The sequence below is a fragment of the Knoellia tibetensis genome (genome assembly GCF_048606415.1).
GTDB classification, from domain to species: Bacteria; Actinomycetota; Actinomycetes; order Actinomycetales; family Dermatophilaceae; genus Knoellia; species Knoellia tibetensis.
Map to the genome: position 1 here is coordinate 2,152,859 of NZ_JBMBWF010000001.1, position 379,282 is coordinate 2,532,140.

The window sequence follows — 379,282 nt, forward strand, 5'->3', positions numbered from 1 at the left end:
CGGCGAGCCGGGCGACGATCGCGTCGGGGTCGCCGTCGGCGTCGGGGGAGTAGACCGCGTCGATCTGCATCGAGGCGGCGATGCCGACGATCGAGGCGAGCCCGGCGGCGACGCCGGTGAAGGCCCAGCCGCGGCCGGTCGAGGTGGTGGGTGCGGGCTCGTCGAGGTCGAGCCGGGACGTGTGGTCGGGGGTGATGGTGGCGCTCACGGCGTCTCCTGGAGGTTGTCGGAAGATCTGGACGACCCCACCGTGGGCCGCCCCGCGTCCTTGCCGACAGGGGCCGGTGTCCCGTCCGTCCGGGCAGTTGCCCGCGGGACGGAACCCGATCTGCACACAACCTTCACAGGTCGCACCCCCGCTGCTGCCGCCGGCGGCCCTAGCGTCCGACGCAGCGGTCGGACGAGCAGAGGGAGCGGGTCATGATCACGGTCGAGGGACTGACGAAGGTGTATGCCGGGGTGCGCGCGGTGGACGACCTCACCTGTGCGGTGGAGTCGGGGAAGGTCACGGGGCTCCTCGGACCGAACGGCGCGGGCAAGTCGACGACGATGCGGATGGTGCTCGGCCTCGACCGGCCGACCGCGGGCAGCGCACGGGTGAACGGCAAGCGCTACGCCGACGCCGCCGCACCCCTGCGCGAGGTGGGTGCGCTGCTCGACGCGGGCGCGATGCACCCCGGTCGCACGGGACGTGCGCACCTGCGGATCGGCGCCCACAGCAACGGGATCGCCCGCTCGCGAGTCGATGACGTCATCGAGCAGGTCGGACTCGAGGCGGCGGCGGGCCGGCGGGTCAAGGGCTACTCGCTCGGCATGCGCCAGCGCCTAGGCATCGCCGCGGCCCTGCTCGGCGACCCTCCGGTGCTGCTCTTCGACGAGCCGGTCAACGGGCTCGACCTCGACGGGGTGCGGTGGATCCGGGCGCTGCTGCGCGGGTTCGCCGACGAGGGGCGCACGTCCTCGTGTCGAGCCACCTCATGAGTGAGATGCAGCTCGTCGCCGACCGGGTCGTCGTCATCGGGCGAGGCCGGCTCATCGCCGACACCGAGATGGACGGGCTGCTCGCCGGGCTCGACGGCCAGCGGGTACGGGTCCGCTCACCGCGGGCCGGCGACCTGCGTGGGGTTCTCGGACCCGACGCGACCGTCACACAACACGGACCCGACGAGCTCGAGGTCCGCGGGCTCGCGGCGAGCGCTGTTGGCGAGCTCGCTCACGCACACGGCATACCGCTCCACCTCCTCGCCGAGGTGGAGCAGTCCCTCGAGGACGCCTACCTCGCCCTCACCGAGGGCAGCGTCGAGCACCACGGCCACGTCCCGGCGGCCCTGGCGGAAGGAGCGGTCCGATGAGCACCACGACGGTCCTCGCGCGTGCGGGGCGGGCGGAATGGGCCCGGATCTGGAGCGTGCGGTCGAGCTGGGTCCTCGTCGCCTGCCTCGGCCTCTTCATGGTCGGCGTCGCCGTCCTCGCGGGCATCGACGCCGCGGGCAACCCGGAGTCGATCCCGGACGACGCGACCGGGTGGGACGGCGCGCGGTTCACCGCGATGTTCGCGCTCTTCGGGATGGTCGCGCTCGCGGTCATGACGAGCACCGCCGACCACGCCACCGGTGCCATCGTCCCGACGCTGCAGTGGACGCCTCGTCGCGGCCTCCTCTTCGTCGCCCGCAGCCTCGTCATCGCGGTCACGGTCACGCTCCTCGGGGTCGTCCTCGTCAGCCTGGCGAGCGTCGCCATGGGTCTGCTCGCCGGTGTCGGCCTTCCGCTCGACGACGGGCTGCGCTCGGCGGGTGAGCTCGTCGTCGTCCTCGGCTGCGGCGCCCTGCTCGGCATCGGCCTGGGGCTCGCGACACGGAGCACCGCCGCCTCACTCGTCCTCGCCATCGCCCTGCTGCTCGTCCTGCCGCTGCTCGTCGCCAACCTGCCCTTCGAGTGGGCGACGACGGTCTCGTCGTGGCTGCCTGGCTCCGGGGCGCTCTTCCTCATCTTCGGTGAGGGGCCGCGCGACGACATGACGGTGTCGGCGGCGCGGCTGACGATGCTGGCGTGGGCTGTGGGAGCGTCCGCGCTCGGCGCCCTGCGACTGGTCCGGAGCGACGCCGGGCACTGAGGGTTGCACCGGCGTGCCTCGATCTCCCGCGGAGCGGCCCGGCGCCCGGACATACTGCGGTTCATGCCCCGCGACCGCCTCACCCGCGCCCAGACCGCGGGCTACGCAGCAGGCAGCGTGGGCACCGGTGGCTTCGGCACGCTCCCGGGGCTCGTCCTCGCCTACTACCTCACCGACACCCTCGGCGTCGCAGCGGCGTTTGCGGCCGTCGTCGTCCTGGTGCCGAAGGTCTGGGACGTCGTCATCGACCCGGCGATCGGGGCGCGCAGCGACCACGAGGTGGCGACCCGCGGTTCCCGCCACCGGCTCATGCTCTTCGGGGCCGTGACCCTTCCCGTCGGGTTCGTCGCGATGTTCGCCGTGCCCGAGGGCGTCGGCACAGCGATCGCCGCACTGTGGGTCGTCGTCGCCTTCGTCCTCGCGACGACGTCGTTCAGCCTCTTCCAGGTGCCCTACATCGCGGCGCCCGCCGACCTCACGAGCAGCTACGCCGAGCGCACCCGGATGATGACGTGGCGCGTCGGTGTCCTCGCCCTCGCCATCCTCGCCTTCGGTGCCGGTGCCCCCGCCGTCCGCGACGCCCTCGGCGGTGGGCGAACCGGCTACCTCGTCATGGCGATCGTGTCCGCAACCGCCCTCACCGCAGGCATGCTCGCGACCGTGGCGAGCCTGCGCGGCCACGAGAGCGTCGCGCGGACCGCCGGCGACGCCGCCACGCTGCGCGCCGGGATCGACGCCGTGCGAGACCTGCCTCGCTTCCGCTCGCTGCTCGTCGTCTTCGTCCTCCAGGCCCTCGCGACCGGCATCGTCCTCGCCGCCGCGCAGTACGTCGCGACCTACCTCCTCGGCTCCCAGTCGTGGGTGAGCGTCCTCTTCGCCGCCGTCGTCGCCCCGGCGCTCTTCGTCATGCCGCTGTGGAAGCGGCACGCGGCCGCGCGGGGCAAGCGGACGGCATACCTCTCGGCCTCCTGGCTCTTCGTCGCCGCCTGTGTCGTGCAGGTGCCCGCGCTCGTGGCCGGCTGGGTCTGGCTCTCGGTGCTCGCCCTCGCGGTCGGCGGTGTCGCGTATGCCGGGATGCAGCTCTTCCCGTTGGCGATGCTCCCGGACGTCATCGAGGAGGCGGGGCGTGCCCGAGGTGGTGCCATGAGCGGGGTGTGGACCGCGCTGGAGACGGCCGGGCTCGCGCTCGGGCCGGCGGTCGTGCTCGCCATGCTCGCCGTCGGCGGGTTCGTCTCGAGCACGAGCGACCCGGCGGCGCAGCCACGCAGCGCGGACATCGCCATCGGGCTCGCGTTCACGCTCGTGCCGGCGGCCCTCGCACTCGTCTCCATCTCGGCGCTCCGGCGCCACGAGGAACCGGAGGTGGCGCTCGATGGGCGCTGACGAACGCACGGCCGACGACGTGCTCGCGCAGCTGCGCGCCTACCGCGAGCACGACGCCCCGACGCACGGTGGCCGGGTCCTCTCCTACGTCTACGACTCCGGCCGCGCCGACCTCGACGAGGTTGCGGCACAGGCGATGCGGCTCCTCCAACCCGTCAACGGACTCGACCCGACGACCTTCCCGTCGGTGGCGCTCATGGAGTCCGACCTCGTCGCGTTCGGACGCGACATGCTGCACGGCCCGACCGCCACCGGCTCGGTGACCTCCGGTGGGACCGAGAGCTGCCTGCTCGCCGTCAAGGCCGCGCGCGACCGCTGGGTCTCCCGGGGCGGTGCCGGGCGCCCGCGGCTCGTCCTGTCGTCGTCGACCCACGCGGCGTTCCACAAGGCGGCGCACTACTTCGGACTCGACGTCGAGGTCGTGCCCGTCGACGTCGTCACGGGGCGGGCGGCGCCGGGCGAGCTCGAGGCCGCCCTCGGTCCCGAGGTGGCGCTCGTCGTCGTGTCGGCGCCGTCCTATCCCCACGGCGTCGTCGACGCCGTGGCCGACGTCGCCAGGGCGGCCGCGGACCTCGGCATCCCCTGCCACGTCGACGCGTGCGTCGGAGGCTGGGTGCTGCCCTGGTGGGAGGAGGCAGGTGGAGAACCGTTGCCGCAGTGGGACTTCCGCGTCTATGGCGTGACGAGCATCAGTGCCGACATCCACAAGTACGGCTACGTCCCCAAGGGTGCCTCGCTGCTCCTGTTCGCCGACGGCGAGCTCGACCTCGCGCGCTACTTCGCCACCACCGGCTGGCTCGGCTACCCCGTCGTCAACCCGACGATGCTCGGCACCCGATCGGCGACGTCGCTCGCCGCCGCCTGGGCGGTCGTCCAGACCCTGGGACCGGACGGGTATGCCGGCCTCACCCGTCGCGTCGTGGACGCCACCCGCGCCGTGGTCGCCACGGTCGACGGGGTCGAGGGGCTGCGGGTGCTCGGCGACCGGCAGGGCCCGCTCGTCGCCGTCGCGACGGATGAGGACGTCGCGCCGGAGCGGCGGGTCGACCCGCTGCTCTGGGTGACGGCCGTGGCGGAGCGCGGGTTCGTCCTCCAGGGCCAGCCGTCGCTCGAGCAGCCGGACGGCACCGTCGTCCCGCACACCGCGCACCTCACGATCACGCCCGTCACCGAGGGGCTGCTCGACGAGCTCAGCGCCGCCCTCGTCGGGGGTGCCGAGGCCGTGCGCGGCCACGCGGTGCCGAGCCCGGAAGCACTGTCCGCGGACGGCATACCGGATCCGGCGGCGCTCGCGGACGCGGCGCGGGACGGGGCAGACCTCGACCTCACCGGCGTCCTCACACTCATCGAGGCGCTCCCGCGCGACGCGTCGGCGCAGCTCCTCTCGGCCTTCCTGCAGAGGTTCACCGCGCCCCGGAGCTGAGCCGTGGTCGTAGTACCCATGGACAGTTGTCGGCTGAACCGGCGGCGCCGTTGAGTGGGCCCTGCACACGACCGAGCGAGCACAGGAGATCGTCATGGCAGGCAGAGCACGCATCATCGGGGTGGCCCTGGCCATCGCCGCGCTGGGGGCATCGGCGTTCGGTGCCACCGCACCCGCACAGGCCGCGTCGTCGAAGGGGTGTGTCGGCGGGGGCTACCGGCTCGTCAACCTCTCCACCGGCGCGACCGTCGCCGCGTCGGGCGAGGACCGGATCCGCACGACCATCGCCGCGAGCCGGCTGGGGAGCACCTTCGCGGTGCGCGGGCGCTACACGCAGTTCGAGGTGCGGAGCTCGGACTTCGCGGTCCTCAACCAGGCCTTCACGGGCGCGGCCAACGAGCTCGACATCACCGGAGGCCGCTTCACCCCCGTCTATGCGAGCAAGGTGCCGAACCACCGCGGGCTCGTCCTCGGCAGCGGCATCGCCGTCGAGCTCGACGACGAGGAGCTCAGCCTGCAGCGCACCGGCACCGGGCTCTCGATGAAGATCCAGGCCAAGGACTGCGCGCAGGGCGGGATCTTCCAGATGGAGCCGCAGCGCTCCGACGGCACGACGACCCGGGTGACCCACAGGCTGGCTCAGTCGGTCACGCCCGGGCTCACTCCCTTCTACTTCGACAACCCGAACTTCCGCTCGCGCATCGGGCAGTTCCTCGGGTCGGGGTGCACGAGCGTGACGACCGGCCCGCCCGGGCAGTTCTGCGTTCAGGTCGCCGCGCGCGTCAACATCGCCAACGGGCTGTCGCCGAGGTTCGTCGCCCGGGACAGCGCGCAGGTCGCAACCCGTGTGTCCCAGCCGGCGTGCAACACGGCGACACCCCTGACTCCGAGCGTGCGGCACTGCGGCGGCGTGTCCGTGTGGGACGTCGCGAGCGGCGGCCGGATGGGGTTCGTCACGGGCGAGGACGCCACCGAGGTCGCCAACCCCCCGACGACGTGCACGACGGACTGCCAGGCACAGAACCAGGTGCAGGGGCGGCTCGCCGACCTCGGGGCACCGTTCCCGGTCCCGGCCGGGAGCAGGCTCACGCCGCGCACCTCGACCCTCCTCGGGTAGCCGACCGGGTGACGAGACCGCAGGTCATGCCCTGACCTGCGGTTTCGCCGCTCCTCGGGTCGCTCAGTGACCCGCGTCACACTCGGACGAGGCGCATGGACGGGGCCCTGGCGGGTATGGACCCCCCAAGGGTGGGCGCCGCGGTGCGCAGACCCGTCCGAGCGACCCGAGGAGCACCATGAGCCGTTCGCAGCAGCCGGAGTCCGGTGTCGGACCATCCCGTCCCGTCCTGCTCCGGCTCCCCGGGTGCTACCCCGTCCAGGCCGACACGTGGCTGCTCGCCGACACGATGGCCGAGCTGGGCCTCGCCCGGGGCGCACGCGTGCTCGACCTGTGCACCGGCACCGGCTCGCTGGCGGTCGCCGCGGCACTCGCAGGGGCAGCGGAGGTGACGGCGATCGACCTGTCCTACCGCTCGTCCGCCAATGCCTGGGTCAACGCCCGGCGCCACGGCGTGCGGGCCCGGGTCCTGCGAGGCGACCTCTTCGGGGCGTTGGCAGGCAGCGAGCGGTTCGACCTCATCCTCTGCAACCCTCCGTATGTTCCGTCGTTCACCCGGCGGTCGTCTCGCCACCGGATCGACAGGTGCTGGGACGCCGGTTCGGACGGGCGTCTGCTCCTCGACCGGATCTGCGCGGAGGCGTTCGACTGGGTGGCGCCGGGAGGCAGCCTCCTGCTCGTCCAGTCCGACGTCGCGGACGGGACGAGAACCGTGGAAAGCCTGCAGGACAATGGCTTCGAGGCGGAGGTGGTGCGTCGTGAGGTCGAGGAGCTCGGTCCGGTGATGCGGTCGAGGGCCCGTATGCTGCGGGCGCACGGCTTCATCGCCGAAGGGCAGCCTGCCGAGGAGCTCGTCGTCGTCCGGGCGACGAGGGCCACCTCGGACATCACCCTGCTGGAGGCCACCGCATGACGACGACCACCGACGACCAGCGGCGCGAGCTCCCGCCGAACCGCGTGGGCCGCGTCGTCGTGACCGGCGAGGGGCCGATCCTCGTGGAGGGCCCCGTCGACGTCGTCACCGCCGACGGCACGACCGTGCGCTCGGAGCGTGGCCTCGTCGCCCTCTGCACCTGTCGCCGCAGCCGGATCTCGCCCTTCTGCGACACGAGCCACCGCGACAAGGTGCGCGCCGAACGCCAGGCGCCCGCCGAAGGAGGGACGTCGTCGTGACCGCCACCGTGACGCCGCCCCCGCGGACGGGGTCCGCCGGTGCGACAAGCCCGTCCCTCGCCCCTGCCCCTGCACGGCCGGGTCAGTCGCCCGCCGCACCGTGCGGGTTGCCAGAGTCGGCCCACGCGCCGTCCGCGCGCCCGCCGCTGCCAGCGGCGCGAGGTCCCCTCTCCGCCGCGGTCCTCGACTTCTGTGCCGGCCGGCTCGGCGCACCCTTCCCCACGTCGAGCGTGGTCGACCCCTACGGCGACGACCTCCACCTCGCCCTCCACGTCTGCTACGAGCTGCACTACCGCGGCTTCGTCGGCGTCCCCGAGGCCATGGAGTGGCACCACGAGCTGCTCGGCGTCCGTCTCGAGCTCGAGTCCACCTTCCTGGCCGCCCTGCGCCGTGACGTGCCCGGCGGTGACGACCTCGAGGCCGAGATCGACGCCCTGCTCACCGAGCGCGTCGGCGAGCGGGGCATCTCGCACCACCTCGCCGAGCGGGGGACGCTCGACCAGATGCGTGAGTACGTCACGCACCGCTCGGCCTACCACCTCAAGGAGGCCGACCCGCAGCTCCTCGTCATCTCCCGGCTCGACGGTCCGGCCAAGGCCGGGCTCATGACGGTGCAGCACGACGAGTACGGCGCGGGTCGCGCGGACCAGATGCACTCCGGGCTCTTCGCGGCGATGATGCGCGAGCTCGGACTGTGCGACCACTACGGCCACCACGTCGACGCGGTGAGCGCCGCCGCCCTGGCGGAGGTCAACCTCATGACCCTCTGCGGCCTGCGGCGCGAGCTGCGGGGCGCGGCGGTCGGGCAGTTCGCGGTCATCGAGCTGACGTCCTCGCCCGGCTCCGCCCGCCTCGTGCGCGCCGCCCGGCGGCTCGGCTGCGGTCCTGCCACGGAGCACTACTACGCCGAGCACGTCGAGGCCGACGCCGTGCACGAGCAGGTCCTGCGGCGGGAGGTCATCGCGCCGCTCGTGCGCGCCGAGCCCGAGCTGGCGGCCGACCTCGTCTTCGGGATCCAGGCGAGCGCACTCCTCGGTGGACGCTTCTCGGATGAGATCCTCGGGGCGTGGTCAGCCGGTCGGTCGAGCCTTCGGTGACGTCCCGCACCGTCGGGGTCGAGGAGGAGTTCCTGCTCGTGGGCGCCGACACCGATGGGCCGGTGGCGGTCGGTCCGGAGGTCGCCGAGGCCGCCGCCGACGCGTGGGTCAAGGGGGAGTTCAAGCAGGAGCAGGTCGAGATCTGCTCCCGGCCGACGGCCTCGCTCGACGCCCTCGCCTCCGACCTGACCGACCTGCGCCGCCGGGTCTCCGGGCTGGCGGCCACGCACGAGGCGGTCGTCGTCGCGTCGGGAACCTGGCCGGGGGAGCACCTCCCGACGCCCGTGGTGTCCGACCGGTTCGCCCGGATCGGTGAGGAGTTCGGCGAGCTCGCCGCTCAGCAGCTCACCTGCGGCACCCACGTCCACGTCTCGGTCCAGTCGCCCGACGAGGGGATCACCGTCCTCGACGGCCTGCGCCCGTGGCTCGCGGTGCTCACGGCGCTCGCGGCCAACTCCCCCTTCTGGCACGGCCGCGACACCGGGCACGCGAGCTGGCGCTCCGTCGTGCTGTCCCAGCTCCCGACCGCCGGCCCGGCGCCGCTGTGGCGCGATGTCGACACCTACCGCCGGACGACGGACGTCATCGTGGCGGGCGGTGGGGCGTTCGACGAAGGGATGCTCTACTACGACGCGCGGCTCTCGGCGAGGTACCCGACCGTCGAGGTGCGGGTCACCGACGTCGTTCCCGACCCCGACGTCGCCGTCGCGGTCGCCGGGATCTGCAGAGCCTTGGTCGACACCGTCGTCGCGGACGGGGCGACGGCGCACCGACTCAGTGAGGCCCTCCCGACTCTCGCCCTGCGCACTGCGGCCTGGCGGGCCGCGCGTCACGGCGTCGGGGACCGGCTGCTCGACCCCGCGACCGGTCACCTCGTCCCCGCGAAGGACGCGGTCGGGTCGCTGCTGGCCTTCACAGGGGACGCGCTCGTGGCCGACGGCGACTCGGCCATCGTGCAGGACGTCGTCGGACGGATCCTCGCCGGCGGCACCGCGGCCGACCGGCAGCGCACCCTCGTCGACCCGCAGCACCCGGCCACCGGCCTTCGAGCCTTCCGGGTCGGCTGAGGGCAGGGCCCGAGCGCAAGCGCGCTCCGGGCACTTCCGCGGGCGGACGGCATACGCAAGACTGCGAGGTCGAGGGAAGGAGACGACCGTGCCGAGTCTCATGATCGACCTCATCATCAGCCTCGACGGCTACGCCGCGGCGGAGGGCTGGCCCGGTCTGTGGGGCGTCGAGTCGCCGGAGTACCTGGCGTGGCTCGACGAGCAGCAGGAGGAGCACACGGTCCTCATGGGCGCGACGACCTACCGGCTCATGTCCGGGTTCGCCGAGCAGGTGGGTGACGACCCCGGCTTCGCGCAGCTGGCGGCGATGCCGAAGGTGGTCTTCTCGTCGACGCTCGACGATCCACCGGGATGGGCGAACACCGTTGTGGTCAGGGACGATCCGGTCGACTGGGTGCGCTCGCAGAAGGAGTCGGTCGAGCGTCCGATGCGCACCCTCGGCAGCCTTTCCGTCGGCCGTGCGCTCCTCGTCGCCGGGCTCGTCGACCGTTACCGGCTCGTCGTCTTCCCGTTCATCACGGGGGCGACGGGGCAGGAGCGGGTCTTCGATGGACTCCCGGACGTGGCGCTCGAGCTCGTCGAGAGCAGGACGTTCGACAAGGGCATGCAGCTGCTCGACTACCGCCCGACGCTGCTCGACGGCCCGCCTGCGGGCGGGATCGTCACGAGGCCGGACCCGCAGCCCGGGAGCTGAGTCCCGGGCTGCGCCGGCTCGTCAGACGTGGGCAAGCGCGCGGCCCTAGCCGCGCGAGTCACGCGACCGCGTCGGTTCGCGCCGTGGCCGAGGACGGCTCCGATGTCGGACGGGGGCGTCCGGCCGGCTTCAAGGGCAAAGGCCCCGGCCGGTCTCAGCTCGAGCGCAGCACCTCGGAGGGCGCCCGGCCGTACTCGTCGCGGAACAGCTTGGCGAACCGGCCCGGGTTGCCGAAGCCCCACCGGGCGGCCGCCGACATCACGGTGAGCTCGTCCCCGCAGGCTGCCTCGAGCTCGCTGTGGGCGTGGGCCAGCCGCACCCGACGCAGGTAGGCCATCGGGGTCGTGTCGAGATGGCGGCGGAAGGCCAGTTGGAGGGCGCGGACGCTCACCGATGCGGCCGCGGCGATGTCCGACGCGGCGATGTCGCGGTCCGCGTTGTCCTCGATGAAGCTCACGGCCCGGCGCAGCGTGAGGGGATGCGCGTCGTGCCCGTCCTGTGCCGTCGGCTCGCTCGAGGCGGTGTTGGCAAAGCAGTCGAGTGCGACGGAGGCGAGGAGTGACGCGGCGTTGGACCGGAAGAGGTTGTGCTCCGAGCCGGGCAGGGTGACGACCGAGGAGCGGACATAGGCGCAGGCGCCTCGCCACCTGAGGGCGGCCTGCGGAGACGTCGGCTCGTGTCCGAGGAACCGGATCGGCACGCCGGCGGGGCCGGCGGTCGCCGCGACCTTGTCGAGGAGGCTCGGTCGCATGATGACCATCGACATCGTCACATCCTCGACCGTGCCGATGTAGGCCTGGTCCGGTTGGGCGACGAGGTAGGACTCCCCGGCCTGGTACGTACGGCTTTGGCCCTGCGAGTCGAACCGCGTGCGGCCGGTGTTGAGCTCGGTGAAGACGAGCGTCTCCAGCGGGTCCACCGCGGCGCTGAACCCCAGGCCGAACTCGAGGGCGTCGAGACGCACGTCGGGCGTGAGGGTTCGCTGGTGGATGCGCATGACCGTCCCGCAGGGCTGCCGGCGGTCCGAGATGCGGGTGCGTGCATAGGTCTCGCCGAGCACGGTGGCGGCCTCGTCGAGGCTCTTCGACTCGAAGCGGAGCTCGTCGTGCGTGGCGGTGGCGCTCATGCCCGACCACCACCCGAGTGGTTGCTGCCGTCCACGGGCGACATGAACCGGGTGCTCAGCTCGGGAAACTGACTGCCGAGGTGTTGCATCAACTGGTCGATCTGCATCGCGGGTACCACTCACCTGGAGAGAAGCGCGGGCTCGCGGCGTGTTTGGACGACCCGCTTCCTCTGGCCCCACCGTAGGCCAGAAGCACGGGTTCACCGACCTAACGCATGGGCCACTTCTCCAACCCCGACCAGGCAGCAGAACGCCGGGCCACCCTGTGAGGATGACCCGGCGGTCCGCCGTGGCGCCGCGTGGCGGCGCTGCTGTCGGGTCAGGCGCCGCTGTCCTGCGCGGAGGCCTTGACGTCCTGAGCGCGGGTCTGACCCTGGTCCTTGACCTCCTGTGCGCCCGACTGGGCCGTGTCCTTGACCGCACGCGCGGCCTCGGACGCGGGCTCCTTGAGGTCTTGGGCGACGTCCTGCGCCACGGACTTGACCTCGTCGACGAGGGGCTGTGCCTGTTCCTTGGCCGTGGAGACGAGCTCGCGCTCCTTCTCGCTGGCCGGCATGAGCGAGCCGACGAGCCAGCCGAGGCCCATCGCCACGGCGCCGGCGGCGAACGGGTTGCCGCGCGCCTTGCTGCGCGCCTGCTTCGGCAGGTCGCTCGCCGTGTCGGTGACGGAGGAGACGGCGTTGCCTCCCGTGGACTGGACGTCGTGGGCGGAGCCCATGACGGAGTCCTTCACCGAGGACAGCTTGCCCTTGGCGGTCTCGGCCGTCCGGTGGGCGACGTTCCCGGGGCGGACCGTCTCACCGAGCGTGTCGACGTCCTGCGAGAGGCGTCCGCGTGTCCGCTCGATCTCCCGGCGGATGGCCTCGGGGTCGTCGGACGACACGGGCGTGGTGGTGTGCGGGTCAGTGGGGTAGGTCATGGTGTCTGCTGTCCTTTCAGCGCTTCGGGGATGTCCTTGACGGTCTCTGTCGTGCGGGGCAGGCCCATCGGTGACTTCTTGAGCTGCTTCCGGCCGGCCGAGGCCAGGATCGCGGCGATGATCGCCCAGACGACGGCGACGACGACCCCGGACCAGCCGCGGCCGATGACCTCACCGAGGGCCCACCAGGCGGCGACCGACAGGAAGACGAGGGCGAGCTGCCCGGCGACCGCGGCCGCTCCGAGCATGCCGGCACCCTTGCCGGCCTGGGTCGCGCTCTGCTTGGCCTCGGCCTTGGCGAGCTCGACCTCCTGGCGGACGAGGGTCGACAGGTCGGTGCTGATGTCGGAGACGAGCGCCCCGATCGACCGCAGCGGCAGCTCCTCGTCGGACGAGGGGCGGTTGGCGGCGTGGCTCACGAGTGTGTCCCTCCTTCCGTCATGCGCGGACGGAGGCCCTCGGCAGGACGGCCCTGCGTCGGATCCGTCGTGGCGACGTCACCCGGGGTCACCTCACCGGTCCATGCCGTCCCGTCGCCGGTCTCTCCCGTGGCGTAGGCCGCGTCGTCACCCGTGTAGGGGGCGTCCTCAGCGCTGTATGCCGTGTCACCACCGGCGTATGCCGTCGTGCCGCCCGCGTAGGGCGTGGTCGCGTCCGCGTATGCCGACGTCCCCGTGCCCGCGGAGCCGAAGGCAGCGGCCGTGCCACCGGGCGCGCCCATGCCGGACGTGCCGGTCTGGCCTGCGTAGCCCGGGGAGGTCGTCGCACCGGACGTGTCCGAGGAGTCGCGGGCCTCGTCCACGGCGCCACGCGTCAGGCGGCCGCCGAGCACGCCGAGGCCGGCGGCGAGGAGGAGGAACGTGCCCGGCTTGCGCCGGGCGAAGTCGCGCACCTCCTGGAGAACGTCGCCGGGCTCCTTGTTCTCGAGCCAGGTGGCGGCCGACGACACCTGGTCGCCGACGTCGCGCACGAGGCCGGTCGCGGATCCACCCTCGTCGGGTCCGTTCGCCATCGCGGACAGCTCGGAGCCGAGGTCACGCAGGGTGGAGGCGAGTCGGTTCTGCTGCTGCCCGCTCTGCTGCACCAGCTCGTCGCGGGACTGTTCCCACAGCTGGCGTGCCTGCCGGCGGGTCTCGCCCGCCACCTGGCCTGCCTGCTCCTTGGCGGTGCCCGCCACGTCCTGGGCAGCGGCCTTCGCCTCGTCCGTCGTCCCGCCACTCGCGGCGGTCGAGTTCGTGCTCGTGGTGTCGCTCGTCATGCGTTCCACGTCCTCTCTGCTCGGGTCCGCGGTCGATCCGCGGGGACTGTTGGCCTACCCGGCAGGGGACTGCCCAAACACTGTGGTGGTCCGCATTGTCGGACTCGGTTGGGTCGGTGGGAGGCGGGTAACAGGTGGCATGGCCAACGACGACAACGCCCAGAAGCCCCCTGTCCCGGTCCGCGTCCCGGACCGCCCGGTGCCCACCGCACCGGGTGCCCCGGGCCCCCAGCCGCCGCAGCTCGAGGAGCCGGTGGAGCCGCGTGGGCCGCTGCCCCCGAAGCCGGACCAGGGCTCGCCGGAGCCCGTCTCACCGACGGGCGCTCCGCTCGACGTGCCACCCACGGCGATGAGCCAGCAGGACGGCTACCTCACGACCTCGCAGGGACTGAGGGTTCCCGACACGGACCACTCCCTCAAGGCGGGGGCGCGCGGGCCGACGCTTCTCCAGGACCACCACCTCCGGGAGAAGATCACCCACTTCGACCACGAGCGCATCCCCGAGCGCGTCGTCCACGCGCGCGGAGCCGGCGCTCATGGGACGTTCACGGCATACGGGTCCGCCAGTGGTCTGACGAAGGCGGGCTTCCTCGAGAAGGGCGTCGAGACACCGGTGTTCGTCCGCTTCTCGACCGTGCTGGGCTCGAGGGGGTCAGCCGACACCGTGCGGGACACCCGCGGCTTCGCGACGAAGTTCTACACGACCGAGGGGACCTTCGACCTCGTCGGCAACAACATCCCCGTCTTCTTCATCCAGGACGGGATCAAGTTCCCCGACATCGTCCACGCCGCCAAGCCGCACCCGGACCGCGAGATCCCGCAGGCCCAGAGCGCGCACGACACCTTCTGGGACTTCGTCTCGCTGCACACCGAGGCGCAGCACCACACGATGTGGAACATGTCGGACCGCGGCATCCCGCGGTCCTACCGCACCATGGAGGGCTTCGGGGTCCACACCTTCCGGCTCGTCAACGAGGCCGGTGAGACGAGCCTCGTGAAGTTCCACTGGAAGCCGCGGCTCGGCGTGCACTCGCTCACGTGGGAGGAGGCGCAGGAGCTCGCCGGGAAGGACCCGGACTATCACCGGCGAGACCTCTACGACGCCATCGAGGCCGGCGCCTACCCCCAGTGGGAGCTGGGGGTGCAGGTCATGCCCGACGACGAGGACCAGATGTTCGAGGGCATCGACCTGCTCGACGCCACGAAGCTGGTTCCCGAGGAGCTGGCGCCCGTCCAGCCCGTCGGGATGCTCACGCTCACCGCCAACCCGACGAACTTCTTCGCCGAGGTCGAGCAGGTCGCCTTCCACGTCGGGCACCTCGTGCCGGGCATCGACGTCACCGACGACCCGCTGCTCCAGACCCGGCTCTTCTCCTACGTCGACACCCAGCTGACCCGTCTGGGCGGCCCGAACTTCTCTCAGATCCCGGTCAACCGACCCCATGCACCGGTCAACGACATGCTGCGCGACGGCTTCCATCAGCACGCCGTCCACGGCGGGGTCGCGCCCTACCGGCCGAACTCCCTCGACGGTGGGTGTCCCTTCATCGCCGGGGAGGCGACCTTCATCGAGGTGCCGGCTCAGGTACCTGAGTCCCGCAAGGTGCGTGAGTCGCCGGCATCGTTCGACGACCACTACAGCCAGGTGCGGCAGTTCTGGCAGAGCATGTCGCCGGTCGAGCGGGACCACATCACCTCGGCCTACACGTTCGAGCTCGGCAGGTGCTTCGAGGAGACGGTGCGCACCCGTCAGCTGCAGTGCCTCGCCGAGATCGACGACGTGCTGGTGGCCACCGTCGCCGAAGGTCTCGGCCTGCCTGCGCCCACCGGCGCCGGCGGAGGCGGGGACGCGCAGCCGAGTGCGGCACTGTCACAGGTCGGCTCGTCCTGGCCGGTCGAGGGGCGGCTCGTCGGCGTCGTCGCCGATGCCACGAGCGATGCGGGCGCCATCGCCCGGCTCCTCCAGGCACTCACCGAGCAGGGGGCGCGCGGTCTCGTCATCGCTCCGACCGGTGGCACCCTGAGGACCGCCGACGGGGAGCTGACGGTGCAACGGACGCTGCTCACGGCGACCGCGGCCGAGCTCGACGCGCTCGTGCTCGCCGCCGTGCCCGAGCCCGGAGCCGACGCGCGTCCGTCCACGGATTCCAAGGCGGACCCGGACGCGACCGCCCTCGACCCACGTGTCCGCACCATGGTGCTCCAGGCCTACCGCCACGCCAAGCCGATCGGCGTCCTCGGCGTCGAGGAGCACGCCCAGGCCGTCGCCGAGGCGCTCGGCCTTATGGCCCATCCCGCCGGGGTCGCCCTCGGTGACGACTCGTCCGTCGCCGAGGCGGTCCTCGAAGCGCTGGCCCAGCACCGCGTCTGGGACCGGTTCCCGCCCAGCCCGGCGTCGGTGACCGGGTGAGCCCGCGCACGAATGGCTCGTTCCCGAACCGGGTAGCTGTTGGGCATCAACTCCACGAGGAAGTGAGAACGTCATGAGCATCAACCCAGAACGCCACAACACCACCCGAGGCGACGACATGACGGCCCTGCAGAAGGCCGCCCGCGTCGTCGGCGCCGTCTTCCTGCTCGTGGGGGTGCTCGGCTTCGTCCCGGGCATCACCTCGAACTACGGCGACATGACGTTCGCGAGTCATGACTCGGACGCCATGCTGCTCGGGATCTTCCAGGTGTCGATCCTGCACAACATCGTCCACCTGCTGTTCGGCGTGGCCGGACTGGCCATGTCCCGGACGTGGTCGGGTGCGCGGAACTACCTCATCGGCGGCGGGGTGATCTACCTGCTGCTCTGGATCTACGGCCTGCTCATCGACAAGGACTCGTCGGCCAACTTCGTCCCGGTCAACTCGGCGGACGACTGGCTGCACTTCCTGCTCGGTGCGGGCATGGTGGCGCTGGGTCTCGCCCTCAGCCGTCGTCGCGACACGACGACCGGTGGCCACCTGGGCAACGACTCGACGGGTCGCACGTCGCGCGCTCGCGACGTGCGCTGACCGCTCCTGCGCCGAGGGGTCAGTCGCCGCCGCGCCCGAGGGGCGCGGCGGCTCCCTCGGCGAGGTAGGCCAGACGCTTCAGGCCCTCGTGGTTGCGGGGGAGGATCATGGCCTGACGCACCACCCGCGGGGGCAGGGTCCCGGGTCCGGAGACCGCATCCTCGGTGATGGTCACCGTGCAGCTCTCGGGCCCGTCGGGCTCGATGACGATCTCCACGCGTGCCTCGCCGAGCGGCCAGCCGCGGGCGGTGAGCAGCAGGCGGCGGCCCGTGTCGCACTCCTCGACCTTGGTGGTGTCCGACAGGAGCGCCGGCCAGAGCCCCACCGAGTGGTGGATGCGTGACCCGGGCGCGGGCCAGGTCTCGTCGACGGCGCGGATCCTCGCGGTCCCGACGACCCAGATCGCGTAGGTCCAGCCGTCGGCGAGGACGTCCCAGACGCGTTCGGCGGGGGCCGCCACAGTCCGCCGCTGCGGCTGGCCGTGCGGGGACGAGGGTTGGTCGGTCTCGTGCACCATGGTCTCCTCCATCTCGTGGGTGCCTCGTGCACCTGTTCTTCGGGACGTCCAGCCGCCGTCGACGGCCTCGCCCTCCGGTCGTGGTTCGAGCACGTTGCCCGGGGTGTCGGGCACGCCCTCGCCGGGCTGCAGTGCGATGCGCGCCATGAGCGGGCCCACCAGCCGGTCGTAGACCGCAGGCAGGGCGCGGAAGCCGAACACCGTGAGCGCGTTGGCCGCGCCGACGTTGACCTCGCGTCGCGGCCGGTCGAGGCAGTCGAGCACGGTCTCGGCGACGTCGGCCGCAGACGCCCGCGGCGGTGGCGGCTGTCCGTGCCGGCCGAGGAAGGTCCCCGCCTGTTGGTAGACGGGCGTGTCGACCCCACCTGGTGAGACCAGCGAGATCTGTATGCCGTCGACGTCACGGTTCTCGAGCTGGAGCGTGCGCACCAAGCCGTGCAGGCCCCACTTCGAGGTCGTGTAGCTCGACATCCCCGGGACCGCCGTCTTGCCGAGCAGCGACCCGATGACGACGAGCCGGCCGCGGCCGGCGGGACGGAAGCGGAGCAGGGCCTCACGGCATACGCGCGTCGTGCCGAGGAGGGTCGTGTCGAGAGCCGCCTCGAAGACCTCACCGGGCACGTCCTCGAACCGGCCATAGGCGAGGGTCGCCGCCGAGTGCACGACGGTGTCGAGACCGCCCGGCTGTGCGTCGGCGACCTCGAAGGCCTGCCGGACGGCGTCGGCATCGCGGACGTCGGCGACCGCGACGACGGCCGTGCCACCTGCACGCTCACAGGCCCGCTCGGCGCGCTCGAGGGTGCCCCGGTCGCGGCCGACGAGGACGACGGTCCAGCCGCGCCGGGCGAGGGCCACCGCGGTCGCGAGGCCGATGCCGCTCGAGGCTCCGGTGACGAGGGCGGCTCCGCCTGGGGCAGGCGCGGTCGGCGTCATCGTGATCTCCTCGGGTCCCGCAGCACGCGCTCCCACGCCGTGCCGACGAGCGCGCGCCGCAGACCGCGACCGGGTCGTTGGGTGGCGAGGGCGGCGCGGGCGGCGTTCCAGCCGCAGGCGCCGTGGACGCCGCCGCCGGGGTGGGCGGACGCGCTCGCGAGGAAGAGCCCCTCGACGGGCGTCTCGGGGCGGCCGAGCCCGGGTGTCGGGCGGAGGACGAGCTGCTGGTGCAGGCCGGACGTGCCACCGTTGATGGCGCCCCCGACGAGGTTCGCGTCCCACTCCTCGAGGAGGGCCGGCGACTGCACGTGCTCGCCCACGAGGTGGTCCCCGAAGCCGGGAGCGACCTCCTCGACGCTCGCTCTCATCCGGTCAACATGGCGGGCGAGGGCGTCGGGCTGCCAGTCCAGTCCACTGGGGACGTGGGTGTAGGCCCAGGCCGACTCGGTGCCCACGGGGGAGCGGCTCGGGTCCGCCGTCGTCATCTGCCCGAAGAGAAGGAAGGGATGCTCCGGGACGCGCCCGAGTGCGATGTCCTTGGCTGCCTCGAGCAGGCCGTCGTTGTCGACGCCGAGGTGCACCGTGCCGGCGCCTGAGAGGCCCGCCGCCTTCCACGGGACGGGTGTGTCCAGGGCCCAGTTGACCTTGATCGTGCCGCCGTCCCACTCGAAGCGATCGAGATCCCGCTGCAGACCGGCGGGCACGCTGTCGCGCGGCAGGAGGTCGCGGTAGAGCGCCGGGGCGACGACGTCGGCGACGACGGCACGGCGGGCCCGGACCGAGCCGCCGCCGGCGATCTCGACGCCGACGGCGCGCCCGCCGCGCACAGTCACCGCCGTCACCGGGCTCGAGGTGAGGAACTGGGCGCCGCGCGACTCGGCCCGGCGGCGCAGCGAGTCGGCGAGGACCCCGGCGCCGCCCTCGGGGACGGGGAAGCCGACGTCCTGGCCCAGCATGCACAACAGCCACCCGAAGAAGCCGCTCCCGGCACCGTCGGGCGGCAGGTCGCTGTGCATCGCGTTGCCGGCGAGCAGCGCCGGGCCGCCGTCGCCGCCGAAGTTCTCGGTTCCCAAGCGCCGCACGGGGGTGAGGCCGAGACGGGTGAGGTCGAGCAGCCCTGCCGCGCGCTGGGTGCGCAGGACCGAGAGCATGGCGCGCACGGGTGGGAAGGGAGTGAAGAGGGCGTCGAGGAGCGGACCTCTCACGGCCGTCCACTGCCGGTGCAGCTCGACCCAGGCCTCGCCGTCGCCCGGGTGCTCCTGCTCGAGCCCGGCGGCGGTCTCCTCCACCGCGCGGTGGAGGATGGCGGCCCGCCCGTCGGGGAAGGCGTGGCCGACGACCGACGGCGCGTGCCGCCAGACGAGCCCGTGCTCCTCGAGGTGGAGGTCGCGAATGACGGGACTCGCCTTGGCGAGCGGGTAGAACGCGCTGAAGAGGTCGGTGACGTAGCCCGGCTCGACGATCTCGGCGCTGCGCACCGCCCCACCGATGGTGTCCTGGGCCTCAAGCACGAGGACGTCCCACCCTGCGTCGGCGAGGGCGTTGGCGCCCACGAGCCCGTTGGGTCCGGCACCGATGACCACGGCGTCCACGATGCCCGGAAGTCCGCCGGATCCCACAGTCGCCGCCTCCTTCGTCGTCGAGTTGTTGCCGTCGCCCCCGTCGGCCGTGAGTCGTGGCACGGCCACGTCCCGGTCTGCGAAGCGCACCTTCCCGTAGTCCAGCACATGGCCGCACCGTCTGCATGCCCCGCGCTCGACCTCTTCAAACACGCGGGGGTTTGCGTGCGACGGGCGCCGGGTATGTCGATCGCGACCCGAAAGGTGCTGACCGTGACGACCGACCCACTTCTGCCTGCGACCCCGGACTCGCCCGTCGCCGTCTCGACGATGCACCGCCTCGAGTCGGCCGCATCGCTCGACGGCCTCGTGGCGGCGGTCGGTCGGCTGGCCCGGTTCATGCCCGACGGCGCGGTGGACACCTGGCTGCGCGGGCTGCCGGTCGGGCACGCCCTGCACCCCTTCCTCACCGACCTGCCGATCGGGTTCTGGGCGTCGAGCGTCGCCATCGACCTGCGCGGCCGTGCCTCCGAGGAAACTGCGGCCGACGCGCTCGTCGTGCTGGGTCTCGCCAGCACCGTGCCGGCGGTGGTCACCGGGCTGGCCGAGTGGCGCAGGCTGCCCCGGCCGGACTCTCGGACCGGGGCGCTCCACGCCGCGCTCAACGGCGTTGCGGTCGGACTCTTCGGCGCGTCGCTGGCCGCGCGCCGTGCCGGTGCCCGTTCCACAGGTCGGGGACTCTCCCTGGCCGCCACGGCCGTCACGGCGGCGTCGGGCTTCCTCGGCGGACACCTCGCCATCGCGCGCAGGGTGGGGTCGCGACATCCGGACGCCGCGGGGCCCGGTGCGGCAGAAGGCCTTCCTCTGCCCGACTGAGCGAGCACACCGACCGGTGGCGTGCCGGGTGTACGGCAGATCGTTCGTCTTTCGGCCCGAACCCTTCGCTTTCGGAGTGTCCGGCGTCGGGCGCACGTGGTCCGATGGAGGAGAAGCTTCACCTCCATGGTCCAACACAGGCGCCATCTCTTCGAACGAAGGACGCCGCCATGACTGTGACGACCCTCCACCCGCTGCCGAGCTCCGCCCACCCCCTGGCCAGCACCGCGCCCGAGTCGCGCGACGAGCGGTGCGCACGTGCCGAACGCCTCCTCGAAGGCCTCGAGGGCTGTTCCGCCAACGAGCGTGAGCGCCGCCGCCAAGAGGCCGTGCTGCTCAGCCTGGAGCTCGCCGACATGGTGGCTCGTCGCTACCGCGGGCGTGGCATCGAGGACGACGATCTCGTCCAGGTCGCCCGCATGGCCTTGGTCAAGGCTGTGCGGGGCTACCGGCCCGGGCGGGGCCACAGCTTCGCCGCGTATGCCGTCCCCACCGTCTCAGGGGAGGTCAAGCGCTACTTCCGGGACAAGGGCTGGGCGGTTCGTCCGCCCCGGCGGCTGCAGGAGCGCCGGGTCCAGCTGCTGTCGGCGGAGGAGACGCTCCGTCACGAGCTGGCGCGCGAGCCCAACCGTGCCGAGCTCGCCGAGCGGTTGGGTCTCGACCTGGCCGAGCTCGACGAGACGGCGGCGTGCTTCACGGCATACCACGCTCATTCGCTCGACATGCCCGCCCGCGACGGGGGTGCCCTCGATGTGGGTGTCGACGGGGAGGACGAGACCGACCGGCTCGTGCTGCGCGACGCTCTCGGCCACGCCCTCGCCCAGCTCACGGATCGTGAGCAGGCCATCGTGCGCCTCCGGTTCGTCGAGGAGTGCACGCAGTCCGAGATCGGCGCGCAGCTCGGGGTCAGCCAGATGCAGGTCTCGCGGCTGCTGTCCGGGATCCTGCGCCGGCTGCGGTGCTCCATCGAGCCGGCAGCCTGATTCCGCGGCTGGGGTTACCAAGGCTCGAGCGGGGTCTTCACCCTGCGCGACTGACCCAGTGCCTCGTCGACGTCCTGCGCGCGGTGGAACGTCCGTCCCTCGGGGAGCCGGGACAGCTCCCAGAGCAGTGAGCTCTTGGCGTGGTGACGCACGAGGGCGACGAGCAGCTGGTCACGGGTGCTGGGGAACGCGCCGGCCGGAATGCAGCCCTCGACAGTGCAGGTGTCGGTGTGGTCTGCGTGACGTCCGAGGCCGTTGGTGTCCATGACCCTGACCTACCCGGCGTTGCCGAGGAGAAACCGGGCCGGACACAGCGACGAATGGGCGCGTCGCCGGGGGGTAGGTGACGGGTGGGTCATCGGGGACACGGGTGGCCCGGAGGGCCGGGGTGGTTCAACTCAGAGCCGCCCCGGTCCGCCTCCGGCGCCGTGTCCGCCGCCTCAGAGCACCCCGGTGCGCACGACGTCGTCGGCGATCGCCGACAGCTTGCGGTTCGTGTCCTGACTCCGCCGGCGGAGCAGGTCGAACGCCTTCGCCTCGTCGATCCGCCGCGCGTGCATGAGGATCCCGATGGCCGTCCCGATGCGCCGACTGTTGTGCAGCGCGATCTCGAGGTTGTCGGCTCGCTCCTGCTCCTCGGCGGCCTGGAGGGCGACAGCCGCATGAGCCGCGAAGACACCGAAGATGGCCACGGCGGAGTCGCTGAAGGCCTCTGCGCGGTGGGCGAACGCGTTGAGGAAGCCCACGTCGCTGTCCCTGACGTAGAGGCGGTTCGACAGCATGCTCTGCACGCGGGCGTGCTGCGCCGCCTTGGCGGCGAACTCGGGCCAGCAGGTCTCGGCCGCAAGGTTGCCGGTCGCCCACGTCGAGTACGCGTCGGCCGCGTCGACGCAGGGTCCTTGGCCGGTGTCGCACTGGATCTGGTGGATGACCTCCGGGAGGTCGCTCGTGGTCGCGACCGTGCGGAAGCCCCCTTGGGACCGCACCGTGATCGAGGCATGATCGGCGTCGATGACCTTGGCGGTCAGCTCGCACACGGTCTGGAGGGTGCCCTGTCGGCCACTTTCGGCTTGGAGGGCCTGGGCCAGCTCTGCCAGCTCACGAGCCACGCCGGGGTCGAAATCGCCCGAGGGCGCCGGGACAGAGGATGTCATCTGTGACTGCTCCGGATGAGGACGACGGCTCGTCCGACCGGCTCGTGGTTTGGCCGCTGACGCTCCCGCGAGCAGGACTCTATACAAGGCGAGCGGCAGTTCGGGACTCGATCTCTCGTGTCTCCCGCCAAGCGGGTACATGACACCTGATCAGGGCGTTTGTCGCGGGCTTCCGCGGGGCAAGGACGGGTCAGGCATCGCCCTGACGACGACCGGAGGGACCCACCATGAGACGTGACAGGGACGCGGACCGACTGCCCAAGCCGCTCATCGAGGAGTACGAGTGGCAGGACCAAGGGCGCTGCCGAACGCTGTCCGTCGCGGCGTTCTTCGACTTCGAGGAGTTTCGCGGTCGCGAGCGGACGGCGCGGTCAGAGACGGCGAAGGCGATCTGCCGAGGATGCCCGGTGCGGGTGCCCTGCCTGCACCATGCGCTCGCCGCAGAGGACTTCGGGGTGTGGGGAGGCACCACCGCCTCCGAGCGTGAGGTCCTGCGCAGCGGCGGGCCGGTGGCCGACGCATCCTGACATCGGTCTCCTGGGGGCACGTGTGCGGCGGCTCGGCGCCGGGTAGGCACACGACCGACGACAGGAACCTCGACGAGATACCCGAGAAGACGGTCTCGACGAGGGCGACGCTCGCGGTCGACGCCGCCCACCTGGCGCGGCTGCTGCGCGACCACGCCTACCCGCCGGCCTGAGGCCGAGGACAACAGGAGGAGCAGAGATGGCACAGCTCGACCTCGACCCGCGACGCACCCCGGACGACTCGAGGGACACAGTCCATCGCGACGGGTCCGAACCCGGCGCGCTCACGTTCATCGGCAACGCGACGGTCCTGCTGCGCTACGGCGGCTTCACCATCCTCACCGACCCGACCTTCGTGCACCGCCACGAGAAGGTCGACCTCGGTCACGGGCTCAGCAGCACCCGGCTGCTCGACCCGGCGATGGAGGTGGACGACCTGCCACCGCTCGACCTGGTCCTGTTGTCCCACTTCCACGGCGACCACTTCGACCAGGTCGCCCAGGCCCGGCTCGACCGCTCGCTCCCGGTCGTGACGACCCCGCAGGCTCGCGACGAGCTGCACTCGCTCGGGTTCACGGAGGCGGTGGGCCTCGAGACGTGGGAGACGCTCACGGTCACCAAGGGGGAGCGCCGCCTGGGGATCACCGCGTGTCCGGCACGTCACGGTCCGGGCGTCACCGACCTCGTCCTGCCCGACGTCATGGGCAGCATCCTTCAGGCGGACGACGGCGACCTCGGCACGATCTACATCAGCGGCGACACCCTCGTCCACGACGCCCTCGCCGAGATCCCGCAGCGCCACCCGGACATCGACCTCGGGCTGCTCCACCTGGGCGGCACCAAGGTCCTCGGCATCCTCGTGACGATGGACGCCGAAGCCGGCGTGAAAGCCGTCGACATCATCCGGCCCCGGACCACCGTGCCGATCCACACCGACGACTACGACGTCTTCACCTCGGGACTCCAGGACTTCCTCGACGCGGCCGCCAGCGCCGGCATCGCCGACCGGGTACGCGTCGTCGGGCGGGGCGAGACCGTGCCACTCGCCGAGCTGGCCTGAGCCGACCCGAGCTGGCCTGAGCCGGCCTGAGCCGGCTCGGTCGCTGGGCCCACCACGAACGGAACGACGAAACCGCAGGTGCCGGAACGGCATACCTGCGGTTTCGTGGTGGTGGCCAGGGACGGGGTCGAACCGTCGACCTTCCGATTTTCAGTCGGACGCTCGTACCAACTGAGCTACCTGGCCATGATGGTGCTTCACATACGTCCGCGACGGGTCCGACCTGCGGATCTCTCCGTGGTGGGCCTGTCGCGGCGCGACCATCATAACGCATGGCCGCAGGGCTCGTTGACGCCAGTTCTCGTCGCTGGTGGTCGGGCCACCGCGCACACAAAGCAGCGGCATGCGGTCGAAGTGCCCGAAGATGGGTAGGGATGTCGTGGGTCCGATGGCGGTCATCGGCCGGAAGGAGATCGACGGTGGAACAACGCATTCTCGGGCGTACCGGCAGGCACGTCTCCGTGGTGGGCCTCGGGACGTGGCAGCTCGGCGGCGACTGGGGTCACGTGGACGACGCCATGGCCGACGAGATCCTGCATGCGGCCGTCGCCGAGGGCATCACCTTCTTCGACACCGCGGACGTCTACGGAGACGGGCGCAGTGAGCAGCTGATCGGCGACTTCCTGCGCCGGACCGACGGCACGGACTCGATCACGGTGGCGACGAAGTTCGGGCGCCGGGCGGACCAGGTGCCGGAGAGCTTCACGCGCAAGAACCTGCGTGCGTGGGCGGACCGGTCCCGACGCAACCTCGGTGTGGACCAGCTGCAGCTGGTTCAGCTCCACTGCCCTCCCAGCGCCGTCCTCTCGACGGATGCGGTGTTCGACGACCTCGACGTCCTCGTCGACGAGGGGGTCGTGGCGCACTACGGGGTCAGTGTCGAAACGGTCGACGAGGCCCTGACGGCCATCACCCGACCGCACGTGGCGACGGTCCAGATCATCGCGAACGCCTTCCGGCTCAAGCCGTTGGAGCAGGTCTTCCCGGCTGCCGCCGACGCGGGTGTCGGGATCATCGTGCGGGTGCCGCTGGCCTCCGGCCTGCTGTCGGGAAAGTACGACGAGAACACCACCTTCGCGTCCGACGACCACCGCAGCTACAACCGCGACGGGTCCGCCTTCGACGTGGGCGAGACCTTCTCCGGCGTGGACTTCGAGGTCGGCATCACCGCCGCCCGCCAGTTCTCCGAGCTGGTTCGGCGTGCAGCGCCGGAGGGGGCGACAAGCGCTCAGGCCGCCATAGCCTGGCTGTGCCAGAACCCTGCCGTCTCCACGGTGATCCCGGGCGCCAGGAGCGTGGGGCAGGTCCGCGACAACGCGGCGGCCGGGCGCCTGCCGCATCTGGGTCCGGACTTCACCCGAGGGGTCGTCGAGCTCTACGACGAGCGCCTGCGGCACGCCGTCCACTCCCGTTGGTGAGGGAGGAGACGAGTGAAGCTCACGGTCGTCGGCGGCGGGTCGACGTACACGCCGGAGCTGGTCGACGGCCTCGCCCGCCTGCGAGCCGCAGTGGACGTCGACGAGCTGGTGCTCGTCGACCCGGCCACGGACCGGCTGGAGCTCGTCGCGGGGGTGACCCGCAGAATCCTCGCGAAGCAGGGCCATCGAGCGCAGGTCACCGCCACGGCTGACCTCGACGAGGCGGTCTCGGACGCCTCGGTCGTGCTGCTCCAGCTCCGGGTCGGTGGCCAGGAGGCCCGTATCGGCGACGAGACCTGGCCGTTGGAGTGCGGATGCGTCGGACAGGAGACCACCGGTGCCGGCGGCTTGGCCAAGGCCCTGCGGACCGTACCTGTCGTCCTCGAGATCGCCGAGCGGGTGAGGGAGCTGGCTGCGCCCGACGTCTGGATCGTCGACTTCACCAACCCCGTCGGCATCGTCACCCGGGCGCTTCTCGACGAAGGCCACCGGGCGGTGGGTCTGTGCAACGTCGCCATCGGCTTCCAGCGGATGTTCGCGGGGCTCTTCGGGGTGCCCCCCGACAGGGTCTCCCTCGGGCACGTGGGACTCAACCACCTGACGTGGGAGCGAGCCGTCCGGGTCGATGGCCGGGACCGGCTCCCGGAGCTTCTCCGGGACCACGGCGCCCTCCTGGCCGAACGGCTCGGCCTCCCCGAACCCGTCCTCCACCGCCTGGGGATGGTCCCCTCCTACTACCTGCGCTACTTCTACGCACACGACACCGTCGTGGCCGAGGAGCGGGCAGGGCCCAGCCGCGGCCAGCAGGTCGCGGAGATGGAACGCATCCTCCTGGAGATGTACGCCGACCCCGGCCTGGACGAGAAGCCGGAGCTGCTGGCCCAGCGCGGCGGCGCCTACTACTCCGAAGCAGCCATCGACCTCGTCGCCTCCCTGGCCGCGGACCGAGGCGACGTCCAGGTGGTCAACGTCCGCAACGCAGGGGTGCTGCCGTTCCTGCCGGCCGAGGCCGTCATCGAGGTGCCCTCGCGCATCACCGCCGCGGGTGCGGACGCGTTGCCGGTGGAGCCCCTCGACCCCCTGCTGGCAGGGCTGGTCGCGCACGTCTCGGCCTACGAGGAGCTCGCCCTGGACGCTGCCCTTCGTGGCGGTCGGGACCGCGTCTTCCGGGCGCTGCTCAGCCACCCGCTCGTCGGCCAGGTCGATCTGGCCGAGGGCCTGACCGACCGGCTGCTCCACGCCAACCGTGACCACCTGCGGTGGGTCCGGTGAGGCCGGCGGTCGTCGCGGTCGACGGTGGCAACAGCAAGACGGACGTCGCGCTGGTCGACGCTGACGGACGGGCCCTCTCCCGCGTTCGCGGACCGGGCTCCTCACCGCACACTCTAGGAGTCGAACGGGCCGCCGCACTGCTCGACGGGCTCGTCGCCAAGGCCGCGGCCCAGGCCGGACTCCCGAGCGCGCGCGCCATCGCGGCCGTCGCCAGCGTGTACCTGGCCGGTGCCGACCTCCCGTCCGAGATTCGGATGCTGCACGAGGCCATCGGTGCCCACGGGTGGGCGCAGGAGCTGGTGGTCGACAACGACACCCTGGCACTCCTGCGGGCCGGCACCGACGAGCCCAACGCCGTGGCCGTCGTCTGCGGGGCCGGTATCAACTGCCTCGGGGTTCGCGCGGACGGGCGCCAGACCCGGTTTCCATCGCTGGGCCACATCTCCGGCGACTGGGGCGGAGGTCTCCAGCTCGGTGACGAGGCCCTGTTCGCAGCCGCCCGAGCCGCCGACGGCCGAGGTGCCCCCACCGTGCTGCAGCGCCGGATCGTCGAGTACTTCGGCGCCGGCTCCCTGGACGAGGTCATCCAGGACGTCCACTTCGGTCGGCTGCCTCGTTCCCGGCTGCTGGAGCTGGCTCCGCTGGTCCTGCGAGCGGCCTCCGAGGAGAGGGACGCGCCAGCCACGGCCATCGTGATGCGCCAGGCCGAGGAGGTCGTCCTCTTCGCCGTCACCGCCCTGGGCCGCCTGCAGCTGCTCGAGGAGCCTGCCGTGGTCGTCCTCGGTGGGGGAGTGCTGACCAGTCGAGACCCGCTGCTCCACGAGCAGATCCGCACCGGCCTGGCCCAGCGTGCCCCCCTCGCCACCGTGACCGTCACCGAGTCGGCGCCCGTCCTCGGTGCAGCCCTGCTGGGCCTCGACCGGCTCGGCACGACGCACGAGGTCGAGCAGGTCCTGCGCCGGTCGCTTCGGGAGTGACCGGGGGGCCGACCCGCCCGGGTGTGGTCGGACTCGTCGCTCAGCCGCGCAGCACTTTGTCCATCGGGCGGCCCTTGGCGAGCTCGTCGACGAGCTTGTCGAGGTAGCGGATCCGGCGCATGAGCGGGTCCTCGACCTCCTGCACCTTGACCCCGCACACCGACCCGGTGATGAGCGAGACGTTCGGGTTGAGGTCGGCCTGCGCGAAGAAGTCCTCGAACGTCGTCTCCTCGTCCAGGTGTCGCTTGAGCTCGGCGTCGTCGAAGCCGGTGAGCCACCGGATGACCTCGTCGACCTCGTCCTTGCTGCGCCCCTTGCGCTCGGCCTTGGTCACGTAGTGCGGGTAGACCGAGGCCACGCTCGTCCCGAAGATCCTGTGACTCATGAACCGAGCGTATGCCGTCCACCCGGAATGGAGATCCCTCACCGGGGCGTTGGCCCGACCATGCGAGCCATCACCTATCGCCAGTACGGCACCCCCGACACCCTCGAGCTCACCGACGTCCCCGACCCCAGGGTCGGCCCGGGAGAGGTGCTCATCCGCGTGCGCAGCGCCTCGGTCAACCCCGTCGACTGGAAGGTCATGGCCGGCTACCTCGACGGGCTCATGCAGGTCGACTTCCCGGCCATCCCCGGGTGGGACGTGGCGGGCGTGGTCGAGCAGGTCGGCCTCGACACCCCGGAGTACGAGGTCGGCGACGAGGTCATCGCCTACGCGCGCAAGGACTGGGTGCAGCACGGCACGTTCGCCGAGCTCGTCGCCGCTCCTGTACGCACCGTCGCCCGCAAGCCGAAGAGCCTCGACTGGCACCAGGCCGCAGGTCTCCCGCTCACCGGGCTCACGGCATACCAGCTGCTCCACCGACTGGGCACGAAGGCGGGCGACACCGTCCTCGTCCACGCGGCCGCCGGCGGCGTCGGCATCCTCGCCGTCCAGATCGCCCGCGACCTCGGTGCCCGCGTCATCGGCACCGCGTCGGAGGGCAACCACGACTTCCTGCGCGAGATGGGCGCCGAGCCGGTGACCTACGGCGACGGGCTCGCCGAGCGAGTCCGTGAGCTCGCGCCCGACGGCGTCGACGTCGTCGCGGACTTCGTCGGCGGCATGCTCGAGACGACCAAGGCCGTTCTGGCAGAGGGCGGTCGGCACGGGTCGATCGCCGACGGCAGCGTCGAGGAGGCCGGTGGCATCTCCGCGTGGGTGCGCCCCGACTCCGCCGACCTGCAGGCGCTCGCGGACCTCGCGGACGCCGGGAAGCTCACCGTGCCGGTGGCCGAGGTCTTCGCGCTGGAGGACGCCGCCAAGGCCTACGCGCTGAGCCAGACCGGTCACGTGCGCGGCAAGATCGCCATCGAGGTGAGCCGGTGAGGCGCTGAGCGCGGTCCCGCCGGGCATGCGAAGAGCCCCACACCATCTGGTGTGGGGCTCTTCGCTGCGCTTCGCAATCTCTGCGACCCCGACGGGACTCGAACCCGCGACCTCCGCCGTGACAGGGCGGCGCGCTAACCAACTGCGCTACGGGGCCTTGCTGGTGCAAGACCGGTACTGCGTATCCCCAACGGGATTCGAACCCGTGCTACCGCCGTGAAAGGGCGGGGTCCTGGGCCGCTAGACGATGGGGACCCTATCTTTCGATCGAATCTCCACAGTCGCGCAGCGCGCGGGCGCTCGGATCCGTCGTGGACTCGGAAAGCATAAGGGACTTGTGCGCAGGTTCCAAAACGAGCCCGATCCGTGCCCAGGAGGACCCCGTCGTATGCCGTCCGCTCGCCTCCCGGACGCGGCTCGCGGAGGTCAGGCGCGCGCCTCGCGCAGGGCCGCGCGGACGAGGTCGATGGCCGCCGAGTCGCTCAGACCGGCCTTGGCCACGGACGCGGCGTAGGCCGCCGCATGGCGGTGGAGGGCGACGTCGGTCGCGTGGCCCCCGCCGGCGACGACGGTCCCGGCGCGGCGGCGTGTGGTGACGAGGCCCTCGGCCTCGAGCTCCTTGTAGGCCCGGGCGACGGTGTTGACCGCGAGCCCGAGGTCGCCGGCGAGGGCACGGACGGTGGGCAGCCGGTCGCCCTCGGCGAGGCTGCCCCGCGCGATGAGGCCGGCGAGCTGGGCGCGGACCTGCTCGTAGGGCGGCTCCGCGGCGGAGACGTCGACGGTGAGATGCAGAGCGGTCATGGCGTCATTGTTCCCGTGCCGGGGTCCTCGCAAGGGCGTGACCGGTGACGCCTTCGCAAGGACCGTGGCGGTGCCGGGGGTGACCGCGGGTCAGGACTCGGGGTTGGCCCAGGCGTGGAGGCGGTCGGCGTCCCAGGTCGTGATGATGCGGTCCTCCGGCACCCCGAGCCGCTCGGCGCGCTCGCACCCGTAGGCCTTCATGTCGAGCTGTCCTGGCGCATGTGCGTCGGAGTCGACGGCGAAGAGGCAGCCCATCTCCAGTGCGAGCTCGATGAGGTCGTCCGGCGGGTCCTGCCGCTCGGGGCGGCTGTTGATCTCGACCGCGGTGTTGCCCTCGACGCACGCCTCGAAGACCGCGCGGGCGTCGAAGTCGGACTGCGGGCGGGTGCCGCGCGAGCCGGTGACGAGGCGCCCGGTGCAGTGGCCGAGGACGTTGACGCGCGGGTTGAGGACGGCCGCGACCATGCGCTTGGTCATAGGCGCCGAGTTCATCCGGAGCTTGCTGTGCACCGACGCCGTGACGAGGTCGAGCCGTCCGAGCATCTCGTCGGTCTGGTCGAGCGCACCGTCGTCGAGGATGTCGACCTCGATGCCCTTGAAGAGCCGGAACGACTCTCCCACACCGCGGTTGATCGCATCGACGATGGCGATCTGCTTCGTGAGCCGCTCGGCCGTGAGACCGTTGGCGACGCGCAGCTGGGGCGAGTGGTCGGTGAGCACCATCCACTCGTGGCCGAGCTCGATGCCGGTGAGCGCCATCTCGTCGATGGGCGACCCGCCGTCGGACCAGTCCGAGTGAAGGTGGCAGTCGCCGCGCAGCGCCGCATAGAGGCCCTCACCGCCCGTCGCGAGCGGACCACCGCTCTTGTCCTGCAACGACTCCAGGTATGCCGGCAGCTCACCTCGCGCGGCCTCCTCGATGACCGAGGACGTGGACTTCCCGATACCCGGGATCTGCTGGAGGGTCCCGGCGGCGACGCGCGCATCCACCTCACCGTCGTCGAGCTGCTTGAGCGCCTTGACCGCGTTGCGGAAGGCCTCGACCCGGTAGGTGCCGGAGCGGGTCCGCTCGAGGAGGAAGGCGATCCGTCGCAGGGCGTCGGTGGGCTCGACGGGTGCCTCGAGCGGGGCGAGCAGCGCGACCATGCCCCCATCCTCACGTGACTCCTTGCCCGGGGACCACCGGGGAGGGCGCGTTTCGCGGGCTTCCCGGTGGTTGTGGGGCAAGAAGTGCAGGTGGGGTCGCTAGCGTGGCGCGGGTGAGCGAGCAGCGACCTCCCGTGCCACCCGTCGGACCCGGCCGTGCCCGGCAGGGCGCCATCTACCGCCGCGGCACCCTGGGTCAGTCGCCGCGCGTACCCACCCACCCCGACCAGCTGGAGTCCAGTGCCCGCGCGGCCATGAGCGACCGCGCCTGGGCCTACGTCGCCGGGGGTGCGGGCGCGGGCGCGACCGTGGACGCGAACCGCGCCGCGTTCGACCGGTGGCAGGTCGTGCCGCGGATGCTGCACGGCACCACGACTCGCGATCTGCGCACCGAGGTCCTCGGGACCCCGCTCGACGCACCCGTCATGCTCGCCCCTGTCGGAGCCGCCGACCTCGTCGGACCCCGGTCCGACGAGTCGATCGCGCGGGGAGCGGCGGCCGCGGGGACGGCATACGTCTTCTCGACGCAGGGATGTGTGCCCATGGAGGAGACGGCGCGCGCGATGGGGGGCGTGCCGTGGTGGTACCAGCTCTACTGGTCGGTCGACGAGGCGCTCGTCGACTCGCTCATCGGACGGGCCGAGGCGGCCGGCGCCCGGGCGCTCGTCGTCACGCTCGACACGACGATGCTCGGCTGGCGCACCCGCGACCTCGACCTCGGCTCGCTCCCGTTCACGCAGGGCATCGGGATCGCGCAGTACACCTCGGACCCGCGGTTCATGGAGATCGTGCGCGATCGGGTGGCCGCGGCCGGCGACGAGCCCTCGCCGCTGGCCGGCACCAAGGGAGCCGCGAAGGCCGTCGCCGTCGCGAGCGGCGCGCGGACCCTCGTGAACCAGGCGCGGCGGCACCCGGGCGGGGTGCGTGACAACCTGCGCTCGCCCGAGCCGCGGGCAGCGGTCGAGACCTTCCTCGACATCTACTCGAACCCCGGCCTGTCATGGCAGCACATCGAGACGCTGCGGGAGCGGACGTCACTTCCGGTGCTGCTCAAGGGAGTCCTGCACCCCGACGACGCGCAGCGAGCCGTCGACTCGGGCATCGACGGGATCATCGTGTCGAACCACGGTGGTCGCCAGGTCGACCGGTCGGTCGCCTCGCTCGACGCCCTCGTCGCGATCCGCGACCGCATCGGGGCAGACCCCGTCGTCCTGCTCGACAGCGGGGTGCGCTCGGGTGCCGACGTCTTCGTCGCGCTCGCGCTCGGCGCCGACGCGACCCTGCTCGGGCGGCCGCACATCTACGGTCTCGCCCTCGACGGCGCCGACGGGGTGCAGGCCGTCATCGAGGACGTCGTCGCCGAGCTCGACCTCACGATGGGTCTCGTCGGGGCGGCGAGCATCGCCGACGTCCGGTCCGGCGGCTTCGTCGAGCGCCGCCCGACCTGAGCCGTGCCCAACTCGCCAATTCCTCCCGTTCGGTACAGGGGCGGGCGTACCGAACGGGAGGAATTGGTGAGTTAGGAACGGGTGGTGGTGACCTCGGACAGGGCCGACAGGAGGCGGTCGATGTCGTCGTCGTTCGTGTAGGGAGCGAGCCCGACGCGCACCCCGCCCTCCTCACCGAGGCCAAGGTGCCGTGAGGCCTCGATCGCGTAGAAGTGCGAGGCCGGCGCGTTGACGCCGTGCTCGGCCAGGCCGCGCCGCACCTCCTGCGGGGTCAGCCCTTCGACGGTGAAGAGCAGGGTGGGCGTGCGCTTGCGCGCATTCGAGAGGAGGCGGACACCCGGCATACCCCGCAGTCCCGCCTCGAGTCGCGACAGGAGGCGGTGCTCGTGCTCCTCCAGCGCCACGAACCCGGCGAGGATGCGTTCGCGGCGGGACCCGGTGGCCGACGGGTCGAGGCCGGCGAGGACGTCGACCGCGGCGGTCGTGCCGGCGAGCAGCTCGTAGGGCAGCGTCCCGAGCTCGAACCGTTCGGGGACAGCGTCGCTCGACGGCAGCAGCTTGTCCATCGTCAGGGTCTCGAGCAGCTCCGGTGACGCCGCGAGGACGCCGAGGTGCGGGCCGAGGAACTTGTAGGGCGAGCAGGTCCAGAAGTCGACGCCGAGCGAGGGCAGGTCGACCGAGGCGTGCGCCGTCGCGTGCACCCCGTCGACCCAGTGCAGGGCGCCGACCTCGTGGACGGCGCGGGCGATCTTGCAGACCGGGGGCTTCGTGCCGATGAGGTTGGACGCGGCCGTCGTCGCGACGAGCCGCGTGCGGTCGCTCAGCAGCGAGGTGACCGCGGCCGAGTGCATCTCGCCGGTGTCCGGCTCGAAGTCCGCCCACTTCACGACCGCGCCCACGGACTCGGCCGCCTGCACCCACGGCCGGATGTTGGAGTCGTGGTCGAGGCGGGTCACGACGATCTCGTCGCCGGGCGCCCACGTCCGCGCCAGCGCTCGCGACAGGTCGTAGGTCAGGGCGGTCGCGCTGCGCCCGAAGACGATGCCGCGCGGGTCGGCGCCGAGGAGGTCGGCCATCGCGGCACGCGCCTCGGTGACCACCGCGTCGGCCCGGCGCTCGCTCGGCGTGACGTCACCGCGGTTCGAGATCGCGGAGACCAAGGTGTCCCGCACCGCCTCCGCGACCGGGGTCGGGGTCTGCGAGCCACCGGGCCCGTCGAAGTGTGCCGCTCCCTCGAGCAGCGCCGGGAAGAGGCTGCGCACCGCGCCGACGTCATAAGTCATGGCTCAACGTTGCCATGCGTAGCGCCGGACGACCTCACCCTCCCGCACCGTGATCCCGTCGTCGTCGACGCGCAGCGCCCGCAGCGGGTCCTCGCCGACCACCCGACCCGTATGCCGGCCGCCCACCTCGAGCGTCGCCCGCCCGTCTCCGAAGGGCCACCACCAGGCATGGCTGCGTGCCGCTGTGCGTGCCGTCGTGTCGGTCGTGGACGCCGGAGGCTCGGCGTCGCACGAGCCCGGCGAGGTCGTCGTCGAGGAACGGTCGAGGGTGGTGAATGTGGTGCGGTGGCAGCCCCCGTCGGCCGCGGCGCTCAGCGTGAGGGTGCCGTCGCGGCCGACGGATGCCTCGGCCGGTGGCCGCAGGGTGATCCGGCTGCTCGTCGGGTCGACGAGCACGACCGTCCCGTCCTTCGTGGGCAGCGCGCCGACCGTCGGGAGGTTGCCGTCGGCGCCGATGACGGGCGCCTCGGTGCCGGACGCCGTCGGCTGCTGGACCTGCCACGACTCCCTGCCGTTGGTGCCGACGCCGATGAGGCGGCAGGCGACCGAGGTTCCGCCGCACGCCTGCACGACGGTCGTCGCCGAGGCGGCCGCGACGAAGGTGAGTCGGTGCGCCGGCGGTCCCTGCCAGGTCCAGCGGGACCCGCCGTCGAGCCCGGCTCCGTCGAGGGTGGGCCGCGGACCGCCGTCGCGCAGCACGAGGAGCCGGCCGGCGCCGATGGCACGCGTGCCGCCGCTCACCGACCCGAGGGTGATGCGGGTGCCCGAGACGAGGTCGATCGCCACGTTGTCGTCGGCCGCGACGAGGGCCCGGCCACCGAGCACCTCGCCGTCGACGGCCTTCGCCTCCCAAACGCCGTCGAGGCCCTCCGTCGCCGGGCGCGTGAGCCAGCCGACGCCCAGGGTGAGGGTGAGGACGACGGCCGCGAGGACGGCATACGTCCAGGGTGGACGGGGCCTCACGGGCAACCTGCGCCGGTCACCAGGACTGGTGCAGCGGTCGTCCCTCGGCGAAGCCAGCGGTGCTCTGGATGCCGACGGTGGCCCGCTCGTGGAACTCGGCGAGGGTGCGGGCGCCGGCATAGGTGCACGAGCTCCGCAGCCCGGAGATGATCTCGTCGATGACGTCCTCGACGGACGGCCGGGCGGGCTCGACGAACATGCGGGCCGAGCTGATGCCCTCCTCGAACATCGCCTTGCGGGCGCGCTCGTAGGCGGAGTCCGTCGCCGTGCGGTTGCGGACGGCACGCGAGGACGCCATACCGAACGACTCCTTGAACTGGCGGCCCTTCTCGTCGGTGAAGAGGTCGCCGGGCGACTCGAGGGTGCCGGCGAACCAGGAGCCGATCATGACGTTCGAGGCTCCGGCCGCGAGGGCGAGCGCGACGTCACGAGGGTGGCGGACGCCACCGTCGGCCCAGACGTGCTTGCCGAGCTCCCTTGCGGCAGTTGCGCATTCGAGCACGGCCGAGAACTGCGGCCGGCCGACGGCGGTCATCATGCGCGTCGTGCACATCGCACCGGGGCCGACGCCGACCTTGACGATGTCGGCACCGGCCTCGATGAGGTCCCGGGTGCCGGTGGCGCTCACGACGTTGCCGGCGACGACGGGAACCTGTGGGTCGAGGTCGCGCACGGCCTTGAGGGCCTCGAGCATCTTGCGCTGGTGGCCGTGGGCGGTGTCGATGACGAGGACGTCGGCGCCGGCATCGAGGAGCTGCGACGCCTTGGCGGCGACGTCGCCGTTGATGCCGACGGCGGCGCCGATGCGCAGCGAGCCGTTCGCGTCGACGGCAGGCGAGTAGAGGTTCGCGCGCAGCGCACCTTGGCGGGTGAGGACACCGACGAGCGTGCCGTCCGCCGCGACCACCGGCGCGAGCCTGCGGCGGCTCTCGTTGAGGGTGTCGTACGCCCCCACGACGTCGACGTCGTCGGTCACGGTCACGAGGTCGCGCGACATGACGTCGTGGACCTGGACGAAGCGGTCGACGCCGGTGAGGTCCTTCTCGGTGACGAGGCCGACGGGACGGTCGCCCTCGGTGACGACCGCGGCGCCGTGGGCCCGCTTGCCGAGGAGGACCTGCGCCTCGCCGACGGTGGTGTGCGGGTCGAGCGTGATCGCCGTGTCGAAGACGAGGTGACGGCGCTTGGTCCAGCCGATGACCTCGCTGACGACCTCGACCGGGATGTCCTGCGGGATGATCGTCAGCGCGCCACGGCGGGCGGTCGTCTCGGCCATCCGTCGACCCGCGATCGCGGTCATGTTGGCGACGACGAGCGGGATCGTCGTGCCGGTGCCGTCGTCGGTGCTCAGGTCGACGTCGAGGCGGCTCGTGACGTCGGACTGGTTCGGGACCATGAAGACGTCGTCGTACGTGAGGTCGAACTGGGGCTGGAGGCCGTTGAGGAAGTGCACGGACCCAGTTTAGGAGGGCCTGTGTAGCAGGATCGTGGCCGTGAGCCTCCTCGCCCCGTCGCCCGCCGACGCCCAGCGCCGCGTGGGACTGCGCCGCATGCGGGCGCTCGCCCTCTCGCTCCTCGTCCTCGCGGCGATCGTGTATGCCGTGACGCTCGGCTCCGACTCGGGCTGGCTCGGCTACGTCAATGCCGGCGCGGAGGCGGCGATGGTCGGTGCTCTCGCGGACTGGTTCGCAGTGACGGCGCTCTTCCGCCACCCCCTCGGGCTGCCGGTGCCGCACACGGCGATCATCCCCAAGCGCAAGAACGAGATCGGGCGCAACCTCCAGGACTTCGTCACCGAGAACTTCCTCACCGAGGAGATCGCCCGCGATCGGCTGGCGGCGGCCCGGGTGGGGGAGCGGCTCGGAATCTGGCTCTCGGTCCCCGCCCACCGGCGGCGCGTCATGACCGAGGTCGTACGGGTCTCGCACGCCGGGCTCGGCCGGCTCTCCGACGACGACGTGCGCGAGGTCATGGTGGACTTCCTCCTGCCACGCCTGGCCAAGGAGCCGATCAGTCCGATCGCCGGGTCGCTGCTCGAGGGGGTCGTCGACGAGCGGACCCACCACGGCCTCGTGGACCTCGGGCTCGAGCAGCTGCACGACTGGCTCAGCGACAACCCGGGGACCTTCGCGTCGGTCATCGGCGAGCGCGCGCCCTGGTGGTCGCCGCCGTGGGTGGACGACAAGGTCATCACGTGGAGCTACCAGCAGGTCCTCACGTGGCTGCGCGACATCCTGGTCACGCCGGGCCACCCGGCGCGGGTCGCGCTCGACGAGCTGCTCACCCGCCTGGCCCGTGATCTCCAGTCCGACCCCGAGGTCATGGCGCAGGCCGAGTCGCTCAAGGAGCGTCTCCTCTCGCACCCGCAGGTGCCGGAGACGGCCGTCGGGCTGTGGCGGTCGTTCGCGACAGCGCTCGAGACGGCGATGGACGACCCCACCTCCTACTTCCACACCCGTGGCGACGAGCTCCTCGAGCACCTCGGACGGCACCTCGTGGAGGACGACGCCTGGCGCACTCGGCTCGAGGGGCACCTCGGGGAGGCCGTCTCGTTCTTCGTCAACACCTACGGCTCGGAGCTCGCCGAGGTCATCTCGGTCACCGTCGAGCAGTGGGACGGGCGCGAGGCCGCCGAGCGCATCGAGCTCCACGTCGGGCGCGACCTCCAGTTCATCCGCATCAACGGCACGATCGTCGGCGCACTCGCGGGCCTCACGATCCACGCGCTCAGCTCGGCCCTGCACTGACCGAGCACAACTCGCCAATTCCTCCCGTTCGGCACACGGGTCGATGTACTGAACGGGAGGAATTGGCGAGTTGTGAACGGGGGTGGCTGAGGCCGGTCGCGCGCGTCGTGTGGTCGTGAGGGGTGTCGCGCTCCACGGATCGTTGGTAGAAAGGCTTTCCGTTTACATCGATGTAGGGGGTTCGGCGATGGGGTCCACGCGGGTGACACGACGGGCGCTGCTCAGCGCGGCCGGGATGGCGGGAGCAGCCGGTGCGGCGGGAGCGCTCGCGGGCGAGCTCCCCGCCGCGCACGCCTCGCCGACGCTCGGGGCCGACCCCTTCCGGGTCGGTGTGGCCTCGGGTGACGTGACGTCGGAGGCCGTCGTGCTGTGGACGCGGCTCACGACCGCGCCGACCGAACCCGGGCTCGGGATGGACGGCCAGGGTGTGGTGCCGGTCCAGTGGCGGCTGGCCGAGTCGCCCGAAGGGCTGGCCAGCCCCGCGACGTCGTTGCGGGTGGGGGTCGCCGCTGCGCGACCGGAGCACTGCTGGTCGGTCCACGTCGACGTCCGCGGGCTGCGCCCGGGGCGGACCTACTGGTACGAGTTCCGGCTCCCCGGCTGGTCGAGCGGCCCCGCCCGGACACGGACCGCGCCCGCCGACAGCGCGGCCTCGACCGCGGACTTCGCCGTCGTCAGCTGCCAGAACCTCGCCAAGCCCGGGTCGGGGAGGTTCCACCTCAACGGCGTGCGCGACATCGCGGCCCGCGACGACCTCGACTTCGTCCTCCACCTCGGCGACTACATCTACGACTTCGGCCGCGCCGGCCACATCCCGGCCCGGCAGATCAGCTCGCTCGAGGACTACCGCCGCCGCTACGGGCAGTACAAGAGCGACCCGAACCTGCGGGCGATGCATGCCGCCCACCCGGTCTTCGCCGTGCCCGACGACCACGAGTTCTTCGACAACGTCTTCGGCGGCGACCCGGACATGGAGCCCGAGAAGCGGACGCAGTTCGCCATCGCCCTCCAGGCCTACTGGGAGAACATGCCCCTGCGCGGTGGCCCGCCCCGCACCGACCCGGGGACATCCATCGCCCACCTGCGCCTCCACCGGCAGATCCGATGGGGTTCGTCGCTCGAGCTCTTCCTCGTCGACGACCGGCAGTACCGCGTCCCCGCCACGACGATCCTCGGCGAGGAGCAGATGCACTGGCTCCTCGACGGGCTCGCCTCGTCAGGCACGACCTGGACCGCCGTCGGCAGCGGTGTCCCGCTCGCGTGGTTCCCGAGCTTCGCAGGGGCCGGCGACAAGTGGACCGGCTACGACACCGACCGGTCGGCGGTGACCGACGTGCTCGCCGGCCGACTCGCCCGTCGGGGAGAGCAGGCGTTCAACCCGGTCGTCGTCAGCGGCGACGTCCACCGTGGCATGGTCACGCATGTCCGTCAGCGGCAGGACACGGCGTCGGCGCTCGTCGCCACCGAGTTCGTCGGCCCCCCGATGACGAGCAACAGCGGCAACCGGTTCAGCGGGACCGCGGACACCGGCGCCTTCAGGGCCGAGTACTCCTACGGCACCGCACCGGTGAACTCCTACCGCGGCTACCTCGCCTGCTCGGTGACCCCGGAGTCGTGGACGAGCACCTTCGTCGTCGGCGACGACGTCGACACCCCCGAAGGAGTGGTGGCCCCCATCGACACCTGGATGCTCGCCGCCGGGGCAGAGCCGGGGACGGTCTCCCGGGCCTGACCCCGTCCGGACATCGCCCGCACCCAGTCGTGGGCCGCCCCGGCGACCGGGACGACCCACGACTTCTCACCACCGTGCTCAGGTGTTGTGCTGCACGTCCCCACGGTCGCGACCCGGGAGGTCGTCGCGGTCGAGGCGACCATCACCGTCACCGAAGCCTCCGCGGTCCCGGTCGGCCAGGCCGTCACCATCGCGGTCGCGGCCGGGCAGGTCGTCGCGGTCGCGCCGGCCGTCGCCGTCGCCCAACCCGTCGCGGTCGCGCCGGCCGTCGCCGTCGGTGTCGACGTCAGGGTCCAGCTCGTCGGCTCGCTGCAGCTTCTCGTCGTACTCCTCGCGCGCCTCCGCCGCCGTGCGCCCGCGCCGGTGCCCTTCGGTCTCGAGCTTCTCCGCCTCGGCGAGCTTCTGCTCGGCCTCGGCTCGGGCCTGACGCGCCTCGGCCTCGGCCTGCGCCGCGTGGGCCTCGCGCTCCCGCACGACCTGCGAGTGGTCCTGGGCCTCCTCGCGCACCTCGGCAGCCTTCTGCCTGCGCGACTCCTCCTGACGCCGCCGCATCTGCGGGACGAGAAGCAGCACGACGGCGACGAGCACGACCGCTGCGATGACCCACCACCAGATGGGGTCCATAGGGATCACTCTCCTTCGATGACGTGAGGGTTGTCCTCGTCATCGACGGTAGTGACATGGGGAGCAGATCGGGGTCGGGCCGCCGACCCAAAAACGGGCCGTGATCAGCACCGACGTCGTCAGCCCGCGGGACTCCGGCTGGGCGGGAGGGGGAAGAACATCGACGTGCGCTCCATGTACTCGGGATACCCAGGACGCTTCGCCATCTCGGACTCGAGCAGCCGCGCACCCGTGGCGAACGCGAGGAAGTAGGTCATGACGATCGGCGAGAGGACGGTGAGGACACCGGGCCACACCTCGGCTGCGACGACCCACAGGCCCCACCACACCGCCGAGTCGCCGAAGTAGTTCGGGTGGCGCGTCCACGCCCACAGCCCGCGGTCCATGATCCTGCCCTTGTTGGCGGGGTCGGCCTTGAAGCGCGCGAGCTGCAGGTCGCCGATCGCCTCGAACCCGACGCCGACGACGAAGACGACGACACCGAGTGCCGCCACCCAGCCCAGCGGCTTCGCCTCCGCGGCCGCGGCCACCTGCAGCGGCATGGAGACGACGTATGCCGCGAGGCCCTGGACGAGGAAGACGCGCCGGACGGCATACGCGAACCGCTTCTCGGGAGGGGCGGCCGAGAGGAGCTTCTCGTAGCGCGGGTCCTCACCGGCGCCGAGGGCGCGGCGACGGATGTGCCACGCGAGGCGCACGCCCCAGAGCGTGACGAGGACGGCGAGCAGCAGCGACCGTGTGCCGGAGCCGACGAGCGCGCAGACCCAGGCGATCGCGACGAAGACGAGTCCCCACGCGATGTCGACGACGCTCACCCTGCCGAGGCGACGGGCGATGAGTGCCGTGACCGCCATGACGGCTGCTGCCGTCGCGAGCGAGAGGAGGGTGACGACGAGCAAGCGGCCCATCAGCGCACCGTCTCATGGGCGAGCGCCGGACCGCCGGGTCGGCGAGCAAGGATCTGGTCGACCCCCATCCGCCCGTCACGGAAGGCCTGCCCGCCACCGACGAGGTAGAGGCGCCAGACACGGGCAACCTCCTCGCCGACGAGGTCGACGACGGCCGTCCAGTTCTTCTCGAACGTGTCGAGCCAGGCGTCGACGGTCCACACGTAGTGCTCGCGCATCGCGTGGACGTCGCGGACCTCCAGCCCGCCGGCCTCGAGAAGCTCCACGGTCTCGCCGACGGGGCGCATGTGCATGTCAGGAGCGATGAACGACTCGATGAACGGGCCCCCGCCCGGGTGGCGGCCACGCCGGGACATCTGCTGGACGAGGACGTGTCCACCGGGCTTGACGGCCTCGCGCAGCACCGAGACGTAGGTCGGGTAGGTGCCCTGCCCGACGTGCTCGCCCATCTCGATCGAGGCGACGGCGTCGTAGGGCCCGTCGGCGACGTCGCGGTAGTCCTGGAGCCGGATCGTCACGAGGTCCTCGAGCCCGCGTTCGCGGACCCGGGCGTCGATGAACCGCTTCTGCTCCGCGGCGATGGTCACACCGGTGACCCGCGCGCCGAAGTGCTCCGCGGCATACAGGGAGAGCGAGCCCCAGCCACAGCCCACGTCGAGGAAGCGCGACCCCTCGGTGAGCCCGATCTTGCGGCAGACGAGGCCGAGCTTGGCGGCCTGCGCCGACTCGAGCGACTGGCCGGTGGCCGACGGGTGGTCGCTGAACCATGCCGAGGAGTAGGCCATGTGCGGGTCGAGGAGTAGCTCGTAGAAGGCGTTGGAGAGGTCGTAGTGGTGGCTGATCGCCGACCGGTCTCGGCCCAGCGAGTGCAGCCGGCCGCGCAGCCGCGCCTGGCTGGCCGGTGGCGGCAGCGGCTTGCCGAACGCTCCGAGCTCGCGCGCCAGCGCGACGAGCCGCGGCGCCGAGCGGACGAGCACCGCGACACCCGCCCCGGTGACGCCGCGGGCCGTGAGGGCCTCGCGCGCGAGGTCGAGCGCCTCGCCGACGTCTCCCTCGATGTCGAGCTCGCCGGTGACGTAGGCCTGCGAGGCCCCGAGCTCGCCCGGCGACCACAGGAGTCGCTGGAGCGCCCGGGGTGAGCGAAGGACGACGACCGGCCCCTCCACCGGCCCCGCCCGTGAGCCGTCCCAGACCCTCAGCCCCATCGGCAACGGCCCACGCAGGACGGGGACCAGAGCGTCGGCGATGCGCAGGGCAAGATCGGGTGACGAAGTGCTCACGGTCGGCGTTCGGAGCCGCCTCCCGCGGAGATTGGTGCAGGCTGCGCTCAGGATGGACCCATCCGGTCCCACCGGCGCCACGAATGGACGGCATGACCTCGACTGACGCTGCCCCCCGCACCGCCGTCGTCGGCTCCGGAGTCTCGGGCCTCACCGCTGCGCACGTGCTCTCCCGGCAGCACGGCGTGACCCTCTTGGAGTCCGAGCAGCGGCTCGGCGGCCACGCCCACACCCACACGATCGCCTCCGGCGACGGTGAGGTCCGGGTCGACTCGGGGTTCATCGTGCACAACGACCGGACCTACCCCCACCTGCAGCGGCTCTTCGCCGAGCTCGACATCGAGGTCCGCGACACCGAGATGTCGATGTCGATCCTCGACCCCTCGACCGGCCTGCAGTACGCCGGCGGCCGCGGCATTACCGGCTTCCTTGCCCGTCCGCGCCAGCTGCTCGACCGCGACTTCGTCACGATGCTCCGCTCGGTGCGGCGCTTCCACGCCGAGGCGTCGGCGTTCCTCGCAGGCACGACCGACGAGGACCAGACGACCTACGGCGAGTTCGTCGCCGCGCGCGACTTCCCCGAGAGCTTCGTCGAGCTGTATGCCGTCCCGCTCGTCTCGTGCGTGTGGTCGAGCGGACGCGGGGACGCCATGGACTACCCGGCCCGCTACCTCTTCCAGTTCCTCGACCACCACGGCATGCTCAGCGTCACCGGCTCGCCCCAGTGGCGGACCGTCGTCGGTGGCTCGGCAACCTATGTCGAGGCGCTCGCGTCCCGCCTGCCCGACGTCCGCCGTGGCTCCGGCGTGCTCGCGGTCGAGCGCGACGACGACGGCGTCACCGTGACGACCCGCGACGGGGGCGCCGAGCGGTTCGACCACGTCGTCCTCGCGACGCACGCCGACGATGCCCTCGACCTGCTCGTCGACGCGACCCCGGCCGAGAAGGAGGTCCTCGGCGCGTTCCGCTACTCCCGCAACGAGACCGTGCTCCACCGCGACGACTCGCTGCTGCCGTCGGCGCGCTGGGCCCGCGCGTCCTGGAACTACCGCGTCGCCCGGCCCGGTCACGACACCGGCGCGACGGGTCCGGTCGTCACCTATGACATGGCTCGCCTCATGGGCCTGCCCTCCTCGGACCCGCTCTACGTCACCCTCAACGCGACCTCGCTCATCGACCCCGACACGGTCGTCGCCGTCATGGACTACAGGCACCCGATCCACGACCTCGCGGCGGTCCGCGCCCAGCGCCGCCGCGACGAGATCACCACGGAGCGGACGGCCTTCGCCGGGGCGCACTGGGGCTGGGGCTTCCACGAGGACGGCTGCCGCTCGGGCGTCGAGGCGGCGCGGGCGCTCGGGGTCGCCTGGACATGACCGAGGTCCGGCCCTCCGTCACGGACCAGGTCGTGACGCTCCCCTCCCTCCCGGCCCTCGTCGTCGGGCAGGTCCACCACACGCGGCACACGCCGATGCGCCACACGTTCACGCACCGGCACTACCAGTGGCTCGTCGACCTCGACGACCCGCCGACCCTGCCTGCCTGGCTGCGCCCGGTCGCGAGCCTGCACGCGGAGGACCACCTCGCCGGCGCGGGGTCGATGCCCGAGCTCAAGGCCAACGTCCTGCGCTGCCTCGAGCGGTCCGGCATCCCCGCCGACGGCGTGACCCGGGTCGTCGCCCTCACCCACGCCCGGGTCCTCGGCCATGTCTTCGACCCGATGACCGCCTACTGGTGCCTCGCCGACGGCGCCCTGCGCGGTGTCGTCGTCGAGGTGCACAACACCTACGGCGGACGACACGCGTATGCCGTCCGCCCCGGTCCCGGCGGCGCGGCCTCCGTGGACAAGGACTTCTACGTCTCCCCGTTCAACGACACCTCGGGCGAGTACGCGATCCGCTTCCACCTCGACGCCGACCGGGTGTCCGTCGGCATCCGGCTCCACCGCGCGGGCGAGCTCGTCCTCACGGCCGTCGTCGAGGGTGCCACCGTCCCGGCGACGCCGTCGTCGGTGCTGCGCACCGTCGCCCGCCACCCCCTCATGCCCCACCGGGTGACGGCTCTCATCCGGATGCACGGCATCCGCCTGTGGGCCCGCCGTCTGCCCGTCCAGCCCCGCCCCGCCCACGACGAGGAGAGTGTCCGATGACCTCCGAAGCCCTGCCACCGCTCGAGCTCCCCACCGCGCGAACCCTCTTCACCCGCGGCGCCGTCGCCCGCGCCCTCGTGCACCGCATCGTCGCGGGCCTGCCCGTGCACGTGCGCTACCCGGACGGATCGCACGTCGGCGGGGGAGCCCCGGACGGTCCGACCCTCGAGGTCGTGCGGCCCGACGCCTTCTACCGCCGGCTCGAGCAGCACCCCAAGATCGGGCTGGGCGAGGCCTACATGGCCGGTGACTGGCGGGCGGCCCGGGGCACCGACCTCGCGCAGGCCCTGCTGCCCTTCGCCGCCCGCATGGGTCGGCTCCTGCCCAAGCCGGTGCTGTCGATGCGCCGCATCGTCGACCGTGCCCTGCCGACCGGCACCCGCAACACCCTCCTCGGCAGCCGGGCCAACATCGAGGCCCACTACGACCTGTCGAACGACCTCTTCGCCGCGTTCCTCGACCCGACGATGTCCTACTCGTCGGCGCTCTTCGACCACAGTCGACCGCTCGCCGAGCAGGACCTCGTCGAGGCCCAGCACCGCAAGATCGACGCCATCCTCGACTCCGCCGGCGTCACGGCGGGGTCGCGCGTCCTCGAGATCGGCACCGGCTGGGGCGAGCTCAGCCTGCGCGCCGCGGCCCGCGGCGCCGACGTCCTCTCGATCACGCTGTCGCGCGAGCAGCAGGCCCTCGCCCGCGAGCGGATCGCCGCGGCCGGGCTCTCGGAGCGCGTCGAGGTGCGACTCCAGGACTACCGCGAGGTCTCCGGCGAGTTCGACGCCGTCGTGTCGGTCGAGATGATCGAGGCCGTGGGCGAGGAGTACTGGCCGACCTACTTCTCCGCCATCGACGCGCTGCTCGCCCCGCGCGGGACGGCCGTCGTCCAGGCGATCCTCATGGGCCACGACCGCTACCTCGCCACCCGCGACTCCTACGGCTGGATCCAGAAGTACATCTTCCCCGGGGGCCTCATCCCGTCCCTCGACGCGATCTCGGAGGTGACCCGACGGCATACCGGGCTTCGGGTGCGCGGGGTCCGGGCGTTCGGCGGCGACTACGCCGAGACGCTGCGTCGCTGGCGGGTGCAGTTCCTCGCGGCGTGGCCGACGATCGAGGGGGGCACCTTCGACGAGACGTTCAAGCGGATGTGGGAGTTCTACCTCGCCTACTGCGAGGCGGGCTTCGCCTCGGGCTACCTCGATGTCGCACAGGTGACGATGCGCCGCGACTGACGCGTCGAGTCCCGGCGCAATCGGCTGAGGCTGACGGTCAGCCGGCCCAGTCGGGGTCGGCGGCCGTGAGCCGGGCCGGGTCGACGGTGCCCGGCTCGGGGCGGTCCTTCGCGCCGTCGAGCGCGGCCCGGACGGCGTCGTCGAAGCCGGTCTTGCCATCCTGCGGGGGCCCGACCAGGTCGTCGATGTCGTCCTCCTGGCAGACGACCTCGTGGATGAGGCTGCCGACGAGCGGCTTGGCGATGCCCGAGGGCACCGGCGTGACGAGCCCGACCCAGTGGCTGGCGAGTCCCGGCGTGAGGACGGGGACGGTGCGGATCGCGCGCTCGCGCAGGCCGGCGACGCTGGCGAAGCGCTGGATCATCTCGCGGTAGGTGAGGACTTCGGGACCGCCCACGTCGAAGGTGCGGTTGGCGTCGCCCTCGACGGTTGCCGCGCCGACGAGGTAGTGGAGGATGTCGGCGATCGCGATCGGCTGGATCCGGTTGTTGACCCACTTGGGCGTCACCATGACCGGCAGCTTGCGGGTGAGGTGGCGCAGCATCTCGAACGACGCCGACCCCGAGCCGATGATGATCGCGGCCTGGAGGACGACCGTCGGCACGCCGGAGGCCATGAGGAGGTCACCGACCTCGACCCGCGAGGCGAGGTGGGGTGAGAGGTGCCCGCCGTCGGGGTGCAGCCCGGAGAGGTAGACGATGCGGCCGACGTCGGCGCCCTGCGCGGCGAGGCCGAAGGTGCGGGCGAGGTCGCGGTCGCGCTGCTCGAAGTCGTCCTTGCCGTCCATCGAGTGCAGCAGGTAGTAGGCGACGTCGATGCCCGCCAGCGCGCGGTCGAGGTCCTGTCGCGAGGTCGCGTCGCCCTCGACGACCTCGACGTCGTCGGCCCAGCGACGGGCGCGCAGCCGGTCGGCCGACCGGGTGAGGACCCGGACGCGCAGCCCGGCGTCGAGGAGGACGGGCACGAGACGTGACCCGATGTAGCCGGTCGCGCCCGTCACGAGGACTGAAGGCTGCTGGGAGGAAGTCATCTGTGGCATCGTCTCACTCGTCATGGCGAATCCGGTCGACGAACTGCGCAGATTCCTCACCGCTGCCCTCGTGACGCCGGTCCCGCGCGACCACACCGAGAGCGACTGGGCGTTCAAGCGGCGTCGGATCGTGGCGCTCGGCACCCTCGTCGTGGGGCTCGGCGTCAACGCGTGGGCGCTGCGGATCGAGCCGGGGAACGACCTCTTCTACCCGGCCACCCTCGCCCTCGCGGGTGTCTGGGCGCTGGGCGCACTGCTGTCGGGGCCACTGCACCTCGGCTTCGCGCACACGCGCGCGGGTGACCGGCCGAGCCGGTCGGTGGTGCAGTCGCTCGTCCTCGGCGCGATGCTGCTCGGGCTCTTCCTCCTCGGAGCCATGGCCGTCGCGCGACTGCCGGTGCTGCGCGAGCCGGTCGACCGGCTCCTCGACCACGCCCGCTTCGGGTCGCTCGCCGTCGTCGCCGTCATCACTGCCGTCAACGGCGTCGCCGAGGAGCTCTTCTTCCGAGGCTCGCTCTTCGCTGCCGTCGGCCGTCGTCATGCGGTTCTGGTGACGACCGTGGTCTATGCGCTCGTCGTCGCGGGCTCGGGCATCCCGCTCCTCGTCCTCGCCGCGGCCCTCGTCGGCGCCGTCGTGGGGCTGCAGCGACGGGTCACCGGCGGCATCCTCGGCCCGATCGTCACCCACCTCACGTGGTCGATGGGCATGCTCTTCCTCCTTCCCGTGGTCCTCGACGCGGCAGCCTGACCCTGACGGTCGGCGACACGGTCGGAGCTCCTCCTCCTGGCCGGGCACTCGCGACGGACGTCGGTCGTTGAGCGGGCATGAGCACCCTCACGTGTCCCAAGTGCGGCTCCGAGATGCGCAGCTACGAGCGCAACCAGGTCCACGTCGACCAGTGCACCGGCTGTGGCGGTCTCTTCCTCGACCGCGGTGAGCTCGAGGCGCTGGTCAACGCCGAGGCGGCCTACTATGCCGGGCCCGGCCAGCAGGGGCAGCAGACCCAGCAGGCGCCACCGCCGCCGGCAGCGGCGCCGCAGCAGCCGGCATACGGGCAGGGTCCCTACGGCCAGCCGGCCGCACAGACCTACGGCCACGCGCCGCGCTACTCGTCGTCGGGCAAGGGCTACTACGGCCAGCCCGGCCACCGCCGCAAGAAGTCCTTCCTCGACGGGCTCTTCGACTGACTGCGAGGCGCATCGCGCCACCGACTCGCAGGCCCTCGTTGACATCTGGTCAGCGGGGGTTTGTCGTGCCACCCTTCATCCATGGCAACGGGGGTGGGGGAGGCCGCGGCGGGGGCCGTGAGCGAGCGGAGGCGCCCGTGGGCGGGTTGGGGCGAGCGGCTCGTCGTGGCGCTCGGTGGGGCCGTCGTCGCGGTCGTCGCCGTCCTCCTCGTGTCGTCGTGGCAGACGGGCCTACGTGCCTCGAGCTTCGAGCAGCTGCAGGCGGACCTCGCCGACGGAACGGTCCAGCAGTGGTACGCCGCCGAGCAGCTCGAGTCCGGGCCGCTCGACCTCACCCGGGCGCCGGCGTCGGGCGTGCGTGGCGACCTCGAGGAGGGGGCTGAGGGTGCCTACCTGCCGCCGAAGGGGGAGCCACTGGGCGGCATCCTCGTGTGGCGCACCTGGGGTGGCACCGGCTGGCTGGTCGCCTCGCCGGCCGGGACCGCAGCCCTGGCCGACGACCTCCGGATGGCCGCCACCGAGGAGTCGACGGCTCTCGTCGGCCAGCTTCGCGAGGCACAGGTGCCGATGAAGCCCTTCGAGTTCTCGGACGGGTCGTGGGTCGCCGTCGTCGTGACGTTCGGCGGGCTGGGCCTCTTCGCGTTCCTCGTCATGGGGCCGTCGCCCCGGGTGGGGACGCGCTGGTTCTGGTTGTGGGTGATGCTCACCCTCCCGGCCGCCTCCGGCGTCCTCGCGTATGCCGTCCTCGAGCTCGTCGGAATCCGTCGCCGACCGGACCGGCCGCTCGACCGGCGGATCAGCGGGCTGCGCGGCTTCCTGGGCTCGATCCTCGTCTCGATGGTGCTGCTCGCCGTGGCCCACACGTTGCGGGACAACGGCGTTCCGCTGCCGCTCTGAGGGTCGGGCTCACACGTCCTCGGGGGTGGCCTCGTGGCCGGGGCGGTCGTGGGTGCGGCGTTCCTGCTTCATCTCGGCCTCGTAGACGTGGCGCCGGCCGCCCATGAGCTCGTCTCGCACCCGCCGGTCGTGCTCGCGGAACGTCGCGTAGTAGCCGTCGTCGAACTCCTCGATGACCTGGAAGGTCCACCGCCCGGCGAGGACGTTGCGACCGAGAAGGTCGGTCTCCACCTCGTCCGCGATCGCGTCGTGGCCGGCCTCACGCAGCTGCTCGACGGCCTCGCCGAGGGTGAGGTCGGCGCGGCCGAGGTTGCGGTGGAAGGCATACAGCGAGCCGCGTGCCTCCTCGATGACTTCGAACGCCTCGGACAGCTTGCCGACGGCCTCGACCGTCGCGTCGCTGGTGCCCTCCGGGCGGGAGTGAGTCTCGTCGACGGATCGCATGGGCCGATGCTAGGGGCCACCCGGGTCATCGCGGCACGCCCCGAGGGGTGGAAAAGGTGTCGCCGTCGTCACCGTTTGTGTGCGCTCGGGGTCGGGTCGGTCACCGGCTGAGCGATTCGCGTCCGGTATTGGGGTCGCGCACCGGGAGCCGGCAGTCCAGAGCCGGGAACCGAGAGCCGGGGGTCGCCAGTGAGGATAAGTGGGCCCCGTGGGACTCGAACCCACAACCTACGGATTATGGGTTTCGGCTGGCCACAGCTGCCGCTCGAGTTCTGAGGGCGGCGGCGTGAGGCTCCTCGACGCCCTGGCACTGGCCCCGTGGATGCGCTCGGGGCCGGCGGCGAGCGCGGGCGTGTGGGCGTGCCTCGTGGCCCTGCTCGGGCAGGGGCCGGCGGTGGCGACGTGCACCGGGTGCGACTGGCTCCTCGAGGGCCCGGAGGCCGGCGCGACGGCGGCGGCCGACATGCACGCGCTCGAGTGCCACGGGGCGACGTGGGTGGTTCGTAACGAACCGGCGAGTAGGTTGCAGGGTCAACTACGCCCATGTTGAGACTAGTCACCATGGGCGAGGACGACGGTGAGGAAAAGTCACAGGTCAGGGCGTGGGTGGCGTGGCTGCGGGCCGGGGGAACGCCTGAGACGACGATCGCGCTGAGGCGGTACTACGTGCGGCGGCTCGAGCGGGACCACCGGGACGTGCTGGCCCTCGACGCGGACACCTTGGCGGCGTGGCTGGGCGCGAACGGGTGGGCACCCAACACGCTCAAGTCGGCGCGGGCGGCGCTGCGGAGCTTCTACGGGTGGGCGCGGCACATGGGCTTGCGGGAGGACTCACCGGCCCACCTTCTGCCGACGGTGCGGGTACCCCGAGCGCGGCCCCGGCCGACCCCGGAGGCGGCATACCGGGCGGCACAGATGCAAGCGGGGGCACGGGAGCGTCTCGCGATCGACCTGGCGGGGCGGTGCGGGATGCGGCGGGGGGAGATAGCGCGAGTGCGGGTGGAGGACGTCGAGGGGGACCTGGCGGGGCGGTCGCTGCGGGTGACGGGCAAGGGTGGGCACGTGCGCCTCGTGCCGCTCCCCCACGATCTGGCGGAGACCATCCTCGAGCACGGCACGGGGTGGGTGTTCCCCTCTCCTCGAGGGGGACACCTCACCCCGCACCATCTGAGCAAGGCAGTGAGCCGGCTCCTGCCTGACGGGGTGACGATGCACTCACTGAGGCACCGGTGCGCGACGAGGGCCTACGCGGCCACCCGTGACCTGCGGGCGGTACAGGAGCTCCTCGGGCACTCGAGGCCCGAGACGACGGCCACCTACGTCCTGGCACCCGACGACGCGGTGCGAGCGGCGATGAGCGCGGCCGCGGCCTAGACGGCCGGCTGCTCGTCCTCGTCGAACTCGTCGGGGTCTTGGTCTAGCTGCCACATGGGGTCTCCCGTGGTGGGAGCCTCGGGGTCGGCCAGTGCGGGGTCGGGCTCGGTGTCGCTCACGGGTGGAGCCTACTGCGGCGCCGGTGCCGTGCGCTCGAGCGGGAGGTCGGCCATGGAGCCCGGGGACGGGGGCGTCACGGGCTCGACGGGCGTGGTGGAGCCGGGGGGCACGGAGACGACACCGACGGTGGCGAGGGCCCTGAGCGTGCCGTCCTCGATCCTCTTGTCGAGGACACCGTTGGTCTGGCGCTCGATCTTGTCGAGGGTGCGGTTCTGGCCGAAGAGCTGCCCGCTGACGATGAGTGCACCGAGCGAGGGGCCGGCGAGCATGGTGAGCCCGTCGGTGGGCTTGTCGGCGAGGGTGAGGGCGACGTATGCCGCGATGACGGAGACGAACACGACACCGGCGAGGAGGACGACGGCGTTGCTCGCGGCGGCGGTGGTGCTGCTGCGGGTGTCGGACATGACGGAACCTTTCAGATAGCGGCGAGCACGGGCGGCCCGACGACGGTGAGGGACTGACCGGTGATCTTGACGGTCACCTGGGTGATGGACGGGTCACGCGGGAGCGTGATGTTGAGGCGGTAGTCCCGCTCGACGTTGTCGCCGGGGACGTTGTGGACCCTCTCGGCGAGCCACGAGGCCGGGTCTCCGCTGCGCTCGACGCGGAGGGTGAGCGTCGTCGCGGCGCTGGCCTTGGCGCGCACGACGAGCTCGTGCGCGGCTCCCATGGCCCACCCGAACCGGGAGTGCAGGAGGAGGGTGTGGGTGCCGGTGCCGGTCGTGGCCAACCCCGACCCGGCGAGGAGGTTCTCCCGGCGGTCGTGGGAGCGGTCGGCGAACGCGCCACCGGCGGCCGTCATCACCATGATCCGGCCGGCGGCTCGCTCGGCGGCGAGGTAGGCGCACACCTCGGTGAACGCGGCGGTCGTCATGTAGGGGTAACCCTCGGCGGTGTTCGTGGTGTCGAGGAGGTCGGGGTGGAGGTAGATGGTGACGCCTCGGCCCAACGCCTTGGCGGTCTCGACCTGGGCGATCGTGTCGGCGGCGGCGTCCCGGTCGATCGACATGTGCGACTGCCCGACCACGGGGTGCCCGGAGAGGGGCACGAAGAACCCGCCACACTTGCCGTCGGACACGGCGTGCTCGGCCATGACGAGCTTGCCGGCGTAGGACTCGGTGAAGCTCGACGGGGTGCGGCCGATGTTGAGGCCGGTGTCGCCGGGGAGGTCGGTGGCGATGAGGTTGCCTGAGCCGTGGATGTGGAAGGTCTCGACGGCCACCCGGGGCATGGCGGCCTCGAGGAGCCGGCGGCCCTCGACGACCTCGTGGTAGATGCTGGCGCGGGTGTTGGCGTCGGTGTGGGTGGCCCCGTGGTTGGCGATCTCGATGCCGTCGTACTGGTTCCAGTCCTGCACCTGGGCCCACGTGATCGACCCGGCCCCGTTGGGGGCGAGCCCCATGTTGTCGACGTTGACGTTGAGGGTGGCGGGCAGGCTATAGGTCCGGAGGATGGGCAGGACGATCGACGAGAACTTGGACAGTCCGTGGTCAAACCGGACCATGACGACGGGCTTGCCGCCGGTGCCGATGCCGCCACCCCGGCGGGCGCGGGCCACCTCGACGCGGGCGGCGTGGTCGGACACCTGCACGTCACTCGTCGCGGTCGAGGGGTTGGACGGCGGGGCCCCGAGCTGGGACCACGCGATGCCGGCCCACCCGCTCGTCGACGTCCCGAACCGGACCCACACGCGCACCTCCCCGGCGGAGACGCGCTCGGTGAACCGCTGCGGAGCCCACCCGGTGGCGGGCGTCACGAGGTTCTCGAGGAGGCCGGGGCCGGTGCCGGGGAGCCCGTCGACGTAGGTACGCGAGGTGATGGTCCATGCGCCGACGGCGCGGTGGGTGTCGACGTTGACCCGGGCCGTGCTCGAGCCGTTGAGGAGGCCCTTGAGCCACTCGCTCGAGGACCACGGGCCCCACGCGGTGTTCGTCGTCGAGGCGGTGGCGCGGGAGTACCGCTCGGTCGGGGTGCCCGTCGATGTGTAGGCGATGACGTCGTGGGTGGTGAGGGACGCGGCGGCGTCCTTGCCGACGATGAGGGCCCCGGCGCGAGCCGGCGACGAGGCGGGCCAGTTGAGCATGGTGCCGGCGGCGGCCGTCGTGGGCACGATGTAGACACCGGGGGTGCGGATCGTGTTGATGTCGGTGCCGTTGGCGAGGACACCCTTGGCGAACCCACCCTTGGCCTCGAGGCCGGCGAGGGCCTCCTCGATGTCGGCGGCGAGGACGGCGAGCCAGTAGGGCATGTCCGGGCTGTTTGCGAGCGTCGGGGTCTCGAGTTGGTACACGGCGGTCTTAGGCACGGGGGCTCACTCTCCAATCACGGTGAGGGTGTCGGGCAGGCGGGTGGCGAGCGTCATGGCCCCGCCGGTGCGGAACGTGACGGTGGAGACGAGGTGAAGCACACGGCCACCGGTGGGGAGGGTGAGCCCGACGGTGTCGCCCGGACGGAGCCACCACGCGGCCACGGCCTCGAGGTTGTGGCCCCGGGACCGGGACAGTAGGCGGCGGAGGAGGAACCGGGCGGCGGCGTTGGCCTTGGCCTGCGTGGGGTGCCCGTCGCGCTCGACGAGCATCTGCTTCCAGTGCGACTTGGCGGGGGTGTAGGGCCCGCCGGTGACGGTGGCGGTGCCGGTGATGACGAGCTCCCCGGACTGGCCTGCCGGGGCCGGCGCGGTGTAGCGGACGAGGACGTGGTTGGCCCACAGCTCGCGGTCCATGGTGGCGTCGGAGTCGGTGAGCGTGCCCACGTCGGGGTCGACGTCGAGCTCGTGCACGGGCGGGGTGAACACGGCGTCGGAGGTGACCACCATGTGGCGGAGCCCGTCGTCGTAGGCGTCGAGGTTCTCCCGCTCGGCGAGGTTGAGGAGCTCCTCCCACTGGTTGGACGGGGCTGCCTGGACATACTCCCCGGTGAGGCCACCGGGCTCGACGGTCCACGGCACCCCGGCCGACGGGGTGCCCTCGAGGATCGCGGCCCCCATCCACGCGATGTAGGCGGCGGCGGTGCGGGTGCCGGTGTCGGAGTCGGAGGCCCCCTCGGCATACCCGCCGTTGTCGAGGAGGAGGGCCTCGAGGCCGGCGACCTTGAGGGTGACGGTGTTGGCGGGGCGGCGCACCGAGCGGTGGCGGAGGTGGAGGTCGGCGACGAGCTGCTCGTCCCACGCGGCGGCGGCGGGGAGCCAGTAGGCGGCCCACACCTTGATCCGGACGTGGGTGCGCGGGTCGAGCTTCTCGAGGGTGGCGGCGTCGGGCAGGGCGCACGAGAGGGTGCCCTCGACCCGGGGGGAGCGGCGCTCGGTCCACTCGAGCATGTAGTCCTCGACCTCGAGGGCGTAGGTGGTGCCGTCGGGGAAGAGGGCCTCGGCGCGGACGCGCTGCCGGTGGGACGTGGTGACGAGCGCGGCCACGGCCGGTGAGAACGGGGCGGGGAGGATGCTCACTGGAACCCACCGGAGAGGGTCTCGGCCATGGTGCGGTCCTCGGCGCGGAGCGCGGAGAACGAGGAGGACTCGTCGAGGATCGTCTGGAACGTGCGGGCGGGCCGGAGGGTGGCGGCCGGGTCGTCGAGCTCGACGAAGTCGACCCGGACGAGCCAACGCCACCCGTCGCGCACCTGGGCGGCGGGCTCGACGGAGGAGCGGAGCGCGACGAAGAACATGTCGAGGCCCGGGTGGACCCCGGCCTCGCGGAGCATGATGAGCCCGTCCCCGCCGTGGAGGACGGCCTGAGCGACCTGGGCCTCCTCGTGGGAGGCACACCACACCTCGAACGTGCCCTCGCGGGTGCGGGCGGGCCCCGAGACGATGATGGGCGATCGCCGCTGAAGCGGGCGGTGCACGGTGGCCCCGGTCTCGACAGACGCGGTGTAGCGGGTCGTGAGGTGGCGCGGCTTGAACGAGAGCTCGGGCGTGGCCACGGCGTGGAACCACGGGCCGGGGGCGTCGAGGGCGGTGGTCGAGTAGATGTTCGCTGTCGTGCCGTCGCTGAGCTGCACGTTGGAGGCGTCGTAGATGACGGCGCCGGTGAGCGCGGCCTCGTAGTCGTAGATGGGGGCGCGGGTGAGGTCGGCCCGCACTCGGTGGGTGCCGTTGAGGTCGGAGCGGTAGAGGGTGGGCGCCGTCGACCACCCGCCCACGACGAGGCGGATACGGCCGGCGGCGGGCTCGGGCTGCGGGGTGAACGTGAGGGGCACGGGTTACCACCTGTACTTGGCGTTGTCGGCGGTGTTGGCGTAGGGCGACTGGCCGGCGCGGACGGGCACGACGATCGTGCCGATCTGGTTGGCGATGTCGTAGCGGAGCCGTTCGGCGTCACTCATGGCATAGCGGCCGTCGAGGCTCACGGGGATCGTCGCGCCGGCCCCGAGCTCGTTGGCGACGGCGGCCCGCATGGCGGCGGCCTCGCGGGTGGCGGCGGGGGTCTGCGTGGCGAACGCGGACGCGGGTGCCTGGGCGGCGAGGGTGGCTTGGCGTTGCGTGAGCGCGACGAACTTGACGAGCTCGTCGTCGGTGGCCTTGGTGAGCTTGGCGATGAGGGGGGCGGCCTCGGGGCCCATGCGCTCGAGGTTGGCGAGGACACCGGCGTCGACTCCCCGCTCGGCGAGGGTGGCGAGGTTGGAGGACCACGAGGCGAGGTCGGCCACCTGCTGCTCGAGGGCGGCGGTGACCTCGGCAATGGAGACGTCGACGTCCTTGGCGTAGTCCTCCCACGAGTCCTTCTGGCTCTTGGTGGCGGCGGCGGTCTTCTCGGCGGTCTCCCGCTCCTTGGTGGCCTTGTCGTCGAGGAGCTGCTGGTACGTCCCGAGCGGGTCGACGGCGTCGGAGACGGAGGAGGACCACGCCTCCTGGGCCTCGGTGTTGGCCTCGATCGCCTCGGCCGATCCGCCGGCGGCGACGGCGAGGGCGTCGTATGCCTCGCGGGCGGCGGCGGTCTGCTCGGCGGTGTCCCCGAGCGCGTTGGCCCCGTCGTCGAGGGCCTTGGCCATGTTGAGGGTGTCGGTGGTGAAGTCGCTGGTGCCCTCGAGGCTGGCGGAGAGCTCCTCCTTGCGGCGGCGGATCGCCTCGGTCGAGCGGGCCAAGGCGTCGGCGTCCCCGGCGAGAGCACTGATGAAGTCGCCCACCGGGATACGGGCGGTGTCGGCCTGCTTCTTGAGGTCGAGAATGGACCCGTCGGCGGCGAACTCCTCGATCTTGGACAGGACGGACTCCCGGGAGAGCCGGCCCCCGTCGGCGATGAGCTTGTCCGTGAACGCGGAGATAGCCTCCTTGGCCTTCTCGGACTGAGCACGCCAGATGCCGAACCCGACGGAGGCGGCGACACCGATGCCGGCCCCGAGCGGCCCGAACGCGGCGAGGGCGTTGGCGGCCATGGACTGAGCGGAGTCCTTCATCGACTCCATGGACCCGTCGAACGAGGCTGCCCCCTCGAGGGCCTCCTGACGAATCTCGCCCGACATGTCCTTGACGGAGTCGCCGGCGGTGTCGGCGGCGGTGTCGACCTTCTTGAGGTTGGCCCGGGACGAGGCGGCGATCCGCTCGAACGCGCTGTCGACGTCACCGGCGGCGGCCTTGGCCTCGGTCGCGAGCCGGTCGAGGTCGACCCCCTTGGCGTCGGACTCGAGCCGGTCGAGGGCCTTACCCGCGGCCTTGGTGTCGTCGGCGAGGTCGTCGAGGCCCCGGCCCGCCTTGGCGGTGTCGTCGTCGAGACGGTCGAGGTTGCGGCCGGCGTCGAGGGCGGCGTCCCCGAGCTGCTCGAGGTCGCGGGCGGGCTTGTCGGTGTCGAACCGGGAGACGTCGGACAGGAGCGCGAAACTGAGGTCACGGCCACGGTCAGCCACGGTCGAGGCTCCTTTCGATGATGCGGTTCACGACGTCGGCCCACCGGTCGAACGTGCGGTCGAGGGTGGCGTGGATGGTGCCGTAGACGGTGTGCTGCCCGGTGGTGGGGAACTGGCGGGTGGTGTGGCGGCGGTGACCTCGGCGGGCGGGGCGGGCGGGGATCGCCTTGACCCGCTTGCCTCCTCCCCACTCGTTGCCGAACACGAGCTGGCGGGCGGAGGCCCCGCCACTCACGACGCGGCGGGCACCCCCGACCACGATCTTCGGGTCACCGGAGACGCGGGCCTTGGTCGAGGCGGACAGGGCCCGGGCGTGCGGGCCGGTCCACGCGGCCCGGATGTCGGCGGCGAGCGGCTCGACCACCTCGTCCCGGACCTCGTTGGCCAGGGTGCGGCGGAGCTCGGCGGGCAGACGCCTCAACTGGCGTGAGGCGTCCTTGCACGCTCGAGCGAACTCCGCACCCGTGGCCACGAGGTCAGGGGGCGACGACGACGGGCGACGGGACGGGCGTGCCGTCGACGGGCATGGTGACCGGGGAGACGGCCACGGTGTTGACGTCGCCACCGATCTCGGACGGGACGATCGTGGCGCGGAACGCGAACGAGGTTCCCTTGCCACGCTGCGGGGTGAGGACGATGTCCTTGACCTGCCCGGCGTTGTCGAAGAGGTAGCGGGTGAGGGAGTCGGCGGTCTCCCAGTCCTGGGCGGCGTTGATCGCGAACGCCCAATCGGTGGTGACGGACCCGGCCTCGACGTGGAGCGCGGAGGGCGTCATGCCCTGCCACTTGAGAACGGGGGTCTCGGTCGACGGGGTGAGACGAGCGGACGAGACGTGCGCCTCGTACTCGTCATCCTCGATCTTGAGCACGATGTCCTTGAGGACGTGGGGCTTGACGGCGATCTGCATTGGCTACTTCTCCTTGGTGAGGGCCACCTGGACGGTGACGTCATACGCGGGGTGGGTGCTGTCCTCGTAGGTGCCACGCTCGGCCCGGGTCCACACGATGTCGTCGGCCTCGTCGATCGCGTGGAGCACGTCCTCGAGGGCGTTGTCGAGCTCGTCGTCCCCGGAGCCGGTGGCCCGCTTGCGGGGGATGAGGACGAGCCCGAACGAGTAGAGGCGCTGCCCGGGGATGCCGGACGGGTGCGGGGCGACGTCGTCGATCCGCACGAGGAGGAGCGAGTGCCGGGTGGGGGAGTCGACCTCCCGGGCGTACTTCTCGACCTTGACGGTCGAGGGCATGACGGGCTCGAGCTGCGAGACGAGAAACTCGCGGGCGTTCACGTCGGGGCCCCGAACCGGGGGACGGCGTGGCGGGGGCGGAGGAGCTGGCGCACGGCGTCGGCCAGGGGGCGGGCCCGGATCGCGTAGTCGGCGACACCGACGAGGTCGGAGTCGCCCTTGCGCTCGGCGGCGGTGTGGAGGTCACGGGCGTGGAAGATGACGGCGAGCTCGTGCCGGCGAGGGCGGGGTGTGCCGTCGGGCAGGGACGGCGCGTAGGCGGCGCACGCCTCGGTCGCGGTCTCGAGGAGCTCGTCGAGGTGCTCGGGGTCGAGGTTCTCGGCGTCGGGCCAGAACCTCTTGGCCTTCTCGGGGGTGGCCCACGAGTCCACGGTGGCTCCTCTTGGTTGATGGTGGGAACGGGTGGGCACCCGGACGGCGACGGATCACGGGTGCCCACCCGCGTGGGACGGTCAGGCGTCGGCCGTGAGGTCGACCCTGACGAGGCCACGGGCGTCGTTGATGTCGACGTGGCTGTAGCCGAAGCACGCCTCGTCGACTCCGCCGTTGGCGATGTCGACGGCGTCGACACGGATGGGCGTGCCACCACCGAGCTCGCGGTGGGTGACCGCGGCCTTGGTGCCGACGATGACCTCTCCGAGGTCGAGGCCCACGGGGCTCGACGCGGTGCCGACACCGGACGAACCCACCGGGATGAGCTTGAAGTTGGACGAGTTGAGCGTGCCCTCCTCGAAGCCGATGGAGGCGTTGAGGAACTCGAGGAACTTGTCCGTGCCGGTGAGGATCATGTCCCGCCACAGGGTCTTCTCGACGAGCGCGAACGTGGGGGTGCCCACGTCGATGACGGCCAGGGCACCGTCGACCACGGCGGCCCACCCTGCGGGGACACCGTCCGGGGTGGGGCCGGCGGCGATGAGCTGCGAACCCTCCTTGAGGCGGCGGAGGGCGTACCCGTCGGTGAGCTTGGCGTAGCTCTCGCTCATGGCGCGGAAGTAGGCGGCGAAGAACTCCGTGTCGTTGAAGTCCTTGTACTTGCGATCGATGTCGTGACCGCCGGCCCAACGCTGGGCCTCCTCCTCGTAGGGCTCGGTGTCGACGGCGTTGGAGTGGATCGCCGCCTTGTTGCCCGCGTAGGCGGCCATCTCGGGCTTGGTGACCCACCTCCAACCCTTGACCTTGAGGCCGGTCAGGTCGGCCGACGAGAGGAGCGGGACGATCCGGCGCTGGTAGGCGTTGCCACTCCAGAGCTCACCGATCCACGCGGGCTGCTCGCGGTCGGTGATGTTGTCCGGGATGATGTCCGAGAGGGCTGCGAGGAGCCGGTCCCGAGTCGAGGCGTTGCGGCTCGAGAACGCCTGGGCGAGGAGCCGGTAGACGTCCTGCGGGGAGGAGTCGGAGGCGAGGAGCCGGTCCCCGGAGGAGCGGCGGCGGGTGCCCGTGCCGCCGCCCGCGTGGGACGCGAGGAGGTCGGCGGGGGCCGTGGCGGAACGGGTCACGGTGGTACCTCTTTCTGTGTCGGCGTCGGGCTGGTCCTCGGCCGGGGGGTCGGTGTCGTCGGCCTCGTCGTCGAGGTCGTCGGTGTCGTCGGTGTCGTCCTCGTCCTCGTCCTCGTCCTCGGGGGACTCGTCGGGGGCGAGCTCGGCGACGAGGCGTGCGTCGGCGAAAGCCGGCTTTTCGGGGAACGCGCACCCGACGAGGGTTCCGGTGGCGATGCCGTCGGCGACGGTGACAGGCTCGAGCTCGACACTGATGCCGGTGCGCTTGCCCGAGCGGAACTCGGAGAGGAGGCGGTCCCCGCCGTGGGTGGGCAGGGCCTCCCACTCACCCTCGAGGCCGGCGGGGGTCTCGGTGACCTTGACGAACCGGGCGACGTTGTCGCGCTCGTCGAGGTGGTCGAGGGTGGCGTGGAGGGCGGCCAGGAGCGTGCCGTCGGCGGGGTAGGTGATGCCTCCCGGCTGCACGACGACGCGGCCCTTGTTGGTGTAGCCGGGACGCCCGAACGGGACGAGGAGGCCCTTGAGGGTGCGGTCCTCGGCGGCGGTGAGGCGGCCGGCGATGGTCAGACGGGTCATGTGTCAGTCCTCGGTGTTGGGGCCGGTGGGTGAGGGGAGGTCGGTGAGCTGCGAGGTGTCGAACCCGACCCGCTCACCGGGTGCGCTCACGTCGTCGAGGGACAGGCGTGACCGGATGGGTGCCATGTAGAGGGAGAGAGAGAACTCACGGAACTCGAGGTTCCGGCCGGCGGTCGTCTCGTAGGTGAGGGTGCTGTTGACGTTGGAGGCGTCGACCATGACGGCGGGGACACCGACGGCGCGGGCGGCGTCGATCGCGGCGGCGTTGCGGCCTTGGATGAGGAGGTCGGCCGACGCGGTGCCGTGCGGCTTGACCTCGATGTTGTGGGGCGTGTAGGCGACGGCCCCGCCGGTCTCGTTGAGGGCGGCGGTCCAACTGTCGACGAGCTCGCGGATTTCGTGGTTCTCGAGCTTGTCGGTGTCGGTGTGGTGGAGCTCGGTGGCGGGGATGGGGTTGGAGGCTCGGGCGGCCCACTGGCTCTCGAGCTCACGCGCACCCCGGACGGTGCGGGGCGCGAAGTTGAGGATGCCCTCGTGGTAGCCGGGGATGAGGACGACGGAGTCGGCCGGCACCTCCTCGTCGTTGACGAGGATGACGCCACCCTCGCCGAACTTCCACCACTCGAACGGGCACCGGGCGGCGTCGATGATCTTGTTGTCGTCGTCACGGCCGACGACCCACAGGGACCACCCGTAGAAGATGAGGTCGTCGACGGTCCATGCCATGCGGTGCTGGGGGCTCGTCGTCGTCGAGGTGTGCTGAAGCCACGGCGTGGGGGAGCCCGGGGCCTCGTTGTCGAGGGTGACGAGGGGGCACTCACTGATCGTCGACACGAGGATGTGGCGTGCCCTGGCGATCGCGGGGACGCCCATGGCCTCGGCGCGGGTGACGGGCAGGGCCTCGGTTCCGAGAATGTCGGCCCACACGATCCGCTCGAGGTGGCCGGTCGACCATGGGCTCTTGACCCGGGAGGTCGACGGGGTCAGCGCGGTCGAGGGCGCGGCCGTTGACGACGTGCCTGAGAGCCACGAGTCGAGGCGGTCGAGGAATCCCACGGGGCAAACCCTAAACCTCTACTTGAGGGTTTGGCTAGCGCGACGCGCTCGTGACGATGACGGGCTTGACGCTGGGGGCCGGGAGGTTGTCGAACGCCCGGAGCGCGAGGGTGGCGGCCACCCATTCGGCGATGGACCCGGCGGAGCCCTTGCGGCCCCACCCGATCGCGTCGTCACCGATGGGACGCTCGGCCACGACGCCCATGGCGGCGACGAGGTCGGCGTCGCCGAAGTGGTGGACGGTGCCGGCGAACGTCTGTCGCTTGATGACGGTGCACGCGCTCGAGTATTCGGGGGTCGAGGTGTATTCGAACTTGACCTTGGGGCCCCTGAGGTTGCCGATCGCGTCGACGAGCTCGACGGCACCGATCGCGGCGCGGTCGACGATGACGGGCACGCGGCGGGCGCGGGCGACGGCGGCGATGAGGGCGGGGGTCTCGCGGGTGGCCGGCCCGTTGGCGATGACCTCGAGGTAGGCGTGGGCCTCCTCGTCGCGCCACGCGGCGGCCAGGGCGAACCGGTCACCGGACGGGGTGGCGTCGAGCCCGAGCCCGACGCGGGAGGGCACCTCGAGGCGGGGGGCCTGCATACGGGTGATGACGGCCTCGGGGAACACCGACACCCTCGAGCGGGTGGCGCGGTTGCCGTAGGCCCGGGCGAACCCGGCCTCGTCGAAGAGCTTGGTGTGCGGGTCGATGAACGCCTCGACGGCGGCCTCGAGGGCGTCGTCGGTGAAGGTGTGCCCGTAGGCGGGGTGCCACTCACGGATGACGTCGAGGTCGGTGGCGTCGGCGTCGTCGGGGATGCCGTAGTCGATGATGCACACCCCGCCGTCGGGCTTGTCGAGCGCGGCGATCCCGGCCTCGACGTAGGAGTCGAGGAACACCGACGAGTCATCCCCGAGCGTCGAGTCGATGAGGAGCTGGGCCCCGTGCATCCCGAGCTCGTGCTGGTAGCGCGAGCCCATGGTGGGCTGGGCGGCCTGCACGATGTCGGTGCCCTGCTCGACGGAGTAGGCCCACGCCTCGGAGAGCACGACGAGGTCGGACTGTTTGGAGTGGAGTCCGTCCCGGGTGGGTGGGAACGTGAGGAACGTCGACCCGAGCGTTGCCCACTTGGGCCCGATTTCGCCGGCGCGGAGGGACGCGGTGTAGCGGCTCCCGCGCTTCTTGGGGTCACCGAACGGGCGGAGGCTGGGGAGGTGCTCCTCACGCATCCACGAGTCGGCCTTCTTGCCGGTGTCCATGGTGAACCACACGCGGCCACCGGGCTGGGTGAGGCACCGGTGGTCACCGAGCACGCCCACGAGCGTCGTCTTGCCGGCCTGACGCTGGACGGTGAGGACGATCACCCTGTAGCGGTAGAGGCCCGTGTCGGGGTTGAACTCGAGCGCGACGTCGGCGGCTCGACGCTGCCACGGCAGGAACGGCCGGCCCTTGGCGGAGGCGAGCACGGCGGCCTGACCGCCACGGGTCGGCCAGTCAGACCTCGGGGTGTGGTGCCGTGGCTCGACCACGCTGTGCCTCCTCGTTGCGGCGGAACTCCTCGAGCGCGAGCGTGAGCGGGTCGGCCTCCTCGGTGCTGGCCTCGGGGTTGAGCTCGGCGAGGAGGGCGGCGAGCTGCATGTGCATCTGGGCGAGCGGGACACCGTTGGCCTGCGGTCGGCCGCCATGCCCGGAGGCGCGGTCGATCGACGCGGCGAGCGAGCGTGCCTGGGCGATGGTGCCGGCCCACATGTCCGGGTCGATGATCTGGGTCTCACCCTTGAACGAGCCCGACGCGGTGAGCCGACGAATCTGGCGGGCGGTGCCTTGGTAGACGGGCCCGTAGCTCGAGCCCTTCTCCTCCTCGTCCTCGAGGCCCGGGAGCTTGGTCATGGCGGCGTTCTCCTAGTCAGTTGGTGATATGCGATTTCGGCGTCCCGCCCGAAATCCATGGGGTCGAGCGGGAGAGAAATGACGGCTGCACGGGGTTGCGGGAGTCGTCGATCCTCAAAAACACGGGGCTCGCGACGGCCCGCGATATGCCGGTCATGGCTTGAGCCACGCGGCGAGGCGACGGCGGCCACGCGGACGGAGCTGGGCACCGAGACGGGCACCGGCTGAGCGGTTGCACGATGAGTGCTCGGCGGTGACTCGACCTCGAGGGTGACCACCGAGAGCGAGGTCGTCGAGGTGGCCGGCATCCCATGAGTCGGTGGGCAGGACGGGCTCCCCGCACTTCGGGCACACCATGACACCGGCGGCCACGGCCGGGGCGAGTATGCGTCGGGCGGCGGCCTGGGCTCGGGCGTCGTGGTGGCGGCTCATGGTCGGTGGTGCTCCTGTCGGGTGGGCGGGTGCCGGTCTACGGCGCGGAGCCCTAGCGGGCATGGTTCTCTCGGCTTTGGCTCCCCCTCCCGTTCCGGGATCCCCGGACCCAAGCGCCATGCCTCCCGTTTGCTCTGGACGGGCCAACACTCATGGCCCACCCTCGATTTGAGGGCGGGCTGTGCTGGACCCGTGGCACACGCTGCCGGCGTGGTGAGCGACGGGCACGACGTCCCCCGCAACGTCGTAGGACTCTGACGGGGGCGGTTGCTGGTTAGTGGCTAGAACCGTGAGGGAAGACGCCTAGAGGGTCTGTGTGGCGGCTGGTGGGCCTCCTGTGGTCGTGGGACGGACTGTGTGCCCTCCCGGGACTCGAACCCGGGTGTATGCCGTTAGGGCGGGTGGCGCGGGCTCCTACGAGACGGGGAGGAGCCACAGGGCGGAGTGCGTGGCGCGGCCGACGATGCCGTCGACCCGGAGGCCCTTGTTGGCCTGGAACTGGCGCACCACCTTCTCGGTGGCGGGCCCGAACGAGCCGTCGACCTTGATCGACCACCCCCGGGCCTTGAGGCGTGCCTGGAGCTGCTTGACGGCGGCACCCTTGGCACCACGGCGGAGCTGCTTGCCGGGGTACGGGGGCACGGCGGGCCGTGGGGCCGTCGTGGGCCTCGTGGGGGCCTGATAGGTGCCGTCGAAGAACCACACGTGCACGTGGTCCTCGTGGTTCTTGGTGACGTCGCCACGGTCGGCCATGAGGCGCACGACACCGGGGCTCTTGACGGTCGACGTGATCCGCTGGTGCCAGATGACGTGACGGAGGCGGAGGCGGCCACGGTGCTGCCACAGGTAGTTGCGGACGAAGTCACCGGTGTCCTTGTCGCGCACCATGAAGTCGAGGGCGAGCCCCGACCCGTGCTCGTCGCCGGGGCCGTCACCCCACAGGAACCACACGTCGTGGCCGGCGCCGGTGGCGGCGTCGAACACCTCACGGGCGATGCTCTTGGTCACCCCCTTGACGTCCCCGAGCTTGCTCGACACCTGGGCATAGGTGGTCGTCGTCATTCCGTGGCCTCCTCGACCTCGTCGGGCATGACGACGGTTTCCTCGGCGGTGTAGTCGGGCTGGGCGTCGACGTCGTCGTCGAGGGCGAAGTCGTGCTCGCTGACCTCGAACGGGATGGGCCCCTCGGGCCACACGTCGTCGTCGGTGGTCGTGCTCTTGTTGCGGGTCATGCGGTGCCTCCTTGGTGGTGGTGAATCACAGGGCGAGGGTGACCTCGTCGTGCGCCTCGACGACGAGGAGGCGGCACTTGCGGGCCTCCTCGGCCTCGGCGTGCCGGCCCTCGTCCTCGAGGCGGCCGATACGGGCCTCGAGGCGGGCACGGAGGCGCTCGAGGGCGCGTGTCGACGTCATGCCGACACCTGAGCGCGGACGCGAGCGCGAGAGTCTGCTCGACGGGCCGTGTGGTAGAGGGTCGAGGCCCGGAGGCAGTCGAAGCACGGCTCCTCACCCCGGCGCTTGTGGGCGGTGACACCACCCGGGCGGGCGCAACTCGGGTACTGGCGCTCCTCCACCGGCTTGGCAGACAGGGTGTAGGGCTTGAGCTCGTCGTCGGTGGGCTCGGAGAACGTGCCCTCGTGGACGAGGATGCCGTGGCGCTTGATCCAACCCACTAGAACAACTCCCCTTGCTCGACGGTGTGCTCGGTGGCGGTGCGCATGGCTGCTCTGCACGCCTCGACGTTGGCCCGGAGCTGCTCGGGCGTGAGGGGCGCGGGAGGGCGGCCCTGGCACTGGTGGTTGCGGTAGATGACGTGCCCGCACACGGGACAGTGGGTGTCGCGCATGGCGGCGTGGAGTCGCTCGGTGCGGCGGCGGCGCTTCACGAGGCCAACCTCCGCACGGGGGCAGTGCCGGACATGGGCCACCCGGTGCCGGTCATGGCCACGAGAAAGGCACCAAACGTGGGTGCGGGGCGGGTGGCGCGGAACTCGGCCGCTTCGGTTGCGTAGCCCATGGCCTCGTGCTCGAGGGCGGATTCCCACGAGGCACGCCACCCATGGAACTGCTGCCCGAGGAGGCGCACGCGGGGGCAGTGGCGGCACGAGGGGCGGTGCGGAGAGCGGCGGCGTCTCATGCTCGGAGGCCCGGGCGGCGGTCGACGATGTCGTCGAGGCTGGAGTAGCGGCGCTGGCGGAGCTCGAGGTTGAGGGCCCGACGGCGGCGGTCGGTGGCGCGGACGACGAGGACGGCCCACACGCACCACAGGGCGACGAGGAGGCCCGCGCCGATGAGCGCGAGCGCGGCCGGGACGTCGAGGGGGCTCACGCGCCGGCCTCCTGCTCGGGGTCGGGCCCGAGGAGGTCGTCGATGGAGTCGGGGTCGATCGCCCACCCGGCGGTGTTCTCCCCGAGCTTGACGGCCTCGAGGCGTCCCGCGTTGATCATCCGGAGGACGGTGCGACGGTGCACGCACAGCAACTCGGCGGCCTGCGAGACGCTGACGGGGGGCCGGGTAAGGGTGGTCACGAGGACCAAAGTAGGTGATGACCTAATAGGGCGCAAACATCTAGGTCGGAATACCCATTGCTGGGCGTGTCGTATGTCCTAATCTGGACGCATGAGCACAACCACGGTTTGGACGGTCCCGGAGTGGACCCAAGGCGACAGGCTCCGCAAGGCGCGGGCCAAGACCGGGCTCTCGACGAAGCAGTTCGCGGAGCTCCTCGGCGTGTCCCACGGCACGGTCAACAACGCTGAGTGCGACCGCAAGCGGCCCCGCCCGGTCATGCTCAAGGCGTGGGCCATGGCGACGGGTGTGCCCGTCGAGTGGCTCGAGAACGGCACGACGCCACAGGGTGACCCGGACGGTGGGGGGTGGGCCCCGTGGGGCTCGAACCCACAACCTACGGATTAAAAGTCCGCAGCTCTGCCAATTGAGCTAGAGGCCCGCGCGGGCCGGGCCCGCACGTGCGCCGACGATACCCGGCCCCTGCACGCCGCCCTCGGAGCCGGTCGGAGGTGAACGGAGTGCTGGTCACAGCAGCGCGAGGGTCGCAGGGTCGGGCTTGCCGTCGAACCACTTCTCCAGCACGTCGTCGAACAGCGCCCGGTCGAGCTCGACCTCCGCAGCCCGTGAGAAGAGCGTCAGGCACGACCGCAGCTTGACCGCGTCGATGCTTCCAAAAACCGCCACCGGGTCCGGTTCGTCGAGCGAGAGCAGCACCTCGCAGCACTCTCGCAACCGCTGTCCGAGAACGGGATCCGCGAGATAGGCGCGCGCCTCGGCAAGTCCTGACACGGCATACCTCTGTGCCATCTCGCTGCGCCCGAGGCCGGCGACCTGGGGGAGGACGAACCACATCCAATGGCTCGTCTTGCGCCCGCGGCGCAGCTCGGCGAGCGCGGTGGCGTAGGCGCCGCCGGCGTCCTGGGCCTCGACGAACCGGTTCAGTCCCATGGCAGCCACTCCGGCAGGTCGCGCGAGGCCGCCGACGTGAACTCCGGGGCACGTTTCCCCCTGAACGCGGCCACGCCCTCGCGCCCGTCGTGCACGCTCGTCCACCACATCGCGAGCGAGTCGACCCGGTGCGCCTCGAGCGGGTGCGGCTGTGCTGAGTTGCGCCACATCATCTGTCGGGTGAGTGCCGTCGCGACGCGTGAGCGTCCCTCGACGAAGCGACGCGCGAGCCCGTATGCCGTGTCCAGCAACGCTTCTGGCTCCACCACCGAGCGCAGCAGGCCGCCGTCGAGCGCCTCCTCGGGAGTGAGGACGTCGGCGGAGTAGGTCCACTCCAGCGCCCGCGAGATGCCGACGAGCCGCGGCAGGAACCAGGACGAGCACGCCTCCGGCACGATCCCGAGCCGCCCGAAGACGAACCCGATCCGCGCCGAGGTCGACGCCAGCCGCACGTCCATGGGCAGGGTCATCGTCGCGCCGATGCCGACCGCGGGACCGTTGATCGCGGCGATCACCGGCTTCGTGCAGTCATAGATCGCGAGCACGACGCGACCACCGGTGTCCCGCACGCCGTCGGCGACCTCGGGGGCGTCGAGCCGCTCGCGCATGTCGTCGAGCGTCGGCGCCAGCGACTCGTCGAGCCCGAAGACGTTGCCCTCGCGCGAGAGGTCCATCCCGGCGCAGAAGGCCCGGCCCGAGCCGGTGACGACGACCGCCGCCACGGAGTCGTCGTCGTTGACCCTCCGGAACGCGTCCTCGAGCTCGCGCGCCATCGTCACCGTGAAGGCGTTGAGCGCCTCGGGACGGTCGAGGGTGAGCGTGAGGACCCCGTCGTCGGAGACCTCCCACAGCAGGGTCTCGTAGACAGGTGGCTCGGCGGTGGACGTCATCTCCCCAACGTACGGGGCAGGATGGGAGCGTGACAGACAGCGGCCGCAACCTTCCTCGCCGTCCCGTGCACTTCGGTCCCGACGCGCTCGAGGCGCACGGCGGCACCCTCCCGGGCCCTGCCGAGACGACCGAGATCGCCCACCAGACCGCCGCAGTCCTCGTCGGGACCGGCCGCGCCGCCCACGACCCAGAGGTCACGGCGCGCCTCGTCGCCCTCGTCGACGAGCTCGGCCTCTCGACCGTCGCCGACCTGTGGGCCGGCCGACCCGCCCGCAGCCTGCCCGGTGCCCTCTGGCGCCTGTATGCCGTCCGCGAGTGGGTGCGTCGCCAGCCCGTCGAGGCGAGCCGGCAGTACGCCGCGGGCGTGCGGTTCACGGACGTGGCGCACGCGGTGGCCGGGGTCGCCGAGCCGCCAGGCCCTGAGGAGGTGAAGTCGCTCGCCGACGAGATCCTCACGGGTGTCTTCGATGGCGACCTCGGGGTCGCGCTGGAGCGTGCGGCGGCCTTCGCATCGGTCATCGCCGCAGGCCGGGCCGACCTCGCCCACGACCGCGACGACACCGATCCCGCCTGGGCCGGCGCCCTGACGACGAGTGCCGCGGCCATGCAGCGGACGGGTGAGGACCTCGTCGCGTGCGCGCGACTGTGGCGCGCCGACGAGCTGGACTGAGCAAGCCGGCATACGGAGGGTTCGGCGAGCCGGCCTACGCCGGCTGGGCGGGACGGCACACGCCGGCTGGGCGGGACGGCATACGGAATTGCCGTTCGGGAATGGACACGAGGCCGGCGCGCGTTAGGCTCTCTTGGGTGGTGCCGGACCGCGGCAGCCCCGGGTCCCAAATTCAGCCGCTACGAGCGGCCACGCGCCGTGAGGCGCTCCCGGTCCGGCACCGCTTCTCGTCCCGAGGGTCTCCCGCGTCACAGCAGTCGCACGGGTTGCGAGGAGGCGAACCGGGCGGTAACGGCCGATGACGTGGTTCTGGCTGGGAGGCCGTAGCCTTGTCGGCGACCGTTGACCTCGAGCCTTTTCGGAGCACTCACGTGGGCTTCCGCCTGACCCCCCAGGACACCGGGTTCTACGACCTGTTCTCCCAGTCCGCCTCGCACCTCGTCAAGGGTGCTGCCGAGCTCACCGCCATCCTCGGCGCGCAGAGCCAGGAGGAGCGTGAGGCGATCGCCAAGCGCATGGACGAGGTCGAGACCTCCGCCGACGAGTCCACGCACGAGCTCATCCGCAAGGTGAACAGCTCGTTCATCACGCCGTTCGACCGTGAGGACATCCACGGGCTGGCCAGTGCGCTCGACGACTGCGTCGACCACATGGACGCCGCCGCCGACCTCGTCGCGCTCTATCGCATCGACAAGTTCCCCAAGGGCGTCATCAAGCAGGTCGAGATCCTCTCGCGGATGGCCGAGGTCACCGTCGAGGCGATGCCGCGGCTGCGGTCGATGAAGGACCTCAGCTCCTTCTGGATCGAGATCAACCGTCTTGAGAACTCCGCCGACAAGGCCTACCGCCGCATGCTCGCCGAGCTCTTCAACGCCGACGGCGCCGACGCCATCACGGTGATGAAGCACAAGGAGCTCATCGACGAGCTCGAGGCCGCGGCGGACGCCTTCGAGACCGTGGCCCACAAGGTCGAGAGCATCGCCGTCAAGGAGTCCTGACCACCGTGGAGAGCTGGATCCCGGTGGCCCTCGTCGTCGCGCTCGCGATGGGCTTCAACTACACCAACGGCTTCCACGACGCCGCGAACGCGATCGCGACGTCGGTGTCGACCCGTGCCCTCACCCCGCGCATCGCGCTCGGCATGGCGGCGATCGCCAACCTCGCCGGCGCGTTCCTCGGCACCAAGGTCGCCAAGACCGTCGGCAGCGGCATCATCGACGCACCCGCCGGCAGGGTCGGGCTCACGATCTGCGCCGCCGGCCTCGTCGGCGCCATCGCGTGGAACATGCTCACGTGGTGGTACGGCCTGCCGTCGTCCTCCTCGCACGCCCTCATCGGCGGTCTCGGTGGCGCGGCGATCGCCGCGTCGACGACCGTGCACTGGGCCGCCGTTCTCGAGAAGGTCATCCTCCCGATGATCGCCTCCCCGATCGTCGGGCTCATCGTGGGCTTCCTCGTCATGACGGCGATCCTGTGGCTCTTCCGCCGTGGGCACCCGGGCCGTGTCAACCGCGGCTTCCGCTACGCCCAGACCGTCTCGGCCGCCGCCATGGCGTTCGGGCACGGCATGCAGGACGCGGCGAAGACCGCCGGTGTCGTCGTACTCGCCCTCACCGTCGGCGGCTTCCACACCGAGGGCAACCAGGGCATCCCGCTCTGGGTCCTCGTCATGAGCGCCGTGGTCATCTCCGCGGGGACGTATGCCGGTGGGTGGCGGATCATGCGCACCCTCGGCCGCCGCATCATCCACCTCGACCCGCCGCAGGGCTTCGCCGCAGAGACGACGGCTGCGGCCGTGCTCTACGTCGCGACGGCCACGGGTGCGCCGATCTCGACGACCCACGCCATCACCTCGGCGATCATGGGCGTCGGCTCGACGAAGTCGGTCAAGGCGGTGCGTTGGGGTGTGGCCAAGAACATCGTCGGCGCGTGGATCTTCACCTTCCCGGGCGCCGGCATCGTCGCCGCCCTCACCTATTTCGTCCTCAAGCTCATCCTCGGCCTCTGACCCCCACCCCCCCACCCCAGACCCCCACTTATTGCGCAGGAGCGCCAGTTTCAGGCCCCAATCAGGGGGACCTGTGTCGCCCCTGCGCAATCAGTCAGGTCGCGGCGGCAGCATGAGCACTTGTAGCGCGCGGAGACACGCGCAGGGTCGGCGCGTTGGAAGGCGCTCTGCAGCCGGTCCGCCAGTGGGCTGATCGCCATCGCCTCGCTCTGACCCCACCGGCAGACGACAAGACCGAGGTCACGCAGTCGGTCCTCTCGCTCGCGCTGTTCGTGGACCGCTTTCCGCATGATCGAGATGACGTCGGCGTCCTCAGCAGATCCCGCCCCGATCTCGTACTTCCCACGACCGTCGGCCTCACCGACGACACCCAGCTCCGGCCAGAGTGCGTCGACCCGTGCGACGAACCTCCCCATCGAGTCCAAGACGGTCACCTGAGGCACGCCGGCAGGCAGACCGGACGCATGAACTGCCCATGCCGAGGCTGACTCGAGCCAGTTCTCCCGCAGGGGGTCGGCGATTCGAAGGAGGGTGTCGACCGCCGCGATCCCCGGCCAGCGACGTTGGTGACGACGCATCTCTCGCAGCCGAGAGCGGGTGGTCAGCCCCGCGCGTAGCGCAGCGTCCATGATGGCGAGTGCATCGCGGGGGTGGAGGTCACGGGCGCAGTCGACGACCGTACGGGTCGGTGTGAGGTGGGCGCGTCGTCCTCGGACGATCACCTGACCCGGTGGCGTCCGCCCGGGGTGGAACTGCCGCCACTCGTCGGCTCGGCTGGTGCGACCATCGTCGAGCAGTGTCATCGAGACCTTCGAGACTGGGTATGCCGGATGCGGCAGCCCCATGAGGACCGGGAGGCTGAGATGGCTCACCATGGCGTCGGGAGTGAGCCGCACGGCGGCGCGCGCCAGGTGTGCATGGCGCACCCACGGCGGGAGCGGCTCCCACGCGGCACGGACGGCATACAGGCTTGGTGCGAGGCGGGTCAGGGGTCCGGAAGCAGCGGCTCTCTCCACATTGCGGAGGGTGAAGCCGGCTGTCATGGCCTCGGCCCGCCCGAAGGGCTGCGGAAGGCCGCTGAAGTCGCGCATGGCTGCAAGGCTCGACCGCGGGTCTCACCGTGCGCCTCCCCACGATGGCGCCCTTTGGACGAGGGGTCAGATGCAAGCGCGCTGTGGACAAGTCCCGCACTCCCCACTGGCACTGACTTATTGCGCAGGACCGACAGGAACATGGCCCAAAGAGGCCCTCCGGTGTCGCTCCTGCGCAATAAGTGCCGGGGAGGGGGTGGGGAGAGAGGGAGGCGGCGGGGGTCAGCCGAAGCGGCCGGAGATGTAGTCCTCGGTGGCCTTCTCGGACGGGTTGCTGAAGATGCGCGGCGTGTCGTCGACCTCGACAAGCCGGCCGGGCTGCCCCGTCGCCTTGAGGTTGAAGAACGCCGTCTGGTCCGAGACCCGCGCCGCCTGCTGCATGTTGTGGGTGACGATGACGATCGTGTACTGGCTCTTGAGGTCGTTGATGAGGTCCTCGATGGCGAGCGTCGAGATCGGGTCGAGCGCCGAGCACGGCTCGTCCATGAGGAGCACCTGCGGCTCGACGGCGATGGCCCGCGCGATGCAGAGCCGCTGCTGCTGGCCGCCCGACAACCCCGCACCGGGCTTGTCGAGGCGGTCCTTGACCTCGTTCCAGAGGTTGGCGCCCTTGAGTGACTTCTCGACGACCTCGTCGAGCTGCTTCTTGTTCTTGACGCCGTTGAGCTTGAGGCCGGCGGCGACGTTGTCGCGGATCGACATCGTCGGGAACGGGTTCGGCCGCTGGAAGACCATGCCGACCGTGCGCCGGACCGCCACCGGGTCCATCGAGGAGGCGTAGAGGTCCTGGTCGTCGAGCGCGACCTTGCCCTCGACGCGGCCGCCGGGGATGACCTCGTGCATGCGGTTGAGCGTGCGGAGGACGGTCGACTTGCCGCAGCCGGACGGGCCGATGAAGGCCGTCACCGAGCGCGGCTCGACGGTGAGGGACACGCCCTCGACGGCCTTGAAGTCGCCGTAGTAGATGTCGAGGTCCTTGACGTCGATGCGCTTTGCCATGGGTGCTGTCGTTTCTCTCTGGGTTGCGAAGTGCAGGGGGTATGCCGTGTGCGCGGCCGGGCGTCAGCTCTTCACCTTGCTGAACCGGCCGACGAAACGGCCCGCGATGTTGAGCAGGAAGATGATGAGGATGAGGGTGAGGGCGGCACCCCAGGTGCGGTCGATCGCCGGCTGGAGGTTCTCGCTGTAGTTCTGGTAGATCATTGTCGGCAGGGTGGGCATGAGGCCGTCGAAGAGGTTCGTCGCGATGACCGCGGTGTAGGGGCCGAGGATGATGAGCGGGGCCGTCTCACCCATGACGCGGGCGAGGCCGAGCAGGACGCCGGTGACGATGCCCGAGAACGACGTCGGGATGACGATCTTCATGATCGTCTTCCACTTGGGCACGCCGAGGGCGTAGGACGCCTCGCGCAGCTCGTTGGGCACGAGCTTGAGCATCTCCTCGGTCGAGCGGACGACCGTGGGGATCATGAGCATCGTCAGGGCGAGGCAGACGGCGAAGCCGATGCGCTGGAGGCCCAGCGTCGTCACCCACAGGGCGTAGATGAAGAGCCCGGCGACGATCGACGGGATGCCGGTGAGGATGTCGACCATGAACGACACGACCTTGGCGAGCCGGCCGCGGCCGTACTCGACGAGGTAGACCGCGGTGAGGACGCCGATCGGCACCGAGATGAGCGCGGTGACGGCAGCCTGGATGAGCGTTCCCTGGATCGCGTGGACGGCGCCGCCGCCCTCGCGCCGGGCCGTGATGCCCGACTGCGACAGGGACCACCAGTCGACGCTGGCAATGATCTGGCCGCCCTTGACGATGGTGGCGCCGAGGATCCAGACGAGGGGGAGGAGGGCGACGACGAAGGCGGACCACATGACGACGCGGGCCAGCTGGTCGCGAAACGCACGCCCACCGGACCGGCCACCGAAGTCCTCGCCACGCGGGGCGGCGGGGGTCGTGGGCGGTGCGGACTCGTCGACCGTGCTCAGCGTGCTCATTCGGTGAAGGCCTTCCGGCGCTCGATGACGACCCGGGCCGCCGCGTTGACGATGAAGGTGAGGAGGAAGAGGACGAGGCCCGCCGCGATGTAGGCACCCGTCTTCTGCGCGGAGTCGAACTCGCCGGCGTCGTTGGCGATGCGCGACGCGAACGTCTCGCCGCCACCGAAGATCGAGAACGAGAAGGCGCTCGAGGTGTTGAGCGCCGAGAGCAGCAGCGTCACGGCGAGGGTCTCACCGAGCGCGCGACCGAGGCCGAGCATGGCGGCCGAGATGATGCCCGGCTTGCCGAAGGGGATGACGGCGGTGCGGATCATCTCCCACTTCGTCGCGCCGAGGGCGAGTGCGCCCTCCTTGTGGGGGGTCGGCACCTGGCTGAAGACCTCGCGCGAGATCGCGGTGACGATCGGCAGGATCATGATCGCGAGGATGACGCCGGCGAACGCCAGCGTGCTCTTGGCGCTCGGGGTCCCGGTGTACTCGAAGAGGGGCAGCCAGCCGAGCACCCGGTCGATGACCGTCGCGACCGGCTCGAAGTACTGTCCGGCGACCTGCAGGCCCCAGAACCCGTAGACGATCGAGGGCACGGCGGCGAGCAGGTCGACGAGGGTGGCCGCCGGCTTGTTGAGCCAGCCCGGCGCGTACTGGGTGATGAAGAGCGCCACCGCCACGCCGAGGGGGACGGCGATGAGCATCGCGATGATCGAGGTGACGACCGTCGCCCAGAGCAGGTCGACGATGCCGAACCGAGGCGCGGTGCCGCTGGGGACCCACTCGCGCGAGGTGAGGAAGTTCGCCTCGTTGTTGAGCAGCGAGGGGACGGCCTGGATGACGAGGAAGAGACCGACGAGGGTCACGAGGGCGATGACGAGGATGCCCGAGCCGGTGGCGAGGCCGCCGAAGATCCGGTCGCCGAGGCGTCCGGTCCCGGCCTTGTCGGCCTCGAGGGGCGGGCGGCCGTCGCCGCTGGGCAGCTCGTCGATCGCGCTGTGCCCGGTGATCGATGACACGGGGTCGGTTCCTTCCAGGGGCTGTGCTGCGTTGTGTGGAGCGAGGGTGTGGAACGAGGGTGTTGAGCAGGGCGGGTGGAACGGGGGTGAGGGGGCGGGGCCGGAGCGGCCCCACCCCCTCAGCCGACCGGAAGGCCGGCGCGTCCGGACGACGCGCTCAGCTGATCGCCTCGATGGCGGCCTCGACCTTGGTCTGGACCTCGGCCGGAAGCGGCGCGTAGCCGATCTCCTCGATGGTCTTCTGCGCCTCCTCGGAGGCGAAGTACTTCAGGAACGCCTTGATGTTCTTCTGCTTCTCGGCGTCCTTGCCCTTCGAGCAGACGATCTCGTAGGTCACGAGGTTGATCGGGTAGGCACCCGCCTCCTTCGTGGCGTAGTCGAGCTTGAGCGCAAGGTCGTTGCCCGTGCCGGTCTGCTCGGCGGTGGCGATGGCCTTGCCGACCGACTCGCTGGTGAGCTCGACGGGGCCGGAGCCGTTGTCGATCGCGGCGACGCCGAGGTCGTTGTCCTTGGCGTAGCTCCACTCGACGTAGGTGATGCCACCGTCGGTGGACTTCACGCCTTCCGCGACACCGGCCGACTTGGCCTTGCCCTCACCCTTGCCGTCCCACGTCTTCGCGGGCTCGCCCGGCCAGTTCTCGGGGGCCGCGGCCTTGAGGTACTTGGTGAAGTTCTCGGTCGTGCCCGACTCGTCGGAGCGGAAGAAGACCTTGATGGCGGTCGCGGGCAGCTGGACACCGGAGTTGGCGGCGGCGATCTTCGGGTCGTTCCAGGTCGTGATCTTGCCCATGAAGATGTCACCGGCGAGGGCCGGGGTCAGGTTGAGCTTGTCGACGCCCTTGACGTTGTAGGCGACGGCGATCGGGCCGGTGACCATCGGGATGTTCCAGGCGGGGGAACCGCAGGCGGCCTCGGCCTCCTTCGCCTCGATCTTGCCGTCCTTCTCCACGGTCTTGAGGGCGGAGTCCGAGCCGGCGAAGTCGACCTGGCCGGCGATGAACTGCTTGATGCCCGCGCCGGAGCCCGAGGGGTTGTAGTTCACGGTGGCGCCGGAGCACTGCGACTGGAAGCCGCTGGCGACCTCCTCGAAGGCGTTCTTCTGGGCCGAGGAACCCTCCGCGCTGAGCGTGCCGTCGAAGCAGTCGGACGAGGTGGAGGAGCTGGCGGTGCCTTCGGCGCCACTGGCGCTGTCAGTGCCGCCCGTGTTGTCCGAACCGCAGGCGGTCAGGGCGATGGAGCCGACGAGGGCCAGGGAGGCCATCGCACCGAGACGCGAAATCTTCACTGTCATACCTCTCACGTGGAGCAGGGAGTCTGGGTCGGACGTGGTGTACCGACAGTGCGAAGGTAGGCAGGGCTGGTGTCCGGTTCGCCCGTGCAGGGTGAACGAGGCGTGAACGGTGCTCGGCCATTGGCTGTCGCGTTGTTCAAGCGAGACGACACCGAGCCCCGCGCCGCCCGGACGGACACCCGCCGCCCGCCTTGACCCACTCAGGGCAGGTGACGCTCCACGGCGACGATCCGCGCACCGGCGCCCACGCCCGCGACGTGGCAGACGAGGGCCTCCCCCTTGGCCAGGTCGTCGTCGCGTGCCTCGACGAACCTCTCGAGCATCCCCACCGCGTCCCCGCCCTCGAGGTGGAGCCGATCCGTGAGGACGCCGAGAACGGCCTCCATGACCGGCCCGTGGGTGCACAGCGCCGCCGGCTCGCCGCGCTCGAGCAGCCGCTCCACGTGCTCGACGGCCCGTCCCGGCTCGGCCTCGTGCCCCTCTTCCGACAGCCCACGACGGGTGCGCGGCTCGATCCCGGACGACACGGCATACGGGGCGATCGTGTCGAGACACCGCAGCGAAGGTGACGTGAGCACGCGGGTGATCCCGTATGCCGTGAGCACGGGAACGAGGTCTCGCGCGCGCTGGGTGCCCCGCGCGTCGAGGGGCCGCTCGCGGTCGTCGCCCTCCCAGTGCGACCGGGAGACGGACTTGGCGTGCCGGACGACGACGAGGGGCCACGTGTCGAGGGCGCCGTCGCCGTGCGCCCGGACAAGCGCCCGCAGCTGCTCGCGGTCATGGGCGTAGTCGAGGCGGATGTGGGCCTCGGCGACGTCGAGCCAGTCGACGGCGTCGATCTCGTTCTCGAGGCGGCCGTTGCCGCCGGTGACGATGGCCGACCAGTAGTGGACGACCTTCTCGCCGCGGGTGCCGGCCTTGGTGAGGACGAGGTAGCGGGCCTGCGGCAGGGGCGGCCCGAGACGCACCTCGAGACCGGTCTCCTCGAGCGTCTCGCGGACGGCGGCGGCGGCCCAGTCCTCGCCGGGGTCGAGCTTGCCCTTGGGCCACGACCAGTCGTCGTAGCGGGGCCGGTGGACGAGGGCGACCTGGAGCACGTCATTGCGCACCCGCCACGGCAGCGTGCCCGCCGCGGGGATGACCTCGGGCCGCTCGGGCCGCTCCGGGGGGCTCAGCGGCGCCGGGCCTTGCGTCGGCGCTTGGCGTGCATCTCGATGAGGGCCGCCTGGATGTCGGGCAGCGGCTCGCCGTCGGCGTCGAGGTGGCGTCGGCTCCAGCGGCCGTCGGCCCCGAGCGACCAGTGCGAGAACTTGCCGCTCATGCCCTGGGCGATGAGCGATCGCAGGTCGTCGAGGTGACGGCGGTCGGCGAGGCGGACGAGGCACTCGACGCGACGGTCGAGGTTGCGATGCATCATGTCGGCGCTGCCGATCCACGCCTCGAGGTCTTCGCCGGTGCCGAAGAGGAAGACCCGCGAGTGCTCGAGGAAGCGGCCGAGCACCGAGTGCACGGTGACGTTCTCCGACAGGCCCTCGACACCGGGGCGCAGGGCGCAGATGCCGCGCACCCAGACGTCGACCTTCACCCCGGCCATCGAGGCGCGGTAGAGGGCGTCGATGACCTGCTCATCGACGATCGAGTTGACCTTGATGCCGATGTAGCCGCTCCCAGGCTTCTCGCGCTCGGCCGCCACCTGGCCCTCGATCCTCTCGACGAGACCGCTTCGGACCGAGCGGGGGGCGACGAGGAGCCGCTTGAACTTGCTCCGCGGGGCGACGCCGGAGAGCTGGTTGAAGAGCCGGGTGAGGTCGTCGCCGACCTGCGGGTCGACGGTGAGGAGGCCGAAGTCCTCGTAGATGCGCGCCGTCTTGGGGTTGTAGTTGCCGGTGCCGATGTGGCAGTAGCGGCGGAGCCCGTCCTCCTCCTGGCGCACGACGAGGCTGAGCTTGGAGTGCGTCTTGAGGCCGACGATGCCGTAGACGACGTGGACGCCCGCGCGCTCCAGCTTGCGAGCCCACGAGATGTTGTTCTGCTCGTCGAAGCGGGCCTTGATCTCGACGACGGCGAGGACCTGCTTGCCGCTGTCGGCCGCGTCGATGAGGGCGTCGATGATGGGGGAGTCGCCGCTCGTGCGGTAGAGGGTCTGCTTGATGGCGAGGACGTTGGGGTCGGCCGCCGCCTGCTCGATGAAGGCCTGCACCGACGTCGAGAACGAGTCGTAGGGGTGCTGGAGCAGGACGTCCTGCTTGCGGATGCTCGCGAAGAGGTCACGCGCCTTGGCGCTCTCGGTCGGGGCGAGGTCGCTGTTGGTGCGGGCCACGAACGCCGGGTAGTGCAGCTCGGAGCGCTCGAGGTCGGCGATGATGTTGAGCCCGCGCAGGTCGAGCGGCGCCGGCAGCCGGTAGACCTCCTGGCTCGTCACGCCGAGCTCGCGCACGAGCAGGTCCATGACGTGGTCGTCCATGTCCTGGTCGACCTCGAGCCGCACCGGGGGGCCGAAGCGGCGCCGGGTCAGCTCCTTCTCGAGCGCGGTGAGGAGGTTCTCGGCGTCGTCCTCCTCGACCTCGAGGTCCTCGTTGCGGGTGACGCGGAAGGTGTAGTGCTCGTGCACCTCCATCCCCGGGAAGAGCTGGTCGAGGTGGGCGGCCATGACGTCCTCGAGCGGGACGAACCGCACGTCGTAGACGTCGGTCGAGGCGTCGCCCTCACCCACGCGCAGCAGGCGCGGCAGCAGCGGCGGCACCTTGACCCGCGCGAAGTGCTCCTTGCCCGTCTTGGGGTTGATGAGGAGCACGGCGAGGTTGAGCGACAGGCCGGAGATGTAGGGGAAGGGGTGGGCCGGGTCGACGGCCAGCGGGGTGAGCACCGGGAAGACGCGCTCGGTGAAGAGATCGCCGAGGCGGGCCTGCTCGTCCTCCGACAGCTCGTCCCACCGCACCACCTCGATGCCTTCCGCCTCGAGGGCGGGCTGGACGAGGTCGTCGTAGACCCGCGCCTGCATGGCGAGCAGCTCGTGGCTCACGACGGAGATCTGCTCGAGCACCTCGCGCGGCTCGAGCCCGGAGGCCGAGCGGACCGCGAGCCCGGTGGCGATGCGGCGCTTGAGCCCGGCCACCCGGACCATGAAGAACTCGTCGAGGTTCGAGGTGAAGATCGCGAGGAAGCGGGCCCGCTCGAGGAGGGGGACGTCCTCGTCGGCGGCCAGCTGGAGCACCCGCTCGTTGAACTGCAGCCACGAGATCTCGCGGTCGAGGAAGCGATCGGCAGGCAGGCCCTGGGACTGGTCGGCCTGCGCCGATGCCGACGGGCGCACGAACCGCCCGTTGGACGCGCGGGGCTGCGCGGCCCGGGCCTCGGCCGCCGAGGCGCTCGCGATCGAGACCTCGGTGACGAAGCTGCTGTCGGTCGTGCTGTCCGCGGTGGCCGGCCGGTCCGCAGCGTCCGCAGCCTCCGCAGCTCCCGCGCCGTCGACGTCGCGGGTCCCGGGCGTGGTCGACGTCGTCATGGGTTCATGGTGTCAGCATCGGGTGAACAACGGGAGACGTGCGCCACCCGGCGGACCGATCAGCGCAGTCGTCCGCCGGCCATTGTCACCGTGCGGGCAGCGAGGGCGTCGAGCGAGTCGACGACGTCGAGGTCGTCCACGCCGAGGTCGGTGCGCAGGATCGAGAGCTCGGTGCAGGCCAGCAGGACCGCGCCTGCGCCCTTCTCGCGAAGGTGCGCGACCGCCGCGTCGAAGCGGTCGCGCTCGACCGGCATACCGGCCTTGACCCCGTCGTAGATCATCGACATGACGTCCTTCTGCACGACGTCGTCGGGAGCGACGGGCGTGAGCCCGGCGGCCTGTGCTGCGCGGTGGTAGGTCTGGGCGCGCAACGTCCCGTCTGTCGCGAGGATGCCGACGTGCGTCAGGCTCGGAACGGCGGCCCGGGCGGCGGCGATCGTCTCCTGGACGATGTCGATGACGGGGATGTCGACGGCGGCCGCGACCTCGTCCTGGAAGGCCTGGGCCGTGTTGCACGGCACCGCGATGAACTTCGCGCCCGCGCGCTCGAGCTGGCGCGCGTCGTCGGCCATCACCGGTCCCGGACTCTCGGGGGAGTCGCCCACGAGGTATGCCGTCCGGTCCGGGATGCTCGCGTGGTTCCACACGAGCATGTCGACGTGGTCCTGGTCGCGGGAGGCGTCGGTGAGGTCGAGGACGCGCCGCATGAAGTAGACGGTGGCCATCGGCCCGATCCCGCCGAGGATGCCGACTGGTTCGTTGCGCACCCGACGAGCCTAACCCCGGCGGATAGACTCCGGGGCGACCTCTGACCCGCCCTACCTAGGAGCTCCGTGGCACTGGCCGCCCTCGACCTCACCGACCGCGAGCACGACGACTTTGTCCGCGACCACCCCCACGGGCACCTCATGCAGACGACTCCGTGGGGGCGGGAGAAGGAGCACACCGGCTGGACCTGGCGCACCGTCGCCGTCGGCCGCAAGGGGGCCGGCCCCGACGGCGCCGACGAGGTCACCGGCGCCGCGCTCATCCTCTTCCGCCGCACCCCGGTGCTGCCGCTGGCGCTTGCCTACTGCCCGCGCGGGTTCGTCGTCGACTGGGCCGACGGCGAGTCGGTCGACGCCCTCCTCGCCGAGGTCTCGCGCGTCGCCAGGGCGAACCGCGGCGTCCTGCTCCGCGTCGACCCGGCCGTCCGCATCGACGACCCGGACGTGCGCCCGGTACTCGAGTCCCGCGGCTTCACGCGCACCGAGCCGGGCGAGGACGCCGCCAAGACCCTCGCCCAGCCGGCGCTGCGCATGGTCACCGACATCAGCGACCTCGACCGCCTCGAGAAGGAGCTGTCGCAGGGAACCCGTCAGTCGATCCGCAAGGGCGAGAAGTCGGGCCTCGTCTACGAGTCGGCCGGACGAGAGGGCATCGACGCGTTCTACGAGCTCATGAAGGTCACCGGGGCGCGGGACGGCTTCGGCATCCGGAGCAAGGACTACTTCACGACCCTCGTCGACGTCCTCTCGCCGACCGACGACATCGTCGTCTCCCTCGTCAAGCTCGACCACGGCGCCGCGGCCGACAAGGCCCGCAAGGCCGTCGAGGACACCCGCGCGCAGCTCGAGAATGCGCGAGCCAAGCGCGAGAAGTACCCCTCCGAGAAGGCCGACCGCCAGGTGGCCCAGCTCGAGGAGACGATCGCCAAGAAGGAGGAGTCGATCCCCGGCTTCGAGGCGGCGCACGCTCAGTACCCCGACGGCCAGTACCTCGCCGGGTCGATCTTCGCGACCTGCGGCACCCGCGGCTCCTACCTCTATGCCGCGTCGTCGGACGAGCACCGCAACCTGCGCCCCAACTACCTCATGGTCTGGCGGATCATGCAGGACGCGGCAGCCAAGGGCGTGACGACCTTCGACTTCGGCGGCATCGACGCGTCCGAGGGCCTCGAGGAGTTCAAGCGCCAGTGGAACCCCGAACGACGCGAGTACGCCGGTGAGTTCACGAAGAGCCTTCGCCCCCTCGCGGGGCGGATCGTCGACCTCGTCGTCCGAGTCTACAAGCGACGCTGAGAGGCGACGAGCATTGTCCGACAACCGTTTTGACTCCATCGCCGACCAGCCCTTCGTGCCGGTCGTCGTCGGTGCACACGTGGGCGGCTACTCGCTCGTGCGCGCCTTCCACGAGGCGTATGCCGTCCGCTCCCTCGTCGTCACCGGTGCCACCTCGTGGGTCGTCGAGAACTCGGCGATCCTCGAGGTCGTCAGCTGCCCCGACGCACACGACCCCGACGTCCTGGCCGAGACCCTGCTGGGCTCACCGTTCGCCGAGCTCGACCAGCCGAAGATCCTCCTCGCCACGTCCGACTCGCTCGTCGACGTCATCGCCCTCATGCGCGACCGGCTCGACGACTCGTGGAAGGTGCCCTATGTCGGCGCCGAGCCGCTGGCCCGCGCGACCCGCAAGCACACCTTCGAGGAGGCGGCGCAGGCGGCCGGCGTGACGACTCCGGCGACGACGTTTCTCGATCTGGGTGACACGGCATACGACGTCTCGGCAGCGGAGCTGCCCACCGAGGGCTACCCGCTCATCGTCAAGCCGACCGCACCGGCGGCCTGGAACCGGGTGAGCTTCGAGGGGCAGGCCAAGGTGCACACGGTCGCGACGGAAGACGAGCTGCGCGACCTCGTGCGGCGGGTCCAGGCTTCGGGCTACCGGGAGACGCTCATCGTCCAGGACCGCATCCCCGGCGACGACACGGGCATGCGGATCCTCACCTGCTACTGCGACCGGGACTCGCGGGTGCGGTTCGCGTCCTACGGGCGCACCCTCATCGAGGAGCACTCGCCGGGGCTGCTCGGCGTGCCGGCCGCCATCCTCACCGGGCAGAACCGCGAGATCGTGGACGAGGCGGTGCGGCTGCTCGCCGAGCTCAAGTGGGTCGGCTACGCGAACTTCGACCTCAAGTACGACCCGCGCGACGGGAGGACGAAGTTCTTCGAGCTCAACCCGCGGCTGGGGCGGTCGAACTACTACGTCACCGGGACCGGCTTCAACCCGGTGCGGTGGTACGTCGACGAGTACGTCCACGACAGCCTGCCCGAGGAGTTCGAGCTCGTCGAGTCCGACACCGAGTCGGTGTACTCGGTCGTGCCGGTGCGGACGATCAAGTGGGCGCTGGCCCGACACCCCGACCTGTGGGCCCGCACGAAGCGGGTCATCAAGGCGGGCGGACTGCGCAACCCGCTGCACTACCGCGCCGAGCGGCACCCGCTGCGGTGGGCCAAGATCCTCGCGGCGGGCGTGAGCTACGACCGCAAGCTCCACCAGTACTACGACCCCGAGGCGGTCTACCACCCCGGCGGCGAGCCCGCCGACAGCGACCTCCCCCGTCACTAACTCACCAATTCCTCCCGTTCGGTACACCCTCCGTGTGCGGAACGGGAGGAATTGGTGAGTTGTGCACGCGACTCAGCGGGGGAGGGGGAGGCGGCGCAGGACCGGCGCGAGCATGTCGTCGACCTCCCGGATCCGCAGGGCCTTCGCCAGCGCGAGGAAGACGACGCCGAGCACGGCCCCGCCGACCGCAAGGCCCAGCACGTGGGCGAGCAGCGGGCTCGCCGGGTCGAAGACGAGCGTCGACGCGCCCCAGCCGGCCACGCCGGCCACCGCAGACGCGAGGGCCAGCCGGGCCCACAGACGCACGACCCGCCCCATCCCCAGCCCGTCGAGCTGGCCCCGGGCGACGACGAGGAACGCCGCGGCCGAGACGATGTTGGCGATGGAGGCACCGGCGGCCACCGTCGCGACGACGTACTGCGGCGGTGAGACCCAGTAGGCCACGGCCGCGCCGGCGAGGTTGACCGCGGTCATGAGGGCGACGAGCCAGAAGTTCATCCAGCCGTCGCCGCGGGCGAAGCAGTAGCGCTGCTTGAGCGCGGTGATCCCGAAGGGCATGAGTCCGACGGCCATGATCGCGAGGACGAGGGCGATGCTGCCCGGCTCGTCGATGCCCCGGCTCGGGTCGTAGCGCGTGCCCCAGAAGAGCGTCTTGGCCATCGGCCGCCCGAGCGCGATGAACGCCGCGACGGCCGGCAGGAGCAGCACCGCCGGGCTCGTGAGACCGCTGACGACGCGGCGGCGCAGCTCGGCGAGGTCACCGGTCTCGTGCGCCCGCGACATCGCCGGGAAGAGTGCCGTGACGATCGAGGTGGTGATGATCGAGTGCGGGAGGATGTAGAGGCTGTAGGCGTAGCCCTGCACGGCGTTGCCCGCGACCGAGGGGCCGCCGACGTTCTCGGGCGACATGACCTTCGTGCTCACGAACCCGTAGAACTGCGAGATGACGAGCGCGGCCACGGTCCAGCCCGTCATCCGCGACATGTCGCCGAAGCCGTAGCCGCGCCACCCGAACCGCGGGCGGTAGCGGAAGCCCGACCGCCACAGCGGCCACGCCAGGCTGAGGCCCTGGATGACGATGCCGAGGGTCGTGCTCAGGCCGAGCACCAGGATCATCTCCGTGGTCCACGGGTCGACGTCGGGCTGCCGGCCCCACTGCCGGATGAACCAGGCGAGCCCCGCGATCTGGATGACGTTGGCCCACGCCGGCGCCCACGCGAAGGCGAGGAAGCTGCCGCGCGCCTGCAGGACTTGGCCGAGGACGGCATACAGGCCGTAGAAGAAGAGCTGCGGCATGCAGATGTAGGCCATGAACGTCGTGAGGTCCACGAACGCCTCGCCCGCGTTGTCCTTGGTGAGCCAGTCGACGATCCACGGGGTCATCGCCACCGAGAGCAGCGTCGCACCGCCGAGGACGAGCAGGCACAGGGTGATGAGCCGGTCGCTGAAGTCCTGCCCGCCGTCCTTGCGCAGCATCGCCTTGGTGAGCTGCGGGATGAGCAGGGCCGAGATGAGGCCGCCGTTGATGAGGACGAAGAGCTGCGTCGGCAGCGTGTTGGAGATCGTGAACGAGTCGGCCGCGACCCCGGCGCCGATCGCCACCGTGAGCAGCGCCCCGCGGATGAAGCCGAGGATGCGCGACCCGAACGTGCCGATCGCCATGACCGCGCTGTTGCGCGCGACGCTGTCGACCTTGGCGGCCACCTGGGGCGGCGGTCCGGCGCCCTCGGGGTCGGCCTCGGCGCCCTCGGGACGGGTGTCGGTCACGTGCTCTTCCCTCGCGGTCAGCCTCGGATGGACCGGCCCACTCTACGGCGCGGCGGGCCGCCCGTAGACCACGTGCACGGCCGCGTCCTCGAACCCCGCACGGCGGTAGGTCGCGAGCGCGCGCGTGTTGTCACCGTCGACATAGAGCTCGATCGTCGTCACGCCCTGACGGGCGAGGTATGCCGTCCCGAGCCCCGTGAGCGGCCCCGCCAGCCCACGACCTTGGTATGCCGGGTGCACCCCCACGACGTAGACCTCGCCGACCTGAGCGCCCACCTCGCGCTTCGTCCAGTGGAAGGCCGCGAGCGGGTGCGCGCCGCCGTCGGACGTGGCCGTCGTGTCCTCGACGAGGAGGAAGCCGGCCGCGTCGAACCAGTCCTGGCCCATCCGCTCGGTGAGGTCCTCGAGCGTGATCGAGCCCTGCTCCGGGTGTGAGGCGAAGGCGAGCCGGTTGACCTCGAGCCACGCCTGCTCGTCGCGACCGGGCTCGAAGGGCCGGACCGAGAAGCCCTCGGGGAGCTCGGGGTCGACGTCGTCGCCCTCACCCACGGGGCGTTCCATGACGTGGAGCTCGCGGGTCGGGACGAGGCCCTCGGACGTCGCGAGGGCCCTCGCTGCGGGCAGGTCCCCGTGCGCCCACACCCCGGTGGCGCCGGCGTCGAGCAGCACACGCAGAAGCGCCCGGCCGACCCCGCGCCGACGGGTCGGAGGGTCGACGACGAGCTCGGCGGACCCGGACGGGTCGAGCGCGGCGTAGCCGAGGAGGTCCGCGGAAGGCGACGGGCCGGCATGCGCGAGGGTGTGCGAGACGCCACCACGTCCGGAGGCGAGCGCGAGTCGGAAGGCCTCCGAGACGGCCTCCACGCCGTCCGGCTCGGTGGCCCGGTGCACGAGCGCGAGGACGTCGTCGACGACCTCCTGCTCGAGGTGTGTCGAGGTCTCGGTGCGCACGTCGCTCACGACCCCACCCCGGCGGCCTCGGGGTCCTCGGCCTCTTCGGGGACGAAGCGGTAGCCGACGTTGCGGACCGTCCCGATGAGGGCCTCGTGGTCGGAACCGAGCTTGGCGCGCAGGCGGCGGACGTGGACGTCGACCGTGCGGGTGCCGCCGAAGTAGTCGTAGCCCCAGACCTCCTGGAGCAGCTGGGCCCGGGTGAAGACCCGGCCCGGGTGCTGCGCGAGGTACTTGAGGAGCTCGAACTCCTTGTAGGTGAGGTCGAGGACGGCGCCGCGCAGCCGCACGGAGTAGGTCGCCTCGTCGATGACCAGGACGCCTGCCGTGATGCGCACGTCGTCGTCGGGCGAGCCGTCGCCCTCGAGCGCCCGGGCGATCGCGAGCCGCAGGCGTGCCTCGACCTCGGCCGGCCCGGCGGTGTCGAGCAGCACGTCGTCGATGCCCCACTCGGGGGTGAGGCCGGCGAGGCCGCCCTCGGTGAGGACCGCGAAGAGCGGTGCCGACAGCCCAGTCGTGCGGATGACGCGGCACAGGGAGCGGGCCATGGCGAGCTCGCGGCGCGCGTCGACGAGCACCGCGTCCGCGGCCGGTGCGTCGATGAGGGCCGTCGCCTCCGCCGGGAGGATGCGAACATGGTGGCTGAGCAGGCCCAGAGCCGGCAGCACCTCGGCGCTCGGCGCCAAGGCGTTGGTCAGCAGCAGGAGGTGGGCCATCCCGCACAGAATAGGTGGACATGACCACGATCGACGGCGCTCGCCGGGCTCTGAGACCGGTGACCCTGCGCTACTGGGCCGGCGCCCGCGCTGCCGCCGGGCTGGCCGAGGAGACCCTCGAGACCGGGCCGACCGTGGGTGACGTGCTCGACGACGCCGTGGCGGCGCACCCCGGCCTGCGCGACGTCGTCGCCGTCTGCTCGGTCCTCCTCGAGGGTCGCGCGGTCGGGCGCGAGGCCGTCGTCGGCGACGGGCAGGTCCTCGAAGTGCTCCCTCCGTTCGCCGGGGGGTGATGGCAGGATGCCGACCGTGGAAGCGTCCGAGCCGGTGAGCGAGTCCCGCGCCGCCCGCCGGGCTGCCCGCGAGGAGCGCCTCCGCAACCCCCTCCTCCCGCCGATGGCGACCGAGCGGCGCATCCCGGTCGTCGTCGCGACTGCCGTCCTCGCCGCACTCCTCGCCGTCGCCACGACCGCCGACCACGCGCTCGGTGCTGCCGCGGTCGCGTGGCTGGGGCTGGCGCTCGCGTGGGGCTGGCCCGAGCTCCTCGGCTCGTCGAGCCGCTTCGGGTCCTCCTTCGCCGTCGGAGTCGCGGGGGTGCTCGCCCCCGTGACCGTGGCGGTGACACCCGACGACCCCTTCCTGCGGCACGTCCCGGTCGTCGTCGCCGCGGCCGTCCTCACGATGTTCCTCCACCAGGTCGTGCGCAAGGACGGGCGTCCGCGTCTCACCCAGTCGGTCGCCGTCAGCGCCGCCGGCATCGCCATCGCCACGATCGGCGCCGCGTGGGTGCCGCTCGGCCGCACGTCCGGTGGGCCCGAGGTGGTCATCGTCGTCGCCATCGCGCTCGCGGTCTCGGCGCTCACGGACCTCGGCGCGAGCATCGACCGCGTGCGGCCGTGGATGGTCGCCATCGCGGCCCTGCTCGGGTTCCTGGCGGGTGGGGTCAGCGGACTGCTCGTCGACGAGGTCGGCGTCGTCGCCGGTGTCGTCCTCGGTGCGATCTCCGCGACCCTCGCCCACGTCATGCGCCGGGTGCTCTGCGTGCTGCCGCCGATCCGAGGGCTGCGCGGCCAGCTCACCGCCGCCGCCGCCTCGGTGCTCGTCGCCGGCGTGCCGGTCTACGTGCTCGCGATGATCCTCGTCGGCTGAGCACCGCCTCATTCATCTGGTTGCCCCACCGCGAGGCCTCGTGGTGGGGCAGTCCAATGAGGGTGGGCGGACGGCATACGCCGTCGTGCCGATCGGTCGATGCGCCGGTCAGTAGACGATCGCCTGCGCGTCCGGGCGCAGGATCTCCTCGACGTAGGCCGCGGCGCCGCGGACCGTCGCACCGTCGAGGAGGTCGTCCGGGCCGAGGTCGCGTCGCGCCGCGCACTGCCCGCAGACGGTGACGGTCGCGCCCTCGAGGAGTGCGTCGCGCAGCTCGTGCAGGGGCGCGCCGTGGGGGAGGGTGAGCTGCTCGGCCCGACCCGGCACTGCCATCCACGTCGCGTCGCCCGTGAGCCAGACGCTCACCTCGGCACCGGCGGCGAGCGCGGTGGAGGCGACGGTGAGCCCTTGGTTGAGCCGCTCGAGCGCCTCCTCGCCGCACGTGATCTTGACGACGAGCGGCCGGGTGCCGGTCCGGGTGGCAGGCGGGGTGGCGGGCGGGGTCAGCGACATGGGGCCTCCTGTGGTGTGCGGCTACGATCCCACTCGTGGCATTCCACCTCGACACCAACCTCCCCTCCGAGCTCGCTCCTCTGGCCTGGCTCGTCGGCAAGTGGGCCGGCGCCGGCGTCGTCGGCTACCCGACGATCGAGTCGAGGAACTTCGGCCAGGAGGTGCACTGCTGGCACGACGGCCGTCCCTTCCTCGAGTGGCGCAGCCAGACCTGGCTCCTCGACGAGGCCGGCGAGAAGGTCCGCCCGCTTGCGACCGAGGTCGGCTTCTGGCGTCCCGTGCCGGAGACGCCGGACGGCACCAACGTCGAGCTGCTCCTCACCCACCCGACCGGCATCGTCGAGATGTATGCCGGTCACGCCCAGCCGGCGAAGGTCGAGCTCCGCACCGACGGGGTCATGCGCAGCCCGCACGCCAAGGAGTACACCGCGGGCCACCGCATGTACGGCTACGTCCAGTCCAACCTGCTCTGGGTCATGGACATGGCGGCCGTCGGCCAACCGCTCACCTCGCACCTCTCGGCGGAGCTCAAGCGGGTCGAGTAGCCCCGGCGGCTGCCCACGCCGTCACGGCGTCCCGGCTGTCCCAGCGTCACGGCGTGACGGTGACGTCGCCGTAGTCCTCCATCGTGTCGTTGCGCAGCGCGTCGCCCAGGGCCTTCATGCTCGCCTCGTCGACGATCTCGATCGAGCCGCCGTCGGGCGCGGTGCCGAATCCGGTGAACGGCGCGGTGATGAAGACGATGTCGCTGCTGCGGATGTTGCGCAGGCTGATCGCCTCGTTCCTCATCTGGCCGACGTCGAGCCCCTGGTCGACGACGAGGTTGCTCGTCGCGGCGTCGACGAAGCGGGTCAGCGTCACCGGGTTGGCGATGACCGAGGGGGTGAGCGTCTTGATCATGAGGGCCTTGATGAAGGCCTGCTGGCGGCGGCCACGCGAGATGTCGCCCTCCGACAGGGTCTTGCGCTCACGGACGAAGGCCAAGGCCTGCGTGCCGTTGAGGTCGTTCCAGCCCTCGCGGACCTGGAAGAACCCCTCGTCGCTGGCCTCCTCGGCATAGACCCGAACGCCGCCCACCGCGTCGGTCATCCGCTTGAAGCCCTCGAAGTCGGTCTTGGCGACGTGGTCGATCTTCACCCCGAGGAGATTCTGGAGGGTGCTCACGAGCAGCGGTGCACCACCGAAGGCGTAGGCCGCGTTGATCTTGTTCTTGCCCCGGCCCGGGATCGCGACATAGAGGTCACGCGGGAAGTGGATCAGCTGGACGGCCTTCTTGTCCTCGGGGACGTGCACGAGCACGATGACGTCCGACCGGCTCGCCGTCTCACCGGGGCGGGCGTCGGAGCCGATGATGAGGTAGTTCTCGCCGGCGTCCTGGGGCAGCTCGACGACCGAGCCGTCGGGGAGCGTCGCCGACGGGGCGGCCGAGGGGAGCAGGTCGTCCTGGGTGATGTTGTTGGCCGCCTTCTGGTTGAGGAAGACGACGAAGCCGCCGGCCGCGACGAGGCAGAGCGCCAGCAGCGATGCGATGAAGATGAGCAGACGGCGTCCCCACCGGGGCCTCTTGCGGGGGCGCTGCTCGGTGGGGCGGTTGTCGTCCTCGAACTCATCCAGCACGCGGCAAGTGTAGGTGGGCCGCTCGGCGACGGCTGGAGGGCGGCATACATTGGTGTGGTGAGCGATCTGGGCACGCGACTGCGGGCCGCCGGACGGCGGCTCACCCCGCAGCGCCAGCAGGTGCTCGACGCCGTCGGGTCCCTCGGCCACGCCACGCCCGAGCAGGTCGTCGAGGCCGTTGCCGCGCAGGGCGGGTCGCCGATGGCGCTCTCGACCGTCTACCGCTCGCTCGAAGCGCTCTCCGACCTCGGCCTCGTGAGCCACACCCATGTCGACCACCGGGTCCCCAGCTACCACCTCACCTCGCACGCCACGCACATCCACGTCGTGTGCCGCGGGTGCGGGTCGGTCGGCGAGGCCCCGCTGGACGTGGCCGAGGAATTCGTCGAGCGGCTCGACCGTTCTCTGGGGTTCGAGGCCGACGTCACGCACGCGGCGATCCACGGACTCTGCCGCGACTGCAGGAAGCAGACATGACCGACACCACCACGGCTCCCGCCACCGCACCAGCCTCCCCACTGCTCACCCGCCCCGGCGCGGTCGCGGGGGAGGGCCTCGACGCCGGCGTGGCCGCGCACTACGGCGACCCCGGCCGCGAGCAGCGCCTCCTCGAGGAGGGCCTTGCCGTCGTCGACCTCTCGCACCGCGGCGTCGTCACGGTCACCGGGCCGGACCGCCTCTCCTGGCTGCACTCGATCACCTCGCAGCACCTCACCGGCCTCGCGCCGCGCGTGGGCGCCGAGTCGCTCGTCCTCTCGCCCAAGGGGCACGTCGAGCACGCCCTCCACGTCGTCGACGACGGCGAGACGACGTGGCTCACCGTCGAGCCCGGCACCGCGCCCGCGCTCGCCGCCTGGCTCGACTCGATGCGCTTCATGCTCCGCGTCGAGGTCGCGGACGTCACCGCCGCGTATGCCGTCCTCGGCGAGCCGCTCTCGGCCGCCAGTGTCGAGGGTGAGCCGCTCGCGTGGGTCGACCCGTGGCCGGCCCTTGTCGGCGACACCGCGGCATACGGGCCCGAGACGGGGCACCCGGGTGAGGCGCGGCGCTGGCGCGAGCTCATCGTCGCGCGCGGGGACCTCGAGTCGGCCGTCGGCGACCGGCCGCTCGCCGGCACGTGGGCCGCGGAGGCGCTGCGGGTGGCCGCCTGGCGCCCGCGCCTCGGGTTCGAGACCGACCACCGCACGATCGCGCACGAGCTCGACTGGCTGCGCACGGCGGTGCACCTGCACAAGGGCTGCTACCGCGGGCAGGAGACGATCGCCCGGGTCCACAACCTCGGCCGGCCGCCGCGCCGCATCGTCTTCCTTCACCTCGACGGCTCGGGACACGTCCTGCCCGAGGCCGGTGCCGAGCTCTCGCTCGACGGCCGCGTCGTCGGACGGCTGACGACCGTGGCACGCCACCACGAGGAGGGTCCGATCGCCCTCGCCGTCGTCAAGCGCAACACCCCCGTCGACGCTGATCTTGTCGCAGGGACCGTCGCCGGCGCGCAAACCGTCATCGTCACCCCCTGACCCGCCGCAGGATCTTTCGGTCCCGTGGCGGTGGCGCAGGACTCGCCTGACACACTGGCGCGCATGGCCACCGCATCGTCCGCGACCCTCATCACCGTCGCGCCCACCGGCGCCGAGCACGCGAAGGCCGATCTGCCGCAGCTCCCGACGACCCTCGACGAGCTCGTCGAGACGGCGCGGACGTGCGAGGCCGCAGGCGCCGCCCTCATCCACCTGCACATCCGCGACGGCGAGCACCGTCCCACCCTCGACGGCGGACGGCTCAAGGACGCGGTCGACGCGGTCCGCTCCGAGACCGACCTCGTCGTCCAGCTCTCGACCGGCGGCTCTGTGCACGACCCTCTCGAGCAGCGGCTCACCGTGCTCGAGGCCGAGCCGGACTCGTGCAGCCTCACGTGCGGCACGACGAACTTCGGCGACGACGTCTTCCTGAACCCGTGGGGCTTCATGTCCGACCTCTACGTCCAGGCGCAGGAGCGCGAGGTCGTCCCCGAGTTCGAGCTCTTCGAGCTGGGCCACGTCCACGCGCTGCGGCGGCTCCTCGACACCCACGGGCTCCCCTTCGGCGGCAAGGTGCACGTCGACTTCGTCCTCGGCGTGCCCGGAGCGATGCCGGGCACGGCGGCTGCGCTGCTCGCCGGCGTCGCGATGCTGCCCGAGGAGGTGACGTCGTGGTCGGCGACGGGGATCGGGCGGACCCACCTGCCGGTGCTCGCGGCGGCGCTGTCGGCCGGCGGCCACCTGCGGGTCGGCATGGAGGACAACGTCTTCTTCGCGCGTGGCCAGCAGGTGCAGCACAACTCCGAGCTCGTCGCCCGGGCCGCCGAGCTCGCGACGACGATGCAACGCCCACCGATGACGACGACGCAGGCCCGCGAGCTCCTCGGCATCAAGCGTCGCTGACCCCCGCTCCCTCGCCCCAACTTTTGCTCCTGGGGAGCGAACGTCGAGGGTCCGGAGGGAGATGTTCCCTCCGGACCCTCAACGTTCCCGCATGGGGAGCAAAAGCTGAGGAGGCGCCACGAGTCAGGCGGGCTGGGTGGCGCCTTCGCGCTCGGGGTCGCCGCGTCGCAGGCTGAGGTCGTTGCACGCGGCGCACGTCTCCTCGGGGATGACGCCGAGCCGCATGAGCTGCCCGAACGCCCAGCACCCGGCACAGAACCCGACCGCGGCCTCGAGCGTCGCGAAGACGACGAGCACACCGAGCAGCACCGACGCCGCCGTCGTCGCCCCGAAGGCGAGGGCGCTCAGGGCGGCCGCGGTGCTCGTCACGAGGCCCACCGTCTGGGCGAAGCGCTTCGGCGGCCCGGGCACCCACCGGGGGCGACCGAACCACGGCGCGACGACGTGCACGGCGAGCCGCCCCAGCGGGCTGAACCGCGGCCCACCGGCGACGCGCGTCGCGAACCCGGCGGCGAGCACGACCGACAGCCACCACCACTGGGTGACGAGCGTGAGCCCGGCGAGCACGACGACGCCGGCCGCGACGACCCGGGCCGCCTTCTCGTTCACCGGGTTGGGGAAGACGAGGAGCTGGCTCACGGACATAACGGGAGATTATGCCGGAGCGAAGCGAACGGCATACGAGAGTCCGTATGCCGGATGCGCGCCGAGCGTGCGTGGCGAGCGTCACGCTAGCCATGGTTTGCATTTTGCTAACTGGAGCAAGCACAATGGATGCATGAGCCGGAACCCGCTGAACGACCTCGCCGGACTGGGCGACTACCTGCGTGAGCAGCGTCTGTCGCACCGTCTGTCGCTGCGTCAGCTCTCCGAGCTCGCGGGCATCTCCAACCCCTACCTGAGCCAGATCGAGCGGGGACTCAAGCGCCCGAGCGCCGAGATCCTCCAGCAGCTCGCCAAGGGTCTGGAGGTGTCGGCCGAGACGCTCTACGTCAAGGCCGGGATCCTCGACGAGCACCACGACGCCGAGGCCACCACCCCCACCGTGCGGGACGCCATCGCCGCCGACCCCGTCCTCACCGCCCGTCAGAAGGCGACCCTGCTCGACGTCTACGAGTCCTTCGTCGGCACCGACACCGCGCCCTGACGCCCCCGACCATCCGTTGCAGCACCCGTCCCTTCCAGGAGGAACACATGGCCACCAAGACCACCACCAAGCCCGCCACCCCGCTCTTCGCCGTCGTCGGCGTCACGGACCTCGCCGTCGAGCGCGCCCGTGAGGCCCGCGTCAACGCCGACAAGGCCGTCGCCGACGCCCGCGTCCGCGCCGACAAGGTCCGCGCCGAGCTCGCCCCCGCCGCCTTCACCAAGCGCGCCGACGAGGTCCAGAAGCGCGCCGGCGTCGTCATCGAGGACGTCAAGGCCCTCCCGGCCAAGGCCCTCGACTCGGGTGTCGCCACCCTCGACCAGGTCAGCAAGGGCTACGAGGGCCTCGCCGTCCGCGGCGAGAAGCTCGTCACCCGCATCAAGAACCAGAAGGCCACCAAGGACCTCGTCGAGCAGGCCGAGGTCACCCTCTCGCTCGGCAAGGGCGCCGTCACCACCGCCCGCAAGGCCGTCCTCGACGTCCGCTCCTCGGCCCTGGCCACCTTCACCACCGGCCGCCAGGAGGCCGCGCACGTGGCCGAGATCGTCGTCGGGACCGTCCGTGAGGACGCCGAGGTCGCCGCCACCGACATCGCGGCGTCGGCCAAGCGCACCCGCACCGCCGCCAAGCGCACGAGCACCACGGCGACCAAGGCCGCCAAGAGGACGACGACCCGCGCCAAGGCGACGACGACCGCCGCCAGGAAGACCGCCGCCACCTCGACCAAGGCTGCCGAGAAGGCCGCCGAGAAGGTCGGCGACTGACCCCTTCGGGAGCGGACCTAGTCTGGGTGGTGTGAGCGCCCTGAACCTCGAGTCCACCCCTGCCGCCCTCGACGCCGCCCCGGTCCTCGCGCACGCGATCCGGGGCGGCTTCGTCGAGTCCGCCCACCGCGCGAGCGTCGCCGTGACCGCCCCCGACGGGTCGGTCGAGCTCGAGCTCGGGAGCGCGACCGACCCGGTCTTCCCACGTTCGTCCAACAAGCCGGTCCAGGCGCTGGCCATGGTCCGCCACGGGCTCGACCTCGCCCCGCACCACCTCGCCCTCGTCTGCGCGAGCCACTCGGGCGAGTCGTTCCACCTCGATGCCGTGCGCGAGATCCTCGACGGTGCCGGGCTCACCGTGCGCGACCTGCAGAACACGCCCGACTACCCCATCGACGACGAGGCCCGGCTCGAGTGGATCCGCGCCGGCCACGGCAAGGAGTCGCTCGCCCAGAACTGCTCGGGCAAGCACTCCGGCATGCTCGCGACCTGCGTCGCCAACGGCTGGGACCACACGGCATACCTCGACCGCGACCACCCGCTCCAGCGCGCGTGCGACGACACCCTCGCCGAGCTCACGGGGGAGAGGGTCGCGGCGACCGCCGTCGACGGGTGCGGCGCCCCCGTCATGGCCGTCTCGCTGGCGGGTCTGGCGCGCGCCTTCGGCCGCATCGCAAGTGCCGCCCCCGGCACCGACGAGGCCCGCGTCGCCGACGCCATCCGTAGCCACCCCGAGTACCTCGGCGGCAGCCGGCGCGACGTCACCACCCTCATCCAGCGCACCCCCGGTGCGATCGCGAAGGACGGCGCCGAGGCGGTGTATGCCGTCGGGCTGGCCGACGGTCGCGGCATCGCCCTCAAGGTCGCCGACGGTGGGCAGCGCGCCCGCACGGTCATCCTCGCCGCCGTGATGCGTCGTCTCGGCATCGAGTCCGGCGCCATCGAGGCGCTCGAGGACGCGCCGATCCTCGGCCACGGCGAGCCCGTGGGCTCCGTCGTCGCCGTGGGCATCTGAGCAGGGCCGACTGAGCGTGGGTGCCTGAGTGCGCGCCGTCATCCAGCGGGTCCGGCGGGCAGCCGTCGTCGTCGAGGGCGAGACCGTCGGCGAGATCAGCGAGCCCGGGCTCTTCGTGCTCGTCGGCGTCGGGCACGACGACGGGCCCGCCGAGGTCGAGCTCATCTCACGCAAGGTCGCCGACCTGCGCCTGCTCGAGGGGGAGCGGTCGGTGACCGACGCCGGGGCGCCCGTGCTCGTCGTCAGCCAGTTCACCCTGCTCGCCGACACGCGCAAGGGCCGTCGCCCGTCGTGGAACGCCGCCGCACCCGGCGACGTCGCAGAACCCGTTGTCGCACAGGTGGTCTCGGCGCTGCGCGACCGCGGACTCACCGTCGCGACCGGGCGGTTCGGTGCGCACATGGACATCGAGATCGTCGCCGATGGGCCGGTGACCATCGTGGTCGACAGCTCTTCGCCGTAGGCTGCAGGCATGTTCGGACTCGGTGCGGCGCAGGGCTACGTCATTCTCGTGCTCACCATTGCGGCCCTGGCGATCGAGGTGTTCGCCTTCATCCACGCGCTGCGGACCCGCCCCGACGCCTTCGTCGCGGCCGGCAAGCGCACGAAGAACTTCTGGCTCGCGGTCACGGGTGTCGCCGCCCTCCTGGGGTTCGTCTCGCTGGGCAACCTCGGGATCTTCACCATCCTGGGCGTCGTCGCCGCGGGGGTCTACCTCGCCGACGTCCGCCCCGCGGTCGAGACCGTGCAGGGTCGCGGCACCGGCTCGCACCAGGGTCCCTACGGCCCCTGGTGACCCACACCGCCTGATCCCGGTGCGACGGCGTCCCACGCCACGGTGAGCTCCCCGAGCCGCCATCGCGACGGGCCGTCGAGGAGGGGCCAGCCCGCCTCCCGCAGTGCCTGTGCCGTCGCGAGGAACCGCTGACGGACCCCGTATGCCGCGTGGCTCGCGCTGCGTGCCCAGTGCCGGTCGACGTCGGCGAGCCACGCGTGGACCCCCTCGCCGGGGACGTTGCGGTGGATGAGCGCCTTGGGCAGCCGCTCGGCGATGACCGAGGGCGTGTCGAGACCGCGGAGGTGCCACGAGAGAGTGAGGCTCACCGGACCACTCGGCTCGACGGCCACCCACGTCGAGAGCCGGCCGAGCTCGTCGCAGGTGCCGTCGACGAGCAGGCCGTCGGGCGTGAGGCGGTGGCACACGGTCGCCCACGCGTCGGCAACCTCGGCCTCGTCGTACTGGCGCAGCACGTTGAAGGCGCGGACGACCGTCGCCGACCGGCCGTCGAGGGGCACCTCGAACCCGCCGAGCCGGAAGGAGAGCCCGGCTCGCTCCAGCGCGCGACCCGCGGCCACCCGGTCGGGCTCGATCTCGATGCCGACGACCTCGATGTCAGGACGGACCCGGCGCAGCCGGTCGTGGAGCTCGACGGCGGTGACGGGGGAGGCGCCGTAGCCGAGGTCGACGACGACCGGCGGGTCGACCGAGCGGCGCAGCCGCCAGGACGCGGGCCCGGCGAGCCAGCGGTCGCAGCGCCGGAGCCGGTTGGGGTTGGTCGTGCCGCGGGTGACCACCCCGACAGGTCTCGTCCTCGCCACGGAGCCAGCGTACGAGCAGCGGTCACGACCCACAGGCCGCGCCCCTAGGCTGCTGACGTGGGCAGATGGGGTGCAGGCGGCCAAGGTGGCCGCGACGTGAGCCGGAGCATGGTGGCGCTCGTCGTCTCCGTCGCCGCGGCCGCGGCACTCGGGCTGTGGGGGTGGCTGCCCGTCCTGCTGCGCACCGACATCGGTCTCGTGCCCGTCGCCCCCGGACTCCTCACCGTCGACGAGTCCGCGCGCGGCGTCGCGACGCTCGGCCGCGGCTACACGGTGGCGGCCTACCAGTCCGGCTTCCGGGTGTCCGCCGCGAGCGGGACGCTCGCCGACACCATCACGCGCGGATCACCCGTGAGCGCCGTCCTCGGTGAGCTGGGCGAGCACGACGGCCACCCGGTCGAGCACGTCGAGGCGAGCCTGGACCACGTCCGTATCGACGAGGTCCGCATCGAGCCGGGGCGTGCGGCCTACTTCGGTGAGGTCTACGGCGAGGTCGAGGGCGAGCCGAGGGCCATGCCGCTGCGGCTCGTGTTCCTCCTCACCACGGCCGGGGTGCACGTGACCGCGCACGCCCAGGGTGCCGACGCCGTCGTCGTCCACCTCGACGCCCTCCCCGCGACGACGGGCATGCCGCCCGCGCTGCCCGACCGCACGCTTCGCAAGAAGGGCTGGTGGCTCGTCCCACAGGCGGGGGAGCAGCGTGCCTTCACCTCCGCCCGCCGCGCGGTCGTCGGCATCGGACCGGCGGCGAGGGCGCGTGGCGTCGACCTCCGGCCGGACGGCCGCCTCGACGTCCATGCCTGGTCGAACCGGGCCACCCTCACCCTGAGCGGCGTGCCGCGCCGGGGGTGAACCCTGCGTGCCAGACTGACGAGATGACGAGCGAGCAGGCCCGGCCCCGCTTCCGGGTCGCGATGGTGTCGGTGCACACCTCGCCGCTGGCGCAGCCGGGCACGGGGGACGCCGGCGGCATGAACGTCTACGTCCTCGAGGCCGCGAAGCGGCTGGCGCGACGAGGCGTGGCCGTCGACATCTTCACCCGTCGCACGACGGCCGCCGCCGCCCCGATCGTCGAGGTCGAGCCCGGCGTCATCGTCCGGCACATCTCGGCGGGACCCTACGAGGGCCTCGACAAGGAGGACCTGCCCGGTCAGCTGTGCGCCTTCGCGGCGGGCATGATGCGCGTCGCCGCGCACGCCCCCGAGGGGCACTACGACCTCGTCCACTCGCACTACTGGCTGTCGGGACAGGTGGGGTGGCTGGCCGCTGACCGCTGGAACGTCCCGCTCGTCCACACGATGCACACGATGGCCCGCGTCAAGAACCTCCACCGCGCCGAGGGCGACCCCGAGGAGCCCAAGGGCCGGGAGATCGGCGAGGCCCAGGTCGTCGAGGCGGCCGACCGTCTCGTCGCCAACACGACCGACGAGGCCCGCGAGCTGCTCGACCTCTATGCCGCCGACCCCGGGCGCGTCGACGTCGTCTCGCCCGGTGTCGACCTCGACGTCTTCCGTCCGGGCGACCGCAGCGAGGCGAGGCGCGATGTCGGCCTCGCGGACGACACCGTCCTGCTGCTCTTCGTCGGCCGGATCCAGCCGCTCAAGGCTCCCGACGTGCTCATCCGGGCGGCCGGCAACCTCGTCCGCCGGAACCCGTCGCTGCGTGGACGCCTCGTCGTCGGGGTGCTCGGTGGCGCGAGCGGCTCGGGCGTGCGCTCGCCGATGGGGCTCCAGCGGCTGGCCGACGACGAGGGCATCGGCGACCTCGTCCGGTTCGTCCCGCCGACCGACCGCGCCACGCTGGCCTCGTGGATGCGTGCCGCGGACGTCGTCGCCGTGCCGTCGCACAACGAGTCGTTCGGGCTCGTCGCCGTCGAGGCGCAGGCCTGCGGCGCCGTCGTCGTGGCGACCAACGTGGGCGGCCTGCCCACCGCCGTCGGCGATGCCGGGGTCCTCGTCGACGGGCACGACCCGCACGAGTGGGCCAACGCCATCGAGGGGGTCCTCGACGACCCGGCACGCGCGGCCGAGCTGTCGGTCCGCGCGGTCGAGCACGCATCCGGCTTCTCGTGGGAGGTGACGGCCGAGCGGCTCGTCGCCGTCTACGAAGCAGCCCTCGCCGCCCCGCTGCGCGCCTCGATCAACGACTCGGACTCGCTGGCCGGCATACCCACCGCGGTGATCCCGTGACGGGTCCCGCCGCCGTCATCGAGGCCTTCCTCGACGACGCCGGCATCGAGTGGGAGGCGGGCGCGCGCGACGGCGAGTTCGTCGTGACCCTGCCCGGCGAGAAGAAGCTCAAGACGGTCGTCTCGCTCGTCGTCGGCGACTCCGACCTGTCGGTGTCGGCCTTCGTCATCCGCAACCCCGACGAGAACCACGAGGAGTTCTACCGCAGCCTCCTGCGGCGCAACCTCCGGCTGCCGGGTCTCGCCTACGCCATCGACGGCAGCGGCGACGTCTACGTCACCGGCCGCATCCCCCTGGCAGGTGTCGACGCCGACCGGCTCGACCAGGTCCTCGGGGTCGTCCTCGAGGCCGCCGACTCGCCCTTCAACGACCTGCTCGTCATCGGCTTCCTCACCTCGATGCAGAAGGAGTGGGACTGGCGGGTCTCGCGCGGCGAGTCGCTGCGCAACCTCGAGGCGTTCCGGTACCTCCTCGACAAGGGCTGACCCACCCGACCCGTATGCCGGCGCCCCCCGACCCCTTGCGTCCGCAACTCTGGTGGTCAGGGCGTCATCCTGCCGGACGCAACGGTGCGTCCGTGAGGCCTGCGCACACGGCTACGGGTCCAGACCCTCGAAGACGTCGGTGAGCACCGCCGCGCCCGGCTCGCGCGGTGGCCACGCGACGACCCACGTCTCGAGCGAGATCACCTTCATCCAGCGCTCGTCCGAGGCCGCCGGGTCGAACATGACGTGCCGCTGGCTCGCGTGCTCCTTGTGCGCGGCGAGCATCCGCTCGAGGCCCTCCCTGTGGCGGACGACGACGCCGACGTCCTCGTCGGGCACCCCGCGCAGGTGGTAGACCTCCGACGGGTCCCAGGCCCCCAGCCCGGCCGCCACGCGGTAGCGCTGGGCGATGTGCCAGGCACGACGCGGGATGCACCCGAAGAGCAGCCGCTGCAGCCCGTCCCCGCCGGCCTCACCTCGCACTCGGTGGAACGCGTTCTCGGTCGCGGCGCCGATGGCGATGTGGTCCGGATGCCCCGTGACTCCGTCGGGCCCGAACGTGAGGACGACGTCCGGGCGCTCCGCCCGCAGGAACGCCGCGACCTCGTCGACGAGCCCGTCCCCGACCTCGTCGAGCCGGCCGTCGCCGTGACCGAGCCACACGTGCCGCGCGGGCTCGGTGCCGAGCGCCCGCCACGCGGCGACGTCCTCGGCCCGCCGCCACGCCCCGAGACCCTCTCGGGTGGCCGGCACGCCGGGGGCGATCTCACCAGCATCACCGTCGGTCGCGTGCAGCACGACGAGGCGGAAGCCCGGGTCGGTGCTGTGCCTCACCACCGACCCGAACATGGCGTAGCACTCGTCGTCCGGGTGCGCCCACACCCCGGCGAGGGTTCTGCCCATGCCCGATCGTCTCAGAGCGGCAGGCCCGGCCCACCCGTTTTCGGCGAAGCCCGCCCACCGCTGGACGGACAGACGGTCCGCCGCCCGGCGCGGCGTCGATAGGCTGCCGCACATGGCTCACACCCTCATCCTGCTGCGTCACGGCCACTCCGAGTGGAACGCCAAGAACCTCTTCACCGGCTGGGTCGACGTCGACCTCAACGACCAGGGTCGCGAGGAGGCCGTCCACGGCGGCGAGCTCCTCAAGGAGCGCGGTGTCCTGCCGACCGTCGTCCACACGTCCGTGCTCCGACGCGCCATCACGACGGCGAACCTCGCCCTGGACGCGGCCGACCGCCACTGGATCCCGGTGCGCCGGGACTGGCGCCTCAACGAGCGCCACTACGGCGCGCTGCAGGGCCTCGACAAGGCGGCGACGCGCGAGAAGTACGGCGACGAGCAGTTCATGCTGTGGCGTCGCTCGTTCGACACCCCGCCGCCGGCGATCGAGGTCGGATCCGAGTTCGACCAGACCGACGACCCGCGCTACGCCGGCCTCGAGGTGCCCCGCACCGAGTGCCTCAAGGACGTCATCGAGCGCTTCATGCCCTACTGGAAGGGTCCGCTGCGCGACGACCTCGTGGCCGGTGAGACCGTCCTCGTCGTCGCCCACGGCAACAGCCTGCGCGGCCTCGTCAAGCACCTCGACGGGATCAGCGACGAGGACATCGCGGCCCTCAACATCCCCACCGGCCAGCCGCTCGTCTACGAGCTCGGCGACGACTTCATGCCGACGAAGCCGGGCGAGTACCTCGACCCCGAGGCAGCCGCGGCGGCCGCCGCGGCGGTCGCCAACCAGGGCCGCTGACGCGAGCGCGGGTCCCACGTTCTGCGTGGGCCGGCATACGGGTGAGGAAGCCCGTATGCCGTCCGGCCCCCCGGTCGGCCCCGGTGCGGCTCAGGCGGTGGGCTCCACCTTGGTCTCGGGGAACGCCTCGTCGTCCTCCTCGTCCTCGTGGCTGACCTCGCTCTCGGCGTTGTGCTCGCCGGTGACGAGGAAGACGACGCGACGGGCGACGGAGACGGCGTGGTCGCCGAACCGCTCGTAGTAGCGGCCGACGAGGGTGATGTCGACGGTCGTCTCGGCCGGGTGGGTCCACGAGTCCGAGGCGAGGCGCTCGAAGAGCTGCCGGTGCAGGTCGTCCATCGCGTCGTCGTCGCGCTCGATCTGGCGGGCGGCCTCGACGTCGCGCGCGGCGATGACCGAGCCGGCCTTGGTGACGATGCGCTCGGCGACCTGGCCCATCTCGAGGATGATCGAGCGCAGCTCCGGCGGCACCGCCGAGGCGGGGTAGCGCAGCCGGGCGACCTTGGCGACGTGGCGCGCGAGGTCGCCCATCCGCTCGATGTCCGAGCTCATCCGCATCGACGTGACGACCATGCGCAGGTCCGTGGCGACCGGCTGCTGGAGCGCGAGCAGGTCGAACGACAGCAGGTCGAGCTCCTCGCGCAGCGCGTCGATCTCGACGTCGGCGCCGATGACCGACTCGGCCAGCTGGACGTCGGCGTCGAGGAGCGCCGTCGTCGCTCGCGACATCGCGGAGCTCGCGAGCCGCGTCATCTCGACCAGTGCCTCGGTGACCCGGTCGAGCTCCTCGTGGAATGCCTTGCGCATCTGCTCCCTCTCAGTGGTGGGCGCCGGGGCGCCCGCGTTCCGCCGGTTCGCGCAGCCCGCGCGGTGACCGACGTCCGCAGCGTGGCACGAGGTGGTGAACACCGGCCACCCCGAAGGTGAACATTGAGGTGGCCCCATGCTGGGGCGCCCGTCGGTGTCGCGGAGCGTCCTCGACCTCGGATTACGCTGGTGACGTGGATGCGACGCTCGCCGGGATCGTCGGTGGCGGGCTGGGGCTCGTCATCGGGGCCGTCGCCGTCGCCGCGAGCCGGTTCAGCGAGCGCACGTTCACCGAGATCCCGCCGACGCCACCGCCGAGCCTGCCGACCGGCGTCACCGACGTGCTCGCCGTCCTGCGCTCGATCGCCATCGTCCTCGACGCCTCCGACGCCGTCGTCAACAGCTCGGCCTCGGCCGTGAGCTACGGCCTCGTCCGCCACGGCGAGCTCGTCCACGCCGAGCTCCGTCAGCTCGCGCGCCAGGTGCGCCGCGATGGCGAGATCCGCGAGGTCGACCTCGAGCTCTCGCGCGGGTTCGGCACGACGACCAACGCGCTCATGAAGGCCCGTGTCGCACCGCTCGGCGCGAGCCACGTCCTCATCCTCGCCGAGGACCACACCCACGCCCGTCGCGTCGAGGAGGTGCGCCGCGACTTCGTCGCCAACGTCTCCCACGAGCTCAAGACGCCGGTCGGCGGCATCGCCCTGCTCGCCGAGGCCGTCCTCGACGCCCGCGACGACCCGGAGGCGGTGTCGCGCTTCGCCGCTCGCATCCAGGTCGAGTCGACCCGGCTCACCCGGCTCGTCAAGGAGATCGTCGACCTCTCGCGCCTCCAGGTGGCCGACACCCTGCACGAGCCCGAGCTGGTCTCGATCCCCGCCGTCGTCGCCGAGGCCGTCGACCGCGTGCGCGTCGCTGCGGAGTCGCGCCAGATCAGCCTCGAGACCGTGGCCGACGAGCGGGCGAGCGTCTTCGGCGACTCCGAGCTCCTCGCCACCGCCATCGCCAACCTCGTATCGAACGCCGTGAACTACTCCGAGCCGGGCACCCGCGTCGCGGTCGCCGCCCGCCGCGTCGGCGACACGGTCGAGATCACCGTGTCCGACCAGGGGCAGGGCATCCCGGCCTCCGAGCAGGGCCGCATCTTCGAGCGCTTCTACCGCGTCGACGCCGCGCGGTCGCGCGCGACCGGCGGCACCGGGCTCGGCCTCGCCATCGTCAAGCACGTCTGCGCCACCCACGGCGGCGACGTCTCGGTGTGGAGCGAGGAGGGTCGCGGATCGACCTTCACGATGAGACTGCCCGCAGCGGCAGTCCGCACAACGGCAGACTCGGACCGGCCGGCCGTCGGCACGGCGCCGGGCGCGACACTCGGCACGGCACCAGGCACGGCACCAGGCACGGCCGCCCGCACGGCACAAGGAGAACAGCAGCGATGACCCGCATCCTCGTCGTCGAGGACGAAGTGTCCTTCTCGGACCCCCTGTCCTACCTCCTGCGCAAGGAGGGCTACGAGGTGAGCGTCGCCGAGAACGGCAACGACGCCCTCGTCGAGTTCGACAGCGCGGGCGCGGACCTCGTCCTGCTCGACCTCATGCTGCCCGGACTCTCGGGGGTCGACGTGTGCCGGTCGCTGCGCCAGAAGTCGGCGGTGCCGATCATCATGCTCACCGCCAAGGACAGCGAGATCGACAAGGTCGTCGGGCTCGAGCTCGGTGCCGACGACTACGTCACCAAGCCCTACTCCTCCCGCGAGCTGCTCGCCCGCATCAAGGCCGTCCTGCGCCGGCTCAGCGAGCCCGAGGAGCTGCTGCCGACGACGCTCGAGGCCGGCCCTGTCCGCATGGACGTCGAGCGCCACGTCGTCACCGTCGGCGGCTCGACGACCCAGCTGCCGCTCAAGGAGTTCGAGCTCCTCGAGATGCTGTTGCGCAACGCCGGCCGCGTCCTCACCCGCATGCAGCTCATCGACCGCGTCTGGGGCAGCGACTACGTCGGCGACACCAAGACCCTCGACGTCCACGTCAAGCGGCTGCGCGCCAAGGTCGAGCCCGACCCGGCCCAGCCGCAGCACATCGTCACCGTGCGCGGGCTCGGCTACAAGTTCGAGGCCTGAGCCGGACCGTCGTCAGGAACGACAGGAGCCCACCGGCGCGCGATCGCGCTCGGTGGGCTCCCGGCATACGGGAAGGGGCGGCGTCAGCCGCTCGTCGACGCGCTCCCCGAGGGGCTGGCGGACGAGCTGGGCGCGGGCGCCGGAGTGATGTCCTCGTAGTAGCCGACCGGCGGCAGGACGGGCGTCGTGAGGACGTTCTGCCCCGTGCCGGAGGTCGCGACGGAGAGGGTGATCACCTCACCGGGCGCGGCCGGAACCGTCGAGAGCGTGGCGGACTCGCCGTCCTCGCCGAGTGACACCGTGCCCTGGCGCGGCACCTTCACCTCGACGGGCTCGCTGCCCTCGCTCGAGAGGGAGACCTCGATGTCCTCGGTGCTCGTGTTGACGAGCTGACCGATGAGCGCGCCGGGCGCGTCCTTGGCGTCGGCGATGACCGCGAGGTTGCGCACGTCGAGGTCCCCGAAGGTCGCGTTGACGCCGTCGGCGGCCTGGTAGGCGTAGTCGGTCTGAACCGGCGAGAACACGGCGCACCCGCCGAGGAGCGTCGTGCCGAGCACGGCGGCACCGAGGACGGCACGGAGGCGGTGGCGGGGAGTCGTCTGGGCAGCGGTCGTCACGGGACACAGCGTAGCGAGCGCGCGCCGCGACGGCGTGCACGGTCGCGCAGGTCGGCCCCTGATGGCTGCCCGAGGGGATCCCGCGCGCGCTCGCGAAGGCACGCCGATGGCGTTGTGTCAAGACCCAAATTGGCTGCCTCCGAACGCATTTCAGGCCTCTGACCTGCACGTATGCCGACCGCTTCGATTCCGTGTGTCGGTCCGGGCGTGTTAAACTAGGGGTCGCGAAAGGGGCAAACAGCATATGGTTTTCAAGGTCGGCGAGACGGTCGTGTACCCCCACCACGGGGCTGCGCGCATCGAAGAGATCAAGAAGCGCACCATCAAGGGCGAGGAGAAGCTCTACCTCAAGCTCAAGGTCGCCCAGGGTGACCTCGTCATCGAGGTTCCCGCCGAGAACTGCGACCTCGTGGGTGTCCGCGACGTCGTCGACAAGGAGGGCCTCGAGAAGGTGTTCGAGGTGCTCCGCGCCCCGTTCGCCGAGGAGCCGACCAACTGGTCGCGCCGCTTCAAGGCCAACCTCGAGAAGCTCGCCTCCGGCGACGTCATCAAGGTCGCCGAGGTCGTCCGCGACCTCTGGCGTCGTGACAAGGACCGTGGCCTGTCCGCCGGCGAGAAGCGCATGCTCTCCAAGGCCCGCCAGATCCTCGTCTCCGAGCTCGCGCTCGCCGAGAAGACCGACGAGGACAAGGCCGAGTCCATCCTCGACGAGGTCCTCGCGTCCTGAGCCGGTCGACCGGCTCCGTCGGCGTCGTCATCGTCGCCGCCGGTCAGGGCACGAGGCTGGGTGCCGCCCAGCCCAAGGCGTTCGTCCGGCTCGCCGGCACCACGCTGCTCGAGCACGCCGTCACCCGGGCCTTCGAGGCCACTGACACCGGACAGGTCGTCGTCGTCGCGCCCGCCTCCCACCTCGTGGAGGCGGGCGCGCTCGTGTCCGCAGACCCGCGCTCGGGGGACGTCACCGTCGTCGCGGGCGGGGCCGAGCGCACGGCCTCGGTGGCGGCGGGCCTCGCCGCCCTGCGCGACGACCTCGACGTCGTGCTCGTGCACGACGCGGCCCGCTGCCTCGCGCCCGCCGCCCTCTTCGACCGTCTCGTCGAGGCCGTGCGCGCCGGCGCCGACGCCGTCGTCCCGGGGCTCCCCGTGACCGACACGATCAAGGCCGTGGATGCGGCCGGCGTCGTCGTCGGGACGCCGGACCGGTCGACGCTGCGCGCGGTCCAGACCCCGCAGGCCTTCCGTCGCTCGGTCCTCGCGGCGGCCCACGCCTCGGGTACGGAGGCCACGGACGATGCCGCCCTCGTCGAGCGCGTCGGTGGTCGTGTCCTCGTCGTCGACGGCGACGACCTCGCCTTCAAGGTCACCACCGCGGCCGACCTCGAGCGGGCCGAACGTATCCTCGGCCCGTGAGCCAGAGACCTGTCGCCCTCGTCACCGGAGGTGGCACCGGCATCGGTGCCGCCGTCACCCGCCGTCTCGTCGAGGACGGGTATGCCGTGGTCGTCGCCGGCCGTCGCCGCGACCGGCTCGACGCCGTCGTCGACGAGCTCGGCGACGCGGTCACCGCCCTCACGCTCGACGTCACCGACGCCGACGCGGTCACGAGTGCCGTCGGCTCGCTCGACCGGCTCGACGTCCTCGTCAACAACGCGGGCGGGGCCATCGGGCTCAGCCCGGTCGAGAGCGGTGACCTCGCGGAGTGGGAGGCGATGTATGCCACCAACGTCCTCGGCACCGTGCGCGTCACCCAGGCCGCGCTCCCGCTGTTGAGGCGTTCACCACGCGCGACGATCGTCAACATCAGCTCGATCGCGGGGGAGCGCGTCTACGCCGGCGGTGGTGGCTACGTCGCCGCGAAGCACGGCGAGTCCGTCGTCTCCGAGACGCTGCGCCTCGAGCTCAACGGCGAGCATGTGCGGGTCATCGACATCCGCCCGGGCATGGTCCACACCGAGGAGTTCTCGCTCACCCGGCTCCATGGTGACCGGGCCGCGGCCGACAAGGTCTACGACGGCGTCGACCGCCCGCTCGTCGCCGCCGACGTCGCGGCCTGCGTGGCCTTCGCCGTCGGCCTGCCCCAGCACGTCAACATCGACACCCTCGTCGTCAAGCCCGTCGCCCAGGCAGCGCCGCACCAGCTCCACCGCGGTCCGATCGACTGGAAGGACGGGTCGTGACGACGCCCGCGTCGCCCGCCTCGGGCGCTGACGCCTCCGCCTGGGCACCCCTGCCGCGCACCGGAATCGGTGTCGACGTCCACGCGCTCGCCCCCGAGGGGTCCGACCGCGAGCTCTGGGTCGCCGGGCTGCATTGGCCCGGTGAGCGCGGGCTCGATGGTCACTCCGACGCCGATGTCGCCGCCCACGCCGCGTGCGACGCGCTCTTCTCCGCCGCAGGCATCGGCGACCTCGGCGAGCACTTCGGCACGTCTCGCCCCGAGCTGGCCGGAGCGTCGGGCGTGACCCTGCTCGCCGAGGCGGCCCGGCTCGTGCGCGAGGCCGGGTTCGAGATCGGCAACGTCGCGGTCCAGGTCATCGGCAACCGGCCCAAGGTCGGCGCCCGCCGGGCCGAGGCACAGGAGGCGCTCTCGAAGGCCTGTGGAGCCCCGGTCTCGGTGAGCGGCACGACGACCGACGGGCTCGGCCTCACGGGTCGGGGCGAGGGCGTCGCCGCGGTGGCATCCGCGCTGGTCACACCCATTTCTGCAGGCTGATCATTCTCGCGGTAGCGTCGGAGCAGGGCGCCCCGAGGTGGGCGGCCGGCATACACCGCAAGAACGACGCGACGGAGGGCCAAGTGCCGCAGACGGTGAGGGGAGTCGTCGCCCTGTCCAGGGGTGCGGGGGTCGAGGTCGTCGACGTCGTCGTGCCCGACCCGGGGCCCGGTGAGGCGGTGGTCGCCGTCCAGTCCTGCGGGGTGTGCCACACCGACCTGCACTACCGCGAGGGCGGCATCAACGACGAGTTCCCCTTCCTCCTCGGCCACGAGGCCGCGGGCGTCGTCGAGGCTGTCGGCGAGGGTGTCACCGAGGTCGTCCCGGGCGACTTCGTCATCCTCAACTGGCGCGCCGTGTGCGGCCAGTGCCGCGCCTGCCTCAAGGGCAAGCCTTGGTACTGCTTCAACACCCACAACGCGACCCAGCGCATGACGCTCACCGACGGCACCGAGCTGAGTCCGGCGCTCGGCATCGGCGCCTTCTGCGAGAAGACGCTCGTCGCCGCCGGCCAGTGCACCAAGGTCGACGCCGAGGCCGATGCGGCCGCGGTCGGCCTGCTCGGTTGTGGTGTCATGGCCGGCTTCGGCGCTGCCGTCAACACCGGCGGCGTCCAGCGCGGCGACTCGGTCGCCGTCATCGGGTGCGGCGGGGTCGGCAACGCGGCCATCGCCGGCGCCCACACCGTCGGCGCGACGACGATCATCGCGGTCGACGTCGACGACTCCAAGCTCGACACCGCGCGCAGCTTCGGGGCCACGCACACCGTCAACGGCAGGTCCGAGGACGTCGTCGAGCGGATCCGCGAGCTCACGGGGGGCTTCGGTGCGGACGTCGTCGTCGAGGCGGTGGGCCGCCCCGAGACCTACGAGCAGGCGTTCTTCGCCCGCGACCTCGCGGGGACGGTCGTCCTCGTCGGCGTGCCGACGCCCGACCAGCAGGTCACTCTGCCGATGATCGAGATCTTCGGTCGCGGGGGAGCCCTCAAGTCGAGCTGGTACGGCGACTGCCTGCCGAGCCGCGACTTCCCGATGCTCGTCGACCTCTATCGTCAGGGCCGGTTCGACCTCGACGGCTTCGTCTCCGAGCGGATCGCGCTCGACGAGGTCGAGTCGGCGTTCGAGAAGATGGAGCGCGGAGAGGTGCTCCGATCGGTGGTGGTGCTCTGATGTCCAGTCCTGAGTCGGTCGGCGTCGAGGTCGACATCGCGCCCTCGCACGGCGGGGTCCGTGTCGACCGGGTCGTCACCTCCGGTCTCTTCGAGCTCGACGGTGGTTCGTGGGAGGTCGACAACAACGTCTGGGTCGTCGGCGACGAGCGCGAGTGCCTCATCATCGACGCCGCCCATGACGCCGATGCGATCCTCGAGGCGGTCGCGGGCCGCAAGGTGCGCGCCATCCTCCTCACCCACGGCCACAGTGACCACGTCAACGTCGCGGACGAGCTCAAGGAGCGCACCGGCGCACCCGTCCACCTCCACCCGCTCGGCCGCGTGGTCTGGGCGCTCACTCAGGACGGCGCTCCGGACTCCACCCTCAGCGACGGGCAGGAATTCCACGTCGGCGACGTCACCCTGCGGGTCCTGCACACGCCGGGCCACTCGCCGGGGGGCTGCTCCTTCCACGTGCCGGCCCTGCACGCGGTCTTCACCGGGGACACCCTCTTCAACGGGGGGCCGGGCGCGACGGGCCGCTCCTTCAGCAGCTTCGAGCAGATCATCGAGTCGATCCGCACCCGGCTGCTGACCCTTCCCGCCGGAACGGTCGTCCTCACCGGTCACGGTGACCACACGACCATCGGTGACGAGGCCCCGCACCTCGACGAGTGGGTCGCCCGCGGTCACTGACCCCCGCGGGTCTCGCTCGTCCGCCCTCCTTGCGTCTGCGGATGTGGTTGCCAGAACCACCGAATCCGCAGACGTTGCCAGCCGAGAGGCCGTATGCCGTGTGGTCGGGACGGCGGCCGCCCGCCGGTACCCTTGTGCGGGTGACTCTCAGACTGTTCGACACCCGGTCGCGCGCCCTGCGCGACTTCACCCCGCTGCAGCCCGGCCGGGTCGGGATCTACATCTGTGGGCTCACCACCCAGGCGCCTCCGCACATCGGTCACGTGCGGTTCGCCGTCGCCTTCGACGTGCTGCGCCGGTGGCTCGTGCGCGGCCACGGCTACGACGTCACGCTCGTCCGCAACGTCACCGACCTCGACGACAAGATCCTGCGCAAGTCGGCGGAGTCCGGCGAGGACTGGTTCGCGCTCTCCTACCGCAACGAGCTCGCGACGTCCGAGGCGCTGCGCCTCCTCGGCGTGCTACCCCCGACCTACGAGCCCCGCGCCATGGGTCACATCACCGAGATGGTCGAGCTCATGAAGACGCTCGTCGAGCGCGGCCACGCCTACCCGGCCGAGGACGGTTCGGGTGACGTCTACTTCGACGTGAGGTCGTGGCCGGCATACGGGGAAGTGACGAACCAGAAGATCGACGACATGGCCGCGGCCGAGGACGCCGACCCGCGCGGCAAGCGCGACCCGCGCGACTTCGCCCTGTGGAAGGGGACCAAGGCCGACGAGCCCGCGTCCGCCAGCTGGCCCACCCCGTGGGGGCGCGGCCGCCCCGGCTGGCACCTCGAGTGCTCGGCGATGGCGCGCAAGTACCTCGGCGACGCCTTCGACATCCACGGCGGGGGCGTCGACCTGCGCTTCCCGCACCACGAGAACGAGCAGGCGCAGTCGCGCGCGGCCGGCCTGCCCTTCACGTCGCTGTGGATGCACAACGCCTGGGTGACGATCAGCGGCGAGAAGATGAGCAAGTCGCTCGGCAACAGCCTGCTCATCCACGAGGTCACTAAGAAGGCGCGCCCGCTCGCGGTCCGCTACTACCTCACGGCCGCGCACTACCGGTCGACGATCGAGTTCCATGAGGGCTCGCTCGCCGAGGCCGAGGCCGCGGTCGACCGCATCGAGGGCTTCCTGCGCCGCGCGCTGGGCTCCGGCTCGGCGATGCCGACCGGCGACGAGAAGCTGCCCGACGACTTCGTCGAGGCGATGGACGACGACCTCGGCGTCTCCGGGGCGCTGGCCGCAGTGCACGAGGCCGTGACCCGCGGCAACACCGCCCTCGACGAAGGTGAGAACGACGAGGCGCGCGAGGTCGCCGCCCTCGTCGTCGCGATGACCGACATCCTCGGGGTCAACCCGCTCGACCCGTCGTGGTCCGGCGACGACAGCTCGTCGACCGACGCGCTCGCCGCCCTCGACGTGCTCGTGCGCGAGCGGCTCGCCGCCCGGACCGCGGCCCGCTCGGCCCGCGACTGGGCGACGTCCGACGCGATCCGTGACGAGCTCACCGAAGCCGGCATCACCATCGAGGACACCCCGGCCGGCGCCCGCTGGTCGTTGACCCGAGGACGAGGGGAGTAGCCGTGGCCGGCAACAGCCAGCGACGAGGAGCGGTCCGCAAGGGCGGCAAGAAGGCACCCACCGTCGGCTCAGGCGGTCAGCGCCGCCGCGGTCTCGAGGGCAAGGGCCCGACCCCGCGCGCGGAGGAGAGGCCCTACCACAAGGCCCACAAGACGGCGAAGGCCTCGGAGCGCCGCTCCGGCGGCGGCCGTCCCACCGGCGGCCGCAAGGCGAAGGCCTCCAGCGAGGTCGTCGCTGGCCGCAACTCGGTCCTCGAGGCCCTGCGCACCGACGTGCCGGTGACGACGATGTACGTCGCCGGCCGCATCGACAGCGACGACCGGGTGCGGGAGGCGCTCAAGATCGCGACCGAGCGCAGCATCCCCATCCTCGAGACGCCGCGCGGCGAGCTCGACCGGCTCACCGACGGCGCCGTCCACCAGGGCCTCGCCCTCCAGGTGCCGCCCTACGAGTACGCCCACCCGAGCGACCTCGTCGACCCCGAGACGCCCGGCATCCCGCTGCTCGTCGCGCTCGACGGCATCACCGACCCGCGCAACCTCGGCGCCATCGTCCGCTCGGTCGCGGCCTTCGGCGGCCACGGCGTCATCGTCCCGTCGCGCCGCTCGGTGGGCATGACCGCGTCGGCGTGGAAGACCTCCGCCGGCGCCGCCGCCCGGATCCCCGTGGCGCAGGCGACCAACCTCACCCGCGCGCTCGAGGACTACCGCAAGGCCGGGTTCTTCGTCGTCGGCCTCGACATGGACGGTGACGTCGAGCTGCCCGACCTCGAGCTCGCCGACGAGCCGCTCGTCGTCGTCGTCGGTTCCGAGGGCAAGGGTCTCTCGCGGCTCGTGCGCGAGACCTGCGACCAGATCGTCTCGGTGCCGATGTCGTCGGCGGTCGAGTCGCTGAACGCCGGCATCGCCACGGGCGTCACCCTCTACGAGGTCGCCCGCCGCCGTCGCCGCTGACCAGCGGATTTCGTATGCCGTCACGATGCGAGCTCGGCCCGTGCGTCTCCCTCCGCCCGCCCGTGACCTGTGCCACGATGTGCGGCAGTCGGGTTTCCGACAGGGGGAACCTCCCCACACGTCATGAGTCGAGAGGGACCAAGAATGTCTGACTACGGAAGCACCCCGCCGCCCCCGCCGCCCGGTGGTGGCAGCGGCAGCTCGACCCCGCCCAGCGGTGGCGGCTACGACGGCGGCTCCTACGGTGCTCCGCCGCCGCCCTCCGGTGGCTACGGTGGCGCCCCCGCGGGCCCGCCGCCGAGCAACAACCTCGTCATGGCGATCCTCGGTCTGCTCTGCTGCTGGCCGCTCGGCATCCCGGCCGTCGTCTTCGCTGCCCAGGTCAACGGCAAGTGGAACGCGGGCGACCAGGCCGGCGCCATCGAGGCCGCGGCCAAGGCGAAGAAGTTCGCGACGATCGCCCTCGTGCTCGGCATCATCGCCACGCTCATCTACATCGTCCTCATCTTCGCGGGCGTCCTGAGCTCGGACACCTCGACGACGGGTATGTGATCCCGACGTCCCTGGCGCAGTCCCCGACGCCCCCGCTCACCGACCCGTCGGTCGGGCGGGGGCGTCGGCTGCTGTGGCCGGCGGTCTCGGCCGCCGGTGCGACGGGGTTCGTCCTCGTCGCGCACCTGCTCGACCCCAACCAGCCCGGGAACTACCCGACGTGCCCGTGGCTGCTCCTCACCGGCACCTTCTGCCCCGGCTGCGGCACCCTGCGGGCCACCCATGCGCTGAGCAACGGCGACGTGCTCGAGGCGCTGCACCGCAACCCGCTCGCCGTGGCGACGTTCGTCGTCATGGTCCTCGGGTTCGCCAGGTGGACCCGGCGGCAGTGGCGAGGGGAGCGTCGGATGACCGCCGCGCCGGCGTGGCTCCTCTACGGCCTCTTCTGGGTCATCATGGCGTTCTGGGTCCTGCGCAACGTCCCCGGATGGACCTGGCTCTCCCCGAACTGACCCGCGCCCTCCAGCACCCCCGCAGACGCCGGGGGTCAGCGCTTGGGGACCTCGATGACGGTCGAGTGGACGATCTTGTCGGCGAGCGTCTGCTTGTTGTCGTCCCACAGCATCCAGAGGTAGCTGAGGTAGACGATCTGGTTGATGAGGCCGCCGAGAAGCTCTCGCAGGAACGACTGCATGGCCCCGATCGGCTGCCCGTTCTGGTCGCTCACGAGCTTGAGGCCGAGCATCTTCTTGCCGACGCTCTGGCCGGTGCGGCCCATCTTGAAGATCCGGTTCCAGATCTGGATCCCGATCATGAGCAGGACGCCGAGGAACATGAGGATGCCGCCGGTCGCGGCGAGCGCGCCGTCACCGGTGCCCTCGACGGAGTATCCGTAGGGGTCGGTGTCGGGGGCGGCGACGGCGAGCAGGACGGCGCCGATGATGATCGGGATGACGCCGATGAGGGTGAGCAGGGAGTCGATGATGAGCGCTCCGGCGCGGCTGCCGAAGCCGGCGACGGGGCCGAAGTGCTGCTCCACGTAGGCCTTCGATCCCGGCCACGCCTGCGCGACACCGCCGTAGGGGTTCATACCGGGAGCAGCCTGGTAGCCCGGTGCCGCCTGGTAGCCCGGCGCGGACTGGTGGCCGGGCCGCGCGGGTGCGCCGCCGGCATACGGCTGCTGCGGTTGCTCCCCCGACGACCCGGGCTCGCGGTACCACGACGGCGGCTCGGGTGTGTAGCCCCCGCTCGAGGACGACGCGGCGGGCGGTTCCGTCGGCTTCTGCGGTCGGTTCGGGTCGTGCGGCTCGGACATGCGGGTGGTTCCCCCCTGTGGGCGTTGCGTCGGACGCCCCGATCCTAGTGACCGTCGGCCCGGGGCGGACTCAGTCCATGGCGATGACGGGCATCTCGACCGTGTCGACGCCGACGACCGAGACCTCGTCGGGCTTGGTCGGGAGGATCGACTGCACGTAGTCCTCGATGGCACGCTCGATGGGGACGTCCTGCTGCTCCCGCTCGGACATGTACCACCGGTGCTCGAGCACCTCGTGGAAGAGCTCGGCCGGCTCGAGCTTGCCCGACAGCTCGCGCGGGACGCGACGGGTGATCGGCTCGTAGATCCGGGTGAGCCACTCGTGCGCGACGAGCTCCTCGTCGTCGTTCTGCCGGTCGGTGGCCGCGCGGTAGCTGTCGAGGTCGTTGAGCAGGCGGCGTGCCTGGCCCTCGCCGACGTCGAGGCCGGTGAGCCGGATGAGCCGGCGCGAGTGGTGCCCGGCGTCGACGACCTTGGGCTGGATGCTGATGCGGGTGCCGTCGACGTCCGTCGAGATCGCAAGCTCGTCGACGTCGAAGCCGACCGCGTTGAGCCGGCGGATCCGCTCCTCGACGCGCCACCGCTCGCCGGTGTCGAACTCCTCCATCGCGGTGAGCTCGCGCCACAGCTCCTCGTAGCGGGTGACGATGCGGTTGGAGATCTCGACCGGGTCGATGGTCGGGTCGAGCAGCTCTCCGGCCTGGAGGTCCATGAGCTCGCCGGCGATGTTGACCCGGGCGATCTCGAGGTCGTGGGCGCGCTGGCCCTTGGTGAGGCTGGGAAACAGCTCGCCGGTCTCGGCGTCGACGAGCCACGCGGCGAAGCTGCCGGCGTCGCGGCGGAAGAGCGTGTTGGACAGCGACACGTCGCCCCACCAGAAGCCGGTGAGGTGGAGCCGGACGAGCAGCACAGCGAGCGCGTCGATGAGGCGGGTCTCGGTGCCGGGGCGCAGGCCCTGCGAGAAGAGTGCGCGGTAGGGGAGGGAGAACTTGAGGTGTCGGGTGAGCAGGCAGGCGTCGAGGGGCGTGCCGTCGGCGGCGATTCGCCCGCTGACGATGCCGAAGGGCTCGACCGACGGCTGGTCGAGGCGGCGCAGGTTGCGCAGCATGGCGTACTCGCGCCGGGCGATGTCCTCCTTGATCTCCTTGACGGCGAGGACGCGGCCGGACAGCTTAACAAACCGCACGACGTGGCGCGAGATGCCGCGGGGGAGGGCGGCGAGGTGGTCCTCGGGCCACTCCTCGAGCGGCAGCGACCACGGCAGGTCGAGCAGGGCCGGGTCCGGTCGTGCGGTCGTGATCTCGAGGGCCATCGGCCACCTCCGGAGGGAACGCGGGAACGACGGGGACGGAACGCGGGCGGAACGCGTCAGGGGTGCCGGGAGCACGGCATGCCGGCTCCTGGCACCCCTGACGGCGGGTGGGCTACCTCAGTGGCTCAGGCGCGCGCCGGACTCCGCGTTGAAGACGTGCATGTGGCTCGCGTTGGGCTGGACCCAGATCTTCTCGCCCTTCATCGGGACCCGACGACCGTCGACGCGGGCGATGAACGGCTTGACGAGCGAGTCGTCGCCGCCCTCGAGCTTGATCGCGTCGTCGGTCGGGGTGCCGTAGACGTAGGCGTCGGCGCCGAGCTCCTCGACGACGTCGACCGTGAGCTCGAGACCGTTGCCCTCGCTGCCGACCTCGACGTCCTCGGGGCGGACACCGACGATGAGGTTGGTGCCGCCATCGGCGAGCGCGTCACGGGCGACGGGCAGGGTGTGCGACCCGAACTTCACGCCACCGTCGGTGACGGGAACCGAGACGAGGTTCATCGCGGGCGAGCCGATGAAGCCGGCGACGAAGACGTTGGCCGGGGAGTCGTACATCTCGCGCGGTGTCGCGCACTGCTGGAGGATGCCGTCCTTGAGGACCGCGATGCGGTCACCCATCGTCATGGCCTCGGTCTGGTCGTGCGTGACGTAGACCGTGGTGACGCCGAGACGACGCTGCAGCGAGGCGATCTGGGTGCGCGTCTGGACGCGGAGCTTGGCGTCGAGGTTCGACAGCGGCTCGTCCATGAGGAAGACCTGGGGCGAGCGGACGATCGCGCGGCCCATGGCGACGCGCTGGCGCTGGCCACCGGAGAGGGCCTTCGGCTTGCGGTCGAGGTACTGGGTGAGGTCGAGGATCTTGGCGGCCTCCTCGACGCGCTTGCGGATCTCGCCCTTGTCGACACCGGCGATCTTGAGCGCGAAGCCCATGTTGTCGGCGACGCTCATGTGCGGGTAGAGCGCGTAGTTCTGGAAGACCATGGCCACGTCGCGGTCCTTGGGGGACAGGTTCGTGACGTCGCGGTCGCCGATCCAGATCTTGCCGCCGTTGACCTCCTCGAGGCCGGCGAGCATGCGCAGGGACGTGGACTTGCCACATCCGGACGGGCCGACGAGGACGAGGAACTCGCCGTCCTGGATGTCGATGTTGAGCCGGTCGACCGAGGGCTTGTCGTTGCCGGGGTAGATCCGGCTCGCTTCGTCGAACTTCACAGTTGCCATGGCGTCATTGCCTTCCTTCACCGGCAGGAACGTGCCGGACGATCCGTTGTAAAGGGAAAACCCGCCGACGTCGGTGTCGGCGGTGCGTTCAGCATGCCGTATGCCGTCCGCCCTGTCACGCGGGAGCCGCGGCCAAGATGTGTCGGCCGGGTGCGTCCGTGAACATCTGGCGCCTTCCCGCCGGGAGCACTACCGTCGGCACATGAGGATCTCCGACGTCGTGAAGCGCAAGGGAGGCACCGTCGTCACGGTGCGCTCCGACGCCAGTGTCACCGACCTCCTCGACCTGCTCGCCGAGCACCGCATCGGCGCCGTCGTGGTCAGTGACGACGGACAGACGATCTCGGGGATCGTCAGCGAGCGGGACGTCGTGCGCCACCTGCAGAAGGACGGCGCCGGCATCCTCGAGGGCCCGGTGAGCTCGATCATGACCGCCGAGGTGCAGACCTGCTCGCCCGAGGACGAGCTCGTCGCCCTCGAGCACACGATGACCGAGAACCGCTTCCGCCACGTGCCCGTCGTCGTCGACGGCCGGCTCATGGGGATCGTGAGCATCGGCGACGTCGTCAAGCACCGCATCACCGACCTCCAGGCCGAGCGCGACCAGCTGAGCGCCTACATCCAGCAGTAGCCCTTCCCGTCCCACGCGTGCCGCGTCGCAACCGCGTCGACCCCTGGGGCGACCTCGTCGCCGACCCCGGCCGCGGGTTGTTCACCGGCAACCGAGGGTGCCTCGTCGACGCCGATGGGCGCGTCGTCCGCCACCACGCCGGGCGGGCGTGGATCACGTGCCGGTTGCGGTTCAAGGACTGGCGGGTCGGCCTCGCCCGGCCGGGGCGGTGGACGCCGCTCTTCTTCCTCGACGACGCCGTCGCGCTCGCGGCGGGTCACCGGCCGTGCAGCACGTGCCGGCGCGAGGACCATGTCGCCTACCGCGAGGCGGTCGCCGCCGGCGACGTCGAGGACGGCGTCGAGGACAGCGTCGAGGACGGCGCCGACACCGGCATGCGGTTGCGCGCCACCGAGATCGACCGGCGGCTCGCCGACGAACGACTGCGCCCGGGTCGTGGGCTCGACCGGGCCACGGATCGCCGTCTCCGGCCCGGCCGCCTCGACGAGCTGCCCGCAGGCACCGTGGTCCTCGGCGAGGGGCGGCGACCGTCGCTGTGGACGGGAAGTGCGCTGCAGCCCTTCGACTTCTCCGGCTGGGGCTCGCCGCGGCCGCCGGCGCACCCACGGGTCGAGGTGCTGACCCCGCCAACCTCGGTCTCCGCGCTCGCCCACGGGTTCGTCCCGCACCTCCACGCCACCGCGGACACGTAGTCCCAGCAGCCACAACCGTCACACGCCGTTCGGCGGTTCGGACAGGTTCCGCTCAGGCAGACGGCATACCGTGTCTGTCATGACCGCCGAGATCCTCGACGAGCCGGAGGGGAGGGACGCCCTGCCCGAGCACTTCCTGCTGGGTTCCTACCGTCTCGTCCAGCGACTCGGCGAAGGCGGTATGGGCGTGGTCCACCTCGCCCTCGACCGCCAGGGCAAGGCCGTCGCCATCAAGGTGCTGCGTCCGCACGTCGCGCACGACCCCGCCGCGCGCGCCCGGCTCTCGCGCGAGGTCGACACCCTGAGCCGCATCCGCAGCCCCCGCGTGGCCCCGGTCATCGACGCCGACATCGACGGCGACCGCCCTTTCATCGTCACCCGCTACGTCCCCGGCCCGCCGCTCGACGAGGTCGTCGGGTCGAGCGGCCCGATGGGCGCCGACGACCTCCACCGCCTCGGCCGCGGTCTCGCCGAGGCGCTCGACGTCATCCACGACTGCGACGTCGTCCACCGCGACCTCAAGCCGGGCAACGTCCTCATGGTCGACGGCGACCCGGTGGTCATCGACTTCGGCATCGCCCATGTCACCGACGACATCCGCCTGACGATGACCGGTCTCGTCATGGGAACGCCCGGCTACCTCTCGCCCGAGGTCGTCGAGGGTCAGCCGGTCTCGCCCGCCACCGACTGGTGGGGGTGGGCCGCCACGCTCGCGTATGCCGCGTCGGGCCACCCGCCCTTCGGTCGCGGTCCGATGGACGTCGTCCTCAACCGCGTGACGGCGGGCGACCCCGACCTGCGCGGCGTCGACGAGCGCATCGCGCCACTCCTGTATGCCGCGCTCGCGCCGGACCCGCAGGACCGGCCGCACCAACGTGACGTCGTCGCCGCGCTCGAGCGCTATGCCCACGGCGGCCTGGTCACCGACGTCATCCAGGTGAGCCCGCCGGTGCCGCCGCCCGCCGCGACCCAGTCCTTCTCGGTGCCGCGCACCGCAGTGATGCCGCAGTCCCGCGACCAGGTGGCCGCACCGATCGCGGGTCTCGCACCCGTGACGCCGATCCGCCCCGCGCCGGCGCAGCTCGCCCCGCTCCCGCGCCAGGACGCCGGCGACCTCGTCTTCGGCCCGCGCCACGACCAGCCCGGACCCGGGCAGGGTGGTGACGGGACGGCATACGGGCAGGACGGCACGCCGTGGGCGGGCGAGCAGCGGCTCGACCCGCGCATCGGGCGTCCGAGCCGCAGCGGCACAGTCGGCGCGCTGCTCGCCGTGCTCGTCGCTGCCACGGCGACCGCGCCGGTCGTCGCCGCTGTCGGGCTGCTGCTCTGGTTGGTCCTCGCGCGCACGACCGACCGTTCGGTCACCTCGCTCATCATGCGGCGGCACGACCGCGGCGTCCGGCGCAGCGACGTGCCTGTCACCGTCCTCGTCGGCCCGTGGCACCTCCTCGTCGGTCTGGTGGCCTCGCTCTTCGGTGCGGTCATGCCCGCCCTCATCGGGGTCTCGGGCGTCTTCTGCGCTGCCCTCGCGGTCGTTGCCGTCCAGGGCTCGGGCTCGCCCGAGCCCAACGCACTCGTCCCGCTCGCCGTCGGTGGCCTCCTCGCCGGCCTCATGGCGTGGTGGGGTCCCGGCGGCGCGAGCGTGCGTCGCGGGACGCGCAGCATCGTCCGCGGGCTCACGCCCGGCCCGAGCGCGAGCCGGGTCGTCGTGCTCCTCCTGCTCGTCACCGCGGCCGCCGTGGCCGCGGCCGGTGTCGTCACCGGCGAACCGTCCTGGTGGCCCACGGGCACGGCGTGGGCCGACCGGCTTACGCTGCCGTGAGCGAGGAGGTCCGTCGGCGTCGGCAGTGGCGACTGCAGGGTGGCCCGCCGACCGAGCCGATGCCGCTCGTCGACCTGCTGCGGCGCACGCCCTACCGCAATGCCCGTGTCGCGAACGAGGGCGCCGAGGAGGCCCGGGTCCGCGAGGCGCTCGAGCTCGCGGTCCGTCTGGGCGAGCTCATGCTCCGAAGCGGTGCCGGTGCCCCCCAGGTCGAGGGCTCGGTGGCCGCCGTGTGCGCCGCCGCGGGGCTCAACGACGTCGAGATCGACATCACCCTCCAGTCACTGCTCGTGCACGCGCGGATCGACGCCGTCCACTCGGTGACGGCCCTGCGGGTCGTCCGATCCACCCGGCACGACTACGCGCGGCTCGTCGCGGTCCACGAGCTCATCGACGCCTTCGTCAACGGCCACATCGAGATGCACGAGGCGGCCGAGCAGCTGCGCGACCTCAAGCGCACCCCGCGGATCTGGCCGGACTGGGCGGTGACCGTCGCCACCGCGATGCTCGCCGCCGCCGTCGCCGTGATGATCGGTGCCTCGCTCTTCACCGGCCTGCTCACCGTGCTTGTCGTCCTCGGCGTCTCGGCGGTCGAGCGGGCGATCGGCCCCATGCGGCTGCCGGACTTCTACTCCAACGCCGTCTCGGCCTTCGTCGCCACCCTGCTCGCGTGGGTCGCCTACGCCGCGGGCGCGATGGGCTGGGTTCCGCTGGGGGGCAAGGACTTCGCGTTCATCGTGGCCGGGGGGATCGTCGCGCTCCTTCCCGGCCGGACCATGGCGTCCGCGGTCGAGGACGTCATCTCCGGGTATGCCGTGACGGGGGCCGGGCGCCTCCTCGCCGTCATCGTCTCGCTCACCGGCCTCATCATCGGCATCGCCGTCGCGCTGGGTCTGACGATCCGCTTCACCGACGCGCTCGACCTCTCGTTCGTCTCGCCGTCGGTCCTCGACCTGCGGACCTCGCAGTCGGAGTGGTGGGCCGCTGTCATCGGCTCGCTCATCGTCGGCTCGTGCGGTGCGGTCACGATGCAGAGCCGGCGGGGCCTTCTGCTGCCGACGGCGCTGCTCTCGCTCGCCGGCACCGGCGTCTTCGCCGCACTGACCCGGACGGCCGAGGTCGGCTCGGTGACGGCCACGGGCATCGCCGCTGTGTCGCTGGGTCTCGTCGGGCGGCTCGTGGCCCTGCGGCTGGGTGCCCCGGCGATGGTCGTCGTCGTGCCGGCGACGTTCGGGCTGCTGCCGGGTCTGACGATCTTCCGCGGTCTCTACGAGCTTGTGGGCGAGAGCGCGTCGTCCATCGGCTCGCTGTCGTTCCAGGCAGGTGTCGCCACCCTGCTCGGCGCGGCCGGCGTCCTCCTCGCCATCGCGACGGGGACGACCCTCGGCGAGATCATCGCCTCGCACTGGGACAGCCGGGTCGGGCGCGCCCGTCGCCGCGTCCGTGTCTGAGCGAACCTTCACAACTATGTGAACTCTCGTGATCTTCTTGTGACCTGACCGATGCGTCGGTACGGTCATGGCTTGCCCGAAACCCCTGTCGGGCTCCTCACCTCATTCCAAGGACCCCTGCCGATGCCCTACAGCCCGAAGCACGCTGCCCTAAAGCCCGCTCCCGTCCGGCGTCGTCTCGCCGGCGTGGCCGTCACCTCGTTCGCCGCCATCGGTGGAAGTGCGGCGGTGGCGGACAACGCCAGCGCCGCCACCGTGTGGGACCGCGTCGCCGCCTGCGAGAGCGGAGGCAACTGGTCGATCAACACGGGCAACGGCTACTACGGCGGTCTCCAGTTCTCGTACTCGACGTGGAAGGGCTTCGGTGGCCAGCGCTACGCCACGACGGCCAACCGCGCGACCAAGGCGCAGCAGATCTCGATCGCCCAGAAGGTCCTCAAGGTCCAGGGTCCGGGCGCCTGGCCGGTGTGCGGCAAGAGGGCAGGTCTCACCCGGGCCAACGGTGCCGCCGAGTCCGACGGGTCGACGACCGAGACCGTCTCGCGGGACCAGACCCGCCCCGGCAAGCTGGCCGTTGACGGCCGCAAGGGCCCGGCCACGCGTCGTGCCATCGAGCGTTGGGTCGGCGGTTCGGTCAACGGTTCACTGAGCGGCGCGGACACGCGCCTGCTGGAGAGGAAGGTCGGCGGCTCGGTCAACGGCTCGTTCAGTCGGGACGACATCCGCAGGCTCCAGCGCCTCGTCGGTGCCCGGGCCGACGGTTCCTGGGGACCGCTGACGACCAAGGCGCTGCAGCGCTACCTCAACGCGCGCTGAGTCGCGCAGGCTGCTCGGCTCTGGACGGTCGTTGACGAGTCGACAGGCTCGGGTGCTGGGTCCGCCGGTCGTGGGGTCCGACACGCCAGCGGGGCCACTCTGGGCCTGGTACTTGCGCGAAGGGCGGCACTGAAGTTACATTTGTGTAGTTCTGTGACTCGATTGAATTGTGTGACAGATGTGACGTAGCGTCCTTTGTCGTCCCCTGACGCAAAGGACCACCCGCATGCTCTTCGCACCGGAGTTCCCCACGACGCCGACCCGGCGCCGACCCGTGCGCCGTGCCGTCGTCGGCACCACGCTCCTCGCCGTCACCGCCTCCGCGGCCGTCGTCGGTCTGGCGACCGGAGCCGGTGCGACGCCGACGGTCTGGGACCGCGTCGCCGCGTGCGAGAGCGGCGGCAACTGGTCGATCAACACCGGCAACGGCTACTACGGCGGGCTCCAGTTCTCGGCCTCGACGTGGAAGGCCTTCGGCGGCCAGCGCTACGCGCCCACGGCCAACCTCGCGACGAAGTCCCAGCAGATCCTCATCGCGCAGGCGGTCCTCAAGGTCCAGGGTCCGGGTGCCTGGCCGACGTGTGGCAGGAAGGCCGGGCTCACGATCGCCAACGGTCTGGCCACCACGGTCTCCCGCGACGCCACGCGCACGATCTTCCCGCTCACCGTCGACGGCCAGAAGGGCCCGAAGACACGGATGGGTCTCGAGAAGTGGGTCGGCGGCACGATGGACGCCTCGTGGTCGCGCTCCGACGTCAAGAAGCTGCAGACCAAGGTGGGGTCCTACCCCGACGGCAACATCGGCCCGAAGACGACGAAGGCGCTGCAGGCCAAGGTCGGCGCCACCCAGGACGGGTCCTGGGGTCCGAAGACGACCGCCGCCCTCCAGCGCTACCTCAATCGTCTCTTCGGCTGAGCCGGACCGGCGCCGTCCCGCCCCGGACCCATGACCGGTCAGGGCGAGGTCAGCCGCCGGTGAGGCGGGCGACCTCGGCGACGTAGTCGGCCTCGGCCTGGGCGCTCGACGTGCCGGCCAGGCCGGCCCACGCGTCGTACTTCGCCCGGCCCACCGGGTTGGTGAACCCCGGACGCTTGCCGTCGACGTCGCCGACGGTGGCCTGCTTGTAGAGCGCGTAGAGGCGCAGCTTGGTGTCGTTGCCGGGGTCCTCGTCGAGGGCGCTCACGGCCTCGACGGCCTTGTCGAACTCGGTGCCAGCCATGGGCTGAAGGTTACTGCCCGGGGGTCGACGAGCAGAGCTCCACACCTTCTGGAAAACTGTACCGGAACCGGAGGGGGGTGGGGCGTGCAGAGGGCGAGCCTGACGTCGGCGAGCGACGCCGAGATCGAACGCTACGGCGTACTCCGGGAACCAGCCGGTCGTGACCTGCAGGCCCTCGTCGACCTCGCCGCGGACTTCTTCGATGTCAAGACCGCTGCCATCAACCTCATCACGAGCGACGAGCAGCACCAGGTCGCGACGGCCGGCTTCGAGGCGTCGATCTGCTCCCGTGAGGACTCGATGTGCGCCGCCGTCGTCGACGAGACCGGCCCCGTAGTGGTTGCGGACGCGAGCCGCGACGAGCGCTTCGCGACGAACCCCTTCGTCACCGGCGACATCGGGTCGGTCCGCTTCTATGCGTCCGCGCCGCTGATCACCCCCGGCGGGATCCCGCTCGGGCGGCTCTGCGTCTTCGACGAGCAACCGCGCGAGTCCACCCCCGAGCAGCAGCGTGCCCTCGTCGTCCTCGCCGAGCGGGTCATGGACGTCATCGAGCTGCGCCTGCGCAACCGCGAGGTCGCGCACTCCGTCAATGAGCTCACCCGCACCCGCGACGAGCTGCGCCGGTCCAACGAGGCCCTCGTGCACTTCGCCGGTCAGGTGAGCCACGACCTGCGCAACCCGCTCATGGTCATCAGCGCCAACGCCGAGATGCTCTCGATGGAGCCGGCGGTCGCCGACAACCCCGAGCTCGCGGAGATGGTCGGCGAGATCAGCGACGCCGGCACCCGCATGAGCCGGCTCATCCGCAGCGTCCTCAGCCACGCACGCGGCGACGGCGCCGCGGCCTTCGACCCCGTGCCGCTCGGCCGGGTCTTCGGACAGGCCGTCGCGGACCTCCGGCCGGTCGTCGGCAGCTCCGGCGCCAACGTGACGGTCGGCGACCTCCCCTCGGTCTCGGGGGACCCGGACCTCCTGTATGCCGTCGCGCTCAACCTCGTGGGCAACGCGCTGAAGTTCGCCCGGCCCGGCACCATCCCCACCGTCGAGGTGAGCTCGATCCGGCACGACGGCTGGTGGCGGGTGCTCGTGCGCGACGAGGGGATCGGCATCCCGGACGAGCACGCCGAGGCCGTCTTCCGCCCCTACGTCCGCCTCACCGACACCGACACCGACACCGACTCCGGCTCGGACTCCGACGACGAGGTCGACGGGCACGGGGTGGGTCTCGCCACCGTGACCCGCATCATCGAGTCCCACGGTGGGCGCGTCGGGGTCGACACCTCGCAGTCCGTGGGCACCACCGTGTGGTTCGAGCTGCCCGCGCGCCTCGACGAGCTCACGCACGTGGAGTCGCACGCAGGCTGAGCGGTGTCGGTTGTTCCGCATCAGGGCGGAACTGGGGAACTCACGGGTAACTCGTGTGGAGAAGCCGTGGAACGGCGCTCCCTAACGTTCTTGGTATCCCCTCCGGTCAGCCGGAACACCACAAGCCAGGAGCAGAACCGCCATGAGCATCGTCGCCAAGAAGGTCCTCGTCCCCCTCACCGTCCTCCTCGCCGCCGGCGCTCTCGCGGTCGGCTCCGGAGCGACCTTCAGCTCCGAGACGAGCAACACGATCAGCACGGTCACCTCGGGCACGCTGCTCCACACGAACTCCAAGAACGGCGCCGAGATCTTCGGCCTCACCAACTTCAAGCCCGGTGACACCCTCAACGGCTCGGTCACCATCACCAACACGGGCTCGCTGCCGGCGACGTTCTCGCTCACCGAGACCTCCTCGGCCAACGCGTTCACCGGTGAGTACCTCAAGCTCGCGATCAAGAACACGACCTCCGGCGTCACGGTCTACGACGGCACCTTCGGTGGCCTCGTCGACGGCACGAAGAACGACCTCGGCGTCGTCGCGCCCGGTGCCGCGAACGTCTACACCTTCACCGTCACCCTCGCCCAGGACGCCCCGAACTCCGAGCAGGGCAAGACGGCCACCGCTGCCTACCAGTGGAGCTCGGTCCAGACCGCCGGGTCCGTCACCAACCAGTGACCCGTCGACGGGGGCGCCGCGACCGCCGCCCCCGTCACCGTCGTTCCACCCAGGCACCACCCCCAGCCCCACCCCAGCCCCCACGGCCCCCCGGCCCCCGGCGTCCGGCACTCCGTGAGCCGGCGCCGGACCCCCCGCCCGCACCGCACCGAGCAGGAGCCCCACATGAAGCGTCTCGCCTCCTCGCTGTCGCGCCTCGCGCGCACCCTGACGAACGTGGCCCTCGTGGCACTCACGCTCGCGTGCACGGCATACCTGCTTCCGTCGTTCCTCGGCTACGAGCGCTACGTCATCACCGGCGGCTCGATGACCGGCTCCATCTCCAAGGGCTCGGTCGCCTTCGAGAAGCCGGTCCCGGTCGAGGACCTCGCGGTCGGTGACGTCATCACCTACCTGCCGCCGCCGGACAGCGGGGTCGCCAACCTCGTCACCCACCGCATCGTCGAGATGGGCACCGACGCCAAGGGCGCGACCCGCCTGCGCACCCAGGGTGACGCCAACGACAACGTCGACCCGTGGACCTTCTCGCTCGTCGCGGACCAGCAGCCGGTCGTGAAGTTCTCGGTGCCGCGCGTCGGCTACGTCTTCATCGCCCTCGCCGACCGCGAGACCCGCATCCTCGTCATCGGGGTACCGGCCGGCATCATCGCGCTGCTCGCGCTCGTCGAGCTCGTGCGCAACGTCGGGTCGTCTGTGACCGCGCGGCGGAGGGGTCACGCGGTCGCGACGACCTGACCCGGGTCGCCCTCCGGGTCCGCGGCGGTCACGCAAGAGCCCGTATGCCGTCCGCGAACCGGTGCGTGTGCCGGCCGCGCGGCTTCCGCGGCAACCACGGCGAAACCCGCCGTGTAGCAAACCGGGGAATCCCCGGGGACGTCCTGTGGAGTCCCCGTCGAGCGCCTCTCCGTAGCGTCGTTCCCAGCACGCAGCACGCGTGCACCCCGCCCGTCCCGAGCCGTCCGAGTAGCCCCAACTCACCCAGAGTCAGCCGGAGCCACCCAGAGTCACCCAGAGTCACCCAGAAGGAGGAGCCGTGTTCGACCGCCGAGCAGCAGCCCTCCTCGTGCTGGCGCTCGCGGCCGTGCTCGGACTCGCCGCCCCCGGCTTCTCCACGGCGGCGTTCACGTCGGCGAGCTCGAGCCGCGTGACCATCAAGGCGGCGTCCGACTGGACGCCGCCGTCCGTGTCGATGGCGAGCATCCCCACCCCTGCCAAGGACACCGTGACCCTCACGGCCAACGCCACCGACGGCGAGAGCGGCGTGCAGAGCGTCGTCATCGAGGTCCAGCCCGCCGCCGGTGGCTCGTGGGTCACGGTCTGCACCGCGACGGCCGCCCCCTGGTCGTGCTCGTGGAACACCAAGCTCGTCTCCGACGGCGGCTACGACGTCCGCGCCCGCGCCACCGACCGCGCCGGCTACTCGGCGACGTCGGAGTCGGTCCGTGCCACGGTCGCCAACACGACGATGGTCGTCCTGGCCGACCCGGGCGACCTCGTCCGCGGCACCGTGCCGCTGTCGGCGACGGTCTACAACCCCGGTGCGCTCACCTGGAGCGTGCGCATCGAGTACGCCGCGGCCGGCACCACCCAGTGGAAGACCATCTGCTCGGGCCTCTCGTCGCCCTACGCCTGCTCGTGGAGCACGACGACCTACACCAACTCCGACTACGACCTCCGCGCCGTGGCGACCTCGGGTGGCTCGACGCTCATCTCCGCCGTCCTGCCCGACGTCTCCGTCGACAACCTCGCCCCAGTCGTCACCATGACCGACCCCGGCACCCCGGTGCGGGGCGTCCGCACCTTCGCCGCGACGGCGACGGACGCGAACTCCGGTGTCGCGCAGGTCGTCATCCAGTACGCCGTCACGGGCACCTCGACGTGGAAAGTCCTCTGCACGACGACCATCGACCCCTGGTCCTGCCGCTTCGACACGACGACGATCGCCGACGGCAGCTACGGCTTCCGGGCGGTCGCGACCGACAACGCCGGCAACACGACGACGTCCGCCGTCGTCACCAGCCGCCAGGTCGACAACACCGTCTCGTCGGTCTCGATGGAGGACCCGGGCGCGTTCCTCAGCGGCACCGTCAGCCTCACGGCGAGCGCCACCTCGACCTCGGGCGTCGCCTCGGTCCGCATCCAGTACGCCCCGACCGGCTCCTCGACCTGGACCGACGTCTGCACCGACACGAGCTCGCCGTTCACCTGCACCTGGGACACGACGAAGGTCGCCGACGGCGCCTACTCCTTCCGCGCGATCCTCGTCGACGGCGCGGGCGGCACGACGACCTCCGCCACGGTCACCGGGTCGAAGGTCGACAACACCCCGCTGCGTGGTCTCGACGTCCAGTCGACCAACGGCGGTGCGTATGCCGGCAGGCTCGAGAACGGTGACTCGCTCACCTTCACGTGGACCGACCAGATCAACCTCGCGACAGTGACGAGCGGCTGGACCGGTGCCTCGCAGGCGGTCACCGTTCGGGTGCGCGACGGCAACCTCCTCGGCACGGGCAACCGGGGCGACACCCTCGACGTCCAGCGTGGCGGCTCCGCCGTCAACCTCGGATCGGTCAACCTCAAGGAGGAGTTCGTCAAGGCGAACAAGACCGTGACCTTCAACGCGACGATGACAGCGGGCACGGTGACCGTCAACGGCCTCCTGCGCACCACGGTCACCCTGCGACTGGGGACCCTCGCCTCGGGCCAGGTCGCCAGCCTGCGCACGACCACGGTCGCGGCCCCCATGGTCTGGTCGCCCTCGGCGAGCGTCACCGACCTCACGGGCCAGGCCTGCTCGGCGGCACCGGTCACCGAGACCAGCACGCTCGACCGGGACTTCTGATGGGCACTCGAGCGGCCGCGGCCCTGCTTCAGGTCGCGGCCGCCGTCGGCCTCCTCGGGGTCGTCCTCCTCGAGGTCGCACGCACGGCGCCTCGGGCGGTCGCCGTCACCGCGGTGCTCGGCTGCCTCACTGCCGTCGTCGCGGTGGTGGGACTGCTCCGGGGCGGCGGTTTCGAGGCCCGCCTGCTCACGGCCGTCGTCGCCGCGGTGAGCCTCCTCCTCGCCGGCGTCGGGATGGCTCTCGGCGCGCCCGGGTCCGGCGGGGGAGGCGTGACACCGAGAGGGGTCCTCGTCGTCGCCACGAGTCTCGCCACCCTCGGCCTGCTGTGGCTGGCCACGCCCACGAGGTCCGTGCGGGACGCCATGTCCGGCACCTATGCTCGGTGACCATGCCCCACGTGCTGGTCGTCGAGGACGACGACAAGATCGCAGCCCCGCTCGTGCGCACGCTGGAGCGTGAGGGCTACTCCGTCGAGCGGGTCGCCGAGGGCCTCCCTGCCATCGCCCGGGTGCGCGAGCCGGGCGTGCAGCTCATGCTCCTCGACCTGGGCCTGCCCGACATCGACGGCCTCGACGTGTGCCGCCAGGTGCGAGACAACGGCTACCGCGGCGGCATCATCATCCTCACCGCCCGTGACGGCGAGCTCGACCTCGTCGTCGGTCTCGACGTCGGGGCCGACGACTACCTCGCCAAGCCGTTCGGGCTCTCGGTCCTGCTGGCTCGGGTGCGCGCCCTCTTCCGCCGCCACGGCATCGACACCGGGCCGGCCGCTGCGCCTGCCGCCGCTCCCGCTCCGGCCCCGACGTCGGGTGTCCGGGTCGACGTCGACGCCCGCCGGGTCTGGGTCGCCGACACCGAGCTCTTGGTGACGTCCAAGGAGTTCGACGTCATGGCCCTGCTCGACTCCAAGCGCGGCGCCGTCATCAGCCGCGAGCAGCTCATCAACGACGTCTGGGACGAGAACTGGTTCGGGTCGACCAAAACCCTCGACGCAACGATCGGACGCCTGCGCCAGAAGCTCGAGGAGGTCGATGCCCCGGCGCGCATCACCACGGTCCGCGGTGTGGGCTTCCGCCTCGAGGACGTCCCGGATGCGTGACCGGCTCGTCGCCATCCTCGTCGGACTCACGGTCGCCGTCGTCGCGCTCTACGGCATCCCGCGCGCCTACTTCGTGGCCGACCTCGTCCACGACAGCGAGTCCCGCAGCGTCGAGCGCTCCGCCGACCTCATCTCGCGGCTGCTCGCCGAGCGGCAGAACTCGACCGTCCCCGGCGCCGTGACCGAGAGCGCGCTCGAGCCGCTGCTCGACCCGGACGAGGCGATCGAGTACGTCTCGCCGAGCGGCGAGACGACGGTGGCCGGAGACATCGAGCGCACCGGTGCCGACGACATCTCGGCCACCCGCTCGATCGCGGGTGGCGGACGCCTGACGGTGTGGCGGTCCGGGGCCGTGGTGGCAGATCGGGTGTCGGACGCGCTCCTCCCGCTCGTCATCCTCGGGGCCGGCCTGCTCCTCGCGGCGGCAGTCGTCGGTGCCTGGCTGGCGAGGCGACTGTCGCGCCCGTTCGCCGAGCTCGCGGCGGTCGCGGAGGACATCGGCCAGGGCCGGTTCGACGTCGAGGTGCCGCACTACTCCGTCCCGGAGGCTGAGGCGATCGGAGATGCGCTGCGCCGCGGTGCGGCACAGCTCGACGCGCTCCTGCAGCGCGAGCGCGACCTCGCCGTCAACGCCTCACACGAGCTGCGCACGCCCATTGCGGCGCTGCGGCTCGAGCTCGAGGACCTCTCGATGTGGCCGCAGACCCCGCCTGAGGTCGCCGAGGAGCTCCGCCGCTACATTCCCGAGCTCAAGCGGCTCAGCGCCGCGGTGACGCAGTACCTCGACACGGCACGCGAGCAGCGCCAGGCCGACACGGGCCTCGACGGCTGATCCGCTCGTCCGATCGTGGTCGCGGCGCTGATGGGTCGGCGTCGACGGTCCTGCAGCCGGGTGCCGGTGGGTACGGTCGGGTCATGGGACGTGACACCGAGGACGACGACAACGTGGGCAGCCGCGCCGAGCTCCTCCCGGAGGAGCAGGTGGTCGGCAGCGACGACCCCGAAGCGCAGGCCAGGGCGATCCTCGCGGAGTCTGAGGAGCGCACCGAGCACCCCGAGGAGACGCGGCTCGAGTCCGTGCAGACCCCTGACCCCGGCACGGGGTGACAGGCGCGCCGGCGACCCAAACCTCTGGCCTAGTAGGAGATGGACCCGTGGTACGACAGGGATGCCATCCCGGTGACGGCGTTCCCTGTCCCGTGGAGGGTCCCGCCGCCGGTGGCGTCCGCGAACCTGCCCGTGCCGCCCGTGATCACGAAGGTGCCGGCCAGCGCGGACTCGCCGCTCTCGTCGGGCGGCGAACCGGTCCCCTCGTAGCTCCAGTACAGCTGGTCACCGTTGGCGGCGGTCATGACCAGCAGACCGTCATGCAGCACGACGCTGCCGGGGGACGTGACGAAGTCCAGGGTCTCGGTAGAGGAGACCGTCACCTTCCCCAGGTGGGACGCGTGCCCCGAACCGGAGGTCGTCACGGCGAACACGCCGGGGACAGGCGTGGGAGCGAACGTGGCCTGGACGGTGAAGTCCGACGTGAAGGGTCGAGATTCGGCCGCCGCAGCTTGGGGCGCGGTGAACAGGACCGCCGCGAGTGCGGCGAGGAGCAATCGGATGACGCGCATGGTGGCACCGTCCCAACGTGAGAGGGTCGGCCGGCCTGCTGCGCAAGGTCACCTGCCGGGCGGCCTGCGCTCGAGCAGCGCAGCCAGCGACACGGTTGGATGATGCAAAAGAGCGTGCACCCGATCCAAGGACATGTCCAGCCCGTGGGTGCGTCCCGGCCTGGCCCTGACGTCGTCGACCGAGCTGAGAGCTGGCGAGGGGACTTGAACCCCTAACCACCTGTTTACAAGACAGGTGCGCTACCGATTGCGCCACGCCAGCGCACGTCGGCGAGCAGTGCCCCCGACGGCGTCCCGCACTCTACCCGCCGTACCTCACCGGACCCGCGTCGTCGGGCGAGAGGGACGCAGCGCACGCCGAGCCGAGACGTGGACGACGCGGACGGCATACGGGGGGCGTTCATAGAATCGAACGGTGACGCGACCCCTGCGACGGCAGATCCACGACATCGGTCGTCGCCGGGCCTGGGTCATCTGGGTCGTCGCCCTGTCGGTCTACACCGTCGCCGTCTTCCACCGCACCTCGCTCGGCGTCGCCGGTCTCGTTGCAGCACAGCGGTTCGACATCACCGCGTCGCAGCTCGCGACCTTCACGGTCGTCCAGCTCGTCGTGTATGCCGGCATGCAGATCCCCGTGGGTGTCCTCCTGGACCGCTTCGGTTCGCGCCGCCTCCTCCTCGTCGGGCTCGCGCTCATCTCGATCGGGCAGCTGTGGTTCGCGTTCGCGGGCAGCTTCGGGGTCGGGCTCGCCGCGCGCGTGCTGCTCGGGATGGGCGACGCGATGATCTTCACGAGCATGCTCCGGCTCGTCGCACTGTGGTTCCGGGTCAAACAGGCGCCGGTCATCACGCAGCTGAGCGGCATGGTGGGCCAGCTCGGCGCGGTCGCCGCCGCCACCCCGCTGGCCGCCGCCCTCGACCGCTACGGCTGGGAGCGGTCGTTCGGCATCGCCGCCGGCGCGGGGGCCCTGCTGTCGGTGGCGCTCTTCCTCCTCGTCAAGGACTCGCCCTACACCGGCGTCGCCGTCGAGAAGATCAAGGTGCGGGCGCTGGCCCGCACGCTTGGCGAGGTGTGGGGCAACCCCGGCACCCGGCTCGGGATGTGGATCCACTTCACCGGCCAGTTCGGCGCGACCGTCTTCACGATGCTCTGGGGCTACCCGTTCCTCGTCGAGGGCCAGGGACTCAGCCCCACGGCCGCCGGCAGCCTGCTCATCACGCTCACGCTCGCGTCGATGGTCGCCGGGCCGGTCGTGGGCCACCTCACCGGGCGGCTGCCCTACCGCCGGTCACAGATCGTCCTCACCATCGTCACGGCCATCGCGAGCACATGGGCGCTCGTACTGCTGTGGCCGGGGCGGGCACCGCTGCCGCTCCTCGTCCTGCTCGTCTGCGTCACCGGGTGCGGGGGCCCCGGCTCGATGGTCGGCTTCGACCTCGCCCGCAGCTTCCACCCGTCGGACCGGCTCGGGCGTGCTTCCGGCGTCATCAACATCGGCGGGTTCTTCGCCTCGCTCGTGACGATGGCGCTCGTCGGCTTCATCCTCGACCACCGCGTGCCGGAGGGGCCCGGCTCCTACGAGCTCGACGACTTCAAGGTCGCGATGTCGGTGCAGTTCCTGCTGTGGTCGCTCGGGGCGTTCCAGATCTGGCGCTACCGCCACAAGGGCCTCGAGTTCATCGGCGACCACCCCGGCGCGATGGACGCGCTGCGCGCCGGGGACACCCTTCTGCCCGGGATCTCGCGCGACCCGGACTGAGGGCGGGTCAGCCTGCCTTCGGTCGCTGCACCTCGAACCGGCCTGCCGGCCCGGCGTGCCCGGCCACACCGCTCGAACCCGATCGGGAGGGCGACAGCGGCGACCCTGAGCCGGGTGGGGGCGCCATGGCGGGATAGGCCTCGAAACTGCCCGCGACGTCGACGAGGACATGCGTCGTGCCGGCCGCGTTGTTGACGAGGAACGTGTTGCCCCAGTTGAGCGGGATCATCGCTGCGTTGGCCATGCTCACGGTGCCGACCGTGTTGAGGTTGCTCACCCCGGGGCGTGCGTCGGCGTCCCATGCGGTCAGCCACGTCGTCGCGGTCGGTTTGACGGCGGTGAGGTTCGCGACGAGGCCGTAGGTCTGGTAGCCCGCGACCGACGCGGGAGCCGCGACCTTCCGGGTCTGACCGGCGGACAGGGAGGCCATCCCGAGTGAGCTCCGCGTGTCGACGACGCGCACCGGCGCGGCCAGGGGGCGGAAGCGCTGCGCGGTCCAGTCCTCGAGCACCGTGTTGTCGTCGTAGAGCCCGACGATGTCGACGATGACGTTGGTCGCCGCGCCCGAGGGGTTGTCGATGCGGAACGTCGGGTAGCTGAGGCCCGTCTCGGTGTCGTACTCCTGGCGGAGTGGGACGACGGCCATGTTGGCCTGGCTGCGACCCTTGACGAAGTTGACCGACGAGGTCGCCGGCATGTCCCCGATTCCCGACCACGCCGTGAGGTAGCCCGAGCCGGACTGCGTCGTCGTCGTGATGTTGACGAGGGCTGCGGTGAGGTGCGAGTTCGCCTCCCGCGCGCCGTCGCCGTTGTAGTCGAGGTCGATGTCGAAGTAGTAGCCACTGGGCAACGGTCCGAACCTGGAGCGCGTGTCGACGATCCGCTGGAGCTGGGTCTGGCGGAACGAGCCGTAGGGGACGGCCGTCTGTGCCGCGGTGCGGTAGTAGCCGATGACGTCGGCCAGCACGTGCACGGTGCCGCTGTTGCCGTTGGCGAAGCGAACCTTGCCGTCCGGTCCGACCGGCACGGTCACGAGGTTGGCGAGGTTGACGCCCTTGGTGAAGTTGATGCTCGACGTGCTCGGCTTCGCCGGGCCAGGGAAGACGCTGAGGAAGCCGGCGCCGGTGGGGCTGACCGCGGTGACGTTCATGACGACCGACGTGACGGCGGCAGTCGTGGGTACGCCTCCTCGGCCCGTCACCTGGACGGCGATGGTCTGGGCAGGGCGCAGCGAGGTCCGGGTCGTCACGCCGTTCGCTGCTCGGGTGTCGAGGATCCGCTTCGGCCCGTTCGCCACGGTCGCGAAGGCGCCGAGCGGGGTGTCGCGGGAGATGACGTCGACCGGGATCCGACGACTGTCGTCGCCGGCGACGTCGGGCAGGAGCACTGTGGACTGCCGTCCGCTGCCGAGCGCACCGGGCCATCCCGTGACCGTGAGCGTGCACGAGCCGCCGGCCGGCACGGTCGTGTTGCTGCACCCGTCCTTGCTGATCGCAAAGCCGAATGGCGGGGGCGGATCCGACTCGAAGACGGCCTTCCCGAACGTCGCCCCCTTCGCGGATCGGACGGTGACGACGTGCGAGGCCGGGCCGGTGGGCGGAGCGAGCAGGCGGACCATGTCGACGGTCGAGTGCGACCGTACCTCGCCCGTGACGGCGGGGCCGCCGCCGCACGACTGACGGTAGCTCGCGGCGAACCGCTCGAGGTGCTTGTCGGCGTCGTACACGGCCTCGTGCACCGTCACCGAGCCGGTGGTGGTGGACGTGCAGTAGACGGGGTAGTTGATGTGGACACGCGCATGGGTGGCGCTGACGTCGTCCGCCGTGGGATAGGTCGTCCCCGCCGTGAACGTCGTGCCCACCGGTGGCAGGACGAAGACCCGTCCGGAGTAGCCGCCCGTGCCGTCGCCGTCGACGGCGATTCCCTGATCGACCGGATAGGAGTAGGGCGACGTCGTCACCCAGATCCGGCCGGTCGCGAAGGAGCCGGCCGGGCCCTCGATCGACCACGACGTCACGTCGGCGGCGGGCGAGACCGCGGCGGTGGCCGCGCTGCTCAGGCCTGCGGCGGTGACGACGGTGGCGAGCAACGTGGCGAGCCCCCGCGTGAGGCGCACTGACATGGGTGTTTCCCCCCTGCGATGTGGCCCGCTCGTCGAGCCGTCCGGAGCCTATGGCAGGGCGTGGCCCACGGGAAGGAGAAACGTGGTTTTGCCGTCATCGCCCGGACGCGTGTCGGTCACCGGCCGGACCCGGTCGCCCACCTATAAAGAGGTGACCGGGCCGTGTATGAGACGGCCCGGTCTGACGTTGTCGGGGGTCAGCGCAGCACGTGGCGGCTGATGACGAGCCGCTGGATCTGGTTGGTCCCCTCGAAGATCTGGGTCACCTTGGCCTCGCGGAACATCCGCTCGACGGGGAAGTCCGCGGTGTAGCCCGCGCCACCGAGGACCTGGATCGCGTCGGTCGTCACCTTCATCGCGGCGTCGGTGGCGAGGAGCTTGGCCACCGCGGCCTCCTTCGAGAAGGGCCGGCCAGCGTCCTTGAGCCGCGCGGCATACAGGTAGGCGGAGCGCGCCCCCGAGACCGCGGCCTCCATGTCGGCGATGAGGAACGCGAGGCCCTGGTTCGACGCGATCGGGCGGCCGAACTGCTCACGCTCCTTGGCGTAGGCCGCGGCCACGTCGAGCGCCGACTGCGCCAGCCCGGTTGCGGCAGAGGCGATCCCGAGCCGGCCGGCGTCGAGTGCCGACAGCGCGATGGCCATGCCCTGACCCTCGTCACCGATGCGGTTGGCCTCCTCGACGGGAACGCCGTCGAAGATCACCTCGCGCACGGTGTCGCAGTGCAGGCCCATCTTCTTCTCGGGGGCGCCGAACGTCATGGCGTCGGACCCGGCGGGGACGATGAAGCACGAGATGCCGCGCCCGCCGTCGTCGGAGGTGCGCGCGAACGTCGTGTAGTAGTCGGCGTGGCCGGCGTGGCTGATCCACGCCTTGCGCCCCTTGATCGCGTATGCCGTCCCGTCACCGCCGTCGGACCGCGTCGCCTTCGTCGTCATCGACCCCACGTCCGAGCCGGCGAGCGGCTCGGAGAGGCAGTAGGCGCCGAGCTGCTCGCCGGAGAGCATGCCCGGCAGCAGGGCAGCCTGCTGCTCGGCCGTCCCGAACGTCGTCACCGGGTAGGCCGTGAGCGAGTGCACCGAGACGCCGACGGCGACGCTCATCCACGCGGACGCGATCTCCTCGACGACCTGGAGGTAGACCTCGTAGGGCTGTCCGGCGCCGCCGTGCTCCTCCGGGTGCGGCAGCGACAGCAGCCCGGCCCGGCCCAGCGTCCGGAAGACCTCGGTCGGGAAGGACTCGCCCTCGGCTGCGGCGCGCTCGGCGTCGTCGACGCGCGGGCGCAGCTCCTTGTCGCAGATCTCGCGGGTGAGGGCGATGAGGTCGTCACCGTCGGAGGTGGGCATGAGGCGGGTCACCGGCATACCCGCGACTGTAACGCCAGCCCGAGCGGGACCGGACCGGCCTCAGGGACCGTCGACGAAGGGACGCATCGGCGACAGCTCGGGGCGCTTGGGGTCGAGGTGGTCCCCGCTCGACTGGCCCTTCATGCGGCGCTGCACCCATGGCGCGAGGTGCTCGCGGGCCCAGGCGGCGTGGGCGCGCAGCTCCTGGCGCCGCGTCGTCGCGTCGCCCGCGGGCAGCGGTGTGCGCCAGTCCTCCTCGTCGGTGGCGTGACCGAGGGCGGCAAGGGCGGCGAGGGCGACCCGGCGGTGCCCCTCGGTCGTGAGGTGGATGCGGTCGCCGGCCCACAGGCGCCAGTCGCGCAGCGCCGGCATGCCCCAGAGGTTGAGGACGTAGCAGCCGTGGCGCTGGGCGATCGTGAAGATGTTGGCCGCGTGGACCGCGTGGCGACCGCGGAGCGGCTTGAGCAGCCCGGCCTCCTGGGGGTCGACGGGAGTGGCGAGGAGGACGTCGGAACCGTTCTGCCGCAGGCGGACCACGGCGGACTCGAGGCGCTCCATGAGGTCGTTGGTGTCGACCCCGGGTCGCAGGAGGTCGTTGCCGCCGCCGACCATCGAGACGAGATCGGGAGCCATCTGGAGCGCGCTGTCGAGCTGACCGCCGACGACGTCGTCGAGCAGCCGGCCGCGGACGGCGAGGTTGGCGTAGCGGAAGGGCAGGTGCTCGAGCTCGGCGAGGTCGTGCAGCGACTCCGCGAGGCGGTCGGCCCAGCCGATCCAGGAGTCGTCCTTCTCGGGGTCGGGGTCCGACATCCCCTCGGTGAACGAGTCGCCGATGGCGACGTAGGTGCTCCAGACGCGGGTGGGGGTGGACGGGGCGGGGATCACGGCAGTCTCCAGTCGAGCGGTGTGGCTCCCTGCTGCTCAAGGAGGTGGTTGACCCTGCTGAACGGGCGCGACCCGAAGAAGCCGCTGTGCGCCGACAGGGGAGAGGGATGTGGGCTCTCCACACACGGTATGCCGTCCAGCCGGCTCCGCAGCGAGCGCGCGTCCCTGCCCCAGAGGATCGCGACGAGCGGCCCGCCGCGGGCGACGAGGGCGTCGATGGCGCAGTCGGTGACCTGCTCCCAGCCCTTGCCGCGGTGGCTCGCGGGGGTGCCCGGCCGGACGGTGAGGACCCGGTTGAGCAGGAGCACCCCGCGCTCGGCCCACGGTGTGAGGTCGCCGCTCGTCGGTGCCGGGACGCCGAGGTCGCTCTGGAGCTCGGTGTAGATGTTGACGAGGCTGCGCGGGATGGGCCGGACGTCGGGAGCGACCGCGAAGCTGAGCCCGATCGGGTGGCCCGGCGTGGGGTAGGGGTCCTGTCCGACGACGAGCACACGCACCTCGTCGAGCGGCTGCTCGAACGCGCGCAGGACGTGCGCCCCGCCGGGGAGGTAGCCGCGACCGGCCGCGACCTCCGCGCGGAGGAACTCCCCGAGATCGGTGAGCGTCCCCTCCACCGGGGCCAGGGCATGCGCCCACGAGGGGTGGACGATCTCGGCGAGGGGGCGGCTGGTCACGTTCCCCACCGTATCCACGCCCCCACCTCCTTGCGTCTGCGCATCCGGTCGTTCCAGCAACCCCATCCGCGGACGCGGGAGGCTCGTGGGGAAGGGGGGGTTGACAATCTACAACCAATTGGTTGTAGATTGTCCGTATGGCCGAGAACGAGGAGCACGAAGACCGGGCGGACGCCCTCTTCCACGCGCTCGCCGACCGGACCCGGCGCGACATCCTCCGTCGCGTCCTGGCCGGAGAGCACTCGGTGTCGGCACTGGCCCGTGACTACGACATGAGCTTCGCGGCGGTGCAGAAGCACGTCGCCGTGCTCGAGCGGGCCGGACTCGTCAGCAAGCGCCGCAGCGGCCGCGAGGCGCTCGCCAGCGGAGAGGTCGCGGCGTTGCGATCGGTCGCCTCGATGCTGACCGATCTCGAGGCCGTGTGGCGCGGCCGCATCGGGCGGATCGACGACCTCCTCGCCGGTCTCAACGACGCCACGACCGACCCGCAGGACCGTCAGCACGCCCACCACGAGAAGGAGTAGGACCCATGCCCGTCACCGACATCACGACCAACAGCGACGAGCGCTCGATCGCCGTCACGTGCGACTTCGCCGCCCCCGTCGACCGCATCTGGGACTTCTGGACCGACCCCCGTCAGCTCGAGCGCTGGTTCGGCCCGCCCGGATACCCCCTCACCGTCACCTCGCACGACCTGCGCGACGGCGGTCGGGTGACCTACTACATGACGTCGCCCGAGGGTGAGAAGTTCGGCGGCTACTGGGATGTGACGTCCGTCGAGCCCACGAGTCGGCTCGCCTACGTCGACGGCTTCGCCGACGCCGAGGGCAACCCCGCCGAGGGAATGCCGGCCGGCGACACCGTCGTGGAGTTCACCGAGCACGACGGCGGGACGCGGGTCTCGTCGACGACGGTCTACGGGTCGGCCGACGACCTCCAGAAGGTGCTCGACATGGGCATGGAGGAGGGCCTGACCCAGGCCGTCGGCCAGCTCGACGAGGCCCTGCGCGCGGACGCGGCCTGACCTGCCCCCGGGCGACCGCCCGGAACCTGGTGTCGGGGATCCGGGCCCGTCCGAGCATGGACGGCCCCGGATCCCCGACACTCGATCGGGCGTCAGGCGAAGATCGAGCGCACGTCCTCGAGCCGGCTCGGCACGACCCGGAACCACGCCCAGGTGCCGCGCTTCTCGCGCTCGATGAGGCCGGCCTCGGTGAGGACCTTGAGGTGGTGGCTCACCGTCGGCTGGGCGAGTCCGACCGCGGGGGTGAGGTCGCAGACGCAGGCCTCGCCACCGTCGCTGTCGCGGATCATGCTGAGTAGCCGTAGACGCACCGGGTCGGCGACGGCCTTGAGGAGGGCGGCGTTGGCCTCCGCCTGCTCTCGCGACAGCCCGCCGGGCGTCGTGATGCCGCAGCACGCGGCCGCCGCGCTCGTGGTCGCCGCACTCGCGGGCGTCGTGGTGGTCATGCCGGCCCCTCCTCTCGGCTGGGACACAGTGTGCCATCCAAGATATTGACGAACATCAATATATACGGTTTGCTACTCATATCGACGTTCATCAATCTATCTGAAGGGGCCCGCCGATGACCACCACGCCCAGCTCCCGCGTCCAGCTCGCCCTCAACGTCACCGACCTCGAGGCCTCGATCGCGTTCTACTCGGCGATGTTCGGCGTCGAGCCGGCCAAGCGCCGCCCGGGCTACGCCAACTTCGCCGTCACCGAGCCGCCGCTCAAGCTCGTCCTCATCGAGACGAGCGACGACGTCCGGGGGAGCGGCACCGCCGGTGCGCTCAACCACCTCGGCGTCGAGGTCCCGTCAGTCGAAGGGGTGGCCGCCGCGCGCGAGCGCTTCGCGGAGGCCGGGCTCGCGGCCTTCGACGAGAACGACACGACCTGCTGCTACGCCCTTCAGGACAAGGTCTGGGTCCACGACCCGGCCGGGGCGCCGTGGGAGGTCTACACGGTCAAGGACGAGAACCCCACCGGCGCGCGCCCCGCCACCGCGAGCCTCGAGGTCCTCGACGTCTCCGGTCGCCAGCCCTCCGGCGCCGCGTGCTGCACGTGACGGCACTCCCTCGGGCGCTCGCCGCCGAGGTCGTCGGCACCGCAGGTCTCCTCGCCGCCGTCGTCGGCTCCGGCATCATGGCGCAGCGCCTCACCGACGACGTCGGCGTCCAGCTCCTCGCCAACGCCCTCGCCTCGGTGGCGGCGCTCGCGGTCCTCATTGCCCTCGTCGCGCCGGTGAGTGGCGCCCATCTCAACCCCGCCGTCTCGCTCGCCCAAGCCGTTCGCCGCGACCTCCCGTGGCCCCACCTCCCCGGGTATGCCGTGGCACAGGTCGCAGGGGGAGTCCTCGGTGTCGTGCTCGCGAACCTCATGTTCGACCTCGCGCCGCTGGACCTGTCGACGACCGCCCGTCCGGGAGGGGGCCGGTGGCTCGGTGAGGTCGTCGCCACGGCCGGCCTCGTGCTCGTCGTCGGGCACGTGAGTCGCGGCGGTCGGGGCGACCGGGCGCCGTGGCTCGTCGCCGCCTGGATCCTGTCGGCCTACTGGTTCACGTCCTCGACGTCCTTCGCCAACCCCGCCGTGACCATCGCGAGGATGTTCAGCGACACCTTCACGGGAATCGCGCCAGGTTCCGTGCTGCCCTTCATCCTCGCCCAGGTGGCGGGCGCCGCGGTGGGCCTGGCCGGCATACGACTGCTCGTCCCCGACACCCTGGAGAACCCGTGAACGACCGCCCCTCCGTGCTCTTCGTCTGCGTGCACAACGCCGGGCGCTCGCAGATGGCCGCCGGCTGGCTCGAGGCTCTCGGCGGCGGGCAGGTCGAGGTCCGCTCGGCCGGCAGCGCGCCGGCCGACACCGTCAACCCCGCCGCCGTCGAGGCGATGGCCGAAGTGGGCATCGACCTCACCGCCGCTTCGCCCAAGGTCCTCACCGCTGAGGCGGTGCAGGCCTCCGACGTCGTCATCACGATGGGGTGCGGCGACGCCTGCCCGATCTTCCCCGGCAAGCGCTACGAGGACTGGGTCCTCGAGGACCCCGCCGGCAAGGGCGTCGAGTCCGTCCGGCCGATCCGCGACGAGATCCGCGGCCGGGTGGTCGAGCTGCTCGGCACCCTCGGCGTCGTGCCGGTCTCCGGCCGGTGACCGGACGCCCCTGACGGGCCGGTGAGTGGGCGGGGAAGGATGGCCCGGTGACCGCACCCCGCTGGCAGACCATCTTCTTCGACCTCGACGGCACCCTCGCCAACACGATCCCGCTCATCGTTGCGTCATACCAGCACGCCTTCCGCGAGGTGAGGGGCGAGGAGATCGACGAGGTCCGCGCCCGCGCCTGGATCGGCCGTCCGCTCCTCGCCGCCCTGCTCGAGGAGGACCCCGAGCGCGGTCACGACCTCGACCGGACCTACCGCGAGTGGAACATCGCCAACACCGCGCGCCTCATCGAGAGGTATGCCGGCGTGCCGGAGATGCTCGAGTCCCTCACCTCCGCGGGCGCCTCCCTCCACGTCGTGACGAGCAAGCGGCGCGACACCGCACGCCTCGCGCTCGCCGGTGTCGGCATCGACCACCTCATCGACGTCGCCGGCGCCCTCGAGGACACGACCCGTCACAAGCCGGACCCCGAGCCGCTGCTCGAGGCCTCACGCCGGCTCGGGATCGACCCCTCCACGGCGGTCTACGTCGGTGACGCCACCGTCGACATCCTCGCCGCCCGGGCCGCGGGGATGCCGGGCCTCGCCGTGACCTGGGGTGCGGGGGAGCGGGCGGCGCTGGAGGCGACCCTCCCGGAGGCGGTCTTCGACACGGTCGACGAGCTCACGGCATACCTGCTCGACGGGACGGATGTGACTGCTGGGGCACCTGAGTAGGCGGGCGTCACGCCTGTCCAGCGGACACGCCGACCCTAATGACAGCCGTGTCATTCGACCGTTAGGGTGGGTGTCGCAGCCGCCGCTCCATGAAGGGTCGAACCGTGAACGCCGTGCACGAAGAGCAGTCCCCCACGCCCGATGCCTCGGGCCTGAGCGAGCGCGACCGCCGGATCATCGACTTCGAGCGCCAGTGGTGGAAGTACGCCGGGTCCAAGGAGTCGGCGATCAAGGAGCTCTTCGACATGAGCCCGACCCGCTACTACCAGGTGCTCAACGCGCTCATCGACAGCCCGGTCGCACTCGAGCACGACCCGATGCTCGTCAAGCGCCTGCGCCGCCAGCGCGCCACCCGCCAGCGCGCCCGCTCGGCCCGTCGCCTCGGGCTGCAGCCGCAGGGCTGAGCCGTGGCCGAGCTCGACTGGAGCACGCCCGAGGGCCTCGCGGCGATCCGTGACCACCTCGCCTCCCGCATCGAGGGCTGGCGCCCTCCCGTCGCGTATGCCGTCGGGCTGAGTTCCGCGTCGAGCTCGGTCGAGTGGGAGTTCGCCCACGTCAACGTCCCCGGCGGTCGTCACGGGCTGCCTGCGGTCGTCCTCGCCACCGTGCTCGGCCACGACGGGTCCACCGCGACGATCGACCTCACGACCGCCCAGCTCGGCGCGGCCGTCGAGTCGCTCGAGCCGGCGGAGGCGTGCGCGTCGCTCGACCACCCCAACCTCGCCGCGTGGCGGCAGGCGCTGGCCGAGGCCGCGTCGAACCCGGCGCGCTCGCTCGTCGCCGTCTTCGTCGCCGACCTCGACGACCCGGTGTCGTCGGAGGCCGACGGGGCGATGCGCGCGACCTTCGAGGGCCACGCTCCCGCCCTCTGACGCAGTCCCCTGGCCGCGAACGAGCCACAGCTTGGCGAGCGCGTTGCCTGTGCGTGGCTCGCTCGCGCACCTGTGCCTCGCTCGGCCCGTCGTCGAGCGGCGCAGAGCGTGGCGACCGGCGCTGCCAGGGATGCGCCGGTGGTCAGGCTGTGCGCCGGTGACGGCCCGGGCAGGGCGGCCGACCCGCGCGAGGCGGGCGGACGGCATACCCGGATCGTTTGCACTCTCCACCCGAGAGTGCCAATAATGGCGTTAGCACTCTCACCATGAGAGTGACAAAGTTGTATCCCAAGGCCAGACCGGTGAGGGTCGGCACGCGCGCATGACATGAGGCACGCGGGTTCGGCTCGTCCGTCGCGGGCACCACCTGGCCGACACCTTCGATTCGCGTGGGAGGAACCACCCGAATGGCCAAGATCATCGCTTTCGATGAAGAGGCTCGCCGCGGTCTCGAGCGAGGCATGAACACCCTCGCCGACGCCGTCAAGGTCACCCTGGGGCCCAAGGGCCGCAACGTCGTGCTGGAGAAGAAGTGGGGAGCCCCCACGATCACCAACGACGGTGTGTCCATCGCCAAGGAGATCGAGCTCGACGACCCCTACGAGAAGATCGGCGCCGAGCTGGTCAAGGAGGTCGCCAAGAAGACCGACGACGTCGCCGGTGACGGCACGACGACGGCGACCGTCCTCGCCCAGGCGCTCGTCAAGGAGGGCCTGCGCAACGTTGCCGCCGGTGCCAACCCGATGGCGCTCAAGCGCGGCATCGAGAAGGCCGTCGCGGCCGTCTCCGACGAGCTGCTCGCCAACGCCAAGGACGTCGAGACCAAGGAGCAGATCGCTGCCACGGCCTCGATCTCCGCTGCTGACCCCCAGATCGGCGAGATGATCGCCGAGGCCATGGACAAGGTCGGCAAGGAGGGCGTCATTACCGTCGAGGAGAGCAACACCTTCGGCCTCGAGCTCGAGCTCACCGAGGGCATGCGCTTCGACAAGGGCTACATCAGCCACTACTTCGTCACCGACGCCGAGCGCATGGAGACCGTCCTCGACGATCCCTACGTGCTCGTCGTCAACTCCAAGATCGGCTCGATCAAGGACCTGCTGCCCCTCCTCGAGAAGGTCATGCAGTCCGGCAAGCCGCTCCTCATCATCGCCGAGGACGTCGAGGGCGAGGCCCTGTCCACGCTCGTCGTCAACAAGATCCGCGGCACCTTCAAGTCCGTCGCCGTCAAGGCCCCGGGCTTCGGTGACCGTCGCAAGGCCATGCTCGCCGACATCGCCATCCTCACCGGTGGCCAGGTCATCTCCGAGGAGGTCGGCCTCAAGCTCGACACCGCGGAGCTCGACCTGCTCGGCAAGGCCCGCAAGGTCGTCGTCACCAAGGACGAGACGACCATCGTCGAGGGCTCGGGCGACGCCGACCAGATCCAGGGTCGCGTCAACCAGATCCGCGCCGAGATCGAGAAGTCGGACTCCGACTACGACCGCGAGAAGCTCCAGGAGCGCCTCGCCAAGCTCGCCGGCGGCGTCGCCGTCATCAAGGCGGGCGCGGCCACCGAGGTCGAGCTCAAGGAGCGCAAGCACCGCATCGAGGACGCCGTGCGCAACGCCAAGGCCGCCGTCGAGGAGGGCATCGTCGCCGGTGGTGGCGTCGCCCTGCTCCAGGCGGGCAAGGCCGCGTTCGACAAGCTCCAGCTCGAGGGTGACGAGGCCACGGGCGCCAACATCGTGCGCGTCGCGATCGAGGCCCCGCTCAAGCAGATCGCCATCAACGGTGGTCTCGAGGGCGGCGTCGTCGCGGAGAAGGTCGCCAACCTCGACTCGGGTCACGGCCTCAACGCCGCGACCGGTGAGTACGTCGACCTCATCAAGGCCGGCATCATCGACCCGGCCAAGGTGACGCGCTCGGCGCTCCAGAACGCCGCGTCGATCGCCGCGCTCTTCCTCACCACCGAGGCCGTCATCGCCGACAAGCCCGAGAAGGCCGCTCCGGCCATGCCGGGTGGCGGCGACGACATGGGCGGCATGGGCTTCTGATCCCATCCCGCTGAACGGCCTCGGTCGTTCACCCCACTGGAGGGCGGTCTCCCCACGGGGAGACCGCCCTTCGGCGTGGGCGGGGGCGTTCAGGGTCTCCTCAGGGTTCCCTCGGGGAGGAACCCCCTGCCCGTATGCGGTCCGCCCTCCTACCGTTGACGGCATGACCACTGACCTCGCCCCCGACCGCCGTGACACCACGGCGCCCCCGAAGGTGGCCGCCCGTGTCACCGACCTCGTCAAGACCTACGGCTCCGGCGACACCGCCGTCACTGCGCTCAAGGGCGTCAGCCTCGACATCGCCGCCGGGGAGTTCACCGCGATCATGGGCCCGTCCGGCTCGGGCAAGTCCACCCTCATGCACTGCGCGGCCGGGCTCGACTCGGTGACCCGCGGCTCGGTGCGCCTCGGCGACATCGAGCTCACCTCGCTCAAGGAGAAGGACCTCACCCGCGTCCGCCGGGACCACATCGGGTTCGTCTTCCAGTCCTTCAACCTCATCCCGACGCTCAACGCCGAGGAGAACATCCTCCTGCCGCTCTCGATCGCCGGGCGCAAGCCGGACCGCGAGTGGTACGACCTCGTCATCTCGACCGTCGGCCTCGCCGACCGCCTGGGCCACCGCCCCGGCGAGCTCTCCGGCGGCCAGCAACAGCGCGTCGCCTGCGCTCGCGCCCTCGTGAGCCGGCCCGAGATCATCTTCGCCGACGAGCCGACGGGCAACCTCGACTCGACCTCGGGCGCCGAGGTGCTCGGCTTCCTGCGTCGCTCGGTGGACGACTTCGGCCAGACGATCGTCATGGTGACGCACGACCCGGGTGCCGCGAGCTGGACCGACCGCGTCGTCTTCCTCGCCGACGGACGCATCGTCACCGAGCTGCGCGAGCCCACCCCCGAGCGGATTCTCGAGACGATGAAGAGCCTCGACGCGAAGGTGCAGGGCTGACCGATGCTCCGCGCCAGCTGGAAGAGCCTCATGGCCCGCAAGCTGCGGCTGTTCATGAGCGCCTTCGCCATCATCCTGGGCGTCGCGTTCGTCGCCGGCTCCTTCGTCTTCACCGACACCCTCGGTCGCAGCTTCGACTCGATCATGAACAGCACGGTCGGCGACGTCGTCGTCCGACCGGTCTCGGGCGAGGTCGACCTCGAGCAGCAGCCCTCCTCGCAGACGCTGCCGGGCTCGCTCGTCAAGGAGCTCGCCTCCACGCCCGGTGCTGCCCGCGCCGACGGCAACATCACGAACTTCGGCACGTTCGTCGTGGGCAAGAACGGCAAGCTCATCGGCGGCTTCGGTCCCCCCGGTATCGGCGCCAACTACACCGACGGACCCGCGGCCAAGGGGCTGCAGCCGCTCTCGCTCGCCTCGGGCCGGTGGCCCAAGGCCGCTGGCGAGGTGGTCCTCGACGAGAAGACCGCTGACAAGGCGGGCTACCTCGTCGGCGAAGAGGTCAACATCGTCAGCTCGGGCAGCCAGCCGCGCATCGCGGCCCGGCTCGTCGGCATCGCGACGATGGAGGGTGGGACCGCCGGCGCGAGCCTGTCGATCTTCGACACCGCCCAGGCACGCGACCTCTTCATGGAGGGCAAGGACACCTACAACGACATCTGGGTGACCGCCGCGGAGGGCACGACCCAGCAGGAGCTCCGCGACGCGGTCGCGAAGAAGCTGCCCGCAGGCGTCGAGGCGGTCACCGGCAACTCGGCCGCGAAGGCCGCAGCCTCGGACATCCAAGAGGCGCTCGGCTTCATCACGACCTTCCTGCTCATCTTCGCCGGCGTCGCGCTCGTCGTCGGGTCGTTCCTCATCATCAACACCTTCAGCATCCTCGTCGCGCAGCGTTCGCGTGAGCTCGCGCTCTTCCGCGCCCTCGGGTCAACCCGGCGCCAGGTGGCGCGGTCGGTGCTCTTCGAGGCGACCGTCATCGGGCTCGTCGGGTCGGTCATCGGCCTCGGGCTGGGCGTCGTCATCGCCATCGGCATCCGGACGCTCTTCGGCCAGTTCGGTCTCGACCTCAGCGGCCAGTCGCTCATCATCTCGCCGCGCACGGTCATCGTCTCGCTCGTCGTCGGCCTCGTCGTGACCCTCGTCGCCGCCTACCTCCCGGCCCGCAAGGCCGGCAAGGTGCCGCCGGTCGCCGCCATGCGTGACGACGCCGTCCTCGCCGAGAGCGGGATGCGCGGACGGATCCTCGTCGGCACGGCCCTCTCGGTGATCGGCGCGGCACTGCTCGGCACGGGACTCTTCGCTGACGTCCCGAAGCCGACCTACTGGGTTGGCGGGGGCATCCTCGGTGTCGTCCTCGGGATGGCGCTCATCAGTCCGCTCGTCGGCCGGCCGGTCATCGCCGGCATCGGCTGGGTCTATCGCCGGACCTTCGGAGCCGTCGGCCTCATGGCCCAGCAGAACGCCCAGCGCAACCCGCGCCGCACCGGCGCGACCGCCTCGGCACTCATGATCGGCGTGACGCTCGTGTCGATGATGGCGGTCTTCGGGGCCAGCGCGAAGGCGAGCATCGACAAGGCGGTCGAGAAGGAGTTCGTCGCCGACTACGTCGTCTCCTCGGTCGTCGGCACGCCCTTCTCGACGGAGGTGACCAAGGAGCTCGCCGCCGTCGACGGGGTCGGCGAGGTGGCCGCCTTCCGCTGGGACGCCGTCAAGGCCAAGGGCGAGCAACGCGGCGTCATCGGCATCGACCCCGGCCACATCGGCGTCCTCGGTCCGACCCCGATGGTCACCGGCCGCCTCGCGGACCTCACGACGTCGACCGTCTCGGTCTCCCAGGAGCGCGCCAGCGCGGACGGGCTCGAGGTCGGGTCCTCGGTGGACCTCACCCGGGCGGGCACGACGAAGCCGTTCACGGTCTCGGCCATCCACGGGGAGTCGGCCCTGCTGTCCTCGGACTTCCTCCTCAGCCTGCCCGCCCTCGAGTCGCTCGGCGGGCCGAGGACGGACTCGTTCCTCTTCATCACCCGCGACGCAGGGACGTCGGCGACGCAGGTCGGCCGGGACCTCGACACGGCGCTCGCGGACCTGCCGGTCGTCACCGTCAAGGACCAGGGCGAGTTCGCCGACGAGCAGCGCAGCCAGATCAACCAGATGCTCTACCTCATCTACGCACTGCTCGGCCTGGCCGTCATCATCGCGATCCTCGGCATCATCAACACGCTCGCCCTCTCGGTCATCGAGCGGACCCGCGAGATCGGGCTGCTGCGGGCCGTCGGCCTGAGCCGGCGCCAGCTCAAGCGGATGCTGCGGCTGGAGTCGATCGTCATCGCGCTGCTCGGCGCGACCCTCGGCGTCGGTCTCGGCGTGGCCTTCGGGATGGCACTCCAGCGCTCGCTCGCCGACGACGGCATCGACGTCCTCGCCGTGCCGTGGCCGCAGCTCGGGTTCTTCGTGGCCCTCGCCGGACTCGTCGGCATCCTCGCCGCGTGGTGGCCGGGGTGGCGCGCCTCGAAGCTCGACATCCTCCGGGCGGTCACGACGGAGTGAGCCCGCTGCCGAGCGGCAGCGACCACGGGCCAGTGGCGGGAGCGACCTCAGGGGTGTCGCTCCCGCCACCGGTGTCTCGGAGGGTGTCTCAGGTGTGGCTCAGGTGAACATCCGCATGTTCTGCGCCTCGGTCTCGGCGTACTGCGCACCGGCGGCGGCGAGCACCCGACCGATCGAGTCGAGCGAGGCCTGCACCTGGCGCTGGGTGCCCTGCCACTGCGCGACGACACCGTGGAACTGCGTCGCCGCACCGCCCTTCCACGCGTCCTGCAGGGCCGTGAGCCGGGCGAGCATCTGCGCGACCTGGGCCTCGATCTCGCCGGAGATGCGGGTGATGTCGCCGGAGGCCGCGGAGATGCGGTCGGTGTCGACCTGGAACTGCGTTGCCATGGTGGTCCCCTCTGTCCTCGCCGCACCCGATGGTGCGACCTCTGGCACCGACGGTAGGGAGAACCGCCGAGGACGCCGCGGAGTTGTCCACAGCCCTACGCGAGCGGCCCGGCATACGATCGCGGGGTGCTGCTCATCGACCCGCCGGCCTGGCCGGCCCATGGACGTCTGTGGTCGCACCTCGTGAGCGACACATCGTTCGACGAGCTGCACGAGTTCGCGCAGCGGGCCGGCATCCCGCGTCGGGGGTTCGAGGGCGACCACTACGACGTGCCCGAGGAGCGCTACGCCGATGTCGTCGCGGCCGGGGCGGTCCCGATCGACGGTCGCGAGCTCCTCAAACGCCTGCAGCACAGCGGACTTCGCATCCCCAAGCGCACGCGCGAGCGCGTCGTCCTCAGCACCCCGGACGCTCCGTGGCTGCCGCCGGGTGGCCGCGCCGACGTCATCGCCTCCCGCCAGGACGACGCGCCGCCGCGCACCGTCGTCGTCCGGGCGGTGCTCCGCGACGAGCGCGGGCTCCACGTCGTCGAGCGGGCCGACGGGCGCGGGCTCGACCTGCCCACCCGGCCCGTCACCGATGGCGAGCACCCGAGTGACGTCGTCCGCGCGCTCGCCGACGACCTCGGTGTGCGGTCCGAGCGGGCGTCGCTCCTCGGCTACGTGCGCAACGTCGTGCGCGAGCCGGACGCCGGCTACCCCTGGCCGGTCCCGACCGCGTGCTTCGCGCTCTTCGAGCTCCCGGCCGCCGGTCTGGCCGGTGGTCTCTGGCTCCCCGCGGCGCGTCAGCCTGGCGAGCTGGGGGAGCGGCACTGGTGGCCGCTCGTCGCCCCCGGCGCCGACGGTGCCGTCGGCCACGGCCACTGACCTCACGGCGACCCGGGGTCACGCCTGACGGCCCGCCCTGACGTGCGTCCCTGCACGCACCCCTGACATCCGCCCCTGACGCGACCCCGGCCCACTCAGGGTGCAGCCGGTGGCGCACCCCATGGCCGGGAGGAGTGTGGCCGCGCACGATGGAGGAGCAGGAGCGCTCGCCGACCGTCGCCGGGCCCGGAACGCCTGTGCCCAGGGGAGATTCGCGTGTTCGAGGCCGTCAACACCCTCATCGAGCAGAACGCCGCGGCACTGTGGGTCCTCCCCGCTCTGTTCCTCCTCGCGACCTTCGACGCGCTCCTTCCGCCGGTGCCGAGCGAGTCGGTGGTCATCGCCCTCGCCGCGTTCGGTGCGGCCTCGGGGTCGCCGCACCTGCTCGCCCTGAGTGCGGTGGCGGCAGCCGGCGCGTTCGTCGGTGACAACCTCACCTTCACGGTGGCCCGGCGCTCCGGCCTCACCCGGCTGCGGACAAGCCCACGGCCGAAGCTGCGAGCGGGCTTCCTGCGCGCCGAGGCTGAGCTCGAGCGTCGTGGTGCCCTCGCCATCGTCGTGGCTCGTTACATCCCGGTCGGCCGGGTCTGCGTCAACGTCACAGCGGGGGCGGGGTCGTTCTCGCAACGGCGGTTCGTGCTCCTCTCGGCTCTGGCGGCCACCAGCTGGGCGGCCTGGTCGGTCGGCATCGGTGCCCTCGCCGGGCTTTGGGTCGAGCAGAACCCGTTGCTCGGGGCCGTCGGCGGCATCGCGGTCGCCGGCGCCCTCGGGCTCCTCGTCGACCGGGTGCTGCAGCGCCCCGCACGCGTTTCCCGGGCCTCAGGCGCCTGACGTCACGCGGGGTCCGCGAGCCGGTCGAGCTCGCGCCGCAGGTTCCGTCGCGCCGCGGCCTCCCAGTGTCGCCGCGCGTGCTCGGTGAGGTAGACCCAGCCGCGCTCGACGAACGGCGCCAGGATCGCGCTCCGCCCTCGCGCGTAGTCGGCGTCGGGCACCGCGGCGTACTCCCGCCGCACGTCGGCGCAGTAGCCGTCGAACCGGTCCTCGGGCGCCCCGAGGATCCAGAGGTCCGCGTCGTGGAAGGCGGCCTGCGGGCCGCGACGGTCGGTGACGTCGTGCGCCGCCGACGCCTCGACGAGAGCGCAAGTCGTGTCGACGACGTCGCGCCCGACGCCATTGCGGGACAGAGTCGTTCGCGCAAGGTCGGCGCTCAGCCGTTCGTTGTCCGACGGCGTCTCGACGTCGTAGACCGCGTCGTGGAACCATGCCGCGAGGACGACCGACGCCCACTCGGCATCGGTGTCGACGGCCGTGGGGCGCAGCTCGACGAGCGCGGCAACGACCTCGTCGAGGTGGCGCAGGTCGTGGTAGCCGCGGTGCGGCTCGCCCCACCGTCGCTCGAGGTCGTCGTGCACGGAGAGGAGGCCGCGCACGTCACCCCTGACGACTCGCGCGGCCTCCTCCCACATCTCGTCCCGCAGCATGCGGGAAGTCTGTCAGGCGGTCGCCTCCGGCAGGCGCGTCCGCTCCAGTGCCTTCGCGTATGCCGTCCCGCTGGCGAGCAGCAGCAGCCCCGTGACGATGAACGCCACGACCCGCCACAGACCGTCGAGGGTCGCGAGGTCGAAGAGGAAGAGCTTGGCGACGCTCACCGCCGCCAGCCCCAGCCCGAGCCGGACCGAGAGCGCCCGGCGGGACTCGGCGCGCAGGCCGTGCAGGAGCAGCCAGGCCGACGTGAGCATCCAGAGGACGGTGGCGAGGGCGTGGCCGGCGAGGTAGCCGGCTGTCGTGGCGCCCACCGCGTCACCGAGCAGGAGCCCGACGGACACGACGGCGACGGTCGAGATCGCCAGCCCCGCGATGAGGGCCGCGACGCGCGTGAGCCGACGGACCCGGGCGGGGATGCCCCGGACCACGTCGACGCCCCAGGCGCCGAGCGCGGCGACACCCCCGGCCAGCACGCTGTCGAGCAGCGCCGTGGCCGCGTCATGGTTGCGTGCGCTCCAGGCGTCGACGTATGCCGTGGGGTGCGCGAGGTAGGCGACCGAGGCGACCGCCGTGGTCCCGGCGGCGACCCACAGCGTGACGCGCGAGCGCGTCGTGACGGCTGCCGCGGCATACCCGAGGGCGGTCGCGACGATGCCGGTGACGACGAAGCGCTCGGGTGCACCGCTCGTCACCGCGAGCAGGGCAGCGACACCGCTCACGGCGCCGACCGTCGTGGCGAGCGGCGTGGGCACCGGCCCGACCGGCCGCCGCGACGTCACGGCGAGGAGGACCGCGAAGGCGACGGCCACGAGCGCGAAGCCGGTGGTGCGCAACGTCTGGCCGTGGACGCCGAAGCTCGCGAGGAGCGCCACCGCCGACACGGCGACGGTGCCGCAGCCGACGAGGTCGGTGCGGTCGAGGCGGGCTGCGGAGACGGCACCGACGAGGGCGAAGAGGGCGAGCGCGCCCGCGGCCAGGATCGGCAGGCGGGTGGGGGCGGTGAACGTGTCGTCCTCCGCCACCATGCCGAGGAGGACGAGACCGGTCGCGGGGACCGTCCGCGCGACGGCGAGCGAGGGCCAGCCGCGATCACCGCGGACGAGCAGGGCCGCACCCGAGAGCACGACGACGAAGAGCGACACGTCGTTGCCCACGCCCTCGGTGACGACGGGCGCGAGAAGGGTGGCGCCGAGGACGGTGATGACGGCGAGCAGCTGGCGGTCCCAGCGCCGCGCCAGGAGGAGCCCCGTGACGGCGACGACGGCAGCGATGGCGAGACCGGCGGTGCGGGGGACCCAGCCGTAGACCGTGGTGACGGCGACGACGTCGAGGTAGCCGGCGGCATACCCCGTGGCTGCGATGGCGACCGGAGCGACGCTGGCGCGTCCGCGCGCGGTCTCGCGGGCACGGACGACGTGGGCGGCAGTGACGAGCCCGACGGCCAGGGCCACGCCGAGCGCGACGCGGAGCTCGGGGACGAACCAGCCCTGCTGCATCGCCAGCGCGAGGAGCAGGGCGACACCGATGAGGGTGACGACGGCACCGGCGAGGGCGAGGACCCGGGTGACGGCCCCCTCGCGCTGCCACCAGGACGGCTGGGCCGGGAGCGGGGCCGGGGCTGGGGCCGCCGGGGTGGCTGCCGCGGGCGCCGGGCGGGGCATGGGAGCGACCGGTGCGGTGGCCGTGGGCGGAGGGCCGGGGACGGGCTGCGCGTGGGGTGACACCCACGTCTCGGGAGCGGCGGCCGTCTGGACCTCGAGGGAGGCGCGGAGGCGGGCGAGCCCGTTGCCGACGGCATACATGCGGTTCATCGCGTCGGCGAACTCGTTCTCGAGGCGCCGCACGTCCTGCAGCTGATCGTTCATGGTCCGAGTCTGGAACGACGAGTACCCCGACTCCATGAGTCGGGGTACTCACCGTGACCCACCCGCGTGAGGGGTTCCGGCCGCGTCAGCTCGTGGGAGCGGCGACGAGGGTCGCCGAGATCTCCTGGCTCTTGCCGTCTCGGAGGACCGTGAGCTTGACCGTGTCGCCGACGGAGTACTCGCGGATGTGGGCGACGAGGGACTCGGCGGAGTCGACCCGCTCGCCGTTGACCTCGGTGATGACGTCGCCGGCCTCGAGCCCCGCCTTCTGCGCGGGGGTGCCGGGCTGCACCGTGCGGACCTGGGCACCGGCGCGGGTGGCGCTGCCGTCGGAGGCGGTGCCGTCGGTCGGGCCGACGCCGAGGTAGGCGTGCTCGGCGGTGCCGTCGGCGATGAGCTGCTCGGCGATCGACGCGGCCTCCTTGACCGGGATGGCGAAGCCGATGCCGATGTTGCCGCCTTGCGAGGAGCCGGAGGAGCCGAGCGAGGCGATCGAGGAGTTGATGCCGACGAGCTGGCCGTTGGCGTTGACCAGGGCGCCGCCGCTGTTGCCGGGGTTGATCGCCGCCGAGGTCTGGATGGCGTTGGTGACGACCGGCTCGCTGCTCGACTGCTGCTGCTGCTGGCCGAACGGGTTCTGCTGCTGCGGCTGCTGCTCGGCGGCCTCGGTGGTCACGGGGCGGTTGAGGGCGCTGACGATGCCCGTGGTCACCGTGCCGGCGAGGCCGAGCGGGTTGCCCACGGCCATGACGGGGTCGCCGACCTTGAGCGCGTCGGAGTCGCCGATCGAGATGGGCTGGAGGTCGTCGGGCGCACCCTCGATGGTGACGACCGCGAGGTCGGTCGAGGGGTCGGTGCCCTGGATCCTGCCCTTGAAGGTGCGGCCGTCGGCGAGCGTCACCGTGAGCTGCTGGGCACCGGCCACGACGTGGTTGTTGGTGAGGATGTGGGCGTTGTCGTCGATGATGACGCCCGACCCCTCGCCGCTGTCGGTCTTGATGGCGACGACGCTGGGCGACACTGCCGAGGCGGTGGCCGTCCAGTTCGGCGACTGCGGGTTGCTCTGCGAGACCGGCGCGGTCTGGGTGCCGCGACCCAGGCTGGAGGAGGAGGACGCAGTGGAGGGGGACTGCGCATCCTGCGACCCCAGCTGGGTCGCGGCGTAGGTGCCTCCCGACGCGAGTGCGGCGGTCAGCGCAGCCACCGTGACGAGCTCACCCATCCGGCGCCGCCGCTGCGGCGTCGGGGGCTGGCTCTGCGGGGCTGTTCCCGGGGCCGGTGGCGGGGGGAACACCGGACCGGCGGGCTCGTGGGCGCCGTACCACGTGGTCGGCGCGGGCTGTGAGTGATGAGACGAGAAGGCGTCGTGCGCGCCGCGGTCCGGTGCGACCGGCGTGTGCTCACGCGTCGTCTGCTGCGCGAGCGTCTGGGTCGGGGCGGAGGCCCCGGGACCCTGGGGAGCCTCGGGGGTCGGTCCGGTCGGCTGTCCGGTCGGTCCGGGCTGCTGGTCGCTCATCGTCTCTCCTTCGTCGGTGTGGCACCTACTACTCAAGTGCAACGACCTCAAGGGGCGCTGGGCCGACCCTGTGAGGGCGCTGTGGGAATCCGGACGACGAACGTCGCGCCACCGCCGGCGGTCTCCTGGACCCCGACGCGACCTTTGTGGGCACCGACGATCGCGGCGACGATGGCGAGTCCGAGGCCGTTACCGCCGCCGGTCGTGCGACCACGCGACGGGTCGGCGCGATAGAACCGCTCGAAGACGCGATGCGCTGTGCCAGAAGGGATTCCGTCACCGTGGTCGCGCACCTCGAGGACACCTTCGGAGCCGTCGACGCCGACCGCCAGCTCGATCGGTGTGCCCGGTGGCGTGTGCCGGACGGCGTTGGCCACGAGGTTGGTGACGACCTGCCGGAGCCGCGACTCGGACCCCCAGACGACGGTCGCGTCAAGTGGACCGCCGAGGCCGACGAGCGAGATGCGACGCGCCTGCTCGCGGGCTCGTGCGTCCGCCGTCGCGTCGGCCGCGAGGACGGTGAGGTCGACCTCGCCCATCGACGCGGTGGGCTCCTCGTCGAGCCGGGCGAGGGTGAGGAGGTCCTCGACGAGACCGCTCATCCGCCCGGACTCGGACTCGATGCGCTCCATGGCGGCCCGTGTGTCCTCGGGGTTCGAGATCGCGCCCTGGCGGTGCAGCTCGGCGTAGCCACGGACCGTGGCCAGCGGGGTGCGCAGCTCGTGGCTCGCGTCGGCGACGAACTGGCGCATGCGGTCCTCGGACGCCTCGCGCACGGCGAACGACGACTCGATCTGGGCGAGCATGGCGTTGAGGCTGCGCGACAGCGAGGTCACCTCGTCATCGGCCTGCCGCACTGGAATTCGTCGGGTGAGGTCGCCACCGGCGATGGCCGCGGCGGTGTCCTCGATCTGGGTGAGCGGACGGAAGGCGCGGCGCACGGCATACCAACCGAGGAGGGCCGACCCCGCGAGGACGACGGCGCTCAGGACACCGGTGGTGACGAGGAGCCGCGTGACGGTCTGCTTGACGGAGCGCAGCGGGACACCCACCGCGAAGGTGCCCTCCCTGCCGTTGACGGTGCCCGCGATGAACCGCCACTCCATGTCGCCGTCGACGGATCCGACGGTGAAGGGCCGGCCCTTCATGACCAACGGGTCGTCGAGCTCCAGTCGGGGGACGTCGGGGTGGCGCTTCTCGGTCGTGGGGTTGACGCTCATCGTGTCGCCGTCGACGGGGAAGAGCACGAACGCGTAGTTCGTCGGCTTGGCGTTGTTGCCCCGGCGCAGGTCGTCGAGTGCCTGTGTCGCAACGGGTTTGGCGACCCCACGAAGCTCGGTGTCGACGCGGCCGACGAGGTCACGCCGCATGAGGTAGGCCGTGGCGAGGTTGGAGACGAGCAGCGCCGCCGCGAGGACGATGAGGACGATCGCGACGAGGCGGACCCGCAGCGGCATCGCCTCGAGCCGCCGGACGACGGCCTGGGGTGCCGGAGCCGAACCCATCAGGTCTGCGGCGGGAGACGCAGGACGTAGCCGACACCGCGCTTGGTGTGGATGAGCGGCGGGAGGCCCTCGGTGTCGATCTTGCGGCGGAGGTAGGAGATGTAGGACTCGACGATGCCGCTCTCGCCGCGGAAGTCGTACTCCCACACGTGGTCGAGGATCTGGGCCTTCGACAGCACGCGGTTGGGGTTGAGCATGAGGTAGCGCAGCAGCTTGAACTCGGTCGGGCTCGTCTCGATGACGCGGCCGGCGCGGCGGACCTCGTGGCTGTCCTCGTCGAGCTCGAGGTCCTCGAAGCGCAGCGAGGCGCTGTCGTCGAGCTCGCCGCGCGTGCGTCGCAGGACCGCGCGGATGCGGGCGACGACCTCCTCGAGGCTGAACGGCTTCGTCACGTAGTCGTCGCCGCCGACCGTGAGGCCCTTGATCTTGTCGTCGACGGAGTCGCGCGCGGTCACGAAGACGATCGGCACGTGGCGACCGGACTCGCGCAGCTTGCGCGTCACGTCGAAGCCGTCCATGTCGGGCAGCATGACGTCGAGCACGCACAGGTCGGGGTGCTGGGCGTCGGCGAGCCGGACGGCGTCGGCGCCGGTGGCCGCGGTGACGACCTCGAACCCCGCGAACCTCAGGGAGGTCGCGAGGAGCTCACGGATGTTGGGCTCGTCCTCGACGACGAGGAGCGTGGCCTCGGGGGTTGCTGGGTTCGCGCTCACGAGTCCAGTCTGACGGCGGAGTCTGGGAGTTGTCTGGACGTGTGCCGTGCACTCGCCCTGACGTGCCGCGTCCCCGAGGCTCCCTCAGCGGGACTGGAGGGCGTCGAGGGCGACGGCCATGGCCGCGCCCACGCGCCAGTCGAGGGCGTGTCCGTCGACCGGGGGAAGGTTCACCTCGTAGACGTCACGCAACGCGGGCTTCTTCGTGCTGCTGAGGACGACCTGTCCGTCGGGCAGGGTGAAGTCGAAGTGGAAGAGGAACGGCACCGGGATGTCGCCGATGACCGGCACGAAGTCCCAGACGCGCCGCACGATCGCGACCGTGTGGTTGCGCTCCTGGCCGAGCGAGGTCCGTCCGGCACCGTCGGTGAGGTGCCACGTCGAGCGGAGCAGCGACTTGCCGAAGTCCTTGCGGAACTGGCCGATCGGCGCGCCGGACGCGTCGGTGACGTCGTAGGTCGCACCGAGATCCATCCGGGTGCGGGCCTTGAACCCGAAGACCGGCTGCGACTTGCCCGCGTCGGCGAAGAACGTCACCTGCTCCTTGAAGGCCAGCCGCTTCTGCTCGGCGAACGCCCAGAGGCCGACCTCGGTGCCGTCAGGGCCCACGCCGTGGATCTCGTAGCGGTTGACCATCATCGTGAGCTTCTGGCGGACCCGGAAGCGGGTCGGCGAGGCGGTGGGCTCGATCGGGGTGCCCTGCGGCGGCTGCGTCATGCGCGCCACTCTCACACACTCCTGCCCGATCCCGTATGCCGTCCGCTCCCCTTCTCGTCGGGTCGCGCCAGACGTCTCCTTCGCCGCAGTCCATCCGCCTTCGCGCGCTGCGCGCACTCGCGCGCCCACGCAGAGCGTGGGACCCGCCGCCAGACCCAGCCAGCGGCGAACGAGACGTCAGGCGCTCCCGTGGCCGTTGGCTCACTTTTCCGTGCGCCTCTCGCGCTGCGCGTGGGTTCGTTCTGGTCAGAGGTCGGTGGCGTCGATGATGCGGTAGGCGTAGCCCTGCTCGGCGAGGAAGCGCTGGCGGTGGGCGGCGAAGTCGGCGTCGACGGTGTCGCGGGCGACCACGGTGTAGAAGTGCGCGGTGCGGCCGTCGCCCTTGGGGCGCAGCACCCGGCCGAGGCGCTGGGCCTCCTCCTGGCGCGAGCCGAAGGTGCCGGACACCTGGATGGCGACGCTGGCCTCGGGCAGGTCGATGGAGAAGTTCGCGACCTTGGAGACGACGAGCAGGCTGATCTCGCCGTCGCGGAAGGCGCCGTAGAGCCGCTGCCGCTCGGCCACCGACGTCTCGCCGGTGATGACGTCGGCGCCGAGACGGTGGGCGAGCTCGTCGAGCTGGTCGAGGTACTGCCCGATGACGAGGGTCGGCTCGCCGCGGTGACGCTCGACGAGCTTCTCGACGACGGGCAGCTTCGCGTCCGAGCAGGAGGCGAGGCGGTAGCGCTCGTCCGGCTCCGCGACGGCATACGCCATCCGTTGTCCGTCGGGGAGCGTGACCCGCACCTCGACGCAGTCGGCGGGCGCGATGTAGCCCTGCGCCTCGATGTCCTTCCACGGCGCGTCGAAGCGCTTGGGCCCGATGAGCGAGAAGACGTCGGACTCGAGGCCGTCCTCGCGCACGAGGGTCGCGGTGAGCCCGAGGCGTCGCCGGGCCTGGAGGTCGGCGGTCATCCGGAAGATCGGCGCGGGGAGCAGGTGGACCTCGTCGTAGACGATGAGGCCCCAGTCGCGGGCGTCGAGCAGGTCAAGGTGCGTGTAGGTCCCCTTCCGGCGGGTCGTGAGCACCTGGTAGGTGGCGATCGTGACCGGGCGGATCTCCTTGCGCGCGCCGGAGTACTCGCCGATCTCGTCCTCGGTGAGGCTCGTGCGGCGGAGCAGCTCGTCCTTCCACTGCCGCGCCGACACGGTGTTGGTGACGAGGATGAGCGTCGTCGCCGACGCCTTCGCCATGGCGCCGGCGCCGACGAGGGTCTTGCCCGCGCCGCACGGCAGCACGACGACCCCTGAGCCGCCGTCCCAGAAGCCGTCGACGGCCTGCTCCTGGTAGGGCCGCATCGACCAGCCGCCGGTGCGGTCGAGGTCGATGGGGTGGGCCTCCCCGTCGACGTAGCCGGCCTCGTCCTCGGCGGGCCAGCCGACCTTGAGCAGCTCCTGCTTGAGGTGGCCACGCTCGCTCGGGTGGACGACGACGGTGTCCTCGTCGATGCGGTCACCGATGAGCGGTTTGATCCGCTTGTGCCGCAGCACCTCCGTGAGCACCGCGCGGTCGGTCGTGCGAAGGACGAGCCGGCCGTCCTCCTTGAGCAGGGTGAGCCGGCCGTAGCGGGCCATCGTGTCGGCGACGTCGACGAGCAGGGCGTGCGGCACGGGGTAGCGGCTGTGCGTCACGAGCGCGTCGACGACCTGCTCGGCGTCGTGGCCGGCGGCCCGGGCGTTCCACAGACCCAGCGGGGTGATCCGGTAGGTGTGGATGTGCTCGGGCGCCCGCTCGAGCTCCGCGAACGGTGCGATCGCCCGCCGCGCCTCCGCCGACCGTGGGTGGTCGACCTCGAGGAGGAGCGTCTTGTCGCTCTGGACGATGAGTGCGCCGTCAGTCAAGGGACCTCAGTAGGAGTAGTCGGAGTCGTAGGTGCCGCCGTCGAACCCACCCGATGCGCCGATCGCGATGAAGACGATGAAGCCGATGACCGCGAGGGCGATGCCGATGGCGAACGCGATCCAGCCCCACTTGGTGAGGCGGCGCGAGCCCTCGGGGTCGGTCGAGTTCTTCGTCAGCGCCATGATGCCGAGGATGAGCGGGACGATGCCGGGGATGCAGCAGCTCACCAGGACGATGCCGGACAGGATCGTCAGGACGATGGCGCTCGTGTTCTGCGGGGGCGGGGCGCCGTAGCCGACCGGCGCTGCCTGCCACTGCCCGGGGGGCTGGTAGGGCGGGTAGCCGCCCGGCTGCGCCTGGGCGCCGCTCGCGGCATACGGGTCGTATGCCGGCTGCTGACCTGCATAGGGATCCTGCGGCTGGGGTGCCCCGTAGGCGGGGGGAGGCGGCGGTGCGCCGTAGGGCGACGGGGGCTGAGAAGCGCCGTAGGGGAACTGCGGCGGCGGGGGAGGCGTGGCGGCATACGGGTTCGCCGGCTGCCCACCGGCATACGGGTCGCTCTGGCCACCGGCCTGCGTGTAGGGAGCGTCGTAGCTCGGCCCCGGGGGTGCGGGCGGCACCGGCGGCACGAAGGGCTCGTCCGACGACGTCCCCGAGCCGGCGTCGGAGCCCTGCGGGATCTGCTCGGTCGGCGCGGAGGAGGGGGTGTCCTGATGGGACGCCGAGTCCGGCGAGGACGACGGCACCGTCCAGTCGGGGCTGGCCGTCGGATCCGAGTACTCCCCCTGCTGCGGGTCCTTGTCGTTCTCGCTCATGGGCGACAACGTACCTGCCGGGGTCGCCCCCGCTCCCACGGTCGGCAGGACTCGCCCACGCTGCGTGTCAGGATGAGGCATGAGCATGCGCACCCCGCAGGTCGAGCCGGACCCGACGCTCCCCGCGGAGATCACGATCTACGAGGTCGGCGCTCGCGACGGACTGCAGAACGAGAAGGCCGTGGTGCCCGCCGAGGTCAAGGCCGAGTTCGTCCGCCGCCTGGCCTCCGCCGGCCTCGGCACCATCGAGACGACCTCCTTCGTCAACCCGCAGTGGGTGCCGCAGCTCGCCGACGCCCCCGAGGTGCTGGGCCTGCTCGGCGACGAGGGCCGCGGCCCCCGCCGACCCGTCCTCGTGCCCAACGAGCGCGGACTCGACCGCGCCCTCGAGGCCGGCGTCGGAGCGGTCGCGATCTTCGGCAGCGCCACCGAGACCTTCGCGCGCAAGAACCTCAACCGCACCGTCGACGAGTCGATCGAGATGTTCCGGCCGGTGGTCTCCCGCTCGCACGACGCCGGCCTCTGGGTGCGCGGCTACGTGTCGATGTGCTTCGGCGACCCGTGGGAGGGTCCCGTCCCCGTGACGCAGGTCGTGGACGTCGCCGAGCGGCTCATGGACCTCGGCTGCGACCAGCTGTCGCTCGGCGACACCATCGGCGTCGCCACCTCCGGGCACGTGGCCCGACTGCTCGATGCGTTGCAGGACAGGGGGATCGGCGTCGACCGCATCGGCGTCCACTTCCACGACACCTACGGCCAGGCGCTGAGCAACACCCTCGTCGCACTCCGCCAGGGCGTCACCGTCGTCGACTCCTCCGCCGGCGGCCTCGGCGGCTGCCCCTACGCCGAGAGCGCCACCGGCAACCTCGCCACCGAGGACCTCGTCTGGGCGATGGCGGGCGCCGGCGTGCGCACCGGCGTCGACCTCGAGGCGCTGCTGGAGACGAGCGCGTGGATGGCGCGGCAGCTCGGCCGTCCCTCGCCCTCCGCCGTCGTCCGCGCCCTCACGCCCGCCGACTGACCCGGCACCGCGCGCACGGCGCCCGTCCGGTCGCCCCCGTCGTGGGGTCGCACCGGCCCACTACCGATTCGCCGCAGTCCATCCGACCTCGCGCGCTGAGCGCGCTTCGGTCTCCCGCCAGGCCCAGCCAGCGGCGAATCGGCAGTGGGCCTGCGCTCCTGGTCCGCCGCGCTGAGTACCTCGGGTGCCCGGGCCGGAACCGTGTCAGTCGGCGACGACGCCGGTGATGCGGTGGATCGAGAGGGTTCGCGTGACGCCCTCGCTGACGCCGGTGACGCGTCCACCGTCGAGGCGCTCGGGGTAGAAGAGCATGCGCTGCGTGCGCCCGACGCCGTCGGAGTAGCCGAGCCAGACGGGGCGGCCGTCGGCGATGGCCTCGCGGAGGACGGCGACGGAGGTGGTCGGGTCGTTGGCCGGGATCGGGGGACCGGTGCGGCCGCCGGGTGCGGCCGCGGCGCGGGCGCGTGCCTCGGACTCGGCAGCGCGAAGGCCGGCGACGAGCGAGGCGACCTGGGCCTCGTCCATGGCCTGGACGAGCGCGGGGTCGACGGAGCTGCGGCGGACGACGCGGCGCGCGGGCCGGGTCGGCACGGTGACCATGCCGGCCGCGGACTCGGCGACGGGGGAGAAGCCCTCTTCGCGCAGCACCTCGAGGACGACGTCGGGCCGCACCGGTGACGTGAGGACGGTCGGGGCGATGCGACGCAGCTGGAGGGAGGTGAGGCCGCGGTGGGCGAGCATGACGTCGAGCCCGGCCTCGTCCTCGCTGCGGATGACGGCGCTCACGCCACGCACGCGCACGGTTCCGTGGCGGCGGGCGACGTCGCGCACGAGGTAGTCGAGCGGCTGCGGCACCGGGGTGCGGCTGGCGTCGCGGAGCCCGGCGAGGATGTCCTCGCCGGTCCACCCGGTGTCGAGGCAGCGCCGGATCGAGGCCTCGCTGAAGCGGTGCACGGTCGCCCCGCCCCGGGACTCGACGTCGGCGACGAGGCGGAGGAAGGCCGCGAGCGAGCCCGTCACCGGGCCGGGTGCGATCGCGGTGAGGTCGGCCTGGAGGAGCACGGCCTCGACCGGCGCCGGCAGGTGCGGGTGGATCGACTCGGCGACCGGAGCGATCTCGCCGTCGGCGGCCAGCAGGGCGCGACCGGCGACGCTGAGCGCGCCGTGGCCGGTGACGCCGAGCCACGCGGCCTCGCGCAGGACGGCCTCGACGACGGCTTCGAGGGTCCGGGGCACGCGGCGCGGTCGGCGCCACCGGACGGCGGCTGCGAGGTCCTCGGCCGTCGGTGCGGTGCCGGAGGGTGCGGCGGCGAGCAGCTCGAGCACCTCGCGGCGCAGTGCCCGGATCGGTGGCCACTGGGCGTCGGCGCCGAGGGCGTTGACGACCGAGGAGGCGTCCGTGCGCGACCCGACGCGGTGCGGCGCTCGGGTGGTCGTGAGCCACGACTGCGCGAGGCGCGCCCACCGCTCACCGCCGGGTTCGGTCTGCCACACGTCGTACTCCGCCGTCGGCACCCAGTGCGGGTCCACCTCGCCGTCGTCTGCGACGAGGTCCGCGACGAGTGCGAGCTCCACCAGGTATGCCGTGTGCTCCGGTCCCGTGTCGAGGCGCGTCGCCGCGGACTTGAGGTCGCGGACGGCGAGGCCACCGGTGCGCAGGACGCGTGGTGGAGTCTGCGACCAGGTGTCGAGGAGCTCGTCGAGGAGGGCCAGCACCTCCGAGGCGGCGGCGCCGGCCGCGGCGTCGACGGCGTCGACCTTGCGCTCGGGCCCGGTGACCTGCGGTGGGTCGAGCTGCGCGGCGCGGTGGATGCGCCCCTCGCGCAGGGTGAGCGCGACCTCGCGGGGCAGGGCGACCTGGTCGGCGGCGACGGCACGGACGAGGCCACGGGCGAGCAGCCAGCGGGGACCGTCGTCGGCCGGACCGCGCCGGCCCGGCGCGTCCTCGGCGGCGACGATGCCCACCGACGGCCCCCAGGTGAGCCGGTCGAGGACGGCCCGGGCGCGGGGAGGGGCCTCGGCCACGGCGGCGCGGATCGCCTCCTCGTCGAGCGCGTCGCCACCCGGCAGGTCGTCGCCTCCCTGCCCGAGGCCGGCGACCGCGTCGCCGAGGACGTCCTTGGCGGTGCGCGTCACGACCGTGCCCTCGGGCGCCCGCCAGACGAGCGCGACCCGCCAGAGGTCGTCGAGCAGGCGGGCGGCCGTCGTGGTGTCCACGTCGCCGAGCGCGCGGGCGAGGTCGGCGGCGGTCACCGTCTCGCCGACCACCGCCGCGGCCTCGAGGGCCTGCAGGTGAGCGGTGTCGAGCCCGTCGACGGCACGCAGCGTGCTCGCCCGCGTCGAGCTGCGCGACGCAAGGGCAGTGAGGTCGCTCGGAGCCGGGCGTGCGAGGTCGGGCCGCGCGGCGAGCAGCGCGAGGAGCTCCTCGTCGGACCGTCCGCGGATGTCGTCGGCCAGCGAACGGCTCTGGCGGGGGAAGTCGGGCGGCACTGCACCACCGTAGTCCCGCGCCGCCGCGCGTAGATTCGCTCCATGAGCAACCAGAAGCCGTCACCCACCGGCGAGCAGTGGAACCTCTCGGTCGGCCGCGACGAGCTCGTCGTCGTCGAGGTCGGTGGCGGGCTGCGCTCGTGGACGCGCGACGGGGTCGAGGTGCTCGCCGGGTTCGACGCGGACGAGCCCTGCTCGAGCGGCCGTGGCCAGCAGCTCATCCCGTGGCCCAACCGCATCCGTGACGGCCGCTACACCGATGACGGCGTCGAGCACCAGCTCGCGCTCACCGAGGTCGACCGCCACAACGCCATCCACGGGCTCGTGCGCTGGGCGCCGTGGCGGCTCGTCGCCCGCACGGACACCTCTCTCACGGTGGCGCACCGCCTCTTCCCCGGGCAGGGCTGGGACTGGCACCTCGCCTCCACGACGACGTATGCCGTGTCGCCCGCCGGCCTCACCGTCACCGTCCACGTGGCGAACGTCGGGAAGGGGACCGCACCCTTCGGCTACGGCGTCCACCCCTACCTCGCCATCGGGGACGCGCCCATGGAGGAGGTCGAGCTCACCGTGCCCGCCTCGTCCTACATGGAGGTGGACGACCGGCTGCTGCCGCTGCGGACGAGTCCGGTCGACGACACGGCATACGACTTCCGTGACGGGCGAGCGCTCGCGGGTCACATGCTCGACACGGCCTACACGGAGCTGGCGGGCGAGGACGACCGCTGGCGGATCACGGTCGCGCCACCCGGCCGGGCCCCGGTCGATCTCTGGGCCGACGCGGAGGTCTTCCCGTGGGCCCAGGTCTTCACGGGGTCGGTGGCCGGGCGTCGTGGCGTCGCGGTCGAGCCGATGACGTGCCCGCCCGACGCGTTCAACTCGGGCACCGCGCTGCTCCGGCTCGGCCCCGGCGAGGCGTGGACCGGCACGTGGGGGATCAGCCCGAGGTGACGCCGTTCTCGGTCGGCGCGAGCTGACGCTCGAGGGCGACGATCGCCGCGGCCATGACGGCGAGGCCGCCCACCATCGCCCCGATGAAGGCGACGGGCAGGTCGTGCTCGAGCAGGAAGCCCGAGACGATCGGCCCGAGGATGGCGCCGCCCTGGAAGGCGCCGGCGTTGACGGCGTTGGCGCGACCCCGGACGTGGTCGTCGGCCATGTCGTTGGTGATGGCCGGGATCGCGATCTGCATGAAGATCTCGCCGAGCCCGAAGACGCCCATGAAGGTGACGACCGCGACAGACGCGAGCATCGCCGGGCCGAGCCCGGCCGTCGACAGGACGAGCCACGAGACGAGCCAGAGCACCACCATGACGAGGAGGCCGCGCGTGCGCCGGCGCCCGGTGACCGCCTTGAGCACGGTGAACTGCAGCGCGACGATGACGAGGGTGTTGATGGCGAAGGCGAACCCGATGACCTGGGTCGAGACCTCGCCCACCTGACGGGAGAAGGCGGGGAAGCCGGACTCGATCTGGCCGTAGCCGATGAAGGTGCAGAGGAAGGTGATGAAGGTGAGCCAGAGGACCGGCGGCCGCCGCAGGATGTCGGGGTAGCCGACGGTCGGGGTGTCCTCGGTGCGCTCGGCCCGCCCGTGCACGGTGCGCAGCGGTCCGAGGAGGAGCCCGAGCGGCACGAGCATGCTCACCGCGTCGGCGAGGAAGATCAGCGTGAAGGTCATCGGCTCGCGGACGTCGACGAAGAGGCCGCCGATGACGCCGCCGAGGCCGATGCCGAGGTTGACGAGTGCGAAGTTGACCCCGAAGTACTGCTGCCTCAACGGGCCCTCGACCACCGAGGCGATGAGCGCGTTGAACGCCGGCCATGAGACCCCGAAGTTGAACCCGAGCAGGACGAAGCCGACGACGAAGGCCGGGACCGTCGTCGCGAAGGCGAGGACGACGCAGCCGACGAGCTGGGCACTCGTGCCGGCGATGAGCATGCGGCGGGCGCCGATGCGGTCGGTGAGCGAGCCGCCGGGGCCGGTGACGCAGAGGGCGACGATGGCGATGAGGGCGAGCAGCGTGCCGGCCGTGCCGAGCCCGATGCCCCGGACCTCGTTGATGTAGATGACGGTGAACGGCAGCGTGAGGCCCCGGCCGAGGGTCTGCACCGCCACCGTCGACAGGAGCCAGCGCCCGGGCGTCGGCAGCTCGGCCCAGAACTGTCGCAGGCTCACCTTGGGGCGGGCGGTCTCGGTGCTCACCGGAGAACTCTCGCAGCCCGCACCGACACGCCCCAACCGACTTCTTGCGAGTTGGCGGGCCCGGGAAAGGCGTGCGCGCGGCGGACATCCCGGCAGATACGCTGTGCGGGTACGCCCGGAGGTGCGCGCGCCGCACTCCGGACCCACAGCAATCACATGAGGTGCCCCGTGCCGACTGGCAAGGTGAAGTTCTACGACTCCGACAAGGGCTTCGGGTTCGTCTCGACCGACGACCCGGCCGAGGGCGGCGACGTCTTCGTGCCCGCGAGCGCCCTGCCGGCGGGAGTGACGTCCCTCAAGAACGGCGCCCGCGTCGAGTTCGGCATCGTCGAGGGCCGCCGCGGCGCCCAGGCGCTGTCGCTGCGCCTCCTCGAGCCCGCCGCGAGCGTCACGGCCAACCGCAAGGCCCGCGACCGCAAGCCGGCCGACGAGATGGTCGTCATCGTCGAGGACCTCATCACCCTCCTCGACTCGGTGCAGAGCTCGCTGCGCCGTGGTCACTACCCCGACAAGGGCCACGGGTCCAAGGTCGCCCAGGTGCTGCGGGCCGTCGCCGACGACCTCGACGTCTGATGCCCGCCGTCAAGCACGACGCCACCCTCAAGGGTGCGGTCGACCTCGCCCGCGAGGCGGCCGAGTCGATCGCCGAGGCCGGCACCGTCGGCGACCACCTCGGCATGGAGATGGTCGAGGACCGCGTCGGCACGCACTACTTCGCCTGCACCGCGGGCGCCTACCCCGGCTGGCGCTGGGCGATCACCGTCGCGCGGGTGCCGCGCTCCAAGGTCGTCACCGTCTCCGAGACCAACCTCGTCCCGGGTGACGGCGCGCTGCTGTCGCCCGAGTGGGTCCCGTATGCCGACCGGCTGGCTCCCGGGGACATCGGCCCCGGTGACGTCACGCCCAAGGTCGACGACGACCCGCTGCTCGAGGCCGGCTTCGAGGCCACGGGCGACGAGGACGTCGACCGCGTCGCGCTCTTCGAGCTCGGCCTCGGGCGCGAGCGGGTGCTCTCGGCCGAGGGCCGCGACGCCGCCGCCCAGCGGTGGTACGACGGCGACCACGGGCCGAACGCCCCGGTCGCGCAGAAGGCGCCGGCACCCTGCTCGTCGTGCGGCTTCTTCATCCCGATGGCGGGTGCCCTCCGGTCTTTTTTCGGCGTGTGCGCCAACGCCTGGTCTCCCTCCGACGGCAGCGTCGTGAGCCTGGACCACGGCTGCGGCGCCCACTCCGAGGTCGACGTCGAGGCTCCTGAGCCCGAGGTCGTCGCACCGCCGGTGCTCGACGACACCCAGCTCGAGCGGGTCTGAGCGTCTCTATGGGCGAGCCGCAGGGGGCGAGCGAGCCGGGAGTGGACGGCATACGCCCGTCCGACGTGCCGGACGGCCTCGATGCGGAAGGGGTCGAGGTGTTGCGCGCCATGCAGGTGCCGACCCAGCGGATCATCGCCGTCGGACTCGCCCTGTGGGCCGTCGCCCTCGTCGTCACCCTGCTCGTGCCGGCGCTGCACGAGGGCGACCGGTCGTGGTGGCCGTGGGCCTGCGTCGCAGGGTTGGTCCTCGGCGCGATCGGCTTCGCCTACGTCCGCCGGGGTCGCGGCAACGCCCACGACGCCGGCTGAGCTGGCAACTCACCGCTCGACTTCTTGCGGAAAGGGGACGTTCCCGGAGCTCGAGAGCCCACGAGAACGTCCCCTTTCCGCAAGAAGTGTGGGGGTCGTGACCCGGGTCAGACGCCGAGGGCGGTCTTGATCGGGTCGATCGCGAAGTAGAGGACGAAGAGCCCGGCGACCAGCCACATGAGCGGATGGATCGAGGCGGCCTTGCCACGCACGACCTTGATGAGGACGTAGGCGACGAAGCCGGCGCCGATGCCCGCGGTGATCGAGTAGGTGAACGGCATGAGCACGATCGTGAGGAACGCCGGGATGGCGATCTCGACGTCGTCCCAGTCGATCTCCTTGACCTGCTGCATCATGAGGAAGCCGACGAGGACGAGCGCGGGGACGGCGGCCTCGGACGGCACGACCTTGATGAGCGGCGCGAAGACCATCGAGAGCAGGAAGAGCACGCCGGTGACGACCGACGCCAGACCGGTGCGGGCGCCCTCACCGACACCCGAGGCCGACTCGATGTAGCTCGTGTTCGACGAGACGCCCGCGGCACCACCGGCAGCGGCGGCGAGCGAGTCGACGACGAGGATGCGGTCGGTGTGGGGCGGTAGGCCGTCCTCGTCGAGCAGGTCGGCCTCGTGGCCGATGGCCGTCATCGTGCCCATGGTGTCGAAGAAGTCGGCGAGCATGAGCGTGAAGATGAGCAGAGCGGCCGAGACGATGCCGACCGACTGGAACGAGCCGAGCAGCGAGAACTGGCCGACGGTCGAGAACGACGGGGTGTCGATGATCTCGTCGGGCAGCGTCGGGACGATGAGACCCCAGCCGGTGGGGTTGACCTTGTCGCCCATGACCATCGGGCCGATCTTGGCGATGGCCTCGATGAGGATCGCGAGCACGGTCGTCGCGGCGATGGCGATGAGGATCGCGCCGCGGACCTTGCGGACCCAGAGCACGATGATGAGCACGAGCCCGGCGACGAAGACGAAGGTGGGCCAGCCGCCGAGGAACCCGTCGACTCCGAGCTGGACCGGCACCGTGCCCGAGGCCGTGCGGCGCACGAACCCGGCGTCGACGAAGCCGATGAGCGCGATGAAGAGGCCGATGCCGACCGAGATCGCGACCTTGAGCTGCTTGGGCACGGCGTGGAAGACCGCCTGCCGGAAGCCGGTGAGCACGAGGACGAGGATGATGAGGCCCTCGAGCACGACGAGACCCATGGCGTCGGCCCACGTCATCTGCGAGGCGACGGCGAACGCGACGAACGCGTTGAGCCCGAGCCCGGTGGCGAGCGCGAGCGGGAAGTTCGCGACGACGCCCATGAGGATCGTGAGGAGCCCGGCGACGAGCGCCGTGCCCGCGGCGATGGCGGGGAGGTTGGAGCCGTCGCCCGAGCCGCCGCCGAGGAAGTCGCCGTTGGCGTCCTGGGCGAACCCCAGGATGAGCGGGTTGAGCACGACGATGTAGGCCATCGTGAAGAACGTGACGACCCCGCCCCGCACCTCCCGGCCGATCGACGAGCCGCGCTCGGTGATCTTGAAGTAGCGGTCGATCGTGGAGGACCCGGTGCCCGGGCCGGCGGAGGTGGCTGTCGACATGGCGGAACCATAGCGAGAGAGGGGAGGGGGCGGCATACGACGTCCATCCGGCCGGAAGGGGCCGTCGTGGAGAAATACTTAGCAAACGTAATGAGTTAGGCTAAGTACCATGACGGAAGACACCACGAGCACGTATGCCGCCCTGCGGCCCGCTGCGGTGTCCGCCCTCGCTGGTGAGCTCCGCCTCGCCTGCATGCGCATCTCACGGCGGGTCCGCTACGAGAGCACTGACCTCATCGCGCCACACCACTTCTCGGTGATGTGCCGGCTCGAGGAGGCCCCGCGCACCCCGGGCGAGCTCGCCGAGATCGAGAAGGTCAGCGCCCCGAGCATGACCCGCACCGTCGCCGGCCTCGTCGAGCTCGGCTGGGTCGAGCGGACGCCGGACCCGGACGACCGGAGGCAGGTCATCGTCTCGCTCACCGACGACGCGCGGAAGGTCCTCAAGGAGACCCGTCGCCGCCGCGACCAGTGGATGTCGGTGCGTGTCGGGCACCTCGACCCCGAGGAGCAGGCGGTGCTCGTGCGCGCCACCGAGATCCTCCGGAAGGTGGCCAACGAGTGAGCCCGACCTTCACCTCCTTCAGCGAGCGCAACTACCGGATCTTCTACGCGGGCTCCTTCGTCTCCAACGTCGGGACGTGGATGGGCCGAGTCGCCCAGGACTGGCTCGTCCTCACCGAGCTCACCGACCATTCGAGCCAGGCGCTCGGCATCGTCACCGGTCTGCAGTTCCTGCCCTTCCTCCTGCTCGCGCCGTGGGCAGGTGCGATCGCCGACCGCTTCCCGCGTCGCCGGATCCTCCTCGTCACCCAGAGCCTCCTGCTGGTCACGAGCCTCGTGCTCGCCGCCCTCGTCCTCCTCGACGTCGCGACGCTGTGGCAGGTCTATGCGATCGCCCTCGCGCAGGGTGTCGTCACCGCGATCGACAACCCCGCGCGCCAGTCCTTCGTCTCCGAGATGGTGCCGCGCGAGAAGCTCGCCAACGCGGTCGCGCTCAACAGCGCCTCGTTCAACGCCGGCCGCCTCATCGGCCCCGGCGTCGCGGGCCTCATGATCGCGGCCTACGGCACCGGCTGGACGCTGCTCGTCAACGTCGGCACCTTCGTCTTCGTCATCGTCGCCCTCGCCCTGCTGCGCACCGCCGACCTCATCCCGGCGCCTCTCACGCGTGGCAAGGGCGCGATCCGCGAGGGGGTCCGCTACGTGCGCAACCGGCCGGACATCCAGGTCGTCATGCTCCTCGTCTTCGTCCTCGGCACCTTCGGCATGAACTTCCAGGTGACGACGGCGCTCATGGCGACGCAGGAGTTCGGCAAGGGACCGACCGAGTACGGCATCCTCGGCTCGATCATGGCGATCGGATCGCTCACCGCCGCGCTGCTCAGCGCGCGCCGCGGCGAGCCCCGGCTCCGGGTACTCCTGCTCTCGCTCGCCGGCTTCACCCTCTCGACGGCCGCGGCCGCCCTCGCCCCGACGTATGCGCTCTTCGCGCTCGCCCTCGTGCCCACCGGGCTGTCGGCGCTCACGGCGCTGACGACGGCCAACGCCATGGTCCAGCTGCGCACGGACCCGCTCGTCCGCGGCCGGGTCATGGCCCTCTACATGGCGATCTTCATGGGCGGCACCCCCATCGGCGCACCGATCATCGGCTGGATCGGCGAGGTCTGGGGCGCCCGCTGGACGATCGCCATCGGCCCCATCGCCATCGGGATCACGCTGGTCAGCGTCATGTGGTGGATCGCGCGGCAGCAGAATGTCCGGGTGAGCTACGAGTCGCAGCGCTCCCCGCGCATCACGATCGAGGCCGTGCCGGTGCGTGACACCGTCACCGAGCCCGCGCCGGAGGCTGCGCGATGACGCCCGCATTCCGTCGCCGGATGACCCTCGGCGTGCTCGCGATCCTCGTCGTCGTGGCGATCGCGTATGCCGTCCTCACCTGACGCGTATGCCGTCCTCACCTGACCCGACCCGACATCCCTCCTGCTGGCGCCGGGTAGGTCGTTGACGTCCGGGAGCGGGAGGTCAGGCTTGGCGCGTCAGGGGACGAGCGCGACCGAGCCGTAGGGGAGCACGACGGGCACGGTGAGGAGTCCGGTCTTGACGGAGACGGTGACGGTGTTCTTGACGGTGTCGACCTTGGCGACCTTGGCGGTGACGCCGAGGTACTGGCCGGCGGTGATCTTCACGGTGTCGCCGACCGAGAAGGGGTCGGGGTCGACCGCCACGGTCGTCGACGGCACGGGCGTGACCGTCACCTTGGGCACGGGCACGGGAGCTGCCGGGGGCTTGGGCAGGGGGGCCGGGGCCGAGGTCGGCTTCGGCTGGGGGACCGGAGCGGTCGAGGACGGCTTCGGCTTCGCGGTGCTGCCGCTCGTGGGCTTCGGGGCGGGGGTGCTGCCGGTACCCGACGACGGCTTCCCCGATGCCCTGGGCGTGGGGCTCGCCCCCGGACCGGGCTGGGTGCCGGCTGGGGGAAGGTAGGGCGAGCGCCCGGCATACCCGGGCGGGAGAGCCGTCGCGGGCACGACCGAGTGTCCGGCACGGTAGGACGCGGCGATGCTCGTCACCTTGGCGACGTAGTCCATCGAGTGGTTGTAGCGGAGCACGGCCCGGGTGAGGTCGGACGACGTGGTGAGGTCGCCCGAACCCGAGCAGAGGTAGACACCGGCCGCGGTGGCCGCGTCGAACATGTTCTGGGGGTCGCGCCGGCCGTCGTCGTTGCCGTCGGCGCCGACCGACTTCCAGGTGCCGGGGATGAACTGCATCGGACCGACGGCGCGGTCGAAGACGACGTCGCGGTCGTAGCGCCCTCCGTCGGTGTCGGTGATGCGGGCGACGCCGTCACCGGTGAGGGGGATGCCGAAGATGCCGGGCACGGCGGTGCCGGCGGCGTCGAGGAGGTTGCGGCCCCAGCGGCCGTGGTCGCTCTCGACCTTGCCGATGCCGGCGAGGAGGGCCCAGTCGATCTTGCAGCCGGGGTCGGCCTCGGCGAGGAGGCGCTGTGCGGCCTGGTAGGCGGCGAGGGCCTGGGCGGGGATGCCACTGGCGGTGCTCGCCAGGCCCCAGGTCTGCGGCTGCTCGGGGAGCAGCTCGGGCGGGATCGAGGCGTTGGGGTCGGGGAGCTCGAGCGGCGGGAGGGCGGGGAGCGCGGGCAGGCTGCTCACGCCGCCGGCCTGCTGGACGGCGACGGGCGGGACGACGAGGCGCGGGCGCTCGTTGCCGCGCGGCTCGGTCGCGGCCACGGCCGCGACACCGGTCGTCGTCACGGCGAGCGCGACCACCGCACCCGCCACGCGCTTGCCGGTCGTCGTCCGCAGGGCGGCCAGGGCCGCCCGGGGTGTGCTGACCCCCATGTCAGCCTCCTTCTTCTCACGCCGTCGTGAAGTCCACCGCAAAGGTTACCCGGAAGAAACCCTGCAGGTGGGCTTGCGGGTGAGGCACTCCACACTCACCTGCCACAGGCGTCACGTGCGCCGCCGGAACGAGGCAGGAATGGGTGAGCCGACCACCCGTGGGTGGTCGGCTCACCAGCTGGGGGCTCGCTCGCGGCCGGTGCCGAAGCCGCCCGTGCGGCGGCCCCCCGGGTGCGCGGGGTCAGAGAGCGGCGACGACGTGCTCGATCGAGGCGATGAGCTTGCTGACGTCCTCGGGCTCCACGGCCGGGAAGGTCGCGACGCGCAGCTGGTTGCGGCCGAGCTTGCGGTAGGGCTCGACGTCGACGACGCCGTGCGCGCGCAGGGTCTTGGCGATGACGGACGCGTCGACCGCGTCGTCGAAGTCGATCGTCGCGACGACCTGGCTGCGCGCGGCGGGGTCGGTGACGAACGGCGTCGCGTAGTCGACCGACTCGGCCCACGTGTAGAGCCGGTCGGACGAGTCCTTGGTCCGGGCCGTGGCCCAGTCGAGGCCACCCTGCTCGTTGAGCCAGCGCACCTGCTCGTCGAGCAGCGCCAACGTGCCGACGGCGGGGGTGTTGTAGGTCTGGTCCTTGCGGCTGTTGTCGATCGCGGTCGGCAGGCTGAAGAAGTCGGGGACCCAGCGTCCGGTCGCGGCGATCTCGTCGACGCGGGCCAGGGCCGCGGGGGAGAAGAGCGCGAGCCAGAGGCCACCGTCGGCGGCGAAGCACTTCTGCGGGCCGAAGTAGTAGACGTCGGTCTCGGCGACGTCGACGGGCAGGCCGCCGGCCCCGGAGGTGGCGTCGATGAGCACGAGGGCGTCGTCGGCCGCGCCCTCGACCCGGCGCACGTCGGTCATGACGCCGGTGCTCGTCTCGTTGTGCGCCCAGGCGTAGACGTCGATGCCGTCCTCGGCGACCGCCGCGGGGCGGGTGCCGGGCTCGCTCTTGATGATGGAGGACTCGCCGAGGAAGGGAGCGGCCGAGGTCACGGCGCCGAACTTGCTCGAGAACTCACCGAAGGCGAGGTGCTGGGCGCGGTCGCGCACGAGGCCGAAGGCGGCGATGTCCCAGAAGGCGGTGGCGCCGCCGTTGCCGAGCACGACCTCGTAGCCCTCGGGCAGCGAGAAGAGGTCGGACAGGCCCGAGCGCACGGACTTCACGAGGTTCTTGACGGGGGCCTGGCGGTGGGAGGTCCCGAGGACGGTCGTGCCGAGGGAGGCGAGGAACTCGACCTGCTCGGGACGGACCTTGGACGGGCCGGACCCGAAGCGTCCGTCGGTGGGGAGGAGGTCGGCGGGGATGGTGATCGCTGCGTCAGTCACCCGTCCATCCTCCCGCACGGCCGAAGTGCCCTTGGTGTGAGTTCACCCACCGGACGCGGTGAGACGCCCCGTCGCACCGGCGCCGCAGCGGAATCGCAGCGCTTCCGCAGCCGCCGTTCCTAGCGTCCCGCACCGAGGCCCGCCGGTCGGCGGACCCACCCACGATCCTTGGAGGAACGATGTCCACGAAGCGACTGCTCTCCGTCGCCACCGCCACCGCGGCCGCCGCTGCCGCCCTCGTCACGATGGCGCCGAGCGCCTCGGCCGCGCCCTACGAGCTCACCGGCTGCGAGACCGGCGACCGCTTCCAGAAGTGCCTGCGGTTCTCCAACGGCGGTCTGGGCGCCGAGGCGAGCATCCGTGACCTCGACGGTGGGACGAACTTCGACGTCCGGGTCAACGACATCCGCTACCAGCGGTGGGACGGCGACTCGTGGAACACCGTCAAGCAGGCCGACGACTTCGACGGCTGGCACGACGTGAGCGACACGGCGACGTCGCCGCAGGTCGGCCTCTGCAGCCCTCCCGGGCAGCGCATTCGCGCCGCCGTGGAGTTCTCCTGGCGCGCCCCCGACGGCACGGTCGTCGTCCAGGAGGCCGTGACCGACGGCACTGCGAGGTTCCCCGAGTTCTGCTGACGCGGTCCACGAACGGCGACGGGACGGCATACCGACTGATCGGTATGCCGTCCCGTCGCCATGGGGCGGGGCGCTCAGCCCTCGCGGTAGCCGGCCACCGACTCGATGCCGCGGCTCGCCTCGCCGATGTAGCGCGAGCTCGGGCGGATGAGGCGCCCGGTCTTCTTCTGCTCGAGGATGTGCGCGGCCCAGCCGGCCGTGCGCGCCGAGACGAAGAGCGGCGTCATCATGTTGCCGGGGACCTCGGCGAAGTCGAGGAGCACGGCGGCCCAGTAGTCGACGTTGGTCTCCATCCGCCGCTCGGGGTGACGCTCGGCGAGCGCGGCGATCGCGGCCTTCTCGAGCTCGGCGGCGACCTCGTAGCGCGGGGCGCCGAGGCGCTTGCACGTGTCGCGCAGGACGGCGGCGCGCGGGTCGTAGGCCCGGTAGACGCGGTGTCCGAAGCCCATGAGCCGCTCACCGCGGTCGAGCACGCCCTTGACGTATGCCGTCGCGTCACCAGTGCGCTCGACGCCCTCGATCATGTGCTGGGCTCGCGAGGGTGCGCCGCCGTGCAGCGGACCCGAGAGGGCGCCGATGGCACCGGACATGCAGGCCGCGACGTCGGCGCCGGTGGAGGCGATGACGCGGGCGGTGAACGTCGAGGCGTTCATGCCGTGCTCGGCGGCGGAGATGAAGTAGGCGTCGATCGCCTCGACGTGCTTGGGGTCGGGCTCGCCGCGCCAGCGGATCATGAAGCGCTCGACGATGGTCTTGCCCTCGTCGACCCGGCTCTGCGGCACCATCGGCCGGTCCTGACCGTGCGCGGACTGGGCGATGAAGGACAGCGCCATGACCGAGGCCCGGGCGAGGTTGTCGCGAGCCTCGGCGTCGTCGATGTCGAGCAGCGGCTTGAAGCCCCAGACGGGGGCGAGCTGCGCGAGCGAGGACTGGACGTCGACCCGGATGTCACCGGTGTGGACCGGGAGCGGGAACGGCTCGGCCGGCGGCAGGCCCGGGTCGAACTCGTTGTCGACGAGCAGGCCCCACACCTGGCCGAAGCTGACCCGGCCGACGAGGTCCTTGATGTCGACACCGCGGTAGCGCAGTGCGCCACCCTCCTTGTCGGGCTCGGCGATCGTCGACTCGAAGGCGATGACGCCCTCGAGGCCCGGCCGGAAGTCGGGGTCGGGCGTCGCCTTCGCGGACGCGGCGGCGGTGGTGTCGGTCTCGGACTTCGCTGTCACAAGTTCCCTCGTCTCGGGTTCTTCCGGTGTCGGGCAGCATCATTGTGCACGCCGACGATCCGGGCGGGTGGGTCTATCGGTGGGTGGTTCAGGTGCCGGACGGCTCGACGGCGATCCAGGTCTGGTCGGCGCGGGCGAGCAGCCGCCCGTCCGCCGTGAAGAGGGCCGAACCGGCGTGCCGCTTGCGGCCGTCGTCACCGCGCGACCACGACAGGACGACGTGCTCCTCCCCGAGCACGGGCGGGGTGAGGATCCGGGCCGTCATCGTGCCCAGCACCATGACCGTCGCCGGGAAGCCGGCCGCCTTGCCGCCGGGGCAGTCGAGGGCGGCCCACACCTCGGGGAGCGAGTCGTCGCGCGGGACCCAGGTCGCGGCATACGCACCGCTGTCGCCCGGGAGGCGTCCGGAGCGCATGTGGAGCCCGCTCGGGTGGTCGGGGCCGCAGCCGTAGCAGGTGGGGAAGGGGTGCTCCTCCGCCGTGATCGCGAACGCCTCGGCAGCGCGCGCCTCGTCGACCGTGACCGGGTCGGGGAGGGGTCCGTCCGGCGCGGGGGCGGCGGACGCCGTGGCGACGACCGCGTCGCCGTCGCGCAGGGTCGTCGGGGTCGTCGGGTCGCCCACGTCGAGGGTGAGCTCGCGGTCGAGGGGCGGGGGGAGCCGCAGCCGCACCGAGACGGCCGGGGCGTCGTCGGTCGTGGGCGTGTGGCTCGCGACGAGCCCGCTCACCCACCCTCCGTTGCCCGACGTCGGAGGGCCGTTGTATCGACCGGGGATCACCACGTGCACGGCCCCAACCTACGTGTCAGGGTGGCGGGCGTGGCCACCGCCGAGGAGTTCTCGCTGCGGAGCATCGCGCTGCCGGCGTTCGGCCCGACGGCGGTGTGGTCGGTCGGTGTCGGCGCCGCCGTGCCCGTCGTCGCGCTGAGCGCCCGCGACCTCGGCGCCAGCGTCGCGCTCGCGGCGGCCTTCGTCCTCGTCGAGGGCCTCTCGGCCTTCGTGTCCTCCCTGCCCGCCGGCTCGCTCGTGGCCCGCATCGGCGAACGGCGCGCGCTCACGGGTGCCGCCGTCGTCGACGCGATCGGCGCGCTGCTCGCGGTGTTCGCCCAGAACCTGTGGACCCTCGGCATCGCCATCGGGCTCATGGGGACGACCGGATCCGTGTTCCTCCTGGCCCGGCAGTCGTGGCTCACCGCCCGCGCGCCGGTGCGGATCCGGGCCCGCGCGATGTCGACAATGGGCGGAGTCCAGCGCGTCGGCCTCTTCGTGGGGCCCTTCGTCTCGGCCCCGATCATCGCGGTGTGGGGCACGAGAGCCGCGTATGCCGTCGCGGTCGTGGCGGGCCTGCTGGCCGCGGTGTGGGCGTGGACCGGCCTCCGCGGGCCGCTCGGTGACGAAGGCGAGGTGGCGTCGGGGCGGTCGCCCGCGCGGCGGCCGCCCGTCCCCGACCGGGTGGGGCTGCGTGACGTCGTCCGGAGCCACCGGAGCGTGCTGATGACGATCGGGCTCGGCGTCGTCGTCATCGGGGCCGCTCGGCAGGGCCGGTTCGTCATCGTGCCGCTGTGGGCCGAGTCGGTCGGCATTCCCGACAGCCAGGTCGCGCTCGTCTTCGGCATCGCGGGGGCTGCCGAGGTCCTCCTCTTCTATCCGGCCGGCTCGGTCATGGACCGCTTCGGTCGGGTGTGGGTGGCCGTGCCGTTCCTCCTCGTCCTCGGCCTCGGCATGGTGCTGCTGCCGCTCGCCCACGGGCTCGCGTCCGTCGCCGCGGTCTCGACGCTCATGGGCGTCGGCAACGGGCTGGGGTCCGGCATCGTCCAGACGCTCGGCGCGGACGCCGCCCCGGTCGCCGGACGTGCCCAGTTCCTCTCCGCATGGCGGTTCCTCTCCCTCCTCGGCCAGAACGGTGCGCCGCTGCTCGTCAGCGGCGTGACGGTGCTCGCCGGGCTCGGGCCCGCGTGCGTCGTCCTCGGGCTCGTGGTGCTCGGTGGTGCGCCGATGCTGGGACGGTGGCTGCCGGCATACGACCCTCGCGGTGGAGGCGTCCGGACCTCCGCGCGGTGAATGCGAGAATGTGCAGGTGACCGACCTCATCGACACCACGGAGATGTACCTCCGCACCGTCTTCGAGCTCGAGGAGGAGGGAATCACCCCACTGCGAGCCCGCATCGCCGAGCGCCTCGGCCACTCCGGCCCGACCGTGTCGCAGACCGTCGCCCGCATGGAGCGCGACGGGCTGCTCTCGGTCGCGGGGGACCGCCACATCGAGCTGTCCGAGGAGGGTCGCCGTCTCGCGACGCGGGTCATGCGCAAGCACCGCATCGCCGAGCGCCTCCTCGTCGACGTCATCGGCCTCGAGTGGGAGTACGTCCACGACGAGGCGTGCCGGTGGGAGCACGTCATGTCGGACCGGGTCGAGCGCAAGATCCTCGCGCTGCTCGCCGACCACACCGAGTCTCCCTACGGCAACCCGATCCCGGGGCTCGAGGAGTTCGGCGAGGCGCTCGCGGAGGACTTCCGCAGCGGCCTGTCCACCCTGTCCGAGGTCGCCGTCGCCGCTCCCGTCACCGTGACCGTGCGCCGCATCGGCGAGCCCGCGCAGAACGACCACGAGGCGCTCGGCCTCCTCACGGCGGCCGGGCTGCTGCCGGGCCAGCTGGCCACCGTCCGACGCGAGAACGGTCGCGTGATCGCGGCCCTCGAGGGCGCCGACGAGACGACCGGGGTGTCCTTGCCGGACGACATCGCAACGCACGTGTTCGTCGCACGTGCGGCACGTCACAGCTGACCTGCCGGGGCCGGCGGCGCGCCTGTGCGTCCGTGCGTGGCCCCTCACGCGAGGAGGCGGCCCGACGAGGGCGTCGTCCCCGACGGTCCCGAGCTCGGCCGTTACCGGAATGTGACTTCGGGTCCCGGCGCCGCTACGGTGGGTCCACCCCTGATCCATCGAGAGGTTCTCTTTCGTGCTTTCCCCTGACACGCGCGCCGGTCGGCGCCGCGCGCAGACGCGCCGTCGTCTGCCCGACGTGACCGCCGCGTTCTCCTCCCTGTCCCGCCCGTCCCTCGTCAAGGGCCTCGTCGGCCTCGGCCTGGCCACGAGCGTCGCCGCAGCCGTCGCGATCCCGGTCCAGGCCGACCCCGGTCAGATCGAGCTCGGCTCGCAGACGAACGCCCTCGTGGCGCGTGACCGCGCCGCCGCCGCCGAGGGCACCACCTCGCGCAGCAGCGCGCGCGCCTCGGTCTCCGGCTCCCGGGCGGCGCTCAAGGCGCCGGCCGCCGGTCAGAGCGCGGCCGTCACGGCCGGCCCGGCCGGCGTCACCGCCGTCGCCAAGCCCACGCCGACGCCGACGCCCACCCCGACGAAGACCGCCTCGAAGTCCCCGGAGAAGTCCGGGTCCTCGACCTCGACCTCGCGCGAGTCGACCTCGTCCGGTTCGTCCTCAGGCGGCGGTGCGGTCTCGATGGCCTTCTACGGCTGGTGCGACGGCAAGGGTCTGGGCGACAACGCCTCCAAGGTGTGCTCGGCCGTCCGCTCGAACTTCGGCATCACCACCATCGGTGGCTTCCGCGCTGGTGCCGGCGACCACGGTGCGGGGAAGGCCGTCGACGTCATGGTGACCGGCTCGCGCGGCGACGCCGTCGCCGCCTGGGCGATCGACAACATGAACCGCTACAACATCACCTACGTCATCTGGAAGCAGCGCATCTGGATGGCCGGGTCCTCCGGCTGGCGCTCGATGGAGGACCGCGGCTCGACCACGGCCAACCACTACGACCACGTGCACATCTCCGTGGAGTGACCCTTTGAGAACACCGCCGAGGGCGGGTGCGGCCGACGAGGCTGTGCCCGCCTCGGTCGTCGCGGGCCTTGGTCGCCGGGTCGCGGCGCGGGTGGCGCCGCATCCCTTGCGGGTGGCGAGAGCGGTCCGGCGGCTTCCTTGTTCCCGCCGACGGCAGCCCGTGACCCAAACGTGACTTTGGCCGGAAGGTCGGGTACGTTGGCTCCGGCTCGTCCTCCCCTGGGGTGGGCTGTCATGACGGACTGTCGAGTCCTGCCACCGTCATCGACTGCACAACAAACCGCTTGGCAGGAGCGGGGGACCCACTTGTGGGTCGGTCCTGACGGACCGGCCCTTGGGGTGAAGCCAGCCTCGGCTGGCCGGGCAGAACCTTTCGCCCGAACCCGACAGCTCACCCCGTAGGCATCGAGAGGTTTCCCGTGGCTCACTCCACCTCTGGGCGTCACCGCGCGCCCGGGCGGCACAACCCCGTCGCCGAACTGTCCACGATCGCATCGCGCGCAGGCGTGACCGGCGCCAAGGCGTCCGCGGTCCTCGCAGCCTCCGGTGGCCTGGTCGCGGCGTTCGCGCTCCCGGCCTCGGCCGTCCCCGAGACGGCGAGGTCCGTCACGAAGGACGTCGCGACGTCCGCGCCGGTCGCTCCGGCAGCGGCCGCCGCCGCCCCTGCGATCTCCGCCCCCGCCGTGTCGACCCCCGTCAAGGGTGTCGCCGTCGGCGTCACCGGCGTCACCGCCGTGGCGAAGCCGAAGCCGAAGCCCAAGCCGAAGCCGAAGGCGAAGCCGGTCGTCTCGAGCACCCGCGAGGGTGCCCTTGTGGCCAACGCCGAGCGCTCCTCCGACAAGGCCAGCCGCAGCACCACGCGCACCTCGATCTCGAGCTCGGCCAAGCAGTCGTCGAGCCAGGTCGTCAACATCGCGCGAACCCTCCTCGGCATCGCCTACGTCTACGGCGGCGACGACGCGTCGGGCTTCGACTGCTCGGGCTTCACCCAGTACGTCTTCCGCAAGGCCGGCATCTCGCTCCCGCGCACGGCGTCCGCGCAGCAGCGCGAGGGCACCCGCGTGAGCAACCCGCAGCCGGGCGACCTCGTCTTCTACGGCAGCCCCGCCTGGCACGTCGGCATCTACACCGGCGGCGACATGATGATCGACTCCCCGCGCACCGGGAAGTCGACGAGCGAGCGCAACATGTTCGGTACGCCGACCGAGTTCCGGCGCTACTGAGCACCGTGACCCCACGGCATACGCCGTCCGAACGCCCCCACGCCGTCTGCGGCTGGGGGCGTTCGGCGTTCGGGTGTGCTTGGGTGGGGGCATGGCCGAGCTCGTCCTGGACCTCTGGGGTGACGTGCGGGACCCGTGGTCCCACGTCGCCAAGCGACGCGTCGAGGCCGCGGTGTCGGCCTCGACGCACCCGATGGACGTCGTCGTCCTCCACCACGTGCTGGCGGGCCCGCCGGTGTCGGACGCGACCCTCGAGGAGGCGTCCATCGCGGGCCGGCCGGACGGGATCGACGTCACGGTGACCTCGCCGCCCGAGGCCGACCCGGCCGACGCGCACCGGCTCGTCGCCCTCGCGCTCGAGCTCGGCGGCCCGCCGCTGCAGGCCGCGATGCTCGAGAGGCTGTATGCCGCGGTGTTCACCGAGGCGGTCGACGTGGCGGACCCCCGCGTGCTCCAGCCGCTCGCCGCCGAGGCCGGGCTCGACGAGCGTCGGGTCGCCGCCGTACTCGCGTCGTCGGACCACGCGGCGGACCTCGTCTCGGACGAGACGGCCGCCCGATCGCTCGGGATCGAGACGACGCCGCACCTCGTCGTCGACCACCGGGTCGGACTGGGCGGGCCGGCGTCGGTCGAGGACTACCTCGCCCTCATCGACCGCGCCCTCGAGGACGCCGAGTTGCCGTCCGGCGGTGCGTCCGCGGAGTAACATCCGCCGCATGGAGGCTCCGAACGGGAGCACCGGTGTGCCGAGCGCGAGCGGGCGCCCCGACGAGGGCATCCCGTTCGTCGACGGCGTCCGGCACCGGTTCGTCGACCTCGCGGGCCTCCGGGTCCACGTGGCGGAGGCCGGGCCGGCGGAGGAGACGGGGAGTGCGGGCGGTCTGCCGTCCCCGCTCGTGCTGCTGCACGGCTTCCCCCAGCACTGGTGGAGCTGGCGCAAGATCATCGGGGACCTCGCTCGGCAGCGTCGGGTCCTCGCCGTCGACCTGCGTGGCGCCGGCTGGACCGACGCGCCGGCAGAGGGCTTCACCGAGGAGCAGCTCGTCGCGGATGTCGTCGGGGTGCTCGACGCCCTCGGGCTCGACCGGGTCGACCTCGCCGGGCTCGACACCGGCGGGCTCCTCGGCTACCGGGTGTGCCTGTCCCACCCCGGTCGGGTGCGCCGGTTCGTGGTCCTCGCGGCGCCGCACCCCTGGCCGAAGCCGTCGTTACCCGTCCTCGTGCGCGCGTGGCGTATGTGGGCCTCCTTCGTCGCGGCATCACCCTGGCTGGGGCCCCGGCTCCTCGGCGTGGGGCGACAGCCCATCGCACGGCGGATGCTCCTTGCCGACAGCCCGGGCGACGGGTCGTGGTCCGACGAGGACCTCGAGGTCTATCTCGGACGTCTGCGCGATCCGGCACGTGCCCGCGCCGCGTCGGCGCTCTACCGGTCGCTGGTGCTCGACGGCGCCCGACGCGGTGTGACCGGCGCCTACCGCGGGATCCGACTCGTCACGCCGACGCTCGCGATCTAGGGAAAGGTTCTCTACGACGGCAACCGTGACCAAGCCGGACACCCCGGTCTGCTCCACGGCTACGAGGAGCACGCCGACAGCGTGCAGCTCGCGCACGTGCCGGACGCCGGCTACTACCTCGCCGAGGAGCAGCCCGAGGCCGTCGTCAGACTCATCACCGGTTTCCTCGACGGGTGAGCTGGCGCGGACAGGGTGGCGTCAGCTGACGACGGCGTCGATGGTCTTCTTGAGGGCGCTCGGCTGCTCGGGGCGACGGGGTGCACGCTCGCGGGCCTCGGCGATCTCGGCGCCGATCTCACGAAGCTGGGTCCGTGAGAGGCCCTCGCGCACCTTGGGGAACCACTCGCTCTCCTCCTCGTCGATGTGGTGGGTGACGTTCTCGATGAGGACGGTCGTCTTGGCCTCGAAGCGCTCGTCGCCGGGCGACATCGGCAGCAGCTCCATGACGAGGACGTCGGCGACGTGGTGCTCCTCGTAGGACTCGAGCACGTCGTCCTCGAGGTCCGGCATGAGCTCGCGCACCCGCGGGTACATCACCTCGTTCTCGACATAGGTGTGGACCGTGAGCAGCTCTACCATCTGCTCGACGAGCTTGCCCTTGCGTGCGTCGGTCGTCGTCGACTTCTGGAACTCCCGGAAGCAGGCCTTGATCTGCTTGTGGTCGTCCTTGAGCATGACGATGGCGTCCTGGGACATGAAGAGCTCCTTCTCGGGTCGCAAAGATGGGGCGAAGCGCCCCTGGCTGTGGAGGGCGTACCCCCGTCTGGATCGGACGAAACGGGCCGCCCGGCAGCGTAGCGGCGGGGGCGGCCTCAGGGCGGCGGGGACTCCTCGAGTGCCGCCAGGCTGCTCTCGTCCAGCTCGGCCCTGCGGAAGTGCTCCTCGGCGCTCTGGCGGTGCCATGCCACCCGCTCTGCGGCGTCCTCGTCCGTGGTCGACCCGCGGGTCCGTCCCTCGATCACGTCTGCGAACGACGCGTGGGCCCGGCCGGCGGCCCTCTCCGCCTCCGCCGCGTGCCGGTAGCCCTCCTTGGCCAGCTGACGTGCGCGTGTGAGAGCCTCCATCGACCTCGCCAGTGCGGTCTCGCCGCGGTTCGCCTCGCCGCGGCGCAGCTCCTCGACCCGCTGCCCTGCCTCAGCCGCACGTCGTCGAGCCTCATCTGCTCGCTGCCGTGCGCGGCGGCTGACGTCCTCGGTCACCCACCCATCATCTCGCACGTCCGGTAGACGAACCAGATCCTCATCCCCTAAGGAGGGGTGGGCATGGGGGAGACTGGGTAGGAGGACCCAACAGGGCTGAGCCTGGCCGGTCTCACGCGATCACCGAAGAAGGAGGCGACATGGCGCCCGACGTCGTCGTCGTGGGCGCCTCTGCCGGTGGGGTGGAGAGCCTCCGGGGCTTCGTGGCCGGCCTCGCCCCGGGCCTCAAGGCGAGCGTCGTCATCGTCCTGCATGTGTCGGCGACCGCGCCCAGCATGCTGCCCACCATCCTCGGCCGCGTGTCCGCCCTGCCGGTCAAGGGAGCGACCGACCACGAGGAGCTCCAGCACGGGCGGATCCTTGTCGCCGCGCCCGACCACCACCTCGTCGTCACCGACGGCCATGTCGGGCTCAGCCGCGGCCCACGCGAGAACGGGCATCGACCCGCGATCGACGTGCTCTTCCGAAGCGCTGCGGTGGCCTGCGGCGAACGGGTCGTGGGCGTCATCCTCTCCGGGGCGCTCGACGACGGCACGGCGGGGATGGGGGCCGTGCGCCGAATGGGGGGCAGCGTCCTGGCCCAGAGCCCGGATGAGGCGGCGTACCCGAGCATGCCGGCCAGCGTCATCCGCGCGGTCGGCGCAGACCTCGTCGGCACGGTCAGCGAGCTGGCCGCGGCGGTCAACGAGCTGACCGAGTCGACGGAGTCGACCCGTCCTCCCGACGTGAGCTCCGACGAGCTCCTCTCCGAGGAGGTGCGCATGGCCACCATGGACGACGCCGCTTTCGAGGACCCCGAGCGTCCGGGGCGGCCTGCGGGCTTCTCCTGCCCGGACTGCAGCGGCACCCTCTTCGAAATCGACGACTCGGGCTTGCTGCGCTTCCGCTGCCGGGTGGGTCATGCGTGGTCGCCAGACTCGCTGCTCGCGGCGCAGACCAAGGAGCTGGAGGGTGCCCTGTGGATGGCGTTCCGCAGCCTCGAGGAGAAGGCCGCCCTGAGCCGACAGCTCGCTGCCCGCGCAGGGGAGCGTGGCAACAGGCTGACCGAGCAGCGGTATCTTGGGAAGGCAGACGAGGCCAGCCGGTCGGCATCCGTGCTCAAACAGGTCCTCGAACAGCCGTTGGGCCGGTTGCCGGTCGAGGACGCCGTGGAGGAGAAGGATGTCGAGCAGGTCTGAGTCGGGTGCGCCGGAGCGCGGGGGCGCGGACCTGCCGCAACCGGACGAGGAAGGCTCGGTGACGGCGGGGAGCGGCGCCACCGCATCGGATGACGACTTCGAGAGGCTGCTGACCTTCCTCAAGGACAGCCGGGCCTTCGACTTCACCGGCTACAAGCGTCCGAGCCTCCTCCGCCGCATCCGTCACCGCATGCGCGAGGTGTCGATCACCAGCGTCGACGACTACATCGACCTGCTCCAGCTCCAGCCCGAGGAGTTCACCGCTCTCTTCAACACCATCCTCATCAACGTCACGGGCTTCTTCCGTGACAGCGAGGCGTGGGACTACCTGCGCGACGACGTCATCCCGCAGCTCCTCGAGCACGTGGACGGCGGCCCGGTCCGGGTCTGGAGCGCCGGTTGCTCCGCGGGTCAGGAGCCCTACAGCATCGCGATGCTCCTGCACGACATCATGGGCGAGCAGTACCGGGACCGCGTCAAGATCTACGCCACGGACCTCGACGAGGAGGCGCTGGACCAGGCCCGTCAGGCCACCTACACGGAGAAGGAGCTCCGTGGGGTGCCTGAGAACTTCCGCGAGAGGTACTTCGAACAGGTCGGTTCGAGGTGGCAGCTCTCGGCGGACCTGCGACGCACTGTCATCTTCGGTCGCAACGACGTCACCCTCGACGCGCCGATTTCACGGATCGACATCCTCCTGTGCCGCAACACGCTCATGTACTTCAACGCGGAGGCCCAGTCCCGGGTCGTCTCGCGCCTGGGTTTCGCGCTGCGTGACCGAGGCGTGCTCCTTCTCGGCAAGGCCGAGATGCTGCTCAACCACACCTCCACCTTCGAGCCGATCGACCTCAAGCGGCGCTTCTTCCGCAAGATCAAGACCGCTCCGACGGATGCCGCGTTCTCGGCGCCGTGGCGGATTTACGGGCGGGACGGCGCGGGGAACCATAACGGCCGCCTGCGCAGCGAGCTCATCATGAGTAGTCCTGTCGCCCAGATCGCCGTGGGTCCCGACCGCCAGCTGGCGCTCGTCAACCACCGTGCCGGCGCGATGCTCGGGCTCTCGGAGCGCGACCTCGGGCGGCCGTTCTCGGACCTCGACATCGCCTACACGGTCTCCGAGCTGGGACCCGGCATGGCTGCCGCGCTCGAGGGGCGCGACACGGTGACCCTGCGCGAGGTGCCGTGGCGCGAGCGGACGGGCACGACGACCTACCTCGACATCGAGATGGTGCCCCTGGCGGAGGGTCGCGGCAGCGTCCTCGGTCTGGCGATCACCTTCACGGACGTCACGAGGTTCCACGAGCTCCAGGTCGAGGTGGAGACGGCCAACCGTCAGCTCGAGACGGCATACGAGGAGCTGCAGTCCACGAACGAGGAGCTGGAGACGACGAACGAGGAGCTCCAGTCGACGGTCGAGGAGCTCGAGACGACCAACGAGGAGCTCCAGTCGACCAACGAGGAGCTCGAGACGATGAACGAGGAGCTGCAGTCGACCAACGACGAGCTCCAGCTCACCAACGAGCAGCTGCGCGACCGGTCGAGCGCCGTGACCCAGCTCAACGCCTTCATGCAGTCGATCTTCAACAGCCTCGACGGGGCGGTCATCGTCGTCGACCGGGACCTCGTCGTGCAGGCCTGGAGCCGGCAGGCGGAGGAGCTGTGGGGGTTGCGTGAGCTGGAGACGGTCGGTCAGCCGCTGCTGTCACTCGACAGCGGCCTGCCTGGCCAAGCACTGCGACCCTGGCTGGTCTCGGTCATCGGGGGCGCCGAGCGGCGCATCCACGGGCGGCACCTCGAGGCGGTCAACCGTCGTGGGAGGACCGTGGACCTGCGGGTCAGCGTCACGCCGATGTCGACGCCCGAGGACGACGCCACCGGTGCGCTCGTGCTCTTCGAGGAGGCGCCGGAGTCGACCTCGACCTGACCTCAGCTCGTGGGGTCGCTGCTCCCGAGGTCGCTCTGCCCGGTGGTCACCTCGCGTGCGAGCTGGGTCAGCGGGACGCCGATGGCGAAGGCGTGTGCGCGCAGGAGCGCCGAGGCCTCGTCGAGAGAGATGGCCAGCTGCGTGGAGAGGATTCCGACGGCGACGTGCACCGACTGGCTCGGCGCCCGGGCTCCGAGCCGGACCGTCTCCACGTCGGCCATGAGCACCGCGGAGGCGATCTCTGCCAACGATGCCGCGTCGTCGTGGCGGGGCTGCCAGTCCTCGACGTCGGCGTGCCCGTAGAAGGTCAGCGTGCCCACGCACGTGCTTGCGGACCAGAGGGTCACGGCGAGCGTGCCGGCGACACCCATGGGCTCGGCCGCCGACGCGTAGGCGATCCACCTGTCGTCGTCGTGGGAGTCGCGTGGCACCAGCACGGTCCGTCCGCGGCGTTGGGCGTCGGCCGACGGGCCCTCACCGAGGACGAGCTCCAGGTCCTGCACCGACTCCGCCCACGGGTCGCTCGACGCCGTGAGCTCGGGCGTCTGTCCCGTTCTCACGGTGATGGCCGCTCCGCGAACGCCGGCCAGGCCCTCGACCGCCACCTCGCAGACGGCCGTCAGCCAGCCCTTCCAGTCGGCCGCCCTCGACGTGGCGACGACGCGCTCGGCCCAGACCTGCCTCCGCTCCAGCCGGTAGGGCGACGACTCGCCGTCCCACACGATGAGCGCCGTCATGCCCTGCCGAAGGCGAATGAGCTCGGTGGAGGGGGCCGCCGCTCCGTCGTCGGCGGGTGGCTGTCCCGCAGCGCACAGACTGCTGTCGGCCTGTTGGTGGGTCACGCTGCGAACGTCGTCGTTGAGGCGAACGGACTGCTGGCGGGCCAGCCTGAGCTGCTCCGCCCGCTGCGCGCGCCTCGTGGCAGCAGCCTGTGTCGTCAGCATGAGCCGGCGGCGTGCCTCCTCGACGGCCCGCATCTGGACGAGTGCCCGACGGCGAGCCTGTCTGACGTCCTCCTCGGTGGACGGTCGACCCTCCTCGAGTGCTCGCATCCGCCGACGGAGCTCGACCAGTCGCTCCGCGGCCGTCCGCGCTCGGTCGGCGGCTGCCTCCGACACAACGGTCACGACGTCACCTCCAGTCTGCTTCCATTGTCGTGCCTCCGGTCCCCAGTGTCGACCGGTCCGATCCGATCGAGGTTGAGCAGGTCCTGCTTTCGGTCTGGTGCTGTGAGGACGCCTGCACGCCTTCGCCGGACATGGCTGACCTACCCCCTCCGTAGGGGCCGAAACCGCGCGTCAGGGTAGGGGTGCCGCAGGGGTCCGGGCCACAACCGCGGCGGTGAGCAGGACGTCCCGGCCGGGAGTGAACGGGTTGCGTCGAGGCAGGGCGTCGCGGTGCTCGTCGTAGAGGTCGAGCAGCCGGAGCACCGAGGTCAGCACCGCCTCGTCGGGCTGCCCGGTGGGGACCGAGCAGGCATGGCGGGCGACCTGCAGCGGGACCTCGGGCTCGAGCCCGCGCTGCATTGCCTCCACGGACGCGAGAAGGTTGGTCGTGACGACTTCGAGCACGGAGGAGAAGGGGGAGGCCTCGGCCGTCTTAGGGTCATCGCGCTGCGACGGGGCAGGACCCAGATCGAGGGGCTGCTCGCGGTCGAGCAACCGGGACATCTGGCCCCCGGCGACCGACAGGACCTCCTCGGGGCCCAGACCGGCTTGCCAGGCGCACCGGACCGTCGCGACGGTGGCGGCGAGCGGTGTCGAGTAGGGCAGGTCACTGGCCGCGAGGACGCGCCCCGGCGGCACGAGGCGCAGCAGCGCCAGAAGGTTCGCCGGCGTCCACCAGGACGTGTCGAAGAAGAGGTTGGGCACGTCGTCGACGTGGGGTGCCAGATGAGCCAGGTCGGGGATCGCGCAGTGGGCCAGGATCATCTGCATCCCGGGCCGACCCGAGCAGGCCGCCAGGACGCTGGCTCGGAGGGACTCGACCTCAGGTCCGGCATGCACCATGACGGGGAGGTGCTGCTCGTCGGCGAGGTCGAGCGCACCGGCGAGCCGTGGGTCGTCCAGCGAGAACTCGTCGCTCGACAGGTGCAGCTTCATGCCTCGCGCACCGGCGTCGAGGGCCTCCTCGAGCAGTCCACGAGGGTTCTCCTCGGGCGTCACTCGGGCGAAGGCGACCAGCCGGTCGGGGTGCTCGGCCGCGGCCTCCGTGCAGGAAAGGTTCGCCTGCCGGTAGCCCCCGGGCTCCGACATCGGGAAGACGGCCGCGCGGCCGTCCACCAGCGCCAGGGCTTCGACGAGCTCGTCGACCTGCGATGTGAAGCCGCCAGGGTCGTTGCCGCCGATGTGGGTGTGGGCATCGACCACGGAGAGGCCGGGCACCGCGGCCGACAAGGAGTCGAACCACGGGACGAGTAGGTGGTCCGCATACACGAGTGGCGCTCCCTCCGTCGGCCAAGCCGATGCGGCCCGGGTCTGGCAGGGTCCTACCCTCCCGGCGCCCACGGCATGCGACCCGGCTCCGGGCGCCGGCCCGCTGCTGCCGGCGCCTCAGCTGGTGTCCCGGCAGGGGCGCGCAAGGCGGGTCCCTACCGCTGGCCGAAGGTGTTGCGCCCGCGGAAGCCCATCTCGGTCCGTCACTGGCTCAGGGCCAGGTCCATGCGCTCGAGCAGCGCTTCGAGGGCGGCCTCGAACTCGGCCTCCGTGTGGTCCTCCGAGAGCTTCGACCGCAGGCGCATGACCGCTGGGAAGTCATCGAGGTCCAGGTCGACATCGTCGTTGGGGACATCGGCGTCACCCTCGTTGAGGGGCTCCTCGACGGGCGCCGTGCTGGCGCCCGAGGCCGCGGACTCGAGCAGGAGGTGCCCCAGCAGAAAGCTGGTGAACGAGCGGTAGGCAGCGGCAGCCTGGTCGTCGGTGAACCCACGCGAGGTGAGCCCGTCGAGGAAGTCCTGCACGACTCGCAGGCTGCGCAGGGGCGGCCGCAGCCACGGCGCCGCAGGGTGACGGGTCGCGACGAGCGGGAAGGCGTTGGGGTGGTCGAGCGCCAGCCGGCGTACCTCGTGGGCCATCCACTGGAGGAACGCCTGCCAGCCGTCCATGGGTTGCATCTGTCCGCCCGGGTCGACGCTCAGCTCGTTGACGAGCCGGTCGACGACGGCCTCGAGAAGGTCCTCGCGACCGTTGACGTACCGGTAGAGCGTCATCGCCTCGACTCCGAGGTCCTGACCAGTCTCACCAGCGGTGACCGCACTGATCTCGGCGACCGTGGGGACACCTCGGGCCCCGACATCGACGACGCGATGACGCGCTCCGAGGAGCAGCTCAAGGTGGGCACCGAGCGCCGCGAGGCCGGCCGGGCTCGGCTTCGCAAGTACGTCACCACCGAGCAGCAGCAGGTCACCGTCCCGGTCACCCGTGAGGAGGTCCGGGTCGAGCGCGAGCCGATCACCGAGGCCAACCGCGACGAGGCGATGGCGGGTCCCGACATCTCCGAGGAGGAGCACGAGGTCACGCTCCACGAGGAGAGGCCGGTCGTCGCCACCGAGGCCGTTCCGGTCGAGCGGGTCCGGCTCGAGAAGGAGCAGGTCACCGAGCAGGAGCAGGTCTCCGGTGAGGTCCGCAAGGAGCACATCGAGACCGACGGTGTGGAGGAGCTCGGTCGCGACCGCTGACCCTCTCGTCGGAAGGTCGCCGACGTCATGATCGTCGACCAGCCGAGCAGTGGCCCCTGTCCGCATGTGCGCGACAGGGGCCACTGCTGTGCATGAAGGGTGCGACGCCTACCGCTTCGTCCCCTGAAGGCGGTGGACGTTCCGCTGCTCGTCCGGGAGGAGTCCAGTGAGGACCAAAGCCTCGGCGACATCGACGAGCTTGCGGTTGTGGTCCCGGCTGCAGGCCCGCAGGACGTCGAAGGCCAGGTCCTCGCTCAGGCGGTAGCGCTCGACCAGGATGCCCATGGCCGCGCCGATCGTCCGGTTGCTCTCGAGGGCCTTGGCGAGGTTGAGAGAGCGGTCTTCGGTGGACGCGGTGGTGAGCGCCAAGCCGGCCACCTCGGCGAGGAGCTCGGCCCGCTCGACCTCGACGGGCCCGAAGGCCCCCACCCTGTGTGAGTAGTTGGTGAGGACGCCCACCACCTTGCCGTCACCGATCAAGGGAACGGACAAGACGCATCTGATCGGTGTCATCGCGACGATCTGCTCCGGGTAGGCGCCGTAACCCTGTTCGGCGGCCAGGTCCGACACGAGGCAGGTCCGGCCCTGGTCGAAGGCAGTCCAGCCGGGGCTCGTGCCAGCAGCACCGGCGACGCCGGCAACGACGTCGGTGAGGGCTTCGTCGGTGGTCGCCGCGAACTGGGCCTGCCGGTCGGTGATCCGACCGGCGACCAAGGCGGCGGCCACGTCGCTCGGGACCACGAGCACGGACTGGGCGACGATCTCGCGCAGTGTCGGCTGTGTCCCCACAGGACTGTTCAGGGTCCGCGCCAGACGCATGACCTCATCGACCGACGGGTCTCGCGTTCCTCCTTCCACGAGTTCGATGATGCCATTGGACACGGGCCCGGTACCGCCCCGGCCGCGCACGACGAACTCCGCTCAGCGAGCGGCTCGGCGGGGCAGGCTCGGGATGTCCCACGTGGTGCCACTGCGGGCCACGGGGCGGCGGGTCGGTCGGACGCGCCGTCGCGTTTCCGCGTGTCGGACAGGGTGCCCCCGGCAGGATTCGAACCTGCGACACCTTCTTTAGGAGAGAAGTGCTCTTCCCCTGAGCTACGGAGGCGGGGAGGCCCGGAGGCCGCGGACCAGCCTAGTTGACGCGGCGAGAGCGACGGCACGCGCGCGACATTAGGTGGGAAGGGTGCAGTGCGCAGCAGGACCGTTCCGCTCCGAAGTGCGCGCAACCCACTCCGGGCGGCGGGTCCCACGCTCTGCGTGGGCATGTCGGGACGGGTGAGGTGAGGGGCGGACGGGGTGGGACGGCATACTCGGGCGGGTGACCGACGCCGCACCGCTCGAGGGGACCACGCACGACGACCCGGTGCAGCGGCGGACCGTCGCGACGCTGTCGATGTCACAGGTGCTCGGTGGCATCTCGCTCGCCAGCGGGGTCGCGGTCGGGGCGCTGCTCGCCGAGGAGGTGTCCGGCTCGCCGACGTATGCCGGCCTCGGCTCGACGTTCCAGGTCATCGGGTCCGCGCTCATCGCCGTCCCCATGGCCCGGCTCAGCGCGGCGCGCGGTCGCAGGCCGGGGCTCGCGCTCGGCTACGTCCTCTCCTTCGTCGGCGCCCTCGGCCTCATCGCCTCGGGCATCGTCGGCAGCTTCGCGCTGCTCCTCGCCGCAAGCCTGCTCTTCGGCGGCTCGACCGCGTCGAACAACCAGGCGAGGTATGCCGCGGCCGACCTCGCGCAGCCGGCGCACCGTGGGCGTGACCTCAGCCTCGTCGTGTGGGCGACGACGATCGGCAGCGTCCTCGGGCCCAACCTCGTCGGGCCGAGCGAACCGGTCTCACGCCTGCTCGGGATCCCACGGCTCACCGGACCGTTCGTCTTCTCGCTCGTCGGGCTGACCCTGGCCGTGGTCGTCCTCTTCACGCGGCTGCGACCCGACCCCCTCGTCGAGGCGCGTCGTCGCGCCGCCGACCTCGACCCTCATGCGGCCGGCCCGACGCACGGCTCGATCACGCGGGGCCTGCGCGTCATCGCCGCACGCCCCCAGGCGCTGCTCGGCGTCCTCACCCTCGCCCTGGGACACGTGACGATGGTGAGCGTCATGGTCATGACGCCGTTGCACATGCGTCACGGCCATGCCGACCTCACGATCATCGGCTTCGTCATCAGCATGCACATCCTCGGCATGTTCGCGTTCTCGCCGCTCACCGGCATGGCCGTCGACCGTCTCGGCGGGCGCGCCGTCGCGATGGTCGGGTCCGGCATCCTCGTCGTCGCGACGCTGCTCGCATCATCGGCGCCGATGGGGCACTCCACCCGGCTGCTCGTCGCGCTCTTCCTGCTCGGCCTCGGGTGGTCGTGCACGCTCGTCTCGGGCTCGACCCTGCTCACGGCCGCGGTGCCCACCGGGGAGCGTCCCGGCGCCCAGGGTGCGAGCGACCTCGTCATGGGCCTGTCGGCGGGTCTCGGTGGGGCGCTCGCGGGGGTCGTCGTCGACCGGGCCAGCTTCTCCGCACTCGCGCTCGGTGCCCTCGTCATCGCTGTCTCGATCGGGGCGGCGGCGCTGCTCCTGCGTGACCGGGAGGCGGTCAGCGCCCGCTGAGCCCGGGCCAGTTCGGCGTGCGCTTCTCGGCGAACGCCGCGACACCCTCGGCGCGGTCGGCGCTGAACGCGGTGTCGTGCCAGCGCGCGTCCTCGATGTCGAGTCCCTCGGCCAGCGAGACGTCCATGCCCCCACGCATCGCGGCCTTGGCGTTGCGCACGCCGACGGGGGAGTGGGCCGCGATCCGGGCCGCGAGCTCGAGCGCGGTGGCCCGCGGGTCGTCGACGACGCGGTCGACGACCCCGAGCGCCAGCGCCTCCTCGCCCCCGATGCGCCGGGCCGTGAAGATGAGGTCGGCGGCGCGCGACCACCCGACCCGGCGGGTGAGGAGCTGGGTTCCGCCGCCCCCGGGGATGACCCCGACCGACACCTCGGGCAGCGCGAACGTCGCTGCCCGCGAGGCCACGACGAGGTCACACGACAGCGCGATCTCGCAGCCGCCGCCGAGCGCGTAGCCGTCGACCGCCGCGATGACGGGCACCGGCAGGTCGAGGACGCTCCGGTATGCCGTCCGGTTGCCGGGCCGCTGTGCGCGCAGCTCGTCGTCGGTGAGGGCGTTGCGCTCCTTGAGGTCCGCCCCGACGCAGAAGGCCTTGGGGTGCGACGACGAGACGACGACCGCACGGGCGGTGTCGTCGGCCGCGAGGCCGGTGGCGGCCCCGGTGAGGGCCGCGGCCATCGCCGTCGACACCGCGTTCATCGCCTCCGGGCGGTTGAGGACGAGCTCGACCACCCCGGAGTCGTGCCGGACGACCTGCACGAGGTCGGTGGAGGCGGGGGCGGGCTGCGACGCTGCATCCGGGGTCATGGCCGCCATCCTTCCCGATCCGCGAGACGCCCCGGACGCTGGGCGAGCGCGGGCTGCCGCACGCGAGTGGCGCACCCGGCATACGGGCGGGTCGTTGTTAGCCTGCTGCGGTGAGCGAATCCGGACCGCAGTCAGAGATCGACTCGCGGACCGAGAAGGTCCGCCACGCCGTCAAGGGCTGGACCCGGCACCTCGTCGACCTCGGTGGCCGCAACACCCTGCTCTGGTACCGCGACCTCCCCTCCGGCACCCTCGACCTCACCACGGCCCACCCCGGGGGCGTGGCCATGCTGCTCGCGGGCCGCCCGACCCGGCTCAGCGACCTCGTGCGCGAGCCGGCCGCCTTCGACGAGGCCCGCCGCCGCGCACGCACCATCGCAGGCAAGGCGCGCGAGCTGCGCGAGGAGCGGGGCATCGACACCGGCTTCGTCGCGGTGGGGATGGCGACGTGGAGCCTCGGGCGCTCGGGCGCCGCTTCCGGGCGCGAGCCCGCCGCGCCGGTGCTGCTGCGCAGCTGCACCCTGCGTCCGACGACGCCACAGCACGACGACTACGAGCTCGACCTCGGCGACGAGATCGAGCTCAACCCTGTGCTCGAGCACTATCTCGCCTCGGAGCAGGGCATCACCCTGGACGCCGACCGGCTCGAGGGGCTGGCCCACACCCCCAACGGGTTCGACCCGTATCCGGCGTTCGCGACGCTCACCGAGGAGTGCGCGTCCGTGCCGGACTTCCAGGTGGCGCCCCGGCTCGTCCTCGGGACGTTCTCCTACGCCAAGCTGCCGATGGTCGCCGACCTCGCCGCCCAGGGCGACGCGCTCGCCGACCACGACGTCATCGCGGCCATCGCCGGGGACCCGACGGCCATGCGCTCGGTCCGCCACGAGCTGCCGAGCCGCGCCTCCGACGTCGTCCCCGATCCCGCGAGCGGGCTGCTCATCCTCGACGCCGACTCGTCGCAGCAGGAGGCCATCGACGCAGCCCGGTCCGGCGCGCACCTCGTCATCCACGGCCCGCCCGGCACGGGCAAGTCGCAGACGATCGCCAACCTCGTCGCCGCGCTCGCGGCCGACGGCAAGCGGGTCCTCTTCGTCGCCGAGAAGCGCGCGGCGATCGACGCCGTCGTCGGCCGGCTCGACCGCGTCGGCCTCGGCGACCTCGTCCTCGACCTGCACGACGGCGCGCGCGGACGGCGACGTATCGCCACCGAGCTCGCCGAGGCGCTGCCCGGCCGGTCGGCGAGGCCGGCCGACCCGCCGAGCCGTGACGTCGACCGGCTGCGCACCGCAGCCGCAACGCTGCGCGACCACCGGGACGCGATGCACGAGCCGCGCCACCCCTGGGGCGTCTCGGTGCACGACGTGCAGGAGGCGATCAGCGCTCTCGGCTCGGCCCCGCGCCCGCCTCACTCGCGGGTGCGCATCCGGGGCGAGGCGCTGCAGGCGCTGCCGCGCGACCGCTACGAGGTCCTCACCCGTGAGCTGACCCGCGTCGCGTCGCTCGGCGCGTGGCAGACCGAGCCGGGTGCCGATCCCTGGTACGGCGCCGCCGTGCGGACCGCCGACGAGGCCGTCCGCGCCCGGGAGCTCGTCGAGCGATGGGCCGGAGACGGCGTTACCGACGTCGGCCGGACCCTCGCCGACGTCTTCACCGGGCTGCGTCTGCCGGACTCACGGACGGTGCGCGACTGGGGACGGATCCTCGACACGGTCGCCCAGGTGCGCGACACCCTCGAGACCTTCCGGCCGGAGGTCTTCGACGTGCCGCTCGGTGAGTTCGTCGCCGCGACCGGCACGTCCGACTACCGCGCGTCCGTCGGCTCCGAGCTGGGCTGGTGGGAGCGTCGTAGCCTGCGTCGGCAAGCCCGTCGCTTCGTCCGCCCCGGCCGACCCCCGGCCGACCTGCACGCAGCGCTGCTCGCCGCGAGCGACCAGCGCAGCGCGTGGAAGGAGATGGCCGGCGCCGGGGGCCGTCCCGAGATGCCTGCAGACCTCGACCGCGCCCTCGAGGCGTATGCCGTCCTCGCGGCCGACCTGGACTGGCTCGACGAGCGCGTCCCGGGCGCTGCCGACGCGCCGTCGCTGCTCGACGTGCCGCGCGACGAGCTGGGCCAGCGGCTCCAGGCGCTCGCCGACGCACCGGACCGGCTGGCCGTCGTGCCCTCGATCCTCGGACCTGTCGAGTCGATGCGCGAGGCCGGGCTCGGTGCCCTGCTCGAAGACCTCGCCGCCCGCCGGGTCAAGGCCGACGATGTCGCCGGCGAGGCTGACTTCGTCTGGTGGAGCTCGGTCCTCGACGACATCGCACTGCGGGACTCGCGGGTGGGCGCTCACGACGGCGAGGACCTGCGGCGGACGGTGAGCGAGTTCGCCGGCGCCGACCGCGAGGTGCTGCGGCAGAACGCCTCCCGCGTGCGAGCCGCGGTTCGCGCCAACGTCGACCGTGTCCTCGGTGACTCCCCGGAGCTGGAGAGCCTGGTGCGCGCCGAGGGTGCGAAGTCCCGCCGGCACCGTTCGCTGCGCGACCTCCTCCCGGTGGCGGGTGAGCTGCTCACCGCGGTCCGCCCGTGCTGGGTCATGAGCCCGCTCGTCGTTGCGTCGGTCCTGCCGCCCGGGGTGACCTTCGACGTCGTCGTCTTCGACGAGGCCTCCCAGATCCCGCCGGCCGAGGCCGTGTCGGCCATCTCTCGTGCGCGGCAGGTCGTCCTCGCCGGCGACGCCAACCAGCTGCCACCGACGTCGTTCTTCACGACCGTGTCCGACGGGGACGAGGCGAGCCCCGACGACGCCCTCAGCGAGGGTGTCGAGTCGATTCTCGACGTCCTCGCCGCGACGCTGCCCAGCCGCCGCCTGTCGTGGCACTACCGCTCGCAGGACGAACGGCTCATCTCCTTCGCCAACGAGCAGGTCTACGACGGCTCGCTCGTCACCTTCCCGGGGACGGGATCGGCACCGGTGCTGCGCCACGAGCTCGTCGACGGCGTCGGGGTCGTCGCCGAGGGTGCGGCGAGCGTCGAGACGACGCAGGCCGAGGTCGAGCGGGTCGTCGACCTCGTCCTCGAGCACGCGAGAACCCGACCCGGCGAGAGCCTCGGCGTCATCGCGCTCGGGCTGGCCCACACGCAGCGGCTCGACGACGCCCTGCGCCGGGCACTCCAGGGGCTCGACGCCCAGACGGCGGCGTTCTTCACCGAGGACGTCCACGAGCGCTTCTTCGTCAAGAACCTCGAGCGGGTCCAGGGCGACGAGCGTGACGCCATCATCCTGTCGGTCGGCTACGGCAAGACCCCCCACGGGCGGGTCCTGCACCGCTTCGGCCCGCTCAACAACGAGGGCGGCGAGCGTCGCCTCAACGTCGCGATCACCAGGGCCAAGAAGCGGATGACCGTCGTCTCCTCGATCGGCGCCGATGAGCTCGACCCCGCCCGCCTCAAGTCCCGCGGGGCCCAGATGCTGCGCGACTTCCTCGCCCACGCCGCGTCGTCGACGGCGGCGGCCGAGACCGGGAAGCCCGTGGAGGTGGCGCCGAGCTCACCCGTGCAGTCGGTCGTCATGGCGGAGTTCGCGCGTCGGCTCCGGGCGAGCGGGCTCGTCGTGCACGAGCGTTACGGCTCGTCGGCGGACCCGATCGACCTGGCCGTCGAGGACCCGCAGCGCCGGGGCCGGCTGCTCGTCGCCGTCGAGTCCGATGGGCCGGAGTACGCCTCGATGACGAGCGCCCGCGACCGCGACCGACTGCGGGCCGAGCACCTCGGCCGGCTGGGCTGGAAGCACGTGCGCGTCTGGACCCGTGATGCCTTCCGCGACCCGGCGCGCGACGTCTCGCGCATCCAGGCCCTCGCTGAGGGCGGGGGCTCGTGACCCGTCGCCGGCGCCGGGCGACGAGCTCCCCGCAGCGGGTCGGTTCGGACGCGGGCCTCACGTCGAGCCGGCCCACACCGCCCCGGCCCGCGGACGCGGCCGACGCGGCGAAGGCGGAGGTGGCGGCGGTGCCGTCCCTGCCGGGTCCCGAGGAGGGGAGCGGTGATGGGGCCAAGCGCCGCACGATCGAGCAGACCAAGGACGACACCGACGAGGGCTGGGGCGAGCGCGGCGACGACGACGCCACGGGCCGGTGGCTGCGGGAGAACCGACCGCCGCACTGGTCCTGAGACATGACTCCGGGGCGGGAGGCGGCGGTGCTGCCTCCCGCTTCGTGGCGGTTCCGGTGGTGGTCCGGGTGATGCGTCTCCGTCAGAGGTTCGGACGCGCGCGCAGGCTGTCGCGGATCTCCTTGAGGAGCTCGGTGTTGGGGTCGATGGTCTCGGTCTCGGGCTCGCTCGGGAAGAACCGCTCCTTGGCTGCGGCGTAGGGCTTCACGACGAAGTAGTAGACGACCGCCGCAAGGATGAGGAACGAGATGAGCACGGTGAGGAAGGCGCCGATGGAGATGCCGCCGGGTTTCCAGTCGGAGAAGTCCGGCTGGTCACCGATCTTGCCGATGATGTCCATGAGGACGTTGACCATGGCCTCGACCACCTTGCCGAAGGCGCCGGCGATGACGACGGCGACGGCGAGCTCGACCACGTTGCCCCGCAGGACGAAGTCCTTGAACCCACTCATGGTTTCTGCCTTTCGTGTCGGAGAGATGCCCCCCACGTGTCTCGCGCCGAGGCGCCTGCCACGGTACAAGTCAGGACGTGGCAGGGAGCGGTGCCCCCTGCGTGGCTCGTGCCCGCCTCCCACCAGCCCACTCAGCTGGTGACGACCGCGAGCACGCGTGGTGGGCCACCCTCGGGTCGCTGACCAGCGAAGATCCGGTCGAGTGCCGTCGGCTCGAGTGCGAGCACCAGCCCGGCGCCCATGTCGTCGGCGCCCGGCAACGATCCGGTGAGCGATGTCCGTTCGGGCGTGTCCGTGCCCAGGACGAGTGCGTCGTGGACGAGAGCCAGGCCACCGGTGTCGGCATAGATGGTCACGCGACGCCCGGCCGAGACGAGGTCGAGCGCCCGCTGGTCCGCGACCACGAGCCGGGCCGCGACCGTCCCGGGCGGTGCGCCGTCGGCGGCCGAGCGCGGGACGAGTCGGGTGGTCGACAGCACCTCGCCCGCCGCCACCGGGGAACCCACGCGGCGACCCACGAGCGCTCCGGGTTCGTCGACCGACGCCGGTGGCGGGGAGGCGCCGGGACGGCGTTCGACGCGCAGGTCGCCCGGTTCGAGGACCGCGCCGGCCGCGAGCGGGCGTGCGGCGACGACGACCGGCGTGGTCGGCGGTGGTGGCGGACGCACCACACCGACGAGGAGGAGTGCTGCCACCGCGGCACACGCCCCGGCCGCGGCCCGGCGGAGTACCCGTCGTCGCCAGCGCGCCCGCCGGGACGGTCCGAGGAGGGCCGGGCGACGTGGTGCAGGGAGACGGAACGTGGGCATGCCACGGACGCTAGGCCGGGTCACCGACGGCCTGCGTGGTCGCGTCGGGGACCTGTGGACGGTCGCGGCCGGGACGTGCCCCTGTGGACGATGGGCCCGCGTCGCCACTGGTCGGGGGAAACGGGACTCGCGATCGTGGCACCTGCGGCACTACGGTCGACCAGTGAGCGACGACAGCACGACCGAGGCGCAGGACCACCCCGACCACCCGAACTCGACCGACCAGGCCGAGCAGGCCGAGGCGCAGAAACCCCCCACCGGGTCCGACGAGCCGCAGCAGCCGGCCTTCGCCGACCTCGGTCTCGACGAGCGGGTGGTCAAGGCGCTCAAGGACGTCGGCTACGAGACGCCGTCGCCGATCCAAGCGGCGACGATCCCGGCACTGCTCGAGGGTCGCCACGTCGTCGGCCTCGCCCAGACCGGCACGGGCAAGACGGCGGCCTTCGCGCTGCCGATCCTCAGCCGGCTCGACCTCAGGCAGAAGACGCCGCAGGCCCTCGTCCTCGCGCCCACCCGCGAGCTCGCCCTCCAGGTCTGCGAGGCGTTCGAGAAGTACGCCTCCCGCATGCCCGGCGTCCACGTGCTCCCCGTCTACGGCGGGCAGGGCTACGGCGTCCAGCTGAGCGCCCTGCGCCGCGGCGTCCACATCGTCGTCGGCACGCCCGGCCGCATCATGGACCACCTCGAGAAGGGCACCCTCGACCTCTCCGAGCTGCGCTTCCTCGTCCTCGACGAGGCCGACGAGATGCTCAAGATGGGCTTCGCCGAGGACGTCGAGACGATCCTCGCCGACACCCCCGAGGACAAGCACGTCGCGCTCTTCTCGGCGACGATGCCGTCGCAGATCCGGCGCATCTCGAAGAAGTACCTCACCGACGCCCTCGAGATCACGGTCGAGCGCAAGACGACGACGGCGCCCAACATCACCCAGCGCTACCTCTTCTGCTCCTACCCGCAGAAGATCGACGCCCTGACCCGCATCCTCGAGGTCGAGAACTTCGAGGGGATGATCGTCTTCGTTCGCACCAAGAACGAGACCGAGATGCTCGCCGAGAAGCTCCGGGCGCGTGGCTTCTCCGCCGCCGCCATCAACGGCGACGTCGCCCAGGCCCAGCGCGAGCGCACCGTGGCCCAGCTCAAGGCCGCCAAGCTCGACATCCTCGTCGCGACCGACGTCGCCGCCCGTGGCCTCGACGTCGAGCGGATCAGCCACGTCGTCAACTACGACATCCCCACCGACACCGAGTCCTACGTCCACCGCATCGGCCGCACCGGCCGCGCCGGACGCACCGGTGACGCGATCTCCTTCGTCACGCCACGGGAGAAGTACCTCCTCAAGGCGATCGAGAAGGCCACCAAGACGACTCTCACCGAGATGCAGCTGCCCTCGGTCGAGGACATCAACGCCACCCGCCTCGGCCGCTTCGACGACCGCATCACGACGGCCCTGCAGTCCAGCGACCTCGACGCCTTCCGGGACGTCATCGCGCACTACGTCCGCAACCACGACGTGCCCGAGGGCGACGTGGCCGCCGCCCTCGCCATCGTCCTGCGGGGCGATGAGCCGATGCTCCTCGACCCCGAGCCCGTGCGCCCGCCTCGCCGCGAGCGCGACGACCGTGGCCCGCGCCGTGACGACCGGGGTGAGCGGGGCGGCCGCGCCGAGCGGCCGGACCGTGGTCCGAAGCACGGCACGTCGGGTCCGATGACGAACTACCGGATCGCCGTGGGCCGTCGCCAGCACGTCGAGCCGCGCCAGATCGTCGGTGCCCTCGCCAATGAGGGCGGCCTCGGCCGACAGGACTTCGGGCGGATCGACATCCGCGCCGACCACTCGCTCGTCGAGCTGCCGGCGACCCTGCCGCCGGGCACCTGGGAGAAGCTGCGCGGCACCCGGATCTCGGGTCAGCTCATCGAGCTCCGCGAGGACCGGGGTCGTCCGGGCCGGCCACACGGGGCCGACCGCAAACCGCACCGCAAGGGTCAGCGCGCCGACCGGGAGGAGTGACCCGGCTCGGCCGCGCGAGGAGGCGTCAGGCCGAGGCGGCGGCGCTCGTCGTGCTCGACGGCGATCCCGACGAGGAGCCGGACGAGCTGCTCGAGCCCGAGCCGGAGTCCGACGAAGAGGACGTGCTCGGGGGCGTCGAGCTGCTCGACGAGGAACGCGAGTCGGTGCGGTAGAAGCCGCCGCCCTTGAAGACGACACCGACCGAGTTGAAGACCTTGCGCAGCGACCCTTCGCACTCCGGGCAGACCGAGAGCGAGTCGTCGCTGAAGGACTGGACCGCCTCGAAGCGGTGATCGCAGTCGCGGCACGCGTAGGCATACGTGGGCACGGGGGTTCCTCCCTGGGCAATGCGGGTGAGCGTTCTCAAGGATACGGAACGCGCGGGGATGCTCCGGTATGCCGGCCGCCCACCCGTCGTGGACGGCATACCCACCCGCTTGCGTCCGCAGAGGTGACGACCTGGCCACCACGGTTGCGGACGCAAGCCGGGGTCAGTCGGCGGTCGACCAGCCGGCGAGGCGGCCCTGGCGGCTCACGTCGCGCAGTCGCTTCTCCACGGTCGACCGGAGGGTGGCCGGGGTGACGACGAGGAGCTGGTCGCCGCGCCTCAGCGGCGTCGTCTCCTTGGGCACGAACGAGGACTCGTCGCGCACGACGAGCGCGACGTTGGCTCCCACGGGCAGTCGCAGCTCGTAGACCTGGACGCCGGCGAGGCGCGAGCGCGGCCCGACGGTCACCTCGAGCAGGTGCGCGCCGATGTCGTCGAAGGGCGTGGCCTCGAGAGCGAGGTCGAAGGTGTGGTGGGCACGGTCGAGCCCGAGCCGGTGCGCGACCCACGGCAGGGTCGGTGCCTGGACGAGCGTGAACATGATGACGAGGACGAACACGAGGTTGAAGACCCCGTCGACCCCTGCCGTCCCCGAGGTCACCGGCACGGTCGCGAGGACGACGGGCACGGCGCCGCGCAGGCCGGCCCACGACAGGAAGGCCTGGGTCCGCCACGGGATCCGAAACGGCGTGCACGACGCAAGCACCGACAGCGGCCTGGCGAGGAGCAGGAGGACGAGGCCGAGGACGAGCGCGGTCGGGATCTGGGACGCGAAGCCAGCGGGGTCGGCGAGAAGCCCGAGCATGACGAAGAGACCGATCTGTGCCAGCCAGCCCAGCGCGGTCGCGAACCCCAACACCGACGCCCGGTGCGGCAGTCCGGTGTTGCCGAGGACGAGCGAGGCGAGGTAGCAGGCGATGAACCCCGACGCGTGGACGACGTCGGCGGCGGCGTAGGCGAGCACCGACACGGCCATGACGCCGATGGCGAAGAGCGCCGACGACCCGCCGGCGACCCGAGCCATGAGCCGCCCACCGACCCAGCCGACGGCGAGCCCGACGACGGAGCCGATGACGAGCTCGAGGGTGATGAGGACGACGAGCGACCACCACGACTCGACCCCCGTGCCGGCGGCGGAGCCGGTGGCGAGGGCCGTGACGATGATGACGACCGGGGCGTCGTTGAACCCCGACTCGGCCTCGAGCATGCCGCTCACGTGACGGGGGAGCGGGACCTTGCGCAGGACGGCGAAGACGGCGGCGGCGTCGGTCGAGGCGAGGATGGCGCCGATGAGCAGCGCGCTCGTCCACGTCATGTCGAGGACCAGCCTCGCTGCGCATGCGACGACGGCGATCGAGACGACCGCACCCACGGTCGCGAGCGCGGCGGCGGGTGCCAGCGACGGCCGGATCGACTCCCACTTCGTCGTCACCCCGCCCTCGGTGAGGATGAGGACGAGGGCGGCGTAGCCGAGGACCTGGGTGAGCTCCTCGTCGGAGAAGTCGATGCCGAGACCACGGTTGCCGAGGGCCAGCCCGATGCCGAGGTAGATGAGCAGCGAGGGCAGTCCCGAGCGGGTCGACAGCTTGACCGCGGCGATGGCGACGATGAGGACGGCGGCCCCGACGAGGAGTGCGATCGAGAGCGCGTGGAGGTTGTCCGGCTCGGCGGTGACGACGGTGGAAGGTGCGACGAAGGACGACGTGGCGGCACCCGGCATACCCAACGTCGTGATCACGGCCCGTCCTTGCGAGTGCCTGCGGAGGTCTGTCCTAGTCTCGCAGGGTGAGTCCCCTCCGCGTCGCGCGTCGCGCCCTCCTGGTCCTCGGCGGCATCGTCGTCGTCGCGGCCCTCGTCCTGTCCGTCGTCGGTGTCTCGCTGGTCCGCCGGTCCTTCCCGCAGACCGAGGGCGAGATCAAGGTCCCGGGGCTCGCGGCCCGGGTCGACGTGCTCCGCGACGACCGGGGGATCCCGCAGATCTACGGCGACAGCCTCACCGACATCGCCAGGGCGCAGGGGTTCGTCCACGCGCAGGACCGCTTCTTCGAGATGGACCTGCGTCGCCACGTCACGGCCGGACGGCTCTCCGAGCTCGTCGGCGAGGCCGGCCTCGAGACCGACCGGGTCGTGCGCACGATGGGCTGGCGGCGCACCGCCGAGGCCGAGCTGCCGACCCTCGACCCCCAGACGCGCACGACGCTGCAGGCCTATGCCGACGGCGTCAACGCCTACCTGCGCGGCCGCTCGCCGTCGCAGGCCTCGCTCGAGTACGTCGTCCTCGGCACGACCGTCTCCGACTACCGCATCGAGAAGTGGACGCCGGCCGACTCCATCGCGTGGCTCAAGGCGATGGCCTGGGACCTGCGCGGCGACTACGCCAACGAGCTCGCCCGGGCTCGTCTCTCGACCCGCGTCACCGGCGCCCAGATCGCCGACCTCTTCCCGCCCTACGACGTCGCCAACACCCCGATCCTCTCGGCCGACCAGTGGCAGCCGAAGGGGACCGGCGGCCAGGTCTCGTCGAGCGTCCCGGCCGCGCTGCGGTCCGTGGCGACCGGCACCTCCTCGCGCGAGGCCGCCGACGCGCTCGCCACGCCGTCCGCACAGCAGGCGTATGCCGCGGTGGGCCGCGCGCTCGAAGCCATCCCCGCCCTCATGGGTCGCGGCGAGGACATCGGGTCGAACTCGTGGGTCATCGGCCCCGACACGTCGGCGACGGGCAAGCCGCTGCTCGCCAACGACCCGCACCTCTCCCCGGGCATCCCCGGCATCTGGTACCAGGTCGGGCTGCACTGCCGCGAGAAGTCCGAACAGTGCCCGCTCGACGTCGCCGGCTTCTCGTTCTCGGGCGTGCCCGGGGTCGTCATCGGCCACAACGACAAGATCGCGTGGGGCTTCACCAACCTCGACCCCGACGTGAGCGACTTCTACCTCGAGCGGGTCGACGGCGACCGGGTCCAGCGCGGCCGGACGTGGGAGCCCCTGCAGACCCGGCGCGAGGTCATCAAGATCGCCGGTCAGCCCGACGAGACGATCACCGTGCGGTCGACCCGCCACGGCCCGATCATGTCCGACGTCCTGCCCGCGCTCGACGACGCCGGTGAGCGCTCGCCGGTGCCGCAGGTCGAGGGGCAGCCGCCGGCGACCTCGCAGGACTACGCCGTGTCGATGGCGTGGACCGGACTCCAGCCCGGCAAGACCGCCGACGCGATCTTCGCGCTCAACGTCGCGCAGGACTTCACCGAGTTCCGGCAGGCCGCGCAGCTCTTCGCGGTCCCGGCGCAGAACCTCGTCTATGCCGACGTCGACGGCCACATCGGCTACCAGGCGCCCGGCCAGGTCCCGGTGCGCGTCTCGGCGTTCAAGGGCGCCCCACCCGGCTACTGGCCCGCGCCGGGCTGGGACGAGACCTACGACTGGCAGGGCTACGTCCCCTTCGAGTCGATGCCGACCGCCCTCGACCCCGACGAGGGCTTCATCGTCACCGCCAACCAGGCGGTGACGGCGAGCTCGACGCCCTTCCTCACGACCGAGTGGGACTACGGCTACCGCGCCCAGCGCATCCGCGACCGGATCGAGGCGGCGACCAAGGGCGGTCGCACCATCACCGCCGCGACGATGGCCGAGATCCAGATGGACTCGCGCAACCAGTTCGCACCGGTGCTCGTCAAGGCGCTGCTCGCCGTGCCCCTCGCCGGCCCCGACGAGTCCGAGGCCGAGGTCGCCTTCACCCGCGAGGCGCAGGACCTCCTGCGCGACTGGGACTTCACGACTCCCGCCGACGACTCGCGGGCCGGTGCCGCCGCGGCCTACTACAACGCCGTCTGGGCCAACCTGCTCCGGCTGCTCTTCGACGACGAGGTCCCCGAGGACCTCCAGGCCGACGGCAACAGCCGCCACATGGCGGCCGTGACGCGCCTGCTCGAGAACCCCAAGAGCCCGTGGTGGGACAACCGCCAGACCCCGGGGGTCACCGAGAGCCGCGACGAGATCCTGCGGCAGGCCCAGGTCGAGGCCCGCCTCGAGCTGACCCGCAAGATCGGCAAGGACGTCGACGACTGGCGCTGGGGCAAGCTGCACACGCTCGAGCTCACCCACCAGGTCATGGGTGGCGACGGCGTGCCCGGCGTCGTCCGCGCGATCTTCAACCGCGGCGAGTTCGAGATGCCCGGGGGCTCCTCGATCGTCAACGCCAACGGCTGGCGCGCCAACCTCGGCTACGAGACGACATGGGCGCCCTCGATGCGCATGGTCGTCGACGTCGGGTCGTTCGACCGCTCGACGTGGATCAACCAGACCGGCGCGAGCGGTCACGTCTTCAACGGCCACTACGACGACCAGACCGAGGACTGGGTCGCGGGCCTGCAGCAGCCGTGGCCCTTCACCGAGAAGGCCGTCCGCGAGGCGACCGACGAAGAGCTCGCGCTCGTTCCGGGCAGCTGACGCGCGTCAAGCCGCGCCCATCACCTCACGCCCCTCACCTCACGCCCGTCGCCTCACGCCGGTCACCTCAGGCAGGTAGCGGACGTCAGAACCACTCGAGCCCGTCGGCGGTGAGCACGCCGTCGACGGGAAGGTCGTGGTCGTCGCGGGGGAGCGGCTCGGCGGACACCTCCCCCGGGTGGAGGACGACGACGACCTTCGCCGTGCCCGCCCTGCGCGCGAGCGCCCGGTCGTAGCTGCCACCGCCGCGCCCGAGCCGGGTGCCGGTGCGGTCGGCGGCGAGCCCCGGGGCGAGGACGAGACCGGCGGCAGACACCGCGCCGGGACCGGCCGGCATACGGGCGGGGTCGGTCGCGTCGCACCAGTCGAGGTCGTTGTCGGGCAACGTGACCGGCACGAGGACCCGTATGCCGTGTGCCACGAGCGCATCGATGGTCGCCGCGAGCGGTGGCTCGGTCCGCATCGACTCGTAGGCCGCGACGGTGTCGCCGGCGTCGAGCCCGAGGTCGGCCACGAGGGCAAGCACGTGCTCGGCGAGTGTCGTGTCGTCGGCGTCGCGGTCACGTCCGTTGATGTGCTCGCGCCGCCGAGCCAGGAGCCCCGGGCGCAGGGCGGTCTTGTCCTCGGCCGGGGATGTCGACGCCATCGCACCAGTGTGCCGCCGGGCACGGGGCCGCACGAGGGGGCCTCGCTCACCTAGGGTTGCCGCATGGGTGACGACGGACTGCGGGCGGCCACCGACCTCATGCGCGAGCGGGGTGTCGACGAGCGGGCGGTCGGTGCCTTCACCCGCTTCTACGGGCTGCTCGAGGCCGAGGCCACCGGCTACATCCACGAGGACGCGATCGAGCCGCTCGGTGCGGTGCGTTCGCTCGCGGATCTCGACTCCGACCCGGACGAGCTGACGCATGCGCTGGCGCGCTCAGCCGTGCTCAAGCTCAACGGCGGGCTCGGCACGTCGATGGGGGTGCAGGGCCCGAAGACCGCACTCCAGGTGCGCGACGGGCTCACCTTCCTCGACATCATCGCCCGCCAGGTCCTCGCCCTGCGCCGCACCCACGGGGTCGACCTGCCGCTCGTCCTCATGGACTCCTTCCGCACCCAGGAGGAGACCCTCGAGATCCTCGCCCGCCACCCGGACCTCGAGGTCGAGGGCCTGCCGCTGTCCTTCCTGCAGAGCGCCGAGCCCAAGCTGCGTAGCGACGACCTCACGCCGGTCTCGTGGCCCGAGGACCCCGCGCTCGAGTGGTGCCCGCCCGGCCACGGCGACGTCTACATCGCACTGCAGTCGAGCGGGCTGCTCGACACCTTGCGGGACAGGGGGATCCGCTACCTCTTCCTCTCCAACGGCGACAACCTCGGTGCGACCTTCGACCCGCGGATCCCCGCGTGGATGGCTCGCGACGAGGTGCCCTACGTCGCCGAGGTCTGCGAGCGGACGCGCAACGACCGCAAGGGCGGTCACCTCGCGCGGCGCCGCAGCGACGGCCGGATCGTCCTGCGTGACTCGGCGCAGGTGGCCCCGGGGGAGGAGCAGTACTTCGCCGACAACGAGCGCCACGAGTACTTCCACGTCAACAACCTCTGGGTCGACCTCGACGTGCTCGCCGAGGAGCTGAGGCAGCGCGCCGGGGTGCTCGAGCTGCCGATCATCGTCAACCGCAAGACCGTCGACCCCACCCGGAAGGACTCGACGCCGGTCATCCAGATCGAGTCCTCGATGGGCACCGCCGTCGAGGTCTTCGAGGGCTCGCAGGCGCTCTTCGTCCCGCGCGACCGCTTCCGGCCGGTCAAGACGACCAACGAGCTGCTCCTCGTTCGCTCCGACCTCTACGAGCTCGACGACGCCAGCCGCGTCGTCTCGCTCATCGACCACGACGAGCCCTTCGTCGACCTGTCCTCGGACTACAAGTTCATCGAGGACTTCGAGGCGCGCTTCCCCCACGGCGTGCCGTCGATCCGCGAGGCGCACTCTCTCGTCGTCGACGGGGACGTGACCTTCGGGCGCGACGTCGTCTGCGTCGGCGACGTCACGGTCCGGGCGGACTCGCCACGCACCATCGAGGACGGCGCCCGCCTCGAGGGCGACGTGTGAGGACGGTCGAGGAGCACCGCGCCGCGTTGGTCGGGCTCGTCTCGGCACTGCCACCGGTGACGGTGCCGCTCTCGCAGGCGCTCGGGCGGGTCCTCGCCGCCGACGTCGTCGCGGCGGTCGCCCTCCCGGGCTTCGACAACTCCGCCATGGACGGGTATGCCGTCCGCTCGGCCGACGTCAACGGCGCCACTCCCGCGTCGCCAGTCGTTCTCGACGTCGACGGCGACATCGCGGCGGGGGACACCCGCCGCCACGAGCTGCGCCCCGGCGCGACGATGCGGATCATGACCGGCGCGCCGATGCCCGAAGGCGCCGACGCGGTCGTGCCCGTCGAGGAGAGCGACGGCGGCGTCGAGCGGGTCTCGCTCACCCTCGCCGCGGAGACCGGGCGTCACCTGCGGCGCCGTGGTGAGGACGTGCGGGCCGGTGACCCCGTCCTGCGGGCCGGCGTGCGGGTCACGCCCGGCCGGCTGGCGCTCATCGCCGCGGCCAACGTCGCCGAGGTGACGGTCGCCGCGAGGCCTCGCGTCGTGGTGCTCTCCACCGGCGACGAGCTCGTGCCCGTGGGAACCCACCTCGACCACGGCCAGATCGTCGACTCGAACCGGCCGATGCTCGTCGCCCTCGTCGAGGCCGCCGGCGCCGAGGTCGTCGGTGCCACGCACCTCGGCGACGACGCGGAGGCGACAGCCGCGCTCCTCGCCGACGTGCCCGGGGAGCCCGACCTCGTCCTCACGACCGGTGGCGTCTCGATGGGTGCCTACGACACCGTCAAGGAGGTGCTCACGTCCTCGGGTGAGGTCGACTTCACCAAGGTGGCGATGCGTCCCGGAATGCCGCAGGGCGCGGGCGTCGTGGGGCCGCGGCGCACGCCGATCATCACCCTGCCGGGCAACCCGGTGAGCTCGTTCGCCTCCTTCCACGTCTTCGTGCTGCCGGTGCTCCGGGCGCTCGCGGGCCTCGACCCCGAGCCGGCCCTCGTCCCGGCCGTCGCGGCGGCGGGGTGGTCGTCGGTGCCGGGGAAGGTCGAGCTCACCCGGGTCGTCCTCGGCCCCGACGGTGCCCGGCCGTCGGGCGGCCAGGGATCGCACATGCTCGGCGCGCTGGCCGCCGCGACCCACCTCGCCGTCGTCGACGCGGCGACGACCACGATCGAGCCGGGGGACGCCGTCCACCTGCTCCCGCTCGTGGGGCAGGATTGACGGTGTGGCGAGCGACATGGGCGACGGGGCCGGCCGACCGGGGCTGACGCACGTGCGAGCCGACGGGTCGGCGCACATGGTGGACGTGTCGGGCAAGGCCGTCACGGCGCGAGAGGCCAGTGCCCGGGGTCGGGTCCTCCTCTCCGCCGACGCCGTCGCGGCCCTGCGGGACGGGACCGTCCCCAAGGGGGACGCGCTCGCGGTCGCGCGGCTGGCCGGCATACAGGCGGTCAAACGGACGCCCGAGCTCGTGCCCCTCGCACACCCGGTCGCGGTCCACGCCGCCGCGGTCGACCTCCACGTCGCCGACGACGGCGTCGACATCTCCGCCACCGTCCGCACCGCCGACCGCACGGGGATCGAGATGGAGGCGCTCACCGCGGTGAGCGTCGCCGCCCTCGCCCTCGTCGACATGGTCAAGGCGGTCGACAAGCACGCCCGCATCACCGACGTCCGCGTCACGGCGAAGTCGGGTGGCCGCTCCGGCGACTGGGTCGAGCAGTGAGCGCCGACCACGAGGGCGCCGGCCCGGGTGGCCTCTCCGGGCGCCGGGCCGTCGTCGTCACCGCCTCCACCAGGGCCGCGGCCGGGGTCTATCCGGACCGGGGTGGGGCGCTGCTCGTCGAGGCGCTGCGCGGGTGGGGCGCCGGCGTCGACGACGCCACCGTCGTGGCCGACGCCGACGTGCCCGAAGCCCTGTCCGCCGCGCTCGCGACCAGCCCCGACCTCGTCCTCACGACCGGGGGCACCGGCATCAGCCCGACCGACCGGACACCGGAGGCGACCGCGCCGCTGCTCGACCGCGAGGTGCCCGGCGTCGCCGAGGCGATCCGCGCTGCCGGTGTCGCGGCCGGCGTGCCGACCGCGATGCTCTCGCGAGGTCTCGCGGGGGTCGCCGGGCGCACTCTTGTCGTCAACCTGCCCGGCTCGACCGGTGGCGTCCGCGACGCCCTCGCCGTCCTCGAGCCCGTGCTCGGTCACGCGCTGAGCCAGCTCGCCGGGGGCGACCACTGATGCGTTGGCGCCGGACGCGCGAGGAGTGGTCCGTGGTCCTCACCGGCACGACGCCCGGCGGGCTCCCGATCCTGCTGCGGCCGCTGCGGCCGGAGGACGCGGAGGAGTACGTCTCGGTGCGCGGCCGCAACCGGCACTGGCTCTCGCCGTGGGATGCGACCTCTCCGGTGCCGGTGACCGGCTCGCGCACGTTCACCGACGTCGTCGAGTTCTACCAGGAGGAGGCGCTCGCCGGGCGGATGCTGCCGTTCGTCATCGAGGTCGAGGGTGCGCTCGTCGGCCAGGTCAACGTGAGCAACATCGTCCTGGGCTCGTTCCGCTCGTGCACCGTCGGCTACTGGGTGGCCCAGGCCGTGGCCGGCCGCGGCATCGTGCCGACCGCGCTCGCGCTCGCGGCCGACCACGCCTTCGCCGAGCTGGCGCTGCACCGGGTCGAGGTCAACATCCGCCCCGAGAACGCCGCGAGCCTCGCCGTCGTCCGCAAGCTCGGCTTCCGCGACGAGGGACTGCGGCCGCGGATGCTCCACATCGACGGCGACTGGCGCGACCACCGTTCGTTCGCGCTGACGACCGAGGACCTGGGCGGCCGGAGCGTCAGGGACCGTCTGACCCACTCGTCACAACAGTCACTTGGGCGACACACCGTCGAGGGTCCGACTGCCTGAGGTCTCGCCCGCATAACGTCGTGCTCGTGCAGCCGAGCAGCCTCATCTTCCTGGTCATCATCGGGATCTGGGCTGCCTATTTCGTCCAGTACTGGGTCCGTCGTCGCGAGCACCTCGCCACGATCCGGTCGGTCGACGCCTTCTCCGAGACGATGCGGGTCCTCGAGCGTCGTTCTCCCCTGCCGTCCGTCGACACCGGGAGCCAGGCCCCCCGCACGTATGCCGTGAGCCCGGCCCGTGCGATGCGCCCCCAGGTCACCGTCAAGCGGGCCGAGGCGCACACCATGTCGCGGGTCGAGGTGTCGGCTGCTCGTCCGACCGTGTCGTCGGCGTCTGCCGCTTCGCCGACGTCCTCGTCCGCGTCCACCTCCGCGGCGTCGCGCGTCGTCGAGGCCGAGATCGCCCCGATGCACCCGAGCCGGGCAGTGCGCGGGATCTCGCTGCTGGCAGGCCTCCTCGGGACCGTCGTCGTCTCCGTCCTCGCAGTGCTCGGCGTCGTCGTCGCGTGGGCTCCGCTCCTTTCCCTCGCCCTGGCGCTCGGCAGCTTCGCGTGGCTGCGCGCCGGCGTGCAGTCCGAGATCCGCGCCAAGCAGGAGCTGCGTCGCGAGTCACGCCTGCAGGCTCGCCGTGACGCGACGCGGCGCACCACCGTGAGCACCCGGACCACCGAGGCTGCGCCTGCGTCGGCGCCCTCCGCCCGACGCTCCGCTCCGGTCGTCGAGACCGAGGTCCTCGTCAACGCCTCCACCGACGACGCCGGTCCGGTCGACGCCGCGGACGACGTGACCGTCGACGCCGCTCCGTTCGACGTCAGTGCCGAGGTGCCGGCCGAGCTGCAGCCCGTCTCGGCGACCTCGGTCCCCGAGCCCGCCACGCCCGAGCCGGCCGCGCAGACCACCCCGGCCCTGCCCGAGGTCGACGAGGACGACATCCCGCTCACGTGGGACCCGCGCCCGGTGCCCCCGCCGACCTACACGATGAAGGCCCGCGCCCCCGAGCGCCCGCTCCCCGCCGCCCAGGTGGAGCCGGTCGCGGAGGCCGAGGACACGGCATACGACGCACTCCCGGAGCGGCGCATCTCCGGTCTCTGACCGGCCAGCCGGCCACACGACGAAGGCCCGGTCCCCGTGGGGGACCGGGCCCTCGTGTCGGGGCGCTCAGCGCTCGGCGTCGGCCTCCTCGACCTCCTCCTCGAGCGAGTCGGGCACCTCCCGATCATCGAGGAGGTGGTGGCCCACAGCGTTGAAGACGGCGACGAGAGGCACAGCGATGAGTGCGCCGATGATGCCGGCGACGACGACACCGGCCGCGATGCCGAGGATGACCGCGAGCGGGTGGACCCGCACGGCGCGGCCGAGCAGGAACGGCTGGAGGACGTGCGACTCGAGCTGCTGCACGGCGATGACGCCGCCGAGCATGATGAGCGCCTGCACCGGGCCGAGCGCGACGAGGGCGAGCAGGACCGGGACGGCGCCGGAGACGAGCGCGCCGACGACCGGGACGAAGGCGCCGAAGAAGACGAGGATGGCGATGCCGGAGGCGAAGGGCACGCCGAGCACCGCGGCGACGAGACCGATGCCGAGGGCGTCCACGGCCGCGACGAGGATCGTCGCCCGGGTGAAGGCGGACAGCTGGCCCCAGGCGATGACGCCGGACTGGTGGACGCGGTCGCGCGAGGTCCGCGGGAAGAGGCGGACGACCCACGCCCAGATGCGCTCGCCGTCGTACAGGAAGAAGAAGAGCGCGAACATCGCGATGAAGAAGCCGGCGACGAGGTGGGTGACGGTGAGGCCGGCCTGTGCCGCGGTCTCGCCGAGGTTGCCGTTGCTCGAACTCAGCTGTTCGCGCGCCGTGGCGATCCAGTCGTCCACCTGCGTGTCGGTGATGCCGAAGGTGGTGCGGAACCAGCTGCGCACCTCGACGATGCCCTGGCCCACCTGGTCGCTGATGTCGCTGAACTGCGAGGTGAACTGCGACCCCACGAAGCTGAGCATGCCGATGATGAGGGCGAGGGTGCCGAGGACCGTGACGCCGGCTGCTGCGCCGCGCGGGAGGGCGCGGGAGAGGAACCTGACGAGGGGATAGAGCAGGGCGGCGAGCAGCAGCGCCACGACGAGCGGCACCGTGACCTCGGAGAGGTAGGCGAAGAGCCAGAGCGCGCCGAGCACCGCGACCGAGACGACGATCAGCCGCCAGGCCCATTCGCTCGCCGTCCGAACCCCGATCGGCACCTGCCACGCCGCCGGCTGGTGCGCCGGGTCGTCGTCGACGGCGTCCGTCGTCGGGGCGGTCGGCTGGCCGGCCGTCGGGGTCGTCAGGGCCGTCGTCGGGGGCGGGGCGCTGAGGCGCGGGAGGTCCGCCGGGTCGGTCCGGCCGACCCTGGTGGACGGCATACGAAGTCGCATGGTGGTGAGCGTATGCCGCGCCGGTGCCGGTTTCGTCCGGGGCGCTCGCCGGTGTTATCGTGATGCCCGCTCAAGGGGCTGTGGCGCAGTTGGTAGCGCGTCTCGTTCGCAATGAGAAGGCCAGGGGTTCGAATCCCCTCAGCTCCACCACCAGAAGGGCCGGGACCACGAGTCTCGGCCCTTCATCGTTGCCGTGGGCACCCACGTCGCCCGAGGCCTGCGTCGGGGCCCGGACTGCTCGGTCGGCCGCTCGGTCGATCCACCGCCCGGCGGGCTGCGCGCGGTCGGGGGACGACGAGCCTGCGACCCCACGAGTTGGTGGGGCCGCAGGGGTCTCGCCGGCGAGTGGGGCGCGACCCTCGCGGCAGGGGGAGGGTGCGAGGGTCGCGCTCCGACGGACGCTACCGGCGAGCCGTGGACCCCGGGGAGGAAATGCGCGAACTCGTCACGCTGCCCGGGGGATTCCGGCGGTCAGGCGCAACGGCGTCACCCGATGTCGTCCTTGAGGTCGATGAGCCCCACCTGCACGGCTTTGACGGCAGCCTCGGTCCGCGTGGTGGCGCCGAGCTTGTGAACGGCACTGCGGACGTGGTTCTTCACGGTGTTGACGCTGAGGAAGAGCTCGGCCGCGATGACCGCGTTGCTGCGGCCCCGGGCCACCTTGCGGAGCACCTCCATCTCTCGACGGGACAAGCCCCACGGGGCCGTCTCCACCTCGTTGACATCGGTGCCCATCCGGGACATCTCGGCGACGAGCCACGTCGACATCGGCGGCGGGACGACCACGGCGCCGGCGGCCACCTGCCGGATGGCGCCGATGATCTCCGCGATTCTCATCGACTTGAGGAGGTAGCCCGTCGCGCCGGTCCGCAACGCCTCGAAGAGGTGCTCCCGGTTCTCGGAGTCCGTGAGCCGGACGAGCTTGGTGCTCGGTGACGCCTCGACGGCGGCGGAGCACGCCTTGACCGTGCTCTCCCCGGAGAGGGTGATCTCGGTGACGAGCACCTGCGGCCGGTGGTCGAAGGCGGCCCGCACGAGGTCCGCGACGGTGTTCGCCTCAGCGGCCAGCTCGAGGTCGCGCTCGAGGCCGATGGCCACCTCGAGCCCACGGCGGTAGAGCGGCTGGTCGTCGGCGATGACGATGCGGATCACGAGCGTCCCCTCCTCGGGGGCGTCCCCTGCGGACCCGGCGCCTGCGTGATCGTGACAGTCGGACGTGGCACCCGCAGACGAAAAGCACGAGGTTGGCCCGGTGCCTGGTCCGAAAGGACTGGGCCATTCGATATGGCCCCCCTCGAAGCTCCTATGCGGTTCGCGCGGGTGGCACCGTCAAAGGCATGCCCCATCGAACAGATTCCTCCCGGGCCCACCCGGGGAACGTCGTGCTGGACCGGGCCATGGTCGTCGTCCTGTGGCTCGCCTTCGGCTACGGCGTCTTCGGAGCCATCCTCTCGATCTACGTCGCCGACACCCATGGTCGTCCGTCGATGCTCCGGGTCGGCGCCGTCCTCGTCCTGCTCGCGGGAGCCGCGGCCGCGGGACTCGCCCAGACCCAGCAGAGCTCGACCCGCCGCTGACGTCCCGGCCCGCCGCGCCCACGCCGCGGGCCGGAGGCTCCGGTCCGCCCTGCCCGCACTGCCCGCCCGCTCGCATGTGATCGAATGCGCGAGTGGGCGTCGTCGACTCGCTGGACCGCTTCCAGCGCAAGCACCCCGTCGTGGGCTATCCGCTCGCGGTCGTCTACAAGTTCTTCGACGACCAGGCCGGCTACCTCGTGGGGCTCATGGCCTACTACGCCTTCCTCTCCTTCTTCCCGCTGCTGCTCATCTTCACGACGGTGCTCGGCTTCGTGCTGTCGAGCTACCCCGACCTGCAGCAGCGCGTGCTCGACTCGGCCATGTCCGAGATCCCGGTCATGGGAGAGCAGCTCGGACAGCCGAGGTCGCTGCGTGGCAGTGCGACCGGAATCGTCGTCAGCGGCGTCGTCGCGCTCTACGGTGGGCTCGGCGTCGGTCAGGCGTTCCAGTACGCGATGAACACGGTGTGGGGGGTCCCGCGCAACGCGCGTCCCAACCCCTTCCACGCCCGCGGGCGCAGCTTCCTGCTCCTGCTGACGATCCTGCTCTTCGTCATCATCACCACGACGATCACCATCGTCAGCGCCCGTGCGATCAGCACCTACCCTTTGCTCACCCGTGCCGTCGTCACGGTGGCGACGTTCTTGGGGACGGCTCTGGCCTTCGGTCTCGGGATGCGCCGTGCGGTGGCGCTCGAGCTCAGTCTCCGGCAGGTGTCGGTCGGTGCCGTCGGCGCCGCGCTCACCTGGCAGGGACTGCAGACCTACGGTGTGGGTTTCGTGGAGCGGGCGATGAGCTCGACGTCCACGACCAACGGTGTCTTCGGACTCGTCATCGGTCTCTTCGCGTTCTTCCACCTCGCCGCCCTCGGCACGATCCTCTTCGCGGAGGCCGACGTCGTGCGGGCCCGGACGCTCTATCCCCGGGCCCTGCTCACGCCGTTCACCGACGACGTCGACCTCACCGACGGAGACCGCCGCGCCTATGCTCAGCAGGCCCGGATCGGGCGCTTCAAGCAGTACCAGCAGATCGACGTCGACTTCGAGCGCCCGCTCGACCCGCCGGTGCCGGACGACGGGCCGGGCTCGGTCCGGCGCTAGGCGCGCTCGTCCTCCGCACGGATGCCGCGCTGCACCATGTCGAGGGTCGCCAGCACCTCGCGGAGGAACTCCGCCGCAGCAGCGACGACCTCCTGCGTCCGGTCCTCACGCAGGTCGGCGAGGACCTCGGCGAGGACGACGTGGTGGATGTCGACGAGGTCCAGCGGGCTGGTGCCACGGTCGACCGCCGACCTTCCGAGCTCGTAGCCGAGCGTGAGTGCAGCCTCACTGCGCTGCGGGAGGTAGCGCTGGAACGCCACGCGGTAGTCCCTCGTGAGATCCTCGACCTCACCCACCGCTCGGCTCCCTTCGCGTCCCACCCCGTATGCCGGCCAGGTAGGCGAGACCTTCCTCGAGGTCGAGGGCCGTCGTGACGCCGGCCAGTCCCATGCCGAGGCTCACCATCGCGAAGGCGACGTCGGGCTGGATGCCGACGATGACGGTGTGCGCACCACGCAGGCGCGCGATGTCGGCGATGGACCGCAGGGTGTTGGCGGCGAAGCTGTCGATGACGTCGAGAGCCGCGACGTCGATGATGACGCCTCGTGCCCTGTACTGACCGATCTGCTCGACGAGGTCCTGCTGGAAGCGCACCATCTCCGCGTCGTCCAGGGCAGTGTGGACCGACGCGACGAGGATGCCCCCCTGTCGCAGGATCGAGACGAGTGCCGGTCCGGACATCACGAGCCGTCCGTCACCTCCTTGCGCGACACGTGGTAGCCGAGCAGGCGCTCGGCCTCCTCGAGCCCGCCCTGCAGGTCGCCGATGGTGTTCATCTTGCTGAGGTCGACGCCGATCGTGACGAGCGTCTGCGCGATCGTCGGGGAGAGGCCCGTGATGATGACGCTCGCTCCCATGAGTCGGGACGCGTCGACGGTCTGGACGAGGTGGTTCGCCACCGTCTGGTCGACGTCGGGGGCACCGGTGATGTCGATGACGACGACCTTGGCCCGGTGCGTGCGGATGCCACTGAGGAGCTGGACGGTGAGCTGCTTGGCGCGCTCGCTGTCGAGGACCCCGATGATCGGGAGGATGAGCAGCCGTTCGCGCACGGGCAGCACCGGGGTCGACAGCTCGCGGATCGCGTCCTGCTGCTGCCGGATGACACGCTCCCGCTCGTCGACGAAGCTCACCGCGACCGTGTTGGCGATGCGGTTGGCCGCCGGCTCGTAGGCGTCGAGGACGTGGTTGAGCAGGGCGACGTCGCCCTGGTACTTCTCGAAGAGCGAGCGGGCGAGCACGTCGCGCAGCAGGAGCACGATGCCGACGACCTCGTGCGTCTCGACTCCCCGGGGGATGATGCGCTCGGACAGGTCGCGGGCGTAGTGCTGCAGGGCCTCGACGCTGCCGGTCTCGAGGACCTCGACGTAGTTGTCGTAGACCGACGTCGTCTCGGCGGCCATCTCCTGCGGCGTCATGGCCTCGAGGAGGTGCGCGTCGCGGATGCGTCCGACCCACGCGTCTCGCAGGGTCGCGCGATGCTCCCTCAGGTGTGCCACGAGCTGCGGCAGCAGCTGCTGTGCCTCGACGGAGACCTCACTCATGGTCGGCTCGTCCTGTTCGGGGTCGTTCATCTCATGCCTTCCGCTCGAACCACTTGGTCATCGTCACAGTCGTGCCCTGGCCGCGGACCGACTCCAGGGCGAACTCGTCCATCAGCCGCCGCGCGCCGGGGAGCCCCAGGCCGAGGCCGTTGTAGGTGCTGAACCCGTCGCGCAGGGCCTCGTCGACGTCGGGGATGCCGGGCCCGGTGTCGCGAGCGACGACCCGTATGCCGGCCCGTGGGCGTTCGACGAGCTCGATGGTCACCTCACCGTCGCCGGCGAAGCGGACGATGTTGCGAGCCACCTCCGACACGGCCGTGGCGAGCACCGTGAGGTCGGTGCCCGTCACCCCCGCCGCAGCGGCGAGCTCTCTCGCGGCCTGTCGCGCCGCGACGATGTCGGGGTCGCTGCTGATCGGGACGTGCACCTCATCAGCGCGTGGAGCCGTTCGTCCGAGCAGCGGCTCGCTCAGCCGCGCGCAGGTCGGGCACTCGAGGAGGTGACGAGGCGCGTCGAGCTCGCGCTGCCGGCGCCGGTCCGCCGAGGAGAGCGCGAGCAGGACCGGACGGCAGCGGTCGGTGGGCGGCTCGACGCCCTCGAGGACGAGGAGGTACTCGACCCGCAGACGGGCGCGAGTCCGGGCGAGCTGGGCCGCCACCGCGCCGGCCGAGCTGCCGCTCGCCTCGCCCAGCCCCTTCGTGGAGCGACCGCTCACCTCGTGGGCCAGCAGCAGCTCGCGCTCGCGGCCGGAGAGGCGCGAAAGCGCCTCGGTCATCGCCGACCTCTCCTCCGAGGCGACGACGAACTCCTCGCCGTCCTCCGGTTGGCTGGGGTCGTGGACGCGGTGCTGGTTGCGGGAGTCGGTATCGTCGCGACGCCACATCGAGGCCATGACGTTGCGCACGGTGCGGATCGCGTAGGCCTCGAGGGTCCGCGGCTCGACCCGGTCCTGGGCGGCGAGGACCCGGGTCACCGCCTCCTGCACCACGTCCTCGGCGGCGGGGTGGTCGCCCATCTTGGCTCCGACGATGCGCCGAAGCATCGGCAGGAGTGCCTCGACGTCGATGTCATGGCTCCCCTCCGACGGCTCGGGCAACGCCTCGGCTGGGCTCACGCGTGTGACCCTACGCTTCGCGACGTCCCGTCAGGGGCTCTCACCTGCGGTGACGTCATTCGCTCCTTCAGCCGCGAGATGGTCGAGCAGCGGGCTGGCGTCCAGCGGCGGCTCGTAACCGGGCGGGGGAGGGGTCTCCCGCGGCAGTGGCTGCTCGAAGCCGTCGTCGCTGCGGTTCAGGAGGGGCTGGGGCACGTGAGGTCCTGTCCTTGGGGGAGGCGGTGGTCCGGGACGGGTCGCCCACGCGCCGGTGCGCGCCGCTCCTGCCCGCCCACACCTCGAGGTGATGGAGGGCTTGGACGAGGACGAGCACGAGGAGCGGGCTCGTCAGGAAGAGGAGCTTCACGGTGTCGGGCGCGGGCCCCGGTGTCGAAGCTCTGCGGGCACGCCCGCACGTCGGTCCGAGCGCGCACGGCCGAGGGTGAGCTGTGGGTCCACGGCGAAGGCCTCGACCTGCACCTCGAGGCCCATGAGGCTGAGACGGGTCGACCGGACCACCGGCCGGAGGCCGCCATCGCACGGCACGAGGTCCGCCGGCACCGTGGCCCGCCGGCTGTCGATGCCGATGAACGTACCGTCGGGTTCGCGAAGCTCGGCGACGAAGACGCCGGTGACGAAGGCACCCGACGGGACGAGGACGAGTCGCTGCACACGCAGGTGCCCCTCGACGCTCGCGTGGCGCCCGAGCGGCGTGCGGAAGGTACCGGTGAACGGCGCGTCCTCGAAATGGCCGAGCTCGGGAACATCCGAGCGGGGCCTGGGTCGGAAGGCGATCACGGTCATCGCACGCCTCCAGGGGTGGTCGTCTGTGTGGGTGCGGTGGCGCCGGAGGGACGTCCGGCGCCACCGCGGTAGAAGGGTTGCGCTCGGTCCGGTCAGAGACCGAGGCCGGTGAGCAGGCGGTTGAGCAGGGCCGCGATCCCGTTGAGGGCGCCCCCCGGACCATCGAGCAGGCCGGCGACGGCGCAGAGCAGGTTGCCGAGCAGGTTGCCGGCACCCGGGACAGCGGTGATGTCGAGCGAGACCGGGGACAGGTCGATGACGAGACCCAGCAGGTCCAGGTTGAGCGGGCCCAGGTCGAGGTTGAGGATGCTGCACCCGCCGGGGCCAGCGGCGGCGATGTCCTGGATCGGCGCGGTGAAGGTCGTGCCGCCGGTGGGTAGGCCGGTGCCGGTGATCGTTCCGGAGAGCTGCACGACGCCGTTGACGACGCTCGTGGTGAGGTTGCTCAGAGCGCCGGTGAAGGCGCTGCCATCGGGCAGCGTGCCGGTGACGGGCAGGGTGGTGGCGGCCGGCTGGGCGGCAGCCACGGCCTTGGAGGTCGGCGCAGCACTGGCCGCGGCAACTCCGGGGCCGGCGCCGAGGGCACCGACGAGGAGGACCGCGGTCCCGGTTCCGACGAGCTTGGACTTCAACATGACGTTCTCCTTCGTGGGGCGCCTGTGGGCCCCGTGGCGTTGGTTCCGTCCGTGGCGGGGAGGGCGACGTCGCGCCATCTCCCGCTCACACCGATGAAGACGCCACCGCCCCCGAGGCATGACGCGCCCCGGCTTCACCTCCCGGGCCGTGCGTGGCCGAAATGTGGGGGAACGAGCGGGTGAGGGGCTCCGCTCAGGAGGAAAAGTCCGTGCAGTCCCGCGTCATGCGGAGGGGGTCAGCGCGTCCGGGTGCAGAAGCCGCTGCGAGACCGCACGCTCACAGAGCCCGAGGAACGCGCCGAGGGCGATGAGCTCGTCCGGCGTGCGCGGCGCAAAGTCCGTGAGCACGCTCGAACGGACGAGGTATGCCGCGTGCTTGGCTCGCGAGACCGCGACGTTGAGCCGGTGCCGGTCGAGGAGGAACCCGATGCCTCGCGGCACGTCCGCGTGCGCGGAGGCCGCCATGGACACGATGGCGACGGGTGCCTCGCGGCCCTGGAACTTGTCCACCGTTCCTACCGAGACGTCCTCGAAGCCCGCCGCGTCGAGCGCCGAGCGGAGCGTGCCCACCTGGGCGTTGTATGGGGTGATCACGAGGATGTCGCCCTGACCGAGAGGACGCGGGTCCTCGTCCGGCGAGGTCTGCCACGACAGTCCCACGTGGTCGCGGACGATGCCGACGACGACGTCGGCCTCCTCGGGGGACCACTGCGCGCGGTCCCGATGCGCGACGAGGCGCACGTGCAACCCCGGCTCGATGCCCTCGAGGGTTCGCTTGGCCGTGCGATCCTCGTGCGAGAGCAGACGACCCTCGTAGGCCAGCCGCGAGACCGGCTCGGTGAGGGCCGGGTGCATGCGCCACGTCGTCTCGAGGAAGTAGCCGTGGGTGGCGGGCAGGACCCGCTCGTCCTCGCGTTCGGCCCGGATCACCCACCCGAGGGCTGAGTCGTCGACCGGCTCCGGGTGCGTGCCCTGCGAGACCTGCGGCAGCTGCTGCGGGTCGCCGAGGAGCAGCAGCCGGTCGGCGGACTCCGAAACCGCGAGGGTCTTGGCCAAGGAGTACTGGCCGGCCTCGTCGATGACGAGCAGGTCGAGCTGGCCCGGCTGGACCCGCTTGGGGTTGGTGAGGTCCCAGGCCGTGCCGCCGATGACGTAGCCGCCCTCCTGCTCGGCGGTGAACCCCGCGAGGTCGTCGGCCGAGGCGAGGTCGGTCCACGGCGGGTCCACCCGCTCCTTCGTCATCTTCGCCACCTGCTCGGGCGCCACACCGGCCTCGACGACGGCCGCGAGGACGTTCTCGATCGCAGCGTGCGACTGGGCGCAGACACCCACGCGCCACCCATGCTCACGCACGAGGCGGGCGATGACCTGCGAGGCGACGTAGGTCTTCCCGGTGCCCGGCGGGCCCTGGACCGACAGGGCGGACCGGTCGAGGTCGAGCAGGGCGGCCTCGATGGCCCGGACGTGGCGGTCGTCGCCCTCACCGACCGCGGGCAGCGACCCGCCGGACCGGAGGCGGGGCGGACGGCGCAGCAGCACGTCGACGCCGGCGCCCGCGGGCAGGTCGGGCAGTGACGACTGGACGCGGCGGGCGAGGCGCTCGAGCGCGGCGTCGATGTTGGTGGTGCGGACGATGCCGCTCGGCACGAGCGCCACCGGGACGCAGTCGTGCTCGTCGCCCTCCTTCGGCATGAGCTCCTCGAGGGTGAGGACCTGGTGCACGTGCCCGTTGGGGGCGACGACGTCCTCGGCCGCGAGGACGCGCACGGTCGCCGACGACTTCGCGTTGAGGTGGCCGGGCAGGACCTCGACCCCGAGCGGGGGAGGGCAGCCGTAGACCGCCGAGACCTCGGACCCTGGACCGAGGAGGACGCCGCCCATCGGCTCCCCCTTCACGACGATGGTCCGCCGGGGCCGCTGGCGCGGGGTGTCGCGTCGCCACGGCTCGTGCACCTCGCTGCTCTCGACGACGAAAACGCCGGGGTCGGACATCCACTCCGTGACGGGCAGGCGGAGCCGGTCGAAGTGCTTCCACCAGAACGGCTTGTCCTCACGGGCGTGGAAGAGGAGCGTCGCGGCGACCATGGCCACGGTCTGCTGCTCGGGCGTCCGGTCCTGCGGCTTGACGCCGTCGACCGTCGCCCTGAGCAGGCGCTCGAGGTCGAGCAGCGCGAGCCGGGAGTCGCTGGGGACCTGGGTGTCGACATGGGGGAGGGATCCGTCGCCGGTGAGCGGTGCGGCGGTGGCCCCGTTGGCGGAGCCGGAGCTCGCCTCGGTCTCGGCCCGGCGCTCGAGGAGCCAGTTGCGCAGCAACAGCGTCGAGACGCAGTCCTCCTCGTTGTAGTCGGCGATGTCGCGGATCTCGCGGTCGGCCGTGGCGTGGTCGTCCATCTCGGTGGCGAGGACGTAGCGGTGGTAGGCCACGATCGAGTCGTCGCCCTTGGCCACGCCCGCGGTGCGCGAGCCCATGTAGAGCGGCTCGAGCTTCTTGATCGAGTAGGAGCGCTGCGAGACACGGATGGCTGAGCGCACCACGGCATACAGGTCGACGAAGACGCCGTCGCGCAGGAACTGGTCGATGTCGTCCTCGCAGACGCCATGGCGGGCGGCCAGGCGGAGCAGAGCGGACTTCTCGTAGGGGGCGTAGTGGTAGACGTGCAGGTCCGGCCAACGACGCCGGCGCTCGTGGAGGTAGGCGACGAAGTCGACGAGGGCCTGCTTCTCCTGCTCGCGGTCGTGCGCCCAGAACGTGACGAAACGGGGCTTCTCGCCTGCCTCGACGTCGACACCGTCGACCTCGACGAGCCCGAAGAGGTACTCGAGGCCCCAGTCGGTGGAACCGCGTTCGCGCCAGAGGGGGTCGCCCTCGAAGTCGAAGAAGACGTCGCCCTCGCTCGGCGCCGGCATCGACTGGAGCGCCGCCGCCGACACGACCTCGGCGACGACCCGGCCCTGCGGGTCGGCCTCCTGGACGAGCTGGAGCCGCGCCTGCTCGCGCAGGCGCGTGAGGGTGGACTCGCGCACGTCCGGGACCGGCTCGGTGCGGACGGCGAGGTCGTCGATCGTCGACACCCCGGCCTCGAGGAGACGGCGGCGCTGGGGGAGGCGCACGCCCGCCACGAGGAGGACGTCCCGCGCCGCCTCGGCCTCGGCCTCGCAGACCTCGCAGCGTCCGCAGGCGAGCCAGCGGGCATCGCCCCACTCCGCCGCTCCACCGTCGGCCCGGTGCTCGGCGAGCACCTCGTCGAGGCGGGTGCGCCGGGCGGCGTGCACGGGAAGGATGTCGTCGAGCAGGTGGTCGGTGCTCTGGCCGCTGCCGAGGACGAGCCGGGCCACGGGCGCGGTCTCGATGCCCGCGGAACGCAGCTGCGCGGCATACGCGGCGATCTGGAGGAGCGCGGGGACGGAGGCGTGGCGCGCGAGCTTGGTGTCGCAGACGAGCCAGCCCTCGGGCGTGCGCTCGAGGAAGTCGGCGTGACCGACGAGGCCGCCGTCGAAGAACGTGGCCTGGAAGACGACGTCGGTGTCGTCACCGCGCAGGGTGGCGATCGTCGTGTCGTGCGCGTCGGTGAGTGACGCGAGGTCGTAGGCCGGTCGCGGGAACTGACGCACGCGCCCCGGGTGGGCTGCGGAGAGACGAAGCAGCTCCTGCCGCTCGTGGGCGTCGCCGAGCTCCTTGAGCCGCTCGAGCATCGCCTCGTCGGCCGTCTGCGGCCGTGGCGCGCGGTCCAGCGTGACGTCGAGCTCGCGGACGAGGGCGAACTCGCACTGGGAGGCCAGGCGCAGGTCGCTCGGGCTGAGGACGAGCCGCCCGTCGTCACGAAGGAGGAACATGGCTCCACGATAGGGACGGCCACCGACACGTCCTCGGAGGCGCGAGCCATCCGGAGGGAAGCTGGCGGCCACCGGAGGCGAAGGTCTTCTCCGGACCGGCAACCTTCCCTCATGGGGAGCGAAAGGTGGGGCGCGCTCAGATCCAGGAGCGGAACCACATGAGCCGCAGCCAGTTGTCGTAGGGAACGACCTGCGCGGTGTAGATCGGGTAGAACCACGCGAAGAGCCCGATCGTCACGACGAGGTAGGCGCCGACGACGACGGCGCCGAGGCGCCGCCGCTCCCGCGACGCCGACCGCCCACCGAGCACGAGCCCGATGCAGAAGACGAGCCCGAGGACGACCCAAGGCTCGAACGCCACGGTGTAGAACGCGTAGATGGTCCGGTGCTGGTAGAGGAACCACGGCCCGTAGCCGGCGAGCACTCCGGCCAGCACCGCGCCGGCCCGCCAGTCCCGGCGCGCGACCCAGAAGAACGCACACACGAGCAGCGCCACGATGCCGACCCACCACACCGACACGGTGCCGATCGTGTGCACCGCCTGCGAGCACGACTCCACCGTGCACGACCCCTCGCCGGCCTTCGTCCCCTTGTAGAAGAACGACGTCGGACGGGCCTGGACCATCCACCCCCACGGGTTCGACGAGTAGGAGTGCGGCGTCGACAACGTGGTGTTGAACGCCCACATGTCCTGGTGGTACTTCACCCAGTTGCGCAGCACCGCCGGCAGCCAGGTGATCCCCTCGCCGGGGTGGAACGTGTCCCACTGCCGGTGGTAGCCGTTGCTCGAGAGGAACCACCCCGACCACGACACGACATAGGTGACGGCCGAGGTCACGACGAGCTGCACCGCGGCATACGGGCCGTCCTTCAGCACGCCCTCGCGCCACCACGGACGGATCCCGACCGCGCGTCGTGCGCCCATGTCCCAGAAGACCGTCATGAGCCCGAAGACCGCGAGGAAAAACAAGCCCGACCACTTCGTCGAGACGCACAGTCCGAGCGAGAGCCCAGCGAGCCAGCGCCACGGCCGCAGTCCCAGCCACGGCCCGGAGGAGAAGCCGTGTATGCCGGCCCACGCAGAGCGTGGGACCCGCGGCTGGGCGCCGCCCCACGTCGCCAGCCGCTCGCGTGCCTTGTCGCGGTCGACGACGAGCGCGGCGAACCCGGCGAGCGCGAAGAACGACACGACCATGTCGAGGATGCCGGTGCGCGACATCGCGACGTGGGTGCCCTCGACGGCGAGCAGCAGCGACGCGGTGCAGCCGAGCAGCGTGGAGCCGAACATCCGCCTGGCGACGCGACCGATCACGAGGATCGACAGCGTACCGAGCGCAGCGACGGCGAAGCGCCAGCCGAACGAGCTCGTCGGCCCGAAGATCCACTCGCCGGCGCCGATGAGCCACTTGCCCACCGGAGGGTGGACGACCATGTCGCCCTGGTCGCTGAAGACGTTCGTGTTGCCCGCGTTCCAGAGCTTGTCGGCGTCCTCGTTCTTGCCCTGGACGCGCAGCTCGACGCCGTGCTGGATGAGCGACCAGCCCTGCTTGACGTAGTAGGTCTCGTCGAAGACCAGCGAGTGCGGCCGGTCGAGGTGCCAGAACCGGAGGAACCCGCCGACCGCCGCGATGAGCAGCGGCCCGACCCAGCCCCAGAGGGTGTCGGTGGGTCGAGTCCCGAGCAGGCGGGCGCGCAGCTCGTCGGTCCGGGTCACCGGCACATCGTAGGCACCGGCGGCTGTGCGCACCCGTGGGAGGATCGCGACATGACTGCCACCGCGCCCGGGGAGGGTCTGCTCGTCCTGGCAGCCACCCCCATCGGCGACCCGCGCGACGCCGCGCCGCGCCTCGCCGACGAGCTCGCCGCCGCCGACGTCATCGCCGCCGAGGACACCCGCCGGCTGCGCCGCCTCTGCCAGGCGCTCGACGTCAACCCGCCCGGCTCCGTCGTCAGCTACCACGAGCACAACGAGGCGTCGCGGACCGCGGACCTCGTCGAGAGACTTCGCGAGGGCGCTCGCGTCCTCGTCGTCACCGACGCCGGTATGCCGTCCGTCTCCGACCCGGGCTACCGCCTCGTCTCGGCTGCCATCGGCATCGACGTCCGGGTGACGTGCGTTCCGGGACCGTCGGCGGTGCTCATGGCGCTCGCGGTCTCGGGGCTGCCGGTCGACCGGTTCTGCTTCGAGGGGTTCCTGCCGCGCAAGGGCGGCGAGCGCGTGCGGGCCCTGCGGGCGCTCGCTGCCGAGCACCGGACGATGGTCTTCTTCGAGGCGCCGCACCGCATCGCGAAGTCGCTCGCCGACATGGAGGCGGTCTTCGGTGGCGACCGCCGGGCCGCCGTGTGTCGTGAGCTGACGAAGACCTACGAGGAGGTCCGGCGGGGCTCGCTCATCGAGCTCGTCGCGTGGGCCGACGACGGCGTCAAGGGCGAGATCACGGTCGTCGTCGCCGGAGCGGATGTCGCCATCGGTGACCTCGACAGCCAGCTCCTGGGGGTCCTCGACCGGGTGGCCGCGGGGGAGCGGCTCAAGGACGTGTGCGCCGACGTCGCCTCGGCGACGGGCCTGTCAAAGAAGGCGCTCTACGACGCCGCGCTGGCCGCCCAACGCTGACGTCGCTCCGATGTGACCGGTGCGCGAACCAAACCTCCTGAGGCCGTCGAGACAGCACGACATGCCGCGTTCGGTCGGGCCCCCCGGCGGGTCGTGCAATCTCGACTGGAGACCGCCGGCGTGGCTGCTTGGGTCCTGCCGCCCTCAGCGGGGAGGGCAGGTGACACAGGTCCTCGCCGTCGGCCGGGCGTCGAGGCGCGCGGCCGCGATCTCACCGCCGCACCGCTCGCACCTGCCGTAGGTGCCGTCGTCCACCCGGGCCAGCGCGGCGTCGACCTCGTCGAGGTGCGCGCGTGCCTGCTGCGCCAGGGCGTCGACCTGCGAGCGCTCGAAGGCGATCGTCGCGCCTTCGGGGTCGTGCTCGTCGTCCGCGTTGCTGTCGCGCGACGCCTCGACGATCCGGTCGAAGTCGCCCGTGAGCGCAGCCAGCCGGTCGAGGGTCACCCGACGGTCGTCCTCGAGCGCGTCGCGGGTTCCCACCATGTCTCCAGCGTGGCACCCGCCGCCGACAGCGTCAGAAAGGCAGCCGCCACAGGGCAGGCGACCCGCGGCCCGTACGTAGGGGAGCGCCCGACGCGGCCGCCGAGGTCGGTCGGTGCCGACGGCCCTCGTGTCGGCCGCGCTCGTTAGGTTGGAGGACATGCAGACACGAGCACTCGGCACCACGCAGGTCGGCGCGATCGGCCTCGGCCTCATGACCTTCGACCAGACCGGCAGCCAGCCCCGCCAGCAGCTGCTCGACACCGTCACCGCTGCGCTCGACGCGGGGGTGACCCTCTTCGACACCGCTGACGCCTACGGTCCCGGTGACGAGAAGGGAGTCGACGCCCAGGGGGAGAACGAGCGGCTCATCGCCTCGATCCTCGACGAGCTCGGCGTCCGCGACCGGGTCCTGCTCGCGACCAAGGGCGGCCACGTCCGCACCGACGGCGGCGGCTGGGACACCGACAGCTCGCCCGAGCACCTGCACCGCGCCGTCGACGCGAGCCTCCAGCGGCTCGGGGTCGAGCAGCTCGCGCTCTGGCAGCACCACCGCCCCGACCCGAAGGTGCCGTACGACGACGTCATCGGCACCCTCAAGGAGGTCGCGGACGGCGGCAAGGTGGCCGCGGTCGGGCTGTCCAACGCGAACCCCGAGCAGATCCGTGCGGCGCACACCGTCCTCGGTGACGCGCTCGTCAGCGTGCAGAACCAGTTCAGCCCGGCCTTCCGCAGCAGCCGCCCCGAGATCGACGTCTGCGAGGAGCTCGGCCTGGCCTTCCTCCCGTGGAGCCCGCTCGGCGGTCTCGGCGACGCCAAGGACCTCGCCGAGAAGTACCCCGCCTTCGCCGAGGTCGCGCGCGAGCACGGGGTGAGCGCGCAGCAGGTCGCGCTCGCGTGGGAGCTCGCGCAGTCGCCGGTCGTCATCCCCATTCCGGGTGCCAAGCGTCCGCAGTCGGTCACCGACTCCGCGGCCGCCGCCGATCTCGAGCTCACCGACGAGGAGCTGGCCCGGCTCGACGGGTGAACGGAGCGGGAGGTGACCGCGGAGCGAGAGGCGGGCGCGGTCCCGCGGTCTGCGTGAGCCGGCATACCGCTGGGTAACGTGCCAATCTCACACCGGGGTTAGGTCTCCCTGAGCAGGTGCGGTGTCAGGGGGCGGGGTACCTTTCGTCCATGCCCACGACGACGCTCTCCCCGCGCGGGACCACGGCGCGGAGCACGACGATCGCGCTCAAGCTGCTCATGGCAGTGACCGGCCTGGTCTTCGTCGGATACCTCCTGCTCCACATGTACGGAAACCTCAAGGCGCTCTGGGGAGAGGAGGCGTTCAACTCCTACGCGGAGCACCTGCGGACCTTCGGTGAGCCGATGCTCCCCTACGGCGGTCTGCTGTGGGTCGTGCGCGTGGTTCTCATCCTCTCGCTCGTCGGCCACGTGTATGCCGCCTACGCCCTCTGGAGCCGGGCGGGCTCGGCGCGTCGCACGAAGTACGCGGCCGTCAAGAGTGCCGCGACCTCGCAGTGGATGCGCTGGGGCGGGACGTTCCTCCTTCTCTTCGTCGTGTGGCACCTTCTGCACTTCACGATCGTCAAGATCTCGCCGAACGCCGACAAGCAGGGCATCGACGTCACGGCCAACCCGTTCAAGCTCGTCGTCGCGAGCTTCGAGGTGTGGTGGATGGTCCTCATCTATGTCGCCGCGATGGTCGCCCTCTTCATGCACCTGCTCCACGGCGTCTATAGCGCGATGCAGACGCTGGGCTGGACCGGGACCCCGAAGGCGCGGGCGCGGGCCCGCACGGCCGGGCTCGTCGTCGCCCTGGTCGTCGTCGTCGGCTTTCTCATCCCGCCGCTGTCCATCGCATTCGGCCTGATCGACTGAAGGTGTCGCTGACCATGTTCTCCAGCTCCAAGCTCGTCCACGGCCTCTACAGCGAGGGTGCGCCCATCGCCGACCACAAGGCGCCCGCCGGCCCCATCGAGCAGAAGTGGACCCGGCGCAAGTTCGAGGCCTCGCTCGTCAACCCGGCCAACCGCCGCAAGATGTCCGTCATCATCGTGGGGACCGGGCTCGCCGGTGGGGCAGCCGCCGCGACCCTCGGTGAGGCCGGCTACCACGTGAAGTCCTTCTGCTTCCAGGACTCCCCGCGCCGCGCACACTCGATCGCCGCGCAGGGCGGCATCAACGCCGCGAAGAACTACAAGGAGGACGGCGACTCCGTCCAGCGCCTCTTCTACGACACGGTCAAGGGCGGCGACTACCGCTCGCGCGAGACCAACGTCTACCGCCTCGCCGAGGTGAGCGCGAACATCATCGACCAGTGCGTCGCGCAGGGCGTCCCCTTCGCCCGCGAGTACGGCGGCCTCCTCGACAACCGCTCCTTCGGTGGCGTCCAGGTGTCGCGCACCTTCTATGCGCGCGGCCAGACGGGGCAGCAGCTCCTCATCGGCGCCTACCAGGCCCTCGAGCGCCAGGTCGCCGCCGGGACGGTGGAGCAGTTCACCCGTCACGAGATGCTCGAGGTCATTCTCGACGGCGAGGGTGCGGACCGCCGCGCACGCGGCATCATCGTGCGGGACCTCGTCTCGGGCGAGATCGAGACCCACCTGGCGGACGCGGTCGTCCTCGCCTCCGGCGGCTACGGCAACGTCTTCTTCCTCTCCACCAACGCGATGGGCTCCAACGTCACCGCGACGTGGCGTGCGCACCGCAAGGGCGCCTACTTCGGCAACCCCTGCTACACGCAGATCCACCCGACGTGCATCCCGGTCTCCGGCGAGCACCAGTCCAAGCTCACGCTCATGTCCGAGTCGCTGCGCAACGACGGCCGCATCTGGGTGCCCAAGAACCGCGAGGACTGCGACAAGGACCCGCGCGAGATCAAGGAGGAGGACCGCGACTACTACCTGGAGCGGATCTACCCCTCGTTCGGCAACCTCGTCCCCCGCGACATCGCCTCGCGCCAGGCCAAGAACGTCTGCGACGAGGGTCGCGGCGTCGGCCCGGTCGTCGGCGACTTCCGCCGCGGCGTCTACCTCGACTTCGCCGACGCCATCTCGCGCCTCGGCGAGGACGCGGTGCGTGCGAAGTACGGCAACCTCTTCGACATGTACGCCCGGATCACGGGCGAGGACCCCTACCAGACGCCGATGCGGATCTACCCCGCCGTGCACTACACGATGGGTGGTCTCTGGGTCGACTACGACCTGCAGTCCTCGATCCCCGGCCTCTTCGTCACCGGTGAGGCGAACTTCTCCGACCACGGAGCCAACCGCCTCGGTGCCTCCGCCCTCATGCAGGGCCTCGCCGACGGCTACTTCGTCCTCCCCAACACGATCCGCGACTACCTCGCCAAGGCGCCGAAGCTCGACCTCACCGAGGAGAGCCCCGCGGTCGTCGAGGCCCGCCGGGCCGTCGAGGAGCGTACGCAGCGCCTCCTCGCCATCAACGGTGAGCGCTCCGTCGACAGCTTCCACCGCGAGCTCGGCAACATCATGTGGGAGTACTGCGGCATGGAGCGGAGCGAGGAGGGCCTGCTCAAGGCCATCGACCTCATCCGCGGCCTGCGTGCCGAGTTCTGGCGCAACGTGCGGGTCCTCGGTGCCGCCGACACGCTCAACCAGTCGCTCGAGAAGGCCGGCCGGGTCGCAGACTTCCTCGAGCTCGGCGAGCTCATGTGCATCGACGCCCTGCACCGCCGGGAGTCCTGCGGTGGCCACTTCCGGGCCGAGAGCCAGACCGAGGACGGCGAGGCCCTGCGCCACGACGACGAGTTCGCCTACGTCGCCGCGTGGGAGTTCTCCCCGTCCGACACCGAGGGCGAGGAGTCGTCCTTCGGCGCCGGCATGGGCGCCCCGGTCCTCCACAAGGAAGACCTCGTGTACGAGTTCATCGAACTGAAGCAGCGGAGCTACAAGTAATGAGTGGCCTCATGAACCTGACCCTCAAGATCTGGCGCCAGTCCGGAGCCGACGACAAGGGGCGGCTCGTCACCTACCAGGTGTCGGACATCAGCCCCGACATGTCCTTCCTCGAGATGCTCGACGTCCTCAACGAGGAGCTCAACGCCAAGGGCGAGGAGCCGATCGCGTTCGACAGCGACTGTCGCGAGGGCATCTGCGGCATGTGCGGCCTCATGATCTCCGGCCACGCCCACGGCCCCGAGCGGACGACGACGTGCCAGTTGCACATGCGCTCGTTCAAGGACGGCGAGACGATCACCGTCGAGCCGTGGCGCGCCGAGGCGTTCCCGGTCGTGCGCGACCTCGTCGTCGACCGTGGTGCGCTCGACCGGATGATCCAGGCCGGCGGCTTCATCTCGGCCAACACCGGCTCGGCCCCGGACGCGCACGCGACCCCGGTCCCCAAGGACAACGCCGACCGCGCCTTCATGGCCGCCGAGTGCATCGGCTGCGGCGCCTGCGTCGCGGCCTGCCCCAACGCCAGCGGCATGCTCTTCCTGGGTGCCAAGGTCACCCACCTCGGCGAGCTGCCGCAGGGTCAGCCCGAGCGCGACGCCCGCGTCGTCTCGATGGTCAACCAGCACGACCACGAGGGCTTCGGCGGCTGCACGAACATCGGCGCCTGCTCGCAGGCCTGCCCCAAGGGCATCCCGCAGGACGTCATCAGCCAGCTCAACCTGGACCTGCGCACCGCGCTCCGGCACGGCCGCTGAGCCCCCGCGCCTCGCCCTGTCGAGGCAGCACGACACGCCGTTCCCGTATGCCGGGTGCGGCGTGTCGTGCTCTCTCGACCTTCGCGTCGAGCCGGGACCGGCCGCCCTGTCGTCCGCTCAGAGCCAGCCGACGTGGTCCTTGAGGAGGGCGTAGCCGACGAAGGCGACGACGTCGAGCACGGTGTGCGCGACGACGAGCGGACCGACCCGCTTCGTCCGGGTGTAGAGCCACCCGAAGACGAGGCCCATGGCGACGTTGCCGACGAACCCGCCGAACCCCTGGTAGAGGTGGTAGGCGCCGCGAATGACGGCCGACAGCACGACGATCCGCCACGTCGACCACCCCGCCTGCGCCCAGCGGGTGAAGAGGTAGCCGACCATGACGACCTCCTCGAGCACCGCGTTCTGGGCGGCGGCGAGGACGAGCACGGGCACCGCCCACCACGTCTCCGCGAGATTCGCGGCGGCGATGGTGGTGTTGAGGTCGAGGGCGCGCGCGACGGCATATAGGGCCAGTCCGGGGAGGCCGATGAGCGCCGCGAGACCGAGTCCGCGCACGAGGTCCCGCGCCGGCTGAGTCGCGTCCCAGCCGATCGCGAAGCGGGCGCGTGCCTCCCCGCGCGAGAGCAGGTGGAGCGCCAGGAGGACGGGCACGAGGGCGAGGCCGATGCCGGCGAGCTGGTGCACGAGGTCGAGCCACGGGCGGTCCGGCGTCACCGACGAGTTCATCGCCGTCGTCTGCGAGCCCAGTGGCTTGCCGGCGGTGAGCTTGCGGGCGAGCGAGAGGGCGCTCCAGACCGCCGACGCGCCGAGCGAGACGCCGAGTACGAGCCAGGTCTCGCTGAGGAGGTCGCGCCGACCGAGCGCGCGCTGTTGGACGAGAGCCTCCATGCAGCGCAGCCTATGCAGCCGACGTGGACGCCCGCTGGAAGGACGGTGTCAGGCCCGTGGGTATGCCGTGTGCGGCCCGACCCGGGTCTCCCTCCGCCTGCGCCAGCGGCGGACCTTGAGCCAGAGCCACACGAGCAGCCACGCGAGCGCGACGAGCGCGACGATGACGAGGACCGGGATGAAGATCGCGACGAGGGAGAGCCCGAGGGAGGCGCCGTCCTCGGCCGTCGAGACGACGGGGGCGCCTGCGCCGAGGGTGCCGGCGTTGATGGCCGGCCGGGCCGCCATCTTGCCCGAGTGCACGAGACCGGAGACGACGATGCCGAGGACGACGCCGACCCACGGGTTGTCGGCCATCCACGTCGACCTGTCGAGGTCCTCGGCCGCCGTCGTCGCGGCGAAGATGAGCCCACCCATGCTCGGGCGGACGAAGGTCTGGATCGCGTCGTTGACGGTGTCGACCGCGGGGATCTTGTCGAGGACGAGCTCGGTGAGCAGGAGGACGGCACCGACCGCGATGGCCCACGGCGACTCGATCCACTCGCAGCCCGAGGGCAGCGTGATGACGTCGCTGAACCGCGCGACGAGGGCGACGATCATGAACGGGATGTAGGCGTTGAGGCCCGCCGCGGCGGACAGCCCCATGCCGGTGAGTGCGGCGAGCATTCGTCGACCTCCTCGTCGTGGGCGCGGCGGTGCCGCGCTGTCGAGGTCATGTCTACTCGATGCCGGAAGGCCACCGGCCCGTCACGCACAAGCCACCCGGGGACGCGAGGGTCGAGGCGGCCGTGAGCACACGGCACCAGAACCCCCGGAACCCAGGAGCTTCCCGATGACCCGGACCATCCCGGTCGTGCAGGCCCTCGCGACGTTGGTCGTCGCCCTCGGCCTCAGCCTCGCGCCCGCGCCGGCCGCCACCGCGGCACCCCGACCCGACGTCGCCAACATCGCCCACCGCGGCTCGTCCGGAGCAGCGCCGGAGAACACGATCGCCGCCGTGCGCCTCGCCCTCGCACAGGGCGCCGACGTCGTGGAGAACGACATCCAGCGCACCAAGGACGGCGAGCTGGTGATCCTGCACGACGCGAGCCTCGCCCGGACGACCGACGTCGAGGAGGTGTTCCCGGGGCGTCCGTCGTACGACGTCGTGCACTTCACGCTGGCCGAGGTCAAGCAGCTCGACGCCGGCTCGTGGTTCGCGCCGCAGTTCGCGGGCGAGCAGGTGCCGACGCTGCGCGAGTGGGTCGAGGCCGTCGGCCACCGCGCGGGCATGCTCATGGAGGCCAAGCTGCCGGAGCGCTACCCCGGGATCGAGCAGGACATCGACAAGGAGCTGCGCGACCTCGGTGAGTTCCAGCGCGCGGTCCGCGCTGGCCGCGTCACGATGCAGTCGTTCAACCACGTGTGGCTGCGGGCCTACGCCGACCTCGCTCCCGACGTGCCGGTCGGACTGCTCTTCGGGACCCGGCCGACCGAGGTCGACCTCACCCTCGCGGCGACCTGGGCCGACCAGGTCAACCCGGCGCTCGGGGTGGTGCAGGAGTCCGACATCGCACGGATCCACGAGCTCGGGCTCGAGGCGCACGTGTGGACGGTCAACGGGGGCGCCGACATGCACCGTGCCATCCGGTGGGGTGTCGACGGCGTCATCACGAACTACCCGCAGGTGCTCGAGGACGTCCTTCGCGGCTGAGCGCCGCTGTCGAGCAGCCCTGTTCGCACGTATGCCGTGTGGTCCCGCCAAGGGGGACCACACGGCATACGTGGTGGGCCCGGGTCAGTCGCCCTTGACGTTGACGACCTGCCGCAGGGTGTGCCGGACCTCGACGAGGTCGACGGCGTCGGCCATCACCTGGTCGATGTCCTTGTAGGCCGCGGGGATCTCGTCGAGGAAGGCGTCGGTGTCCCGGTACTCGATGCCCGCCATCGCCTCCCGGAGCTGCTCCCTCGAGAAGGTCCGCCGCGCCCGGCTCCGCGAGAACTGCCGCCCGGCTCCGTGCGGTGCCGAGTTGAGCGACATGGCGTTGCCGAGGCCGGAGACGACGTAGGACCGGGTGCCCATCGATCCCGGGATGAGCCCGAGCTGGCCCTCCCGCGCCTCGATCGCGCCCTTCCGCGACACCCACAGCTCCTTGCCCCAGTGGGTCTCCCGCTGGGTGAAGTTGTGGTGGCAGTTGACCCGCTGCCGCTCGTCCACCGGCGTTCCGACGAACTCGCCGAGCTGCCGGAGGACCCGGTCCATCATCTCGTCCCGGTTGAGCGCGGCGTAGTGCTGCGCCCATGTGAGCTCCCGGATGTAGGCCCAGAACTCGTCCGTGCCCTCGACGAGGTAGGCGAGGTCCCGGTCGGGCAGGGCGACCCAGTAGCGCTCCATGAGCTGGCGAGCGACCGCGATGTGGTGCTGCGCGATCTTGTTGCCGACGCCCCGGGAACCGGAGTGCAGGAAGGCCCAGACCCGGTCCTCCTCATCGAGGCTCACCTCGATGAAGTGGTTGCCCGACCCGAGCGAGCCGAGCTGCTCCCGCCACCGGCCGGCCCGGTGGTCCGGGTCGAACTCGGCCGCCACGGCCTTGCTCTCGAGGTCGGCGACCCGCGGCTCGGCCGTCGCGACGACCTTCCGGTTCGCGGCGCCCGCCGAGAGCGGCACGGCGCGCTCGATGGCCTCGCGCAGGGGAGCCAGCGACCGGCCGGCGAGGTCCTCCGCGCGGAGCTGGGTCAGGACGGCGACCATCCCGCAGCCGATGTCGACGCCGACCGCGGCCGGGATGACCGACCGGTCGGTGGGGATGACCGAGCCCACCGTGGCGCCGAGGCCGAGGTGGGCGTCCGGCATCAGGGCGACGTGCGGGAAGACGAAGGGCAGCTCGGAGGTGCGCTGCGCCTGCTCCAGGGTCGAGCTCTCGAGGACAGTGGCCCAGTTCAGGAGCCGAGGGGTGATCTGCTTCATCGCGCACCTCCTGGATGCGTATGGGTGGCGCCCGCGCCGGGTGGAGCGGGCCGCCGAGAAGGGTTGCAGGTCCGGCGGTCCGGGGGCGAGCGAATAACCGCGGAGGGGGCGGACGGCATACGAGCGGCGTTCGCGGCACGGAGGGCGCGGAACCCGCTTGCACGCGGCGCCTAGGATTCACGGGTGACCAAGATCCTCAGCGCTGTCGCCTGGCCGTATGCCAACGGTCCGCGCCACCTCGGCCACGTGGCCGGGTTCGGTGTGCCCTCCGACGTCTTCAGCCGCTACATGCGGATGGCCGGGCACGACGTCCTCATGGTGAGCGGCAGTGACGAGCACGGCACCCCGATCCTCGTCCTCGCCGACAAGGAGGGCGTGACGCCGCAGGAGTTCGTCGACCGCAACCACGCGGTCATCGCGAAGGAGCTCGCCGACCTCGGCTGCTCCTACGACCTCTACACCCGCACGACGACCGCCAACCACGAGCACGTCGTGCAGGAGATGTTCAGCCGCTGCCTCGACAACGGCTACTTCGTCGTCCAGCAGCAGCTCGTCGCACTCGAGCCCAGCACCGGCCGCACCCTGCCCGACCGCTACATCGAGGGCACCTGCCCGATCTGCGGCTACGAGGAGGCGCGCGGAGACCAGTGCGACAACTGTGGCAACCAGCTCGAGCCGAGCGACCTCAAGAACCCGCGGAGCAAGGTCACCGGCGCGACGCCGGAGTTCACCGAGACCGACCACTACTTCCTCGACCTGCCGGCGCTCGCCGACGCCCTGCGCTCGTGGCTCGGGGGACGTGAGGCGAGCGGAACGTGGCGTCCCAACGTCATCAAGTTCAGCCTCAACATCCTCGACGACATCCGCCCGCGCGCGATGACCCGCGACATCGACTGGGGCATCCCGCTGCCGGGCGAGCTCGCCGAGCGCTATCCCGGCAAGCGGCTCTACGTCTGGTTCGACGCGGTCATCGGCTACCTCTCCGCGTCGATCGAGTGGGCGCGGCGCATCGGCGACGACGACCGCTGGCGCGAGTGGTGGAACTCCGAGGACGCCCGGTCCTACTACTTCATGGGCAAGGACAACATCACCTTCCACTCGCAGATCTGGCCGGCCGAGCTCCTCGCGTATGCCGGCCGCGGCAGCAAGGGTGGCGAGCCGGGCACCTTCGGGGAGCTCGAGCTGCCGACCGAGGTCGTGAGCAGCGAGTACCTCACGATGGAGGGCAAGCAGTTCTCGACCTCGCGCAACTACGTCATCGGCATCCGCGAGGTGCTCGAGCGCTACGGCCCCGACCCGATCCGCTACTTCATCTGCGCCGCGGGGCCGGAGAACGCCGACAGCAACTTCACCTGGGCCGAGTTCGTGCAGCGCAACAACTCCGAGCTCGTGGCGGGCTGGGGCAACCTCGTCAACCGCACGGGCGCGATGATCGCCAAGAACTTCGGCGAGATCCCGGAGCCCGGCGCCTTGGAGCCCGTCGACGAGGCGGTGCGGGCGGCGACCCTCGCGGCCTTCGACACCGTCGGCGACCTCCTCGCCCGACAGCGGGTCAAGGCGGCCGTCGCCGAGGCGATGCGTGCCGTCGGTGACGTCAACAAGTACGTCTCCGACACCGAGCCGTTCAAGCTCAAGGGCGAGGACCAGCGCGAGCGGCTCGCGACCGTGCTGCACACGCTCATCCAGTGCGTGAGCGACCTCAACACGATCCTGGCGCCCTTCCTCCCGCACGCCTCGAACCGGGTGCACGCCTTCATCGGCGGTGAGGGCGAGTTCACGCCGATGCCGGTGGTCGAGGTGGTCTCCGGCCTCGACGAGGACAGCGACCGGACCTATCCCGTCATCACCGGCGAGTACACCTCGACGCCGCGGTGGGAGTCGCGCCCGGTTCCCGTGGGTGCCCCCATCGCCAAGCCGACGGGCGTCTTCGCCAAGCTCGACGAGTCCGTCGTCGAGGAGGAGCTCGAGCGGCTCCAGCAGTCGTGAGCACCCCGACGCGGTCGGCGGTCCCCGATCTCCCGGACCCGCTGCCGATCGCGGTCGTCGACAACCACACCCACCTCGACATCGAGCGCGAGGGCGTGGCCGTCGACGTCGCCGACCTCGTCGCGAAGGCGAAGGCGGTCGGGGTCGACCGGCTCGTCCAGATCGGGTGCGACCTGCCGGCCGCGCGCCAGACCGTCGTCATGGTGGACACGTATCCCGAGATGCTCGGTGGCGTCGCCCTGCACCCCAACGAGGTGCCCGGTCTCGCCGCGAGCGGCAGTCTCGACACGGCATACGCGGAGATCGAGGAGCTGGCCCGGCACCCGCGGATCCGGGTCGTGGGGGAGACCGGCCTCGACTACTACCGGACGGGGCCCGAGGGGCAGGGCGTGCAGCAGGACAGCTTCCGCTGGCACATCGACCTCGCGAAGCGTCTCGGCAAGGCGCTGCAGATCCACGACCGTGACGCCCACGCCGACGTCATGCGGGTCCTCGAGGAGGAGGGTGCGCCGGATTCGACTGTGCTGCACTGTTTCTCGGGTGACCTGCCAATGGCGCAGCAGTGCGCGGAGCGGGGCTACTACCTGTCGTTCGCCGGGACGGTGACCTTCAAGAACGCGCACGGGCTGCGCGACGCGCTCTCGGTGACGCCGCTCGACCGGCTGCTCGTCGAGACCGACGCGCCCTACCTCACGCCCCACCCCCACCGGGGCGCAGTCAACGCCCCCCACCTCGTGCCGCTCACGGTCCGCGCGATGGCCGCGACGCTCGGTGTCGCCGTGCCGACGCTGTGCGAGGCGTTGTCGGCGAACTCCGAGCGGGTCTACGGCCCCTGGTCCTGAGCGGACCTCGCACGGCGCGAGCCGACGCGGACCACAGGAGCCACAGGAGCCACTTCCGCGACACTCGTGGTGCAGGTCACCGTTATCGAAATTTGACCTTTGCCCCGATTCTCGGGAGGGTGTTCGGGTTGGCCGGAGCTGGGCTCCGGGCGAAGACAGGGGCGAGGACGCCGGATTGAACCCCGTGCGCACCTCGCTCACCTGTTGTCGGGACCCTTCCCCTGTGGGGCCCCGCGCGTCTCCCCTGAGGACGTGTCGCCCCTCCCGGTGTCCGGAGAGTTCGACCCCTGGAGCCCTCTTGATCTCTCGTCCCCTGCGCCTTGCCGCCCAAGGTGCTGCCGCCCTGACCGTCGCCGCCGGATCGTTCGGCGTCGCCCACCTCGACAAGGCAGTGGCCCTCTCTGTCGACGGTTCGTCCTCGTCCCTGCACGTCTTCGGCTCGACCGTCGGGGACGCCCTCGACAAGAAGGGCATCGAGCTCGGTGAGCACGACGAGGTCACCCCCTCGGTCGGCACGCCCATCTCGGACGGGGACAAGATCTCGGTCCGCTACGGCCGCAAGCTCACCGTCACCGTGGACGGCGTCGCCAAGGAGTACTGGACGACGGCCACCACGGTCGACGCCGCCCTGCGCGACCTCGGCATCCGCGCCGGCAGCAACGCCAAGCTCTCGGCGTCGCGCTCGCAGCCGATCGGCCGCCAGGGCCTGTCCCTGACCGTGTCGAACCCCCGCTCCGTGACGATCACGATCGACAAGCGCACCCTGCCGCGCACCACGTCGGCGGCCACCGTCGCGGACGCCCTGCGCGAGGTCGGCGCCACGACCGACGCCGACGACCGCATCTCGCCGGCTCCGACGACCCCGCTCCGCGACGGCCTCGTCATCGCGGTGCAGCGCGTCTCGCAGCAGAAGCTCACGACGACGCAGCGGATCGCGCACGCGACGACGACCAGGAAGGACGCCTCGCTGCTCGAGGGCACCCGCAAGGTGCTCACCAAGGGCAAGGACGGCTCGCGCTCGTTCCAGGTGCTCCGCACCCTCGTCGACGGCAAGCCTGCCGGCGACAAGATCCTCTCGCGCACCGTCACCGCCACCCCGGTGACCGAGGTCGTGGCCGTGGGGACCAAGGAGAAGCCCGCGCCCGCCCCGTCGACGAGCACGACGACCGCCACGCCTGACGCCGGCAACACCTCCGGCGCGGGCATCAACCTCGCGAACGCCGCGATGTGGGACCGCATCGCCGAGTGCGAGTCCGGTGGCAACTGGTCGATCAACACCGGCAACGGCTACTACGGCGGCCTCCAGTTCGACATCCGGACCTGGCTCGGTGCCGGCGGTGGCGACTTCGCCTCCCGCGCCGACCTGGCCTCGCGCGCCGAGCAGATCACCGTCGCCAACCGCGTCTACGCCGACCGCGGCCTCCAGCCGTGGGGCTGCGCGCACGCCGCCTGACGATCGTGTGACCGGTACCCGACCGTGGTCGGGTGCCCACCGCCTGACGTCCGTCGGGCACGCCGCCCGACCGCCGTCGGGCGCACCGACTGAGGCCGGACCCTGTGTGAGAGGGTCCGGCCTCAGCCGTGTCCGGTCCGCGCGAGCGCGTGCACGCCGAGCGGTCCAGCGGCCGTAGGGTGACCACCATGTCGACGTCAGGGCTCCTCGGGGCCGCCCAGATCCGTGAGCTCGCCGCTCGCCTCGGCATCCGGCCCACGAAGACCTGGGGTCAGAACTTCGTCATCGACGCCAACACCGTCCAGCGCATCGTCCGCATCGCCGGTGTCGGTGCCGACGACGTCGTCGTCGAGGTCGGGCCGGGGCTCGGCTCGCTCACCCTGGCCCTGCTGCCGGTGGCTCGCCACGTCACCGTCGTCGAGGTCGACCCGGTGCTCGCCGAGGCGCTCCCCGGGACCGTCGCGACGGTGGCACCCGAGCTCGCCGACCGGCTCGACGTCGTGCACGCCGACGCCCTGCGCGTCGAGGAGCTGCCGGGCGAGGCGCCCACCGCGCTCGTCGCCAACCTGCCCTACAACGTCTCTGTGCCCGTCGTGCTCAGCTTCCTCGAGCGCTTCCCGACGATCGAGCGGATCCTCGTCATGGTCCAGCTCGAGGTGGCCGAGCGGCTCGCCGCCCCGCCCGGCTCGAAGACCTATGGCGTGCCGAGCGTCAAGGCCGCCTGGTATGCCGACGTCGCACTCGCGGGCAACGTGAGCCGCTCCGTCTTCTGGCCCGTCCCCAACGTCGACTCCGGGCTCGTCTCGCTCACTCGTCGCGAGCCGCCGCGCACCGAGGCCACGCGGGAGCAGGTCTTCGCGTGCGTCGACGCCGCGTTCGCACAGCGCCGCAAGACTCTACGTGCCGCGCTCGCCTCGTGGGCCGGCTCGGCGCAGGCCGCCGAGGACGCCCTCGTCGCCGCCGGGATCGACCCCCGCACCCGGGGTGAGCAGCTCGACGTCCATCAGTTCGCGGCCGTCGCGAGCGCGCACGTAGCGAACCGCGCCACCGCCTGAGCCGTCACGCTCGCCCCGGACGAAGCCCGGCCGTCAGTGGCCGAGCAGCGAGAGCAGCCGGCGCTCGGTGTCGTCGGAGAGCCCGCACCTCCGCGGATCGTCCGGTCCTCGACGCTCCTCGTATGCCGCCGCGTCCCGGAGCGTGTCCGTCACCGGTCGGCTGGTCAGGCCCGCGGCACGGGCCGCGGCGCCCGTGTGCGCGCCGAAGCCGCGCCACTCCGGGTCGCTCACCCACAAGGGGAGGCTGTCCTCGCCCATCCACTCCTGCACGCCGTGCTCGGAGAGCCACGTCGCGGCCGCGGTGACGACCGGGCCAGTGTGACCGGCGACCTCGCGGGCGGACGAGAGGAGCCCGCCGAGCGTGTTGGGCTCGCCGACCGCGTCGAAGACGCCCGCGGTGCCGTCCCCGGCGCAGCGCACCAGCCACGCGGCGAGGTCGCGCACGTCGACGAGCGACATGGGCAGGTCCGGGTCGTCCGGCGCGAGCACCGCGCCCCCGGCCCCGACGGGGTGGGCGAAGCGCCACGGCCACCAGCCCGAGCGGCCCGACCAGTCGCCCGGGCCGCCGATGAGGCCGGCGCGCGCGACCAGAGTCCGCTCGGGGCCGAAGCCGTCGAGGACGGCGGCCTCGCACGCCACCTTGGCCTCGCCGTAGGTGCTCATGTCCTCCATGACGTCGCCGTCGAGCGGCGGCAGCAGCGGGACCGACTCGTCGGTCGCGAGACCGGAGTGGACGGCATACACGTTGCCGGTCGAGACGAAGACGAAGCGGTCGGCGACCGGTTCGAGCGCGGCGACGGCCCGCCGCACCTGGCCCGGCTGGCGCGAGACGTCGACGACGGCGTCCCAGCGGGCGCCGTCGAGGACGCCGTCGAGGCCGTCGCCCGCGTCGCGGTCGCCCCGCACCCACGTCACCCCCTCAGGCGCCTCGCCGGCCACGCCGCGGGCGAGGCAGGTGACGACGTGGCAGTCGGCCACCGCACGCTCTGCCACCGCGCGTCCGAGCATCGCCGTTCCACCGAGCACGAGGAGTCGCATGGGGTCCAGTGGACCCCGCCGGTGCGAGTGGCGCCAGCGTGTTCGCGCAGAGCGTGGATGTGGGGGCACCCCGACGCCATGACTAGGGTGGCGGCATGACCTCGGCCCACACGGACCCTGCGCCCGTGACGGTGCGCGTCCCGGCCAAGGTCAACCTCGAGCTGCTCGTCGGCCCGCTGCGCGAGGACGGCTTCCACGCGCTCTCGACGGTCTACCAGGCGGTGAACCTCCACGACGACGTCACCGTCGCGGTCAACGACGAGTGGCGGTGCAGCGTCGTCGGGCCCTACGCCGACCTCGTCCCGACCGGCCAGGGCAACCTCGCGATGCGGGCGGCCCGGCTGCTCGCCGACGAGACGGCCGTCGACGCCGCGGTGCACATCTCGATCAACAAGAGCATCCCCGTCGCCGGCGGCATGGCCGGCGGCTCCGCCGACGCGGCCGCGACCCTCGTCGCGTGCGACCGGCTCTGGGGCCTCGGCCTGTCGACCGAGGAGCTCGAGGAGTATGCCGCCGAGCTGGGTTCGGACGTGCCCTTCCTCATCCGCGGCGGCACGGCGATGGGCAGCGGACGGGGCGAGCGGCTCGCGCCCGTACTCGCGCGGGGCAGCTACCACTGGGTCTTCGCGATCAGCGACATCGGCCTGTCGACGCCCGAGGTCTATGCCGAGTGCGACCGGCTGCGCGACGGTTCGTCGCCCCGCCCCGAGGTGCCCGAGCCCAACTCACAGCTCATGAGCGCGCTGCGCACCGGCGACCCGCACGCCCTCGCGCCGCAGCTCACCAACGACCTCCAGGAGGCGGCTGTCTCGCTGCGTCCCGAGCTCGGCGAGCTGCTCGAGAGCGGCATGGAGTTCGGCGCCCTCGGCGGGATCGTCTCCGGGTCCGGGCCCACCGTGGCCTTCCTCGTCGAGGACGTCGAGGCGGCCATCGACCTCACCGTCGCCCTCACCGCGACCGGTGCCGCCCGCGAGGTCCGCAAGGCCGTCGGCCCGGTGCACGGCGCACACGTCATCCCCGCCCGGGTCGACTAGTGGCCGTCCTCATCTCGGTCGAGCGCGCTGCCCTCGCGCTCGGCACCGCCCAGGTGCTCGACGGCGTCTCGCTCGGCGTCTCCGGCGGCGACCGCATCGGCATCGTCGGGCGCAACGGCGGCGGCAAGACGACCCTCCTGCGCGTCATCGCGGGGGAGCGCGACGTCGACAGCGGCCGCGTCGCCCGGCTCGGCGGAGCCACCGTCGGCGTGCTCACCCAGGACGACTCCCTCGACCCCGCCGCGACGATCCGCGAGGCGGTCCTCGGCGACCGGCCCGAGCACGTCTGGGCCGGGGACGCCCGGGTGCGCGACGTCCTCACCGGCCTGCTCGGCGGCATCGACGCCCCGGCCGTCGGCGGGCTCGACTCGACCGTCGCCGGCAAGTCCGGTGGTGAGCGGCGCCGCCTCGGCCTGGCCAAGCTGCTCGTCGACGACCCGGACGTCCTGCTCCTCGACGAGCCGACGAACCACCTCGACGTCGAGGGCGTCGCCTGGCTCGCCGAGCACCTCGTCCAGCACCGCTCGCGCCCCGACAACGCCCTCGTCGCCATCACCCACGACCGCTGGTTCCTCGACGCCGTCGCCACCCGCACGTGGGAGGTCGTCGACGGCGAGGTCAACGGCTTCGACGGTGGCTACGCGGCCTACGTGCTCGCCAAGGCCGAGCGCGAGCGGATGGCGCGCGTCACCGCGGAGAGGCGCAACAACCTGCTCCGCAAGGAGCTGGCGTGGCTGCGCCGCGGGGCGCCGGCCCGCACGTCCAAGCCGAAGTTCCGCATCGACGCCGCCAACGCCCTCATCGAGGACGTGCCGCCGCTGCGCGACGACGTCGAGCTCATGGCGTTCGCGACGAGCCGGCTCGGCAAGGACGTCATCGACCTGCTCGACGCGTCGGTGGCGGTCGGGGACCGCGTGCTGCTCGACCGGATCACGTGGCACCTCGCACCCGGCGCGCGCATCGGCATCGTCGGCGTCAACGGCTCGGGCAAGTCCACGCTCCTGCGCGCGCTCGCGGGCGAGGTGCCGCTCGCCTCGGGCAAGCGCAAGCAAGGCGTCACGGTGCGCATCGGCCACCTCACGCAGGAGGTGCGCGAGCTCGACCGGCTCGCCGACGCCCGCGTCATCGAGGCCGTCGAGGAGGTCCGCAAGGTCACTGTCCTCGCCGGCAAGGAGGTCACCGCGTCGAGCCTGGCCAAGCGGCTGGGCTTCCCCGGGCCGCGCCAGCAGACGCGCGTGCGCGACCTCTCGGGTGGTGAGCGGCGCCGGCTCCAGGTGCTGCGCATCCTCATGGACGAGCCCAACGTCCTCCTTCTCGACGAGCCCACCAACGACCTCGACATCGAGACGCTCACCGCGCTCGAGGACGTCCTCGACGGCTGGGCCGGCACGCTGCTCGTCGTCTCGCACGACCGCTACCTCCTCGAACGCATCGCCGACGAGCAGGTCGCCCTGCTCGGCGACGGTCGCGTGCGCCAGCTGCCGGGCGGCGTCGAGGAGTACCTCCGCCTCCGCGCGACCGTCACCCCGTCGTATGCCGTGTCGTCACCTGCCGCTTCCGCCGCCGCCTCCGGGGCCGGCGGGGAGTCGCAGGGCGGCGGTGCGGGGACGTCGGGTCAGGCGCCGGCCGCGCCCCAGGGGCCGGTCGCGAGCCCGGCCGAGCAGCGCGAGGCGCGCAAGGTCATGGCCCGGGTCGAGAAGCAGCTCGCCCGCCTCGCTCAGCGGGAGGAGCGGATCCACACGGCGATGGCCGAGCAGGCCGCCGACCACGCTGCCGTGCTCGAGCTCAACGCCGAGCTGCGCGAGGTCGTCGACGAGCGCGAGTCGCTCGAGCTCGAGTGGCTCCAGGCCGCGGACGTCCTCGAACCCTGAGCCACGGCATACGCGACCCTTGCGTCCGCAAGTGTGGGGGCCGGGGCGTCACCCTGCCGGACGCAAGGTCCAGCCCCGACCGTTGCGTCCGCAAGTGTGGGGGCAGGGGCGTCACCTTGCCGGACGCAACGGGGAGTCGGCGGCGGTGCGCTCGAAGGGGGTGAGGAGGACGCGGAGCTGGGCGGCGAGGGCGTCGCGCTCGCCGCTGGGCAGGTCGGCGAGGAGCTCGCGCTCGTGGGTAAGCAGGTCGTCGAGGGCAGCGTCGACGGTCCGCATGCCCGCCGGGGTGAGGCGGACAATGACGCCGCGCCGGTCGCGCGGGTCGGGGTGGCGCTCGACGAAGCCGCGGGCGAGGAGCCGGTCGACGCGGTTCGTCATCGTCCCGCTCGTCACGAGCGTCTGCGCGACGAGCTGTCCGGGGGAGAGCTCGTAGGGACGTCCCGCGCGGCGCAGCGCCGAGAGGACGTCGAACTCCCAGCTGTCGAGACCGTGCTCGCTGAAGGCGGCCCCGCGAGCGAGGTCGAGGCGGCGGGCCAGGCGCGAGACGCGGCTGAGGATCTCGAGCGGCGTCACGTCGAGCTCCGGACGCTCTCGACGCCACGCGGAGACGATACGGTCGACGTCATCCTCGGACATGAGGGCGACTGTACTCCCGTCAAGTATCTTGACATCAAGATAACCTCGGGACAGAGTGGGGAGGAGCGGCCGACCGCGGCCGCCCGGACTGCAGGAGGAGCACGATGCGCACACAGCCGAGCTGGGACCCGGCGGCCTACTCCCGCTTCGGGGAGCAGCGCAGCCGCCCCTTCGCCGACCTCGTCGCGCAGGTGCGCGCCGACGCCCCCGAGCTCGTCGTCGACCTCGGCTGTGGCAACGGGCCCGCCACCCTCACGCTCGGCGAGCTGTGGCCCGAGGCGCGCATCGTCGGCGTCGACGGTGCGGAGTCGATGCTCGAGGCGGCGCGTGCGCTCGACACCGGCGACCGGGTCGAGTGGGTCCAGGCCGACCTCAAGGACTGGGACCCCGCCTCGCTCGGTCAGGCGCCCGACGTCATCATCACGAACTCGACGCTGCAGTGGGTGCCGGGCCACCTCGACCTCCTGCCGACGTGGGTCGAGGCGCTTCGCCCCGGCGGCTGGCTCGCCCTCCAGGTGCCCAACAACTTCGACGCGCCGAGCCACGCGCTCATGCGCGAGACGGCCGCGACCCATGCCCGCGCCAACGAGCTGCTCGCCGCGCTCGACCTGCCCGCCGTCGGCGAGCCCCGGACCTACCTCACCTTCCTCAGCCGGCTCGGCACCACCGTCGACGCGTGGGAGACGGTCTACTCGCACGTGCTCGACCCGGACGAGGAGTCCGACGACCCGGTGCTGGACTGGGTGAGCAGCACCGGCCTGCGGCCGGTCCTCGACATCCTCCCCGAGGGCGAGGAGCGCGACGCCTTCCTCGAGCCGTATGCCGCGGCGCTGCGAGAGGCCTACCCCCGCACCGAGGTCGGCGTCGTCTTCCCCTTCCGCCGCGTCTTCGCGGTCGCCCGGAAGGCCTCGAGCTGATGGCGGTCGTCGGGCTGCACCACGTGCAGCTCGCCTGCCCGGCCGGCACCGAGGACCTGCTCCGCCACTTCTACGGTGTCGTCTGCGGGCTGCCCGAGATCCCGAAGCCGCCGATCCTCGCGGCGCGCGGCGGGGTGTGGTTCGCCGCGGGCGAGCAGGAGCTGCACTGCGGCGTCGAGGAGGGCTTCGTCCCTGCGCGCAAGGCGCACCCGTGCTTCGGCGTCGACGACGTCGCGGTCCTCGCGGCGGCCGTCGCCGGCGCCGGGGGAGAGGTGCGCTGGAACCACGAGGTCCCCGGCGTGCAGCGCTTCCACACCGACGACCCCGTCGGCAACCGCGTCGAGTTCCAGCAGGTGAAGCCACCCAAGCTCGACTTCACCGTCTGACCCGCTCACCTCACGCACTTCTTGCCCCAGGACCACCGGCGTAGGGCCGAGAACGGGGCGCGACGGTGGTGGTGGGGCAATCAGTCGGGGCGGGCGCGTGGTCGGCGCGATCAGGGGTGGGTGATCGTCGGCTTCGACTCGAGGCCGGTGAGGCCGTTCCACGCGAGGTTGACGAGCGCGGCGGCGACGTCGCGCTTCTTCGCCTTGGGGTTCTCGAGCCACCACTGCCCCGTGAGGGCGACCATGCCGACGAGCATCTGGGCATACATCGGCGCTTGCTTGGGGTCGAGCCCGCGGTGCGTGAACTGCGCCGCGAGCAGGTGCTCGACCTGTGAGGCGACGTCGGACATGAGCGACGCGAAGTTGCCCGTCTGCTGTCCCGGAGGCGAGTCACGCACGAGGATCCGGAACCCGTCGGTCGAGCTCTCGATGTAGTCGAGCAGCGCCGTCGCGGCCCGCTCGAGCAGCGCCCGCGACCCGCCCTCGGAGGTCAGGGCGCCCGCGATCGCCCCGAGGAGCGACTGGATCTCCCGGTCGACGACGACGGCGTACAGGCCTTCCTTGCCGCCGAAGTGCTCGTAGACGACCGGCTTCGAGACCCCGGCGACGCTCGCGATCTCCTCGACCGTCGTCGCCTCGTAGCCCCGGTTCGCGAAGAGCTGCCGGCCGATGCCGATGAGCTGCTCACGCCGCTGGGCTCCGGTCATCCGCCCCCGCGGAGTGCGCACCTTGGGCACGGCCTGGTCTCGACTCACTCGCACCATTGTGCCCTGCGGCCCCAGTGGCCGCAGGGCGCACCGCGGTGAGGTGCCCCACGGGTCAACTACCCTGTGCGTCGTATGCCGTGGGCTCGTCCGCGTGCATCGTTCCCCGGTTGGTCTGCCGGCAGGGCCCGCCTGACTTTGAATCAGGACTAGCGACGTAGGTTCGACTCCTACCCGGGGAGCCATACGGCGTGTTCGCGCGTTCGTGCCCCCGGCCCGCTCCCTTCGTGCGACCCTCGCCCCAGGCGGCAGACATCGTGGTCGGCGCAGGGCACCCGTGCCACGACCTCTCGGTCGTCCACTCCGCAGGTCATCGTTCACAGGGGAGCGCGTGATGAAGGTCGGTCGTCGGTTCATGGCAGTGGTGGGCGCGGTCGCAGTGACGACCGCCAGCGGGATCACGGCGTGGGGTGCCTTCGCTGCACCCGGCGACCCGCAGCTGGGGCTTCGCGTCGCGTCGCCGCAGATCCGGGTGGAGCGCGTCGAGGGCGACCCCTTCATCTTCGCCGAGCTCGGCACCTTCGTCGGGGTGACGAAGGCCGCCCTCCAGGTCGAGGCCGTGCCGGGTGCCGACGGCAATGCCGACCTCTGGCTCGTCCGCAAGGAGTCGCGGGGCACGATCGTGCGGGACCGCAGGATCCAGACTCCCGTCCGCGGACCCATGTCGCTCGGGCTGCCGGACTTCCTCGACCTCGAGCTGAGGACCGGCGCGGGCAAGCTCGTCACGCGGCAGACGCTGAGCTTCTGCCCCGGTGGCGCCTGGGGCATGGAGCAGCAGGCGCGGCTCGACGCGACCGGGCCGGCTGAGCCGCAGCTCGCCAGCTCGTGCGGCACCCACCTCACCAAGCACATCGTCTACGGGCTCGACAAGGGCTGGGCGGCCTCGGTCGGCAACGACCTCATCAGCAACTTCGAGGGGGCCGACGGCGACTACACGGTGACGCTGCGGATCACGCCGACCTACGTCCGGCAGTTCGCGATCCCGGCTGCGCAGGCCAAGGCCTCCGTGTCGATGACGGTGACGACGGTGCCCTGCCCCTACGACCCCGAGTGGTGCGCCCCGCCCGAGGGCGGTGCGGGCTCGGCCTCGCTGAGCAGGACGACCTCGAGCGCGGCGCCGCACGCCGGCCACGCGGCCCCCGCCAGTGACCACGCGAAGGGGCATGGTGCGACCAAGCTCGACCCGGTCGTCCGTGCGGCGGCGGCCGACGTCAACTCGCGGTCCGCGCGTGCCGCGACGCTCGAGTCGTCGACCGCGCTGCGGATCGCCTCCGCGAAGGCCAACCCCGAGCGCCGTGACCGCGCGGAGGGTGACCGTGACCGTCGCGCGAACGGCCTGCCCGACATGGTTGCCCTGCCGGCCTTCGACATGCAGGCCGGGACCGACGAGGAGGGCCGTGACCAGCTCGCGTTCGGGGCCAACATCGCCAACCTCGGCTCCGGCCCACTCATCGTCGAGGGTTTCCGCGTCAGCGACGACACGATGCGTGCCACGCAGTTCGAGTACCGCGACGGCGCGCCCGTGCGTTCCTACCCTGCGGGCGAGTTCGAGTGGGACCCGCGTGAGGGGCACCTCCACTGGCACTTCGAGGACATCGCGCAGTACGACCTCGTCGCCGCCGACGGGGCGGTCACCCGCAGCGGCAAGCAGGCGTTCTGCCTCGCACCGACCGACCCGATCGACCTGACGATCCGCGGGGCGGCTCAGCGCGTCGAGACCGACCGGCTGTGGTCGAACTGCGGTGGCCAGTCGGCCCTGTGGATCCGCGAGGTCCTCCCTGCCGGCTGGGGCGACACCTACTACCAGGGTCTGCCGGGCCAGGCGTTCGACATCACCGGCCTGCCGAACGGCACCTACACGGTGCGGGTGACGACGAACTTCCGCAACCGCCTCAAGGAGTCATCGACGAGCAACAACGTCTCGAACGCGCGCGTCCGCCTCGGGGGAACGCCCGGCCAGCGCACGGTCACCGAGCTCGACTGAGCCCCTCGCGCGGTCGTGGCGACGGCTGCGTCAGACGGCGCGCTCGAGGACCGCGGGTGCGGCGAGCACGGGCGAGGACGGCATACGGGCGACTCGTCGGTACAGTGGCGCGGTACGCCGCCACGACCCCTCGGGAGCCCGCCTCGTGACCACTGCCCGGCCCGCCGCAGTCATCATCCTCGCCGCAGGCGAGGGAACCCGGATGAAGTCAGCCACCCCCAAGGTGCTGCACCGGATCGGGGGCCGCAGCCTCGTCGGGCACGCCATCGCGGCGGCCCGCGCCACCGAGCCCGCGCACCTTGCGGTCGTCGTCCGGCACGAGCGCGACCTCGTCGCCGCGCACGTCGCGGACGTCGACGCCGCCGCGACGATCGCCGACCAGGACGAGGTCAAGGGCACCGGCCGCGCCACCGAGTGCGCGCTCGACGTGCTCCCGGGCGACCTCACCGGCACGGTCCTCGTGACCTACGGCGACGTGCCCCTGCTCACCGGCGAGACCCTCGTCGACCTGGTCGCCCGGCACGACGCCTCGGGCAGCGCGGCCACGGTCATCACGGCCCACCTCGACAACCCCCACGGCTACGGCCGCATCGTGCGCGACGCCGACGGCAGCGTCGCCGGGATCGTCGAGCAGAAGGACGCCACCGAGGAGCAGCGTGCGATCACCGAGATCAACTCGGGGATCTATGCCTTCGACGTCACCGTGCTCCGCGAGGCCCTCGGCCGGGTCGGCACCGACAACGCCCAGGGCGAGAAGTACCTCACCGACGTGCTCGCCATCGCCCGCGACGCCGGTCGCCTCGTGAGCGCGCACGTCATCGACGACCTCTGGCAGACCGAGGGCGTCAACGACCGCGTCCAGCTCGCCACCCTCGGCCGCGAGCTCAACCGGCGCAACAACGAGCGCTGGATGCGCGAGGGCGTGACGATCGTCGACCCCGAGACGACGTGGATCGACAGCGACGTGAGCATCGGCCGCGACGCGACGATCCTCCCGGGCACGCAGCTGCTCGGCGCGACGTCGGTCGGTGCCGACGCCCGCATCGGTCCCGACACGACGCTCACCGACACCGAGGTCGGCGACGGCGCCGAGGTCAAGCGCACCGAGGCCACCCTCGCGCAGATCGGTGCGGGTGCCACGGTCGGCCCCTACTCCTACCTGCGGCCAGGCACCGTCCTCGGCGCCAAGGGCAAGATCGGCGGCTTCGTCGAGACCAAGAACGCCCGCATCGGCGACGGCGCGAAGGTCCCGCACCTCACCTACTGCGGTGACGCGACGATCGGCGAGGGCGCCAACATCGGCGCCGGCACGATCTTCGCCAACTACGACGGGGTCGCCAAGCACCACACGACCATCGGCGCGCACTCGTTCGTCGGTTCCGACAGCGTCCTCATCGCGCCGGTCGACATCGCCGACGGCGCCTACGTCGCGGCCGGCAGCGCCCTCACCGGTGACGTCGAGCCCGGACAGATCGCCGTCGCGCGCGGCCGGCAGAAGAACGTGGACGGCTGGGTCGCCCGGGCCCGCGCCGGCACCAAGACCGAGGCGGCGGCGCGCGCGGCCACGGAGGCAGGCACACGGCATACGGCGTTGCCCGGCAACTCCCGCGACGAAGAAGGCGAGGCCTGAGCATGGCCAAGGACGACCGGCCCAAGTCCGCCAACATCCGCAAGAAGCCCAAGAAGCAGCTGATGATCTTCAGCGGCCGCTCCCACCCGGGGCTGGCCCAGGAGGTCGCCGCGCTCATCGGCACTGAGCTCGTCCCGACGAGCGCCTACAACTTCGCCAACGGCGAGATCTATGTGCGCTACGAGGAGTCCGTCCGCGGCTCCGACGCGTTCGTCATCCAGAGCCACAGCGCGCCGCTCAACGACGCGATCATGGAGCACCTCATCATGATCGACGCTCTCAAGCGGGCGAGCGCCAAGCGGATCACGGTCGTCATGCCGTTCTACGGCTACGCCCGCCAGGACAAGAAGCACCGCGGCCGCGAGCCGATCTCGGCCCGCCTCATGGCCGACCTGTTCCACACGGCCGGCGCCGACCGCCTTATCGCCGTCGACCTGCACACCGACCAGGTGCAGGGCTTCTTCGACGGGCCGGTCGACCACCTCATGGCGCAGCCGGTGCTGTCGGACTACGTGTCGGCGAAGTACGGCCACGAGGACCTCGCGGTCGTCTCCCCCGACGCCGGCCGCATCAAGGTCGCCGAGCAGTGGTCCAAGCGCCTCGGCGGCGTGCCGCTGGCGTTCATCCACAAGACGCGCGACATCAACCAGCCCAACCAGGCCGTCGCCAACCGCGTCGTCGGTGAGGTCAGGGGCCGGGTCTGCGTGCTCGTCGACGACATGATCGACACCGGCGGCACGATCACCAAGGCCGCCGACGCCCTCATGGCCGACGGCGCCAAGGACGTCATCATCGCCGCGACGCACGCGATCCTCTCGCCGCCGGCGGCCGAGCGGCTCCGGGACTGCGCGGCGCGCGAGGTCATCGTCACCAACACGCTGCCAATCTCGCCGGACAACGAGTTCGACGGGCTCACCGTCCTCTCGATCGCCCCGCTCATCAGCGCGGCGATCAAGGAGGTCTTCGAGGACGGCTCGGTGACGAGCCTCTTCGGCGGCCGCGCCTGACGCTGCTCCTCTTCGACTGACTGCGACTTCGCAGAGTCGCGAAGTTCGCGAGCCACTCTGCGACGTCGCCATCAGTCGGCGTGCTGACGTGCCCTGTATGCCGCGACGTGGGCCCTGTTGGCGCACGTCCCGTCGCAGTAGCGCCGGCTCCGGTTCTTCGTGAGGTCGATGACGACGTCACCGCAGTCGTCGGCGGCGCAGACCCGCAGGCGCTCGGTCTCGCCCGCGCGGATGAGGTCGATGATCGCCATCGCCGCCTCGACCGCCATGCGGGTGGCGATCGGTGCGTCGTCATCGGTGGCGTGGATGTGCCAGTCGAGGTCGTCGTGCCGGACGACGCGTGGGACCGCGCGGTGCTCGGCGAGCAGCGCGTTGACGCCCTCGACGAGGCCTTCGACGTCACGGGTCCACAGCTCGCGCAGACGCGGGCGCAGCGCGTGCACCTCGTCGAGCTCGGCACGGGTCCGTGGGCGGCCACCGCTCCAGTCCCAGGCATCGAGGTGCGCGTTGAGGGCGGCGACGGTCGGCAGCTCCTCGGAGGGGTCGTCGCCGAAGCCCGCCTCCGTGTTGACCACGGACGCGGCGTACTGGAGCGAGAGCTCTGTGTCATGGGCAAAGATCATCTTGACTCCTGACAGGCGGTGGTCGTAGCGTGTCGATCGTAAGGGGCAATCGTCCATTTTACTCCTGACGAGGTGAGCGCCGTGAACGCCGGCATCCAGACCCGTACCCCTCGCGCGATGCTCGTGGGCTTCCTCCTCGTGCTGCTCGCCTCTGCCACCTTCGGGTCGTCGGGTGCGTTCGCGAAGTCGCTGCTCCAGGCCGGCTGGACACCGGGTGGGGTCGTGACCTGGCGGGTCGGGTTCGCCGCCGTGCTGCTCGTCCCGGTCGCGCTCTGGGTGACCCGGGGCCGCTGGCACCTCCTGCGACGCAACGCCGGCCAGGTCCTCGCCTTCGGCGCGGTGGCCGTCGCCGGGTGCCAGTTCGCCTACTTCAACGCGGTCGAGTCGCTCTCAGTCGCGGTGGCGCTGCTCCTCGAGTACCTCGGCGTCGTCTTCGTCGTCGGCTGGATGTGGGCGGCGCACGGCCGCCGCCCCTCGCGGCTGACGCTCGCCGGCGTCGCGCTCTCGGTCGCCGGGCTCGTGCTCGTGCTCGACGTCTTCTCGGGGGTCGAGATCTCGTGGGCGGGTGTGGTGTGGGGCCTGCTCGCCGCCGTCGGCCTCGCCACCTTCTATGTCACCTCGGGCCACGAGCACGAGGAGTCGCTGCCTCCGCTGGCCCTTGCCGGGTTCGGGCTCGGGCTCGGCGCGGTCCTGCTCGTCATCGCCAGCGCGACCGGGCTCATCGGCTACGGCACCGCCCGGGAGAGCGTCCAGATCGCCGGCGCCACGGTCGCCTGGTGGGTGCCCGTCGCCGAGCTCGCCGTCGTCGCTGCGGCCATCGCCTACGGCGTGGGGGTCATCGGAACGCGCCTCGTCGGCGCGACGATCGCGAGCTTCGTCGGGCTGTCCGAGGTGCTCTTCGCCGTCCTCATCGCCTGGGCCCTGCTCGGCGAGCTGCCCGGACTCGTCCAGCTGGCCGGTGGGCTGCTCATCCTCGGTGGTGTCGTCGCGGTCCGACTGGGGGAGGGTCCGGCCGTCGTGGGCGAGGAGCCGGCGACGGCGGCCGTGCCCGAGCAGCTGCCGAACCCCGTCGGCTGAACCAGCGTCGGCTGAACCGGCGTCCTCGGCGTCCGCCTCGTCCGCGTCAGCCGAGCCGGCACCTCGCTTCGGAGCGGAAGGTCGGGCTTCGCAGCGCCACGGTTCCCTTGCGAACCCCGAGCAACCCACTTCGGGCGGGGAAGTCGAGGCCGGCGGGGAAGCCGGGGGCCGGGGTGGGCGGCATGCGGCCGATTGGCCTGTCGCGGGGCGGGTCGCCTAGACTCTCGGGGTTGCCTCGGCGAGGGACGCCGCACCGGCCAGAGATGTTCGGGCCAGCGAAGTCCGTGATCGACGCGGTGGCCGCAGATCGCCGAAGGGATGATCCGCGGGCCAGCGCGCCTGTCCGTGCCGTGTCCCGCGTCGAGGCCACCGCAGACGCCGAGTTCCCCCCGACGTCACCTGACCGATTCGCCCTTTAGCCCCAGGAGTTCCCCGTGTCCAACGACACCGTCAAGCTGACCGCCGAGGCCCGCACCCAGTTCGGCAAGGGTGCCGCCCGCAAGATCCGTCGCGACCACAAGATCCCCGCCGTCATGTACGGCCACGGCGCGGAGCCGGTGCACATCACCCTCCCGGGCCACGACGCGATGATGGCGCTCAAGAACCCGAACGCCCTCCTCACGATCGTCCTCGACGGCGACGAGCAGATGGCTCTCGCCAAGGACGTCCAGCGCGACCCGATCAAGCCCGTCATCGAGCACGTCGACCTCGTCATCGTCCGCAAGGGCGAGAAGGTCGTCGTCGACGTCCCGGTCCACGTCGAGGGCGAGGCCGGTCCGGAGACCGTCGTCACCGTCGACCACTCGACCCTCCAGGTCGAGGCCGAGGCCACCAACCTCCCCGAGTCGGTCACCGTCTCCGTCGAGGGCCTCGAGGCCGGCACGCAGATCCTCGCCGGCGCCGTCGAGCTGCCCGCGGGCGCGACGCTCGTCACGGACGCCGAGGCCCTCGTCGTCAACATCACCCAGCAGATCTCCGAGGAGGCCCTCGAGGCCGAGCTGGCGGAGGCCGAGGCCGAGGCCGGCATCGAGCACGAGGAGTCCGACGCCGAGACCGCCGAGGGCGCCGAGGGCGCCGCTGCCGAGGGCGAGGCCGCCGAGGGCGACGCGGAGACCTCCGAGAACGCCTGAGCGATCTGCTCCACGCGCGACTGACGCGCATCCCGAACGGGCCCGGTCCACCACGGACCGGGCCCGTTCGCGTGTCCGGGTGCCGCTCGTCCGGAAAAGGCGGGTTGGGACGAGAGGGGGAGCGACGGCATACTCGTCGTCCGTGAGTGAGACGTGGCTGGTCATCGGGCTCGGCAACCCCGGACCGACGTATGCCGGCAACCGGCACAACGTCGGTGCGATGGTCGTCGACGAGCTGGCATCACGCACGGGGAGCGCGCTGCGCGCGCACAAGGCGCGGGCCTCGGCGGCCCAGGTGCGGATCGGCACCGGTCCCGGGGGAGTGCCCGGTCCTTCGGCGGTCATCGCCGTGCCGCACAGCTACATGAACGAGTCGGGGGGGCCGGTCAAGGCGCTGCTCGGCTTCTTCTCGATCGACCCCGACCGCCTCGTCGTCGTCCACGACGAGCTCGACATCCCCGCGGGCGACGTCCGGCTCAAGCTGGGTGGTGGCGAGGGTGGTCACAACGGGCTCCGGTCGATCTCCAAGTCGCTGGGCACGCGCGACTACCTACGCGTGCGTGTCGGCATCGGGCGTCCGCCCGGTCGACAGGACGCCGCCGACTTCGTCCTCAAGGACTTCTCGCCGACCGAGCGCAAGGAGCTGCCCTTCCTCCTCGGCGACGCGGCCGACGCCGTCGAGATGCTCGTGACCCGCGGCCTCCTCGACACCCAGCAGCGCTTCCACGCTCCGATGTGACCATTACGTCCGGGTTGACCCGCGGGCCGTCGCCCGCTGGGCCGTCCGGATGGGGAGCGCATGACCGGACCTGTCCATCTTGGTCCGTTGTGCCGCAACGGCTTCGGGCGTCGCCCTAGCGTCGGGACCCTGGTGGAACAGACCCACCCTTGAAGTCGTCGCGAAAGCGGTGGTGGTGCGAGATGCGGAAGAACGCCTCGTCAGAAGCGGGGAACGTCGAGGTCCGTGTGCTGCTGCCCGGGGCGGGTCTGCGCGACGGCCTGGTCCGACGGCTGAGGGCTGCGTCAGACCTGGCGGGAGCAGAGCACGCAGGTGGCGGCCGCACCCGGATGGCATGGCCTGCCGCCTACCGCGTGCGTCTGCTCCTCGGTGACGTGCTGTGCGCACTCGGGGCCAGTACGGCGGCGGCGGCGATGCGGGTCAGTCGGCAACCGGACCGCTTCGCCGTCGTCGTCCTGCTCACCCCGGTGGCCTGGGTGCTCGCCCTGCACGTCCTCCACGGCTACCAGGGCCGGCACCTCGGTCAGGGGCCGCGAGAGTACCAAGGGGTCGTGTGGGCGGGTGGACTCCTGCTCGGGAGTACGGGACTCGTCGCCTACGTCTTCGCCATGGACCTCGCGCGCGCTCCCGTCTTCCTCATCGTGCTGGCCCTCGTGGCGTCCTCCCTCCTCCTGCGCAAAGGGATGAGGGTGTGGCTCGGGCGTGCCCGTGCCCAGGGGAGGTACCGGCAGCGGACCGTCATCGTGGGGAGCGCGCGGTCGGCCACCGAGCTCATCCGCGAGCTCCGGGAGTCGCCGACGAACGCGTTCGAGATCGTCGGGGCCTGCGTGAGCGGGCTCAAGCACGCGGCACGGGCCGGTGCGACGCTCGACGGCGTGCCGGTGGCCGGCAAGCCGCGCGACGTGACGCTCGTCGTCGACTACCACGACGCCGATCTCGTTGCCGTGAGCGGGCATCCGGGCCTCACGGGCAAGGAGCTCCGCTCGCTCGCCTGGGAGCTCGAGGAGCGGGACGTCGACCTCGTCATCTGCCCGGGCATCTTCGAGGTGGCCGGGCCACGGCTGTCGATCCGCGCCGAGGCAGGCGCCTCCCTGCTCCACCTCGAGCGGCCCGTGCGCACCGGCGCACGGATCCTCGCCAAGCGTGCCCAGGACAAGGCGCTGGCGCTCCTCCTGACCACCCTGGCCCTGCCCTTCCTCCTGCTCGTGGCGCTGGCCATCCGGATCGACAGCCCCGGTCCTGTCCTGTTCCGGCAGAAGCGGATCGGCCAGGGTGGTAGGGAGTTCACGATCTACAAGTTCCGCACGATGGCCGTCGACGCGGAGGCGCGGCTCGAGGCGTTGCGGGCGTCGGGGCACGACGTCAACAGCGTGCTCTTCAAGGACCGCACGGACCCGCGCGTGACGACCGTTGGCCGCTGGCTGCGTCGCTTCTCGGTGGACGAGGTACCCCAGGTGCTCAACGTGCTGCTGGGCGACATGTCGCTCGTCGGCCCGCGTCCGGGGCTGGCCTCCGAGGTGGACCACTACGAGCCGGACGCCATGCGGCGCCTGCGCGTCCGTCCGGGGATGACCGGGCTGTGGCAGGTGAGCGGCCGGTCGACGCTCAGCTGGGAGCAGACGGTGCGCCTCGACCTCTGGTATGTCGACAACTGGTCGCCGATGCTCGACCTCCAGATCCTCGTCCGGACCGCCCGTGCCGTCGTCGGCGGCCGCGGGGCCTTCTGAGCGAGAAGTGGTGGTGCCCGCACGCAGCGAGGGGCAGGGGCGATGCCCCACGATGGGACCATGACCCAAGGTGGCGGTCCTCTCCTCCTCGTCGGAGCCAGTGGGCTCGCGGCCGAGGTCGCCGAGTGCGCTCGACGCCTCGGGCGCGAGGTCGTCGGATGCCTCGACGACGACCCCAGCCGCGTGGGCGAGGTGCTGCCCGGCGGCGTGCCCGTGCTCGGCACGACCGACGGGTTCACGACGTTCGACGTGCTCTCGCAGAGCGGCCCGGTCGAGGTCGTCGTCACCATCGGGCACGGGTCGGTGCGCTGCCGCGTGGTCACGAGGCTTGTCGCGTCCGGGGTGAGCGCCGACCGGTTCGCGACGGTCGTCGACCCGCAGACCATCCTGCCGCCCACCACCGTCGTGGGGCAGGGGACGGTACTGCTCGCCGGCGTGGTCGTCACGGCACCGGTGTCGATCGGGGACCACGTCGTCGTCATGCCACACGTCACCCTGACCCACGACGTCGTCGTCGAGGACTACGCCACGATGGCGTCCGGCGTGGGTCTCGGTGGTGGGGTGCGGGTGCGTTCCGAGGCCTACCTGGGGATGGGCGCCGCTGTGCGACAGGGGCTCACGGTCGGTCACGGCGCGACGCTGGGCATGGGTGCCACCCTGCTGGAGGACCTTCCCGACGGGGAGACGTGGGTCGGCACGCCGGCCCGTCGCCTGCGTGGCCCGAGGACTCCGGTCGGGGCATAGCCACGTAGCCCGATCGAACGGGCCCGGGCCCGTGGCGCCGCGGGGGCGCTCATCCGGGTCGTTCCACTCGTGCCAGACCGGATCTGGGCACTGGGGTCGCCGGACTAGCGCGTCCGGGCCTCGGCCGATGGCCGGACCTGTCCATCTTGCTCCGTTTGGGCGGCGGCCCCATGACCCCCTCCATAGCGTCGGCCCTGGTTGAACCAACTCCACCCGAATCTGCAGGGAACCCAGGTGATGCATGGTGAAACGCAACGACCGCACCGCGGCCCCAAGGACGATGCTCCCTGTCCGACGTGCCGCCCGACAGGTCAGCCCCCGACAGGTCAGCGCCCGACAGGTCAGCGCCCGCCCGAGCGGGGTGTCCCGATGAGGGTCGCCATCTTCGGGCTGGGCTACGTCGGCGCCGTCACCGCAGCAGGCCTCGCCGCACGCGGGCACGACGTCGTCGGGGTGGACGTCGACGCAGGCAAGGTCGCCACCCTCAACGAGGGACGCGCCCCGGTCGTCGAGCCGGGCGTCGACGAGCTCGTCGCCGAGTCGGTCGCCAGCGGCCGCCTCCGTGCCACGACGGACGTCACCGAGGCGATGGACCGCGCCGACCTGTCCCTGGTGTGCGTGGGCACGCCGTCACGGTCGAGAGGCGACACCGACCTCGGCTTCATCACGAGGGTGCTCTCTCAGATACGCGACGCGATGTCGGTGGTGCGGCCACCAGCATCGGGCTTCCACTCCGTCGTCATCCGCTCGACCGTGCCCCCGGGCACCGGCGCGACGGTCGTGGCCCCTGCCTTCGCCGAGGACCTGCTCCCCGCCGGGTGGTCGGTCGGCACGGCGATGTGCCCGGAGTTCCTGCGCGAGGGCAGCGGCATGGACGACTTCTTCGCCCCGCCCATGGTCGTCGTGGGCGCCCAGGACCCGCGGACGCGTGAGCACTGCGAGGAGCTGCTGGGGTTCCTCGGCCTGCCGATCCACCACGTCGACGTCGCCACCGCGGAGTCGCTCAAGTACGCGTGCAACGCCTACCACGCGGTCAAGGTGACCTTCGCCAACGAGATGGGCCGGATCTTCTCGCAGTTCGGCGTCGACTCCCGGACCGTCATGGAGCTCTTCTGCGAGGACCACAAGCTCAACATCTCGACGTCCTACCTCCGGCCCGGCTTCGCCTTCGGCGGCTCGTGCCTCCCCAAGGACCTGCGCGCGCTGCAGAGCATGGCGCGCGCGAACGGCGTCGACCTGCCGCTCGTGAGCTCGACCCTGGTGAGCAACGAGCTCACCGTGCGGTCGCTCGTCGACCGCGTGCTCGAGACCGGGTACCGGCGCGTCGCCATCCTGGGGCTGAGCTTCAAGATGAACACCGACGACCTGCGCGAGAGCCCCAACCTGGAGATCGCCGAGCGCTTTCTCGGCAAGGGCCTCGAGGTCCGGATCTACGACCCGGTCGTCAACCCCGCCAAGCTCGTCGGGGCGAACCGCGAGTACTTCGAGAGCCGTCTCTCGCACGTCAACCGCCTCCTCGCCGGCCACCCCGACGAGGCGCTCGCCGAGGCAGACGTCGTCATCGTCGCGACCTCCGACGCCGCGTGCCTCGCGGCCCTGCGGCGGGCCGCGCCGGCGCTCGTGCTCGACATCAACGGCCGCCTCGGCCACGACGTCGAGAGCATCGCGGGCTACCAGGGGGTGAGCTGGTGAGCGCAGGCACGTCCCGGCCGCGGGTGGCCATCATCGTCCAGAACCTCCCCGTGCCCTTCGACCGCAGGGTGTGGCTCGAGTGCCGCTCCCTCGTCGACGCGGGCTACGACGTCACGGTCGTCTGCCCGCAGGGGGAGGGGACCGGGCGCGAGCAGGAGATCGACGGGGTGCGGATCCTCGCCTACCCGCCCTACGCCCCGGGCGGGAGCGCCCTCGGCTACGTGCTCGAGTACGCGTGGTCGTTCCTCGCGACCGCACGCCTCGTCCTGCGCGCCCGCAGGGACGGGACGTTCGAGGTGCTCCAGGCGTGCAACCCGCCCGACATCTTCTGGCCGATCGCCCGGTGGCTGCGCGGCCGCGACGGGACGCGGTTCGTCTTCGACCACCACGACCTCTGCCCCGAGCTCTATGCGTCGCGCTTCGGCGGCCAGGGCCTGGCCCACCGTGGCCTGCTCCTCCTCGAGCGGCGGACCTTCCGGACCGCGGACCGGGTCACCTCGACGAACGAGTCGTATGCCGCCATCGCCAGGAGGCGGGGCGGCAAGGCTCCCGACCACGTGAGTGTCGTCCGGACCGGTCCCGACCCCGAGAAGCTGCGTCGCGGCGAGCCGCACCCGGAGCTCCGCCGCGGCCGCCCGCACCTCGTCGCCTACCTCGGCGTCATGGGACCACAGGACGGCGTCGACCTCGCCCTCCGGGCCGCCGACCACGTCGTCCATGCGCTCGGTCGCGACGACATCGCCTTCACCTTCATGGGGTCGGGCGACTCGCACGCGGAGCTGGTCCGGCTGCGCGACGAGCTGGGGCTCACCGATGCCGTCGACCTCCCGGGCCGGGTGCCGGACGAGTTCGTGGCGCAGGTCCTCTCGACGGCCGACGTCGGCCTGTCGCCGGACCCGCTCAACCCGCTCAACGACGTGTCGACGATGAACAAGACCATGGAGTACATGGCCTTCGGCCTGCCGGTGCTCGCGTTCGACCTCGCCGAGACCCGGGTGTCGGCGGCGGACGCGGCGCGCTACGTGCGACCCAACGACGTCGAGGAGTACGCCCGCGCCATCGTCGACCTCGTCGACGACCCGACGACACGCACGGAGATGGGCTACAGGGGTCGTCGGAGGGTGGAGGAGCACCTCGCCTGGACGCACCAGCGGCGCGGCTACGTCCGGGTCTTCGACGAGCTCGTGGGTCGGCGGGGAGCCGACGCGCCCTCGTCGCTCGCGGTCGTGGGGGGCTGAGCCATGTGCGGGGTGGCGGGTGCCTACCAGCAGCCGGACGGCAAGGAGCTCGTCTCGGCGATGGTCGACCGCATCAGCCACCGCGGGCCCGACGCCGGCGCGGTCGTCGAGCTCGTGCGCCCGGACACGGCGGTCGTGCTCGGCCACCGGCGGCTCTCGATCATCGACCTCTCCAGCGCGGGCGACCAGCCCTTCGCCAAGTCCGGCCTCGTGCTCACCTACAACGGCGAGCTGTTCAACTACCGCGAGCTTCGCAGCGAGCTGCAGAACCTCGGCACGCGCTTCGCGACGGAGTCGGACACCGAGGTCGTCCTCGAGGCGTGGCGGGCGTGGGGGCCGGGCGCCCTGAGCCGCTTCCGCGGTATGTACGCGTTCGCGATCCTCGACGAGTCGACCGGCCGCCTGACGCTGGCCCGTGACCCGCTGGGCATCAAGCCTCTCTACGTCCTACGCCGAGGGGAGGGCATCCTCTTCGCCTCCGAGCTCAAGGCCATCGTCACCGCGGTCGGGCCGGAGCTCGCCATCGACCCCGCCGCCATGGTGGCGTCGACCCTCTACTACTGGGTGCCCCAGGAGCTGGACGCGGTCGCCGGGGTGCGCCGCCACCCGGCGGGCACCTGGGCGGAGTACTCGCGCAACGGCTCGGTCACACGGGGGACATTCTGGGACACCGCCGCCGAGGCCGCACGGGCGTCCGGGGGAGCCCCTGCCGACGTGCGGCAGGTCGTCGCCGAGTCGGTGCAGGCCCACCTCGTCGCGGACGCCCCCGTGGCCTCCCTGCTCAGCGGCGGCCTGGACTCGAGCATCGTCACGGCGCTCGCCCACCGCAGCGACCCCTCGATCGAGGCCTACACGATCGCCTTCCGACCCGAGGACCAGCGCCTCGAGTCGATGCCCGACGACGCCTTCTGGGCCCGGCGGCTGGCGCGCCACCTCGGGATCCGGCTGCACGAGATCGAGCTCAGCCCCGACGTCGTCGACCTCCTCCCGCGGATGGTCGACATCCTCGACGAGCCGATCGGGGACCCGGCCGCCATCAACACCCTCCTCATGTGCGACGCCGCCCGCGCCTCGGGCGTCAAGGTGCTGCTCTCGGGCATGGGCGCCGACGAGCTCTTCGGCGGCTACCGCAAGCACCTCGCGATGCTCGTGGCGCAGCAGTACCGGCGGGTGCCGCGGCCCGTGCGGGCCGGGGTGCGCCCCGCCGTGGGGGCCCTGCCCGTGGCCGTAGGGGGACGGGGACTGAGGACCGTCCGCTGGGCGCAGCGGTTCCTCACCTTCGCCGAGCTGCCGGAGCAGGAGGCCTTCCGCCGGAGCTACACCCTGCACGAGCCCGACGACCTCGCCGAGCTGCTCGACCCGGAGCTGGCCGGGCACGTCGACACCGTCCTCGACCGGCACCGGGAGGTCTACGAGGACAACGACCTCGACGACCTCGTCGACCGGATGTGCCTCGCGGACACGCGGATGTTCATGCCCGGCCTCAACCTCACCTACACCGACCGCGCGAGCATGGCGGCCTCGACCGAGGTTCGTGTCCCGTTCGTCGACCCGGCCGTCTTCACGGCGGCCTTCTCGCTGCCGGGCACCGAGAAGATCCGCGGCCGGCAGCAGAAGGCGGCGCTCAAGGACGCGGCGAGGGCCTGGCTGCCCGACGACATCATCGACCGGCCGAAGGCGAGCTTCGGGGCGCCGCTGCGGGCCTGGGTCACGAACGACCTGCGGGAGCTCGTCGACGACGTGCTGCTCCGCGGCGACCTCGTTGACAGCGGGTTCCTGCGGCGGGCTCCCTTGCAGCGACTGGTCGACGACCAACGGAGCGGTCGCCGCGACCTCGCCAAGCAGGTGTGGCAGCTGCTCAGCCTCGAGCTCTGGTACCGCAACGCACGTTCCGCAGGGGTGGGATCGGCATGAAGCAGGTGGGGCAGAACTACCGGTCGGGTGAGCTCGCGGTGCTCGAGACACCAGAGCCCGTATGCCGTCCGGGCGGCGTCCTCGTGCGTTCCCACTTCTCGCTCATCTCCACGGGAACCGAGCTCATGAAGGTCACCGAGGCCCGGCTCTCGCTGCTCGGCAAGGCGCGGGCCCGGCCGGACCAGGTGCGCAAGGTGCTCGACTCGATGGCCCAGCAGGGTCCGGTCGCGACCTACAAGAAGGCGATGACCAAGCTCGACAGCTGGACCCCGCTCGGCTACTCGTTGTGCGGAGTCGTCGTCGAGGTCGGCGCGGGCGCGGAGGAGTTCGCGGTCGGCGACCTCGTCGCCGCCGCGGGCAACGAGTTCGCGCTCCACGCGGAGGTCAACTGGGTCCCGCTCAACCTCTGCGTCCCCGTGCCCGAGGGAGTCGCGGCCGAGCACGCCGCGTTCGCCACGGTTGGTGCGATCGCCATGCAGGGCGTGCGTCGCGGCGAGCCGCAGCTCGGTGAGACCGCGTGCGTCATCGGGCTCGGCCTCGTCGGCCAGCTCGTCGTCCGGCTGCTCGTCGCCGCCGGCGTCCGGGTCGTCGGCATCGACACCGTCGAGGAGCGGTGCCGGATGGCGGAGGCGGCCGGCGCGGTCGCCTGCGGGTCCCCGGACGGTGAGGGGACGGCATACGTGGAGCAGGTCCTCAGGACGCTCACCGGTGGGCTGGGCGCCGACCACGTCTTCCTCGCGGCGGGTGGTGCGACCAACGGCCCGGTCGAACTCGCGGCACGGCTCGCGCGTGACCGGGCGCGCGTCGTCGACATCGGCAAGACCCGGCTCGACCTGCCCTGGAACGCCTACTACGAGAAGGAGCTCGACGTCCGGTTCTCGCGCTCCTACGGCCCGGGTCGCTACGACGACCGCTACGAGCTCGACGGCGTCGACTACCCCGCGGGCTACGTCCGGTGGACCGAGCGACGCAACCTCGGGTGCTTCCTCGACCTGCTCGCCGGGGGCACGGTGGACGTGGGCCCGCTCGTCTCGGGGACCCATCCGGTCGACGACGCGGTCGAGGTCTACGAGCAGCTGCGCACCGGCACGCTGCGCGGGGTGGGGTTCCTCCTCGAGTACCCGAAGGTCGGGCCGGTCGAGGCATCGGCGCCGGATGCGCCTCACCGCAACGGTGCTCGCGTGCCGACTGTCGCCCCCAGGCCGGCTCGCGCCACCGGTGGTCGTGTCCGGCTGGGGTTCGTCGGTGCCGGAAGCTATGCCTCGTCGATGCTGCTGCCGCACCTGGCCAGGCACGACGGGGTCACGCTCGGCCCGGTCGCGACGACGAGGTCGCTGTCGGCGGTCAACGCGCGCCGCACCTTCGGGTTCGACACCGTGACCACCGAGGCCGAGGACGTGCTGTGCGACCCGTCGGTCGACGCCGTCTTCGTCGTCACCCGCCACCACTCGCACGCACGCTTCGTCTGCCGTGCGCTCGAGGAGGGCAAGGCGGTCTTCGTCGAGAAGCCGCTCGCGCTCACCCGTGCCGAGGTCGACGACGTCCTCGAGGTCGTCGAGCGCACCGGCAACGACCGGCTCATGGTGGGCTTCAACCGGCGCTTCGCCCCGCTCCTCGTCGACCTGCGCTCGCGCTTCGGTCCGGTCACGTCGCCGGTGGTCGCGCGCTACCTCGTCAACGCCGGTCGTATGCCGTCCGGCAGCTGGTATGCCGACGAGCAGCTCGAGGGGTCGCGCTGGGTCGGGGAGGGCGGTCACTTCGTCGACACGCTCGCCTGGTGGGTCGGTCACCGGCCGGTGGAGGTGAGCGCCCACGCGACCGTGGACGGCGCGGACCTGCACGCGACGCTGCGCTTCGAGGACGGCTCCATCGCGTCGGTGGACTACTGCACCAGCGGAGCCGCCCGGGTGCCGAAGGAGACGCTGGACGTCTCCGGAGCGGGCCGCAACGCCAGGTTCGAGAACTTCACCCGGGCCACGGCATGGACCGGGACCGGACGCGACGTGAAGCGCGCCCTCACCGGGCCGGACAAGGGACAGCGGGCCGAGGTGGCCGCGTTCGTCGAGGCGGTGCGCGGAGGGACCGCGATGCCGATCGGGCTCGACTCGCTCGTCGCGACGACGCGGGCGACGATCGCGGTCGCCGAGAGCCTCGTCTCGGGGACGGCGGTGGCGCCGTGACGAGGTCGGTGACGTGGTACGCCCAGCGCCTCCGCCGGATGTCGGCGGCGGAGGTGACGTCGCGGGTGGGGGACCGCGCCCAGCAGCTGACGTGGACCTCCCGCCGGGTCCGCCCGGGAGAGCCGTTCCCGCCGCCGGCGCGCGTTCTCGCGCTGCGCCCGTTCACGACGACCCTGGCTGCTGGCGCGAGAACCGCGGTGCCGCCGGAGGCCGCGCTGCGCCTCGTCACCGCCGCCGACCGCGTCCTCGAGGGGAACTGGCGGGTCCTTGGCACCTACCGTCGCGACTCGGCCGCCCCTGACTGGTTCCTCGACCCGGTCACCGGCAGGAGGGCCCCGCACGACGCCCTGGCCTTCGGCGTGGACCACCGCAACGAGCAGGTCACCGGCAACGTCAAGTCGGTCTGGGAGCTCTCGCGCCACCACCACCTCACCGTCCTCGCCGGCGCCTGGTGGGTCTCGGGGGAGGACGCCTACGCCGAGGCCGCCGCCGCCCAGCTGCGCTCGTGGTGGGCGACGAACCCGTTCCTGTCCGGGGTCCACTGGACGAGCGGCATCGAGCTGGGCGTGCGCCTCATGAGCTGGGTCTGGGTGCGCCGCCTCCTCGACGACTGGCCCGGAGTCGCCGCGCTCTTCGAGGACGACCCGGTGGCCCTCAACCAGCTGCGGTGGCACCAGGAGTACCTCGCCGCCTTCCGCAGCCACGGATCGTCGGCCAACAACCACCTCGTCGCCGAGGCCGCCGGTCGGCTCGCCGCCGCGTGTGCCTTCCCGTGGTTCGCCGAGAGCGAGGGCTGGCGACGGACGGCGACCCAGCAGCTCGAGCACGCGCTCGCGTCGAACACCTTCCCCAGCGGCGTCAACCGCGAGATGGCCACCGACTACCAGCGCTTCACGACCGAGCTCGGGCTCGTCGCGCTCGTCGAGGCCGACGCCGCCGGCCACCCCCTCTCGTCCTCGACCCGCGAGCTGCTCGAGCGCTCGCTCGACGCCGGGGCCGCGCTCCTCGACGCAGCCGGCAACCCGCCGCGGCAGGGCGACGGTGACGAGGGCCGGGCCCTCGTGCTCGACGACCCGGACGACGAGCCGTGGACGGTGCTCCTCGCCAGCGGTGCCGCTACCCTCGGGCCCGCGTCGTGGTGGCCGCCGGTGAGCAGCGGGGTGACGAGCACGCTGCTCCACGCGCTGTCCCAGGCCGCGGGCTCGTCCGCGGCCACGACCGAGGCCATGACCGAGGCCACGACCGAGCCCACGACGGCGGCGACGACGATCACGGTCCGCGGCGGCACGCGACCCCAGCACTTCGCGGATGCCGGGGTCACCGTCCTGCGCAGTGCCGGTGAGCACGGTGCCGAGCTCTGGTGCCGGTGCGACGGCGGACCGCACGGGTTCCTGTCGATCGCGGCGCACGGCCACGCCGACGCCCTCTCGGTCGAGGTGCGCCACGACGGGGTCGAGCTCCTCGTGGACCCGGGCACGTACTGCTACCACGGCGAGCCGGAGTGGCGGGACTACTTCCGGTCGACCCGGGCGCACAACACCGTCGAGGTCGGCGGTGCCGACCAGTGCGTGCAGTCGGGCCCCTTCATGTGGGCCACGCACGCCGACGCCGTCACCGGCCGGACCGAGCTGCGCATCTCCGGGACCTCCGTGTGGGAGGCGCACCACACGGCATACGCGCGTCTCGACCCGGCCCTGCGGCACGACCGGAGGGTCGAGCTCGACGGCCCGCGGAAGGCGCTCACCGTCACCGACACCGTGACCGGCTCGCGATCACACTCCCTGAAGCTGTCGTGGCACCTCGGCCCCCACGTCCACGCCGAGCTCGGGCCGGACGGCGCCGACCTGTGGTGGACCGGGCGCGACGGACACGACCGCCAGGGACGCCTGCTGCTCCCGGGAGTGCTGGCGTGGACCGCCCACCGGGGCGAGAACGACCCGGTCGTGGGCTGGACCTCGCCGCGCTTCGGCGTGCGGGTGCCCGCAACCTCCCTCGTCGGGGTCGGGACGTGGACCGGGACCCTCGAGCTGCGGACCGAGCTGGTCGTCCACGACGAGCCGGCCGTGCAGTCGAGGACGGCCCGTGAGCGCACCGGGAGGCTCTGGTGAGCGAGCAGTCGGTCGACCTCAGGTCGACGTGGGCCGTCCTCCGGCGACGGGCGGTCGTCCTCGTGCTCGCCGCGGTCCTCGGCGCAGGCGGGGGCGTGGCACTGCTCACCCTCCGCCCGCCGGCGTTCACGAGCACGAGCGTCGTCCTCCTGCCGACGGTCTCGCAGGCGGGATCCGGGCGGCTCGGCGGCTACGACTCCGCGACCCAGGCCCTCATCGTCACGAGCTCCGAGGTGCTGGACCGAGCGGCCGAGCAGCTCAGCCCCCGCCCGTCGGTCGCGGAGGCCGCCGACCGGATCACCGTGGACACGCCGGCCTCCGCCGTTCTGCGGATCACCGCGTCGGGTCCGACAGGCAAGGGAGCCGAGGAGCTCGCGGCCGCGGTGGCGTCATCGCTGGTGGACTACCTCGAGGAGACCCGAGGCAGCCTCCGAGCGGCGCAGCAGGCGCAGCTCCAGGGGCGCCTCGACACTCTCCTCAAGAGCCTCGACTCCGTCAACGCCCAGATCAGGGGGGCCACCACCCGGATCGCGACCAACGGCACGACGACGGCGGCCGGGCTCGCAGACGCTGCGGCCCTCGCCGACCTCACCGCGGTCAAGGCCTCGACCCTGCTCGACGTCGAGGCCCTGCGCAAGCAGCTCGCGGGTGACGATGGCTCGGACTCCTCGTCGCCGGCCGCTGCGAGCGTCATCCAGCCCGCCTCGAAGGGGGAGCGAGAGGGCTATGCCACCGACGTCCTGCTCAACGTGCTCGGGGGTGCGACCGCGCTCACGCTGCTCGCCGCCGCCGTTGTCGTCATGACGAACAAGCGCGACCCCAAGCTGCGCTCGCGCGACGAGCTCGCCGACTCGGTGGGCATCCCCGTCGTCGCCTCTGTCCGGGCTCGTCCGCCACGCTCGGCGGGCGCCTGGCTCGACCTGCTGCGGGGCTACGACCCCGACAGCACCGACGGCTGGGCGCTGCGCAGGCTGCTGCACTCCCTCGTCGCAGACGTGGAGGCGGATCGCGGCGCGCACGGTCCGGTCGTCGTCGTCGTCCTCTCCTTCGGCGATGATGCCGGCGGCCTCACCGTCGGCCCCCAGATCGCGGCGTTCGCCGCGTCGACCGGGCTCGCGGCCGAGCTCGTCGCCATGCAGGAGCACCGGTCCGCGACCCACCTCTGGGCGGCCTGCTCGCACACCCCCCGGCATGACGAGGCACCCCTTCCGCTCGCGGTGAGCACCGCCCAGGGCCGCCCCGGAGCCCACGCAGCGGTCCTCTCGGACGAGGAGGGCGACCCGGAGCAGGTGGCGCTCTCGGTGCGGGTGGTCGTCCTCGACCGCGACCGCCCCGAGCCGGACCCCGCTGTCGTGGACGGTCACGTGGCGCTCTTCGCGGTGAGCTCCGCTGCGGCCACCCGGCGCAACCTCGCCGACGCCGTCGTCGCGGTGGACCGCCTCGGTCTCGACGTCGTCGGTCTCGTCGTGGCCAACCCCGACCCGTTCGACCGCACGACGGGTCGTCTCGTGACCGTCCAGGCTCGCGGACCGCTGGCACGTCCGACGTGGATCACGCCGAGGGGCGGCGCAAGGACGACGAGGAGCGACGCGGCCACGCCAAGGGGCGACACGGCCGCGCCGGGGGGTGGCGCCGCCACGTCGAGCACATCGGCGGCCCGACGCCGCGACAGGCGAAGGAGCCAGCCGTGAACGGGCCGTCGTGGCGCCTCCCCGACGAGGACCCGGACGTCGACTTCAACGACGTCCCACGGCCCCTCGTCGTCACGCTGAGGGACCTGCGTGACGCGCTCACCCGCACGTGGCGCACCTGGGTCGGCGTGACCTGCATCGGCGCCCTCCTCGGCCTCGGGTTGCTCGCACTGGCCCCCCACCCGGCAACGGCGACGACGACGTTGCTCATGGTGCCGTCGAACCCGACGGACGAGTCGGCGATGACGACGGACCAGAGCCTGCTCCTCACGCGGGAGGTCGGGGAGCGTGTCATCCGCGAGCTCGGCCTCACCGAGTCACCGGACGCGCTGCTCGCGAGCGTCACGGCCACCCCGCTGAGCTCCCGCATCATGACCGTGTCGCTCGAGGCACCCGACGAGGCGTCCGCGCTGGCCCGGCTCCGCTCCCTCGTGAGGCACTTCCTCGAGTTCCGGGGCGAGCAGCTGCGGTCGGTGTCGGAAGGTCTCGTCGCGGGCTATGGGAAGCGCATCACGACGCTCCGGGGACGGGTCGCAGCCCTGACCTCCGAATACGAACGCGCCTCGGCGGCACCGGTCGTCGACCAGATCCGGCTCAGCGACATCGTCAACGAGCGCAGCGCGCTCAACACCCAGGTGACCGAGCTGCAGCAGGCGACCGAGGATGCGGTCCTGGCTCCTGAGGCGGCGATCCGGGCCTCGCACGTCATCGACGACCCCGCCGGTGCACCGTTCGGCTACCTCCGGCGGGCCGTCCTCTTCGGTGTCTCTGGCGCCCTTGTCGCGGGCACGCTCGCAGTGGGCACGGTCCTCTTCCTCACCCTCACGAGCGAGCGGCTCCGCCGCCGTCGCGACATCGCCGTGGCCCTCGGGGTGCCGGTCCGCATCAGCGTCGGGGCACCTCCTTCCGGCGGCAGGAGGAGCCGCTGGGCTGCGGCCGTCACGCGCATGGTCACGCGGGTGCTGCGCGGCCGCCCGCAACGGTGGCGCGAGCCCATGCGCGAGCGCCCGCTCGAGGCGCTCGTCCACGGGCTGGCCACGGCGCTGCCCGGGCCGTCGGACCTGCCGGCGACGACCGCGCCCCACGCCCCACCCGCGACGCTCGGGCTCGTGCCGATCGACGGCGTCCGCACCGCAGCCACGGTCCTGCGGACACTCGGACGGCGGCTGGCCGACGGGGGCGCCAGGGTGCTGCTCGTCGACCTCAGCACCTCGGGCGCGCTGGTGAGCGGACGCGTACGCACGGAGGAGGTCGAGACCCACGGGCCAGGCACGGTGACCCTCGTCCGTCCGAAGGGCGACCCCGCCCTGGCCGTCGGCCCCCGGCGGGGGCGCTGGCCGCGACCGGTGGCTGCCGGCGTCGACGACGACGTGACGGGGCCGTGGGCCGAGTCGGACGTCGTCCTGGCGCTCGTCGAGGTCGACCCCGGGCTCGACCTGGGGCTCCTGCCCTCCTGGGTCGAGCGCATCGTCCCTCTCGTCACGGCGGGGCGGGCCGGACGCGAGCTCCTCACGACGGTCGCCGCCCTCCTCGAGGAGTCCGGTGTGGAGCTTCCCTTCGCCCTCATGGAGAGGGCCGACCGCCGCGACTGGATGCTGGGGCACCCCTCCACGGATGTTGGACGGCCGCCGACGGAGCAGCCGAGTGACCCCGCGATCAAGGTGGTGCACTCGCGATGAAGGTCCTCGTCATGCACAGCCGCTACCGCTCGACTGCGCCCAGTGGTGAGAACGCGGTGGTCGACCAGGAGGTCGGCGCACTGCGGGCCCATGGCGTCGACGTGGATCTCTTCCAGCGCTCCAGCGACGACATCGCCGACTGGTCGCTGGCGAGGAAGGCCGGGCTCCCCCTCCGGAGCATCCACGACGCCGGGCTCCGGCGCTCCCTCGTCACGCACCTCCAGCGGAGTCGGCCCGACGTGGTCCACCTCCACAACACCTTCCCCCTGCTGAGTCCCGCCGTGCTCGACGCCTGCGCCGAGGCAGGAGTGCCCGTCGTGGCGACGATCCACAACTACAAGCTCCTCTGCGCCAGTGGCGACTTCTTCCGGAAGGGTGAGCCTTGCCATGCCTGTGCAGGCGGCCGGTGGGCGCCGGCGCTGCGGCACGGCTGCTACCGCGGGTCGGTCGCGGCGACGCTCCCGGTGGCGGCCGGGCTCGGCCTCAACCGGCGCCGGTGGCAGACGCTGGTCTCCGCGTTCATCTTCATCTCCGCCGCGCAGCGCGACCTCATGGCAGGTCTTCAGCTGCCCGACGAGCGCCTCTTCGTGAGGCACCACTTCGTCCCGGGCCCGGCAGCGGGCACCGCGGTTCGTGACCACCGCGTCGCCTACGTGGGCCGGCTCGACGAGGCGAAGGGCCTGCCCCTGCTCCTCGCCGGGTGGTCCGCCTTCCGGGAGATGCGGCCGCACTCGACGCTGCGCCTGCACGTCGCCGGTGGAGGTCCGCTTCAGGGGGCGCTCCAGCAGTGGGCGCAGGGGCGCGACGAGGTCCGGCTGCACGGGCTGCTGAGTCGGCCGGCCGTGAGCGACCTGATTGCAGGGTCCCTGGCCGTCGTGGTGCCGTCGGTGTGGGAGGAGACGTTCGGGCTCGTCGCCGTCGAGGCCATGGCGGCGGGCGTGGCCCCGATCGCCCCCGGCAGGGGCTCGTTCCCCGAGCTGGTGCGGGACGGTGTCGACGGCGTGCTCGTCCCTCCCGGCGACCCTTCGGCGCTGGCATCAGCCTTCTGTGACGTCGACGACGACCCCGCGAGGTGGCGCGCGATGGGGCGGGCGGGACGGGGGTCGTACTCCGAGCACTTCGAGGTCAGGGCTGCGGTGGCCCAGCTCCTGGACATCTACGACTACGCGATCGGGCACGCCGTGGGGGTGGCCGGAGCGGAAGGCTCAGCGGGGGGCCCAGCGGGGGGACGGCGCGGGACAGCGGTCCCGGAACGCCGTCGGCCGGATCACGACCTCGTCGCGGGCGAACCGTCCGCGCGCCCGCCGGCAGGACGGGCGCCTCGCCCGGACAGGAGCATGTCATGAGCACTGGTGAGCATCTCCACGTCGCAGCAGCATCCGGTGAGCTCCGCCGCCGGACCAGGCGCAGTCGTTCGCTCGTCGCGCTCGTCGGCGCCCTGACCCTCGTGCTGGGGCTGACCGTCGGTGCCCCGTCCGCCAGCGCCGCCGACCCGTGCGTCGCTCCGGTCAACGTCATCGCCTGTGAGAACACCAAGGCCGGGGCCGCCCCGACGACCTGGCAGATCAGCGGCGCCGGCTCGACGACCATCCAGGGGTTCGCCACGACCATGAGCGTCAACCCGGGGGAGACCGTCCGGTTCAAGATCAAGACGCCGAGCACGAAGTACCGGATCGACATCCTGCGGCTGGGCTACTACCAGGGCAACGGCGCGCGCCGTGTCGTGTCGGGCCTGCAGCCGTCGGCCACGCTTCCGCAGACCCAGCCGAACTGCCTCAACGACACCGCGGCCACCGGCCTCATCGACTGCGGCAACTGGGCCGTCTCGGCGTCGTGGGCGGTCCCCTCGAACGCCGTGTCGGGCGTCTACATCGCCCACCTCGTCCGGGAGGACGCCACGGGCGCCAGCCACATCCCGTTCGTCGTCAGGAACGACGCCGGGCGCTCGGACATGCTGTTCCAGACCTCGGACCAGACGTGGCAGGCCTACAACACCTACGGCGGCAACAGCCTCTACACGTGCACCGCCAACTGCCCGCCCGGGAACCCGGCCGCCTACAAGGGCGCGGCCAAGGTCTCCTACAACCGCCCGTGGCACTCCGCCGAGGACGACCTCGGACGCAGCTGGCTGATGTATGCCGAGTACCCGATGATCCGGTTCCTCGAGGCCAACGGCTACGACGTCTCCTACACCTCGGGCATGGACGTGAGCACGGCCGCTGGCGGGGCGCTGCTCACGACGCACAAGACCTTCCTCTCCGTCGGTCACGACGAGTACTGGACCGGGTCGCAGCGCAGCAACGTCGAGGCGGCGCGCGACGCGGGGGTCAACCTCGCCTTCTTCAGCGGCAACGAGGTCTTCTGGAAGACGCGGTTCGAGAACGGCATCGACGCCTCCGCCGGGGCGAACCGAACCCTGGTGTCCTACAAGGAGACCCACTACGACGCCTCGGTCGACCCCCAGGGTCCGGCCACCTGGACGGGCACCTGGCAGGACCCGCGGTTCAGCCCTCCCGGTGACGGCGGCCGTCCGCAGAACGCCCTCACCGGACAGCTCTTCGTCGTCAACGCCGGGAGCACGGACATCAAGGTGCCGGCGCAGTTCGCCAAGCTGCGGTTCTGGCGCAACACCGCCGCCGCCAGGCTCACCGGCACCCAGACGCTGACGCTCGCGCCGGGACAGGAGACCCTCGGCTACGAGTGGGACGTCGAACCCGACAACGGCTTCCGGCCCGCCGGCCTCTTCGACCTGTCGTCGACGACGAGCACGACCGCCGAGGCGTTCGTCGACTACGGCTCGACGGTGAAGACGGGGAGCACCGCGACCCACCGGATGTCGCTCTACCGCGCGCCGAGCGGAGCGCTCGTCTTCGGCGCCGGCACGGTGCAGTGGCCGTGGGGTCTCGACGACCCGTCGTCGACCCCGGACACGACGATGCGACAGGCGACCGTCAACCTCTTCGCGGACATGGGAGTCCAGCCGTATGCCGTCCCGTATGCCGGCGTGACCGTCGCCTCCCCGTCCGCCGACTCCACGGCGCCGACCTCGACCATCACGTCCCCGGCGGCCGGCACGACCGTCGGCGACGGCTCGTCGCTCACCATCAGCGGGACGGCCTCCGACACCGGCGGCGTCGTCGCGGGTGTGGAGGTGTCCACCGACGGTGGTGCCACGTGGCACCCGGCGACCGGCACGACGAGCTGGTCCTACTCGTGGGTCGCGCACGGCAGCCCGACGACCACCCTGCGGAGCCGGGCCGTCGACGACTCCGGCAACCTCGAAGCGCCGTCGTCCGGCCGCGCACTCGGCGTCGGGTGCAGCTGCTCGGTCTGGGGAACCGCGTCGTCGCCGGCGACGAGCGACTCCGGCAGCGCGAGCGCGACCGAGGTCGGCATGAAGTTCCGGTCCGACGTCTCGGGCAAGGTCTCGGGTGTCCGGTTCTTCAAGTCCTCGCTCAACACGGGGACGCACATCGGCAACCTGTGGACCGCCTCCGGCACGCGTCTGGCGTCGGTGACGTTCGCCAACGAGACCGCGACCGGCTGGCAGCAGGCGCTCTTCTCGACCCCGGTGGCGATCAACGCGAACACGACCTACGTCGTCTCCTACTTCGCGCCCCGGGGGCACACCGCCAAGGACGACTCCTACTTCTATCCCAACCCGTCACCCCGGCCGGACACCTACAGCCGCGTCGACAGCCCGCCGCTGCACGCCCTGCGCCACACCCAGGGCACCGTGAACGGGCTGGCGCGCAACGCCTCCACGAGCGGCTTCCCGACGTCGAGCCCGAGCGCGGCGAACTACTGGGTCGACGTCATGTTCGACGTCAACACCGGGCCGGCATCCGTCCCCGGGGCCCCGACGGGTGTGAGTGCCACCCCGGGCAACGGCTCCGCCGCCGTGTCGTGGTCGGCGCCGCCGGACGGCGGCAGCGCCCTCACCGGCTACGTCGTCACTCCCTACATCGGCTCCGTGGCCCAGCCGTCGACGACCGTCTCAGGCAGTCCTCCCGACACGAGTGTCGTGGTGTCGGGCCTCACCAACGGCACGACCTACACCTTCCGCGTCGCCGCGACCAACGTCGTCGGGACCGGCGCCGCCTCGGCCGCGTCGAGCGGCGTCGTGCCCGTGCTCATCACCTGCTCGGCGTGCAGCCTGTGGCCCGCGTCGGCGGTCCCCGGCACGCCGGACCAGCAGGACGGACGCGCCCTCGAGCTCGGCGTGAAGTTCAAGGCCGACGTCAACGGCCAGATCCGGGGCGTCCGGTTCTACAAGTCGACGCTCAACACCGGCACCCACGTGGGCAACCTGTGGACGCTCAGCGGCACCAAGCTCGCCACCGTGACCTTCGCCAACGAGACGGCGTCCGGTTGGCAGGAGGCGCTCTTCTCGACGCCCGTCGACATCACGGCGGGGACGGTCTACGTCGTCTCCTACTTCGCGCCTCGCGGACACTACGCGGGCGACTCCGCGTACTTCGCCTCGAACGGCGTGGACTCGGGTCCGCTCCACGCCCCTGCGGACGGCGTCAACGGTGGTCAGGGCGTCTACGCCATCAATGCCACGAGCACCTTCCCGACGAGCTCCTTCGAGTCGGAGAACTACTGGGTCGACGTCGTCTTCTCCACGCTGGCGGCGACCGTGCCCGCGGCGCCCACCAACGTGTCGGCGACGGCAGGCACGGGGTCGGCGACGGTGTCCTGGACGGCACCCTCCGACGGCGACAGCCCCATCACGAGCTACACCGTCACGCCCTACGTCGGCTCCACCGCGCAGACGTCGAGGACGGTCACGGGCAACCCCCCGGCCACGACGACCACGGTCACAGGACTGACCGCCGGCACGGCATACACGTTCCGGGTGACGGCGACGAACGCGGTCGGCACGGGTCCGGCCTCCGCCGCCTCGGCGCCCGTGACGCCGACCGGCGCGGGTGCGCCCGGTGCGCCGACCGGTGTGTCGGCCACGCCGGGTGACACCTCCGTCGTCGTCGCGTGGCAGGCGCCGGCGGACGGCGGCAGCCCGATCACCGGCTACACCGTCACCCCGTGGATCGGCACGACCGCCCAGTCGCCGCGGACGCTCACCGGGACCCCGCCGGCCACGTCGACGACGGTCACCGGCCTGACGAACGGCACCGCCTACACGTTCACGGTGACGGCCACCAACGCCTTGGGCGCCGGCCCGGCGTCGAACGCATCCGAGCCGGTCGTGCCGGCGGCGCCCGACACCGTTCCCGGTGCGCCGACCGGGGTCTCGGCCACCGCTGGTGACGCGACGGCCGTGGTCTCGTGGACCGCGCCGAGCGACGGAGGCGACCCGATCACCTCCTACACGGTCACGCCGTGGGTCGGCACCACGGCCCAGGCGTCGACGACCATCAGCGGCAGCCCGCCCGCGACGACGACGACCGTGAGCGGCCTCACCAACGGCACGGCCTACACGTTCACCGTGAAGGCGACCAACGGCATCGGCACCGGGCCCTCGTCGTCGGCGTCGGCACCCGTGACACCCGCCGTGGGTGGGTGCGCGGCCTGCACGATCTGGCCTGCCACCACCGTTCCCGGCATCCCGGCCCACGACGACGCGAGCTCCGTGGAGCTCGGCGTGAAGTTCAGCTCCGACGTCGACGGGGTCGTCACGGGGATCCGGTTCTACAAGGGCACCGGCAACACCGGCACCCACGTCGGCAACCTGTGGACCGCCACCGGGACGAGGCTCGCCACGGTGACGTTCACCGACGAGACGGGCACTGGCTGGCAGCAGGCATCGTTCTCGACCCCCGTCGCGATCACCGCCGAGACCACCTACGTCGCGTCCTACTTCGCCCCCAACGGCCACTACTCGGGCGACGGCGGCTACTTCACGACCCCCATGGACCGGCCGCCGCTGCATGCGCTGCGCGACGGGTTCGCCGGGGGCAACGGCGTCTACCAGTACGGCTCGGCCAGCGCCTTCCCCTCGAGCAGCTTCAACGCGACCAACTACTGGGTCGACGTCGTCTTCGCGAGCAGCGCGACGGCGGCCACCCCGCCCGAGGCCCCGACCGGGGTCAGCGCCACGGCGGGCGACGGGTCGGCCGAGGTCTCGTGGACCGCGCCCGCGGACGGCGGGAGCCGGATCACCGGCTACACGGTCACGCCCTACGTCGGGGCGACGGCCCAGACGGCGAGGACCGTCACGGGCAATCCGCCGGCCACGACGCTCACCGTCACCGGCCTGACGAACGGGACGGCCTACACGTTCCGCGTCGCCGCCACCAACGCCGTGGGCACCGGCCCCGCCTCTGCGCCGTCGGCAGCCGTCACCCCGTCGTCGGTCCCGACCGCCCCGGGAGCGCCGACCGCGGTCACCGCCACGGCCGGCGACGGGTCGGCCGAGGTCTCGTGGACCGCGCCCGCGAACGGCGGCAGCCCGATCACGGGCTACACGGTCACCCCCTTCGTGGGGGCCACGGCCCAGGCGCCGCGGACGATCACGGGCAGCCCGCCGGCCTCGACGCTCACCGTCACCGGCCTGACGAACGGGACCGCCTACACGTTCCGCGTCGCCGCGACCAACGCGGTGGGCACCGGCCCAGCGTCGACCGCGTCGGCGCCGGTCACCCCGTCTCCCGCGCCCACCGCGCCGGCCGCCCCGACGGGTGTCGTGGCGACCGCCGGGGACGGGTCGGCCCTCGTCTCGTGGACGGCCCCCGCGGACGGCGGCAGCCCGCTCTCGGGCTACACCGTGACTCCCTTCGTGGGGACCACGGCGCAGGCGACCCGGACCGTCACGGGGTCGCCTCCGGCGACGTCGGTGACCGTCACCGGCCTGACGAACGGCACGGCATACACGTTCCGCGTCAGCGCGACGAACGCGGTCGGCACCGGACCGGCCTCGGTCGCCTCGGCAGCGGTGACACCCGTCGCCGGCGGGTGCGCGGCCTGCACGATCTGGCCCTCGACGGTCGTCCCGGCCAACCCGAGCGACTCGGACAGCAGCTCCATCGAGCTCGGGGTGCGCTTCAGCTCCGACGTCGACGGGGTCGTCACCGGCATCCGGTTCTACAAGGGCACCGGCAACACCGGCACCCACGTCGGCAACCTGTGGAGCGACACGGGGACGAGGCTCGCCACGGTGACGTTCACCGACGAGACCGCCACCGGCTGGCAGCAGGCGATGTTCTCGAGCCCGGTGCCGATCACCGCGGAGACGACCTACGTCGCCTCCTACCACGCCCCCAACGGCCGCTACTCGGGCGACGGCGGCTACTTCACGACGTCGATGGACCGGCCGCCGCTGCACGCGCTGCGCGACGGGGCATCCGGCGCCAACGGCATCTACCAGTACGGCGCGACGAGCACCTTCCCGACGAACACGTGGAACGCCACCAACTACTGGGTCGACGTCGTCTTCGCCACCAACTCGGTGGCGTCGGCCACCGCTCCCGAGGCCCCGACCAACGTCGCGGCCACGCCGGGTGACGGGTCCGCATCGGTGTCCTGGACCGCGCCCGCTGACGGTGGCAGCCGGATCACCGCCTACACGGTGACGCCCTACGTCGGGACCGCGGCGCAGACGCCGACCACGATCACCGGCAACCCGCCGGTCACGGGTGTCGCCGTCACCGGGCTGACGAACGGCACGGCATACACCTTCCGGGTGACGGCCACCAACGCGGTGGGCACCGGGCCGAGCTCGGCGCCCTCGGCGCCGGTGACGCCCGCACCGGGCGGGTGCGCCGCGTGCACGATCTGGGCGCCCACGGCCGTCCCGGCGACAGCCAGCGTCTCGGACGCGAGTCCGGTCGAGCTCGGGGTGAAGTTCACCTCCGACATCGGCGGGCGGATCACCGGCATCCGGTTCTACAAGGGCACCGGCAACACCGGCACCCACACCGGCAGCCTCTGGAGCGCCACCGGGACCCGGCTCGCCACGGTCACCTTCAGGAACGAGACGACGACCGGGTGGCAGCAGGCGTCGTTCGCGACCCCGGTGACCATCACCGCCGGCACGACCTACGTCGCCTCCTACCTCGCACCTCGGGGCAGGTATGCCGGTGACGGCGGGTACTTCACGGCGGCGGCGGTCGACCGGCCCCCGCTGCACGCCCTGCGGGACGGGGCCTCGGGAGGCAACGGCGTCTACCGCTACGGCGCCAACGGCGGGTTCCCCTCGAACTCGTTCAACGCAACCAACTACTGGGTCGACGTCGTCTTCGCGAGCGGACAGGCCGGACCGTGACAGAGGAGCAAGCATGAGAAGCGTCAGCGTCGTCATCCCCTGCTACCGCTACGGGCACTACCTCGAGCAGGCGGTCGCGAGCGTGCTCGACGCCCAGCCGGGCGTGGACGTGCGCGTGCTCATCATCGACGACGCGTCGCCGGACGGCAGCGACGAGGTCGCCCTCGACCTCGCCGCCCGCGACCCCCGCATCGAGGCCGTCGTGCACCCGACCAATCACGGGCACATCGCGACCTACAACGAGGGCCTGCTCGGCTGGGCCGACTCGACCTACACCGTGCTCATGTCGGCCGACGACCTGCTCACGCCCGGTGCTCTCGGCCGGGCGGTGGACCTCCTCGAGGCCCACCCGAACGTGGGCTTCGCCTACGGGTATGCCGTCCGGTTCCGCGACGACGAACCCCTCCCGCCCGTGCGGACGCAGGCGAGGGGCTGGAGCGTGTGGCAGGGCTCGGACTGGCTCGAGCGACGGTTCCGGCTGGCGCGCTCGGGGATCTCCTCGCCGGAGGTCGTCGTCCGCACCGAGGTCCAGCGGCGGGCCGGCGGCTACGACGCGAAGCTGCCCCACCTCGCGGACACGCAGATGTGGATGCGGCTCGCCTCGCTGGCCGACGTCGGCTACGTGCGCGGTGTCGACCAGGCCTGGTACAGGCAGCACACCTCCAACATGTCGCTGTCCTTCGACGAGGTCGCCGAGCTCCGCCAGGCCAGGGAGGTCTTCGACAGCATCCTCACCCACCTCGGCGGCGACGTCGATGCCCGGCGCCTCGCGAGGCTCGTGCGGCACAAGCTCGCGTGGGAGGCGCTCTTCGTCGCCACCCGGGCCCACGACGACGGGCGTGCCTCCGACGCGCAGCTCGACGCCCTCGTGGAGTTCGCCCTGGAGTGCTGGCCACAGGCGCGGCGGATGCCGATCCACCACGCACTGCGGCTACGGCGTGCGCTCGGACCGCGGGTCATGTCGGCCCTTGCCCCGGTGGTCCCGCCCGCGCGCGGCGTGCGGTTCCTGGCCGAGAGCCGCGACCGCTACGACTCGCCGTGGGAGGTGGCCGAGGCGCTGGTCCGCCCGGGTCGCCAGTCGGTGAGGTTCGCGTGAGGCGGACACCCCGCGAGCGGGGAACGGACGAGACGCAGACACCGGTCCGCCACAGGGCGGCCGGAAGGACACAAGGGGAAGGAACCGACCATGAGTGACCCGATCGGACTGGCGGTGATCGGCGCGGGGTACTGGGGACCCAACCTCGTGCGCAACGCCATGGCGACACCCACCGTCGACCTCCGGTGGCTCTGCGACCTCGACGTCGATCGCGCGCAGCAGGTCCTCGGCCGCTACTCGACGGTGGGCGCGACGGACTCCTACGACGCCGTGCTCGACGACCCGACGGTGCAGGCAGTGGCCATCGCGACCCCGGCGGCGACGCACTTCACGCTCGCGATGGCGGCGCTCGACGCGGGCAAGCACGTCCTCGTCGAGAAGCCCCTCACGGCCTGCCTCGACGACGGGTGGAAGCTCGTCGAGGCGGCCGAGGACCGCGGGCTCACGCTCATGTGCGACCACACCTACTGCTACACGTCGGCCGTCCAGGAGCTGCGGCGGCTCGTCCACGGTGGCTCGCTCGGCGACGTGCAGTTCGTCGACTCGGTGCGGATCAACCTCGGGCTCGTCCAGCCCGACATCGACGTCCTCTGGGACCTCGCGCCGCACGACCTGTCGATCCTCGACTACCTCCTGCCGCCCGGCGTCACGGTCGAGGCCGTGGCCGCCCAGGGGTCCGACCCGATCAACCACGGGCTCGTGTGCGTCGCCTACCTCACGCTGCGGCTCTCGACGGGGGCGATGGCGCACGTCCACGTCAACTGGCTCAGCCCGGTGAAGATCCGCACGATGGTCATCGGCGGCTCGCAGCGCACCGTCGTCTGGGACGACATGAACCCGAGCCAGCGACTCGCCGTCTACGACCGCGGGGTCGACTGCCTCGCGTCCGAGGCGCTCGGCCCCGACGACCGGCGGCAGGTGCGCATCGCCTACCGGACCGGCGAGATGGTGGCCCCGGCCCTGACGGAGCAGGAGGCGCTGCGCGCGATGATGACCGAGTTCGCCGCCGCGATCACCGAGGGCAGGCCCGCGGCCACCGACGGCCGAGCCGGCCTCCGGGTCATGGGGATCCTCGAGGCGGCCGAGCGCAGCCTCCGCCTCGGTGGTGCCTTCGTCGCCCGTGAGGACGTCGAGCGATGAGCGCGCCTGGAGCGGGCCCGACGACCGCCGCCACGACCTCGCACGGGGTCCCGCTGCGCGACACCGTCTGCCTCGTCACCGGCGGAGCGGGGACCATCGGCTCGACCATCGTCGACCAGCTCGTCGACGCGGGCGCGGCCGAGATCCGGGTCCTCGACAACTTCGTGCGCGGCCGCAAGGAGAACCTCGCGACGGCCCTCGCGTCCGGGCGGGTCGAGGTCGTCGACGGCGACATCCGCGACCGGCGCACGGTCGCCGAGGCCACAGCGGGCGCGGACGTCGTCTTCCACCAGGCCGCGATCCGGATCACGCAGTGCGCGGAGGAGCCGCGGCTCGCGCTCGAGGTGCTCGCCGACGGCACCTTCAACGTCCTTGAGGCGGCGGCCGCCGCAGGTGTCCGCAAGGTCGTCGCGGCCTCGTCCGCCTCGGTCTACGGCCTCGCCACCGAGTTCCCGACGACGGAGCAGCAGCATCCGTGGGACAACGACACCTTCTACGGCGCCGCCAAGGTCTTCAACGAGGGGATGCTGCGCAGCTTCCACACGATGTCGGGGCTGGACTACGTCGCGCTGCGCTACTTCAACGTCTACGGGCCGAGGATGGACGTCCACGGGCTCTACACCGAGGTCCTCATCCGGTGGATGGAGCGAATCGCCGCGGGGCAACCGCCGCTCGTCATGGGCGACGGGAAGCAGACGATGGACTTCGTCTTCACGACCGACATCGCCCGCGCCAACCTGCTCGCCGCCGAGGCCGACGTCACCGACGCGGTCTTCAACATCGGCACGTGCACCGAGACGAGCCTGCTCGAGCTCGCCGAGGCGCTGCTCGAGGTCATGGGCAGCACACAGCACGTCGAGTTCGGCCCCGCCCGCGCGGTCAACGGGGTGACCCGGCGGCTGGCGTCGGTCGAGGCCGCGCGGCGCGACCTGGGCTGGTCGCCCGAGGTCGACCTGCGCACCGGTCTCAGCCGGCTCGTCGACTGGTGGCGCGATGAGAGGGGCCTGCGATGATCCCGGTCATGAGGCCGTGGCTCGGCGAGGAGGAGGCGGAGGCGGCCGCGGGCGTCGTGCGCTCGGGCTGGGTGGCCCAGGGGCCGCGCGTCGCCGAGTTCGAGGACCGCTTCGCCGACCGCGTGGGCGTGCGCAACGGGGTGGCGGTGTCGTCGTGCACGACGGCCCTGCACCTGTCGCTGCACCTGCTCGGCGTCGGACCCGGCGACGAGGTCGTCGTGCCGTCGTTCTCGTTCATCGCGACGGCGAACTGCGTCGTCCACGCCGGCGCGACGCCGGTCTTCGCCGACGTGGAGGCGGAGGACGGCAACATCAGCGAGCGCACCGTCGAGCCCGTCCTCACACCACGCACCACGGCGGTCATCGTCGTCCACCAGGCCGGGGTGCCGGCGGATGTCGGCCCGCTGCGCGAGCTGTGCCGCGACCGCGGGATCGCGCTCGTCGAGGACGCCGCCTGTGCCGTGGGCGCGACGCTCCACGGGCGGCCGGTGGGCTCGGACGCGCTCCTCGCGGCGTGGTCGTTCCACCCGCGCAAGCTGCTCACCACCGGCGAGGGCGGCATGCTCACGACGACCGACCCCGCGCTCGCCGAGCGCGCCCGGCGACTGCGCGAGCACGGCATGGACGTGAGCGCCGCCGCCCGCCACCTCAGCCGCCAGCCCGTCCTCGAGAGCTACGGCGAGGTCGGGTTCAACTACCGGATGACGGACATCCAGGCGGCGATCGGCCTCGTCCAGCTCGGCCGGCTCGACGCGATGGTGCAGCGCCGACGCGAGCTCGCCGCCGGCTACCACGAGCTCCTCGCCGACGTCCCCGGGGTCCGGGCCGTCCACGACCCCGTGCACGGGACGACGAACTACCAGTCCTTCTGGGTCGAGCTCGCCGCGGACTTCCCGCTCTCTCGCAACGAGCTCCTCGGGACGCTCGCCGAGGCGGGTGTCTCCGCCCGGGCCGGGATCATGGCGTCCCACCGTCAACCCGCGTATGCCGGTCACCCCCATGGTGACCTCGGCACCACCGAGCGCCTCACCGACCGGACCCTCATCCTGCCGCTCTTCCACGAGCTCACCGAGGCCGAGCAGGGCACCGTCGTCGACACGGTCCGGCGCGCCGCCGGTCTGAGGGCCGCGTCGTGACAACCGTCGAGCGCCGCCCTGACGCGGCCGTCGGCGTCCCCTTCGTCGACCTGCGGGTGCAGCACTCGGAGGTCGCCGCCGAGGTGCTCGACGGCTTCGCCGAGGTGCTCGGGGCCGGGGACTTCATCGGGGGAGGGGCGGTGTCGGCCTTCGAGGAGGAGTACGCCGCCTTCGCCGGTGTGCGCCACTGCATCGGCGTCGGCAACGGGACCGACGCCCTCGAGATGGGCCTGCGGGCTCTCGGCGTGGGGCACGGCGACGAGGTCGTCGTCCCCGCCGCCACCTTCATCGCGACGGCGGAGGCGGTGCTGCGCACCGGTGCCCGGCCGGTCTTCGCCGACGTCGACGACGACACCCTCCTTCTCGACCCGAGCGACGTCGAACGGGTGGTCACCGACCGCACCCGCGCGGTCGTGCCCGTGGACCTCCATGGCCAGGTCGCACCCTTCGAGAGCCTCCCTGAGTCGCTGTCCGACAGCGGGATCGCGGTCCTCGAGGACGGCGCGCAGTCGCAGGGCGCGACCCGGCACGGTCAGCGGGCCGGGTCCTTCGGCCGCATCGCGGCGACGAGCTTCTACCCCGGCAAGAACCTCGGCGCCTACGGCGACGCCGGTGCTGTCCTCACCGACGACGACGGCCTCGCCGAGCAGGTCCGTCTCCTCGGGGCGCACGGCAGCGCGGTGAAGTACGTCCACACGACCGTCGGCTTCAACTCGAGGCTCGACACCCTCCAGGCCGTCGTCCTGCGGGCCAAGCTGCGACGGCTGCCCGGGTGGAACGTCCTGCGCCGGGAGGCCGCGGCGCGTTACGACAGCCTGCTCGACGGCATACCGGGCCTGCGTCTGCCGGTCACCGCCGCCGGCAACGAGCACGTGTGGCACCTCTACGTCGTCCGCGTCACCGAGGCGGCTCCGGTCGACCGCGACGAGGTGCTGCGACGGCTCCAGTCCGAGGGCATCGGTGCGGGCGTGCACTACCCCGTGCCGGTCCACCTCACGCCGGCCCTGTCGAGGCTCGGCCACCGACCCGGTGACCTGCCGGTGAGCGAGCGCGCCGCGACCCAGATGCTGTCGCTGCCGATGTTCCCCGGGATCACCGAGGAGCAGCAGGCCAGGGTGGCCGAGGGCCTGTCCGCCGCGCTGGGGCCATGAGCGCCGACCCGGCCGAGCGTGCCGAGGCCCATCCGCAGGCGCCGGACGAGGTCGCCTCCGGCGAGGAGGGGCTGGGCCAGCAGGCCGCCGCCGGGGTGGCGTGGCTCGCCGCGCAGAAGTGGGTCGTGCGGGCCTCCGGCTTCGTCACGCTCCTCGTCCTCACGCGCATCCTGTCGCCGCGGGAGTTCGGGGTCGTCGCGGCGGCGATGGCGGTCATCCCGTTCGTCTACCTGCTCGCCGACCTCGGGTTCTCGACCTACCTGCTCCAGGCCCGCGACTCCGACCAGCGCAGCCTGAGCACCGCCCTGTGGGCGTCGGTGGGGGCCGGTGTCCTCCTGTCGGCGGGCCTGTTCGTCGCGGCACCGCTGCTCGCGCGGGCCTTCGCCGTGCCCGAGCTCACGCCGGTGCTCCGCGCCCTCGTCCTCGCGGTGGTCCCCACCGTCCTCGCCGCGGTCCCCCTGGCCCTGCTGCGACGGGCGATGGCCTTCCGGACTGTCGCCCTCCAGGGGCTCGGGGCCGCCCTCCTCGCCCAGGCGGTCGCGGTGGCGGTCGCCGTCCTCGGCGGCGGCGTCTGGGCGCTCGTCGCGCAGGTCGTCGTCGGCCAGTGGGTCATCGCCGTCCTCGCCTGGCGGCGAGCCGGCTGGCGTCCCTCGCTCGTCGTCTCGCTCAGCAAGCTGCGGTCGATGGCCTCCTTCGGGCTGCGCGTCTCGACCGTCGACGTCGTCGCCACCGCGAGGCTGGCGGCGGAGGGGTGGATCGTCACGGTGGCCCTGGGGCCTGCGGCGTTCGGCCTGCTCACCGTCGCGCAGCGTCTCGTCCTCACGGCGCAGGAGCTCACCGCCGCCTCCGCCGTGCCCGTCTCGACCGTCGTCTTCGCCAGGCTCCGCGAGTCACCCGACTGGCTGCGCAACGCGCACCGCAAGGCCCTCAACGTCGGGTATGCCGTCGTGGCACCTCTCATGTGCGCGATCGTCGTCACCGCGCCGGCCCTCGTCCCGATGCTCTTCGGGGAGAAGTGGGCCGACGCCGCCGCTCCGGCGCAGGCCCTCGCGATCGCCGGGATCCTCACCCTCGGTGCGATGGTCGACCACGGCCTCTTCTACGGCCTCGGGCGGCCCGGCGCCTGGCTCGCCTACGCCGTCGTCGTCGACGCCGTCACGGTGGCCACGACGGCCGTCGCCGTGCGGGGTGGGCTCATGGAGGTCGCCGTCGGGTTCGTCGGGGTCGCGCTGCTGGCCACGGTGACCCGGTGGCTGCTCGTGGGCCGTCTGCTCAACGTCGAGGCCTCTGCGGTGGCGCAGCCGTTCGGGCGGGTCCTCGGGCCCGTCGTGGGAGCCGTCGTCGCCGGGTCCGTCATCCTGTGGGCCCTGGGGCCGGACACGCCCGCGGCCGTGCAGGTCCTTGCCGGTGGGTCGGTCGTCGCCGTCGTCTACGTCGTGCTCCTGCGGCTCCTCGCCGCCGGGCCGCTGCGCGACACGGTGGGCGTCGTGCCCGTCCCCGACCGGTTCAAGACGCCCGTGCGCCGGGCGCTGCTCCTCCCGTCCTCCGACCCAGGGTCGGCGCCGTGAGCGTCCTCGCGCGCCCGTGCAGCGTCCGTCGGACCGGGCCCGGCTCGCGGCCCGCCGCCCTAGGGTGGGAGGCGTGACGCTGACGTCCGGTGCGGCCGACTCCCCGAGCGGGGCCACGAGCAACGGCTCGGCTACCGCGCGCGTCGAGGAGAGCGCCGACGTGTCGCCCGAGGCGGTCCTCGGCGCCGGGACCCGGGTGTGGCACCTCGCCCAGGTCCGCGAGCACGCGGTGTTGGGGGAGGACTGCATCGTCGGCCGGGGTGCCTACGTCGGGCCCGGGGTGCGCATGGGCGACCGCTGCAAGCTGCAGAACCACGCCCTCGTCTACGAGCCGGCCGTCCTCGAGGACGGGGTCTTCGTTGGCCCCGCCGTCGTCTTCACCAACGACCACTTCCCGCGGTCCACCGACCCCGAGGGTGTGCTCAAACGGGGCGGCGACTGGGAACAGGTGGCCGTCGTATGCCGTGAGGGCGCCTCGATCGGCGCCCGCGCCGTGTGCGTCGCGCCGGTGACGATCGGGCGGTGGGCCCTCGTGGCAGCCGGCGCCGTCGTGACCCGCGACGTCCCCGACCATGCGCTCGTCGCCGGGGTCCCCGCTCGCCGGATCGGCTGGGTGGGGCGGGCCGGGGTGCCGCTCGTGCGGGACTCCGCACCGGACCTGTGGTCGTGCCCCGAGACGGGGGAGCGCTACCTCGAGCGCGCCGGAGCCCTCGAGCGCCTCCGCTCGTGAACGGCGGTGTCGGCGCGCCGCACTAGTCTGGAGCCGATGCCCACGCTCCACATTCCCTCCCTCAAGCCCGTCGTCGACCAGTTCGCCACGGCGCCCCGGATCTCCTCCCTGCTCGACACCGCGACCGCGCGTGGCACGAGCACGCTCGACGTCTCCGTGAGCGCCGGCGCGCGCCCGACCCTCATCGCCGCGGCGGTCGAGCGCCTGCGCGCCACCGCGCCCGACCGGCTGCCGCTGCTCGTGGTCACGGCGACGAGCCGCGAGGCCGAGGACCTCACGGCGGCACTCGGTTGCGTCCTCGACCCCGACGTCGTCGCCGACTTCCCCTCGTGGGAGACGCTCCCGCACGAGCGGCTCAGCCCCCGCTCCGACACCGTCGGCCGCCGGCTCGCGGTCCTGCGCCGGCTCGCCCACCCGACGACCGTCGACGAGGACGACGCCGCGCACGGACCGCTGTCGGTCGTCGTCGCACCCGTCCGCGCCGTCCTCCAGCCGATCGCCACCGGCCTCGGGGACCTCCAGCCCGTCGCCCTGCGCGCCGGCGAGGAGCACGACCCCGACGAGGTCGTCGAGGGTCTCGTCGCCGCCGCCTACAGCCGCACCGACCTCGTCGAGCGCCGCGGCGAGTTCGCGGTGCGTGGCGGCATCCTCGACGTCTTCCCGCCGACCGAGGAGCACCCCCTCCGCGTCGAGTTCTGGGGCGACACCGTCGAGGAGATCCGCTGGTTCAAGGTGGCCGACCAGCGCTCGCTCGAGGTCGCCGAGCACGGGCTCTGGGCCCCGCCGTGCCGTGAGGTCCTGCTCACCGATGCCGTGCGCGACCGCGCCGCCGCCCTCGCCGAGCAGCTGCCCGGCGCCGCTGACCTCCTCACCAAGCTCGCTGCCGGCATCGCCGTCGAGGGCATGGAGTCGCTCGCCCCGGCCCTCGTCGACGGCATGGAGTCGATGCTCGACAGCTTCCCCACAGGCTCGCCCGTGGTCACCTGCGACCCAGAGCGCGTCCGCACCCGCGCCCACGACCTCGTCGCCACGAGCCAGGAGTTCCTCGAGGCCGGCTGGGCCAACGCCGCCGCCGGCAACGCCGTGCCCATCGACCTCGAGCGCATCCTCGGCTCGGCGTCCTTCTGGACCGTCGCCGACCTGCGCGACCACGCCCGCGAGACCGAGCACCCGTGGTGGGACCTCACCCCGTTCGCCCTCGACACCGAGACTGCCGACACGACCGACGGCGACGTCGCGGAGACGGGCACCGAGGACGCCACGGCATACAGGGGTGACATCGAGGCGGCGGCCGCCGACCTGCGGCGCTGGACCGACGACGCCTGGCGCGTCCTCGTCGCCACCGACGGCCAAGGCTCGGCCAAGCGCATCGTCGAGGTGCTCGGCGAGGCCGAGGTGCCCGCGCGGCTGGACCCGAGCCTCGACGACCTCGAGCCCGGCGTCGTCCACGTGACCACCGCGCAGCTGGGCCGTGGGTTCGTCCACCCGGACGGCCGGCTCGTCGTCCTCACCGAGTCCGACCTCACCGGCACCCCCACGTCCGGTCCGTCGACCAAGGACATGCGGCGCATGCCGTCCCGTCGCCGCAACCAGGTCGACCCGCTGCAGCTCAAGCCGGGCGACTTCGTCGTCCACGAGCAGCACGGTGTGGGCCGGTTCGTCGAGATGATGCAGCGCACCGTCCAGGGGGCGACCCGCGAGTACCTCGTCATCGAGTACGCCGCGTCCAAGCGCGGCCAGCCGGGCGACCGGCTCTTCGTGCCGACCGACCAGCTCGACCAGGTGACCCGCTACGTCGGCGGCGAGCAGCCCACGCTCAACCGAATGGGTGGCTCGGACTGGAAGCAGACCAAGTCCAAGGCCCGCCGCTACGTCAAGCAGATCGCCGCCGAGCTCATCCAGCTCTACTCCGCGCGGATGGCGACGAAGGGGCACGCGTTCGCGCCCGACACCCCGTGGCAGCGCGAGCTCGAGGACGCCTTCGCCTACGTCGAGACCCCCGACCAGTTGAGCTCGATCGACGAGGTCAAGGCCGACATGGAGCGCGAGGTCCCGATGGACCGGCTGCTCGCCGGTGACGTCGGCTACGGCAAGACCGAGATCGCCGTGCGTGCCGCGTTCAAGGCGATCCAGGACGGCAAGCAGGTCGCCGTCCTCGTGCCGACGACGCTGCTCGTCCAGCAGCACCTCCAGACCTTCACCGAGCGCTACGCCCCCTACCCGGTGACGGTCAAGGCGCTGAGCCGGTTCATCTCCAAGAAGGAGTCCGACGCCGTCATCGAGGGGCTGGCCGACGGCACCGTCAACCTCGTCATCGGCACCCACCGCCTGCTCTCCGACTCGGTCAGCTTCAAGGACCTCGGCCTCGTCGTCGTGGACGAGGAGCAGCGCTTCGGCGTCGAGCACAAGGAGCAGCTCAAGTCGCTCCGCACGGCTGTCGACGTGCTCGCGATGTCCGCGACCCCGATCCCGCGCACGCTCGAGATGGCTGTGACCGGCATACGCGAGATGTCAACTCTCGCAACGCCTCCCGAGGAGCGGCACCCCGTCCTCACCTACGTCGGCGCCTACGAGGAGAAGCAGATCACCGCCGCGATCCGGCGCGAGCTGCTGCGCGAGGGGCAGGTCTTCTACATCCACAACAAGGTGTCGACGATCGAGCGGGCGGCCGCCCGCATCCGCGAGCTCGTGCCCGAGGCCCGGGTCGCGGTCGCGCACGGCAAGATGGGCGAGCACAAGCTCGAGCAGGTCGTCGTCGACTTCTGGGAGAAGCGCTTCGACGTCCTCGTCTGCACGACGATCGTCGAGACCGGCCTCGACATCTCCAACGCCAACACCCTCATCGTCGAGCGAGCCGATCGCCTCGGGCTCAGCCAGCTGCACCAGCTGCGCGGCCGCGTCGGGCGTGGTCGCGAGCGGGCCTACTCCTACTTCCTCTACCCACCCGAGGTGCCGCTCACCGAGACCGCGCACGACCGGCTTCAGACGATCGCGAGCCACACCGACCTCGGCGCCGGCATGCAGGTCGCGATGAAGGACCTCGAGATCCGCGGCGCCGGCAACCTCCTCGGCGGGGAGCAGTCCGGGCACATCGCCGGCGTCGGCTTCGACCTCTACGTCCGGCTCGTCGGCGAGGCCGTCGCGAGCTTCAAGGGCGACGTCGAGGAGGAGATCGGCGAGATCAAGATCGAGCTCCCCGTCGACGCCCACCTCCCGCACGACTACGTGCCGGGGGAGCGGCTGCGCCTCGAGGCCTACAGGAAGCTCGCCACCGTCGCCGACGAGTCCGCGCTCGCGGACATCGAGGCCGAGCTCGTCGACCGCTACGGCCAGCCGCCGGAGCCGGTGCGCAACCTCATCGAGGTCGCGCGCCTGCGCACGGTCGCGCGCGCCGCCGGCATCCGCGACATCTCGGTGCAGGGCAACACCGTCCGGTTCGGCCCGGTCGAGTTGCGCGAGAGCCAGGAGCTGCGTCTCCAGCGGCTCTACCCCGGCTCGATCGTCAAGCCGGCGCTCGGCACGGTGCTCGTGCCCAAGCCGATGACGGCGCGCATCGGCGGCCAGCCGCTGCGCAACAAGGACGTGCTCGAGTGGGCGGGTGCGGTCATCCGCAGCGTCGTCATGGACAATGTCGGGACAGCAGCCGCGGTGGCGACCGCCGGGACCAGCACCGGGTCCCGGGCCACCCGTTGACGAAGGGACACCCAGTGAAGGCCGTCAAGGCTCGCAGCACCGCCATCGCCCTCGCGGGCATGCTCGCCCTGTCCGCGTGCTCGGGCTCGACCTCGGCCGAGACCGCCGCGGTCGTCGACGGGCGCGTCATCACCGAGCAGGAGGTGCGCGAGGCGACCTCCCAGATCAACAAGGCGTTCAACCCGCAGCAGCCGCTCACCGCCGCGCAGACGCTCACGCTGCTCATCCGCGCCCCCTACATCAACGAGGCCGCGGCCGCCGCGGGTCGCGCCCAGAGCGAGTCCGCCGCCCGGGCCGCGCTCAAGGACTTCCCCGAGACGCCGGCCGACTCGACGGTCGAGATCCTCCAGGCCGAGGCGAGCCTCCAGCAGGTCGACGACGCCGGCCGCCAGGAGCTGACGAAGAAGTTCGCCGAGGCCGACATGAAGATCAACCCGCGCTACGGCCGCTTCGACCCGCAGCAGGCCGCGCTCGTCACGACGTCGCCCAACTGGCTCGTCCCTGCGCCGGCCGCGTCCGCGCCCGCCCAGCCGGCCCAGTGACGTCGTGGGGCGGCTGAGCCTCCTCGTCACGAGCCCGCGCGTCGCGCCGGGCCTCATGTCCCGCAGTGCCTGGTATGCCGTGGAGTCGGCGTCCGCGCGCCTGTGCCGCGACCTGTCGGAGCCGGTCGTCGAGGCCGTCGCCGAGTCGGGCCTGACGGTCGAGGCGGTCGGTGACGTCATGGAGCCGCCGGCGCTCGCCCGGCTCCTCGTCGACCGCGCGGTCGACACCGACGTCGTGTGGCTCGGCTCGGCCGACGCCGACCCGGGGCTCACCGACGCCATCGCCTCCGAGGTGTCCCGGCTCGAGACGCCGCCCGAGGTCGAGATGGTCGTCGCCTCGTGGGACGTGCCCGGGTCCCGGCTGCTCGACGCCGTCGCCGTCATGGACCGGCTGCGCTCGCCCGGCGGCTGCCCGTGGGATGCCAAGCAGACGCACGAGTCGCTCGCGAAGTACCTCACCGAGGAGGCCGCCGAGACGGTCGAGGCCATCGAGTCGGGTGACCGGCGGCACCTCGCCGAGGAGCTCGGCGACGTGCTGCTCCAGGTGCTCTTCCACGCCCGGGTGGCCGAGGACGCGACCGACGAGGCCGACATCTTCGACATCGACGACGTCGCCGGCGGCCTCGTCGCCAAGCTCGTCCGGCGCCACCCGCACGTCTTCGCCGACGGCGACGCCTCGACGCCCGAAGAGGTCGAGGAGGCGTGGGCCCGCATCAAGGCCGAGGAGAAGGCTGCGAAGTCCAGCGGCTGAGCCGTCCGCGTGGGACCCTTGGCCGTCGCGCCCGAGGAGGACCCGTTGAGCCAGCAGCCGCACCGCCCGCTCCCGCCGGGCCCGCCGCACCCGCCGTACCCCGGCGGGTATGCCGCCCCGTATGCCGTCCCGCCGCCCTACGGGTACGCAAACCCGCCGGCGCACACCCCGCGGTCGTCGGGGTTCAACCCGTGGGCTGCCGGCGCCATCGGTGTCGCCGTCGGGATGCTCCTCTCCTTCCTCGGCATGACCCTGCTGCCGATGCTCGTCTTCGGGCTGGCCTTCGGGGGCTTCGGGGGCTTCGGGACCTTCGAGGAGGGGTTCTCGGGTCCGCCGCCCGGGCGCGTGGTGGTCGCGGCCGACGGCAGCGTGAGTGGTGAGGCGCTCGCCGAGGCCCTCGAGGACGAGAACGACTACTACTACGAGGACGTCTCCTGCCCCTCCACGACCCGGGTGGCCACCGACGTCACGACGATCTGCCGGGCCAACGACGGCGTCGACGACCTGCGCGTCGTCGTCGTCTTCGAGGGTGACGAAGGGCGCTTCCGGACCGCCGACCTCTGGTGACCCGACGGCATACGGGCTGGTCTCAGCTCGAGCAGACCCGCTGGTGGGCGCGGTCCGGCAGGTAGGTGCGCCACTCCACCTCGGTGAGGTCACGACCGGAGGCCCGGCACGCGGCGGCCACCCATGACTCGGGGTCGAGCTGCCACCGGAGCACCGAGCCGTCACTGCTTGCGAAGAGGAGGTGGGAGCCGTCCTTCGAGAAGGCGGGATCGCCCTCACCGGGCACCCCGACCGTGCCGCTGTAGGCGCCGGTGCGACCGTCCCAGTGGCTGAGGCGCCCTTCGTTCGCGCTCGCGACGAGGGACCCGTCGTCGCTCCACGTGGTGAAGAAGTAGCCGACGAGCCCGGCCTGCGCCGGGTCGGGCGGGGAGATCCACGTCATGGTGCCCGCGTCGAGGAGTCCGACACCGTCGGGCCCGCAGTCGACGATCGCGCGGCTCCCGTCGGGGGAGGGATAGATGTTGACGATGGTGTGGCCGAGGTCGGGGATCGGCCGGACGGTCCCGTTCGAGTAGTCGACGACCTTGTCCGGGAGCCACACGGTCTCGTCCCCGGCGGCGACGAAGTTCCACACGTCGTCGGCCTCCGCCTCGCCGTCCTCCTCGTCGTGGACGACGATCGGTTCACGGGTCGGTTCGAGGGTGGCCGAGTCCAGCACGTGGAGACGACCTTCCGTCGTGCCGACGAGCAGCCGCAGCCCGTCGAGGCTGAAGTAGGTGGCTGCTGCGCCCTCCACGGAGGGGGCCGGGACGAACCGTCTCTCGGCGAGCATGCGGCTCGTGGTGGCATCCCACAGGCGCACCCACGGGTCGCCGTAGCTCGTACTGAGGACGGTGCCGTCCGGGTGCCAGCTGAGGTCGTCGTAGCCTCCCTGGGAGCGTTCCGGCGTGACGACCGGGCCCAACGTGCCAGTGGCCACGTCACGCACGCGGAAGGACGCGCCGGCATCCGTGGTGTAGGCGACCCGGCGCAGGTCGGGGGAGAGCGCGAGCCACGAGTCGCGCCACCCGAGGGGTTCGCCCGGCAGCGTGGCGAGGAAGCGCCGAGTGCCCGCGAGGTCCCATCGTTGGATGAGCCCGCCGACGGTCTTGGTGTAGAGCGCGGTCCCGTCCGCGTTGAACGCGGCATCCTCGAGGTCGCCGTCCTGGGAGAGGAGCTCGACCGGCTGGCTCGTGGAGAGGTCCCAGACCACGAGCTGCTCGCCGGTCGACGCGAGCCGGGTCCCGTCCGGTGAGAAGGTCAGCGCCTGGACCGGCGCCTGTCTGGTGAGGCGCGACCGAGGCGTCAGGGTGGCCGTGTCCACGAGGACCACCTCGGGGCCGGCCCCCACGGCGAGGGTCCTTCCGTCCGGGCTCAGCGCCAGGACGTCGTCCAGCTGGCTCGCCCCGAGGTCGGCGGGGCTCAGGGTGCGGCGGGCGCTGCCGTCGGGAAGGTTCGTGACGAGGAGCTGTCCCTTGGCGCCCGGTACGAGGTCCAGCCCGTAGGCGCCCGAGTAGAGGGTGCGTCCGTCCGGGCTGAGGGTCGGGGCGCTGCCGACCCAGCCCAGTCCCAGCTGCGCGACGGGCTTCTGCGGGGAACGAAGATCCCAGACGAAGGTCTGGGTGCGCCCGTCTTCGGGCATGTGGACCAGCGATGCCGCGAACCATCGGCTGGACGGCGAGAAGCCGAGGTACCAGCGCCCGGGGAAGCCCAGGTCGAGGACCTGGTAGCTCGGCGGGATCCCACCGAGCTGGACGGCGGACCTGTCGCCGTTGCGGTCGAGGAGGACGACGGGTAATCGGCCGTCGCCCAGGAGGTCGCCGGCGATCGTGGCCGCATACCCGTCACCGTCGGGTCGGGCGAGCACCGACCCACCCACCGGGACCGGCCCCGCCGGGCTCCTCCTCCGCAGGGTCTGGCCGTCATAGAGCTCGAGCCCGACGCCGTCCGCTGCCATGACGGCGACCTGGTGCGTGGCGATGTTGACGGTGAGGTGGAGGACCCGAGCGGCGCTGCGGGCGTTGCGCACGAGTGCTGGTGCCCGGTCGAGGGTGGCGAGCAGGCTGTTGCGTGTCTCCGTGGAGTCGTCGAGCCTCACCCCGGCAGCGGCGAGGAGAAGCGAGCGGTCCAGCTCGTCGGACCTCAGGGCCTCGGCTCCGAGACGGCGGGCGTCGGCGACGAGGGCCTGGCGGTCGGCTCGTCGGGCGGCGGTCAGGGCCAGGGTGCCGGCGACGACGGCCACGGCCAGCATGGCTGCGACGGCACCCAGCCCGAGCCGCAACCTCCGGTTGAGGCGCCGTTCGCGACGCACCTGCACCTGCGTCGCGCGCTCCTCCTTCTCGGCGAGAGCCGCCGAGGCCTCGAGGAAGTCCTGCTCCTCCGGTGTGAGCGACGGGTGGGCTCGTGCACGCCACTCGGCCGCGCGCGCCTGCCGGGTGCCTCGGTACAGCTCGCTGTCGGGCCGGCCGAGCTCGTCCCAGCTGTCGGCCGCAACGCTGAGGTGGCGCATGATGCGCAGGCCCTCGACGTCCTCGTCGAGCCACGACCGCAGCCGCGGCCACGCCACGGCGAGCGACTCGTGCGCGATCTCGACGGTGTCCCCGTCGCTCGCCAGGAGACGGGCGTCGAGAAGGACCTCGACGAGGCGGGCATGGTCGTCGTCCGCGGTCACCGCCCGTCGTGGAACCCGTGCCGGCACCGGGGCGCCGCCCTCGTCAGGTGCGACGAGGCGCAGCATCAGCTCGCGCAGCAGCGTCCTCTGGCCGGGGTCGAGACCACGGAAGACGTTCTCCGCCGACTGGGCCACGGCCTCGCGGACCCCGCCCGTCGCCGCGTAGCTCGCGACGGTGAGCGTCGACCCCTCCCGGTGCTCCCACGTCTTCCGCAGCACGTGGGAGAGGAGCGGCAGGGCGGCGGGCTCGCCCCCGACCTCCCGCAGGAGGAGGTCGACGAGGCCCGGCTCGAGCCGCAGACCCGCCTGGGCGGCGGGACCCTCGATGGCGCGCCTGAGGTCGTCCTCGGACATGGGTCCGAGGAGCAGGAGACCGGTCTCGACGAGGCGCGCGAACTCCGGGTGCGTGGACAGCTCGCCGAGGCGGTCCGCCCGCATCGAGACGACGAGCAGCCCCCTGCCCGCCTCCGCGAAGTCCACGAGTCGCTCGAAGAAGGCGGTGCGCCCGGGAGCCGTCGGGTCGAGAGCCAGCGCCTCCTCGCACTGGTCCACGACGAGCACGTCGGTCGGGCGGAGGTCGAGCTCTGTGAGCGCGCGGTCCGGACGGGGACCGGGAGTGACGACGTGCACCCGCCGGCCGTCGCGCCGCAGGGCGGCAGCCACCCCAGCACGCGCGAGCGACGACTTGCCGCTGCCCGACGGGCCGATGACGGTGAGGACACCGTGGGTGTCCAGCCGGCGCAGGCACGACGCGATCTCGGCGTCCCGCCCGAAGAACGTGTGCGCGTCGTCGATGTCGTAGGACACCAGCCCCAGGTAGGGACAGGCGACCGGACCGGCGGGCGGTGGGGTCGACGACGCAAGGCCGGGGTCCTGCCGCAGGATCGCCTCCTCGAGGACGGTCAGCTCCTCGCCTGGATCGAGGCCGAGCTCGTTGACGAGCATCTGTCGTGCGCGGTGGAGGGTGTGCAGGGCATCGGCCTGGCGGCCGGCGCGGTACTGCGCGAGGGCGAGCAGCGCCCACCGGTGCTCCCGCATCGGCTGCTCGGCGACGAGCCGCGGGGCCACCGCCAGGACGTCCTCGTGCCGACCGGCTCGCAGGTTCGACTCGGCGTGCAGGTCCTCGGCGTCGCGCCAGAGCTCGAGGAGGCGCTCGGACTCGGCCAGTCCGGGCTCCCAGTCGCGCAGCTCCTCGAAGGGCTCGCCACGCCACAGCTCCTTGGCCCGCCCCATGACGAAGAGCGCCCGGTCCGGCTCGCCGTCGGCGAGGAGCACGCGAGCGCGGCCGAGCAGGTCCTCGAACTGGACGTGGTCCAGGTCGTCCCGGTGCACCCGGAGCCGGTAGCCGTGACCGGCCGTCTGGATCGCCTCGGCCCCGAGCACCTTGCGAAGCCGCACGATGCACCCCTGCACGACCTTGTGCCACGTGTCGGGCAGGTCGTCGCCCCACAGCACCTCGGCGAGGGTGTCCACGCTCACCTCCGTGCCCGGGCGCGAGGTCAGGGCGAGGAGCACCATCCGGTCGCGGGGGCTGAGCGTCGTCCTGCCCTCGTCGACCTGCAGCGATCCCAGCACTGCGATGCGCATGAGTCGAGGGTCTTGCCGCCGACACCGCGGGTCAATAGCCCTGATACCCGCCTGATACCGCGCCGGTGACCACCCGGAACCAGCCCGTGGGACAACGGAGTCCGGACACCCCGTCCACCCCCACCACCGGTCACGAAAGGACCACGTCATGTCGCACACGACCAGCATCCGCCGGGCACTCACCGTCGCCGGAGCCACCGGCATCCTCGCCTTCTCGGTCGCCGGCCCCGCCACTGCCCGCCCCGACCCCGGCAACGGTGCGCAGTCCGAGTGGAGCTGCCAGACCGACTGTTACGAGGGCGGCACGACCCCCACGCGCATCTCGGCGCCGGGCCCCCTCGACGACAACGCGCTCGAGGTCATCCAGCTCGGCGCCGGCGTCCTCGCCGGTCTCACGCTCGCGGGAGCCGGGGCGGCCGTCATCTCACGCCGCAACCACGCTCACGCCGCCCACCCGGCGTGACGGTTCGTCGCACCACCCGCCGAAGGGGCCCGGTCCGCAGGGGACCGAGCCCCTTCCGTATGCCGTCCCCACCAGCGGCGTATGCCGTCCCGCCCGGCCCCGGGTACCGTCCCGCCGCCGTGCGCCCGTCGCCAAGGCGCCCCATGGCCAGAAGGCGGCGGACGGCATACGTGTGCTTGCTTGGAACTACAAGTAGTGCTTAAATGTGCAATATGAGGCTGACACCGCAGGAGCAGGCGATCCTCGCCGAGCTGCGCGTCGACCCGCTGCTCGACGCCGCGGCCCTCGCCGAGCGGCTGGGCACGACGCGCGCGTCCGTGTCTGTTGCCCTGTCCAACCTCACTCGCAAGGGCGCGATCCTCGGCCGGGGCTACCTCGTGCGGAGCGAGGCGGGGGTGGTCGTCGTCGGTGGTGCCGTGATGGACGTCAAGGCGCGGTCGAACGCCGCGCTGGACCGGGCCACCAGCAACCCCGGCCAGGTGACGACGAACCCCGGCGGCGTCGGACGCAACATCGCCGAGAACCTCGCCCGCCTCGGCACCTCGACGCACCTCGTCGCCGCCGTCGGTGCCGACACGTTCGGCGACGAGCTCCTCGCCCACGCGCGGGCCGCGGGCGTCCGGCTCGACCACGTCGTCGTGGGTCCCCGGCCGACCGGCACCTACCTCGCCGTCCTCGACTCCGACGGCGACCTCTCGGTGGCCGTGTCCGACATGAGCGCCACCGACAGCCTCACCGTCGCCGACATCGAGCCGGCCCGCTCGCTCGTGCAGCACTGCGACCTCCTCGTCGTCGACGGCAACATCCCGCTCGACGTCGCGACGTGGCTCTGCTCGGTCGCCGGCGCGAGCGACGTGCCCGTCGTCGTCGAGCCGGTGTCGGTGGTCAAGGCAGGTCGGCTCCGGACGCTCTTCACCCCCGACCGCCCAGTCCTCGCGGTGACGCCCAACATCGCCGAGCTCGCCGCGCTCGTCGACCACGAGGTCGCCGACACCGTGCCGGCGATCACCCGCGCGGCCGCCGAGCTCCACGACCGCGGAGTGACGCACGTCTGGGTCCGCCGGGGAGCGCGCGGAAGCCTCCTCTCGTCGGCACCCCTTTCCAACGACGGGTCCACGGGACGCCCCGTCGTGAGCTCCGACCCGGTCGTCAGCACCGCCGTCGTCGACGTCACCGGCGCCGGCGACTCGATGACCGCCGGCTTCGTCCACGCCCTCCTGCGCGATGACGACCCCGTCGCCGCCGCGGCCTTCGGCCAGGCCACTGCCGCCCTCACGACCGAGTCCGTCCACACCGTCCGCCCCGACCTCACCAGCGCGCTCGTCACCGGGCGCCTCTCGTCACCAGCCACGTCATCCGTCACGTCACAAGGAACCCGATGAGCGCCAGCCCCACCACCCCCCACCCCGCCCTCGCCCTCGCCCCCGAGGTCGCCGAGGCCCTCGCCGCCGGCCGCCCGGTCGTCGCGCTCGAGTCGACGATCATCAGCCACGGCATGCCCTACCCCCGCAACGTCGGGATGGCCCGTGAGGTCGAGCAGATCGTCCGCGACGGCGGCGCCACGCCCGCGACCATCGCCGTCCTCGAGGGCGTCGCCCGCATCGGCCTGTCCACCGACGAGCTCGAGCTCCTCGCGACCGACGAGAACGTCGTCAAGGTGAGCATCCGCGACCTGCCCCACGTCATGGCGACCAAGGGCCACGGCGCCACGACGGTCGCGAGCACGATGCGCCTCGCCGCGCTGGCCGGCATACGCGTCTTCGTCACGGGCGGTCTCGGTGGCGTGCACCGTGGCGCCGAGGACTCGATGGACGTCTCGGCCGACCTCACCGAGCTCAGCCTCACCGACGTCGCCGTCGTCTCGGCTGGCGTGAAGTCGATCCTCGACATCGGCCGCACCCTCGAGGTCCTCGAGACCCTCGGCGTGCCGGTCGTCACGGTGGGCTCCGACGAGTTCCCGTCGTTCTACTCGCGCTCGTCGGGCTTCTCCTCGCCGATGCGCAGCGACAGCGTCGACGAGCTCGCCGAGATGATGCGGGTCAAGTGGGACCTCGGGCTGCGCGGCGGCATCGCCGTGACCAACCCCGTGCCCGCCGAGGACGAGATGACGCCCGGCGAGATCTCGGCGCTCATCGACCGCGCGGTCGCCGAGTGCGACGAGCGCGGCATCACCGGCAAGGACATCACCCCCTTCCTCCTCGGACGCATCGTCGAGCTCTCCAACGGCCGCAGCCTCGACACCAACATCGCGCTCGTCCGCCACAACGCCCGCCTCGGCGCCGCCCTCGCCGTGGCCTTCGCCACCCCCTGACCCGGGCCCCGGATCTGCGTCGTCGCAGCGAGCGGCGCAGACCGGGGTCGGGGGCGCAGGCATGCGAGCGCCCCCGGTCACGTTCTGTGCCGCTGGTCGCCGGATCCGTCCCACGGGAGCGGGTATGCCGTCATGTGAGTCGGTCGGTCGGGGCACTTGCCGCACGGGCTAGGCTCGGGCCCAGACCTGACCCCCGTCCCCGCACCACCCCAGGAGCAGCAGTGGCCAGCATCGACGCCGTCGGAGCACGCGAGATCCTCGACTCGCGAGGCAACCCCACCGTCGAGGTCGAGGTCGCCCTCGACGACGGCACCATCACCCGCGCGGCGGTGCCCAGCGGCGCCTCCACCGGCGCCTTCGAGGCCGTCGAGCGCCGTGACGGCGACAAGAACCGCTACCTCGGCAAGGGTGTCGAGAAGGCCGTCGACGCCGTCATCGACGAGCTCGGCCCCAAGCTCCTCGGCTTCGAGGCCCACGACCAGCGCCTCATCGACGCCGAGATGCTCGCCATCGACGGGTCCAAGAACAAGGAGAAGGTCGGCGCCAACGCCATCCTCGGTGTGAGCCTCGCCGTCGCGAAGGCCGCCGCTGAGTCGGCCGGCCTCCCGCTCTTCCGCTACCTCGGCGGCCCCAACGCCCGGGTCCTGCCCGTGCCGATGCTCAACATCCTCAACGGTGGCTCCCACGCCGACTCCAACGTCGACATCCAGGAGTTCATGATCGCGCCGATCGGCGCCGAGACCTTCCGCGAGGCCCTGCGCTGGGGCGCCGAGGTCTACCACGCGCTCAAGGCCGTGCTCAAGGAGAAGGGCCTGTCGACCGGGCTCGGCGACGAGGGCGGCTTCGCCCCCAACCTCGAGAGCAACCGTGCCGCGCTCGACCTCATCCTCGAGGCCATCGAGAAGGCCGGCTACACCCCCGGCGAGCAGATCGCCCTCGCGCTCGACGTCGCGGCCAGCGAGTTCTACGACGAGGCCGACGGTGGCAGCTACTCCTTTGAGGGCGGCAAGAAGTCGGCCACCGAGATGGTCGACTACTACGCCGAGCTCGTCGACGCCTACCCGCTCGTCTCCATCGAGGACCCGCTCAACGAGGACGACTGGGACGGCTGGAAGGCCATGACCGACCGCCTCGGCGCCAGGGTCCAGCTCGTGGGCGACGACCTCTTCGTCACCAACCCCGAGCGCCTCGCCCGCGGCATCGAGACCGGCACCGCCAACGCCCTCCTCGTCAAGGTCAACCAGATCGGCTCGCTCACCGAGACCCTCGACGCCGTCGAGATGGCCCAGCGCGCCGGCTTCCGCTGCATGATGAGCCACCGCTCGGGCGAGACCGAGGACACGACGATCGCCGACCTCGCCGTCGCCACCAACTGCGGCCAGATCAAGACCGGCGCCCCGGCCCGCTCCGAGCGCGTCGCCAAGTACAACCAGCTCCTGCGCATCGAGGAGGAGCTCGACGACGCCGCGGAGTATGCCGGCGCCGCCGCCTTCCCGCGCTTCACCGCCGCGACGAAGGCCTGAGGCGGGAGCGCAGCGCATGGCACGCGGGAGCGGTCGCGGACCCGGCTCGTCACCTCGACGGCCGGTGTCCTCACGACCCTCCGCGCGCGCCCGCGCCACCCGCTCCGGCGACAGCGGACGCAAGGTCGCCGAGGCCGCGGCGGCGAGCTGGCGCGGACGCCTCACCAAGGCGCGGGGCAACCGCCGCACCGTGCGCAGGGTGGCGCTCGGCGTCGTCGTCCTCTTCCTCGTCGTCCTCGTCGCGCCGACGCTGCGTGCCTACCTCCAGCAGCGCTCCGACATCGACGCCATGCGCGACAAGGTCAGTCAGCAGCGGCTCACGGTCGAGGAGCTCCAGGCCGAGCAGGCCCGGTGGGAGGACCGGGCCTACGTCGAGCAGCAGGCGCGCACCCGCCTGAAGTTCGTCAAGGTCGGCGAGAAGTCCTACACGGTCATCGACCCCGAGATCAAGGACACGACCGGCTCGATCGCGCACGGCTCGGACTCCTCCGAGCCGTGGTACGACACGGTCTGGGCCTCGATGCAGGCGGCCGACGTCCCGTCCAACCGACGATGAGCGCCACCCCCGACCCGTCCTCGGTCGCCCAGGAGGACCTCGACGCCGTCGAGCGCCAGCTCGGTCGCGTCCCGCGTGGCGTCGTCGAGGTCTCGCACCGTTGCCCCTGCGGCGAGCCCGACGTCCTGCGCACGCTGCCGCGCCTCCCGGACGGCACGCCGTTCCCGACGTCGTTCTATGCCACGTGCCCACGCCTCACCGGTGCGATCAGCACGCTGGAGTCGCAGGGCGTCATGCGCGACATGACCGAGCGCCTCGCCGAGGACGCCGAGCTCGCCGAGCGCTATGCCGCCGCCCACGACGACTACCTCGCGCGTCGTGGCGAGCTCGGACAGGTCGACGAGATCGACGGCATCAGCGCCGGCGGCATGCCCGACCGCGTCAAGTGCCTCCACGTCCTCGTCGCCCACTCGCTCTCCGTCGGCGAGGGCGTCAACCCGCTGGGCGACGAGGCCCTCGCGATGCTCCCCGACTGGTGGGCCACCCACCCGTGCACCGAGCTCGCCGGGGACACCGAGCAGTGACCCGGGTCGGCGCCGTCGACTGCGGCACGAACTCGATCCGCCTCCTCGTCGCCGACGTCGACGAGAGCGGCGCCCTCACCGACGTCGTGCGCCGCACCGAGGTCGTCCGGCTCGGCTACGGCGTCGACCGCACCGGTGTCATCGACGTCGGTGCCATGGAGCGCACGCTGAGGCAGACGAGCGAGTATGCCGTCCAGTGCCGTGAGCACTCCGTCGAACGTGTGCGCTTCGTCGCCACGTCTGCCTCGCGCGATGCGCGCAACGCCTCGGACTTCGTGGCAGGTGTCGAGCAGGCCTTCGCCGCAACAGGATTCGACGTCTCACCCGAGGTCGTGAGCGGTGACGTCGAGGCCGACCTGTCCTTCACCGGAGCCACCGGCGACCTCGTCGCCGGCGGGGTCGCCGGCCCCTACCTCGTCGTCGACCTCGGTGGCGGGTCCACCGAGCTCGTGCGCGGCACCGACCACGTCGAGGCGGCCCGCTCGGTCGACGTCGGCTGCGTCCGCATCTTCGAGCGGCACCTGCGCAGCGACCCGCCCACCGACGCCGAGATCGCCGCGGCGACCCGCGACGTCGCCGCTGCCCTCGACCGCGCCGAGGAGGTCGTCGACCTCGCGGGCATCGCCACCGTCGTCGGACTGGCCGGCAGCATCACGACGGTCACGGCCCACGCACTGCGGCTCACGGCATACGAGCCGGAGCGGATCCACCTCGCCACCCTGTCGCCGGCAGCGCACCGCGAGGCCTCGCAAGGCCTGCTCCACATGACGACGGCGGACCGCGCGGCGCTCGGCTTCATGCACCCCGGTCGCGTCGACGTCATCGGCGCCGGTGCGCTGGTCTGGCACGACGTGCTCGGGCGCGTCCTCGAGCGGTCGCCGGACGCCCAGGTCGTCACCTCCGAGCACGACATCCTCGACGGGATCGCGCTCAGCTGCTCCCGGTGAGGTCCACGTCGGGCGTCGTGTCGGCGGTGTAGGACGCGAACCCGTTCCACAGCACCGCCATGACGACCTCGACGGCCATCTCGAGGGTGATCTCCGGATGGCGCAACCGCCACGCCGCGACCCGTTCGTTGGTCGCGATCATGATCTCGGCCATCGCCTCGCGGTAGGGCAGGGGGTAGGCCGCGATCTGCGGGATGTCGCCGAAGCGGTCGGCGATGTCGCGGGCCTGCGCCTGACGGATCTGCTCGATGTCCTGGCCGGCGACGACCGCGACCGCCGACTCCTGCATGTAGACCTTGAAGCTGCCGCGCCGGCGCTCGAAGAACTCCATGAAGGACCTCACGCCCGCGCGGAAGTAGTCCTCGACGGGGGAGTGCGGCGGGATGGCGTCGAGCGCCTCCTTCGTCGACGTCAGCAGGTCCTCGCGGGCGCGGGCGACGACCTTGACGAGGAGGTTCTCCTTGGAGCCGAAGTGGTCGTAGATGACGGGCTTGGTGATGCCCGCCTTCGCGGCGACGAGCTCCATCGTCGTTTCCTGGTAGCCGTGCTCGGCGAAGACCGCCTCCGCGACGTCGAGGAGCTGGCGCTCGCGCTCCTCGCGCTTCATCCGCGGGGCGCGAGGTGTCCCCTTGGCCGGGCCGCGGCGGCGAGCGGGAGGAGTCGTCGGGCTGTCCGTGGAGGTCATGCGGCGAAACGTCCGATCTGGATGCTGCGTGGGAGTCCTCCGAGCCTACCGAAGGTCACCGGGACGCTCCGCCGGTTCGCGTTCTGGGGACAACGACGCGCGCATCGGTGGTGTGGTTGGCGCACTAATGCGGATTGCGTAGTACTGTGCATCGTGCGCCATCAGGGCGATGGTGCCGGGAAGCAGGGAGGTGGCTGGCGACATGGACGCCACACAGCTCGTCAAGGGGGTGCTCGACCTCGCGGTCCTCGCCGTCGTCGCCCATGAGGACGGCTACGGCTACGACGTCGTGCGCCGGCTTCGTGCCGCCGGCCTCGAGGACGTCGGCGACGCATCGGTCTACGGGACCCTGCGACGGCTCTACAGCGCGGGGGCGCTCACCTCCTACGTCGTGCCGAGCGACGAAGGGCCGCACCGCAAGTACTACGGGATCAACGCGCAGGGCCGCGAGGCCCTCGCCAGCCAGGGCAAGACGTGGGCCGCCTTCGCGCAGACGATGGCCGGCCTCCTCGACGAGGCAGGAGTGAAGGCATGAACGACACCGTGTCGATGGCGACGGGGCCCGCGGCGGCCGAGGTCCGCGACTACGTCGCCCGCGTGCGAGCGGCGCTGGCCGACCTCCCCGTCGAGGACGTCGAGGAGTTCACCACCGGCATGGAGGCGGACCTCGCGGAGCGCCTCGCCGAACCCGAGGAGGGCACGCTGCGAGACCGCCTCGGCGACCCGGAGGCGTATGCCGCAGAGCTGCGTGCCGCCGCCGGCCTGCCTCCACGGGTGGTCGCGGTGGAGCCGAGGACGTCCGCGGGGGAGCGCATCTCGGTCCAGTGGGTTCGGTTCAGCGACCAGGTGCTCAGGGCCGCGCCGTGGCTGAGCGACCTGCGACCGGTGTGGTGGTTCGTCCGCGGCTTCGCGCTCGCCGCCCTTCCCGCGGTCCTCGTCGGCGGCAGCATCGTGGTGCTCGGGGCGTTCGGCGCGGTCGTGTCGGTGACCCTCGGGCTGCTCGCGCGCCACGGCCACCTCACGGGGAGCTGGGTCGGTCCGGTGCGGGTCGTCGGCAACGTCCTAGCCCTGCTGCTCCTGCCCGTCGCGTTGCTGCTGCTCGTCGACACCGGCTCGTCCTCCGAGCCCGCCTACGAGGACGACGCGTCGTTCTCCGGCCCGGGGCTGACCAGCGACGGTGAGCAGGTGACCAACATCTACGCCTACGACGAGACCGGGCGCCGCATCGACACGGTGCGGCTGCTCGACCAGGACGGGCGCCCGCTCGAGGTGAGCGAGGACTTCGCCTACGCGCTCCCCGACAGCCAGGAGCTCGACTCCCTGCGCGACACGCGGACGGGCGAGCTGATGGTCCCGCGCGACGTGTTCCCGCTGCGCTGGGACGACCGCACCGGGTGGGAGGGCATGGGCCTGGGCGAGTGGCAGCCGCCGCTGGCGATCGCGCCCTTGCCCGGTCCGGTCCCGGCCGTCCCGAACGACGGGTCGCCGACCCCAACGCCCACCTCGTCGCCCACCTCGTCGCCCACGCCGTCACCGACGGCACCGCAGACGTCGCCGAGCACAGGGGTCTCGGCGACACCCACCCCGACGCCGAGCGCGTCGCGGTGAGTGCCTGCGTCCGCAGCCCGGCCGCAGGGGTGGCCAGGGTTGCGGACGCAGGCGAGGGGCGAGGCATACAGTGAGCGCGCCCCCGTGGCCCAACTGGCAGAGGCAGGCGACTTAAAATCGCTCCGGGTGCGGGTTCGACTCCCGTCGGGGGCACTCGCAGGCTCGTCCCCCCGTCAGGACCCGCCGTCGGGGGCACTCGCAGGCTCGTCCCCCCGTCAGGACCCGCCGTCGGGGGCACTCGCAGGCTCGTCCCCCCGTCAGGACCCGCCGTCGGGGGCACTCGCAGGCTCGTCCCCCCGTCAGGACCCGCCGTCGGGGGCACTCGCAGGCTCGTCCCCCCGTCAGGACCCGCCGTCGGGGGCACTCGCAGGCTCGTCCCCCCGTCAGGACCCGCCGTCGGGGGCACTTGGGACCCGTCTGCAGCGCCTGGTGTCGGAGATCCGGGTCCTTCGCCCGTTGCATGACCCCGGATCCCCGACACCCCGGCGCGTGGCCCACTCGCGATCGTTGCCCACAGGTGACCGTGCCGCGGGAACCCCACGGGCCTCTGCACGGTTGAATGGTCAGACGACGCCGCGGATCGCCACGGCGCCAGACCAATGGAGGACACGATGGCCAGCAACCCGGCCTTCAACCGACTCGAGAAGGACGCCCAGTCCGGCTACGCCGGGTTCGGGGGCCGTGGGGCCAACCCCGGCAACGTCTCCTACGCGCAGCAGGGCGCCACCGACACGTGGGGCTCCCAGCAGCAGCTCCAGGACATGTACAACTCGCCGTCCGCGGGCCCGGTCGACACCGGCCGCGTGACGATGGACGACGTCATCATGAAGACGTTGGGCCTCTTCGCCCTCGTCCTCGGCTTCGGCGCCGTGGGCTGGTACATCTCGGCCACCAGCCCCGGGCTCGGCTACCTCGTGTGGATGGGCGGCATGATCGGCACGCTCATCCTCGGGCTCGTCATCGCCTTCAAGAAGACGCTCAGCGTGCCGCTCATCGTCACGTACGCCGCAGTCGAGGGGCTCTTCGTCGGCGCCGTCAGCGAGTTCTTCAACTCCTACCCCGGGTGGGAGGGGGTCGTCCCCCAGGCCGTCCTCGCGACGGTGGCCACGTTCGCAGGCATGTTCCTCGCCTACAAGAGCGGGCTCATCAAGGTCACCGCGAAGTTCCGCCGGATCGTCACGATGATGATCTTCGGCTACGTCATCTTCGCCGTCGTCAACTTCATCTTCGCCATGGTGACCGACACGATGTTCGGTTTCGGCGGCAGTGGCGCCCTCGGCATCGGCATCTCGCTCTTCGCCGTCGGTCTGGCCGCCGTCTCGCTCGCGCTCGACTTCGACATGATCGACCGCGCCATCGCCACCGGCGCCCCGCAGAAGTACAGCTGGCTCCTCGCGCACGGTCTCATCGTCACCGTCGTGTGGCTCTACATCGAGTTCCTGCGCCTCTTCGCCCGCATGCGTGAGTGACTCCTCACGACGATGCACCGTCTTCCCGATGACGTGAGCCGGGAGCTCGAGCGCGTGGTCCGTCGGTGGCGTGAGCTGCCCGCGGACCGCGCGCTCGCCGCGTCCGGGGCCGTGCGCGAGGTCGTCCAGGACCTCGCCGACGCCACCGCCGGTGCTCCGGTGCCCGAGCTGGGGCCCGCCGTGCTCATCGACCAGCTGCGTGTGCTCGTGTGGGACGCGGCGTCAGCGGGCGTTCCCGAGCTCGCCGACCGCCTCGCCGACCTCCGGCGCGCTCTTCCCTGACCCGGTCGACGCGGGCTCGGCGTCGTCCGGACGCGGGTTGCGCGCCGACGGTACGGCGTCAGGGCGCCGTCGCAGCAGCACGGCCCAGCGACCGCGCGGACCGCGCGCCTGCCCGCCGACCTCGGTCGGCGCCACCTCGGTGCCGGCGTCCTTGACGGCCTGACCGGCCGCCACCGCCACGGGCCCGACTCCCTCGCCGCGTCGGGCCTCGGGAGCACGGTCGGCCGTGTCGTGGCCCCACACCCCGAGCGCCGCGCAGACCGACGGCAGCAGGGCTGCGGCCGCCCTCGCGTAGCCCGCGGGAGAGGGGTGGAACCTGTCCTCGCTGAACATCTCGCGGGGCGAGGCGGCGAACTCCTTGCCGAGCAGGTCGCCGAGCGAGACGGTGCGACCGCCGGCCTCGACGACCGCGATCGTCTGGGCGGCGGCCAGGTCGCGGCTCCAGCGGCGGGCCAGCAGCCGCAGCGGCTGCGCGAGCGGCTCGATCGTCCCGAGGTCGGGACAGGTCCCGACGACGACCTCGCTGCCGAGGGCGCGGATGCGGCGCACCGTGAGCTCGAGGTGGCGCACGGCCGTCGCCCGGTCGATGCGGTGGGTGACGTCGTTGGCGCCGACCATGATGACGACGACGTCGGGCGTGACCGACTCGAGCCCCTGCGCGAGCTGGCGCTCGAGGTCGCTCGACTCGGCGCCGACGACGGCGCAGTTCGTGAGGTGCACCCGCCGGCCCATGAGGGCGCTCACGCCGCTGGCGACGATCCCACCGACGGTCTCGTGCGGGTGCCGCGCCCCCATGCCCGCCGCGCTCGAGTCCCCGAGCACGAGGATCTCGATCGGCTCACCGGGACCGGCGCCGTAGGTGCCGTCGTCGTCCGGGGACGTGTCGAACGGCCTGCCGACGATGCGGCGGGCGAGCATCGCCTCGCCCTTGATGACGGCGTAGCCCACGGCTCCGAGGGCAGCGCTGGCCGCAGCGAGGCCACCACCCCCGTATGCCGCAGTGGATGCGATCTTGCGTGCTCGCCGTGCGCGTCCCATGACCGTCCGCTCGCCCTCCTTCGACTGTCCGTCAACGCTAACCGACGGGTACGACGCAGGCGGGAGGACCCGGCATACCGGGGCCTGTTCGTCACCGTCCGGCATCGCGGCGCGGGGATGGGAGGATGGGGGCATGAAGTATGCCGAGCACATCGTCGACCTCGTGGGCAACACCCCGCTCGTGAAGCTGAACTCCGTCACCGACGGCATCGCCGCGACGGTCCTGGCCAAGGTCGAGTACATGAACCCCGGCGGCTCCGTGAAGGACCGCATCGCCCTCAAGATGGTCGAGGCCGCGGAGGCCTCCGGCGAGCTCAAGCCCGGCGGCACGATCGTCGAGCCGACGAGCGGCAACACCGGCGTCGGCCTCGCGCTCGTCGCCCAGCGCAAGGGCTACAAGTGCATCTTCGTGTGCCCCGACAAGGTGAGCGAGGACAAGCGCAACGTCCTCAAGGCCTACGGCGCCGAGGTCGTCGTGTGCCCGACCGCCGTCGCCCCCGACCACCCCGACTCCTACTACGAGACCTCCGACCGGCTCGTCCGCGAGACGCCCGGTGCGTGGAAGCCCAACCAGTACGCCAACCAGAACGGCCCCGCGTCGCACTACGAGACGACCGGCCCCGAGATCTGGCGCGACACCGACGGCGAGCTCACCCACTTCGTCGCCGGCGTCGGCACCGGAGGCACGATCACCGGCACCGGCCGCTACCTGCGCGAGCAGAGCGAGGACCGCGAGGGCGGCCGCGTCGAGATCATCGGCGCCGACCCCGAGGGCTCGGTCTACTCCGGCGGCACCGGCCGCCCCTACCTCGTCGAGGGCGTCGGTGAGGACTTCTGGCCGACCGCCTACGACCCCGCGGTCGTCGACCGGATCGTCGCCGTCTCGGACGCCGACTCCTTCGCCATGACCCGTCGCCTCGCCCGTGAGGAGGGCCTGCTCGTCGGCGGTTCCTGCGGCATGGCCGTCGTCGCCGCGCTCGAGGTCGCCAAGGACCTGCCCGCGGAGGCGACCGTCGTCGTCCTCCTGCCGGACTCCGGCCGTGGCTACATGTCGAAGATCTTCAGCGACGACTGGATGAGCTCCTACGGCTTCATGGACTCCGACGTCGACGCGACCGTCGGCACGGTGCTGCGCGCCAAGACCGGCGACCTGCCGGCCCTGGTCCACACGCACCCCAACGAGACGATCCGCGACGCCATCGAGATCCTGCGCGAGTACGGCGTCTCGCAGATGCCCGTCGTCAAGGCCGAGCCGCCCGTCATGACCGGTGAGGTCGCCGGCTCGGTGAGCGAGCGCGAGCTGCTCGAGCTGCTCTTCGTCGGCAAGGCCACGCTCCACGACTCCGTCGAGAAGCACATGGGCAAGGGCCTGCCGCTCGTCGGCGCCGGCGAGCCCGTCGCCACCGCGCGCCACGAGCTCGAGACCAACGACGCCCTCCTCGTCATCGACGACGGCAAGCCGGTCGGCGTCCTCACCCGGGCCGACCTCCTGGGTCACCTCGTCGACTGACGTCACGGCCCAGCCACGTCGCAAGGCGGGGTATGCCGGGAGCGCGAGCACCCGGCATACCCCGCCTTTCGTCTGTCCGCACGCCAAGGAAAGTCTGGTTACCGGTTGCCAAGTTGTGCTTGACAAGTCATAGTGATTTGTCAAGTGACCCCGGCAAGGAGGCCTGACCCATGGCGAGCACCGCGACCGTCCCGACCGGCTCGACGCAGCAGTGGCGCGACCCCAAGCGGCACCTCTGGCTCATCGGGCTCGTCGTCCCCTCGCTCGCCTTCGTGGGCATGGGCGGCTGGATGCTCACCGGGTGGTCGGTGTGGTTCTGGCTCGGCCCGATCGTCGTCCTCGGCATCGTGCCCGCGATCGACCTCTTCGCCGGGCTCGACCGGTCGAACCCGCCCGACGACGTCATCGAGGCGCTCGAGAAGGACCGCTACTACCGGTGGATCACCTACCTCTACCTGCCGATCCAGTACGCCGGGTTCGTGGGCGCCATGTGGGTCGTCTCGGGAGCGAGCCCGTTTGCCCTCGGCCTGTCGGAGAAGGTCGGGCTCGCGGTCTCGATCGGCTGCATCGGCGGCATCGGCATCAACACCGCGCACGAGCTCGGCCACAAGCGGGAGCAGAACGAGCGCTGGCTGAGCAAGGTCGCGCTCGCACAGAGCTTCTACGGGCACTTCTACATCGAGCACAACCGCGGCCACCACGTCCGCGTCGCCACGCCCGAGGACCCCGCGTCGAGCCGGGTGGGTGAGAGCTTCTACGCGTTCTGGCCGCGCACGGTCTGGGGCTCGCTGCGCAGCGCGTGGCGGCTCGAGGCTCGACGGATCGGTCGCCGCAGGCAGCACCCGTTCCGGCTGTCGAACGACGTCCTCAACGCCTGGCTCATGTCGGCCGTGCTGTGGACGGGGCTCGTGCTGTGGCTCGGCGTCGGGATCGTTCCCTTCCTCGTCATCCAGGCGCTCGTCGGCATCTCGCTGCTCGAGGTCGTCAACTACATGGAGCACTACGGGATGCTCCGGCAGAAGGTCGGGGTGGGGGACCGGCGGCGCTACGAGCGCGTCGACCCGTCGCACTCGTGGAACTCCAACAACATCGCGACCAACGTCCTGCTCTACCACCTGCAGCGGCACAGCGACCACCACGCGAACCCGACCCGCCGCTACCAGACCCTGCGCGACTACGAGGAGTCCCCGGTGCTGCCGACCGGGTATGCCGGGATGATCCTCCTCGCGCTCCTCCCGCCGCTCTGGCGTCGGGTCATGGATCCTCGCGTCCTCGCCCACATGGGCGGCGACATGAGCCGGGCCAACATCCAGCCGGGCAGGCGGGCGCGGGTGCTGGCGGCCTACCCGCCTCCGGGTGCGGGTCGCCGAGGGTTTGCGGAGGCCGGCGACCGCGGCGCCTCGGGCACGCCCACCGCGGGCGACGAGGTGCTCGCCGCGAGCTGCCCCGGCTGCGGCTACACCTACGACGTCGTCACGGGCGAGGAGCGCGAGGGCTTCGCGGCCGGCACGTCGTGGGCGCAGATCCCCGACGACTGGTGCTGCCCCGACTGCGGGGTGCGCGAGAAGGTCGACTTCGTCGCGGTGGACCCGCGGGCAGCCTGAGGGAGCGGGCGTGGGCGGCATGATGGGCACCGTGAGCACCCGGCCGACGACCTCGCTGCGCGAGCGCATCATCGAGGCCGCCTCCGAGCTCACCGTCGAGGGCGGGTGGTCGAGCGTGACGATGGGCCGTCTCGCCGAACGCGTGGGGGTGAGCCGCCAGACCGTCTACACCGAGGTGGGCGGCAAGACCGACCTCGCCGAGTCGCTCGTGCTCTGGGAGCTCGGGCACTTCCTCGAGGCCGTCAACACCGGGTTCGACGCCCACCCCGACGACCTCGTCGCGGCTGCGCGCGAGGCGGTCCGGCGGGTCCTGGAACGCGCCGCCGTCAACCCGCTGCTGCGCGCCGCCGTCTCGGCTGGCCAGGGCGCCGACACCGGTCTGCTGCCGCTGCTCACGACCGACTCGGCCTCGCTCTCCGGCGCTGCGGCGGTCGTCCTCGAGCTGCGGCTGGGGGAGTACGACCACGGCATCGACCCGCAGCGCCTCGGTGGTCTCGTCGACACGATCGTGCGCCTCGTCGTCAGCCATGTCATCCGGCCGACGGGCACGCCGGAGGAGTCGGCCGAGCTCGTCGCCTGGATCGTCGGCCGCGTGCTGGAGCCCCGCGCCTGAGGAGTGCTGCGGCCCGCGAGGCTCGTGACCGCCGACCGGATGCGCTGTGAGCGCGGGTCCCATGCTCTGCATGGGCCGGCATACCGGACCGAGAGAAACGCCACAGGCGGAGGCGGTAGGCCTCGCGCGAGGCGTTCCCTACCCTCGAGTAGTGAACGCCTTCCCGCACCTCCTCGAGCCGCTCGACCTCGGTCACCTCACCCTTCCCAACCGGGTCGTCATGGGGTCGATGCACACCGGGCTCGAGGACCGGGCGCGCGACTTCCCCAAGCTCGCGGCCTTCTTCGCCGAGCGGGCGCGCGGGGGAGCGGCGCTCATCGTCACCGGCGGCTTCGCGCCCAACATCGAGGGCACGCTGCTGCCGCTCGCGTCCAAGCTGACGACCCGGCGCGAGGCCCGGCGGCACCGCGTCATCACCGACGCCGTCCACGTCGAGGGCGGCCGGGTCGCGCTCCAGCTGCTCCACGCCGGCCGCTACGCCTACACCCCGTGGTGCGTCGCCCCCTCGGCGATCAAGAGCCCGATCTCGAAGTTCCGTCCCCGTGCGCTGTCGGCACGCGGGGTCGAGCGCACCATCGCCGCGTTCGTCCGCTCCGCCCGGCTCGCCCGCGAGGCCGGCTACGACGGCGTCGAGGTCATGGGGTCCGAGGGCTACCTCATCAACCAGTTCCTCGCCCCGCGGACCAACCACCGCACCGACGAGTGGGGCGGGACGCCGGAGAAGCGCCGCCGGTTCGCCGTCGAGGTCGTGCGCCGCATCCGCGAGGAGGTCGGCCCCGACTTCCTCGTCATCTACCGGATCTCCGCGGTCGACCTCGTCCCCGACGGACAGACGTGGGACGAGGTGGCGGCGCTGGCTCGCGAGGTCGAGGCCGCAGGCGCCTCGGTGCTCAACCTCGGCATCGGCTGGCACGAGGCCCGCGTCCCGACGATCGTCACCTCCGTGCCCCGCGCCGCCTTCGCCTCGTATGCCGGCCGGCTCAAGGCCGAGACGTCGCTGCCGGTCATCGCCACGAACCGGATCAACATGCCCGAGGTCGCCGAGGGCATCCTCGGTGCGGGCGACGCCGATCTCGTCTCGCTGGCCCGGCCCTTCCTCGCCGACCCCGAGTGGGTGCGCAAGGCCGCCGAGTCGCGGGTCGACGAGATCAACACGTGCATCGCCTGCAACCAGGCGTGCCTCGACCACACCTTCCGCAAGCAGCGGGCGACCTGCCTGCTCAACCCGCGGGCCGTCCACGAGACCGAGCTCGTGCTCGGGCCGACGCGATCGGCCAAGCGCGTGGCGGTCGTCGGCGCGGGGCCGGCCGGACTGGCGTGTGCGACGGCGCTGGCCGAGCGCGGGCACTCGGTCGACCTCTTCGAGGCGCGTGACGACATCGGCGGCCAGTTCGCCATCGCTCAGCGCATCCCGGGCAAGGAGGAGTTCTCCGAGTCGATCCGCTACTTCGGGCGCCGGCTCGAGGTGACCGGCGTGCGGGTGCACCTCGGCCGGGCGGTGACGGCGGACGAGCTTCGCGAGGGCGGCTTCGACGAGGTCGTCGTCGCCACCGGTGTGGAGCCGCGGGTTCCCACGATCCCCGGCGTCGGCCACCCGTCGGTCATGACCTATGCCGAGCTCGTGCGCGGAGAGCGAGAGCCGGGTGCCCGGGTCGCGGTCGTGGGCGCGGGCGGGATCGGGGTCGACGTCTCGGAGTTCCTCACGGCCCAGCCGTCGGCAACCCTCGACCTCGACCTGTGGCGTGCCGAGTGGGGTGTGGGCGACCCGGCGGCCTCCCGTGGTGGGCTCGCGACGCCGCGCGTCGAGACGCCGAAGCACGAGGTCGTCCTGCTCCAGCGCAAGGCGAGCGGCATCGGCAAGGGCCTCGGCAAGACGACGGGCTGGGTTCACCGGGCGTCGCTCAAGGCCAAGGGCGTCGAGCAGGTGACCGGAGTGTCCTACGACCTCATCGACGACGACGGGCTGCACGTGTCGTTCGCGCCCGAGGGCGGGGGCGACGGGCCGCGGACCTCGCGGGTCATCGCGGTCGACACCGTGGTGCTGTGCGCCGGACAGGAGTCCGTCCGCACCCTCGCCGACGAGCTCGCCGACAGCGGGCTGCCGGTGCACGTCATCGGTGGCGCCGACGTCGCCGCCGAGCTCGACGCCAAGCGGGCGATCCGCCAGGGCACCGAGCTCGCTGCGCGCATCTGACTGAGCGTCCTGACCGGCCGGTCCCTGATCTCGCCTGTTGCCGCGGGCCCCTGGCGTGGCTGGGACTGGCACGCTGGCACCCATGACCGGATGGTGGTGGGTCGTCGTCGTCCTCGCGGTGCTCGGTGTCGTGCTGCTCGCCACCGGTTTCGCGTCGATGCGTGGGGCGCGTCCGTCGCCCGGCATCCGGGGCGGGTTCGGGGGACCGGCGGGCAGCTCGGACGTCGGCGCCCACCCGGGCTTCGAGGCCCCGGGCCCGACGGACCACTGGAAGGTGGGGGCGCCCCTGCGCATCGCGGGCTTCGCCGCGCTCGCCACGGCTGCGGCGCTCGGCGTCGCGCTCGCGATCGCGCGGGCCTTCTGAGCAACCGCGACCCCACGTCGTCGCGTCACACGGTCCCGCACATCGCGGTCCCGGGGCCGCGATGTGCGGGACCTTCTCGTCAGCTGCCGTCCGTGCGCACCCGGTCGGACTCGAGGACGGCCATGTAGTGCATGTCGACCCACTCGCCGTCGAAGAGCAGCGCGTCGCGCGCCGTCCCCTCGTGGACGAACCCGACCTTCTCGTAGACGTGCCGGGCCCGCGGGTTGAAGGCGTAGACCTCGAGCGAGATCCGGTGCAACCCGAGCGCCCGGAACCCGTGGTCGACGATGAGCCCGGTCGCCTCCGTCCCGAGCCCTCGGCCCCGCCCGGCGGCGCCGACGAGGGTCCGGAACCAGCACGCCCGGTTGCCCTCGTCCCAACCGGCGAGGACGACCTCGCCCACGACGTCGCCGCTCGCGTTGTCGACGACGGCGAGCACGAGGCGGTCGTCGGCGACGGCCCACTCGCCGTAGATCTCGCGCATCCGCTCGATCGGCATCGTCGGCGGGTCGGCTGCCTCCGCGCTCGTGGGGACCGAGCCGGTGAGCCGGGCGACCTCCGGGTCCTCGCGGATGATCCGGTCGATCGCGTCGGCGTCCTCGGCCCGGATGGGGCGCAGGGTCACGAGCTCGCCGACGAGCGTCGGCTTGGCCGAGAAGCCCTCGGTGGATTCAGCGGTCATGGACCGCACTGTGCCACGCGAGGGGCGTCACGGCATACGGGATTTCGCCCGTTGCGACGGCAGGGTCAGGCGGGCGGGGCGATGTCGGTCTGGGCGGGAAGGTTCGCGACACCGATCGGGCAGGTGAGGCCGTTGGGGCCGTGGTTGCAGTAGCCGTTGGGGTTCTTGTGGAGGTACTGCTGGTGGTAGTCCTCCGCGTACCAGAACGTCCCGGCGTCCTCCGCCGACGCGAGCTGGGTCGTGATGTCACCGGCGCCCGCCTTGGTGAGCTCGCCCTGGAAGGCCTCGCGGGTCGCCTTCGCGGCAGCCTCCTGCTCCGGCGTGGTCCAGAAGATCGCCGACCGGTATGCCGTGCCGATGTCGTTGCCCTGACGGTTCGCCGTCGTGGGGTCGTGATTCTCCCAGAACGCCTTGAGCAGCAGCTCGGGCGTCGTCTGCGTCGGGTCGTAGGCGACGAGGACCGACTCGGCGTGGCCGGTGCGGCCGGTGCACGTCTCCTCGTAGGTCGGGTTCGGGGTGAAGCCGCCCATGTAGCCCGCGGCCGTCGTCACGACGCCGGGGAGCTGCCAGAAGATGCGCTCTGCGCCCCAGAAGCAGCCCATCGCGACATAGAGCACCTCGGTGCCGTCCGGCCACGGGCCCTCGAGCGGCGTGCCGAGCACCCCATGCGTCGTGGGCACCGTGAAGGGGCGGCTGTCGCGGCCGGGCAGGGCCTCGGCGGCAGTGGGCATCGTGGTCTTGGCGCGCGATCCGAACATGCGGGCACTCCTCGAGGTGGTGGAGAGGGGTTCGTGGGGTTCAACGTGCTCCGACGGGCATTGTTCCCGGGCGGCCTCCGGGCCGGTGCGACGAGGTTCGGGGGCGCGACGATGGCACGGGCACGACGAGGGCACGGGCACGACGAGGGCCCGCCCTCGCGAGGAGGACGGGCCCGTCGGCGTGCGGCGCGGGTCAGACGCGCGAACGACCACCCGTGAGGGCCTTGACGCCGAAGATGAGCAGGCAGGCTCCGGCGATCGCCGTGATGAACGTCAGGATGAGGCCCGCGCCGTCGGTGTCGACACCCAGCAGGCTGAGCAGCAGCCCACCGAGGAAGGCGCCCACGATGCCGACGATGATGTTGAGCAGGATGCCCTGCTGCTCGTCGGTGTTCATGATCTTGCTGGCGATCCAGCCGGCGAGTCCGCCGATGATGATCCAGCCGATGATTCCCAGGGTTCCGGGCATGTGCGTACCTCCATGTTGGTGCTCCGCGAGTTTCGCAGAACGACCGAGACTAGGTTCGGCGGGCTGCTGGATGGGCCGTAGGGGTGTGAGAACTGCGGGCGTTACCGGAACGTGTCACTGCCCTTCGGTCCCCCGGAACTCGGTGGCCGCGGCGGACTCTGCAGAGGACCATGGGTGCCATGGCAGTCAGGATCGTCCCCGTCACGACCCTCGATCCCGCCCCGGAGGCAGCGGCGCTCGCGGAGCAGTGGAACGACGTGCTCGTGGCCTCGACCGTGGCCACCATGGGCGACGACCACGACGCCTGGTCGCTCGCGTCGCGTCGGGCCCGCGAGTCGTCGACGAGCTGGGACCACCGCTACTTCGCAGCCGTGGATGAGGGCGACCGGCTGGACGGGGGCGACGGGGTCGGCGGGGTCGACGGGGGCGCAGGCCACGGCACCGTCGTCGCCGCGGCGGAGCTCGTCCTGCCCAGGCGGGACAACCTCACCCTTGCGCTCCTGGACCTCGCCGTGCGTCCGGACCATCGTCGCCGCGGCACGGGGACACTCGTCCTCGACCACCTCGTCCGGCTCGCGCAAGAGGCGGGACGGACGACGCTCCTCACCGAGACGGCATACCCGAGCGGGGGGAGCAACCCGGGTGAGGCGTTCCTGCGGACCCACGGGTTCGAGGTCGGTCAGACGATGCAGCGCAACGACCTCGACGTCCGATCGCACCTGCCCGGCGCGGTGGCGCTGCTCGACGGCTACGCCATCGAGACCTCCACCGACGACACCCTCGACGAGTGGCTCGAGGACCGCGCACACCTCTCGAGGCGGATGAGCACCGACGCCCCCGTGGGCGACCTCGACCTCGCGGAGGAGGACTGGGACGCCGACCGCGTCCGGGAGCAGCGGGACGCGACGAGGAGGAGCAACCGTCGCGCGGTCGAGTCGGTGGCCCGCCACCTCGGCACCGGACGGCTCGTCGCCTTCACCCAGCTCCAGGTGCCGGTGGCCGAACCCGTGCTCGCCTACCAGCAGGACACGCTCGTCCTGCGCGAGCACCGCGGTCATGGTCTCGGGCAGGCGCTCAAGAGCGCGAACCTCCGGGCGGCGCGCGAGACCTTCCCCGAGATCGCCACCGTGCGGACGTGGAACGCGCAGGAGAACGGCCCGATGATCGCGGTCAACGAGGCGCTCGGCTACCGGACGACGGCGGTCCAGCGCGAGTGGCAGCGACGGCTCGGCTGAAGGAGCCGGGACCGGCGGCCGACGACGGTCGGGAGCACCCGGCATACGCTGTCCGCATGTCCGACTCGAGCAGCGACCAGACCCTCGGCTTCTCCACGCGCGCCCTGCACGCCGGGCAGGACCCGGACCCGACGACGGGCGCGGTCGTCACCCCGATCTACCAGACGTCGACCTACAAGCAGGACGGCATCGGAGGCTTCCGCAACGGCTACGAGTACAGCCGCTCGGCCAACCCGACCCGCACCGCGCTCGAGACCGGGTTCGCCGCGCTCGAGGGTGGTGAGCGCGGGTTCGCGTTCGCGTCCGGCCTCGCCGCCGAGGACACCGTTCTGCGCGCGCTGCTCAGCCCCGGCGACCACGTCGTCGTCCCGTCCGACGCCTACGGCGGCACCTACCGCCTCTTCAACCGCGTCCTCAAGCACTGGGGTGTCGACCACTCCATCGCCGCCATGGGCGACAACGAGGCCGTGCGCGCCGCGATCCAGCCGGGCAAGACCCGCGTCGTGTGGGTCGAGACACCGACGAACCCGCTCCTCGGCATCGCCGACATCGAGGCGATCGCGGCCATCGCGCACGAGGCCGGCGCGCTGCTCGTCGTCGACAACACCTTCGCCTCGCCCTACCTCCAGCAGCCGCTCTCGCTCGGCGCCGACATCGTCCTGCACTCGACGACGAAGTACTGCGGCGGCCACTCCGACGTCGTCGGCGGCGCAGTCGTCGTCGCGCACGGCGTCAAGGTCCCGTGGTTCGACGGCGAGTCCGCGAGCGACCGGGTCGCCTTCCACCAGAACTCCATGGGCGCCATCGCGGGGCCGTTCGACTCGTGGGTCGTCCAGCGGGGGCTCAAGACCCTCGCGGTCCGCATGGAGCGCCACTGCGACAACGCCGAGAGGGTCGTCGAGTTCCTCCAGGGCCACGACGGCGTCACGGCCGTGCACTACCCGGGCCTGCCCGAGCACCCCGGCCACGAGGTGGCCAAGCGCCAGATGAGGCGCTTCGGCGGCATGGTCGCGTTCCGCGTCAAGGGTGGGGAGGACGTCGCCGTGAAGGTGTGCGCCGAGACCGAGATCTGGACCCTGGGCGAGTCGCTCGGCGGCGTCGAGTCGCTGATCGAGCACCCGGGTCGCATGACGCACGCGTCGGTCGCCGGCACCGAGCTCGAGGTCCCCTCGGACCTCATCCGGCTCTCGGTCGGCATCGAGGACGTCGAGGACCTCATCGCCGACCTCAAGCAGGCGCTCGACCGGCTCACCTGAGCCACCACCGTGTCGCTCGTCCTCTGCGTCGACGTCGGGTCGACGTTCACCAAGGCCGTCCTCGTCGACGTCTCGTCCGGCGCGCTCGTGGGTGCCGCGTCGTCCCCGACGACCGTCGCGACCGATGTCATGGACGGCGTCGATGCCGTATGCCGTGAGCTCGCCACCCACGGACCCGTCGCCGAGACCCTGGTGTGCTCCTCGGCCGGTGGCGGGCTGCGGATCGCGGTCGTCGGCTACGAACGCGAGGTGACGGCCGAGGCCGGGCACCGGGTCGCGCTGTCCGCCGGCGGGCGGGTCGTCCACGTGTCGGCCGGGTCGTTGTCGGGGGAGGGGGTGCGATCGCTGCGCGCGGCCTCGCCCGACTTGGTCCTGCTCGCCGGTGGCACCGACGGCGGCAACGCGGATGTACTGCGGCACAATGCTTCTCGGCTTGCCAGCGCCCGGCTGCGTGCACCCATCGTCGTCGCGGGCAACGCGGAGGTCGCCGACGAGGTCGCGGCCGAGCTCGACCGCACTGGTCGTCGCTTCGTCGTCACGGACAACGTCCTGCCGCGCATCGGGGTCATCGCACCGGACGCTGCGCGAGGCGCGATCCGGGCAGCGTTCCTCGAGCACGTCATCGGGGGCAAGGGGCTGTCGCGTGGGCGCGGCTTCACCGAGCTCGTGCGGGCCGCGACGCCCGACGCCGTCCTGCGCGGCGTCGAGCTGCTCGCCGACGTGCGCGGGGAGGACGTCGTCGTCGTCGACATCGGTGGAGCGACGACCGACGTCTACTCCGTGCTCCGGCCCCAGGGCGAGGACGCCGAGATCGAGCGCGACGTCGCCGGCTCGATGTGGCACGAGCGCACCGTCGAGGCGGACCTCGGCATGCGCTGGAACGCCCTCGGCATCGTCGAGGTCGGACAGCGCGAGCACCTGCCCTTGTCGCCCGAGACGGTCGCGTATGCCGGCCACGTCGCCTCCGAGACCGGCCACCGTGCGTCCACGGAGTCCGAGTGGGAGTTGGAGGGTGACCTGGCGCGGGTGGCCGCGCTCGTCGCGGTGCGCCGGCACGGTCGGCCCCGCGTCGCGGGAGACCGGCCACGACCGCTCGCCGACGTCGGTCTCGTGCTCGGGTCCGGCGGGGTCTTCCGGCACGGTCCGGTGGCTCTCGCCGACGGGGTGCTGTCCGCGGTGACGTCGGACCATGCCGGCGGCTGGACGGTCCCGGCAGCGGCCGCGCGAGGCGTCGACACGGCATACGTGCTCTTCGCGTGCGGGCTGCTCGCGGACGCCCACCCGGAGGCTGCTCGGCAGCTCGCCCGGACGATCGGCTGAGCGGGACCGAGGGCGCTGCGGAACGCGCTGCGCGCCGAGCCGCGTGGCCGGGGTCCACCGTCCGGTGGACCCCGGGTCCGCCGAAAAGCGGTGGGCAGTGTCGGTGGTCACACCTACCCTCGTGGACATGAGTGAAGAATCCGCTCAACCGAGCATCCGACCGATCCTCGACCTCGTCGTCCTCGACTGCCCCGACGCCCTCGAGCTTGCCCGCTTCTATGGGGAGGTGCTCGGCTGGGGCCTCGAGTCCGACTCCGACGCCGAGTGGGCGACCCTCGAGCCGCCCGGCGGTGGCGTCTCGCCAGAGCGGCCCGACGGCCGCACGACCCTCGCCTTCCAGCGCATCGACGACTGGGTGGCACCGACGTGGCCGGGGGGTGAGCACCCGCAGCAGTTCCACCTCGACCTCGCCGTCCCGGTCATCTCCGAGGCGGAGCCGGCCGTGGTCGCCGCGGGAGCCACGGTGCACGAGCACCAGCCGAGCGAGTCCGGCGGCTTCAGGGTCTACCTCGACCCTGCCGGTCACCCCTTCTGCCTCGTGGGGAGGCCGTGATGCGCGAGGTGGTCATCGAGGCCCAGGACCTCGTCAAGAGGTTCGGCGACTTCACCGCCGTCGACGGCGTGAGCTTCGAGGTGCCCAAGGGGTCGATCTTCGGGCTCCTCGGCCCCAACGGCGCGGGCAAGACGACGACGGTCCGCATGATGACGACACTGGCCACGCCGACAAGCGGCTCGGCGCGCGTCGCCGGCCACGACGTAGCGACCGAGCCCGAGGCGGTGCGTGCCTCGATGGGGCTCACCGCGCAGAGCGCCACCGTCGACGAGCTGCTCACCGGTCGCGAGAACCTCCGCCTCATCGGCGACCTCTACGGCCTCGACCGCCGGTTCGTGCGCAAGCGCACCGACGAGCTGCTCGAGCAGTTCTCGCTCAGCGAGGCCGGCGACAAGGTCGTCAAGGAGTACTCCGGGGGCATGCGGCGGCGCATCGACCTCGCGGTGAGCCTCATCGCCCATCCGTCGGTGCTGTTCCTCGACGAGCCGACGACGGGCCTCGACCCGCGCAGCCGCGTCGAGCTCTGGGACGTCCTGCGCGACCTCGTCCGTGACGGCACGACCCTGCTCCTCACGACCCAGTACCTCGACGAGGCCGACCAGCTCGCCGACGACATCGTCGTCATCGACAAGGGCCGGATCATCGCTCAGGGCACGCCGCTCGAGCTCAAGAACCAGTCGGGCGCCGCCAGCCTCGTGGTCACCGTCTCGCGGCACGACCAGGTCCGGCAGGCGGCCGAGCTGCTGAGGGGCGTCGTCGGCGAGGTCCATGTCGACGAGGACGCCCGCAAGCTCACGGCTCCCGGTGGTGACGTCGGCGCCCTGTCCCAGGTGGCCACACGTCTCGACGACGCCTCCATCGACGTCGACGACCTCGGCATGCAGCGGCCGAGCCTCGACGACGTCTTCCTCGCCCTCACCGGCCACAAGGCCGAGGACACCAGCAACCAGGAAGAGGTGTCGGCATGAGCACCGCCACGGACGCCATCGCCATCGACCGGACGACGTCGAAGCCCCAGGGCGCCGGTCGCCTGCGCCAGATCCTCACGCTCGTGCGCCGCAACCTCACGCACATCAAGCGCCAGCCCGAGATGCTCACCGACGTGACCATCCAGCCGATCATGTTCGTGCTGCTCTTCGCCTACGTGTTCGGCGGCTCGATCAACATCCCCGGCGTCGACTACAAGCCGTGGCTGCTGCCCGGGATCATGGCGCAGACGATCGCGTTCAGCGCGTTCATCGTCGCCATCGGGCTCAACACCGACATCGGCAAGGGCATGGTCGACCGGCTCCGGTCGCTGCCGATCCAGCGCTCGTCGATCCTCGTCTCCCGTTCGATCGCGGCGCTCATCCACTCGAGCATCGGTGTCGCCGTCATGTCCGTCACCGGCCTCTTCATCGGGTGGCGGATCAACGAGGGCCTGCTGCGAGGGCTGCTCGCCTACGGGCTGCTGCTCCTGTTCGGGTTCGCGATGATCTGGGTCGGCATCCTCGTCGGGTCGGCGATGCGCTCGGTCGAGGCCGTCAACGGGCTGATGTTCACGACGATCTTCCCGATCACCTTTCTCTCCAACGCCTTCGCGCGCACCGACGTCATGCCGGTGTGGCTGCGGACGATCGCCGAGTGGAACCCGATCAGCTCGCTGGCGCAGGCGATGCGCGACAACTGGGGCATCGCCGGTCTGCCCGTGCGGGCCGACGCCCCGTGGCCGCTGCAGAACCCCGAGCTCGCGACGGTCATCTGGTCGCTCGCCATCACGGCGATCATCGCCCCGCTCGCGCTCCGCGCCTTCAACGCCCGCACCACCGACTGACCCGCGCCCCGACCTTCTCACTGACCTCGACCTGCCCTCGCAGGGCGTGGGACCCGCCGTCTGAAGTGGGGTTCCTCGGACCTCCCAGCACCGCCTCGGTGCGGTGAGGTCCGAGGTTCCGGGGTGAGGTGCGGGTGAGGTTGCGGTTGCGGTTGCGGCCACGGGTTCGGCGGTGTCACCGGGCCATCAGAGCGCGACTAACCTCGGCCTCATGACACCCACATCGTCGTCGGTGACGGTGGCCGAGATCCGTGCCGCCGCTGACCTGCTCTCCACCGTCATCGCTCCGACACCCATGGAGTTCAACCGGGGCCTGTCCCAGCGCGTCGGCGCGGACGTCTTCCTCAAGTGCGAGAACCTCCAGCGGGCCGGGTCGTTCAAGATCCGCGGCGCCTACACGCGCATGTCCAAGCTCACCGACGAGGAGAAGGCCCGCGGCGTCGTCGCCGCCAGCGCCGGCAACCACGCGCAGGGTGTCGCGCTCGCCGGCCAGATGCTCGGCATCGAGGTCAAGGTCTACATGCCGGTGCGCGCGCCCATGCCCAAGGTCCAGGCGACCAAGGCCTACGGCGCGACCATCGAGCAGGTCGGGGAGACCCTCGACGAGTCCCTCGTCCACGCCCGCGCTTGGGCCGAGGAGACCGGGGCCATCCTCATCCACCCGTTCGACCACGACGACATCGTCACCGGGCAGGGCACGTGCGGGCTCGAGATCCTCGAGCAGTGCCCCGACGTCAAGACGATCGTCGTGGGGCTCGGCGGCGGCGGGCTGCTCGCCGGCATCGCTCTCGTCATGCGCGAGCTCCGGCCCGACGTGCGGATCATCGGCGTCCAGGCCGAGCAGGCGGCGGCCTACCCCGGCTCGCTCGCCGCAGGCCACCCCGTCGCCGCGGCCAAGATGCAGACGATGGCCGACGGCATCGCCGTCGGTCTGCCCGGCGACGTGACCTTCCCCGTCGTCCGCGACCTCGTCGACTCCGTCGAGACCGTGAGCGAGGAAGGCATCTCTCGCGCGCTGCTCTTCCTGCTCGAGCGGGCCAAGCTCGTCGTCGAGCCCGCCGGTGCCTCCGCCGCCGGGTGGCTGCTGGAGAACGCCGGCACCGAGCCCATCGAGGGTCCGGTCGTGTGCGTCCTCTCCGGCGGCAACATCGACCCGCTCCTCATGATGCGGATCATCCGCCACGGCATGGTCGCCGCCGGACGCTACCTCCAGTTCTCGGTGCGCGTGCCCGACACCCCGGGGTCGCTCGCCGCGATCCTCGCCGACTGCGCCGGCGCCGACGCCAACATCCTCGAGATCGAGCACATCCGCACCGGGCCGCACATCAACGTCGACGAGGTCGAGATCGCGCTCCGGCTCGAGACCCGCGGACCCGAGCACTGCGAGCGGGTGCTTCAGGCGATGCGCGACAAGGGCTACACGATCGCCCACGAGCCCGAGTTCGCCTGACCGAGTCCACGCGCGGGCGAGGCCCCAACGTCCGGCGAGGTCACGGCATACCCACCACAGTTGCGGACGCAGCGGGTGGCGAGTGTGCAACGTCCGGCGAGGTCACGGCATACCCACCACAACTGCGGACGCAGCGGGTGGCGAGTGTGCAACGTCCGGCGAGGTCACGGCATACCCACCACAGTTGCGGACGCAGCGGGTGGCGAGTGTGCAACGTCCGGCGAGGTCACGGCATACCCACCACAACTGCGGACGCAGCGGGTGGCGAGTGTGCAACGTCCGGCGAGGTCACGGCATACCCACCACAGTTGCGGACGCAGCGGGTGGCGAGTGTGCAACGTCCGGCGAGGTGACGGCATACCCACCACATCTGCGGACGCAACCGCAGGTGAGAGCGCAAGCGAGAGGGCGCCCACCCCGCAACGGGGTGGGCGCCCTCTGGCGTCCGGTGGGGACGGGTCAGCCGGTGTAGGGCTTCGCGTCGAGGATCTTGACCTCGATCTGCTTGCCGTTGGGGGCCTCGTAGGTCACGGTGTCGCCGGCCTTGTGGCCGTTGACCGCCGCGCCGATGGGCGACTGCTCGCTGTAGACCTGCAGGGTGCCGTCCGCGATCTCCCGCGAGCCGAGGAGGAAGGTCTCCTCGTCGCCGAAGATCTCCGCGGTGACGACCATGCCGGGCTCGACGACACCGTCGTCGGGCGGGGTCTCGCCGATGATGGCGTTCTCGAGCAGCTGGGTGAGCTGGCGGATGCGGGCCTCGTTCTTGCCCTGCTCCTCACGCGCAGCGTGGTAGCCACCGTTCTCCTTGAGGTCACCCTCCTCGCGCGCCGCCTCGATCTTGGCGACGATGTCGGCACGACCCGGACCGGAGAGCTGCTCGAGCTCGGCCTTGAGGCGGTCGTACGCCTCCTGGGTCAGGTAGCTCGCCTTGACGACGGTCTCGCTCACAGAAGTTCACTCCTCGGGTGCCCGGAACCGGGGCGACGTGCGCCGCCTGCGTCCGGGGGTGGTGGTCCTACGTGAAAGGGCCCGGGGCTCGAACCTCTGCTTGGTTCGGTGGGCCCCAGACCCGGTGGTGCAAAGAACAAGGATAACAACGCACCCGCCCAAAAGCACGTCGTCTCGGGACGTCGAGCCCGAACCGGAGCCTCAGGGCACGCGCACGCAGGACGCGACGACACCGGTCACCGCGCGGGCGCTCGTGCGCACCGTGACCTCACGGTGCACCGACCGCGCACCCGCGGGCACGTCGTCGGTCGTCGTGCCGACCCGGCCGTGGCGCACGTCCTGCGCCTCGATCGTGCAGCGCACCGCGGCCCCGTCCGGACGGTGCACGTCGTAGTCGAGCTCGAGCACCGAGTCGGAGACGACCCGGTATGCCGTGACGTCGGCACTGAGCGCGTTGGCCGACGCGAGCCCGAACCAGACGACCCCGGCGACCATGACACCCACGCCGAGGATCCCGACGACCCACCAGTGCGCGGTGCCGGGGGCGGGGCGGGGGAGCGGCATGCGGGAGTCCTGGTCCTGTCGACGGGGCTCGCACGGGCGCGTCGGCCGGGTGCGAAGATGGTGGCCGCGTCCATTGTCGCCTGCGCGACTCCCCGAGCCCGAAGGACCCTCGAAGTGTCAGACCGCCTCCGTCTCATGTGCGTCCACGCGCACCCCGACGACGAGTCGAGCAAGGGCGCCGCCGTCATGGCGAAGTACGTCGACGAGGGCCACGAGGTGCTCGTCGTCTCGTGCACCGGCGGCGAGCGCGGCGACATCCTCAACCCCCAGCTCGCCCACGACCCGCACATCCTGCGCGACCTCGCCCAGGTCCGCCGCGACGAGATGCGCCGCGCCCAGGAGATCCTCGGCGTCCAGCACACGTGGCTCGGCTTCGTCGACTCCGGCCTGCCCGAGGGCGACCCGCTGCCACCGCTGCCCGAGGGCTGCTTCGCGCTCGAGCCGCTCGAGGTGACGACCGAGGCCCTCGTGCGCGAGATCCGCCGCTTCCGACCGCACGTGATGACGACCTACGACGAGAACGGCGGCTACCCCCACCCCGACCACATCATGTGCCACGTCGTCTCGATGGCCGCCTTCGAGGCGGCCGGTGACCCCACGGCATACCCGTCGGCGGGGGAGCCGTGGCAGCCGCTCAAGATCTACTACAACCAGACCTTCAGCCGGGGCCGCGTCGTCGCCTTCCACGAGGCGCTCACCGCCCTGGGCGAGGAGAGCCCGTATGCCGCGTGGCTCGAGAACTGGGACCCCGAGCGCGAGCGGACGGTGACGACCCGGATCCGGGCCGAGAAGTGGTTCGACCGGCGCGACGCCGCCCTGCTCGCGCACGCGACGCAGATCGACCCCGACGGCACCTTCTTCAAGGTGTCGCGCGAGGAGCAGGCGCGGGTGTGGCCGTGGGAGGACTACGAGGCCGGCCTGTCCTACGTCCCGATCGTCGAGGGCGAGGACGACCTCTTCGCCGGCCTGCCGACCGACGTCGCCGAGGCCGACGCGATGGCGACCTCGGGCTCGCTCACGATCGCCTACGACGGACGCAAGGAGCGCACCGCATGATCCTCGACCGACTGCTCGTCGCGGCCGCGCCGCTCTCGCCGTCGCCCTCGCCGAGCCCGACGGACGACCTCACGCCGAGCCAGCAGGCGGCGCCGGGGCTGTGGGCCTTCGTCGCGTTCCTCTTCCTCGTCATCGCCCTGTGGCTGCTGATGCGCAACATGAACGCCCGGCTGCGGCGCATGTCCTACAAGCAGAAGGCCGCCGAGCAGGAGGCTGCCGACCGCGTCGCCGGTGATGGGGGTCGCAGCCGGAACGGCGGCCGCAGCGGCGACGGCGTTCGCGGCCGCGAGCAGACCACGGGTCGGCAGGGCCCGCCGGTCGCGGAGTCAGGCCCGGTCGTAGAGGGCGATGGACGCGGCGATGTAGTGGGCGACGAACGCGAGGATCGTTAGCGCGTGGAAGATCTCGTGGAACCCGAACCAGCGCGGTGACGGGTTCGGCCGCTTGATCCCGTAGACGACGGCGCCGAGCGTGTAGAGCACGCCCCCGACGACGACGAGGGTCACCACAGTCGTGCCGGCGTGCTGGAGCAGCGGCCCGAGGAAGAAGACCGCCACGGAGCCGAGTGCGACGTAGACCGGCACGTAGAGCCAGCGGGGTGCGTGGATCCACACGAGGCGGAAGACGACGCCGAGCACGGCTCCGCTCCAGACGATGGCGAGCAGGGTGCGGGCCTGGTCGGAGGGCAGGAGCAGCGCGAACGGCGTGTAGCTGCCCGCGATGATGAGGAAGATGTTGGAGTGGTCGATCCGCTTGAGGGCCGTGCCCCAGCGCGGTGACCACGTGCCTCGGTGGTAGACCGCCGACATCGAGAAGAGCAGGACGGCCGTGACGGTGAAGACCGCCGCCGCGGCGCGCGCCTGCACGGTGTCGCCGAGGACGACGAGCACGAGGCCGCCGATGAAGGCGATCGGCGCCATGGCGAGGTGCAGCCAGCCGCGCAGCTTGGGCTTGACGGCCTCGAGCACGGCGTCGACGCGCTCCTCGAGGGCGTCGAGCGTGCGGGGCTCGCGTGAAGTACTCATGACCGGACCAACGATACCTACGTTTGCGTAGGTTCGGTCCCGCAGCGACGTGCCCTGCGTCTCCTTTGCGCCCGGCGGTACGGTGACCGCATGGCGCTCAGCGATGTCCTCTATGCGGCATACGAGCGTCGTCTGGCCAGGCACCTGGGTCCCGAGAGCGTGCCGCGGCACGTCGGCGTCATGCTCGACGGCAACCGTCGCTGGGCCAAGGCACGGGGCGCCGGGACAAGCGAGGGCCATCAGGCCGGCGCCGACAACATCGCCAACCTCCTCGGCTGGTGCGAGGAGGTCGGCGTCGAGGTCGTCACTCTCTGGCTGCTCTCGACCGACAACTTGGGCCGCGCCGAGTCCGAGCTGCGCCCGCTGCTCGGGATCATCGAGCGGGCAGTCGACGCGCTCGCCGACGCCGGGCGCTGGCGGCTGCACGTGGTCGGTGCCCTCACCCTGCTGCCAGAGGCCACCCGCGAGCGACTCGAGGCCGCGGCGGCACGCACCGCCGACGTCGACGGGATGCTCGTCAACGTCGCCGTGGGCTACGGCGGACGCCGCGAGATCGCCGACGCGGTGCGCTCCCTGCTGCTCGAGCATGCCGACCTCGGCACCTCGATCGAGGAGCTCGCCGAGATCCTCGACGTCGAGCACATCGCCGAGCACCTCTACACCAAGGGCCAGCCGGACCCCGACCTCGTCATCCGCACCTCGGGGGAGCAGCGGCTCGGCGGGTTCCTCCTGTGGCAGAGCGCGCACTCGGAGTTCTACTTCTGCGAGGCCTACTGGCCCGACTTCCGGAAGGTCGACTTCCTGCGTGCGCTGCGGGCCTTCGGGGAGCGGCACCGGCGCTTCGGCACCTGACGCACCTGACGCATCGGCCTCACCCGTCACACCCGTCACGCATCCGCGGAGACGCGCGGGGGAACGCGCGATGAACTCGTCTCGACACGCCGCGAGGGTCCGTATGCCGGGTGGTCGGCGGTCGTAGCGTCACGACTGACGCACCACCCCGGTGCGTTCGGGAGGCCCATCGCATGGAGCACACCACGCTCCGGAGGAGGGACCACTCTCGGCTCCCTGCTCATGGCAGTGGGTCGACCGGGTTCCACACCTTCGAGCCGGCGCACGACGTCAGCGTGCGCGCCTAGGAGCCCTGCCGTGGCCACGACCTCGCCTTCGACCGCTTCCTCCCCGACGACCACCGCCGGGAGTCCCCGGCGCAAGCGCGCGGCCGCCACCGCCACGGTCGCCGAACCGGCGCTGCGGACCTACGTCCTCGACACCTCGGTCCTCCTCTCCGACCCGCGGGCGATCCTGCGCTTCAAGGAGCACGAGGTCGTCCTCCCCGTCGTCGTCGTCACCGAGCTCGAGGCCAAGCGGCACCACCCGGAGCTGGGCTACTTCGCCCGGACCGCGCTCCGCCTGCTCGACGACCTGCGCATCCAGGCGGGCCGGCTCGACGCCCCCGTCGCCGTCGGAGAGGACGGCGGCACCCTGAGGGTCGAGCTCAACCACACGGACCCGTCGTCGCTGCCCGCCGGCTTCCGCCTCGGCGACAACGACACCCGGATCCTCTCGGTCGCCAAGAACCTCTCCAACGAGGGCCGTGCGGTGACCATCGTCAGCAAGGACCTGCCCATGCGGGTCAAGGCGTCCGCCTGCGGCATGGAGGCCGAGGAGTACCGCGCCGAGCTCGCCGTCGACTCCGGCTGGACCGGCATGGCGGAGGTCGAGGTGACGACCGAGGAGATGGACCACCTCTACGAGTACGGCCGCCTCGAGCACCTCGGCGCCGCCGAGATGCCGTGCCACACCGGCCTCAAGCTGCTCTCGCCGCGAGGCAGCGGCCTCGGCCGGGTCGGCGCCGACAAGCAGGTTCGCCTCGTCAAGGGCGACCGCGACGCCTTCGGCCTCCACGGCCGCAGCGCCGAGCAGCGGATCGCGCTCGACATCCTCCTCGACCCCGACATCGGCATCGTCAGCCTCGGCGGCCGCGCCGGCACCGGCAAGTCCGCGCTCGCGCTCTGCGCCGGGCTCGAGGCGGTCATGGAGCGGCGCCAGCAGCGCAAGGTCGTCGTCTTCCGCCCGCTCTACGCCGTCGGCGGCCAGGAGCTCGGCTACCTGCCCGGCTCCGAGCAGGAGAAGATGAACCCGTGGGGCCAGGCGGTCTTCGACACCCTCTCCGCCCTCGTCTCGCGCGAGGTCGTCGAGGAGGTCCTCGACCGCGGGATGCTCGAGGTCCTGCCGCTGACCCACATCCGCGGACGCTCGCTCCACGACGCGTTCGTCATCGTCGACGAGGCGCAGTCGCTCGAGCGCAACGTCCTGCTGACCGTGCTCTCGCGCATCGGCCAGAACTCCAAGGTCGTCATGACCCACGACGTCGCCCAGCGCGACAACCTCCGCGTCGGTCGCCACGACGGTGTCGCCGCGGTCATCGAGAAGCTCAAGGGCCACCCGCTCTTCGCGCACGTCACCCTGACCCGCAGTGAGCGCAGCCCCATCGCCGCGCTCGTCACCGACCTCCTCGAGTCCGAGGACGGGCTCGCCTGAGCGGTCCCGCACCACGCACGACCCCGTATGCCGGCCCACGCACTGCGTGGGCCGGCATACGGGCTTTCGGGGGACCAAGGTCCGGGGCGTGAGTGGAGCACCCCCGGCTCCGTGGTGCCGGAGGCGTCTGAGCACAACGGGCACCCCGTTTTGGTCCTTCGTGGGGTCATCGCGTACGTTGGTCTCGATTTGGTAACGCAGCCCGACTGCTTCGACAGCCGGGCTCTTCTGTGTGATGGAGAGGAAACTTCGAATGAGCAGCCGGTACCGCGGTCGTCACCGCGGGCGCCACGCGCGTCCATCCGAAGCCCCCCTGACCGTCGCCCTTGGCGTCGCCCGCCGCCCGGCCGTGACCGCCGGCCTGGCCCTCGCGCTCGTCGGTACGGGCGCTGTCGGGGTCAACGCCAGCGACGCCGTCGCCGACTCCGAGCCCTTCGCGCTGAGCAATGCGGCCGCGATGCAGGCGGCCCTCTCGGCCCGCGAGAGCACGAGCGACAGCGCCCGCATCTCCCGGGACCGCGCCGGGGTCAACACCCAGCGCGCGGCCGCCAACGCCAAGGCCGAGGCCGCCGCCAAGGCCAAGGCCGCCGCCGACGCTGCCGCCGCCAAGGCGAAGGCCGACGCGCTCGCCAAGGCCCGCGCCGCCGCCGCCCAGAAGGCCGCCCGCGACAAGGCCCGCGCCTCCGCGATCGCCAACGCCCAGCAGGACCCGCGCTCGGCCGCCCGTGCGCTCATGGCCGACCACGGCTGGGGGGACAGCCAGTGGCGCTGCCTCAACCTCCTCTGGGAGGGCGAGAGCTCGTGGGACTACACCGCCGAGAACTCCTCCTCGGGCGCCTACGGCATCCCGCAGAGCCTGCCGGCCCGCAAGATGGCGAAGTTCGGCGCGGACTACCGCACCAACCCGATCACCCAGATCAGGTGGGGCCTCTGGTACATCGACCAGTCCTACGGCTCCCCGTGCAACGCCTGGGACTTCTGGAACGCCCGCTACCCGCACTGGTACTGAGCGGCACCCGCCCAGCACGACGCAGAACGCCGGACCCCGACGGGTCCGGCGTTCTGCGTTCCGTGCCTCGCCTCTCGCAGCGAGGGGTCGGTCAGAGCCGGCGGAGCCGGATGTGGGTGACCGCGTGGTCCGCGCCCTTGGAGAGCACGAGGGTGGCCCGGTCGCGGGTCGGCTCGACGTTGCGCAGGAGGTTGGGCTCGTTGATCCGCTCCCAGATGCCCGACGCGGTCTCGCGCGCCTGCGAGTCGGTGAGCCCGGCGTAGCGGTGGAAGTAGGACTCGGGGTCGGCGAACGCGGTCTCGCGCAGCCGGAGGAAGCGCTCGACGTACCACTCGCGCAGCTGCTCGACGGGGGCGTCGACGTAGACCGAGAAGTCGAAGTAGTCCGAGAGCACCTGGCGCGTGCGCTGGTCCGAGCGCACCGTCGCCGGCTGGAGGACGTTGAGCCCCTCGACGATGAGCACGTCGGGCTGGTCGACGACGATCTCGGCCCCCGGGACGATGTCGTAGGTGAGGTGCGAGTAGACCGGAGCCGGGACGGACGGCATACCGGACTTCACGTCGGCGACGAAACGAAGAAGGGCGCGGCGGTCGTAGGACTCGGGAAAGCCCTTGCGCTGCAGCAGTCCTCGCGCCTCGAGCTCGGCGTTGGGGCGCAGGAAGCCGTCGGTCGTGATGAGGTCGACGCGGGGCGTCTGGGGCCAGCGACGCAGCAGCTCGCGCAGGACGCGCGCCGTCGTCGACTTGCCGACGGCCACCGAGCCGGCGATGCCGATGACGAAGGGCACCTTGGCCGGGCGCTCGCCGAGGAAGTCGGTCGTCACGCGGTGCAGGCCGGCCGTCGCGTTGACGTAGAAGGAGAGCAGGCGGGAGAGCGGGAGGTAGACCTGCTCGACCTCGCGCAGGTCGACCCGGTCGCCCAGGCCGCTGACCCGGGCGACGTCGTCGGGGGTGAGGCTGAGCGGGTGGTTGTCGCGCCTCGCGGCCCAGTCCTCACGGCTGAAGTCGAGGTAGGGGGAGGGCAACGGCGCCGTGGTTCCCGGCATCGCGCCGGGCTCGGCGGGTGTGGCAGACACGCGGGCCATTGTGGCGTAACGCCGACGGTTCGGGGGCGGGGGAGCGAGCCATTACGCTTGCGGCCATGTGTGGAATCGTCGGATACGTCGGCCCGGCCATGGACTCTCGCGCGGAGGGCGTCGTCATGGAGGGCCTCGCCCGCCTCGAGTACCGCGGCTACGACTCGGCCGGCATTGCCCTCGTCACCGAGGACGGCGTCGAGTCGCAGAAGCGGGCCGGCAAGCTCGAGAACCTGCGCGGTGCGCTCGACGCGCAGCCGCTCGCGACCTCGCGCACGGCGATCGGCCACACCCGTTGGGCGACCCACGGCGGCCCGACCGACGGCAACGCCCACCCGCACCGCGGCGGCAGCGACGACAAGCTCGCGCTCATCCACAACGGCATCATCGAGAACTTCCACGCGCTCAAGAAGGGGCTTCTCGCCGAGGGCGTGACCTTCGACAGCGAGACCGACACCGAGGTCGCCGCCAAGCTCGTCGGCCGCGCCTTCGACGAGACCGGTGACCTCACGACCGCGATGCGCCAGGTCGTCGGGCGCCTCGAGGGTGCCTTCACCCTCCTCGCCGTCCACGCCGACCAGCCCGGTGTCGTCGTCGGCGCCCGCCGGAACAGCCCGCTCGTCGTCGGGCTCGGCGAGGGCGAGAACTTCCTCGGCTCCGACGTCGCGGCCTTCATCGGCTACACCCGGCACGCCCTCGAGCTCGGGCAGGACCAGATCGTCACGATCACGCCCGACGGCCACGACGTCATCAACTTCGACGGTTCGCCCGCCGAGGGCAAGGCCTACGAGGTGACGTGGGACGCCGCCGCCGCCGAGAAGGGCGGCTACCCGACCTTCATGGAGAAGGAGATCTTCGACCAGCCGCACGCGGTCGGCGACACCCTCCTCGGCCGCACCGACGAGAGCGGCCGCCTCGTCCTCGACGAGCTGCGCATCAGCGAGGAGCAGCTCAAGAACGTCGACCGCATCACCGTCGTCGCCTGCGGCACCGCCGCCTACGCCGGCATGGTCGCCAAGTACGCCATCGAGCACTGGACCCGGATCCCCGTCGAGGTCTCGCTCGCCCACGAGTTCCGCTACAGCGACCCCATCGTCAACGAGCGCTCACTCGTCGTGAGCATCAGCCAGTCCGGCGAGACGATGGACACGCTCATGGCCGTCAAGCACGCCCGCGAGCTCGGCGCCCTGACGATCTCGGTGTGCAACACGCACGGCTCGACGATCCCGCGCGAGTCCGACGCCGTCCTCTACACACACGCCGGTCCGGAGATCGCGGTCGCGTCGACCAAGGCCTTCCTCGCCCAGATCACCGCCTGCTACGTCCTCGGCCTCTACCTCGCGCAGCTGCGCGGCGGCACCTACGCCGACGACGCCCAGGCCGTGATGAAGGAGCTGCACGAGGTCCCGGCCAAGATCGAGGACCTCCTCGGCACGATGGAGCGGGTCAAGGAGATCGCGCGCTTCATGGCCGACACCCGCTCGGTGCTCTTCCTCGGCCGCAACGTCGGCTTCCCCATCGCGATGGAGGGGGCGCTCAAGCTCAAGGAGCTCGCCTACATCCACGCCGAGGGCTTTGCGGCCGGCGAGCTCAAGCACGGCCCGATCGCGCTCATCGACGCCGGCCAGCCGGTCTTCATCGTCGTGCCCGGTCCCGACACCCCGCACGACCTCCACAAGAAGGTCGTCTCCAACATCCAGGAGATCCGCGCCCGCGGCGCCCGCACCATCGTCATCGCGCAGGAGGGCGACGAGGACGTCGTGCCCTTCGCCGACGAGGTCATCCGCGTGCCCCAGACGTCGCCGCTGCTCCAGCCGCTGCTCACGGTCGTGCCGCTCCAGGTCTTCGCGCTGCACCTCTCCACCGCCAAGGGCCTCGACGTCGACCAGCCGCGCAACCTGGCCAAGTCCGTCACCGTCGAGTGATCGGGTGCCGGTGACGAGCGGGGTGCAGCGGTGATCGTCGGCACCGGGATCGACGTCGTCGACATCCCGCGCTTCGCCGAGACGCTCGAGCGCACGCCCGGGCTGCGGACCCGCCTCTTCACGGAGGCGGAGCGCGGCCTGCCGATGCGCTCGCTCGCCGCCCGCTTCGCCGCCAAGGAGGCGCTCGCCAAGGCTCTCGGCGCACCCGTCGGCCTTGCGTGGACCGACGTCACGGTCCAGCGCGGCGAGGACGGTCGACCGCACATCGTCATGCAGGGCACCGTGCAGGCACGCGCCGACGAGCTCGGCGTGCGCCACATGCACGTGTCGCTGTCGCACGACGCCGGGATCGCCTCGGCCGTCGTCATCGCAGAGAGCTGAGCCACCGTGATCGAGGCGTGGAGTCCCCAGGACGTGTATGCCGCCGAAGCAGCCCTCGAGGAGGAGCTCGCCTCGGGTGAGCTCATGGCGCGAGCGGTCGAAGGGCTCGTCGAGGTCGTCGCGGCGCGCGTCTCGCAGCTCGACGCCGAGACCGTCATCGCCCTCGTCGGCCCCGGCAACAACGGGGCGGACGCCCTGTATGCCGTGGCGCACCTCGCCGAGGCCGGTGTCGCCTGCGCGGCTGCGCTCGACCCGGGCAAGGTCCACGAGGAGGCGCTGGAGGCCGCGCGCGAGGCCGGCGTCGTCCTCGTCTCCGGCGCCGAGGCGCTCGAGGACATCGCCGAGGCCGACATCGTCGTCGACGGCATCCTCGGGCTCGGCGGCCGTCCCGGACTGCCCCGCGAGGCGGGGGACTGGGTCCGTGCCATCTCCGACGACGCCCACGTCATCGCCGTCGACCTTCCGTCGGGGCAGGCCGCCGACGGCAGCGCGTTCGACGCCGACGGGGTGCTCGCCGACGAGACCGTGACCTTCTCGGTCGCCAAGCCGGTCCACCTCCTGCCGCCCACCGAGCAGGCCTGCGGCACCCTCACCGTCGTCGACATCGGGCTCACCTTCGCCTCCGAGCCTGCCATCGTGCGCCTCGGCCACGACGACGTCGCCGACCTCTGGCCGGTGCCCGGGCCCGACGACGACAAGTACTCGCGAGGTGTCCTCGGCGTCATCGCGGGCGGTGAGGACTACTCAGGTGCCGCGGTCCTTGCCGTCACGGCGGCGGTCGAGGCAGGGGCGGGGATGGTGCGCTACGTCGGCACGCCGACGCCCGAAGGGCTGGTCCGTGCCGCCGTGCCCGAGGCCGTCCACGGCGAAGGCCGGGTGCAGGCGTGGGTCGTCGGACCCGGGCTCGACGTCCGGGCCAGCCGTCGGGAGGCGATCGCGCAGCTCGCTGTCGCCCGCCGCGCCCTGGCCGGTGAGGAACCCGTCCTCGTCGACGCCGGCGGTCTCGACCTCGTCGACGACGAGGTCATCGAGGCCCGGCGTGGCCGGCCGACCCTGCTCACCCCGCATGCGGGGGAGCTGGCCCGGCTGCTCACACGTCTCGAGGCCGGCCCGCGATCGCGTTCGCGCAGCGAGGTCGAGCGCGGTTCCGTCGAGGCCGAGCCGGCACGCCACGCGCGTGCCCTCGCCGAGCGCACCGGCATGACCGTTCTCCTCAAGGGCTCGACGACCCTCGTCGTCCCCGCCGACCCGGACGCCCGGGTGCGCTCGCAGGCCGACGCGCCGCCGTGGCTCGGCACCGCCGGCGCGGGTGACGTCCTCTCCGGGCTCGTCGGCACGCTCCTCGCCGCCGGGCTCGACCCCGCCGACGCGGGCGCACTCGGCGCCCTCGTCCACGGCGTCGCCGCCGACCGGGTGGGAGCGGGAGGTCCGGTCCGGGCACTTGCAGTGGCACACGGCATACCGGGCGCCGTGGCGCACCTCCTCGCGCGCCGCTGACGCCACGCGCACCCACCCCTGCGTCTGCGGATGCGGCGGCTAGAGCGACCACTTCCGCAGACGCAGGGTTCGAGGCCTCTCCACCCCGCCTCTTGCGTCTGCGGATGCGGCGGCTGGAGCGACCACTTCCGCAGACGCTGGCGGTGCCCACCTAGACTGGGACGTCCCATGACTTCGTCAGCCGCCCCCGTCCCGACCGTGCCGCCCGAGGGCGTGACGGCGTGGGTGACCGTCGACCTCGACGCGATCCGCGACAACGTGCGCGAGCTCGCCCGTCGGGCCGCAGGAGCCGACGTCATGGCGGTGGTCAAGGCCGACGCCTACGGCCACGGGCTCGTGCACAGCGCTCGCGCTGCCGTCGCCGGTGGTGCCACGTGGCTCGGCGTCGCACAGCTCGCTGAGGCGCTCCAGCTTCGCGCCGCCGGGGTGACGACGCGGGCGCTCACCTGGCTCTATGCCCCCGGGGCCGACTTCGGCGCGGCCATCGACGCCGACCTCGACGTCTCGGTCTCGGCCCCATGGGCGCTCGACGCCGTCGCGGCCGCCGCCCTGGACCGGGGCCGCACAGCCCGCATCCACGTCAAGGTCGACACCGGCCTGGGGCGCAACGGCGCGCTCGGACAGGGCTGGACCGACCTCGTGGCAGCGCTCGGGCCGGTCGTCGCCGAGGGTGCCGTCGAGGTCGTCGGCGTCTGGTCTCACTTCGCCCTCGCCGACGCGCCCCGCCACCCGACCGTGCTCGCCCAGCGCGAGCGGTTCGTGGAGGCCGCCGAGGAGCTCGAGCGGGCCGGCATACGGCCGCAGCTGCGCCACCTCGCGAACTCCGCCGCGACGCTCACGAACCCCGACGCGCACTTCGACCTCGTGCGTCCGGGGCTCGCCGTCTACGGCCTGTCGCCGGTGCCCGACCTCGGTGCGCCGGAGGACTTCGGCCTGCGCGAGGCGATGCGGGTCACCGCGCGGCTCGCGCTCGTCAAGCACGCGCCCGCCGGTCAGGGTGTCTCCTACGGCCACGCCTACACGACGACCGAGGACACCGTGCTCGGGCTCGTGCCGGTCGGCTACGCCGACGGGATCCCGCGCCACGCCGGGTCGCTCGGCCCGGTGCAGGTCGACGGACGCCGCCTCACCGTCGCCGGCCGGGTGTGCATGGACCAGTTCGTGCTCGACCTCGGACCTACGTATGCCGGTGCCGCCGGTGACGAGGTCGTCCTCCTCGGTCGTGGGGCCGACGGCGAGCCGACGGCACAGGACTGGGCTGCCGCGATCGGCACCATCAACTACGAGATCGTCACGAGGATGAGCACCCGGCTGCCCCGGGTGCTCGTTGGGGAAGGAGCCTGATGGCGGGCGTCGGCAAGGCGATCGGTCTCGGTGCGGCGGCTGCGGCTGCTGCCGGGGCGGCTGCGGCAGGGGTTGCGGCCGACCGCGCGGCCGCCGAGCGTCGCCGGCTCAACGAGCTCGACCCCGCCGACGGCTTCGCCCATGTCGCCGACGAGGAGCTCAAGGTCATCGCGACCGACGGCCTCAACCTCCACGTCGAGATCGACACGCCCCGAGACCTCGACCCGGACCTGCCGACCATCGTCATGTCGCACGGGTTCTGCCTCAGCCTGCGCAGCTGGGTGCTCCAGCGCCGCGCGTTCGTCCAGGCCGGTTACCGCGTCGTGCTCTGGGACCAGCGCAGCCACGGCGAGTCCGAGGTCTCCGACCTCGCGGGCTGCACCATCGACCAGCTCGCCCTCGACCTGCGCGCGGTCATCGACGCCACCTGCCCGGAGGGGCCCATCGCCCTCGTCGGGCACTCCATGGGGGGCATGACGACGATGGCCTTCGCGCGCCACAGCCCCGAGCTCGTCCGCGACCGCGTCATGGCGGTGGCGTTCATCGCGACGGCAGCCGGCGGCGAGGGCCTCACCGACCTCGGCATGGGCCCGCTCGTCGGTCGCGCCATCGGCCAGGTCGGTCCCCGGCTGCTCTCGCGGCTCGCGCCCCACCAGCGCTGGCTCGCGCCGGTGCGCCGGTTCGGCCGCAACGTCGAGAGCTCCTTCGTCGACCGCTTCTCCTACGACTCGCCGGTGAGCGAGGGCCTCGTGCGCTTCACCGCCGACCTCATCCTCGCGACCCGGTTCGAGGTCATGGCCGCGTTCATCCCGGCGATCCAGGGCCACGACGAGCTCAACACCCTCACCACGCTCGTCGACAAGGACGTCCTCGTCGTCAACGGCGAGGGCGACCTCCTCACCCCGCCGGCGCACAGCGAGAAGATCGTCGAGCGCCTCCCCGGCTCCGAGCACGTCATCGTCCGCGACGCCGGGCACCTCATCATGCTCGAGCACCCCGAGATCGTCACCGGCCAGATCCTCACGCTGCTGCACCGCGCGGAGGTCGCCGCGGCCGCCGCTGTCGCCGTCGCCGAGAAGCCGCGCGTGCGCCGGACGATCGTCGACATCGCCAAGGGCCGGCGGGTCCGCAAGGCGCGTGAGGGCCGAGACGGGCGTGAGGACCGGGCCGGCCGTGAGGGCCACGCGACCGGCCGCCCGCGCACGAAGGCGTCGTCGTGACGCCCCGGGTCCTCGCGACCGCCGACGACACCCGCGAGTTCGGCCGCAGCCTTGCAGAGTCCCTGCGCGCCGGCGACCTCGTCATCCTCACGGGCGGTCTCGGCGCCGGCAAGACGACCCTCACCCAGGGCCTCGCCGAGGGCCTCGGGGTGCGCGGACCGATCACCTCGCCGACATTCGTCATCGCCCGCGTCCACCCGTCGCTCGTCGACGGCCCGCCGCTCGTCCACGTCGACGCCTACCGGCTCGGCGGGTTCGCCGAGCTCGACGACCTCGACCTCGACGCCGACCTCGAGCAGAGCGTGACGATCGTCGAGTGGGGTCACGGTCTCGCCGAGGACCTCTCCGACGACCGGCTCGAGGTCGTTCTCGAGGCCGACCCCGAGACCGAGCGCCGCACGGTCGCCGTCACGGGTCACGGCAACCGCTGGAAGGATGGTATCCCGTGCTGATCCTCGCCATCGACACCTCGACGTCCGCGATCACCGTCGCGATCCACGACGACGACCGCGTCCGCGCCCAGGCCTCGCACCTCGACCCACGCGCCCACACCGAGTGGGTCGCACCCCTCGTCGAGACGTGCCTCACCGAAGCGTCGGCCACGCCGTCGGACCTCACCGGCATCGTCGTCGGCAACGGCCCGGGACCGTTCACCGGACTGCGGGTCGGCATCGTCACCGGGCTCACCATGGGCCACGCCCTCGGCATCCCCGTCCACGGCATCTGCAGCCTCGACGTCCTCGCCGAGCAGTCGGCGCTGCTCGTCGACGGTGACCTCCTCGTCGCCTCCGACGCCCGGCGCAAGGAGGTCTACTGGGCCCGGTATGCCGTCCGGTCCGGTGCCGTCGAGACCCTCACCGCCCCGGCGGTGGACCGTCCCGCAGACCTGCCCGACGACGTCCGCGCCCTGCCGACCGCGGGTCGCGGACCTGGACTCTTCCCCCAGCTCTTCGCCAACGCGCTGCCCGTCCTCGACGTCGACGCCGCAGTCCTCGCCCGCCTCGCCGTCGAGCGGCTTCGTGACGGGGTGGACATGCCGGTCGAGCCGCTCTACCTCCGCCGGCCCGACGCGTTGACGACCGCCGAGCGGGCGAGCCGGTGACGGCCGTGTCGACGACCGCCGGGACGACGGGAGCGACCGGAGCCACGGTGCGTCCGCTCGCCTGGACCGACATCCCCGACCTCGTCCGGCTCGAGGGCGAGGCCTTCCCCGACGACGCGTGGTCCGAGGCCTCCTGGTGGGGCGAGCTGGCCGGGAGGCCGCGCCGCGACTACCTCGCGGTGGAGCGCGACGGCGAGATCACGGCATACGGGGGCATCGACCACGGCGGACAGGTCGCGGACCTCATGACGATCGCCGTCGCACCCGGCCACCGGGGCAGCGGTGTCGGGGGAGAGCTCCTCACCGATCTCGAGGAGCGCGCGGCTGCCGGCGGCGCGGAGGCCCTCATGCTCGAGGTGCGGGCCGACAACGGGTCCGCACGTGCGCTCTACGACCGTCGCGGCTATGCCGTGCTCACCGTGCGCCGCGGCTACTACCAGCCCGGCAACGTCGACGCCCTCGTCATGCGAAAGATGTTGGGGGAGAGGGGAGCTCAGGCATGAGCGCAGAGCAGCCGCTCGTCCTCGGGATCGAGACGTCCTGCGACGAGACCGGTGTCGGCATCGTGCGGGGCGAGACCCTGCTCGTCGACGCGGTCGCGAGCAGCGTCGACGACCACGCCCGCTTCGGCGGTGTCGTGCCCGAGGTGGCGAGCCGTGCGCACCTCGAGGAGATGGTGCCGACGATCGAGCGGGCCTGCCGCGAGGCGGGGGTCACGCTGCGCGAGCTCGACGCCATCTCGGTGACGTCGGGCCCGGGTCTGGCCGGCTCCCTCATGGTCGGTGTTGCGTCGGCGAAGGCCTTGGCGCTCTCGCTCGGCGTGCCGCTCTACGGCGTCAACCACCTCGCCTCACACGTGGCCGTCGACATCGTCGAGCACGGCCCGCTGCCGGAGCCCACGATGGCGCTGCTCGTCTCCGGGGGACACTCGTCGCTGCTGCTCGTGCCCGACGTCACGAGCGACATCCGCAGCCTCGGCTCGACGATCGACGACGCCGCGGGCGAGGCCTTCGACAAGGTGGCCCGCGTGCTCGGGCTGCCCTTCCCGGGCGGCCCGCACATCGACCGCGCTGCCCGCGACGGCGAGATCAGCATCGACTTCCCACGCGGCCTCACGACCGGTCGCGACATGGAGCGGCACCGCTTCGACTTCTCTTTCTCTGGCCTCAAGACCGCGGTCTCGCGGTGGGTGCAGGCCAAGGAGGCAGCAGGGGAGAGCGTGCCGGTGGCCGACGTCGCCGCGTCGTTCCAGGAGGCCGTCGTCGACGTCCTCACCCGCAAGGCCGTCCTCGCGTGCAAGGAGCAGGGCGCCCAGCACCTCCAGATCGGTGGCGGCGTGGCGGCGAACTCGCGGCTGCGGGCGATGGCGCTGTCCCGGTGCGAGGACGCCGGCATCGAGCTGCGCGTGCCGCGACCCGGCCTGTGCACCGACAACGGCGCGATGGTCGCCGCTCTCGGTGCACAGATGGTGCTCAAGGGCCGGGATGCCTCCGGCCTCGACCTGCCGGCCGACTCGTCGATGCCGGTCACCCAGATCTCGGCCTGAGCGAGTCCCGCGTGGCAGTCGGGTGCCTGCTCAGCGCGAGACGCCCACGGGCTCCCGGACCGGGCTGGTGGCCGACGCCGCGCTGCGAGGCCAGGTCACGGCATACCGAACGATGAGCGCGAGGACAACGAGCTCGAGGACGACGCCGAGGCCGTAGAACCAGAGGTAGTGGCCGCCGGCGATGTTGAAGACCGTGGCCGGGACGTAGACGGCGGCGACGACGAGGTTCGTGATGCGGTTCGCCCTCGCGGGCAGCGTCATCGACAGCACGACCATGAAGATCGGGATCGACACGAGGGTCAGGGCCGACGCCGAGAAGGTCTGTGACAGCTCGAACTCGAAGACCTTGTTGTCGAGGATGTCGGTGATGGTGCCGGGGGTGTAGAAGCCGAGGATGTCGACGTAGGCGTAGAGGAACATGAAGCTCGTCCACGCCGCGGCGAGCTTGGCCTTCACCGGCATCGGACGGTCGTCGAGGGTGACGGGTCGTGGTGTGCTCATCGTGGGGCTCCTTGGGTCGGGGAGGAACTGGTGCGTCCACGGTGGCCGGGCCGGGGTGGTGGGCGCCTCAGCCCGAAGGCCGGGGTTCGACGGCCGAAGGGACGGCTGGCGTCTCGTTCTTTCGGTGGAGACGCCGTGGCGGAGCGGTCCCTAGGCTGAGCCCGTGGTCACCGTCCGGCGCTCCGTCTGGCCCGAGCGCTCCCTCTGGCAGGAGCCTCGGCCCGCCGGCGCCGCGCCCGTCGGGCGGCTCGACCGGGTGCTCGTCGGCGTGTTCGCCGTGGCCGCCCTGGTCGAGGGCGTCGCCCGGCCGAACCTGGCCTGGCGCCCCGTGGTGACGGTGCTCGCGTTGGCGCTGGTGCCCACTCTGCTCTGGCGGCGGAGCCGTCCGCTCACAGCCGTGCTGATCGGGTGGGGCGTCGTCGGGCTGCTCTCCGTCGCCCAGCTCGTCACGGGCGTCCGCGACGTCGGGCTCTTCTCGATGATGGCCGTCCTGTTCCTGCTCTTCTCCCTCGTGCGCTGGGGCTCGGGCCGCGAGATCGTCCTGGGGGCGGCGTTCGTGACGGTCGTCGTCGCGCTGGGGATGCTTGTCGGTGCTGCCGGCCGGGCCGACGTCTTCGGCGGCACCGTCCTGCTGCTGCTCGTCGTCGCCCTCGCGGCGGTGTTCCGCTACCGCGCGGACCTCGTTCGACGGCAACTGTCCGAGATCCGCAACGAGGAGCGGGTGGCGCTCGCGCGCGAGCTCCACGACACCGTGGCCCACCACGTCTCGGCGATCGCGGTGCAGGCGCAGGCCGGTCGGGTGGTCGCCGGCACACAGCCGGAGAAGGCCGTCGAGGTGCTGGCCGCGATCGAGTCCGAGGCGTCGCGGACGCTGGCGGAGATGCGGTCCATGGTGCGGGTGCTGCGTGAGGAGGACGCCGTCGACTACGCACCGCAGCCGGGCGTCGCGGACCTTCCGGCCTTGGCGCGGGCCGACGCGATGCCCACCGTCGAGGTCTCCCTGGACGGGTCACTGTCCCAGTTGGCACGTCCCGTGGACGCCGCTCTGTATCGGCTCGCTCAGGAGTCGGTCACCAATGCCGTACGCCACGCCCGGAGCGCGACCCGCGTGGGAATCGACGTATGCCGTGAGGGCGACGCCGTGCGTCTCCGTGTCACCGACGACGGGGAGACCGAGCCCCGGCTCGCCACTCCTGAGCCCGGTTTCGGGCTGCTGGGCATGGCCGAGCGCGCCCAGCTCCTGGGCGGGTCGCTCACCGCGGGGCCGGGGCCGGACGGCGGCTGGGTCGTGGAGGCCGTGCTGCCGGTGGAGGCGGAGGCATGACCATCCGGGTCGTCGTGGCCGACGACCAGGACCTCGTGCGGACGGGGCTGGTGATGATCCTCGGCGCTCAGCCCGGCATCGAGGTGGTCGGGGAGGCGACGGACGGGCTGGCGGCTGTGGAGGTGGCGCAGCGGTTGCGTCCCGACGTCCTCCTCGTCGACATCCGGATGCCCGGGCTCGACGGCGTCGAGGTGACGCGGCGGCTGGCTGGCCCGGACGCGACGGACCCGATGGCCGTCGTCGTCATCACGACCTTCGACCTCGATGAGTACGTGCTCGGCGCCCTGCGAGCCGGCGCCCGCGGGTTCCTGCTCAAGGACGCCGGACCGGAGCTGCTCGTGCAGGCCATCCACGCTGCCGCGAGCGGGGACGCGCTCATCGCCCCCAACGTCACGCGCCGGCTGCTGGCGACGTTCGCCGACCAGTCGCCGACCAGGCCGGTCCAGCCCGTCGAGCCGATCACCGAGCGAGAGGAGGAGGTGCTCGCGCTCGTGGCGAGAGGCCGGACCAACGCAGAGATCGCCTCCGAGCTCTACGTCGGGCTGACCACGGTCAAGACCCACGTCGCGTCGCTGATGACCAAGCTCGGCGCCCGCAACCGCGTCGAGATCGCGATGTGGGCGCACGACACCCGCCGCGTCAAGGCCGACCAGTAGCAAGCGGCGGCAGGACGGGTGACGCTGACAGCTCCGTGCGAGGCGGGTGCTCACGGCTGTCGCGTGGGTTGCGAGCAGGTCTCCAGCAGGGTCTCAGGTGCGGCGTAGTTGAGGGGACCCAGGACGACGACGACGGCGGTGTCCGCGATTGAGCTGCAGTTCCCGTCCTCGAAGTCGCCGCGCTGGAACGCCGCCACAGCTCCCACGAGGAGCCACAGGACGACCAGCGTCGACAGCACAGCCTTCATCCGCTCTGCTCCTCCGTGTTGCTCGTCGACCTCATCGTCTCTGAGACGCCGAGGCGATGGCCCCGGTTCCACCGGACCGCGTTCGACCCCTAGCCATCTGTGGTGCGGCAGCGGGCCGGTCGGCGTTTTGGGCTTCCCGGCTGCGATGATCGGCCGATGGCCCCGGACAGCGAGCCCGAAGACCCGGCGGCGGTCCGTCGCCGCGAGGCCCGGGAGAACGCGGAGTACCACGCAGCGGCAGCAGCACGGGCGGCGCAGGCCGAGGCGCGCAGGACGGCGTCGATGGTGTCGGCGTTCGCCGAGGAGATGAGGTCGGCGGGCGTCGAACCCACCCGGCTACGGGCGCGCCCCTACAGCGGCAGCGGGAGCCTGCGCACCGACGTCGTCGGTTGGTATGTCCGACGGGACCGGAGCGCCGCCGTCGGCACGGACGGCCACTGGTACGTCCTCGTCGTGGCGCCCAGCCTCCGCGCACGGTTGACCGGCGTCCACCTCGAGCCCACCGACGCCCCGCTCCAAGTTGGTGCCGGCGGCCGCGACGGTGACTCCATCGCCCTCGACGTCCTGCTCCAGCTGCGCCTGGACGCCGGCGACGACTTCCCCTCCTGACAGCCGAGCTCCTGAAGGCTTTGCGTCACTGCCGAGGGCGGCGACTGGCGACCTCAACGCGGCATGTCCGGGCATTCGAGCGCGGGCCCGCCGACTGCGGCCCTATGCGAGGCGACTACCGAGGAGGGCGATGAACTCGTCGGCCATGGCCAGTTGGCGCTCGAGCTTTGCGCGACGTTCCGTTGCCTCGTCAAGGATGCTCACGAGTCGCGACCGCGCCGGGGCACCGGTCGACCCGGTTGGGCCTTCGTCCTGGAGAGCCTCGATGTCTCGCATGGCGGCGCTCATCTGCTCCAAGGTGAACCCAAGCGGCTTCATCCGGCGGATCACCATGATCTTCTCGACGTCGGCCTCGGTATAGAGGCGGAAACCGCCGTCGGTTCTCCCTGATGGGCGCAGCAAGCCGACCTCGCCCCAGTGGCGCAGGCTGCGAATGGAGAGGTCGGTGCGCGCGGCGACCTCGCCGATCTGCATCGCCCGGGTTGCTTCCGCTGCTGAGGCCTGTTGTTCGCCGCTCATGAGCGATCTCTCCGTCCCAGATGGATTTCAACTCTCACGCAACGTAAGAGTATGGTGTTTCTCAGACTTCGCTGGCGACGACGCCGGCCGCGCCCCGTGGGCGCACCCACCCTCTCAGCCCGGACGACACCAGCATGCCCATTGGACTCTTGCTGCCGTCCTTCCCGAACGGAGCCACCTGCTTGAGTACCACCCTGTCATCCGCACCCCCGGCCGTCCCCCAGCCCTCGGTACGGAGCGCCCTGCGTTCACCGAAGATGCTGCGCACCGAGGTCCTCGCGGGGCTCCTTGTTGCGCTCGCGCTGATTCCAGAGGCGATCTCGTTTTCGATCATCGCGGGCGTCGACCCCCGCGTCGGCCTCTTCGCGTCGTTCACCATGGCCGTCTCGATCGCCTTCCTCGGTGGGCGCCCCGCCATGATCTCGGCCGCGACCGGAGCCATCGCCCTCGTCATTGCACCCGTGGTTCGCGAGCACGGAATGGACTACTTCATCGCCACGGTCCTGCTTGGTGGGCTGCTGCAGATCGTGCTGGGACTGGTAGGAGTCGCCCGGCTCATGCGCTTCATCCCGCGATCGGTGATGGTCGGCTTCGTCAACGCGCTCGCCATTCTCATCTTCCTGGCGCAGATCCCGCACATGGTCGACGTGCCTACCCTCGTCTACCCCATGATCGCCGTCGGCATCGCCATCATGGTGGCCCTGCCCCGCGTTACCAAAGTCGTCCCGGCGCCCTTGGTCGCCATCGTTGCGCTCACGGCGTTCACCCTCCTGGCCGCACTGACCTTGCCCAACGTCGGCGATGAGGGCGAACTCCCGGACAGCCTCCCGTCCCTGTTCATCCCCAATGTCCCGTTCACCATGGAGACGCTGCGCATCATCGCCCCGTACGCCCTCGCGATGGCACTGGTCGGGCTCTTGGAGTCCCTGCTCACCGCCAAGTTGGTCGATGACATCACTGACACCCACTCCGACAAGACCCGCGAAGCCTGGGGACAGGGTGCCGCCAACGTCATCACCGGCTTCTTCGGCGGCATGGGCGGCTGCGCCATGATCGGCCAGACCATGATCAACGTGAAGGCCTCTGGCGCCCGCACCCGCATCTCCACGTTCCTGGCCGGAGTCTTCCTGCTTATCCTCGTCGTCGGCTTCGGCGACATCGTCGCGCTCATCCCGATGGCGGCCCTCGTCGCGGTCATGATCATGGTCTCGGTTGGCACGTTCGACTGGCACAGCATCCGACCCGCCACCCTCCGTCGCATGCCCAAGTCCGAGACCATCGTCATGGTCTCCACCGTCGTCGTCGTCGTTGCGACCCACAACCTGGCCATCGGTGTCGGCTTCGGCGTGCTCGTCGCCATGGTCCTGTTCGCGCGCAGGGTCGCCCACATGACCGCGACCAACCGCGAGCTCATCGAGAACCCGGACGGAACCGTCACAGCCCGCTACACCGTGACCGGGGAACTGTTCTTCGCCTCGAGCAATGACCTGTACACACAGTTTGAGTACGCCGACGACCCCCAGAGTGTCGTTATCGACCTGTCCCGTTCACACATTTGGGATGCATCGACTGTCGCCTCGCTCGACGCGATCACCACCAAATACGCCCGCAAGGGAAAGGCGGTCGAGATCGTAGGCCTCAACGAGTCCAGCGCCCTCCGACACGATCGCCTCACCGGAACACTCCCGTCTCACTGACACCCGGCACGGCATCCGCTCATCGGCTACTTGTTTCATTGACGGCATGACCGGTATCTGACGAGGCTCGGTCTAGGCGTCCGGGGTTGTCGCTCTCAATTCGGCTGCTCACCTCGGTGTGGCTCTCATTTGGCCTGCGCATCCCCGGACGTCGCCAGAGCGGGAGAGGCTCAAGAGGGGGTTTGCCCCAAGCTCGAAGTAGCGTTGCCCTCCCGACTCGACAACCCCATCAGGTTCGAGTTCGGAGGACACCATGGACACGACACAGCGAGTCGTCATCGGGATGGACCCGCACAAACGCTCGGTCACGATCGAAGTCATGACAAAGGACGAATCCATCGTCGGGACCGGCCGGTTCGCTACCGACCGCGACGGTCATCCCGCGATGCGCCGATACGTTCAGGCGTGGCCGCACCGGGTCTGGGCGATTGAAGGATGCCAAGGCATCGGCCGGCACGTGGCCAATCGGCTCCTGGCCGAAGGCGAGCAGGTCGTAGACGTCCCACCCAAACTGTCTGCACGGGCGCGCGTGTTCGCCACGGGGCAAGGCCGCAAGACCGACGCCACCGACGCGCACTCGCTCGCGCTGGTCGGCACCCGGATGAGCGGCCTGCGTCCTGTGGTCGACGACGAGGAGCTGGCGGTGCTGCGGATCCTGGTCGACCGGCGACGATCATTGGGCGAGGAGCACACCCGCAAGATGTCGCAGGTCCACCACCTGCTGCTCGAGCTGATCCCCGGCGGCGCGAAGAAGGACCTGTCCGCCGCCCAGGCCAAGAAGCTGCTCGCCACCGTCCGCCCCCGCGATGCCGCCGGCAAGACCCGGCGCCGGGTCGCGGCCGAGCTGGTCGCCGACCTCGAGCGGATCTATCAGCGCAAGAAGGCCGCGAACAAGGAGCTGATCGCGCTGGTCGCCGCGACCGGCACCACCCTGATGGACCTGAACGGGATCGGTCCTTCCGGAGCCGCCCGGCTGCTTGTCGAGGTCGGTGACATCACGAGGTTCCCGGACAAGAACCACTTCGGGTCCTGGACCGGCACGGCACCCATCGACGCCTCCTCCGGCGACAACGTCCGTCACCGGCTGTCCAGAGGAGGCAACCGTCAGATCAACCGGGTGCTGCACATCATGGCCACCGTCCAGCTGCGCAACCCCACCGAGGGCCGCGACTACTTCGACCGCAGCAAAGCCCGCGGCAAGACCTCGAACGAGTCCATGCGGCTGCTCAAACGACGCCTGTCCGACATCGTGTACCGGACCATGGTCAACGACACCGCCCGACACATGGCGACGGGCCCGGGAGGGCAACGGGGCAACGACTCTGACTCCAGCGCGGCCGGCTTACAGCCCCACACCAACTCTTCGGACAAGCCACTTCCCGGACCCGCCACCACCGATCCTAGAACCCCACTCCCAGCCGCCTCTTGACACAGAGGGGAGCCATGAGCGGATGCTTTGCTGCGGATTTGAGCAGCAACAGCAACGCTCACGTCCCTGACCTGACCCCGCAGCCGTGTCAGCCGCCGCAGCTGATGAGGCCCATCCGCTCCTTGAGGGCGACGACGCGCAGCACGGACGTCTCAAGCAGCGTCGCGAACTCCTCGTCCTCCCGCGCCTTCGCCGACAGCGCCTCGATCATCCCCGGCACCGACTCGGGGTCGCCGGTGAGCAGGATGTCGCCCCCGGCCTCGATGTAGCGAGTGGCCCTCTCCGCAGCCGGGATCGAGCGAACCGCCTTGGCGTTGATGTCGTCGGTGATGACGACACCCTCGTAGCCCAGGCGACCACGGAGCAGGTCGGTGAGGATCGGCTTGCTGAACATCGCCTGCGTCTTCGTCGAGTCCAGCCCCGGGTAGCGCGCCGACGACACCATGACGAGCCCGGCGCCCGCCTTGACCCCCGCCGTGAACGGCGCGAGGAACGGGTCGGACGGCGTTGCAACGGAATCCGTGATGCCGGTCGTGTTGAAGTCGGTGTTCTTCTGCACTCGGCCGAGTCCCGGGAAGTGCTTGACCGTGCCCATGACGCCTCCCTCGATCATGCCCTTGAGGAACGCCGTCGAGGCCTTGGTCACCGTCGCCGGGTCCGAGCCGTACTGACGCGCGTACTTGCCGATCGGCTCGTTCGCACGCCCGATGTCGGCGGGCACGGTGTCGGTCACCGGAGCGAGGTTGACGTTGATGCCGACCGCCTTGAGCTCCCCGGCCCACCCCTTCGCGGCGGCCGTGAGCTCGCTCGACGACATCTGCGCCTGAACCTTGGCCGACGGCACCTTCGTGAAGCCCGCGCCCCTGAGCTGGCGGACCTCCCCACCCTCCTGGTCGGCGGCGAGAAGCAGCGGTATGCCGGCCGTCGCGGCGTCCGTGGCCTGGTCCTGGAGGTGCGCGCTCGTCTCTTTGACCCTGGCCGCGCCGTCCCAGCCGCCGAGGTATATGACGTTGCCCACGTGCTGCTCGGCGATGAGGTCGTCGAGGGCCGTGCGGGACGCGGCGGTGTCGAACGCGACCATGAGGAGCTGCCCGATGGCCTGCTCCTCGCTGAGCGAGTCCGCCTTCTGGCGCACGCACGCGCTGACGTCGATCGCCGCACCGCTCTCCGAGGAGGACGGCGTCGCACTCGACGACGGCGTCGCCGACCGCGAAGTCGTCGACGACGCGCTCCCACCCGTCGGGGACGCGCTCTCGGACGGGGTCGACCCACCTCCGCAGGCCGCCGTGAGGGCGCCCATGAGGGCGAGGGCGGCAGCAGCGGCGAGGCGGGGGCGGGGCGCGGTCGTGGAGCGGGAGGTCACGCACCGACGCTAACCGACACACGGCATACCCTCTGAACCATGTCGCTGCCCGTGCTCCTCGACGTCGACACCGGTGTCGACGACGCCTGTGCCCTCCTGCTCGCCGCCCTGCATCCCGGGATCGACCTGCAGGCCGTGACCTGCGTGGGCGGCAACGCACCTTTGCCCGACGTCGTCCGCAACACCCTCACCGTGCTCGAGGTGTGCGGGCGGCAGGACGTGCCGGTCGGCGCCGGTGCCTCGCACCCGCTCCTCGAGCGTCCCGTCGACGCGCGCCACGTGCACGGTGACGACGGCATGGCCGACCTCGGCTGGGCCGCCCCGTCGACCGAGCCCGACCCACGGCACGCCGTCGACCTCCTGCGGCAGGTCGTCGACGAGGCGCACGACCAGGGCACGCCGCTCACGGTCGTGCCGCTCGCGCCGATGACGAACATCGCTCTGCTCGCTCGCATGTATCCCGAGTCCTTCGCCCGCATCGGGCGCATCGTCTTCATGGGTGGCGGCGCCATGGTGAGCAACGCGACGGCGGCGGCCGAGTTCAACGTCTTCCACGACCCCGAGGCGACCGCCGTCGTCCTCGACGCGACGGCCGACCACGGTGTGCCGGTGACGATGTACGGCCTTGACGTCTTCTACGAGCCGCGCATCACGCTCGCCCAGTGCGACGAGCTGGCCGCCCTCGACGAGCGGGGTCCCGCCTCCCTCGCCGCCGGCCTCATGCGCTTCATGAGCCGCCGCTTCGAGACCGACAGCGCGACGATCGGCGACGCTGGCGCGGTCGCGGTCCTCCTCGACCCCGACGCCGTGAAGACCAAGAGGCTCCCGGTGCGGGTCGAGCTCTCGGGCACGTGGACCCGCGGCCGCACGATCGTCGACACCCGCGACTGGTCCGGCGACATGGACCACGACCCCCACGGCCTCGCCGAGGCGCAGGTCGACGTCGCCCTCGAGATCGACGGCCCACGCGTCGCGGCACTCTGGCTCGACACCGTGTCGAAGGCGTCGCGCTGATGGGCCGGGTCATGGTGCTCGGCTCGCTCAACGTCGACCTCGTCACCCGCGTCGAGCGGCACCCGCGGCCCGGCGAGACACTGCTCGGCGAGGGGCTCGAGCAGCTCGCCGGCGGCAAGGGCGCCAACCAGGCGGTGGCCGCGGCTCGCGCCGGGGCACAGGTCGCCATGGTCGGGTGCGTGGGCGACGACGCCGGCGGCGCGGCCTACGTCGAGCGGCTGCGCGGCCACGGCGTCGACGTCTCCTGCATGCGCGTCGTCGAGGGCGAGGCCAGCGGCCACGCCCTCATCGCGGTCGACGACCGGGGCGAGAACACGATCATCGTCATTCCGGGCGCCAACGCGCGCCTCGACGACACCGAGGTCGATGCGGTCGACGACCTCGGTCCCGGCGACGTCCTCCTCGTCCAGCTCGAGGTGCCGCTGCCGGTCGTCTGCGCGGCCGTCCGCCGCGCGTCGCACCGCGGTGCCCGCGTCGTCGTCAACACCGCCCCGTATGCCGCCCTCCCGGACGACGTCGTCGCCCTCGCCGACCCGGTGGTCGCCAACGAGCACGAGATGGTCGCGCTCGCGGAGTCGGGCGCGGTGGCGAGCTCGCTGCTCGTCACCTTCGGCGCCAACGGCGCCTCGTGGGACGGCGAGACGGTGCCGGCCCACTCCGTCGCAGCCGAGGACGTCGTCGACACCACAGGTGCTGGGGATGCGTTCTGTGGGGCGCTCGCCGCTGCCCTTGCGGAGGGGTCCGACCGAGCCGAAGCGCTCGACCGGGCGCTCGCAGCCGGCGCGGCAGCGGTCCGCCACGCGGGTGCGCAGCCCGACCCGCACCTCTGACGGACGCTCAGCCGGCAGACGTCAGGCGGGGGAGACGACGAGCGCGACCGGCGATCCGCCGACGCGGGTGAGCACGACCGTCGCCTGCTCGCCGTCGCCGGCCTTGGCGCCGATCTTGAGGTCGCGCCGCAGCTGTTCGTCGTCGAGGCGGACGCCGCGCTTCTTGATCGTGAGGCCGGTGACGCCGTTGGTGCGAAGCCAGGAACGCAGGGTCTTGACGGTGAAGGGCATCGCCTCGTGGAGGGCATACCGACGCGTGTAGGGGAGTGAGACGTCGCGAGAGGCGAGGACATAGCCGGTGCCCTCGTCCGACTCCGCACCACCGGTCGCGCGGGTGACGGCACCGACGAGACCGGCGCGGATGACCGCCTTGTCGACGTCGTGGAGCCACGCGCCGACGTCGTCGAGGGAGCCGGCGAGCCGGGGCACGGGCTCGGCCATCGACTCGTCGACGACAACAGGCGCGGCGTCGGGTCCCATGACGCGGGCCGTGCGGCCGCGGCGCAGGACGAGCGGACCCCACCAGACGGCGCACTCGACGACGTCGCCGGCCCACGAGGTCCACTGGGCCTCGGTCCCGGCGGGGATCGCGGCGTGGTCGAAGCCGGGGCTCAGCTTGACCCCGGTGGCGGGCACGGCGGCGGCGACCTCTTGCACGAAGGCCCACGACGGCGAGATGTCGTCGAGGCGGAAGGTGCGCCTCGTGCGACCGTTGACGTCGGCGACTCCGCGGGTCCGGCGGGCCGGGTCGAGCCACGCACCGACGCGGTTGCGCCCGGGGTCCATGCCGAACTGCACGTCCTCCGCCCGGCCGAGGCGGGCCCGCGAGTCGGGCCACGGCCGGAGGTTGGCGTCGGCCACGGCCGCGGTGACCGGGTCTGAGTCGACGCCACGCACGGTGACGCCGAGCGAGGAGAGGGTCACCGAGTCCGCGCCGATGCCGCAGCCGAGGTCGTGGACGGTCGCGAGGCTGGCGCGGCTGAAGCGGTGCGCGTGCGCGACGGCCACCTCGAGGCGCGTGGCCTGCTCGAGGCCGTCGGGCGTGAAGAGCATGTCGGCGGCGAACTCGCCGAACTTTGCGGTCGCGCGGGCCCGGAGTCGCTGCTGCGTGAGGGCTGCGGCCGCGAGCTCAGGGGCGTGACCAGCGCTGCGCAGCCGGTTCTGGAGGGTGAGCACGGACGAGTCGGTGTAGGGAGGAAGGGACCTCAGCAGCTCCTGCCCCTCGGGGGCCGCCAGGGCCCTCACCACGCTCACGTCCACTGGCCAACCTTCTCACCTCCCGGCCGGTGCTCGCGCCACCACCCGGCCTCGTGAGGACTCCCGGACGGCTCCGTGTCGGAGCCGCGACGGAGCCGCGACGGAGCCGCGACGGAGCCGCGACGGCTGGGTGCCGCCCGTCAGCTCGCGAGGGTCATCGAGAACCACCGCTCGCCAAGCAGGACGGACGAGCTGTGGGCTCCCGAGCCGTTGCCGAGGAAGGCGAGCAGGCGGCCGGAGCCGTCGCGGGCGACGAGGTCGGGCAGGCGGTCGCCGTTGACGTCGCCCATGCCCGTCAGGGACGTCGTTGAGCCCCAGCCCTGTCCGATGGCGCGGGAGCCCAGGAAGGCACCCGACGACGAGAAGCGGATCAGGGTGAGGGTGCCCGCGTTCGTGATGCCGAGGAGGTCGTTGCCGCCGTCGCGGTCGTAGTCGCCGACGGCCTCGAGCTCGCGGTAGCCCTGCCACCCGCCGCCGAGGCTCGCGCGGGAGCTGAACGCGCCGGTGCCGTTCGAGCGGTAGAGCCACAACGTGCCGGCGCTGTCGCGGGCGAGCAGGTCCGGGGTCCGGTTGCCGTCGAGGTCGCCGGGAGCGACGACCAGGTTGAAGACCTGCCACCCGCGGCTGAGGAGCACGCTCGAGGCGATCCTGCCGGCGCCGTCGCCGCGGTGGAGCATGAGGTCGCCGGAGGTCGTGCGGGTCATGAGGTCGGGGTAGCCGTCACCGGAGAAGTCACCGGGGGCGAGGATCTCGGCGCTCGCGGGGAAGCTCGTCGCCACCACGGTGCGGGGGAAGAAGCCGCCGCGGCCCGTCGACGGGTAGTTCCACAGGGTGCCCGAGGCGTCGCGGGCGAGGAGGTCGGAGAAGCCGTTGACCGTGAAGTCGGTGCCGACCGACGAGCCCACGGGAGCGAACCACGTCGAGCGGAGCCCGAGCGCCCCACGGAAGGTCTCCGCGCCGACGGTCACCGAGCCCGAGGTGCCGGTGAGCGTCACCGAGGTGGCACGCCCGCCGAACCAGGTGCCCTTGCCGTCGCGCTTGACCGACATCGAGCGGAAGGTGCCGATGGCGGGCCACTGCGCCTTGAGGGTGCTCGCGCGCACGTTCGACGTCGACCACGCGGTGGGCGCGCCCTTGGCGAGGCCGTCCCACGGGTCCGGCTTGGCGACCTGGTAGGCCAGCGACGAGCCGGTGATCTGCCCACCGTTCGTCGAGCCGAACTCGGTCATCGCCACGCTCGTGCCGTAGCGGAGCACCTGCCCGCTCGTGGCCGCGACGGCGGTGTTGCTCGTCGTCGTGGGCGGGTAGGCGGTCGTGAGGCCGGGGTAGACCTGGCACGTCGTCGTGTCGCAGATGTCGCTGCTGTAGGTGCTGCCGAGCCGCGCCGCGGCATACGAGCGCGCGGCCACGGACTGGGCCTTGAGCGCCTCGACGTGCCACGAGCCGGGCATCTCCGCAGGGACCACGGCCTGGAGGTAGCGGTCGAGCGCGAGATGGTTGACCGTCGCGACCTGGCCCACGCCGGGCCGGTTGTCGATCGTGGCGCGCAGGCCACCGGCATACCGGCGGTCACCGCTCGGGGTGACGAGGGTGAGGACCGAGCTCGCCAGGGAGCCGTCACCGACGAACATGAGGCCCGGCGCCGTCGCGAACCCGCTGCACGACGTCGGGAAGGCCCACCAGCCCGCGGTGCCGGTCGTGTTGGTCCAGTAGCCCTGGACCTGCCACTGGCCGTTGCTGCGCAGGACCCGCCAGGACGTCGCGTCCGCGCGGTTGAGCGCCGCGGTGCAGGTGCCGTCGGTGAGGGTGAGGCCGGTCTCGGCGCGCACGGCGGTTGTCCGGCCGAGCATCTCGGTGAGGCGCACGCGCAGCGTCGGGTTGCCGATCTGGCCGACCGTCGTGTTCGGGTAGTAGAAGGCGAGGATCTCCGCGACCGTGCGCCCCTGCTGGGCCGCGCCGAGGGCACCCCACTGCGACATCCCGCGTCCGTGTCCGAAGCCGCGCCCCGCGAGCGGCACCGCCGGGTCGGCGCTCGTCGACGGCTCCGGCAGGGTCGTCGGCGTCGAGCGCTGGGCGTTCACCGTGATCGGGGTCCGGGAGGTCGAGCCCCCTCCGGGGCCGGCGAACGCGGGGGAGGCCGAGGTGGTCGAGACGAGCAGTGCCGTGAAACCGGCGACGACGAGGTGCGTGGGGCGCATGGTCACCAGAGTGACGTATGACTAGTTCTCTTGTCACCGCTTCCAGACATATGGCGTCGTGGTCGTGACCTTGAGCAGCCCCGAGCGCTCGAGGATCGGGCGGGAGAACTCGGTCGAGTCGCTGTTGATCCACCGCTTGCCGTGGGCGATCGCCGAACGGGCCCGCGCCGCCGTGAGTGCCCGGTAGATCCCGCGGCCCCGCATGTCGGCACGCGTGGCGCCGCCCCACACCCCGGCGAACTCGGTGCCCTCGACCGGTTCGAGCCGACCCGTGCTGACGATCTCGCTGTCTGCCTCGGCCACCCACAGCTCGACGGAGTCGCCGGAACGCATGCGGTCGAGCAGCTCCTCGGTCATGGCCTGGACCGTCTCGTCGTCGTCGCCGAAGATCTCGCCGGCGACCTGCATCATGCGGCGCACGTCCGCCTCGTCGTGGACCTGGCGCACCGCGACGCCCTCGGGCAGGTCGACGTCGAGCGCCAGCAGCCCGGCGTCGCCGATCATCACCGACTCGGGCTCCTCGGGCACGAAGCCGGCGGCCACGAGCGCCTCGTGGAGCCCGGGTGCGTGGTCGTGCCCCCGCGTCTTCCACTCGACCTGGCGGATGGCCCGCTGCGCCCGGTAGTGCTCGAGCGCTCCCTCGACGAGTGCGCGCACCGACTCGGTCGTCGCGGGGCCCTCCTCGGTGGCCAGCGTCGAGTAGGTGATGAAGCCACGGGTCGTCCCGAACGTCGCGAGGAGGAGCGGCCCCAGAGGGGTCACGCTCGACGCGGGGTAGACCTCGCCGTCGCGGCGGAGCTGCGCGTCGTAGGCGGCGAGGAGGGTGGCGGGATCGGGTGTGTCCATGCCCGAACCCTCGCGCTCGCGATGGCGCCGCCGCAACCGCCTTTCGCCACGGCGTCTGCCCTGCGCGAACACGGCCACCAGTTCTGGCACTCGAGTTGACCGAGTGCCAGCGCAGACCTAGATTTGGTGCATTGGCACTCGCCCTCGGTGAGTGCCAGCGCACGGCGGACCGACTCGACCCCCGCGACGGCGAAGCGGACCACCATGCCGGCAGCGCACGAACTGCATTTGTCCACCTTCGACTCATCCCAAAGGGGAGGTCACACAGTGTCGGTTTCCATCAAGCCGCTCGAGGACCGCATCGTCATCAAGTCGCTCGAGGCCGAGCAGACCACGGCGTCCGGTCTCGTCATCCCGGACACCGCGAAGGAGAAGCCCCAGGAGGGCGAGGTCCTCGCGGTCGGCCCCGGTCGCATCGACGACAACGGCAACCGCGTCCCGCTCGACGTCACCGTCGGCGACCGCGTCATCTACAGCAAGTACGGCGGCACCGAGGTCAAGCACGGCGGCCAGGAGTACCTCATCCTGAGCGCCCGCGACATCCTCGCCGTCGTTGGCTGAGTGAGCCCGCGGCTCACCACCTGAACCACCACGTATGCCGTGGGCTCACCTCCCACGGTGCGCCCACGGCATACGCGCATCACCACCACGGCACCGCGGCGGCACGCCTGCTGCCCTGACGGACCACTGACTACCGAAGGACATCCATGGCCAAGGAACTGGAGTTCAACGACTCCGCCCGCAAGGCGCTCGAGCGGGGCGTCGACGCCCTCGCCAACGCGGTCAAGGTGACGCTCGGCCCCAAGGGCCGAAACGTCGTCATCGACAAGAAGTGGGGCGCCCCCACGATCACGAACGACGGCGTCACGATCGCCCGCGAGGTCGAGCTCGAGGACGCCTACGAGAACCTCGGCGCCCAGCTCGCCAAGGAGGTCGCGACCAAGACCAACGACGTCGCCGGTGACGGCACGACGACCGCGACCGTCCTCGCCCAGGCGATGGTCCGCGAGGGCCTGCGCAACGTCACCGCGGGCGCTGCCCCGGCCGGCCTCAAGCGCGGCATGGACAAGGCTGTCGAGGCCGTCTCCGAGCGTCTCCTCGAGACCGCCCGCGACGTCGACGGGAAGGACGAGATCGCCTCCGTCGCCTCGCTGTCCGCACAGGACAAGGAGATCGGCGCGACGATCGCCGACGCGTTCGACAAGGTCGGCAAGGACGGCGTCATCACCGTCGAGGAGTCCTCGACCGCGGCCACCGAGCTCGAGTTCACCGAGGGCATGCAGTTCGACAAGGGCTACATCTCCCCGTACTTCATCAGCGACGCCGAGCGCATGGAGGCCGTCCTCGAGGATGCCTACGTCCTCATCAACCAGGGCAAGATCTCGGCCATCGCCGACGTCCTCCCGGTCCTCGAGAAGGTCGTCCAGGCCGGCAAGCCGCTCGTCATCATCGCCGAGGACGTCGACGGCGAGGCGCTGTCGACGCTCGTCGTCAACAAGATCCGCGGCACCTTCAACGTCGTCGCCGTCAAGGCGCCCGGCTTCGGTGACCGCCGCAAGGCGATGCTCCAGGACATGGCCGTCCTCACCGGTGGCCAGGTCATCGCCGAGGAGGTCGGGCTCAAGCTCGACCAGGCCGACCTCACTGTGCTCGGCCAGGCCCGCCGCGTCGTCGTGACGAAGGACAACACGACGATCATCGACGGTGCCGGCGACGCGACCGAGGTCGAGGGCCGGGTCAACCAGATCAAGGCCGAGATCGAGCGCACCGACTCCGACTGGGACCGCGAGAAGCTCCAGGAGCGCCTCGCCAAGCTCGCCGGTGGCGTCTGCGTCATCAAGGTCGGTGCCCACACCGAGGTCGAGCTCAAGGAGAAGAAGCACCGCATCGAGGACGCCATCTCGGCGACCCGCGCGGCCATCGAGGAGGGCATCGTCGCCGGTGGCGGCTCGGCCCTCATCCAGGCCGTCAAGGTCATCGACGGCCTCGGCCTCGAGGGTGACGAGAAGGTCGGCGCCACGATCGTGCAGAAGGCCGCGGCCGAGCCGCTGCGCTGGATCGCCGAGAACGCGGGCCTCCAGGGCTACGTCGCCGTCGCCAAGGTCTCCGAGCTCGAGGCCGGGCAGGGCCTCAACGCCGCCACGGGCGAGTACGAGGACCTCGTCAAGGCCGGCGTCATCGACCCGGTCAAGGTGACCCGCTCCGCCCTGCGCAACGCCGCCTCGATCGCGTCGATGGTCCTCACCACCGACACCCTCGTCGTCGAGAAGAAGGAGGAGGAGCCTGCCGGCGGCGGTCACAGCCACGGCGGACACGGCCACTCGCACTGAGGCCGAGCCTCCCGCACCACCGCGTGTGCCGCGTGCTCCCGTACAGGGGGAGCACGCGGCATACGCGTCTTCGCACCTCCGGCAGGAACGCGTATGCCGCGTGCCTCCCTCCGGGGACGCACGCGGCATACGCGTTTCTCATCTGCTCCGGTGTCGGGGATCCGGGGCTTGGCCCCGCGGGCTTGGGCCCGGATCCCCGACACCTGAGTGGCCGGTCGTCAGGTGACCGTGACGGTCACCGTGGCCAGGGTGTCGCTGCGGCTGTCGCCGACGAGCACCCGCACCTGGTAGGTCCCGGCCGTGGCCCACGTGTGGGAGCCGCTCAGGGTGGCGGTCCCGTCGGCCGCGACGGTGACGACACCGTCGGTCGTGGCGCTGCCGTCACCCCACGCGATGCGGGCGGTGTAGCCACTCCCGGCGGGGACGCCGCCCGAGACCGTCCCGAGCGTCACGGTCGACGCCGTGCCGGCCTTGGCGGTCGCACCGGTCGCCGGGGCGACCGTAAGCGGCGTGCCGTTGTCGGCGACGGAGAACACGTGGATCCGACCGGCGGTGCGCGGGTCCCCCGTCTGCGTCGGCAGGGTCACCGACTTCACCGTCTTGCCGGCGGGGATCGTCAGCGGCGCGGTCGCGAACAGCTTGAGGTGGCAGCCGTCCGTGCCCGTGCCGTTGAGCCGGGAGGTCATCTCGACCGCGATGGTGTTGCCGAACTTCGCCGAGCCGCACCAGTCTCCGTACTGGATCTTGTATGCCGTGCTCGTCCCGTCCGTGAACGTCACCGTCCCGGTCGTGTCCTGGTCCTTCTGCGTCGCCGTGCCGATGAGGCTCAGCTTCGTCGCGCCCGGGGCCAGCGTCACGGGGAGGGTCTGGCCCGCACCCGTGGCGTTGTCCTTCTCACCGGCCGGGATCGCCGGCATCGAGAACCGCAGGTCGGAGCCCGGGACCGTGAGGAGCCGGCCGGGGGACGCGCCCGCCTCGGCGAGGGCCTGTCGCGAGACGCCGGCCTGGTCGGCGTCGCAAGGGACCTCCTGGCCCGGGTCCCCGATGCACACGAGGTCGAACCCGGAGGCGTAGGACGGCACGACGGCCTGGTGGATCGTCACCCCGCCCTTGCCGCTCGCGCTGCCCTTGGCGTCCTTGACCGTCACGACGGTCTCGTAGTAGCCGGGCTCGGCGTAGGTGTGCTCGCCGCGCACGGAGTAGGATCCGAGCTCGCCGGCGGTGATCGTGCCGGTCGAGGTCTTGCCGTCACCCCACGCGATGGTGGCGGTGTAGGAGTCCGCGCTCGTGCCCTTGCCACCGGAGAAGGTGGCGACGGTGCCGCCGACGGACTGTCCCTCGACGGCCTCGAGCTCGGTCGACGGGCTCACCTTGATGCCGGTGTTCTCCGCGTGCGAGCCGTCGGTGAGGAACTCGACCTCCGACAGGGTCGGCGTCCCGTTGCTCGCCGTGACGACGAGACGGTATGCCGTGTAGGTCCCCGGCGCGGCGACCTTGAACGGGCGCGTCTGCGTCCGCCAGGCGAAGGTCTGGTTGCTCCGGGTGTCGATGACCTCCCAGTTGCCGTTGCGCTGGCCCTCGACCCTCCACGCGGTGGGCTCGCCGGCGGCGGCCCCGTTGGTGAGGGTGTAGAAGGTGGCGCGCTGGCCGATGCCCGAGAGGGCGTAGGTGACGGTGGGCGTCGCCGAGGCGAAGGTCGTCGACGTCGTCGAGCTGTTGTCGAAGAGCGCCGCCGTGTTGGCCGCACCCGGTGCCGTCGCCGTGCCGCGACCCGAACCCGTGGCGTCACGCAGGGGAGCCGGCATGGCGTCCCCCTTGGTGAGCGACGGGGGAGCGGCGTTCGGCTTGCTGCCGTAGTCGGACGGCGTGGAGCCCATGGCGAAGTCGATCGTCGTCGCGCCCGCGAGCTTGCTGTGCGGGATCGAGACGTTCTTGTGGCCCTCACCGTTGATGGTGACCTTCTGGATGTAGATGTTCTCGTCCGAGTTGTTCGGCGCGTTGACGACGAGGTCGCCCTGCGTGCGGTGGACGGTCATCTTCGTGAACTTCGGCGACCCGACGGCCCACTCGGCCGAGCCGACCTGGAGCGGGTAGATGCCGAGCGAGGAGAGGGTGTTCCAGGCCGACTGCTCGCCGTTGTCCTCGTCGCCGGGGTAGCCCTGGCCGATCTCGCTGCCGACGTAGAGGCGGCGCAGGATCTCGCGCACCTTCTCGGCCGTGCGGTACTGCTTGCCCGTGTAGTTGTACATGTATGGGATGTGGTGCGAGACCTGGTTGCTCATCCCGAACATGCCCATCCGGACGTCACGCGCCTCGATGATCTCGTGGATGATGCCGCCGTAGCTGCCCGGCTTGGTGCCGGTCTCGGGGGTCGTGAAGAAGGTGTCGAGCTTCTTGGCCATCGCCTCGCGACCGCCGAGGAGGTTGGCCAGGCCGTTGCCGTCCTGCGGCGCGTGGAACGCGAAGTTCCAGCCGTTGGTCTCGGTGTAGCCGTTGCCCCAGACCTCGGGGTCGAAGTTCGGCGCGAACTCACCGTTGGCCTGGCGGACCCGGAGGAACCCGGTCTTGGGGTCGAAGTGGTTGACGTAGTCGGTGGCCCGCTTGAGGAAGTACTCGGACTCCTCCTGGAGCGTCGCCTTGCGCGCCGCCGGGACCGAGGGGTCGGTCGCGAGCTTGGCGGCCTGGTTGCCGATGCCGAAGTCGTTGACCATGCCCTCGAGACCCCACGACACGCTCTCGTGGGTGCTCTCCGGCGTGAAGCCGAGGAAGATCGACGACGCGAGCCCCTTGCGGCCGACGCCCGAGGACGGCGGCAGCACGGTGGCGTTCTTGAGCCCGGCCTCGTAGGTGCCCAGCTTGTCGGGCAGGGCCACGCCCTTGACGAACGCGTCCGCGAAGGAGACGTCGGAGCTCGTGCCCGTCATGAGGTCGGCGTAGCCCGGGGAGGACCAGCGGGCGACCCAGCCGCCGTCGCGGTACTGCTGGACGAAGCCGTCGGCGATCTCGGCCGCGATCTCCGGGTAGAGGAGGGAGTAGGCCGGCCACACGGTCCGGTAGGTGTCCCAGAACCCGTTGTTGACGTAGATCTTGCCGTCCTTGATGGCGGCGTTCGTCGTCGTCGCCGTGGCGCTGCCGGACTTCGCCGACACCGGGCTGGCGTACTGGTAGCGCGGCGCCGAGGCGGTGCCGGTGTTCTCGAACTGGCTGTTCGGGTAGAGGTTGAGGCGGTAGAGGTTCGAGTAGAGCGTGCGGATCTCGGAGTCGCTGGCGCCCTCGACCTCCACGACGTTGAGCCGCTTGTCCCACATCGCCTTGGCCGCGCCCTGGACGTCGTTGAACGTGCGTCCCGCGAGCTCGAGGCCGTGGTTGGCCTTGGCCTGGTCGAGCGAGATGAACGACGTGGCGATGCGGAGCTCGACGTCGCGGTCGGTGCTCGTGTCGAACGTCGCGTAGCGCGTGCCGGTGTGGCCGGACGGCGCGGTGCCGGTGGCCTTGGCGACGCGGTCGAACACGCCGTAGACGAACATCCGGCTGCGTCCGACGGACAGGCCGCTGCCGTTGTCGACCCAGCCGGTCATCGTGCCGGTCGCGGGGTCGACCGTGAAGGAGCCGTTGTTGTCGACGGTGTCGACGACGAGGCTGCCCGTGGGTGCGGTCTGCGGGAAGGTGAAGCGCCAGACGCCACCGTGGTCGGCCGGGGCCGTCTCGGCGATGATCCCGCCGTCGAGGTGCACTCGGTAGTGGTCCGGGCGTGCGACCTCGTCCTTGTGGTCGAAGGCCAGGGCCCGGCCGCTCGCGCTGCCGGTGGGCACCCCCTGCGTGATCGAGGGCATGACCGACATCTGGTTGCGGTCACCCATCCACGGCGAGGGCTCGTGCGAGATGCCCAGGCCCTGCAGGGTCGGGCGGTTCTGCGCGTTGTTGCCCGCCTGGTAGTCGTACTGCCACGTCTGCGAGTTCGCGTTGGTCACGGGCGTGAAGAACGTGAAGCCGTTGGGGACGGCGCTGATCGGCAGGTTGTTGCCGCGCGAGAACGACCCGGAGGAGTTGGTCCCGCGACGGATGTCGACGGCATACGTCGGGCTCGACCGGTCGATCGTGGCCGGTGCCGGGTCGATCGTCACGTCGTCGACGAAGCCGCCGAACCGGGTGTCCTTGGTCGGGTTCGCGGTGTTGTCGTAGCCGAGGAGGATCGCGTCGATCGTCTTGCCCGCGGCCTTGGGTCCGAGGTCGACCTCGACCGAGTTCCACTGGTTGGCATAGAGGATCTTGCCCACGCCCTGGCCGTTGGGCGAGGCCGGCGTGGCGTGAATGTCGGTGGCGCCGAGGCTCGACAGGAACGTCCCGTCGGTGAAGCGCAGGTCGACCGCCGTGTAGGTCGACGGGTAGCTGAGGTCGCCCGAGATCATGTCCGGGAAGATCTTGTAGCTGAGCCGCGAGCGGTCACCGACGGGCACGTCCACGTCGAAGAGGCGGTTCCACGCGAAGCCGCGTCCGGCGGCGGTGTGCGAGCCGCCGTAGCGCAGCGACTTCACGCCGGTCCAGCCGACGAGCGACTTGATGTTGAAGCCGGCGCGCGGACCGGAGCCCACGGTCGAGACCATCGGTGAGGCCACGGGCTGGCTGGTGTCGACGTCGCCGAACAGCCCCCAGTCGGCGAGCTGCACGATCGGGCCGCCGTTGTTGGCGGTGACGTCGAGCCGGTAGTAGGTGTAGTCGCCCGGCGTCGTCACCGTGAAGGTCTGCTTCTGCCCACGCGAGGCGAAGGCCAGACCGGTGCGGCGGTCGACGTCGGTCCACGTCGTGCCGTCGGTGGAGCCGCGGAGCGTGACGTCCTTGGGGTCGCGCTCGGGTGCGTCGTTGCCGGAGGTGAGCGACCACGTCAGTGCTCGCTTGGGCGCGGACAGCTGGTAGCGGACCCACCCGGTCGTGGCGAAGGCCAGCCACTTGGTGTCCGGGTTGGAGTCGGTGAGGTTGGACGCCACCTCTCCCGGCGGGTTCTCGGCGCTCGCGGTGATGCCGGTGACCGAGCCGAGCAGGCTGCCGTCGGCGGCGACGCCACCGGTGACGTTCTGCTGGCGCGGACCCGTCTGGTCGACCTCGACGGTCGAGGCGAGCGGCTGGGGCTGGCCGTCCTCGAAGGACGTCGACCACGCGACGCCCTCGGGTGCGGCGGCGGCCTGGTCGGCCGTCGGTGGTGGGGCAGCCACGGCCCCCGCGGCGGTCGCGGTGCCGACGGCGAGGGCCAGGGCCCCGGCTGTCAGCCCTCGTGGGATGGCGTTCGTCAGGCGCATGTTTCCTCCGGGCTCGTCGCCCACGCAGGGTCGGTCACCCTTGACCGACGTCCACACGACCCTCTCCGTATGCCGTGCTCCCCGCAATGCCAGATCCCACCTTTGTCCGGTGAGGACAGTCGATCGGACAGAGAGCGGTTCCGCACGCGCGGCGCGCCCGGTCCACGTTGCCACGGCGCACGACTTTTGGTGTGATCGACCTCGTGACAGCGTTGTCAGGTAAGCGGACATCGGCGAGACCGACGATGGCGGACGTCGCGGCCGAGGCCCACGTCTCCGTGAAGACGGTCTCGCGCGTCGTCAACCGTGAGCCGGGGGTGCGACGTGACACCGAGCTGCGCGTCCGCGGCGTCATCGACCGCATCGGCTTCATGCGTCATGACGGCGCCCGCATCCTGCGCCAGGGACGCACCCAGACCATCGCCCTCGTCGTCGAGGACCTCGCCAACCCCTTCTACTCGCAGATCGGCGCCGCCGTCGAGCGCGAGGCCCGGATCCGCCAGCACCAGCTCATCACCGCCTCCGCGGAGGGGTCCCCGACCCGTGAGCGGGTCGTCCTCGAGGGGCTCATCAACCGCCGCGTGGACGGCCTCGTCGTCGTGCCCGCGGGGGAGCGGCCCGCCACCGACCCGACCGTCTCGGCGAGCGGCACCCCGATCGTCTACGTCGACCGCCCGGTGCGCGGCGAGCCGTGCGACACCGTCATCAGCGACAACCCCGGCGGTGTGCGCAGCGCCGTCGAGCACCTCGTCGCCAACGGCCACCGCCGCATCGCCTTCCTCGGCGACGACGCCGAGTTCTGGACCGCGCGCCAGCGGCGCGAGGCCTTCGTCACGATCCACGACGCCCTCGGCCTGCCGGGTGACACCCGCATCGCCATGGGGCCGCACACGATCGAGTCGCTCGGCGCCCGCTTCGAGGCGTGGTCGCGCGAGCGCACGCCGATCACCGCCGTCATCACGGGCAACAACCGGGTGACCCTCGCCGCACTCCACGCGATGCGTCAGGTCGGCGTGGAGCTCGGCCTCGTCGGCTACGACGACTTCGAGCTCGCGGACCTCATCGTCCCCTCGGTCACCGTCGTCCACCAGGACCCCGCCTCGATCGGGCAGCGTGCCGTGCTCCAGCTCTTCGCGCGGCTCGTCGGCGACGAGTCTCCGGCCCAGACGGTGGTCATGCCCACCCGACTCCTCGTGAGGGAGTCCGGCCGGCTCCCCGCATCCATCCGAGCACGGAAGGCTCTCCCATGACCGACACCTCGACGAGCGCGGCCACCGCCTCGTCACCGACGCCCGACGCGAGCACACCGGTGACGCCACCCGCGGCCGCCGCCGGCCCCGCCGCGTCCTCGGCCGCCACCGCGGCGCTCGCCCTCAACACCCCCCGTCGCTTCTACCGCGGCGGCGAGCGCATCCTTGCCTTCCGGGGCCTCGACGTCCCCGCCGACTTCGACGGCTACCGCCCCGAGGACTGGGTGGGCTCCACTGCCCGGCTCTTCGCCGAGGGCGGTGGGGGAGTGACGACCCTCGACGGCGGCACCGAGCTGCCCGACGCCCTCGCCGCCGACGCCGAGGGCTGGTTCGGCGAGGCCCACGTCGCGCGCTTCGGCGGCGACCCCAACCTGCTCACCAAGCTCCTCGACAGCGGCGAGCGGCTCCCCGTGCACTCGCACCCGAGCCGCGAGTTCGCCACCACCCACCTCGACTGCGACCACGGCAAGACCGAGGCGTGGATCGTCCTCGTCGCCGAGCCCGGCGCGACGGTGTGGGTGGGCTTCCGCGACCAGCTCTCCGACGACGACCTCGCCGCCCTCGTCGACGCCCAGGACGGGCGGCTCCTCGCCGCGCTCAACCCGATCGAGGTCACTGCCGGTGACGCCGTCCTCGTGCCCGCAGGTCAGCCGCACGCCATCGGCGAGGGCGTGCTCATCCTCGAGCTCCAGGAGCCGACCGACTTCTCGGTCATGCTCGAGCACGAGCGCTTCGGGCTCGAGCTCGACCACGCCTTCCTCGGTCTCGACCGGCCGCTTGCCCTCCGCAGCGTCGACCACGGCCCCGTCGACGAGGAGCGGCTTGCGTCGTTGCGCCGCCGCTGGAGCGACGTCGAGGGATCCGGGCCCGCACTGCCCGACGAGGCCAGCCCCTACTTCTGCGCCGAGGTCGTGCGGCCGGTGAGCGGCGACGTCACGGTCGACGCGGCATACGCCGCGACGGTCGTCGTCAGCGGGTCCGGCACCCTGACGACGAGCCAGGGGACGCGTGAGGTGGCCGCCGGCGACGTGCTCCTCGTGCCGCACAGCGCTGGCGACGTCACGGTGACCGGCGACGTGACGCTCATCCGCTGCATGCCGCCGAAGGTGGACGGCTAGGCACCGGCGGGGTACGAGCGGGTCAGGCCTCCGAGACGACGGCGAAGGTCTCGCCGGCGTAGGACACCGTGTCCCCGGGGCGCACCTGGCGGCCGCGCCGGGTGTCGACCTCGCCGTTCACCTCGACCTCGCCCGCCTCGATGACCGCACGGGCGTCGGCGCCGTCCTCGACGACCGAGGCGAACTTGAGGAGCTGGCCCAGGCGGATGCTCTCGCCGGCGATGGGGATCTCGGTGGTGCTCACGTGGCAAGGATAGGCGGGCGCGCAGGTGGCCTAGGGTGCGAGGCATGCGCATCCTGGGTGTCCTCGGCGGGATGAGCTGGACGAGCACGGAGAGCTACTACCGGATGCTCAACCGCGGGGTCGCGGAGCGGCTCGGAGGGCTGCACTCCGCGCGGCTGCTCGTGCACAGCGTCGACTTCGCGCCCGTGGCGCATGCCCAGCACGACGGCGACTGGGACGCGACCCTCGCCACCCTCACCGACGCGGCTCAGGGCCTCGAGCGCGGCGGGGCGGAGGCGTTGCTCCTCGCTACCAACACGATGCACAAGGTGGCCGGCGAGCTGGAGCGAGACTGCGGGATCCCGCTGCTCCACATCGCCGACGCCACCGCCGACGTCATCGTCGCGGACGGTCTGGACCGGGTCGGCCTGCTCGCCACGGCCTTCACGATGGAGCAGGACTTCTACACCGGTCGGCTCAAGGACCGGGGGCTCGACGTCCTCGTGCCCGACGAGAGGCAGCGCGCCGACGTGCACCGGATCATCTACGACGAGCTCTGCCTCGACGTCGTGCGCGACGAGTCGCGCGAGACCTACCGCGGTGTCATCGCCTCGCTCGTCGAGCGCGGGGCACAGGCCGTCATCCTCGGGTGCACCGAGATCTCGCTGCTCGTCACCGCGGAGGACAGCCACGTCCCGCTCTACGACACGACGGCAATCCACGCCGCCGCCGGCGTGGACTTCCTGCTCTCCTGACGCCTCCCGAGACGCACCGAGGCCCCGTCCGCACGGACGGGGCCTCGGGCTCGGGCTGCACGAGTGGCTGGGACATCACACCCTGATCCGTCCCAGCCACCCGGCCCGTGTGCCGGATGGTTGGGAGTGTCCCTGGTCACTCCCAGCCACCCGGCGGTTCGATCACTCGCGGCGAGGGCGGTCAGCTCGCGAGCTCACGTTGGTTGAGGATGCGGATCCGCTCGTCCTCGGTCATGCCGCCCCAGACCCCGTAGGGCTCGCGCGAGGCGAGGGCGTGCTCGCGGCACCGGCGCAGCACCGGGCACGAGTCGCACACCGCCTTGGCGCGGTCGTCACGGCTGCGGCGCTGGTTGCCGCGCTCGCCTTCGGGGTGGAAGAAGACCTCGGGGCTCACCTGACGGCAGTGACCTTCGAACTGCCACTCCCAGACATCGAGAGTCGGCTTGGGAAGTCGTGCGATGTCAGTCATGTCCCCTCCTGTCCATCGTTGCCACCGAGTCGGCGACCTGGTCGTCTCCGCACCCCTCGTGGGCAGTGTCAGGCTAGGAAGTAGTCGGCAAGACGAGGGTCTGGCCCAAGTAAGAATTTGGCAAAGTCCGCCACCCGGACGTGACTTCACGGGTCAGTCGTCGCCAACCCGGTGCGCGGTCAGGGCCAGCCCACGGCCCCGTGCCCGCCCTCCGGCGCGGGTTCGGTGCCTCGGCGACCCTGCCCTAGACTTGGTGGATGAGCCTTGGTGTCGACCGCCCCACCCACCTCGAGGCCGAGCCCGCCGTTCCGGCGCCGGCGCCCACCCCCTCCCCGTCGCCCTCGGTGACCGCCCCCGCGGAGGCCGCGCAGCCTGCACTCCCGGCGCCGTTCGCCCAGCTGGGCCTCACGTACGACGACGTGCTGCTCCAGCCCGGCGAGACCGACGTCATCCCGAGCGAGGTCGACACGACCTCACGCCTCACCCGCGAGATCAGCCTGCGCGTCCCGCTCGTCTCGGCCGCCATGGACACGGTCACCGAGGCCCGCATGGCGATCGCGATGGCCCGCCAGGGCGGCATCGGCATCCTGCACCGCAACCTCTCGATCGAGGACCAGGCCTACCAGGTCGACCTCGTCAAGCGGACCCAGACCGGCCGCATCTCCAACCCCGTGACGATCGGGCCCGACGCCACCCTCGAGGAGCTCGACGAGCGCTGCGGGCGCTACCGCGTCTCGGGCCTCCCGGTCGTCGACCCGGAGATGCACCTCCTCGGCATCGTCACCAACCGCGACCTGCGGTTCACGCCGGTCGCCGAGTGGGCCACCACGCTCGTGCGCGACGTCATGACCCACCAGCCGCTCATCACCGGCTCCGAGCACATCGCCTCCGAGGAGGCGACGAGCCTGCTCCGCCAGCACAAGCGCGAGCGGCTGCCCCTCGTCGACGAGCAGGGCCGTCTCACCGGCCTCATCACGGTCAAGGACTTCGTCAAGTCCGAGCAGTACCCCCACGCGAGCAAGGACGCCTCGGGCCGACTGCTCGTCGGTGCCGCGATCGGCTACTTCGGCGACGCCTGGGAGCGCGCCACCACGCTCGTCGACGCCGGCGTCGACGTCCTCGTCCCCGACGTGGCCAACGGTCACGCCCGCCTCATGCTCGACATGATCCGCCGTCTCAAGAGCGACCCCGCGACCCGCCACGTGCAGGTCCTCGCCGGCAACGTCGCCACCCGAGAGGGCGCGCAGGCGCTCGTCGACGCGGGCGCCGACGGCGTCAAGGTCGGTGTCGGTCCCGGCTCGATCTGCACCACCCGCGTGGTCGCCGGCGTCGGTGTCCCGCAGGTCACCGCGATCTACGAGGCGTCGCTCGCGTGCCGCCCGGCGGGGGTCCCGATCGTGGGCGACGGCGGCCTCCAGCACTCCGGTGACATCGCCAAGGCCCTCGTCGCCGGCGCCGACACGGTCATGATCGGCTCGCTCTTCGGCGGCTGCGAGGAGTCCCCCGGCGAGCTCGTCTTCGTCGGCGGCAAGCAGTTCAAGGTCTACCGCGGCATGGGCTCGCTCGGCGCCATGGCCTCGCGCGGCAAGAAGTCCTACTCGAAGGACCGCTACTTCCAGGCCGACGTCGTCAGCGACGACGAGCTCGTGCCCGAGGGCATCGAGGGCCGGGTGCCGTTCCGCGGGCCGCTCGGAGCCGTCGTCCACCAGCTCACCGGTGGACTGCACCAGTCGATGTTCTATGTCGGCGCGCGCACGGTGCCCGAGCTCAAGGAGCGCGGCCGCTTCGTGCGCATCACGACGGCGGGTCTCAAGGAGAGCCACCCGCACGACATCGCCGGCATCGTCGAGGCGCCGAACTACTCCTCGCGCTGAGCTGCGTGCGTCACACTGGTGCGACCAGTGGACGCAGGGAGGGTGCGATGACCGACAGCCAGAAGGACCTCGAGCAGCGGGTCCACGTCGACCTCCCCCGCGTCCTGCCCGAGCAGATGGTGGTCTCGGTCGAGACGACGCTCCCGCCCGACCCCACGGGCGGTCACGACGTCGACACGGAGTTCATGATCCGCCACTTCGGCTGAGCGGACCCGCGCCGCGACCCCTCAGGTGAGACGGTCGCGCCACGAGGCGAGGGCGACGCCACCGTCGCCGGTACGGTCCACCGACATCGCTGCGAGCATCGCGTGCCCGATCGCCCGCGTCACGCAGTCGGCCGCGGCGGCCTGCACCCGCACGAGGTCGAGCTCGCCGGGCGTCTCTCCGTCACCGGTCGCGAGGGCGAAGACCGCATCCCCGTCGTATGCCGTGTGCACCGGCGAGAGCGCCCGCGCCAGTCCGTCGTGGCTCACCTCGGCGAGCTTGCGGCACTGCACCTTGGTGAGCGGGGCGTCGGTGACGACGACCGCGAGGGTGGTGGCCGTGCCCGCGCGCAGCTCATCCATGGCCGCGGCCTGTTCCTCCCACCAGGCCCGGACGGAGGTCGGGTCGGGTGCAGGCACGTCGGCGAACTCGTCCTCGAGACCGGAGCGGACGGCATACAGGCTCCCGTCGGGAGCGCAGGGTGAGCCCATCGCGTTGACGACGACGAGCGCGCCCACGGTGACGCCGTCGACGACGGCGCTCGCCGTGCCGACGCCGCCGCGCAGACCACCGGACCGTGCGCCGGTCGCGGCACCGACCGCGCCCTGCTCGACGGCGCCGTCGGTGGCCTCCCGCCAGGCCCGGGCACCGTCGTCCGCGGTGGGCGTGTGCTCGAAGACGCCGCCGCGGCCGAGGTCGAAGACGACCGCCGCGGGGACGATCGGGACCACCTGCGAGGGTTCGCCGACCGGCCAGCCCAGCCCGGCGGCATACGCCTCCTTCATCACGCCGTCGGCGGTCGCGAGGCCGAAGGCGCTGCCGCCCGAGAGGACGACGGCGTCGACGCGGTCGACGGAGCAGGTGGGTGCGAGGAGGTCGGTCTCGCGCGTGCCGGGGGCACCGCCCCGCACGTCGACGGCGCCGACCGTCCCCTCGGGTGGCACGACGACCGTGACGCCGGTGAGCCAGCCGGGTTCGTCGCGGGTGACCTGCCCGACCCTCAGCCCGGCGACGTCGGTGATGGCGTTGAGCGGTCCGGGGCGGGGTGCGTCCATGGCCCCAGCATGCCGAAGGGCCGCCCCACCCTGATGGTGGACCGGCCCTTCGACGAGACGCCGTGGCGTCAGTGCAGGACGACCGGAGGAGCGACCTCCGAGGCGTCGTCCTCGTCGAGCAGGTGGCTCTCCTCGTGCTTGCGCGGCAGGAAGGCCGCGGAGACGAGGGTGAACGAGACCATGATGGCGGCGACGAGGAAGGTGTTGCCGAAGACCTCGCCCATCGCGTTCTGGACCGCGCTCTGCAGGGCGGCCTGACCGGCCGCCACGTCGTTGCCGAAGCGGCCGAGGATCTCGCCGACGAGCGGGAACTGCTGGAGCAGCGACGGGTCGTTCGGGTTGGCCTTGGACGCCTCACCGAAGGCCGTGGCCTGCGAGACGAGCGCGTCGTTCTTGAGGCCGTTGGTGAGGACGACCGAGATGATCGCGACACCGATCGAGCTGGCGACCTGCTGGGTGATGTTGAGCAGGGTCGAGCCGCGGGCCACCTGGTGCGCCGTGAGCGTCCGGAGCGCCGAGGTCATGAGCGGCATCATCGTCGCGCCCATGCCGAGACCCATGACGAAGAGCACGGGGATGAGGTAGCCCCAGTAGGACGTGTCGCCGTCGACCTGGGTGAGGGCGAACATGCCTCCGGTGATGATGGCGAGGCCGACCGGGACGATGCGGCCGACGGGGAACTTGTCGGCGAGCGCGCCGGCGATCGGCATCGTGAGCATGGCGCCGATGCCCTGCGGGGCGACGAGCAGACCCGCGTCGAGCGCGCCCTCACCGCGGACCGTCTGGAGGTAGGTCGGCACGAGGAGCAGGCCGCCGAAGAACGCCCCGGCGAAGATGAACATCGTCACGACCGACCACGTGAGGTTGCGGTTCTTGAACAGGCGCAGGTCGAGCAGCGGGTGCTCGGGCTTGAAGCTGTAGAAGACGAACGCGATGATCAGCGCGGTGCCCAGGCCGGCGAAGCCGATGACCTTGGGCGCGAAGAAGGACCCCTCGTCCGGGATCGAGGAGATGCCGTAGAGGAACGCGGCGAGACCGGGGCTCATGAGGAGCATGCCGACGAAGTCGAAGGACTCGCTGGGCTCGGGGGCGTCCTTGGGCAGGGCCCACCAGGCGTAGGCGAGGGCGCCGAGGCCGAGCGGCAGGTTGATGAGGAAGATCCAGTGCCACGACACCGTGTCGATGAGCCAGCCGCCGAGGATGGGGCCACCGATGGGGCCAAGCAGCATCGGGATGCCGAGGATCGCCATGAGGCGGCCCATTCTCGCCGGACCCGCGGCCTTCGTCATGATCGTCATGCCGAGCGGCATGAGCAGACCGCCACCGAGGCCCTGGATGACGCGGAAGAGGATGAGCAGGTTGATGCTCGTCGCCGCGGCGCAGAGGACGGAGCCGATGGTGAAGAGGCCGAGCGCGAGCATGTAGAGGCGCTTGGTGCCGAAGCGGTCGGCGGCCCACCCGGTCAGCGGGATGACGGTGGCGAGGGCCAGCGTGTAGGCGGTGACGGTCCAGGCGACCGTGGAGTACGGCAGCGGGTCGTCGACGCCGGTGAACGTCGTCTGCAGCTCCGGCAGCGCGACGTTGACGACCGTGATGTCGAGGATCGACATGATGGCGCCGAGGACGACGACACCCGCGATCTTGAGGACGGCACCATCGATCTTGTCGGGGTACTCGGTGTGGGCAGGGCTTGACACAGGCGTGTCTCCTCGGGAGGAAAAGGCATAAGGGGTGTGGGTCGGCTCCATTGCCGGCGTGCGGGATCAGCCGCACCCGTCATTGTGCTCCCCGCCCAACCTCCGACGCCAATCTGATATTCCCGCGCGAGGGCGGCCCCCGTTCCCGGGGGGACGGCCCCCGTCCGCAGGTGCGGACGGGGGCCGTCGAGGTGTTGCGGGGCCTGGCTAGCCCGGTGATCAGCGGTTGTCGACCGCGGTGACGCTCACGTCGACGTCGGCACCCGTGTAGAGCTGGGTGATGGCGTAGACCGTCCCCGGCGGGATGACCGCGGACTCGTCCGCCGCCGACGACGCCGCCGAGCCGGTGGGCTGGCAGGCGCTGTCGACGAAGTAGAGGTCGAGGTCGTGCCCGAGGGTGTCGTCGGCCGCGCTCGTGCCCTTGACCGACACCGAGTGCAGGCCGTCGGAGAACCCGGCGGGGAACTTCGTCACCCACGCGTCGGCGCCCTGGCTGGCCGGCGGGAAGGTGCACGCGGTCGTCATCTCGGTACCGGTGACGCCGTAGACGTTGGCGAGACCGGTCGGGTCACCCGCGGCCGGGTTCGGCGCCGTGATCGTGCCCGAGTCGGTGTAGGTCGGGTCGGGGGTGACGCTGCCGTTCTCGACGACGGCGCCGCTGCCGAAGACCTGCACCTCGGCGACCTGCGCCTGCTTCGCCGTGTCGCCCTGGACCGAGTCGACGAAGAACCGCATGTGGCTGGCCCTGACCGGCTTGGTGAGCGGGAACGTCACGTAGTTGAGGTCGGACGACGTGGGACGCGGCGCCTGGTAGCCGAACGACCCGGTGCGCGCGGTCGTCCACGTCACCCCGTCGGTCGACGTCTGGACCGTGAAGCCCTTGAGCGCCGCGAAGCGCGAGGCGTTCGTCGCCTTAAAGGCGCTGACCCGCACACTGCTCACGGTCGCCGGGGCGGCCAGCTTCACCGTGACGCGCTGGTCCGGACCGGCGTTGTATGCCGTCGCGCCCTCCTTCGTGGCCCACACCGAGGCGGCCGTGTCGTCGAGCGCGAACTTGGCGGGGGCGCCGTCGTCCTGGCTCGACACGTCGACGACGGTCGCGCCCGCGGCGGTCGAGGCGAGGTTCGGCGCGAGCCGGATCGTCTTGGCAGTGTTGCGCCCGGCCGAGACCGAGAACCCGTCGATCGTCTGCGTGCCGAATCCCGGTGCCTGGATCGTCAGCGGGTAGGCGCCGGCGACCGCCTTGATGCTCGCGCCACCGGTCGAGCCGGTGCGCACGAGCGGGCTCACGCGGGCCTCGTAGACGCCGAGGATGACCTTGGCGCCCGGGACCGGCTTGCCCGTCGTCGCGTTGAGCACCGTGAGGGCGACCGTGCCGTTGCGTGCCGCCGCCGGGGAGTCGAACGCGGGCTGCGGGTCGGTGTCGTCGCCGCCCTGCGAGACCGCGCTCGTGCCGGCGCCGCGCTTGGCGAACACCGACCAGATGAGCTCGGTGTTGTCGCCGTTGTTGCGGTCGAGGTCGGCCGTGAGGATGCCGTCGCGGGCGTCGAGGAAGCTCGGGTCGGGAGCGGTGAGCGGCATGCCGTCGGTGACGAGGCGGGCCGCGATCTCACCACCCTTGGCGAGCCCGTGCTTGGCGACGAGGGCCCGGTGCAGGTCCCAGAGCGTCGCGGTCCAGATCTCGCCGTCGGCGTGGACCTCGGGTCCGGTGAGGTCGTAGCCCAGGTCGCCGAACGTCGTCGGGTTGACGTTGTAGTCGTAGTTGCGGATGCCCCGCTTCTCGTTGCCGGTCGCGTAGGCGCCGACGACGGCGCGGGTGGGCTCGAGGCCGGTCACCTGTGCGTGGTTGAGCGCGTACCAGTCGCCCCAGCCCTCACCCATCGAACCGGCCTGGTGCGAGCCGAGCGCGCCGCCACCGGCGACGTAGCGGTTGGACAGGCCGTGGCTGTACTCGTGCTGGATGACGCTCATGTCGAACGAGCCGTCGCGGTGCAGTCCCTCGAACGCGTCGTCGATCGGCTCCCAGAGGAACATGCCGCTCCACGGCGGTATGCCGTCGTCGAGCGTGAGCATGTAGGCGTTGTCGCGCCCGGTGTAGGTCGGGGACCCGCCCGAGGCGGCACCGGCCTGGACGAGGCCACGGATGGCGTCTCCACCGACGCCGCCCTTGTCGCCGTTGTCGACCTGGAAGTTGCCGCCGGTCTCGGTGAACCCGAGGCGGTAGTAGTCGTCGTGGATCCGGTTGTGGTGGTGGAAGAGGTTCGTCGCCGCCGGGTCGAGGTCCTCGGCGTAGGACGGCGGCACGGTGGCGCCCTTGGACTTCTGCCACGCGTCCGTGAAGTCGTAGTTGAAGCGACCGTCGGGGGCGACGGGGCGCGGGGCGTTGTCGACCGGCCCGATGAAGTTCGACCAGTTGGCGTAGGCGTCGGCGTTGTTGCCGAAGGTCGTCACGCCGGTCCCGGCGACACCGGTCGGGTCGACCCAGCCCTTGGGCGACTCGGGCTTGGCGCCGAAGGACTGCACGCGCGGGGTGCCGCCCTTGGCGGCGCCGGGGTAGTTGTCGTAGACGGTGCCCTCGGGGTCACCCTCGAACTGGACGACGCTGGCGCGGTAGAGGACCTTGCCGGTCGTGCCGTCGACGACGACCTCCCAGGCCTCGGTCGGGCTCTTGATGAAGTAGGCCTTGTAGGCCGCGACCGGCCCGTTGCGGGTGCCGAAGACACCCTTCTTCACGTAGGACGGGCCACCGAAGGGGCCCTTGGCGAAGGTCGTGTAGCCGGCCTGGCTGCCGTCGGCCTTCGGCGTGAAGACCGTCGAGGGCGCGAGCTGCTTCGTCACGGCGAGCAGGGCGCCGGCCTCACCGAGCACCCACGCCGAGGTGAGGGTCGAGCCGGGAGTCGGGTCACCGGCATACGAGAGGATCCTGCCGTCCTTGGTCACGGCGACGTTGAGGCGGCCGCCGCGGACGGAGGCGACGCCGGCCGTCGTCTGGACGAAGTTCACGGTGTGGGTGCCGGTTCCGGGCAGGGTGTGGTCGCGCACGAGGGCGAGGCCGTCGACCTGCGCGGTCGTGAGGCCGAAGGCGGCGGCGTGCTCGCGCAGCCAGCCACGGGCGACGTCGACCGCGGAGCCCCCGCGGGCAGCGGTGAGCGGGGCGGGTCCGCGCAGCGAGCGCAGCGTGCCGAAGCGCGGGTCCCACGTGGCGCGGGCGCTGGGGCCGGACGCCGAGAGCAGGGCCGACGTGGCCTTGCTCGTCGCGGTGCTCGGCACGACGGGCTTGGTGATGGCGCGGGTGTCGAGGGTCCTGGTGAGGGCGTCGACGGCGTCGGTGAGCGTCGTCGGCAGGGGGGTGCTCGCTGGGGTGGACGCCGATGCGGCGCTGGTCGCGAGTGCCGTCGTGAGGCAGATCGCGAGGATCCCGGTGGCGAGGGCAGGGGGTCGTGCCATGGGGGGTCTTCCCTTTCTCGGGGCGCCGGTAGGGGGTGCGCCCCCGAGGGGGTGCCCGGCGCTGGACAGTCGCCAGTGTTCTGGTTACTGCCGGAAATCAGGATCGTATCGTGATGGTCATCACAAATGTGGCTCACGGTTAGGCTTCGGCTGTGAACGAGATCGAGATCGGACGTGGCAAGCGGGCCAGGCGCGCGTACTCCTTCGACGACATCGCCGTGGTGCCCTCGCGCCGCACGCGCGACCCCGAGGAGGTCTCCGTGGGGTGGCAGATCGACGCCTACCACTTCGACCTCCCGGTCATCGGCGCCCCGATGGACTCCGTGATGTCGCCCGAGACGGCGATCGCGTTCGGCAAGCACGGCGGCCTGCCCGTCCTCGACCTCGAGGGCCTGTGGACCCGCTACGAGGACCCGGCTCCGCTCCTCGCGGAGATCGCCACGCTCGAGCCGGCGCTCGCGACGGCCCGCATGCAGGAGATCTACCGCGCCGACATCGTCCCCGAGCTCATCGTCGAGCGGCTGCGCACGATCCGCGACGCGGGCGTCACCGTCGCCGGCGCGCTCACGCCGCAGCGCACCCAGCAGCTCTGGAAGACCGTCGTCGACGCCGGTGTCGACCTCTTCGTCATCCGTGGCACGACGGTCTCGGCCGAGCACGTGTCGGGCCGCGCCGAGCCGCTCAACCTCAAGCGCTTCATCTACGAGCTCGACGTGCCCGTCATCGTCGGCGGCGCCGCGTCCTACTCGGCCGCCCTCCACCTCATGCGTACCGGCGCGGCCGGCGTGCTCGTCGGCTTCGGCGGGGGAGCGGCGCACACGACCCGCCGCACGCTCGGCATCCACGCGCCGATGGCGTCCGCGATCGCCGACGTCGCCGCCGCCCGCCGCGACTACCTCGACGAGAGCGGCGGCCGCTACGTCCACGTCATCGCCGACGGCGGTGTCGGGACGAGTGGCGACATCGTCAAGGCGGTCGCCTGTGGCGCGGACGCCGTCATGCTCGGAGCGGCGCTCGCGCGCACGACCGAAGCGCCCGGCCGCGGGTTCCACTGGGGCCCGGAGGCGCACCACCCCGAGCTGCCGCGTGGCGAGCGGGTCGAGGTCGGCGCGGTCGCCTCGCTCGAGGAGGTCCTCTTCGGCCCGAGCAAGGTCGCGGACGGCACCACCAACCTCGTCGGCGCGCTGCGTCGCGCGATGGCGACGACCGGCTACACCGAGCTCAAGGACTTCCAGCGGGTCGAGGTCGTCGTCGCGCCCTACGAGGGCGGCTGACACATCCCGAGTGAGGCGGGAGTCTCACTCACTACCGTTCTCGGCTGACGGTGACGTCGTTAGCCTCAGGTCATGGCCGACGTCATCGCAGACCCGGAGCTCGACCCCACCGCCACGTATGCCGTGGACCCGAGCCGAGCGCGCCGGCTCGCCTCGCGCGTCGTCGCCAGTCCCGGCGCCGAGCAGCACGTGAGCTCGACCCCGATGACGGGCGCACCGCTCGCCTCGCTGCCGGTGTCGACCCCGCAGGACGTCGCGGTCGCCGTCGCCACCGCGCGGACCGCCCAGCGAGCGTGGGAGCGCACGCCCCTGTCGCACCGCGCGGGGATCCTTCTCCGGTTCCACGACCTCGTCCTCGGCCGTCAGGTCGAGCTCCTCGACCTCATCCAGCTCGAGAGCGGCAAGACCAGGCACGATGCGTTCTCCGAGATCGCCGACACCGCCAACACCGCTCGGCACTACGCCCGGAGGGCTGCGTCCTACCTGCGTGACCAGCACCCGATGGGTGTCTTCCCGGTGCTCACCCAGACCGTCGTGAGCCACCTCCCCAAGGGCGTCGTCGGCATCGTCTCGCCGTGGAACTTCCCGCTCATCCTCGCCATCACCGACGCCCTGCCGGCGCTCATGGCGGGCAACGCCGTCGTCCTGCGGCCGGACCAGCAGACCTCCTTGACGGCACTCGCCGCGCACGCGCTCCTCGTCGAGGCGGGTCTGCCCGAGGGTGTGCTCCAGGTGGTCCTCGGCCCGGGCTCCTCGACCGGCCAGGCGGTCGTCGACCAGACCGACTACGTCTGCTACACCGGCTCCACCCCGACCGGACGCACGGTCGGCGTCGCGGCGGCCCAGCGACTCGTCGGCTTCAGCCTCGAGCTCGGAGGCAAGAACTCGATGTACGTCGCAGCCGACGCCGACGTGCCCAGGGCGGTCGCGGGGGCCCTGCGCGCGTGCTTCAGCGGCAGTGGGCAGGTCTGCATCAGCGCCGAGCGCCTCCTCGTGCACCGCGAGGTCCACGCCGAGTTCGTCACGTCGTTCGTCGAGGCGGTCGAGGCGCTGCGGCTCGGCACCGAGCTCGAGTACGGCCCCGAGATGGGTTCGCTCGTCAGCCAGTCACAGCTCGACACCGTCACCCGCCACGTCGAGGATGCCCGCGCCAAGGGCGCCGTCGTCCTCACCGGTGGCCGCCGCCGGCCCGACGTCGGGCCGTTCGTGTACGCCCCGACCGTGCTCACCGGTGTCACGCCCGACATGGAGTGCCGTGACGGCGAGACCTTCGGCCCGCTCGTCTCCGTCTACGAGGTGGGCTCCGACGAGGAGGCCATCGCACTCGCCAACGACACCGAGTACGGCCTCAACGCCTCGGTGTGGAGCCGCGACGTGCGCCGAGCCCGTCGCATCGCCTCGCGCATCCGGACCGGGACGGTCAACGTCAACGACGCCTACATCCCGGCCTGGGCCAGCACCGGCGCACCGATGGGTGGCATGAAGGCCTCGGGCATCGGGCGACGCCACGGCCGCGAGGGCATCCTCAAGTACACCGAGAGCCAGAACGTCACGGCGCAGCACCTCGCCGGCCCGATGGCGGGGTTGCCCGGTGTCTCGCAGGAGACCTACACCAAGGGGCTCACCCTTGCCCTGCGCGCGTTCAAGACGCTGGGACTGCGGTGAGCCGCAACGGATCCGACCCTGGTCACGCCACCCGCACGCCGGAGACCGACGTCGATGTGGTCGTCATCGGGACCGGTTTCGGCGGGTCGGTGGCCGCGCTGCGCCTGGCCGAGAAGGGCTACTCGGTCCTCATGCTCGAGGCCGGGCGACGCTTCGAGGACGAGGACTTCGCGAAGACCTCGTGGGACGTGCGCAACTACCTCTGGGCGCCGCAGCTCGGCTGCTTCGGGGTGCAGCGGATCCACAAGCTTCCCGACGTCATGATCCTCGCGGGGGCGGGCGTCGGCGGTGGGTCGCTCAACTACGCCAACACGCTCTACGTCCCGCCGGAGGCGTTCTTCCGCGACCAGCAGTGGGGCCACATCACCGACTGGTCGGCAGAGCTGGCACCGCACTACGAGACCGCGTCGGCGATGCTCGGCGTCGTCGAGAACCCGTGCGAGGGGCCGGTCGAGCAGATCTGGCGCGACGTCGCCGGCGACATGGGCGTGCCCGAGACCTTCCGCAAGACGCCCGTCGGCGTCTTCTTCGGGGAGCCCGGGGTCGAGGTCGACGACCCCTACTTCGGCGGTGCCGGACCGCGCCGCACCGGCTGCACCCAGTGCGGCAACTGCATGGTCGGCTGCCGTCACGGCGCCAAGAACACCCTGCGCAAGAACTACCTCCACCTCGCCGAGGGCCTCGGCGTCGTCATCGAGCCGATGCGGACCGTGAGGCGGCTGGGAGTCGTGCCGGGCACGGGCGGCGAGGGGACGGCATACGGGCAGGAGGTCTATCGGGTCCTCCACGAACGCACGGGACCGACGCACGGCCGGGACGAGCAGGTCGTCACGGCCCGGCACGTCGTCGTCGCCGCGGGGACGTGGGGGACCCAGACCCTGCTCCACGCCATGCGCGACGAGGGCGAGCTGCCTCGGATCTCCGACCGGCTCGGGCACCTCACCCGCACCAACAGCGAGGCCCTGCTCGGGGCGCTGACGGAGCATGCCGTGCCCGAGGCTGGGCTGTCGGAGGGCATCGCGATCACCGCGTCCTTCCACCCCGACGAGGACACGCACGTCGAGAACGTTCGCTACGGCCGCGGGTCCAACGCGATGGGGCTGCTCACGACTCTCATGGTGCCGGGTGACACGGGCCGGTCGCGGCCGGTCGAGTTCCTGCGGATGCTGCTGCGCGATCCGCAGGTGCTGCTCCGGCAGTTCCCGATGACACGCCGGTTCAGCGAGCGCACCATCATCGGCCTCGTCATGCAGTCCCGCGACAACTCGCTGCGGGTCTCGGGTCGGCGCGGCTTCCTCGGCCGTCGCCGGCTCACCTCGCAACAGGGGCACGGTGAGCCCAACCCGACGTTCATCAAGGCCGGGCACGACTCGATGACCGCCATGGCCAAGCGGCTCGCGGACGCGACGGGCGAGTACACCGTCGCCGGCGGCACGTGGGGCGAGGTCTTCGACGTGCCGCTCACCGCCCACTTCCTCGGCGGGGTGGCCATCGGTGAGAGCCCGACGAGCGGTGTCATCGACCCCTACCACCGCGTGTGGGGGCACCCCGGCATCTCCGTCGTCGACGGGTCGGCCGTTTCGGCCAACCTCGGCGTCAACCCGTCACTCACGATCACGGCGCAGGCCGAGCGCGCGATGTCGTTGTGGCCCAACCGTGGTGAGCTCGATGCCCGTCCCGGGCAGGGCGCCGACTACGAGCGGCTCGAGGCCGTGCCCGCCCGCAACCCCGCGGTGCGCGAGGTGCGGGCGGTCGAAAGCGCCGGGGTCGGGGTCGACCTCGGTATGCCGGCCTTCCGGATTGCCGCCCAAGGCGTTGTGGTTGGTACTTCCGGGCGATCCTCGGCTCGGCTATGACTGCTCGAAGATAACCGCGTCCCCTCCGCCGCTGTCCGTGTCGCCCTGAACCCCGACCGCCACGCACCCCAATGGCGCGGGGCATGAAACGGCCCAAGCGATGGCGTCTCGTGGATCTGATCCCAAGATCGAGGGAAGGCTCGCGGAGTTGATGGCCCCTGTTGGTGGAAGCGACATCGCGATGGGGCTGCTCTCTCGGACTCCGACCGCGGTGCAGTGCTGGTTCTCCGCGCACGAGATGGACACCAGTTGCCCTGGTCCGACAGGCGTGCCCGAGGTCTCACGCACTGACCAAAGTCCGCTCCGGTAAGACTCGGCAAGAGGTCGACGCCCAGTACTCGAGGTGTAAACGCCGACAGCATCACACTGATTGGCGGCTTGGCATTCGATATCGAAAAGGTTGAGTTGGAAAGGGGTGTCACCCACATCGGCGGACACTGCGTCTGCAGGCACCGGTGGGCGCAGACTTTTCAGTGTTGACCCTACGACGGTGCCAACCGAAATCGCTTCGTGGTCCAGCGAGTCCACGTAACTACCCGTAAAGGCACACTGTCCGGCGTCCCAGCAGGAGACAGCGCCAAGGTGGTACCCGTACTTCGACTCCGAGGGGCTGAAGGCCTTCATTGCAGCCGCTCCAGAGGTGGAGAGCCTGACAATAAGGCCGATGGGGTCGGCTTCATTGGGCCAATAGTGGCCGACCGCCACGCATCCGCGCGCTTCCCAGCAGGAAAGGTCGCTGATGAACGCGGGGTCCTCCATGGACAAGTCCGCATCCGCGGGTAGAGGCACGGGAACCGAGGACCAGGACCCGTTTGCATAGGTCGCGAAGACGACGCCACCGGCCGCGTGGCAGGTGCCTACGGCTGGACAGGAGACGCTATGGACACCCCACCCCGGATACGTCAGCGACCAGGTCCCGTTTTGGAGCACGAGCGCTTGGGGAGTGAGTTCGTATTGGCCAGCTTGGTCGTACCCGCTGTAGATCGCCGCGCAGAAGGACTCCGACGCGCAATCGAGATCGGCGCTGCCGAAAGAGGTCAGCCGTGAAGACCCGAAGCCTTTAGTGGTCCAGATCCCACCCAGACGCGTGGCTACCAGAGCGTGCCCATCGCCGACGTTGTCCGAGTAATTACCGACTGCGTAGCAGACATCGACCGTCGGGCAGTCGACATCGTCCAGGCGCATCGTGTTGACCTGAGCCCCAGCGGGTGCCGTGAGCCCGCTGGCGATCCAGCCAAACCCCGGGCTGGCGCCCTCGAGGTAGTAGCCGGCGATGTCGCCCAGGAGGTGGATGGTGCTGGTGGAGCCGTTGCGCAGGG

Annotated in this window: 357 protein-coding genes, 9 tRNA genes, 3 pseudogenes and 1 riboswitch (1 of these 370 only partly in view); of the genes and pseudogenes, 221 read left to right on the forward strand and 148 right to left on the reverse strand. The window is 71.8% G+C overall.

All coding sequences use genetic code 11. From position 1 onward, the window contains the following. Window positions 1-208 carry the 5' end (the start) of a hypothetical protein gene (locus tag ACOJV7_RS09995; RefSeq protein ID WP_420189994.1) on the reverse strand. It extends 509 nt beyond the left edge of the window, so 208 of the gene's 717 nt are visible here — the first part of the coding sequence; its start codon is at window positions 206-208; its stop codon lies beyond the left edge, outside the window. A gap of 212 nt (window positions 209-420) precedes the next feature. On the opposite strand from ACOJV7_RS09995, the pseudogene ACOJV7_RS10000 reads away from it, so the two are divergent. The 10 genes and pseudogenes from ACOJV7_RS10000 (at window position 421) to ACOJV7_RS10045 (ending at window position 10,067) form a co-directional block, all read left to right on the forward strand. Beyond that, window positions 421-1,352, forward strand: a pseudogene (locus ACOJV7_RS10000) (ATP-binding cassette domain-containing protein). Next, window positions 1,349-2,113, forward strand: coding sequence for a hypothetical protein (locus tag ACOJV7_RS10005; RefSeq protein ID WP_420189995.1), 765 nt, complete (start codon window positions 1,349-1,351; stop codon window positions 2,111-2,113). The pseudogene ACOJV7_RS10000 and the gene ACOJV7_RS10005 overlap by 4 nt, the downstream one beginning before the upstream one ends. A 63-nt stretch (window positions 2,114-2,176) precedes the next feature. Further along, the gene (locus tag ACOJV7_RS10010) at window positions 2,177-3,496 is read left to right on the forward strand and encodes an MFS transporter (RefSeq protein ID WP_420189996.1); all 1,320 of its coding nucleotides are present in this window, start codon (window positions 2,177-2,179) and stop codon (window positions 3,494-3,496) included. Further along, on the forward strand, window positions 3,486-4,919 hold the full coding sequence (locus tag ACOJV7_RS10015; RefSeq protein ID WP_420189997.1) for a pyridoxal phosphate-dependent decarboxylase family protein: 1,434 nt from the start codon (window positions 3,486-3,488) through the stop codon (window positions 4,917-4,919). The genes ACOJV7_RS10010 and ACOJV7_RS10015 overlap by 11 nt, the downstream gene beginning before the upstream one ends. Before the next feature lie 94 nt (window positions 4,920-5,013). Then, window positions 5,014-6,036, forward strand: a complete 1,023-nt coding sequence (locus ACOJV7_RS10020; RefSeq protein ID WP_420189998.1) for a hypothetical protein — start codon at window positions 5,014-5,016, stop codon at window positions 6,034-6,036. 178 nt (window positions 6,037-6,214) lie between these two features. Further along, the gene (locus ACOJV7_RS10025; RefSeq protein WP_420189999.1) at window positions 6,215-6,949 is read left to right on the forward strand and encodes a HemK2/MTQ2 family protein methyltransferase; all 735 of its coding nucleotides are present in this window, start codon (window positions 6,215-6,217) and stop codon (window positions 6,947-6,949) included. Then, entirely contained in the window at window positions 6,946-7,209 is a 264-nt protein-coding gene (locus ACOJV7_RS10030; protein ID WP_420190000.1) for a CDGSH iron-sulfur domain-containing protein, read from the forward strand. Before ACOJV7_RS10025 ends, ACOJV7_RS10030 begins: the two co-directional genes overlap by 4 nt. Window positions 7,210-7,439: 230 nt before the next feature. After that, window positions 7,440-8,306: an iron-containing redox enzyme family protein gene (locus ACOJV7_RS10035; RefSeq protein WP_420190001.1), complete on the forward strand. Its 867-nt coding sequence runs from the start codon at window positions 7,440-7,442 to the stop codon at window positions 8,304-8,306. Next, a complete protein-coding gene (locus tag ACOJV7_RS10040; protein ID WP_420190002.1) occupies window positions 8,303-9,373 on the forward strand; it encodes a carboxylate-amine ligase in 1,071 nt (356 codons plus the stop codon). Before ACOJV7_RS10035 ends, ACOJV7_RS10040 begins: the two co-directional genes overlap by 4 nt. A gap of 88 nt (window positions 9,374-9,461) precedes the next feature. Continuing rightward, window positions 9,462-10,067, forward strand: a complete 606-nt coding sequence (locus ACOJV7_RS10045; RefSeq protein ID WP_420190003.1) for a dihydrofolate reductase family protein — start codon at window positions 9,462-9,464, stop codon at window positions 10,065-10,067. A 154-nt stretch (window positions 10,068-10,221) separates the two neighbouring features. On the opposite strand, the gene ACOJV7_RS10050 is transcribed toward ACOJV7_RS10045, so the two are convergent. The 4 genes from ACOJV7_RS10050 to ACOJV7_RS10065 all read right to left on the reverse strand — a co-directional run bounded on the left by ACOJV7_RS10050 (window position 10,222) and on the right by ACOJV7_RS10065 (window position 13,370). Next, on the reverse strand, window positions 10,222-11,193 hold the full coding sequence (locus ACOJV7_RS10050; RefSeq protein WP_420190004.1) for an AraC family transcriptional regulator: 972 nt from the start codon (window positions 11,191-11,193) through the stop codon (window positions 10,222-10,224). 319 nt (window positions 11,194-11,512) lie between these two features. Further along, window positions 11,513-12,112, reverse strand: a complete 600-nt coding sequence (locus ACOJV7_RS10055) for a DUF3618 domain-containing protein (protein ID WP_420190005.1) — start codon at window positions 12,110-12,112, stop codon at window positions 11,513-11,515. Beyond that, complete coding sequence (locus ACOJV7_RS10060) at window positions 12,109-12,531, reverse strand: phage holin family protein (RefSeq protein WP_420190006.1); 423 nt, start codon at window positions 12,529-12,531, stop codon at window positions 12,109-12,111. Before ACOJV7_RS10060 ends, ACOJV7_RS10055 begins: the two co-directional genes overlap by 4 nt. Continuing rightward, on the reverse strand, window positions 12,528-13,370 hold the full coding sequence (locus tag ACOJV7_RS10065) for a hypothetical protein (RefSeq protein ID WP_420190007.1): 843 nt from the start codon (window positions 13,368-13,370) through the stop codon (window positions 12,528-12,530). The genes ACOJV7_RS10060 and ACOJV7_RS10065 overlap by 4 nt, the downstream gene beginning before the upstream one ends. 139 nt (window positions 13,371-13,509) lie before the next feature. On the opposite strand from ACOJV7_RS10065, the gene ACOJV7_RS10070 reads away from it, so the two are divergent. Continuing rightward, the gene (locus ACOJV7_RS10070; protein ID WP_420190008.1) at window positions 13,510-15,780 is read left to right on the forward strand and encodes a catalase; all 2,271 of its coding nucleotides are present in this window, start codon (window positions 13,510-13,512) and stop codon (window positions 15,778-15,780) included. Window positions 15,781-15,898: 118 nt separating this feature from the next. Beyond that, complete coding sequence (locus ACOJV7_RS10075; RefSeq protein WP_420190399.1) at window positions 15,899-16,372, forward strand: DUF4383 domain-containing protein; 474 nt, start codon at window positions 15,899-15,901, stop codon at window positions 16,370-16,372. Between the two features lie 19 nt (window positions 16,373-16,391). Here the strand turns inward: ACOJV7_RS10075 and ACOJV7_RS10080 are convergent, their stop codons facing one another. Both ACOJV7_RS10080 and ACOJV7_RS10085 read right to left on the reverse strand, forming a co-directional pair. Further along, a complete protein-coding gene (locus ACOJV7_RS10080; RefSeq protein ID WP_420190009.1) occupies window positions 16,392-17,822 on the reverse strand; it encodes an SDR family NAD(P)-dependent oxidoreductase in 1,431 nt (476 codons plus the stop codon). Beyond that, entirely contained in the window at window positions 17,819-19,504 is a 1,686-nt protein-coding gene (locus ACOJV7_RS10085) for a phytoene desaturase family protein (protein WP_420190010.1), read from the reverse strand. Before ACOJV7_RS10085 ends, ACOJV7_RS10080 begins: the two co-directional genes overlap by 4 nt. Window positions 19,505-19,654: 150 nt before the next feature. Here ACOJV7_RS10085 and ACOJV7_RS10090 point away from each other — a divergent pair, with 150 nt between their 5' ends. Together ACOJV7_RS10090 and ACOJV7_RS10095 are read left to right on the forward strand one after the other, a co-directional pair. Beyond that, entirely contained in the window at window positions 19,655-20,257 is a 603-nt protein-coding gene (locus ACOJV7_RS10090) for a DUF2231 domain-containing protein (RefSeq protein ID WP_420190011.1), read from the forward strand. 170 nt (window positions 20,258-20,427) lie between these two features. Further along, window positions 20,428-21,240 (forward strand): sigma-70 family RNA polymerase sigma factor, encoded by an 813-nt coding sequence (locus ACOJV7_RS10095; RefSeq protein ID WP_420190012.1) that lies wholly within the window; start codon window positions 20,428-20,430, stop codon window positions 21,238-21,240. Between the two features lie 14 nt (window positions 21,241-21,254). Here the strand turns inward: ACOJV7_RS10095 and ACOJV7_RS10100 are convergent, their stop codons facing one another. After that, entirely contained in the window at window positions 21,255-21,506 is a 252-nt protein-coding gene (locus tag ACOJV7_RS10100) for a DUF2795 domain-containing protein (protein WP_420190013.1), read from the reverse strand. Between the two features lie 174 nt (window positions 21,507-21,680). Beyond that, window positions 21,681-22,535 (reverse strand): GAF and ANTAR domain-containing protein, encoded by an 855-nt coding sequence (locus ACOJV7_RS10105; RefSeq protein ID WP_420190014.1) that lies wholly within the window; start codon window positions 22,533-22,535, stop codon window positions 21,681-21,683. A gap of 86 nt (window positions 22,536-22,621) precedes the next feature. Between ACOJV7_RS10105 and ACOJV7_RS10110 the strand changes: the two genes are divergently transcribed. From ACOJV7_RS10110 to ACOJV7_RS10120, 3 genes are read left to right on the forward strand one after another with little or no spacing between them, the layout of a single operon-like run. Then, window positions 22,622-22,921, forward strand: coding sequence for a WhiB family transcriptional regulator (locus tag ACOJV7_RS10110; RefSeq protein WP_420190015.1), 300 nt, complete (start codon window positions 22,622-22,624; stop codon window positions 22,919-22,921). Between the two features lie 20 nt (window positions 22,922-22,941). Further along, window positions 22,942-23,094 (forward strand): hypothetical protein, encoded by a 153-nt coding sequence (locus ACOJV7_RS10115; RefSeq protein ID WP_420190016.1) that lies wholly within the window; start codon window positions 22,942-22,944, stop codon window positions 23,092-23,094. Between the two features lie 26 nt (window positions 23,095-23,120). Then, window positions 23,121-23,981, forward strand: coding sequence for an MBL fold metallo-hydrolase (locus ACOJV7_RS10120; protein WP_420190017.1), 861 nt, complete (start codon window positions 23,121-23,123; stop codon window positions 23,979-23,981). A 109-nt stretch (window positions 23,982-24,090) separates the two neighbouring features. Here the strand turns inward: ACOJV7_RS10120 and ACOJV7_RS10125 are convergent. Continuing rightward, window positions 24,091-24,167 (reverse strand) — tRNA-Phe (locus ACOJV7_RS10125). Window positions 24,168-24,400: 233 nt separating this feature from the next. On the opposite strand from ACOJV7_RS10125, the gene ACOJV7_RS10130 reads away from it, so the two are divergent. Genes ACOJV7_RS10130 through ACOJV7_RS10140 form a run of 3 tightly spaced genes read left to right on the forward strand, consistent with a single transcriptional unit; the run spans window position 24,401 to window position 27,648 of the window. Beyond that, window positions 24,401-25,399: an aldo/keto reductase gene (locus tag ACOJV7_RS10130; RefSeq protein ID WP_420190018.1), complete on the forward strand. Its 999-nt coding sequence runs from the start codon at window positions 24,401-24,403 to the stop codon at window positions 25,397-25,399. 12 nt (window positions 25,400-25,411) lie between these two features. Further along, window positions 25,412-26,671: a 6-phospho-beta-glucosidase gene (locus ACOJV7_RS10135; RefSeq protein WP_420190019.1), complete on the forward strand. Its 1,260-nt coding sequence runs from the start codon at window positions 25,412-25,414 to the stop codon at window positions 26,669-26,671. After that, window positions 26,668-27,648 carry an N-acetylglucosamine kinase gene (locus ACOJV7_RS10140; protein ID WP_420190020.1) on the forward strand — a complete coding sequence of 327 codons (981 nt, stop codon included), beginning with the start codon at window positions 26,668-26,670 and terminating at the stop codon, window positions 27,646-27,648. The genes ACOJV7_RS10135 and ACOJV7_RS10140 overlap by 4 nt, the downstream gene beginning before the upstream one ends. Before the next feature lie 40 nt (window positions 27,649-27,688). On the opposite strand, the gene ACOJV7_RS10145 is transcribed toward ACOJV7_RS10140, so the two are convergent. Further along, the gene (locus ACOJV7_RS10145) at window positions 27,689-28,033 is read right to left on the reverse strand and encodes a DUF2200 domain-containing protein (RefSeq protein ID WP_420190021.1); all 345 of its coding nucleotides are present in this window, start codon (window positions 28,031-28,033) and stop codon (window positions 27,689-27,691) included. Window positions 28,034-28,093: 60 nt separating this feature from the next. Between ACOJV7_RS10145 and ACOJV7_RS10150 the strand changes: the two genes are divergently transcribed. Continuing rightward, window positions 28,094-29,017, forward strand: a complete 924-nt coding sequence (locus ACOJV7_RS10150) for an NADP-dependent oxidoreductase (protein ID WP_420190022.1) — start codon at window positions 28,094-28,096, stop codon at window positions 29,015-29,017. 83 nt (window positions 29,018-29,100) lie between these two features. On the opposite strand, the gene ACOJV7_RS10155 is transcribed toward ACOJV7_RS10150, so the two are convergent. From ACOJV7_RS10155 to ACOJV7_RS10170, 4 genes are all read right to left on the reverse strand, one after another. Continuing rightward, window positions 29,101-29,174 (reverse strand) — tRNA-Asp (locus ACOJV7_RS10155). A gap of 25 nt (window positions 29,175-29,199) precedes the next feature. Further along, a tRNA-Glu gene (locus ACOJV7_RS10160) sits at window positions 29,200-29,272 on the reverse strand. Between the two features lie 171 nt (window positions 29,273-29,443). Continuing rightward, window positions 29,444-29,818, reverse strand: a complete 375-nt coding sequence (locus tag ACOJV7_RS10165) for a GntR family transcriptional regulator (protein ID WP_420190023.1) — start codon at window positions 29,816-29,818, stop codon at window positions 29,444-29,446. Between the two features lie 90 nt (window positions 29,819-29,908). After that, window positions 29,909-30,964: a PHP domain-containing protein gene (locus ACOJV7_RS10170; protein WP_420190024.1), complete on the reverse strand. Its 1,056-nt coding sequence runs from the start codon at window positions 30,962-30,964 to the stop codon at window positions 29,909-29,911. A gap of 113 nt (window positions 30,965-31,077) precedes the next feature. Here ACOJV7_RS10170 and ACOJV7_RS10175 point away from each other — a divergent pair, with 113 nt between their 5' ends. After that, window positions 31,078-32,412 (forward strand): alpha-hydroxy-acid oxidizing protein, encoded by a 1,335-nt coding sequence (locus ACOJV7_RS10175; protein WP_420190025.1) that lies wholly within the window; start codon window positions 31,078-31,080, stop codon window positions 32,410-32,412. Window positions 32,413-32,483: 71 nt separating this feature from the next. Here ACOJV7_RS10175 and ACOJV7_RS10180 read toward each other — a convergent pair whose 3' ends face one another. From ACOJV7_RS10180 to guaB1, 3 genes are read right to left on the reverse strand one after another with little or no spacing between them, the layout of a single operon-like run. Next, window positions 32,484-33,695 carry a cysteine desulfurase-like protein gene (locus tag ACOJV7_RS10180; protein ID WP_420190026.1) on the reverse strand — a complete coding sequence of 404 codons (1,212 nt, stop codon included), beginning with the start codon at window positions 33,693-33,695 and terminating at the stop codon, window positions 32,484-32,486. Window positions 33,696-33,698: 3 nt separating this feature from the next. After that, entirely contained in the window at window positions 33,699-34,658 is a 960-nt protein-coding gene (locus ACOJV7_RS10185; RefSeq protein ID WP_420190027.1) for a hypothetical protein, read from the reverse strand. 16 nt (window positions 34,659-34,674) lie between these two features. Further along, entirely contained in the window at window positions 34,675-36,111 is a 1,437-nt protein-coding gene (guaB1, locus tag ACOJV7_RS10190; protein WP_420190028.1) for a GuaB1 family IMP dehydrogenase-related protein, read from the reverse strand. Between the two features lie 40 nt (window positions 36,112-36,151). Between guaB1 and ACOJV7_RS10195 the strand changes: the two genes are divergently transcribed. After that, the gene (locus tag ACOJV7_RS10195; protein ID WP_420190029.1) at window positions 36,152-37,405 is read left to right on the forward strand and encodes a DUF445 domain-containing protein; all 1,254 of its coding nucleotides are present in this window, start codon (window positions 36,152-36,154) and stop codon (window positions 37,403-37,405) included. A 187-nt stretch (window positions 37,406-37,592) separates the two neighbouring features. Next, complete coding sequence (locus ACOJV7_RS10200) at window positions 37,593-39,137, forward strand: alkaline phosphatase D family protein (protein WP_420190030.1); 1,545 nt, start codon at window positions 37,593-37,595, stop codon at window positions 39,135-39,137. A gap of 78 nt (window positions 39,138-39,215) precedes the next feature. Here the strand turns inward: ACOJV7_RS10200 and ACOJV7_RS10205 are convergent, their stop codons facing one another. From ACOJV7_RS10205 to ACOJV7_RS10215, 3 genes are all read right to left on the reverse strand, one after another. Further along, a complete protein-coding gene (locus tag ACOJV7_RS10205; RefSeq protein WP_420190031.1) occupies window positions 39,216-39,761 on the reverse strand; it encodes a hypothetical protein in 546 nt (181 codons plus the stop codon). Window positions 39,762-39,880: 119 nt separating this feature from the next. Further along, the gene (locus ACOJV7_RS10210) at window positions 39,881-40,669 is read right to left on the reverse strand and encodes a DUF1295 domain-containing protein (protein WP_420190032.1); all 789 of its coding nucleotides are present in this window, start codon (window positions 40,667-40,669) and stop codon (window positions 39,881-39,883) included. Then, window positions 40,669-41,949, reverse strand: a complete 1,281-nt coding sequence (locus ACOJV7_RS10215) for a class I SAM-dependent methyltransferase (protein ID WP_420190034.1) — start codon at window positions 41,947-41,949, stop codon at window positions 40,669-40,671. The genes ACOJV7_RS10210 and ACOJV7_RS10215 overlap by 1 nt, the downstream gene beginning before the upstream one ends. 92 nt (window positions 41,950-42,041) lie before the next feature. On the opposite strand from ACOJV7_RS10215, the gene ACOJV7_RS10220 reads away from it, so the two are divergent. From ACOJV7_RS10220 to ACOJV7_RS10230, 3 genes are read left to right on the forward strand one after another with little or no spacing between them, the layout of a single operon-like run. Then, window positions 42,042-43,325: an NAD(P)/FAD-dependent oxidoreductase gene (locus ACOJV7_RS10220; protein ID WP_420190035.1), complete on the forward strand. Its 1,284-nt coding sequence runs from the start codon at window positions 42,042-42,044 to the stop codon at window positions 43,323-43,325. A 32-nt stretch (window positions 43,326-43,357) separates the two neighbouring features. Beyond that, window positions 43,358-44,098: a DUF1365 domain-containing protein gene (locus ACOJV7_RS10225; protein ID WP_420190036.1), complete on the forward strand. Its 741-nt coding sequence runs from the start codon at window positions 43,358-43,360 to the stop codon at window positions 44,096-44,098. Further along, window positions 44,095-45,330 (forward strand): class I SAM-dependent methyltransferase, encoded by a 1,236-nt coding sequence (locus ACOJV7_RS10230; protein ID WP_420190037.1) that lies wholly within the window; start codon window positions 44,095-44,097, stop codon window positions 45,328-45,330. Before ACOJV7_RS10225 ends, ACOJV7_RS10230 begins: the two co-directional genes overlap by 4 nt. Window positions 45,331-45,367: 37 nt before the next feature. Here ACOJV7_RS10230 and ACOJV7_RS10235 read toward each other — a convergent pair whose 3' ends face one another. Beyond that, complete coding sequence (locus tag ACOJV7_RS10235) at window positions 45,368-46,360, reverse strand: NAD(P)H-binding protein (protein WP_420190038.1); 993 nt, start codon at window positions 46,358-46,360, stop codon at window positions 45,368-45,370. Between the two features lie 22 nt (window positions 46,361-46,382). On the opposite strand from ACOJV7_RS10235, the gene ACOJV7_RS10240 reads away from it, so the two are divergent. From ACOJV7_RS10240 to ACOJV7_RS10250, 3 genes are all read left to right on the forward strand, one after another. Further along, entirely contained in the window at window positions 46,383-47,108 is a 726-nt protein-coding gene (locus tag ACOJV7_RS10240; RefSeq protein WP_420190039.1) for a CPBP family intramembrane glutamic endopeptidase, read from the forward strand. A gap of 77 nt (window positions 47,109-47,185) precedes the next feature. Next, window positions 47,186-47,548: a TFIIB-type zinc ribbon-containing protein gene (locus ACOJV7_RS10245; RefSeq protein ID WP_420190040.1), complete on the forward strand. Its 363-nt coding sequence runs from the start codon at window positions 47,186-47,188 to the stop codon at window positions 47,546-47,548. Between the two features lie 81 nt (window positions 47,549-47,629). Continuing rightward, window positions 47,630-48,445: a hypothetical protein gene (locus tag ACOJV7_RS10250; RefSeq protein ID WP_420190041.1), complete on the forward strand. Its 816-nt coding sequence runs from the start codon at window positions 47,630-47,632 to the stop codon at window positions 48,443-48,445. A 9-nt stretch (window positions 48,446-48,454) separates the two neighbouring features. On the opposite strand, the gene ACOJV7_RS10255 is transcribed toward ACOJV7_RS10250, so the two are convergent. Further along, a complete protein-coding gene (locus ACOJV7_RS10255) occupies window positions 48,455-48,889 on the reverse strand; it encodes a hypothetical protein (protein WP_420190042.1) in 435 nt (144 codons plus the stop codon). Between the two features lie 561 nt (window positions 48,890-49,450). Here ACOJV7_RS10255 and ACOJV7_RS10260 point away from each other — a divergent pair. Then, a complete protein-coding gene (locus tag ACOJV7_RS10260) occupies window positions 49,451-50,263 on the forward strand; it encodes a tyrosine-type recombinase/integrase (protein WP_420190043.1) in 813 nt (270 codons plus the stop codon). On the opposite strand, the gene ACOJV7_RS10265 is transcribed toward ACOJV7_RS10260, so the two are convergent. The 21 genes from ACOJV7_RS10265 to ACOJV7_RS10365 form a co-directional block, all read right to left on the reverse strand. Further along, a complete protein-coding gene (locus tag ACOJV7_RS10265) occupies window positions 50,260-50,382 on the reverse strand; it encodes a hypothetical protein (protein WP_420190044.1) in 123 nt (40 codons plus the stop codon). The genes ACOJV7_RS10260 and ACOJV7_RS10265 overlap by 4 nt on opposite strands. Before the next feature lie 9 nt (window positions 50,383-50,391). Next, entirely contained in the window at window positions 50,392-50,787 is a 396-nt protein-coding gene (locus ACOJV7_RS10270) for a hypothetical protein (protein ID WP_420190045.1), read from the reverse strand. An 11-nt stretch (window positions 50,788-50,798) separates the two neighbouring features. Beyond that, complete coding sequence (locus ACOJV7_RS10275) at window positions 50,799-52,688, reverse strand: polysaccharide deacetylase family protein (RefSeq protein WP_420190046.1); 1,890 nt, start codon at window positions 52,686-52,688, stop codon at window positions 50,799-50,801. A 6-nt stretch (window positions 52,689-52,694) separates the two neighbouring features. Then, window positions 52,695-53,828 carry a hypothetical protein gene (locus ACOJV7_RS10280; RefSeq protein ID WP_420190047.1) on the reverse strand — a complete coding sequence of 378 codons (1,134 nt, stop codon included), beginning with the start codon at window positions 53,826-53,828 and terminating at the stop codon, window positions 52,695-52,697. Next, window positions 53,825-54,580 (reverse strand): hypothetical protein, encoded by a 756-nt coding sequence (locus tag ACOJV7_RS10285; RefSeq protein ID WP_420190048.1) that lies wholly within the window; start codon window positions 54,578-54,580, stop codon window positions 53,825-53,827. The genes ACOJV7_RS10280 and ACOJV7_RS10285 overlap by 4 nt, the downstream gene beginning before the upstream one ends. Window positions 54,581-54,583: 3 nt before the next feature. Further along, the gene (locus ACOJV7_RS10290) at window positions 54,584-56,224 is read right to left on the reverse strand and encodes a hypothetical protein (RefSeq protein WP_420190049.1); all 1,641 of its coding nucleotides are present in this window, start codon (window positions 56,222-56,224) and stop codon (window positions 54,584-54,586) included. Beyond that, window positions 56,217-56,645 carry a hypothetical protein gene (locus tag ACOJV7_RS10295; protein ID WP_420190050.1) on the reverse strand — a complete coding sequence of 143 codons (429 nt, stop codon included), beginning with the start codon at window positions 56,643-56,645 and terminating at the stop codon, window positions 56,217-56,219. Before ACOJV7_RS10295 ends, ACOJV7_RS10290 begins: the two co-directional genes overlap by 8 nt. A 55-nt stretch (window positions 56,646-56,700) precedes the next feature. Further along, window positions 56,701-57,132 (reverse strand): hypothetical protein, encoded by a 432-nt coding sequence (locus ACOJV7_RS10300; RefSeq protein WP_420190051.1) that lies wholly within the window; start codon window positions 57,130-57,132, stop codon window positions 56,701-56,703. Between the two features lie 3 nt (window positions 57,133-57,135). Further along, window positions 57,136-57,510, reverse strand: coding sequence for a hypothetical protein (locus ACOJV7_RS10305; protein WP_420190052.1), 375 nt, complete (start codon window positions 57,508-57,510; stop codon window positions 57,136-57,138). Next, window positions 57,507-57,839 (reverse strand): hypothetical protein, encoded by a 333-nt coding sequence (locus ACOJV7_RS10310; RefSeq protein WP_420190053.1) that lies wholly within the window; start codon window positions 57,837-57,839, stop codon window positions 57,507-57,509. Before ACOJV7_RS10310 ends, ACOJV7_RS10305 begins: the two co-directional genes overlap by 4 nt. Before the next feature lie 81 nt (window positions 57,840-57,920). Further along, the gene (locus ACOJV7_RS10315; RefSeq protein ID WP_420190054.1) at window positions 57,921-59,540 is read right to left on the reverse strand and encodes a phage major capsid protein; all 1,620 of its coding nucleotides are present in this window, start codon (window positions 59,538-59,540) and stop codon (window positions 57,921-57,923) included. A gap of 3 nt (window positions 59,541-59,543) precedes the next feature. Continuing rightward, window positions 59,544-60,596 (reverse strand): phage portal protein, encoded by a 1,053-nt coding sequence (locus ACOJV7_RS10320; protein ID WP_420190055.1) that lies wholly within the window; start codon window positions 60,594-60,596, stop codon window positions 59,544-59,546. A gap of 34 nt (window positions 60,597-60,630) precedes the next feature. Beyond that, complete coding sequence (locus ACOJV7_RS10325) at window positions 60,631-62,112, reverse strand: hypothetical protein (protein ID WP_420190056.1); 1,482 nt, start codon at window positions 62,110-62,112, stop codon at window positions 60,631-60,633. Continuing rightward, window positions 62,078-62,473: a hypothetical protein gene (locus tag ACOJV7_RS10330; RefSeq protein WP_420190057.1), complete on the reverse strand. Its 396-nt coding sequence runs from the start codon at window positions 62,471-62,473 to the stop codon at window positions 62,078-62,080. The genes ACOJV7_RS10325 and ACOJV7_RS10330 overlap by 35 nt, the downstream gene beginning before the upstream one ends. Before the next feature lie 846 nt (window positions 62,474-63,319). Continuing rightward, window positions 63,320-63,967 (reverse strand): peptidoglycan-binding domain-containing protein, encoded by a 648-nt coding sequence (locus tag ACOJV7_RS10335; RefSeq protein ID WP_420190058.1) that lies wholly within the window; start codon window positions 63,965-63,967, stop codon window positions 63,320-63,322. Then, entirely contained in the window at window positions 63,964-64,137 is a 174-nt protein-coding gene (locus tag ACOJV7_RS10340) for a hypothetical protein (RefSeq protein ID WP_420190059.1), read from the reverse strand. The genes ACOJV7_RS10335 and ACOJV7_RS10340 overlap by 4 nt, the downstream gene beginning before the upstream one ends. A 25-nt stretch (window positions 64,138-64,162) precedes the next feature. After that, window positions 64,163-64,318, reverse strand: a complete 156-nt coding sequence (locus ACOJV7_RS10345; protein ID WP_420190060.1) for a hypothetical protein — start codon at window positions 64,316-64,318, stop codon at window positions 64,163-64,165. After that, on the reverse strand, window positions 64,315-64,578 hold the full coding sequence (locus ACOJV7_RS10350) for a hypothetical protein (protein WP_420190061.1): 264 nt from the start codon (window positions 64,576-64,578) through the stop codon (window positions 64,315-64,317). The genes ACOJV7_RS10345 and ACOJV7_RS10350 overlap by 4 nt, the downstream gene beginning before the upstream one ends. Further along, a complete protein-coding gene (locus ACOJV7_RS10355) occupies window positions 64,578-64,790 on the reverse strand; it encodes a hypothetical protein (protein ID WP_420190062.1) in 213 nt (70 codons plus the stop codon). The genes ACOJV7_RS10350 and ACOJV7_RS10355 overlap by 1 nt, the downstream gene beginning before the upstream one ends. A gap of 247 nt (window positions 64,791-65,037) precedes the next feature. Continuing rightward, complete coding sequence (locus tag ACOJV7_RS10360) at window positions 65,038-65,232, reverse strand: hypothetical protein (RefSeq protein ID WP_420190063.1); 195 nt, start codon at window positions 65,230-65,232, stop codon at window positions 65,038-65,040. After that, window positions 65,229-65,432, reverse strand: coding sequence for a helix-turn-helix domain-containing protein (locus ACOJV7_RS10365; RefSeq protein WP_420190064.1), 204 nt, complete (start codon window positions 65,430-65,432; stop codon window positions 65,229-65,231). The genes ACOJV7_RS10360 and ACOJV7_RS10365 overlap by 4 nt, the downstream gene beginning before the upstream one ends. Before the next feature lie 91 nt (window positions 65,433-65,523). Between ACOJV7_RS10365 and ACOJV7_RS10370 the strand changes: the two genes are divergently transcribed. Next, entirely contained in the window at window positions 65,524-65,820 is a 297-nt protein-coding gene (locus ACOJV7_RS10370) for a helix-turn-helix domain-containing protein (RefSeq protein ID WP_420190400.1), read from the forward strand. Here the strand turns inward: ACOJV7_RS10370 and ACOJV7_RS10375 are convergent. From ACOJV7_RS10375 to ACOJV7_RS10385, 3 genes are all read right to left on the reverse strand, one after another. Continuing rightward, window positions 65,782-65,854, reverse strand: a tRNA-Lys gene (locus ACOJV7_RS10375). The two genes, ACOJV7_RS10370 and ACOJV7_RS10375, sit on opposite strands and share 39 nt — an antisense overlap. Window positions 65,855-65,940: 86 nt before the next feature. After that, complete coding sequence (locus ACOJV7_RS10380; RefSeq protein WP_420190065.1) at window positions 65,941-66,363, reverse strand: DUF1810 domain-containing protein; 423 nt, start codon at window positions 66,361-66,363, stop codon at window positions 65,941-65,943. Next, window positions 66,354-67,253 (reverse strand): crotonase/enoyl-CoA hydratase family protein, encoded by a 900-nt coding sequence (locus ACOJV7_RS10385; protein WP_420190066.1) that lies wholly within the window; start codon window positions 67,251-67,253, stop codon window positions 66,354-66,356. Before ACOJV7_RS10385 ends, ACOJV7_RS10380 begins: the two co-directional genes overlap by 10 nt. 29 nt (window positions 67,254-67,282) lie before the next feature. Here ACOJV7_RS10385 and ACOJV7_RS10390 point away from each other — a divergent pair, with 29 nt between their 5' ends. The 3 genes from ACOJV7_RS10390 (at window position 67,283) to ACOJV7_RS10400 (ending at window position 69,932) form a co-directional block, all read left to right on the forward strand. Then, window positions 67,283-67,924, forward strand: coding sequence for a hypothetical protein (locus ACOJV7_RS10390; protein ID WP_420190067.1), 642 nt, complete (start codon window positions 67,283-67,285; stop codon window positions 67,922-67,924). A gap of 371 nt (window positions 67,925-68,295) precedes the next feature. Next, window positions 68,296-68,922 carry a DUF47 domain-containing protein gene (locus ACOJV7_RS10395; RefSeq protein ID WP_420190068.1) on the forward strand — a complete coding sequence of 209 codons (627 nt, stop codon included), beginning with the start codon at window positions 68,296-68,298 and terminating at the stop codon, window positions 68,920-68,922. Between the two features lie 5 nt (window positions 68,923-68,927). Further along, on the forward strand, window positions 68,928-69,932 hold the full coding sequence (locus ACOJV7_RS10400) for an inorganic phosphate transporter (protein ID WP_420190070.1): 1,005 nt from the start codon (window positions 68,928-68,930) through the stop codon (window positions 69,930-69,932). Between the two features lie 50 nt (window positions 69,933-69,982). Here the strand turns inward: ACOJV7_RS10400 and ACOJV7_RS10405 are convergent, their stop codons facing one another. From ACOJV7_RS10405 to cuyB, 8 genes are all read right to left on the reverse strand, one after another. Continuing rightward, the gene (locus tag ACOJV7_RS10405) at window positions 69,983-71,023 is read right to left on the reverse strand and encodes a hypothetical protein (RefSeq protein WP_420190071.1); all 1,041 of its coding nucleotides are present in this window, start codon (window positions 71,021-71,023) and stop codon (window positions 69,983-69,985) included. Between the two features lie 222 nt (window positions 71,024-71,245). Further along, complete coding sequence (pstB, locus tag ACOJV7_RS10410) at window positions 71,246-72,022, reverse strand: phosphate ABC transporter ATP-binding protein PstB (RefSeq protein WP_420190072.1); 777 nt, start codon at window positions 72,020-72,022, stop codon at window positions 71,246-71,248. Window positions 72,023-72,085: 63 nt separating this feature from the next. Beyond that, window positions 72,086-73,015: a phosphate ABC transporter permease PstA gene (pstA, locus tag ACOJV7_RS10415; protein ID WP_420190073.1), complete on the reverse strand. Its 930-nt coding sequence runs from the start codon at window positions 73,013-73,015 to the stop codon at window positions 72,086-72,088. Beyond that, window positions 73,012-74,025 carry a phosphate ABC transporter permease subunit PstC gene (gene pstC, locus ACOJV7_RS10420; protein ID WP_420190074.1) on the reverse strand — a complete coding sequence of 338 codons (1,014 nt, stop codon included), beginning with the start codon at window positions 74,023-74,025 and terminating at the stop codon, window positions 73,012-73,014. The genes pstA and pstC overlap by 4 nt, the downstream gene beginning before the upstream one ends. Window positions 74,026-74,182: 157 nt before the next feature. Continuing rightward, window positions 74,183-75,310 carry a phosphate ABC transporter substrate-binding protein PstS gene (pstS, locus tag ACOJV7_RS10425; protein ID WP_420190075.1) on the reverse strand — a complete coding sequence of 376 codons (1,128 nt, stop codon included), beginning with the start codon at window positions 75,308-75,310 and terminating at the stop codon, window positions 74,183-74,185. 206 nt (window positions 75,311-75,516) lie between these two features. Continuing rightward, window positions 75,517-76,425, reverse strand: coding sequence for an NUDIX hydrolase (locus ACOJV7_RS10430; protein ID WP_420190076.1), 909 nt, complete (start codon window positions 76,423-76,425; stop codon window positions 75,517-75,519). 62 nt (window positions 76,426-76,487) lie between these two features. Then, window positions 76,488-78,821 (reverse strand): RNA degradosome polyphosphate kinase, encoded by a 2,334-nt coding sequence (locus ACOJV7_RS10435; protein WP_420190077.1) that lies wholly within the window; start codon window positions 78,819-78,821, stop codon window positions 76,488-76,490. 59 nt (window positions 78,822-78,880) lie between these two features. Next, entirely contained in the window at window positions 78,881-79,588 is a 708-nt protein-coding gene (gene cuyB / locus ACOJV7_RS10440) for a cysteate racemase (RefSeq protein ID WP_420190078.1), read from the reverse strand. A gap of 66 nt (window positions 79,589-79,654) precedes the next feature. Here cuyB and ACOJV7_RS10445 point away from each other — a divergent pair, with 66 nt between their 5' ends. Both ACOJV7_RS10445 and ACOJV7_RS10450 read left to right on the forward strand, forming a co-directional pair. Beyond that, window positions 79,655-80,881: a lipid II:glycine glycyltransferase FemX gene (locus tag ACOJV7_RS10445; RefSeq protein WP_420190079.1), complete on the forward strand. Its 1,227-nt coding sequence runs from the start codon at window positions 79,655-79,657 to the stop codon at window positions 80,879-80,881. 13 nt (window positions 80,882-80,894) lie between these two features. After that, window positions 80,895-82,208, forward strand: coding sequence for a carboxylate--amine ligase (locus ACOJV7_RS10450; protein ID WP_420190080.1), 1,314 nt, complete (start codon window positions 80,895-80,897; stop codon window positions 82,206-82,208). A 72-nt stretch (window positions 82,209-82,280) separates the two neighbouring features. On the opposite strand, the gene murJ is transcribed toward ACOJV7_RS10450, so the two are convergent. The 3 genes from murJ to ACOJV7_RS10465 are packed head-to-tail and all read right to left on the reverse strand — an operon-like array spanning window position 82,281 to window position 85,642. Beyond that, window positions 82,281-83,975, reverse strand: a complete 1,695-nt coding sequence (gene murJ, locus ACOJV7_RS10455; RefSeq protein WP_420190081.1) for a murein biosynthesis integral membrane protein MurJ — start codon at window positions 83,973-83,975, stop codon at window positions 82,281-82,283. Between the two features lie 42 nt (window positions 83,976-84,017). Continuing rightward, a complete protein-coding gene (gene mshD, locus ACOJV7_RS10460; protein WP_420190082.1) occupies window positions 84,018-84,935 on the reverse strand; it encodes a mycothiol synthase in 918 nt (305 codons plus the stop codon). Further along, the gene (locus ACOJV7_RS10465) at window positions 84,932-85,642 is read right to left on the reverse strand and encodes a response regulator transcription factor (protein WP_420190083.1); all 711 of its coding nucleotides are present in this window, start codon (window positions 85,640-85,642) and stop codon (window positions 84,932-84,934) included. Before ACOJV7_RS10465 ends, mshD begins: the two co-directional genes overlap by 4 nt. Window positions 85,643-85,662: 20 nt before the next feature. Between ACOJV7_RS10465 and ACOJV7_RS10470 the strand changes: the two genes are divergently transcribed. Further along, window positions 85,663-85,935 (forward strand): MoaD/ThiS family protein, encoded by a 273-nt coding sequence (locus ACOJV7_RS10470; protein ID WP_420190084.1) that lies wholly within the window; start codon window positions 85,663-85,665, stop codon window positions 85,933-85,935. A gap of 16 nt (window positions 85,936-85,951) precedes the next feature. Then, complete coding sequence (locus ACOJV7_RS10475; protein WP_420190085.1) at window positions 85,952-86,791, forward strand: hypothetical protein; 840 nt, start codon at window positions 85,952-85,954, stop codon at window positions 86,789-86,791. A 108-nt stretch (window positions 86,792-86,899) separates the two neighbouring features. Here ACOJV7_RS10475 and ACOJV7_RS10480 read toward each other — a convergent pair whose 3' ends face one another. Beyond that, a complete protein-coding gene (locus tag ACOJV7_RS10480; protein ID WP_420190086.1) occupies window positions 86,900-87,304 on the reverse strand; it encodes a DsrE family protein in 405 nt (134 codons plus the stop codon). A 35-nt stretch (window positions 87,305-87,339) separates the two neighbouring features. Between ACOJV7_RS10480 and ACOJV7_RS10485 the strand changes: the two genes are divergently transcribed. Next, complete coding sequence (locus ACOJV7_RS10485) at window positions 87,340-87,849, forward strand: heme-binding beta-barrel domain-containing protein (protein ID WP_420190087.1); 510 nt, start codon at window positions 87,340-87,342, stop codon at window positions 87,847-87,849. A 46-nt stretch (window positions 87,850-87,895) separates the two neighbouring features. On the opposite strand, the gene ACOJV7_RS10490 is transcribed toward ACOJV7_RS10485, so the two are convergent. Then, the gene (locus ACOJV7_RS10490) at window positions 87,896-88,921 is read right to left on the reverse strand and encodes an LCP family protein (protein WP_420190088.1); all 1,026 of its coding nucleotides are present in this window, start codon (window positions 88,919-88,921) and stop codon (window positions 87,896-87,898) included. A 57-nt stretch (window positions 88,922-88,978) separates the two neighbouring features. Here ACOJV7_RS10490 and ACOJV7_RS10495 point away from each other — a divergent pair, with 57 nt between their 5' ends. The 3 genes from ACOJV7_RS10495 (at window position 88,979) to ACOJV7_RS10505 (ending at window position 91,341) form a co-directional block, all read left to right on the forward strand. Continuing rightward, window positions 88,979-89,398, forward strand: a complete 420-nt coding sequence (locus ACOJV7_RS10495) for a Fur family transcriptional regulator (protein ID WP_420190089.1) — start codon at window positions 88,979-88,981, stop codon at window positions 89,396-89,398. Further along, the gene (gene ygfZ / locus ACOJV7_RS10500; protein WP_420190090.1) at window positions 89,395-90,438 is read left to right on the forward strand and encodes a CAF17-like 4Fe-4S cluster assembly/insertion protein YgfZ; all 1,044 of its coding nucleotides are present in this window, start codon (window positions 89,395-89,397) and stop codon (window positions 90,436-90,438) included. Before ACOJV7_RS10495 ends, ygfZ begins: the two co-directional genes overlap by 4 nt. Before the next feature lie 63 nt (window positions 90,439-90,501). Further along, the gene (locus tag ACOJV7_RS10505) at window positions 90,502-91,341 is read left to right on the forward strand and encodes a beta-keto acid cleavage family enzyme (RefSeq protein WP_420190091.1); all 840 of its coding nucleotides are present in this window, start codon (window positions 90,502-90,504) and stop codon (window positions 91,339-91,341) included. A gap of 123 nt (window positions 91,342-91,464) precedes the next feature. Here ACOJV7_RS10505 and ACOJV7_RS10510 read toward each other — a convergent pair whose 3' ends face one another. Then, the gene (locus ACOJV7_RS10510; RefSeq protein WP_420190092.1) at window positions 91,465-91,986 is read right to left on the reverse strand and encodes a DUF4395 domain-containing protein; all 522 of its coding nucleotides are present in this window, start codon (window positions 91,984-91,986) and stop codon (window positions 91,465-91,467) included. A gap of 133 nt (window positions 91,987-92,119) precedes the next feature. Between ACOJV7_RS10510 and ACOJV7_RS10515 the strand changes: the two genes are divergently transcribed. From ACOJV7_RS10515 to ACOJV7_RS10535, 5 genes are read left to right on the forward strand one after another with little or no spacing between them, the layout of a single operon-like run. After that, on the forward strand, window positions 92,120-92,488 hold the full coding sequence (locus ACOJV7_RS10515) for a helix-turn-helix domain-containing protein (protein ID WP_420190093.1): 369 nt from the start codon (window positions 92,120-92,122) through the stop codon (window positions 92,486-92,488). 47 nt (window positions 92,489-92,535) lie between these two features. Then, entirely contained in the window at window positions 92,536-93,252 is a 717-nt protein-coding gene (locus tag ACOJV7_RS10520) for a hypothetical protein (protein WP_420190094.1), read from the forward strand. Between the two features lie 31 nt (window positions 93,253-93,283). Continuing rightward, window positions 93,284-94,267 carry an asparaginase gene (locus tag ACOJV7_RS10525; RefSeq protein WP_420190095.1) on the forward strand — a complete coding sequence of 328 codons (984 nt, stop codon included), beginning with the start codon at window positions 93,284-93,286 and terminating at the stop codon, window positions 94,265-94,267. Window positions 94,268-94,295: 28 nt separating this feature from the next. Further along, the gene (gene dtd, locus ACOJV7_RS10530) at window positions 94,296-94,730 is read left to right on the forward strand and encodes a D-aminoacyl-tRNA deacylase (RefSeq protein WP_420190096.1); all 435 of its coding nucleotides are present in this window, start codon (window positions 94,296-94,298) and stop codon (window positions 94,728-94,730) included. Window positions 94,731-94,739: 9 nt separating this feature from the next. Continuing rightward, window positions 94,740-95,063, forward strand: a complete 324-nt coding sequence (locus tag ACOJV7_RS10535; protein ID WP_420190098.1) for a DUF2516 family protein — start codon at window positions 94,740-94,742, stop codon at window positions 95,061-95,063. On the opposite strand, the gene ACOJV7_RS10540 is transcribed toward ACOJV7_RS10535, so the two are convergent. Beyond that, the gene (locus ACOJV7_RS10540; RefSeq protein ID WP_420190099.1) at window positions 95,048-95,866 is read right to left on the reverse strand and encodes a class I SAM-dependent methyltransferase; all 819 of its coding nucleotides are present in this window, start codon (window positions 95,864-95,866) and stop codon (window positions 95,048-95,050) included. The genes ACOJV7_RS10535 and ACOJV7_RS10540 overlap by 16 nt on opposite strands. Window positions 95,867-95,962: 96 nt before the next feature. Between ACOJV7_RS10540 and ACOJV7_RS10545 the strand changes: the two genes are divergently transcribed. The 3 genes from ACOJV7_RS10545 to ACOJV7_RS10555 are packed head-to-tail and all read left to right on the forward strand — an operon-like array spanning window position 95,963 to window position 98,540. Continuing rightward, window positions 95,963-96,718: a hypothetical protein gene (locus ACOJV7_RS10545; RefSeq protein WP_420190100.1), complete on the forward strand. Its 756-nt coding sequence runs from the start codon at window positions 95,963-95,965 to the stop codon at window positions 96,716-96,718. 23 nt (window positions 96,719-96,741) lie between these two features. Next, a complete protein-coding gene (gene mshA, locus ACOJV7_RS10550; RefSeq protein WP_420190101.1) occupies window positions 96,742-98,055 on the forward strand; it encodes a D-inositol-3-phosphate glycosyltransferase in 1,314 nt (437 codons plus the stop codon). Further along, the gene (locus ACOJV7_RS10555) at window positions 98,052-98,540 is read left to right on the forward strand and encodes a type III secretion system chaperone family protein (protein WP_420190102.1); all 489 of its coding nucleotides are present in this window, start codon (window positions 98,052-98,054) and stop codon (window positions 98,538-98,540) included. Before mshA ends, ACOJV7_RS10555 begins: the two co-directional genes overlap by 4 nt. 111 nt (window positions 98,541-98,651) lie before the next feature. Here ACOJV7_RS10555 and ACOJV7_RS10560 read toward each other — a convergent pair whose 3' ends face one another. After that, on the reverse strand, window positions 98,652-99,443 hold the full coding sequence (locus ACOJV7_RS10560) for a PIG-L deacetylase family protein (RefSeq protein ID WP_420190103.1): 792 nt from the start codon (window positions 99,441-99,443) through the stop codon (window positions 98,652-98,654). A 112-nt stretch (window positions 99,444-99,555) separates the two neighbouring features. Here ACOJV7_RS10560 and ACOJV7_RS10565 point away from each other — a divergent pair, with 112 nt between their 5' ends. After that, entirely contained in the window at window positions 99,556-100,290 is a 735-nt protein-coding gene (locus tag ACOJV7_RS10565; RefSeq protein ID WP_420190104.1) for a phosphoglyceromutase, read from the forward strand. Between the two features lie 90 nt (window positions 100,291-100,380). On the opposite strand, the gene phoU is transcribed toward ACOJV7_RS10565, so the two are convergent. After that, entirely contained in the window at window positions 100,381-101,097 is a 717-nt protein-coding gene (phoU, locus tag ACOJV7_RS10570; RefSeq protein ID WP_420190105.1) for a phosphate signaling complex protein PhoU, read from the reverse strand. A gap of 194 nt (window positions 101,098-101,291) precedes the next feature. Here phoU and ACOJV7_RS10575 point away from each other — a divergent pair, with 194 nt between their 5' ends. Both ACOJV7_RS10575 and ACOJV7_RS10580 read left to right on the forward strand, forming a co-directional pair. Further along, window positions 101,292-102,536, forward strand: coding sequence for a sensor histidine kinase (locus ACOJV7_RS10575; RefSeq protein ID WP_420190106.1), 1,245 nt, complete (start codon window positions 101,292-101,294; stop codon window positions 102,534-102,536). After that, window positions 102,533-103,213, forward strand: a complete 681-nt coding sequence (locus tag ACOJV7_RS10580; protein WP_420190107.1) for a response regulator — start codon at window positions 102,533-102,535, stop codon at window positions 103,211-103,213. Before ACOJV7_RS10575 ends, ACOJV7_RS10580 begins: the two co-directional genes overlap by 4 nt. Window positions 103,214-103,296: 83 nt before the next feature. Here the strand turns inward: ACOJV7_RS10580 and ACOJV7_RS10585 are convergent, their stop codons facing one another. Continuing rightward, on the reverse strand, window positions 103,297-103,830 hold the full coding sequence (locus tag ACOJV7_RS10585; RefSeq protein ID WP_420190108.1) for a hypothetical protein: 534 nt from the start codon (window positions 103,828-103,830) through the stop codon (window positions 103,297-103,299). Between the two features lie 244 nt (window positions 103,831-104,074). Between ACOJV7_RS10585 and ACOJV7_RS10590 the strand changes: the two genes are divergently transcribed. The 10 genes from ACOJV7_RS10590 (at window position 104,075) to ACOJV7_RS10635 (ending at window position 111,917) form a co-directional block, all read left to right on the forward strand. Continuing rightward, complete coding sequence (locus ACOJV7_RS10590) at window positions 104,075-104,557, forward strand: CarD family transcriptional regulator (RefSeq protein ID WP_420190109.1); 483 nt, start codon at window positions 104,075-104,077, stop codon at window positions 104,555-104,557. Window positions 104,558-104,586: 29 nt separating this feature from the next. Then, window positions 104,587-105,240, forward strand: coding sequence for a 2-C-methyl-D-erythritol 4-phosphate cytidylyltransferase (gene ispD / locus ACOJV7_RS10595; protein WP_420190401.1), 654 nt, complete (start codon window positions 104,587-104,589; stop codon window positions 105,238-105,240). After that, a complete protein-coding gene (locus tag ACOJV7_RS10600; RefSeq protein WP_420190110.1) occupies window positions 105,237-106,007 on the forward strand; it encodes an SDR family oxidoreductase in 771 nt (256 codons plus the stop codon). Before ispD ends, ACOJV7_RS10600 begins: the two co-directional genes overlap by 4 nt. Further along, window positions 106,004-106,543: a 2-C-methyl-D-erythritol 2,4-cyclodiphosphate synthase gene (gene ispF / locus ACOJV7_RS10605; RefSeq protein WP_420190111.1), complete on the forward strand. Its 540-nt coding sequence runs from the start codon at window positions 106,004-106,006 to the stop codon at window positions 106,541-106,543. The genes ACOJV7_RS10600 and ispF overlap by 4 nt, the downstream gene beginning before the upstream one ends. An 83-nt stretch (window positions 106,544-106,626) precedes the next feature. After that, window positions 106,627-107,712 carry an S-(hydroxymethyl)mycothiol dehydrogenase gene (locus ACOJV7_RS10610; protein ID WP_420190112.1) on the forward strand — a complete coding sequence of 362 codons (1,086 nt, stop codon included), beginning with the start codon at window positions 106,627-106,629 and terminating at the stop codon, window positions 107,710-107,712. Next, on the forward strand, window positions 107,712-108,389 hold the full coding sequence (locus ACOJV7_RS10615; RefSeq protein ID WP_420190113.1) for an MBL fold metallo-hydrolase: 678 nt from the start codon (window positions 107,712-107,714) through the stop codon (window positions 108,387-108,389). The genes ACOJV7_RS10610 and ACOJV7_RS10615 overlap by 1 nt, the downstream gene beginning before the upstream one ends. 140 nt (window positions 108,390-108,529) lie before the next feature. Continuing rightward, entirely contained in the window at window positions 108,530-109,960 is a 1,431-nt protein-coding gene (gene cysS / locus ACOJV7_RS10620; protein WP_420190114.1) for a cysteine--tRNA ligase, read from the forward strand. 2 nt (window positions 109,961-109,962) lie between these two features. Then, window positions 109,963-110,913, forward strand: coding sequence for a 23S rRNA (guanosine(2251)-2'-O)-methyltransferase RlmB (gene rlmB / locus ACOJV7_RS10625; RefSeq protein WP_420190115.1), 951 nt, complete (start codon window positions 109,963-109,965; stop codon window positions 110,911-110,913). Between the two features lie 144 nt (window positions 110,914-111,057). Further along, complete coding sequence (locus ACOJV7_RS10630; RefSeq protein WP_420190116.1) at window positions 111,058-111,465, forward strand: CD225/dispanin family protein; 408 nt, start codon at window positions 111,058-111,060, stop codon at window positions 111,463-111,465. Further along, on the forward strand, window positions 111,462-111,917 hold the full coding sequence (locus ACOJV7_RS10635) for a DUF2752 domain-containing protein (RefSeq protein WP_420190117.1): 456 nt from the start codon (window positions 111,462-111,464) through the stop codon (window positions 111,915-111,917). The genes ACOJV7_RS10630 and ACOJV7_RS10635 overlap by 4 nt, the downstream gene beginning before the upstream one ends. A gap of 35 nt (window positions 111,918-111,952) precedes the next feature. On the opposite strand, the gene ACOJV7_RS10640 is transcribed toward ACOJV7_RS10635, so the two are convergent. From ACOJV7_RS10640 to ACOJV7_RS10650, 3 genes are all read right to left on the reverse strand, one after another. Further along, complete coding sequence (locus ACOJV7_RS10640; RefSeq protein WP_420190118.1) at window positions 111,953-112,720, reverse strand: RDD family protein; 768 nt, start codon at window positions 112,718-112,720, stop codon at window positions 111,953-111,955. Between the two features lie 70 nt (window positions 112,721-112,790). Then, window positions 112,791-114,032, reverse strand: coding sequence for a DUF4032 domain-containing protein (locus ACOJV7_RS10645; RefSeq protein ID WP_420190119.1), 1,242 nt, complete (start codon window positions 114,030-114,032; stop codon window positions 112,791-112,793). A gap of 117 nt (window positions 114,033-114,149) precedes the next feature. Beyond that, on the reverse strand, window positions 114,150-115,256 hold the full coding sequence (locus tag ACOJV7_RS10650) for an ABC transporter ATP-binding protein (protein WP_420190120.1): 1,107 nt from the start codon (window positions 115,254-115,256) through the stop codon (window positions 114,150-114,152). 202 nt (window positions 115,257-115,458) lie between these two features. Here ACOJV7_RS10650 and ACOJV7_RS10655 point away from each other — a divergent pair, with 202 nt between their 5' ends. The 6 genes from ACOJV7_RS10655 to ACOJV7_RS10680 all read left to right on the forward strand — a co-directional run bounded on the left by ACOJV7_RS10655 (window position 115,459) and on the right by ACOJV7_RS10680 (window position 121,584). Beyond that, window positions 115,459-115,887 (forward strand): CBS domain-containing protein, encoded by a 429-nt coding sequence (locus tag ACOJV7_RS10655; protein WP_420190122.1) that lies wholly within the window; start codon window positions 115,459-115,461, stop codon window positions 115,885-115,887. A gap of 17 nt (window positions 115,888-115,904) precedes the next feature. Further along, on the forward strand, window positions 115,905-116,579 hold the full coding sequence (locus tag ACOJV7_RS10660) for a hypothetical protein (RefSeq protein WP_420190123.1): 675 nt from the start codon (window positions 115,905-115,907) through the stop codon (window positions 116,577-116,579). Between the two features lie 79 nt (window positions 116,580-116,658). Next, on the forward strand, window positions 116,659-118,401 hold the full coding sequence (locus ACOJV7_RS10665; protein ID WP_420190124.1) for a serine/threonine-protein kinase: 1,743 nt from the start codon (window positions 116,659-116,661) through the stop codon (window positions 118,399-118,401). Next, entirely contained in the window at window positions 118,398-119,852 is a 1,455-nt protein-coding gene (locus ACOJV7_RS10670; RefSeq protein WP_420190125.1) for a threonine/serine exporter family protein, read from the forward strand. Before ACOJV7_RS10665 ends, ACOJV7_RS10670 begins: the two co-directional genes overlap by 4 nt. 123 nt (window positions 119,853-119,975) lie before the next feature. Further along, window positions 119,976-120,668 carry a transglycosylase family protein gene (locus tag ACOJV7_RS10675; RefSeq protein ID WP_420190126.1) on the forward strand — a complete coding sequence of 231 codons (693 nt, stop codon included), beginning with the start codon at window positions 119,976-119,978 and terminating at the stop codon, window positions 120,666-120,668. Between the two features lie 226 nt (window positions 120,669-120,894). Then, window positions 120,895-121,584, forward strand: a complete 690-nt coding sequence (locus tag ACOJV7_RS10680; protein WP_420190127.1) for a transglycosylase family protein — start codon at window positions 120,895-120,897, stop codon at window positions 121,582-121,584. 49 nt (window positions 121,585-121,633) lie between these two features. Here ACOJV7_RS10680 and ACOJV7_RS10685 read toward each other — a convergent pair whose 3' ends face one another. Further along, window positions 121,634-121,888, reverse strand: coding sequence for an acyl-CoA-binding protein (locus tag ACOJV7_RS10685; protein ID WP_420190128.1), 255 nt, complete (start codon window positions 121,886-121,888; stop codon window positions 121,634-121,636). An 84-nt stretch (window positions 121,889-121,972) separates the two neighbouring features. On the opposite strand from ACOJV7_RS10685, the gene ACOJV7_RS10690 reads away from it, so the two are divergent. The 8 genes from ACOJV7_RS10690 (at window position 121,973) to ACOJV7_RS10725 (ending at window position 128,980) form a co-directional block, all read left to right on the forward strand. Further along, window positions 121,973-123,256 (forward strand): sensor histidine kinase, encoded by a 1,284-nt coding sequence (locus tag ACOJV7_RS10690; protein WP_420190129.1) that lies wholly within the window; start codon window positions 121,973-121,975, stop codon window positions 123,254-123,256. Between the two features lie 142 nt (window positions 123,257-123,398). After that, window positions 123,399-123,932, forward strand: coding sequence for a TasA family protein (locus ACOJV7_RS10695; protein ID WP_420190130.1), 534 nt, complete (start codon window positions 123,399-123,401; stop codon window positions 123,930-123,932). 165 nt (window positions 123,933-124,097) lie between these two features. Next, window positions 124,098-124,667, forward strand: a complete 570-nt coding sequence (locus tag ACOJV7_RS10700) for a signal peptidase I (protein ID WP_420190131.1) — start codon at window positions 124,098-124,100, stop codon at window positions 124,665-124,667. Between the two features lie 298 nt (window positions 124,668-124,965). Further along, window positions 124,966-126,774, forward strand: coding sequence for an Ig-like domain-containing protein (locus ACOJV7_RS10705; RefSeq protein ID WP_420190132.1), 1,809 nt, complete (start codon window positions 124,966-124,968; stop codon window positions 126,772-126,774). Further along, the gene (locus ACOJV7_RS10710; RefSeq protein WP_420190133.1) at window positions 126,774-127,160 is read left to right on the forward strand and encodes a hypothetical protein; all 387 of its coding nucleotides are present in this window, start codon (window positions 126,774-126,776) and stop codon (window positions 127,158-127,160) included. The genes ACOJV7_RS10705 and ACOJV7_RS10710 overlap by 1 nt, the downstream gene beginning before the upstream one ends. A 2-nt stretch (window positions 127,161-127,162) precedes the next feature. Beyond that, window positions 127,163-127,873, forward strand: coding sequence for a response regulator transcription factor (locus ACOJV7_RS10715; RefSeq protein ID WP_420190134.1), 711 nt, complete (start codon window positions 127,163-127,165; stop codon window positions 127,871-127,873). Continuing rightward, entirely contained in the window at window positions 127,866-128,705 is an 840-nt protein-coding gene (locus ACOJV7_RS10720) for a histidine kinase dimerization/phospho-acceptor domain-containing protein (RefSeq protein WP_420190135.1), read from the forward strand. Before ACOJV7_RS10715 ends, ACOJV7_RS10720 begins: the two co-directional genes overlap by 8 nt. Window positions 128,706-128,788: 83 nt before the next feature. Then, a complete protein-coding gene (locus tag ACOJV7_RS10725) occupies window positions 128,789-128,980 on the forward strand; it encodes a hypothetical protein (RefSeq protein ID WP_420190136.1) in 192 nt (63 codons plus the stop codon). A 29-nt stretch (window positions 128,981-129,009) separates the two neighbouring features. Here ACOJV7_RS10725 and ACOJV7_RS10730 read toward each other — a convergent pair whose 3' ends face one another. Both ACOJV7_RS10730 and ACOJV7_RS10735 read right to left on the reverse strand, forming a co-directional pair. Further along, complete coding sequence (locus ACOJV7_RS10730) at window positions 129,010-129,492, reverse strand: hypothetical protein (protein WP_420190137.1); 483 nt, start codon at window positions 129,490-129,492, stop codon at window positions 129,010-129,012. Between the two features lie 189 nt (window positions 129,493-129,681). Beyond that, window positions 129,682-129,754 (reverse strand) — tRNA-Thr (locus ACOJV7_RS10735). A gap of 153 nt (window positions 129,755-129,907) precedes the next feature. Here ACOJV7_RS10735 and ACOJV7_RS10740 point away from each other — a divergent pair. Beyond that, window positions 129,908-131,251: an MFS transporter gene (locus ACOJV7_RS10740; protein WP_420190138.1), complete on the forward strand. Its 1,344-nt coding sequence runs from the start codon at window positions 129,908-129,910 to the stop codon at window positions 131,249-131,251. Between the two features lie 7 nt (window positions 131,252-131,258). Here ACOJV7_RS10740 and ACOJV7_RS10745 read toward each other — a convergent pair whose 3' ends face one another. The 4 genes from ACOJV7_RS10745 to ACOJV7_RS10760 form a co-directional block, all read right to left on the reverse strand. Then, window positions 131,259-133,373: a hypothetical protein gene (locus ACOJV7_RS10745; protein ID WP_420190139.1), complete on the reverse strand. Its 2,115-nt coding sequence runs from the start codon at window positions 133,371-133,373 to the stop codon at window positions 131,259-131,261. 197 nt (window positions 133,374-133,570) lie between these two features. Further along, entirely contained in the window at window positions 133,571-134,737 is a 1,167-nt protein-coding gene (locus ACOJV7_RS10750) for an acyl-CoA dehydrogenase family protein (protein WP_420190140.1), read from the reverse strand. A 42-nt stretch (window positions 134,738-134,779) separates the two neighbouring features. Next, entirely contained in the window at window positions 134,780-135,601 is an 822-nt protein-coding gene (locus tag ACOJV7_RS10755) for an SGNH/GDSL hydrolase family protein (protein ID WP_420190402.1), read from the reverse strand. Continuing rightward, a complete protein-coding gene (locus tag ACOJV7_RS10760; RefSeq protein WP_420190141.1) occupies window positions 135,601-136,278 on the reverse strand; it encodes a uracil-DNA glycosylase in 678 nt (225 codons plus the stop codon). The genes ACOJV7_RS10755 and ACOJV7_RS10760 overlap by 1 nt, the downstream gene beginning before the upstream one ends. A gap of 137 nt (window positions 136,279-136,415) precedes the next feature. Between ACOJV7_RS10760 and ACOJV7_RS10765 the strand changes: the two genes are divergently transcribed. Next, complete coding sequence (locus tag ACOJV7_RS10765) at window positions 136,416-136,802, forward strand: ArsR/SmtB family transcription factor (RefSeq protein ID WP_420190142.1); 387 nt, start codon at window positions 136,416-136,418, stop codon at window positions 136,800-136,802. A gap of 5 nt (window positions 136,803-136,807) precedes the next feature. Further along, on the forward strand, window positions 136,808-137,302 hold the full coding sequence (locus tag ACOJV7_RS10770; RefSeq protein ID WP_420190143.1) for an SRPBCC family protein: 495 nt from the start codon (window positions 136,808-136,810) through the stop codon (window positions 137,300-137,302). A gap of 92 nt (window positions 137,303-137,394) precedes the next feature. Here the strand turns inward: ACOJV7_RS10770 and ACOJV7_RS10775 are convergent, their stop codons facing one another. After that, a complete protein-coding gene (locus ACOJV7_RS10775; RefSeq protein ID WP_420190144.1) occupies window positions 137,395-137,748 on the reverse strand; it encodes an ArsR/SmtB family transcription factor in 354 nt (117 codons plus the stop codon). 116 nt (window positions 137,749-137,864) lie between these two features. Here ACOJV7_RS10775 and ACOJV7_RS10780 point away from each other — a divergent pair, with 116 nt between their 5' ends. From ACOJV7_RS10780 to ACOJV7_RS10820, 9 genes are all read left to right on the forward strand, one after another. Beyond that, window positions 137,865-138,347 carry an ArsI/CadI family heavy metal resistance metalloenzyme gene (locus ACOJV7_RS10780; protein WP_420190145.1) on the forward strand — a complete coding sequence of 161 codons (483 nt, stop codon included), beginning with the start codon at window positions 137,865-137,867 and terminating at the stop codon, window positions 138,345-138,347. Continuing rightward, window positions 138,344-139,015 carry an aquaporin gene (locus ACOJV7_RS10785; protein ID WP_420190146.1) on the forward strand — a complete coding sequence of 224 codons (672 nt, stop codon included), beginning with the start codon at window positions 138,344-138,346 and terminating at the stop codon, window positions 139,013-139,015. Before ACOJV7_RS10780 ends, ACOJV7_RS10785 begins: the two co-directional genes overlap by 4 nt. Beyond that, the gene (locus ACOJV7_RS10790) at window positions 139,012-139,431 is read left to right on the forward strand and encodes an arsenate reductase ArsC (RefSeq protein ID WP_420190147.1); all 420 of its coding nucleotides are present in this window, start codon (window positions 139,012-139,014) and stop codon (window positions 139,429-139,431) included. The genes ACOJV7_RS10785 and ACOJV7_RS10790 overlap by 4 nt, the downstream gene beginning before the upstream one ends. 47 nt (window positions 139,432-139,478) lie before the next feature. After that, the gene (locus ACOJV7_RS10795; protein ID WP_420190148.1) at window positions 139,479-140,156 is read left to right on the forward strand and encodes an HAD family hydrolase; all 678 of its coding nucleotides are present in this window, start codon (window positions 139,479-139,481) and stop codon (window positions 140,154-140,156) included. Between the two features lie 89 nt (window positions 140,157-140,245). After that, window positions 140,246-140,560, forward strand: coding sequence for a DUF3263 domain-containing protein (locus tag ACOJV7_RS10800; RefSeq protein ID WP_420190149.1), 315 nt, complete (start codon window positions 140,246-140,248; stop codon window positions 140,558-140,560). 3 nt (window positions 140,561-140,563) lie between these two features. Continuing rightward, entirely contained in the window at window positions 140,564-141,028 is a 465-nt protein-coding gene (locus ACOJV7_RS10805) for a hypothetical protein (RefSeq protein ID WP_420190150.1), read from the forward strand. Window positions 141,029-141,435: 407 nt separating this feature from the next. Continuing rightward, window positions 141,436-143,064 (forward strand): chaperonin GroEL, encoded by a 1,629-nt coding sequence (groL, locus tag ACOJV7_RS10810; RefSeq protein ID WP_420190151.1) that lies wholly within the window; start codon window positions 141,436-141,438, stop codon window positions 143,062-143,064. A 163-nt stretch (window positions 143,065-143,227) separates the two neighbouring features. Continuing rightward, the gene (locus ACOJV7_RS10815) at window positions 143,228-144,010 is read left to right on the forward strand and encodes an ABC transporter ATP-binding protein (protein WP_420190152.1); all 783 of its coding nucleotides are present in this window, start codon (window positions 143,228-143,230) and stop codon (window positions 144,008-144,010) included. A gap of 3 nt (window positions 144,011-144,013) precedes the next feature. Continuing rightward, window positions 144,014-146,557, forward strand: a complete 2,544-nt coding sequence (locus ACOJV7_RS10820; protein ID WP_420190153.1) for an ABC transporter permease — start codon at window positions 144,014-144,016, stop codon at window positions 146,555-146,557. A gap of 99 nt (window positions 146,558-146,656) precedes the next feature. Here ACOJV7_RS10820 and ACOJV7_RS10825 read toward each other — a convergent pair whose 3' ends face one another. Continuing rightward, a complete protein-coding gene (locus ACOJV7_RS10825; protein ID WP_420190154.1) occupies window positions 146,657-146,947 on the reverse strand; it encodes a WXG100 family type VII secretion target in 291 nt (96 codons plus the stop codon). A gap of 126 nt (window positions 146,948-147,073) precedes the next feature. Between ACOJV7_RS10825 and ACOJV7_RS10830 the strand changes: the two genes are divergently transcribed. Next, window positions 147,074-147,814 carry a DUF4031 domain-containing protein gene (locus ACOJV7_RS10830; RefSeq protein WP_420190155.1) on the forward strand — a complete coding sequence of 247 codons (741 nt, stop codon included), beginning with the start codon at window positions 147,074-147,076 and terminating at the stop codon, window positions 147,812-147,814. A gap of 216 nt (window positions 147,815-148,030) precedes the next feature. Then, window positions 148,031-148,645 carry a DedA family protein gene (locus tag ACOJV7_RS10835; protein ID WP_420190156.1) on the forward strand — a complete coding sequence of 205 codons (615 nt, stop codon included), beginning with the start codon at window positions 148,031-148,033 and terminating at the stop codon, window positions 148,643-148,645. A gap of 2 nt (window positions 148,646-148,647) precedes the next feature. Here ACOJV7_RS10835 and ACOJV7_RS10840 read toward each other — a convergent pair whose 3' ends face one another. The 8 genes from ACOJV7_RS10840 to ACOJV7_RS10875 all read right to left on the reverse strand — a co-directional run bounded on the left by ACOJV7_RS10840 (window position 148,648) and on the right by ACOJV7_RS10875 (window position 158,312). Continuing rightward, a complete protein-coding gene (locus tag ACOJV7_RS10840) occupies window positions 148,648-149,295 on the reverse strand; it encodes an HD domain-containing protein (RefSeq protein ID WP_420190157.1) in 648 nt (215 codons plus the stop codon). Between the two features lie 12 nt (window positions 149,296-149,307). Then, entirely contained in the window at window positions 149,308-151,164 is a 1,857-nt protein-coding gene (locus ACOJV7_RS10845) for a DUF2339 domain-containing protein (RefSeq protein ID WP_420190158.1), read from the reverse strand. An 85-nt stretch (window positions 151,165-151,249) separates the two neighbouring features. After that, on the reverse strand, window positions 151,250-152,680 hold the full coding sequence (locus tag ACOJV7_RS10850) for a S1C family serine protease (protein ID WP_420190160.1): 1,431 nt from the start codon (window positions 152,678-152,680) through the stop codon (window positions 151,250-151,252). A 47-nt stretch (window positions 152,681-152,727) separates the two neighbouring features. Next, the gene (locus ACOJV7_RS10855) at window positions 152,728-154,185 is read right to left on the reverse strand and encodes a sensor histidine kinase (RefSeq protein WP_420190161.1); all 1,458 of its coding nucleotides are present in this window, start codon (window positions 154,183-154,185) and stop codon (window positions 152,728-152,730) included. Then, window positions 154,185-154,898 (reverse strand): response regulator transcription factor, encoded by a 714-nt coding sequence (locus tag ACOJV7_RS10860; RefSeq protein WP_420190162.1) that lies wholly within the window; start codon window positions 154,896-154,898, stop codon window positions 154,185-154,187. Before ACOJV7_RS10860 ends, ACOJV7_RS10855 begins: the two co-directional genes overlap by 1 nt. Window positions 154,899-154,982: 84 nt before the next feature. Beyond that, entirely contained in the window at window positions 154,983-155,615 is a 633-nt protein-coding gene (locus ACOJV7_RS10865) for an LURP-one-related family protein (protein WP_420190163.1), read from the reverse strand. A gap of 246 nt (window positions 155,616-155,861) precedes the next feature. Next, window positions 155,862-157,496, reverse strand: coding sequence for a DNA repair helicase XPB (locus ACOJV7_RS10870; RefSeq protein WP_420190164.1), 1,635 nt, complete (start codon window positions 157,494-157,496; stop codon window positions 155,862-155,864). 6 nt (window positions 157,497-157,502) lie between these two features. After that, complete coding sequence (locus tag ACOJV7_RS10875; RefSeq protein WP_420190165.1) at window positions 157,503-158,312, reverse strand: hypothetical protein; 810 nt, start codon at window positions 158,310-158,312, stop codon at window positions 157,503-157,505. 85 nt (window positions 158,313-158,397) lie between these two features. On the opposite strand from ACOJV7_RS10875, the gene ACOJV7_RS10880 reads away from it, so the two are divergent. Next, entirely contained in the window at window positions 158,398-159,333 is a 936-nt protein-coding gene (locus ACOJV7_RS10880) for a hydroxymethylglutaryl-CoA lyase (protein ID WP_420190403.1), read from the forward strand. 204 nt (window positions 159,334-159,537) lie between these two features. On the opposite strand, the gene ACOJV7_RS10885 is transcribed toward ACOJV7_RS10880, so the two are convergent. Further along, window positions 159,538-161,823: a helicase-associated domain-containing protein gene (locus ACOJV7_RS10885; protein ID WP_420190166.1), complete on the reverse strand. Its 2,286-nt coding sequence runs from the start codon at window positions 161,821-161,823 to the stop codon at window positions 159,538-159,540. Window positions 161,824-161,865: 42 nt separating this feature from the next. Between ACOJV7_RS10885 and ACOJV7_RS10890 the strand changes: the two genes are divergently transcribed. Then, the gene (locus ACOJV7_RS10890; protein ID WP_420190167.1) at window positions 161,866-162,774 is read left to right on the forward strand and encodes an aldose 1-epimerase family protein; all 909 of its coding nucleotides are present in this window, start codon (window positions 161,866-161,868) and stop codon (window positions 162,772-162,774) included. Here ACOJV7_RS10890 and ACOJV7_RS10895 read toward each other — a convergent pair. Beyond that, window positions 162,761-164,026: an MFS transporter gene (locus ACOJV7_RS10895; protein WP_420190168.1), complete on the reverse strand. Its 1,266-nt coding sequence runs from the start codon at window positions 164,024-164,026 to the stop codon at window positions 162,761-162,763. The two genes, ACOJV7_RS10890 and ACOJV7_RS10895, sit on opposite strands and share 14 nt — an antisense overlap. 168 nt (window positions 164,027-164,194) lie before the next feature. Between ACOJV7_RS10895 and ACOJV7_RS10900 the strand changes: the two genes are divergently transcribed. The 3 genes from ACOJV7_RS10900 to ACOJV7_RS10910 are packed head-to-tail and all read left to right on the forward strand — an operon-like array spanning window position 164,195 to window position 165,647. Further along, window positions 164,195-164,599, forward strand: a complete 405-nt coding sequence (locus ACOJV7_RS10900; protein WP_420190169.1) for a cold-shock protein — start codon at window positions 164,195-164,197, stop codon at window positions 164,597-164,599. Continuing rightward, window positions 164,599-165,336 (forward strand): DUF3027 domain-containing protein, encoded by a 738-nt coding sequence (locus ACOJV7_RS10905; RefSeq protein WP_420190170.1) that lies wholly within the window; start codon window positions 164,599-164,601, stop codon window positions 165,334-165,336. The genes ACOJV7_RS10900 and ACOJV7_RS10905 overlap by 1 nt, the downstream gene beginning before the upstream one ends. A gap of 8 nt (window positions 165,337-165,344) precedes the next feature. Then, on the forward strand, window positions 165,345-165,647 hold the full coding sequence (locus ACOJV7_RS10910) for a DUF2530 domain-containing protein (RefSeq protein ID WP_420190171.1): 303 nt from the start codon (window positions 165,345-165,347) through the stop codon (window positions 165,645-165,647). 107 nt (window positions 165,648-165,754) lie between these two features. Here the strand turns inward: ACOJV7_RS10910 and ACOJV7_RS10915 are convergent, their stop codons facing one another. Next, a complete protein-coding gene (locus tag ACOJV7_RS10915; protein ID WP_420190172.1) occupies window positions 165,755-167,236 on the reverse strand; it encodes an NCS2 family permease in 1,482 nt (493 codons plus the stop codon). 109 nt (window positions 167,237-167,345) lie between these two features. On the opposite strand from ACOJV7_RS10915, the gene ACOJV7_RS10920 reads away from it, so the two are divergent. Next, complete coding sequence (locus ACOJV7_RS10920; RefSeq protein WP_420190173.1) at window positions 167,346-167,801, forward strand: MarR family winged helix-turn-helix transcriptional regulator; 456 nt, start codon at window positions 167,346-167,348, stop codon at window positions 167,799-167,801. Further along, the gene (locus ACOJV7_RS10925; protein WP_420190174.1) at window positions 167,798-169,096 is read left to right on the forward strand and encodes an MFS transporter; all 1,299 of its coding nucleotides are present in this window, start codon (window positions 167,798-167,800) and stop codon (window positions 169,094-169,096) included. The genes ACOJV7_RS10920 and ACOJV7_RS10925 overlap by 4 nt, the downstream gene beginning before the upstream one ends. Window positions 169,097-169,275: 179 nt before the next feature. Here the strand turns inward: ACOJV7_RS10925 and ACOJV7_RS10930 are convergent, their stop codons facing one another. Then, window positions 169,276-170,592 carry a KOW motif-containing protein gene (locus tag ACOJV7_RS10930; protein WP_420190175.1) on the reverse strand — a complete coding sequence of 439 codons (1,317 nt, stop codon included), beginning with the start codon at window positions 170,590-170,592 and terminating at the stop codon, window positions 169,276-169,278. 241 nt (window positions 170,593-170,833) lie between these two features. Beyond that, complete coding sequence (gene serC, locus ACOJV7_RS10935) at window positions 170,834-171,958, reverse strand: phosphoserine transaminase (protein WP_420190176.1); 1,125 nt, start codon at window positions 171,956-171,958, stop codon at window positions 170,834-170,836. A 179-nt stretch (window positions 171,959-172,137) separates the two neighbouring features. On the opposite strand from serC, the gene ACOJV7_RS10940 reads away from it, so the two are divergent. Then, window positions 172,138-172,596, forward strand: a complete 459-nt coding sequence (locus tag ACOJV7_RS10940) for a hypothetical protein (RefSeq protein WP_420190177.1) — start codon at window positions 172,138-172,140, stop codon at window positions 172,594-172,596. 74 nt (window positions 172,597-172,670) lie between these two features. Here the strand turns inward: ACOJV7_RS10940 and ACOJV7_RS10945 are convergent, their stop codons facing one another. Together ACOJV7_RS10945 and ACOJV7_RS10950 are read right to left on the reverse strand one after the other, a co-directional pair. Beyond that, window positions 172,671-173,822, reverse strand: a complete 1,152-nt coding sequence (locus ACOJV7_RS10945) for a citrate synthase 2 (RefSeq protein WP_420190178.1) — start codon at window positions 173,820-173,822, stop codon at window positions 172,671-172,673. 88 nt (window positions 173,823-173,910) lie between these two features. After that, window positions 173,911-174,609, reverse strand: coding sequence for a hypothetical protein (locus ACOJV7_RS10950; protein ID WP_420190179.1), 699 nt, complete (start codon window positions 174,607-174,609; stop codon window positions 173,911-173,913). Window positions 174,610-174,639: 30 nt separating this feature from the next. Here ACOJV7_RS10950 and ACOJV7_RS10955 point away from each other — a divergent pair, with 30 nt between their 5' ends. The 6 genes from ACOJV7_RS10955 to ACOJV7_RS10980 all read left to right on the forward strand — a co-directional run bounded on the left by ACOJV7_RS10955 (window position 174,640) and on the right by ACOJV7_RS10980 (window position 180,354). After that, window positions 174,640-175,881, forward strand: coding sequence for an MFS transporter (locus tag ACOJV7_RS10955; RefSeq protein WP_420190180.1), 1,242 nt, complete (start codon window positions 174,640-174,642; stop codon window positions 175,879-175,881). Between the two features lie 16 nt (window positions 175,882-175,897). Further along, a complete protein-coding gene (locus ACOJV7_RS10960; protein ID WP_420190181.1) occupies window positions 175,898-176,605 on the forward strand; it encodes an iron-dependent transcriptional repressor DtxR in 708 nt (235 codons plus the stop codon). 175 nt (window positions 176,606-176,780) lie between these two features. Continuing rightward, window positions 176,781-177,617, forward strand: coding sequence for a VldE C-terminal domain-containing protein (locus ACOJV7_RS10965; protein ID WP_420190182.1), 837 nt, complete (start codon window positions 176,781-176,783; stop codon window positions 177,615-177,617). A 268-nt stretch (window positions 177,618-177,885) separates the two neighbouring features. Next, window positions 177,886-178,034: riboswitch (cyclic di-AMP (ydaO/yuaA leader) on the forward strand. 2 nt (window positions 178,035-178,036) lie between these two features. Continuing rightward, window positions 178,037-178,840 carry a C40 family peptidase gene (locus ACOJV7_RS10970; RefSeq protein WP_420190183.1) on the forward strand — a complete coding sequence of 268 codons (804 nt, stop codon included), beginning with the start codon at window positions 178,037-178,039 and terminating at the stop codon, window positions 178,838-178,840. Between the two features lie 91 nt (window positions 178,841-178,931). After that, the gene (locus tag ACOJV7_RS10975) at window positions 178,932-179,546 is read left to right on the forward strand and encodes a DsbA family oxidoreductase (protein WP_420190184.1); all 615 of its coding nucleotides are present in this window, start codon (window positions 178,932-178,934) and stop codon (window positions 179,544-179,546) included. A 10-nt stretch (window positions 179,547-179,556) separates the two neighbouring features. Next, a complete protein-coding gene (locus ACOJV7_RS10980) occupies window positions 179,557-180,354 on the forward strand; it encodes an alpha/beta fold hydrolase (protein WP_420190185.1) in 798 nt (265 codons plus the stop codon). Window positions 180,355-180,552: 198 nt separating this feature from the next. On the opposite strand, the gene ACOJV7_RS10985 is transcribed toward ACOJV7_RS10980, so the two are convergent. Together ACOJV7_RS10985 and ACOJV7_RS10990 are read right to left on the reverse strand one after the other, a co-directional pair. Further along, on the reverse strand, window positions 180,553-181,050 hold the full coding sequence (locus ACOJV7_RS10985) for a hemerythrin domain-containing protein (protein ID WP_420190186.1): 498 nt from the start codon (window positions 181,048-181,050) through the stop codon (window positions 180,553-180,555). 116 nt (window positions 181,051-181,166) lie between these two features. Next, entirely contained in the window at window positions 181,167-181,553 is a 387-nt protein-coding gene (locus ACOJV7_RS10990; protein WP_420190187.1) for a hypothetical protein, read from the reverse strand. Window positions 181,554-181,693: 140 nt separating this feature from the next. Between ACOJV7_RS10990 and ACOJV7_RS10995 the strand changes: the two genes are divergently transcribed. Together ACOJV7_RS10995 and ACOJV7_RS11000 are read left to right on the forward strand one after the other, a co-directional pair. Next, window positions 181,694-182,731 carry a chemotaxis protein CheB gene (locus tag ACOJV7_RS10995; protein ID WP_420190188.1) on the forward strand — a complete coding sequence of 346 codons (1,038 nt, stop codon included), beginning with the start codon at window positions 181,694-181,696 and terminating at the stop codon, window positions 182,729-182,731. Continuing rightward, window positions 182,715-184,655, forward strand: coding sequence for a CheR family methyltransferase (locus tag ACOJV7_RS11000; RefSeq protein ID WP_420190189.1), 1,941 nt, complete (start codon window positions 182,715-182,717; stop codon window positions 184,653-184,655). Before ACOJV7_RS10995 ends, ACOJV7_RS11000 begins: the two co-directional genes overlap by 17 nt. A 2-nt stretch (window positions 184,656-184,657) precedes the next feature. Here the strand turns inward: ACOJV7_RS11000 and ACOJV7_RS11005 are convergent, their stop codons facing one another. From ACOJV7_RS11005 to ACOJV7_RS11015, 3 genes are all read right to left on the reverse strand, one after another. Continuing rightward, window positions 184,658-185,782 carry a hypothetical protein gene (locus ACOJV7_RS11005; protein ID WP_420190190.1) on the reverse strand — a complete coding sequence of 375 codons (1,125 nt, stop codon included), beginning with the start codon at window positions 185,780-185,782 and terminating at the stop codon, window positions 184,658-184,660. Window positions 185,783-185,953: 171 nt separating this feature from the next. Then, complete coding sequence (locus tag ACOJV7_RS11010) at window positions 185,954-187,090, reverse strand: amidohydrolase family protein (protein WP_420190191.1); 1,137 nt, start codon at window positions 187,088-187,090, stop codon at window positions 185,954-185,956. Between the two features lie 203 nt (window positions 187,091-187,293). Beyond that, window positions 187,294-187,863 (reverse strand): TetR/AcrR family transcriptional regulator C-terminal domain-containing protein, encoded by a 570-nt coding sequence (locus ACOJV7_RS11015; RefSeq protein ID WP_420190192.1) that lies wholly within the window; start codon window positions 187,861-187,863, stop codon window positions 187,294-187,296. A gap of 30 nt (window positions 187,864-187,893) precedes the next feature. Between ACOJV7_RS11015 and ACOJV7_RS11020 the strand changes: the two are divergent. Then, a pseudogene (locus tag ACOJV7_RS11020) lies at window positions 187,894-188,331 on the forward strand (YsnF/AvaK domain-containing protein); the annotation flags it as partial. A 108-nt stretch (window positions 188,332-188,439) separates the two neighbouring features. On the opposite strand, the gene ACOJV7_RS11025 reads toward ACOJV7_RS11020, so the two are convergent. Beyond that, the gene (locus ACOJV7_RS11025) at window positions 188,440-189,240 is read right to left on the reverse strand and encodes a GAF and ANTAR domain-containing protein (protein WP_420190193.1); all 801 of its coding nucleotides are present in this window, start codon (window positions 189,238-189,240) and stop codon (window positions 188,440-188,442) included. 124 nt (window positions 189,241-189,364) lie between these two features. Then, window positions 189,365-189,436 (reverse strand) — tRNA-Arg (locus ACOJV7_RS11030). 213 nt (window positions 189,437-189,649) lie between these two features. Between ACOJV7_RS11030 and ACOJV7_RS11035 the strand changes: the two genes are divergently transcribed. Beyond that, window positions 189,650-190,927 carry an MFS transporter gene (locus tag ACOJV7_RS11035; RefSeq protein ID WP_420190194.1) on the forward strand — a complete coding sequence of 426 codons (1,278 nt, stop codon included), beginning with the start codon at window positions 189,650-189,652 and terminating at the stop codon, window positions 190,925-190,927. Here the strand turns inward: ACOJV7_RS11035 and ACOJV7_RS11040 are convergent. Beyond that, a complete protein-coding gene (locus ACOJV7_RS11040; protein WP_420190195.1) occupies window positions 190,914-191,735 on the reverse strand; it encodes an enoyl-CoA hydratase/isomerase family protein in 822 nt (273 codons plus the stop codon). The genes ACOJV7_RS11035 and ACOJV7_RS11040 overlap by 14 nt on opposite strands. Window positions 191,736-191,845: 110 nt before the next feature. Between ACOJV7_RS11040 and ACOJV7_RS11045 the strand changes: the two genes are divergently transcribed. Further along, window positions 191,846-195,595: an AAA domain-containing protein gene (locus ACOJV7_RS11045; protein WP_420190196.1), complete on the forward strand. Its 3,750-nt coding sequence runs from the start codon at window positions 191,846-191,848 to the stop codon at window positions 195,593-195,595. Beyond that, on the forward strand, window positions 195,592-195,885 hold the full coding sequence (locus ACOJV7_RS11050) for a hypothetical protein (RefSeq protein WP_420190197.1): 294 nt from the start codon (window positions 195,592-195,594) through the stop codon (window positions 195,883-195,885). The genes ACOJV7_RS11045 and ACOJV7_RS11050 overlap by 4 nt, the downstream gene beginning before the upstream one ends. A gap of 82 nt (window positions 195,886-195,967) precedes the next feature. Here the strand turns inward: ACOJV7_RS11050 and mscL are convergent, their stop codons facing one another. Then, window positions 195,968-196,336, reverse strand: coding sequence for a large conductance mechanosensitive channel protein MscL (mscL, locus tag ACOJV7_RS11055; RefSeq protein ID WP_420190198.1), 369 nt, complete (start codon window positions 196,334-196,336; stop codon window positions 195,968-195,970). Between the two features lie 131 nt (window positions 196,337-196,467). Further along, window positions 196,468-197,145 (reverse strand): SAF domain-containing protein, encoded by a 678-nt coding sequence (locus tag ACOJV7_RS11060; protein ID WP_420190199.1) that lies wholly within the window; start codon window positions 197,143-197,145, stop codon window positions 196,468-196,470. A gap of 163 nt (window positions 197,146-197,308) precedes the next feature. Between ACOJV7_RS11060 and ACOJV7_RS11065 the strand changes: the two genes are divergently transcribed. Continuing rightward, a complete protein-coding gene (locus tag ACOJV7_RS11065; protein WP_420190200.1) occupies window positions 197,309-199,153 on the forward strand; it encodes a DEAD/DEAH box helicase in 1,845 nt (614 codons plus the stop codon). A 25-nt stretch (window positions 199,154-199,178) separates the two neighbouring features. Here ACOJV7_RS11065 and ACOJV7_RS11070 read toward each other — a convergent pair whose 3' ends face one another. Together ACOJV7_RS11070 and ACOJV7_RS11075 are read right to left on the reverse strand one after the other, a co-directional pair. Further along, entirely contained in the window at window positions 199,179-199,481 is a 303-nt protein-coding gene (locus ACOJV7_RS11070) for an FmdB family zinc ribbon protein (protein ID WP_420190201.1), read from the reverse strand. A gap of 163 nt (window positions 199,482-199,644) precedes the next feature. After that, on the reverse strand, window positions 199,645-201,219 hold the full coding sequence (locus ACOJV7_RS11075) for a potassium/proton antiporter (RefSeq protein ID WP_420190202.1): 1,575 nt from the start codon (window positions 201,217-201,219) through the stop codon (window positions 199,645-199,647). Between the two features lie 47 nt (window positions 201,220-201,266). On the opposite strand from ACOJV7_RS11075, the gene ACOJV7_RS11080 reads away from it, so the two are divergent. After that, window positions 201,267-203,924: a penicillin acylase family protein gene (locus ACOJV7_RS11080; RefSeq protein ID WP_420190203.1), complete on the forward strand. Its 2,658-nt coding sequence runs from the start codon at window positions 201,267-201,269 to the stop codon at window positions 203,922-203,924. An 85-nt stretch (window positions 203,925-204,009) separates the two neighbouring features. Here ACOJV7_RS11080 and ACOJV7_RS11085 read toward each other — a convergent pair whose 3' ends face one another. Continuing rightward, window positions 204,010-204,570 carry a 5-formyltetrahydrofolate cyclo-ligase gene (locus ACOJV7_RS11085; protein WP_420190204.1) on the reverse strand — a complete coding sequence of 187 codons (561 nt, stop codon included), beginning with the start codon at window positions 204,568-204,570 and terminating at the stop codon, window positions 204,010-204,012. Window positions 204,571-204,633: 63 nt separating this feature from the next. On the opposite strand from ACOJV7_RS11085, the gene ACOJV7_RS11090 reads away from it, so the two are divergent. Genes ACOJV7_RS11090 through ACOJV7_RS11115 form a run of 6 tightly spaced genes read left to right on the forward strand, consistent with a single transcriptional unit; the run spans window position 204,634 to window position 209,991 of the window. Continuing rightward, complete coding sequence (locus ACOJV7_RS11090; protein ID WP_420190205.1) at window positions 204,634-206,019, forward strand: UTP--glucose-1-phosphate uridylyltransferase; 1,386 nt, start codon at window positions 204,634-204,636, stop codon at window positions 206,017-206,019. Next, window positions 206,016-207,221, forward strand: coding sequence for a molybdopterin molybdotransferase MoeA (locus ACOJV7_RS11095; protein ID WP_420190206.1), 1,206 nt, complete (start codon window positions 206,016-206,018; stop codon window positions 207,219-207,221). Before ACOJV7_RS11090 ends, ACOJV7_RS11095 begins: the two co-directional genes overlap by 4 nt. 16 nt (window positions 207,222-207,237) lie before the next feature. Further along, complete coding sequence (gene moaC / locus ACOJV7_RS11100) at window positions 207,238-207,726, forward strand: cyclic pyranopterin monophosphate synthase MoaC (RefSeq protein WP_420190404.1); 489 nt, start codon at window positions 207,238-207,240, stop codon at window positions 207,724-207,726. Continuing rightward, complete coding sequence (locus ACOJV7_RS11105; RefSeq protein WP_420190207.1) at window positions 207,723-208,235, forward strand: MogA/MoaB family molybdenum cofactor biosynthesis protein; 513 nt, start codon at window positions 207,723-207,725, stop codon at window positions 208,233-208,235. The genes moaC and ACOJV7_RS11105 overlap by 4 nt, the downstream gene beginning before the upstream one ends. A 32-nt stretch (window positions 208,236-208,267) precedes the next feature. Then, window positions 208,268-208,900, forward strand: a complete 633-nt coding sequence (locus tag ACOJV7_RS11110; RefSeq protein WP_420190208.1) for a GNAT family N-acetyltransferase — start codon at window positions 208,268-208,270, stop codon at window positions 208,898-208,900. Between the two features lie 26 nt (window positions 208,901-208,926). Further along, the gene (locus tag ACOJV7_RS11115) at window positions 208,927-209,991 is read left to right on the forward strand and encodes a hypothetical protein (protein WP_420190209.1); all 1,065 of its coding nucleotides are present in this window, start codon (window positions 208,927-208,929) and stop codon (window positions 209,989-209,991) included. 66 nt (window positions 209,992-210,057) lie between these two features. On the opposite strand, the gene ACOJV7_RS11120 is transcribed toward ACOJV7_RS11115, so the two are convergent. Further along, window positions 210,058-211,305, reverse strand: a complete 1,248-nt coding sequence (locus ACOJV7_RS11120; protein ID WP_420190210.1) for an AI-2E family transporter — start codon at window positions 211,303-211,305, stop codon at window positions 210,058-210,060. A 74-nt stretch (window positions 211,306-211,379) separates the two neighbouring features. Here ACOJV7_RS11120 and ACOJV7_RS11125 point away from each other — a divergent pair. Continuing rightward, window positions 211,380-211,455, forward strand: a tRNA-Ala gene (locus tag ACOJV7_RS11125). 336 nt (window positions 211,456-211,791) lie between these two features. Here the strand turns inward: ACOJV7_RS11125 and ACOJV7_RS11130 are convergent. Beyond that, window positions 211,792-212,457, reverse strand: a complete 666-nt coding sequence (locus ACOJV7_RS11130; RefSeq protein WP_420190211.1) for a LuxR C-terminal-related transcriptional regulator — start codon at window positions 212,455-212,457, stop codon at window positions 211,792-211,794. Between the two features lie 185 nt (window positions 212,458-212,642). Between ACOJV7_RS11130 and ACOJV7_RS11135 the strand changes: the two genes are divergently transcribed. Both ACOJV7_RS11135 and ACOJV7_RS11140 read left to right on the forward strand, forming a co-directional pair. Continuing rightward, window positions 212,643-212,882: a hypothetical protein gene (locus ACOJV7_RS11135; RefSeq protein WP_420190212.1), complete on the forward strand. Its 240-nt coding sequence runs from the start codon at window positions 212,643-212,645 to the stop codon at window positions 212,880-212,882. A gap of 92 nt (window positions 212,883-212,974) precedes the next feature. Further along, window positions 212,975-213,982 (forward strand): YihY/virulence factor BrkB family protein, encoded by a 1,008-nt coding sequence (locus ACOJV7_RS11140; protein ID WP_420190213.1) that lies wholly within the window; start codon window positions 212,975-212,977, stop codon window positions 213,980-213,982. Here ACOJV7_RS11140 and ACOJV7_RS11145 read toward each other — a convergent pair. The 8 genes from ACOJV7_RS11145 to ACOJV7_RS11180 all read right to left on the reverse strand — a co-directional run bounded on the left by ACOJV7_RS11145 (window position 213,979) and on the right by ACOJV7_RS11180 (window position 223,606). Beyond that, on the reverse strand, window positions 213,979-214,278 hold the full coding sequence (locus tag ACOJV7_RS11145; protein WP_420190214.1) for a phosphatase RsbU N-terminal domain-containing protein: 300 nt from the start codon (window positions 214,276-214,278) through the stop codon (window positions 213,979-213,981). The two genes, ACOJV7_RS11140 and ACOJV7_RS11145, sit on opposite strands and share 4 nt — an antisense overlap. Beyond that, on the reverse strand, window positions 214,271-214,663 hold the full coding sequence (locus ACOJV7_RS11150; protein ID WP_420190215.1) for an STAS domain-containing protein: 393 nt from the start codon (window positions 214,661-214,663) through the stop codon (window positions 214,271-214,273). Before ACOJV7_RS11150 ends, ACOJV7_RS11145 begins: the two co-directional genes overlap by 8 nt. Continuing rightward, window positions 214,663-215,526 carry an STAS domain-containing protein gene (locus ACOJV7_RS11155; RefSeq protein WP_420190216.1) on the reverse strand — a complete coding sequence of 288 codons (864 nt, stop codon included), beginning with the start codon at window positions 215,524-215,526 and terminating at the stop codon, window positions 214,663-214,665. The genes ACOJV7_RS11150 and ACOJV7_RS11155 overlap by 1 nt, the downstream gene beginning before the upstream one ends. Before the next feature lie 31 nt (window positions 215,527-215,557). After that, on the reverse strand, window positions 215,558-216,640 hold the full coding sequence (locus ACOJV7_RS11160) for a sigma-70 family RNA polymerase sigma factor (protein ID WP_420190217.1): 1,083 nt from the start codon (window positions 216,638-216,640) through the stop codon (window positions 215,558-215,560). A 342-nt stretch (window positions 216,641-216,982) separates the two neighbouring features. Then, window positions 216,983-217,423, reverse strand: coding sequence for a hypothetical protein (locus tag ACOJV7_RS11165; protein WP_420190218.1), 441 nt, complete (start codon window positions 217,421-217,423; stop codon window positions 216,983-216,985). 92 nt (window positions 217,424-217,515) lie between these two features. Further along, window positions 217,516-218,058: an ABC transporter substrate-binding protein gene (locus ACOJV7_RS11170; RefSeq protein ID WP_420190219.1), complete on the reverse strand. Its 543-nt coding sequence runs from the start codon at window positions 218,056-218,058 to the stop codon at window positions 217,516-217,518. 222 nt (window positions 218,059-218,280) lie between these two features. Continuing rightward, window positions 218,281-221,892, reverse strand: coding sequence for a TM0106 family RecB-like putative nuclease (locus tag ACOJV7_RS11175; protein ID WP_420190220.1), 3,612 nt, complete (start codon window positions 221,890-221,892; stop codon window positions 218,281-218,283). Window positions 221,893-222,028: 136 nt separating this feature from the next. Further along, on the reverse strand, window positions 222,029-223,606 hold the full coding sequence (locus ACOJV7_RS11180) for a dolichyl-phosphate-mannose--protein mannosyltransferase (protein WP_420190221.1): 1,578 nt from the start codon (window positions 223,604-223,606) through the stop codon (window positions 222,029-222,031). A 51-nt stretch (window positions 223,607-223,657) separates the two neighbouring features. Here ACOJV7_RS11180 and rsmI point away from each other — a divergent pair, with 51 nt between their 5' ends. After that, window positions 223,658-224,506: a 16S rRNA (cytidine(1402)-2'-O)-methyltransferase gene (rsmI, locus tag ACOJV7_RS11185; protein ID WP_420190222.1), complete on the forward strand. Its 849-nt coding sequence runs from the start codon at window positions 223,658-223,660 to the stop codon at window positions 224,504-224,506. Window positions 224,507-224,650: 144 nt separating this feature from the next. Here rsmI and ACOJV7_RS11190 read toward each other — a convergent pair whose 3' ends face one another. Further along, window positions 224,651-224,989 carry a TraR/DksA family transcriptional regulator gene (locus tag ACOJV7_RS11190; RefSeq protein ID WP_420190223.1) on the reverse strand — a complete coding sequence of 113 codons (339 nt, stop codon included), beginning with the start codon at window positions 224,987-224,989 and terminating at the stop codon, window positions 224,651-224,653. A gap of 157 nt (window positions 224,990-225,146) precedes the next feature. Here ACOJV7_RS11190 and ACOJV7_RS11195 point away from each other — a divergent pair, with 157 nt between their 5' ends. From ACOJV7_RS11195 to ACOJV7_RS11210, 4 genes are all read left to right on the forward strand, one after another. Beyond that, the gene (locus tag ACOJV7_RS11195; RefSeq protein ID WP_420190224.1) at window positions 225,147-226,013 is read left to right on the forward strand and encodes an aldo/keto reductase; all 867 of its coding nucleotides are present in this window, start codon (window positions 225,147-225,149) and stop codon (window positions 226,011-226,013) included. Window positions 226,014-226,162: 149 nt separating this feature from the next. Further along, window positions 226,163-226,870 carry a succinate dehydrogenase cytochrome b subunit gene (locus ACOJV7_RS11200; protein WP_420190225.1) on the forward strand — a complete coding sequence of 236 codons (708 nt, stop codon included), beginning with the start codon at window positions 226,163-226,165 and terminating at the stop codon, window positions 226,868-226,870. A 14-nt stretch (window positions 226,871-226,884) separates the two neighbouring features. After that, entirely contained in the window at window positions 226,885-228,909 is a 2,025-nt protein-coding gene (locus ACOJV7_RS11205; RefSeq protein ID WP_420190226.1) for a fumarate reductase/succinate dehydrogenase flavoprotein subunit, read from the forward strand. Window positions 228,910-228,920: 11 nt separating this feature from the next. Beyond that, on the forward strand, window positions 228,921-229,664 hold the full coding sequence (locus ACOJV7_RS11210; protein WP_420190227.1) for a succinate dehydrogenase/fumarate reductase iron-sulfur subunit: 744 nt from the start codon (window positions 228,921-228,923) through the stop codon (window positions 229,662-229,664). A gap of 117 nt (window positions 229,665-229,781) precedes the next feature. Here ACOJV7_RS11210 and ACOJV7_RS11215 read toward each other — a convergent pair whose 3' ends face one another. After that, window positions 229,782-230,555 (reverse strand): CPBP family intramembrane glutamic endopeptidase, encoded by a 774-nt coding sequence (locus ACOJV7_RS11215; RefSeq protein ID WP_420190228.1) that lies wholly within the window; start codon window positions 230,553-230,555, stop codon window positions 229,782-229,784. Between the two features lie 48 nt (window positions 230,556-230,603). Next, window positions 230,604-231,221, reverse strand: a complete 618-nt coding sequence (locus ACOJV7_RS11220) for a DUF4126 domain-containing protein (RefSeq protein WP_420190229.1) — start codon at window positions 231,219-231,221, stop codon at window positions 230,604-230,606. 166 nt (window positions 231,222-231,387) lie between these two features. On the opposite strand from ACOJV7_RS11220, the gene ACOJV7_RS11225 reads away from it, so the two are divergent. Further along, window positions 231,388-232,248, forward strand: coding sequence for a glycerophosphodiester phosphodiesterase family protein (locus ACOJV7_RS11225; RefSeq protein WP_420190230.1), 861 nt, complete (start codon window positions 231,388-231,390; stop codon window positions 232,246-232,248). An 84-nt stretch (window positions 232,249-232,332) separates the two neighbouring features. Here ACOJV7_RS11225 and ACOJV7_RS11230 read toward each other — a convergent pair whose 3' ends face one another. After that, window positions 232,333-233,502 (reverse strand): RtcB family protein, encoded by a 1,170-nt coding sequence (locus ACOJV7_RS11230; protein ID WP_420190231.1) that lies wholly within the window; start codon window positions 233,500-233,502, stop codon window positions 232,333-232,335. Window positions 233,503-233,685: 183 nt separating this feature from the next. Here ACOJV7_RS11230 and metG point away from each other — a divergent pair, with 183 nt between their 5' ends. The 4 genes from metG to rsmA all read left to right on the forward strand — a co-directional run bounded on the left by metG (window position 233,686) and on the right by rsmA (window position 238,838). Next, window positions 233,686-235,488: a methionine--tRNA ligase gene (metG, locus tag ACOJV7_RS11235; RefSeq protein ID WP_420190232.1), complete on the forward strand. Its 1,803-nt coding sequence runs from the start codon at window positions 233,686-233,688 to the stop codon at window positions 235,486-235,488. Further along, window positions 235,485-236,330: a TatD family hydrolase gene (locus tag ACOJV7_RS11240; RefSeq protein WP_420190233.1), complete on the forward strand. Its 846-nt coding sequence runs from the start codon at window positions 235,485-235,487 to the stop codon at window positions 236,328-236,330. Before metG ends, ACOJV7_RS11240 begins: the two co-directional genes overlap by 4 nt. 298 nt (window positions 236,331-236,628) lie before the next feature. After that, entirely contained in the window at window positions 236,629-237,783 is a 1,155-nt protein-coding gene (locus ACOJV7_RS11245; protein ID WP_420190234.1) for a ubiquitin-like domain-containing protein, read from the forward strand. Window positions 237,784-237,971: 188 nt separating this feature from the next. Continuing rightward, a complete protein-coding gene (gene rsmA / locus ACOJV7_RS11250) occupies window positions 237,972-238,838 on the forward strand; it encodes a 16S rRNA (adenine(1518)-N(6)/adenine(1519)-N(6))-dimethyltransferase RsmA (RefSeq protein WP_420190235.1) in 867 nt (288 codons plus the stop codon). 33 nt (window positions 238,839-238,871) lie between these two features. On the opposite strand, the gene ACOJV7_RS11255 is transcribed toward rsmA, so the two are convergent. After that, entirely contained in the window at window positions 238,872-239,876 is a 1,005-nt protein-coding gene (locus ACOJV7_RS11255) for an NAD-dependent epimerase/dehydratase family protein (protein WP_420190236.1), read from the reverse strand. Between the two features lie 95 nt (window positions 239,877-239,971). Here ACOJV7_RS11255 and ACOJV7_RS11260 point away from each other — a divergent pair, with 95 nt between their 5' ends. Beyond that, window positions 239,972-240,910 carry a 4-(cytidine 5'-diphospho)-2-C-methyl-D-erythritol kinase gene (locus ACOJV7_RS11260; protein ID WP_420190237.1) on the forward strand — a complete coding sequence of 313 codons (939 nt, stop codon included), beginning with the start codon at window positions 239,972-239,974 and terminating at the stop codon, window positions 240,908-240,910. Further along, window positions 240,910-242,781: an ABC-F family ATP-binding cassette domain-containing protein gene (locus ACOJV7_RS11265; RefSeq protein ID WP_420190238.1), complete on the forward strand. Its 1,872-nt coding sequence runs from the start codon at window positions 240,910-240,912 to the stop codon at window positions 242,779-242,781. The genes ACOJV7_RS11260 and ACOJV7_RS11265 overlap by 1 nt, the downstream gene beginning before the upstream one ends. 111 nt (window positions 242,782-242,892) lie before the next feature. Here ACOJV7_RS11265 and ACOJV7_RS11270 read toward each other — a convergent pair whose 3' ends face one another. Beyond that, window positions 242,893-243,417, reverse strand: coding sequence for a MarR family winged helix-turn-helix transcriptional regulator (locus tag ACOJV7_RS11270; protein WP_420190239.1), 525 nt, complete (start codon window positions 243,415-243,417; stop codon window positions 242,893-242,895). A gap of 104 nt (window positions 243,418-243,521) precedes the next feature. Here ACOJV7_RS11270 and ACOJV7_RS11275 point away from each other — a divergent pair, with 104 nt between their 5' ends. Together ACOJV7_RS11275 and ACOJV7_RS11280 are read left to right on the forward strand one after the other, a co-directional pair. Then, window positions 243,522-244,334, forward strand: a complete 813-nt coding sequence (locus tag ACOJV7_RS11275) for a methyltransferase domain-containing protein (RefSeq protein WP_420190240.1) — start codon at window positions 243,522-243,524, stop codon at window positions 244,332-244,334. Then, window positions 244,334-244,720 (forward strand): VOC family protein, encoded by a 387-nt coding sequence (locus ACOJV7_RS11280; protein WP_420190241.1) that lies wholly within the window; start codon window positions 244,334-244,336, stop codon window positions 244,718-244,720. Before ACOJV7_RS11275 ends, ACOJV7_RS11280 begins: the two co-directional genes overlap by 1 nt. A 110-nt stretch (window positions 244,721-244,830) precedes the next feature. Here the strand turns inward: ACOJV7_RS11280 and ACOJV7_RS11285 are convergent, their stop codons facing one another. Then, window positions 244,831-245,427, reverse strand: a complete 597-nt coding sequence (locus ACOJV7_RS11285) for a TetR/AcrR family transcriptional regulator (RefSeq protein WP_420190405.1) — start codon at window positions 245,425-245,427, stop codon at window positions 244,831-244,833. A 160-nt stretch (window positions 245,428-245,587) separates the two neighbouring features. Here ACOJV7_RS11285 and ACOJV7_RS11290 point away from each other — a divergent pair. From ACOJV7_RS11290 to ACOJV7_RS11305, 4 genes are all read left to right on the forward strand, one after another. Continuing rightward, window positions 245,588-245,669: transfer RNA gene (locus ACOJV7_RS11290), tRNA-Gln, on the forward strand. Window positions 245,670-245,818: 149 nt separating this feature from the next. Then, window positions 245,819-247,468: a lysyl oxidase family protein gene (locus ACOJV7_RS11295; protein ID WP_420190243.1), complete on the forward strand. Its 1,650-nt coding sequence runs from the start codon at window positions 245,819-245,821 to the stop codon at window positions 247,466-247,468. A gap of 145 nt (window positions 247,469-247,613) precedes the next feature. Further along, a complete protein-coding gene (gene glmU / locus ACOJV7_RS11300; RefSeq protein ID WP_420190244.1) occupies window positions 247,614-249,098 on the forward strand; it encodes a bifunctional UDP-N-acetylglucosamine diphosphorylase/glucosamine-1-phosphate N-acetyltransferase GlmU in 1,485 nt (494 codons plus the stop codon). A 2-nt stretch (window positions 249,099-249,100) separates the two neighbouring features. Next, complete coding sequence (locus ACOJV7_RS11305; protein ID WP_420190245.1) at window positions 249,101-250,105, forward strand: ribose-phosphate diphosphokinase; 1,005 nt, start codon at window positions 249,101-249,103, stop codon at window positions 250,103-250,105. 71 nt (window positions 250,106-250,176) lie between these two features. Here the strand turns inward: ACOJV7_RS11305 and ACOJV7_RS11310 are convergent, their stop codons facing one another. Next, window positions 250,177-250,728, reverse strand: coding sequence for a CGNR zinc finger domain-containing protein (locus ACOJV7_RS11310; protein ID WP_420190246.1), 552 nt, complete (start codon window positions 250,726-250,728; stop codon window positions 250,177-250,179). A gap of 81 nt (window positions 250,729-250,809) precedes the next feature. Here ACOJV7_RS11310 and ACOJV7_RS11315 point away from each other — a divergent pair, with 81 nt between their 5' ends. The 5 genes from ACOJV7_RS11315 to ACOJV7_RS11335 all read left to right on the forward strand — a co-directional run bounded on the left by ACOJV7_RS11315 (window position 250,810) and on the right by ACOJV7_RS11335 (window position 256,145). Next, a complete protein-coding gene (locus tag ACOJV7_RS11315; protein WP_420190247.1) occupies window positions 250,810-251,805 on the forward strand; it encodes an EamA family transporter in 996 nt (331 codons plus the stop codon). A gap of 434 nt (window positions 251,806-252,239) precedes the next feature. After that, window positions 252,240-252,935, forward strand: a complete 696-nt coding sequence (locus tag ACOJV7_RS11320) for a 50S ribosomal protein L25/general stress protein Ctc (RefSeq protein WP_420190248.1) — start codon at window positions 252,240-252,242, stop codon at window positions 252,933-252,935. A gap of 142 nt (window positions 252,936-253,077) precedes the next feature. After that, on the forward strand, window positions 253,078-253,674 hold the full coding sequence (pth, locus tag ACOJV7_RS11325; RefSeq protein ID WP_420190249.1) for an aminoacyl-tRNA hydrolase: 597 nt from the start codon (window positions 253,078-253,080) through the stop codon (window positions 253,672-253,674). A 329-nt stretch (window positions 253,675-254,003) separates the two neighbouring features. Then, window positions 254,004-255,401, forward strand: coding sequence for a sugar transferase (locus ACOJV7_RS11330; protein ID WP_420190250.1), 1,398 nt, complete (start codon window positions 254,004-254,006; stop codon window positions 255,399-255,401). Window positions 255,402-255,461: 60 nt separating this feature from the next. Continuing rightward, a complete protein-coding gene (locus tag ACOJV7_RS11335) occupies window positions 255,462-256,145 on the forward strand; it encodes a NeuD/PglB/VioB family sugar acetyltransferase (protein WP_420190251.1) in 684 nt (227 codons plus the stop codon). Between the two features lie 49 nt (window positions 256,146-256,194). Here ACOJV7_RS11335 and ACOJV7_RS11340 read toward each other — a convergent pair. Continuing rightward, a pseudogene (locus ACOJV7_RS11340) lies at window positions 256,195-256,494 on the reverse strand (pentapeptide repeat-containing protein); the annotation flags it as partial. 20 nt (window positions 256,495-256,514) lie between these two features. Between ACOJV7_RS11340 and ACOJV7_RS11345 the strand changes: the two are divergent. The 20 genes from ACOJV7_RS11345 to ACOJV7_RS11440 all read left to right on the forward strand — a co-directional run bounded on the left by ACOJV7_RS11345 (window position 256,515) and on the right by ACOJV7_RS11440 (window position 290,261). Next, window positions 256,515-257,837, forward strand: coding sequence for a nucleotide sugar dehydrogenase (locus ACOJV7_RS11345; protein ID WP_420190252.1), 1,323 nt, complete (start codon window positions 256,515-256,517; stop codon window positions 257,835-257,837). After that, window positions 257,834-259,075, forward strand: coding sequence for a glycosyltransferase family 4 protein (locus tag ACOJV7_RS11350; protein ID WP_420190253.1), 1,242 nt, complete (start codon window positions 257,834-257,836; stop codon window positions 259,073-259,075). Before ACOJV7_RS11345 ends, ACOJV7_RS11350 begins: the two co-directional genes overlap by 4 nt. Before the next feature lie 3 nt (window positions 259,076-259,078). Beyond that, complete coding sequence (gene asnB, locus ACOJV7_RS11355) at window positions 259,079-260,989, forward strand: asparagine synthase (glutamine-hydrolyzing) (RefSeq protein WP_420190254.1); 1,911 nt, start codon at window positions 259,079-259,081, stop codon at window positions 260,987-260,989. Continuing rightward, entirely contained in the window at window positions 260,986-263,169 is a 2,184-nt protein-coding gene (locus ACOJV7_RS11360) for a bi-domain-containing oxidoreductase (RefSeq protein WP_420190255.1), read from the forward strand. The genes asnB and ACOJV7_RS11360 overlap by 4 nt, the downstream gene beginning before the upstream one ends. A gap of 8 nt (window positions 263,170-263,177) precedes the next feature. Next, a complete protein-coding gene (locus ACOJV7_RS11365; RefSeq protein WP_420190256.1) occupies window positions 263,178-265,277 on the forward strand; it encodes an alginate lyase family protein in 2,100 nt (699 codons plus the stop codon). Next, the gene (locus ACOJV7_RS11370; RefSeq protein ID WP_420190257.1) at window positions 265,274-266,968 is read left to right on the forward strand and encodes a Wzz/FepE/Etk N-terminal domain-containing protein; all 1,695 of its coding nucleotides are present in this window, start codon (window positions 265,274-265,276) and stop codon (window positions 266,966-266,968) included. Before ACOJV7_RS11365 ends, ACOJV7_RS11370 begins: the two co-directional genes overlap by 4 nt. Next, a complete protein-coding gene (locus ACOJV7_RS11375) occupies window positions 266,965-268,647 on the forward strand; it encodes a GumC domain-containing protein (protein ID WP_420190258.1) in 1,683 nt (560 codons plus the stop codon). The genes ACOJV7_RS11370 and ACOJV7_RS11375 overlap by 4 nt, the downstream gene beginning before the upstream one ends. Then, window positions 268,644-269,993 carry a glycosyltransferase gene (locus ACOJV7_RS11380; protein ID WP_420190259.1) on the forward strand — a complete coding sequence of 450 codons (1,350 nt, stop codon included), beginning with the start codon at window positions 268,644-268,646 and terminating at the stop codon, window positions 269,991-269,993. The genes ACOJV7_RS11375 and ACOJV7_RS11380 overlap by 4 nt, the downstream gene beginning before the upstream one ends. Further along, window positions 269,990-276,874 carry a DUF4082 domain-containing protein gene (locus ACOJV7_RS11385; protein WP_420190260.1) on the forward strand — a complete coding sequence of 2,295 codons (6,885 nt, stop codon included), beginning with the start codon at window positions 269,990-269,992 and terminating at the stop codon, window positions 276,872-276,874. Before ACOJV7_RS11380 ends, ACOJV7_RS11385 begins: the two co-directional genes overlap by 4 nt. Before the next feature lie 13 nt (window positions 276,875-276,887). Continuing rightward, window positions 276,888-277,970 (forward strand): glycosyltransferase family 2 protein, encoded by a 1,083-nt coding sequence (locus ACOJV7_RS11390; protein ID WP_420190261.1) that lies wholly within the window; start codon window positions 276,888-276,890, stop codon window positions 277,968-277,970. A 90-nt stretch (window positions 277,971-278,060) separates the two neighbouring features. Further along, entirely contained in the window at window positions 278,061-279,110 is a 1,050-nt protein-coding gene (locus tag ACOJV7_RS11395) for a Gfo/Idh/MocA family protein (protein ID WP_420190262.1), read from the forward strand. Continuing rightward, the gene (locus ACOJV7_RS11400) at window positions 279,107-280,123 is read left to right on the forward strand and encodes an NAD-dependent epimerase/dehydratase family protein (RefSeq protein ID WP_420190263.1); all 1,017 of its coding nucleotides are present in this window, start codon (window positions 279,107-279,109) and stop codon (window positions 280,121-280,123) included. Before ACOJV7_RS11395 ends, ACOJV7_RS11400 begins: the two co-directional genes overlap by 4 nt. After that, on the forward strand, window positions 280,120-281,259 hold the full coding sequence (locus tag ACOJV7_RS11405) for a DegT/DnrJ/EryC1/StrS family aminotransferase (RefSeq protein WP_420190264.1): 1,140 nt from the start codon (window positions 280,120-280,122) through the stop codon (window positions 281,257-281,259). The genes ACOJV7_RS11400 and ACOJV7_RS11405 overlap by 4 nt, the downstream gene beginning before the upstream one ends. Further along, window positions 281,256-282,410 (forward strand): DegT/DnrJ/EryC1/StrS family aminotransferase, encoded by a 1,155-nt coding sequence (locus ACOJV7_RS11410; RefSeq protein ID WP_420190265.1) that lies wholly within the window; start codon window positions 281,256-281,258, stop codon window positions 282,408-282,410. Before ACOJV7_RS11405 ends, ACOJV7_RS11410 begins: the two co-directional genes overlap by 4 nt. Then, complete coding sequence (locus ACOJV7_RS11415; RefSeq protein WP_420190266.1) at window positions 282,407-283,978, forward strand: oligosaccharide flippase family protein; 1,572 nt, start codon at window positions 282,407-282,409, stop codon at window positions 283,976-283,978. The genes ACOJV7_RS11410 and ACOJV7_RS11415 overlap by 4 nt, the downstream gene beginning before the upstream one ends. A 160-nt stretch (window positions 283,979-284,138) precedes the next feature. Next, window positions 284,139-284,708, forward strand: coding sequence for an acyltransferase (locus ACOJV7_RS11420; protein ID WP_420190406.1), 570 nt, complete (start codon window positions 284,139-284,141; stop codon window positions 284,706-284,708). A gap of 36 nt (window positions 284,709-284,744) precedes the next feature. Next, window positions 284,745-288,401: a transcription-repair coupling factor gene (gene mfd, locus ACOJV7_RS11425; RefSeq protein WP_420190267.1), complete on the forward strand. Its 3,657-nt coding sequence runs from the start codon at window positions 284,745-284,747 to the stop codon at window positions 288,399-288,401. 14 nt (window positions 288,402-288,415) lie between these two features. Then, window positions 288,416-288,943, forward strand: a complete 528-nt coding sequence (locus ACOJV7_RS11430; protein ID WP_420190268.1) for a hypothetical protein — start codon at window positions 288,416-288,418, stop codon at window positions 288,941-288,943. Between the two features lie 4 nt (window positions 288,944-288,947). Beyond that, window positions 288,948-289,694 carry a MazG nucleotide pyrophosphohydrolase domain-containing protein gene (locus ACOJV7_RS11435; protein WP_420190270.1) on the forward strand — a complete coding sequence of 249 codons (747 nt, stop codon included), beginning with the start codon at window positions 288,948-288,950 and terminating at the stop codon, window positions 289,692-289,694. Window positions 289,695-289,739: 45 nt separating this feature from the next. Continuing rightward, window positions 289,740-290,261, forward strand: a complete 522-nt coding sequence (locus ACOJV7_RS11440; protein ID WP_420190271.1) for a hypothetical protein — start codon at window positions 289,740-289,742, stop codon at window positions 290,259-290,261. 22 nt (window positions 290,262-290,283) lie between these two features. Here ACOJV7_RS11440 and ACOJV7_RS11445 read toward each other — a convergent pair whose 3' ends face one another. Next, window positions 290,284-294,498 (reverse strand): nSTAND1 domain-containing NTPase, encoded by a 4,215-nt coding sequence (locus tag ACOJV7_RS11445; RefSeq protein ID WP_420190272.1) that lies wholly within the window; start codon window positions 294,496-294,498, stop codon window positions 290,284-290,286. Between the two features lie 148 nt (window positions 294,499-294,646). Between ACOJV7_RS11445 and ACOJV7_RS11450 the strand changes: the two genes are divergently transcribed. The 7 genes from ACOJV7_RS11450 (at window position 294,647) to ACOJV7_RS11480 (ending at window position 300,822) form a co-directional block, all read left to right on the forward strand. Continuing rightward, window positions 294,647-294,961: a hypothetical protein gene (locus tag ACOJV7_RS11450; protein WP_420190273.1), complete on the forward strand. Its 315-nt coding sequence runs from the start codon at window positions 294,647-294,649 to the stop codon at window positions 294,959-294,961. Window positions 294,962-295,173: 212 nt separating this feature from the next. After that, a complete protein-coding gene (locus ACOJV7_RS11455) occupies window positions 295,174-296,343 on the forward strand; it encodes a PfkB family carbohydrate kinase (protein ID WP_420190274.1) in 1,170 nt (389 codons plus the stop codon). Beyond that, a complete protein-coding gene (locus ACOJV7_RS11460; protein ID WP_420190275.1) occupies window positions 296,340-297,272 on the forward strand; it encodes a pseudouridine-5'-phosphate glycosidase in 933 nt (310 codons plus the stop codon). Before ACOJV7_RS11455 ends, ACOJV7_RS11460 begins: the two co-directional genes overlap by 4 nt. 221 nt (window positions 297,273-297,493) lie before the next feature. Then, the gene (gene eno, locus ACOJV7_RS11465) at window positions 297,494-298,795 is read left to right on the forward strand and encodes a phosphopyruvate hydratase (RefSeq protein WP_420190276.1); all 1,302 of its coding nucleotides are present in this window, start codon (window positions 297,494-297,496) and stop codon (window positions 298,793-298,795) included. 64 nt (window positions 298,796-298,859) lie between these two features. Continuing rightward, window positions 298,860-299,351, forward strand: a complete 492-nt coding sequence (locus ACOJV7_RS11470; RefSeq protein ID WP_420190277.1) for an FtsB family cell division protein — start codon at window positions 298,860-298,862, stop codon at window positions 299,349-299,351. Beyond that, the gene (locus ACOJV7_RS11475; RefSeq protein WP_420190278.1) at window positions 299,348-299,875 is read left to right on the forward strand and encodes a DUF501 domain-containing protein; all 528 of its coding nucleotides are present in this window, start codon (window positions 299,348-299,350) and stop codon (window positions 299,873-299,875) included. Before ACOJV7_RS11470 ends, ACOJV7_RS11475 begins: the two co-directional genes overlap by 4 nt. Continuing rightward, complete coding sequence (locus ACOJV7_RS11480; RefSeq protein WP_420190279.1) at window positions 299,872-300,822, forward strand: Ppx/GppA phosphatase family protein; 951 nt, start codon at window positions 299,872-299,874, stop codon at window positions 300,820-300,822. The genes ACOJV7_RS11475 and ACOJV7_RS11480 overlap by 4 nt, the downstream gene beginning before the upstream one ends. Here the strand turns inward: ACOJV7_RS11480 and ACOJV7_RS11485 are convergent. Next, a complete protein-coding gene (locus tag ACOJV7_RS11485; RefSeq protein WP_420190280.1) occupies window positions 300,806-301,507 on the reverse strand; it encodes a TetR/AcrR family transcriptional regulator in 702 nt (233 codons plus the stop codon). The genes ACOJV7_RS11480 and ACOJV7_RS11485 overlap by 17 nt on opposite strands. Before the next feature lie 202 nt (window positions 301,508-301,709). Here ACOJV7_RS11485 and ACOJV7_RS11490 point away from each other — a divergent pair, with 202 nt between their 5' ends. The 5 genes from ACOJV7_RS11490 (at window position 301,710) to ACOJV7_RS11510 (ending at window position 304,866) form a co-directional block, all read left to right on the forward strand. Beyond that, a complete protein-coding gene (locus tag ACOJV7_RS11490) occupies window positions 301,710-302,042 on the forward strand; it encodes a PadR family transcriptional regulator (RefSeq protein ID WP_420190281.1) in 333 nt (110 codons plus the stop codon). After that, window positions 302,039-303,115, forward strand: coding sequence for an HAAS signaling domain-containing protein (locus ACOJV7_RS11495; RefSeq protein WP_420190282.1), 1,077 nt, complete (start codon window positions 302,039-302,041; stop codon window positions 303,113-303,115). The genes ACOJV7_RS11490 and ACOJV7_RS11495 overlap by 4 nt, the downstream gene beginning before the upstream one ends. A 78-nt stretch (window positions 303,116-303,193) precedes the next feature. Next, window positions 303,194-303,268: transfer RNA gene (locus ACOJV7_RS11500), tRNA-Leu, on the forward strand. Between the two features lie 458 nt (window positions 303,269-303,726). Further along, entirely contained in the window at window positions 303,727-304,584 is an 858-nt protein-coding gene (locus tag ACOJV7_RS11505; protein WP_420190283.1) for a Bax inhibitor-1/YccA family protein, read from the forward strand. A 33-nt stretch (window positions 304,585-304,617) separates the two neighbouring features. After that, entirely contained in the window at window positions 304,618-304,866 is a 249-nt protein-coding gene (locus tag ACOJV7_RS11510; RefSeq protein WP_420190284.1) for a hypothetical protein, read from the forward strand. Here ACOJV7_RS11510 and ACOJV7_RS11515 read toward each other — a convergent pair. Continuing rightward, window positions 304,807-305,904, reverse strand: a complete 1,098-nt coding sequence (locus ACOJV7_RS11515; RefSeq protein WP_420190285.1) for an SGNH/GDSL hydrolase family protein — start codon at window positions 305,902-305,904, stop codon at window positions 304,807-304,809. The two genes, ACOJV7_RS11510 and ACOJV7_RS11515, sit on opposite strands and share 60 nt — an antisense overlap. Before the next feature lie 133 nt (window positions 305,905-306,037). Between ACOJV7_RS11515 and ACOJV7_RS11520 the strand changes: the two genes are divergently transcribed. From ACOJV7_RS11520 to ACOJV7_RS11540, 5 genes are all read left to right on the forward strand, one after another. Next, complete coding sequence (locus tag ACOJV7_RS11520) at window positions 306,038-307,414, forward strand: cystathionine beta-synthase (protein WP_420190286.1); 1,377 nt, start codon at window positions 306,038-306,040, stop codon at window positions 307,412-307,414. Window positions 307,415-307,584: 170 nt separating this feature from the next. Continuing rightward, window positions 307,585-309,018 carry a fatty acid desaturase gene (locus tag ACOJV7_RS11525; RefSeq protein WP_420190288.1) on the forward strand — a complete coding sequence of 478 codons (1,434 nt, stop codon included), beginning with the start codon at window positions 307,585-307,587 and terminating at the stop codon, window positions 309,016-309,018. Window positions 309,019-309,049: 31 nt separating this feature from the next. After that, window positions 309,050-309,631 carry a TetR/AcrR family transcriptional regulator gene (locus tag ACOJV7_RS11530; protein WP_420190289.1) on the forward strand — a complete coding sequence of 194 codons (582 nt, stop codon included), beginning with the start codon at window positions 309,050-309,052 and terminating at the stop codon, window positions 309,629-309,631. 151 nt (window positions 309,632-309,782) lie between these two features. After that, on the forward strand, window positions 309,783-311,825 hold the full coding sequence (locus ACOJV7_RS11535; protein ID WP_420190290.1) for an FAD-dependent oxidoreductase: 2,043 nt from the start codon (window positions 309,783-309,785) through the stop codon (window positions 311,823-311,825). A gap of 82 nt (window positions 311,826-311,907) precedes the next feature. Beyond that, complete coding sequence (locus ACOJV7_RS11540; RefSeq protein ID WP_420190291.1) at window positions 311,908-312,189, forward strand: hypothetical protein; 282 nt, start codon at window positions 311,908-311,910, stop codon at window positions 312,187-312,189. A 79-nt stretch (window positions 312,190-312,268) separates the two neighbouring features. Here ACOJV7_RS11540 and ACOJV7_RS11545 read toward each other — a convergent pair whose 3' ends face one another. The 3 genes from ACOJV7_RS11545 to ACOJV7_RS11555 form a co-directional block, all read right to left on the reverse strand. Then, on the reverse strand, window positions 312,269-312,871 hold the full coding sequence (locus ACOJV7_RS11545) for a GNAT family N-acetyltransferase (RefSeq protein ID WP_420190292.1): 603 nt from the start codon (window positions 312,869-312,871) through the stop codon (window positions 312,269-312,271). 65 nt (window positions 312,872-312,936) lie between these two features. Beyond that, window positions 312,937-313,629, reverse strand: a complete 693-nt coding sequence (gene msrA / locus ACOJV7_RS11550; protein WP_420190293.1) for a peptide-methionine (S)-S-oxide reductase MsrA — start codon at window positions 313,627-313,629, stop codon at window positions 312,937-312,939. A 193-nt stretch (window positions 313,630-313,822) separates the two neighbouring features. Beyond that, window positions 313,823-314,098: a GlsB/YeaQ/YmgE family stress response membrane protein gene (locus ACOJV7_RS11555; protein ID WP_420190294.1), complete on the reverse strand. Its 276-nt coding sequence runs from the start codon at window positions 314,096-314,098 to the stop codon at window positions 313,823-313,825. A 179-nt stretch (window positions 314,099-314,277) separates the two neighbouring features. On the opposite strand from ACOJV7_RS11555, the gene ACOJV7_RS11560 reads away from it, so the two are divergent. The 7 genes from ACOJV7_RS11560 (at window position 314,278) to ilvA (ending at window position 321,725) form a co-directional block, all read left to right on the forward strand. Next, a complete protein-coding gene (locus ACOJV7_RS11560) occupies window positions 314,278-315,333 on the forward strand; it encodes a GNAT family N-acetyltransferase (RefSeq protein ID WP_420190295.1) in 1,056 nt (351 codons plus the stop codon). 56 nt (window positions 315,334-315,389) lie between these two features. After that, complete coding sequence (locus ACOJV7_RS11565) at window positions 315,390-316,589, forward strand: cystathionine gamma-synthase (RefSeq protein ID WP_420190296.1); 1,200 nt, start codon at window positions 315,390-315,392, stop codon at window positions 316,587-316,589. Between the two features lie 9 nt (window positions 316,590-316,598). Further along, window positions 316,599-317,909, forward strand: coding sequence for a glutamate mutase L (locus ACOJV7_RS11570; protein ID WP_420190297.1), 1,311 nt, complete (start codon window positions 316,599-316,601; stop codon window positions 317,907-317,909). A 127-nt stretch (window positions 317,910-318,036) separates the two neighbouring features. Beyond that, window positions 318,037-318,462, forward strand: a complete 426-nt coding sequence (locus ACOJV7_RS11575) for a VOC family protein (RefSeq protein ID WP_420190298.1) — start codon at window positions 318,037-318,039, stop codon at window positions 318,460-318,462. Next, window positions 318,462-319,430 carry an ATP-binding cassette domain-containing protein gene (locus ACOJV7_RS11580; protein ID WP_420190299.1) on the forward strand — a complete coding sequence of 323 codons (969 nt, stop codon included), beginning with the start codon at window positions 318,462-318,464 and terminating at the stop codon, window positions 319,428-319,430. Before ACOJV7_RS11575 ends, ACOJV7_RS11580 begins: the two co-directional genes overlap by 1 nt. Next, window positions 319,427-320,275 (forward strand): ABC transporter permease, encoded by an 849-nt coding sequence (locus ACOJV7_RS11585; RefSeq protein ID WP_420190300.1) that lies wholly within the window; start codon window positions 319,427-319,429, stop codon window positions 320,273-320,275. Before ACOJV7_RS11580 ends, ACOJV7_RS11585 begins: the two co-directional genes overlap by 4 nt. 211 nt (window positions 320,276-320,486) lie before the next feature. Then, window positions 320,487-321,725 carry a threonine ammonia-lyase gene (ilvA, locus tag ACOJV7_RS11590; protein WP_420190301.1) on the forward strand — a complete coding sequence of 413 codons (1,239 nt, stop codon included), beginning with the start codon at window positions 320,487-320,489 and terminating at the stop codon, window positions 321,723-321,725. Window positions 321,726-322,184: 459 nt separating this feature from the next. On the opposite strand, the gene greA is transcribed toward ilvA, so the two are convergent. Beyond that, window positions 322,185-322,673: a transcription elongation factor GreA gene (gene greA / locus ACOJV7_RS11595; protein ID WP_420190302.1), complete on the reverse strand. Its 489-nt coding sequence runs from the start codon at window positions 322,671-322,673 to the stop codon at window positions 322,185-322,187. Window positions 322,674-322,874: 201 nt separating this feature from the next. Further along, window positions 322,875-323,237: a DUF4307 domain-containing protein gene (locus ACOJV7_RS11600; RefSeq protein ID WP_420190303.1), complete on the reverse strand. Its 363-nt coding sequence runs from the start codon at window positions 323,235-323,237 to the stop codon at window positions 322,875-322,877. A gap of 114 nt (window positions 323,238-323,351) precedes the next feature. Here ACOJV7_RS11600 and mca point away from each other — a divergent pair, with 114 nt between their 5' ends. Both mca and ACOJV7_RS11610 read left to right on the forward strand, forming a co-directional pair. Beyond that, on the forward strand, window positions 323,352-324,293 hold the full coding sequence (gene mca, locus ACOJV7_RS11605) for a mycothiol conjugate amidase Mca (RefSeq protein ID WP_420190304.1): 942 nt from the start codon (window positions 323,352-323,354) through the stop codon (window positions 324,291-324,293). Further along, the gene (locus tag ACOJV7_RS11610; RefSeq protein ID WP_420190305.1) at window positions 324,290-324,685 is read left to right on the forward strand and encodes a hypothetical protein; all 396 of its coding nucleotides are present in this window, start codon (window positions 324,290-324,292) and stop codon (window positions 324,683-324,685) included. The genes mca and ACOJV7_RS11610 overlap by 4 nt, the downstream gene beginning before the upstream one ends. Here the strand turns inward: ACOJV7_RS11610 and trhA are convergent. Next, window positions 324,620-325,318, reverse strand: a complete 699-nt coding sequence (gene trhA, locus ACOJV7_RS11615) for a PAQR family membrane homeostasis protein TrhA (protein ID WP_420190306.1) — start codon at window positions 325,316-325,318, stop codon at window positions 324,620-324,622. The genes ACOJV7_RS11610 and trhA overlap by 66 nt on opposite strands. A 90-nt stretch (window positions 325,319-325,408) precedes the next feature. Between trhA and ACOJV7_RS11620 the strand changes: the two genes are divergently transcribed. From ACOJV7_RS11620 to ACOJV7_RS11630, 3 genes are all read left to right on the forward strand, one after another. After that, a complete protein-coding gene (locus tag ACOJV7_RS11620) occupies window positions 325,409-326,170 on the forward strand; it encodes an isoprenyl transferase (protein ID WP_420190307.1) in 762 nt (253 codons plus the stop codon). 399 nt (window positions 326,171-326,569) lie between these two features. Beyond that, window positions 326,570-327,862, forward strand: coding sequence for a PhoH family protein (locus ACOJV7_RS11625; protein ID WP_420190407.1), 1,293 nt, complete (start codon window positions 326,570-326,572; stop codon window positions 327,860-327,862). A gap of 253 nt (window positions 327,863-328,115) precedes the next feature. Further along, window positions 328,116-328,871 (forward strand): aggregation-promoting factor C-terminal-like domain-containing protein, encoded by a 756-nt coding sequence (locus tag ACOJV7_RS11630; protein ID WP_420190308.1) that lies wholly within the window; start codon window positions 328,116-328,118, stop codon window positions 328,869-328,871. A gap of 91 nt (window positions 328,872-328,962) precedes the next feature. Here the strand turns inward: ACOJV7_RS11630 and coaA are convergent, their stop codons facing one another. Further along, the gene (coaA, locus tag ACOJV7_RS11635) at window positions 328,963-329,955 is read right to left on the reverse strand and encodes a type I pantothenate kinase (RefSeq protein WP_420190309.1); all 993 of its coding nucleotides are present in this window, start codon (window positions 329,953-329,955) and stop codon (window positions 328,963-328,965) included. Window positions 329,956-330,011: 56 nt separating this feature from the next. On the opposite strand from coaA, the gene glmS reads away from it, so the two are divergent. From glmS to tsaD, 9 genes are all read left to right on the forward strand, one after another. Continuing rightward, entirely contained in the window at window positions 330,012-331,871 is a 1,860-nt protein-coding gene (glmS, locus tag ACOJV7_RS11640) for a glutamine--fructose-6-phosphate transaminase (isomerizing) (RefSeq protein ID WP_420190310.1), read from the forward strand. A 30-nt stretch (window positions 331,872-331,901) separates the two neighbouring features. Beyond that, window positions 331,902-332,252: a holo-ACP synthase gene (locus ACOJV7_RS11645; protein ID WP_420190311.1), complete on the forward strand. Its 351-nt coding sequence runs from the start codon at window positions 331,902-331,904 to the stop codon at window positions 332,250-332,252. 6 nt (window positions 332,253-332,258) lie between these two features. Then, complete coding sequence (locus ACOJV7_RS11650; protein ID WP_420190312.1) at window positions 332,259-333,749, forward strand: bifunctional ADP-dependent NAD(P)H-hydrate dehydratase/NAD(P)H-hydrate epimerase; 1,491 nt, start codon at window positions 332,259-332,261, stop codon at window positions 333,747-333,749. Between the two features lie 168 nt (window positions 333,750-333,917). Beyond that, on the forward strand, window positions 333,918-335,093 hold the full coding sequence (alr, locus tag ACOJV7_RS11655; protein ID WP_420190313.1) for an alanine racemase: 1,176 nt from the start codon (window positions 333,918-333,920) through the stop codon (window positions 335,091-335,093). After that, entirely contained in the window at window positions 335,093-336,313 is a 1,221-nt protein-coding gene (locus ACOJV7_RS11660) for an alpha/beta fold hydrolase (RefSeq protein ID WP_420190314.1), read from the forward strand. Before alr ends, ACOJV7_RS11660 begins: the two co-directional genes overlap by 1 nt. Further along, complete coding sequence (tsaE, locus tag ACOJV7_RS11665; RefSeq protein WP_420190316.1) at window positions 336,310-336,765, forward strand: tRNA (adenosine(37)-N6)-threonylcarbamoyltransferase complex ATPase subunit type 1 TsaE; 456 nt, start codon at window positions 336,310-336,312, stop codon at window positions 336,763-336,765. The genes ACOJV7_RS11660 and tsaE overlap by 4 nt, the downstream gene beginning before the upstream one ends. Beyond that, window positions 336,759-337,415 (forward strand): tRNA (adenosine(37)-N6)-threonylcarbamoyltransferase complex dimerization subunit type 1 TsaB, encoded by a 657-nt coding sequence (tsaB, locus tag ACOJV7_RS11670; protein WP_420190317.1) that lies wholly within the window; start codon window positions 336,759-336,761, stop codon window positions 337,413-337,415. Before tsaE ends, tsaB begins: the two co-directional genes overlap by 7 nt. Window positions 337,416-337,420: 5 nt before the next feature. Next, window positions 337,421-337,918, forward strand: a complete 498-nt coding sequence (gene rimI, locus ACOJV7_RS11675) for a ribosomal protein S18-alanine N-acetyltransferase (protein ID WP_420190318.1) — start codon at window positions 337,421-337,423, stop codon at window positions 337,916-337,918. Then, window positions 337,915-338,961 carry a tRNA (adenosine(37)-N6)-threonylcarbamoyltransferase complex transferase subunit TsaD gene (tsaD, locus tag ACOJV7_RS11680; protein ID WP_420190319.1) on the forward strand — a complete coding sequence of 349 codons (1,047 nt, stop codon included), beginning with the start codon at window positions 337,915-337,917 and terminating at the stop codon, window positions 338,959-338,961. Before rimI ends, tsaD begins: the two co-directional genes overlap by 4 nt. Before the next feature lie 30 nt (window positions 338,962-338,991). Here tsaD and ACOJV7_RS11685 read toward each other — a convergent pair whose 3' ends face one another. Continuing rightward, window positions 338,992-339,462, reverse strand: a complete 471-nt coding sequence (locus tag ACOJV7_RS11685) for a DUF6326 family protein (RefSeq protein ID WP_420190320.1) — start codon at window positions 339,460-339,462, stop codon at window positions 338,992-338,994. A gap of 163 nt (window positions 339,463-339,625) precedes the next feature. Here ACOJV7_RS11685 and ACOJV7_RS11690 point away from each other — a divergent pair, with 163 nt between their 5' ends. Next, window positions 339,626-340,786: a sensor histidine kinase gene (locus tag ACOJV7_RS11690; protein WP_420190321.1), complete on the forward strand. Its 1,161-nt coding sequence runs from the start codon at window positions 339,626-339,628 to the stop codon at window positions 340,784-340,786. Then, window positions 340,783-341,442, forward strand: coding sequence for a response regulator (locus ACOJV7_RS11695; protein ID WP_420190322.1), 660 nt, complete (start codon window positions 340,783-340,785; stop codon window positions 341,440-341,442). The genes ACOJV7_RS11690 and ACOJV7_RS11695 overlap by 4 nt, the downstream gene beginning before the upstream one ends. Window positions 341,443-341,492: 50 nt before the next feature. Here the strand turns inward: ACOJV7_RS11695 and ACOJV7_RS11700 are convergent, their stop codons facing one another. Further along, complete coding sequence (locus ACOJV7_RS11700) at window positions 341,493-341,690, reverse strand: hypothetical protein (protein ID WP_420190323.1); 198 nt, start codon at window positions 341,688-341,690, stop codon at window positions 341,493-341,495. A gap of 156 nt (window positions 341,691-341,846) precedes the next feature. On the opposite strand from ACOJV7_RS11700, the gene ACOJV7_RS11705 reads away from it, so the two are divergent. Next, complete coding sequence (locus tag ACOJV7_RS11705) at window positions 341,847-342,299, forward strand: hypothetical protein (RefSeq protein ID WP_420190324.1); 453 nt, start codon at window positions 341,847-341,849, stop codon at window positions 342,297-342,299. A 102-nt stretch (window positions 342,300-342,401) separates the two neighbouring features. On the opposite strand, the gene ACOJV7_RS11710 is transcribed toward ACOJV7_RS11705, so the two are convergent. Continuing rightward, window positions 342,402-342,818, reverse strand: a complete 417-nt coding sequence (locus ACOJV7_RS11710) for a MerR family transcriptional regulator (protein ID WP_420190325.1) — start codon at window positions 342,816-342,818, stop codon at window positions 342,402-342,404. A 134-nt stretch (window positions 342,819-342,952) separates the two neighbouring features. Here ACOJV7_RS11710 and ACOJV7_RS11715 point away from each other — a divergent pair, with 134 nt between their 5' ends. Next, window positions 342,953-344,515 carry a SulP family inorganic anion transporter gene (locus ACOJV7_RS11715; RefSeq protein ID WP_420190326.1) on the forward strand — a complete coding sequence of 521 codons (1,563 nt, stop codon included), beginning with the start codon at window positions 342,953-342,955 and terminating at the stop codon, window positions 344,513-344,515. Window positions 344,516-344,768: 253 nt separating this feature from the next. Then, window positions 344,769-345,944, forward strand: a complete 1,176-nt coding sequence (locus ACOJV7_RS11720; RefSeq protein WP_420190327.1) for an IS110 family RNA-guided transposase — start codon at window positions 344,769-344,771, stop codon at window positions 345,942-345,944. Between the two features lie 88 nt (window positions 345,945-346,032). Here the strand turns inward: ACOJV7_RS11720 and ACOJV7_RS11725 are convergent, their stop codons facing one another. After that, window positions 346,033-347,307 carry a glycoside hydrolase family 3 N-terminal domain-containing protein gene (locus ACOJV7_RS11725; protein WP_420190329.1) on the reverse strand — a complete coding sequence of 425 codons (1,275 nt, stop codon included), beginning with the start codon at window positions 347,305-347,307 and terminating at the stop codon, window positions 346,033-346,035. A 39-nt stretch (window positions 347,308-347,346) separates the two neighbouring features. On the opposite strand from ACOJV7_RS11725, the gene ACOJV7_RS11730 reads away from it, so the two are divergent. Then, entirely contained in the window at window positions 347,347-348,321 is a 975-nt protein-coding gene (locus ACOJV7_RS11730) for a nucleoside hydrolase (RefSeq protein ID WP_420190330.1), read from the forward strand. Beyond that, the gene (locus ACOJV7_RS11735; RefSeq protein WP_420190331.1) at window positions 348,321-349,151 is read left to right on the forward strand and encodes a ribokinase; all 831 of its coding nucleotides are present in this window, start codon (window positions 348,321-348,323) and stop codon (window positions 349,149-349,151) included. The genes ACOJV7_RS11730 and ACOJV7_RS11735 overlap by 1 nt, the downstream gene beginning before the upstream one ends. A gap of 21 nt (window positions 349,152-349,172) precedes the next feature. On the opposite strand, the gene ACOJV7_RS11740 is transcribed toward ACOJV7_RS11735, so the two are convergent. From ACOJV7_RS11740 to ACOJV7_RS11750, 3 genes are all read right to left on the reverse strand, one after another. Beyond that, window positions 349,173-350,405 carry a class I SAM-dependent methyltransferase gene (locus ACOJV7_RS11740; protein ID WP_420190332.1) on the reverse strand — a complete coding sequence of 411 codons (1,233 nt, stop codon included), beginning with the start codon at window positions 350,403-350,405 and terminating at the stop codon, window positions 349,173-349,175. A gap of 143 nt (window positions 350,406-350,548) precedes the next feature. Beyond that, window positions 350,549-352,606 carry a SpoIID/LytB domain-containing protein gene (locus tag ACOJV7_RS11745; RefSeq protein ID WP_420190333.1) on the reverse strand — a complete coding sequence of 686 codons (2,058 nt, stop codon included), beginning with the start codon at window positions 352,604-352,606 and terminating at the stop codon, window positions 350,549-350,551. 33 nt (window positions 352,607-352,639) lie between these two features. Then, window positions 352,640-353,452 (reverse strand): GNAT family N-acetyltransferase, encoded by an 813-nt coding sequence (locus tag ACOJV7_RS11750; RefSeq protein ID WP_420190334.1) that lies wholly within the window; start codon window positions 353,450-353,452, stop codon window positions 352,640-352,642. 267 nt (window positions 353,453-353,719) lie between these two features. Here ACOJV7_RS11750 and groES point away from each other — a divergent pair, with 267 nt between their 5' ends. Together groES and groL (ACOJV7_RS11760) are read left to right on the forward strand one after the other, a co-directional pair. Next, a complete protein-coding gene (gene groES / locus ACOJV7_RS11755; RefSeq protein WP_420190335.1) occupies window positions 353,720-354,013 on the forward strand; it encodes a co-chaperone GroES in 294 nt (97 codons plus the stop codon). A 146-nt stretch (window positions 354,014-354,159) separates the two neighbouring features. Continuing rightward, a complete protein-coding gene (gene groL / locus ACOJV7_RS11760) occupies window positions 354,160-355,782 on the forward strand; it encodes a chaperonin GroEL (protein WP_420190336.1) in 1,623 nt (540 codons plus the stop codon). A gap of 218 nt (window positions 355,783-356,000) precedes the next feature. Here the strand turns inward: groL (ACOJV7_RS11760) and ACOJV7_RS11765 are convergent, their stop codons facing one another. Further along, window positions 356,001-361,076, reverse strand: coding sequence for a GH92 family glycosyl hydrolase (locus ACOJV7_RS11765; RefSeq protein WP_420190337.1), 5,076 nt, complete (start codon window positions 361,074-361,076; stop codon window positions 356,001-356,003). Window positions 361,077-361,321: 245 nt separating this feature from the next. Here ACOJV7_RS11765 and ACOJV7_RS11770 point away from each other — a divergent pair, with 245 nt between their 5' ends. Next, window positions 361,322-362,326, forward strand: a complete 1,005-nt coding sequence (locus tag ACOJV7_RS11770) for a LacI family DNA-binding transcriptional regulator (protein ID WP_420190338.1) — start codon at window positions 361,322-361,324, stop codon at window positions 362,324-362,326. Further along, window positions 362,323-363,444, forward strand: coding sequence for a class I mannose-6-phosphate isomerase (locus tag ACOJV7_RS11775; protein ID WP_420190339.1), 1,122 nt, complete (start codon window positions 362,323-362,325; stop codon window positions 363,442-363,444). The genes ACOJV7_RS11770 and ACOJV7_RS11775 overlap by 4 nt, the downstream gene beginning before the upstream one ends. A 22-nt stretch (window positions 363,445-363,466) precedes the next feature. Here ACOJV7_RS11775 and ACOJV7_RS11780 read toward each other — a convergent pair whose 3' ends face one another. Beyond that, window positions 363,467-363,688: an RNA-binding S4 domain-containing protein gene (locus ACOJV7_RS11780; protein WP_420190340.1), complete on the reverse strand. Its 222-nt coding sequence runs from the start codon at window positions 363,686-363,688 to the stop codon at window positions 363,467-363,469. 44 nt (window positions 363,689-363,732) lie between these two features. Between ACOJV7_RS11780 and ACOJV7_RS11785 the strand changes: the two genes are divergently transcribed. Then, window positions 363,733-364,422, forward strand: a complete 690-nt coding sequence (locus ACOJV7_RS11785; RefSeq protein ID WP_420190341.1) for an aspartate/glutamate racemase family protein — start codon at window positions 363,733-363,735, stop codon at window positions 364,420-364,422. Between the two features lie 181 nt (window positions 364,423-364,603). Here ACOJV7_RS11785 and ACOJV7_RS11790 read toward each other — a convergent pair whose 3' ends face one another. Further along, window positions 364,604-364,891 (reverse strand): WhiB family transcriptional regulator, encoded by a 288-nt coding sequence (locus ACOJV7_RS11790; RefSeq protein WP_404384602.1) that lies wholly within the window; start codon window positions 364,889-364,891, stop codon window positions 364,604-364,606. A gap of 257 nt (window positions 364,892-365,148) precedes the next feature. Between ACOJV7_RS11790 and guaB the strand changes: the two genes are divergently transcribed. Both guaB and ACOJV7_RS11800 read left to right on the forward strand, forming a co-directional pair. Beyond that, window positions 365,149-366,765, forward strand: coding sequence for an IMP dehydrogenase (gene guaB, locus ACOJV7_RS11795; protein ID WP_420190342.1), 1,617 nt, complete (start codon window positions 365,149-365,151; stop codon window positions 366,763-366,765). A 47-nt stretch (window positions 366,766-366,812) separates the two neighbouring features. Further along, window positions 366,813-366,971 carry a hypothetical protein gene (locus ACOJV7_RS11800; protein ID WP_420190343.1) on the forward strand — a complete coding sequence of 53 codons (159 nt, stop codon included), beginning with the start codon at window positions 366,813-366,815 and terminating at the stop codon, window positions 366,969-366,971. A gap of 21 nt (window positions 366,972-366,992) precedes the next feature. Here the strand turns inward: ACOJV7_RS11800 and ACOJV7_RS11805 are convergent, their stop codons facing one another. The 3 genes from ACOJV7_RS11805 to ACOJV7_RS11815 all read right to left on the reverse strand — a co-directional run bounded on the left by ACOJV7_RS11805 (window position 366,993) and on the right by ACOJV7_RS11815 (window position 373,168). Beyond that, a complete protein-coding gene (locus tag ACOJV7_RS11805; RefSeq protein ID WP_420190344.1) occupies window positions 366,993-368,024 on the reverse strand; it encodes a P1 family peptidase in 1,032 nt (343 codons plus the stop codon). A 68-nt stretch (window positions 368,025-368,092) separates the two neighbouring features. Continuing rightward, complete coding sequence (locus tag ACOJV7_RS11810; RefSeq protein ID WP_420190345.1) at window positions 368,093-369,721, reverse strand: DHA2 family efflux MFS transporter permease subunit; 1,629 nt, start codon at window positions 369,719-369,721, stop codon at window positions 368,093-368,095. 219 nt (window positions 369,722-369,940) lie between these two features. Beyond that, window positions 369,941-373,168: a M36 family metallopeptidase gene (locus ACOJV7_RS11815; RefSeq protein ID WP_420190346.1), complete on the reverse strand. Its 3,228-nt coding sequence runs from the start codon at window positions 373,166-373,168 to the stop codon at window positions 369,941-369,943. 152 nt (window positions 373,169-373,320) lie between these two features. On the opposite strand from ACOJV7_RS11815, the gene ACOJV7_RS11820 reads away from it, so the two are divergent. The 3 genes from ACOJV7_RS11820 (at window position 373,321) to ACOJV7_RS11830 (ending at window position 377,963) form a co-directional block, all read left to right on the forward strand. Further along, the gene (locus ACOJV7_RS11820) at window positions 373,321-374,442 is read left to right on the forward strand and encodes a GuaB3 family IMP dehydrogenase-related protein (RefSeq protein WP_420190347.1); all 1,122 of its coding nucleotides are present in this window, start codon (window positions 373,321-373,323) and stop codon (window positions 374,440-374,442) included. A gap of 72 nt (window positions 374,443-374,514) precedes the next feature. Next, the gene (locus tag ACOJV7_RS11825; RefSeq protein ID WP_420190348.1) at window positions 374,515-376,107 is read left to right on the forward strand and encodes a succinic semialdehyde dehydrogenase; all 1,593 of its coding nucleotides are present in this window, start codon (window positions 374,515-374,517) and stop codon (window positions 376,105-376,107) included. Continuing rightward, window positions 376,104-377,963: a GMC oxidoreductase gene (locus ACOJV7_RS11830; protein WP_420190349.1), complete on the forward strand. Its 1,860-nt coding sequence runs from the start codon at window positions 376,104-376,106 to the stop codon at window positions 377,961-377,963. Before ACOJV7_RS11825 ends, ACOJV7_RS11830 begins: the two co-directional genes overlap by 4 nt. Here the strand turns inward: ACOJV7_RS11830 and ACOJV7_RS11835 are convergent. Beyond that, on the reverse strand, window positions 377,958-379,282 hold a 1,325-nt coding region (locus tag ACOJV7_RS11835; protein ID WP_420190350.1), incomplete at its 5' end, for a hypothetical protein. The genes ACOJV7_RS11830 and ACOJV7_RS11835 overlap by 6 nt on opposite strands.

What these genes read in the sequence shown, in the direction of transcription:
- ACOJV7_RS10005 (WP_420189995.1), top strand. Translation starts at nt 1,349, where the DNA reads ATGAGCACCACGACGGTCCTCGCGCGTGCGGGGCGGGCGGAATGGGCC.
- ACOJV7_RS10010 (WP_420189996.1), top strand. Translation starts at nt 2,177, where the DNA reads ATGCCCCGCGACCGCCTCACCCGCGCCCAGACCGCGGGCTACGCAGCA.
- ACOJV7_RS10015 (WP_420189997.1), top strand. Translation starts at nt 3,486, where the DNA reads ATGGGCGCTGACGAACGCACGGCCGACGACGTGCTCGCGCAGCTGCGC.
- ACOJV7_RS10020 (WP_420189998.1), top strand. Translation starts at nt 5,014, where the DNA reads ATGGCAGGCAGAGCACGCATCATCGGGGTGGCCCTGGCCATCGCCGCG.
- ACOJV7_RS10025 (WP_420189999.1), top strand. Translation starts at nt 6,215, where the DNA reads ATGAGCCGTTCGCAGCAGCCGGAGTCCGGTGTCGGACCATCCCGTCCC.
- ACOJV7_RS10030 (WP_420190000.1), top strand. Translation starts at nt 6,946, where the DNA reads ATGACGACGACCACCGACGACCAGCGGCGCGAGCTCCCGCCGAACCGC.
- ACOJV7_RS10050 (WP_420190004.1), bottom strand. Translation starts at nt 11,193, where the DNA reads ATGAGCGCCACCGCCACGCACGACGAGCTCCGCTTCGAGTCGAAGAGC.
- ACOJV7_RS10055 (WP_420190005.1), bottom strand. Translation starts at nt 12,112, where the DNA reads ATGACCTACCCCACTGACCCGCACACCACCACGCCCGTGTCGTCCGAC.
- ACOJV7_RS10065 (WP_420190007.1), bottom strand. Translation starts at nt 13,370, where the DNA reads ATGACGAGCGACACCACGAGCACGAACTCGACCGCCGCGAGTGGCGGG.
- ACOJV7_RS10070 (WP_420190008.1), top strand. Translation starts at nt 13,510, where the DNA reads ATGGCCAACGACGACAACGCCCAGAAGCCCCCTGTCCCGGTCCGCGTC.
- ACOJV7_RS10075 (WP_420190399.1), top strand. Translation starts at nt 15,899, where the DNA reads ATGACGGCCCTGCAGAAGGCCGCCCGCGTCGTCGGCGCCGTCTTCCTG.
- ACOJV7_RS10080 (WP_420190009.1), bottom strand. Translation starts at nt 17,822, where the DNA reads ATGACGCCGACCGCGCCTGCCCCAGGCGGAGCCGCCCTCGTCACCGGA.
- ACOJV7_RS10095 (WP_420190012.1), top strand. Translation starts at nt 20,428, where the DNA reads ATGACTGTGACGACCCTCCACCCGCTGCCGAGCTCCGCCCACCCCCTG.
- ACOJV7_RS10100 (WP_420190013.1), bottom strand. Translation starts at nt 21,506, where the DNA reads ATGGACACCAACGGCCTCGGACGTCACGCAGACCACACCGACACCTGC.
- ACOJV7_RS10105 (WP_420190014.1), bottom strand. Translation starts at nt 22,535, where the DNA reads ATGTACCCGCTTGGCGGGAGACACGAGAGATCGAGTCCCGAACTGCCG.
- ACOJV7_RS10110 (WP_420190015.1), top strand. Translation starts at nt 22,622, where the DNA reads ATGAGACGTGACAGGGACGCGGACCGACTGCCCAAGCCGCTCATCGAG.
- ACOJV7_RS10120 (WP_420190017.1), top strand. Translation starts at nt 23,121, where the DNA reads ATGGCACAGCTCGACCTCGACCCGCGACGCACCCCGGACGACTCGAGG.
- ACOJV7_RS10145 (WP_420190021.1), bottom strand. Translation starts at nt 28,033, where the DNA reads ATGAGTCACAGGATCTTCGGGACGAGCGTGGCCTCGGTCTACCCGCAC.
- ACOJV7_RS10150 (WP_420190022.1), top strand. Translation starts at nt 28,094, where the DNA reads ATGCGAGCCATCACCTATCGCCAGTACGGCACCCCCGACACCCTCGAG.
- ACOJV7_RS10165 (WP_420190023.1), bottom strand. Translation starts at nt 29,818, where the DNA reads ATGACCGCTCTGCATCTCACCGTCGACGTCTCCGCCGCGGAGCCGCCC.
- ACOJV7_RS10170 (WP_420190024.1), bottom strand. Translation starts at nt 30,964, where the DNA reads ATGGTCGCGCTGCTCGCCCCGCTCGAGGCACCCGTCGAGCCCACCGAC.
- ACOJV7_RS10180 (WP_420190026.1), bottom strand. Translation starts at nt 33,695, where the DNA reads ATGACTTATGACGTCGGCGCGGTGCGCAGCCTCTTCCCGGCGCTGCTC.
- ACOJV7_RS10200 (WP_420190030.1), top strand. Translation starts at nt 37,593, where the DNA reads ATGGGGTCCACGCGGGTGACACGACGGGCGCTGCTCAGCGCGGCCGGG.
- ACOJV7_RS10205 (WP_420190031.1), bottom strand. Translation starts at nt 39,761, where the DNA reads ATGGACCCCATCTGGTGGTGGGTCATCGCAGCGGTCGTGCTCGTCGCC.
- ACOJV7_RS10210 (WP_420190032.1), bottom strand. Translation starts at nt 40,669, where the DNA reads ATGGGCCGCTTGCTCGTCGTCACCCTCCTCTCGCTCGCGACGGCAGCA.
- ACOJV7_RS10220 (WP_420190035.1), top strand. Translation starts at nt 42,042, where the DNA reads ATGACCTCGACTGACGCTGCCCCCCGCACCGCCGTCGTCGGCTCCGGA.
- ACOJV7_RS10230 (WP_420190037.1), top strand. Translation starts at nt 44,095, where the DNA reads ATGACCTCCGAAGCCCTGCCACCGCTCGAGCTCCCCACCGCGCGAACC.
- ACOJV7_RS10235 (WP_420190038.1), bottom strand. Translation starts at nt 46,360, where the DNA reads ATGACTTCCTCCCAGCAGCCTTCAGTCCTCGTGACGGGCGCGACCGGC.
- ACOJV7_RS10240 (WP_420190039.1), top strand. Translation starts at nt 46,383, where the DNA reads ATGGCGAATCCGGTCGACGAACTGCGCAGATTCCTCACCGCTGCCCTC.
- ACOJV7_RS10245 (WP_420190040.1), top strand. Translation starts at nt 47,186, where the DNA reads ATGAGCACCCTCACGTGTCCCAAGTGCGGCTCCGAGATGCGCAGCTAC.
- ACOJV7_RS10250 (WP_420190041.1), top strand. Translation starts at nt 47,630, where the DNA reads ATGGCAACGGGGGTGGGGGAGGCCGCGGCGGGGGCCGTGAGCGAGCGG.
- ACOJV7_RS10255 (WP_420190042.1), bottom strand. Translation starts at nt 48,889, where the DNA reads ATGCGATCCGTCGACGAGACTCACTCCCGCCCGGAGGGCACCAGCGAC.
- ACOJV7_RS10260 (WP_420190043.1), top strand. Translation starts at nt 49,451, where the DNA reads ATGGGCGAGGACGACGGTGAGGAAAAGTCACAGGTCAGGGCGTGGGTG.
- ACOJV7_RS10270 (WP_420190045.1), bottom strand. Translation starts at nt 50,787, where the DNA reads ATGTCCGACACCCGCAGCAGCACCACCGCCGCCGCGAGCAACGCCGTC.
- ACOJV7_RS10300 (WP_420190051.1), bottom strand. Translation starts at nt 57,132, where the DNA reads ATGCAGATCGCCGTCAAGCCCCACGTCCTCAAGGACATCGTGCTCAAG.
- ACOJV7_RS10315 (WP_420190054.1), bottom strand. Translation starts at nt 59,540, where the DNA reads ATGACCCGTCTGACCATCGCCGGCCGCCTCACCGCCGCCGAGGACCGC.
- ACOJV7_RS10330 (WP_420190057.1), bottom strand. Translation starts at nt 62,473, where the DNA reads ATGACCAAGCTCCCGGGCCTCGAGGACGAGGAGGAGAAGGGCTCGAGC.
- ACOJV7_RS10335 (WP_420190058.1), bottom strand. Translation starts at nt 63,967, where the DNA reads ATGACGACGACCACCTATGCCCAGGTGTCGAGCAAGCTCGGGGACGTC.
- ACOJV7_RS10340 (WP_420190059.1), bottom strand. Translation starts at nt 64,137, where the DNA reads ATGACCCGCAACAAGAGCACGACCACCGACGACGACGTGTGGCCCGAG.
- ACOJV7_RS10345 (WP_420190060.1), bottom strand. Translation starts at nt 64,318, where the DNA reads ATGACGTCGACACGCGCCCTCGAGCGCCTCCGTGCCCGCCTCGAGGCC.
- ACOJV7_RS10370 (WP_420190400.1), top strand. Translation starts at nt 65,524, where the DNA reads ATGAGCACAACCACGGTTTGGACGGTCCCGGAGTGGACCCAAGGCGAC.
- ACOJV7_RS10380 (WP_420190065.1), bottom strand. Translation starts at nt 66,363, where the DNA reads ATGGGACTGAACCGGTTCGTCGAGGCCCAGGACGCCGGCGGCGCCTAC.
- ACOJV7_RS10385 (WP_420190066.1), bottom strand. Translation starts at nt 67,253, where the DNA reads ATGACGTCCACCGCCGAGCCACCTGTCTACGAGACCCTGCTGTGGGAG.
- ACOJV7_RS10405 (WP_420190071.1), bottom strand. Translation starts at nt 71,023, where the DNA reads ATGCGCGACTTCAGCGGCCTTCCGCAGCCCTTCGGGCGGGCCGAGGCC.
- pstB (WP_420190072.1), bottom strand. Translation starts at nt 72,022, where the DNA reads ATGGCAAAGCGCATCGACGTCAAGGACCTCGACATCTACTACGGCGAC.
- pstA (WP_420190073.1), bottom strand. Translation starts at nt 73,015, where the DNA reads ATGAGCACGCTGAGCACGGTCGACGAGTCCGCACCGCCCACGACCCCC.
- ACOJV7_RS10435 (WP_420190077.1), bottom strand. Translation starts at nt 78,821, where the DNA reads ATGACGACGTCGACCACGCCCGGGACCCGCGACGTCGACGGCGCGGGA.
- ACOJV7_RS10465 (WP_420190083.1), bottom strand. Translation starts at nt 85,642, where the DNA reads ATGGCCCACCTCCTGCTGCTGACCAACGCCTTGGCGCCGAGCGCCGAG.
- ACOJV7_RS10470 (WP_420190084.1), top strand. Translation starts at nt 85,663, where the DNA reads ATGACCACGATCGACGGCGCTCGCCGGGCTCTGAGACCGGTGACCCTG.
- ACOJV7_RS10480 (WP_420190086.1), bottom strand. Translation starts at nt 87,304, where the DNA reads ATGTCGCTGACCCCGCCCGCCACCCCGCCTGCCACCCGGACCGGCACC.
- ygfZ (WP_420190090.1), top strand. Translation starts at nt 89,395, where the DNA reads ATGACCGACACCACCACGGCTCCCGCCACCGCACCAGCCTCCCCACTG.
- ACOJV7_RS10505 (WP_420190091.1), top strand. Translation starts at nt 90,502, where the DNA reads ATGGCCACCGCATCGTCCGCGACCCTCATCACCGTCGCGCCCACCGGC.
- ACOJV7_RS10510 (WP_420190092.1), bottom strand. Translation starts at nt 91,986, where the DNA reads ATGTCCGTGAGCCAGCTCCTCGTCTTCCCCAACCCGGTGAACGAGAAG.
- ACOJV7_RS10515 (WP_420190093.1), top strand. Translation starts at nt 92,120, where the DNA reads ATGAGCCGGAACCCGCTGAACGACCTCGCCGGACTGGGCGACTACCTG.
- ACOJV7_RS10520 (WP_420190094.1), top strand. Translation starts at nt 92,536, where the DNA reads ATGGCCACCAAGACCACCACCAAGCCCGCCACCCCGCTCTTCGCCGTC.
- ACOJV7_RS10535 (WP_420190098.1), top strand. Translation starts at nt 94,740, where the DNA reads ATGTTCGGACTCGGTGCGGCGCAGGGCTACGTCATTCTCGTGCTCACC.
- mshA (WP_420190101.1), top strand. Translation starts at nt 96,742, where the DNA reads ATGACGAGCGAGCAGGCCCGGCCCCGCTTCCGGGTCGCGATGGTGTCG.
- ACOJV7_RS10560 (WP_420190103.1), bottom strand. Translation starts at nt 99,443, where the DNA reads ATGGGCAGAACCCTCGCCGGGGTGTGGGCGCACCCGGACGACGAGTGC.
- ACOJV7_RS10565 (WP_420190104.1), top strand. Translation starts at nt 99,556, where the DNA reads ATGGCTCACACCCTCATCCTGCTGCGTCACGGCCACTCCGAGTGGAAC.
- phoU (WP_420190105.1), bottom strand. Translation starts at nt 101,097, where the DNA reads ATGCGCAAGGCATTCCACGAGGAGCTCGACCGGGTCACCGAGGCACTG.
- ACOJV7_RS10580 (WP_420190107.1), top strand. Translation starts at nt 102,533, where the DNA reads ATGACCCGCATCCTCGTCGTCGAGGACGAAGTGTCCTTCTCGGACCCC.
- ACOJV7_RS10590 (WP_420190109.1), top strand. Translation starts at nt 104,075, where the DNA reads ATGGTTTTCAAGGTCGGCGAGACGGTCGTGTACCCCCACCACGGGGCT.
- ACOJV7_RS10615 (WP_420190113.1), top strand. Translation starts at nt 107,712, where the DNA reads ATGTCCAGTCCTGAGTCGGTCGGCGTCGAGGTCGACATCGCGCCCTCG.
- ACOJV7_RS10630 (WP_420190116.1), top strand. Translation starts at nt 111,058, where the DNA reads ATGTCTGACTACGGAAGCACCCCGCCGCCCCCGCCGCCCGGTGGTGGC.
- ACOJV7_RS10640 (WP_420190118.1), bottom strand. Translation starts at nt 112,720, where the DNA reads ATGTCCGAGCCGCACGACCCGAACCGACCGCAGAAGCCGACGGAACCG.
- ACOJV7_RS10645 (WP_420190119.1), bottom strand. Translation starts at nt 114,032, where the DNA reads ATGGCCCTCGAGATCACGACCGCACGACCGGACCCGGCCCTGCTCGAC.
- ACOJV7_RS10650 (WP_420190120.1), bottom strand. Translation starts at nt 115,256, where the DNA reads ATGGCAACTGTGAAGTTCGACGAAGCGAGCCGGATCTACCCCGGCAAC.
- ACOJV7_RS10655 (WP_420190122.1), top strand. Translation starts at nt 115,459, where the DNA reads ATGAGGATCTCCGACGTCGTGAAGCGCAAGGGAGGCACCGTCGTCACG.
- ACOJV7_RS10665 (WP_420190124.1), top strand. Translation starts at nt 116,659, where the DNA reads ATGACCGCCGAGATCCTCGACGAGCCGGAGGGGAGGGACGCCCTGCCC.
- ACOJV7_RS10675 (WP_420190126.1), top strand. Translation starts at nt 119,976, where the DNA reads ATGCCCTACAGCCCGAAGCACGCTGCCCTAAAGCCCGCTCCCGTCCGG.
- ACOJV7_RS10680 (WP_420190127.1), top strand. Translation starts at nt 120,895, where the DNA reads ATGCTCTTCGCACCGGAGTTCCCCACGACGCCGACCCGGCGCCGACCC.
- ACOJV7_RS10685 (WP_420190128.1), bottom strand. Translation starts at nt 121,888, where the DNA reads ATGGCTGGCACCGAGTTCGACAAGGCCGTCGAGGCCGTGAGCGCCCTC.
- ACOJV7_RS10695 (WP_420190130.1), top strand. Translation starts at nt 123,399, where the DNA reads ATGAGCATCGTCGCCAAGAAGGTCCTCGTCCCCCTCACCGTCCTCCTC.
- ACOJV7_RS10700 (WP_420190131.1), top strand. Translation starts at nt 124,098, where the DNA reads ATGAAGCGTCTCGCCTCCTCGCTGTCGCGCCTCGCGCGCACCCTGACG.
- ACOJV7_RS10710 (WP_420190133.1), top strand. Translation starts at nt 126,774, where the DNA reads ATGGGCACTCGAGCGGCCGCGGCCCTGCTTCAGGTCGCGGCCGCCGTC.
- ACOJV7_RS10715 (WP_420190134.1), top strand. Translation starts at nt 127,163, where the DNA reads ATGCCCCACGTGCTGGTCGTCGAGGACGACGACAAGATCGCAGCCCCG.
- ACOJV7_RS10720 (WP_420190135.1), top strand. Translation starts at nt 127,866, where the DNA reads ATGCGTGACCGGCTCGTCGCCATCCTCGTCGGACTCACGGTCGCCGTC.
- ACOJV7_RS10725 (WP_420190136.1), top strand. Translation starts at nt 128,789, where the DNA reads ATGGGACGTGACACCGAGGACGACGACAACGTGGGCAGCCGCGCCGAG.
- ACOJV7_RS10730 (WP_420190137.1), bottom strand. Translation starts at nt 129,492, where the DNA reads ATGCGCGTCATCCGATTGCTCCTCGCCGCACTCGCGGCGGTCCTGTTC.
- ACOJV7_RS10745 (WP_420190139.1), bottom strand. Translation starts at nt 133,373, where the DNA reads ATGTCAGTGCGCCTCACGCGGGGGCTCGCCACGTTGCTCGCCACCGTC.
- ACOJV7_RS10750 (WP_420190140.1), bottom strand. Translation starts at nt 134,737, where the DNA reads ATGCCGGTGACCCGCCTCATGCCCACCTCCGACGGTGACGACCTCATC.
- ACOJV7_RS10765 (WP_420190142.1), top strand. Translation starts at nt 136,416, where the DNA reads ATGGCCGAGAACGAGGAGCACGAAGACCGGGCGGACGCCCTCTTCCAC.
- ACOJV7_RS10770 (WP_420190143.1), top strand. Translation starts at nt 136,808, where the DNA reads ATGCCCGTCACCGACATCACGACCAACAGCGACGAGCGCTCGATCGCC.
- ACOJV7_RS10775 (WP_420190144.1), bottom strand. Translation starts at nt 137,748, where the DNA reads ATGACCACCACGACGCCCGCGAGTGCGGCGACCACGAGCGCGGCGGCC.
- ACOJV7_RS10780 (WP_420190145.1), top strand. Translation starts at nt 137,865, where the DNA reads ATGACCACCACGCCCAGCTCCCGCGTCCAGCTCGCCCTCAACGTCACC.
- ACOJV7_RS10800 (WP_420190149.1), top strand. Translation starts at nt 140,246, where the DNA reads ATGAAGGGTCGAACCGTGAACGCCGTGCACGAAGAGCAGTCCCCCACG.
- groL (WP_420190151.1), top strand. Translation starts at nt 141,436, where the DNA reads ATGGCCAAGATCATCGCTTTCGATGAAGAGGCTCGCCGCGGTCTCGAG.
- ACOJV7_RS10815 (WP_420190152.1), top strand. Translation starts at nt 143,228, where the DNA reads ATGACCACTGACCTCGCCCCCGACCGCCGTGACACCACGGCGCCCCCG.
- ACOJV7_RS10820 (WP_420190153.1), top strand. Translation starts at nt 144,014, where the DNA reads ATGCTCCGCGCCAGCTGGAAGAGCCTCATGGCCCGCAAGCTGCGGCTG.
- ACOJV7_RS10825 (WP_420190154.1), bottom strand. Translation starts at nt 146,947, where the DNA reads ATGGCAACGCAGTTCCAGGTCGACACCGACCGCATCTCCGCGGCCTCC.
- ACOJV7_RS10840 (WP_420190157.1), bottom strand. Translation starts at nt 149,295, where the DNA reads ATGCTGCGGGACGAGATGTGGGAGGAGGCCGCGCGAGTCGTCAGGGGT.
- ACOJV7_RS10845 (WP_420190158.1), bottom strand. Translation starts at nt 151,164, where the DNA reads ATGAACGATCAGCTGCAGGACGTGCGGCGCCTCGAGAACGAGTTCGCC.
- ACOJV7_RS10850 (WP_420190160.1), bottom strand. Translation starts at nt 152,680, where the DNA reads ATGAGCGACCAGCAGCCCGGACCGACCGGACAGCCGACCGGACCGACC.
- ACOJV7_RS10855 (WP_420190161.1), bottom strand. Translation starts at nt 154,185, where the DNA reads ATGGGTTCGGCTCCGGCACCCCAGGCCGTCGTCCGGCGGCTCGAGGCG.
- ACOJV7_RS10865 (WP_420190163.1), bottom strand. Translation starts at nt 155,615, where the DNA reads ATGACGCAGCCGCCGCAGGGCACCCCGATCGAGCCCACCGCCTCGCCG.
- ACOJV7_RS10875 (WP_420190165.1), bottom strand. Translation starts at nt 158,312, where the DNA reads ATGAGCGAGAACGACAAGGACCCGCAGCAGGGGGAGTACTCGGATCCG.
- ACOJV7_RS10880 (WP_420190403.1), top strand. Translation starts at nt 158,398, where the DNA reads ATGCGCACCCCGCAGGTCGAGCCGGACCCGACGCTCCCCGCGGAGATC.
- ACOJV7_RS10890 (WP_420190167.1), top strand. Translation starts at nt 161,866, where the DNA reads ATGAGCAACCAGAAGCCGTCACCCACCGGCGAGCAGTGGAACCTCTCG.
- ACOJV7_RS10905 (WP_420190170.1), top strand. Translation starts at nt 164,599, where the DNA reads ATGCCCGCCGTCAAGCACGACGCCACCCTCAAGGGTGCGGTCGACCTC.
- ACOJV7_RS10910 (WP_420190171.1), top strand. Translation starts at nt 165,345, where the DNA reads ATGGGCGAGCCGCAGGGGGCGAGCGAGCCGGGAGTGGACGGCATACGC.
- ACOJV7_RS10915 (WP_420190172.1), bottom strand. Translation starts at nt 167,236, where the DNA reads ATGTCGACAGCCACCTCCGCCGGCCCGGGCACCGGGTCCTCCACGATC.
- ACOJV7_RS10920 (WP_420190173.1), top strand. Translation starts at nt 167,346, where the DNA reads ATGACGGAAGACACCACGAGCACGTATGCCGCCCTGCGGCCCGCTGCG.
- ACOJV7_RS10930 (WP_420190175.1), bottom strand. Translation starts at nt 170,592, where the DNA reads ATGGGGGTCAGCACACCCCGGGCGGCCCTGGCCGCCCTGCGGACGACG.
- ACOJV7_RS10940 (WP_420190177.1), top strand. Translation starts at nt 172,138, where the DNA reads ATGTCCACGAAGCGACTGCTCTCCGTCGCCACCGCCACCGCGGCCGCC.
- ACOJV7_RS10975 (WP_420190184.1), top strand. Translation starts at nt 178,932, where the DNA reads ATGGCCGAGCTCGTCCTGGACCTCTGGGGTGACGTGCGGGACCCGTGG.
- ACOJV7_RS10980 (WP_420190185.1), top strand. Translation starts at nt 179,557, where the DNA reads ATGGAGGCTCCGAACGGGAGCACCGGTGTGCCGAGCGCGAGCGGGCGC.
- ACOJV7_RS10985 (WP_420190186.1), bottom strand. Translation starts at nt 181,050, where the DNA reads ATGTCCCAGGACGCCATCGTCATGCTCAAGGACGACCACAAGCAGATC.
- ACOJV7_RS10995 (WP_420190188.1), top strand. Translation starts at nt 181,694, where the DNA reads ATGGCGCCCGACGTCGTCGTCGTGGGCGCCTCTGCCGGTGGGGTGGAG.
- ACOJV7_RS11000 (WP_420190189.1), top strand. Translation starts at nt 182,715, where the DNA reads ATGTCGAGCAGGTCTGAGTCGGGTGCGCCGGAGCGCGGGGGCGCGGAC.
- ACOJV7_RS11015 (WP_420190192.1), bottom strand. Translation starts at nt 187,863, where the DNA reads ATGACGCTCTACCGGTACGTCAACGGTCGCGAGGACCTTCTCGAGGCC.
- ACOJV7_RS11040 (WP_420190195.1), bottom strand. Translation starts at nt 191,735, where the DNA reads ATGACCCCGGATGCAGCGTCGCAGCCCGCCCCCGCCTCCACCGACCTC.
- mscL (WP_420190198.1), bottom strand. Translation starts at nt 196,336, where the DNA reads ATGAGTGGGTTCAAGGACTTCGTCCTGCGGGGCAACGTGGTCGAGCTC.
- ACOJV7_RS11060 (WP_420190199.1), bottom strand. Translation starts at nt 197,145, where the DNA reads ATGCCCACGTTCCGTCTCCCTGCACCACGTCGCCCGGCCCTCCTCGGA.
- ACOJV7_RS11085 (WP_420190204.1), bottom strand. Translation starts at nt 204,570, where the DNA reads ATGGCGTCGACATCCCCGGCCGAGGACAAGACCGCCCTGCGCCCGGGG.
- ACOJV7_RS11090 (WP_420190205.1), top strand. Translation starts at nt 204,634, where the DNA reads ATGGGTGACGACGGACTGCGGGCGGCCACCGACCTCATGCGCGAGCGG.
- moaC (WP_420190404.1), top strand. Translation starts at nt 207,238, where the DNA reads ATGGGCGACGGGGCCGGCCGACCGGGGCTGACGCACGTGCGAGCCGAC.
- ACOJV7_RS11120 (WP_420190210.1), bottom strand. Translation starts at nt 211,305, where the DNA reads ATGCGACTTCGTATGCCGTCCACCAGGGTCGGCCGGACCGACCCGGCG.
- ACOJV7_RS11135 (WP_420190212.1), top strand. Translation starts at nt 212,643, where the DNA reads ATGCCCCATCGAACAGATTCCTCCCGGGCCCACCCGGGGAACGTCGTG.
- ACOJV7_RS11150 (WP_420190215.1), bottom strand. Translation starts at nt 214,663, where the DNA reads ATGTCCGGACCGGCACTCGTCTCGATCCTGCGACAGGGGGGCATCCTC.
- ACOJV7_RS11155 (WP_420190216.1), bottom strand. Translation starts at nt 215,526, where the DNA reads ATGAGTGAGGTCTCCGTCGAGGCACAGCAGCTGCTGCCGCAGCTCGTG.
- ACOJV7_RS11165 (WP_420190218.1), bottom strand. Translation starts at nt 217,423, where the DNA reads ATGACCGTGATCGCCTTCCGACCCAGGCCCCGCTCGGATGTTCCCGAG.
- ACOJV7_RS11170 (WP_420190219.1), bottom strand. Translation starts at nt 218,058, where the DNA reads ATGTTGAAGTCCAAGCTCGTCGGAACCGGGACCGCGGTCCTCCTCGTC.
- ACOJV7_RS11175 (WP_420190220.1), bottom strand. Translation starts at nt 221,892, where the DNA reads ATGTTCCTCCTTCGTGACGACGGGCGGCTCGTCCTCAGCCCGAGCGAC.
- rsmI (WP_420190222.1), top strand. Translation starts at nt 223,658, where the DNA reads ATGACTGCCACCGCGCCCGGGGAGGGTCTGCTCGTCCTGGCAGCCACC.
- ACOJV7_RS11190 (WP_420190223.1), bottom strand. Translation starts at nt 224,989, where the DNA reads ATGGTGGGAACCCGCGACGCGCTCGAGGACGACCGTCGGGTGACCCTC.
- ACOJV7_RS11195 (WP_420190224.1), top strand. Translation starts at nt 225,147, where the DNA reads ATGCAGACACGAGCACTCGGCACCACGCAGGTCGGCGCGATCGGCCTC.
- ACOJV7_RS11200 (WP_420190225.1), top strand. Translation starts at nt 226,163, where the DNA reads ATGCCCACGACGACGCTCTCCCCGCGCGGGACCACGGCGCGGAGCACG.
- ACOJV7_RS11205 (WP_420190226.1), top strand. Translation starts at nt 226,885, where the DNA reads ATGTTCTCCAGCTCCAAGCTCGTCCACGGCCTCTACAGCGAGGGTGCG.
- ACOJV7_RS11210 (WP_420190227.1), top strand. Translation starts at nt 228,921, where the DNA reads ATGAACCTGACCCTCAAGATCTGGCGCCAGTCCGGAGCCGACGACAAG.
- ACOJV7_RS11215 (WP_420190228.1), bottom strand. Translation starts at nt 230,555, where the DNA reads ATGGAGGCTCTCGTCCAACAGCGCGCGCTCGGTCGGCGCGACCTCCTC.
- ACOJV7_RS11220 (WP_420190229.1), bottom strand. Translation starts at nt 231,221, where the DNA reads ATGCTCGCCGCACTCACCGGCATGGGGCTGTCCGCCGCGGCGGGCCTC.
- ACOJV7_RS11225 (WP_420190230.1), top strand. Translation starts at nt 231,388, where the DNA reads ATGACCCGGACCATCCCGGTCGTGCAGGCCCTCGCGACGTTGGTCGTC.
- ACOJV7_RS11230 (WP_420190231.1), bottom strand. Translation starts at nt 233,502, where the DNA reads ATGAAGCAGATCACCCCTCGGCTCCTGAACTGGGCCACTGTCCTCGAG.
- rsmA (WP_420190235.1), top strand. Translation starts at nt 237,972, where the DNA reads ATGTCGACGTCAGGGCTCCTCGGGGCCGCCCAGATCCGTGAGCTCGCC.
- ACOJV7_RS11255 (WP_420190236.1), bottom strand. Translation starts at nt 239,876, where the DNA reads ATGCGACTCCTCGTGCTCGGTGGAACGGCGATGCTCGGACGCGCGGTG.
- ACOJV7_RS11260 (WP_420190237.1), top strand. Translation starts at nt 239,972, where the DNA reads ATGACCTCGGCCCACACGGACCCTGCGCCCGTGACGGTGCGCGTCCCG.
- ACOJV7_RS11270 (WP_420190239.1), bottom strand. Translation starts at nt 243,417, where the DNA reads ATGTCCGAGGATGACGTCGACCGTATCGTCTCCGCGTGGCGTCGAGAG.
- ACOJV7_RS11275 (WP_420190240.1), top strand. Translation starts at nt 243,522, where the DNA reads ATGCGCACACAGCCGAGCTGGGACCCGGCGGCCTACTCCCGCTTCGGG.
- ACOJV7_RS11280 (WP_420190241.1), top strand. Translation starts at nt 244,334, where the DNA reads ATGGCGGTCGTCGGGCTGCACCACGTGCAGCTCGCCTGCCCGGCCGGC.
- ACOJV7_RS11285 (WP_420190405.1), bottom strand. Translation starts at nt 245,427, where the DNA reads ATGACCGGAGCCCAGCGGCGTGAGCAGCTCATCGGCATCGGCCGGCAG.
- ACOJV7_RS11295 (WP_420190243.1), top strand. Translation starts at nt 245,819, where the DNA reads ATGAAGGTCGGTCGTCGGTTCATGGCAGTGGTGGGCGCGGTCGCAGTG.
- ACOJV7_RS11305 (WP_420190245.1), top strand. Translation starts at nt 249,101, where the DNA reads ATGGCCAAGGACGACCGGCCCAAGTCCGCCAACATCCGCAAGAAGCCC.
- ACOJV7_RS11310 (WP_420190246.1), bottom strand. Translation starts at nt 250,728, where the DNA reads ATGATCTTTGCCCATGACACAGAGCTCTCGCTCCAGTACGCCGCGTCC.
- ACOJV7_RS11330 (WP_420190250.1), top strand. Translation starts at nt 254,004, where the DNA reads ATGGCATGGCCTGCCGCCTACCGCGTGCGTCTGCTCCTCGGTGACGTG.
- ACOJV7_RS11335 (WP_420190251.1), top strand. Translation starts at nt 255,462, where the DNA reads ATGACCCAAGGTGGCGGTCCTCTCCTCCTCGTCGGAGCCAGTGGGCTC.
- ACOJV7_RS11345 (WP_420190252.1), top strand. Translation starts at nt 256,515, where the DNA reads ATGAGGGTCGCCATCTTCGGGCTGGGCTACGTCGGCGCCGTCACCGCA.
- asnB (WP_420190254.1), top strand. Translation starts at nt 259,079, where the DNA reads ATGTGCGGGGTGGCGGGTGCCTACCAGCAGCCGGACGGCAAGGAGCTC.
- ACOJV7_RS11360 (WP_420190255.1), top strand. Translation starts at nt 260,986, where the DNA reads ATGAAGCAGGTGGGGCAGAACTACCGGTCGGGTGAGCTCGCGGTGCTC.
- ACOJV7_RS11380 (WP_420190259.1), top strand. Translation starts at nt 268,644, where the DNA reads ATGAAGGTCCTCGTCATGCACAGCCGCTACCGCTCGACTGCGCCCAGT.
- ACOJV7_RS11385 (WP_420190260.1), top strand. Translation starts at nt 269,990, where the DNA reads ATGAGCACTGGTGAGCATCTCCACGTCGCAGCAGCATCCGGTGAGCTC.
- ACOJV7_RS11390 (WP_420190261.1), top strand. Translation starts at nt 276,888, where the DNA reads ATGAGAAGCGTCAGCGTCGTCATCCCCTGCTACCGCTACGGGCACTAC.
- ACOJV7_RS11395 (WP_420190262.1), top strand. Translation starts at nt 278,061, where the DNA reads ATGAGTGACCCGATCGGACTGGCGGTGATCGGCGCGGGGTACTGGGGA.
- ACOJV7_RS11400 (WP_420190263.1), top strand. Translation starts at nt 279,107, where the DNA reads ATGAGCGCGCCTGGAGCGGGCCCGACGACCGCCGCCACGACCTCGCAC.
- ACOJV7_RS11405 (WP_420190264.1), top strand. Translation starts at nt 280,120, where the DNA reads ATGATCCCGGTCATGAGGCCGTGGCTCGGCGAGGAGGAGGCGGAGGCG.
- ACOJV7_RS11415 (WP_420190266.1), top strand. Translation starts at nt 282,407, where the DNA reads ATGAGCGCCGACCCGGCCGAGCGTGCCGAGGCCCATCCGCAGGCGCCG.
- mfd (WP_420190267.1), top strand. Translation starts at nt 284,745, where the DNA reads ATGCCCACGCTCCACATTCCCTCCCTCAAGCCCGTCGTCGACCAGTTC.
- ACOJV7_RS11445 (WP_420190272.1), bottom strand. Translation starts at nt 294,498, where the DNA reads ATGCGCATCGCAGTGCTGGGATCGCTGCAGGTCGACGAGGGCAGGACG.
- ACOJV7_RS11450 (WP_420190273.1), top strand. Translation starts at nt 294,647, where the DNA reads ATGTCGCACACGACCAGCATCCGCCGGGCACTCACCGTCGCCGGAGCC.
- ACOJV7_RS11455 (WP_420190274.1), top strand. Translation starts at nt 295,174, where the DNA reads ATGAGGCTGACACCGCAGGAGCAGGCGATCCTCGCCGAGCTGCGCGTC.
- ACOJV7_RS11460 (WP_420190275.1), top strand. Translation starts at nt 296,340, where the DNA reads ATGAGCGCCAGCCCCACCACCCCCCACCCCGCCCTCGCCCTCGCCCCC.
- ACOJV7_RS11475 (WP_420190278.1), top strand. Translation starts at nt 299,348, where the DNA reads ATGAGCGCCACCCCCGACCCGTCCTCGGTCGCCCAGGAGGACCTCGAC.
- ACOJV7_RS11485 (WP_420190280.1), bottom strand. Translation starts at nt 301,507, where the DNA reads ATGACCTCCACGGACAGCCCGACGACTCCTCCCGCTCGCCGCCGCGGC.
- ACOJV7_RS11490 (WP_420190281.1), top strand. Translation starts at nt 301,710, where the DNA reads ATGGACGCCACACAGCTCGTCAAGGGGGTGCTCGACCTCGCGGTCCTC.
- ACOJV7_RS11495 (WP_420190282.1), top strand. Translation starts at nt 302,039, where the DNA reads ATGAACGACACCGTGTCGATGGCGACGGGGCCCGCGGCGGCCGAGGTC.
- ACOJV7_RS11505 (WP_420190283.1), top strand. Translation starts at nt 303,727, where the DNA reads ATGGCCAGCAACCCGGCCTTCAACCGACTCGAGAAGGACGCCCAGTCC.
- ACOJV7_RS11515 (WP_420190285.1), bottom strand. Translation starts at nt 305,904, where the DNA reads ATGGGACGCGCACGGCGAGCACGCAAGATCGCATCCACTGCGGCATAC.
- ACOJV7_RS11520 (WP_420190286.1), top strand. Translation starts at nt 306,038, where the DNA reads ATGAAGTATGCCGAGCACATCGTCGACCTCGTGGGCAACACCCCGCTC.
- ACOJV7_RS11525 (WP_420190288.1), top strand. Translation starts at nt 307,585, where the DNA reads ATGGCGAGCACCGCGACCGTCCCGACCGGCTCGACGCAGCAGTGGCGC.
- ACOJV7_RS11540 (WP_420190291.1), top strand. Translation starts at nt 311,908, where the DNA reads ATGACCGGATGGTGGTGGGTCGTCGTCGTCCTCGCGGTGCTCGGTGTC.
- ACOJV7_RS11545 (WP_420190292.1), bottom strand. Translation starts at nt 312,871, where the DNA reads ATGACCGCTGAATCCACCGAGGGCTTCTCGGCCAAGCCGACGCTCGTC.
- msrA (WP_420190293.1), bottom strand. Translation starts at nt 313,629, where the DNA reads ATGTTCGGATCGCGCGCCAAGACCACGATGCCCACTGCCGCCGAGGCC.
- ACOJV7_RS11555 (WP_420190294.1), bottom strand. Translation starts at nt 314,098, where the DNA reads ATGCCCGGAACCCTGGGAATCATCGGCTGGATCATCATCGGCGGACTC.
- ACOJV7_RS11560 (WP_420190295.1), top strand. Translation starts at nt 314,278, where the DNA reads ATGGCAGTCAGGATCGTCCCCGTCACGACCCTCGATCCCGCCCCGGAG.
- ACOJV7_RS11565 (WP_420190296.1), top strand. Translation starts at nt 315,390, where the DNA reads ATGTCCGACTCGAGCAGCGACCAGACCCTCGGCTTCTCCACGCGCGCC.
- ACOJV7_RS11575 (WP_420190298.1), top strand. Translation starts at nt 318,037, where the DNA reads ATGAGTGAAGAATCCGCTCAACCGAGCATCCGACCGATCCTCGACCTC.
- ACOJV7_RS11580 (WP_420190299.1), top strand. Translation starts at nt 318,462, where the DNA reads ATGCGCGAGGTGGTCATCGAGGCCCAGGACCTCGTCAAGAGGTTCGGC.
- ACOJV7_RS11585 (WP_420190300.1), top strand. Translation starts at nt 319,427, where the DNA reads ATGAGCACCGCCACGGACGCCATCGCCATCGACCGGACGACGTCGAAG.
- ilvA (WP_420190301.1), top strand. Translation starts at nt 320,487, where the DNA reads ATGACACCCACATCGTCGTCGGTGACGGTGGCCGAGATCCGTGCCGCC.
- ACOJV7_RS11600 (WP_420190303.1), bottom strand. Translation starts at nt 323,237, where the DNA reads ATGCCGCTCCCCCGCCCCGCCCCCGGCACCGCGCACTGGTGGGTCGTC.
- ACOJV7_RS11610 (WP_420190305.1), top strand. Translation starts at nt 324,290, where the DNA reads ATGATCCTCGACCGACTGCTCGTCGCGGCCGCGCCGCTCTCGCCGTCG.
- trhA (WP_420190306.1), bottom strand. Translation starts at nt 325,318, where the DNA reads ATGAGTACTTCACGCGAGCCCCGCACGCTCGACGCCCTCGAGGAGCGC.
- ACOJV7_RS11620 (WP_420190307.1), top strand. Translation starts at nt 325,409, where the DNA reads ATGGCGCTCAGCGATGTCCTCTATGCGGCATACGAGCGTCGTCTGGCC.
- ACOJV7_RS11630 (WP_420190308.1), top strand. Translation starts at nt 328,116, where the DNA reads ATGAGCAGCCGGTACCGCGGTCGTCACCGCGGGCGCCACGCGCGTCCA.
- coaA (WP_420190309.1), bottom strand. Translation starts at nt 329,955, where the DNA reads ATGGCCCGCGTGTCTGCCACACCCGCCGAGCCCGGCGCGATGCCGGGA.
- glmS (WP_420190310.1), top strand. Translation starts at nt 330,012, where the DNA reads ATGTGTGGAATCGTCGGATACGTCGGCCCGGCCATGGACTCTCGCGCG.
- alr (WP_420190313.1), top strand. Translation starts at nt 333,918, where the DNA reads ATGACTTCGTCAGCCGCCCCCGTCCCGACCGTGCCGCCCGAGGGCGTG.
- ACOJV7_RS11660 (WP_420190314.1), top strand. Translation starts at nt 335,093, where the DNA reads ATGGCGGGCGTCGGCAAGGCGATCGGTCTCGGTGCGGCGGCTGCGGCT.
- tsaD (WP_420190319.1), top strand. Translation starts at nt 337,915, where the DNA reads ATGAGCGCAGAGCAGCCGCTCGTCCTCGGGATCGAGACGTCCTGCGAC.
- ACOJV7_RS11685 (WP_420190320.1), bottom strand. Translation starts at nt 339,462, where the DNA reads ATGAGCACACCACGACCCGTCACCCTCGACGACCGTCCGATGCCGGTG.
- ACOJV7_RS11695 (WP_420190322.1), top strand. Translation starts at nt 340,783, where the DNA reads ATGACCATCCGGGTCGTCGTGGCCGACGACCAGGACCTCGTGCGGACG.
- ACOJV7_RS11700 (WP_420190323.1), bottom strand. Translation starts at nt 341,690, where the DNA reads ATGAAGGCTGTGCTGTCGACGCTGGTCGTCCTGTGGCTCCTCGTGGGA.
- ACOJV7_RS11705 (WP_420190324.1), top strand. Translation starts at nt 341,847, where the DNA reads ATGGCCCCGGACAGCGAGCCCGAAGACCCGGCGGCGGTCCGTCGCCGC.
- ACOJV7_RS11710 (WP_420190325.1), bottom strand. Translation starts at nt 342,818, where the DNA reads ATGAGCGGCGAACAACAGGCCTCAGCAGCGGAAGCAACCCGGGCGATG.
- ACOJV7_RS11715 (WP_420190326.1), top strand. Translation starts at nt 342,953, where the DNA reads ATGCCCATTGGACTCTTGCTGCCGTCCTTCCCGAACGGAGCCACCTGC.
- ACOJV7_RS11720 (WP_420190327.1), top strand. Translation starts at nt 344,769, where the DNA reads ATGGACACGACACAGCGAGTCGTCATCGGGATGGACCCGCACAAACGC.
- ACOJV7_RS11730 (WP_420190330.1), top strand. Translation starts at nt 347,347, where the DNA reads ATGTCGCTGCCCGTGCTCCTCGACGTCGACACCGGTGTCGACGACGCC.
- ACOJV7_RS11735 (WP_420190331.1), top strand. Translation starts at nt 348,321, where the DNA reads ATGGGCCGGGTCATGGTGCTCGGCTCGCTCAACGTCGACCTCGTCACC.
- ACOJV7_RS11745 (WP_420190333.1), bottom strand. Translation starts at nt 352,606, where the DNA reads ATGCGCCCCACGCACCTCGTCGTCGCCGGTTTCACGGCACTGCTCGTC.
- ACOJV7_RS11750 (WP_420190334.1), bottom strand. Translation starts at nt 353,452, where the DNA reads ATGGACACACCCGATCCCGCCACCCTCCTCGCCGCCTACGACGCGCAG.
- groL (WP_420190336.1), top strand. Translation starts at nt 354,160, where the DNA reads ATGGCCAAGGAACTGGAGTTCAACGACTCCGCCCGCAAGGCGCTCGAG.
- ACOJV7_RS11765 (WP_420190337.1), bottom strand. Translation starts at nt 361,076, where the DNA reads ATGCGCCTGACGAACGCCATCCCACGAGGGCTGACAGCCGGGGCCCTG.
- ACOJV7_RS11770 (WP_420190338.1), top strand. Translation starts at nt 361,322, where the DNA reads ATGGCGGACGTCGCGGCCGAGGCCCACGTCTCCGTGAAGACGGTCTCG.
- ACOJV7_RS11775 (WP_420190339.1), top strand. Translation starts at nt 362,323, where the DNA reads ATGACCGACACCTCGACGAGCGCGGCCACCGCCTCGTCACCGACGCCC.
- ACOJV7_RS11785 (WP_420190341.1), top strand. Translation starts at nt 363,733, where the DNA reads ATGCGCATCCTGGGTGTCCTCGGCGGGATGAGCTGGACGAGCACGGAG.
- ACOJV7_RS11790 (WP_404384602.1), bottom strand. Translation starts at nt 364,891, where the DNA reads ATGACTGACATCGCACGACTTCCCAAGCCGACTCTCGATGTCTGGGAG.
- guaB (WP_420190342.1), top strand. Translation starts at nt 365,149, where the DNA reads ATGAGCCTTGGTGTCGACCGCCCCACCCACCTCGAGGCCGAGCCCGCC.
- ACOJV7_RS11800 (WP_420190343.1), top strand. Translation starts at nt 366,813, where the DNA reads ATGACCGACAGCCAGAAGGACCTCGAGCAGCGGGTCCACGTCGACCTC.
- ACOJV7_RS11805 (WP_420190344.1), bottom strand. Translation starts at nt 368,024, where the DNA reads ATGGACGCACCCCGCCCCGGACCGCTCAACGCCATCACCGACGTCGCC.
- ACOJV7_RS11815 (WP_420190346.1), bottom strand. Translation starts at nt 373,168, where the DNA reads ATGGCACGACCCCCTGCCCTCGCCACCGGGATCCTCGCGATCTGCCTC.
- ACOJV7_RS11825 (WP_420190348.1), top strand. Translation starts at nt 374,515, where the DNA reads ATGGCCGACGTCATCGCAGACCCGGAGCTCGACCCCACCGCCACGTAT.